Source organism: Rhodococcus sp. 11-3 (assembly GCF_023704055.1).
Lineage (GTDB): Bacteria > Actinomycetota > Actinomycetes > Mycobacteriales > Mycobacteriaceae > Rhodococcus > Rhodococcus aetherivorans.
Window position 1 is genome coordinate 1,872,474 of the sequence record NZ_CP080406.1, and the last position, 449,620, is coordinate 2,322,093.

Below are 449,620 nucleotides of genomic sequence, written 5' to 3' on the forward strand. Positions count from 1 at the left end.
CCGGCTCGGCACGATCGTCGTCGTCGAACTGTTCGGGCTGCTGGTGTCGCCGATCTCCTGGATGCACCACTGGGTGTGGGTGCTGCCGATGCTGCTGTGGCTGGTCTACGGGCCGCTCGCCGGCCGCCTCGGCACCCGTGTGCTCGCCGGGTTCTGGGCGGTGCTGACCGTCGTCGGGGTGCCGTGGCTCCTCGGCCTGGCGCAGGACTCGATGTGGGACATCTCCCGCCCCGCCCTGCTGGCCTGGGCGGGCGCGTGCAACGTGGTGGGGGTGCTGGCGGTGTACGCGTGGATCGTCTACACCGGGCGCCCGGCTGCGGCCCCGCCCGTCAGCCGCGGGCCAGCGCGTCGATCTTCCGGGCCAGCTCCACGTCCGACCCGGTGATCCCGCCGGCGGAATGGGTGGACAGCGAGTAGGTCACCTTCCGCCAGCGGATGTCGATGTCGGGGTGGTGGTTCGCCGCCTCGGCGGCCTCGGCCACCCTGTCCACCAGCGCGACGGCCGCGGGGAACGAGGAGGACTCGACGGTCCGCACGATCGCGTTCCCGTCCCGTCGCCACTCGGGCAGCTGGGCGAGGGCGGCATCGATGTCGGCGTCGGAGAGCAACTCGGCCATGCCCCATTCTGGGACGATGCCGCACATGAGTGCAACGACGGGCCGGGCGGACGAGGTAGTGGCCGGGGCGATCTTCCGCGACGGCCGGCTGTTGCTGGCCCAGCGCATCGGGCCGCCGGAGCTCGCGGGGCTGTGGGAGCTGCCGGGCGGCAAGGCCGAGCCGGGGGAGTCCGCCGAGGCGGCGCTGCGCCGGGAGCTGCGCGAGGAACTGGGCGTGGAGGTCGCCGGTGCGCAGCGGGTCGGGGTCGGGGTGCCGCTGGACGGCGGCCGGGTGCTGCGTGCCTACCGGGTGGAGCTGCTCTCCGGGGAACCGCGGCCGCTCGAACACGCGGCGCTGTGCTGGGTGGACGCCGACGAGCTGGAGCAGATCGACCTGGTGCCGAACGACCGGCTGTGGCTGCCGGAGCTGCGCGCGCACCTCGGGCGCTGACGGGGCGGCCGGTCAGGCGGCGCGGGCCTTCTTCAGGCGCTTCGCGAGTTCCTTCCCGCCGAGGCCCTCGTGCTCGAGCCTCTTCATCCGCATGATCACCACGGGGCAGCGCACACAGCGGGTCTTCTTGCGGCAGCACTTCTTCTTGGGCTCGAGCTGCGCGACCCTGCTCGCCTTCACCTTGCCCATCCGTGTCGCCGGCCTTTCGTCGGTGGGTCCCGGACCACAGCACTGGGCCCCTGGTCACATCAATTGGAAGGTTAGCATGCCCTAACAAAGGCGGAGGCGCCCGGCGAGCCGGTTTCGGCGGCCCGCAGCCGCCGGCGGGTTCGCCGAACAGTGCGCCGGGACGTGGCGAACGTCACGCTCCGGCCCGCGAACTGGTGAATCAGCCGTCGGCGGGCGCGAGGTACCACGTCCGGCCTGTACTGTATTGGAGGCCGCAGTGCCTGTGCGGGCCGTTCGCGGCCGCGAACGGGTGACTCGCATTCGCGACGCGGCCACCGCAAGAACGCCGTACGGGCGAGGTGCCGTCTGGGTCCAGTGCCGTGTGGCCGGACAACAGCCAGGAGAGCCATCGCGTGAGCACCGCCAGTTTCCGCAACGTCGCCATCGTCGCGCACGTCGACCACGGAAAGACCACCCTCGTCGACGCCATGCTGCGCCAGTCGGGCGCCTTCGCCGAGCGCGCGGAACTCGTCGACCGGGTCATGGACTCCGGTGACCTCGAGCGCGAGAAGGGCATCACCATTCTCGCGAAGAACACCGCCGTGCACCGGTACAACGGCGACGGCACCGTCACCGTCATCAACGTGATCGACACCCCCGGTCACGCCGACTTCGGTGGCGAGGTCGAGCGCGGCCTGTCCATGGTCGACGGCGTCGTCCTGCTCGTCGACGCATCCGAGGGCCCGCTGCCGCAGACCCGCTTCGTGCTGCGCAAGGCGCTCTCCGCGTCGCTGCCGGTGCTGCTGGTGGTCAACAAGACCGACCGCCCCGACGCCCGCATCGCCGAGGTCGTCGAGGAGACCCACGACCTGCTGCTCGACCTCGCCTCCGACCTCGACGACGAGGCCTCCGAGGCCGCCGAGCAGCTGCTGGACCTGCCGGTCCTGTACGCCTCCGGGCGCGAGGGCAAGGCGTCGACGGAACAGCCCGAGAACGGACAGGCGCCCTCCGCCGAGAACCTCGACGCGCTGTTCGACGTCCTCATGAAGTACATCCCCGCCCCCAAGGGCGATCCGGCCGCACCGCTGCAGGCCCACGTCACCAACCTCGACGCCTCCGAGTTCCTCGGCCGCCTGGCGCTGCTGCGCATCCACAACGGCGAGCTGCGCAAGGGCCAGACCGTCGCGTGGATGCACGCCGACGGCGTGAAGAACGTGAAGATCACCGAGCTGCTCCAGACCATCGGTGTCGAGCGCCGGCCCGGTGACGTCGCCGTCGCCGGCGACATCGTCGCCGTCGCCGGTATCCCGGACATCATGATCGGCGACACCCTTGCCGACGTGGACAACCCGGTCGCCCTGCCGCGCATCACGGTCGACGAGCCGGCCATCTCGGTGGTCATCGGCACCAACACGTCGCCGCTCGTCGGCCGCGTGCAGGGCCACAAGCTGACCGCGCGCATGGTCAAGTCCCGTCTCGACTCGGAGCTGGTCGGCAACGTGTCGCTGCGCGTGCTCGACATCGGCCGCCCCGACGCCTGGGAGGTGCAGGGCCGCGGCGAGCTGGCGCTGGCCATCCTCGTCGAGCAGATGCGCCGCGAGGGCTTCGAGCTCACCGTCGGCAAGCCGCAGGTGGTCACCCGGCAGGTCGACGGCAAGGTGCACGAGCCCTACGAGGAACTCACCATCGACAGCCCCGAGGAACACCTCGGCGCGATCACCCAGCTGCTCGCGGCCCGCAAGGGCAAGATGGTGCAGATGTCCAACCACGCCGCCGGATGGGTGCGCATGGAGTTCATCGTCCCGTCGCGCGGCCTCATCGGGTTCCGCACCGACTTCCTCACCGAGACCCGTGGCACGGGCATCGCCAACGCCGTTTTCCACGGCTACGCCCCGTGGGCCGGGGAGATCCGCGCGCGGCACACCGGCTCGCTGGTCTCCGACCGCTCGGGCTCGGTCACGCCGTTCGCCATGATCCAGCTCGGCGACCGCGGCACCTTCTTCGTGGAGCCGGGCAGCGACACCTACGAGGGCCATGTCGTGGGCATCAACCCGCGCGCCGAGGATCTCGACATCAACGTCACCCGCGAGAAGAAGCTCACCAACATGCGCTCCTCCACGGCCGACGTGATGGAGACCCTCGCGAAGCCGATCACCCTGAGCCTCGAGGAGGCCATGGAGTTCTGTGCGTCCGACGAGTGCGTCGAGGTCACCCCGGAGATCCTCCGCGTCCGCAAGGTGCACCTGTCGGCCACCGACCGGGCCCGCGCCCGCTCGCGGGAGAAGGCTCGCAACAAGTAGTCGCGGCAGTGGTGGTCCCGGCGCAGCCGGGACCACCGCCGCATCCCGGAGGGAAGGGAGGCCGGATGCGCAGGATCGCCGGGATCACCGCGGTCGCCGCGGTGCTGGGGTTGACGGCGTGCACCGCCGATCCGCCGCCGCCGATCGAGCAGACCGAGCCCACCCGGATCCCCACCCCGGTTCCCCAGCTCAACACCGTCGTGGTGGCCGTCGACGACGTGGGCGCCGGGCTCAACCCGCACCTGCTCGCCGACCAGTCGCCCGTCGGCAACACCGTCGCCGGGATGGTGCTGCCGAGCGCGTTCCGGCCCGTGCCCGACCCCGCGCGGCCCGGCGCCTCCGCCTGGGTGCTCGACGAGTCCGTCCTCGCATCGGCCGAGGTCACCTCGCAGGCCCCGTTCACCATCACCTATCAGGTGCGCGACGAGGCGCAGTGGTCCGACAGCGCGCCCATCGCCGCCGAGGACTTCCGGTACCTGTGGCAGCAGATGATCACCCAGCCCGGTGTGGTCGATCCCGCCGGATACCGCCTCATCGAGGACGTCGGATCCTCCGGCGGCGGCAAGACCGTCACCGTCACGCTGCGCGAGCCCTACCCGGCGTGGCGGGAACTGTTCATCCACCTGCTGCCGGCTCACCTCGTCAAGGACACTCCGGGCGGTTTCACCACGAGCCTCGCCGAATCGATCCCGGTGTCCGGCGGGCAGTTCCATGTCAAGTCCGTCGACCGCGGCCGCGGCGAGATCCTGCTCGAACGCAACGATCGCTTCTGGGGCACGCCGGCCCGGCCCGACCGGATCCTGTTGCGCCGCGGCGGAACCGACGCGCAGCTCGCCGAGTCCATTCGCACCGGCGACGCGCAGGTCGCGCAGATGCACGGTGGGGGATCCGCGCTGCTCGCCCAGCTCGGCGCGATCCCGCAGGTGCGCACCGGCACCCAGCTGCAGCCCCGCGTCCTCGAGCTGACCCTCAACGGCCGCACGACCGAGTTCGCCGATCCGCGCGTGCGCCGGGCCGTCCTCGGGCTTCTCGACCCGGACCTGCTGGCCACCGTCGCGGCCGGCACGGAATCGGCCGTCGTCGCGGCCCGCGCGCAGGTGCTCGCCCCGTCCGATCCCGGCTATTCGCCGACGATGCCGCCGCGGCCCGGCCGCGAGGAGTCCCTCGCGCTCCTCGCCGGGGCCGGGTATGTACCGGCCGGCCCGGCGACGATCGACGCAACCGGCACCCCGGCGCCCGAGACCGCGACCACGGGTCTGCTCGCCCAGGGCGGCGTGCCGCTCACCCTCGTGCTGGGCGTGCCGGAGAACTCGCCGGTGGCCGACGCCGTCGCCCGCACCGCCGCGGACCAGCTGCGTGGGGCCGGCGTCGCCGCCACCGTGACGACGTTGCCGCCGGACGAGCTCTACGGCGACGCCCTCGTCGAGGGGACCGTGCATGCGGTGGTCGGCTGGACGCGCGCCGGAGGCGACCCCGCCACCGCTGCGCTGTCCCGATTCGGTTGCCCCCCAGTGCTTCCCGAGCAGGGCCCCGGCTCCGTCGAGCCGGCTCCCGCACCCACCCCGACGCCGGAGCCCGCCCCCGGCGGTGACGCCGAGTCCGTTCCGGACGGTGACGCCGAGTCCGTTCCGGACGGTGACGCCGAGTCCGTTCCGGACGGTGACGCCGGGCCGGTTCCCGACGGTGACGCCGGGCCGGTTCCCGACGACGAGATCGAGGCCGCCGAGGCGCAACTCGCCGCACCGAGCAACGTGTCCGGGGTGTGCGACCCCACCCTCGACCCGGAACTCGCCGGGGCCCTGCGCGGCGCCGGCGACGTGCCCGCCGTCCTGGCCGGGGCGCAGCCGAAGCTGTGGGACCTCGCCGTCACCCTGCCGATCGTGCAGGACCGCACCGTGATCGCCGCGGGACCCGGCGTCGAGGGCGTGACGCTGGCCGGCTCGATCCCTGCCGGTTCCCTGTCCGACGCGCAGAACTGGTGGAGGACCACACCGTGACCGATCGGAACGCCCCCGCGCCGAAACGCCTGCTGCTGGTGCACGCCCATCCCGACGACGAATCCATCACCACGGGCGGCACCATCGCCCGCTACGCCGCCGAGGGCGCCGAGGTCACCGTCGTGACGTGCACCCTCGGGGAGGAGGGCGAGGTCGTCGGCGACGAATGGGCGCAGCTCACCGCCGACCGGGCCGATCAGCTCGGTGGCTATCGCATCCACGAGCTCGGCCGGGCGCTGGCCGCCCTCGGCGTGCCCGCGCCCCGCTTCCTCGGCGGCGCCGGGCATTGGCGCGACTCCGGGATGGCCGGCACCCCGTCGGCCGCGAACCCGCGGGCCTGGGTGAACGCCGACCGCGACGAGGCGGTGGCCGCACTCGTCGCGGTGATCCGGGAACTGCGCCCGCACGTGGTGGTCACCTACGACCCCGTGGGCGGTTACGGCCACCCCGACCACATCCGGGTGCATTACGTCGTGACCGCAGCGGTCGAGGCTGCGGGGACCGGCGCCTACCCGCACGCCGGCGCACCGTGGGATCCGGCGAAGCTGTACTGGACCGTCACCGAGGCGAGCGCCCTGCATCGCGGCATCGCGGAGATGACCGGCCTGCCCGACGGGTGGCAGCGTCCCGGCCCCGACGACCTGCCGTGCGTGCCCGACGAACAGGTCACCACCGTGGTCGACGTCGCCGGCGTGCTCGACGCCAAGCGGGCGGCCCTGGCGGCGCACGCGACCCAGGTCGTCGTCGCGCCCGGCGGAGCACAGTTCGCCCTGTCCAACCTCGTCGCGCAGCCCGTGCTGGAGCAGGAGCACTACGTGCTCGTCCGGGGCGACCGCGGCGACGTCGACGGCTCCGGCCGGGAGCGTGACCTCTTCGCCGGGCTGAGTTAGTGTGACCACGAGCACCGGACAGGTGATCGTGGTCACACGAGAGGGTCCTGATGTACAACTGGTCCGTCCAGAACCAGATCGTCGCATTCGTCGATTCGCTGCGTCCCTACGCGGACCAGATCAACGCCGCCTACTACCAGGCGCTCTACGGATTCGCGGACCAGGCCAGCCACGTGCTGACGCTCATGGGCTACCCGCCGGTGCCGTGATCGGCCGGGACCCGGTGACCACCCACCCGCGCCGGTGGCGCACTATCGAACGATGACGGTCGATCCCGCCACCACAGCCACCGAAGCTCCCGCCCCGCCGGCGCCGAAGCCGCGGCCGGGCATCGTCGCGCTGCTGACCTTCGACGGCTTCCTCTGCGCGCTGCTGTCCGTGTTCTTCCTCGGCCTGTACATCGGCACGGTGCCGTTCCCGATCACGATCGTGCTGGCCGGCGCGGCGAACATGCTCCTGGTGATGGCGATGCGTGCCGAGACCGGGTCCGCCTCGCGCGCGGCGTGGCCGCTGCTGGCGTGGATCGTCGGCTTCGTGGTGTGCCTGGCCGGCGGTTCCGGCGGCGATCAGCTCCTCGTCGCCGACTGGCGGACCCTGCTGCTGCCGGTCGGTGCGCTCGCCCCCGCAGGGTTGCACCTGTTCGTCGCCCGCATGGCCGCGCTCACGAGCGCAGTCCGGCAGCCCGCGCCGCGTCCGTGAGCACGGCGGTGAGCATGGCCGGGGTGAGCCGGCCGGTGAACGTGTTCTGCTGGCTCACGTGATAGCAACCGAACACGTGTAGCGGCCTGCGGTCCGCAGCGTCGCCGCGCGGCCGCAGTTCCACCGCCGTGCCGTGCCCGAATCCGGGGCGGGGACGCGGCACGGCCCAGCCGGCGTCGTCGAGCACCGGGAGCAGCGCCCGCCATCCGAAGCCGCCGAGCACCACGACCGAGCGCAACGTCGGCGCCAGCAGCTGTAGCTCCGCGTCGAGCCAGGTGCGGCACGTGTCCCGCTCCTGCGGCGTCGGCCGGTTGGCCGGCGGCGCGCAGTGCACCGGCGACGTGACGCGGGTGCCGAACAGTTCGAGGCCGTCGCCGCGGTGCGTCGCGGTGGGCTGCGACGCCAGGCCCGCCGCGTGCAGCGCGGCGTACAGGAAGTCGCCCGAGCGGTCGCCGGTGAACATCCGGCCGGTCCGGTTGCCGCCGTGCGCGGCCGGGGCCAGGCCCACGATCAGCAGGGACGCATCCGCCGGTCCGAACCCGGGCACGGGACGCGCCCAGTACTCCTCGTCGCGGTATGCGGCACGCTTCTCGCGGCCCACCTGCTCCCGCCACGCGACCAGGCGCGGGCAAGCCCGGCACTCGATCAGGCGCGCGTCGAGCGCGGCCAGGTCCGGGGGCCGATCGATCGGGTTCATCGGCGCACCCATCCGTCGCCGGCCCCGGGAGTGACCGCCTCGACCAGCGCCCACGCCTGCTCCGCGGGGAGGTCCACCACCGCGTAGCGGCCCGTACCGGCCGGGGTCGCGGCGACGACCGTCGCCACCCCGGCGCGGCGCTGGAAGAACGTCTGCCGCACCGTCCAGCCGATGATGCCGTCCGCCTCGAGCGAGACGCGGCGCCGATCCAGCGACCCGCCGCGGGTGATCAGCCACGCCGTCGCGTCCTGCGGCCCCGCCCCCAGCACGGCATGCCCCAGGCTGCGGTAGCGATCCCACGCCAGCCCCACCGCCGCCACCGTGACGGCCGCGACCGCCGGACCCCATGCCGCCACCGGGACCGTGCGGCCGGTGACCGCGACCGCCGTCGCACCGGCGGCGACGGCCAGCGCCACGGGACTCAGCGCCCGGGTGAACCGTCGCCGCCGCGCCGCCGGCCCGTGCGGCCGCAGCGGGGCGTCGAGCTGCCGCGTGTCGCGCAGTACCGCTGCCGCGACCCGTCGCGCCTCGGCGGAGGGCGCGGGCGGCAGCAGCAGCGACGACTCGCCGTGCTCGGCGGCGACGCCGGTCATCACCGCGTCCAGGCGGGCCCCGCCGGCCAGGCGCAGCGCAAGCGGCTCGCGAAGGCTCACGCCGCGCAGGCGGCGCCGGTCCAGGGTGGTGTGCCGGTGCCGCAGCAGGCCGTGCCCGACCCGCAGCATCCGCCCGTCGTCGGTGACCGACAGGTCCGCGTACAGCAGCACGTACCGCACGCACGCCGCCAGGCTCGCCACCACGCCCAGGACGAGCAGGCCGAGCACGGCGGCGACGAACGGGCCGGCGGCCTCGATCGACGACAGCCCGCGCTCGACGGTGGCCGACTCGCCGAGCCGCTCGGCGATCCCGTACTGGAAGGCCAGTCCCACCACCGCCGCGACGGTGACCAGCCCCGTGGTCGAGAACGGGGCGTAGCGCACCCAGCCCGGCTGGAACCGGGCGATCGCGGTTTCGGCCGGGGCGGCCGCCCCGGCCGCCTCGTCCGGCGCCCCTGGGTGCGTGCTGAGCAGGACGGCGCGCAGCGCCGGCACGGCACCGACCGCCAGGCCGTTCAGCTCGAACCGGTTGCGGTCGCGTCCGGCGCCGGTCCGCTGGCCGGTCCCGATCCGCACCACCGCCAGCCCGAGCAGCCGGTGCAGCAGGCGCTGTTCGACGTCCACGGACCGGATGCGGCTGCGCGGCACCGACAGCAGCTGGCGCTGCAGCAGGCCCCGGCGCAGCTCCACGTGCACCGGTCCGATCCGGTAGGTCGTGGTGAACCAGCGCAGCATGCCGATCACCACCAGCAGCGCGGCCACCGCCAGGCCCCAGCCGTGATTGCCGCTGCTGCTGCCGAGCAGCACCGACGCCACCAGCACCGGCAGCAGCCGCAGTACCTCCTCGACGGGGTGGATCAGCAGCATCCGCGGATCCAGCCGCAACCACGGCTGCTCGGCCTCGGCGGCGAGGGCGGGGGCGTCCTCCCGCTCCGGCGGCACGGGTACGTCGCTCACGTGGCATCGGCCTGGCTGCTGCCGGCGATCGCGGTGAGCCGGGCGGCGGTGGCGTCGGCGACCCCGACGTCGAGAGCGGTGATCTCCACGGCGCCCGCGGACGAGGCGGTGGTGACGGTGACGGTGGCGAGGCCGAGCCATCGTTCGATCGGGCCGCGCTCCGTGTCGACCGTCTGGATCCGGGAGATCGGCGCGATCCGGCGTTCCTGGGTGAGCCACCCCGAGCGCGTGTACACGGCGGTGTCGGTGATCTCCCAGCGGTGCACCCGGTACCGCCACAGCGGCATCACGGCCACGTGCGCGACGGCGAGAACCGCGGTGGCGACGCCGGCGGCGACGTGCCAACCCGGGTGCCGGCCGGAGTCGACTATCGCCCACACCACCTGCGCGGCCACGACCGGCACCCACAGCAGTGCGGCGCTCACCGCCCACAGCAGCCGCGCCCTCGGGCTGGGGCGCCACGCCGGATCGGCCATCGTCACCGGCGGCGGGGCGGCCCTGCCGGCTGCCGGGGGCGGCGGGGGGTCGTCCCGGTTCACGCGGTTCTCCTCGTCGGTGGTGTCCAGTCGGTTCCAGGCTAAGCTGATCGGGCGAGCAAACCCGGCAATGCCGCGACCGGGTTCGGAGTCGACACGAGGAGGAGGACCGCCGTGACCGAATCATCGGAGACCACCGAATACACGGAACTGCCCGAGGCCGATCGGATCGAGCAGGAGATGCCGGCCGAGGACGAACCGGCCGACGACGAGGTGACCTCGGTGCCGCTCGAGGTGGAGCCCGCGGACGTTCTCGAGCAGAGCCGGGTCGTCCCGGGAGACGAGGACTATCCCCGCGAGTGAGTTCGCCGGGGACGTGCCCCCGAGGTGGCATGGGTACGGCGGGTGGCGCATGATCGGCGAATGACCGATTCGACCCACGACGGTGCCACGCCCGCGATGTTGCCCCTGCCCTCGGTCCGCGCCGGCGCGGCCGGGCCCGCGTCGTCCGCGGCGGATCCTGTGCGGGTTTCGCCGTCGGGCATGCGGCGGGCGTTGCGGCGCGCGCGGGACGGGGCGACGCTCAACGTCGACGAGGCCGCGATCCTGCTCGCCGCCCGGGGATCGGATCTCGAGGACCTGTGTGCCTCGGCCGCCCGGGTGCGCGACGCCGGTCTGCTCGCGGCGGGCCGGCCGGGCACGGTCACCTATTCCCGCAAGGTGTTCGTCCCCATCACCCGGCTGTGCCGGGACCGCTGCCACTACTGCACGTTCGTGACCGTGCCGGGCAAGCTGCGCGCCGCCGGGCAGGGGATGTATCTCGAGCCCGACGAGATCCTGGACATCGCCCGGCGTGGAGCCGAACTGGGTTGCAAGGAAGCGCTTTTCACGCTCGGTGACCGGCCCGAGGAGCGCTGGCCGGAGGCGCGGCAGTGGCTCGACGAGCGGGGCTACGACTCGACCCTCGACTACGTGCGCGCGATGGCGATCCGGGTACTCGAGGAGACCGGGCTGCTGCCGCACCTGAACCCCGGGGTGATGAGCTGGGCCGAGATGTCCCGTCTCAAGCCGGTGGCCCCGTCGATGGGCATGATGCTCGAGACCACGTCGACCCGGTTGTTCACCGAGCAGGGGGAGTGCCACTACGGCAGCCCCGACAAGGACCCGGCGGTGCGGCTGCGGGTGCTCACCGACGCGGGCCGGCTGTCGGTGCCGTTCACGACCGGCATCCTCGTCGGCATCGGCGAGACGCTCACCGAGCGCGCCGAATCCATCGCGGCAATCCGCAAGCAGCACAAGGCGTTCGGACATATCCAGGAAGTGATCGTGCAGAACTTCCGGGCGAAGGACGACACCGCGATGCGCGACGTGGACGACGCCGGACTCGACGAGTTCCGGGCCGCGATCGCCGTGGCCCGGCTCGTGCTCGGCCCGTCCATGCGCATCCAGGCGCCGCCGAACCTCGTCGCCGCCGACGAGTGCCGCGCGCTGCTCGCCGCGGGCGTCGACGACTGGGGCGGGGTCTCACCGCTGACCCCGGACCACGTCAACCCGGAACGGCCGTGGCCGAACCTGGACGCGCTCGCACGGATCAGCGCCGACGCCGGGTTCACCCTCACCGAGCGGATCGCGGCCCAGCCGCAGTACGTGCTGGCCGGGCAGCCGTGGATCGACCCGCGGATCGCCGCCCACGTGCGCGCGCTGGCGGACCCGGCGACCGGTCTGGCCCGGGACGTGACCCCGCAGGGGCAGCCGTGGCAGGAGCCCGACCTCGATTGGGAGTCCAGCGGCCGCGTGGATCTGAACTCCGAGATCGACGTGACCGGGCGCAACACCGAGTACCGCTCCGACCTCGGCAGCGCGTTCGGCGACTGGGACACCGTGCGCGAGCAGGTCCTCGCACTCGGCGCGAATGCCCCGGTGCGGTTGGACGGGGACGTGCTCTCGGCGCTGCGCGCCGCGGAGAAGGACCCCGCCGGTTGTACCGACGCCCAGTACGTCGCCCTCGCGCACGCCGACGGGCCCGGCCTCGAGGCGGTCGTCGCCCTGGCCGACCAGCTGCGCCGGGACACGGTCGGCGACGACGTCACGTACGTGATCAACCGGAACATCAACTTCACCAACATCTGCTACACCGGCTGCCGGTTCTGCGCGTTCGCGCAGCGCAAGGGCGACGCCGACGCGTTCACCCTGTCCACCGCGGAGGTCGCGGACCGGGCGTGGGAGGCGCACGTCGCCGGTGCCACCGAGGTGTGTATGCAGGGCGGCATCGACCCGGAACTGCCCGTCACCGGCTACGCCGACCTGGTCCGCGCGGTCAAGGAGCGGGTGCCGTCGATGCACGTGCACGCCTTCTCCCCGATGGAGATCGCCAACGGCGTCTCCCGCAGCGGCGTGTCCGTCCGCGACTGGCTGACCGAGTTGCGTGAGGCCGGCCTCGACACGATCCCCGGCACCGCCGCGGAGATCCTCGACGACGAGGTCCGCTGGGTGCTCACCAAGGGCAAGCTGCCCACCGCGGAGTGGATCGAGGTGGTCACCACCGCACACGAGGTGGGGCTGCGGTCCAGCTCGACGATGATGTACGGCCACGTCGACCAGCCGCACCACTGGGTGGGGCACCTGAACGTGCTGCGTGGGATCCAGGACCGCACCGGCGGCTTCACGGAGTTCGTGCTGCTGCCGTTCGTGCACCAGTCGTCGCCGCTGTACCTGGCCGGCGCGTCGCGGCCCGGTCCGACGTTGCGCGACAACCGCGCCGCGCACGCGCTGGCGCGGATCATGCTGCACGGCCGGATCGACAACATCCAGACCAGCTGGGTCAAGCTCGGTGTCGCCGGCACGCAGGCGATGCTGCAGGGCGGCGCCAACGACCTCGGCGGCACCCTGATGGAGGAGACGATCTCCCGGATGGCGGGTTCCCAGCACGGCTCGGAGAAGACCGTGGCGGAACTCGTGGCGATCGCCGAGGGCATCGGTCGCCCGGCCCGTCAGCGGAGCACCGCCTACGCGCCGCTCGCTGTCGACGGGGGCGCCCTCAGCGGGGCCGGCCGGTGAGCCCCAGGCTGGGCGACGGGGTCGTCGTGGCGGCCCTGGACGCGACCGCCGCGGGCGTCGGGCCGCTGTTCGACCTGGCGTACCTCGACCCGTTCGGTCTCAAGGCCCGCACGTTCGTGCCCACGGTGCGGGAGCGGACCCCGGTCGAGCAGGTGCTCGACGCGGCCGCGGCCGTGCTCGACGCCGGTCGCGTGCCGGGCACGGCGGCGTGGGCGGCCGCGTCGGAACAGGAGCGGGTGAACTGGTGGGTCGGCGGGCTCGGCTCGGTCTCGACGCTGCCCGTCGCGTTCCCCGGCATGCTCGGGGTGGTGGGCCGGATGCTGCCGCTGCAGGACGCGCTCGGCTTCGTGAACCAGGCGGTCGTGCTGCTCGCCGTCGCCCGGGAACGCGGAATCCACGACCGCGACCGCCAGGTGCGGATGCTCGCGGCCGTGCTGTGCCGCCGCGACCTCCTCGGCACGGGCGAAACCGGGACACCGCTGTCGTGGGTGCGGCGTCCGGTGCGGTCGACGATCGACCTGGTCCGCGCGGTGAACGCGGAACTCGCGCGGCGTCCGCAGCCGTCGGGCGCGTGGCGCGCGCTCGGCGTGCTGCCGCTGGTGGGGGCACTGGCCGGATACGTCGGCGAGCGGTCCGCCCTGTCCCGGGCCGCCGCGGACGGGCAGCAGTGGCTGGGCGCCCAGCCGGGGCCCATCTAGTCAGGGCACCCTAACTCGGAGGGGTGTCCCCGCGGCGGGGGATACTGGACGTCGACGGACGCGGAGCGCGCCCCGATTCGGCGTGACCGTGCAGGTGGGCGGGCGACCAGAGAGGCAGGGAGAACACCAGTGACGTACACGATTGCGGAACCGTGCGTGGACGTGTTGGACAAGGCGTGCATCGAGGAATGCCCGGTCGACTGCATCTACGAGGGCGGTCGCATGCTGTACATCCATCCGGACGAGTGCGTGGACTGCGGTGCCTGCGAGCCGGTGTGCCCCGTCGAGGCGATCTTCTACGAGGACGACGTGCCGGACGAGTGGAGCGCGTACGTCAAGGCCAACGTCGACTTCTTCGACGATCTCGGATCCCCGGGTGGCGCCGCCAAGCTCGGCAAGGTCGACTACGACCCGCCGTTCGTCAAGGCCCTGCCGCCCATGGGCGAGGAATAGTGATCGGCGGTACCGTGACGCGCACTCGTCGTTCGGTGGCCGCGAGCCTGCCGGACTTTCCGTGGGACTCGCTGACCGGCGCGAAGGAGAAGGCGGCCGCGCACCCCGGCGGCATCGTCAATCTCTCGGTCGGCACCCCCGTCGACCCCGTCGCCCCGGTCATCCGTGAGGCGCTGCTCGCCGTCGCGGAGGAATCCGGGTATCCGACCACCCACGGCACGGAAGCGCTGCGCGCCGCCGCGGTCGGGGCGCTGGCCCGACGCTACGGCGTCACCGGCATCGACGCGTCCGCGATCCTGCCGGCCATCGGCACCAAGGAGATGATCGCGTGGCTGCCGAGCCTCCTCGGCCTCGGCGGCAGCGACCTGGTGGTGATCCCCGAGCTGGCGTACCCGACGTACGAGGTGGGAGCGCTGCTCGCCGGCACGCGGATCATTCGTGCCGACGGCCTCAACCGCCTGGGACCCGAGGGCGCGGCGCTGGTGTTCGTGAACTCGCCGTCGAACCCGACGGGCAAGGTGCTCGGCCTCGAACACCTGCGCAAGGTGGTGGACTGGGCGCGCAGCCGGGACGCGATCGTCGTCTCCGACGAGTGCTACCTGGGCCTGACCTGGGAGGGTGAGGCACTGTCCATCCTGCACCCGAGCGTGTGCGACGGCGACCACACGAACCTGCTCGCGGTGCACTCGCTGTCGAAGACGTCGAACCTGGCCAGCTACCGCGCCGGCTTCGTCACCGGCGACGCCGAACTCGTCGCGGACCTGCTCGAGGTGCGTAAGCACGCCGGCATGATGGTGCCGCTGCCGATCCAGTCGGCGATGACCGTCGCGCTGAACGACGACGAACACGAGAACGCGCAGCGCGAGCTGTACCGCAAGCGCCGCGAGGTGCTGCTCGCGGCCGTCCGCGGTGCCGGGTTCACGGTGGATCACTCCGAAGCCGGCCTGTACCTGTGGGCGAGCCGCGGCGAGGAGTGCCGCGCGACGGTGGACTGGTTCGCCGAACGCGGGATCCTCGTGGCCCCGGGCGAGTTCTACGGTCCCGGCGGCGTCCAGCACGTGCGGATCGCGCTGACGGCCTCGGACGAGAGGATCGCGGCCGCCGCGCAGCGGCTGATGTGATGTGCGCGCACCGGCTGATGTGATGCGCGCGCGGCGGCGCGCGGCGGAAGCGACGCTGCCCGAGCAGGATTGCCGTATGCGACGCCGTGTTCGGCGCTACCCTGGGCCCAGGGAGGCCCCATGGACGCCGTCACTGCAGTTCCTGCGCCGGCCAACGAGCCGGTCCACACCTACGCTCCCGGCAGCCCGGAGCGGGAGCGTCTGACCGCCAAGCTGAAGGAGCTGGCGGCCGAACCGGTGGACGTCTCGCACGTCATCGGCGGCGAGCACGTGCACGGTGAGGGCGATCGCTTCGACATCGTGCAGCCCCACAACCATCACGCGGTGCTCGGCACCCTGCGCAACGCCACCCCGGCTGAGGCGACGGCGGCCGTCGAGGCGGCGACGGCCGCGGCCCCCGCGTGGCGGGAGATGTCGTTCGACGCCCGCGCGGCCGTGCTGCTGCGGGCCGCCGACCTGCTGGCCGGGCCGTGGCGGGAGACGATCGCGGCCGCCACCATGCTGGGCCAGTCCAAGTCGGTGCAGCAGGCGGAGATCGACGCGCCGTGCGAACTGGTCGACTTCTGGCGATTCAACGTGCACTTCGCCCGGGTGCTGCTCGCCGACCAGCCGTATTCGTCGCCGGGTGTGTGGAACCGGATGGACTACCGGCCGCTCGAGGGGTTCGTGTACGCGATCACCCCGTTCAACTTCACGGCGATCGCCGGGAACCTGCCCACCGCTCCGGCGCTGCTGGGCAACACCGTGGTGTGGAAGCCCGCACCGACGCAGTCCCTGTCGGCGTACTGGACGATGCGCCTGCTCGAGGCGGCGGGGATGCCGCCGGGCGTGATCAATCTGATCACCGGGGACGGCCGGGTCGCGTCGGAGGTGCTCCTGCGCGATCCGCGGCTGGCCGGTATCCACTTCACCGGGTCGACCCGGACGTTCCAGCACCTGTGGCGGGAGGTCGGGGCCAACATCGACGGCTACCGCACGTATCCGCGGCTGGTGGGGGAGACCGGCGGCAAGGACTTCGTCCTCGCGCACCCGTCGGCCGATCCGGGCGTGCTGTCCACGGCCCTGATCCGGGGGGCCTTCGAATATCAGGGGCAGAAGTGCTCGGCGGCGTCGCGGGCGTTCCTGCCCCGCTCCCTGTGGCGGCGCATGCGCACCGAGTTCCTCGACGAGGTCGAGAGCCTGACCTACGGCGACGTGACCGACCTGTCGAACTTCGGCGGCGCCCTGATCGACCGGACCGCCTACGAGAAGGTCGTCGGCGCCCTCGAGCGGGCCCGCGACCGCGAGTCGATCGAGATCGCCGTCGGCGGCGGGTACGACCAGTGGGTCGGCTGGTTCGTGCGGCCCACCGTCCTGCTCACCGACGATCCGGGTGACGAGTCGATGTGCACGGAGTACTTCGGTCCGGTGCTGAGTGTGCACGTCTACGACGACGCGGAGCCGGACGCGTGGCGGCGGGTGCTCGACCTCGTCGACCGCGGTGCCCCCTACGCGCTCACCGGCTCGGTGATCGCCGAGGACCGCGCGGCCGTCGAGGAGGCCACCGCCGCGCTGCGGTTCGCGGCCGGCAACTTCTACGTCAACGACAAACCCACGGGCGCGGTGGTGGGGCAGCAACCCTTCGGCGGCGGCCGGGCGTCCGGCACCGACGACAAGGCGGGCTCGCCGCTGAACCTGCTGCGCTGGGTGTCGGCGCGGACGATCAAGGAGACGTTCGTGCCACCGACGGACTACCGGTACCCGCACATGAAGGGCGGGTGAGGTCCGTGGTCGCCTCGGAACCGCTGCCGTCGCCGCCCGTGACGTCGCGGGCGCTGCCGCGGCTGGCGTCGAACCCGCTGCGGCCGGTGATCCTCGCGGCCGCGAAGTCGCCCCGCGTCCGGGCGCTGGTCACCACGGCGCCGCCGACACGCCGGCTCGTCGACCGGTTCGTCGCCGGGGACACCCGCCCCGACGCGCTGGCGGCCACGAAGGCCCTGCTCGGCACCGGACGGGCGGTGAGCATCGACCACCTCGGGGAGGACACCACCGATCTCGCGCAGGCCCGGGCGATCGTCGCCGAATACGAGGCGCTGATCGCCGACCTGGCTCCGCTGGTCGAGCGCGATGCCCCGATGCCGGCGGTGGAGGTGTCGGTCAAGCTCACCGCGCTCGGCCTGGCCCTCGGCACCGAGGGCCCCGGCATCGCGCTCGGGCACGCCCGGCAGATCTGCGCGGCCGCCGCCGCGGCGGGGGTGTGGGTCACCGTCGACGCCGAGGACCACACCACCACCGACGCCACCCTGTCGATCGTGCGGCGGCTGCGCGAGGACTTCCCCTGGGTCGGTGCCGTGCTCCAGGCCTACCGGCGCCGCACCGAGGCGGACTGCCGGGACCTGTCCGGTCCGGGCTCGCGGGTGCGGCTGTGCAAGGGCGCCTACCGCGAACCGGCGTCGGTGGCGTACCAGGATTCCGCCGAGGTGGACGCCTCGTACCTGCGGTGCCTGCGGGTGCTCATGGCCGGGCAGGGCTATCCGATGGTGGCCTCGCACGACCCGGCGATCGTGGCGGCCGCGGGACCGCTCGCCGCCGAGTACGCCCGCGGCCCGGACGGATTCGAGCATCAGATGCTGTACGGGATCCGCGACCTCGAACAGCGCCGGCTCGCCGGCGCCGGCCTGCGCATGCGGGTGTACGTCCCCTACGGGGCCCAGTGGTACGGGTACCTGATGCGGCGGCTCGCGGAGCGGCCGTCGAACCTGCGGTTCTTCCTGCGCTCGGTGGTGTCACGGGATTGAACGTCCGGCGCCGGGGGAGCGGACCCGCCGTCGACGGAACCGGACGCCGGGTACGTCCGCAGGTACATTGACGCCCGTGAGCACCTCGGAGGCCGACCCCGGTTCGGTGCTCCTGCTCGCCCTCGTCGCGGCCCTCGCGGTGCTGCTCGCGCAGCGTCGGTGCGCGCCGCCGGGGCGGCTGGTGTGGTGGCCCCCGCCGGGTCAGCTGCTGTGGCCGCCGCCGGTGACCGCGCTCGTGCTGTGGCTCGTCGTCGCGGTCCCGTCGCTGCTGCGCCTGGCCGTGCCGTCGCTGCTCGGGACGTTCGGCCGCGACCCGCTGCGGATCCGCGCCGAGGACGAATGGTGGCGGGTCCTGACCTCGGTGCTCGTGCAGGACGGCGGCGTGTTCGTCACCCTGGTGAATCTGCTCCTCCTCGCCGTCGTCGCGACCGTCGCGGTGCGGGTGTGGGGCCCGGGCCGGGCGGTCGGGTTGTTCGCGGTGAGCCAGCTGCTGTTCGGGCTGTTCACCGCGTTCGTGTCGCCGTCGACCGGTGCCGGCAGCTCGGGCGCGTCGTTCGCGGTCGCGGGGTCGATCGCGGGCCTGTGGCTGGCGGTCGGCGCCCGCGGGGCCGTGCTCGCGGCCGCCGTCGGCATCGGCCTCGCCGGCGCGGTGCTGGTGGTGGCCGGTGACGGGCACGGCGTGGCCGTCCTCGTCGGTGTGCTGCTCGGCGCGGTGCTCGGGACGGTGGCGCCGCCGCGCCGCGCCGCCCTCGCGGCGGCTGTGCGATCCTGACCGACGTGTCTTCGCTGCTTCGTTCCCTCAACCCCCTGGCCGTCGCGCGCGGCGACGACCTGCCCGACGCGGTCCGCATCGACGGGCACACGCTCTCGCGCAGCGACATCCTCGGCGCGGCCGGTGCCCTGGCCCGCCGCATCGGCGGAGCCGAACGTCTCGCGGTGCTCGCCGCGCCGACGGCGACGACGGTGATCGCGGTGGTGGGCTGCCTGCTCGCCGGGGTCACCGTCGTCCCGGTGCCACCGGACTCCGGCCCCGCGGAACGGGAGCACATCCTGCGCGACTCCGGAGCTCAGGCGTGGCTCGGGGACGCGCCGGACGAACCCGGCCTGCCGGTGGTGCCGGTGCGGCTGCACGCCCGCGACTGGCACAGTCACCCGGAACCCGATCCGTCCCGCACGGCGTTCGTGCTCTACACCTCCGGCACCACCGGCGCGCCCAAGGGCGTGCTGCTGAGCCGCCGCGCGATCGCGGCCGGGATCGACGCGCTGGCCGAGGCGTGGGACTGGACCGAACGCGACACGCTGGTGCACGGGCTGCCCTTGTTCCACGTGCACGGCCTGATCCTCGGCGTGCTCGGTCCGCTGCGCGTCGGCAGCCGGCTGATCCACACCGGCAGGCCCACCCCGGAGGCGTACGCGCAGGCGCACGGCACCCTGTACTTCGGGGTGCCGACGGTGTGGTCCCGCGTGGTGGAGGACGAGGAATCCGCGAAAGCCCTGAGCGGTGCGCGGCTGCTCGTGTCCGGCAGCGCGCCGCTGCCCGTCCCGGTGTTCGAGCGCCTGCGCGAGCTGACCGGGCTGACCCCGATCGAGCGGTACGGGATGAGCGAGACGATGCTGACGCTCAGCACCCGGGTCGACGGGGAGCGCCGGCCCGGATGGGTGGGTACTCCGGTGCGCGGGGTCGAAACCCGGCTGCGCGACGAGCACGGCAACGACGTCCCCCGCGACGGGGAGAGCATCGGCGGGCTGCAGGTGCGCGGGCCGATGCTGTTCGACGGCTACCTGAACCGTCCCGACGCGACGGCCGCGGCGTGGACCCCGGACGGGTGGTTCGTCACCGGCGACGTCGCGGCGATCGATCCGGGCGGGTTCCACCGCATCGTCGGTCGCGAGTCGACGGACCTGATCAAGTCCGGCGGCTTCCGGGTCGGGGCCGGCGAGATCGAGACCGTGCTGCTCGGCGATCCGTCCGTGCGGGAGGTCGCGGTGGTGGGCGTCCCCGACGACGACCTGGGCCAGCGCATCGTCGCCTTCGTGGTGCCCGCCCCGGACGGCCCGGCCGTCGACCCGGGCGCGCTGATCGAGCTCGTGGCCCGTCAGCTCTCCGTGCACAAGCGGCCGCGGGAGGTGCGGGTGGTGGACACCCTCCCGCGCAACGCGATGGGCAAGGTCCAGAAGAAGCAGCTGCTGACCTGAGTCTCGGCCCGTCGCCGCCGCCGGGTGTGAGCCAGGTCTCTGCGGGCCCTTGTCCGATTCGCCCGGGCCACGTACCTTCCTACGGCAGAGTAAGTTCGTCTCTTTCCGGAGTCATGGGGGGTTCCGCGGAATGTCGGTGTCCGAATACGGTTCGCGGTCCGGGGTGGCGTTCGTCGTCGACGGAAGGCCCGCCTCGGTCCCGCTGCGGGACCTGCGCGCCGTCGCCCGCAAGCTGGTCGCGCACTTCGCGGACAACGTCGCGCCGTGTTCGCTGCAACCGGGCGAAGCCCTGCGCGGCGACGTCACCGAGATCACCGTCCGGTGCCTGCGCCTGGCGATCCAGGTGCTCGACACGGGGGAGCTGCCGACCGACGCCGACCTGTCGGAGCTGCGCAGCAGCGCCGCCCAGTGGGCGCGCGCCGGGTTCCGTCTGGAATACATGCTGCGCATCTACCACGAGGGCATCCGGCTGGGCTGGGAACTCGTCACCGCCCGGGCCCGCGAGGGCGACGTCGAGTCGGTCGCCGCGGCGTCGCGGCTGTGGATGGCGCTGCTCGAACGCGTCACCGTCGCCGCGACCACCGGGTTCGTCGCCGAACTCGAGGCGATGCGCCGCAACCGCGACGTCGCGGCCCAGGAGCTCGTGACGGCCCTGCTCGGCGGGCAGGACGCCGCCGCCGTCGCGCGCCGGTCCGGGCTCGAGCTGGCCGAGCGGTACACGGTGCTGGGCGTGCGGCTGGGCCGGCACCCGGACGAGCGCAATCCGCACGTGCGGCCGGAGGTCGTCGCGCGGCGTACCCTGCGGCGGCTCGAGACCGAGCTGGACCGGGTGTGCGACGGCCGGCAGCTGACCATGCTCGGACCCGAGGGCGGCACCGTGCTGCTCGGCGACACCCCGGCCGACCACATCCGCACCGCGCTCTACGAGCAGGTCGCGCGTGCCGCGGGGGTGCCGCTGACGGTCTCGCTCGTCGAGTCCGACGTCCCGGGCATCCCCGCCGCGGCGCACCAGGCGCACGAGCTGCTCGAACTGGTCGGCCATCTGCGCCGGCCCGCCGGCGTGTACCGGATGCAGGACCTCGCGTTCGAGTATCAGCTCACCCGGCCCGGGCCGGCCCGCGAGCACCTCGTGCGGGTGCTCGAACCGCTCGCCGACGCGCCCGAGCTGGTCGAGACCCTCGAGACCCACATCGCCCACGAACTGAGCCGCCAGCGCACCGCGCGGAGCCTGCACGTGCACGCCAACACCGTCGACTACCGGCTCAAGCGGGTCGCGCAGCTCACCGGGTTCGATCCCACCGTCCCCTCCGGGCTGCGCCACCTGCACGCCGCGCTCGTCGCGCGGCGCCTCCAGAGCGGAGCGGCAGCCGGCGGCTCACCTTTCGACGGCACGTGAGACCGGACCGTTACGATGTGGCGCAGATCATGACGACGGTGTGTGCGGCGCGGCCCGGCACCGGCAGGGGAGGACCACATGGCAGGAGGCCGCCACAGCGTGCGGACGGCACGTGACGGCCGATCGACCCGGGTTGTCGCAGTCGTCGGAGCGGTGGTGGTGGTAGTGCTCGCGGCGGCCGGAGTCGGCGTCGTCCGCGCCCTGACCGGAGGATGCGACACCGTCGAGCAGTACCGCCTCGCCGTCGCTCCGAGCATCGAACCGGCCGTGAGTTCCGTCCTCTCGGAAAACGCGGACACCCACTGCTACGAGTTCACGGTCGACACCGCCGAACCGGGGGACGTCGCCGGGCTGCTCGGCAAGGGGATCGACGCGCCCGACCTGTGGATTCCCGATGCCCGGTGGTGGGCGAGTCGTGCGGCACCGACCGCCGCCGGGCCGGTACAGATGATCGCCGGGGCGGTCGCGAGCACCCCCGCGGTGCTGGTCGGGCCCCCGGGGGCGGTTCCGGAGGTGTCCAGCTGGCGTGCCGCCCTCGCGATCCCGGATCTGGTGCTGGGCAACCCGCTGCGGACCGGTGTCGCCGCCGCCCCGATCCGGGCGGCCCTGGCCGAGACCCAGGACGACCCCGTCGCCGTCGGCACGGTGCGCACCGCCATGGTGCCCCTGGCCCAGAAGGAGAGCATCCGCACCGAGGAGGCGCCCAGCGGCGCCGACCTGCTGGCGACGATCGGCGCCGACGGCATCGGCGTCGCCACCGAGCAGCAGGTGCTGGCCTTCACGACGGCGAACGAGTCGGCCCTCGAGGCGCGGGTACCGGACAACGGCAGCATCCTGCTGGAGTATCCGGTGGTGGTGACGTCGCCGGTGCCCGACCGGCACCATCGCGCGACGGACGCCGCACGGGTACTGATCGAGGTGCTGGGCACGGAGAAGGCCCTCGACGTGTTCCACGACCACGGGTTCCGCGGGCCCGACGGCGAGCCGTTGCCCGACGGCCGCGGCATCGGGGGCGTGCCGCTGCTGTCGCTGCGGGACGAGGCGATGGCGGAGGAGGCGCTCGGCGCCTGGTCGCTGATGGCGTTGCCGATCCGCACGCTCGTCGCGATCGACGTGTCCGGTTCGATGCGGTTTCCCGCCGGCGACGGCACCCGGATGGACCTGACGGTGCGGGCCGCCCTCGCGGGCAATGCGATGTTCCCCGACAGCGTCTCCGCCGGGCTGTGGGCGTTCTCGCAGGACCTCGGCGGTGACGGCCAGGACTATCTCGAGCTGGTGCCGATCCGGCGGTACGACACCGACGTGGACGGGCGCACCCAGCGTGAGGTGATGGCGGCCCAGGCGGAGAAGGTGCCCGGTCTGGTCGGGGGTGGCACCGGCCTGTACGACACGACTCTCGCGGCGTTCCGCGCCGTGCAGCAGAGTTACGACCCGCGCGCGGTCAACAGCGTCATCGTCCTCACCGACGGAGCGAACGAGGATCCGGACAGCATCACCGAGGCGCAGCTCCTCGAGATCCTCGCGCGGGAGCAGGACCCGGCACGGCCGGTGATCGTCGTGACGATCGGCATCACGGAGGACGCGGATGCGCAGACCCTCGCCGAGATCTCCCGCGTGACCGGCGGCTCGAGCTACGTCGCCCGCGACCCCGCGGACATCGCGAACGTCTTCGTCAACGCCCTCGCCGACCGCGGCGAGCGCTGAGGCCGCCGGCCACCCCCGGACCTACCGCGCCTCCGGCACTACCGCGCCGCGGTGCGGGACCGGCTCCGGCGCTGCCACAGCCGGGACACCGCGGCGATGAACAGGAACAGCACCGCCGTCGAGGCCAGCTGTATCCGCGCGGCGGAGTCGAACAGCATGAGCACGATGAACGCGCCGAGCATGGCCAGGGTCAGCCAGCTCAGGTAGGGGAACGCCCACATCCGGACGGTGAGGCGGCCCTCCTGTTCGAGCGTGGGCCGCAGCCGCAGGTGCGAGACGACGATGAAGATCCAGATCGCCAGCAGGGCGGAGCCGACCGCGTTGAGCAGGATGCCGAGGATGTCCTCCGGCAGCCACCAGTTGAGCAGGACCGAAACGAACCCGAAGAACACGGACAGCAGCACGGCGTTGCGGGGAACACCCGTGCGGGAGAGCTTCGCGAGCACGGTCGGGCCGTCGCCGCCCCGGGCGAGGGAGTACGCCATGCGTGAGGTGCCGTAGACGTTGGCGTTGAACGCCGACAGCAGGGCGATCACCACGACGAGTTCCATGAAGCCCGACACGTACGGCAGGCCGGCGATGTCGAGGACGCTCACGAACGGCGAGGTCTCCCCGCTCGCCGACGTCCACGGCAGCACCAGCACCATGATCGAGATCGAGCCCAGGTAGAACAGGCTGATGCGCCACACGACGGTGCGCACCGCGGTCGCGATGGACCGCTCGGGGTCGCGCGACTCGGCCGCGGCGATGGTGACGATCTCGATGCCGCCGAACGCGAAGGCGACGGCCAGCAGGCCGGCGGCGATACCGGCGAGCCCGTTGGGGGCGAAACCGTCGCCGTCGCCGAGCAGGTGTGTCAGTCCCACCGGCTCGGTGTCCGGCAGCAGACCGAACACCAGCAGCACGCCGATGACGAGGAACGCGATGATGACCGCGACCTTCAGCGCCGCGAACCAGAACTCGAACTCGCCGAAGTTGGCGACCTTCGCCAGGTTCACCACCGCGAAGAACGTGACGAACACCAGGGCCACCACCCATTGCGGCACGCCCGGCAGCCAGCTGCTCACGATCGCCGAGGCGCCGGTGATCTCGACGCCCAGCACCATGATGAGCATGAACCATTCCAAGTCGTCAATACCACTGTGGTAGGGTGGCCGCTGAGCCCCAGGTCAGGGGCCGGATTCACCCCGAGGATACACACATGACAGATCGCCAAGCAGTCATCTATGCCCGCGTCTCCGCCGACACCACCGGCAAAGCCCGGTCGGTCACCGAACAGGAGGCCGAGTGCCGCGAGCTGTGCGAGAGCGAAGGCTGGCCGGTGCGCTCGGTCGTCGTCGACAACAACATCTCGGCCAGCCAGTGGGGCGGCAAGGAGCGGCCCGGCTACAAGCAGCTCCTGACCACCCTGCGGCCGGGCGACATCCTGGTCTGCTGGGAACCCTCCCGTATCACCCGCCAGCCCCGCGAACTCGAGGACGTCATCGACCTGTGCGTCGACCGGGGGGTCATCCTCGGCTACGTCAGCGGCGAGATCTACGACCCGTCCAAGGCCCGAGACCGGCGGGCCATGCGCCAGGACAGTGTCGATTCCGCCTACGAGGCCGACAAGGCGCGGGACCGGATCCTGCGTGCGCACCGGGCCAACCTGAAGGCCCGCAAGGCGCACGGGAAGATCCCGTTCGGTTACCGGGCCGAACGGGACCCCGACACCGGGGAGGTGCTGGCCCGGGTGCCGCACCCCACCGAGGCCCCGGTGGTGCAGGAGGCCTTCCTGCGGGTGCTGGCCGGGGAGCCGCTGTACACCATCGCCCAGGACTTCAACCGGCGCCAGGTGCCGTCCTACGGGGCCAGCGTCAAATGGACCCAGACCAGCCTCGGCTACCTGCTGCGGCGGGCCACCTATGCCGGGCTGCGGACTCACAAGGGCGAGATCGTCGGGCCCGGCACCAACTGGGAGCCCCTCATCGACGAGGCCGACTGGCGCAAGGTGCAGGCCATCCTGTCCAACCCGAGCCGCCGGACCCAGCGCGGCAACGCCCCCAGCCGACTGCTGTCCGGCATCGCCGTGTGCGGTGTGTGTGGGGCCGGGGTCGAACGGATCAAGGGCTACAAGGGCCGCGACATGTACTCCTGCTCGGCGCCCCAGCGGCACGTCCAGCGACCCCAGCAGGCCGTCGACGAGCTGGCCGTCGAGTACATGCTGTCGATCCTGTCCGACCCCAGAATGGTGGCCCGTCTGAGTGCGGCCGAGGACGAAGGCGACCACGAACTGGCGGACGCCCTGGAGACCGCGCGGGCGCTGCGGCAGCGGCTCGAGGAGCACTACGCGGAGGCCGCCGAGGGGATCATCTCGGGCCGCGCGCTGGGGGCGATCGAGTCCCGCCTGCAGCCCCAGATCGATGCGGCCGAGGCGCGGGCCAACAGCTACATGGTGGACCCGGTGCTGGCCCAGGTGGCCGGGCCGGATGCCAGGCAGCGGTGGGAGGCCCTGAGCTTCGCGCAGCAGCGTGAGGTGCTCCGGGCGGCCCTGAGTGTCGTCATCCGGCCCGCAGGCCGGGGACGCCGCAACTACGACGTCGCGGAGACGGTGGACATCTCCTGGCGGGAGTGACAGCCGCAAAACGAAGAACCGCCCGACCAATTCAGGCCGGGCGGTTCTTCTGTGGATGGGGTGGGCGCTCCCCGCAGCGGGAGGAATTGGACTCCTCCTCCTCTCGATGCTGCACCTGCTGCCCCTCCGAGTCGCATGTACACATTTCGGCGAGCAGGTCGCGGATCTGGCGCAGCATCGTCGAGGGTATGACCCACCGATCGTTGCTGCTCATCGATCCAATACACCCCTTCCCCTCTTCCGCCAGGGTCACTGCCCTTGGCCGGAGAGCTTGGAAACCAAATTCATGAGTTCGTCGTCACCCAACTCTACGCCGATGGCCAGGGCGAGCATGTCGCCCGCGATGCCGTGGATGCCGGTGATGTACTCCATATGACCGGGAGGGCACTGCTCGAGCCGGGCCGCTACCAGCAGCTTGGAGGCCTTCATGGACAGATCCTTGATGAGGGAGGCCCGGACCGGCACCCAGGGGTCGTCGGGCGCCGTGTTGCCGAGGACAGGCTGGAAGGTCGCCTGGAACCTCTGGGCGTCCCGCCGGTCTTCGGCGACGTCCGCCGGGACCGGCTCGGCGCCCTCGGTGTTGAGGATGCGGTACGACGTACCGATCTTCCACCGCAGGGCCCGATCGAATCCCTGCAGGGTGCGCGCCTGCGGCTCGTCGGGAATCTTGCAGGCCTCGTAGTCGAGGACGGTCTGGGCCGACGGGCCGCCGAACTCGCGTAGCTCGTCCTGGCGCAGCCCCAGTTCGTTGCGTCGGGATCTAATGGCGTCTGCAAGCACATGCTTGCGATCTGGCGGGTTCATGGACCGATCATCCACCAGCCCCCAGCCTGAGGCAACTCTTGGTTTGATTCCATGGTGTTACCAAAGGCTTGAGTAAAGACCACACTCTGAGACCACGACGAGACCAAAGTCTCAACCAACACTTCACGTGTATTCCAACCCTAGTTCAGGTCTTGGAAGTGGTGTGAGCTGGGTCTAATGTTGGTGCCATGACAAACACCACCGCCCCCCAGGCGGACAGCGAAAACCTTAGGCGCACAAGGGAAATCCCGAAGGCTCCCGACTCCACCATCGACAGAGTTGCCGCCATGATCTCGGGTTTCATGAGGCAAGGAAACCATCATGGACGGCCAGGAGTTCGACGCGGACCGGGACACCAGAGTGGTGTCGGAGCTACAGGGCTCTAGGCATATCGTCGCCCGGCTCGGCAGCGTTACATTACGAGTCGACGAACTTGGAGCCCACATAAACCTACCGGTACGGATCGTTGATACCGAACTGTTGGGCTCAGCACTTGAACTTGGGCCGTACAGCCTGTCAGTCCACGACGCTGTCCTACTCAAGTCTTTACTCGCCGAATACCTGACCAGGGTCGAACCACCCAGGGATAGGGACTTTCGACCCTAGTTGGAGGGAAATTCCAGCCATGCATACTCTCGACACCCTCATCGCCGACTCGTTCGACCAGGCCGCCACCCTCATCAGCCGCGACGGCTGGGCCCAGTCCACCGGATACGGCCCCCACGGCGAACGGTGCGCCTTCCAGGCCCTGGTCGACGCACTTCCCCGGCCGATCGAGCGTCACCAGCTCCACCACGCTCTCTGCCACCTCACGGAGTTCACCGACGGCGCTGTCGTCGCCTGGAACGACCGCGAGGACATGACGGCCGACACGGTCGTCGACACCTTCCGGGCCGCAGCGGCCAAGCTCCGCGCAGCCTGACCACAGTCTTCCGCCCGTAGCTCGCGGATCCCCAAGCAGCTACCCCGTACCAAGCGCACACGAGATCACTGGGTCAGTCATGCCCTGGTGGTCAGCAGGTGACAAGAGCGCACCCCTCATCGCACGGGGGACGGGTGATACCGAATACAGCGGACGGCAGACGATACGGGCGCCCCATCACACTCGACCTCGGGTGGGTGCCCACACGCCAGGATGGCCCACAGGTCGGTGGGAGGGACAGACTCCTGGCAGGTAAAGCAAGCCGGTTGCGTCGAAAAATACTCAAAGGTAGCTCCGCGCAGGGAATTTGACCTGCCCGCCCGTCTGAGCCGGGCCGGAGCACGATGAGCGGACGCCGGGCGAATCGACTCCCCGGCGTCCGCTCTCCACCACCATCCCTGGAGAGACATGACCGACTATGTGCTGACGCACCATGCAACCCGACGGGCCGTCGAGATGAACCTCAGCCCGGAGGAGATAAGGGCCGCGATCGAGTCACCCACCAAGGTGTGGGTGTCCCCGACCTACGGCAGCCAGATGCGCCGGAACGGGCGGATCACCGCCGCCTGTGTCCCGGCCGACGAGGACCCCAACCGTCTCGTCGTCCAGACCATCGTCTGGGCCACCAAGGACGGCTGGCGCCGGTACTACGAGTCCGGCCACATGCCGCCCGACCGCCGCTACCGCGACGACATCAACATCCCCAACTGAGGAGACCGCCATGACCGAAGCCAGCAAGCACTTCCAGACCCGGTACGCACTGGGCATCATCAACGGCCTGCAGCGCAAGCCGCTCTACGAGGGCACCGTCGGAGTCGAGGAGCGGGCCCGCCGCCGCGCAAAGGGCAAGCGCGCCAAGGCAGCCCGGAAGGCACAGCGCCGGTGAGCGGCAGCCCGGACGGCCAGCAGTACTACGGCAGCCCGGAGCTGCAGTCGCCGTTCGAACACTCCCTCGAGAACATCCGGCCCCAGGAGATCACCGACGAGGACCGCCGCAGGGCCGCCCTCACGGTGTGCGCCAACTCGGCCGACCGGGAGGAGGCCGAGGACGTCCTGGCCATGCTGGGGCTGATCTGACCGATGGACGAGAACTGGCGCCTCCGGGCGAAGTGCAGGGGCCAGGATCCCGGTCCCTGGGAGCTGGACAGCTACGGCAGTGTCCGCTCCGAGCGCCTGCAGCGGCGGGCGATCGAACTGTGCTCGGGGTGTCCGGTGACCCTCGAGTGTGCGCTGGCCGCGCGTCAGCACTCCGACACGGACGTGATCCGGTCCGGGGTGCCGATGATCTACAACAAGGGCGGCGCCGCCACCAAGACCAGCCGGGCCAAGCTGGACGCCGTCATCGCGTCCGGCGGCGACCTGAGCGTCATCGGCACGGTGAAGCCGGTCTCGCGTCCGGCACTGACCGACGAACAGAAGCTGACCCGCGCCCGGCGCCGCTACGCAGACCGACGCTGCTCGGCCTGCGGTGCCGGTCTGCGGCCGGACGGATCCGATCCCGAGTCCTGGCCGGGCCGGGAGGAGATCCGTCCGGGCCTGCGCGGCGCCTACTTCTGCAAGTCCTGCTACGAACTCGAAAGGCTTTGACATGCAAGGAATTTTCCAGGGAATGGTGTGGTCCGAGGACGGCCTGCTGGACCTGAAGCCCAGCACCGCGATCCGCGACCTGGACGGCAACTACTGGACCGTCCTGCCCGGCGGCCGGGTCGCCACCCTCGCCGGACACCGCCACGAGGGTGATGCCGTCGTCTACCCCGCCGAGGTGCTGCAGTGACCAGACTCGGCCGCGAGGCCCGGATCGTGGTCGTCGCAGTCGACACCCGCTGCGATCTCTGCCAGTTCACGATCGAGAAGGACGAAGAGGCCCTCAGGATCGTGGGCTTCCACTACTGCCTGACCTGCGCGAGGTACGCCCGATGAGAACGCGCGCCAAGCCTTACCTGCAGATCCGCTGCAAGCACAAGGAACTCGGCGCCAACCGCTGGCAGGTCAAGCTCATGAAGGCCGACGGTGAGGTCTTCTGCCATGTCGCCGCCGCCCACACCTTTGCAGGCGCCCTGCACCGCACCCACCAATTCATGAAACGGAATGGGATCTCATGATCGGATTCATCAAGCTGACCAGCCACAGGGGCAGGCCGCTGTATCTGCGTGTCGACCAGATCAACTCGGTGATCGGTGCCCCGCTCAGGGCGGACGAGACCCAGATCTCCACCCTGAATGGAGTCACCTACCACGTGAAGGAAACTCCCAAGGAGATCGAAGCGATACTGCGTCGGGCGGTCCACTCATGACCCAGGAAGCCTTCTTCGACGTCGACAGGTTCGACCCCGACGCGCTGCTCGAGGATCTGCGGGCCATGATCTGGAACGGGTACATGAGCATCCCGCGCCACAACCAGGTCGAGCTGGGGCCGTCCGAGATCGGCGACGGGTGCGCCCGCAAGCTGGCCTACCTGACCTTCGCGAAGGAACACGGCAAGCCCAACTTCGTGGACCCGCTGCCGTCCCTGACCGGCACCGCGCTGCACACCATCTTCGACGAGTTCGCTGGCCAGATGAACGAGAAGCTGGGCTGGAATCGGTGGGAGCACGAGCGGGAAGTCTTTCCTGCAGAAGGCTTCCACGGTCACTGCGACCTGTACGACCACGAGACCAAGACCGTGGTCGACTGGAAGAACCTGGGCAAGGCGTCCAGCGACAAGATGCTGAAGAACGGCCCGCGCGGCACCTACCGGGGTCAGCTCCACACATACGGACTCGGCTACGAGCGAGCCGGGTTCGAGGTGAAGAACGTCGCGATCTGTGTGATGCCGGTCGGATCCCTGCTCCGGTACTCGCACCTGTGGTCGGAGCCCTACGATCGACAGCTCGCGCTGGACACCATCGACCGCTACCACCAGATCATCGCGCTGTCCGACCAGCTCCAGGTCGTCGAGCACCCGGAACGGTTCGCGCTGATTCCGCACACCCCGTCCGAGGACTCGTGCCAGTACTGCCCGTTCAAGTCTGCCGAGCCCGGCCCCTACAACTGCCCAGGAAAGTGAAATGGACCGACCACCCCTGAATCTGGCCCGCACGGCCTGGCTCAACACCGCCAAGAACGGATGCGCCGAGCTGACCCGTATCGAGGACTTCTGCAAGCAAGTCCGCGCGATCGGGGGCCTGAACAGCACCCGCGTGGGAATCAGCAACAACGGCCTCTCGGTTGAGATCCCGTTCGACCCCTCATGAGACTCCTGGCGGCGAAAGGTCCGCCAGGCCTTAGGATCTGTGACCCCATCAGATCCATCCCCTGTGAAAGTGAGTAAGTGAATGTCTGAGTTCATCGACCCGGATCGTTTCCTCATGGGCGGCGCCAAGTCGGCGTCCTTCCCGACCGTCGGCACCGTGGTGTCGGGCGAGGTCATCAGCGCACCCGAGATCATGCAGCAGCGTGAACCCACGGGCGAGCTGAAGACCTACAAGGACGGGAACCCCATGCTGCAGATGGTGGTCTCGCTGCAGACGGACGAACGGGATCCCGAGGACCCCGAGGACGACGGCGAGCGTCGGCTGTTCATCAAGTCGAACATGAAGTCCGCCGTCTCGGCCGCCATCAAGCGTGCCGGTGCGAAGAAGCTGGAGGTCGGCGGTCGGCTGACCGTCAAGTACTACGCCGACGGCAAGCAGGAGACTCGGGGCTTCAACCCGCCCAAGCTCTACCAGGCCGAGTACGTGGCTCCTGCCGCGAACTTCCTGGCAGAGAAGACGGTCCAGCCGCAGACCGCTGCCGCTCCGGCGGCGTCTGCTGCGGCCCCGGCGGGCGGCATCGATCCGTCAGCCCTCACCCCTGAGGTGCTCGCAGCCATCGCGGCACTGCAGAAGTAGGAACGGATCCCAGCAAAGGGGCGGCGACTTCGGTTGCCGCCCCTTTGCTGTACCGCCATGCAGCACAGGCAGAAAGAGCAAGTATCCGGCCGCCACCGCGCCAGCGGTGAGGGGGCCGACATCGCATGGGAGGGAGTCCTGGCTGGCTGCCTGAAGATAGCCACCGTGGTCTTCTCCGTGACCGCCTCGATCGTCGTACTCATCTTCAGCATGCTGGCTGCGCTGATGCGACTGATCCTCTTCGTTGCCACCACCTATGTCCGCCTCCGTCAAGTTGAGACGACGCGCGACCTGATCATGTACGGACTACCTGATGCCGAACTACCAACGACTTTCCGACACGCTCGACTACATCAAGGCACACCCCGAATCCTGGAACCAGAGAACCTGGCGCTGCGAGACCGGGATGTGCTACGCCGGGACCGCCGCTGACCGCTGCCCCGCCGTGCGCTGGGCGCATCCCGCCCTGGACCAGTCTCACTTCGCCAACAGTCTGGTGATCGACGCCGACGGCGACCTGGAGACCGTGGAGACGTGGGCCACCGGCTACTTCGCGCTCACCACCGGGCAGGCCGACGAGCTGTTCTACTTCAGCAACAGCATTGCGGATCTGGAGCTGATCATCTCCCAGTACGACCCGGCCCTCACCGAGGAGCAGCGGGAGGCACTGCAGGAGCAGGTCCGCAGTACGGCCCCCTACTGGGTGGACATGGATGAGCCGATCGCCTTCGGGTGAGAGCAACTGCGACTTCTATGTCGTCGCGCCCCACATCGAGTGGGACAGCGAGGTCGACGTCACCCGGCTCATCATGCCCTGCCATCTGGACGCCGGTCATCATCCGGCGCCGCACCTGCTCGCCAACCACAGGGGCGAGCCCATCCTGTTCACATCCACCCCCGAGGAAGGGGAATGACGTTGTCCGTCATCGAGAAAATCCATGAGCTGGCCGACCTGGCCACCACCATCCAGTTCCTGCACCGCAACGCCACCTACTGGACCGGGGAGCAGTTCGTGGTGCTGTTCGTGCAGTCCCTGGACGGATACGTCCCGAAGTCCCCCACCGAGGTACTGGGCGTCGAGGATCCGGCCGACATCCGGGTGATCGACGCCCAGGTCGTGATGAGCCGGTACATCTACGTGCATGAGCTGCTGTACCAGGAGCTGGAGGGCCTGGAGGTCTTCGAGCGGCAGAGCCAGCTCATGTGGGAGGTCAACCTGTTCTTCCATGTGTTCGGCGCGTACACCGACACGGTCCGGCACCAGGTCGATCAGATCCCACGCGAGATCTGACATGGGCGCGCTGTTCAGCGTGAACCACGAGTCGGAGTGGATCGGCATGCGCTGCACAGGCTGCCGCAAGATCACCCGGTTCCGATTCCATGAGATCCGGGCAACAGAGACGGCACCGCACTGTCGGCGCTGCGACTACGACGGGTTCCGGCTCCGCTGGGACCATGCACGGAAGATTCTCGGATGACCAACCCGGCCCACATGCCGAAAGTGCCGGAGCTTCATCGCTACTGCAGCGTCTGTGGCGAGAAGCTCCCGGCAGGCAAGGTGTTCCACGTACCGCACTGCGCCGACATGCACCGTGCGGAGATCGCGGCCCGGTACGAGGAGGCCCGCGAGCAGCGTCTGGAGGAGGCCAGGGCGGGATGGACTCGCCGGATCAAACACACCCCGTAGACGAACCCGAGTTCGTCGACGACCAGTACGACGGGAACACGCTCGAGCAGTACGTGATCCCCTTCGAGATGGAGTGAGAGATGTTCGGACTGCCGGTTCCTCAGGAACTGCAGGACATGCTCGGGCGCGGCGTGGTCGCCCTCGAGCGCATGGCCGACGCCCTGGAGCGTTCGGCCGAGGCCGGTGAGCGGCTGGCCACCTCGTTCGACGAGGCGATGTTCGACGACGACGAGGATGACGACGACCCTTCAGATGGGCCGCTGCTCATCCTCGACGAGACGACCGGCCTGGTGCCGGTGCCCCGGAGGGATGCATGACCGCCCGCCGCTACTTCGACGGCGGGGACAGCGACGTCCCCTGCCCGCACTGCCTGCACCCGCTGCGGTGCATCGCCGACGACAAGTCCGGCTACGGCTACTGCGACGAGTGCCACGCCTGGCGGCACCCGGTCCACGACGGCAGGACGGCCCCCGGTGCCCGATAGCCGCAAGATCGTGGGGGCGTTCATCAAGCATGTCGCCGACGTCACCGGGCTCGACGTCAACGACATCATCGACATCCGGCTGTCGTCGGAGAGGTTCGTGGACGTGTCGTTCATCGTGACCGGCGCCGACGGCAAGCCGATCCTCACCGGTCAGCACGGCTACGCGATCGGCATCCGAACCGGCCCGATGGTCTGGGACACAGCAGATCTGGAGTAATCACACACATGGAGCGTGGCTATCGCGGCGGGGCATCGAACGAGATGCTCCGCCGCATTCGTAACGGCTGGCTGCCGCCGGTCCCCCGAACACTGCCCGGCGGGAAGCGGGCCTACGTCCGGCCCCTGTTCTACGAATACGGCTGGACCCGATCACAACTGATCGCCGTGTTCCAGACGACACCGGGCATGATAGCCCGCTACCTCTGCACACCCTGGGCCGGGATGGAGGACACCCCCGAGCCCACCGCCCCCACCGTCGTCGACGAGGGCCCCTGGAAGTCGGCCTACGAGTCGGCGGTGCGCCGGGCCGAGGCCTGGGAGGCGAAGTGGCGGGCCGACCACGAAGTCCTGGACGCCGTCTCCGAATTCGCGGAGCGGCTGTCGCATTCACACCCGGCGCGGGCCGAGAAGGTCCGCCTCATCGGAGACCAACTACTCGATATCGTCAGGAAGGACGGTGACCCGAGATGACGGACACCTTCACCCGAGAGATGTCGCTCGCGCTCGACCAGTGGGCGATGAGCTTCCAGCCCCGCAAGCCGATCACGGTCGACAAGCGCCTGTGGGCGGCTCTGGCCGACGACCGCCGCAAGTACCCGTACCGGGTGGCAGCCCGGCCACTCACCCCCGAGGTGTGCCTCGAGTGCAGGCGCCCGATGCGGTCCAAGCACACCTCCGCCAAGCAGTTCCCGGGCACCGTCATCCACAACGGCCGGGGCCTGTGCTCGAACTGCTACAACAAGTTCCGGGTCGAGCACGACACGCTCCGCATGGAGGAGATCAGCCGCACCGACTGCGCCGACTGCGGCCGGGACATGGTCGTCAACCCGGCCCATCGCAGCAAGGGTGAGGTCATCCACTGTGCGCGGGGGTTGTGCCAGACCTGCTACTCGCGGCAGAAGCGGGCCAGGGCACGCGAGCTGCGGGGCCCGGTCGCACCGAAGCGGCCGCCCGCCTGCAAGGGCTGCAACACCCCGCTCTGCTCCCGCATGGCGCTCACCCCCGGCGCGGTGCCGCACAAGGCGAAGGGTTTCTGCCGACCCTGCTACGGGCGGCTGCTGGAGCCGAAGAAGGCCCCCCGCCGCAAGCCGGAGTCGGAACTCCTGCATCGACCGATGCCGGAACGGTGCGTGCGGTGCTCGGTGCGGATGCGCCCGACCGGGGTGCTCAAGGCGGAGCGCCCGGACACCATCCGTCACCACGGTTGCGGGATCTGTGACTCCTGCTACTCGAAGACCAGGCCCCGCAAGGGCAGCACCTCGGACCGCCTGTCGCCGATCGACCGCCCCACCCGGTGCGTCGAGTGCGACCACAGGATGCGGCCCGCCAAGGCCCGCCTGCAGGACCATCCGGGCACCCTCGAGCATTCCCGTAAGGGCATGTGCGTGCGGTGCGAAGCACGACTCCGAGCCCGAGCCAAGAAGTCCACACAGAAGGAAGCAGCATGAGCGATCAACTCAAGGTCGGCGACACCGTCACCTATGTCGGCGGCACGACACGGTATGTCATCGCGCAGTTCGGGAAGAACGGCGTCATGGCCGACCTCGACTTCGCGGACGGTCACGCGCGCGGCGAGTACGCGGGAACTTCGCTCGTGTCCCACCTGCGCTACGTCGACCCGGCCCACGACCACACCAAGTCCCTGCAGGAGGCCCTCGCGTCCACCCCGGAACCGGAGCCCGAGGCCCCAGCCGAGGGCGAGACGGCCACAGAGTACGACCCGGTGAATCACCCCAAGCACTACACCTCGGATCCGTCCGGCGTGGAGTGCATACAGATCACCCGCCATCGCTCGTTCAACATCGGCAACGCCATCAAGTACCTGTGGCGGGCCGGACTCAAGGGTGACGGAGAAAAGGCCAAGCACATCGAGGATCTCGAGAAGGTGCTCTGGTATGTGCGGGATGAGATCGCCCTCCTGAAGGGGGAATACGCGGAATGACGACCTGGGTCATCCCCTGGACCCGTATCGCCAACAAGATGCGGAAGCTGTCCGGCTATGTGCCGGGCGACTACGAGGACGCCAACAAGTACGACGAGGTGGCCGACCTCGAGGACGCCTCGCTGCTCACCTCGGAGGTCCGGCCGGGCGTGCATGTGGTGGCGATCGACCTGGATCTCCCGGCGGCCCTGGTGCCGTCGACGACGCCCGGTCACTACCACCTGTACATCGACCACGAGCTGAGCTGGGAGCAGTACGAATTGCTCCTGCTGCGCCTGGCCGACGTCGGGATCGTCGAGCGGGGCTACGTCAACGCATCCATCGACCGCAAGTCGACCCATGTCCGCACCCCGTGGACAAAGAAGACCAAGGGCGACAAGGACATCGTGAAGGAGGCTGAGAGTGTCTCAGCGACAGGGTGACGACGTTACCGACCGGCTCGCGTTCTCGAGGCGGGACTACAACCCGGAGGCCAACATACGGGCTGCCATGGCCTATATACGGGAGCGGTACGGCCCGATCGGCACCGAGCCTGGGCACGGCCTGTGGCAGGACATCCCGTCCACCTGGCCCAAGCCCGAACCGAAGCTGCATCAACGCATCTGGCGGCGGCTGGTCGACTTCCTGGACTACGCCTGGATGTACGTCATGGTGGCCGTCACCCCGGACGAGGTGGACCGATGAACCTGTTCGCATGGATCTACCTGGGCATCGCCCTGACCACCTACATCTTCTGGGTGATGGCCATCGTCGACAACCGGGACAAGTTCTGGAAGATCACCCGCGACCGAAACCCGGCCCTGTTCGACGGCACACCGTCCACCACGATGGCCCTCCTGGCCGCCCTGGTCATCGTGACCATCCCGATTCCCGGGGCGCTTCTGTGGCCGATCAGCCTGCCCTACAACGTCATCAGCTACCGCCGCAAGAAGCGGAAGTGAGCGGCATCGAGCCGGTGCCCTGCCTGCCGGACTGGCAGCAGCGCATCATCGACCGGCTGGCAGACCAACTCCGCGAACGACGCGGGATCACCTACTACATCTACCGACACATGAAGGGCCACCATGAAACTCCTGACAAACGACGAGTACCGACGGCTGAAGGCCGCCGCACACGCAGGCGACCTCGCCCACCGGCAGCACGTCGAGCTGAGGAAGGCGCTGGTCACCAGCGAGGAGCAGCGTGAGCTGCAGGCCGACCGGATCAAGAATCAGCGGCGCGAGCTGCGGCGGCTCAACAAGCTGACCGTCCTGGTCAACGACCGGATCTCGCTGCTGCGGCAGGAGGTCCACCACCACAAGGATCGGTCGTCCCGGTACTACGCGCTGTGGCAGCAGGCCGAGACCGAGGCCCTGCGGCGGTCCTGGCTGGTGAGGCTGTTCGGATGAGCAGCGCAGCCCGGCAACGGGAATGGCGGCAGCGCAGGTACTCCGAGCGTGTGCCCGGGGTGAACGGCAAGCCCTTCCACCCCGACGCCCCGCACGGGCGGTTCACCGCCTACGTCAACTTCGGGTGCCGGTGCCAGGACTGTGCCGACGCCAACACCCGGGTGCAGCACCGATACCGGAAGATGAGGAAGGAAGGCATGCTGTGACGATCCACAGCCTGACCGACGAGAACTTCAAGGAGTTCCGCAACCTGTACGTCACCTGTCAGCTCAGCGACGACACCGAGATGTACACCACCGCAGGCAGAATCACCTGCTACCGCAGCTTCTCGGATGTCGCCAAGCACAAGCACGGCATCCTGGTCGACATCCGCGACACCATCTTCTTCCGGTCGATCGCAGAGGACCGGGGGCAGGCCGCCGGACCTCAGACCTGGACGATGCGGTGGATGCCCGAAGGGCGCCAGGTGGAGCTGCTGGGCGGGGTCGGGGACGGGGTCACCCGCACCGTCGGCAACCCGTTCAACGACGAGGTCACCCTCACCGACAAGCAGACCGGCCGCAAGCACCTGTACCGGATCCACGGCTGGAACGACCAGACCCGGCGCTGGGTCCACACCGAGGTCACCCAGTGAGCCCCAGCCTGCTGCTGGCCTGGGCGCTGGTCACCTGCCTCGCGATCGTCCTGTACTCGGTGGCCGTGGGCATCGCGATCGTATCCATCCACGCAGCAATGCATCTCATCAAACGATGGCTGAACAGCCAGAAGGAGAACACCACCCATGGAGATGACTGACACCGGCAGGACCGTGTTCGAGCGGACCTACAGCCGGACCAAGCCGGACGGGACCAAGGAGACCTGGCCCGAGACGGTGCGGCGGGTGGTCGACGGCAACCTGGCCCTGGTCGACGAGAGGCACCACCAGCACGGTGAGCGGGAGGCGCTGATCGAGCTGATGGAGGAGTTCAAGATCCTGCCCGGCGGCCGCCACCTGTGGGCATCGGGGGTCAAGGGGCGCCAGTACCTGTTCAACTGCCACGTGTCCGGCTGGAGCGAAAGGCTCACGGACCACTTCGAATTCACGTTCCTGCGGCTGATGGAGGGTGGCGGGGTGGGTGCCAACTACAGCAACCGCCACCTCGACCAGTATCCGTTGATCCAGCACCACCTGCAGGTCCACATCGTGTGCGACCCGGACCATGCCGACTACCCGGCCATGGAGGCGGCCGGTCTGCTGTCCGACCAGTACGACTCGGACTGGGACGGCTCGTTCGAGATCGAGGACAGCCGGGAGGGCTGGTCCGATGCCATGGTGGACCTCATCGACACCCACTACCGGCCCGACACGGTCCACTTCAAGCGGGTCTACGACGTGTCCCGTGTGCGGCCCTCGGGTGCCCGCCTGAAGACGTTCGGGGGCCGGGCCTCGGGTCCGCTGCCGCTGGCCCGGATGCTGCACGAGATCTCCGGGGTGCTCGGGGATCGGTGCGGTCAGCGACTGGACGCCATGGGCGCGATGGCCCTGGACCATGCGCTGGCGGCCTGCGTGGTGTCGGGCGGGATCCGGCGGTCGGCCCGGATGTCGATGCTGCACTGGAAGGATCCCCAGGTCTTCGAGTTCATCGACTGCAAGGCCGACGGCCATTCGTTCTGGTCGACCAACATCAGCGTGGAGGTCGACACCGAGTTCTGGACCGAGCTGATGAACGACGGGGAGCTGGGCAACAAGGCCCGCAAGGTGCTGGTACGGATCGCGAAGGGCATGGCCGCCAACGGGGAGCCCGGATTCTGGGACTCCGACATGTCCAACGTCGGCGAACCCAACCCGGTCATCTGCACCAACCCCTGCGGGGAGATCGCGCTGATGGCCTGGGAGAACTGCAATCTGGGTCACGTGAACCTGGCCGCGTTCGCCCTGCAGGGCCGCGAGCACAGCGAGCTGCGGATCGGTCAACTGGCCAGGGCCCACCGGCTCATGGCGCGGTTCCTGATCCGGGCCACCTACGGAGACGTCAACGACCACAAGCAGGCCCGCGTGCTGGACATGAACCGGCGCATCGGGCTGGGTCATCTGGGGGTCGCCAGCTACCTGGCCATGATGGGCACCCGCTACTCGGACGCCCCCAAGGTCGGCTGGTTCCGGCACCAGCTCCACTGGCTGGCCGAGGTCGTCGACAGTGAGATCTCCGAGTACTGCCACCAGCTCCGCATCCCGGTGCCGGTCAAGTCGCGGACCGTGGCACCGACCGGCACCATCGCCAAGATGCCCGGCGTGTCGGAGGGGATCCATCCGATCTTCTCGCGGTACTTCATCCGCCGGATCCGGTTCAGCATCCACGACCCGGACCAGCGGACGAGGGTCGCCGAGTACGCGCGGGACGGGTTCCTCACCGAGAACGACAACAACGCCGCCGACACGGTCATCGTGCAGATCCCCACCAAGGATCTGCTGGTGGAGCAGGTCGCGGCGATCCACGGCGAGGAGAAGGCCGAGAAGCTGGTGCAGTCGGCCGACGAGCTGACCCTGGAGGAGATGCTCGAGTTCCAGGCGATGTACCAGGAGGAGTGGGCCGACAACGCGGTGAGCTTCACCGCCAACGTCGACCCCGGCCAGTACGACCCGGTCGACATCGCCGAGACCCTGCAGCAGTTCGGGGGTCGGCTCAAGGGCGCCACCATCTTCCCCGAGAAGGGGTTCGAGCAGGCGCCCTACACACGAATCACCAAGGCCGAGTACGAGGCCGCGACACAGAAGGACGTCGGGGACGGCGTCGACGAGGCATGCTCCAGCGGAGCCTGCCCCATCCGATAGGGAGACAACATGACCGTGATCGACATGGAGCTGCTGGCCCCGAAATACACCATCCCCGAGGGCGAGGTGGGCCTGCTGTGGGCGATGGCCGCAGCAGGGAGCGGCAAGCGGGTGGCCCTCAGACTGGGCAGCCGGGAGGCCGTCAAGGAGGCCGTCCGAGACCTGGGCAGGCTCGACGGCGAGGCCTGGGGCGTCAAGCGCATCTGCCGCGCCGCAGGTTCCGAGCGGGTCGAATTCGACTCGGGCGGAATGCTGTACCTCATCGCACCCACCAAACACGGATGCCGGGGACTGAAGGTCGACTACAGCCTGGCCCCGGAGGAGACCGGACAGCGAGATGACCGAATGGCCTGACGCCTACCTGGAGGCAGGCGCCGCCGCGTCACAGCGGCGGCGCACCCAGGAGTTCGTGCCGTGCCCGTTCTGCGGGTGGGACTGGCACGGCAAGCCGCGCAAGAACAATCAGGGGGTGCTGCTGTGCGGCGGCAGCTTCGTCCCCCCACGAACCGAGAAGGACCAGTGAGCACACCAACCCCAGACATCAACTACCGGTCCATGAAGGTGGACACCGACCGCAGCGGCACCGAGGTGTGGAACGCCTCGGCCCGACTCGCGCGCGGTGGTGGCATCGTCGGCTACGGCCGGGGCGCCAGCAAGGACGAAGCCGAGCAACGGGCCCGCGAGGATCTGAATCGGAAAGTCTTCTACGACAGGGAGATCACCCGATGACCTGCACCGACGCATTCACCTGGACCGAAGTATGGCAGGGACTAGTGATCGGCGGGGTCGTGGGGGCGATCATCGGGATCGCATTCGGGATCACGTGCCTGATCGGCTACCTGATCATGGAGAGGATGTCGTGAGCAAGATCGTCCGCAACCTCGAGGAGCTGGCCGCGCTGCCGCCGGGGTCCATCATCATGGACGACAGCGGGGAGGCCTACAGGGTCAACGGGATCCTCGGCGCATATCGGTGGATGTTCGGCTTCGGCACCGAGAACGACATCGAACTGACTGCAGTCGAATACCCGGCCGTGGTGCTCTACAACCCAGAGGACGAGGAATGAAGATCATCGTTCACCAGAGCGACGGCACCGTCGACGAGCTGTGCAGCATCGGCCGCACTCAGGACCGGGTCGAGCTTCGCCTGAGCACAGACGATGTAAGCCTGCCCGAGAGCAGGCGAATCTACAACGACGACGTCGAGCTGACGATCGTCACACCGAAGGGTCGTCGGCTCCGGCTGTGCGTGCAGCGCGGGAACGACTTCCACATCTACTACCGGCACAGCGCGTCATTGAAGGCGGTGCTCAGTGACTGATCTCGAGCGACTGCTCGAGTTGGTGGAGACCGGGATCGACACAGGTCGGTTCCGGCTCACCACCCACGAGCGGGACATATTCGACGGCATCCGTCGCCGCTACCGGGAGTGGCGGCCGATCCCCGTGCTGCCGATGAGCACCGAGATGATCGAGGACAACCGCAATCCGGCCCTGGAAGAACATATCAACCGGGCATTCTGGGAGGCGATCGGCCTATGAGGTGCAACCGGATGTTCGTGTTCCTCGGCAAGTCTGGTCAGCCGCCGGTCGAGGCCCGGTGCAGGCTGGAGGCGGGCCACGGCAAGGTCCACGAAGCACGTAAACCCAAGGGCGGCATAGTGAAATGGCGCCACGACCCCGAAAGGATCCGGCCATGGCCATGATCGGACTCCCCATCCAGAAGGTCGAGACCCGTGTCGAGTGGGCGATCCGCGTGCCCACCAAGCACTTCGGAATGGACTACCGCATAGCACAATCCGAAGACGCAGCCCGCGCATCACTGGAGCTGTATCGCGACAGCGAGCGCGTCCTCAACGCCAACCCCGAGGCCCGGATCGTCCGGCGCTTCGTCGCCACCACCGAATGGGAGGAAGTCGAATGACGACCATCAAGGAAGTACTCGCCGAACTGTGGCAGGCCATCGTCGACGGGGTCGACATGATCCTGTTCGCGCTGTCCACCAACTACCAGATCGCCCAGCTTCGCACCGCCGAAGGGGTACACGCATGAGCGGCAAGCCATTCACCGCCGAGGACTATCGGGCCGCCGCCAAGGTGATCCGGGCCAACCACCCGCAGAACCATCTCGCCGACGACTTCGACCGCAGGGCCGAAGAACTCGAGAATGCGGCCCGCCCCTACTACTGGAACATCACCAGCAAGGAGATGCTGTACGACCTGGAGGGCAGGTACGGCATGCCGGAACGGCTCAAGCTCCTGGGCACCGAATACGAGAGGGTCAAGTGAAGACAGTCACCATCTGCGGATCCATGCGATTCTTCGAGAAGATGCTGAAGGTCGCAGCAGACGAAACGCTCAACGGCAGCATCGTTCTGATGCCGTTCTGTGTGGTAGCACCGGAAGACCAGAGCCTCGACTTCAAGCGGGCCCTGGACGAGCTGCACAAACGGAAGATCGACATGGCCCAGGAGGTCATCGTCGTCACCGACAGCACCGGCTATGTCGGTGACTCGACGCGCGGCGAGATCGCCTACGCCGAGGACACCTGCAAGCCGGTCAGGGTCGCGAGGGTCGCGTGAGCTTCGTCGCCTACTACCCCTGCTGCGAATGCGGCCGGATGTACGCACCGCACGTCGAGGGCTACACGGTCCTCGGCGTGCGGCCGTCCGACGTCACACTGAACCAGGACGGCACCTTCGAGATGCAGGTGGACATCACCCGCATGGCCTGCACGAGGTGCCGCCCGTGACCGACGAGATGTTCTGGTGCGGGGCCTGCGGGCGCCGGTTCGATCCCACCGAGGAAGGACTGGCGTTCGTGGCCGCCCACCTCGAGACCACCGCAGCCGGTGAGACCACCGTGCTGCATGCAGAGAATGTGAGGTGCCTGCCATGCGTGCGTTCGTCACCCGAATAGTGCAGGCGTTCTTCGACGCGTTCGTACCCGACGACCTCGACGACGACGACGACGACGACGACCGGCCGCTGTGCCGACTGACGCCCGACGAGTGCCTCCTGGTCCGCCGGGGCGGGCGGTGGGTGTGCGTCAGGGACCACGACCATGACCCGGTCGTCGTCGACATGATCCGAAAGGGGAACCTGTGAAAACGATCTTCCGAATGACGGGCCGCAACGCCCAGGGCGAGTACGTGTTCGTCCGACCGAAGGCAGTCGCTGGGGTACTCGGCTCCTACTTCGTGAACGAGACCGTCGAGATCGCCCCGGAAGCCTTCTGGGGCAAGCCGAAGCCTACCGACTGGCAGCAGGTGGCCCGCGCCGCCGGACTGGAGCTGCTGCCGTGGCAGGCCGAGGTTCTCAGGCAGTGGGAGGCGCGCGGGATGGACATGCCCATCGAGCCCGCCGGGCGGGGTGACAGGTCCACCCTGGCCGCCGTGTGGAACGAGGTCCATCGGTGAGCTACGCGGACGCCTTCGAGGGTTACTGGAATGCCGGGTGGCGGTCCATCCTGCCGCTGCCGCCGGGACGCAAGTACCCGCCACCCGACGACCGCACCGGCTACAAGGCGGTGGTGCCGTCCTATGCCGACGTCTATGCCTGGTCCGAATCCCAGCCCGGGGCCAACATCTGCCTGCGGCTGCCGGAGGGTGTGGTCGGGATCGATGTCGACGCCTATGACGGCAAGACCGGGGAGGCCACCCTGGCCCACGCCGAGCAGCTCTGGGGGACACTGCCGCCCACGGTGAGATCCACCGCCAGAGACGACGGGGTGTCCGGCATCCGGCTGTACCGGGTGCCGCCCGGCACCAGCCTGCGGACCCAGATCACCTTCCCCGACCGGGGACTGGGCGGCATCGAGGTCATCCAGTACTTCCACCGGTACGCGGTGTGCTGGCCGTCGATCCATCCCAGCGGCAGCCAGTACGTGTGGCTGAATCACCTCGGGGATGTGGCCCTCGGTCCGCCGGAGACCGACGAGAACGGGGTCTGGTCAGCGGCACCGTTCTACCCGAAGCTGGAGGAGCTGCCGGACCTGCCGTCGGCCTGGGTGGAAGGACTGGGTCAGGCCGCCGCGATCGTGGACGCCACGGCCGACGTCCAGCAGGTGCTGTCCAACCTGCGCGGGGGCAAGCCGTCGCAGGCCGTGAACGAGGCCCTGGCGGCCGCGATCAACGACCTGAGGGGTGCAGGGGCGGGCAGCCGTCATGACACCACCATGGGCCATGTGGGGCACCTGCTGCGGCTCAACGAGCGGGGCGAGCCGGGCATCGAGACGGCACGGGTGACGCTGCGCTACGCGTATGTGTCGGTGGTGGGTGTGGACCGCCCCGATGCGGGCGGCGAGTACGACCGGATGTGGACCAACCGCCGCATCCATGACCTCATCGATGCCACCCCCACGGTCACCGACGAAGACCTGTTCGAGATGGCCGGGATCACACCGGAAGAGGCCAAGAAGGTCATCGACCCGTTCGGTGAGTTCTGGTCCGCACGGGACTCGCTGCGGAAGGTGTTCCAGTTCGCCCAGTCGCAGATGGTGTCCCCGTGGTCGCTGCTGGGGGTGGTGATGTGCCGGGCCCTGGCCACGGTGCCGCCCCATGTGACGCTGCCACCGCTGGTGGGGTCGCCGGGCTCGCTGAACCTGTTCGTGGCGGTGGTCGGCAAGTCCGGTCACGGCAAGGGGGTCTCGATGGCGGCGGCCAGGACCGCGTTCCCCGGACTGGGTGGATTCGAGCCGGACGGGGTGTACGAGATCGAGGTGGGTTCGGGTGAGGGCATCCCGGCCCAGTACGTCAGGAGGGAGACCAAGGGCGAGGAACGGGGCACCCTGACCTGGATCCGCAAGTCGGTGCTGTTCACCGTGCCCGAGGTGGACATGGTGTCGGCCCAGGCCAACCGGTCCGGGTCCACGCTGCTGTCGGTGCTGAAGAAGGCATGGTCGGGTGAGTCCCTGGGCAACGCCTACCGGGACGACCAGAAGTTCCTCCCGATGCCGCCCCACTCCTACCGTCTGGGCATGGTCGTGGGGGTGCAGCCACGCAGAGCAGCAGACCTGTTTGCGGACTCCGACGGGGGCACCCCCCAGCGGTTCGTGTGGCTGCCGGTCATCGACGATGCGGTGCTGCTGGACCCGCCGGATCCCCCCGAGTATCCGCTCACCACGATGCCCGGCAACCGCTGGGCGGGGTCGATGTCGGACCGCACCATGGCACTGCCGGAGGAGGCCAAGCAGGCCATCCGGGTCCACCGCTGGAAGGTGGCCAAGGGTGACCCGTCGGTGGACCCGCTGGACGGTCATGCGTTGTACACGCGGGCCAAGGTGGCGGCCGCACTGGCGGTGCTGGAGTTCCGTGACTTCGTGAACCTGGACGACTGGGAGCTGGCCGGTGTGGTGATGGCCAAGTCCGACGAGACCCGACGGATGGTGCTGCGGGAGCTGTCGGCGGAGCGCCGCGAGAAGGTGCGCGAGATGGGTCGCGCGAAGGCCCTGGAGACGGTGGCCACCGAGGAGGCGCTCGAGGAGACGGCCGACGAACGGGTGACCGCCACCCGCGAGCGCATCGTGGAACTGGTGCGCGAGCGCGGGCCGCTGAGTGCCGGGAGGATCAAGATCGACCTCTCCCGGGCCCAGCGGAAGGTGACCGAGGAGGCCTTCGAGGGGCTGCTCGCGGGTGGTGTTCTCGAGGTGCGCGACGGGCGGTATTGCCTGCCCGAATGAGTATGGCTCGACCCCTGGCCGTATGGCTGTATGGCTGTATGGCTGTATGGCTGGGGTCCGAGCGAGAAAAAACGGTTACGGGACCGTAGGTAAGAAAGCCCTGGTCAGAGGGGTTATATTACTAAAATTTTTCATTCCCGTAGTGCGCGAGGATTTTTCTCTCGCAGGAGCAGCCATACGACCATACAGCCATACCGTAACGCTTCGTCACACATACAAGGAGAGTCATGAAGGAACTGGAACGGCGGATCGTCAAGCGCCTGCTGCGGGACGGACCGCTGCCCACGGTGGGGGACCTCTCGGAGGCGCTCGGGGTCATCCTGGGCGACCTGCAACCGGCGCTCGACCGACTGCTCAAGATCGGCATGATCGAGTACGGGATCGGCACCCCCCGGGGACCGCTGGTCTCGATCGGTGGCGATCTGATCTACCTGAGGGTGGCGCACATCGCGGCCACCCGGACCCTTGAGCATCTCGAGACCGCTGTCCTCATGGAGCACCTGAGGCACGACAACGCCGAGCCCCGTGGGTAGCCGACATCCCGGCATGTACCGCACCGCGCCCTCGGTCACCCACTGCGGGGACTGCGGGGCCCGGGTGCTGGCCTGTTGGCACGAGGGCTGGCATGAGGTGCTGGAGGATGCCGAGCTGAGTCAGGTCGGCGAGATCGCTGCCCTGATGTCCGGGCGCCGGACGTTCGAGCTGTGCGCCAAGCAGCTCTACCGGCGCACCCCGTACCGGATCCGCAACCATCCGGCTCCGGTGATCTCGGTGGTCCTCACCGAGCACGTGTGCGGGACCACGATCGAGCGGGCGCTGCGGCGCCCCGAACCCGAGGCGGCCGTCGACGAGCACGCGCCGCCACCGTTCTGAGGAGTGAAGTGACGACAACCGTGAAGTGGTGCAAGGACTGCATCGCCGAGGGGATCAACAGGATGCGCCCGGCCCCCCACCCGGGACCGAGATGTGTCACGCACCACAGGTCAGTGATCAAGGCCCGCAAGGCCAGAGCCCACGAGACCAGGGTCGGCAACACCTACGGGCTGGAGGTCGGCGAGTACGACACCCTGCACCGCGCTCAGGGTGGGGTGTGCTTCATCTGCCGACGGGCCACCGGAGCCTCGCGCAGGCTCAGCGTGGACCACGACCACCGGCTCGAGCACCTCGGTATGCGGGAGGCGGTGCGTGGGCTTTTGTGCCGCCCATGCAATGACCTTCTCGGGCACTGCCGGGACGACGTGCAGATGCTGGCCCGAGCGATCATGTACCTCAACGACCCACCGGCCAGGAGGGCGCTGAAGTGATGTGCGCGTGCGGGCATGCGCTCGCCGACCATGCCCCGGCCGGTCACTGCCTGGCCAGTCTGATGACCGACCACTGGTACGACGACCCGTGCTGGTGTGTGGGTGAGTCGAGGCCGGAGACCAAGCCCCGCAGTGTGATCCACGAAACATTCCGGGGAGGGTCTTGGGTACGGGTGGAGGCCCCAGGAAAATTCCGGGGGAGGGTGTTGGGTCGATGCCCGTGGTGTGCCGTGAAAGCCGAATCGTTGTGCCGGGTGTGCGTGGCCCGGCTCGACGAATGGCTGGAACGGGCAGGCTGGCTGGAGGGTCAGCTAGAACTCAACGTCACCCGGCAGTCCCAGTCCGGTTCGCGCTACCGCGAGGGCGGACGGTCGACCGAGAAGCCGCTGGTCTTCGACGACAAGGCCAGCGAGGCGGCCTGGGTGCTCGAGCACACGCTGACCGGGCTGGCCCGGCGCTGCGTGGACACCTGGGGCATGTGCCCGTCGGATCCGCGACGGCTGGTGCCGTGGCTGCGGTCGCGGCTGTTCGAGGTGGCCCGGCTGGACGACATCGGCGACGTGATGGGCGAGCTGCAGTCGGCGGTGGACCTGGGTCTGGCCACGATCGAGCGGCCCGAACCGCGCGTGTACATCGGTGACTGCCGGTGCGGTCGGCCGGTGTACGGACAGGGTGGCGACGAGGCTGAGTGCCGGTGCGGCGAAATTTTCAGGGTCGCCGAGTCCAGGGTCGCCAACCGCGAGGCCGGTGCCGATCTGCTGCTCACGGCCAGGGAGGCCGCGCTGTACGCAGGCGAGCTGCACGGTGTGCAGATCACGGCCAAGCGGATCCGGGTCTGGGCCAGTCGCGGAAAAATTCAGGGTCGTGGTCAAGATCGTCAGGGTGAGAACGTCTATCGGCTCGGCGAAATTCTCAGGGTCGCCGCCGAAAAATTTCTAGGGTCGGACGCATCCGGCCCCTGATGATCTTGTTCCAGACCAAGATCAACTCTACGGAGATGATCTTGGTGCCGGACGATGGTGATCTTGGTAGGGATCAAGATCAAGTCGTCCGGCCATTTGGTCACATCCGTAACAACTCTCATGCGTACCGGGAACACATGCATTCCCGGGTGAAACCGTCCCCGGATAGGCTGGGCGCCGAGTCGCCGTATATATCCGGCGTCCTAATCGGACCATTCGTCGAAATGAATTGCTCGGCTTGCTTGGCGGTCGGCCTCGAGCATCGTTCCGAATGTGTCCGTCCGTCGTCCGTCGCGCTCGAGCCGCTACCCCAGCGCCAGCGCGACGGACGACGATGCTTGTGTGAAGCAACGAATTGTGCGGGCCGCTGAGGCCTCGAGACTGCTCACAAGTAGGCGAGTACCGGCGGCCCCACGTTCGGCCGCCAGCGTGGACACTGGGCACCACTACGGCAGTCCGTAGTGCGTAGGCCTGCCGTGGGTCGAGCCTGCCAGCCCGGGCCGGCCAGGTGCTTGCACTAAGCAACGAATTGTACGGGCCGTAGACCCTCCAGTGATGCACGTCACGTAGGCGAGTACCGGCGGCCCCACGTTCGGCCGCCAGCGTCGACGCTGGGCGCCACTACGGCAGTCCCCAGCGTCGACGCTCGGCCTAGGTTCTGGCTGGCAGGCCTGCCGCGCCAGCCTGCAGACAAGCAACGGCCCCGACGGACGTATCCATCGGGGCCGCTGGCTGGCGCTGGCGCCTACTGTCTCAGGATTGCTTTCACGCGCTCGAGCGTGTCCGGTAGGAATGGGAATTCCTCAGTGAGTGTGAGACTGTCCCCCATTCCCGTGGATACGTATTCGAACCGTTCCACCTTGTGGTGCGTGATCTTCACGAGCCCACGGATCGGATCATGAAAATGCGGCATATTCACGGGCACCATTTTCGCGGAATACCAATTGTGCAGCTCCGCATATTCACGAATTGCCTGCCAATCAGGATCGAACGGTTCGGGCGCGGGATTGCGGCGACGGATACCGAACATTGCAGTCACTCATCCTCAATCGCTGGGGAGACGGTAATCGCGTAATTGTTGCGGCTGCGCCGATAGCCGTAGATTACTCTAATTTCGCCATAGATCGATCCGTTCCTGTAATCGTGAATTACAGCCGCTGGAATAGCTCGATACGTGGCGAGCCGTTCCTCGAGCGCGTCGACGGAAATAATCGAATCACTGGAGCAGCAATACCTAGGACTGTAGTCGCCAACACTATGGCGAGTCGAAACGGAAACCATATTCACTGTAGTCATCTTACTCACTCCCAATTGCAATCGTCGCCGGACAGAATATGGTCGCCGTTTTGGTCACCGTAGATAATCAGGTCATTGATATCGACATAAACGATATCGTCGTCGCATTGATTCACAATCGACCGGAACGGTTCTGGCATCACTGCCGAATCGGGATTGTCGGCCGTAGGCGTGGAAAGCATGATTCCGAGAATGGCAAGAAGCGTTGTGGTGATCATTGTCTTGTGTCCTGTCAGTGAGTTGTGTTGTTAGTTCGCACGGCCACGAATAGCGACCCATACAGCCGCCTGCATAGCGCTGGGCGCGATCCCGCGACGGGCCGCCGCTATCCGGTAGCAATGTGCCAGAGCGTCATATGCGCCTACTCGGCCGAGTCGCGATTCTTCTACGTTGCGGCCGACCGCCGCGCGTAGTGCCCAAACGTCAATGGTCACATACGAATCGTCGCCGAGAATGTTTCGGTAGAACGATTTGGTTTTGGGCGCATCGTCGCCGAATGTCGCGAACGGATCCCGCGCGTGCATGGCTCGCTTGGCTCGCGCGATATTGTCGCCCATGCACCGCGCGGCAGTACCGTCCGAATACAGCGAGTAGGCGCCAGCCAGATTCACATCCCACGCCGTTTGTGGCGACAGATGAGAAATGACTGCCACGACGTTTTCAATCGGCGCCGAATGCTGCCACGAAATGATTGCAGCGTGGTCCCGGGCCGTTTCATACCACTCGACACCGGCGGCCCGCTGCTCGTCCGACGCGGCATCGTAGTACGCGAGGATATTGGCGACCACGGCACGCGTGGACAATCCGAACACGCGGCCCAGCGCATCGGCCGGGCGCCGCGACTCACGAGCGCGCGGCCCCACTACTTCCACAGTCGGGCCGTTGTGCATGCCTACGCGGCGCGTAGCGGGCCGCTGGCGCCGCGCCGGTACTCCGGTCGCCTGCAGGCCTGTAGCGATCCCTACGCCTACCCCAGCGCCGATAGTGAGTCGGTAGTCATCGGCCGTGGCATCACTACCCACGTATTCGGCCATGGCATACCGGCCGATGCGCTCAGGATCCCGTGAGCCGATGCCCGCCCACATGATGCGACCGGCGACCGTGAGCTGTTCGGCCGTAACGATGCCTACGCCTACCCCGGCGCCTAGCGGCCGCATCATTCCGGCCGATCGTGCGTACTCGATACGCAAGGCATGCTCCGGTATCTGCATACCGGTACGTTCATACGTTGCCCACACGGGCAGTAGCGTGAATTTCTGTACCGGAAAATTAGACCCGCCACCATTGATCCAAATGAACGCGGAATTCTGGCCACGCGTCTCGACTGTCATTGCTGCCCGTGCGGCCGTGCCGTACATCCGCATATGGCGCTGAAACGCCGCCTCCTCGCCATGGCGACTGAAGTCACGGCCAGACAGGAAATGTCCGTAGTAATCGTGGACTGCCCGGAAAGCATCGTTGTCGTCATTCGTGAGGAATGGATGACCGCCGGTGGTTTCCGTCGACATAACCGACAGTCGGCCGTTACGCACGTCTGCAGCCATTTCGGCGTAGTCCGAATACGGATCGTCGTCCGTCACGCGGACATCGATACCGGCCGACAGTATTCGATCCAATTGGGCCCACGTCTCAGCAATGAACGCGGCATAGCAACGCCGCACGATCGGCCTATCGTCGTACTCCGGGGCCGCCACATATGCGGCCCCGATACGTTCGCCCAGTGTCCGATCGGCCGTTACGGCCGAGTAGTCGGCGGCCCACGGCTTGCCCAGCGATACGCCTACGCCGATACCGGCGCCGATGATCGGCCGGAATGAATCGGCGTCACAGTAGGCGCAACGTCCACGGTTCGATACCACGGATACCGCGCGATAGCAGGACTCGCACACAATCGGAATAGAGCCCTCACAATCGTCGCACTCGATAGCGACCACAAACCCACGGCAGTCGGTATAGGTGGCACGCGTCCCGTTGTGCTGGCACGTGGGAGCGACGTCGTGCGCCTGCAGCAATTCCGCGACCGCCGCACGGTCGGCCGCGCGCTCGGTTTCGGCCGACTCGGCCGACTCGATAGCGGCTGGCCACAACATGATCTTGACGCCGTTCGCGATGCGCCGGAACGTCGCGTCGGCCGGGCGATGCAGACCCTCGAGCGCGTGCATCGATACGTCGATCCATCCCAACGCGCCCGGTGTGCTCGCCCGGCCGTACATGCGCGGCCGATAGGTGACAGTGATCCGGGCGCCTACCGGCTTGCGACCCTGTCGGTAGTCCACGGAAACCGTGGTCGAGTCGGTCGCGTCGATCAACGCGGCCGACAGGGCATCGATGGTGGCGGTAATAGTGGTGGCGACGGTAGTCATTGCTCTCAGACTTTCTAGGCGATGGTGGACGCGTCATCGGCGATGACGATTACGTGCTGCGGGTGAATTTCGGTCCACGTGCGACCGGCGGAAATAGCGTCGATTGCGTAGCGCGTAGCGATACGCGCATCGATTGCGTGGTGAATGGTTTCCCATTCGTGCGACCCACGGCCGTAGTAAGCGAGCGCGTGGACCAATTCGTCGAATTCGGCGGTCTCGATATACCGATCGAGTCCGGTGGCGGTAGTCATGATCTTGCTCCTAATGATCTTGGTTCGAACGTGGGTACTGCCACCACAGAATGCACCCAGACTGGAGTCAGTTACATAGGGAAGTCGAGTTTCAAGATCAACACTCGGCTTGCACCTCGGCATCGATGCAGGTCACGCGTACCTTTATCGGTACAGACAAAATTTTTTCGGCTTCTAGATCAACTAGGGCCTGAACCTAGATCATTTACGCCCGAATCTGGGGCCCAGAACGCATGACAACACGCGTTGTCATCTTCGGGCCCGGACCGAAACCCGCAGGTGGGAGCAATGTCGACACGCGGCCGCAGTACGCGGAATTGGAAACGGCTTTGTCGAATTATGCGGGCCCAACTCGAGCCCGTATGTGGAATATGCGGCGGCCCGATCGATCTTTCATTACCGGCCGGGCACAAAGAATCGTGGACGCTGGACCACATAATCCCGCTGGCGCAAGGTGGCGACCCTGAGAGCCCGTATAACGTGAGACCCGCTCACATGCGCTGTAACAGCGCTCGAGGTGCAGGCAGTAGGGCAGTACGGGCAACACGCGGTTCACGTGCGTGGTGAGCGAACAGGGCACAGTACGGATATGGGTAGTGGTAGTGGTGCGGCATGGTAGGCCTAGGCCTAGGCCTACGTACCCCATATGCATGCACACCACATACCTATATGCATGCACACCACATACCCATGCACATACCCATATGCACCATGCACATACCCATATGCACCATGCACATACCCATATGCACCATGCACACACACCATATGCATATGCATATGCACACACACCATATGCATATGCACTAAGTGACAACACACATTGTCATTGTTTAATCATCAATTCAAAATTCAATTCATTGAATTCGAATCTTCAATTCCAATTGTGAACAAAGCAATCGAACCAATACCAATTGGCATATGCACACACTGACAACACGCATTGTCACCATGCATATGCCATTCCCATTATGGCCATACTCGAGCCTGCCTATCGATATGCATTCACTAACAATGCATTCACACAATGGCAATTCAACAAAGCACAATTGCCTACGAATACCGCTCGACAATGGCACCGCATACCCCCATTACCCATGGTACGGGGGGTGGTACACAACCGTTTTTCGCGGAATAGGGGCCGACCCCGCGCCTTGGCCGCGTCTCTGACCCCGGTAAATTTTGAAAAGGCCCAGGTCAGAGCGTTGCAGATCACGCACAATCGCCGACCATACAAAAACTGCCTGGGATGATGCCCCATTTCTCTCACCCTGGACCGCCAAATTAGCCAGTGAAAAGGAAATTCGGTAAATGCAATCGAGAGTTATCGAATGCAATTCCTGTGGAATCGAATTCCATCAGCCGATCACTCGCGGACGCCCCGCAAAGAATTGCCCCTCATGCAGACGCCCCGCGCGTGGGGGCACGCCGAAACGCTCGCCGAGAAGGAATGTCGTCGACGCCACGGCGCCCCCATCGGCCAATTCGGGAACGCGCAAGTGCGGACATTCCGGTGAATACGTCGACGTATGCCTCCCGTGCATGGCCGCGCGCAGGTCGAAGGACTACTACGAGCGCCACAAAGGGACTCCCAGATTCAAAAAGGGCGCACCCTGCGCGGGAGGATGCGGCAAATATATCGAGATCAGCTCCGGCAGTCGGCCACCGGGTGAGGCGAAATGCAGGGCCTGCCGCAACGCCGAGGCCGAGGAGGGCCGCTACCGGAAGTGCGACAAGTGCCGGAGGAAGTTCCGGCTGAGGAAGCCGGGCAGCGTCAACCGGTTCTGCTCGCGCGAATGCGCCCGCCCGCCCCGCGTTCATCCCACCGACAACGAGCGCATGGCTGCCAAGAATCGCCGTCGTCGAGCCAGGCTGGCCGGTGCCGAGTGCCGCCCCTACACACTCGCCCAGATCGCCGAGCGTGACGTGTATTGCTGTCAGCTCTGCGGAGACCTGGTCGACATGAAGCTGTCCGGCCTCAAGCCGATGGGGCCCACCGTCGATCACATCGTCCCGATCTCGCGCGGCGGCGGTGACACCCCCGAGAACGTCCACCTCGCGCACCGACGGTGCAACGAGGAGAAGGGCGCCTACTACGACCCGCGAGAGAGCAGGCCGCTCGTCATTGCGGTCTGAAACCCCCCCGGTCCGCCCGGACCGAAAACAGGAGGTGATCCGATGGGAAAGCATCGGAAGCCAACATCCAATCCGGCAACTCGACCTCTCGCGGCCCTGACCGCCACGGGCGCCATCGCGCTCATGGGCGCCGGTACAGCCGCCGCCGCCCCCGACTGGGACCGGCTCGCGAGCTGTGAGTCCAGCGGCAACTGGGCCATCAACACCGGCAACGGCTTCTACGGTGGCGTCCAGTTCCAGCAGTCCACCTGGGAAGAGTTCGGCGGTCTGCAGTACGCAGCGCGCGCGGACCTGGCCACCAAGGAGCAGCAGATCCTCGTCGCCGAGGCGGTGCTCAAGGTCCAGGGCAATCAGGCCTGGCCCGACTGCTCCAACCGGGTCGTGCCCGGCTGGTGGGACGGCGGCCCCGAGGTCGTGCCCGCCCCGGCACCCGCACCGGCACCGGTAGAGGAGCCCGCCCCGGCGCCTGCTCCGGCACCGGCTCCCGTGGTCAACTGCGAATGGATGTGGCCGGTCGACGCACCGCTCACCTCCGGCTTCGGTCCGCGCGGTGGCGCGTTCCACAACGGCGCCGACTTCGGTGCGTCCATCGGGCACCCGATCCTGTCGGCGTCCGGCGGCACCGTCATCAACGCCGGACCGGCCCAGGGCTACGGCCAGTGGGTCCAGGTCCGCGCGGACAGCGGTCATGTCATCGACTACGGCCACATCTCCTCGTTCAGCGTGAACGTCGGAGACCGGGTCGAGGTCGGCGACGAGATCGCGCAGGTCGGCAACGAGGGCGTGTCCTCGGGCGCGCATCTGCATCTGCGGATCGTTGCCGCCGACGGCACCCCGCTGGACCCGGTCGCCTTCCTCAACGAGGTCGGCGCCTGCAACACGGGCGAGCATCCGCAGCCCGCACCGCAGGTCGACGACATCGGGGTCACCCCGGTGGCCGTCGAGGTCGAGGTCGCCGCGATCGGCGCCGAGCTGGCGCTCGAGTACGTGGTGCAGGAGGGCGACTGGCTGTCCGCCATCGCCGAGGACTTCGGCACCGCGTGGGAGCGCATCTACGAACTCAACCAGGACACCATCGAGGATCCCAACCTGATCTACCCCGATCAGGTTCTTCGCATGATGCCGTAACCCGGACCCGCCCCGACCCGAGCAGACTTCCATGCTGCTCGGGTCGGGTGCGTCCCAGGAGATGACGTGGCCGACTACACGTTCACCAAGGATCCCGAGGCCGTCCTCGACTACCACTTCGACTGGTCGGCCTGGCTCTCCGACGGAGAGACGATCTCCAGCTCGACCTTCGAGTCGACCGCTGGCATCACCATCGACTCCAACACCACCACCGCCACCGTCGCCACGGTGTGGCTGTCCGGCGGCATCCGTGGACGCCTCTACGAGATCACCAACCACATCGTGACCAATCAGGGCCGAGAAGACGACCGGTCCATCACGATCCGCGTCAAGGACAGGTAATCAGCGTTGACCCGCACGCTTCGCGCGGCCCTCGTGGCCGCGTTTGTCCTCATGCTCTCCATCGCCTACGCCGGACCCGCCACCGCCTGGCCCTGGGATGCCTGGTTCAGCCAGGCCCGCCCGGCCGCCTCCTGGCAGCAGCGGGTGACCGGCGCCGACCTCGACACCTGCCGACGCTGGCAGGTCTGCGGCACCGACCTCGGCATCCCCTACGCCGACGGCGGCACCGTCTCGTACCTGTACGGGGACACCTTCAACACCCCCTGGCCGGAGCAGCCCAACAACTACTGGCGCTCCCCGGTCGCGCTGCGGTCCGACTCGCACCCGCGTGACGGGATCGTCTGGGACTCCGCGCATCGCGGCGGCGGTGAGCTGTTCTACAACGGCCACTGGCGCGGCGGCGAGGTGACCGTCATCCCCAACGACGCGGTGCGCCTGCCGAACGGCCGGACCGTCATGTCGTACTTCTCGGTCCGCAACTGGGATGCCACCCCGCACCGGTCGTGGCTGACCAACTATGCCGGGCTCGCCTACACCGACAACGGCAACGACTGGATCCGTACCGGGGTGCGGTTCAACAACAACGGCGCCGGGAACGACCCGTTCCAGATGTGGTCCATGCAGCTCGCAGGCGACTACGTCTACATCGTGTCGGTGCCCGGCGGCCGCCAGGACGGACCCATGATGCTGCGCCGCGTCCACTGGACGCGGATCCTCGACCCGGCCGCCTACGAGGGCTGGGGCTGGAACGGACGCGACTGGGGCTGGGGACGCACCCCGACCCCGATCCTGCACGGCCGCTTCGGTGAACCGTCGCTGCGGCTGCTGAAGGACGGCACCTGGGCGATGGCCTACCTCAACGGTCAGGGCCAGATCGTCACCCGCACCGCTGCCCGCGTGGACGGCGCCTGGTCGCCGGAGAAGGTGCAGGTGACCGCGCAGCAGGAACCGAACCTGTACGGCGGCTTCATCCATCCGTGGTCCACCAAGGGTGAGGCCTGGTTCATGGTCTCGACCTGGCGCCGGAACAACTCCGGTCAGTCGACCGCCTACCACGTCTCGTCCTACCGAGGGAGTCTCTGACCCCACGCAGCATTGGAGTCTGGAATGGCCTCACCGGTATTCGTCGACGCGACCACCGCCACGTCCGGCAATGCGGCCTTCCCGGTCTCCCTCACCCACACGGACATGCCCTCGCACTCGGTGGGTGACCTGCTGCTGTGGTGTCTGGTCATCTCCGGCAACTTCGTGGGGCTGCCGATCGACATGACCGTCCCCGACGGGTGGACGCTGGCCGACGAGACCGACGCCACGAACTTCACCGAGCGTCGGGTGTACTGGAAGTTCGCCGGGCCCTCCGAGACTGCGCCGGACGTGACCTGCAATGTGGGCGACGGCATCTCGTCCCACATGCTGTCCGTGTCGGGTGTCGACACCGTGAGTCCGGTCAATGCCGCCGCGCACAACACCGACAGCGGCGGCAACATGTACCTGACTCCGTCGGTGACGACCACGGTCGACGAGACCCTCGTGGTCCGGCTCATCTACACCCAGTACACGTCGAGTCCGGGCATCGCCCCGAACTGGCCGCTGTCCACCAGGCGCACCTCCGTGCATGACCTGGAAGTGTTCGGCAGCAACCACAGTGCGCCCGAGTGGGCGGTCGCCTCGACCGCCACCCGAGCCCAGGCTGCCGCCGGATCCACCGGCACCGAGTCGGTCTCGTTCAGTACCGGCGGATCGAACTGGGGCGGCGGCACCACCGTGGCCCTGGCCCCGGCGACCCTGGTCAACAAGTCCGACACCGACACCGGGCAGTCGACCGAGTCCGAGTTCGTCTCCGCGTCGGTGCCGGACACCGACACCGGGCAGGCAACCGAGTCCGAGTTCGTCACGGTCTTCTACCAGGACTCGATTCTCCCGCACCCCAAGCGCACCGCGCGCATTCGCCCCGACTCCCGTACCGCCCGGATCGGCCCGGACCGGCGCGTCTGGACCGTATCTCCGTAGCCCTGAAGGGACATCACCATGACCAACCTGCTCACCACCCGGCGGGAGTCCATCAAGTGGACCCCCGAGATCCGGGTGATCAAGTACAACCCGGACACGGTCCGCGAACTGACCGACTACCTCGGCCACGAGCCCACCGGCCCCGAGCTGCGCGAGCTGGAGCGGGTCGGTGCGATTGTCCCCGACGACATCGCAGAGGCGGTCGGCAACTCGCTGGTCACCGCTGGCCTGGCCCGGCTCACCAACCTGATCACGGGCGGCGGCGGCGGCGCGTTCAACAACGCCAAGGGCATCATCGGCGTCGGCAACTCCAACACCGCCACCACGGTCGGCATGGTCGACCTACAGGGCGCCAGCAAGTACTACGAGGATCTCGAGGCCGGGTCGCCGTCGACCAACAACGGCGCCATCACCGCCTCGGCTCTGTTCGGTTCTGCGGACGGCAACTTCGCGTGGGAGGAGTGGTGCTTCGCCATCGCCAACAACGCCGACGTCACCCCGGCCGCGACCCTGGCCGGTGCCGGTGGCGCCGGTTCGGTGATCCTCAACCGCAAGGTCGCCTCGCTCGGTACGAAGTCCTCCGGCGCCTCCTGGACGCTGCAGGCGACCGTGACCCTGTCCTGACCTGTCGGCTCACAGCGGGGCTCGGAGTCAACCACCCCGAGCCCCGTTGTGAACTCGCAGGATTGGAGATGCCATGGCTCCCACCCTCGTCAATACCAGCGTTGCCAGCGGCTCGTTCACCACCTCGGTGAACTGCAGCTACCCGACGAACACGGCGCAGGGCGACTTCCTGATCCTCCTGGTGAGCAGCTACTCCGCTGCATCAGGCACCCCGTCCGGGTGGACGCTGCTGACCAGCTACACGGTGGCCGGTGACAGCAAGGCCTATGTGTACTACCGGACCGCAGGCACCGAGACCAGCGTGACGTTCCAGACGTCGGCCTCGTCGTTCGGCCTGGAGATGGGCATCCTGGCGTTCACGGGCGTCGATTCGACGAGCCCCCTCGACGTATGGGGCGAGAACACACACAGCTCGACCACCCAGGTCTGCCCGTCCGTCACGACGACGATGTCGGACACCGTGCTGGTCCGCGCTTACCTGTGCGACCCGTTCGCGGGTGGGTTCTCGGTCTCGTTCGCATCGCCCGCGACCGAGCAGTTCGACCGCGCCACCACGGCCTACTCGGCCATCGCCGCCGCAACCGAGGCGGGACCGTCGAGTCCCGGCTCCACCGGCACACTGACGGTCACACCGTCCTCCACCAACGACGCCGACATCATGGCCGTCACGATCGCCGTTGCACCGCCGCAGCAGCTCACCAAGACCGACGGCGACACCGGCTCCGGCGCGGAAACCGAAACGGTCACGGCCGAAGTGCCGTCGTCCGACACGAACACCGCCGTCGACGAGACGGTCTCGTTCATCGTCACCCCGGCCCAGTCCGACACGAACACCGCCGTCGACGAGACGGTCGGCACGTTCATCATCACCCCGGCAGCGGCCGACACCGGCACCGCCGCCGAGACCACCTCGATCACGGCCACCGCGCCACCGGACACCGACACCGGCACCGCAGCCGAGACCGAGATGGTCAGTGTCGCCCAGGTCAGCTCGGACACCAACACCGCCGTCGTCGAGTCGGAGTCGCTGACTGTCGGCGTCGAGGACACCGGCACGGCCTCCGAGACTGCGTTCGTCTCCGTCGCCCTGATGATCGACTCGGACACCGGCACCGCCGCCGAGGCCGTGAACATCGCGGTCTCCGACGGCGACACCAACGCCGGATTCGACGAGGTCGCGTTCCGCGCGTCCGACGGCATCCTCAACGTGCCGCGCCTGATCCGCATCACCGAGGAGCGCCGGACGCTGGCCGTCGAGCGGGTCGACCGCATGGTGGTTGTCACCTACGACAACCGGCTCAAGGTCATCGGCCGCGAGGACCGCACGGTGAAGGTCTTGCCGGTGTCCAACCTCGTCAGCATCGGAGCAGAGAAGTGAGCGACACCGAATACGAGGACGGCCCGCTCCGGCGGGCCATGGAGTCCGGGGACCGCCGCGAGGAGCTGGTCGGCCTGCGGGACTTCATCATCCACCAGCTCGAGGGCACCGCCTGCAGCTCCTGCTCGCTGTCCCGCCTCAAGGCGGGCGAGCAGGCCGCACTCATCCTGCGGCTGCAGCAGATCACGGAAGCCATCGCGGCGATCCCGAAGGAGACAGGGGAGGTGACAGGCGTTGCCAAGTTCCGCAACGAACGGGCCGCTCGGCTGTCAGTTGCCCAGGATCCAGCATCTGCCGCAGGGGCATGACAAGTTCCAGATCGGCAAGGAGGCAGTCGAACTCTCCGCGCATGCCGGTCTGGAGCTGGACCCCTGGCAGTCCTGGTATCTCCGCAAGTCCATGCTCACGACCGACGAGATGGTCTACAACAAGTTCACCGGGCTCCACGAGCCACGGTGGGCCGCGTTCGAGTGTGGGCTGTGTGTCTGCCGCCAGAACGGCAAGGGCTCGATCATCGAGGCCCGCGAGCTGGCCGGGATGTTCCTGACCGGTGAGCGGCTCATCATGCACTCCGCGCACGAGTTCCCCACCGCCCTCGAAGCGTTCGAGCGCGTGCTGTCCTTGGTGCGGGACACCCCCGATCTGTGGGCCGAGGTGCGGCAGGTCAAGCAGGGCCACGGCGAAGAGGGCATCTACCTCAACTCCGGTCAGCGCCTGCGCTTCAAGGCCCGCACCAAGGGCGGCGGCCGAGGCTTCACCGCCGACTGCATCATCCTCGACGAGGCCATGGTGCTCGGCACCGACCAGGTCAAGGCGATGCTGCCGACCGTGTCGGCCCGCCCCAACCCGCAGGTCTGGTACGCCGGATCGGCGGGCGACAAGAACTCCACCCAGTTCGGTCGTGTCCGGCACCGCGCCATCAAGGGCGGCGACCCGCGCCTGCTGTACGGCGAGTGGTCGATCAACCCGCACACCGTCATGTGCGACCCGACCTGCGACGAGCACGACGACCTCGACGACCCGAACGGGTGGGCCAAGGCGAACCCCGCGCTGGGCCGCCGGATCTCGCTCGAGCACATCGCCGCCGAGCGGCGGTCGATGGACGACGCCGCGTTCGGAATGGAACGGCTCGGCGTCGGCGACTGGCCGACCGAGGACGGATCCTGGGGCGTCATCAGTGAGGACTCCTGGCGGGTCCGCGAGTCGGATGTCTCCGAGGTCGTGGGCCGTCCGGTCATCGCGATCCACACCGCGTCCGACCGGTCCTTCTCGGCGATCTTCGTGTGCGGCCTCAACGCCGACGGCGACTACCACATCGAGCTGACCCAGAACGCGGACGGCGAGTACGACTACCGTCCCGGCCTGGGCTGGGCCCTGCACCGCGCGATCATGATCGCCAGGCGGGTCCGCCCGATCGCGATCGTCGTGAACAAGTCGACCCAGGCAGGCGTCCTGTTCGAGGATCTCGAGCGGGAGATCAAGGCCGCCAACATGGATCGCGAGACCCAGGTGATCTCGCCGCTGCAGCGCGAGTACGCGCAGGGCTGCGCCGACTTCTTCACCGGCATCGTCCCGAAGAAGGGCGAGAAGGCGAACGTCGTTCACATGGGTCAGGAGCCGCTGGACAAGGCGGTCGCATCGACCGGCATCAAGGAGTCCACCGACCTGTGGATGTGGGACGACTCCGACACGACGATCGACATCACCCCGCTCCGTGCGGCCACCCTCGCGCTGTGGGGCTTCAAGAAGCTCGGGCACGAGGAGCCGCCACCGCCCCCGTTCGCCTTCTGGGCGTGAGGAGAATCTATGAAGCTCAACCGAAACGCCTTGCTGTGCTTCCTGGCCGGAGTTGGTCTGTTCACTGCGGGACTGTTCATCGTGATCGGCGTGTCGGCCTTGGTCGCCGTCGGGTCGCTGCTGGTGCTCGCTTCCCTCTTCGTCGATGAGGAGAAGTAATGGCCAGCATCTGGAACCGCCTGCGCGGCAAGACAGAACAGACCGAGGAGCGTCTCACCGTCAGCGAGTGGGCGCAGATGTTCAACTTCCAGGGGCAGCAGTACCCGTTCGGGTACGGGGCCCCGATCCACGGCAACAAGGCCGAGTCGATCGACAACGACTACCTCGGCTACGTCAACGGCGCCTACAAGGGCAACGGCATCATCTTCGCCTGCTGCGAGGCCCGGCGGTCGGTGTTCACCGAGGCCCGGTTCATCATGCGCCGCCACAGCGAGGAGAGCCAGCCGGGCGACCTGATCCGGCATCCGTCGCTGCGGCTGCTCGAGAATCCCTGGCCGAACGGCAATACCGGCGACCTGCTGGCGCGCGCCATCCAGGACGTCGACATGGCCGGTAACCACTACATGGTCACCGAGGGTGTCGGCAGGGACAAGCGCCTGCGGCGCCTGCGGCCGGACTGGGTCGACATCATCCTGACCGCGCCCCCCGAGGAGGCCGTCGAGTCCGACGTCGCCGGATACCTCTACCGGCCCGGCGGGACCGACGACCGCGCGAAGTGGATCGTCTACCCGATCGACGGCTCGAACGGGGTCGTCGCCCACTGGGCTCCGATCCCCGACCCGGCCGCTCAGTACCGTGGCATGTCCTGGCTGCAGCCGATTCTCAGTGAGCTGATGGCCGACAAGGCGGCCACCACCCACAAGCTGAAGTTCTTCCAGAACGCAGCCACCCCGAACCTGTCCGTGTCGTTCGATCCGAGCGTCACACCGGACCAGGCGAAGGCGTTCGCGCAGAACATGAACGAGCGCAAGCACGGGCTCGAGCATGCCTACGAGACGCTGTACCTCGGTGGCGGTGCGGACGTGAAGGTGCTGGGCGCCGACCTCAAGCAGCTCGACTTCAAGGTGACCCAGGCGCACGGCGAGACCCGCATCGCGGCCGCCGCCCGAGTGCCTGCCGTCATCGCCGGTATCTCCGAAGGCCTCGGCGGTTCGTCCCTTAATGAGGGTAACTTCCGGGCCGCCAAGGATGCGTTCGGCGATTCCACGATGCGGCCGCTGTGGCGCTCGCTCTGTTCGGCCTACACCCGGCTGATCGAGGATCTGGCGCCGGACGGCATGGAGCTGTGGTACGACGACCGCGACATCGCCTTCCTCCGGCAGGACCGTGAGGAAGTGGCCGAGATCCAGGCCAAGCAGGCACAGGCCATGGGCTACCTCGTGATGCAGGGCTTCACGCCCGAGTCGATCGTCGAGGCCCTCATGAAGGAGAACTGGAACGCTCTCGATCACACCGGCCTCTACTCGGTCCAGCTCATCCCGCCCGGCGCCGACGCGCCTTCTGGGACAGGGCAGGCCAAGCACAACGACCCCGACCAGAAGAAGGGCGACGGTACGGCCAAGCCCGCGAGCGGCAAGGACGACAAGCCTGCCACCACGAAGCAGGAGAAGAAATGACCTACTGCACAAGGAATGCCGAGTTCCGGCAGAGTGACAACCCTGACGAGAACGACGGCTACAACCTGCGCGGCTACGCGGCAGTGTTCAACCAGGACACCGAGATCAACTCCTGGGAGGGCCGGTTCCTCGAGTCCATCGCCCCCGGCGCGTTCAAGAAGACGCTGCGGGAGCGTAAGGGCAAGATCATCATGCAGTACGACCACGGACGCGATGTCCGGGTCGGAACCGTGCCGATCGGCTACTACAAGGAACTCCGCGAAGACGAGCATGGCCTCGACGTCGACGGTCGGCTGCATCAGAACGATGTCGTCGAACCGGTCCGGCAGGCCATCGAGTCGGGCGCCATCGGCGGAATGTCCTTCAAGTTCCGCGTCGTTCGCGACGAATGGCGGGACGCGAAGGGCAAGCTGATCAAGCCCGACAAGCTGCTCGACATCCTCTGGAACGCCAGCTCCGAGGACGGCCTGCCCAAGCGGATCGTCAAGGAGATCGCGCTGTACGAGGCCGGTCCGGTGTCGACCCCCGCCTACGGCGGCACCTCGGTCGGTATCCGATCCGAGGACGAGCCGGAGATCAGCCGAGAACAGCTCGTGGCCCAGTACCGCAAGACCATGCTCGTCGACGAGGAAACCCGCTCTGCGGACGAGCCTCCCGTCGAGCCGACCGAAGCCCCGGCCGATGAGGCCGAGCAGCGTGAAGACGCTGACACCGAGACCGAGCAGCGCGAAGACGACGCTGCTCCCGAGACCCCCGAAGAGCGCGACGACGCCGACCCTGTCACCTCGTCGCCCGTCGAGGAACCCGAGGACGCCGCCCGCACGGGCACCTCCGAGGAGAGCACCCCCACCCCCACGATCACTCGAAAGGTGATTCCCATGACCAAGGCAGAACTCATCGCCCGTGCGGCCGAACTGCGGGCCAAGCTCGCCGACTTCGCCGGTGACGAGGCGCTCGAGGAGGCCCGCCAGGCCGAGTTCGACTCCACCGACGCCGAACTCCGCAAGACCGTCGACGCGATCAAGGAGATCGAGGCCCGTCAGGCCCGTCTCGCCGAGCTGGCTTCCGAGCCCGGCCACGTCGAGCGCACGGCCCCCCGGGCCCCGGCGGTCCACATCCAGAAGGACGTCTTCGACGTCGACGCCATCCGCAAGGACGCGACCTCGGAAGAGGATCTCGCGGTGCGCTTCACCGAGGGTGCCGAGCGTGCCGTCGAGTCCCTGAAGTTCGCGCGTGTCACCGGCCGCGAGAAGGCTCAGGAGCGTATCTCCGAGCTGCTCGAGGAGGACACCGAGGACGCCAAGCTGGCCAAGCGCATCCTCGTCACCGGCTCCCCGCTGTACGAGCGCGCGTTCGGCAAGGCCCTGCGCGCAGGCAACACCTACGGCCTGTCCCAGGAGGAGCTGCGCGCCATGTCGCTCGGCGCCGACTCGGGCGGCGGCTACGCGGTGCCGGTTCAGCTCGACCCGACCGTGATCCTCACCAACGACGGCCATATCGGCGACCTGCGCCGCCTGGCCCGCGTGGAGACGATCGTCGGCAAGGAGAAGCAGTTCATCACCTCCGATGGCATCTCCGTCTCCCGTGACGGCACTCCCGCCGCTGGCGAGATCGGCCGCACCACGGAAGCTGCCGAGGTCTCCGACGGTTCGTTCACCCTGGCCCAGCCGACCATCAGCGTCGAGCGCGTCCAGGGCTTCGTGCCGTTCTCGATCGAGATCGACCAGGACTGGGGCGGCCTCCGCTCCGAGATCACCCGCATGCTGGCCGACGCCAAGTCCCGCGAGGAGAACGAGTCGTTCGTCCTCGGCGACGGCACCGGCACCCAGCCCGGCGGCGTGGTCGGCTCGATGGCGGCTGGCTCCCTCGTGGCGGCCACCGGCACCGAGACCTTCACGGCGGCCGACATCTACAACCTGGAGACCGAGCTGGCCCCGCGCTGGCGCGGCAACGCCAAGTGGCTCGGCAACAAGTCGACCTACAACGTGATCCGCCAGTTCGCGGACGCCGACGGTCACGACTTCTGGGAGCGGATCGGCAACGGTCTGCCCCCGAAGCTGCTCGGCTACGACATCCACGAGAACAGCTTCGTTCCCGTGTCGGATGCCACGGTCACCGCGACCTCGCGGGTGCTGGTGTTCGGTGACTTCTCGAACTTCATCATCGTCGACCGTGTCGGCATGAGCGTCGAGCTGGTCCCGCACATCTTCGGCACCAACGGTCGTCCGACCGGCCAGCGTGGCGTGTACGCCATCTGGCGTAACAACGCGAAGGTGCTCGTCCCGAATGCCTTCCGCATCCTGACGGTCGCCACCACGGCCTGATCCGTCTAGTCCTGTGAGGTCGGGGCAACTGTCAACTCTGAGTTGATGGTTGCCCCGACCTTGCTGGCAGGAAGGAGTAGCCCATGGCTACAGACAAGAGCATCTTCGTCGTCAAGACCCCGTTCTGGTACAAGGGCCAGGTCATTCCGCGCGGCGCCACGGTGCGTGTCGGGCATCCTCTCCTCGAGGCGGGCGCCCATCTGTTCCGCCCGCTCGAGGTCGACTTCGACTGCGGGCGCCACTACGGCAGCAGGAAGGCCGCCGACAAGGCAGCCGACGACAGCGAGGAGTAATCCATGGGCGCCATCGGTGACCCCTACGTCTCGCTGAACGAGATCAAGGCCTACCTCAAGGTCAACGAGACCCAGTTCAGCCTGGACGACAAGCTGACACTGGCCGTGCAGGCGGCCTCACGGAAGATCAACGCCTGCTGCGGCCGCCAGTTCGGCCGGACCAGCACCGCCACCGCGCGGCTGTACGAACCGAGTTCCCTGGTGCGCCTGGAGGTCGACGACTTCCACACCACCGACGAACTCGTCGTCGAGGTCGACTCGGCGGGCGCGGGAACGTTCGACCAGGTCTGGTCGTCGACCGACTACGAACTGTCGCCCCGCAACGGGATCGTTGACGGCGAGCCCGGCTGGCCGTACCACGAGATCCATGCGGTCGGCGGGAAGCGGTTCCCCGACATGCGTTTCCTGACCCGCTGTGCGGTCGTCAGGGTGACAGCGCAGTGGGGATGGGCCGAGGTTCCGGGTCCGATCAAGCAGGCAACCTTGATCCTCGCCAGTCAGCTCCACAAACTTGCGGAGGCCCCGCACGGCGTCATCGGCTTCGGCCAGTTCGGCGAGGTGCGTGTCAAGGACATTCCGCAGGTGTACAGCCTGATTCACGCCTACGCGCGTGACGAGACGTTCGTGTGGTGAGCCGTGGCGTCCCTGCAGAACATCCGCAAGGCCATCGCGCGAGTACTCGAGAACAACATCGACTTCGATGTGTTCTGCTACGAGAACGTGGCCGACATGCACCACTTCCCGGCGATCATCATCGAGCCCGACAAGGCCGACTACGTGTTCAACCGGGGCGCCATGGTGACATGGCGCATCAACCTGTTCGTGGTCGAGAGTCGGGCCGACGTCGAGTCCGCCCAGTCGAGGATCGATGAGCTGATCGACAGTGCGGGCGACAACAGCATCATCGAGATCCTGCTGAACAACGCCGAACTCGGCTTCACCGACGGCACCGACGTGACCCCCATCTACATGAAGGGGTACGGCGGCAACTTCAAGGACAGCGGCGTCCCGCACGTCGGCGCTGTCCTGCAGATCGAAGTCATCACGGACGCGCGCGTTCGCTGACCCAATCCGAAAGGACGGTGGCCGCAATGGCCGCACTCTCCACCCAGGTGATCGAGGACGACGGGTTCTACCCGACGTTCGCGGCTGCCGCCGCGTCCGACACCGCCGAAATCGGCAGCGGACGCAACACCTACGCCCACTACAAGAACGACTCCGGCTCCTCGGTCACCGTCACGGTGCTCGTGCCCGGCACCACGTTCTTCGGCCTCGCCAACCCCGACAACGCGGTCGTCGTCGCGGCCGGTGCGGAGACGCTCATCCCGCTCCGCAAGGCCTACGACGACGGCACCGGCCGCGCCACCATCACCACCTCGTCCCAGACGAGCGTGACCGTGGCGGTCGTGAAGGTCGCCTGATGGGTCGCTACAACGGGATTCAGCTCCCGTCCCCCGTAGCCCCCACCCCCGAGGACGACACGGCTTCGGGCCGGTATGTCGTCACCGGGCGGCAGCCGGTACTCGGCGGCAAGCCCGGCGAAACGATCGAGATCAGCACCACCAAGGCGCATCTCGACCGCCTGCTCAGCGCAGGGCTCATTGCTCCGGCACCGGAGCGCAAGGACTCGACGCCGTCGAGTCGGTTCATCATCTCCTCGGCCGACGCGGCCGAGGCAAGCGAGGAGTAAATCGCAATGGCAAAGCTCGTCCTCAAGGACTGCTTCATCGAGGTGGACGGCGTCGACTTCTCCAGCCACGTCAACGCAGCGTCCCTGTCCATGAAGAAGGCCGCAGTCGAGACCACCAACTTCTCCGGTGGCGGCAAGGAAGTCGTCGCCGGTCTGAAGGACGACACGATCGAGATCACCTTCCAGCAGGACTTCGCACCGGCCAGCGTGGACGCTGTGCTGTACCCGCTGTACGACCTCGAGCAGGAGTTCACCGTCAAGGTTCGCCCGACGGCGGCTGCGGTGTCGGCCAGCAACCCGGAGTACTCGGCGACCTGTGTGCTGCTCGAGTACACCGCGCTGTCCGGCAAGGTCGGCGACCTGTCCGAGATCAAGGTCACCTTCCCGACCCAGCGTTCCGGCATCGCGCGCGCCACGGCCTGATCCGATGGCTAGGGCCGAGATCACCTTCTCGGTCGACGGCGTCGAGGAGATCCGCCGGGTTCGTCTCCAGCTCACGCAGGAGGCGAACCGGTGGATCCCCCGCGCCATCGATCACGAGGTCATGCAAGAGGCCCGCCAGATGCGCGACAAGGCACGCGAGAACATCCTCGCGATGCCCACTCCCGCCAACGCGGGCCATACCGGCATGCGCGCAGAGATCGCGGCCGGTGTGCGAGTTCGACGGATGGGACCGGGTCTCATCCGCATCGGCACCCAGATGTCGGACAACGACGAGGCGATGCTGCCTCGAGGCACCGACACCCGAGCCTCCGGCCACAAGGGCTGGGAGCACCCATTCTTCGGAGACCGCAGCAGGTGGTATCGCCAGTCCGGCTCGTTCTCCTGGTTTCTCGACGCCATGCAGGACGGCCGCGACGACATCGTGCGCCGTCTGAACGAAGTGCTCGAGGATGCCGCCGATCGCATCGACCGTGCCAAGACGGCCGGACTGATCGACGGCTGACACAGACAAAGGGCGGGGCAGAGTCTCGCGGGTCACTCTGCCCCGTCCTCCAAATCATGAGACCCGCAATCCGATCCGCAAACTACCGAGGAGACCCGCAATGTCTTTTCTCAGCAAGTCCGCCATCCTGGCTGTCGATGACCGCCGCTACGAAGAGGTCGACGTCCCCGAATGGGGCGGCAAGGTCCTGGTCCGCTCCCTGAGCGGCAAGGAACGCGACCAGTTCGAGACGTCCACCGTCTCGGTGAACAAGAAGGGTCAGCCGGTCCAGAACCTGGAGAACGTGCGCGCACGGCTCCTGGCCATGTCGATCGTCGACCCCGAAGACCGGTCCAAGCTGCTGTTCTCGCAGAAGGAGGTCGCCATCCTCGGCGACAAGTCCGCGCGAGCCCTGCAGCGGATCTTCAACGCCTGCCAGGAGATCAACGCGATCACCGAGGACGACGTCGAGGAGCTGACCGAGTCTTTCGACGAGGATCCCGCCGAGGCTTCTACTTCCGACTAGCCCTCGCGCTGGGATGCACCGTAGCCGAACTGCTCGAGCGAATCGACTCCCGCGAGCTGACTGAGTGGCAGGCCTACGAACGCGCCTTCGGGCCGATCGGGTCACGCTACGCAGACGAGACCCTGGCATCCATCCACGAGCAACTACAGCTCGAGATGCACGTCATGGGTGGGCTCATGCGCGGCGGCGAGGACAATCCCGTCCCGCCGCCCAAGCCCTTCCCGAGGCCGACCGAGTGGGCGCTCCCTCCTCCTGAGGAGGAGACGCTCAGCCGGGAGGACTTCGACCGACTGTTCGACTGACAACCCCGAGTGCCCCCCGAGCCGCCGCTGGCTCGGGGGGCTTCTCGTGTACCTGAAGGGGTTTCCATGGCAACCATCACCTCGCTCGGATTCAACATCGGATCCAACTGGGACGGTTCCGGCGTCCGGGCGGCCCGCAACGATCTGGCCGCCCTGTCCGGCGAGCTGGAGGCCCTGTCCCGCAAGCGCATCGTCCTCGACGTCGACCTCGACGCGGCCGCCGCCCAGGCAGAGTTGGCCGCGATGACCGAGGACCGCGAGGTTCTGCTCGACGTGCAGGCCGACACCGGTCAGGCCGCCGCCGAGATCGCCGCCGTCGCCCACGACCGCAACGTGCGGGTCAACGTCGACACCGACCAGGCCCTGGTCAACGTCCGCCGACTGGGCGGCGCGTTCAACGGCGCCGGAGAGCACGCCAAGAACTTCGGCCTGCTGAGCCAGAAGGGCCTGACCTTCACGCAGCTCGCCGTGCTCGGCGCCGTGGCCGCATTCAACCTGCTGGGTCCCGCCGTGACCGCCGTGGGCGCGATCATCTCGACGGCCCTCCCGGCCGCCATGATCGGCGCCTCGTTCGTCATCCTGCGTGAGAACGAAGCCATCCGTCAGAGCTGGGGTCACCTCAAGGACGACGCGGGCGTCATCTTCCGTGAGGCCGCCCAGTCCATGGTCGACCCACTGGTCAACGCGGCCGACATCATCCATGACCGGCTGTGGGAGCTGAAGCCGCTCCTGACCGAAACCTTCGAGGCCACCGGCCCGCTCGTCGACGAGCTGGCGCGCGGCATCATGCGGATGGCCGAGGGCGCACTGCCCGGCATGCGTGACGCCCTGCGCGACATGGAGCCGATGATGAAGGGCCTCGAGGACGGCATGGCCCGCTTCGGTGAGCGCATCGGAAACATGTTCCGGGGCATGATGGCCGACGCCGAAGGCTTCGGCGACATGTGGCGCGTGCTCGGCGACCGGATGGGTGAGTTCTTCGAGATCTGGGGTGTCCGGTCCGGTCAGTTCGCCAAGGAAGGCGCCGTCATGTTCGACGGCGTCATGGGCGGCATCAACCGACTCATCGACGGCATCCTGTTCGGTCTGGGCGGCGCCATGCAGCACATGGCCGGTCCGCTGTCCGAATTCTGGTACGTCTTCGGTCACACCTTCGGTGACGCCTTCGCGCAGGTGCTTCCTGCCCTGGGTGAGGTCACGGCCGCGCTGGCGCCGATCCTGACCGACGTCCTCAAGATCGTCATCCCGCCGATCGCCGAACTGGCCACGATCATCCTGCAGAACCTGGCGCCGGTCATCCGTGACCTGCATCCCCTGATTCTGGTTGCGGCGCAGAACTTCGCGGAGCTGGTGCGCGCGATCCAGCCGCATATCCCGCAGATCATGGAGCTGGCCACCAAGCTCGTCGAGCAGCTCACCCCGGCCTTCATCCACCTGCTGGAGGAGGTCACCGACTTCGTCCTGACGGCCGACGGTCAGCTCAACCCGGCCTTCCAGAAGATGATCGACCTGTCCATCGAGATGCTGCCCGCCGTGTCGGATCTGGTCAACGGCATCGCCGACCTGGTCGACGCCTGCGACCCTGCGGCCGGTGTCATCATCGGTGTCACGGTGGCCGTGTGGGGCCTGAACGCCGCGCTGGCGATCAACCCGTTCACGGGCATCGCCATCGCGATCACCGCCGTCACACTGGCCCTGATCAAGCTCGAGCAGGAGACCGGCGTCTTCTCGAGCCACTTCCATGAGATGGGCCGCGAGTGGGCGACGTTCACCACCTGGCTGGGTGATCACTTCGAGGAGATGGGCCGCGAGTGGGGTGTCTTCACCCTCGCCATCGGGGACCACTTCCGCGAGATGGGTCGCGAGCTTACCGTGCTCGAGGCCAATCTCGACAAGTTCTTCAATGGCATCGGGAACGGACTGAAGACCTGGGCTCAGGACATCGGTTCGGAATTCACCACTCTCGAAGCGACTCTCGACAATTTCTTCAACGGGATCGGTCAGGGCTTCAAGAACTTCGGCGCCGACATCAGCTCCGAGTGGGACACGATGTGGACCACCATCGATCAGAAGTGGGACACCTTCACGGCCGACGTCCGCGCCGTGTGGGATCCGTTCTGGCAGGATCTGAAGCTCTCCGTCAGCGGCATGACCACCGCGACCGGAATCGTCTGGGGCTCACTGTGGACCGAGGTCAAGGAGCGGTGGAACACCTACACCGCCGAGATGGGCCAGGAGTGGTCGACGTTCTGGACCACCGTCGTCAAGGATCCCGTCAAGGGCTGGTGGGGTGAGATCAGTTCCGAGTGGAACACGATGTGGACCACCGTCGACACGAAGTGGTCCGAGTACACCGCAGAGCTGGGCCAGGAGTGGTCCACGTTCTGGAACGGCACCATCAAGGATCCCGTCAAGGGCTGGTGGGGCGAGATCAACCGCGAGTGGGACACTATGTGGACCACCATCGACACGAAGTGGGAGTCCTACAAGGCCGAACTCGGTCAGGAGTGGAACACCTTCTGGACCACGGTGATCAAGGAGCCTGCGAAGACTCATTGGAATGAGATTCAGTCCGAGTGGAACACCGCGCTGGGCTGGCTCGGTCAGCACTGGCGGACCCACAAGGAGGAGATCGGCCGGGAGTGGAACACCTTCTGGACCGGCATCAAGCAGTTCGGCATTGACACCTGGAACGACATCAAGGAGGAGTTCGCCACTTGGGGTAACGATCTCAAGGAAGAGATCGACACGATCGTTCGGAAGGTCGGCGAGGCCTGGTCCAAGATCGTTCCCGCGTTCAACGACCCCCTCGGCTTCATCAAGGGCGCCTGGAACGCGGTGGCTCCGATCTTCGGCCTGGAGCCGATCGGCAAGGCCGACGGCGGGGCTGTCGGCGGAGGTGGTACGTCCGCAGGGTCGTTCGCGACCGGCGGCCCGGTGCCCGGCATCGGTGGCCCGACCGAGGACAACATCCCGGCCTGGCTGTCCGTCGGCGAGCATGTCTGGACCGCATCGGAAGTCAAGGCGGCCGGTGGCCATCGCAGCGTCGAGCAGCTCCGGCAGCGCGTCGTCGAGGGTCAGGGCTACGCGGCCGGTGGTCCGGTGGAATGGATGTGGGGCAAGGTGCGCTCGATCGAGCCCTCCATGCAGCTCACCTCCAGCTACCGCGACACCAACGACTACCACGGCCAGGGCAAGGCGATCGACGTCTCCAACGGCTCCGACTCCACCCCTGAGATGCGGAACGTCGCAACGGTTGTCGCCAACAAGTGGGGCCGGGACACCCTGGAGCTGATCCACTCCCCGTTCAACATGAACATCAAGGACGGACGCAACGTCGGCGACGGCATGGGCCTGTACGGCGCGGGGACGATGGCCCAGCACAGGAACCATGTCCACTGGGCCGTGGCCCGCGCGCTGGACGGCGAGGCTGGTCTGCCCATCGGTGACGGTGGCGGCTACTCCGGTCCGTCGGCCGCACAGATCGCAGCGCACCGCGAGGCGGTCGCCGAGATCGAGGCGATCATCAACCGGACCAACGAGAACACCGCAACCCGCATGTTCGCCTACGGCAAGGTCCGTGACGGTGCAGGCAAGGGCTACGGGGACTTCAACAAGGTCAAGCAGATGAAGAGCCCGTTCGGCGTGTACGCGCCTGCGGGCGACGTCCACGGTGGCGGCATCCTGGGCTCCGGCTCGGGCGCCATCAACCAGCTCAACGCTGCTCTCGCTGCGGCGAAGGCAGCGATCGGCGGCGTCATCCCCGAGGGGGAGCGCCGGGCGATCATCGAGCACGCGATGAGGATCACCAACACCCCGCCGCCGGACACCGTCGAGGACTGGCTGCGCGGTATGAACACCCTCATCTCGCGCGAGTCGGGCTGGAACCCCGGCGCGGTCAACACCACGGACTCGAACGCTGCGGCAGGCAACGCCTCTCGCGGTCTGGCTCAGGTCGTGCCGACCACCTTCGCGACGTACAAGGTGCCGGGCTACGACAACATCGACGCCCCCGTCGACAACGTCGCAGCCTCGATCAACTACATCAAGTCGAAGTACGGGTCGATCTTCAACGTCCAGCAGGCCAACGCGAACATGCCCCCCAAGGGCTACGCCGAGGGCACGATGAACGCACCCGCCGGGTGGGCCATCGTCGGCGAACGCGGCCCTGAGGCAGTGCGTTTCCGTGGCGGCGAGAAGGTCCACTCGTTCGACGAGATCATCGAGAAGATCAAGCAGGAAGCCTCCGGCAACGCTCAGCAGATCGCTGATCAAGTCGCGCGGGAGGTTGCTGCGGCGATCGACCGGCTCTCGTCCGAGGCGCACACGCACAACTCCGAGCTGGCCAACAAGCTGGCATCGGAGATGCGCTCCATGGCCGAGCGTCTGGCGGACCTGGTGGGCATCGAGATCCAGGTTCCGGTCAGCATCGGCGACGGGATCAACGACGGCCAGGAGGTCGTCAGTCTCATCCAGCAGCAGGTCGTGCCGAAGCTCGAAATGGCTGTGCGGCAAGGAATCGGTAGGAGGAACGCCTGATGCCACTCTTCAACCACCTTCCGGTGGCCGACTGGCTGAACGAAGGCTGGTCTCTCGTCGGGACCGGCGTCACGGCCCTGTTCGAGGCGCTGAACAACGACGACGACGCGAAGTTCATTCAGTCGCCGTCGTCGAAGGGCAGCGCCACGGTCAGCTTCCCGATCGACACGTCGAGTGTGCCGGAAGGCGCGGTCATCACCTCGGTGACGATCAAGGCCAGGGTCGGCCTCGGGCTGGGGTCCGCCCCGTCCGGGGTCGCCCCCTCGGTGACGTTCGCGGTCAGCGCGGACGACAACACCGCCCGGTATGCGACCCGCACGATCTATCCGACCTCGACACCGACCACGTACACGGTCGGCACGTTCACCCGTGACGCGCTGAACCTGTCGTGGGACGTCCACCGCCTGAACCACCTGCTGTGCCGGGTGTTCTCGTATGTGGGCGTGGCCGACCTGTGCCGGATCTTCAAGTTCTTCTGCGAGATCAACTACCGGATCCGCCCGACGGTGACCATCACGGCGCCGTCGGGCACGGTGACCACACCGTCCCCGGTGATCGCGTGGAACTACGAGCAGTCCGACGGCGACCAGCAGAAGTGGGCCGAGTACCGGATCTTCACGGCCGCGAAGAAGGCCGAGGTCTCGTTCAATCCCGAGTACTCGACGCCGGTCTCGACCGGCATGGTGTTCGGCGATCAGCGTTCGATCACCCTGCCCGACTCGCTCAACCCGGACAGCTACTGGGTGTACGTGCGGGCCGCCTCGAGCTTCCTGGCGGTCTCGCGCTGGGCCGGTAAGCAGTTCACTGTGTCCGGCCCGGCGCCCGGCATCCCCGGCGACATCGACCCCACGACCGGCGGCTCGCTGATCAGTGTGGTCGACGACCCCGAGCAGGGCGCCGCGCAGATCACCATCCGTGACACCTCGAACATGCTCGACCCGCAGTCGGCCGACGCCGAGTCCTCCACCGAGGGCCCGGTGTACACCAACTCCGGCTGCAACGTCGTGCGCTCGACCACGGTGGCCTATCCCGGCGAGACCGCGTCCTGGTCGCTGACCGCGACCGGGGCCGGGAACATGACGATCGACACCGACTACGTCGAGGTCGACTCGTCCGGTGAGGACATCACCGGCCGGATCCAGTTCCGGGCGGCGTCCACGACGCGCTCCTGCCGGGCCCGGATCGACTTCTACGACAGCCAGTTCAACGCGGTCTCGGGCACCCTGACCGGCACCTCGGTGACCGACTCGGCGAGCACCTGGACCGAGGTGCTGGTGACCGGACCGATCCCGGCAGGCACCGTCTACGCGCGGCTGTCGGCCGAGGTGCTGTCGGTGGCGGGCAGCGAGGTCCACTACATCGACCACCTGGGTCTGATGTACGGATCGAGCACCCCCTGGTCGTCGGGCGGCCAGATGTCACGCAACCTGCTCTCGTGCTGGTACTCCACCGCCGAGGGCGCACCGGGATCCGGGGAGGCCTGGACCGCCGGTCCGGGCACCTCGACCACGACGGCCACCGCGACCGGCACCGGGGCCTCCGGCTGGACCTGCCACAAGATGACCTACGTCGGGCTCAGTCCGACCATCGCCTGGCGGGCCGCCGGTACGGCGTTCCAGTCCGGCACGTCCGGCTCCGACTTCACCCTGAACAAGCCTGCGGGCGTGGTCTCGGGTGATCTCATGCTGGCGTTCCTGACCTGCAACGAGTACGACCGCACCCTGACGGTGCCGTCCGGCTGGACCCTGGCCGACACCGTCAAGGTGGACGACGGGTCCACCGAGGACGTCACGATGTTCGTCCTCAAGCGCACAGCGGGCGGCAGCGAACCGGCCACCTGGTCGGCGACCCTGTCCTCGGCCTGCGGGCGCCGGACGGCGGTCGTGGTGGCCTACAGCGGTGCCGCCGACGCGGCCAGCCAGTTCCTCGGGACGGCCCAGGCCTCGGCGGTCAACGGCACCCCCCTGTATGCGACGACCGGAGCGGTGAACAACACCGACCCCGGCGCCTGGCGGGTGAGCGCGTTCGCGGTCTCCGACAACGCCTCCGGTGGCACCCTCACCGCGAACCGGCAGCAGCCGTCGGCGGTGCCCGGCATCCAGTATGTCGGCAAGGCCTCGGCCTGGACCGACTCCGGCAATCCCGCCGACTTCGTCATCAACAAGCCTGCCGGTATCCAGGCAGGCGACCTGATGGTGGCGACCCTGGGTGCGGCAACCGAGGAACCCACGGTCAATCCGCCTGCCGGGTGGACCCTGGTGGAGAACAGCCAGTCCAACAGCGCGGACTTCACGTTCGCGGTGATGTACCGGTATGCCACCGGCTCCGAGCCGAACTCCTGGACCGGGTCACTGACGGCCATCGACGAGAACTTCAACACCCGCGTCACGCAGTGTGTGGCGTACCGGAACGTCGACCAGACCACCCCGTTCATCGCGGAGAACGGCACCCTCGACGTGGACGGGCAGACCCTGTACACGCCGTCGGTGACCAACACCAACTCGATGGCATGGCGCATCTGCGCATTCGGCGCCGATGCCCCGGTCGACGGCAACTACGGGTTCACCTCGAACGAGTCGGTCGAGCGGGCGGACAACAACGCCCGCTACAACGGCGGGTTCTTCGGGTCCAAGGCCACCACGGCCGTCGCGATGTACGACTCGAACGGTCCGGTCTCCACCGGCAGCTACAGCCGGTCCGGCACGTTCGGCACCTCGTACCATGCGATGGCCGCCTGGATCGGCATCCTGAAGCCGCTCTCGGCTCCGCCCTCCGGGGTGGCCGACGAGACCGCGCGTCAGGTCGCTGCGGCGGGCGCCTCCAACCCCTGGCTGACGTCCCGGGTCTTCGACTCGAACGGCGTTGTGCCGGTGGGTCCGCAGTCCATCACCGGCATCTGGGCGCCGGGCTCCGGCTCGGACATGAACTCGATGGTGGGCTGGCAGGGCCTGATCATCCCGGCCTCGCCGACGGTGGGTGGGTACGGCTCGGCCGACATGGCCACCACGGTGGACATCTCGAACATCGACCCGGTGGTGCTCGACCTGTGCGGGCGCAAGGTGTCGGTGACGGCATCGTTCCTGGGCTCGGTCGCGTCCACCCCATACCTGACCCTGCACTGCTACCGCGCGAACCAGCTCCTGCAGTCCCTCGTGGCTGAGGGGGACACGTTCGGCACCAGCGTGTGGGCCAAGTCGGCGGCGACGTTCGACCTGCCCGAGGGCACCACCCGCGTGAAGCTGGGGGTGTCCGCGTCGAACCTGGCGGTCAGCGACATCGTCTACTTCGACCGGTGTTCGATCGCGCTGGGCTCGTCCCAGGGCTACCGGCCGGGCACCTCGCGCTCGACGCACCCGGTGTGGTCGCGGCCCGAGTTCCAGTTCGCCGACGACGCCGGTTCCGGCTACGACGAGTTCGCCACCCTGCCCGGGTCGCTCTCGAACGCGCCGGAGTTCGACATCACGTCGGGTGTGGCGGTCCTGATGGACCACACGGTGATCCCGCTGACCAACCGCAAGTACCGCGCGAAGACCGTGGCCTACGGTCTGGCCGGTGACCTGTTCGTCTCGGCCTACGGGTCCGAGTCGAGCGAGTTCCGGTTCGAGGCGGTCAACTGGTGGATCAAGGACATCTCGAACCCGGACAACAACATCCAGCTCTCGGTGGCCTGGGAGGATCTGTCCATCGCCAAGACCAACACCGCAACGGTCTTCCAGCCCATGGGCGCGAAGTACCCGGTGGTGGTGTCCGAGGGCTACAAGGGCGACATGTTCACACTGTCGCTGCGACCGGTGAACAGCAGCAAGTGGGTTCAGCTCCGAGACCTGCTCGAGTCCGGCCAGACGCTGTTCATCCAGTCCGACATCGACCATGCCTGGTTCGTCCGGCCGGTCGGTGACCTGGCGCAGGTGGTGATGGCCACCAACCAGCGCCGAGCCAATCCCCTTCGGGTGGTGACCATCCAGTTCGTGGAGGTCGAACCCGAGTTCTGATCGAGGAGGTCGACACATGGGTAGGGCCACCGAACGTTTCAATCAGGCGGTGCGACGGTCGCATACCGTCGTGTCCTATGTGGACGTCGTGAGCGCCACACAGGAGACGACGCGACTGATCGCCGTCTCCGGGGACGTGTCGGTGGACCGTACCGCAGCGATCCGGCGTGGATGCCGGGTCGAGTGTGTCGACCCCCTCGGGCAGTTCACCCCGAAGCAGGCGGCGGATCTCCTCACGCCCTACGGCACGGAGATCCGCCCCTACCGGGGCATCCGGTACAAGGACGGCACCGAGGAGATCCACCCGCTGGGGGTGTTCCGGGTGTCGGACGTGCGCGCGCAGGTGACCACCTCCGGGGTGAAGATCAACATCACCGCGTTCGACCGGTCCCGCACGGTCAAGCGGGACGCGTTCACCAACATCTACACGATCGCCAAGGGCGCCAACATCGTCGACGCCATCAAGAAGATCATCCAGCGCACCTTCCCTGACGCCGAGTTCGATGCGGTGTCGTCGGGCATGGTGACCTCGGCGCCGAAGGTGTACGACGTCATGGACGACCCCTGGGAGGCCGCCACCGAGCTGGCCGAGTCCCTCGGGTGCGAGCTGTACTTCGACGTTGAGGGCATCGTGGTGCTGGCACCGCCGGTCGACATCGATGCCCTCCCGGCGCCCGACTTCACCTACGTGGAGGGTGTCGGCTGCACCATGCTGGACCTGACCCGGCAGTGGCAGGACGAGCCCGGCAACAACGGGGTCATCGTGACCGGCGCCTCGCCCGGCGACGACAAGCCGCCCGTGCGCGGTGAGGCCTGGGACATGGAGCCCTCCTCGCCGACGTACCGGTACAGCCCCTACGGGGAGGTGCCGATGCAGGTGTCTGACAACAACGTCAAGACCACCGCCGAGGCGAACGCGATGGCAGCCTCACTGCTGCGTGGCATGCTCGGCGCCCCGGCCCAGCTCGCGATCACCTCCTGGGTGCATCCGGGTCTGGAGGCCGGTGACATCGTCGAGGTCGTGCAGTCCGATCTCGGTGTGAACGGCCTGTACTCGATCGACTCGATGTCGGTTCCGTTGCGGGCCGACGGAACCCAGAACATCGTCGTCCGGCAGAAGCGGGTGATCTCATGACCGATCCGGCCGAGGTGTCGGCGGCGTCCGTCGAACAGGACGCCCAGATCCGCACCATCGCCGCCCAGATCGCGGGCGGCGGCGCCACGGTGCCGCAGTTCCTGAAGGGTGTGGTGACGGCGGTCAATCCGACCGCCAGCCCGCCCAACTTCGCCGCCCAGCTCGGCGGTGACACCACCACCACGGTCAGCGACATCGTCCACCTGGACAGCTATTCGCCGGTCGTCGGGGACACCGTGCTGATCGTGAAGAACGGCTCCGAGATCTTCGGTCTGGGCCAGATCAACGACACCGGCTCGGGAAGCGCCAACGGCTGGACCCAGATGACCCTGGGGTCCGGCTTCTCGCACAACGGGAACGCCAACGGCAACGCCGAGTTCCGGCGGGTCGTCGACAACGGTGACCTGAAGCTGCAGCTCCGTGGCGGGGTGGCCATTTCGGGCACCCAGATCACGGTCTGCGTCCTGCCTGTCGGGTTCCGGCCCACGGTCAAGCGCAGCCTGCTCGTCGCGCGGAACATCGACGGCGGCAGTGTCGTCGCCCAGATCGATGTGTACACCGACGGCACCGTGATGCTGATCGGCGCCACCACGGGTGTGACCGGGGTGTCCTCCTCGGGCGGCGGCGGTTCGACCAGCTCCGTGGACCCGAACGACAACACCACCGGGGTCAGCAACTCCTACGACGGCGGCATCGACGGATCCGGCCGCGCCCGCACGTCCGGCCCGACGATCATCGTCAACAACGGCGACACCACCCACCAGCACCTGTTCTCGCACGACCACGGTGTCACGGGCTCGCATTCGCACACCACCCCCAATCACACCCACACCATGACCGCTGTCGCGCATCCGACCTGGCTGTCGTTCAACGGTGTCGAGTTCTACCTGTAGGAGAGCCCATGGCCCAGTACTTCCTGACCGGCTGGATCGACGCCGGGCCGGGGTTCGATGTGTTCCGGTTCCGGCTGCCCGCCTACGCGGTCGACGCCGAGGTGCGGCTCACCCCGCACGACGCCGGGGACGCCGATGCGATGACCGTCGAGGTCGGCTTCGAGCCCGACGACCATGTGCCGTCGTTCTGGATCCGCACCAGCAACCCGTCCGGCCGCCACATCCACTTCGACTACGAGATCATCCCGACCTTCGAATGGGAACTCTGATGGCGCCCACCCCCTTCACCTACCCGGCGATCGTGCTGCGCTGGGTGGACGGTGACACCTGCGACGTTCTCCTGACCGTCGTACCGCACCCCAATCTGGCCCAGAATGCCCGTTTGCGGCTCCTGGGTGTCGACACCCCGGAGCGTGGCCAGAGCGGCTACAGGGAGGCCACGGCGCGCTGCGTGTCGCTGGCCCCGATCGGCAGCCGGGTGCTCGTTCAGCTCGTCTCGGTCGACTCGTTCGGCCGCTACCTCTCGCACGTGTACGCGGGCGAGGAATCCATCGCGGACGTCCTGCTCGAAGAGGGCTACGCCGTCCCCTACCTGAAGTGAGTGATAACCCGTGACGCTCATCACCGAAAACGGCTGGCCCCAGTGCAACTCCAGTCAGCTCGACCGGTCGCCGGTCCCCGGCACCGGCCTCGTCATCCCCGTCAAGGCCGGTGACCCGGCGACAATCCTGCACGGCTGGGCGGCCTGGTACGACCGCAACGTCGAGGACATCGAGCACAACTACCGCCCCCTCGACGACTGGGGCTGGTCCGCCACCAACGACGTGTGGAACTCGAACCACCTGTCCGGCACTGCCATCGACCTCAACGCCACCAAGTACCCGTGGGGCCTGCGTCGGATGCCTGCCGACAAGATCGCGGCCGTCGAGCACGGGCTGCGCCTGTTCGAGGGCACCGTCTTCTGGGGCGCCTGGTGGCGCAAGCCCGACGAGATGCACTACCAGCTCGGTCTGCCTCAGGGCCACAGGAAGATCGCCGAGTTCGCACAGAAGCTCCGCAACGGGCACCTCGGGATCTACGGTCCGCCTCCGCAGAATCCGCCCCCGGCTCCGGGCCCGAAGCCCCGCGAGCACACCGTGCGCCCCGGAGAGACGTTGTCTCGCATCGCCGGTCTGTACGGGCTGACGTGGCAGCAACTGCATGCCATGAACAAGGACCGGGTGCGAAACCCGGCAGTGATCAGTGTCGGCCAGATCCTCCGGCTGGAGCCGGAGCGGTCGCCTTCGGGTGGCCTGGCCCGCACCCACACGGTCCGACCGGGTGAGACGCTGGCATCGATCGCGTCGACCTACGGCACCACCTGGCAGCGTCTGTACGAGCTGAACCGGGACCGCATCAACAACCCCAACATCATCAGCGTCGGCGCAGTGCTGCGGCTGATGCCGGGCGCCTGAGGAGGGCAACCATGTTCACCAAGCTGAAGCATCTGCGCGAGAGCGAGCCGGTCCGGGTGTGGGTCTACCCGCTCCTGGGCCTGGTCGTCAGCATCGCGCTGGGCAAGGGCTACATCAGCCAGGACGACCTGGGTCTGATCGAGATGCTCGTGATGGCCGTCCTCGGGGTCGGCGGCGTGGAGGCGGTACGCGGGCGCGTGACCCCGGTACGCCCGGCCCGCCATGTGCGTGTCAACGCCGAGCCGTTCGAGGATCTCGAGGACGAGGTCGAGGACCGCGACCCCGGCTACTACGATGTGCCGCCCCAGGACTACATCGACGCCGAGTTCACCTCGGCCGGTAGGCATGCCCAGACCGAGGCCTGGGCGCTTCCGGTCGCTCGCCCGTTCGGGGTCGGCGACAGGGTCGAAGAGTGACCCTGCTCCTGGCTCTCCTGGCTGCGACCGTGGGGGGTGGCGGGGTTGCCGGTCTACTGAACTGGTGGACCGGCCGCCGGACCTCGTCGTCCCAGGTGAGCCTGAATGCAGCCCAGCGCGAGAAGATCGCGACCGAGACGGCCGTGCTGGTGATGAAGGAAGTCGACGCCGAGCGCGAGGAATGCAGGGCGGCTCTGAGGGCCGCCGTGCTGTACATCATGCAGATCCGGCAGGACTTCGTGGACTCGGGGCTGCCCGCAAGGCCGCTGCCGGACAACCTGATCGGAGTGTTGCTGCTGTGAAGATCAAGGTCAACTTCGTGGACCGGGAGCCGGTCCGGGTTCCGGTGTTCAACCGGGATCAGTTCATGGCCGACCTGGACGCATTCCTGATCGAATGCAAGGGAGAGCCCGGACCTGAGGTCGTGCAGTTCCGTGGCGACGAGCCGGTGATCGATCCGGCCGCATTGAATGGAGAGGGCGATGACCGGTGAGAGGGCCTGGGCCTGGCTGGCCGGTGGCGTGATCGCCTACGAGATCATGGCCGACGAGGATCAGCTCCTGTCGAACGCCGTCGACCGCTGGCTGAAGAGCCACCCCCTGGCCACCCATGTGGCGGTCGTGGTGACGGCGGCGCATCTGCTGAACCTGATCCCCGAGCGGCTGGATCCGTTCCATCACATCTCGCTCCTGGGGGCCGTTCTGCGGCTCCGTAGGTAACTCACCCATATCCACCCCGAAAGGGCCTCCTGGTTGCGACCAGGGGGCCCTTTCGCTGTCTCCAGAAGGAACTCGCATGAGCAAGCTGCTCTTCGTCGTCCTGGCCGCCCTGCTGGCGCTGTTCGGGCTGACCCCGCTGGCCGCCGCCCAGGAACCGGCCGGGCCGGTCGTCTCGAACGGCATCAAGATCCAGTTCTCCAGCTCCCCCGACGCGCCCCCGGCGGCGAACGTCAGCACCTGGTGCTCGCTGGGCCCGGTCGGTCATGACAGCGCCGGACGCCGGGTGGCGATCACCGCCGGTCACTGTGTCGGCGCACCGGACTCCTGGTACGGCCGCGAGCTGACCGACGCCGAGGCCGCCCAGGCTCTCGTGTGGGACGTCAACAACACGGCCGCCGGGCCGATCGGTCGGGTCCGATTCATCGCCGCCAAGGGCGGACAGGATCCGGCCAGGGACTACATGGTCATCCAGATCCGCGACGACGCGGTGCTGTCCGAGCTGTCCCCGACCGGCGCCCAGCGGGTCGACTCGAACGAGGCCGACGGCCGCCCGAACGTGGGCCAGGTCGTGAGCAAGTACGGCGCCACCACCGGCTACAGCTACGGCACGGTCGGCTGGTTCAACACCTACAACGGCAACTTCGGCTCCTACGCGTACCACGACGCGGGCGACTCCGGCGCGGCCGTGGTCGTCAAGGACACCGGCCAGTGGGTCGGCATCGTCACCCGGAATTCGTTCTCGTGGCCGCCGCACACCTCGCTGTCGGCGCAGCGGATCCTGGCAGACCTCAACCCCCGCAACATCACCGGTTCCGGCTTCGTGCCCGCGAACACCCAGTGAGATGACTGAGCCCCCACCCTGACATGGGTGGGGGCTCTTTCGTCGTACCAGGGCCGTCTCAGGGCGCCGGTAGCGTTCCTTGTCATGCTTCTCTCAGACCGCCACATCCGTGAGGCCATCGATCGTGGCCGCATCCAGCTCTACCCCTTCGACCCCGACCTGGTGCAGCCGTCGAGCGTCGACGTCCGGCTCGGCAGCGAGTTCCGGGCGCTCAACCGTGGGCACATCGCCATCGACCCGATGGACCTGCCGGACGACCTAACCTACCCGGTGGGACTCGAGGTCGACGAGGGCTTCTGGCTGGCCCCCGGCGACTTCGCCCTGGGGTCCACCCTGGAGGTCGTGAAGCTGCCGGACTACCTGGCGGCCCGGTTCGAGGGCAAGTCCTCACTAGGGCGCCTGGGGCTGATGACCCATGTGACGGCCGGGTTCATCGATCCCGGCTTCGTCGGTCAGGTGACCCTGGAGCTGGCCAATGTCACTCCGATGCCGATCCTGCTGCGGCCCGGCATGAAGATCGGTCAGCTCTGCTTCATCCAGATGTCCGGCCCGGCCGAGCGACCCTACGGGAGCGAGGGGCTGGGCTCGAAGTACCAGTCCCAGATGGGCCCCACGGCCTCCCAGTACGACCGCAACTACCGCTGACACGCAAGACTGAGCCCCCTGCCTCTTCCCCGAGGCAGGGGGCTCTTTCGTCGTTTCAGGGGCGCCCCCTACACGACGTAGGGAGCCTCGGGGCAGTCGTTGTGCCCCTGCGGGCCGCAGGGCTTGTCGCAGTAGGAGCAGTGCCACCCCATGCAATCCCTGGAGAACCCCTCCGGGCCGAAGTAACGCCTGCAGTGCGAGCTGTCGCAGTCCTTCTTGCCCATGTATGCAGAGATCGCTTTCATGACAGGTAGTCCCTGCTCTGCTCGATCGCGTCCAACTGGGACTGCACCTTGTCTCTCTCGGACGACAGGCTCTCGAGCTGCCGGTTGATCACGGCCCGGCGGTGCTTGAGGTTGGCCTCGCTGGTGTTGATCGAGCCCAACCGGCGCCGGGCGCGGGCCTCTGCCAGGTTCAGCTCCACCCGCAGGGCCTCGCGCTGCTGGCGGGTCAGGTGATGCAGGTCGTAGTTGACAACGCTCATTGTCAGTTCCCTTCGACGTCGTGGGGTCGTTCGAACCAGGGGTATCCGCACCGGCCGCACTGTCGCTTCATCGCCCACGAGGTCCGCAGCGTGGTCGCATACGGATGGCCTCGCTGCGGCTTGTCGGTGATCACCCGATTGGGTTTGGTGACCTGCACGCAGTCGGTGGTGATGCGGTCGCACAGGCACTTCGGGCAGACGGCATTGTCATTGAGCAGGGGTAGCTCACGGATCGCGTCCAGCAGCCTCCGGTGATTGTCCTCGATGTACTGAGCCTTGCTCTCGTACTTCCGGTGCTCATGCTCGCGGATGTCGGTCATGATCAGTACCTCAGTTCGAATCGGTCGTCGGACTCGTACCCCGGCTCCAGGATTACCGTACCGGTTGGTCCTTCCTGTGGTAGCACAATGCTCTTGTGGTAGATGGAGTTTGTCTCGAGCTTGTCCATTTCGTCGCCTCTTTGCTCGGAGTCCAGGCACGAGAACGCGTTCCACTCCATCCCGGCATCCTCGATGACCTCACCGTTGTCGCCGCGCACCTTCCACAGGAACTCGTCGAACAGCGAGCTGTAGTCGCCGGGCACCACCTGGCGCGTGCGGACGGTCAGATCGATCTTGAGGTAGCGGGCGTCGGGCGGGCCGTCGTAGACCACGCTCGGGCAGTCGGAGCCGGGCATCGGGGTCATGCCGGTGATGGTGAAGTCGACGGCGACCCCCTCGGTGGTGGTCATGGTCGTCGGCTGCCCGACGGTGATCCGGTGCTCGCTGACGACGGACTTCAGTGGGGCCTCGGCGACCCCCTTCCCGGCCACGCTCTCGGGCGGAGGGAACACGGTCTTGTCCTCGGCGGTGCCCGCGCAGGCGGTGACCAGGGTGGCAGACAGGGCGGTAACGGCAAGGGCGGTGGTGAGTTTCATGGCTAGCCTGCCTTGTAGTCGTGAAGTAGGACGGGGTCTTCGAGGGTGCAGCCGGTGTACTCGCCGACGAGGGTGCAGTCGGCGTCGTTGAGCCAGTACGCGCGCTCCTTCTCGTTCACCCGTCGGCCGAACTCGGTGGTGCCCGAGTACTGCTGGGCCTTCTGCCCGGCGATCTCGCGGGCCTGGGTACGGCTCTCGGCGACGATCACGAAGCCTTGGTACTCATCCCAGTCGCGCCCCTCAGGGGCCTGCAGGAGGTAGATCTTCATGACGGCTCCGTCAGGTTGAACTTGATCTCGGTGAAGTCGTCGGTCACGCTGCTCCCCACGGAGATGCGCTTGCGGGCCCAGGACCCGATCAGGTGGTCGACGTCGTCGTGAGCGAAGTAGTCTCCACCCCCCCGCCCGTTGCCCTCGCAGGTGAGCAGGGGCAGTGGGTGAATCTTGAGCCCGTCCCGCCAGGCCACATCGGGCACCGACCGCTTGTCGACGTACAGCATGTCGTCGTGGTTCAGGATGAACGGGTGCGACTCGGCGGTGACCAGGAACGGCGGCTCGAAGTTCGGCTCCGGTTTGGGATCCCGGTGCCAGGGCTGCTGCTCGCGGTAGGCGGGCACGTTCATGCGGACGTGGGGCGCCTTCTGGGCGTAGCCGTACAGATTCAGGCCCTCGAACTCATCGTGCGCCTCGCGCAGCTCCAGATCGGTGCCGGGGGTCCTGACCAGCTCCGGGGCGACCGGCTCATCGTCGGCGTAGTCACCGGCCCAGACAACCCGGCAGGCGGCGTCCATTGCGAGCAGGATCTCGAAGGCCTCGACGAACGGATTGCCCAGGTAGCTGTGCTCCATGAGCTTGAGGCCTTCGCCGTACTCGTGCGAGTACATGGTGGCGACGACACGACCGCTCGGGTCGAGGATGACGGGGTGGTAATACTGTCCCATGATGGTCTCTCAGTGGTGTGCGGGGTGACGGTCGGGCTGGATCTCGACGACGAGTTCGGGGAGCCGGGCCACCCGCATCCCCCAGGGGGTGATGAGACCGAGCATCACCCGGCCCACCAAGGCGTCGTCGTAACGGTCGATGAACAGGGCGCCGACGAACGGTCCCATGCCGCCGCCGATCACAAGCTGGTCTGTCATGGCCCCTCCTTCAGGTGTTCGGTGATGCCGTCGATCGTCTCGGCCAGGCCGTGGATCATCCGGGCCTTCAGTGGCAGCTTCTCCTGAGGCTGCGGCTCGTGTTCGAGGTGCTCGTCGATGTAGTCGGCGACATGATGGATCTGCTCGCCCATCGCCTCGGCCACCCGCGCGGTGACGCCGCCCTGGTGGCCGTGCTGGTCGATGAACGCCTGCAGGGCCTTCAGGGACTCCTTGAAGCGGGCCGCCCGGACATGGACGTTCGGGGACTCGGGGATCCCGACCATCTTGCCGAAGATCACCTGCAGCTCACGGGTCTGGGCCCGGTTCAGGCGCGGCACGGGTCAGCCCTCCTCGGGCGGGACGCTGCAAAGCCCCGCCTGCACGAGGTAGTAGGCCTGGCGCCCGTAGTGGCCCTGCAGGCGCGGGATCCAGTCGTTGTCGATGAGGTACTGGAACAGGTTCGCGGTCTCCTCGTCGGTCAGCTCGCCGTTCTCGTAGCGGATGATCTCGGCGGCCACGACGGTGGGGTTGGCGGGGTCGGCGGCGAACATCTCAGAGCATCCTCTTCAGCTCGGCCTTGACCCGGCGCGCGGTGTCGCCGCGCCAGCCTCCGGCGTTGGACAGGAAGTACCGGATGACGTACCTGGCGTCGTCCGCGCCGTACCGCTGGTCGATCGACCACAGCTCGGCCATCGCGGCCAGGTAGTGCCCGGCCGGGTGTTGGCTCGAGCGGGCGGCGGGCCAGTCTCGGGCGATCTCGCGGGCGATGGCGCACAGCGGGCGGTGCATGGTGGTGGTCATGTCAGCCTCCGATCTCGGTGATGGAGCGGATGGTGCGGGTGGGCATTTCGGTGGCGGCCCAGGAGGTCTGCAGGGCCTCGGCGACGTCGCGGGCGACGACGGTGATGGAGCTGGTCCGCTGACCGATCTGGTAGACGATCTCGAACCGGCGGAAGGTCTTCTGCTTGGGACGGCCGGTGCGGTCGCGGGTGGGTGCGCTCATGTCAGTCTTCTTCGTCGGCGAAGGGGTCGAAGGCGACCGAGGGGGTGCAGTCGGCTTCGTAGGTGTCGTACTGGAGACCTCGGACGACCTTCGACCAGTCGTCCGAGTCCGCGTGCTCGCAGGCGATGTGCTCGATGGCGGCCTGCGCGTTGGTCCTGACCCTGATCGAGTCCGCGATGCTCGCCCGCTCCGGGGAGCCCCATGCGTAGCTGTGCATCTCCGCGTACAGCTCTTCGGTGGTCTCCAGCATCAGGTGCCGCCACCAGGTGCGGGAGAGCAGCGCGGTCCCGTTCATCGTGGTGCCGGTTCCTCGGCAGCCTTCATGATGTCCATGAGGTGCGTGTGGGCGGTCAGGTGGGCGGTGCAGACGCCGGAGCAGCTCCCGTTGACGAGCTTGACCACGGTGACCGCGTTGACGATCTTGTGGTGCAGCTTCCAGCAGTAGTCGCACTGGCGGGGCGGGGCGGGGTTCCTCATACCGGCGCCACCTCCACGATGACGATCGCCTTGCGGGCGAACGTGTACTCCTGGCGGAGCTTGCGGCGGAGGGCGAGGACGGCGTCCTCGGCGTCGAAGGCCTTCACGTGGTCGATGGCGGCCCCCAGGAACGGGGCGGTCTCGGGGCGCTGGTCGGCCCAGTACCAGGCGACCTCGTAGTCGGCCTTGCGGCGGCGCCGGGGGCGCGGTGCGGGCGCCTCGGCCGTAGTTGTGGTAGTCATGATGGCGGTCCTGTCGATGAGTCGGGACTGGTTAGGAAGCCGAGCCGGGGCGGGTGTTCTCTTGGCGGGGAAGTCCCGCCCCGGTCAGGCGATGGATCAGAAGCAGGCATCCCCGGAGGGGTACGAGAGCATCTTGCGGCCGCCGAGGTGACCGACGATCTCGTCGGAGTTGTCCATCCAGGCGATGTACTGGACGACGATCTCGGTGCGGAGGCGGCCGGTCTCGGGGTCGGTCATGGTGACCCGGGAGCCCTCGCCGAGGTTGGTGGTCTGGTCGACCCACCACAGCTTGCGCTCGCGGACGTAGAGCTGCGCCGTGCGCGCGCTGTCGGCGACGACGGGCTTCATCTTCGGGTAGTTCGGGCGGGTGATCTCCCACCGGTCGTAGGAGAGCTTCTTGACGAAGAAGTCCCCGTCAGGGGTGGAGCCCTCGGTGTGGTCGAGGCTGTAGAGGCCCTCCCACGCGATCTCGGAGGCCAGGACGTCCTCGGTCCACTGCTTGGCGGCGGCCTTGTCCTTCACCCGCGCGGTGCCGTTGCGGTCGAGGGCATGGGTGTCGGCCACGAACCAAAAATTGCCGTTGTCTGTGGCGACGAACCGGTCGGTGGTGACGGCGGCCAGTCGGGTTGCGGTGTCGGACATTTCGGGCTCCTCGAGAACGGTCGGTTTGCTTGGTGAGATCTAGGTTACACCCGAAGCTATGGTGTGTCTAGGGTCACATTCCAGGATCCTGGATCTGACTAGGGTCGTGGTCAGATGTGTCGTGCATGAACTGGTTTACCCCGACCTCGAAGCGGTGAACCATGTAGTAGGCGCAGTTGTTGTAGTCCGCCTTGTCGAACCACCGCTCGGCGCTGTGGTAGATCCACATGGGGTCGGTCTCGTGCCGCCACCGGATCTCGTGGTCCGGGTAGATCCACCCGAGTTCGTCGGGATCCATGGCGGTCTGCGCGTGCCGCCAGGCCGCAGCCTGGGCCGACTCCAGGTCCGAGTAGGCCCCCAGCACGGTGCCCGGCTCGTAGGGGTACTCGCGGGTGAGCACGTAGACGTCGGTCATGACCCCTCCTCGTCGAAGACGACGCGGTCGATGTGCTCCTGGGCCTCGATCAGGCCCGACACGTCGGCCCGGGGGGTGTGGCCCTGCTGGTCGAAGACCAGCCATCGGTCTTCGTCGAGAATCTTGCGGACCTCCCAGCGGTCGTTCGGGGTGATCAGCCGGTTGTGCCGAGAGTCGGTGAACCGCAGGCCGTTCTCGCGGGCGAGCTGGATAATGTCTTCGCGTTCCATGATCGGGATCCTCTCAGCGGTCGGTGACACGGACGTGCTTGCCGGAGTTCGTCTCGTTCTCGACGAACTTGCGGAGCTTGTTGCGGACGGCGATCAGGGATCGGTACTCGAAGGACCGGCCGCCGAGGCTGATCAGCAGGCGGTTCATCACGATCTCCAGCCGCATCAGGACCGCCTCGGGGTCGCCCTCGAACACGGCGTAGGTGGCGCCGCAAGTGACATCCCTGATCTCCCCCGCGACCCCACGGAGGGCGGCGACATTGGAGGGGGTCAGGCCGGTGACCTTGGTGGTGGGCATGGCAGTGCTCCTATCGGGTTGTGGGGATGTAGACGACGGTGAAGCCGTCGAGGTCGGCCAGCTCGGCTGCGGTCCAGCGTTTGGTCGAGGCCGAGGCCCCGTTCCACCTCTGGTCGGTGGACTTCTGCCAGGCGTCGTCGTCGGGGTCGACGATGATGACACCGGACGGCAGGGCGTTCAGCTCGGCGGCGGTGCTGACACGGTCGCCGACCTGGGCGGGCGGGAACGGCGCGGGCAGGGTGAGGATGTCCACGGCCGCCTGCAGTGGGCTGGCGTCGTGCCAGGTGGCCACGGTACGCAGCCCCTCTCCCGGCGCCTGGCGGTCGACATAGCGGATCAGGCCGTCGTCGATGTAGGTGAGATGGACGGTGTCCTCGCCCCGGTAGCAGGAGGTGAGTCCGTGGACGGACTCGACGACGTTCCAGCCGTTGTCGACGGCCACCTGGCGGGCGTGCTCGATGCAGGTCATGATCAGCTCTCCATCTTCTCGGCGAGGGAGGCGGCGGGCATGTAGCGAACATAGCCACCGCCGGTAGTCTGCTCGGCCAGCCCGCGCCGGACGAGGGATCGCATCACGCGGTCGGTGCCGGACACGGTGTCCCAGACCCAGCCGCACCCGGCGTACCACTGGCCGTGGTCGAGAAGGGCCTCCAGGACGCTGCGCTGGCGGTCGCCGAGCCGATCGGGGAGGTTGCCGACGATCCGGTGGGCGCGGAGGCGACGGATGGCGGTGGTGGTCATGATCACTTCTCCATCTTCTCGACGGGACGGGAGTCCGAGAGCGACCAGACGCCGGGCGCGGTCTCGGTGGCGGTCCAGGTCCGCTGCGGGAGCCATCCGGCGTCGATCAGCCTGCGGTACTCGTCGCTGCTGACGTCGATGCCGTCGGTGCGGGGAGCCCACGGGCCGGAGTGCTTGCGGAGCGAGACGTAGGTGATGGTCTTGCGGGCGGTGGCGTCAGTCATTTGAGGGCTCCTTGGCGGTCGGAACTTCAGTGGGGGTAACCGTACTTGGAACAGTAGAGCCAGCCCATCGTGAAGCCGGCCCATTCACCGATGCCGATGCGGGCGTAATGGGAGAAGGATCCGCTGGCCGGGAGGGCCGCTCCCATCTCCCCGAGCATGCGCATCACGAAGACGATCATGATGCCGGCCAGGACGTAGGAGACGATCACCGCGGGTCCGGCGGCGGCGATGCCGACGCCGGACCCGAGGAACAGGCCTGCGCCGATCGCGGAACCGAGTCCCATCATCGTCAGGTGCCGGACCTTGAGCCCGTGCTCGAGGTGGTCGGCTTCGGTGAGTGTGTGCTCGGTTTTCGACACGATCGGTTTCTCTGGGTCAGTCGTTGGCGTGCAGCGCCGCATTCAGTTCGACGCCGGTGCCCTTGGTGGGAACCACCTCGACGGCGCCGGTGACCGAGTTGCGGCGCAGCATCAGGTTGGAGCGGCCGTTGAGGTCCTTGGCCTTGACGACGGTGCCGTCGGGGCCGCTGACCTTGGTGCCGGCGGTGACGTACAGGCCGGCCTCGACGATGCAGTCGTCGCCGAGGGAGATGCCGACACCGGCATTGGCGCCGAGCAGGCAGCGCTTGCCGATGGCGATGACCTCCTTGCCGCCGCCGGACAGGGTGCCCATGATCGACGCGCCACCACCGATGTCGGAGCCGTCGTCGACGACGACGCCCGCGGAGATGCGGCCCTCGACCATCGAGTTGCCGAGCGTGCCCGCGTTGAAGTTCACGAAGCCCTCGTGCATGACGGTGGTGCCGGCGGCCAGGTGCGCGCCGAGGCGGACACGGTCGGCATCGGCGATGCGCACCCCGGACGGCACGACGTAGTCGACCATGCGGGGGAACTTGTCGACGCCGTACACGGTCACGGGGCCACGGATGCGCAGGCGCGAGCGCACCAGTTCGAAGTTGTCGACGGCGCACGGGCCGTAATTGGTCCACACGACGTTGGCGAGCAGGCCGAACACGCCGTCGAGGTTGGCGCCGTGCGGCCGGACGAGGCGGTGCGACAGCAGGTGCAGCCGCAGGTAGGCGTCGTGCGCGTCGGCCGGCGGCTGGGACAGGTCGGCGATCGTCGTGCGGACCGCGACCTGGTTGACCTCGCGCGCCTCGTCGGCGCCGACGAGCAGCGCGAAGTCCGACGGGATGTCCGTGCCCTCGAGCCGGGACGTGCCCGTCTCGCTGTATTCGCCCAGCGTGGGGGCCGGGTACCAGGTGTCGAGAACGGTGCCGTCCGCCGCGATGTTGGCGATGCCTACTGCTGATGCTCCCTGTGCACTCACGGTCGTGAAGCGTACGCGAGGCGTCGTCGTTCGCACCGGCGGCCTGGGAAATCGCTCCACGTATTGTTCTTGCATGTCTGCACCGCGCCTGGACCTGCACGCCGATCCGATCGAGCTGACCGCTGCGCTGGTCGACATCCCCAGTGTCTCGCAGGACGAGGCGGTGATTGCCGACTCCGTCGAACAGGCGCTGCGCGAGCAGACCACCGGTTTCGAGATCGTCCGCAGCGGCAACGCGGTCCTCGCGCGGACCCGGCTCGGCCGGCCGAGCCGGGTGCTGCTGGCCGGGCATCTCGACACCGTGCCCATCGCGGACAACGTGCCGTCGCGGCGCGACGGGGAGTTGCTGTACGGCTGCGGCACGGCCGACATGAAGTCGGGCGACGCGGTGTTCCTGCACCTGGCCGCCACCATCGCGGACCCGGCGCACGATCTGACGCTGGTCTTCTACGACTGCGAGGAGATCGCCGCGGCCTACAACGGTCTCGGCCGCATCGAGCGGGACCTGCGGGACTGGCTGGACGCGGACGTGGCGATCCTCGGCGAGCCGACGGCCGGGCAGATCGAGGCGGGCTGCCAGGGCACCCTGCGGGTGCGGATCTCGGCGACCGGGGTGCGCGCGCATTCGGCGCGGTCCTGGCTGGGTGACAATGCGATCCACCGGCTGGCCCCGGTGCTGGAGCGGCTCGCGGCCTACGAACCGCGATCGGTGGACATCGACGGCTGCGTCTACCGCGAGGGTCTGTCCGCGGTACGGATCGCCGGCGGCGTCGCCGGCAACGTGGTGCCCGACGCCGCGGACCTCGACGTCAACTTCCGGTTCGCGCCCGACCGCACCGTCGAGCAGGCTCTCGCGCACGTGCGGGAGGTGCTCGACGGTCTCGACGTCACCCTCGAGCTCACCGACAGCTCGCCCGGCGCGCTGCCCGGCCTGGCCCACCCCGCCGCCGCGGACCTCGTCGCCGCGGCCGGCGGCCGGTTCCGGGCCAAGTATGGATGGACGGACGTCGCGCGCTTCGCGGCGCTGGGGATCCCGGCGGTCAACTACGGTCCCGGCGATCCGAACCTCGCGCACAAGCGCGACGAGCACGTGCCCGTGAAGCAGATCACGGAGGTCGCCGGCACGCTGCGGAGGTATCTGGCCGCCTGATGCACGATGCGGGGCATCGGCCGGGGCGGCCCGGCGGCATCCCCTAATCTGGGCGCATGGCGCGCGACACCGACCCCGGATCCCGCGACCGTGCGAGTGCCGATGTGGTGCACCGCGGTCCCGTCCAGTTGCGCCGGGACCGGGCGACCGAGACCACGACGATGGACCAGCGACTGCTGGACCGGAGGGGCCCCTCCGACTGGGTGCACACCGATCCGTGGCGGGTGCTGCGCATCCAGAGCGAGTTCGTGGAGGGTTTCGGTGCGCTGGCGGAGGTGCCGCGCGCGGTGGCGGTCTTCGGCTCTGCCCGCACCCCCGTCGACCACCCCGAGTACGTCACCGGCCGTGCCCTCGGGGCCGCGTTGGCCGCGGCGGGCTATGCGGTTGTCACCGGCGGTGGGCCGGGGGCGATGGAGGCGGCCAACCGGGGCGCGAGCGAGTCGGGCGGGTTCTCCGTCGGACTGGGCATCGAGCTGCCGTTCGAGCAGGCGCTCAACGAATGGGTCGACCTCGGACTGAACTTCCGCTACTTCTTCGCCCGCAAGACGATGTTCGTGAAGTACTCCCAGGCCTTCGTCTGCCTGCCCGGCGGTTTCGGCACGCTCGACGAGCTGTTCGAGGCGCTCACGCTGGTCCAGACCCACAAGATCACCCGGTTCCCCATCGTGCTGCTGGGCACCCACTACTGGGCGGGGCTGCTCGAATGGATCCGGCACGCGATGGTCGGCGAGGGCCGGATCTCACCGAGCGACCTCGATCTGCTGTACCTGACCGACAGCGTGGAGGAGGCGGTGCAGATCGTCGTCGACGCCCATCGCGGGCAGGACGAGTCGGCGCTGTACGGAGGGGGCGGGGCGTGGTGAGCGGTTTCCATCCGTTCGAGGGCATCGGCGGCGAGCGCACCGTCGAGGCGCGGGCGGTGTGCGTGTACTGCGCCTCCGGGCCGGTCGACGAGTCCTACCTCGAGCTCGCGGCGGCGGTGGGGACCGCCATCGGACGGCGCGGCTGGCAGCTCGTCTCCGGAGGCGGCAACGTGTCGATGATGGGTGCGCTCGCCCAGGCGACGCGCGCCGCCGGCGGGCACACCGTCGGTGTGATCCCCAAGGCGCTGGTGCACCGCGAGGTCGCCGACGTCGACGCCGACGAGCTGATCGTCACGGACACGATGCGCCAGCGGAAGCAGGCGATGGAGGAGCGCGCCGACGCGTTCGTCACGCTGCCCGGCGGGATCGGCACCCTCGAGGAATTGTTCGAGACGTGGACGGCCGGCTATCTGGGCATGCACGCCAAGCCGGTGGTGCTGCTCGACCCGGTGGGGCACTACCGGGGGCTGCTCGACTGGCTCGAGGCGATGGTGCCGGCCGGCTTCGTCAACCGCCACGCGCTCGACGGCCTGCAGGTCACCGGCGACATCGACGACGCCCTCGACCGCTGCGCCGGGTGAGGGGCTTCCGCTTCGCGCCGAGGTTGCTTACTCTGCAGTAAGTTCCTGTCCGCCAGTAACCGAGGATGCCATGACCGAGTCCGGCTCGACGATCTCCCTGGTGGGTCTCGCCACCCAGCTTCCGCGAATGCTGCCCGACGCACCGAGCCTGCTACGCGGCGCGCGGGGTCTCATCCGGCGGCCGGACGCGCGCGAGACGATCGGGTCGGTGTTCCAGCGCCTCGCGGAGCGGAACCCGGACCGGCCGTTCCTGCGATTCGAGGGCGACGCCCTCAGCTACGGCGACGCCAACGCCCAGGTCAACCGCTACGCCGCCGTGCTCACCGCGCAGGGTGTGCGCACCGGCGACGTCGTCGGCGTGCTGATGAAGAACCGTCCGGAGGCGTTGCTCGTCGCGCTCGCCACGGTCAAGCTCGGTGCCGCGGCCGGCATGCTCAATCACCATCAGCGCGGCGAGGTGCTCGCGCACAGCCTCGGCCTGCTCGACAGCCGGGTGCTCGTGGTCGGGGAGGAATGCGAGGAGGCCCTGGAGTCCCTCGACGGGGCGCCGCCGGCCGGAAAGGTGCTGCGCGTCGGCGAACTCGACGACCTCGCCGTCGCCGCCGACTCCGCGAACCCCGCCGTCACCGACCGCCTGCAGGCGAAGGAGACCGCCTTCTTCATCTTCACCTCGGGCACCACCGGCATGCCCAAGGCCAGCCGGATGACCCATTTCCGGTGGCTGAAGTCCATGTCGGGCCTGGGCAGCCTGGGCGTCCGGCTGCGCCGCGACGACACCCTGTACTGCTGCCTGCCGCTGTATCACAACAACGCCCTCACCGTGTCGCTGTCGTCGGTGCTCGCCGCCGGCGCCACCTTCGCGCTCGGCCGCAAGTTCTCCGCCACCGGATTCTGGGCCGACGCGAAGCGCAACGGCGCGACGGCGTTCGTCTACATCGGGGAGATCTGCCGCTACCTGCTCAACCAGCCACCGTCGCCGGACGACCGCGACAACGGCATCCGGTTGATGGTGGGCAACGGACTGCGGTCCGAGATCTGGACCGAGTTCACCCAGCGGTTCGGCATCGCCCGCGTCGCCGAGTTCTACGGCGCCAGCGAGTGCAACATCGCGTTCGTCAACGCGCTCAACCAGCCGCGCACCGCGGGTGTCTGCCCGCTTCCGTACGCAGTGGTCGACTACGACCACGAGACCGGCAAGGCGCTCCGCGGACCGGACGGCCGGCTGCGCCGGGTCGGCCGCGGCGAGGTGGGCCTGCTGCTGGCGAAGGTCACCGACCGTGCCCCGTTCGACGGCTACACCGATCCCGAGGCGAGCGAGTCCAAACTCGTGCGCGACGGCTTCGAGGACGGCGACACCTGGTTCGACACCGGCGACCTCGTCCGCAGCCAGGGCTTCATGCACGTCGCGTTCGTCGACCGCCTCGGCGACACCTTCCGGTGGAAGGGCGAGAACGTCGCCACCACCGAGGTCGAGGCGGCCGTGTCGGCGAACGAGTCGATCTCGCAGGCAGTGGTCTACGGGGTCGAGATCCCCGGCACCGACGGCCGGGCCGGCATGGCCGCGATCACGCTCCACGACGGTGCCGAGTTCGACGGCACCGCGCTCGCGGCGCAGCTGTACCGGGCGCTGCCGTCGTACGCGGTGCCGCTGTTCGTCCGTGTCGTCGGCGAACTCGAGCACACCTCGACGTTCAAGAGCCGCAAGGTGGACCTGCGCAAGCAGGGCTACGCCGACACCGGCGACGACCCCGTCTACGTGCTCACCGGGCCGGAGGAGGGCTACCGGCCCGCGTACGACGGCTACGTCGAGGCCGTCGCCGGGGGCGAGCTGCCGGCGGGCTGACTCCCGCTGGGCCGGTTCCTGCCCGGGCCCGCCCGCGGGTGCGTGCCAGGATGGAAATCATGACCGCCTCCGTCACCGTCTCGCCGACCCTCTGCGGCCGCCCGGTCGCCACCGACCGGGCCCTGGTGATGGCGATCGTCAATCGCACCCCGGACTCGTTCTACGACCGGGGCGCGACCTTCACCGACGACGCTGCGATGGCGGCCGTGGATCGGGCCGTGGCCGAGGGCGCGGACCTCGTCGACATCGGCGGCGTGAAGGCCGGCCCCGGCGAGGTGGTCGACGCGGCGGAGGAGACCCGGCGGGTGGTGCCGTTCGTCGCGGCGATCCGGGCCCGCCACCCCGGGCTGCTCATCAGCGTCGACACCTGGCGCAGCGACGTCGCGCGGCGCGCGGTGGCGGAGGGGGCGGATCTGATCAACGACACGTGGGCGGGTGCCGATCCGGAACTGGTGACCGTCGCGGCCGAACTCGGCGCGGGCATCGTCTGCTCGCACACCGGAGGTGCGGTCCCGCGCACCCGGCCGCACCGCGTGCGCTACACCGACGTCGTCGCCGAGGTGACGCGCGAGATCGTCGCCGCGGCCGAGCGGGCCGCGAAGGCCGGGGTGCCCGGCGACGCCATCCTCATCGATCCGACCCACGATTTCGGCAAGAACACCTTCCACGGCCTCGAGTTGTTGCGGCACGTGGACGTTCTCGTAAATACCGGGTGGCCCGTGCTCATGGCGCTGAGCAACAAGGACTTCATCGGGGAGACTCTGGGGGTGGAACTCGCCGACCGGTTGGAGGGCACATTGGCAGCGACAGCACTTGCGGCCGCGGCAGGCGCGCGGATGTTTCGGGTGCACGAGGTGGCGGCGACCCGTCGCGTGGTCGACATGGTGGCGGCCGTCGCCGGCACGCGCCCCCCGGCGCGCACCGTCAGGGGGCTGGCATGAGCACCGCGATGACCCGGCCGTGGGCCGAGGCGAACAGCTGGGACGAGCCCGGATGGAGCATCGCCGAACTCGAACGCGCGAAGCGGGGCCGAACCGTGTCGGTGGTGCTGCCCGCGCTCAACGAGGAGACGACCGTCGCGGGGGTGGTGGACACCATCCATCCGCTGCTCGGCGGGCTGGTCGACGAGCTGATCGTGCTGGACTCGGGGTCCACCGACCGCACGGCGGAGCGGGCCCGCAGCGCCGGCGCCCGCGTCCTCTCCCGGGAAGAGGCGGTGCCGGGCCTCGCCCCGGTGCCCGGCAAGGGGGAGGTGCTGTGGCGCTCCGTCGCGGCCACCACGGGTGATCTCATCGCGTTCGTGGATTCGGACCTGCTCGACCCCGATCCGGCGTTCGTCCCCAAGCTGCTCGGACCGCTGCTCACCGGCGACGGAATCCACCTGGTCAAGGGCTATTACCGCCGCCCGCTCCGGGTCAGCGGCGCCGAGGAGGCCAACGGCGGGGGGCGGGTCACGGAACTGGTGGCGCGGCCGCTGCTCGCGGCGCTGCGGCCGGAGCTGACGTGCGTGCTGCAGCCGCTGGGCGGCGAGTACGCCGGTACTCGGGAACTGCTGTCGGCGGTGCCGTTCGCGCCCGGCTACGGCGTCGAGATCGGGCTGCTGCTCGACACCTACGACCGGCTCGGGATCGGCGCGATCGCCCAGGTCAACCTCGGCGTGCGCAAGCACCGGAACCGGCCGCTCGGGGAGCTGGGGGTGATGAGCCGGCAGATCGTCGGCACCATGCTCGCCCGCTGTGGGATCCCCGACTCGGGGGCGGGCCTGACCCAGTTCCTGGTGGACGGCGACGCGTTCGTCCCCGTCACCACGGAGGTCAGCCTCGCGGACCGGCCCCCGGCCGCCACCGTGGCCTGACGCCCCGGGCGCCCTGTCGGTGGCCCGTGCCAAGATCGGTACATGCTGACGGTTCTGCTCTACCTGCTCGTCATGGTGGTCGTCGGCGCGGTGCTGTTCCTCGTGGCGAGCGCGGTGTTCGGCCGCGGGGAGACCCTGGCGCCGATCCCGCCGGGCACCACCGCCACGGCCCTGCCGGTCACCGACGTGACCGGCGCGGACGTCCGGGATCTGCGTTTCCAGCAGGTGCTGCGGGGCTACAAGACCGCCGAGGTGGACTGGGCGCTCGACCGGCTCTCGCACGAGATCGACGACCTGCGGGCCAGGCTCGCCGCGTACGAGGACGCCGAGCGGGGCACGCCCGGTGGCGACGCCGCGGTGGGGCAGGCCGACGCATCCGTTGCGGTAGAGGCCGCAGGGGACCGCTCGGACAGGGGGGAGTAGCGATGGACGAGGACCGGGTGCGCTGTCCGTGGGCGGTGGATCCGCCGGGGTCCACGCTGTACCGGGACTACCACGACGAGGAGTGGGGCCGCGAGCTGCACGGGCGCGACGAGCTGTTCGAGCGCCTTGCCCTCGAGGCGTTCCAGTCGGGGCTGTCGTGGCTGACGATCCTGCGCAAGCGGGAGGCGTTCCGGTCGGCGTTCGCGGGGTTCGACGTCGAGGTGGTCGCCCGCTACACGGACGACGATGTCGCTCGCCTGCTCGGCGACGCCGGCATCGTCCGGAACCGGCGCAAGGTCGAGGCGGTGGTCGCCAACGCCCGGGCGGTGCTCGACCTGGAGGGCACGGACCTCGACGCGCTGCTGTGGTCGTTCGCGCCGGCGCGGCGCGCCCGGCGGTTCCGCTCCGTGGCGGAGGTGCCGGCGGTGACACCGGAGTCGACGGCAATGGCCCGCGAACTGAAGCGGCGCGGCTTCGCGTTCGTCGGTCCTACCACGGCGTATGCGCTCATGCAGGCCACCGGCATGGTCGACGATCACCTCGCCGACTGCTGGGTCGAGACGGACGTTCGACCAGTTTCCGGCCACATTAGGGCATAGTCAGCTACCCGGCGGTCGGCCGGATAGGGAAGAATGATGTGGCGAGCCTCGTCGAATTCCGACGAGGCCCCCACGGTAACCCACGCGCGCAAGAGTCGAGCGCAGATTTGGAGGGAGCAGAGGATGGCGGCCATGAAGCCCCGGACCGGGGACGGTCCCCTCGAAGCAACCAAAGAGGGACGAGGAATCGTCATGAGGGTTCCACTCGAGGGTGGCGGACGTCTGGTCGTCGAACTCACGCCGGAGGAAGCTGCAGCGCTCGGCGAAGAGCTCAAGGGCGTCACCAGCTAGGTGTCGGCACCCGGCGACGATTCGCCGGGTTCTCCGGGCCCCGCGCTCCACGGTGCGCGGGGCCCGTTGCTGTTCGTACTCCGGTGCTCTTCGTTTCTCGGAAGGACTGCCCGTGCTCGACGCGGTGACCGATCTGCTCGCCTGCCCGCAGTGCGAGCGCGGACTCGATCTCGACGACGGCGTGCTGCTGTGCGAGGCCGGGCACAGCTTCGATGTCGCCCGCCAGGGGTATGTCAGCCTCCTCACCGGGGCCGCGACGCGGTTCACCGGCGACACCGCGGAGATGATCGCCGCGCGGGCGGACTTCCTCGAGGCGGGACACTACGATCCGCTGCGCGACGCCGTCGCCCGCGCCTGTGCCGAGCGTCCCGGCGGCGACGGCACCGCCCGCGTCCTCGAGGTGGGCGCCGGCACCGGGCGGTATCTCGCGGCGGTGCTCGACGCGCTGCCGGGCAGCCGCGGCGTCGGGCTCGACGTGTCCAAGCCCGCGGTCCGGCGCATCGCCCGCAGCCATCCCCGCGTCGGGGCCGTGCTCGCCGACGTGTGGCGGCAGTGGCCGATCCGCAGCGGCGTCCTCAGCCACGTGCTGTCCGTCTTTGCGCCGCGCAACGCCGCCGAGACGCACCGGGTCCTCGCGCCGGGCGGCGTGCTCGTCGTCGCGGCCCCCACCCCGTCGCACCTGCGCGAGCTGGTGGCCCTGCCCGGCATGGTCCAGGTGGACGAGCGCAAGACCGAGCGGCTCGGGGCGGCCCTGTCCGGCGCGTTCGAGCGGGTCGACCGCGCCGACGTGCAGTACACCCTGGAGCTCGACCGTCCGGCACTCGGACAGCTGGCCGGCATGGGGCCCTCGGGGCACCACCTGACCGCCGAGCGGCTGGCGGAGCTGGTCTCGGGGCTGCCGGAGCCGTTCCCGGTGACCGCCTCGGTGACCGTCACAGTGTGGGAACGGCGCGCGACGCACTGAGCCGGGACGCTCAGTGCCGCGCGGCGGCGACCTCCTGGTACACCGCGAGGGTCTGCCGCGCGATCTGCGCCCAGGAGAACTCCGCGATGGCCCGCACCCGTCCGGCCCGGCCCATCTCCGCAGCCAGGGCGGCGTCGCCGGCGACCTCGTTGATCGCCGCGGCCAGCGCCTGCTCGTACGCCCGCGGCTCGTAGGAGTTGTAGTGCACGAGCCGGCCGGTGACCCCGTCCTCGACGACCTCGGGGATGCCACCGACGTCCGACGCGACGACAGCGGTCTCGCAGGCCATCGCCTCGAGGTTCACGATACCCAGTGGCTCGTACACCGATGGGCACACGAAAACTGATGCCGCGGAAAGGATCTCACGGACCGAGTCGGTGGGGAGCATTTCGCGGACCCAGAAGACGTTGCCGCGCCGGCGCTCGAGTTCGGCCACCGCCTGCTCGGTCTCGGCGGCGATCTCCGGGGTGTCCGGCGCGCCGGCGCACAGCACCAGCTGAATTCCGGGGTCCACGTCGTGGGCGGCGGCGATGAGGTGCCCGACGCCCTTCTGGCGCGTGATGCGCCCGACGAACGCGACGATCGGCCGATCGGGGTCCACCCCGATCTTCTCCAGGGCGGACGGCTCGCCCGGCTCGGCCGGCCCCGGGTGCCACACCCCGGTGTCGATGCCGTTGCGCACCACGTGCACACGGGCCGGGTCGACGAACGGATATGCGTCCAGCACGTCGAGGCGCATCCCAGCGCTGACCGCGATGACCGCGTCCGCGTGCTCGACCGCGTTGCGTTCGGACCACGAGGAGACGCGGTAGCCGCCGCCCAGCTGCTCGGCCTTCCACGGCCGGCGCGGTTCGAGCGAATGTGCCGTCAGCACGTGCGGCACGTCGTACAGCTCGGCGGCGAGATGCCCCGCGAGGCCGGTGTACCAGGTGTGGGAGTGGACGACGCCGGCACCGCTCGCGGCGTGCGCCATCCGCAGCTCGGCGGACAGCGTCGTCAGCGCCGGGTTGGCGCCCGCCAGTTCGGGGTCGGGTCCGTGGACGAAGGCGCCCTCGCGGGGCGCCCCCATGCAGTGCACGTCGACTTCGCACAGCCGGCGCAACTGCGCAACCAATTCGGTGACGTGCACGCCGGCACCACCGTAGACCTCCGGCGGGTACTCCCGCGTCATCATTGCCACCCGCACCGGATCAAACTATCCGGCGCGTGACGTTCCGGCCACCGATGGGCCTCTTCGCTGGCGGCGGAGGGGGGTGGCGGATAGGTTGACTGTGTGAGGAGCCAGCCCCATGTGCTTGGAATCGTGCTCGCCGGCGGCGAGGGCAAACGCCTGTATCCGCTGACGGCGGACCGCGCGAAACCGGCGGTACCGTTCGGCGGTGCCTACCGACTGATCGACTTCGTGCTGAGCAACCTGGTCAACGCCGGGTTCCTGCGGATCTGCGTGCTGACCCAGTACAAGTCCCATTCGCTGGACCGGCACATCTCCCAGACCTGGCGCCTGTCGGGCTTCACCGGCGAGTACATCACCCCGGTGCCGGCGCAGCAGCGGCTCGGGCCGCGCTGGTACACCGGCAGCGCCGACGCCATCCTCCAGTCGCTCAACCTCGTCTACGACGAGGATCCGGAGTACATCGTGGTGTTCGGCGCCGACCACGTCTACCGGATGGACCCGGAGCAGATGGTGAGCCAGCACATCGAGTCCGGCGCGGGCGTGACCGTCGCCGGCATCCGGGTACCCCGCAGCGAGGCGTTCGCGTTCGGTTGCATCGACACCGACGAGCAGGGCCGCATCACCCAGTTCCTCGAAAAGCCCGCGCACCCGCCCGGCACCCCGGACGATCCCAACGTCACCTTCGCCTCGATGGGCAACTACGTCTTCACCACCAAGGTGCTGGTGGAGGCGCTGCGGGCGGACTCCGAGAACCCGGACTCGGACCACGACATGGGCGGCGACATCATCCCCGCCCTCGTCGCGCAGGGCGCCGCGCACGTCTACGACTTCAACGACAACGTCGTGCCGGGCGCCACCGAACGCGACCGTGGCTACTGGCGCGACGTCGGCACCCTCGACGCGTTCTACGACGCGCACATGGACCTGGTGTCGGTGCACCCGATCTTCAACCTCTACAACCGGCGCTGGCCGATCCGCGGCGCCTCCGAGATGTGGCCCCCGGCGAAATTCGTCCAGGGCGGTCTCGCGCAGGAGTCGATCGTCGGATCGGGCAGCATCCTGTCGGCCGCCACCGTCCGCAACTCGGTGCTCAGCTCCAACGTCATGATCGAGGACGGCGCCACCGTCGAGGGCAGTGTCCTGATGCCGGGCGTGCGCATCGGCAAGGGCGCGGTCGTGCGGCGCGCGATCCTCGACAAGAACGTCGTCGTCGGCGACGGCGAGATCATCGGCGTGGACCTCGAACGCGACCGGCAGCGCTTCGCCGTCAGCAGCGGCGGCGTCGTCGCCATCGGCAAGGGCGTGTGGATCTGATCGGGGCGTGCGCCGGGGCCTAGAGCTTGGCGGCGCAGAGCAGCCCGTCGCCCACCGGCAGCAGCACCGGTGCGAGACGCTCGTCGGTCACCACGGCCCGCGTCGCCTCTCGGACGGCGAGGACGGCGGAGTCACGCTCGCCCGGGTCGGCGACGCGGCCGCAGAGCAGCGCGTTGTGCAGCACGATGACCCCGCCCGGTCGCAACAGCCGCACGCCCTCGCGGACGTAGTGCGGATGATCGGCGGGGGTGGCGTCGACGAAGACCAGGTCGTAGGCAGAGTCGGCCAGCCGTGGCAGCACGTCCAGCGCGCGCCCGTTGATCAGCCGGGTGCGGGAGGCCGTGACGCCGGCCTCCCGGAACGCGGTCTTGGCGGCACGCTGATGCTCGGGCTCGCTGTCGATGGTGGTGAGGACGCCGTCCTCGCGCAGGCCCCGCAGCAGCCAGAGTCCGCTGACGCCGGCGCCGGTGCCGACCTCGACGACGGTCCGTGCGTCGAGCATGCGGGTGAACATCGCCAGGGCCGCGCCCACTGCTGCCGGGATCGGATCTGCGCCGAGATCGAGGGCACGCTCACGCGCCAGGGCGAGGTTCTCGTCCTCGGTGACGTTCTCGACGTGGGCCAGGATCCGTTCGGCATTCGTGTGCACCCCAGTGAGGTTATCGTCGCCGGGGGCCGGTCGCAGGCAGGCGCGCACGGCGGGTGGATTCTCAGGCGATGCTCAGGTTGCTCATATCGGCACCACATCCCCGTGCGTGAGGGTGTAGATACCACATCAGACCGCACCGACAGCGCGATCGGGGTACCGGGAACAAGCCGGCGCCCTCGGGTGTTGGACGAAGACACCGACACCCACGATCAGCGGTCCCGAAGAGGAGGATCCAGCGATCCACATGGCCGATTCCCCCCAGCTCCCCAGCCCCGACGCCGAGCCCACGGCCGACGTCGAGCTCACCGGCACGGCAGTGTTCGACGCCACCGGTGACCGTGCGGTGATGCCGTCGTGGGACGAGCTGGTGCGCGAGCACGGCGACCGGGTGTACCGGCTCGCCTACCGCTTGTCCGGAAACGCGCAGGACGCCGAGGACCTCACCCAGGACACGTTCATCCGGGTCTTCCGCTCGCTGCAGAACTACCAGCCGGGCACCTTCGAGGGCTGGTTGCACCGCATCACCACCAACCTGTTCCTCGACATGGTCCGGCGCCGCAACCGCATCCGCATGGAGGCGCTGCCCGAGGACTACGACCGCGTGCCCTCCGAGGGCCCCGACCCCGAGCAGATCTACCACGATGCCCGGCTCGGCGCCGACCTGCAGTCCGCCCTGGACTCGCTGGCGCCGGACTATCGTGCTGCTGTCGTCCTGTGTGACATCGAAGGCCTGTCCTACGAGGAGATCGGTGCCACACTGGGAGTCAAGCTCGGCACGGTGCGCAGCCGCATCCATCGCGGACGGCAGGCGCTGCGTGAGCACCTGCGCGAGCATGGGAAGGTCGAAGTCGGTCGAGTCGATGCGGGGTAGCCGCCAGGAGGATTTCATGACGAGGGCACACCCGACCCGCCGGTTCGGTTCCACGGAGCACCTGGCGAGTGAGGCTGTGGCAGCGTACGTGGACGGCGAACTGCGGATGAACGCGTATCTCCGGGCGGCCGAGCACCTGGCCGTGTGCCCGGAGTGCGCCACGGAGGTCGAGGCCCAGCAGCAGGCCCGGCGCGCGTTGCGCGACGCCGCCCGGACGGCGCCGCCCCCGATGCCGAGTTCCCTCCTGGGTGCCCTCGCCGACATCCCGCAGCACCACCAGGACCTGTCCGCGCCCGGCTTCGGGGGAGTGCTGGCGGCCGACCAGTCCTGGCCCGCCGGGCGGCGCTGGCCGATCCGTTGGCGCCGTTGACGGTGCTCGCGTCCTTCCGCGCCGTGATCGACCCGCGACGGTCGGTGGCGGTGCCACCGGTGCCATCGGTGATACTGGGCACCGTGACTGACGGACACGGGGGAGACGGGCACGCGTGACAGCGGAATCAGTGGAGTCCGAGCGCCGGGCCGCCTCGACGTCGGACACGGACGGCGCTCCCGCGCCGGGCGTGTCGCACCGCGCCGACGCCCCGCGCCTGCAGCCCCGCCCGGTCTATCGCCCGGACGTCGACGCCGCCGCCAGCAGCGTCTTCGGCCGGCCGGCCGGTACGACGGGCTCGTTCGGCCGGTCCGCCGAGGAACGGGCCGCGGAGCCGCGGGTCGGCCACGGTGCGCCCGCCGATCCGGTGCTGGCCGAGGCATTCGGCCGACCCGTGGGCACCTCCGAGATCCTGCAGCGGCCCCCGGCCGACCCGGACGCCGAGACCGATGCGGACGGCCCCGAGCCCGACCCGTGGCGCGACCCCACGACGAACGTGCGCCTGGGCGCGCCTGCGCAGGCCCGCGATGAGCGCCCGTTGCCGCCCGCCCCCAAGCTCACGCTGCGGGAAGTTCTCTTCGGCGGTCGGATCGAGACCCGCGCCCTCGCGACGCTGGCGGCGGTCGCGCTGACCATCGGCATGATCGGCGGTCTCGTCGTCGCGCTGATCACGTCCGACACCGGCTCCCTCACCAGCCGCAGCGTGACGCTGGCCCAGGTGGAGCAGGACGGCGACCTGCCGACCGGGCAGGTGGCCCGCGTGGCCGACGCGGTGCTGCCCGCCGTCGTCTCCATCCAGGTCACCGTCGGCGACGAGTCCGGCACCGGGTCCGGTGTCGTGATCGACGGTGCCGGATACATCGTCACCAACAACCACGTGATCTCGATGGCCGCGACCGGTCCGGACGCGAAGATCCAGGTCACCTTCAACGACGGCACCAAGGTGCCCGCACAGATCGTCGGGCGCGACATCAAGACCGACCTGGCAGTGCTCTCCGTCGACGTGGACAACCTCACGGTCGCCGAACTGGGCCGTTCCGGGGACGTGCAGGTCGGTGAGGACGTCATCGCCGTGGGTTCGCCGCTCGGGTTGAGCAAGACCGTCACCCGCGGCATCGTCAGCGCCCTCAACCGGCCGATGCGCCTGGGCGGTCAGGGCACCGACACCGACGCCGTGATCGACGCGGTGCAAACCGACGCCTCCATCAACCCCGGCAACTCCGGCGGCCCGCTCGTCGACGCCGAGGGCCGCGTCATCGGCATCAACTCGGCCATCAAGACCGAGACCGGCGGTTCCGTCGGTCTGGGGTTCGCCATTCCCATCGACGACGTCACCGCCGTCACCCAGGAACTGATCCGCACCGGCGCGATGCGTCACCCGGAGATCGGCGTCAACGCCCGCAGCGTCGTCAACGACGTCGCCAGCGGCGCCGAGGTGGCCAACGTGCAGGAGGGCAGCCCCGCGCAGCAGGCCGGGATCGTCGAGGGCGACGTGATCGTCAAGGTCGGGGACCGCGAGGTCACCAGCGCGGACGAGCTGGTCGTCGCGGTCCACGCCCAGAAGATCGGCGAGCCAGTGACGGTGCAGCTGGTCCGCTCGGGCCGTCTCGTGGACGTGCAGGTGACCCCGCAGTCCGACTGACCGTCGGCTCCCTGTTCGCTGGGAATTCGCTGTGACCTGGGTCCTCCGGGCTGCGAACGGCGCGGCACCACGTACCCTGGAGCGGTGTTCGGCAACATCGGTTGGGGCGAATTCATGGTCCTCCTCGTCGCGGCGCTCGTGGTCCTCGGCCCCGAGCGGCTGCCCGGCGCGGTGTCGTGGGTGACCAAGTCGCTGCGGCAGGTCCGCGACTACGCGTCCGGCGCGAAGGAGCAGCTGAAGGAGGAGCTGGGCCCCGAGTTCGACGACCTGCGTCAACCCCTGTCCGAACTCAACGAGCTGCGCGGCATGACGCCCAAGGCGGTCATCACCAAGCACCTGCTGGACGGCGACGACTCGCTGCTCACCGGCAACTTCGACAAGCCCGGCACCAAGCCGGTGAGCAAGCCCGTCCCGCCGCCGCTGGCGGCCGGGGAGAAGCCCCCCATCGACTCCGACGCGACGTAGGCCGCTGCGCGGCCGGTGTGTCCTTCGGGCGGCAGGAGCAACCCGAAGGGCACACCGGCGCCGCAGGCGCCTACAGGTGGCGGGTGGTGTCGATCCCCAGCGACATGCCGGCCAGGCCGCGGCGCCGCACGGCGAGCTTCTCGGCGATCTCGCGCAGCGCCGTACCCGCAGGCGACTCGGGGGCACTGAGAACGATCGGGGTGCCGGCGTCGCCGGCCTCGCGCACCGCCGGATCGAGCGGGATCTGGCCCAGCAGCGGGACGGTCGCGCCGACGGCGCGGGTGAGCCGCTCGGAGACGGCCTGACCGCCGCCCGTGCCGAACACGTCCATCCGGGTACCGTCGGGCAGTTCGAGCCACGACATGTTCTCCACGACGCCGACGATGCGCTGGCGGGTCTGCAGCGCGATGGAGCCGGCCCGTTCGGCGACCTCCGCGGCGGCCTGCTGCGGCGTGGTGACGACGAGGATCTCGGCGCCCGGGATCAGCTGCGCGACGGAGATCGCCACGTCGCCGGTGCCGGGCGGCAGGTCGAGCAGCAGCACGTCCAGATCGCCCCAGAACACGTCGGCGAGGAACTGCTGCAGCGCACGGTGCAGCATCGGTCCGCGCCAGACCACGGGCGTGTTGCCCTGGGTGAACTGGGCGATGGAGATCATCTTCACGTCGTGCGCGACGGGCGGCATGATCATCCGCTCCACCTGGGTGGGCTTGGCGTCGGTGCCGAGCATCCGTGGGATGGAATGGCCGTAGATGTCGGCGTCGAGCACGCCGACGGACAGGCCCCGCGCGGCCATCGCGGCGGCGAGGTTGACCGTGACGGAGGACTTGCCGACCCCGCCCTTGCCGGAGGCCACCGCGTAGACGCGGGTGAGCGAGCCGGGCTGGGCGAACGGGATGACCGGCTCGGTGGAGTCGCCGCGCAGCGACTTGCGCAGCTCGGTGCGCTGCTCGTCGGTCATGACGTCGAGTTCGACGCGCACGGCGGAGACCCCGGCGACGTCGGCGACGGCCTTGGTGACGCGGTCGGTGATCTCGGTGCGCAGCGGACAGCCGGCGGTTGTCAGGTAGATGCCGACGTCGACGCTGCCGTCGCCGCCGATCTCGATGCTCTTGACCATGCCGAGCTCGGTGATGGGCTTGCGGATCTCGGGATCCTGGACCCGCGCCAGGGCGCTGCGAACGTCGGACTCGCTGACTGCCATGGCATCAATCGTAGGTGGCGCCCGATCAGTGGATGCGCGGCAGGTCCGCCGCGCTGGGGGTGACACCGGTCGAATAGGCGGCCGACCAGGCGAGCACGTTGGCAACGTATGCCATGGAGTTGTTGTAGCGATGGATGGCCTTGGTGGCCTGCGCGATGTCGTGCATGTTGTTTCCGCCGTCGCACAGGTACTTGGCGGTGGTGAGGGTGGAGTCGTACAGGTTCTGCGGGTCGGCGTCGCCGTCGCCGTCACCGTCACCGGCGTAGAGCTTCCACGTGGACGGGATGAACTGCATGGGGCCGACCGCCCGGTCGTAGACGGTGTCGCCGTCCAGGGTGCCGCCGTCGGTGTCACGGATGACGGCCTGGCCGCGCAGGCTGCCGTCGAGGGGCAGGCCGATCACGGGTTCGAGGAGGTTGCCCTTGTCGTCGGCCTTGCCGCCCTTGGCGTGGCCGGACTCGACCTGGCCGATGCCGGCGAGCAGCGTCCAGTACATGTTGCAGCCGGGGTTCTCGGCGGCGAGGATCCGCTCGGCGTTCTGGTAGGCGGCGAAGTTGATGCCGGGGATCCCGAGGGGGCCGGGCTGCAGCGGCGCCGGGGCGGCGGGGGCGGGCTCCGGGGCGGGCGCGGGGGCCGCCGCGGGTTCCGCGGTAGGCTCCGGGGCGGTCATGAGGGCGGCTGCGGCGGCGACGTCGCGGGAGACCCCGTCGGCGACGTAGGTGGTCTCGGACGCGGCGGTCACGGGCTCGGCCACCGCTTCGGTGTCCTGGACGCCGAACAGGGTCTTCGGGCTCGCACCGGCGCTGGTGGCGGCGGCGACCACGCCGACCGGAACCAGTCCGGTGAGGGCGATGACCGAATTGCGGCGAAGCTTGGACTCCGAAGGCTTTCTGTGCCGGCCCACTCGATACCTCCTGGGCGCCTACCCCGAGACGCTTTCGTTACATGGCGGTATCGACCATACATGAAGTGATGCGTTTCCGTTACCCTACCGTGATGTAACGCGCTGAGCTGGGCATACGGTGGCAGGGAGGGGTTACGGGGAGATCGAGTCGTGACCGGATCAGGGCACGGGCGGCGCCGGGCACAGCGCCGGGACGAGACACGGCAGCGGCGGCAGCACCGGCGCGGGCGGCGGTGTCCCGACGACCGGCGCGGGGGCGGGGTCCGGCTCGACCGCGGGCGCCGGGACCGGCCCCGGTGGGGGCGCACCGGTGGTCCCGGCGACGGGAGCCGGGACGGTCTCGGCGACGTCGACGGTGTTCGGCGAGGCCGGAACGGCCGGCGGCATCGGGGGTGGCACGACGATCCCCGGCGAGACCGCGGCGCCCTTCTCGTAGGCGGCCGACCAGGCCTGCACGTTGGAGACGAACTCGGGCGACGGGTCGAACCGGGCCGCTGCCCGGGCGCGGGCGTCGGGCTCGGCGAGGCGAGCGTCGTCCGAGCACAGCCAGGTGCCGGCCGCCAGGGTGGCGTCGAAGACGTTCTGCGGGTCGGCGGCGCCATCCGCATTGCCGTCCGCCGAGAACTGCGACCACACCGCCGGGGGCAGCTGCATCGGCCCGAGCCTGCCGGTCCCGGGGGCCACGCGCGCGGTGGTGAGGGTGCCGAGCACGTCGGTGCGTCCCGAATCGGCGTGCTGCGAGGTGATCCGTCCGATCGCCGCGAGCAGATGCCACGGCAGCGCGCACCCGGGCTCGCTGATCGCGAGCTGCATCTCGGCCGCCCGGTACGCGTAGAGCACCAGTTCGGGGATCGCCAGGGGGCCCTCACCGGCCATCACGGGAGACGGCTGTCCGGGAGCGACCGTGACCGCGGGCGGTAGGTCCGCGGCGGGATCGGGAGCCGTGCCCGCGGCTCCGCGCACGGGCCGCGGCGACGCCGGATCCGCCGGCAGCACCCCGATCCCGGTGCTGCCGTCCGCCGCCGTCACGGCGACCGGCTCCGTGTTCTCCGTCGCGGCCACCGTCGCCGGCGACGACGCGACCGCCGCGAACCCCGCGCCGAGCACCACCGGCACCGCGATCAGACCCTGCCAGCGCACGCCATCACCCCACAGACCTACTCGTCGCGGACCGTTACCCCACCGACACCATCGACCGGCTGTGATGAACGTTACAGCGAGTCACGTCTCAGCGGCGGGGAGGGCGCGGTTTACCGGCCGTCGTCGTTGCCGTGTCCTCCTCCCCCGGCTCGATCAGCAGTGCGCGCAGATCGTCGAGTTCGCGGCGCAGATAGTCGCGGGTGGCCACCTCGCCGACGGCCAGCCGCAGCGCCGCCAGCTCACGCGCCAGGAACTCGGTGTCCGCCTTGGTCTGGGCGGCGCGGGCCCGGTCCACCTCGAGGGAGACCCGGTCCCGGTTCTCCTGCCGGTTCTGGGCGAGCAGGATCAGCGGCGCGGCGTACGCGGCCTGCGTGGAGAACGCGAGGTTCAGCAGGATGAACGGGTACGGGTCCCACTGCAGCGCGACGGCGAAGACGTTGAGCAGGATCCACACGATCACCACGACGGTCTGGATGGCCAGATAGCGCCCGGTGCCGAGGAACCGGGCGATCGACTCGCTGACGCGCCCGACGGCCTCGACGTCGAAGTTGACCCGGAAGCGGCCGGTGCGGGGGGTGTCGAGGCGCTGCCGGGCCACGGCGGAACGGTCACTCATCGTCGGCCTCCTCCTCGCGCCAGTCCTCGGGCAGCAGGTGGTCGAGCACGTCGTCGACCGTCACGGCACCGAGCAGGTGCCCCTCGTCGTCCAGCACGGGCCCGCACACCAGGTTGTACGTCGCGAAGTACCGGGTGACCGCGGTGAGCGAGTCGTCCGGGTCCAGTCGCGGCAGGTCGTTGTCGACGATCCCGCCCACCAGGCCGGCCGGCGGCTCCCGGAGCAGCTGCTGCAGGTGCACGCAGCCCAGATACTTGCCCGTCGGGGTCGCGGTGGGCGGCCGCACCACGAACACCATCGACGCGAGCGCCGGCGTGAGGTCCGGGTCGCGGACCCGGGCCAGCGCCTCGGCCACCGTCGTCGCCGGGGTGAGCACCACCGGCTCGGGGGTCATCAGGCCGCCGGCGGTGTCGGGGGAGTGCTCGAGCAACCGCCGCACCGGCTCCGAATCCTCCGGATCCATCAGGCGGAGCAGCGACTCGGCCTCCGAGTCGGGCAGCTCACCGAGCAGATCCGCGGCGTCGTCGGGATCCATCGCCTCGAGCAGGTCCGCGGCGCGTTCCACCTCGAGGTGCATCAGCAGATCGGTCTGGTCGTCGGTGGGCAGCTCCTGCACGACGTCGGCGAGCCGCTCGTCGTCCAGCGCGACCGCCACCTCGTGCCGGCGCTTCTCCGGCAGCTCGCGGAGCGCGTTCGCGACGTCGGCGGCGCGCATGTCCTCGAACTGCAGCAGCAGCTGCGAGACGCCCTGGCCGGGCATCCCGAGGTTGGTGTAGGTCAGACCGTGCACGTGCTGCCAGTCCACGACGTGGATCGCGGACCTCCGGCCCAGCCGGCCGCGGTGCGCGCGCACGGCCACCCGCGAGACCAGCCAGTCCCGGGTGCGGGTCAGTTCGATGCCGAGGTCGACGACGACCACGTCCACGCCCGCGAGCTCGCCCAGCTCGGGATCGTCGACCCGGACCTTCGAATCGAGCACCTGCGCGAGCGCCAGCACCTCGGTCGGCCGCTGCGTGAACCGGCGCAGGCTCACGTTGCCGGTGTTCAGGGTGACGGCGCCCGGCTCGATCGCCGTCACCCGCAGCATCGGCACGAATATTCGCTTGCGCGTTGGCAGTTCGACGACCAGGCCGAGCACCCGGGGCTGCTGCCGGCCGATCCGGATGGTGAGCACGACGTCGCGCACCCGGCCGATCGACTCGCCGTCGGGCCCGAGGACCACCAGACCGGCGAGCCTCGCCGCGAATACCTTGCTCACTGCTGCCATGATGGTCAGGCTAGAACGTGCGGTCGTCGATTTCGGAACACGGAGGTCTGCCCAGCCCATGTCGTTCGACTTCAGGCCCCGAAGGTCCGTGCTCGCCGTTCCCGGCAGCAGCCGCAAGATGATCGACAAGGCCAAGGGCCTCGCCGCCGACGAGGTGTTCCTCGACCTCGAGGACGCCGTCTCCCCGCTGGCGAAGGAGCAGGCCCGCACGACGATCGTCGAGGCCCTCAACGAGGACGGATGGGGCGAGCAGCTGAAGGTGGTGCGGGTCAACGACTGGACGACCGACGCCACCTACCTCGACGTCGCCACCGTGGTGGGCGGCGCCGGCGCGCACCTCGACGCGATCCTGCTGCCGAAGGTCCCCGACGCGAGCCACGTGCAGGCGCTCGATCTGCTGCTGACCCAGGTGGAGAAGGCCCACGGCCTCGAGGTGGGCCGCATCGGCATCGAACCGCAGATCGAGGACGCACTCGGGTTGACCAACATCAACGCCATCGCCACGGCGAGCCCGCGCGTCCGGACCCTGGTGTTCGGCCCGGCCGACTTCATGGCGAGCATCAACATGCGCACCCTCGTCGTCGGTGAGCAGCCCGACGGCTACGACCGCGGCGACGCCTACCACCACATCCTCATGACCATCCTCATGGCGGCCCGGGCCCACGGCCTGCAGGCGATCGACGGGCCGTACCTGCAGATCCGCGACGTCGAGGCGTTCCGGCGCTCGGCGCAGCGGACCGCTGCCCTCGGCTTCGACGGCAAGTGGGTGCTGCACCCCAGCCAGATCGACGCCGCGAACGAGGTCTTCAGCCCGCGGCAGGAGGACTACGACAAGGCCGAGATGATCCTCGACGCCTACGAGTGGCACACCTCCGCGGCCGGCGGCGCGCGCGGCGCCGCGATGCTCGGGGACGAGATGATCGACGAGGCCAGCCGCAAGATGGCGCTGGTGATCTCCGCGAAGGGCCGGGCGGCCGGGATGACCCGCACCACGAAGTTCGAGCCGCCGCAGTAGGCGGCTGCGCCGCCGGTGCGTCCTTCGGGCGGCGGAAACAACCCAAAGGACGCACCGGCGCCGAAGGCGCACACGGGCAGAATGGACAGGTGCGCCGGATCGGGGCGCGCAGTCACGAGAAGGAGCCGAAGATGACCAACCCCCTCGGACAGCCGGGACGCGCCACGCCGGGCCTGCCGACTCCGCCGAGCGGCTGGCCGGTCGGTTCGTACACCACCTACGCCGATGCGCAGCGGGCTGTCGACCACCTCTCGGACCAGTCCTTCCCGGTCGAGGACGTCACCATCGTGGGCGTCGACCTCATGCAGGTCGAGCGGGTCACCGGCCGGTTGACGTGGGCGAAGGTGATCGGGGGCGGCATCGCCTCCGGCGCCTGGCTCGGTCTGTTCTTCGGCCTGCTGCTCGGGATCTTCTCGACCGACTTCCTCGGCCCCCTGCTCGTCGGCATGGTCGGCGGCATCGTCTTCGGCCTGATCTCCACGACGATCCCGTACGCCGCGACGCGCGGCCAGCGTGACTTCTCGTCGACGATGCAGCTGGTGGCCGGCCGTTACGACGTGCTGTGCGCGCCGCGCAACGCCGAACGGGCCCGGGACCTGCTCGCCAAGCTCGCGTTGTAAACCGTTCGATCACAGTTCCGCTCCGGGCGGCAGTTGGGTCGCGCGCCGGCGCCCGGTGCGTTACGTTCGCACCAAGTGTGACGGAAGTCACCGTCGCGCTGGACGACGGGCGGAGGCTGCGGTGCGGAGACGGGCGGTGAGGGTCGGACTGGTGGGTGCCGCGGCGGTGCTCGCGCTGTCGTCGGTCGCGGCGTGCGGCAGCGAGTCCAGCGGGACGGTACTGAGTTTCTACACCGCCGCCGACGGTGCGGAGCAGTACGCCGCCGCGGCGGCGAACTGCACGGCCGCCGCCGGCGGCAGGTACACGATCGAGCAGCGCACCCTGCCGAAGGGCGCCGACGACCAGCGGCTGCAGCTCGCGCGGCGGCTCACCGGCGATGACGACACGCTGGACCTGATGACCCTCGACGTGGTATGGACGGCCGAGTTCGCCGAGGCGGGATGGGCGCTGCCGCTGCCGCCGGACGTCGCGGCCTCGGTGTCCGAGGGCACCCTCGCCGGGCCGCTGGCCTCGGCGACGTGGCAGGACACCCTGTACGCGGCTCCGCTGAACACGAACACCCAGTTGCTCTGGTACCGCAAGGACCTGATGCCCGGCGGCCGCCCGCCGCAGACGTGGGACGAGATGATCGACATCGCGAGCGGGCTCGCGGACGAGGGCCGGCCCAGCTGGATCGGGGTACAGGCCCGCCAGTACGAGGGCCTGATGGTGTGGTTCAACACCCTGCTCGCCAGCGCGGGCGGATCCGTCGTCGCCGAGGACGGCACCACCGTCACCGTGGCCGACGGTGACGCCGCCGTGACGGCCCTCGACATCATGAAGCGCGTGGCGACGGCGCCCGGTGCGGACCCGTCGCTGAACCAGTCCGACGAGGCCGCCGCCCGCCTGGGCATGGAGAGCGGCAAGGCCGCCTTCCAGGTGAACTGGCCGTTCGTCTACCCCGGCATCCTCGAGAACGCCGAGAAAGGCTTCCTGCCCTCCATCGACGACAACGGCAACGTGACCGCCGAGAACACCGGAAACACGGTGCTGACGGTGAACGGCGAGCAGAACTTCCTCCCCGCGCCGTACCCGGCGGTGATCGCCGGCACGCCCGCACGGGTCACCATCGGCGGGTTCAACATCGCTGTCGCCCGCACCAGCCGCAACCCCGACCTGGCGTTCGAGGCGATGCAGTGCCTGCGCAACGAGGAGAACCAGCGCAACAACGCCGTCGACGGCGGCGTTCCGCCCACTCTCGCCTCGCTCTACGACGACCCGGAGTTCCAGCAGGCGTATCCCGTGTGGCGGGAGGTGCGCGAGAGCCTCGAGAACGCGGCGGTGCGCCCGGTTTCGCCCGCCTACCAGAGCATTTCGACGCTCATCACCGCCACGCTCAACCCGGTCGACCGGATCGATCCGCCGCGCACGGTCGACGAACTCGCGGAACAGGTTCGCAAGGCGGTCAATTCGGAAGGGCTGATCCCGTGACCACCACGCCCGCAACCAGACCCGTCCCGCCGGCCGAGGGCGCCCGGACCGCACCGTCCCGGCGCGAGAAAGCCCTTCTCTCCGAAGGGAAGAAGGCCGAACGCCGGCTCGGGCTGTGGCTCGTCGCACCCGCGGCGCTGCTGATGCTCGCCGTCACGGCCTACCCGGTGGGGTACGCGGTCTGGCTGAGCCTGCAACGGTACGACCTGCGGTTCCCCGACGAACGCGAGTTCGTCGGACTGGCCAACTACGTCTCGGTCCTCACCGACGCGTTCTGGTGGCAGGCGTTCGCCGTGACCGCCGGGATCACCGTCGTGTCGGTGGCGATCGAGTTCGTCCTCGGCCTGACACTGGCGCTGATCATGCACCGCACCATCGTCGGCAAGGGCACCGTCCGCACCGTGGTGCTGATCCCGTACGGCATCGTCACCGTCGCCGCGGCCTACAGCTGGTACTACGCGTGGACGCCGGGCACCGGTTACCTCGCGAATCTCCTGCCCGAGGGCAGTGCCCCACTGACGCAGCAGCTTCCGTCGCTGGCGATCATCGTGCTCGCCGAGGTGTGGAAGACCACCCCGTTCATGGCGCTGCTGCTGCTCGCCGGGCTGGCCCTCGTTCCGGACGATCTGCTGCGCGCCGCCCAGGTCGACGGCGCCGGCGCATGGACGCGGCTGACCAGGATCATCGTGCCGCTGATGAAGCCGGCGATCCTGGTGGCCCTGCTGTTCCGCACCCTCGACGCCTTCCGCATCTTCGACAACATCTACGTCCTCACGCGCGGATCCAACGGCACGGGCTCGGTGTCGATCCTCGGATACGACAACCTGTTCAAGGCGTTCAACCTCGGGATCGGGTCGGCGATCAGCGTCCTGATCTTCCTGTGCGTGGCCATCATCGCGTTCGTGTTCATCAAGCTGTTCGGGGCGTCCGCACCGGGCTCCGATCCGGAAGGGAAACGGTGACATGACGACGACCGAGACCCCGCGCCGCAAGCTGAGCTGGTCGGTGGTGAACCTGCTCGTCCTGCTGTACGCGCTGATCCCCGTCGTGTGGATCGCCAGCCTGTCCTTCAAGCCGGCCGGCACCATCAAGGACGGCCGGTTCATTCCCCGGGAGTGGACACTCGACAACTACCGCGGGATCTTCCGCACCGACGCGTTCACCAGCGCACTGATCAATTCCATCGGTATCGGGCTGATCGCGACGGTGGTCGCGGTGGTCATCGGCACCATGGCGGCCTACGCCATCGCGCGGCTCGACTTCCCGGGCAAGAAGATCCTCGTCGGCGTGGCGCTGCTGATCGCGATGTTCCCGCAGATCTCCCTCGTCAGCCCGCTCTTCGACATCATCCGCAAACTCGGGCTGTTCGACACGTGGGCCGGCCTGATCATCCCGTACATCACCTTCTCCCTGCCCCTGGCGATCTACACGCTCTCGGCGTTCTTCAAGGAGATCCCGTGGGAGCTCGAGAAGGCCGCCAAGATGGACGGCGCCACGCCCGGGCAGGCGTTCCGGAAGGTGGTGGCGCCGCTGGCGGCGCCGGGCATCGTCACCGCCGCGATCCTGGTGTTCATCTTCTGCTGGAACGACCTGTTGTTCGCGATCTCGCTGACCTCCACCGAGCGGTCCATCACCGCGCCCGCGGCGATCGCCAACTTCACCGGGGCCTCGCAGTTCGAGGAGCCCACCGGCTCGATCGCGGCGGCCGCGGTGGTCATCACCATCCCGATCATCGTGTTCGTGCTGATCTTCCAACGTCGCATCGTGGCCGGCCTGACGTCCGGCGCAGTGAAGGGATGACCCAGATGGCTGAAATCGTGCTGGACAAGGTGACCAAGCTCTACCCCGACGGGGCGAAGGCGGTCAGCGACGTGGACGTGACGATCGCCGACGGGGAGTTCATCATCCTGGTCGGTCCCTCGGGCTGCGGGAAGTCGACGACGCTGAACATGATCGCCGGGCTCGAGGACATCTCCTCCGGCGAGTTGCGCATCGGCGGCGAGCGGGTCAACGAGAAGGCGCCCAAGGACCGGGACATCGCGATGGTGTTCCAGTCGTACGCGTTGTACCCGCACATGACGGTGCGGGAGAACATCGCCTTCCCGCTCACCCTCGCCAAGATGCCCAAGGACGAGATCGAGCGGAAGGTCACCGAGGCCGCCAAGATCCTCGACCTGACGGACCATCTCGACCGCAAACCGTCGAATCTGTCCGGCGGGCAGCGTCAGCGGGTGGCGATGGGCCGCGCGATCGTGCGCAACCCCAAGGCGTTCCTCATGGACGAGCCGCTGTCCAACCTCGATGCCAAGCTGCGGGTGCAGATGCGCACCGAGATTGCCCGCCTCCAGAAACGGCTGGGCACCACCACGGTGTACGTCACCCACGATCAGACCGAGGCGATGACCCTCGGCGACCGGGTGGTCGTCCTCCGCGGCGGGCTGGTGCAGCAGATCGGCGCGCCCCAGGAGCTCTACGACCGGCCGAGAAACCTGTTCGTGGCCGGATTCATCGGCTCTCCGTCGATGAACTTCCTGGCCGGCCAGCTCGAGTCGAACGGCGTGCGCACCGTGATCGGCGACTTCACCCTGCCGGCCGAGCGGTGGGCGGCCGTGCAGAAGCACAATCCGGGACGTGACGTCGTCGTCGGCGTCCGGCCCGAACACTTCGAGGACGCCGCGCTCCTGGACCCGGCCCAGCGTGAGCAGGGTACGACCTTCACCGTGGACGTCGACGTGCTCGAGTCGATGGGGTCGGACAAGTACGCGTACTTCACCGTCGAGTCCCCGGACCTGCATTCGAGCGACCTCGACGACCTGGCGGCCGACGTCGGCGTCGCCGACCTCGCCGGCGGGTCGATGGTCGCGCGGCTGCCCGCCGAGTCCGGCGTCGCGAAGGGCCGGCCCGTGCAGCTGTGGTTCGATCCGGCGAAGATCGCCCTCTTCGACCAGGCGACGGGGGAGAACATCACCCTCTGACCGAGCGGTGCATAGTAGGCCGGTGGACCTCGACGACATCGCCGACGAGCTGTACGGGCTCGATCCGGGCGAGTTCACCGCGGCCCGCAGCGAGCACGTCGCCCGCGCCCGTGAGGCCGGAGACCGCGAGCTCGCGGCGGCCGTCGGCCGGTTGCGCAAGCCGACCGTGTCGGCCTGGCTGGTGAACATGCTCGTCCGCGAGAAGTCCGAGGAGGTCACGGCCCTGCTCGGGCTCGGCGACGCCCTGCGCTCCGCGCAGCGCCAGCTCTCCGGGTCCGAGCTGCGGCGGCTGTCCACGCAGCGACGGCGGGTGATCGGTGCGCTCGAGAAGACCGCGGCCCGCCTCGCCGCCGAGCATGGCCGGCGGGCGTCGGAGGCGGCCCTGCGCGAGGTCGGCCAGACCCTGCACGCCGCCCTCGCCGACGCCGATCTGGCCGAGCAGGTGCGCGGGGGCCGGCTCGAGGCGCCCCTGGACTACAGCGGCTTCGGCCCGGTGGGGCTGTCGGTCGTCCCGCCCCCGCCGGCACGGACGGACACCGAGGCGGACGAGGCCGAGCGCACCCGGCGCGCCGCCGCCCTGGAGACCGCCGTCGCCGAGGCGGAGGCGGCGCGGAACACCGCCGACGAGGCGCAGTCGGTGGCGGCGCGGGCACGCGCGGCGGTCGAGGAACTCGACGGGCACGTCGCGCGGTTGCGCGAGGAGCTGAGCCGGGTGGAGCAGCGGCGCGAGTTCGCGCGACGCACCGCCCGGTCGGCCGACGAGGACGCCGCGAAGGCCGAGGACGCGGCGCGGCAGGCGGAGGAGGCGGTGCGCGCGCTGCGGGAGCAGGACTGACGTCGCCCGATCAGCCCCGACGCGCCGCGGCGGCCTCGGCCTGATCGTCCGCGACGACGGGCGTGGCGGCGAGACCGGACACCGATCCCCATTCGGCGGCGAGGGCCGTCGCCTCCACCTCGTCCTCCTCGCGGTCGCTGAGCGGACGCGTCGCCGGTTGCCCGCCGACGAGAACGAGCACCGCGGCGGCGGCCGCGGCCGCGGCGCCCAGCGCGAACGCCGCGACGAACGCGCTCTCGCGGACGACGCCGCCGGTGCCGGCGACGGTCAGCGTGGCCAGCAATGTCGTCACCACCGCGCTGCTGAGCGAGCTGCCCGCCGTGCGGGCGATGGAATTGATGCTGTTCGCGACCCCGGTCTGATCGGGGCGCACCTCGGCGACGAGGAGCGCCGGCAGCGCCGCATAGGCGAGACTGACGAAGGTGGTGACGAGGATGCCGGAGACGATCAGCTGCCAGCTCCGGTCGTGCACGACCGCCACCAGGGCGAAGCCGGCGATCCCGAGAACGCACGCTCCGATCAGCACCCAGCGGGCGTCGAACCGGTGGATGAGCCGGCCCGCCAGTGCCGCGGCGACCACACCGACGAGCGCGCCCGGGAGCATGTACACCGCGGTCGCCTCGAGCACGGTGGCGCCGAACCCGTATCCGGCGACGGCGGGCGGGGTCTGCACGAAGTATGCGGTGGCGAGGAAGCTGACGAACATGGCCATGCCGACGAGGAACGCGGCGCCGTGCACCACGAACACCGGCCGGTGGGTGAGCATCCGCGGCGGCACGAGCGGCTCGTCGACGTGCCGTTCGAAGAGGAACCACCCGGTGAGCACGGCCAGGCCGAGGGCGGCGCTCGCGACGGTGGGCGGCGCCGCCCACCCCCACGTTCCGCCCTCGGACAGGGCGAGCAGCACCAGCGCCAGGCCGACGGCGAGCAGGGCCGCGCCGAGCCAGTCGATCCGGCCTCCCTCGGCCCGCCGCCGCTTCGGCACGACGAGGAAGGCGCTCAGCAACGCGACGACGTTGAACGCCGCCACCAGCCAGAACACCCGGCGGTAGTCGCCGCCCGAGACCATCAGGCCGGTGAGCACCATGCCGATCGCACCACCCACGCCGAGCGTGCCCGAGAACAGGCCCATCGCGCCGATCAGCCGCTGCGGCGGCAGTTCGGCGCGCAGCACGGCGATGCCGACGGGGAACAACGCGAACGACACGCCCTGCAGTACCCGGCCGAGAAGCAGAAGCGCGAACGAGTCCGTGGCGGCGCACAGCAGCGAGCCGACGAGCACTACGGCGAGGACGGTGAGCAGAACCGGGCGTTTGCCGCGCAGGTCGGCCAGCCGGCCCAGCAGCGGCGTGGTGACGGCGGCGGCGAGCAGGTTCGCGGTCAGCACCCAGCCGGCGGCGGTCGTGCTCACGCCCAGCTGGTCGCGGATGGTGCCGACGATCGGCACCACGGACGTCTGCATCACGGCGATCGTGGTGATGATGAAGCACAGCACGGGAACCAGCAGCCGCGCACCTCTCGGATCGGACATCGGCTCTCCTCGACGCTGCAACATGAAACTAAATTCAACTAAACATCTACCGGACGCTCGGTCTCGCCGTCCAGGCGCATGCGAAACCCGGGCCGCCGTCGGACCGCCGTGGCAGGGTGTCCCCGTGACGCCGCGCACCCTCACCGCCCGCGCGCTCGGCCGCGCCACCCTCGCCCGGCAGCACCTGCTGCGGCGCGGCAACCTGCCCGCGATCGAGCTGGTCGAGCATCTGCTGGGCTTGCAGGCCCAGGCGCCGAGCCCGCCCTACTTCGCGCTGTGGGCGCGGTTGCGGCGGTTCCGGCCGACGGCCCTGGCCGACCTCCTCGAATCACGCGACGTGGTGCGCATCGTGCTCATGCGCGGCACGGTGTTCGCCGTCTCGGCGGCCGACGCGGTGGCCCTGCGGGACTGGATCCAGCCGCTGCTGGACCGGGACCTGACCACCAATACCCAGTATGCGGCCGGTCTGGCGGGGCTGGATCTGCGCGAGCTCGCCGCCGTGGGCCGCGACCTGCTCCGCGACGGCCCGCGCAGCCTGCAGGAACTGCGCCCGCTGCTCGCCGAGCGGTTCCCCGGCCGCGACCCGGCCGCGCTCGCCTACGGGCTGCGGAATCTGCTTCCGCTGGTGCAGGTGCCGCCGCGGGGGCTGTGGGGGCGCTCCGGGCAGCCGAGACTCACGCCGCTCGACGAGTGGATCGGTCGCGGCCCGGCACGGGCGGACCCGGCCGTCGTCCTCCGGCGATACCTCGCCGCGTTCGGGCCGGCGAGCGTGCGCGACGCGCAGACCTGGTCGGGGCTGACCCGGCTCGGTGAGGTCTTCGAGCGGTTGCGTCCGTCGCTCGAGGTGTTCCGTGACGAGAACGGTGTCGAGGTGTTCGACCTACCCGACGCCCCGCGACCCGAACCGGCGACGCCGGCGCCGGTGCGGATCCTTGCGCCCTACGACAACGTGCTGCTCTCGCACGCCGACCGGACCCGGATCGTCCCCGACGAGCACCGTCGCCGGATCATGACGCAGAACGGCATCGTGCGCTCGACCTTCCTCGTCGACGGGACCGTCGCCGGGGCCGCGAACCTCATCGTCACGAGGAATTCGGCCGTGCTCGAGGTGACCCCCTGGCAGCGACTGACAGCCACCCGGCGCGCGGCGGTCGAGAAGGAAGGTCTGCGGCTGACGAGATTCGCTGCTGCGACCGCCGAAGTGCACGAGGTGCGGTTCGTCGACCAGTAGGCGCGCGGCGGCAGGCGTGGCCCGCCCGCGGACGGGGTATCCGGCGGGCGGACCGAACTACCCGCAGGAGCAGCAGATGAGCAATCAGACCGACACGTCCCTCGACCTCGCGGAGACCGCCCGCAGGCACGCCCGCGAATACACGGCGGGTGAGGACCTCCCGATGCGGGGGTACGCGACGGTCCTTGCCGGGTACAGCACGCTCGTCACCGTCGCCGTGATCGGCGCGCTGGTGACCGGCCGGCGGCTGCCCGACCGGTTGAGCGGCGAGGACCTGATCGTGCTCGCCCTGGGCACGCACAAGCTGTCGCGGACGGTCACGAAGGACGCGGTGACCAGCCCCCTGCGGGCGCCCTTCACCCGGTACACGGGACGGGGCGGCCCCGCCGAGGTGACGGAGGAGGTGCGCGGAACGAACACCCTGCGGCACAGCCTCGGGGAGCTGCTCACCTGCCCGTTCTGCTTCGACGTGTGGGTGGCGACCTTCTTCACGATCGGGATGGTCTTCGCGCCGCGCCCGACGCGGCTCGTCGCCGGGCTGTTCGCGGCCCTGGCCGGCGCGGATTTCCTGCAGTTCGCCTACGCGAAGGCGCAGCAGAGCGTCGGGTGAGCGCCGCGGCCCGTCGCCCCCCTGTGCCGTCTCGGGCAGGACGGGCCGTGCAGGATCCACGCGCCGGTTCGGAATCCGCCCGTGCTGCGGCGTGGGCGGATTCCGAAGTCGCGGGCGGATCCACCGGGCGCATCCGCCCGGCCCGCCTGGGGACGTCAGGCGATGTCGGGCTCCGGCTCGGGCTCCGAGTTCTCGGGGCGCAGCAGGTCGTGCTCCTCGACCGCCTCGAGCGAGAGGGTGCGGTAGCCGTATCCGTCGAACAGCACGGTGATCCGGTCCGTCTCCGCGCTCATCACCTCGCCGGCGCCCCACTGCGCGTGCACGACCCGGGTGTGTAGCGGAATCGATTCGTGACGAACATGATTCGCCGGCTCGGGCCGGCTCTCGGGGATCCCCTCGCGGCAGCAGTCGCAGTGGCCGCACGGTTCGAGCAGCGACTCGCCGAAGTACCCGAGCAGGAACTGCCTTCGGCAGCCGCGGGTTTCGGCGTAGCCGCGCATCATCTCCACGCGGGAGCGGTCCATCCGTTCGCCCACCGCTGCCACCTCCGCCGCGCGCCGGACGGCGATCTCCACCTCGACGGTGCGTGCGGTGAACCCTTTGCGTCCCGAGGAGACCACCCCGGCCCGTTCGAGCAGGTTGACCGCGTTGGTCAGGGTCCGGCCGCGGGTATCCAGTTCGGCGCGTAGGTCTTTCAGTCGCGTCGGGGCCTTCGTCCGCCGCAGCGCGGTGAACGCCCGGCCGAGCAGTTCCTCGTCCGGGCGGTGGGTCGTGAAGAACTTCGCGAGCGAGAGGTCCTCGGGCCGGTAGAACAGCAGCGCCTTCGCCTCGAGCCCGTCGCGCCCGGCCCGGCCGATCTGCTGGTAGTAGCTGTCCACGGAATCCGGCGCGGAGGCGTGCGCGACGAACCGCACGTCGGGCTTGTCGATGCCCATGCCGAACGCGGAGGTCGCCACCACCACCTCGTACTCGCCGTCGAGGAACCCGTGGTGTACCCGCTCGCGCGTGGCCGACGGCAGGCCGGCGTGGTACGCGGCCGCCCGCCGCCCCCGTTCGGCCAGTTCGGCCGCATAGAACTCGGCGTCCTTGCGCGTCGCGGTGTACAGCAGCCCGGGCGTCTCGAGTCCGGCGACCGTCTCGATCACCGCCCGGCGTTTCTCGGCGTCGGTCGTGTACCGCTCGACGGCCAGATCGATGTTGGGCCGATCGAATCCGCTGGCGATCACCACCGGGTCGCGCAGGCGCAGCTCCTCGACGATCTCCTGCCGCACCGGCGGCGATGCGGTGGCCGTGAGCGCCACCACCGGCGGCCGGCCGAGCCGGTCGAGCGCGTCCGCCAGGCGCAGGTAGTCGGGCCGGAAGTCGTGGCCCCACGCGGACACACAGTGCGCCTCGTCGACCACCACGAGAGAGACGTGCGCGTCGGCGAGACGGGCCACCACCTCGTCGTTGGCGAGCTGCTCCGGCGCCAGGAAGACGTACTCCACGGTGCGCTCCCGGATCGTCTCCCACGCGGCCGCGGTCGCCGAGGCCCGCTGCCGGGAATTGATCGCGACCGCGTCCGGCGCCGAGGTGGCGTCGAGACCTGCGATCTGATCGTTCTGTAGCGCGATGAGCGGGGAGATCACCAGGGTCGTGCCCTCGATCAGCAACGCCGGCACCTGGTAGATCGCCGACTTGCCCGATCCGGTGGCCATCACCGCGAGCACGTCCCGGCCCCGCACCAGCGGTTCCATCGCGTCGAGCTGGCCGGGACGCAGTTCCTCCCAGCCGAACACGCGGCGCGCGGCCGCCCGTAGCTCGGCCCGGATGTCACGCGGTCCGGTCGTGTCGGCTGCGTCCTGCACGGTCGCCGTCAAGCGTGTCCTCCTGTCGTGGGCCCGGTCCTCCCGACCAGGGTACGGAGCGCATGGAGTCCCCAACCCCAGCGCGGACCGGCGCCGGCACGCTTCTCGACCGGCCCGAGGCACCCGGGCGTTCGGTGGGCGCCCTCGGTGGCTGACCGGGGATACCTCCGGCGCCCCGGGACCAAACCGGTGGGCGTGCGCTCACCGCGGGGCCCGCCGCCGCAGCCGCTCGATGATCTCCTCGTTCCACACGTGCCGCCGCACCAGCCGGTACCGTTCGCCGGCCAGCCACAGATACGCCTCGGCGTCGGTGCGGGTGCGCAGCATCCCCGCCGCCCGCACCATGTCGACCACCGGTACGAACTCCTCGTCGAACCACCGCTGCGCCACCACGTCGCGGGTGAGGAACTCGCCGCGCTCCTGCATGAGCCTGAAGCCCCACGCCTCGATGCACTCGGCCAGTTCCGCGTAGTCCCACGGGTCCCGGACGGTCACCGCATCACGCCGGCTGCCGGTGAGCGGCACCCGGCTGAGGAACATCCGGTAATGGTCCTTGCGCATCAGGTCCGAGTGCTGGGTCACGCCCTCCGGCGAGATCCGGGTGACGATCTCGGTCACGTAGGCGTCGATGGTCGCGTCACCGCGGGCGTAGGCGATGGAGACGCGGTGGTGCCCGTCCACCACGAAATGCATCGTCCCGATGCGGTACACCGTGATCGGCGGCACCGCCTCGCCCCGGCGGCGGGCCGTGGCCAGCTTCTCCCACCGCTGGCGCAGCCGCGCCGACGTGGGCCGGAACCGCCGGTCGAAGTCCTCGGTGCGGTCCACGCTGCCGACGATCGAGGCCACGTCGATGCTTTGCAGGCCCAGGCGCCGTTCCCCGACCCGGCCGAGGGCCCGCACCACGGCGTCGAACGGCAGCACGGCGTTGACGTCCTCGGGTTCGCGGCGCAGCCACGCGATCAGCCGCGCGTACTCGGCGCGCCGCCGCTGCCGGGAGAAGTCGTCGCCGGCGTCGGCGCCGGGGAAGCCGGTGTCTCGCACCATTACACGACGGTACCGGCGGACGGGGTCCCGGTCGGCCGGATCGGCGCAGGCCGCACCGGCGGCACGGGACCCGCCTCGGGTCTACATTGCAGGGGTGATCGACGCCGTGCTGCCCGCCGTCCGTGCCCATCTCAGCGCCCGCCTCGGGGGCGGCGAGCCGGAGACGGCGTCCGTGACGTTCCTCGGCCTCGAACCCATCGAGGTGCTGCGCTTCCGCGTGGAACAGCCGGACCTGGTGCGGTTCGCGACCCTGGGGTGTTCGCGGCACCCGATGGGCGACCCCACCGCGACGGTCGCCGACCCGACCCGCGGGCCGCGCGCCGAGCTGATCCTCAGCGTGCGCGGCCTCAGCGGCAGTCTCCCGGGACTGGTCCGCACGCTCGCGACGCTCGCGGCCCTGCCCGCGGTGGAGGGCGTCGTCCTCACCGACGACGCCCTGCTCGACCTGGGGGAGCCGCTGTGGCAGGGCGCCACCTTCACCGCGGTGATGCTCGAGCCGAGCGACGTCCCCGACCTGGTGCTGCCCGAGCCCGCCGACCCGGTGCGGTTCTTCGAGGTGATACCGCTGACCGGCACCGAGGCCGCGTGGAAGCGGTTGCGCGGCGGCGATGCGCTGCGCGAGGCGTGGTCGGAGGCCGGCATCGACGTGCGGGACCCGAACCGCGCCCCGGCCCGCATGTGAATCGTGCCGTCAGCGGGGAACGACGACCCCGATCGGGCCACCGGCGAGGCAGACGTCGAGCCCGGCCGACGCGGAGCGGGCCTGCAGCCCGGTGCCCGCGCCCGGGACCCGCGCGTACACCGTGCCCAGTCCCGCGGTGACCGGCACCCGCACCCGCGGCGCGGCGGGGAAGCCCACCTCGATCTCGCCGTCCGCGGAGGCACGGTAGTTCAGCTGCACCGTCCATTCCCCGCCCACCAGCGCGGTGTCGGCGGGGAGCACGGTCGTCGTCGACGCGGTGAGCAGATGCCCGCAGTCGGGCACCGGCCCGGGCAGCACGTGCCGCACCGGGACGAGACCCGCCGGCACCAGCCGTCCGCCGTCGTCGAGCACCTGCAGTTCGGGGGTGACGGCGCCGATCTCGGCGCGTCCCGGCAGCGGCGAGAACACGCGGCTGAGCAGATTGTGGGGGTGGGTGACCGGCAGGAGCACCCACACCGAGACGGGATGATCGAGGATCGGCACGTCCGGCCGCGCGGTGAGCGCGGACTTCGCGGCGGCCAGGTACGCGCCGGTGGGGTTGTCGGCCCAGGTGCGGGCGAACGTCGCCGTCGACCACAGGCTGCTCGCCGCGAAGGTGACCGCGCACCCGGCCGCGACGAGCCGTCGTGCCGGTTGTGCGGGGGGCGCGTCGCCGCGCGACGGAGCGCGCAGGATCAGCGCCGCGGCGATCGCGACGACGACGGCCGTGTCGGTGTGGTAGCGCAGGGTCTGCGCCAGTTCGTACGTCGTGTCCGGACCGAAGCGGGTGCTGATCATCGCGGCCGTCGAGGCCGCCACGTAGACGGCCGTCGCGGCCCACACCCAGCCCGTGCGCCGGTTCCGCCGCAGCGACCACACCAGGACGGCGAGCACCGCCGCCCAGGCCGCCACGACCAGCCCGGCCGGCGGATCCGCCCACGGCGGGCCCGGATTCCAGCGGTCCCATCGCCACGGCCCGCCCAGCAGGGTCGGCAGCACCCCGAACGAGACGCCGTGGTGCGTCAGCCCGCGCACCATGTCGGCCGTGGGCGCCCCGAACCGGGACTCCACCAGGGACAGGTAGGCGGCCGCCCACCCGGCGAGGGAGAGCGCCGAGCCGAGCCACAGCGGCGCCCCGCGCACCGCCGCGGTGCGCACCGGCCGGCGGCGGCCGTCCAGCCGGTACATCAGGGCGACGGTCGCGAAGGCCACCGCCGGCACCAGCACCGACTTCTCGAAGAACAGCAGCGCGACGACGGTGACCGCCGTCCCGCTCAGCGCGTAGCGGATCCGGCCGGTGCGCACCAGCCGGATCGCGTCGCCGGCCACCCACGCCAGGGCCGCCTGCAGTGGCAGCGAATTCAGCCCCGCCGCCCACCACGCGAACGACGGCAGCGTCAGAGGGGTGAACAGGTAGAACAGCAGCGGGCCGAGCAGCGCCGGCCGCGGCCCCAGCAGCAACCACAGCACGCGCAGCACGGCCAGCGACGCCAGCGCCTGGCCGGCCACCAGCGTCGCCGCTGCGGGCCACCACTGCAGCGGCGCGAGGGCCGTGACGACGCCGGCCACCAGGAACCCACCCGGCATGAGATGGCCGTCGTGGTCGTAGCCGAGGAGTTCGAACGACAACAGCGGGTGCATGCCCGAGCGTCCGACCAGAATCAGGTCGTCCCAGTAGAACTCCCCGCGGAAGGCGAGCAGCGAGCGCACCGTCAGCTGCAGGGCGATCAGGACGAGAGCCGCCGCGAGCACCGCCGGGCCGGGTGTGCGCCCGTCGGGGGAGACCGGCGCGAGGCGCTCCCGGGCCGCGGTGATCAGAGCCATTTGTTGCGGCGGAACGTGACGAACAGGCCGACGGTGATCGCGACGATGGCCCCGATGACCACGAAGTATCCGTGCTCCCAGTGCAGTTCGGGCATGTTGTCGAAGTTCATCCCGTAGATCCCGGCGATCATCGTGGGTACGGCCGCGATCGCCACCCATGCCGAGATCCGGCGCATGTCGGTGTTCTGCTGCACCGTCACCTTCGCGATCGCGGCATCGACGAGAGTGCTCAGCGTCTCGTCGTAGTCCGCGATGCGCTCGGCCACCTTGGTGTGATGGTCGGCCACGTCCCGGAAGTAGCGCCGGACCTCCTTGGGCACCGGATTGCCCGCGCCGCGGGTCAGCTGGCGCAGCGGCGTCGCGAGGGGGAGCACCGCCCGCCGCAACTCCACGATCTCCCGCTTGAGCAGATAGATCTGTTCCACCGCGATGCGGGTGTCGGGCGTGAACACCAGTTCCTCGAGGTCATCGATGTCCGGCTGCACGGCGTCGACCACGGCGAGGTACGTGTCCACGACGTGGTCGGCGACGGCGTGCAGCACCGACGACGGCCCCAGCGCCAGCCGCTCCGGGGCCGCCTCGAGCCGATGCCGCACGTCCGCCAGCGCCGAGTGGTCGCCGTGGCGGACGCTCACGACGAAGTCCCGGCCGCAGAAGAGCATGATCTCGCCGGTCTCGACGATCTCCTTGGTCGTGGTCACCGACTCGTGCTCGACGTAGTTCACGGTCCGCAGCACCAGGAACGTCACGTCGTCGTAGCGCTCGAGCTTGGGCCGCTGATGTGCGTGCACGGCGTCCTCGACCGTCAGCTCGTGCAGGCCGAACGTGCGGCCCACGCTCGTCATCTGCTGTTCGTCGGGCTCGTGCAGGCCGAGCCACACGAAGCCCCCGCCGCGGCGGCGCACCTCCGCGAGCGCCGCGCCGTGGGCGTAACGGCCCGGCAGCCGCATGCCGTCGACGTAGACGGCGCAGTCCACGACGGCCCGCTCGGCGGGGATCCGCAGGGCGGGCGCCGCGGCGCCGGTGCGTCGCGACGAGTGCGAGGGCAGGTTCGGCATCGGTTCCCTTCCGCGCGGCACGCTCCGGCCCGCACCGGGCGGGTCCGGGCCGTCACTGCGTCATGCTAACCCGCCCCGGGCCGGCCGCCGGGGCTGCGCGACGGCACCTGACACACTGGTGGGGTGCGTATCGACCTGCATGCCCACTCGCTCGCCTCCGACGGGACCGACACCCCGGCGGGGCTCGTCCGCGCCGCCGCCGAGGCCGGGCTCGACGTCGTCGCCCTGACCGACCACGACACCACCGCCGGCTGGGACGCTGCGGCCGACGCCCTGCCCGGGGGACTGCGGCTGATCCGCGGCATGGAGATGTCGTGCACCGGGCGCGGCGAGGACGGCCGGCCCGTGGCGGTGCACCTGCTCGCGTACCTGTTCGACCCGCGGGACGAGGCGTTCGCGGTCGAGCGGGAGCGCCTGCGGGCGGAGCGGGTGGCCCGCATCCGGGCGATGGCCGAGCGGATGGCCGACGACGGGCTGCCCGTCGACCCCGAACGGATCGTCACCGCCGCCGGCCCGGTGGCCGGCCGACCCCACCTGGCGCGTGCGCTGGTGGAGGCGGGTGTCGTCCCGAGCATCGACGCCGCCTTCGCAGACCTGCTCTCGTCGCGGGGCCGCTACTACGTCACCAAGGCGGACACGCCGCTGTCGGACGCCGTGCGCATGGTCGCCGCGGCCGGCGGCGTCACCGTCGTGGCGCATGCCCGTGCCCGCTCGCGCGGGCGGCTGCTTGCGCTCGACCACATCGAGGAGCTCGCCGAGCTGGGCCTCGGGGGCCTCGAGGCGGACCATCCGGACCACGATCCGGCCGACGCGCGGCTCATGCGGGACATGGCGGCGAAGCTCGACCTGTTCGTGACCGGGTCGTCCGACTACCACGGCGGCAACAAGAAAGTCTCCCTCGGCCGGTACACGACGGACCCCGAGGCGCTCGAGGCCCTGACGGCCCGTGCCACCGGGATCGAGGTGCTTGCGGGATGACCACCTGGGGCCGCCCTGCGCGACGTCACGACCGCGCCGACGGGTACGACGACTACTACGCCGACGACTCCGGCCGCGACCCCTACGGCGCCCCCACGGCGGCGCCGTCCCGCCCGGGTCGCGGGGCGCCGCGGCGGGACGGGCTCGTCGTGCGGGGACTGCGGGCGCTGTCCGGCGTGGTGTGCGGCGCGGTGATCGTCCTGACGGTGGTGGTCTGGGCGGCGCAGTACCTGGGCGACAAGCGGGATTTCCCGGGACCGGGCTCGGCGTCGCTGTCCGCGCACGTCGTCGCGGTGGTCGTCGTGTCGGCCGCGCAGGTGTTCGCGGACCGCCGGCGCGGGCTCGCCGCCGCCGTGGGCGCCGGTGTGGTCTATCTCACGGGCGCGGTGCTGATGTTCACCCAGTGGTGGGGCTGACGTTTCGCGCGCCGTCCGTTACCGGTAGGTAACCGGCCGGCATCTCGGGCTTTTGCCTCGGAACGGCTCCGATCGCGGGGTCGACATTCCGGCTCGGCTGTCCAAACTCACAGGTGAGCGGGGAAAAACGTGAGACATTCGCAAGAAATACCGATTTGATTGTTGGGTTGTGAAGGTGGCAAACTTTTCCTCAATCCGGCGTCGGTGCCACCGCCCCGAAGCCGGACGAAGATGGCAGACCCTGTAGAGGGCTCGTCGCCAGGGCTCACCCGCCTCGGCGCCATCACGCTCCGGAAGTCGTACAGCGTTGTACAGCGGTAACCGTGATCGCGCCCGGAAGCTTCACCGAAATGTCCTTGGCGAAGCGCTGCGCCGGATGTCCGTCGCGCAGCTACTTCGCAGTAACCGGAACCCGAGTGGTTCCGGCTCGAGCAGGAGTGTCATCGTGTCAATCGTGTCTGATGCACCTACCCCCCGGAAGGTCGAATTGACCGACGAGGAAATCTTCAGCAGCCATATCGACGGCAAGCTGTCCGTCGAGCTCACCGCACCCCTGGAGACGCAGCGCGATCTGTCGATCGCCTACACGCCCGGCGTCGCGCAGGTTTCCCGCGCGATCGCGGCCGACGAGACCCTCGCCGACCGCTACACCTGGACCAACCGCCTCGTGGTGGTCGTCTCCGACGGTTCGGCGGTGCTCGGCCTCGGTGACATCGGCCCGCGCGCGTCGCTGCCGGTGATGGAGGGCAAGTCCGCCCTGTTCAAGAAGTTCGCGGGCCTGAACTCGATCCCGCTGGTGCTCGACACCAAGGATCCCGACGAGATCGTCGAGACGCTGATCCGGCTGCGCCCGAGCTTCGGCGCGGTCAACCTCGAGGACATCTCCGCCCCGCGCTGCTTCGAGATCGAACGACGCGTCATCGAGGCGCTGGACTGCCCGGTCATGCACGACGACCAGCACGGCACCGCCATCGTGGCACTCGCCGCGCTCAAGGGCGCCGCCAAGGTGCAGGGCCGCGAGCTGGCCGGCCTGCGCATCGTCATCTCCGGCGCCGGTGCCGCCGGCGTCGCCGTCGCGAACATCCTGCTCGCCGCCGGCGCGGCCGATGTGACCGTGCTGGACTCGAAGGGCATCGTCTCGGCCGAGCGCACCGACCTGAACGAGGTCAAGGTCGACCTGGCCGCGCGGACCAACCCGGCCGGCCGGCACGGCGGGCTGATCGAGGCCCTCGACGGCGCGGACGTGTTCATCGGCGTCTCGGCCGGCACGGTGCCGGAGGAGATCGTCGCTCGGATGGCCGACGGCGCGATCGTGTTCGCGCTGTCGAACCCGGATCCGGAGATCCACCCGGAGGTCGCCGCCAAGCACGCCGCGATCGTCGCGACCGGCCGCAGCGACTTCCCGAACCAGATCAACAACGTGCTGGCCTTCCCCGGTGTGTTCAAGGGCGCGCTCGACGCGGGCGCCCGGCGCATCACCGAGGGCATGAAGCTCGCCGCCGCCGAGGCCATCCTCTCGGTCGTCGGTGACGAGTTGGCCGTGGACAAGATCGTCCCGAGCCCTCTCGATCCGCGGGTGGCGCCCGCCGTCGCCGAGGCCGTCGCGGCCGCGGCGCGGGCCGAGGGCGTCACCGACTGACGCGATCGACCGCACGCCCCGGCCGGAGCCCGCACCCAGGTTCCGGACCGGGGCGTTCGGCTTTCCGGGGATGCGCGAGGATGGGCATCGTGTGGAGCGCGAGGAGCCGGGGACTGCGGGGCGAGGGATTCATTCGGGCGGTGGCCGGGCCGGTGGTCGCCGTCGCGGTGCTGACCGGGTGCGGGCCGTCGGTGGTCGACGAGTCGACGGACGTCGCCACCGTGGTCGTCGGCGCCGGAGACGACGCCGCGAGCGAACTGCTCGCCCGGATCTACGCGGGCGCCCTGGCCGGTAGCGGGACCCGGACCGAACTGCGCACCGGGCTCGGCGGCCGCGCCGACTACCTCGCGGCGCTGGACGCGGCCGAGGTGACCCTCGTGCCGGACTACACCGGACGGCTGTTGCGGTACTTCGCCCCGGCTGCGACGGACACGGACGCCGAGGACGTGTTCGAGGCGCTCGCCCGATCCCTGCCCGACGACATGGCGATCACGGACTATGCTGCCGCACAGGATCGTTCGGTGCTGTTCGTCTCCGACGCCACCGCTGCCCGGCTCGGTACCACCGAGTTGGCCGGGATCGTCGGCCGGTGCGGCGAGCTGACCGTGACGGTCACGGGCGGATTCGAGGAGAACGACGGACTGCGGGACATGGCCGAAAGAGGCTGCGTCCCAGGCCGTGTCGAAACCGACGACGCTCCGGGGCCCGCGGCCGGCGGGGGCGTGGCCGCGCTGACGACCGCCTCGGCCGCCGCGCGCGACGCGACGGGCGTCGCGCTGCAGGATGCGCCGGACCGCGCGCCCGGATCCGGTCCGGAGACCGGAACCGGCACGGAGCCACCGGTGTTCACCGCACAGAACGTCGTCCCGGTGTTCCGCAAGCACGTCCTCGAGGAACGTCAGCTCGAGGCCCTGAGTCTCGTCGCGGGGGAGCTGACCACCGCCGACCTGGCCGAGATGCTCGACCGGATCGGCGGCGGCGAGGACTCAGCCGTCGTCGCGCAGGCGTGGCTCACCGAGCACGTGTGAGCGCAGGAAGGCGCCGAGCTGTGCCACCGCGTCGGCGGCCTCGCCCACCAGCGCGGCCTGCAGATGGGCCACGTGCCACAGTTCGCGCTGCTCGGTGACCGTCACGTCCACCCCCGCCTCACGCAGCTTCCGGGCGAACTCGGTGACCTGCGGGTACAGCATCTCGCCGGTGCCGACGTGGATCAGCGTCGGCGGCAGGCCGGCCAGGTCTCCGCGCAGCGGCGCGTAGCCGGGGTCGGAGGCGTCGCGGTCGCCGAGATACGCCCGCGCCGACGCCGAGATCCAGGCGGCGTTGAGGACCGTGTCCCGGTCGAAGGGGAAGTCCCGCGAGGCGGGATCGACCCAGGGCGCGATCAGCCCCAGGGCGGCGGGCCGCACCCCGTGCCGGTCGATCAGCCGGCGCGCCGCCGCGACCGTCAGGCCGCCCCCGGCCGAGTCGCCGGCGATCGGGGCGGTCTGCGGGGTCACGCCGTGCTCGGTCACCAGCTCGAGGTACGCACCGACCGCGTCGTCCAGTGCGGCGGGGTAGGGGTGCTCCGGGGCCAGCCGGTAGTCGAGCACGTACACCGCCGAACCCGAGGCCGCGGCCAGGTGCGCGGCCAGGGACCGGTGCGTGGCGGGCGAGGCCACCGTGTACCCGCCCCCGTGCAGGTACAGGACCGCGGTGGGACGTTCGGTGGCGCCGACGGTGACGCGTTCGGCGGGCCGGCCCGCGAGCGTGACCTGCTGCACCACCGTGCCCTCGGGCAGGGTCTGGATCGGCGCGACGAGCTCGAGCAGCCGGCGCTGGACGGGGTACGGCAGCCGCGCGTTGAGGGCGAGCCGGTAGGCCGGCCGCACCGCGGCCCGCACGACGGGCAGGGGGAGCTGGGGCATGACCGCGACCCTAGCCCTTCGGCACGAAGCGGCCACTGACGAATGCGACGACACGCTGATAGGACGGGCCCACCATGCGCACCCAGGCGTCGAGGAACTTCGCGTCGGCGCCGATGAGTACCCGGGCCCTGCCCCTGCGCACGCCCTCGACGATGGTGCGGGCCGCGTCCTCCGGGCTGGTGCGGGCCAGCTTGCGGTCGAAGAACTGGGCGAAGGACTCCTGATCGTCGCCGGCCGGGACGGCGGCGTTGCGGGCGATCGCCGTCTTGATGCCGCCGGGGTGCACGCAGGTGACCTTGACGGGGTGCCGGGCGACCAGCATCTCCTGGCGCAGCGCCTCGGTGAAGCCGCGGACGGCGAACTTCGCGGAGTTGTAGGCGCTCTGACCGGGGATGGCCAGCAGCCCGAACAGGCTCGAGACGTTGACGATGTGGCCGTCCCCGGACGCGACGACGTGGGGCAGGAACGCCTTGGTGCCGTTCACCACGCCCCAGAAGTCGACGTCCATGATCCGCTCGATGTCCTTGAACTCCGAGCGTTCGAACTCGCCGTGGTAGGCGATGCCGGCGTTGTTGTAGATCTGGTTGACCTGGCCGAAGTGGACGGCGACGGCGTCGGCGTAGTCGAGCACCGCCTCGCGCTGCGTGACGTCGAGGTGATCGGCCTTGACCTCGGCGCCGAGGTCGCGGGCCCGGCGCACAGTCTCGTCCAGCCCGGCGGTGTCGACGTCGGACAGGGCCAGCCGGGCGCCGCGCCGGGCGAGCTCGAGCGCCAGGGCACGGCCGATGCCCGATCCGGCGCCGGTGATCACGGCGACCTTTCCTGCGAACTCGCTCACTGCGCTGCCACCTTCCGGGTGTCGGTCTCGTCGGAGTCACGGACGGTCGCCGGCGTCTGCGCCGGGACCGGGGGGAGGTCCGCCGCGGCGACGCTGCGGTAGGCGTCCAGGTCGAAATGCTTGGTGATGCGGCGGAATTCGAACGTGAAGCTCGGCCACAGGGTGGTGTTGTTGCCGTGCTTGTCGAGGTACCAGCTGGCGCAGCCGCCGTTGCTCCACACGCTGCGCTTCAGGGCGTCCTGCAGGTTGCGGTTGTATTCGCCCTGCACCTCCGGGCGCACCTCGACGGTGCCGATCCGGTGGCGGTCGATCGTCTCGATCGCGTCCACCAGGTAGTTCAGCTGGGATTCGATCATGTACACCATCGAGGTGTGGCCGAGTCCGGTGTTCGGTCCCACGAGGAAGAACATGTTGGGGAAACCGGCGACGGCGGCGCCCTTGTAGCCCTGCATGCCGGTGGCGTCGAAGACGTCCGCGAGGCTGCGGCCGTCCTTGCCGAAGATGCCGGCGAAGGTGGGCGAGTCGGTGACGTGGAAGCCGGTGGCGACGACGATGGCGTCGACCTGGCGGGTGGTGCCGTCGCGGGTGACGATGCCGTCCGCGGTGACCTCGGCGATGCCGTCGGTGACCAGGTCGACGTTCGGCCGGGCCAGCGCGGGGTAGTAGTTGTTCGAGATGAGCATCCGCTTGCAGCCGATCCGGAAGTTCGGGGTGACCTTGCGGCGCAGCTCGGGGTCGGTGATCTGGCGGCGGATGTGCGCGCGGGCGGCGAGCTCGAGCGGCTTCATGAAGACCGGTGCCTTGGCCAGGCCGACGACCTGCGTCTCGCGGGTGAGGTACTGCAGGGCGCGGGACAGGCGCTGGAACCCGGGTACGCGGCGGAACGCGAGCCGCTCGACGGGGGTGTATTCGCGGTCGGCGCGAGGCAGCACCCAGGGAGCGGTGCGCTGGTAGACGTCGAGGTGGGCGACCTTGCCGGCGATGGCGGGCACGATCTGGATTGCGGAGGCTCCGGTGCCGATCACGGCGACGCGCTTGCCGGTCAGGTCCGCGTCGTGGTTCCACCGGGCGGAGTGGAAGATCTCGCCCCGGAACCCTTCGATGCCCGCGATGTCGGGCAGCGACGGCTCGCACAGCGCCCCGACGGCGGAGACGACGATCCGGGCGTCGAACGCACCCTTGGTGGTCTGCACGTCCCAGCGGTGGGTGGCGGTGTTCCAGCGGACGGTCTGCACGTCGCACCCGAACACGGTGCGGCGGCGTACGTCGTACCTGTCGGCGACCGAGGCGATGTAGGCCTGGATCTCGGGCTGGGGGGAGAAGGACCGCGTCCAGCCGGGGTTGAGGGCGAACGAGTAGGAGTACAGGTTGGACGGGACGTCGCACGCGGCGCCCGGGTACGTGTTGTCGCGCCAGGTGCCGCCGACCTCCGATCCGCGCTCGAGGACCACGAAGTCCTTGCCGGCCCGGGTCAGTCGGACGGCGGCGCCGAGTCCGGCGAACCCGCTGCCGATGATCAGCGTGTCGACCTGACGCGGGTGCGCATCGGTGGCGATGGTGTCTGTAACCGGAAGACTCATGTAAATAAGCGTAGGGCCATATTGAGCGCCGGTCAATAGCCTGTTGACTGCGATTCAACAAGAGTGTTTGCATGGCATCTGTGAAGGGCAACAGCAGCAAGCGCACCAGGCTGAGTCCCGCCGAGCGGCGGGCCCAGCTCGTCGACCTCGGCGTGCAACTGCTCGCCGAACGGCCGCTCGAGCAGATCTCCGTCGAGGACATCGCCGACCAGGCGGGGGTGTCGCGCGGGCTGCTGTTCCACTACTTCGCGTCCAAGCACGACTTCCACGTCGAACTCGTCCGGCACACCAGCCGGGACATGCTCGAGCGCACCGCACCCGACGACAGCCTCGAACCGATGGAGATGCTGCGCGGCACGATCGTCGCGTACGTCGACTACGTCACCGACCACCGCGACACCTACCTGTCGATGCTGCGCGGCACCGCGAGCGGGGACCCGGACATGCGGCAGGTCTTCGAGGACACACGCACCGCCATGGTCGATCGGACCGTCGCGTACCTGCCCCGCATCGGCATCGACGCCGGGCCCGCCGTCGCCCTGGCCGTGCGCGGCTGGATCGCGTTCGTCGAGGACACGACGATCGCCTGGCTCCGGGACCCGCAGCTCACCCGCGAGGAGTTCGTCGACCTCGCCGTCGCCGCCCTGCCCGCGCTGGCCCTCGCCGCAGGCGCACCGAATGTCACAGCGGTTCGATCTGAGTGAACGCGTGTGACATTCGGTCACGTCCCGGGGGCCGGAAACGGCGCGAGCCGGGCCGGCCGCCCCGAAGGGCAGGCACGACCCGGCTCGCGTGAGAACCGCGGGGCTACCGCCGGTGACTACCGGCCGAACGCCTTCTCCAGGATCTCCTGCTGCTCGACCGCGTGAACCTTGCTCGAGCCGGAGGACGGAGCCGACATCGCGCGCCGCGACGCCCGCTTGATGCCCGACAGCTTCTCGGGCAGCATCTCCGGCAGCGCCAGACCCAGGAACGGCCACGCTCCCTGGTTGGCCGGCTCCTCCTGCACCCAGAAGAACTCGTGCGCGTTCGGGTACCGGTCGAGCGCCTCGGCGATGCGGCGACGCGGCACCGGGTACAACTGCTCGATCCGCAGGATCGCGATGTCGTCCCGCTTCTCCTTGTCCTTCTTCGCCTTCAGCTCCCAGTAGAGCTTGCCGGAGGTCAGCAGGACGCGGGTGACCTTGTCGCGGTCGCCACCCTCGTTCTCGTACAGCGGCTCCTCGAACACCGAGCGGAACTTGCCGGTGGTGAAGTCCTCGAGGTCGCTGACCGCGGCCTTGTTGCGCAGCATCGACTTCGGCGTGAACACCACCAGCGGGCGGCGGATGCCGTCGAGGTGATGGCGGCGCAACAGGTGGAAGTAGCTCGCCGGCGTCGACGGCATGGCCACCGTCATCGAACCCTCGGCGCACAGCTGCAGGAACCGCTCGATGCGGCCCGAGGTGTGGTCCGGGCCCTGGCCCTCGTGGCCGTGCGGCAGCAGCAGCACCACGTCGGAGAGCTGACCCCACTTGGCCTCGCCGGAGGAGATGAACTCGTCGATGATGGACTGCGCGCCGTTGACGAAGTCACCGAACTGCGCCTCCCACAGCACCAGCGCCTCCGGGTTGCCCACGGAGTAGCCGTACTCGAAGCCCAGGCCCGCGAACTCGGTCAGCGCCGAGTCGTACACCATGAACTTGCCGCCCTTGCCGCCCTCGGCCGCCACCTGCTGCAGCGGGGTGTACTCGGCACCGGACTTGCGGTCGATGAGCACCGCGTGGCGCTGGGTGAAGGTGCCGCGGCGCGAGTCCTGACCGGCCAGGCGCACCAGGGCACCCTGCTCGACCAGCGAACCGAACGCCAGCAGCTCGGCGTACGCCCAGTCGATGTGACCCTCGCGGGACATCTCCCGGCGCTTCTCGACGACCGGCTTGACGCGCGGATGCACGGAGAAGCCCTCGGGGACGTTCACGAACGCGTCGCCGATCCGCTCGAGCACCGACTTGTCGACCGCGGTGGTCAGCTTCGCCGGCGGCGTCTGGTCGAGCTCGACCGACTCCGACGGTTCCGGCTTGTACTTCTCGAGCTCGCGGACCTCGTTGAAGACCCGTTCGAGCTGGCCCTGGTAGTCGCGCAGCGCGTCCTCGGCCTCTTTGAGCGAGATGTCGCCACGACCGATGAGGGACTCGGTGTAGCTCTTGCGGACGCTGCGCTTGGTGTCGATCACGTCGTACATCGCCGGCTGCGTCATCGACGGGTCGTCGCCCTCGTTGTGGCCGCGACGGCGGTAGCAGATCATGTCGATGACGACGTCCTTGTTGAACTTCTCCCGGAAGTCCACGGCCAGCCGGGCCACCCACACGCACGCCTCCGGGTCGTCCCCGTTGACGTGGAAGATCGGCGCGCCGATCATCTTCGCGACGTCGGTGCAGTACTCCGACGACCGCGAGTGCTCGGGGGCCGTGGTGAAGCCGACCTGGTTGTTGACGACGATGTGCACGGTGCCGCCGGTGCGGTAGCCGCGCAGCAGCGCGAGGTTGAGGGTCTCGGCCACGACGCCCTGGCCGGCGAACGCGGCGTCGCCGTGCAGCAGCAGCGGCATGACGGTGAAGCCGCCCTCGCCCTTGTCGAGGATGTCCTGCTTGGCGCGCACGAGGCCTTCGAGGACCGGGTTGACGGCCTCGAGGTGCGACGGGTTCGCCGTGAGCGACACCTTGATGTCGTTGTCGCCGAACATCTGGATGTAGTTGCCCTCGGCGCCGAGGTGGTACTTGACGTCGCCGGAGCCGTGGGCGGCGGCCGGGTTCAGGTTGCCCTCGAACTCGGTGAAGATCTTCGAGTACGGCTTGCCGACGATGTTGGCCAGCACGTTCAGGCGGCCGCGGTGCGGCATCGCGATGGCGACCTCGTCGAGCTCGTGCTCGGCGGCCTGGTCGATGATCGCGTCCATCATCGGGATGACCGACTCGGCGCCCTCGAGCGAGAACCGCTTCTGGCCGACGTACTTGGTCTGCAGGAAGGTCTCGAACGCCTCGGCGGCGTTGAGGCGGCTGAGGATGTACTTCTGCTGCGCCACGGTCGGCTTGACGTGGTGCGCCTCGACGCGCTCCTGCAGCCACTGCTGCTGCTCGGGATCGAGGATGTGGGTGTACTCCACGCCGACGTGGCGGCAGTAGGCGTCGCGCAGCACCGACAGCACGTCGCGCAGCTTCATGCGCTGCTGACCGTGGAAGCCGCCGACGTTGAACTCGCGGTCGAGGTCCCACAGGGTCAGATCGTGCGTGGTGACGTCGAGGTCCGGGTGCGACCGGAACTTGTCCTTGACGAACTGCAGCGGGTCCGTGTCGGCCATCAGGTGGCCGCGGCTGCGGTAGGCGGCGATCAGCTCGAGGACGCGGGTGCTCTTGTCGACCGCGCCTTCCGGCACGTCCTTGCGCCAGCGGACCGGCTCGTAGGGGATGTGCAGCGTGTGGAAGATCTCGTCGTAGAAATCGTCGCTGATCAGCAGGTTGTGGACGGTCCGCAGGAAGTCGCCGGACTCCGCGCCCTGGATGATGCGGTGATCGTACGTCGAGGTCAGCGTCATCAGCTTGCCGACGCCGAGCTCGGCGATGCGCTCGTCCGAGGCGCCCTGGAACTCGGCGGGGTACTCCATCGCACCGGCACCGATGATGGTGCCCTGACCCGGCATGAGCCGCGGTACCGAGTGCACGGTGCCGATGCCGCCCGGGTTGGTCAGCGAGATGGTGACGCCGGAGAAGTCCTCGGCGGTGAGCTTGCCGTCGCGCGCACGACGGACGATGTCCTCGTACGCGGAGTAGAACTGCGCGAAGTTCATCGACTCGCAGTTCTTGATCGCGGCGACGACGAGCGAACGGTTGCCGTCCTTGCCGGCCAGGTCGATGGCCAGGCCGAGGTTGGTGTGCGCGGGGGTGACCGCGTTCGGCTTGCCGTCGATCTCGGCGAAGTGGCGGTTCATGTTCGGGAACGCCTTCACCGCCTGCACGATGGCGTAGCCGAGCAGGTGAGTGAACGACACCTTGCCGCCGCGGGTACGGGCGAGGTGGTTGTTGATGACGATCCGGTTGTCGACCATCAGCTTCGCAGGGATGGCGCGCACACTGGTGGCGGTCGGGATCGAGAGCGAGGCGTTCATGTTCTTCGCGACGGCAGCGGCAGCGCCACGGAGAACCTTGGACTCTTCCTGGGTGGCCGGCGCGGCGGGCTTCGCGGGGGCCGGCTTGGCGGCGGCGGGCTTCGCGGGGGCCGGCTTGGCGGCGGCGGGCTTGGCCGGTTCCGGAGCGGGAGCCGCCTTGGGTGCCGGTGCGGGCTTCGCCGGGGCAGTAGCGGCCTTCGGCGGAGCCTGGGCCGGGGTGGCCTTCGAGGCGGGGGCGGATTCGGTGGAGGTCGGGGCGGAACTCTGCGCCGGACGCTGGGTCTGCGTGGCGCCGTTCGCGCCACCCGCGACCGCCGCCTCCGGGGAGTAGTCCGTCAGGAATTCGTGCCAGCTGGCGTCCACGGACGACGGATCGTCCTGGAACCGCTGGTACATCTCGTCAACCAACCACTGGTTCTGTCCGAACTGGGAAGTAGAGCTGCTGCTCACGGCAGTTGTTCGCCTCGTTTCTTTCTTCGGTACCCGATCGGAGTGCCTATGTATATGAGGCTAGCCCGCGGCTGTGACGAACAAAAAAGCTCTGCCACGGTCGAGACCTACCTCACAATCTCTGATTCGATGGGATCCCCATCGACGACGGTTCTCGACAGCCGATTATTCCCTGCCCGCATTTGGGCCGCATCACAGAGGGTCGTGTACACGCCTCCGGCGTGCCGCAGTGCGTCGTGCGATCCGGTCTCCACGATGCGCCCGCCGTCGACCACGACGACCAGGTCGGAGCGTGCCGCGGTGGCCAGCCGGTGGGCCACCACCACGGCGGTGCGGCTGCGGGTCACCGACTCGCCCGCCGCGAGCACCGCCCGTTCGGTGCCCGGGTCGAGCGTCGCGGTGGCCTCGTCGAGCAGCAGCAGGTCCGGATCGACGAGTTCGGCCCGGGCCAGCGCCACGAGCTGACGCTGCCCGGCGGACAGGCCCTGCCCGCGCTCGCCGACGGGATGCAGCATGCCGCCGGGCAGACCGGCGATCATGTCGAGGGCCCCCACCGCGCGTGCGGCGGCCTCGATGTCCGCGCGGTCCGCATCGGGCCGCCCGTAGGCGATGTTGCTCGCGACGGTGCCGGTGAACAGGTGCGCCTCCTGCGGGACGACGCCGAGCCGGGCCCGGTACTCGGGCAGGCGATACCCGCGCAGGTCGACGTCGTCGACCCGCACCGAGCCGGACGTCGGATCGTAGAACCGGGCCAGCAGCTTGACGATCGTGGACTTGCCGGCGCCGGTGCGGCCGACGAGCGACACCGTGGAGCCGGCGGGGAAGTGCAGGTCCACGCCGGTGAGCGCGTCGGTGTCGGCCCCCGCGTAGCGGAACCCGACGTCGTCGAGGCGCACGTCGCCGCGCAGGTGTCCCGGGACGGGCACCGTGCCGGTGCCGCCCGTCTCGAGGGAACTCTCGGTGCGCAGCAGGTCGCCGATCCGGCGCAGCCCCACCCGGGCCTGCTGGTAGCCGTCGAACACCTGCGACAACTGCTGGATGGGACCGAACAGCAGGCCGAGGTAGAGCACGAACGCGACGAGCACGCCCGCGGTCGTCGCCCCGGAGGCCACCTCCCGGGCTCCGACGAACACCACCGCGGCCAGCGCGAGGTCGGACAGCAGCGCAATGAACGGGAAGTACAGCGAGATGGCCCGCTGGGAGCGCATCCGGCTGCGCCGGTACGCATCGGCGCGCTCGGCGAACCGGCGGGCCGCGAACTCCTCCCGGCGGTAGGCCTGGGCCGCCCGCAGCCCGGTGACGTTCTCCTGGAAGTCCGCGTTGACCAGGGAGATGCGTTCGCGGGAGACCGAGTAGGCCGTGGACGAGACCCGCCGGAACCACAGCGTCGCCGCGAGCAACGGCGGCACCACCGCCAGCGCCACCAGCCCCAGGGTGAGGTCGGTGGCGAGCAGGGCGACCGAGATCCCGACCAGCGTCAGCACGCTCACCACCGCGGTGGACAACCCGGTCTGGATGAACGAGGAGAGCGCGTCGACGTCCGTGGTCATCCGGGTCATGATGCGGCCGGACAGCTCCCGCTCGTAGTAGTCCAGACCCAGCCGCTGCAGGTGCGCGTAGCTGCGCACCCGCAACCCGAACAGCACCCTTTCGCCGGCGCGGGCGGTGAGCACGGTGAGCACCGCGACCACCAGCCAGGCCAGGAGCGCCAGCGCGGCGCCCACGGCGGTGGCCGCCCACAGCCGCGCGGGTTCGCCCGGCGTGACGCCGCGGTCGACGGCGTAACGCACGATCGACGGGAACGCGATCGACGTCAGCGACTCGACCGCCAGGCACAGCACCACCGCCGCCAGCAGCCACCGCACCGGCCGCAGCGTCCGGGAGAGGCGGAACTCGGGGTCGGGGCGCCGCAGCTGTGCCGTGTCGAGCCCCGGTTGCTCGGTGGCCGGGGGCAACGCCTCGACCGCCCGGCGCAGCGCCGGCGTGGGGGCGATCGACCCGAGGGCGCCGCTCATCGGACCGCCGCCGCGGCCACCCCCGCCCGGCCCCGCCTGCGGCGCGGCCGCCCGGACCGCGGCCGGATCGGAGTCGGGCGCCGCCTCCGGCCACAACGCTTCGACGCCGTACCCGTCGGCGCGGTCCGGCTCCGGCGTCTCGTCCTCGGCGCCACTGAGCAGGGCCCGGAAGAGGGCGTTGCGCGCCTCGAGTTCGTGGACGGTCCCGGAGTCGACGACGCGACCGCCGTCGAGCACCGCGACCCGGTCGGCGAGCGACAGCGTGGACCGCCGGTGCGCGAGGATCAGCGTGGTGCGCTTCGGGCGCGCCCGCAGCGCCGCGAAGATCGCGGCCTCCGTCTCCGCGTCCACCGCGGAGGTCGCGTCGTCGAGGATCAGCACCCGGGGGTCGAGCAGCAGCGCCCGGGCGAGCGCGACGCGCTGCCGTTGCCCACCCGACAGCGTCAGACCGCGCTCCCCGACGACGGTGTCGTACCCGTCGGGGAGCGCCTCGACGAACTCGTCGGCGCACGCCGCCCGCGCGGCGGCGCGGATCTCCTCGGCGCTCGCCTCGGGCCGGCCCAGCGCGATGTTCGCCGCGATCGTGTCCGAGAACAGGAACGGTTCGTCGAACACCAGGCTCACCGCCTCGCGCAGGTGCTCGGCGCGCAGGGCGGCGACGTCGATCCTGTCGCCGTCGGCGGTGGTGACGTACACGGCGCCGGATTCGGGGGCGTAGAACCGGGGCAGCAGCAGCGACATCGCCGTCTTGCCGGAGCCGGCGGAGCCGACCACGGCGACGGTCTCGCCCGGCGCCAGTTCGAGGTCGAGACCGTCGAGCACGGGCCGTCCGCGCTCGAAACCGAACGTCACCGCGTCGAGGACCAGCCCCAGCGGCCCGTCCGGCAGCGGCACCGGATGCGGCGGGTCGGCGACGTCGGGCTCGGTGTCGATCACCTCGTACACCCGCTCGACCGCGGCGCGGGAGAGCTGCGCCATGATCACCACCGAGAACAGCGTGCGCGTCGTCGCGGTCATCGTCGCCAGGTAGGCGGCGAACGCGAGGAACGTGCCGACGGTGACGGTGCCCTGCAGGGCCAGCCAGCCGCCGAGCGCGATCACGGCGACGAGCCCGAGTTGCGGGATGGCACCCATCGGGGCGGCGAACGTGGCGTTGATCCGGGCGGCGCGCATGCGCTCGGCATAGAGGGCGCGGCCGTGCTGTTCGAGCTGGTCCACGGCGCGGGCCTCCTGCCCGAACCCCTTGACCACCCGCACCCCGGTGACGGTCTCCTCCACGTGCTGGGCCAGGTCGGCCGCGCGTTGCTGCGCCGACCACGTCGCCGCGAACAGTTTGGGCCGGACGACGGCGACCACCCCGGCGATCACCGGGACGGTGACGAGGGCGACGAGGGTCAGCAGCGGCGAGAGCACCGCCATGATCACCAGCGCCAGCGCGAACTGCAACAGCGCCCCGGCCGACATGGGGACCATCGCCAGCAGGCCCTGGACGAGTTGCAGGTCGGTGATCGACCGCGACACCACCTGCCCGGTGCGGATCTGGTCCTGGCCGCGCCCGTCGAGCCGCTGCAGCGAGGCGAGCAGCCCGAGCCGCAGGTCGTGCTGCACGTCCAGCGAGAGCCGGCCGGCGAGCATCCGCCGGCCGTACTGACACCCGAACCGCACCAGCGCGCCCACCGCGATCGCCGCCGCCGCCAGCCCGATCAGCTGCAGGTCGTGGCCGTCGGGGTGGGTGGCGCTGTCGAGCGCCAGCTTGGTCAGCAACGGGAACGTGATGTCGATCAGTGCGGCGACGACGGTGACGGTCAGCGCGCCGAGCGCGACGCGGCGATGCTGCCAGGCCTCCGCGCCCAGCCGACGGATCCAACCGGGGGAACGCGCGTCGTGTGCCATCGTCTTCCGACATTAGCGCCGGCCGGGGACACGGGAGGATTCTGCGGCGAGGGGGTGGTTGTTGCGCCCACCACTCGATCGATGCCGCAGCAACCTCCCCTTCGCCGCGAGAACCGCCGTCGGACTCAGACGATGTCGCGGGTCCGGGTGCGCCACCAGCCGAGGCCGCAGATCAGCGCGGTCCAGCCGAGCAGCCCCAGCGGCGCCGCCGGCCACGTCACGGCCGGGTCGACCTCCTCGGGCAGGTCGATGACGGTGAAGACCGTGTACCAGGTGAGCTGCCCGGGCAGCAGCCGGGCGAGTGCGCCCGCCCCGAGGCCGTCGAGGATCAGCGAGACGATCAGCTCCCCGAACGGGATCCAGGCGGTGATCGCCAGGACGCTGCCGGCCGTCGACCCGGTGAGCAGGCCGAGTCCGGCGCCCATGAGGGCCCACAGCATCGCGGCGAACAGGCCGGCGCCGAGGACCGCGGCGACACTGCCCGCACCCGAGCCGTCACCGGCGAGACCACCGCCGAACATCAGGATGGTCAGCATCGACACGGCCTCGACCACCACGCAGTACAGCAGCCCGAACGCGACCGCCGTCGTCAGCTTGGCGGCGATCACCCCGTCGCGGCCGCGCGTGGTCAGGAAACTGGTGACGATGGTGCGGTGCTGGAACTCGCTGCCCGTGTTGACCACCCCGAACAGCGCCGCGAACAGGAACACCAGCGCGAGCGCGACGCTCACCCCGATCGCGGCGGCGGCGGTCTCGGCGAAGCTCTCGCCGACGAGGCTCTCGAGCGTGCCGAGGATCGGCAGGGTCAGCGCACCGGAGAACAGGCCCACCACCACCGGGGTGATGCCGAGGATCCACCAGTAGCGCAGGCCCAGGACCTTGCGGAACTCGGCCGTCAGCAACGCGGTCATCGGGGTCCCTCCCAGCCGGTCGGCGAATGCTGTTGCCCGGGCGGGAACGGGCCGGGCGGCGGGAACTGTCCCGGGTAGGGCGGCTGCTGCGGGGGCGTCGGCCCCTGCATGCCCCACCCCGGCGCGGCCCCCACGTACTGCCCGGCCGTCATCGCCAGGAACACCTGTTCGAGGTCGGCGTGCTCGACGCTCGTCCCGAACACCGTCACGCCGTGTCCGGCGGCGAGCGCCGCGACGCGCTCGGGCTCCACCCCGACGATCGCGAGCCGGCCGTCCGGCTGCACCTGCGCGTCGGTGTGGCCCGCCGCGGCCAGCGCCGTCGCCAGGCGGGCCGGGTCGGAGGCGGCGACGAGGACCCGCGCGCGGTGCGCGTGCCGCAGGTCCGCCGTCGTGCCCTGGTGCACGAGCATGCCGCGGCTGATGATCACCAGACGGTCGGCCGTCTGCTCGACCTCCCGCAGGATGTGGCTCGAGATCAGCACGGTGCCCCCGGAACGCGCGTAGCCGAGCAGGAAGTCGCGCAGCCAGGCCATGCCTTCGGGGTCCAGGCCGTTCGCCGGTTCGTCGAGCACGAGGTAGCGCGGTTCGCCGAGCAGCGCGGTGGCCAGGGCCAGCCGCTGCCGCATGCCGAGGGAGAACTCGCCGATCCGCCGTCGGGCGGCCGCGCCGAGCCCGACCAGGTCGAGAACGTGCCGCACCCGGGCCGCCGGCACGCCGATCGCGGCGGCGTACACGTCGAGATGGGTTCCGGCGGTGTGCTTGGGATGGAAGCTCTGCGCGTCCAGCACCGCACCGACCACCCGCGCCGGCTGCGGCAGCGAGGTGAAGGGCATCCCGTCGACGAGCGCGGCACCGGCCGTCGGGCGCACCAGACCGAGCAGCATCCGCAGGGTCGTCGTCTTCCCGGAGCCGTTCGGTCCGAGGAATCCCGTGATCGATCCCGGCGGGACGGAGAACGACAGGTCCGACACCGCCGGCACGTTGCGAAAGGTCTTGCTCAGCCCCTGCACGGCGATGCCCGGCGGCGGCGCGGCCGCGTTCGCGTACCCGGCGCCGGCGACCGGCCCCGTCGGGAACGGCGCTGTCATCGATACCCTCCCTGGTGTGGGCCCCTGCTCGGACCCCGCGAGCCTACGTGCCCGGCGCGGCGGACCGGGAGAAGGACCGGTCGAGGAAGGGAAGCACCAGTTCGAGGAATTCGCTCGGGGCGTCGAGCTGCGGGCAGTGCCCGGCGTCCGGAATGATCGCGACCCGTCGCCGGGCCCCGGTGTTCACCCGGCCCGCGGCGCGCGCCGGGGTGATCAGATCCCGCTCGCCCCACACCAGCAGCGCCGGCACGGTCAGGGAGTTCACCATCTCGGGAATCGGCAGCCGGCCCAGTTCGGGGATCACGGCCCGGCCGACGGCCAGCATGGTCTCGATGCTGCGCCGCGTCGCGTAGTTCGCCGCGAACGCGGTGCGCGTGTCGACGCCCAGCCGGTCCGGGCGGTGCAGCGCCGCGCGGGTGTACAGGGCGGCGACGGCGAACTGCACGAGCGCCGGCGGCACGGGCCGGGACAGCGCGCGCGACACCATGTCCAACGGCAGCCGCGCTCCGCCCAGCCAGCTGCGCGGTATGCCGGCCATCCCCGGCATGTCGGCGAGTACGACGCCGTCCACCCGGCGCGGATACGTCGACGCGAACGCCAGCGACGTCACCGCTCCCAGCGAATTGCCGATCAGCGCAACCGGATCCCGGCAGTCGGCGATCACGTCGGCGACGGTGTCGACGTAGTGGTCCAGTACCGGCGCCCGCCAGTGCCCGGCGCTCCGGCCGAACCCCGGCAGGTCGACGGTCAGGACCCGGTGGCGTTCGGCCAGGGCCGGGGCCACCTTGCACCAGGTGCCCCCGTGGTCGGAGTATCCGTGCAGGAGGACCACGGTGCGCGGGCCGGATCCGCTCTCGCGCACGAACACCGTGCCCGCGGACATCTCACCAGCCGGTCAGGGGAGAGGACAGCGCCTGCCAGTTCGGATCGCCGTCCGGCCCGGTGGCCGGTCCGGCGAGCGGCGGACGCTTCGCCGGCCACTGCGCCGGCGGCGGGCCGAACGCATCGCGCGCGTTCGCGATGACCCGCTTGCCCAGCGCGCGGTTGCCCACGCCGCCGATCGCGGCACCGATCCCGGCCGGCACCAGCTTGCCGAACACGAGGGCGCTGCGCTTGGCGAGGTACTTGCGGACGAACGTCCGCGCGAGCGACTTGTTCACGGACCTCAGCTGGGCGCCGGGGATCTTGCCGGTGATCGCCGACGTCCACGTCTTCGCGGTCGTGCCCGTGGCCCGCTCGACGATCTCCATGCCTGCCTCACCCAGTGCCACGGCGAGCACGAGGGCGCGGCGCTGCTCGTGCTCGTGCGGTTCGATCCCGTGCACCGACGCCACCGCAAGCGTCAGCAGCGCGGCAGCCTCGAGGAAGAACGCGGTTTCGGCGCCGACCGCGGCGATCGATGCGAGCGTGCCGATGCCGGGAACGGTCGCGGCGGCGCCCGCCGCCGTGCCGCTGCCGGTGACTCCGTTGAGGAAGATCTTCTCCAGCCGCGCAATGATCTGCTCCGGAGTCTCGCCGGGATGGGCGCGCCGCGTCAGTTCGACGTAGCGCGCCACCGCGGGCGCCTGCAGCCTGCTGCCGTTGTCCAGGAGCGTGACGAGATACTTCTCCACGCGTCCCACCCTGTCGGTCATCGTTCCGTCCTCGATCCTCCCGGCCCTCCCGGGCCTGCATGCGCCGCCGTGAGTCCACGGCTGCTCACCCCGTGTACCCCATGCGCGTGTCCTCTATCCCTGTTTACCCTGGGACCGTGACCGGCATCTCGGACGGTGCCCGGCGGCGGCCCGCCCCGTCGCTGCGTCCCTACGTGCGCGGTTACGACGGGTACCGGCTGACGGGATTCGCACCCGGCACCCACCTCGGCCTGCCGTCCCCGGACCTGACCGTCGTGCTCACGATCGGCGCACCGCTCGAACTCGCGCGGGCCGCCGCACCGGGCCAGGGGCCCGGCCGGTTCGGTGCGCTCGCGAGCGGGCTGGCCACCACCGCCGTCACCATCGCCCACGACGGCAACCAGCACGGCATCCAGCTCGCACTCACCCCGGCGGGAGCCCGGGTGCTGCTGGGCGTTCCCGCCGGTGCGCTCGGCGCCTGGGTCGTCGACCTCGAGGAGGTGCTCGGCGCCGCCGCCCGCGAGCTCGGCGAACGGATCGCCGCCACCGGGGCGTGGGAGAGCCGGTTCCGGATCCTCGACGAGGTGCTCGGCCGGCGGCTCGCCGGCGGGCGCGGCGAGATCGATCCCCGCCTGCGGCACGCGTGGCGCAGGCTGCAGGACCCGCGTTCGCCGGGGCCGCGGATCACCGATCTGGCCGACGAGATCGGCTGGAGCCGAAGGCATCTGACGTCGCGATTCACCGCCGAGTTCGGGGTCGGGCCCAAGGAGGCGGCACGGGTGATCCGATTCGACCGGTCCCGTCGGCTGCTGCGCAGCCCCGGGCCGCACGTGCTCGCCGACGTGGCCGCCCGGTGCGGGTTCTACGACCAGGCCCACCTCGCGCGGGAATGGCGCGAGATCGCCGGGGTCCCGCCGTCGCGCTGGCTGCGCGACGAGCAGTTCCCAATCGTCCAAGACGGCGACCCGGCCGTCGACGAACACTGGCAGACATGACCACGACAGCACTCACCACAACCGTGTGGCCCTGCCTCTCCTACACCGATGCCCGGGCGGCGATCCGCTTCCTCGTCGACGCGTTCGGCTTCACCGAGAACGCCGTCTACGGCGACGGCGACCGCGTCGACCACGCCGAGCTGAGATGGCCGCACGGCGGCGGCGTCATGCTCGGCTCGGCCGGTCGGGGCGGCCCGATCGAGACGCCCGCCGGCACCGGCTGCATCTACCTCGTCGCCCCCGATGCCACCGCCGTCGACACGCTGCACGAACGCGCCGTGGCCGCGGGCGCCACGATCGTCGTCGCCCTGCACGACACCGACTACGGCTCACACGACTTCACGTGCCGGGACCCGCAGGGGGTGTACTGGAGCTTCGGAACCTATCCGGGCGCGTGAATCACGCGCCGTGACCGGCCGGCACCGCCTCCTGCGCCCGCGGCGGGGGCGGTGGCGTGCCGTCACCGAACGGCTTGCCGCCCAGCTCTTCCCGGCCGTGCGGCGTCAGCCACCCCCTCAGGTCGGGGCCCTTCGGCACGATCTGCGTCGGATTGATGTCGGCGTGCACGATGTAGTAGTGCTCCTTGATCTGCACGAAGTCGATCGTGTCGCCGAAGCCCGGCGTCTGGAACAGGTCCCGGGCGTACCCCCACAGCGCCGGCATCGACGAGAGCAGACCCCGGTTGCACTTGAAGTGCCCGTGGTAGACGGCGTCGAAGCGGGCCAGCGTGGTGAACAGCCGGACATCCGCCTCGGTGATCGTCTCGCCCACCAGGTACCGGCGCGAACTCAGCCGTTCCTCGAGCCAGTCCAGCCGCGCGAACAGCCGGTCGAAGGCGCGGTCGTACGCGCGCTGCGACCCGGCGAACCCGCACCGGTACACGCCGTTGTTGACGTCCTGGTAGACGAGCTGGGCCACCTCGTCGATCTCGTCGCGCAACGGCTCCGGGTAGAGGTCGGGGGCGCCGTCGCGGTGCAGCGCCGTCCACTCCGTGGAGAAGTCCAGGGTCATCTGCGCGTAATCGTTGGTGACCACCCGGCCGGTGGGCACGTCCACGACGGCCGGGACCGTGATGCCCCGTGGGTACTCGGGGTCCCGGGCGAAGTACGCGTCCTGCAACCGCGGGATCTGCAGCACCGGATCCACCCCGCCCGGGTCGAGATCGAACGTCCAGCTGCGCTCGTCGTGCGTGGGCCCGCACAACCCCAGCGACAGCGCGTCCTCGAGCCCCAGCAGCCGGCGCACGATGAGCGTGCGATTCGCCCACGGGCAGGCGCGGGCGGCGATCAGCCGGTACCGGCCCGCCTCCACCGGATACCCGTCGCGCCCGTCGGCGGTGATGCGCGTGGTGATGTAGTGCGTGTCGCGGCTGTACTCGGCGCCGGGCGTGACATACCCGTCGCTGTCGCCTCCGGAGTGCTCGTTCACAGGGCTCCCTTCGCTCGGTGCGGCCCGTTCAGACGCTAGCCGGTACGGCCACCGAGGTGTGGGTACCCAGTTCGGTGTATCCCAGCACCGCGGCCAGGCCACGGCCCGCGGTGTTGTCGCGCCGGGCCCGCCACTGCGGGATCAGCCCGGCGTCGAGCGCGTCGTGCGTCGCGAGCGTCGCGACCGTCGCCGCCAGACCGATCCGGCGGTGCTCCGGCACGGTCAGTGCCGTCACGTCCGCCAGGATCGACTGCACCTCCCGGTACACCGCCCCCGACAGCGGCCGGTGGTCGTCGTCGAGCAGCACGAACGACGAGGCCTCCCCGTTCACATTCTCGAGTCCCGCCTCGGTCGCGTCGTCGGGTGGGCAGCGCCGCAACAGCTCTGCGAGATCGTCGACCTCGTGGGAGATCAGCGGATCGCGCACCCGCGTCGCGTCGACCCAGTCGGCGCAGTAACTCAGCGCGTGGCTGCGCACCGCGCGGCCGCGGGTCAGGTCGAGCAACGCCGACGCGTCCAGCTCCGCGTCGGGCACCGCCGCGACGGCCTCGACCGCCCAGCCCGGACCCACCACCGCGGTGGCCTCACCGAGGCGCAGCACCCGGACCAGCGCGGACGCGTCGTCCACCCGCGTCACCCGTCCCGGCGCGGCGAGCGCTCCGTCGTCGAGCCCGAGTTCGCGGCACCAGGCCAGCCGCACGATGTCCAGGAGATGTCCGTCCACGGCGCTACCGTAGACGCCTACGAGCGGAGGACGTGCGGGTGGAGACCGAGACAAATCCGTGGCCGGCGCTGTGGGCGCTGTGCCTCGGGTTCTTCATGATCCTGGTGGACAGCACCATCGTGGCGGTCGCCAACCCGGCGATCATGCGGGCGCTGGACACCGACATCAACAACGTCGTGTGGGTCACCAGCGCGTACCTGCTGGCATACGCGGTGCCGCTGCTGGTCACCGGCCGCCTCGGCGACCGGTTCGGCCCGAAGCGCGTCTACCTGGCGGGCCTGGTGCTGTTCACCGCGGCGTCGCTGTGGTGCGGATTGTCCGGCACCGTCGCCGCCCTCGTGGTCGCCCGGGTCTTCCAGGGCCTCGGCGCGGCCCTGATGACCCCGCAGACGATGGCGATCATCACCCGCACCTTCCCGCCCGACCGGCGAGGCACCGCGATGGGCCTGTGGGGCGCGGTGGCGGGGGTCGCGACCCTCGTGGGCCCGCTGGCCGGCGGTGTCCTCGTCGACAACCTCGGCTGGGAATGGATCTTCTTCGTGAACGTGCCGGTCGGGATCGTCGGTTTCGTCCTCGCGGCGCGGCTGGTCCCGGCGCTGCCCACCCATCCGCACCGGTTCGACCTCCTCGGCGTGCTGCTCAGCGGCGCGGGCATGTTCTGTCTCGTGTTCGGTATCCAGGAGGGCAACTCCTACGACTGGTCCACTCCCGTGTGGGTGCTGATCGCCGCCGGGGTGGCGCTGCTGGCGGTGTTCGTGTGGTACCAGTCCCGGGGGCGCGGGGAGCCGCTCGTTCCGCTCGGCCTGTTCCACGACCGCAACTTCTCGCTGGCCAACATCGGCATCGCCACGATGGGCTTCTCGGTCACCGCGATGGTGCTGCCGCTGATGTTCTACGCCCAGGGCGTGCGCGGCTGGACACCCACGGAGTCGGCGTTGCTGATGGCCCCGATGGCGGTCCTCACCGGCGTGCTCGCCCCGATGGTCGGGCGGCTCGTGGACCGGACCCATCCGCGCTACATCGCCGGCACCGGATTCGCGCTGCTCGCCGTGTCGCTGGCGTGGCTGGCCGCGGTGATGACGCCCGACTCGCCGGTGTGGCAGCTGCTGCTGCCGATCGCCCTCATGGGCGCCGCGATGGCCGGCATCTGGTCGCCGCTGGCCGCCACCGCGACGCACGGCCTGCCGCCGCATCAGGCGGGGGCCGGGTCGGGTGTCTACAACACCACCCGGCAGGTCGGTGCCGTCCTGGGCAGCGCCGCCGTGGGTGCGCTCATCACGTCCCGCCTCGCCGTGCACGGGTTGGCCGGCGGCGGTGCCGGCGAGGGCGGGACGACGGCCCTGCCCGAGCCGGTGCGCGCTCCGTTCGCCGCCGCCATGGCCGAGTCGACGCTGCTGCCTGCCGCGGTCCTGCTCGTCGGCTTCGCCGCGGCGCTGTTCTTCGCGCGGCCCGTGCGCACCGAGCCGGCGCCGAGACCACCCCTCGAGCAGCGCCGCACGCTCGCCTAGTGTGGCGCGCATGACGCAGACCACACATCCCACCCGCCTCGAGCGCCACACCACCGCGGCCGGTGCCGAGGTCGCCGTGCTCACCGTCGCGCACGGCACGCTGAACCTGTTCGACCGGGCCCTGTTCGACGCCGTGATCGCCGACATCACCGCGCTCGTGGCCGCGCCGCCGCGCGCGGTACTGATCCGCGCGGAAGGCAAGGTCGTCTCCGGCGGGGTGGACGTCCACCTGTTCGACGGCCTCGACGCCGGGCAGGGCGCGCAGCTGTGGCAGGACCTGTTCGCGCAGATCATCCACCCGCTCGAGGCCCTGCCGTGCCCCGTGGTGTTCGCCGCGCACGGGCTCACCCTCACCGCGGCGTTCGAGATCTCCCTCGCCTGCGACATCGTCCTCGCGGCGCCGGGCGCGAAGTTCGGGTTGGTGGAAACCGTCGTCGGTCTGACCCCGTCGATGGGCGGGCCGCAGCGGCTGGCCGAGCGTGCCGGCTCCGGCCGCGCACGCGAACTGGTGATGACCGGCGACCTCTACGACGCCGAGACGCTGCGGTCGTGGGGCGTGGTCAACGCGGTCCACGAGGATGTGGACTCCGCCGCACGCGCCTTGGCGGACCGGCTCGCCGACGGCCCCACCCGCGCCCACGACGCCACCAAGCAGATCATCGGCGCGTGGCGGTCCGGTGGCGTCGCGCACGCCGACTCGGAGACCCCGGACGTCTCCGGCGCGCTGTTCGGCACCGACGACCTGAAGGGTGCCGTGCGCAGCTTCCTCACCGTCGGCCCGGGGAAGGCGTCGTACACCGGAAGGTGAGCCGATCCCGCCCCCAGTTGTGACCCGCGCCATATAGTGCAGGCACACGACGAGGCGGAGGTGACGATGTCGGTGGCGGTGGTCCGGGTTTCGTGCGCAGCGGGGTGGTTCCGTGACGAGCGTGTCAGTCGCCGACTGGACGGTGTCCTGCGGTACGAGGACCTCGAGCCGTGCCTGGCCGAGCTGCTCGACCGCAGCGCGCTGCGGCACTCAGCCCGCGTCGCCGCCGTCGACCGGGCCGGCAACGCCCTCACCTACGGGCAGATGTGGTCGTCGGCGGCACGGGTGGCGGGTGGACTGCTCGATCAGGGCGTGGGCCCGGCCGACCGGGTGGTCGTCCACTATCCGAACGGGTTCCGCTGGCTGTACGCGTTTCTCGGGGTGGTCCTCGCCGGTGGGGTGCCGGTGCTGCCGGATCCGACGTGCAGCGATCCGGAACTCGAGTGGATCGCCGACGACAGCGGCGCCGTCCTGACCCTCGACGGCGAGCTGCCCGACGGGGTGGCGTTCCTGGACGAGGGCGCCGCGCCGGACGAGCTCGCGGTGCTGTACTACGTGCGCAAACGCGGCGGGGGACTGCACGGGGTGGAGCTGACCAACGAGAACATCCTCTCCACGATCGAGGCCGTGGTGCACGCGATGGACCTGACCGCGGAGGGGGCGCGCACGGTGCTCACCGCACCGCTGTCCACGGCGGCGGGCAGCGCCGTGCAGCTGTTGCCCACCCTGGCGGCCGGCGGCACCGTCGTCGCCGCCGGGGCCCGGGGGGTGCGGGTGCCGTGGCGGCACCTGCGCGCGTCGTTCCCCGCGGCGAGGTGCGTACGCGGCTGGGGGGTGGCCGAAACCGGCGGCATCGGGCTGCTGCTGCCCACCGATCAGCGGGCCGCGCACCCGCGCAGCGTCGGAGTTCCGTTCGGCGGCATGGAGGTCGCGCTCCTCGGCCCGGCCGCCGATCAAGGCGTCGGCGAACTGCTGTGCCGCGGTCCCAGCGTCGCGCGCCGCTACTGGAACGACCCGGAATCGACCGCCGAGACCTTCGACGACGGCTGGTTCCACACCGGCGACCAGGTGCACATCGACGGGGACGGCTTCGTCACGCCCGTCGCCGTCCGGGTGTCGTGACACGGCGGTACGGCCGGTCCGCCGCCGCCGGGTTCGGTTGCGGTATAAGCGAATGGACCGCGGTACGCGCGGTCGGCAACCGAATCCTGTGAAAGGTGTGCGCGCATGTCCGACGAGGTCCTGCTCGAGCGTCGCGGTCGAATCCTGGTGATCACCATCAACCGGCCCGAGGCCCGCAATGCCGTCAACGCGGCCGTCAGCCACGCCCTCGCCGCCGCCGTCGACGAACTCGACGCCGATCCCGACCTGTCCGTGGGCGTGCTCACCGGTGCGGGTGGCAACTTCTGTGCCGGCATGGATCTCAAGGCGTTCGTCGCCGGGGAGAACGTCGCGGTGCCGGGCAAGGGCCTCGGCTTCACCGAGGCGCCGCCGCGCAAACCGATCATCGCCGCCGTCGAGGGCTTCGCGCTGGCCGGCGGCACCGAACTCGTCCTCGCCACGGATCTCGTGGTCGCCGCCGCGGACGCCAGGTTCGGCATCCCGGAGGTCAAGCGCGGACTCGTCGCCGCGGGCGGCGGCCTGCTGCGCCTGCCCACCCGGATCCCGTATCAGAAGGCGATGGAACTGGCCCTCACCGGCGACGCGTTCACCGCCGAGGAGGCCCACGGCTACGGCTTCGTCAACGTTCTCACCGAGCCGGGCGGCGCGCTGGAGGGTGCCCTGGCCCTCGCCGAACGGATCACGGCCAACGGCCCGCTCGCCGTGGCGGCCACCAAGGAGGTCATCGCCAAGGCCGCCGACTGGCCGGCGGACGAGGCCTTCGACAGGCAACGCGAGATCGTCGGCCCGGTGTTCGTGTCCGAGGACGCCCGCGAGGGCGCGACGGCGTTCGCGGAGAAGCGTTCCCCGGTCTGGAAGGGCCGCTGACGACCCGCGTCCCTTCCGCGCGGCCGCGGAAGGGACGCGTCGACGAAGGAGGATCGTGCTCGCCGAACTGCACGTCCACATCGAGGGCACTCTCGAACCGGAGCTGATCTTCGCTCTGGCCGAGCGCAACCGGGTCGCGCTCCCGTACGCCGACCTCGCGGAACTGCGCAGCCGGTACGAGTTCACCGATCTGCAGTCCTTCCTCGACCTGTACTACGCGAACATGCAGGTGCTGCGGACGGCCGAGGACTTCGCCGATCTCGCGCGGGCGTACCTGCGCCGGGCGGCGCAGGCCGGCGTGACGCGGGCCGAGTTCTTCTTCGACCCGCAGGCGCACACGAGCCGCGGCGTGCCGCTGACGGAGGTGGTCGAGGGCCTCGCGGACGCCGTCGCGGCGGGCCGGCGAGAGTTCGGCGTCGATGCGGCGATGATCGCCTCCGTCGTGCGGGACCGGCCCGTGCACGAGGCCGAGGAGGTGTTCGGGGAGCTGCTGCGCCTGTCGGCTCCGATCATCGGGCTGGGTCTGGACTCTGCGGAGGTGGGCTATCCGCCGTCGCTGTTCGAGGACGTGTTCGCCCGCGCCCGCGCCGAGGGCCTGCACACGGTCGCCCATGCGGGAGAGGAGGGCCCGCCCGAATACGTGTGGCAGGCACTGGATCTGCTCGGGGCCGAACGCATCGACCACGGCATCCGATCCCTCGAGGACCCCCTCCTCGTCACGCGCCTCGTGGACGAGCAGATTCCGCTCACGGTCTGTCCGCTGTCCAACGTCCGTTTGCGCGTGGTGGATTCGCTCGAGCGGCATCCGCTGCCGCGCATGCTCGAGGCGGGCCTGCTGGTGACCGTCAACTCCGACGATCCGGCGTACTTCGGCGGGTACGTCGACGACACGTTCGCGGCGCTGCGCGATCGGCTCGGGCTCACGTCCGATCAGCGGGAGACGTTGGCGCGCAATTCGATCGCGGCGTCCTTCGGCTAGCCCGCGGCCTACGGGCCGAGCACGCGGTCCAGGTACGGGTTGGCGAAGGTGCGCTGCGGGTCGACGCGGTCGCGGACGGCGAGGAAGTCGTCGAAGCGCGGATACGTCGTGCGCAGGTCGGCCGCGCTGCGGCCGTGCATCTTGCCCCAGTGCGGCCGTCCGTCCACGGCGCGGGCGATCGCCTCGACCGCATCGAAGTACGCCCGGTGCTCGCGCCGGTGGTACTGGTGCACGGCGAGGTACGCGCTGTCGCGGCCGTGTGCCGTCGACAGCCACACGTCGTCGGCGGCGGCGAAGCGTACCTCGACGGGAAAAGCGACACGGAAGTCGTTGCGGGAGAGCCACGCATCGATCTCGGTGAGCACGTCGGTCACCGCGCCGACGGGTACGGCGTACTCCATCTCCCGGAACCGGACCCGGCGCGGGGAGGCGAAGACGCGATAGCTGCGGTCGACGAACTCCCGCGGCGACAGCGTCCGGGCGGCGAACTCGTTGAGCCGCGGGATGGTCGCGGGGGCGCGGGTCGCGACGCGCTGGACGACCTCGAACATGCCGTTGGCGAGCACCTCGTCGTCGACGAAGCCCCGTACCCGGCCCACCGGGGCGCCGGGCGCGTCGGCGGGCAGCCGGGTGTTGCGCTTGGTGAGCACCCGGTCGGTGTGCGGGAACCAGTAGAACTCGAAGTGGTCGACGGCGAGCCGGTCGCGCTCGAGCACGGCGAGGGTGTCGTGCAGCGTGCCGGGCGCTTCCGCGGCGTGCAGCGCGAAGGCGGGCACGCACTCGAGTGTGATCGTGGCGAGGATGCCGACGGCGCCGAGGCCGAGACGGGCGGCCTCGTAGAGTTCCGGGTGGTCGTCGGGGGAGCAGTGCACGACGGAACCGTCGGCGAGCACCACGGTGGCGGCGCGGGCGACGGTGGCGAGGCCCCCGAATCGTGCGCCGGTGCCGTGGGTGCCGGTGGACATCGCGCCGGCGAGCGACTGCACGTCGATGTCCCCGAGGTTGGGCACGGCCAGACCCTGATCCCACAGGAGCCGGTTGAGATCCCGCAGCCGGGTGCCGGCCCGCACGGTGACGAGCGCACCGGCGGAGGTGGGCCGGACGTCCTCGATGCCGGTGAACCGGTCGAGGGAGACGAGCACGCCGTCGGTGACGGCGACGCCGCTGAACGAGTGTCCCGCCCCGACCGCCTTGACGCGCAGGCCCCGCTCGGATGCGCGTGCGGCGAGGGCGGCGATCTCGTCCAGGGATTCCGGAGTCTCGTACGCGCGCGGCGTCGCGGATTCGGTGCGCGCCCAGTTGCGCCAGGTGGCTGCGGGACGGTCGGTGGCCATGGGGCAATCATCGACTTGGACGACCGTCCAGGTCAATAGGGGCCGACGGATCCGGACCGGGTTCTACGATCGGAGGCATGCTGAACCGGTTGCCGGCGGACCAACGTCGAGCCCAACTCGTCGAATCCGCCCTCGCGCTGGCCGAGGGCGGCGGTCTCGGGGCCGTCACAGTGCGTGCCGTCGCCGAGCACGCCGGCGTATCGCTCGGGGTGGTGCACTACTGCTTCGAGAGCAAGGAAGCCCTCGTCGCCGCGATGGGGGAGACGCTGGTGCTCCAGCTCAGCCAGGCGTTGCGCACCGCCTTCACTCTCCCGCAGAACGGGCCGGACCCGCAGGGCCCGCGCGGGCTGCGGCAGCTGCTCTACGCCGGGATCACTGCGATGTGGCCGACGATCGAGGCGACGGCCGACCGTCAGCTGCTCACCTACGAGATCACCACCTATTCGCTGCGCCACCGCGCCGCCGGCGAGCCGCTCGGCGGCAACATCGCCACCGAGCAGTACCGCATCATGGACGTCGAGGCCCAGGCATTTCTCGAGGAGTGCGCCGCCCGCACCGGCACCGAGTGGGTCGAGCCGGTCTCGACCGTCGCGCGCCTGGCGCTGGCCATGCTCGACGGCCTGGTCCTGCGGTGGCTGGTGGATCGTGACAGCGACGCCATCGTCACCGAACTCGACGACATCGCCGCGATCGTCGCCGGCCGGGCCGTGGAAACGACCTGAACCTGGACACAGGTCCAAGTCGGTGCTTGACTGGCCGCGACGACCCGACCTGCCGTGGATTGGACCCCCGCCGTGACCCACCCCCTCGACCGGCTCCACGACGCGACGGCCGACCTGGACCCGCCGCTCGCGGCCGTCGACCTTCCCACACTCCGACGCAACGCCGCCGACCTCGTCCGTCGCGCCGGGGGCACGCCCGTGCGGGTGGCGAGCAAGTCCGTCCGGTGCCGCACGGTCCTCGAGGAGGTGCTCGGCACCGGCCTCACCGCCGACGGCGGTTTCCGCGGGATCATGGCGTACTCGCTGCGCGAAGCGCTCTGGCTGGTCGAGCGCGGCGCCCGCGACGTGCTCCTGGGATACCCGACCGTCGACCGTGCCGCGCTCGCCGAACTCGCCGGCCGGCCGCACGCCCTCGACGCCGTCACCCTCATGGTCGACTCCGCCGCCCAGCTCGGCATCGTCCGCGACGCCCTCGGCACCGCCCGTGTGCGGCCCCGCGTGTGCCTCGACGTGGATGCGTCGCTGCGGCTCGGGCCGGTGCACCTCGGCGTGCGGCGCTCGCCGCTGCGCACGCCCGACGAGGTGGGGCAGCTCGCCCGCTGCGCCACGACCGCCGGCTTCGCCGTCGTCGGAGTGATGTTCTACGAGGCGCAGATCGCCGGTCTGCCCGACACGTCGCTCGCGGTCCGCCTGATCAAGCGCCGGTCGGCCGCCGAGCTGGCCACCCGTCGCAGCGCCGTCGTCGGGGCCGTCCGCGCCGTCGTCGGCGACCTCGAGATCGTCAACAGCGGCGGCACGGGTTCGCTCGAGATCAGTTCCGCGGACCCGGTCGTCACCGAGGTCACCGCCGGCTCCGGCCTCTACGTGCCCACGTTGTTCGACCGATACCGGGCCTTCACACCGCGGCCCGCGCTGTACTTCGCGCTGCCCACGGTGCGCAGGCCCAGTCCCACCATCGCCACGCTCTTCGGTGGCGGTTACATCGCCTCCGGCCCGACGGGTCCGTCCCGGGTACCGCGGCCGGTGCGGCCCGCCGGACTGCGGCTGCTGCGCGCCGAGGGTGCCGGCGAGGTGCAGACCCCGGTCACCGGCCGCGCCGCCGCAGACCTGCCCGTCGGCGGCCGCGTGTGGCTGCGGCATGCCAAGGCGGGGGAGCTGTGCGAGCGGTTCGCGCACCTGCATCTCGTCGACGCCGGCGGCACCCGCACCACCGTCCCCACCTATCGCGGCGAGGGACACTGCTGGTGAGCTACGCCGGTGCCGCGCTGGTGCACAACGCCTTCCAGTCCTGCTCCGTGCGATCGGCGTAGGCGGCGGACCACCGCGCCACCGCCTCGTCGAACACCGTCCCGCGGCCGAGATACCCGGCGACGAACGCGCCGTCCGGGCTCTGGCTGTGGGCGCGGGCGAGCAGCGCTCCGCACAGCCGGCCGTACTGCTCCGATTGTGCGGGCCTGAGCCGTTCCCACTGTACCGATCCCTTCATGTCCCGGAACTGACGGACATAGAAGTCCCGGCGCACGCCGTCGGCGCCGGGGACGCCGGTGATCCAGCCGAGAAGCGGATCCGAGTGGGCCTGCAGGATCCGCTGTGCCCCCACGACGCGGGCGCCCTGGCCGTGCGCGATGAGGTCGGCCTCGACCCGGTGCGGGGTCTCCCGGATCCCGCCGTGCGTCTCCAACACCGACCGCCCGGCCTCCTTGACCTGGAGAAACAGCGGCTCGTCGGCCGGGCCGAGCAGCAGGACGAGGAAGCACCGGGTGCCCACGCTGCCCACCCCCACGATCCGCATCGCGAAATCCACGACGCGGTACTGGGAAAGCAGCAGCTGGGCATCCGCCCGCACCGTCGCACGGTAGGACGCGACGATCCGCTCGATGGCGTCGAGTGACCCGATGTCGAGGTGGCGGACGATCGGGGGCTGGTCGACGATGCGCGGAACGCCGTCGGCCGTGGTGACCGTCAGTTTCCTCAGGACCTGTTCCGACGTGCGGCTGCGAGCCTTCTGCACGACGGCTCGTATCGCCTCCGGATTCCGCGACGCCTGCTCGATCTCTTCCGCGTCGACCTGGAAGTAGAACCGCTCGGTGGCCGTCAGGCCGGACAGGAACCGGATGGTCTCGCGGTACGAGCACACCGTCGCGAGGGTCGCGTCCCGGCACTGCTGCTCGGTGCAGCCGGTGTGACGGCCGGCCAGCCATACCGAGGCGGCCAGCCGCTTGACGTCCCATTCCCACGGCGCCGGATACGCCTCGTCGAAGTCGTTGAGATCGAACAGGACCTGTCGCTCCGGCGAGGCGTACAGGCCGAAGTTCGCCAGATGGGCGTCGCCCGAGGCCACCACGTGCGGTCCCGTCACGGCCTCGGTGGACAGGTCCGCCGCCATCGCGGCGGCGCTGCCGCGGTAGTAGGCGAACGGGGACTCCGTCATCCGCTCGTACCGGATCGGCACCAGTTCCGGCAGCCGGGTGCGGTTCTGCTGCTCGAAGATCGCCACGGGGTCGCGGTCGGGGCAACGGAATTCGCCGTGCGCACCGCGGGGCACGCGGCTGCGGGCGGCACGCCCCTCGGCTCGACTGCGCTCGGCGGCGGTAGTCGGTGTCATCCCGCGATTGTGCACCGGCGCACAATGACCGCATGCCCTTTTTCGACGGCAGCACCGGCCGTATCCACTACCGACACTGGCCCGTCGACGGCGCGGCGGCCGCCGTCGTCTTCGCCCACGGGATGCGTCAGCACACCGGCCACTACCACCGCTTCGCGGCGGGCCTGGCGACGCACGGCATCGCGTTGTGGGGCATCGATCTCGCCGGGCACGGTCTGTCCGAGGGCAGCCCCGGCGAACCGGGCGTCCTCGACGACCTGGCTGGGGACCTGCTGCGCGTCGCGGAGGTGGCGGACCGTGCCGAGCCGGGGATGCCGCTGGTGGTGATGGGGCATTCGCTCGGCGCGGCGACCGCCCTCACGCTGCTGCGCACCGACGCCGGCCGCTTCCGTGGCGCCGTGCTGTGCGGGACGCCGCGCTCGGCGGCCGTGCCCGCGACGGCCGAGATCCTCGCGGGGGCTCGCATCCCGCTGCTCGCGGTGCACGGCGCCGACGACCGGCTGGCCCCGATCGACCCCGTGCGGGCCTGGGCCCGGACGATCCCGGCCCTGGACCTGCGCGAGTACCCCGACGCGGGCCACGACCTGCTGCACGAACCGGTGCACCGCACGGTGACGCGCGACGTCGCCGAGTTCGTCCGGACCGTGACCGAAGTGCCGGCCCCCCAACAACAGTGAGCGAATGTATCCCTCACTCGATCAGAGGAGATGAAGGATACATTCGCTCACCATGGGCGTGGCCCTACGAGTAGATGGCCTCGATCGCCGTGCCGTGCGCCTCGTGGATGACGTTGCGCTTGAGCTTGAGCGTCGGGGTCAGCTCGCCGGTCTCGATGGTGAAGTCCACTTCGAGGATCCGGTACTTCTTGATCTGCTCGGGGTTGGAGACCTTCCTGTTGCCCTCGGCCACCGCGGCGTCGATCTCCGCGATCAGGTCGGGGTTCTTCAACAGCTCGGACACCGGGACGTCGGCCGGAATGCCGTGGCGCTCCTTCCAGCCGGGCAGGGCCTCGGGGTCGAGGGTGATCAGCGCGCCGATGAACGGCTTCGCGTCGCCGACGACGATGACCTGGCTGATCAGCGGGTGCGCCCGCAGAGCGTCCTCGAGCACGGCCGGGGCGACGTTCTTGCCGCCGGCGGTGACGATGAGCTCCTTCTTGCGGCCGGTGATGTGGACGAATCCGTCCTCGTCGATATTGCCGATGTCACCGGTGTGGAACCAGCCGTCGACGATCGCTTCGGCGGTGGCCTTCTCGTTCTTCCAGTAGCCGCCGAACACCGCGGGGCCCTTGAGCAGCAGCTCGCCGTCCTCGGCGATCCGTGCGGCGTGCCCGTTGACCGGCCGGCCGACGCTGCCCACCCGCTGGTGCTCGGGGGTGTTGATGGTGACGCCACCGGTGGTCTCGGTCAGGCCGTAGCCCTCGAAGATCGGGATGCCGACGCCGCGGAAGAAGTGGCCCAGGCGCGCGCCGAGGGCTGCGCCGCCGGAAACCGCCTGCTCGCACTCGCCACCGAGGGCCGCGCGCAACTTGCTGTACACCAACTTGTCGAACACCGCGTGCTTGATCTTCAGGCCCAGACCGGGCCGGCCCTTGTCCAGCGCCTCGCTGTACGCGATGGCGGTATCGGAGGCCTTCTCGAAGATCCGGCCCTTGCCGCCGTCGTACGCCTTCTGCTTGGCCGAGTTGTAGACCTTCTCGAACACGCGCGGCACCGACAGGATGAAGTTCGGCTTGAACTCGCCGAGCTGGTCGAGCAGCGTGGTCAGATCGGACGTGTGCGCGACGGTGACGCCGTGCTCGAACGCGCCGAACGAGATTTCGCGGGCGAACACGTGCGCGAGCGGCAGGAACAGCAGGGTCCGCTTGCCGCTCACCATGGAGTTCGGCAGGGCGAGCTTGACGGCCGCCGCCTCGGCCCACAGGTTGCTGTGGGTCAGCTGCACACCCTTGGGGCGGCCGGTGGTGCCCGAGGTGTAGATCAGGGTGGCGGGGGACTCGGCACGCACCTGGTGGCGCCGCTCCTCGAGCTGCTCGTCGGTGATCGCGGCGCCGCGCGCGATCAGTTCGTCGACGGCGCCCTTCGCTCCTGCTGCGCCCTCGATCTGCAGGACCTCGCGCAGGGCCGGCGCGGCCTCGGCCACGGCGGCGACCGTCCGCGCGTGGTTGTCGTTCTCCACGACCAGCAGCGAGGTCCCCGAGTCCTCGAGGATCCACTGGGCCTGGTCGGCCGAGGAGGTCTCGTAGATCGCGACGGTGCAGCCCCCGGCGGCCCAGATCGCGTAGTCGATGAGGACCCATTCGTAGCGGGTGCTCGACAGGATCGCGACCCGGTCGCCGAGTTCGATCCCGGAGGCCATCAGGCCCTTGGCCACCCCGCGGACCTGTGCGGCGAACTCGGCGGCGGTGACGCTGACCCACCGGCCGTCGACCCTGCGCTCGAACGGCACCCAGGTCGGCGACTCCTTCTCGTGCCGGAAGACGGCGTCCGCCATCGATGCGTCCTCGGGAATCGAGAACGACTGTGGCACGGCAAACTCTCTCACGGTGACCCCTCCATCAATTTTTCACTGGTGGATGTGCATTGCATCACACGAGGACGGAAAACGCAGCAACGGGGGTGCCCGATTTGTAGCCTTTTCGCTCTGACCTGTGAAGATACCTGTTAATGATGGACACGGACAACCGTTGTGCGCGGGTGCGTGCTCAGGCGGGCTCGAGCAGCCGGGCGGCCTCGTCGTCGGAGAGCTGATGGAAGTCGTCGTATGCGGCGCCGACGCTGCCCAGGTCCGCGGGCGTGAACGGGCACACCACCTCGTCGGCCACCGCGCCCACGCGACGCGCCGCCTCCGGGGACGCCACGGGCACCGCCAGCACCACCCGTTCGGCACCGGACTCCCGAGCGGCCAGGCAGGCGACGGCGGCGGTCGCGCCGGTGGCCATGCCGTCGTCGACGAGGACCACCGTGCGTCCCGACAGCGACGTGCGCTCCTTGCCGCCGCGCAGCAGCCGGGCGCGACGGTCGAGTTCGGTGCGTTCACGGGCCTCGATCCGTGCGATCGAGTCCTCGGCCACCCTGCCGATCCGGATGACGTCCTCGTTGAGCACGCGGAATCCGCCCTCGGCGATGGCGCCCATCGCAAGTTCCGGCTGCCACGGCACCCCGAGCTTGCGGACGACGAGCACGTCGAGCGGGGCGTCGAGGGCGCGAGCCACCTCGCGGGCGACGGGGATGCCGCCGCGTGGGAGGGCGAGGACCACGGGGTTCGCGTCGCGCAGGTGGGCGACCGAGCGGGCCAGCCGCCGCCCGGCCTCCGGACGGCCGGAATAACGCATAGGTCGAGTATGCGCCCGGCGGCGGGCGGCCCGGGTGGGTTTGCGTCCGGATCCGGGCCCGCTCAGGCGACGGTGTGCAGGGCTCAGGCGACGGTGTGCAGGGCTCAGGCGACGGTGTGCAGGGCTCGGGCGGGCCGCAGGGCGTCGAGGAGCGGCTGCCAGGTGGAGGCGTCGCCGCCGCGCCGCTGCCACTCGCCGGCGAGGGTGGTGTCGTCCGTACCGGCGAGGTCGTCGATGGTGTCGACGCCGTGCCGGTACAGGACCTCGGCGGCCAGTTCGACGGTGTCGGCGGCGATGGGGGCCTCGTCGGGGCTGTAGCGGCGACGGTAGTGGCCGACCTTGCCGGCCCACTGGGCGCTGCCGCCGGTCTCCTCGAAGGTGCGCAGGAGCGCGCGGATCCCGTCGCGGCCGGCGTCCGCGCCCTGGGCGGCCCTGTAGGCCCGGTAGCGATCGGTGACGATCCCGGGATCTACGCCTCGGGTGCGGTGCACTGCGTCGAGCAGGCGCAGGGCCAGGTTGTCGGCTGCGTCGGGCATCGGGGCCTCCCGGTGGTGACATGGCGCGGTGGAGCGGTTCCACAGGTGTATCGCTGATGACCGGGCGTGTGTTGCATCACAGAGTTCCTCGGCGTGTCTTCCTCCCCGTCACAGGGGAGGAAGACACGCTCCGGCGCTATCCGAGCTCGCCGTGCAGGTATGCGGCGTAGGCCGGCAGGTCGAGCTGCCCGTGCCCGGACAGTCCGATCACGATCACCTCGGGCCCGGTCACGGTCCGCGCGTACTCGGCGGCCGCCGCGAGGGCGTGGGCCGACTCGGGGGCGGGCACGATGCCCTCGCTGCGGGCGAACTCGACGGCCGCCGCGAAGGCGTCGGTCTGCGCGACGGCCGTGCCCTGCACGTATCCCAGTTCGACGGTGTGGCTGAGCAGCGGCGCCATGCCGTGGTAGCGCAGCCCGCCGGCGTGGATGGGGTCGGGGATGAAGTCCTGACCGAGGGTGTGCATCTTGAGCAGCGGGGTGAGGCCGACGATGTCGCCGTGGTCGTAGCGGTACTCGCCCTGCGTGATGGACGGGCACGCGGCCGGCTCGGCGGCCACCACCCGCGTCGTGGCGCGACCGTGCAGCACCTCGCGCAGGAACGGGAACGACAGGCCGGCCAGGTTGGAGCCGCCACCGGCGCAGCCGAACACGACGTCGGCCTGCTCCTCTCCGGCGGCGCGCAGCTGGGCGACGGCTTCGAGACCGATCACGGTCTGGTGCAGCACGACGTGGTTGAGCACACTGCCGAGCGCGTACCGGGCGGCGGGGTCGCCGGCGGCGACCTCCACGGCCTCGGACACGGCGATCCCCAGCGAGCCGGGGGTGTCCGGCTGTTCGGCGCGCACCTTGCGGCCGGACGCGGTGAGTTCCGACGGGCTCGAGTGCACGGTGCCGCCGTACACCTCGATGAGGTGCCGGCGGTACGGCTTGGACTCGTACGAGGCGCGCACCTGCCACACCTCGAGATCGATGCCGAACTTGGCGCATGCGAACGACAGCGCGCTGCCCCACTGGCCGGCGCCGGTCTCGGTCGTCAGCTTCTTCACGCCGTCGAGGGAGTTGTAATACGCCTGCGCCAGAGCCGAATTCGTCTTGTGGCTGCCCACCGGGCTCACGCCCTCGTACTTGACGTAGATGCGGGCGGGGGTGCCGAGTGCGCGCTCGAAGGACCGGGCCCGCAGCAGCGGCGTGGTGCGGTAGGTCGCGTACGCCTCCCGGACGGGTTCGGGGATCGCGATGTCGGTCTCGGTGGACAGCTCCTGCTCGATCAGGCCGGCGGCGAACAGCGGTTCGAGGTCGGCGGCCGTGACCGGTTCCCTGGTGCCGGGATGCAGGTGCGGCGGCGGGGCGTCGGGCAGATCTCCCGCGATGTTGTACCAGTGGGTGGGAATGCTGACGAGCTCCGACACCGGAAGGTCCTTTCGTCTGTCGAGAGTGGAACCGGTTCAGTGTGCCCCCCGTCGCGCGTGGCCCGTCCGGCGGAGGGCTCGCGGTGTCGACAGAAATATGTAGACCGGTCTATTATTTTGCCGTGACCACCAAGGGAGCACGCACGAAGGCGCGCATGATCGACACCACGCTGGAGCTGATCCAGACCCGCGGCTACCACGGCACCGGCCTCGCCCGCATCACCGACGCCTCCGGTGCGCCCCGGGGCTCGGTGTACTTCCATTTCCCCGGCGGCAAGGACGAGCTCGTCGTGGCGGCGCTGGACCGGGTGGGTGCGGAGTTCACCGGCCTGCTCGAGGCGCTGCTGGCCGAGGGGCGGACCGCCGCCGAGATCGTCGCCGCGGTGTTCGACGACCTCGCCGCCCGGCTCGGGCGATCCGGGTTCGCGGCCGGCTGCGCCGTCGCCTCCGTCGCCGTCGACGCCGCCACCGACAACCCCGTTCTGCAGCAGAGCTGCGCCCGCGTCTACGAGTCGTGGCGGGTGGTCCTCGAGCGGGTGCTCGTCCGCGACGGGACGCCCGATGCCGCCCGGCTCGCCGGGGTGATCGTCAGCCTCGTCGAGGGCGCGACCACCGTCGCCCGTGCCCGGCACGACGTGACCCCTCTGGTGGACGCCCGTGCCGTCGCGCTCGACCTCCTCGGAGCCGCGCGATGAGCGCCGCGGTGGTCTTCGGCGCGACGGGGTTCATCGGCCGCGGCCTGCTGCGGGAACTGCTCACCGACCCGGACGGCGACGATCTCGTCGTCGCGGCGGTGCGGACCGCGGAGTCGGGGGCGCGGCTGCGCGACCGGCTCGTGTCCGGCGGGGTGCCGCTGGACCGGCTCTCGGTCCATGTGTTCGATCCGGGCTCCGCCGAGCTCGTCCTGGATCCCGTGGCGGCGGACGTGCGCGACGTCTACAACCTCGCCGCCGCGTTCGCCTTCGGGATGACGGCCCGGGCGGCGCGTGAGGTGAATGTGGTTCTGGCCGAGAAGATCACCCGATTCGCGGCCGCTGCCGGCGCGCGCCGGCTGGTGCACGTCAGCGGATACCGCGTCGCGGCGTACCCGGCCGTGCCGGCGCCGTGGCCGCCCCGGTACCGGCGCCGGATCTACCGGAGGTTCGGCGCGTACGAGGCGTCGAAGATCGAGGCCGACGCGGTGGTGCGTGCACTCGCCGCGGAGCTCGGGGTCCCCCTCACGGTGGTCAACCCCGGAACGGTGATCGGCGACTCCCGGACCGGGGAGGCCGATCAGTACCTGGGTCTCGCGGAGCTGGTCGTGCAGCTCGCCCGCGGGCAGCTGCGCGCCGTGCCCGGCTCGCGGCGCACCGTGCTGCCCGTCGTCACCATCGACCACCTCGCGCGCTTCCTGGCGCTGATGCCGCGGAACCCGGAGACGGCGGGGCGGGCCTACTGGGTCCTCGACGACGCCACGCCGCCGCTGCCCGAGCTGGTCGCGCTGGTCGCCGACGAACTCGGGGTGGCCGCGCCGCGCCTGCGGATACCCGTCGCGGCGCTGTGGGCTCTGCCGGCCCGCCTGACCGGGGCGGAGAAGGAGACCCTGAGTTTTCTCAGCGCCGACACCTATCCGACTGCGCCCGCCACCGCCCTCGCGCGCCGGCACGGGCTCGAGTACCCGCCGGTGCGGCCGGCGCTGCGGCTGTGGGCCCGCCACGTGGCGGCGACGGCACCGGATGCGGCGTCCGGATAGGGTGGTCGGGGACCCTTGTCCGGCGCTGTGGAAGGGTCATGGCCGTCCATCCGATAAACTGCAGGTCAAATGAGTGATACTGTGCAAGACCCCGAAGCCGACACCGCTACCCCCACGTTCGCCGATCTGGACATCGACGCCCGTGTGCTGCAAGCGCTTTCGGATGTGGGCTACGAGACCCCGTCGCCGATCCAGGCGGCCACCATCCCGCCGCTGCTGGAGGGGCGCGACGTCGTCGGTCTCGCGCAGACCGGCACCGGCAAGACCGCCGCGTTCGCGGTGCCGATCCTGTCGCGGATCGACACCGCGGTGAAGCGGCCCCAGGCACTGGTCCTGGCTCCCACCCGTGAGCTCGCCCTGCAGGTCGCGGAGGCTTTCGGTAAGTACTCGGCGCACATCCCGGGTCTGCACGTGCTGCCCATCTACGGTGGCCAGAGCTACGGCGTGCAGCTGTCCGGGCTGCGCCGTGGCGCGCACGTCATCGTGGGCACCCCCGGACGTGTGATCGATCACCTCGCCAAGGGCACCCTCGACATCTCCGAGCTCGAGTTCCTCGTGCTCGACGAGGCCGACGAGATGCTCACCATGGGCTTCCAGGAGGACGTCGAACGGATCCTCGCCGACACCCCGGAGACCAAGCAGGTCGCGCTGTTCTCGGCGACCATGCCGGGCGCGATCCGCCGGCTGTCCAAGCAGTACCTGCACGACCCGGTCGAGATCACGGTCAAGTCGAAGACGACGACGTCGGCGAACATCACCCAGCGCTGGGTGCTCGTGTCGCACCAGCGCAAGCTCGACGCCCTGACCCGGATCCTCGAGGTCGAGCAGTTCGAGGCGATGATCCTCTTCGTCCGTACGAAGCAGGCCACCGAGGACCTCGCGGAGCGGCTGCGAGCCCGCGGTTTCTCGGCCGCCGCGATCAACGGTGACATCGTGCAGGCCCAGCGCGAACGCACCATCGGCCAGCTCAAGAGCGGTGCGCTGGACATCCTCGTCGCGACGGACGTGGCGGCCCGCGGTCTGGACGTCGACCGCATCAGCCACGTCGTGAACTACGACATCCCGCACGACACCGAGTCCTACGTGCACCGCATCGGCCGCACCGGCCGCGCCGGGCGCAGCGGTGACGCCCTGCTGTTCGTCGCCCCCCGCGAGCGGCATCTGCTCAAGGCGATCGAGCGGGCCACCCGGCAGCCGCTCACCGAGATCCAGCTGCCGTCGGTGGAGGATGTCAACGCCCAGCGCGTCGAGAAGTTCAACGATTCGATCACCGAGGCGCTCACGTCGGATCACCTGTCGCTGTTCCGCACGTTCGTCGAGGACTACGAGCGCGAGCACGACGTGCCCCTCGCCGACATCGCGGCGGCGCTGGCCGTGCTCTCCCGCGACGGGGAGTCGTTCCTCATGGAGGCCGAACCCGAGCCCGTGGCGCCGCCGCGGCGGGAACGCGAGCCGCGGGAGCGGCCGCCGCGCCGGTTCGACGACGACGGTGCGTCACGCGTCGGGCGCGACGGGCAGGAAATGGCGACCTACCGCATCGCCGTGGGTAAGCGGCACCGGGTGGTGCCCGGCGCGATCGTCGGCGCCATCGCCAACGAGGGCGGCCTGCGCCGCAGCGACTTCGGGCACATCAGCATCCGCCCGGACCACAGCCTCGTCGAGCTGCCGAAGGACCTGTCGCCGGAGACGCTCGAGGCGTTGCGCGGCACCCGCATCTCCGGGGTGCTCATCCAGCTGCAGCCCGACAGCGGCGCACCGGCGGGTCGGCCGTCGACCTACCGTCAGCGCGACGACCGCGGCGAACGCCGTCAGGGTGAGCGCAAGGAGTACGGCGGCAAGAAGGACTGGGGCGATCGCGGCGGCCGCAACAAGGACTTCGGTGGGCGCGGCGACCGGTTCGGCGACAAGCCGAACCGCGGATTCCGTGAACGCTCCGGCGAGCGCGGGCAGTCCGGTGGACACGGCTCGGGCGGCCACAGCGGCGGCTACCGCGGGCGCGACTGAGCACAGCGGCGGGGCTCACATCTTCCCGTACCGCGCGAGGACGAAGCAGTACGCGCCGTACGCGGCGATACCGAGGCCGGCCGCGACGAGCAGGATCTGACCGAACGGGGCGGTGCCCAGCGTCTTGAGGGCACCGTCCAGTCCCGTCGCCTTGGACGGATCGGTGGTGAACGTCGCGACGAGGACCAGGACGCCGGCGCCGGCGATCGCCAGGCCCTTCGCGACGTACCCGACGGCGCCGAGCGGCTCGGCGTACCGGGGCAACCGCGCCCGGTGCAGGTCGTCGAGGAACTTCTTCGCCGCGCCCTTGTAGACGTGGTAGGCGCCGATTCCGATGATCACCAGCCCGGCCGCGACGAGCAGGACCTTGCCGCCTCCGGACTGCATCAAGCGAGCACTGAGTCCGGCGTTCTGTTCACCGCTCGACTTGCCGGTGCCCCGCGCGAACTGGAACGCGGCCAGTGCCAGCGCCAGGTACGCCACGGCGACGCCGACGGTCTTGACCCGGTCCAGGGCGGACGGTTTCTCGACGTCCGAACGTTTGCCCACTGCGGCCTCGACCAGACGCCACAGTGCCAGCGCCGTGAGCGTCACGGCCAGGATCCACAGGACGATCCGGCCGCCGGGCTGGGCGGCGAGCTCGCCGAGGGCACCGGACTGATCGGCACTGGCCGGATCGCCGAACGCGACCTGGACGACGATGTAGGCGATCAGCAGGTGCACGACCCCGCTCGCGGCCTGTCCGACCCGCGCCACCTTCTCGAACATCGGGTGCTGGGCAGCGCCCGCAGCTCCCGTGCTGGTCTGTTGTCCGGTCACGCGACGGCCTCCAGGATCTCGCGGCGACGGCGCCGGGGCGCCCCGGCAGTGGTGCCTACGGCGAGCCTATCGCGCCGGCGGGGCGTCGTCCGGGTTCGCCGGCGCCGGCTACCGGACCCTGCCGGCCAGGACGTCGGCGGTGGCGCCGTCGACGGATTCGCGGATGATGTCGGCGTGGCCGGCGTGCCGGGCCCATTCCTCGATCTGATGCAGGACCAGGAACCGCACGGAGAGCGGCACGCCCTGGTCCAGCCATCGGGCGATGTCCGCCGGCAGGTCCACCACCCGGCCCAGGTCCGGGTCCGCCCGCAGCACGTCGGCGAAGCGGGCCGCGACTGTGTCGAGCCGGGCGAGCTGATCCGCGACGGTCTCGTCGTCGCGCACTGCCCACCCGGCTGTCCACGCCGCCACCGGGTCCGGCTCGCGGCTCTGCGTCCCGGCGATGCGGTCGGCGGCGGCGACCTCGCCGTCGATCACATGGTTCAACAGCGACGCCAGGCTCATCGCGGAGGCGCTGGGCACGCTGCGCGCCTGGTCCTCGGTCAGGCCGGACAGTGCGTTGCGGAACGCGGCGCGCTGATTGTCGAGAAGCAGGAGCAGCAGATCGGTCTCGTTCGTCGTCATGCGCCCAGTGTGGGAGCCATTGCGGACACCCGCGGTCCTGAATCGGCGAACTGGGTGCGGTACAACTCGCCGTAACGCCCGCCGGCGGCGAGCAGCTCGGAATGGGTGCCGCGCTCGACGATGCGTCCGGCCTCGACCACGAGAATCAGATCCGCCGCGCGGACCGTGGACAACCTGTGTGCGATCACCACGGAGGTCCGTCCGGCCAGCGCCTCCGTGAGCGCCTCCTGCACGGCAGCCTCCGACGTCGAGTCCAGGTGCGCGGTGGCCTCGTCGAGGATGACCACCCGCGGGTGGGCGAGCAGCAGCCGCGCAATGGTCAGCCGCTGGCGCTCACCGCCGGAGAGCCGGTACCCGCGCTCGCCGACGACGGTGTCCAGGCCGTCGGGCAGGGAGCGGATCAGGTCGGTGAGCCGGGCCCGGCCCAGCACCTCCCACAGCTCGTCCTCGGTTGCCTCCGGGCGGGCCAGGAGCAGATTCGCCCGCACGCTCTCGTGGAACAGGTGCCCGTCCTGGGTGACCATGCCGACGGTCCCGCGGATCGACGCGGTGGTGAGCCGGCGCACGTCGACCCCGCCGAGCAGCACGGATCCGGAGTCGGTGTCGTAGAGCCGCGGCACCAGTTGCGCGATCGTGGACTTGCCGGCGCCGGAGGAGCCCACCAGGGCCACCATCTGCCCGGGCTCGGCCCGGAAGCTCACGCCGTGCAGGACCGGTGCGCCGCCGCGGGTGTCGAGCGTGGCCACCTCCTCCAGCGACGCCAGCGAGACCTTGTCGGCGGCGGGGTATGCGAAATCCACGTGCCGGAACTCGACGGCGACCGGGCCGTCGGGGACGGGGCGGGCGTCGGGGGCCTCCTCGATCAGCGGCCGCAGGTCGAGCACCTCGAAGACCCGCTCGAAGCTCACCATCGCGCTCATCACGTCGACGCGGGCGCTCGCGAGTGCCGTCAGCGGCGAGTACAGGCGCGTCAGCAGCATCGCCATCGCCACGACGGCACCCGGCTCGAGCTGGCCGCGCAGCGCGTAGAAGCCGCCGAGGCCGTAGACGAGGGCCAGCGCGAGGGCGGACACGAGGGTCAGGGCGGTGACGAACACCGACTGCAGCATCGCCGTCTTCACCCCGATGTCGCGCACCCGGCGGGCGCGGACGGCGAACTCCGACGACTCCTGCGACGGCCGGCCGAACAGCTTCACCAGCGTCGCGCCGGGCGCGGAGAATCGCTCCGTCATCTGGGTGCTCATCACCGAATTATGGTTGGCCGCTTCACGATTCAGGCGCGCCAGCCGCACGCCCATGTGCCGGGCGGGCACCACGAAGATCGGCAGCAGCAACAGTGCGAGCAACGTGATCTGCCAGGAGATCCCGATCATCACCACGAGCGTGATCGCGAGGGTGACGAGGTTGCCGACCACGCCGGACAGGGTGTCACTGAACGCCCGTTGGGCGCCGATGACGTCGCTGTTGAGCCGGCTGACGAGGGCGCCGGTGCGGGTGCGGGTGAAGAACGCGATGGGCATGCGCTGCACGTGGTCGAACACGGTGGTGCGCAGGTCGAGGATGAGGTCCTCGCCGATGCTCGCGGACAGCCAGCGGTTCAGGATGCCGAGCCCGGCCTCGACGACGGCGATGGCGGCGATCAGCACCGCCAGCCACGTGATCACCGAGAGGTCGGCGCGGTCGACGATGGCGTCGATCACCCGGCCGGCGAGGACCGGGGTGGCCACGCCGAGTGCGGCGATCACCACGCTCAGCAGCAGGTACATGCCGATGTTGCGGCGGTGGGGGCGGGCGAACTCGGCGATCCGGCGCAGGCTGGCGCGCGAGAACGGGCGCCGGTCGCTCTGCGCGTGCATCGCGTTGTACATCGCGTTCCACGCGGTCACTTCCATGCTCATGCGGGAGCCTCCTGAAGTCGGTCGCCCGACCGTAGAACCTCGAGTGGACTCGAGGTCAAGCGTAGGTGCGCGGACTGCTGCGGGCTCGCGAGGCCGGCACCGAGTATGCCCGTTCGTGTCGACCTCGCCCACCGGTATTCTGCACGTGACCTCCGACAGGGCCCGTCGTCACGGCCGCGCACGTAGGGTCGGAGCATGGCACCGAAGATCGCAACGGCGGACCGCGTGGACCGCGACCGGCTGCTCGAATTCGTCCGCCCGCGCCACCGCGGCACCCTGGTCACCACCCGGTCCGACGGCCGGCTGCAGATGTCCCCGGTCACGTGCGGGCTGGACGACGCCGGCCGCATCGTGATCGCGACCTACCCGGAACGCGCCAAGGTCGTCAACATCCGCCGCCGCCCGGCCGTGTCGATCCTGATCCACTCCGACGACTGGAACGGGCCCTACGTCCAGGTCGACGGCACCGCCGAGGTGATCGACCTGCCGGACTCGGTCGAGCCCCTCGTCGAGTACTTCCGCGCCGTCGCCGGGGAGCACCCCGACTGGGACGAGTACCGGGAGGCGATGCGCACGCAGGGCAAGTCGCTGATCCGCATCACCGTCGAGGACTGGGGGCCGGTCGCGACGGGCGGTTTCCCGCCCGGCCGGGCCTGAGCCGCCCGATCAGCGAGCGACGTCGACGACCAGCCGCGTCGGGTTCGTCAGCGCGTACACGGCGAACGGCGTGTTCGGCTCCGCGACGCCGACGAACGACTGGGTCACGCCCTCGAAGACGCCGGAGCCGTTGACCTCGACGACCGAGCCGCCCGGCTGCGCGAGCACCGGGTTGGGGCCGGAGTACGGTTCGACCCCGCTGTCGAACGGATACGCGGACCCGTCGATGAGCACCTGCAGGATCGCGCCGCCGGCGACGGCCACGTCGTTGCCGCTGCCGTCCTGCACCGCCCGGTCGACGTATCCGACGCGCCACCCCGGGGTGCCGGTGCCGCCCATCTCGTACACGACCCGGTCGAAGTTCTCGTGTCGGCCGGTGCGGATGTCGGTGACGGTCAGCTTCGCGCCGGCCGAGGCGGGCGACGTCTTGTCCGATGCGTCGGTCGGCGCGGGCTCGGGGGTCGGCGACGAGTCGGCGGACCCCGACCCCGACGAGATCGTGGAGGTGGCGGTGCTCGCCGACGCGGACGGTGCCGGGCTGTCGGCGTCCGAGCAGCCCGCAAGTACCAGCGCGGCGGCGGTGACGGCGAAGGCGATCCGGGCGTGCTTCATGAGCAAGATGTTACGGCTGTGACGGCCCGGTCTCCGGGAGGCGTGCCTCACCCGAGCAGTTCGCGCAGGTAGGCGACATCCTCGGCGATCCCCTCCGCCGGGGTCTCGAGGACGATCGGCGCGTCCGCGGCCCGGCACACCGCCACCAGCAGGCCGGGGTCGATCGTGCCGGCGGCGATGTTGGCGTGCCGGTCCCGGCCGGAGCCGAAGCCGTCGCGGGAATTGTTCAGGTGCACCAGATCGATCCGGCCGGTCGCGGCCCGTACCCGCTCGACGACGTCGACGAGGTCCTCGCCGCCCGCCCACGCGTGGCAGGTGTCGAGGCAGAAGCCCACGTCGTAGTCGCCGACGGCATCCCACAACCGCGCGATCGCATCCACGTGCCGGGCCATCGCGAACTCGCCCCCGGCGGTGTTCTCGATCAGGACGGGCACCGCGAACCCGCCCTTGTCCTCCTGTCGCTCGAACAGCTTGCGCCAGTTCTCCACGCCCGCGGCGACCTCCTCGCCGGACCGGACGTGGCCGCCGTGCACCACCAGGCCGAAGGCGCCGATCCGGGCGGCCGCCTCGGCGTGCTCGGCCACGGCCTTGCGCGACGGCATCCGCAGCCGGTTGTTCGTGCTGGCCACGTTGATCACGTAGGGGGAGTGCACCACCACCGCGACGTCGGAATCGCGGATCTGTTCCTCCCGGGGGTGCGGGCCCGGCTTCGTCCACTGCTGGGGATCGCCGAGGAACAGTTGCACCAGGTCTGCGCCGACGCGTTCGCCGCAGCCGATCGGATCGTCGTCCTGCCGGACGTGTGCTCCTATCCGCATGGTCTCGACGGTAGCGCCCGGCGGCGACGCAGGAGAACCTCACCGGGACGTCACCGGGCGCACCCTGAGAACCGTCCGGCGCGGAATCCGGGACGTCCCCGATGGTGCCCTGTCGGAAAAGTCAGGAAGATGGTGGGCATGCCAGCCCACACCGCCACTGCCGCGCGCGCAATCGACCTGAGAAAGATCTACGGAACCGGTGAGACCGCCGTCCACGCCCTCGACGGGGTGAACGCGGAGTTCGCGGCGGGGGAGTTCACCGCCATCATGGGTCCCTCGGGTTCGGGGAAGTCGACGCTGATGCACTGCCTCGCCGGCCTCGACACCGCCACGTCCGGTTCGGTGGTCCTCGGCGACACGGACCTGACCGACCTGTCGGACAAACAGATGACGCAGCTGCGGCGCGACCGCATCGGCTTCGTCTTCCAGGCGTTCAACCTGGTGCCCACGCTCACTGCACTCGAGAACATCACGCTGCCCGTCGACATCGCCGGCCGCAAGGTCGACCGCGAATGGCTGGACACCGTCGTGAACCGCCTGGGACTCGGCGACCGGCTCGACCACCGGCCCGGGGAGTTGTCCGGCGGTCAGCAGCAGCGCGTGGCGTGCGCCCGCGCGCTCGCCGGCCGGCCCGAGATCATCTTCGGCGACGAGCCCACCGGCAACCTCGATTCCCGTTCCTCGGGCGAGGTGATGTCGATCCTGCGGGCCGCGGTCGACGAGTTCGGGCAGACGGTCGTGATCGTCACCCACGATCCGCGTGCGGCCAGCTACGCGGATCGGGTGGTGTTCCTCGCGGACGGGCGCATCGTCGACGAGATGCGCGACCCGACCGCCGACTCGGTCCTCGACCGGATGAAGCAGTTCGACGCCGTCGCCGTTCCCACGGCGAAGTAGGGCGAGCCGATCATGAGTGCGAATCCCATCCGCAGGGTTGCCCTGCGCAATCTCGCCGCCCACAAGGTGCGGCTGCTGCTGACCGTCCTGTCCGTGGTGCTCGGCACCGCGTTCGTCACCGGCTCCTTCGTCTTCACCGACACCCTGCAGCGCACATTCGACAGCATCTTCGCCGACGCCGCCAAGGGCGTCGACGTCCGCGTCAGCAGCGAACAGCAGGGCGCGAGCGGCGTCCCCGACTCCGACGTCGCCGTCGTCGCCGCGGTCCCCGGCGTGCGGACCGTGGTGCCGGCGTTCGGTGGGCCGGTCATCGTCCTCGACTCCGAGGGCGCGGCCATCCAGACCGGCGGCGCCCCCAGCGAGGGCACCGCCTACCTGCCCCCCGACCAGCAGCTCGGCGACCCCAACGAGTTCGTCGCCGGACAACCGCCCGCCGTCGACGGCGAGATCGCGCTCAACTCGAGCGCCGCCGAGCGTGCCGGACTGTCCGTCGGGGACCCGACGAAGATCCTCGCCGCCTCGGCCGGGATCGTCCCGGTCACGGTCAGCGGCATCTACGACGTCGAGACCGACACCGGCGGCTACGTCGGGGCGATGTTCACCGAGAACCAGGCCCGCACCCTGTTCACCGACGGCACGCACGTGCAGTACATCGACGTCGCCGGCGACGGTGTGCCCGCGGACGAGCTGCGGGACCGCATCGCCGCCGCCGTGCCCGGCCAGAAGGTCCAGACGGGCGCCGAGGTCAGCGAGGAGATCAAGACCGAGATCGAGGAGGCGCTGAGCTTCCTGAACTACTTCCTGCTCGCGTTCGGCGCGATCGCGCTGCTGGTGGGCACCTTCATCATCTACAACACCTTCTCGATGATCGTTGCGCAGCGACTGCGGGAGCTCGCGTTGCTGCGGGCGATCGGGGCGAGCCGCAGCCAGGTGGGCCGGTCGGTGAACCTCGAGGCACTGGTCGTCGGGATCGTGGGCAGTGCCCTCGGCATCGCCGGCGGCGTGGCCCTGGCCTACGGGCTGCGCTCCGCGCTCAACGCGTTCGACGTCGGCCTGCCCTCGGGCCCGCTGCAGCTCGCGCCGCGGACCGTGCTCGTGGCCCTGCTCATCGGCGTCGTCGTCACCGTGGTCAGCGCCTACGCGCCGGCCCGCCGCGCGAGCAAGGTCCCGCCGGTCGCGGCCATGCGGGAGGAGTCCACCGCGACCGTCGAGTCGCTGCGGCTGCGGACCGTCATCGGAGCCGTCGCCGCCGTGGCCGGTGCCGTCACCGTCGTCGTCGGCGCCCAGGGCACCGGCGGTGGCGCGGCCTCCACCGTCGGCGTCGGGGCCTTCGCCCTGATCATCGCGGTCCTGCTCGCGGCGCCCGCGCTGTCGCGGCCCTTCGTCGCGGGGCTCGGCGCGGTGTTCGCCCGCCCGTTCGGGGCCGTGGGCCGGCTCGCCCGCACCAACGCGGTGCGCAACCCCCGCCGTACCGCCGCCACCGCCTTCGCGCTCACACTGGGTCTGATGCTGGTGTCGGTGATCGGGGTGTTCGGCGCGTCCGCCAAGGAGAGCGTCAACTCGCTCGTCGACACCGGCGTCAAGTCCGACTTCATGCTCACCGGACCGCAGATGATCGGGGTGCCCGTGGGGGCCGCCGCCGCGGCGGCGCGGGCCGAGGGCGTGGAGGAGACCATCGCGATGCACGGCGTCCCGGCGCGCATCGGCGACGAGGACACGTTCGGCGTCGCGCTGTCCGGCCCCCTCGGCGACGTGCTCGAGGTCGACGTCACCGAGGGCCGGGAGGACGTCGCCGGCACCGACCTGCTGGTGTCGCAGACCACGGCGGGCGAGAAGGGCTGGAAGGTCGGCGACGCGGTCACCCTCACCAGCCGCGACGGCGAGGACGTCGGCACGACGGTGAGCGGCATCTTCGCCGACAACCAGTTGCTCGGCTCGTGGGTCGTCTCCGAGGAGGTCTACCAGCAGTTCACCCCGCCTGCGTCGCGCTCGGACTTCGTGGTGTTCGTGAACACCGCGGCCGGCAGCGATCCGGAGACGATCCGCACGGCGCTCGAGGACGCCACCAAGCAGTTCGTCGTGGTCCAGGTGCTCGATCGGGAGCAGTTCAAGGGCCAGCAGGCCGCCCAGATCGACACGCTGCTCGCCGTGCTCTACGGGCTCCTGGCGCTGGCGGTGGTCATCGCGGTCCTGGGCATCGTCAACACCCTCGCCCTGTCGGTGGTGGAGCGGCGCCGGGAGATCGGCATGCTCCGCGCGGTCGGCATGCAGCGGGTCCAGGTCCGCCGCACGATCTACATCGAGTCGATGCTCATCGCGGTGTTCGGCGCGGTCGTCGGTCTGGTGCTGGGCCTGGCGTTCGGCTGGGGCTTCGTCCGGACGCTGGCCGACCAGGGCCTCGACAAGATCGCCGTCCCGTGGGGGCAGGTGATCGCCATGCTCGTCGGTTCCGGCGTGGTCGGTGTGCTCGCCGCCCTGTGGCCCGGCGTCCGTGCCGCACGCACGCCGCCGCTCGAGGCGATCTCCGACATCTGACGCGACGGGACCCCCGCCCGTCTCCCTCCGCCCCCGGTGCCCCGCGCGCCGGGGGCGGAACTCGTGCTGCCGCAGGCGCGACCCGGCCGCGGTGACCGGGACCCTCGTCTCCGGACGTGAGTTGTCCACAACCGGCCCGTTCTTCCACAGTTTCACGCCGGCGGCAGTGCGCCCCGCCGCGGCAGGCGCGCAGCGGATTACGCTGCTGCGCCGAGGGGGTGGATCGAATGGATCTTCGGCAGTTGCAGCGGTGGGACCCGGATGCGCTGGACGGTCTCGGCGCGGTGCTGGACCGGCATGCGGGGGAACTCGAGCGGATCGGCGCGCAGATCACCGCGTCGGGACGGTTCGACGGACAGTGGTCGGGGCTCGCGCACGCGGCCGCCGAGCAGCGGCTCGATGACGTCACCGGCGGGATCGTGCGACGGTCCGACGCGTATCGGGAGGTGAGCCGCTGCGCGGCGTGGTGCGCGCCGCGGCTGCGGGCACTGCGCGCGGAACTCGACGACGCGACCCGCTGGGCGCGGGACCGGGCGTTGACCGTGCGGGACGACGGAACCGTCGCGGGCGGACCGGGTACCGACCCGGAGCGGCACGAGGCACAGGCCCGCATCCGTGCGGTCCTCGACCGGGCCGAGACGCTGGATCGGCGGGCCGCAGCCGACCTCGGCCGGGTGCCGGACCAAAGCCCTTCGCGTCCGCTCGGTTTCGGGGGCGTGCGCGCTGCGCCCGCGTCCACCCCGGCGGTGCCGGCGCCCGGGACGGCGGCGGCCCAGGTGGCTGCGTGGTGGGCCGGACTCGACCACGGCGAGCGCACGAAGGTCGTCACCCTGGCACCCGAGCTGATCGGCAACCTCGACGGCGTGCCGGCCGCGGTCCGCGACCTGGCCAACCGCGCGCAACTGGCGGGGGAACGGCGCCGGCTCGAGGAGGTCGCCGCCCGATTGCAGGCCCAGCTCGACGCCGATCCGCTCGGCGGACTGGCGAGCAACGCCGACGCCGGACTCGCCCAGACCCGCAACAAGATCGCCGCGCTCGACGCCATCGAGACGACGCTGGCCCGCGAGGACAGGCGGCTGCTGGGCCTCGATCTGTCGGGCCGGGAAGCGATGGCCGCGGTGGCGGTCGGGGACGTCGACACCGCCGACCACGTCACCGTGTTCACCCCCGGCGCCGGCTCCACGGTGCAGGGCAACCTCGCCGGGTACGACACCCGGATGGCGGCGCTGCGGGAGGAGGCCATGCGCCACCTGCAGGAGGCCGGCCGTGCCGCCGAGTCGGTCGCCGCCGTGACGTGGCTGAACTACCAGGTGCCGCAATGGGGCTGGGGCCTCGCCCGCACCGAGCTGAGCCCGGTGTCGGACCTCGCGGCGGTTCGTGCCGCCCCGCGGCTCGCCGGCTTTCTCGACGGTCTGTACGCCGAGCGGGACCCGCACGTCACCGCCGTCGGTCACTCCTACGGTGCGCTCGCCACCGGCCTGGCGCTGCAGCAGGGTGTCGGGGTGGACGCCGCCGTGTTCCTCGGCGCCCCGGGAATCGGCACCGACGACGTCGCCGAACTCGGTGTGCCGCCGGGCGCGACGTACCTCGTGGAGGCCGACCGCGACCCGGTCGGTGACGTCGGCACGTTCGACGGCGATCCGAGTTTCCTCGACGGCGTGACCCACCTGTCGAGCGACGCCGGGGCGGACGCGTCTGGCCGGCCGCGGCTCGGCTCGACCGGGCACAGCGAGTACCTGAGCGACGGAACGATGAGCCTGTACAACGTCGCCGCGGTCGTCGGCGGCCTCCCGGATCGAGTGGTGCGATGAAGGTTCTGCGCGTCGGTGTGCCGGTGCTGGCCCTGTCGCTCGCGGGGTGCGCGGGCGGGCCGGTCCCCGTCGCCGTGCCCGAGCCGGTGGCGGCGGACCGCGCCGGTGCCGTCGAGTACTACACCCGGGTCCAGCGCGACGCGATGGCCGCCCTGTCGGACGCTTTCCCGGAGATGCAGTTCCGGCAATCGGACCCGGCCACGACGGCCTACTGCGAGCTGCCCGACGGATCGGCGGGCACCACGGTGTTCCTCCCGATCCACCTCTCCGATCGGCCGGTGCCGCCGGGGCAGCTGGAGCGGGCGGCGCGGGTGTTCGAGGAATCGTTGGCGGGCACCGGTTTCCGCGGTGCCCGGTCGCTGCCGGTCGAGACCGGGCTCCAGATCCGGATGTTCGCCGCGGACGGCTCCTCCATCTCGTTCGGCAGCTATCTCGCCGTGACGGTGGGGCTGACGGTGGGGTGCTACCCGGACCGGCCGTAGTGAACTCCCCGTGCCCGCCGGTGTGCGACGAGGGCAGAAAGGGTCGGGAGGCGAGGAGCGGGGGAGGTTCCTCATATGCACGTTAATATCCCTATTGCGCGGATAGTGAGGGAAGTTTAAGGTATTCATGTGAGTGAACGTCTCTATTCGGTGGACGAGGTGGCCGAAAGCCTGGGTCTACACGTGCGCACCGTCCGCAACTACGTGCGCTCCGGGCGGCTCCCCGCGGTCCGCATCGGCAAGCAGTACCGCATCGCGCAGCAGGACCTCGAGGCCTTCACCGGCCGCCCGATGCCGCCCTCGTCGCACGAGTCGGCCGCCCGCCGGCGGCACACCGACGTGTCGAGCATCGTGGAGATCGACGCGGTCGGCGCCGAGACGGCCCACCGCCTCACCACTCTCGTGACGAGCGCGGCGGGCAACCGCCGTTCGGGCGACGAGCCGCTGCGGATCGAGACGGTGTACGACGAGAGGAGGGCGAGGATGAAGATCGTCATCCTCGGCGGGCTGGCCGACACCGCCCGGCTGTTCGACTACATCGACGGGGTGCTCGAGTCATGACCACGATCTACACGTCCGAGGCCGGCGCCCGCGAGGTCCGGCGGCGCTATCGTGATGCCCTGCGGGACTGGCCGATTCCGGCCGAGCATGTGCGGGTACCCACCCGCCAGGGGGAGACCTTCGTGCTCGTCTCCGGTCCGGACGACGCGCCGCCCGTGCTGCTGCTGCACGGCTCGGGAGCGAACGCGACGATGTGGCGTGACGACATCGGCTCCTGGGCGCGGCATTTCCGAACCTACGCCGTCGACCTCGTCGGTGAACCGGGGGAGAGCGCGCCGTCCCGGCCGCCCCTGGCCTCCGACGCGTACGCGCTGTGGCTCGATGACGTGCTCGAAGGTCTGGGGGTCACGAGCGCTGCGATCGTCGGCGTGTCCCTCGGCGGCTGGATGGCGGTGGACTACGCCACCCGGCGCCCGGAACGGGTGACGCGGCTGGTCCTGCTGTGCCCCGGTGGCCTGGGCCGGCAGCGGATGGGCTGGCTGGTCAAGGCGATGTTCCTGCGTCTTTTCGGGCGCCGGGGGGCACTCCGTTCGGCGGCCGTCGTCACCGGCCTGGACACTCCCGAGACGCGTCCGGTCCTCGACGAGGTGGTGCTGACGTTCGCCCACTTCAAGCCGCGTACGGAGCGGTTGCCCGTGTTCTCCGACGACGCGCTGCGGCGGCTGACCATGCCCGCGCTCGTGATCGTCGGTGGCCGCGACGTCCTGTTCGACTCCGAGGGCACCGCCGACCGCGTGCACCGGTGCCTCCCGCACGCGACCGTCGAGGTGCTACCCGAGGCCGGGCACGCGATCCTCGGCCGGACGGAATCCGTCCTCGAATTCCTGCGCGACTGACCCGTCGCGCGGCAACCCGCTTCGGTCGAGGCGAATCCGCCAGGAAGAAGCGTCATGTCCCCGAACCTGCCTCACGAGACGGGCCGACCCGCGGACCGCCGCAGGATCGACGGTCGAATCGCGACTACCAGGGAGTTCCGGCTGGGATAGTGGTGGTTGTGAGCGACCATGCCCGGTCCGGACGCGTGGCGGAGTTGACGATTGCGTTGTCGTTGGCGACGGATCTGGGCACGGGGCAACCGATGGAGCACGGGTTGCGTACGTGCTGGCTGTCACTGGCCGCGTCGGAGGCACTCGGGCTGGCCGCGCCGGCGCGGTCCTGCGTGTACTACGTTGCGCTGCTTCGGTTTCTGGGATGCACGTCGGATGCGTCGGAGACCGCGGTACTGGCCGGCGGCGACGACATCGCATTCGACGCGACGATGGCGCCGATGCTGATGGCCGAGCCCGGTGAAGGTGTGCGCTATTTCGTCCGCCATCTGGCGCACGATCTCCCGTCGCACCGCCGCGTGGGGCGGATTGTGCGGGCACTGAGCGACCCGGACATGAATCGGCGCAGCCTGTCGCAACATTGCGAGGCGGGCGCCCGCCTCGCAACCCGCCTCGGGATGGCCGAATCCGTCCGTCGGTCGCTCGCGCATGCGTACGAGCGCTGGGACGGCAAGGGCTATCCGGCCGGCCTGGCGGCCGACGAGGTGCCGGTGGCGGTGCGGATCGTGACGGTCGCCCGAGACGCCGAGCTGTGGGCGCGCCGGGCGGGCTGGGCGGCAGCCACCGACGTGCTGTTGCACCGCAGGGGCCGCGCGTACGACCCGGCCGTGGTCGACGCCGTGGTCGCCGACGGTGAACACTGGCTCGCCGGAATCGGTGACGACCCGTGCGCGGCGGTCCTCGATGCCGAGCCGGCACCGGCCCTGACGATCGAGTCGGGCAACCTCGACGTGGCTCTGACCGCGGTGGCCGATTTCGCCGATCTGAAGTCGCCGTACCTTCGAGGCCACTCCACCGGTGTCTCGCGGCTGGCCGTTGCCGCCGCCGAAGCTGCCGGCCTTGCCACTGCCGACGCGACGACGCTGGGCCGAGCCGGACTGGTCCACGACGTCGGACGTGTCGGTATCCCCAACGGGATCTGGGATCGCCGGGGTCCGCTCAGCGCCGAGCAGTGGGAACGGGTTCGGCTGCACCCCTACCTCGGCGAGCGGGTCCTGCACCGCTGCGCGCTGCTGGCCCCCCTCGCCGACCTGGCGGCACGCCACCACGAGCGAGCCGACGGCTCCGGTTACCACCGCGGGGCCTCGGGAGACCAGCTCGGCCTTGGTGCCCGGCTGCTGGGCGCCGCCGATGCCTACCACGCGATGACCGAGAACCGGCCGCACCGGCCGGCGCTCACCCCGGCCGAGGCGGCGTCGCAGCTGCTCGACGAGGTCGACGCGGGCCGCTTCACCCGGGTCGAGGTCGACGCGGTGCTCGATGCTGCCGGTCAGGTGAGCCGCCCGCCGCGGGTCTCCCGTCCCGCGGGTCTCACCGAGCGCGAGGTCGACGTGCTGGCGCTCATCGCCCGCGGCCGCACCAACAAGGAAGTGGCGAGCGCCCTCGTCATCTCGCCCAAGACGGTGGGACACCACATCGAACACATCTACACCAAGGCCGGGGTCACCACGCGAGCGGGCGCGACGCTGTTCGCGATGGAGCACGGCCTCCTCTCACCCTGACCGGCGTCGGAAATGGGGCGAACGCCCGATGTGCGCCGGCGGCGACCGGTTCACACTCTCCGACAGGGACCGAAGACGAGGGAGGAAGCCGTGCCCACGATCGACATCAACGACGCCAGAATCTATTTCGAGCGCACGGGGTCAGGGCGGGGGATCCTGTTCGTGCACGGTATGTGCGGCGACGCCGAGGTCTGGGCAGACCAGGCACGGCGGTTGTCGGACCGCTACACGTGCGTGCGCTACGACCGCCGGGGCCACAGCCGAAGTTCCCGCGGCGACGCCACGATCAGCGACTCCCTGCACGCGGACGACGCCGCCGCCCTGATCGAAGCCCTGGAACTTGCCCCTTGCCTGCTGGTGGGATCGAGCAGCGGCGCCGCCGTCGCCGTCGAGGTCGCGTTGCGCCACGGTCACCTGCTCCGCGGCGCGGTGTTCAGCGAGCCGCCGCTGTTCAGCCTCGATCCGGTTGCCGGCCGGGTCGTCCTCCGCGACGTGGTGCCCCGCGTCGAGCAGGCCACCGCCGCCGGCGGACCGGCCGCCGGGGTCGACGCGTTCTTCTCCGTCGTCTGCCCGGGGCTGTGGTCGATGATCGACGACGAGCGAAGGAACCGCTATCGAGCCAACGCCGACATCGGCTTCACCGACCTGCGGTCCCCGTCGCTCGAGGTCACGGCCGGGGACCTGGCCGCCGTGACAGTGCCCGCGCTCGTCGTCGCCGGAAGCGAAAGCCACCCGTCGCTGCGGTCGATCGCCCGTCAACTGGCCGCGGCCCTCCCCGACGCTCGCTTCGTCGAGCTGGAGGGCAGCGGCCACGTCACCTACGCCGAGCGGCCCGACGAATTCGCCGACGCCGCGTCGTCGTTCGCCACCGAGCTCGACCGGCGCACGGCAGCCGCACAGGGCGGCAGGTGAGACGGTCATGAGTCACCTGAGGGCTGCCGAGGGCAGAGCAACCCGATTCGACGTTCGATCCACCGATGGGACACCGCTGGCCGTGTGGGTCGACGGCGACGGGCCGCCGCTCGTCATGGTGCACGGGTCCCTCCGCGACCACACCACGTTCGGCCCCTTGGTGGACGAGCTGCACGCCGACGTCACCACGTTCGCGATGGACCGCCGAGGCTTCGGTGCGAGCGGCGACACACCGGGCTACGCCATCGAGCGTGATTTCGAGGACGTGGCCGCGGTCGTGGATGCCGTCGTGGCCCGCACCGGCGGGACTGTCGCGGTATGGGGTCACTCCTACGGGGCCAACTGCGCGATGGGCGGAGCTGCCCTCGCGCGCAACGTCGATCACCTCGTGCTCTACGAGCCGAGCCTGGGGATGGTCTATCCCGCGGGTTTGATCGATGCGATCGAGGAGGCGGTGGCTGCCGGCGACATGGAAACAGCGATCCGTGCAATCCTCGTCGAGATCCTGGAGTTGACCGAAGAGGAATGCGACACAATGCGATCGGGTCCGCAATGGCCGGCCCTCCTCGCCGCTGCGCCCACCGTGTCCAGGGAGTGCAGAGCCGAGGAGAGCTGGGTGTATCGGCCCGGCCGGTTCGACGGGATCGCGGCCCCGACGCTCCTGCCGGCGGGCACCGAAAGCCCTTCTCGGCTGAACGAGGCAACTCACCGCGCAGCGGGTGCAATTCCCGACGCCCGGATCCAGATGCTCGAAGGGCATGCCCACATGGCCCACAAGACCGATCCCGCCATGGTCGCCACCGTCATCGGCCGGTTCATCCGGTCGTAGAGGCGGCCGCCCCCGCCTCAACGCCATCTCCTACCGGCGGTACCCCCGAAGACCGCGGGACATCACATGAACTAAGTGCATGTAATCGTATGCACAATATGAGTTGGATTTATGTGAGTGGAGTCACTTCAATGGGTGCATGACCAGCAGCACTCCCGCGAGTTCCGACATCGACCTCTTCGCCGACGAGGTCCTGACCGACCCCTATCCGACGTACGCCGAACTCCGCGATCTCGGCGCGGTGGTGCATCTGCCCGCCAACGACGTCTATGCCCTCACCCGGTACGACGTCATCCGCGACGCCCTGGCCGACCCCGGCACCTTCTCGTCCCGGACGATCGGCTTCAACCCGATGGTCAACGAGGCGCTCCGAGGCACGTCCCTGGCCTCCGACCCGCCGATCCACACCGAACTGCGCGCGGCGCTCACCGAGAACCTCACCCCGCGGGCGCTGCGGGGACTCAAGGGCCAGATCGAGGCCAAGGCCGATGCGCTGGTCGCGGACCTGGTGGCCGAGGGATCGTTCGAGGCCATCGATGCGCTGGCCCGCGCCTTTCCGCTCGAGGTCGTCGCCGACCTGATCGGCTTCACCGGCGCGGCGCGCGACAACATGCTGCGCTGGGGACAGGCCGCGATCGAGGTCATCGGCCCGATGAACCAGCGGACGGCCGAGAACTTCCCGATCGCGGGTGAACTCTACGAATGGTGCGCCGGGGTCCGGGCCGAGGATCTGGCACCGGGGTCGGTGGGTCGCGGGATCTTCGATGCCGAGGCCCGGGGCGTCATTCCCCCCGACACCGCCGGCCACATCATCCACCAGTACCTCGGTGCGGGGGTGGACACCACGATCACCGCGCTCGGCAACATCGTCGCGCTCTTCTCGGCCTTCCCCGACCAGTTCGACCTGGTCCGCCGGAATCCCGCCCTGGTGCCGGCGGCCTTCAACGAGGCACTTCGATTCTGGGCTCCGATCCATGCCTGGGGCCGCTCGGTCACCGAGGACGTGGAGATCGACGGCACCCTGGTGCCGGCCGGATCCCAGGTGGCGATCCTCTTCGGTGCGGGCAACCGCGACCCGAGGCACTACGAGAACCCGGACGCCTTCCTGGTCGAACGGAACCCGGTCGACCATCTGTCCTTCGGTTACGGTCCGCACGGCTGCGCCGGTCAGGGTCTGGCCCGTCTCGAAGCTCACGCCGTCATCGCGGCACTGGCGAATCACGCGCAGCGGCTCGTGGCCGCCGAGCCGGTTCGCGTGCCCAGCAACATCACCCGTTCCATCGACGAACTCGAGATCCTGAAGGTGGTCCCCGCATGAAGATCGTGCTCGACAGGCCCCGTTGCGAAGGCCACGGACTGTGCGAAGAGGTCGCTCCCGCACTGATGCACCTCGACGACGAGGGCGAACTGATCATCGACGTCGGCGAGCTCCCCGAGGGCAGCACCGAACTCGCCGCCGCAGGTGCCGCCGTCCGGGTCTGCCCCGTGGCCGCCCTCAAACTGGCCTGACACCGACAGCCGCAGGAACGGAACCCACATGAACGGCACCGACATGAACGGCACCGAAGCTCCCCGACGAATCGTGGTCGTCGGCAACGGGATTGCCGGCCAGACGGCCTGTGACAGCCTGCGCGCCGCGGGTTTCGACGGCGACCTGACCATCGTCGGGGACGAACCGCGGGCGGCCTATTCGCGGCCCGCGCTCTCGAAGGCGCTCCTGGTCGACGGTGGTTCCCACGAACTGGCCCCGCCCACGCACGAGGCCACCGAGGTGCTCGGGGTCGCAGCGGTGGGCCTCGACGTCGAGTCCCGCCGCGTGAGTCTCGCCGACGGATCGGAGCTGAGCTTCGACGGACTGGTGATCGCGACGGGTTCCCGGGCCCGGCGCCTCGGTGGTCCCGACAGCCCGGAGCTGACCTTGCGCACCCTCGACGATGCCCTCGCGTTGCGGGAGCGGCTGGCGGCGCGGCCGTCTGTCGTGGTCGTCGGCGCCGGCCCACTGGGCATGGAGATCGCGTCCGCGGCGCTGTCGGCGGGATGCGAGGTCACGCTGGTGGCCGACGGTAGGCCGATGCTCCCGCATCTGGGTCCGTGCCTGTCCGAAGCGTTCACCGCGGCTGCGGTCGCCCAGGGGCTGAAACTGGTCGACGGTACCGCCGCCGGAATCGACGGCGCGCGTGCCGTGGTCCTGAGCGACGGCTCACGGGTCGAGGCCGACCTGATCGTCACCGCGATCGGCGACATTCCCAACACGGAGTGGCTGGCCACCAGCGGACTGATGGTCGACGGCCGCCTCGAGGCGGACTCGCGCGGGCGAGTCGCGCCCGGCATCGTCACGGCCGGTGACGTCGCGGCGATCCCGACGCGTGGGGGTGTGCGCCGGATTCCGCTGTGGAGCAGCGCGATCGAGCAGGCCAAGGTCGCGGCCGTCGCGCTCCTGGCCGGCGACGCCGCGCCCGAACTCGACCTCGATCCGTACTTCTGGACCGAGCAGTTCGGGTTGAACCTCAAGGCGGCCGGCCACCTGCCGGCGGCCGGCGAACCCGAGTTCCTCGTCGGTGACAGCCCGCACGGACCGTCGGTGATGCGCTGGACGCACGACGACGGACGCGGCGTCGCGGTCGCCGTCAATCACCGGATCCCGATCCCGAAGCTGCGCCGCATGGCCTCGGCCGACGCGTGACGCCGCAGTCTCGACTGACGCCGCAGTTTCGACTGACGCCGCAGTTTCGACTGTCGCCGCGGGGTCGGCCGACGGATACGTAGAGTTCGTGTGGATGAACCAACCGCTCGACCACCCGAGCGATCCGGACCTGGGACGGCTCGCCTCGGTCAACCTCAACCTGCTGGTGCCGCTGCTGGCACTGCTCGAGGAGGGGTCCGTCACCCGCGCCGCGGCCCGGGTGGGCATGACCCAGCCCGCGATGAGCCATGCCCTGGGCCGGATGCGCCGGCTGATCGGCGACGACCTGGTGATGCGGCAGGGGAGCGGCCTGGTGCTCACCCCGCGCGCCCTGGAACTGATCGCTCCGCTGCGTGACGTGCTGCGGCAGACCGCGCGGGTGGTGGACTTCCCGGGCTTCGATCCCGCTCGCGACAGCCGCACCATCACGGTGGCGATGACCACCAGCACCGCCTTCGTGGTCGGGCCGAATCTGGCGCGACTGATCGCCGAGCGGGCACCGAATGCGACCCTCCGGATGCGCAACTTCGTCGAGCCGCATCCGAGCGACTTCACCGACGACGGGGTGGACGTCGTACTCGTGTCCGAGGCGTTCTCCTCGCCGTACCCGCGCCACCGGCTCTACGAGAACCGCTGGGTGGTGATCGCCCACCCGGACAGCGATCCCGAGGCGTCTGCGCTGGACCTGCTCACCTCGCTGCCCCACGTCACCTACGACTCCCGGCACCGGGTGGCACCGTACGCCGCGATGGACGCGCACGGCGTCCATTACCGGATCGGGCAATTGATCTCGGACCACCTGCTCATCCCGCATCTGGTGGCAACGGCCGGTGGGGTGGCGGTACACACCTTCCGGGTCGCTGTCGCGATGCGGGAACGGGTGAACCTCCGCATCGAGGAGTTCCCGCTGCCGGTCTCTCCGTTGGGTGTCGACATGGTGTGGAACCCGCGCCTGGCAGATCGGGAGTTCATCGGCTGGTTGCGGGGGATCCTGGTCGACGCGTCCGCCTTCGAGCCGGCGGCACCGACGTCCCGGGCGGCCCGTGACGGGTGATCGTCGGGGACGGACTTCCTCGTGCCGATGCTGAGCCTCAGTCGTCCGATGCGAGCAGGTGGCACCAGGATCCGGTGAGTTCGTCGAGACAGATCTCGCGGGGGGGCCGCCAGCCGACCGAGAAGTAGCGGCGCGAGAGGTACTCGAGCTGGCCGAACGCGAGCACGCAGCGGATCCGGCGACGGTCCGGCGGGAATCGGTTCGCCAGGTTCAGCCCCTCGGTCATCTGGCCGACCGCGTCCTCGAACCACTGCTCGGTCCTGGCCGCGACGTCCGGCTCATGGGCGGCCTGGTAGGACGCGGTGAGGTAGGGCTTGATCTCGTCCCACTGCGAGAACTTGCGGTCCAGCCACTCCTGGATCCGGTCGCGCGAGCCGGAGGCGACCACTGCGGTCAGCGTGGGGTCGTCGGCCGTCGTGAGGATCGCGTCGACCTTCGTCAGCAGTGCGCTCATCACCTCGGCCTTGGACGCGAAGTGCAGGTAGAACGTGGTCCGGGTCGAGCCGGCGGCGGTGGCGATGTCGTCGATCGTGGTCGCGGCGTAGCCCTTGGTTCCGAACAGCTCGAGTGCCTTCGTGAGGAAGAGCTCGTAGGTCATCTGCTTCTGTGCGGCACGGAGCGACATGGGCTCGGATTCTAGCTGCAGTACAGCCACTGACTTGTCAGCACAGTCACATGTCGATATGCATCGTTACTTGACATGATGTAATGCGAACGCCTACTGTGATACACACCACGTCGTGCTGACGCGACGCTGACGAAAGGAAGTGCCGATGACTGGCGCCCACACTGCCGAGAGCAACACCGTCCATACCGTCCTCGGCCCCGTTCCCGCCGACGAGTTGGGGGTTGTCTCGGTTCACGAGGCGCTGTTGTCGGTGGTTCCGGGCGCGGAGCACGCATTCGACATCACCATGGACCGCGCCGAGATCTTCGAGACCCTGGCCGCGAAGCTGACCGATTTCCGTGAACACGGCGGACGGACGATCGTCGACAGCACCGGCATGTTCCACGGTCGCGACGTGAAGCTGTACGAGGCACTCTCCCGCACGACAGGCGTGCACATCGTCGCGTCCACCGGCATGGGCCCGGAGAACCTGCTCGGCGGCTATTTCCTCACGCCGCAGACCGACCCGCCCACCCCGTGGCCCGCGGAGAAGTTCGCCGACCTGTTCACCAGGGAGATCACCGAGGGCATGGTGGTTCCCCGCGTCGAGCGCCGCGGCGCCGCAGGCCTGGTGACCACCGCCGCGGATCCCGACGGTATGACCGCCACCGAGGAGAGCCTGTTCCGCGGCGCGGCCCGCACCGCCCTCGCTACGGGAGTCGCGGCCTCGATCCGCTACGGGAACGACGCCGTCCACGACCTCGGGATCGTCCTGGTCGAGAAGCTGCCGGCGGACCGCGTCGTCGTCGGCGGTCTCGACCGCAAGGACGCGATCGCCGCCGGCGCACCGTTCGAGATCGCTCGCCGCGGAGCCTTCGTCGCCCTCGACCACGTGGGCACGGCCGACGACATCCACGTCACCGACGAGGAGCGCGCCGCCGTGATCCGCGAACTGATCGAGGCCGGGCACGGAAACCGAATCCTGCTCTCGTGCAACGCGACCGGCGTGTCGAAGGGCGAACCCGGCGGAGGCACGGGCCGGCCCGGCCGCGACCTGCCGTTCAGCTACGTGCTCTCGACGTTCGTGCCCCTGCTCGCCGCGCAGGGTCTCGGCGACGAGGACATCCAGCGCATCCTCACCGGCAACCCGCGCGACCTGCTGGCCGTGCGCTGACGCCCCACCCGAAACCGCCGAAGAGATTTTCCCGAAGGGGAGTTGTTGTGTCGAGAGTGAACACCGTTCTGGGTCCGATCGCGACCGAGGAACTGGGCATCGTCGCCATCCACGAACACATCGGATACGGCATGCCCGGCTCCGAACTGGACACCCGATGGTGGAAGACCCCCGAGGAGCGCTACGAGGAGACCGTCCCGAAGCTGCGCAAGTTCCATGAATACGGGGGCGGCACCTTCGTCGACGTCACCGGCATCTGCAACGGCCGTGACATCGACTACTACAAGTCGCTGTCCGCCAAGACCGGCGTGAACATCATCGCCTGCACCGGATTCGTCGGCGGTGACACCGCCCTGCCGTTCTTCGAACGGGCGAGCGTGGACTACCTGACCCGGCAGTTCGTGCACGAGATCACCGTCGGCATCGGCGACACCGGCAGCCGCGCCGGCGTCATCAAGGTCGGGGTGAGCCGTGGTGGCCGGATGACGGAGCTGGACAAGCGCATCTACCGTGCTGCCGCTCGCGCCGCGCTGAGCACCGGCGTGCCGATCCTGACCCACCTGGCGATCGACGCCGAGAACGCCATCACCATCTTCAACGAAGAGGGCCTCCCGCTGGACCGCGTGCTGTTCGGGCACGCCGACGACGGCGTGAACGCCGAGAAGACGCGCGACACCTGGATCGCCGAACAGGGTGGCCGCGTCGGCTTCGACACCTTCGGATACGAGACCGAACTCGAGGACCCGCCGTTCTGGGCCCGGCCGCGCAAGGAACGCCTGGACCACTTCCTCCGGTTCCTCGGGGAGGGCCACCTCGACCAGGCACTCGCCGGCGTCGATGCCAACTGCAGCCCGCTCGGGTGGCCGGGTGTCAAGGGCCACACCGTGAACTACCTCTTCGAGGACCTCATCCCGGATCTGCGCGAGGCCGGTCTGGACGAGGCCACGATCACCAAGCTGTTCGTCGAGAACCCGGCCGACTTCCTCACGATCCAGTCCTGATCGCCCCAGGACAACCCAGCGCATCCACTCCCAGGGCGCTCCCGTACGCCCGACCCAGAGAGAAGAGACCCATGCAGCCTTCAGACCTGAAGAACCTCCGCGTCGCCATCGTCGGCGCGGGATACGCCGGCGCGGCGGCGGCCAAGGCACTGAGCCTGCTCGGCGCCGATGTCGACGTGTACGAGCAGGCCACCGAGGTCCGGGAGGTCGGCGCCGGCATCGGTCTGCGTCCGTCCAGCATGGACCGCTTCCGCGAATGGGGGATCTTCGACGCGATCGCGAACGTGAGCTCGCCGAGTGACTACTTCGAGATCCTCACCGCCACCGGTGATCCGATCATGAAGGACACCTGGCCGGCCTCCGCCGACCAGACGAAGACCTACCTGATCCACCGCGGTGACTTCATCGACGCTCTCCTGGGCGTGCTCCCCGACGGCATGGTGCACCTCGGTCACAAGCTGCAGACCGTCGAGGACCGGGGCGACCGTTCCGTCCTCACCTTCACGAACGGCACGACCGTCGAGGCCGACCTGGTCGTCGGCGCCGACGGCATCAAGTCGGTGGTGCGCCGGGAGCTGTTCAGCGACAAGGACCCACGGTTCTCCGGCGAGCACGCCTACCGCGCAGTGATCTCCGTCGACGACGCCCACGGGATGGTCACCGACGACAATCTCCGGATGTACATCGGCAAGGGAACGAAGGTCTACCTGCTGCCGCTGCGCCACCGGGGCCAGGTGTCCTTCGACATCACTGCCCTGTGCCCGGACAGCACCTGGGCGCCGCAGATCACCAAGGACGATCTCCTGAGGACCGTCGAAGGCTTCGACGAACGCATCGTGAACATCACACGCGACCTCGACATGGACACCGTGAACATCCGCGCGGTCTACGACATCGACCCGGTCGACACGTGGCACTCGGACTCGGTCGTCCTCGTGGGCGACGCGGCCCACTCGATGCTGCACCACCAGGGCCAGGGCGCGAACTCGGCAATCCTGGACGCCGGCGGTCTCGCCGACGCCCTGCGGGAGGCGGACTCCGTCAGGGAGGCGCTCGCGTCGTACCAGGCAACCCGCAAGCCGGTGACGGACGAGCTGCAGCGCATCTCCCGTCAGGGATGGACCGAGGACGAGGTCAACGACGTCTTCCCCGGGCAGAAGCCGTCGTCCCAGGCGTCCGTCTCCCAGCCGCAGGTCTGACGCCATGGCACTGCATCCTCAGATCGCACAGGTCCTGGCGAACCTGCCGGCCCCGCCCGAGGGCCCGCTCGACCCCGCGGCCATGCGTGCAGCGGAGGAGTCGCAGGTTGCTCCCGTCGAGGAGCGCCTGCCCCTCCACGCCGTCGAGGACACGACCGCGCAGACCCCGTCGGGGGACGTGCCGGTCCGGATCTACACCCCGGTCGACGCCGACTCGTACGGACTGCTGGTGTACCTCCACGGCGGCGCGTTCTTCCTCGGAAGCCTCGACACGCACGACCACGTCGCGCGGAACCTGGCCGCGGAGACCGGGCTGAAGGTCGTCTCCGTCGGCTACCGCCGGGCACCCGAGGCGGCGTTCCCGGCCGGCCTCCAGGACTGCCTCGGGGTGGTCCGGTGGGCCGCCGAGAACGGCGAGGCCCTGAAGTGGAACGGTGAGACCCTTGCGCTGGCCGGTGACAGTTCGGGCGGCACCTTCGTCGCCGCCGTCGCCGCGATGGCCCGCGACGAGGGATTCGACCGCATCACGCATCAGGTCCTGTACTACCCGTCGCTGGATCTGGACTTCGACGTCGACCGCTACGCTTCCCTGCGGGAGAACGCCGAAGGGTACGGCGTGGAGACGGCCGGACTGAAGGGCTTCAACTCCTTCTACGTCGACAGCGGTGCCGACCCGGCCGACCCGCTCGTCTCCCCGATCAAGCGTGAGGATCTCACCGGGCTGCCCCCTGCGCTGATCGTCACCGCCGAGTTCGACCCCATGCGCGACGAGGGCGAGCTGTACGGCCGGCGTCTGACCGAGGCCGGAGTGGACGCGACGGTGCGGCGCTACGCGGGCGCCAATCACGGTTTCGTCCAGAACTTCTCGTGGATCCCGGAGTTCCACCGGGCGTTCGAGGAGACGGCGGAGTTCCTTCGGCAGGCCCGACCCGGCCGGGGGGAGTGACGTGGTGCAGGACGTGACGATTCATCCGCTCGTCTCACCCTGGGGTCGATTCGGTCTCTACAGCTTCTTCATCGACGCCCCGGAGCCGGCGATCGTCGACACCGGGATCGCCTCGTCGCCCGCCGAGGGCATGGCTCCTGCGCTCGAGGCTCTCGGGCGCAGGATCGAGGACGTGCGCTGGATCCTGTTGACCCACGGCCACATCGACCACATCGGTGGGGCGCACGCCCTGTGGGAACTCACCGGCAGACGGGCCCGGGTCGTGATCCACGAGGCCGACGCGCACCTGTTGCGCTCGCGGCGGGCCCACGTCGACGAGTACCTGTCGGTGCGTGGGCAGTACCTGCACGATCCCGAGGGCGCTGCGAAGCAGACCGCCACCGCGGAGGCCGTCATCTCCGGGGAGATGGAGCCGACGATGCTGGTGCGGGGCGGCGAAAGGCTGTCCCTCGGCGGCGACGTCACCGTCTCGGTGCATTCCATCCCCGGGCACACCGCAGGATCGGTCGCGTACGTCGTCGAGGGGCAGAACTCCGTGTTCGTCGGCGACGCCGTGCAGGTCCACGGGGCGGCCAACGGCTTCCCCGGCTACGAGGATCCGGACGCGTACCGGTCGAGCCTGCAGTACCTGCGGGACGAGATCCGCCCGAATCACCTGTACCTGGGGCATCCGTACCGTCGGGCGGACGGTGTCGCGTACGGCGTCGAACTCGATCGGGACCAGGCTGCCGAGGCACTCCGGGAGAGTGTGGACATCGAGGGCGGCGTCCGCGGCGCGGCCCATCGGTGCCTGTGCGCCGGTCTGCAGGAGACGGACTCGGCGTACTCGCCGTTCGCGCCGGTGGCGGAGGAACTCGGCTACGAGGGGGATCCGACGCTCGAACCGTCCCCGTTCTTCACGTCGCTGCACGGCTACCGCACACAGTTCACCCAGAAGTCTTGACAGAGGATAGGAGTCGCAGACTCATGGCCGATTTCGAAGAATTCGACGCGGGTGGGCAGACCATCCACATCCACAAGGATCTCCGGGTCCCGATGCGGGACGGGATCGAGCTGGCGGCAGACGCCTACCAGGGTGTCGACGACAAGCCTCGACCGGCGCTGGTCGCGCTGAGCCCCTACGGCAAGGAGCTGCAGGCGCTCGCCCTCACGACGCCGCCGCAGCGTCGCCCCAGCCCGATGTGGGACGGCTGCATCGAAGCCGGGGACATCGCCCGCGTCGTCGCGGAGGGCTACGTTCACGTGATCGGCGACCTGCGCGGCTCCGGCGCCTCCGAGGGCGAACACATCGGCAACTACAACGCCGGCGGCGTGCCGCTGGGGCAGGACGCCTACGACTTCATCGAGTGGGTCGCCGAGCAGCCGTGGTGCGACGGCAACGTCGGCATGATCGGCATCTCCTATTTCGGGTCGATGCAGGTGCTCGCCGCCGCGGAGCGTCCGCCGCATCTGAAGGCGATCTTCGTCAGCGGCGGCCACTACGACTTCTACGAGACCACCTACCACGGCGGCATCATGTGGTTCATGCCGCGGGCCGCCCGCGAGGGCCGCGGCGGCGACTCCGGCTGGGCCTTCACCGACAACGTCAAGTCCCGCATGCTCGAGACGTACTCCCCGGAGGAGATCAGGGAGCGCGTCGCCGAGCGCCTCGAGGATCCGGATGTGGCCGCCTGGCCGAACCTGGTCCACGTGCTGAACTACCCGAAGCACCACGAGGCCTGGTTCGACATCGTGATGAACGAGCTGGACGGCGAGTGGTACGAGGAGCGCAACCCCATCACTCTGGCCCCGAACATCGACATCCCGGTCTATCTGCAGATCGACCAGGGTCGCGGCTGGACGATGGACGGCACGATCGAACTCTTCGACGCGCTGAAGGGTCCGAAGAAGCTGGACATCGGCCCGTACCCGCCCATGCAGTCGCGCCCCTTCATCGAGGAGCACGACAAGATGTTCCGCTGGTACGACTACTGGATCAAGGGCATCGACAACGGGATCATGGACGAGCCCGCGGTGAGCGTCTTCGTCGAGGGCTCGCGTGAGCGGGTGACCGGCAACCAGTGGCCGCCGAAGGACATCGAATACACGTCCCTCTACCTGCGCCCGCGCGGCAAGCTCTCCACCGAGCCGGAGCCGATGGGTGCGCAGTACGCCGCCCCGGACGGCTTCTATCAGGCCCCGCTGACCGTCACCGACAAGGTCGAGATCCTGAGGTGGGAGACCCCGGTGTTCGAGGAGTCGACGGAGATGATCGGCACCGGTGCCGCGCACATCTTCGCGGAAATCGACCAGCCGGACTCGAACTTCATCCTGCGCCTGTGGGACTACGCCCCGGGCGGCAAGCGCCAGCTGATCACCACCGGCTACCTGAAGGCCTCGCACCGCGAGCTGGACGAGCGCACCACCGAGGGCAACCCGTACCACCCGCACACCCGCGCTGTGCCGGTCGAGCCCGGGAAGATCGAGGAGTACGTGCTGCGCCTCTACCCGTTCGCGAACACCTTCCAGCCGGGTCACAAGCTGACCGTGGAGCTGTCCAACGGGGAGCCGCTGGCCGACGAGCACAACGCGCTGCTCCCGCCGGATGCGTTCCACCTGCCGGTGGGCCGCCCGGTCACCCACAAGATCTACCGGGACGCCGCCCACCGGTCCCGGCTCGTGCTGCCGTTCACGACGCGCAGGGCGGGGGAGAAGGAGTAGCGACAGCGGTTTCGGACGCCACGTCCTTCCGCCACGGTGCGTTACGCTCGGGCATCGTCCCGTCGGCGGAAGGGCAGTGATGCGTGCGGTGCTCGGCGTTGCGATCGATGCCGGTGAGGTCTGTGCGGTGCTCGTGGATGCCGACGTTCCGGCGCTCGGACCGTTCGACACGCAGCGGTGGGCCGCCGGCGAACGCGCGGACGCGGAGGCGGTGCGCCGGGCGCTCGCGGTGATGACCGAGCGGGCCGCGCGGGCCGGGGTGCCGTTTGCCCGCGCCGGACTGGTGGCGTCCGAGGCGGTCGTGCCGGACCCCGGGGAGACCGCGGTGCCGGTGCAGGCCGTGGGGGTCGACGAGGCCCGGCTGGCCTTCCTCGCCGCGGCCCCGGAACTCGAGGGTGTACGGGTGGTGGCACTGATCGGCCGCGGCGATGCGGCCACGACCGCGTCGGTCGCCGACATCCGTTCGGGGGCGGTCCTCGCGTCGGTCGCCGTGGCGGAGGACGACTTCGGTGGGATCGCCCCGGCCTTGCCGGAGGCCGCGGACGAGGCCGTGGCGCGGGCCGGGGTGGCGCCGGAGGCGCTGGCCTTCCTGGACCTGCGACCCGGCGACGCCGCGGTCGCCCGGGAGTTGTCCGCGGTGCTCGGCGTGCCGTTCGTGACCCCGCACGGCGTGCCGTGGCACCGGGCCACCGGAGCCGCGCTCGTGGCCGCACACACCGATCGGCCGCCGGTCCCGGCACCTTCCCCGGGCCGCCGGGTGGCGGTGCTGGTGTCGGCCCTCGTCGCGCTGGCCGTGCTGCTCGGCGGCGGGCTGGCCGTCGCCATCGGTGGGGCCGGACCGTCCGAGCCGCCGCGCCCGGCCGACGCCGTCCGGTCCGTGCCCGCACCGCAGACCAGCCTCTCGCCGGAGACCGGGACGCCGTCCGCGGTTCCGTGCCCGGGGCGCGACACTCCGGCCGCGCAGGCGCCCGAGGCCCGTCCCGCGGGCTGGTCGGTGCGGGCGTCCGACCCCGACCTCGGCCCCCACCCCGGCCCGACGCCGCCGACGACGACCGTCACCGCACCCCCGTGCGAATGACGTTCCCCCGGAATATCGTTCGATTCAGGCGCGGCGTGCGAGCCGGGCGCCGGCCGCACGCATGGCGTCGAGATCGGTGGCGACCATGATCTCCGCGAATCGGTCGCGGTAGTCACCGAGGTCGTCGCCGACGGATCCCACCACCGCCACCACCGGCACCGTGTGGACCCGGGCGAGGATCGCCGAGACGATCTTTCCGGCACGGGACTGTCCGTCGAGGCGGCCCTCGCCGACGACGACGAGGTCGGCGTCGGCGAGGGCCGCGTCGAAACCGACGGCGTCGAGCACGAATTCGGCTCCCGAGCGCAGGTCCGCGCCGAACTGCGCCCACATGCCGCCGGCGAAACCGCCGGCCGCGCCGGTGCCGTCGACCTCGCGCGGATCACGCGGAAGCGTCACGGCCGCGTCCTCGAGGCGCCGCGTGAGCCGCTCCACGGCCGTCTCGTCGGCGCCCTTCTGCGGGCCGAACACCACGGCGGCGTCGGCGTAGCGGGTGGTCACGTCCGTCAGCACCGTGACGGTGGCGGTGCCCAGGCCGCCGGCCTCCACGATGGCGGTGATCGCGCCGAGCCCGCCGTCGGTCGTGGCCGACCCGCCGGCCGCGACGACGATGTGCGTGGCGCCGCGCCGCAGTGCCTCGACCATCGCCAGCCCGGTGCCGTAGGTGTCCGCCGTCATCGGATCACGGAAGCCCTTGTGCGGTGTGGTGATTCCGCTGAAGGTGGCGAGTTCGACGACTGCGGTGCCGTCCTCGCCGAGTCCGAACGATCCCGAGCACGGTGCGCGCCAGGGGTTCACGGATTCCATCTCGATCGGCTCGAGGCCGAGCGCGCCGGTGAGCACGTCGAGGGTGCCGTCGCCGCCGTCGGCCACCGGCATCCGGATCGCCTCGAGCCCGGCGGATTCCGCGCCGGCCGCCACCTCCTCGGCGACCTCCGCGGCCCGGTACGTGCCCTTGAAACTGTCCGGAGCGATCAGCACCCTCACCGGTTCACCACCCATTCGAACGCCGCGGCCTCGGATCGGGCCCCCTGCGCAGCGCGGGAGCGGTTCGGCTCGCCCAGGTCGGCGACGACGGACTCCCCGAGCCGGACCAGGTCGGCGAACACCGCCGGGGTCAGCCAGGGGGGCCGGGTGGCGAAGAGCAGGTCCTCGCTCGCGGTGTTGCCGCTCGCGCCGGGGGCGAACGGGCAGCCGCCGAGACCGCCGAGCGAACCGTCCACCACCGCGGCGCCCGCCCCGATCGCCGCGAGGCTGTTGGCGACGCCCAGACCCCAGGTGTCGTGGCCGTGGAAGACGATGCGGCGGGCGGGGGAGTCGTCGCGCACCCGGGACACCAGCGCCGCGACCTGCGCCGGCACGGCCTGGCCGAGGGTGTCCGCCAGGACGATGTCGGCGGCGCCGTCGGCGCGGGGGTCGCACGCGATCTCGAGCACCCGGTCGGGGTCGACAGGCCCGTCGAACGGGCAGGTGAACGCCGTGGCCAGGCAGAGCTGGATGCTGCCGCCGGCAGCGCGGGCGTGCTCCACCGCGGCGGGCATCGCGGCGAGGCTCGCGTCGGTGTCCCGGCCGATGTTGGCACGGTTGTGTGCATCCGACACCGACAGGCAGTACTGGAAGTGCCGGGCGCCGGCGGCGGCCGCCTTCTCCACGTGCCGCGGCGTGGCCACCCAGATGTAGCAGCGGTCGAGTTCCTCGGGCGTGAGCATCCCGATCAGTTCGACGGTGCCGGCCATCGGGGGCACCAGATCGGGCCGGGCCATCGAGCCGATCTCGAGCTGCGGCACGCCGGCGGTCAGCAGGGCACGGACGATCTGTGCCCGGCGCTCGACGGGCAGCACCTTGCCGGTCAGTTGCAGCCCGTCGCGCAGGGTCACGTCGCGCAGTTGCGGTGCCCCGGCCCTCACGACACCACCGCTCACGACACCACCTCCAGGAGCTCGTCGATCTCGGCCTCGGTCCGGCCGAGCAGGCCGCCGAGGATCTCGCGGGTGTGTTCGCCCAGGTCCGGCCCGACGTTGCGGATCGGCAGCGACCGGCCGCCGAGCACGGGCACGATGCCCGGGAACCCGACCTGTTTCGGCTCGTCCTCGCCGACGTCGACGGCGAAGTGCTGGATCATGTTCCGGGCCCGGTACTGCTCGTCGTCGACGATGTCGGCCGCCGTGTAGATCGGCCCGCACGGCACCCCCGCGGCCTCGAGGATCCCGAGCACCTCGTCGCGCGGCCGGCGCCGCGTCCAGTCGGCGATCGCGGCGTCGAGTTCCTCCCGCCGGTCCCACCGCCCGTGGTTGGTGGTCAGGCCGGGATCGTCGGCGAGTTCGGGCCGCTCGATGGTGCGCATGTAGCGCTGGAAGATGGCGTCCGCGTTGCCGGCGATGATCACGGAGGTGCCGTCCGAGCAGGGGTAGGCGTTCGAGGGGGCGATGCCCTCCATGCGGCCGCCGACCCGTTCGCGCCGGACGCCGTAGGCGAGGTAGTCGGGAATCAGCGATTCCATCATCGACAGCATCGACTCGTTCAGGGCGACGTCGACGACCCGGTTCACCATCGGCAGCGACCCGATCAGCTGCCGCTGCAGCAGCGCCGTGACCGAGCCGAAGGCCGCGTACAGCCCGGCGATGGAGTCGCCGATCGACACCCCGACCCGCACCGGCGGCCGGTCCGGGTCCCCGACGAGTTCGCGGAACCCGCCGACGGCCTCGGCGACGGCCGCGAATCCGGGGCGATCCGCGAGGGGCCCCGTCTGGCCGAACGCGGAGATCCGGGTGATCACCAGGTCGGGCTTGATCTCCGACAGCACCTCGGGGCCCATGCCCCATTTCTCCAGGGTGCCCGGCCGGAAGTTCTCGAGCAGCACGTCGCAGTGGCGCACCAGATCGAGGATCACGGCCCGGCCCGCGTCGGTACGCAGGTCCACCACGATGGACTTCTTGTTGCGGTTCACCGTGCGGTACAGCATCGACGTGTCCCCGGCGTACAGGCGCCAGTTGCGCAGTTCGTCGCCGGTGCGGGGACGTTCGACCTTGATGACCTCGGCGCCGAAGTCGGCGAGCAGCCGGCCCGCGGTGGGTGCGGCGATGTAGTTGCCGAGTTCGAGGACGCGGATGCCCTCGAGAGGGCGCAGGATCTCCTCCGAGTTCATGGGCAACAGTGTGCCCTGTGCCGCTGCGCGGCGTGTGCCCTGTGCCGCTGCGCGGCGTGTGCCCTGTGCCGCTGCGCGGCGTGTGCCCTGTGCCGCTGCGCGGCGTGTGCCCTGTGCCGCTGCGCGGCGTGTGCCCTGTGCCGCTGCGCGGCGTGTGCCCTGTGCCGCTGCGCGGCGTGTGCCCTGTGCCGCTGCGCGGCGTGTGCCCTGTGCCGCTGCGCGGCGTGTGCCCTGTGCCGCTGCGCGGCGTGTACCCCGCACCGCCGGCGAGCGGACACGCCGCGCCCCTCCCGCGATCGTGTGACCCAGCGCACTATTCTTCGTAGTCGGGCGGGGGGCCTCGGGAAGGTGCTTGGGTCATGGTGGTCGCGAAAGTCGTTCTGTGGTGTGCGCTGCTGGCGGGTCTGGTCGGCGCCGGGATCGCCGTCAACGCGCTGCACGTGCACGGTGCCGTCGGCTCACTGATCGTGGCGTCGGTCGCGGGCCTGGTGCTGCTGCGGCTTCGGCCCGCGGCCCAGCTCGAGGTCGAGCCGGATCGCGTCACGCCCTGACCGGCCGCACCCCTGGGCTTGCGAGGCCAGGCCGAAGCCACGAACTCCCGTGGACGGGCCAGCTTTGCGACTCTTGAGCTTGCCATTGCAGGCATAGCCCTGGACAACTGCGCGTAGCGACGGCACACTCGACGCAAAGCATGCCGTCGCAAGCACAGGGAGGAGGCGCCGTGGCCACGCCCCGCCGTCGCGCCCGCACGGGACGCGGCGGTCTCGGTGACCACTTCGTCGACCGGCGGCACCGGCTCGGCCTCACCCAGTCCGAGCTGGCCGACCTCGCCGGGGTGTCGCGCTCGAGCGTCCAGTCGCTCGAGTCCGGCCGCGCCACCGTGCAACTCGACCTCGTCGTGGCGATCGCCGACGCGCTGGGCTGCGACCTGACCCTCACCACGCGCGGCGACCGGGCCGGGTGAGCGCGGTGGTCGAACGCCTGGTCGCCGTCGACAGCGCCGACGTGTACAAGGGCGACCGCTTGGCCGGGCACCTCACCCGGGACGGCCACGATGTCGTGTTCCGGTACGCGCAGGACTACCTCGACGATCCGGCCGCTCCCGCCCTCGCGTGGACGGTGCCGAAGACCGGGGAGGAGGTCCGCGCCGGCGGCGGCAGCGTGCCCCCGTTCTTCGCCGGCCTGCTGCCGGAGGGCATCCGGCTCCGCGGCGCCGTCGCCGCCACCAAGACCTCCGAAGACGACCATCTCACCATCCTCATGGCGGTCGGCGCGGACACCATCGGCGATGTGCGGGTGCTCCCCGCCGGCGCTCGGCCCCCGACGTCGACGCTCCTGCTCGACCCGGATGCCGTCCGGCGCGAGGACCTGCACGAGCTGTTCGACCGGATCTCCGGCCACGAGTCCGTCGTCCTCGACCCGACCTCCCTGCCGGGAGTGCAGGCGAAGGTGTCGGCCCAGATGTACTCCGCCCCCGTCGCGACGGTGCAGGGCCCCGCCATCCTCAAACTCGCACCGCCCCGCGGCTACCCCCGCCTGGTCGAGAACGAGCACTTCTTCATGGGTCTCGCGACCGCCTGCGGCCTCGCCGTCGCCGGGCATCAGCTCGTCTACGACCGCAGGGGCAACGCGGGACTGCTCGTCGCCCGCTTCGACCGATGGATCGGTCCCGGCCACACCGTCCACCGCACCGCGCAGGAGGACGCCTGCCAGGTCCTCGGTGTCTACCCGGCGGCCAAGTACCGGCTGAAGACCGAACGCGTCGTCGAGGCGCTGGCCGCCGCGTGCGAGCGCGGCGGCGGATCGGCCCGCGTCGCCACCCTCGAACTGCTGCGGCTCGTGGCCTACTCGTACGCCGTCGGCAACGGCGACCTGCACGGGAAGAACTTCTCCATCCACCTGACCGAGGCCGGGCTGTGGGCCGTCACCCCGGCGTACGACCTCCTGTGCACCCAGCCCTACCTCGGTTGGCGCGACCCGATGGCCCTCGACCTGTACGGCAAGGCCAACAAGCTCACCCGCCGCCACTTCGTCGAGTCCGGTGGCCGGCTCGGCGTGCCCGAACGCGCCGTCGTCCGGATGCTCGACGGGATCCGGCGCGGGATCGCCGGCGGCCTCGACCGCGTCGCCGAGATCGGGTTCGACGACCGGGACACGGCCCGTCTGCGGGACATGCTGGTCCGGCGCGCCGACGAACTCGGCTGATCCGGTCGTCGTACGACGGCCGGACCGCCGGCCGGTAGAGTCCCCGACGGGCGTTCCGCACGAGACCGCGGTCGCCTGTCGCGCATCGAAGAGGAGCACCGGGTCGTGTCGCTGTGGTCGACTGCACTGTCCCCCGGGATGCTCAGCGAGTACGTCTGGCTCGACCTGATGCCGTGGCTCGACCGGTACGGCTCGGCCCGCAACGCGCAACTGGCCGCCCTCGTCCCCGACGAACGCTGGTGGGAACGCCGGTCCCCGGCGGAGACCGCCGCCTCCGCCGACGTCGTGGCGATCTGTGGGGAACTGGCCCGCATCTACGTCACCGAGCACCCCGATCTCGCGTTCTCCACGGGAATCGCCGACACCGTCGACGTCCCCGTCGCGGCGCTCGGGCTCGGCACCCGCGCCGCCGCCACCGTCGCGCGGCTGCCCCGCGCGGCGACCACCGCCGGCCTGCTCGGCTACACGCCCGCCGCCCTGTTCTCCGTGCGCGGTGCGGGCCCGGAGACCGTGCACCAGATCGTGCAGGCCGTCCTCGTCCTCGCGATCCTGCGGGACCCGGCGTCGCTGCGGGTGGCGACCGACGCCCCCACGCTCCCGCCGGCGCTGTCGCTGCTGATCGACGACCTCGTCGCGCTCGCGCGGTGGCGCGGGCTGCGCGCCGACCCCGACCGGCCGTTGGTGCGGGTCGAGCTCGAGGACGGCACCCCCGAGGAGATCCAGCAGGTCGCCGCGCGCATCGCCGCCCTGACCGCGCGTGACCTGCCCGTGCCGGCGCCCCACCGCGCGCTCGACGAACTCGCCGCGTACGTCGCCGGGCTGTCCGCGCCCGAGCGCGACGCGATCCGCCGCCGCGTCCTCGGCGACGAGCCGCCCGACCCGGACGCCCCGTCGACCTTCGCGTTCGGTACCGCCGTCGGCGACCTGCTCGCGGCGCTGCGCGTGGACGTGCGCCCCGTCGCCGCCCTCGACCGGATGCTGGGGTTGCGGCCGGAGCTGGCCCAGCCCGTCCCCGGGCTCGACGTGCCGCTGTGGCGGGCTCTCGCCCGCCTCGACGACCGCTTCGAGGTGGTCGACGGGTGGGTCGCCGTGCCCGGTCTGGCCGAGGCCGAGCGGCGCACCCACGCGCTGCTCGCCGAGTTCGAATCCCCGAACGGGGTCGTCGAACCCGCGGCCGTCGCTGTCGTGTGGGACCTGCCCGCCGCGGAGTTCGCCGCGTGGCTGCGCCGGTGCGGTGTACCGATGTTCGAGGGCCGCGCTCTGACCCGGCGGTCCGCGTTCGCCGATCATGCCGCGGCGGTTCTCGAGGTGATCGGGGATCCGCTGCCGGCCGCGGAGCTCGTCGACCGCATGGGCACCCCCGCGGGTCCCGCCGCCGTGATCGACGCGATCGGCGCAGACGAACGGTTCACGCTCTCCGAGGACGGCAGGTGGTCACTCAGCGAATGGGAGACCGACGAGGCGGGCGCGGTGCGCGGCCGCATCGCCCGGATCGTCGACGCCGACGGCGGATCCGCCGACCTGGACCGCGTCGTCGACCGTCTGGTCGAGCGTTTCGGGGTGTCGCCGACCAGCGCCCGCATCTTCGCCGGCAGCGGTGACTTCGAGATCGTCGACGGCCGGGTGCGCCGGCGCCGCCGCACCCACGTGAGCATCAAGCCGCCGCACCGCACCCGCCGCCTCTACCGCCTCGGCGACGTGTGGCGGCTGCGGGTCACCGCCACGCGTGACCACCTGCGCGGTGCCGACTTCCCGGTGCCGTCCGCGGTCGCGGGGGTCATCGGCTGCGCGCCGGGCCGCGAGGTCTCCCTGTCGTCCCGGCTGGGCACCCAGGTCGTGCGCTGGACCGGCGCGTCCCCCCATCTCGGCAGCGTGCGACGGTTTCTCGAGGACCTCGGGGTGGACGAGGGCAACGAGATGTTCCTCGAGTTCCACCCCGGCGGCCGGTTCGACGTGCTGCCGCTGCGCACCGTCGCCGACAACGCCGAACCGCTGCGCAAGGCGCTCGCCCTCATCGGCCACTCGGCCCCGGAGATCGTGCCGGACGAGGGCGTCGCGCCGGCCTTCGCCGCCGCCGTCGGCCTGGGCGACGAGACCCGGCCGCGCCGGGTGCTCAGCGCCTACCGGGCCCGGCACGAGGCCGAGGTGACCGCATTGCTCGAGCAGGCATGGGTGCGCGTGCCAAGCTGAGCGCATGCCGATCCGCAGACCCGAGCATCCGCTGTTGGCGAACGACGCCGAACGCGTCGTCTGGGACGCGCTCGTCCGGCAGCTCGGCGACGGTGATCTCGTCGCCGCGGGCCTGCGCGTCACCGACCATCTCAAGGACCACGAGATCGACTTCGTCCTAGCCCTCGAGGGCCACGGCATCGCGTGCCTCGAGGTCAAGGGCGGCCAGGTGTGGCACGACGGCTTCCAGTGGGTGCAGGCCCGGCAGGGCAAGGACCGGTCGATCGATCCGGTCCGGCAGGTGATGCAGTCCTGCTACGCGCTGCGCCGCTACGTCGAGGCCGACCCCCGCTGGACGCAGGGCCGGCTGCGCTGGGACCACTTCGTCGTCCTGCCCAACACCGAGGTCCGCGCCGACTTCGCCCTGCCCGAGTGCCCCCGCTGGAAGGTGATCGACCGCAACGACCTCGGCAGCATCGCCGAACGGCTGCGCGCGGTGCTCGACAAGCAGGAACTCGACCGGCCGGCCCTCGTCGCCGACGGCGTCGACCAGTTCGCCGAGGTGCTCGCGGGCCGTGGCCTGCCGCAGCGCGACGTGGTTTCGCGTGCCGTCGCCAACGAGGACGCCGCGGACCGGCTCACCGAGCAGCAGGCCGTCATCCTCGACGCGACCCGCCTGCTGACCCGGGTCGAGGTGCGCGGCGGCGCCGGCACAGGCAAGACGTTCCTCGCCCTCGAGCAGGCCCGGCGCCTCGCCGAGCAGCACCAGCGGGTCGCGCTGATCTGCTATTCGCACGGCCTCGCGTCGTACCTGCAGCGGATCACCGCGACGTGGAACCGGAAGAAGCGGCCCGCATACGTCGGCGAGTTCCACGCCCTCGGCCGGCTGTGGGGGGCCGCCGAGGGTCCCGACGAGGCCCTGCGCACCGCCGACACCGTGCGCTTCTGGGAACACGACCTGCCCGCCCAGATGACCGAGCTGGCCCGGTCGCTGCCGGAGGGACAGCGCTTCGACGCGGTCGTCGTCGACGAGGCGCAGGACTTCGCCGACGCCTGGTGGGATCCGATCATGGCCGCCCTGCGCGACGAGGAGACCAGCGGCATCTACGTGTTCACCGACGAGGCGCAGCGGGTGTTCGACCGGGAGGGCCGGCCCCCGGTGCCGCTGGTTCCGCTGGTGCTCGACCACAACCTGCGCAACACCCGGCAGATCGCGGGGACCTTCGGCCCGCTCGTCGGGCAGCGGATGCGGCTGCTCGGCGGCGACGGCCCCGACGTGCAGTTCGTCGCGTGCCGCGGCGACGAGGCGCTCGCCGTGGCCGACGACCGGATCGACGCCCTGCTCGAGGAGGGCTGGCGGCCCGGCGACGTCGCGCTGCTCGCGACGGGCAGCCGGCACCCGGAGCAGGTGGCGCACCAGTCCGAGGGCAACTCGGCGTACTGGGACAGCTTCTGGGACACCGAACAGGTCTTCTACGGGCATGTCCTCGGCTTCAAGGGACTCGAGCGCCGGGCGGTGGTGCTCGCGGTGAACGAGACGCAGCCCCAGGAGCGCTCGCGCGAGCGCCTGTACGTGGGGTTGTCCCGGGCCCGCGACCAGCTGGTGGTGTGCGGGGACCCGGACTTCGTCCGGCAGGTCGGCGGTCCGGAGCTGGCGGCACGGCTGGGGATCGGCCGATGAGCCTGCTGCGGGACTGGACGGTGTCGGCGACGGCGGGGGAGTTCGTCGGATTCCTCGTTCCCGCCGTCGTCGGGGCCGTGCTGTTCGACAGTGCCGCGGCGTTGCCGGCGCTGATGGTGGCCGGTGTCGTCGAGGGATCGGTGCTGGGCTGGTCGCAGGCGCGGGTGCTGCGGCACCGGCTGCCGGCGATGTCGGTCCGGCGCTGGGTGCTGGGCACGGGTGTCGCCGCCGCGTGCGCCTACCTGCTGGGGATGTCGCCCTCGACCTTCTACGAGACGTGGTCCGCGTGGCCGGTGGCGATCCCGATCGCGCTCGGTGTCCTCTTCGGCGTGGCGTTGCTGGGTTCGATCGGGGTCGCGCAGTGGCTCGAGCTGCGTCGGCACCTCCCGCGCGCCGGGCGCTGGATCGTGTGGACGGCCGGTGCGTGGCTGGCCGGTCTCACGCTGTTCCTCGTGGTGTGCACGCCGCTGTGGCAGCCCGGCCAGCCGCTGTGGCTCACCGTGGCGATCGGGGCGCTCGGCGGCCTGCTGATGGCGTTTGTGACCGCCCTGGTCACCGGCTTCGGCATCCGTCACCTGCTCGGCACGGAGCATCCTGCTGCGCCCGTCGTGCGCGCGTAGCACCATGGAGCCATGGCCGACGACGCGCACATCGAGGAACCGGGTCCCGCCGACGAAGCCGTCGCCCGCGCCCTGCGGGACGCGATCGTCTCGGTCGAGGCCGCCGTCGCGCGGGTGCACGAGTTCTCCGCGGAGATCTTCGAGCTGGTCGGCGCACCCGGAGGCGGGGACGCCGTCGACCACCACAACGCGCTGACCAGGGTGGCTGGGCTCCTGGACGCCACCGGGCAGCTGCGCGCCACCGACTGGGAATCCGTGCGCGGCCTCGGCGACGTACTCGCCGATCGGGCCGGGCGGCTGCGAGCCCACACCGGAGAAGTGCTCGACGGGCTCGCCGCCGACGCTCCGGCGCAGGACCGGGTGGCCTGCCTGCAGCAGGCCGTGGAGACCGACCGGCTCGGCGAGACGTTGCAGCTGCTCGTCCTCGTCGAGGACTCGCTGAACCTGTGGCAGCGGCTGCGGCTCGCGCGGATCCGCACCACCGAACCGGACCGGCTCGAGCACGAATGCGCGGCGATCGGCACGACGCTCGCCGGGCGCGTCGAGCGGGACGTCGGGCTGCTGCTGCGCGCCCGCGCACGGCTGGCGAGCTACGCCGCGCTCAAGCCGTTCGAGCTGGTGCGATGGCTGTCGACCGCCCGGGTGAAGAAGGACATCGCCCGGCTCCGGGCGGACCTGGACGACGTCGCGGCGGCGCTCGGCAGCGCCGCGGAGCGCGCCCTCGAGGCCGAGGATCCGTCGGTGGCCGAGAACCTGGCGGAGCTGGGCAACCCGGTCCGGGCCGTCAGCGGTGCCCTCGGCGACAGCGCCCGCACCCTCGGCGGCCGGGCCGTCGGGGCGGGCAGCACCGGGGTCGGGAAGCTGGGCCGGGGGCTGCACCGGGTCGCGGAGCCCCGCCGGCGGCCGGGCGGCGACGTGCCGCTGACGACCGCCCCCGACGCCTGACCGCCGCGACGGGCGCGGCGCGGACCGCCCATATGATCGATTCATGAGCAGCGACCGGGCGCCGGCCTTCACCATGCGGCAACTGGTCGCCTTCGTCGCCGTCGCCGAGACCGGGACGATCAGCGCGGCGGCCGACCGGCTGCTGGTGTCGCAGTCGGCGGTGTCGCTGGCGGTCACCGAACTCGAGAAGGCGCTGTCGGCGCAGCTGTGCGTGCGCCGCCGTGCCCACGGCGTGCACCTCACGCCGGCGGGGGAGTCGCTGCTGGCCCGGGCGCGGGCCCTGCTGCAGCAGGCGAGCGAGATCGAGGACGAGATGCTCGGGGCGGGCGGCGAACTCGCCGGCCGGCTCGCCGTCGGGTGTTACACGACGGTCGGGCCGACGATCCTGCCGCCGCTGTTGTCCGAGTTCACCGAGCTTCATCCGCGGGTGTCGCTCGAGTTCCGGGAGGCGATGGCCGACGAGCTGGGCGAGCGGCTCGAGGGCGGGGCGCTGGACGCGGTGATCACCTACGACCTGGAGCTGCCACCGGCATGGCGCACCGCCACGCTGATGACGAGGCGGCCGGCGCTGGTCGTGCAGGCGGGGCACCGGCTGGCGGCCACGCCCGGCCCGGTGGAGCTGGCCTCGGTGCGGGACGAACCGATGGTGTTGCTCGACGCGGTGCCGGCGTCGACACACGCGATGCAGGTGTGTGCGCGGGCCGGGTTCACGCCCCGGATCGAGTACCGGTCGGCGAACTACGAGACCGTGCGGGCGTACGTCGGCCGGGGCCTGGGCTGGACGATCATGCTGCACCAGCCGCAGCTCAACCGCACCTACGGCGGACTGAAGATCGTGCTGTTGCCGATCGACGTCCCCGACCTCGATCCGGTGCGGCTGGTCATCGCCTGGCGTCCCGACGTGGTGCTCAGCCGGGTGGTACGCGAGTTCATCTCGTTCGCAACGGCCCGCGTGGGCGCGCTGTGAGCGGCGCCGCCGACCATTCTTGAGTATTTCTCATATCGATCAGCAGATTCCTGTTCTTTTCTGAGGTTGTGACTGCGGACATACTGGGTTCCGACGCGCTGATCGGCAGCGCGCGGTCCGGGTTCCGTTCCCGGCTCCGATGAGAAGCGCTGATTCACAACCACTTCGAGGAGATCGATAATGTCTGCCACGGACGCCCTGCATCCGCCGGTCCTCTTCGCGCCGGAACACGAGGAGTTCGCCCAGTGGGTCCGCGAGTTCGCGGCACCGCACGCCGAGAGCTACCTCGAACGCGCCCACCGCGAGGAGTTCCCGTGGGACCTCGCCGAGAAGATGGCCGCACAGGGCCTCCTCGGCCTCGGCGTCTCCGAGGAGAACGGCGGTCAGGGCCGCATCGGCGAGGTGCTCACCAAGACGCACCTCGGCATCGCCCACGAGGAACTGGCCTACGCGAACTTCTACCTCAGCCAGCTCGCCTACACGAACAACCTCACCGGCCCGCTGCTCGAGCGCTTCCTCGCCCCCGATGTCGCGAAGGACTGGGTGCGCGGCATCGTCGAGGGCCGCCACGTCGTCGCCCTCGGCCTGACCGAGCCGGGCAGCGGCTCGGACGCGATGGCCATGCGCGCCAAGGCCGAGAAGGTCGACGGCGGCTGGAAGCTCAACGGCGAGAAGACGTCCATCACCTTCGCCCCGCACGCCAAGGCGATGATCACCTTCGTCAAGGCCCGCGGCGCCACCCCGGAGGAATCCGGCGTCACCGCCTTCCTCGTGCCCCTCGACTCCGACGGCGTGAGCATGCAGAAGTTCCCGGACGCCGGCTGGAAGCCGCTCGGCCGGGCCGGTGTGTTCCTCGACGACGTCTTCGTCCCGGACGAGTACGTCATCGGTGGCGTCGGCAACGGATTCCGGCTCGTCATGAGCGAATTCGACTACACCCGTTCGGTCATCGGCCTGATGTCGACCGGAGTCGCCCGCAAGGCCCTCGACATCACCATCGACTACGTCAAGTCCCGCAAGGCGTTCGGCAAGCCGGTCGCCTCGTTCCAGGGTGTGTCCTTCCCGATCGCCGAGAACGCCACCAAGCTCGAGGCGGCCCGCTGGCTCACCTACCGCGCCCTCTCTCTCGCCGACGCCGGCAGGCCCTTCACGAAGGAGGCCGCGATGACCAAGCTCTACGCCACCGACGTCTCGCTGCAGACCATCCGCGACTGCATCGTCGCCCACGGCCACAGCGGCTTCGCCGAGGAACTGCCGCTGCAGGCCATGCTGCGCGACGTCTCCGGACTCGAGATCGGCGAGGGCACCCCGCAGATCCAGAAGGTCGTCATCGGCCGCGCGCTGCTCGGACGGGAGGCCACCGCATGAGCACCAGCCGGCGCCGCGCCCTCGACGGGGTGCGGGTCATCGACCTGACCCAGGCCCTCGCCGGGCCGTTCTGCACGTCGCTGCTCGCCGACCAGGGGGCCGACGTGATCAAGGTGGAGCCGCCGCGCGGCGACTTCCTCCGCTACGCCGGCCCGTTCGCCTCCGACGACGAGCCCCGCGACTACGGCGGAGTGTTCCAGTCGGCCAACCGCAACAAGCGGTCGATCGTGCTGGACCTGAAGAAGCCCGACGCCCGCGACGTGCTGCTGCGCCTGATCGACGACGCCGACATCCTCGTCGAGAACTTCAGCGCCGGCGTCATGGACCGCTTCGGCCTCGACTACGACACCCTCGCCGCGCGCAATCCCCGCCTGGTGTACGCCTCGATCCGCGGATTCGGCGACAAGACCGGCGGGCACAGCCCCTACCGGGACTGGCCGGCCTTCGACATCGTCGCGCAGGCCATGGGTGGGCTCATGTCCATCACCGGTACCGACGCCGAGCACCCCGTCCGGGTGGGTTCCGGTGTCGGCGACACGGTTCCGGGCCTGTTCGCCGCCTTCGGGATCCTCGCCGCCCTGCGCGACGCCGAGCGCACCGGGCAGGGCCAGTACGTCGACGTCGCCATGGCCGACGCCGTCCTCGCGATCTCCGAGGTCGTGGTCAACACCTACGGCCACACCGGCCGGGTCCCCGGCCCGCTCGGCAACCAGCTGCAGGGCTTCGCGCCGTTCGACACGGTGCAGGCACAGGACGGCGTCGTCGCGCTGGGTGCCCCGCACAACCCGCAGTGGGCCAAGCTCGCCGCCGTCATGGGGCAGCCGGAACTCGTCGACGACCCGCGGTTCGCCACCGACCACGACCGGTGGCTCAACCGCGACGCCGTCTACGAGGTGGTCAACGCCTGGACCCGCACCCGCACCGTCGCCGAACTCATCGAGCTGCTCGGCGGCAAGGTGCCGCTCGGCCCGATCCTCGACGCCGCGGACATCTTCGCGGACCCCCACTTCCGGGCCCGCGACATGCTGCCGACCGTCACGCACCCGCACAACGGCCGTGCCGTCACCGTCCCCGGCATCCCCGCCAAGCTCTCCCGCACCCCGGGCGCGGTCGAGCGCCGCGCCCCGCTCGTCGGCGAGCACACCGTCGAGATCCTCCGGGAGGCCGGCCTCGACACCGCCGAACTCACGGCCCTGGCCGACGCCGGCGCCACCGTCATCCCTTCTTCCGCTCAGGAGCACGTCGCATGATCATCACCAAGGTCGAACTGATCCCGGTTTCCACACCGCTGGTCAAGCCGTTTCTCATGCCGGGGACCAGGATCACCCACATCCATTCCGTCGTGCTGAAGCTGCACACCGACGAGGGGATCGTCGGCTACGGCGACAGCGGCGACACCTCCACCTGGTACCGGGGCGAGACCCAGGAATCGATGACGGCGATGATCGCGAACCACATCGCCCCGGCGTTCCTGATCGGCCAGGATCCGCTCAACATCGAGAAGATCGTCGGGCAGATGGACACCTTCGTCCGCGACAACAACCAGGCCAAGGCCCTCGTCGACTTCGCGCTGCACGACCTCAAGGGCAAGGCCCTGGGCGTGCCCGTGTACCAGCTGCTCGGCGGGAAGAACGCCGACGCCTCCGTGCAGGGCTGGGTCGCCTCCGCCGGCCCGGTCGACCAGGTGGTCGCCGAGGCCGTGCAGGCCCACGAGAAGGGCTTCTGCCTGATCAAACTCAAGTCCGACGGCAACTCCGACCACGACGTGGACAACGTCCGCGAGGTCCGTGCCGCACTGGGCGACTCCGCCCGGATCGTGGTCGACGCCAACGGCTTCTGGAACTACGACCAGGCGCTGAAGACGATGCGCCGGCTGGACCGGTACGGCATGGAGTGCATCGAGCAGCCCGTCCCGCACTGGGACATCGAGGGCATGGCGCGCCTGCGCAGCCGCATCGACACGCCGATCTTCGCCGACGAGTCGGCGCAGGAGCTGCACAACATCCGGGAGATCATCGAACGTCGCGCCGCCGACGGCCTGTTCATCAAGATGCAGAAGGCCGGTGGCCTGCTCAAGGCGCAGCGCTGGCTCACGATGGCGCGCCTCGCCGACATGGCCGTCATGAGCGGCTGCATGATCGGCTCGGGCCTCGAGGCCAGCCCCTCGGCGCACCTGATGATCGCCAACAACTGGGCGTCGCAGTTCACCCACGAGAACCTCGGCCCGCTGATCATCAACAACCAGTGGGAGAACGCCGAGCAGAAGATCACGCAGGACATCGCCCTGAACGTGCCGATCTTCGCCGACGGCAAGCTCTACCCGAACGAGGGCCCGGGCTTCGGCATCGAACTGAACGAGGAGTTCATCGCCTCGCACATCACCGAGGGCAAGCAGACCGTCACCGTCGGCGAGCTCGTCGGCGTCTAGCGACGCCGAGAACCTGCAGGAGAAGATCACGATGACCGAACACCGGACGGGCCCGCTGGCCGGCCTGAAGGTCGTGGAACTGGCCGGGCTGGGACCGGCGCCGTTCGCTGCGATGTTCCTCGCCGATCAGGGCGCCGACGTCGTACGCGTCGAGCGTGCCGGCGCCGGGTTCACCATGCCGATCGATCCGCGGCTGGACACCCTCCAGCGCGGCAAGCGGATGATCGGTGCCGACCTGAAGGACCCGGACGGGCTCGCGACGGTGCTCGCGCTGGTCGAGAAGGCCGACGTGCTGATCGAGGGTTACCGGCCCGGTGTCACCGAACGCCTGGGCCTGGGTCCCGAGGACTGCTGGGCGCGCAACCCGAAGCTGGTGTACGGCCGGATGACCGGCTGGGGCCAGGACGGGCCGCTCGCGCAGCGCGCCGGGCACGACCCCACCTATCAGGCCCTGGTCGGATCGCTGCACGCGATCGGCCGGGCCGGCGGACCCCCGCAGCTGCCGCTCAGCCTGGTCGGCGACTTCGGCGGCGGTGCAATGTATCTCGTATCCGGCATCCTCGCCGCGCTGTGGGAGGCGCAGCGCTCCGGGCGCGGCCAGGTCGTCGACGCCGCGATCGTCGACGGCGTCGCGCACCTGATGGCCAACCCGTACTCGATGCTCGCCGGGGGCGCGTGGCAGGACGCGCGCGGCACCAACCTCATCGACTCCGGGGCCCCGTTCGTCGACGTGTACGAGACCTCCGACGGCCGGCACGTCGCGGTCGCGGCCCTCGAACCACCCTTCTACGCGCAGCTTCTCGCGGGGCTCGGCCTCGATACGGCCGGCGAGCTACCGGGGCAGTGGGACCGCCGGCGCTGGCCGGAGCTGCGCGAGCGGATCGCCGCCGCGTTCGCCACCCGCCCGCGCGACGAGTGGGCGGCAGTCTTCCGGGACACGGATGCCTGTGTCGCCCCCATCCTTTCGATGACCGAGGCGCCCGCCGACGCGCACCTCACCGCGCGGGGCACCTTCCTGTACCGGGACGGTCACCCCGAACCTGCGCCCGCGCCTCGCTTCTCGCGCACCCCGGCGGGCGTGCCGGCCGCGCCTCCCGTGCCCGGACGGGACGACCCGTCCGAGATCCTGCGCACGTGGGGCATTCTCGACGCCGTCGCGCCGACCCCCTGAACTGCAGGTTCACCGGATCCGCGGGTGGCGACCGGCTTCGGTGCCGCCCGCGGTCCCGCATGTCACCATTGTTGAGCAGACCTGTGGAATATCACCGGCTAATTCTGCTTTTCACGCCATTGTGACGTGACCCATACTTCAGGGGCCAACGGAGGGCTCGCTCCCCGGCACCGAGCGAGCGTCCAGCCGCCTCGTCCGGCCGCCTCGGCGGTCCTCACCCACGGCCGCCTCGGCGGTCCCCTCATTCACGGCCGCGACCGCCGCGTGCCCCGCTTCGCCCGCCGGCCGGTCCGGCACCCGTACACAAGGAGTTCGTGATGGCACTTCTCGACGAATCCATCTGGCAGGGAAAGATCTTCGCCGGAGACTGGATCCCCGGCGGCGCCGGTGAGATCAAGGTCGTCGAACCGGCGACCGGCGCGACGCTCGGCAGCGTCGGCCTCGCCGACGAGGGCGACCTCGAACGCGCCGTCGACCGTGCCGTCGCGGCCCAGCGCGACTGGGCGGCCCGCCCACACACCGAACGCGCCGCCGTGCTGCGCCGCGCCGGCGACCTGTGGCAGCGGCACGCCGACGAGATCGAGCGCTGGATCATGCGCGAGTCCGGCTCCCTGCGCCCCAAGGCCCAGCTCGAGACGCACGTCGCGGCGCAGGAGTGCTTCGAGGGCGCGGCCCTGCCCTCGCACGCGCTCGGCGAGATCCTGCCCAGCGAGGCACCGCGCCTGAGCATGTCGAAGCGCGTGCCCGTCGGTGTCGTCGGTGTCATCGCGCCGTTCAACTTCCCGCTGATCCTCGCCATCCGATCCGTCGCGCCGGCGCTCGCCCTCGGCAACGCCGTGATCCTAAAGCCCGACCCGCGTACCGCCGTCTGCGGCGGCGTGGCCCTCGCCCGCATCTTCGAACAGGCCGGCCTGCCCGCCGGGGTACTGTCCGTGCTGCCCGCCGGCGCCGACGTCGGCGCCGCCCTCGTCGACGATCCGCGGGTACCGGTCATCTCCTTCACCGGCTCCACCCCGGCCGGCCGCGCCGTCGGCGCCGCCGCGTCCCGCAACCTCAAGAAGGTCCACCTCGAACTCGGCGGCAACTCCGCGATCGTCGTCCTCGACGACGCCGACCTGGCCGCCACGGTGGCCGCCGGTGCCGCCGGTTCCTTCCTGCACCAGGGCCAGGTGTGCATGACCACCGGCCGGCACATCGTGCACGAGTCCGTCTACGACGAGTACGTCGCGCAGCTCGCCGCCAAGGCCGAGGCGCTGCCCGTCGGCGACCCCGCCACCGAGCAGGTCGCGCTCGGGCCGATCATCGACCACGGTCAGCTCGAGAAGATCCACGCTCTGGTCACCGCGTCCGTGGACGCCGGCGCCCGCCTCGTCGCGGGCGGCACGTACGAGGGCCTGTTCTACCGGCCCACCGTCCTCGCCGACGTCCCCGCCGGCGCCCCCGCCTACGCCCGGGAGGTGTTCGGGCCCGTCGCTCCCGTCGTGAAGTTCTCGACCCTCGACGAGGCCGTGGCCCTGGCCACCGACACCGAGTACGGGCTGTCACTCGGCATCTTCACCCGCGACGTCGGCAAGGGCCTCGCCCTCGCCGAGCGGATCCCCACCGGCATCGCCCACATCAACGACCAGACCGTCGGCGACGAGGCGAACATCCCGTTCGGTGGTCTCGGCGCCTCGGGCAACGGCGCCCGATTCGGCGGTGCCGCCAACAGCATCGAGGCGTTCACCGAGTCGCGCTGGATCACCGTCAGCCGCGACGTGCCCGTCTACCCCTTCTGAGCGGCCCCGCCGACCGGATCTAGCATCGTCCTCGCAGAGTAAGGACCCACCATGACCCTCGCAGACCCAGAGCCCGCCGCCATCGTCGCGCCGGCGCAGCGGAACAAGGACATCCGTCGCGTCGTGTTCTCGAGCTACCTCGGGAGCACCGTCGAGTTCTACGACTTCATCCTGTACGCGACCGCCTCCTCGCTCGTGTTCGGCCCCGTGTTCTTCGCGAACCTCAGCCCCGGCCTCGCGCTGATCGCCTCCTACGCGACCTTCGCCATCGGCTACATCTCCCGCCCGCTCGGCGGCATCGTCTTCGGTCACTTCGGCGATCGCATCGGCCGCAAGAAGATGCTCATGCTGTCGATGACGATCATGGGAGTGGCGTCCTTCCTGATCGGCCTCGTCCCGGCGATACCCACCTGGGGCGCCGCGATGCTGATCCTGCTGCGTGCGGTGCAGGGCGTCGCGATCGGCGGCGAGTGGGGCGGGGCGGCCCTGATGTCGCTCGAGCACGTCAAGGGCCGCAACCGCGGCTTCGCGGCGGCGTTCACCAACGCCGGTGGCCCCACCGGCGCCGTGCTCGGCACCGTCGCCCTCTCGCTCGCTGCTCTCCTGCCGGAGGACGACTTCCTCTCGTGGGGCTGGCGCGTCCCGTTCCTGTTCTCGGCCGTCCTGCTTGCCGTCGGCCTGTTCGTGCGGGCCCGCATCGCCGAGAGCCCCGTCTTCGAGGAGGCGCTGCGCGCCGCCGAGGCGAAGAAGGACCGGACCAAGGAGACCATCCCGCTGGTGACGATCCTGCGCGCGCCGCGCACCCTGATCCTCGCCGGACTGGTGTGCACCGCGCCGTTCGTGATCCAGGCCCTGTTCTCGACGTTCGTGATCACCTACGCCGCCGGGAACGGCGTGTCCCGGTCGCAGGGCCTCACCGCCTTCGCGATCTGCCAGTTCGTCGCGATCTTCGGCATCCTGGGCGCCGCCCGGCTGTCGGACACCTACGGGCGCAAGCCCGTCATGATGACCGGCTTCGTCGGCATGGTCGTCCTGGCGTGGCCGCTGTTCCAGCTCGCCTCGTCCGGCAACTTCCTGCTGGTCGTGCTGGCCTTCGTGATCGCCTGCTCGGTCCTGCAGTCGCTGACGTTCGGCCCCATGCCGGCGTTCCTCGCCGAGCAGTTCGGCACCCGCGCCCGCTACACCGGCGCCTCCCTCGGCTACCAGATCGGCAGCCTCCTCGGTGCCGGCTTCACCCCGGTCATCGTGGCCTCGCTGTACGCCGGCTCCGGCACCATCGGCAGCGTGATCGTGTACCTGGTCGCCGGCTGCGCCCTGAGTGCCGTGGTCCTCGCCCGGTTCGTCAAGGAGAGCAAGGACGTCGACCTGAGCGCCTGATCCGCGTCACCGGCGGGGCCGGGCACCGCACAGGTGCCCGGCCCCGCCGCGCGTAGTCGATGTCGAGCGGGCCCGTGGGAAGGGGAGGTTGTCGCGACCACCGGGCTGTCGCTGCGCCATCCGTCGAGTAGCACCGGCGACAACCTCCCGCTGGGGGTAGAAAGCTCCCGCTCGATACCGTTGCCCGCATGACCCGTCCCGACTCGGTGCCCAACTTCACCATGCGCCAGCTCGCGGCGTTCGTCGCGGTTGCCGAGACGGGAACGATCGCCGGCGCCGCCGAGCGGCTGCACCTGTCACAGTCCGCGCTGTCCGCGGCGCTCACCGACCTCGAGAAGTCGCTCCAGACGCAGCTGGCCGTGCGACGGCGGGCGCGCGGCGTGCAGCTGACGGCGATGGGGGAGGCGGTACTGGCCCGCGCCCGGGTGCTGCTGCACCAGGCGAGCGAACTGCAGGCCGACGCGGTGGGGGAGGGCGGCGGTGTGGCCGGCCCCGTCGCCATCGGGTGCTACCCCGCCCTCGGGCCGACGGTGCTGCCCGCGCTGCTCGCCGGATTCACCCACCGCTTCCCGCGCGCGCGGGTCGAGTTCCGGGAAGACACCCAGAACCGGCTGCGCACCCAGCTCGACAACGGCGAGCTCGACCTCGCGATCGTCTACGACCTCGAACTGTCCGCGGAGTGGCGCAAGGCGACGCTGATGACGCGCGAGCCGACGGTGCTGCTCGACGCGAACCACCGTCTCGCCGGCGGGGACGGCCCGGTGCGGCTGGCCGATCTGCGCGACGACCCGATGGTGCTGCTCGACGCGCCGCCGAGCAGCAACCACGCGATGGAGGTGTGCCGGGGCGCCGGGTTCGCGCCGCGCGTGGCCTACCGCACCTCCAACTACGAGACGGCGCGGGCCTTCGTCGGTCGCGGCCTGGGGTGGACCCTGCTGCTGCAGCGGCCCCCGCTCGACGTGACGTACGAGAATCTCCCACTCGTCGTCAGGCCGCTCGTCGATCCGGTTCCCGACTCCGTCGACGTGGTCGTCGCGTGGCATCAGGACTCGATGCTCAGCCGGGTGACACGAGCATTCATTCACTTCGCGTCCACGGGAAGGACACCCACCGCGAGACCCTGACCTGCGGTGATCCGGAGTACCACGGAATTTCCGGGGTATCAGCACGAATAGTTGCGCTTTTCAACCGCTTGTGATGGGGGTCATGCTTGCCCGGTCCGCCGTGACGCGGGCCGCATCGTGAAAGGCAAGCAACACATGACGATTACCACGCCGGCACCGTCGCCGGAGGTACTGCAGCGCAAGGCCCGCAAGGCTGCGCTCGGCAGTTTCGTCGGCACCGCGATCGAGTGGTACGACTTCTTCATCTACGGCACCGCCGCCGCCCTCGTGCTCGGGCCGCAGTTCTTCCCCGGCACGTCCGAACTGGCCGGCACCCTCGCCGCCTTCGCGACCCTCGCCGTCGGCTTCGTGGCCCGCCCCATCGGCGGCATCGTCATGGGCCACTTCGGCGACCGCGTCGGCCGCAAATCGATGCTCGTCACCTCGCTGCTGCTGATGGGCTTCGCGACCGTCGCCATCGGTCTGCTGCCCAACTACGCCGCCATCGGCGTCGCCGCGCCGATCCTGCTGGTGGCCCTGCGCTTCGTCCAGGGCCTCGGCGTGGGCGGCGAATGGGGCGGGGCCGTCCTCGTCGCCACCGAGAACGCGCCCGCGGGCAAGCGCGGCCTCTACGGCGCCGCACCCCAGATCGGCGTTCCCGCGGGCGTCCTCCTCGCCAACCTCGTGTTCCTGCCGCTCACGGCTGTCCTCGACGATGCCGCGTTCGCGGACTGGGGCTGGCGCGTGCCGTTCCTGCTCAGCGCCGCCCTCGTCGGCGTCGCCATGTGGATCCGGCTCGGGCTCGAGGAGAGCGCCGACTTCGAGAAGAGCCGGGACGCGGCCGGGGACGTCAAGCTCCCGCTCGCCGAGGTCCTCGTCAAGCACTGGAAGACCGTGCTGCTCGCCGGCGGCACCTTCGTCGCCACCAACGGCATCGCCTACGCCTACATGGTCTACGTCCTCAAGTACGGAGAGAAGGAACTGGGCTTCGACAAGTCCACGATGCTGTTCCTGCTCATCGCCTCGTGCCCGTTCTGGATGGCCGGCATGGCGATCAGCGCCTACAAGTCCGACATCGTCGGCCGGCGCCGCGTCTACATCGTCAGCTCGATCGCCCTCGTGATCGTCGCGGCCCTGTTCTTCCCGCTGATGGACACCGCGATCCTGCCCGTGATGCTCGTCGCGATGATCGCCCTCGGCTTCGTCCTCGGCGCCTGCGCCGGGCCGCAGTCCGCCCTGTTCGCCGAGCTGTTCCCCGCCCACATCCGCTACAGCGGCGCGTCGCTCGGCTACCAGATCGGCGCGATCCTCGGCGGCGGCCTCGCCCCCATCGTGGCGACCTCCCTCTTCGCGGCCTTCGGCACCTCGCTCGCCGTCACCGCGTACTTCGTGCTGATCGCGCTCGTCAGCCTGATCAGCATCCTCCTTTTGCGCCACCCCCACGACCCGTCGGTCGCGGTGGCGCCCTCCCATCGGTCCGAGCAGGAAGTGGCCTGAGGCATGTCGACCTACTACCAGCCCCCCAAGTACCCCGCATCCGACTTCCCGTCGATGCAGCCCGACGCCGAGGCGCTGCCCGTCGTCGTCGTCGGAGCCGGACCCGTCGGCATGGCCGTCGCCCTCGGTCTCGCGCAGCGCGGCATCCCCGTGACGATCCTCGAGGCGGCGGACCAGGTCTCCTTCGGCAGCCGCGCCATCTGCATCTCCCGGCACAGCCTCGAGGCCGCCGCACGCCTCGGCTTCGGTGCCGAGCTCGAGAAGATCGTCCTGCCCTGGGTCGGTGGCCGCAGCTTCTACCGGGACCAGCAGGTGCTGCACTTCCGGATGCCGCAGCGCGAGTTCGATGTGCGGCCGCCGATGATCAACGTCTCGCAGTCCGAGTACGAGCAGATCGTCGTCGACACCATCGAGCAGAACCCGCTCATCACGCTGCACTGGCAGGCGAGCATCGCCGGCATCCTCCGCGGCGACGACGAGGTGACCCTCGAGGTCGACACCGCGTTCGGCAAGCGCCACCTGCGCGCCGCGTGGGTCGTCGCCGCCGACGGCGGCCGCAGCCGCATGCGCGAGCTCGCGGGCCTGCGCCTCGAGGGCACCAACTACGAGGGCCGCTACGTCATCGCCGACATCCACTGGGAGTCGGACCTGCCCGCCGAGCGCATGGTCTGGTTCGATCCGCCGAGCAACCCCGGCTCGACGATCATCATGCACAAGCAGCCGAAGAACATCTGGCGCATCGACTACCAGCTCGACCCGTCCGAGGACGCGGAGATCGAGACCCAGGAAGACGCCATCCGGGCCCGCATCGCCAAGCACCTCGACTGGCTGCAGAACGACCTGCCCTGGACGCTCGAGTGGCACGGGTTCTACAGCGCCCGCGCCCTCGCGCTGCGCGAGTTCACCCACGACCGCATCCTCTTCGCCGGCGACGCCGCGCACCTCGTGCCGATCTTCGGCGTGCGCGGCCTGAACTCCGGCATGGAGGACGCCGAGACGCTGGCCTGGCAGCTCGCCGCCGTCGTCCACGGCAACGCCGACGCCGCGCTGCTGCAGGCGTACTCGATCGAGCGGCACGACGCGTGGGAGCAGAACGTCGCGAACGCCGGCAAGTCCACGCTCATCATGTCCCCGGGAACCCACGGGTACCGCACCACCCGCGACGCGGTGCTGGCGCTCGCCGTGGGCCGCCCCGAGTTCGGTGAACTGATCAACCCGCGCCAGTCCAGCGCCACCCACGCTCGCCTGTCGCCGCTGACCTGGCCGGTCGCGGAGGGCCTGACCGGGGTGCTGCCCGGTGACCCCGTCGAGGACCGCCGCGTGCGGGTCGTCACCGCCGACGGCAGCACCGCGTCGTCGCTCAACGTGGTTCGCGGCACCGGCTTCGCCGTCGTGGGCTTCGGCCTCGACGCCGACGGCAGTGCCGCCCTCGCCGCGGCCACTTCCGACCTCGCCGCCGCTCTTGCGCCGGAGAGCGTGCGCGCTGCTGCCGTCGGCGGCGCCGACAGTTCTGTTGCCGTCGGCGGTACCGCCGCCGACGGGGTCACGGTGCTCGACGCGCCCGACCTGGCCGAGGCGCTCGGCGCGACCGCGGGCGAGGCCTTCGTCATCCGCCCCGACGGCCTGCTGCTGTGCCGGGTGCCGGTCGCCGAACTGTCCGGCGTCGCGGCCGCGCTCCGCGCCGGCACGGCACCCGAGGGCCCGGCCGTCCCCGCACGCCCCGCGCAGGTGCTCACCGACGACGAGCAGCGCCGCGAGAACGTGTGGCTGGGTCTGTCGGATGCGCTCGATCAGGTGGACCCGTCCGACCGGGAAGGCTTCCTGGTCCGCCTCGCCCTGCAGCTCGGCTCGCAGGCCGGCCACCGCGAGTTCGAAGAGGCCATCGCTGCGGCGACCGACACGTCGCCGGTGCGCACCGAGGAACTGGCCCCACAGGCCTGAGTCCGTCCGACGACGGCACCCCCGCCCGGCGATCCCGGACGGGGGTGCCGTCGCGCGTTGCGGGTCAGGCGCCGATGGCGGAGCCGAGCATCGGCCAGGCCCGGTGCAGGTCCTCCTGCCAGTAGCCCCAGGAATGGGTGCCCACGGGCCGGAAGTCGACGGTGGCCGGGATGCCGAGCTCGGCGAGCCGCCGGGCCAGCAGATGCGTGCATTCGTTGGTGGCGGCCTCGATGATGCCCCCGACGACGACCTGCTCGGCAAGGTTCGCCGGGTCGCCGGCGACGTTCGGATGATCGAGCCGGTCGTACGGACCGGGCAACCCGGTGCCGTTGGACAGGTAGATCTGCGTCCCGCGCAGCTTCTCGGCGTTGACGTAGGGGTCGTTGGCCACCCATGCGGGGTCGCCTTCGGGACCCCACATGTTGTCGGCGTCGCCGCCACCGCGCACCTCGACGACGAGTTCGACGTAGGTCCGGCCGGGACGGGTGCTCGTCTGGGCACAGCCACTGAAGGCGCCGACACCGCGGTACAGGCCCGGTGCGGACTCCGCGAGACTCAGCACAGAAGTCCCCGACATCGACAGTCCCGCAATGGCATTAGCCCCGGTGGTGCCGAGAGCCGCGTTGACGATCGGCGGCAGCTCGCGGGTGAGGAAGGTCGTCCATCGGTTCCGGCCGAGGACCGGGTCGTCCTGCTTCCAGTCGGTGTAGTAGCTGAACGCGCCTTCGAGCGGCAGCACCACGTTGACGTCCTTGTCGGCGAAGAAGTCGGCCACGTCGGTGCGGTCGAGCCAGGTGAGGGTGCCGCCGTCGCCGCCGCCGGCGCCGGCGAGCAGGTACAGCACCGGGCGTGGGGTGCTCGTGTCGCGCGGCAGCAGCACCGCCACCGGAATCACGCGGCTCATCGACGCCGAGTACACGTGCAGGGTGCGCTGCCGAGGGCTGTTGTCCTCGCTGCGCTCGAGGTACGAACCGTCGGCGCTCGGGGCCGGCTGTGCCGCCGCGGGTGCGGCCACGGCGAGCGCGGCGGCCGTCAGCGTCGCCGCGACGACTGCCGTCACTCGACGGAACGGTCTCGGACGGCGCATGGGATCACCTTCGGTCGGGACGAGATCCTTCGATGCTACGGCGCACAAGAGCCCGCACGGGGCATGTGCGGGCTCTTGTGCGTCGGACGGTCAGCTGAGCAGATCCAGGATAAGTTCGAGCAGGTCACCGAGCTCGATTGAACCGAGCAAATCTTGGAGGCTTGACATGAAAGCTCCTTCATTCTGTTTGTTCGGGCGGACTTTTCATGTGTAACACGAGTGTGGTTGAGTCGCAGGTAATTCGGGTACCGATTGCCCTTTTTATTTGATATTCGGTATTTCCGCCGGTCAGGGCCGGGGAAATCTGCAGATATATGGGTGAGCATATTGTTCGGACCGCAGCCGGGTCGCGGGGATTCGGAATTATGTGCGATTCGCGCGGTCGGCCCGAAATGTGAATTCCCGGCTACGGCCGATCGATATTCCGGACGATCCGGGCGGCGAAGGCGTCGATGTCGGCCCAGTCCCGGTGATCGCCGTACCGGCCGCCGGTCAGGCGGAACACCACCCGGCCCAGAGGCCCCGGCCACTGCTCCGGCTCGATCGCCCCGGCGAAGGCCCGGTACTCGCGCACGTTCGCCGTCGCCCGCAGCGCCGCCGCCACCTTCGGCTCCTTCAGCTTCGGCCGCACCCACCCGGCCAGCCGCGCGGAGATCATCGCGCTCGTCGCACCGATGGTCTGCACCGAGAACAGCCACGCGGGCTTCCCGGCGAGGAGCGCGCGGTGCAGATCCGCGAAACGAGCGGCGGGAGCGAGCCACTGCCCGTTGTGCACCGAGCTGCCGAGCACGATCGCGGCGTAGTCCGACGGATCGACCGGCTCGGCCAGATCCCGCAGGTCCGCGTCGTGCCCGGCTTCGGTGAGCCGCTGTGCGATCCGTTCGGCCACGCCGCGGGCCGCCCCGTATGCCGTCGTGTACGCCACCAGTACCTTCACGTGAGCTCCCTCCACCGACCTGTCCCGATGACGCGACGATTATCCGGCTGTGCCGGAGGGTGCCCGCCAGTTCCCCGGAAAGTCCGGCGCGTCGGGAGTGTCGAGAAAGCTCGAAGCGTCCCTCACGCTCCGCTCACCCGTTATCACGCCCAGGTGGCCCACCCCGGGATGGACGAGCACCCGGCCCCGCGGCACGGCCGCCGCAGCCTCCCGGAACAGCGCCGCGCCGTAGAAGCCGTCCCGGTCGCCGCCGACCACGAGCACCGGACACGACACCTCGGGGAGCCGGGCGGTCACGTCGAAGCGGTCCTCGGCCTCGGCCACGGCGAGGAAATCGTCGTACCCGTGCCGGGCACCCGACGGCTCGAGCAGCCATCCCAGCGTCCACAGCAGCCTGCGCGACCACCATCGCGCCCCCGTCGTCGCCGCGAGCTCCGCCATCGCCCGTCGCGGATGCCCCTCGCGCACGACGGCCGCGGCCCGTCGCTGCACCTCGCGGCCCGGGCCGAGGCGGTGCGCCGACGCCACGAGCACCAACCTGCGCACCAGCGCCGGGTGGTCGAGAGCCAGCTGGAGCGCGACGCTGCCGCCGGTCGAGACACCGAGGACGTCGACCGGGCCGGGGAAGTGGTCGGGCATCGCCTCCGCGTAGTCGCGGGCGAGATCCGCCATGGTGGTCCCCGGCGGCAGGCCCGGCCGGCGGTTCACCCACCACACGCGTCGCGTCGTCGTCCAGGGCGCGATCTGTCCCAGCTGGGTGCGGCGGTCGAAGCCGCGGGGTGGCCGGTGGTGGTTCGACAGGCCGGGCATGAACAGCAGGGGCGGACCCGTACCGGCGCGCAGGTAGGGCATGCCCGAGTTCCAGGTGCCCTCCTGCGCTGCGATCACGCCGCGTCCAGCGTCCGTGCGATGCCCCTCGCCCAGTCCTCGATCTCCTGCCAGTCCCGGAAATCGCCTTTGGGCAAGAGCTTTCGTCCGGCGGGCAGCTTGCGCATCAACCGCGCTCCGACACCGAGCGTCTTCGGGTCGAGGGCGCCGAAGAACACGTGATGCTCCCGTGGCGCGACCGCGTCGGTCAGCTCCGACAGTTCCTGCGGTGCCGCGCTCTCCCGCACGTTCTGTCCCTGTTCGTCGACCTCGTCGGTGCCGAGCGGTCCGCTGGTGAACAGCCAGACCGGGCGGGCGACGAGTCCGTCGCGGTGCTCGCGCACGAACGCGCTCGCCGGCTTCTCCCAGTGCCCCAGGTAGGCGGAACTGCCGACGACGCACGCGTCGTAGTCGTCCACCGACGCCGGAGCCGGCAGTTCCAGAGTGTCCACCACGTGCCCCTCGGTCCGGATCACCTCGGCGATCCGCTCCGCGATCCCGGCGGTGGCGCCGTGCCGGCTGGCGTATGCAACGAGAACCTTCATGGCGGATACCCCTGTCGTCGAGCTGTGCTCCTGCCGGCCCGTTCCACCATCGGCCCCGCCGGCGTCACCCGTCAAGCGCTGCTCAGCCGAGTGCGTCGAGGGCCTCCTCGATCGGGGTGTCCCCGTTGTTGAACTCGATGGTGCGCCGCACCGTCGCGGGCCGGTGCAGCACCGCCGCCGCGACCGCCGCCACGTCCGCCCGCGAGACCTGCCCCTTGCCGGCGTCCGGGCCGGTCTCGATCCGGCCCGTCGGCGAATCCAGGGTCAGCAGGCTCGGGCCCAGGATCGTCCAGTCCAGATCGGTGCCGCGCAGGTGCGCGTCCGCGGCCGCCTTCGCCTCGGCGTACGGATGGAAGCCGTTGTCCTCGGGCACGCCGTGGTCCGGGCCGGCCCCGAAGTACGACACCATGACGTAGCGGCGAACCCCCGCGCGCTCGGCCGCGGTCATCGAGGCGATCGCCGCGTCGCGGTCCACGGCGTACGTGCGCTGCGGATTGCCGCCGCCCGCGCCGGCCGACCACACCACGGCGTCGTGACCGGACAGCAGCGGCACGAGTTCGTCGACGCCGAGGTGCTCGACGTCGGCCACGACGGGGGTCGCGCCCGCGGCGCGCACGTCGTCGGCGTGGTCGGGGTTGCGGATCACCGCGGTCACCTCGTCGCCGGCGTCGGCGAGCAGCCGCTCGAGGTGCAGTGCCACCTTCCCGTGGCCGCCGATGATCACGATCCGTGCCATGTCGAATCCTTCCGTCGCCGGCCCGCCCGTCGGGCCGCCTCCCACCATCGCACCATGGCGGCGGTGGTCCGTGGGGGAGCACCGGTCGGCGACGTTCGCTCACCGAACGTTCACGCCCCGGGCACCCGAGGTGCAACGTACAGCGGGCATGCTGGGGCGATGAACCCTGTCGTCCTGGAACTCCGCCACGTCGAATGCGAGGGCCCCGCCGCGTATCTGCCGGTGCTCGAGCAGTACGCGCAGGTGCGCACCGTCCGGCTCGGGCGCGACCCGGTGCCCACGGCGCTCGACTACGCCGCCGTCGTCGTCATGGGCGGCCCGATGGGCGTCGCCGACGCCGCGACGCTGCCGTGGCTGGGGGAGGAGATCGCGTACCTGCGGTCCGCCGTCGCCGCCGGCATTCCGGTGTGGGGGGTGTGTCTCGGCGCGCAGCTGCTCGCCGCGGCCCTCGGCGCCGACGTCTACACCGGCCCCGTCCCGGAGGTCGGCGTGGGGGAGGTGGAACTCGCGCACGCCTCGGCCGCCGACCCGGTGTGGGGCGAGCTGCCGTCCACCTTCCCGGTCCTGCAGTGGCACGCCGACACCTTCGACCTGCCGCCGGGCGCCACCCTGCTCGCGTCGTCGCGGGCCTACCCGAACCAGGTGTTCCGGCACGGCAGCAGTTACGGCGTGCAGTTCCATCTCGAGGCCGACGCCGACCAACTCGGTGGCTGGCTCGCGATCGACGAGTACCGGGCGTCGCTCGAGGCGGCCCTCGGGCCCGGGTCCGCCGACGCCGTCGCCGCCGAACTGCGCTCGGTACAGCCCGAGACCGTCGCGCACGCGGCGGCCGTGATGAAGCGGTGGCTCGAGACGTACGTCGTGTGAGCGCTCAGGCCTGCAGACCGGCCCGCTCGAGCGCCGCGCCGACGAGGTGCTCGGCGATCGCCATCGACGACGTCGCGCCGGGGGAGGGGGCGTTGCGCAGGTGGACCACGCGCCCGTGCCCGGTGATGACGAAGTCGTCGACGAGCGAGCCGTCGGCCTCCATGGCCTGCGCGCGGATCCCCCGGGGTCCGGGGAGCACGTCGGCGACGGTCAACCCGGGCACGTACTTCGCGGCCTCGGCGACGAACCGCCGGATGCTCACGGCCGTGCGCAGCTCGCGCGTCGCGGCCGGGACGTTGCGGACGGCGAAGCGGCGGAATCCGGGGAAGACGAGGGCGTCGCGCAGGTCCCGCAGCGACCCCGACCGGCGGCGGTACGCCTCGCGGCCCGGCGCCAGGAACGCGTTGGGCCCGACCATGATCGCGCCGTCGATCCGTTTGGTCAGGTGCACGCCGAGGAACGGGTACCGCGGATCGGGCACCGGATAGATCAGTCCGCGCACCCGCCCGGCCGCCTCGGGCCGCAGCAGGTGGTAGTCGCCGAGGAACGGCACGATCGCGGGTGTCGCGAGGTCCCCGGCGCCGTGGGCGAGCCGATCCGACTGCAGGCCCGCGCACGTGATCACCAGGTCGAAGCCGTCGGTGCCGGTGTCGGTGCCGACGAGCACCTCGTCACCGAGGGAGCGGATCGCCGTGACGGGCGTGGCGAGCCGGACGGTGCCGCCCGCCGCGGTGACGTCGTCGGCGAGGGCGGTGGTCACCGCGACGTAGTCGACGATGGCGGTGTGCGGGGAGTGCAGGGCGGCGATGCCGCGCGCGTGCGGCTCGATGTCGGTGATCTCGTCGGGCCCGATCCGGCGGATTCCCGGCACCCCGTTGGCGACGGCGCGGTCGTGGATGGCGTCGAGACGGTCGAGTTCGCTGTCGTCGAGCGCGACGACGAGCTTGCCGCACTCCTCGTACGGCAGGCCGCGGGCGGCGGTGAACTCGGCGAGCAACTGCACCCCGCGCCGGCACAGGCGCGCCTTGAGGCTGCCGGGCGGGTAGTACAGCCCGGCGTGCACCACCCCGCTGTTGTGGCCGGTCTGGTGCGCGGCGAGCCGGGGTTCCTTCTCGAAGAGGGTGACGTCGGCCCCGTGCATCGCCAGCTTCCGCGCGGTGGCGGCGCCGATGATCCCCCCGCCCACGACGGCGGCCCGCAGCGAACCCATGCGCGCCAGCCTACGAGCCGGCGGCCGAATGTCACACGGGTTCGCTTGGATCGAACGCGTGTGACATTCGGCCACACGCCCGGTGGCTCAGCGGTTGCGGTCGGAGCTGTAGCCCCACAGCCAGTCGGTGTACTTGTAGCTCGACGTGTCGCGGATGCGGAACAGCTCGTTGCGGGCCTCGCGGCCGGCACCGTCGAGGTGCCAGAGGTCGCCCCACATGCGGCCGGTGGTGAGGATGCGGTTGCAGCGCGGTGCGCGCTCGGCGTTGACGTCGCGCAGGATCTTCGGCCAGTTGGCGTTGTCGCCCTGGTAGTCCTCGGCGGCGTAGTCGGCCAGGCACTTGGCGTCCTCGAGCGCCATGACGGCGCCGGAGGCGAGGTACTGCAGCGGCGGGTGCGCGGCGTCGCCGAGCAGGATCATGCGGCCGTCGACCCAGTTGTCGATCGGGTTGCGGTCGAACATCGGCCACCAGCGGTCGGTCCACAGGTACTTCAGCGCGGTCTGGACGCTCTCGTGGCAGTGGTCGTAGGCGTGCGCGAGTTCGTCCGGGCTGCCCCACTTCTCTTCACCGCGCAGGAATGCGGGCGACTGGAAGACGGCAACCTGGTTGAGCATCTCGCCCTGGCGCAGCGGGTACTGGATGAAGTGGCAGCGCGGGCCGATGTAGCCGACGACGTCCTCGATCTCTTCCTCGAGCGGGACCTCGTTCATCGGGAACGTGCCGCGGAAGGCGACGTATCCGGAGCCGACCGGCTTGTCGTCGGACAGCTTCGGGCGCAGCCGCGAGTGCAGGCCGTCCATGCCGAGAGCGATGTCGCCGACGTGCTCCTCACCGTTCTCGAGGATGACGCGGACCTTGTCGCCTTCGGTGACGACGTCGTTCACGGGGGCGTCGGTGCGCAGGTCGGCGCCGGCCCGGCGGGCGGCGTCGACGAGCACCGCGTGCAGATCGGAGCGGTGGACGACGAAGTACACGCCGCCGTAGTGCTGCTGGTAGTCGTGGCCGAGGTCGACCTTGGTGAGGATCTCGGCGGTGACGGCGTCACGGAAGACGAGGTTCTTCGGCAGGACACCCTTGGAGATGACCTCGTCGTAGACGCCGAGCGCCTGGAGGATGCGGGAGCCGTGCGGGCCGATCTGCAGTCCGGCGCCCACTTCGCCGAACTCCGAAGCGCGCTCGAACAGCGTGACCTCGGCTCCCCTGAGGGCGAGGGCGAGGGCGTTGGCGACTCCGCCGATGCCGCCGCCGGCGATGAGAACCCGCGCGTCCTTCAGATCGGACATGACACTCCTTGTGGTCGGTAGATCGATATGACGAATGGATCAGTGGGCCATGATCGGGCCGCGCGGTGCGTCGTCGCTGACGGGGAAGCGCTTCCACACGACGGTCAGCAACAGCGAGGCGATCAGCGCGCTCACGGCGAAGAGGATGAAGTTCGAGTTCGCGCCCAGTCCGGCGGCGAGCAGCCAGCCGCCGATCTGCGGGGCGGCCACGGCCCCGATCCGGCCGACGCCGAGCGCCCAGCCGAGCGCGGTGCCGCGCAGATGGTCGGGGTAGTAGGAGGCCACCGCCGCGATGATGAGGCACTGCGTTCCGTGGGTGCCCACGCCGGCGAGCACGAAGATCGCGTACACCACCGCGGTGGGTGGGGAGAGCAGCAGGGCGAGCAGGGCCACGCCGGCGACGAACGCCGCGACGATGCTGGTGGGCACGGTGCCGAACCGCACGCCGCCCCACGCGGTGATGAACGAGCCGGCCACCGCGCCGAGGTTCAGCGCCAGCGCGAAGGTCAGGGCGCTGCCGAGGTCGGTGCCCGTGTTCTGCATGAGCTTCGGCAGCCACGTGCCCAGGCCGTACCAGGCGAGCAGCGTCACCACGGTGACCAGGGCGAACATGATGCTGATGGTCCGGAACCTCGAGCCGAGCAGTTCGCGGAAGCCGCCGCCGGCCGGGGCGTCCGTCTTGGAATGGGTGTTGGGCAGGTACTTCAGCGCCAACGGCACGAGGACGAACAGGGGCACGAGAGCGAACAGGAACATCGGGCGCCAGCCCCAGTTCGGGATGACCGGGATGCCGAGCAGGGCCGCGATGGATCCGCCGATCGGCACGCCGGACATCATCATCGTCGCGACGGCGGCGCGCCACCGCCGCGGAACGAGTTCGGCGGCCAGGGCGTTCGACGTCGGTACCAGGCCGCCGAGGCCGAGTCCGGCGATCAGCCGCATGGCGCCGAACATGAACGGACCGGTGGCGAAGGCGCAGAGCGTGGTGAACACCGACAGCACCACCACGCAGCCGATGACGGCCTGCTTGCGGCCGATCGCGTCGGACAGGCGCCCGGCGAGCACCGCGCCGATCATCATGCCGAGGAACGCGAGGCTGCCGAGGGTTCCGGCGGTCGCGGAGCTGATGCCCCACTCGTCCTGGAGGCTGGAGATGACGTTGCCGTAGACGATGAGGTCGTAGCCGTCGAAGACGACGAACAGCCAGCAGACGATCACTGCGAGCGCCGTACCGCGATTCAGGACGATCGTGCGTTCGCCGGGGGCGGCGTCGGCGCCGGAAGAACTGTGCATGGCTCTACCGTGATGCGCCCCACGCGCCGGTGCAATAAAGTTCTGGTGTGCAGAAAAAGTCCGCGGCCCCGAAGAAGGCATCGAAGACCATCACCCGGCCGTCGTATGCGCTGGAATCGGTGGACAACGCCCTGCGCCTGCTGCAGATGCTCCGCGACGTCGGTGCGCTGCGGCTCAAGGATGCCGCCGAGGAACTCGGGACGGCCCCGTCGACGGCCCACCGCCTGCTGTCGATGCTGGTGTACCGGGGGTTCGCCGTGCAGGACGAGAAGCGCCGCTACCACCCCGGCCCGGCGATGGGAGTGGGACCCGCGCAGCAGGGCTGGACGCGGGAACTCACCGAACTCTGCCGGCCGCACATGGAGGCGCTGGCGATCCTGACCGGCGAGACGATCAACCTCGTCATCCGGGTGGGGTCGCAGGCCCGGTTCCTCTACTCCGCGGAGTCCGAGTCGATGCTGCGGGTCGGCGACCGCCAAGGTCAGGTGCTGGCCGCCGAGCTCACGGCCGGAGGGCGAATCCTGTTGGCGGAGTTGCCCAGGCAGACGCTCGAGCAGCTCTACCTGAGGCCGCCGGAAGAGCCGCACATCGACCCGCGCCCGATCGCGGGGTACGGGGTGGACCGCCGGCTCGCCCCCGGGGAATTCGAGGTGTTTCTCACCGAGCTCGAGGCGGCCCGCAGGGTGGGGTTCGCCGTCAACGTGGAGCAGACCGAGGAGGGGGTCGCCGCATTCGGTGTCGCCGTCCGCAACGGGCGCGGACGGGCGATCGCGGCGATCACGGCCGCGGTGCCGATCACACGGTACCGCCAGCATCTGAACGGGTCCCTCGTCTCCCGGATGCGCGCGACGGTCCGCGGGATCGAGGTCGACGTCGCGCACATCGAATGACGCGGCCCGGGCCCCGCGGAGGGTGGCGCAGGGATTCCGCATAGAAGAATTGTTTGTGCTGCGGGAGGACCGGCGACCTAGGTTGAGAGCAACGCCGCACGTGTCCCGCTTCACGAGGAGAGGTCATGACCGCTACCGAGAACACCGATCCGGAGCTGCAGCAGCTCTACGCAGACTTCGAGACCGAGCACCTCAATCCGCTGTGGACCCAGCTGGGCGACCTGATGCCGATGGCCCCGACGTCCAAGGCCGTGCCGTTCGTGTGGAAGTGGTCGACCCTGTACCCGCTGGCCCAGCGGGCGGGCGATCTCGTGCCCGTCGGCCGCGGCGGCGAGCGGCGTGCCATCGCGCTGGCCAACCCCGGTCTCGGCGGCGTCCCCTACGTCACCCCCACGCTGTGGGCGGCGATCCAGTACCTCGGCCCCAAGGAGACCGCGCCTGAGCACCGGCACTCGCAGAACGCCTTCCGGTTCGTCGTCGAAGGCGAGGGCGTGTGGACCGTCGTCAACGGCGATCCGGTGGCCATGTGCCGCGGCGACTTCCTGCTCACCCCCGGCTGGAACTTCCACGGCCACCACAACGAGACCGACCATCCGATGGCCTGGATCGACGGCCTCGACATCCCGTTCGTCCACTACACCGACACCGGGTTCTTCGAGTTCGGCTCCGACGGGGTGACCGACGAGTCCACCCCGGACGTCTCCCGCTCCGAGCGGCTGTGGGTGCACCCCGGCCTGCGCCCGCTCGTCGGCCTCGACGCCAAGTCCAGCTCGCCGATCGCGTGCTACCGCTGGAAGTACACCGACGCCGCGCTGAACGAGCAGCTCGCCCTCGAGGACGAGGGCTACGCCGCCACCCCGGAACCCGGCCACGCCGCCATCCGGTACACCAACCCGACCACCGGCGGCGACGTCATGCCCACGATCCGCGCCGAGTTCCACCGGCTGCGCGCCGGCGCGCACACCCGCACCCGGCGCGACGTGGGCTCGACCGTGTTCCAGGTCTTCGAGGGCGAAGGTCGCTTCCACCTCGGCGGCCGGGACCACACGGTCACCAAGGGGGACATGATCGTCGTGCCGTCCTGGGTGGAGTGGTCGCTCGAGACCGACGGCGGCGTCGACCTGTTCGCCTTCTCCGACGCCCCGATCGTCGAACGCCTGCACTTCAACCGCACCTACATCTCCGAAGGAGCCTGACCCGACATGCGACTCGCCACCCTCCGCCTCGACGGCACGACCGCCGCCGTGCGCGTCGATTCCGACACCACCGCCACCGTGATCGACGGCTACGCCGACCTGTCCGCGCTGCTGACCGACCCGGACTGGAAGACCGTCGCCGAGCGGGCCGCCGGACGCACCGTCGACCTGACGAACGCCGACTACGCGCCGGTCGTGCCGAACCCCGGCAAGATCGTCTGCGTCGGGTTGAACTACGGGACCCACATCAAGGAGATGGGCCGCGACCTGCCCGAGTACCCGACCCTGTTCTCGAAGTTCAAGGAGGCCCTCACCGGCCCCTACGACGACGTGATCGTCCCCGAGTACGCCGCCGCGCAGCTCGACTGGGAGGCCGAGCTGGCCGTCGTCATCGGCAAGCAGGCGTACCAGGTCTCCGAGGCCGACGCCGAGCAGTACATCGCCGGCTATTCGGTGATCAACGACTACACGATGCGCGACTACCAGTACCGCACGCTGCAGTGGGATCAGGGCAAGACGTTCGAGAAGACCAGCGGCTTCGGTCCGTTCCTGAGCACCGACTACGCCCTCGGCTCGCGCATCGAGACCCGGCTCGAGGGTGAGGTCATGCAGTCGGCCACCACGGACGACCTGGTGTTCACCCCGGCCAAGCTGGTGGACTACATTTCCCACATCGTCACCCTGCAGCCCGGCGACGTCATCATCACCGGCACCACCGGTGGGGTCGGGCACGCCCGTAAGCCTGCTCGCTACATCGGCAACGGGGAGACGGTCGAGGTCAGCATCGAGGGCCTCGGTTCGGTGCGCAACAAGACCATCGTCAAGTAGGAGCTCACCCGTGGGGTTCAACAATCTCGACCTGTCCGAGCGGCTGCTGATCGCCCGGCGTGGCACCGCGTACTTCTCCCAGCGTCTCGCCGAACTCACCGACGACGAGCTGGACGCACCGACCGCGCTCGAGGGGTGGACGCGTAAGCACCTCGTCGCGCACGTCGGCTACAACGCCGCGGCCCTGTGCCGGCTCATGGACTGGGCCGCCACGGGCGTCGAGACGCCCATGTATGCCTCCACCGAGCAGCGCGGACAGGAGATCGCCGAGGGCGCCACCCTCAATGCGGCGGCGCTGCGGAACCTGTTCACCCACACCGTGGCCCGGCTCGACGAGAAGTGGCGGCACCTGCCGGAGTCGGCGTGGCAGGCGCAGGTCCGCACGGCGCAGGGCCGGCTGGTGCCGGCCGAGGAGACCGCCTGGATGCGCACCCGCGAGGTGTGGATCCACGCGGTGGATCTGGGCAACGGCGCGCGCTTCGGCGACTTCCCGCCCGTCGTCCTCGACTCGCTGCTCGACGACATCGTGGGGATGTGGCGCAAGAAGGATCTCGGCGCCGGCCTCGTGCTCGAGGTCGACGGTCGCGACCCGATCGCCGTGCGACAGGACGCCGACCCGGTCACCAAGGTGAGCGGCCCGCTCGCCGCCGTGGTGCGCTGGGCCGCCGGACGTGGCGCCGTCGGACTCACCGCCGGCGCCGACGTGCAGCCGCCGCGCTGGCTCTGATCACCGCACACGACGACGGGGGCCTGCGACCGGACACGGTCGCAGGCCCCCGTCGCGTCGGTGGATCCTAGCGGGGGTCGACCTCGCAGGCGATGCCGTCGTCGTCGCGGTCCAGCTTCGGCGCGTAGCCGGGCTCGTCCCGGTACAGCGGCGCCACGCCGGCGTTCCACGCCTCGGTGCAGTTCTTGTATCCGACGCTCGGCGCGGGCGCGGGCGCGGGCGCGGGGGCCGGGGCCGCCTGGGGCGCGGGTGCCGGGGCAGGAGCCGGCGGGGCGGGCTGCGGGAACAGGAAATCCGCGGATCCGGTGGGCAGCAGGTCGGCGAGCGAGAATGCGTTCGCGGTGGCCGGAGCGGCGACGACGAGGGCAGCGCACCCGGCCGCGGTGGCGATGAGCCGACGAATCTTCATGTGTGTCTCTTTCTCTCGGGACGGCGCACGGATCGGGGGAATCCGCGCGGCCGCTCGATTATCCCTTTTGTCCATTCGCGGCACCGCATCGATCCCTTCTTCGATCATGAGAACTCGCTGATGTCGGTCTCCCCGAGGTTTCACGCGTGGGAACCACGGCTGGTGGTGCGCAACAGGGCGCACCGACGACAGGAGGACGATCATGGAGTTCGGCAGGAAGTGGATCGCAGTGGGAAATGAGCTTTGCTATCTCCAGACTCACATGATTTCGGCTATCGGCACTGAACCTGCAATGCGCGCGTAGCTACCGGCGCTGAATGCAGATGACCTTCGCATCTTCATCGCAAAGGCCATCTGCACCGAGTCTCGCTCTTATCTTTCGCGTGTCACCTCAGGGAACGCTGATGAAGTTCGAAAATCCGCCATGTCGGGCAGGCAGGTCTGCGAGTGCTTCGTTGATCTTCTCGAGCGGGAAACTGTGGTGTTCGAAGACCGAGAGGTCGAGGACCCCGGCGCCAGCGAGGTCGGCCATGTCCTGGGCTTCGGCGGTGGAGAACCACAAGCTGCCGAGCACGCTGATCTGCCGGCACATCAGCGAGAACATATCCAGCGGTGGGCGTTCCATCATGCCGCCGATATCGACCGCGACGCCACCGCGACGGAGGGTGGTAATGGCGTCGAGGAACGATTCGGCAGGGGCGCCGGGACCGAGGGCGTCGATGACGATGTCGACGCCCTCGCCGTGGTTGTGCTCGTGCACCCAGCTGCGCAGCTCACCCTCCCCGGCGGGGAGGACGTGGATGCGGTCGGGGGCGATCGCGCGGACGTCGTCGAGCAGGCCGGCGTTGCGGCCGGTGCCGAAGATGCGGGTCGCGCCGAGCGCGAGGGCGTTCAGGCAGGTGCCCAGGCCCAGAGTTCCTGAGATGCCGTCGATCAGGACCGTGGTGCCCGGGCCGGCGCCGGCCTTGCGCAGTGCCGAGTAGCCGGTGCCGAGATAGCCGAAGCGGGCGCCTTCCTCGAAGCTGACCGTGTCGGGCAGTTTGACCAGATTGCGTTGGGGTGCGGTCAGATACTCGCTGAGGCCGCCATAGGGGTAGGCGTCGAACATTTTCTGGCCGTCGGCGCCGAAGGAGAAGTAGCCCATGAAGGTATAGCGGTCACAGTTCTGATCGTTGCCCTGCCGGCAGGCGCGGCAGCCGCCGCAGGAGATGCCGGGGTTGACGTAGACCCGGTCACCGACGGCGACGTCGGTGACATGGCTGCCGACGGCGGCGACGACACCGGCAGAGTCGAGACCGAAGGCGGCGGGGAGCTTGGGCAGCGGCAGATAGGGGAACCATTCGCTGTAGGTGGCCAGGACGTTGCTCAGGTTCGGCACGACGTTGCATGCCTTGACCTGTACCAGCACATCGGTCGGCCGTGGCTCGGGAACAGGGAGGTCCTCGATCTGCATCGGCTGATTGATCTCGTGGAGGCGGGCCACACGCATGGTGGACTTCATGTACGAAAACTCCTGATATTTAGTGTGTTTGGTCGCGGTCTATAGGTGGGGATGTACGGCGCGGTCATGTGCCCGCATCGAAGCGAGCTTCGGTGTGATCAGGCGCGGGTGCCGGTGACCGTCGCGGTCAGGGCGGTGCGGACCTCGTCGACGGTGCTGATCTCGGCCAGCAGTCCGAGTGAGTCGATGCTCGCGTGGTGCGCTGCGGGGGTGGCTGCGGAGCATGCATCTTCGACGATCACCACCCGGTAGCCGAGATCGCTGGCCACCCGGGCAGTGCCCTCGACGGAGGCGTTCGTGGCCACTCCGGCGAAGACGAGAGTGGTGATGCCCTTCTCGCGCAGGACGGTGTCGAGGTCGGTACGAGCGAACGCGCCGATGCGCTGATGGGTGAGCACGATGTCATCTCCGTGCGGTGCGAGCGGTTCAACGATCTCGGCGAGTTCGCTGCCCTCTTTGAGGCAGCCGGATTGAGCGACGATGCCCAGCAGGGGTGAATTGACCTCGAGATCGGAGAAGTCGGGCTTCCACGCGACCCGGGTGTAGACGACGGTTGCGGCGGCCGTGCGGGCGGCGGCGATGAGCGCGGCAATCTGGTCGATGACGTGGCGTACGGTGACCTGCTGGTGGAAGAAGTCGGCGAAGGCGCCGGTGGGGCCGACGATGTCGCCTTGGCAGTGCACTGCCACGACGGCGGTGGTGCGCGGGTCGAGTTCCATCAAGAGCTCCTGGCTGGGAAAGGGTGGGGGCGGTCAGGCGTGGGCGAGGATCGAGTGCCCGATGTTGTCGATGTCGCGGGCAGCGGTGAACGGGTTGGACAGGAAGACCTGGAGTATGTCGACGCCGGCCTCGCGCATCAGGGCCGCCTTCTCGCGCAGGTCGGCGGGGGATCCGTACAGGCACCAGTAGTCGACGAGTTCTTTGGTGATGATCGGACGGTGTCGGGGATCGAGTCCGCGCAGGTATTTCGCCCAGACATCGAGGTAGTGCGGCTGGTCCGGGGTCTTCGGGTCAGCGAGGTACTGCTGGGCGGCGGTGAGGGACGCGTCGACAATCGGATCGCCGAGCTCTTCGCGGTGCTGGTCCATCAGCCCGGCGTTGGTGATGCATGAGCTGATCGGGCCGGAACCGAAGCCGTTGGTGACGCCGTCTTCCCAGGTTTCCCCGTTGCCGAGTTGGTAGAACCACGACAGAGAGACGAGCTTGACCGAACCCGGTGCCCGGCCGGCATCGGCGACCGCCTTGTCGAGTTCGCGGCGGATCAGGCCGATCATGTCGGTGTCGGGCCCGAGGCAGTAGACGACGGCGTCTGCGTACTTCGCCGCCTCGGCGAGCCCGCGGGGTCCGCCGGCCGCGACCCAGATGGGTATGTGGTCGGTGACGTTGTAGAAGCCACTGTCCTTGTCGAGGAACTCCACTTCCCGGGACTGCCCGAGCCAATGGTGGGTGACCCGGTGGCCGGCCATCAGCTCTCGTGAGACTTCGATGGCGTGGGTGAGTTCGGAGATCTTCGCGGTGCGGTTGCCCATCGAGCGCAGGGCGTTGTTGGCGGTGCCGATGCCGAGGAAGGTCCGGCCGGGGGCCAGGGCGTTGAGGGTGGCCATCGAATTGGCGGTGACCGGGGCGATCCGGGTCAGCGGATTGGTGACCATGGTGCCCAGGTTGATGGTGCTGGTGTGCTGGGTGGCAAGGGCGAGGAACTGGTAAGGGTCGGAGAACAGCAAGGGGCCTTCGCCGACGCCGAAGTGTGTGATGCCCAGGTCCTCGGCCCGTTTCACCACTGCGACCTGATCGATCTTGGCGCAGGTACCGATACAGAATTCCATGTTCTTCTCCTTGCATGTGGCCCGCGTTGCCGAGGGCACTGCTCGGCCTGTCGCCCGCAGAGGGCGCATGTCCGGGTGCCGGGATATGGCGCGTACGGCGTGCCCTCCGGCGTTAACCCCGAGGTTGGCCACGATGCCCCGTCCATCAGGTCTGGAATGCTAGCGTTCCAGACGAAGGTAACCCACAGTGACTCACACCACAAGTACTAGAATGCAAGCTGTTGCGGTGAGCGCCGCGGCATAAGGGGGAGCCATGTCCGGGACGCCGACGGAAAGCCTGACTCGATGACCACCACCGACACCGGCCCCAAGCCGGGCAGTGAGGCCGCCGCCCTGCTCGCCAATGTCCGCACCTCGGGGGCGCGGCTGTCCTCCGCGTTGTACGACATTCTGAAGAACCGGCTGCTCGAAGGGCGCTATGCGGCAGGCGAGAAGATCGTCGTCGAGTCGATCCGGCAAGAGTTCGGGGTGAGCAAGCAGCCCGTCATGGACGCTCTGCGCCGCCTGTCCAGCGACAAGCTGGTCCACATCGTTCCCCAGGTCGGTTGCGAGGTCGTCTCCTACGCCCCGCGCGAAGTGGAAGACTTCTACACCCTGTTCGGCGGTTTCGAAGGGACCATCGCCGCGGTAGCGGCCTCCCGGCGGACCGAGGCCCAGTTGCTGGAGCTGGACCTGATCTCGGCGCGGGTCGACGCCCTGATCACCTCCCACGACCCGGTGGTCCGCGCCCGCGGGTACCGCGTGCACAACCGGGAGTTCCATGCGGCCATCCACGCGATGGCGCACTCGCGGATCATGGAGGAGACCAGCCAGCGAATGTGGGATCTGTCGGACTTCCTGATCAACACCACCGGCATCACCAACCCGCTCTCGAGCGCACTGCCCGACCGGCAGCATGACCACCACGAAATCACCGAGGCCATCCGCAACCGTGACGCAGCTGCCGCCCGCGAGGCCATGGAACGCCACATCGTCGGCACCATCGCAGTAATCCGCGACGAATCCAACGCCCAGCTGCCGAGCTAGACCCCGATACCCGGGCCATCGACCGGCTCCGCTATCGCGCCACCTACGCCGAGGGGGGACTCTCGGCCGTAGCGCTGCAGACGATCCACCGGCACCCTCCACGCTGACCCCTGTCTCGCCCCAGAGGGCCGGCGCGCCGTCGATCACCTTTACCCTCATCCAGAGACTTGCGTCACCCTCTATGCCCGAGTAGCGTCTGAACTAGACGTCTAGCATTCTAGTTGAGTGCTCCCTCTCGAAGATTCTCCAGAGAACCCCTCTCGAACATCCCCAGAAGAAAGGAGCGGCCATGACGACCGCTTCGCACGCATCGTCCTTCGGGGCACGAGCCCACTTCCGCCCACAGATCGGGGAAGCCCGACCGTGAGCACCACACCTACCTCCCCGACGAAGACCTCACCGCTGCGGGTAGCGATGGCCAGCTTCATCGGTACCACCGTCGAGTACTACGACTTCTTCATCTACGGCACCGCGGCCGCGCTGGTATTCCCTGAGTTGTTCTTCCCGGATGTCTCGTCCGCGATCGGAATCCTGTTGTCGTTCGCGACCTTCGGCGTTGGGTTCCTCGCCCGCCCGCTGGGTGGCATAGTGTTCGGGCACTTCGGTGACCGGGTCGGCCGCAAGCAGATGCTGGTGATCTCCCTGGTCGGAATGGGCTCGGCCACCGTACTGATGGGATTGTTGCCCGGTTACGCCCAAATCGGGATCGCCGCCCCCATCCTGCTGACCCTGCTGCGCCTGGTGCAGGGCTTTGCCGTCGGCGGCGAGTGGGGTGGAGCCACCCTGATGGCCGTCGAGCACGCCCCCACCGCGAAGAAGGGCTTTTTCGGATCCTTCTCCCAGATGGGGGCACCCGCCGGGACCAGCGTCGCAACCCTGGCGTTCTTCGCGGTCTCCCAATTGCCCGACGAGCAGTTCCTGAGTTGGGGCTGGCGACTGCCGTTCCTGTTCAGCGCGGTGCTGATCGTGATCGGGCTGTTCATTCGCCTGTCCCTGGCCGAAAGCCCCGACTTCGCCGAGGTGAAGGCACAGAGCGCCGTGGTGCGAATGCCGATCGCCGAAGCGTTCCGCAAGCACTGGAAGGAAATTCTCCTCATCGCGGGCACCTACCTGTCCCAAGGAGTGTTCGCCTATATCTGCATGGCCTACCTCGTCTCCTACGGCACCACCGTCGCGGGGATCAGCCGCACCTTCGCCCTGGCCGGAGTATTCGTCGCCGGCATCGTCGCCGTCCTCCTCTACCCCGTGTTCGGCGCTCTGTCCGACACTTTCGGCCGCAAGACCATGTACCTGCTCGGCGCCGCCGCGATGGGTGTGGTGATCGCCCCCGCCTTCGCGCTGATCAACACCGGCAACCCGTGGCTGTTCATGGCCGCGCAGGTGCTGGTCTTCGGAATTGCAATGGCCCCCGCCGCCGGCGTGACAGGCTCCCTGTTCACGATGGTCTTCGACGCGGACGTGCGCTACAGCGGTGTCTCTATCGGCTACACCATCTCCCAGGTCGCCGGCTCCGCGTTCGCCCCGACGATCGCGACCGCCTTGTACGCCTCCACCAACACCAGCAACTCGATCGTGACCTACCTGCTGATCGTCTCGGCCATCTCGATCGTCTCGGTGATCCTGCTGCCCGGCGGCTGGGGGCGCAAGGGCGCTGCGAGCCAGCTCACTCGCGACCAGGCCACCTCCACACCGAAAATGCCTGACACCGAAACATTTTCGACTCGGACAGTTCCGGACACCGCAGCATCCCTGCGCGTCCTCGACAAGTGAAGTGATGACAGACATGAGTGACCACGACCGCACCTCCTACGACACCGACGTCGTGATCGTCGGCCTCGGCCCCGCCGGTGGCACAGCGGCGCTTGCCCTGGCCAGCTACGGCATCCGCGTTCACGCCGTCTCGATGTTCCCCTGGGTGGCGAACTCGCCGCGCGCGCACATCACCAACCAGCGCGCCGTCGAAGTGCTGCGTGACCTGGGCGTCGAAGACGAGGCGCGCAACTACGCCACCCCGTGGGACCAGATGGGCGACACGCTGTTCACCACGAGCCTGGCCGGCGAGGAGATCGTCCGGATGCAGACCTGGGGTACGGGCGATATCCGCTACGGGGACTACCTGTCCGGAAGCCCCTGCACGATGCTCGACATTCCGCAGCCCCTGATGGAGCCGGTGCTGATCAAGAACGCCGCCGAACGTGGTGCGGTCATCAGCTTCAACACCGAATACCTCGACCACGCCCAGGACGAGGACGGGGTGACCGTCCGGTTCCGCGACGTCCGCTCGGGCACCGTGTTCACCCAGCGAGCCCGCTTCCTGCTCGGTTTCGACGGCGCACGATCGAAGATCGCCGAACAGATCGGGCTTCCGTTCGAAGGTGAACTCGCCCGCGCCGGTACCGCGTACATCCTGTTCAACGCGGACCTGAGCAAATATGTCGCTCATCGGCCGAGCATCTTGCACTGGATCGTCAACTCGAAGGCCGGTTTCGGTGAGATCGGCATGGGTCTGCTGCGCGCGATCCGACCGTGGGACCAGTGGATCGCCGGCTGGGGCTTCGACATGGCGAACGGCGAGCCGGATGTCTCCGACGACGTTGTCCTCGAACAGATCCGGACCCTCGTCGGCGACCCGCACCTGGACGTCGAGATCGTGTCGAGGTCCTTCTGGTACGTCAACCAGCAGTGGGCTGAGCACTACCAGTCCGGTCGAGTGTTCTGCGGCGGCGACGCGGTGCACCGGCATCCGCCGAGCAGCGGGCTGGGCTCGAACACGTCCATGCAGGACGCGTTCAACCTGGCATGGAAGATCGCGTTCGTCGTGAAGGGGTATGCAGGACCGGGTCTGCTCGAGTCCTACTCTCCTGAGCGTGTTCCGGTCGGCAAACAGATCGTCGCTCGCGCCAACCAGTCCCGCAAGGACTACGCCGGGCTGCGCGAATGGTTCGATCACGAGAGCGACGACCCGGTCGCCGCCGGCCTGGCAAAGTTGAAGGAACCCTCGTCCGAAGGTGTTGCTCTGCGTGAGCGGCTGTACGAGGCGCTGGAGGTGAAGAACGCCGAATTCAACGCCCAGGGCGTCGAACTCAACCAGCGCTACACCTCGTCCGCGGTCGTTCCCGACCCCGAGGCGGGCGAGGAAGTGTGGGTGCGCGATCGTGAGCTGTACCTGCAGGCCACCACCCGGCCGGGCGCGAAGCTGCCGCATGCGTGGCTGGTCGGCGCCGACGGAACCCGCATCTCCACCCTCGACGTCACCGGCAAGGGAATGATGACCCTGCTGACCGGACTCGGCGGCCAGGCATGGAAGCGTGCCGCCGCCAAACTCGACCTGCCGTTCCTGCGGACCGTCGTTGTCGGCGAACCCGGCACCATCGACCCTTACGGATACTGGCGGCGGGTCCGCGACATCGACGAGGCCGGCGCCCTGCTCGTGCGGCCCGACGGCTACGTCGCGTGGCGACACAGTGCTCCGGTCTGGGACGACACCGAAGCGCTCACCAGCCTCGAGAACGCTCTCACCGCGGTCCTCGACCACTCGGCCAGCGACAACGGGAACCCGAGCGGCACAAACGAGCCGCAGTACAGCACCCGGGCCGTGCCGATCGTCGTTCCGCACGTTACCGCCGAGGATGCAGCACCAGCTTCCGCCACCCGCACCACCACAGTCGAGGGAGAGAACCGATGACCCGTCCTTACACCAGCGTCTGGGACGACCTGAACCAGGTCGAGTTCAGCCAGGGATTCATCCAGGCCGGCCCCTACCGGACCCGATACCTGCACGCCGGCGACTCGTCCAAGCCCACGCTGATCCTGCTGCACGGCATCACCGGCCACGCCGAGGCGTACGTGCGCAATCTGCGCTCGCATTCCGAGCACTTCAACGTCTGGGCAATCGACTTCATCGGCCACGGCTACTCGACCAAGCCCGACCACCCGCTCGAGATCAAGCACTACATCGACCACGTGCTGCAGTTCCTGGACGCCATCGGCGTCGAGAAGGCCTCGTTTTCCGGGGAGTCTCTCGGCGGCTGGGTCACCGCCCAGTTCGCGCACGACCATCCCGAGAAGGTCGACCGGATCGTGCTCAACACCATGGGCGGCACCATGGCCAACCCTCAGGTGATGGAACGTCTCTATACCCTGTCGATGGAAGCGGCGAAGGACCCGAGCTGGGAACGCGTCAAAGCACGCCTCGAATGGCTCATGGCCGACCCGACCATGGTCACCGACGACCTGATCCGCACCCGCCAGGCCATCTTCCAGCAGCCGGATTGGCTCAAGGCCTGCGAGATGAACATGGCACTGCAGGACCTCGAAACCCGCAAGCGGAACATGATCACCGACGCCACTCTCAACGGCATCACGGTGCCCGCGATGGTGCTGTGGACCACCAAGGACCCCTCCGGTCCGGTCGACGAAGCCAAGCGCATCGCCTCCCACATCCCGGGCGCCAAGCTGGCCATCATGGAGAACTGTGGCCACTGGCCCCAGTACGAGGACCCCGAGACCTTCAACAAGCTGCATCTGGACTTCCTCCTCGGTCGCAGCTGACACAGACCCCGGCCGGTGCCGCCAACCCCTGCAACCCGGGCGGCACCGGCCGGATCCCACTTACCCGACCTATTGCGCTCTCGTCCGGACCCCCGGAGAGAAAGCGCCGAAGCAGCAGCAAGGAGACCGCCGCGATGCCTGTAGCGCTGTGCGCGATGTCGCACTCCCCCCTGATGGGACGCAACGACCCCGAACAGGAAGTCATCGACGCCGTCGACGCCGCATTCGACCACGCGCGCCGGTTCGTCGCCGACTTCGCCCCCGATCTCATCGTCATCTTCGCCCCCGACCACTACAACGGCGTCTTCTACGACCTGCTGCCGCCGTTCTGTATCGGTGCCGCCGCGCAGTCCGTCGGCGACTACGGCACCGAAGCCGGCCCTCTCGACGTCGACCGTGACGCCGCCTACGCAGTCGCCCGCGAAGTCCTCGACAGCGGCATCGACGTCGCATTCTCCGAACGCATGCACGTCGACCACGGATTCGCCCAAGCACTCCAATTGCTGGTCGGATCGATCACCGCCGTGCCGACCGTGCCGATCTTCATCAATTCGGTCGCCGAACCGCTCGGCCCGGTCAGACGGGTACGGCTGCTCGGCGAGGCGGTCGGGCGGGCCGCTGCCAAGCTGGACAAGCGTGTGCTGTTCGTCGGATCCGGCGGCCTGTCCCACGACCCGCCGGTCCCGCAGTTCGCCACCGCGCCAGAGGAAGTGCGCGAGCGGTTGATCGACGGCCGCAATCCCAGTGCCGCCGAACGTGATGCCCGCGAACAGCGCGTCATCACCGCCGGGCGGGACTTCGCCGCCGGCACCGCCGCCATCCAGCCACTGAACCCCGAATGGGACCGGCACCTGCTCGACGTCCTCGCCTCCGGCGACCTCGAGCAGATCGACGCCTGGACCAACGACTGGTTCGTCGAACAGGCCGGACACTCCTCCCACGAAGTGCGCACCTGGATCGCCGCGTACGCGGCAATGAGCGCCGCCGGGAAGTACCGCGTCACCTCGACCTTCTACCGCGAAATCCACGAGTGGATAGCAGGATTCGGAATTACTACCGCCGTCGCCGTCGACGAATAGACCCCGCCGCTCCCGCCCCGCAGTCCCAACGAAAGGTGGCCCCGGATGACCTCCGTCCGCCCGTGCTCGCCGTCGGTGAACGCGGGCTGGTCGGTGGGCAGGAAGACCTCATCGCCGACATCGCCCTCGACCTCGCAGCTCGTCAGTAGGAATGCACACGGGCCGAGGAGTCGCGCTGGTCACCGGGGCCAGCCGCGGCATCGGGGCGGCCATCGCAGATGCGGTGGCCGCCTCCGGTGCCGCCGTAATCGTCCACTACGGATCCGATCGGACGGCCGCCGCTGCGGTGGTCGACGGCATCACGGCTGCCGGGGGCCTCGCGGCTGCGGTCCAGGCCGACCTGTCCCGACCCGAGGGGCCTGAAGAGCTGATGCGGGAGTTCGACTCCGCGCTCGACGGTCTCGGGCTCGACCGAGGGCTCGACATCCTCGTCAACAACGCCGGAATCAGTCGGCGCGGAGCGCTCGAGCGCGTCACTGTCGAGGATTTCGACCGTCTGGTCGCACTCAATTAGCGCGCCCCGTTCTTCGTGACTCGGCATGCCCTGCCCCGGATGCACGACGGCGGTCGCATCGTCAACATTTCCTCCGGATCCGCCCGCTACGCCAGACCCGACGTCATCAGCTACGCCATGACCAAGGGGGCGATCGAGGTGTTCACCCGCGCCCTCGCCGTAGACGTCGGCGAACGAGGCATCACCGCCAACGCCGTGGCGCCGGCCGCGCTCGATACCGACATGAACGCGCACTGGCTTCGCGGTGACGACCATGCCCGCACCACCGCCGCGTCCACCACTGCACTGCGAAAACTCGCCACCGCGGAGGACATCGCCGCGATCGTGGCCTTCCTCGTCAGCGCCGCCGCCGGTGCGATCACCGGGCAGGTCATCGACGCCACCAACGGCAACCGGCTCTAACCAGAACTTACCCGGTCCCGGGTCTAGTCTCACCGCTTGGAGAGATCGGGCACGAGAGGCTTGCGGTGCATCGTATGCGGCCGCCTCGAATCCAAGCGGACGAAGAATCCAGACTTGCCGGTCACGCCCCGACAGGCATGGAGCCGGCCGGACCGATCATTCCCAGGAGCCGGAGCTGTGAAGCTGGGATGTCTGCCCGCGGTAGTACACCAACGGCCGGTTGTCGCTGAAGTCGACGTCGGTGACGCGGCCGATCATGCCGAGGTGGTCCCCGGCTTCGAAAACATGGTCCTGCTCGCACAGCACCGTGGTGACGGCGTTCTTGATGGTGGGGATTCCGTGGTGATATTCCCACTCACCGAGGTCGAACTTCGCTCCGTCGAGTCGAGCGAAGCCGTGGCAGATCTCGGCTTGATCCTCGGCGAGGACGTTGATGCAGAATGTGCGACAGCGCCGAAGCTGGGCGAACGTCGATGATCCGGAGAAGGCGAAGAACGCCACCAACGGTGGATCGAGCGATACCGAGGTCAGCGAGCCGATGGTCATGCCGACCGGTTCCCCGTCGCACAGGGCGGTGACGACGGCGACCGAGGTGGGCACGCGGCCCATGGCCCGCCGGATCGTCGTCGCATCGACCTCGTGCTCGTCGGCCGGTCGGGTATCGCGTGCGGGGGGTTGCAGCGTTGTGGTCATGGTCGGTTTCCTGGGAGGTCGGGGACCCGGTCGGGAGGACACCGGTGCCTGCTCGGGTCAGAGGAGGAATTTGTCGACGGCTTCGACTGTGTCGTCGAGTTTTTCCACCTGGGGGATGTGGCCGCAGTCGTCGACGATGGTGACGGTGCTGTCGGCGATGAGCTTGTGGAACTGATCGGCGTAGTCCACCGAGATGAGCCTGTCGTTGCGGCCCCACACGATCAGCGTGGGTGCGGTGATGCGGTGCAGGCGGTGCCGCAGGCCGCGGTCGGGGATGGGCCAGGCGAACTTGCCGGTGCAGCCGAACGCCCACACCATCGCCGCGGCCGCGGCCTGCTGCTGGGCGAGGTCGTCGGAGGGTGCGAGCATCGCCTGGGCGGCCGGGCTCGCCGGGTCGTGGAACAGCAGGGCCGGTAGCTGGTCGGGGGGTGTGGCGATCCAGTTGGCGACCGGGGCGGTCTCGGTCCACAGCCCGATCGGGTCGAGCAGGACCAGCTTGTCGGGCAGGGTGGGGAAGGTGGCGGCGAGTTCGGCGGCGAGCATGCCGCCGAAGGACTGCCCGATCACCACGGGATGGTCGAGCCCGAGGGTGCGGACCAGCTCCTCGTAGGCCAGCACCATGTCGCTGAGGGTGTCGATGGTGTGGATGGCGTACGGGTTGCCCTCGCTGGTGCCGGGGAATTCGGGGGCGTAGACGGTGTACCGGGAGGCCAAATGGGACAGGAACGGATCCCACGCCAGACCGGCGGCCGGGTGCAAATACAGCAGCGGTGCGCCGGCGCCGGCGACCTTGACGGTGATGGCGAGCCGGCCGCCCCAGACGTCGACGGTCTGTTCGGTGATGGTGGGTGTGGTGCTCATCGGGCGTTCGCTCCTGCCTTCGTGGTGGCGGTGATGTCGTAGGCGATGGGGGTGCCGCCGAGTCGGCTCGGCCACCAGTGGTGTTCGTGGTCGGTGTCGGTCCACAGCGTGCGCAGCCGCGGCAGGACCTCCTCGGCGAACAGGTGGATGTTCTTCATCACCAGGTGCCGGGGCAGCGAGCCGAAGCCGAGCATGGCGTGCAGATTGCCGATGCCGTATTCGCGGCAGAAGGCGAGCAGCTGTTCGGCGACGGTGTCGGGGCTGCCGACCACCACGACACCGGCCTCGACCAGATCGCGGAAGGTGGCGGTGCGCATGCGGTGGTACAGGCCGAAGTCGCCGGGGTCCTTGATCAGGGCCTTGACGCCGTTGATGTCGATGGCGCCGGGCAGGCCGAGCTTCTCGATCGGGATCGAGCCCAGGCCCTTGCGGAAGGCGTACTCGGCGTGCGGACCGTACTCGGTCTCGGCGCGTTCGTCGGTCTCGGCGACGGCGATGGTCTGCAGGAACCCGATGCGGTAGGGATTGCGGGCGACGCCGGCCTCGTCGGCCTGTTCCCACATGCGGTCGAAGATGCGCTTGCCGGTCAGCTTGGCGCCGAACCAGCTCAGGTAGTTGAACCCGAAGCCGCGGTCGAAGCACATCCGCATGGTGCGTGGGTTGCCGATGCCGGTGATCCACACCGGCACGTTCTCCTGCAGCGGCCGCGGCCACATGTTCACCATCGGATATTGGGTGTAGCGGCCGTTCCAGGCGAACGGTTCCTGCTCGCGCCAGGCCCGCAGGACCAGTTCGAGGTTCTCGTCGAACCGGGGGCGGACCTCGATCGGCGGGATGCCGTTGTTGATGTTGGCGTCGTAGCTCAGACCCACGGTCAGTCCGGCGACCAGGCGGCCGCCGCTCATCACGTCGATCATCGCGTATTCCTCGGCGGCCCGGAGCGGCTCGCGGGCTTTGCCCAAAGAGCGGCCCATCGGGTAGACGGCGACGTCGAGTCCCTCGGTCTCGGTCATGTAGGCCAGCGCGCTCGAGATCAGATCGGGGTTGGGGACCATGTCATAGCTGCTCTGGCCGTGTTCGGTGACCGCGACGCCGTCGTAGCCGCTGCGGGCCCCGAGCATGAGCTCGTCCATGAAGTCCCGGATCGAGGAGTACATCCCGTCCCGGGTGACGAGCGAGTACGGGATGCTGCACACCGACTCGTATTTGGTCTCGAAGTCGTCGGGCAGGTACCGGTACGGCGCCTGCAGGAACAGGTTGACCTTCACGTGTTCTCCTCCACAAGTGCGACGAGGTGAGAAACGCCCAGCCCGCGGTCCCACCGGAACGAGAGGCCCGTCACTGTCCGGGGTCGGTGTGATCCAGCTCTCGAAGATGAGGCTAGGAGGCAGAAACCTAGATGTCTAACACCTGTTTGTTCAGCTATTGAGATATCTTCCATCTGAATGTCAGACTGGGGTATGGAGCTGCGCCATATGAAGTACTTCGTCACCGTTGTCGACGAGGGCAGCTTCACCCGGGCGGCCGAGCGGCTGTCCATCGCCCAGTCCCCGGTCTCCCATCAGATCCGCAAGCTCGAACGCGAACTCGGCGTGCGACTGCTCGCGCGCACCACCCGCTCGATCGCCCTGACCGAGGCCGGCCGGGTGTTCTACGACCGCTGCGTCGCCCTGCTCGCCGCCAGCGAGGACGCCGTGGATTCGGCGCGCAAAGCCGACCGCGGAGAAATGGGAGCATTGTCGTTGGGGTTCACCGGCTCGGCCACCTACGACCTGATGCCCAACCTGGTCCGTGCCTACCGCGAACGCAACCCGCTGGTGGAGCTCACCCTGCGCAGCGAGATGCTCACCCCGGCCCAGGTTCAGGCCCTGCTCGATGGCACCCTGTCCGTCGGATTGCTCCGACCCCCGGTGAACGCGCCCGGCATCGTCGTCGAACTGCTGCGCAACGAACCCCTGCTGGTGGTCATGCCCGTACAGCACCCCATGGCCAGCGCCACCACGATCGACCTCCACGATCTCGCCGACGAGGCATTCATCGGCTACTGCTCCCCGTCGACCATGCACGACACCCTGATCACCGCGTGCAGGCAGGCGGGCTTCGTTCCCACCGTCCGGCAACAGGTGGCCGAGACCTCCACCCTGGTCGCCCTCGTCGCCGCCGGCCTCGGGGTCGCCCTCGCGCCCGAGTCGGTACGGCACCTGCGCATGAACGGTGTCACCTACCGACCGCTGAGATCTCCGACAGTGTCCGTGCCCCTGGCCTTGGCCTACCGCGAGGACACCATCGGCCCACTCATCCGTCGCTACCTCGACACCGCCCGAACCGTCCTGCGCAGCAAGAAACTGCTCGACACCACGTCCGATCTCGACGAGTTGGGCCAGTACATCGACACGATCTGAAGCACATCTGTCTCGTGCTCCTGGCGTTCGAGGCGGCACAATATCGGTTATCGGCTGCATGTATGGCAATCTTTAGGCCAATAACGGGGCTATCAGCGGCCCGGGCACCTGCACCGCCGCCACCGGCGTATGGGACGCACCCGTCGGGGACCGAGGCATCCCGATGAGGAGAGGGTGCCGATGGCCGCGGCGCCGGCCCCGCGGCGGTCGGCGGCGTCTGTCTCGCACTTTCCGCCATGGTGATGCCCGCGCTGGCCCGGTGATCCGCCGAGGACGCGGCCGCGACCATGGTCGCGATCAACGACGGGCCGTGCAGCCGGCCGTGGTCAGGCCGATCTTGTCGGCGGTGCCCAACAGGTCGGCTCACCCTTCTTCATGTCCGACACTCGGTTTCGATCCACTCACCGCGAAGCGGCAGGCTGGGGCCGTGGGTCTCGATGATGCGGCTGCGCGTGTCATCTCTCGAGGGCGATCGCGATGAAGACACAGCTCGGCCCCGCCTGGAATGCAGGCGGGGGCCGAGCCGAATGTCACGGTTGGTTCAGGGGACTCAACGGCCTACCGGGACGGCGGTGCTCTCGTCCTCGTTGGAGACCTTCTCTTCGCCGGGCAGCGGGATGCGGTCCATTTCGAGACCGGCTGTTTCCGGGATGAACCTGACGGCTACCAGGGTGACCAGAGCCAGCACCACGATGTAGGCCGAGAAGATCCACCCGACATCCATGGAGTTGAGCCAGGCGTAGAGATAGGGCGCCGTGCCGCCGGAGAGTGCGGCACCCACGGAGGTCCAGATGCCTACGCTCGTCGCGCGGGCTTCCGTGGGCGACTGCTCGGACATGACTGTGGAGTGGATCGACGACTGGATGCCCCATACGAGCAGGGCAATTCCCTGCGACACGAACAGGGTCCACGGCGCCGACGTCAGGACCCAGTTGATGGGGAACACCACCACAATGACCGCGACAGCCCACAACACCAGTTGCTTGCGGCGCCCGATCCGGTCCGAGAGCCGCCCCCAGAACGGCAGTGCGATGAAGGCAAGAATCTGTGCGCAGAACGTTGCGATGTAAGCCCCGTTGGGATCCATGCCCTTGCCGGAAATGGCGAACGACGAGGAGAAGTTCACCCACGTGTAGTAAAGTACGTTGGTCAGGAGGCTCAGCATCAGAATGCGGACGGCGATGATCACCAGCTGCCGGCGCGTGATCACTCGGACCGACGCGGTGCCGGCGGCCGCCTTGGCTTCCTCGAAGAATCCGGATTCTCGGCCTGACGGCGGAGGAACAGCGCGAAGATGGCCAGCACTGCTCCGATGGCAAAGCCGATGCGCCACCCGAACTCCGACATGTCGTCCTCGGAGATGATCGACGTCAGAAGGATGCTCATCGCGGTTGCCGCCATGACGCCGAGCAGCATGGTCATCATGATGCTGCTACCCCACAGGCCCCGCTTGTTCGCCGGGGCGATCTCGGCCAGGTATGTGTAGGCGTTTCCGCTTTCGCCGCCGTGGGCGATGCCCTGGATGAGCCGAGCCGTCAGAAGGAGAACCGAGGCCCAGATGCCGATGGAGTCGTAGGTCGGGATCACCGCGATCAGGAGACTGCCTGCGCCCATCATGAGCATGCAGATGACCAGGGATGTCTTGCGTCCCAGCCTATCTCCCAGTCGGCCGAAGATCAGCCCGCCGAGGGGGCGGGCGAGGAAGCCGCCGGCGAACACCGCCAGCGTGGAGAGCAGCGCCGACTGGGGATCGTTCTTGTCGAAGAAGTTGGCGGCCAAGTATGTGGTCAGGAGCGCATACATGGTCCAGTCGAACCATTCGAGGAAGTTTCCCGAGACGACGGCGATCATGGACTTCCGCTGATTTCTCGGAAAGTGCCCTGTGCCGTCTGGCATTCCGGCGCCGTCGCCGGCAGTGGCTGTTGTTGACATGGAGAACCTAACGAAGGGAGAAGTTGAGGAAGGGGAACGGCTCCTATGAGGCGCGCCCCCCGGGGCGGGCGTTGTGACCCACCGCGCAGAGCTTCTCATATCCACAGTAGTGCAATCCAATTCTGATTGATCTGAATTCACTATGAGTTTGATAGCGGGGATTAACCAATCCGAAGGTACGTCGACGGGAACGACAAGAACCCCAGCGGAACCGGGGCTTCGGTGAGTCCGGCGGGGCTGATCCGGCCCTTTCGGGGCAACGTCGGGTTACCGGATGAGGAGTACCGGCTCGGGCTCGGGTGTGGGCAGGAGCTCCCGGGCAATGGCCACGACAGCGTGCAGGGCAGGATCCGTGTTCTTCTTGTGCCATGCCAGCACAGCGGCCATTTTCGGTACCGGTGTGGAAAACGCCCGATAGCAAAGTCCGGGCATTTGGATGTGCTGTACGGAGGAGACTGTCACTGTGATCCCGACACCGGCGGCGACGAGACTGAGGATCGTGTAGGAATCGGGCGCCTCCTGGACGATGCGCGGGGAGAAGCCCGCCTGCAGGGCGATCAGCGCCGTGGCGTCCCTGACCGTAGAGCCTTGCGTGCCAGGGAAAGTCACGAACGGCTCACCGGCCAGGTCGGCGACTTCCAGCTCCGGTTTCGCCGCCAGTGGGTGGTCTTCGGGCAGCGCAGCCACCAGCGTCTCGAAGTCGATGATGTGCCAGTCGATCGACGGGTCGCGGACAGGCAGACGAGCCAAGCCCATGTCGAGGCTTCCGGAGAGGATCTGATTCACCACCGCTCCGCCGTACGTCTGCCCTTGGAGAGCAAGGTCGATGCCCGGTTCGCTGCCCTTGACGGCCCTGGTGATCAGAGGCAGGACGCGGCGGCTGCTGGCGCTGGCAAAACCCAAGGAAACTCTGCCGGTGATTCCCGAGCTGCCGAACATCGCCGCGCGTTTTGCCAGGTCCAAGTCGTTCAGAACCTTCTGCGCCGGGCCCTGCAACGCCTGGCCCGCCTTCGTGAGTGAGACGGACCGTGTGTTGCGCTCGAACAGCTGGACGCCGAGCTCCTTCTCCAACTGCTGGATCTGCTGGCTGACGGGAGGCTGCGCCATATGAAGCCGCGCGGCCGCCCGGCCGAAGTGAAGTTCCTCCGCTACCGCAAGGAACGTGCGCAGGTGACGGATCTCCACTACTGCCCCCATTGATCTATCTCGACTATCAGACCGTGCCGCTATTGATATTAGGCGAGCATCAATTTCAGCAGAGCCTCCCGGTGGGAACTCGACGCTCCGGCCGAGAAGGCGGACGACGAAGGCGAATATTCGTCAGAACCCAACGGATCGCATTCTTTCGGCAGTAGCCACGCAAGCGTCGGACAGGGCCGCGCCCCTGGTCGGCGGCACTGGAAGGATGTCGCCATGAGCGATATACACACCGTCGCGTTCGGCGACGTGGAGATCGAGGTGCTCGTCGACGGATCCGGCCCGGCCGTGGTGTTGCTGCCGTCCCTCGGCCGCGACTCCTACGAGTTCGACCCGATCGCAACCGACCTCGCCGCCGAGGGCTTCCGTGCGATCCGGCCCCAGCCGCGTGGCGTGGGCACGAGCCGCGGTCCGCTCGAGGACCTCGACCTGCACGACCTCGCCCGCGACGTCGCCGAGGTGATCGAGCGGCTCGACGCGGGCCCGGCCGTCCTCGCCGGGCACGCCTTCGGCCACTACGTCGCGCGGGTCCTCGCTGCGGATCGGCCCGACCTGGTGCGGGGGGTGGCGATTCTCGCCGCGGGCGCCCGCCGGTTCCCGGAGTCGCTCACCGAACGCGTCGCCAAGTGCTCCGACCTGTCGCTGCCGGGTGCCGAGCGGCTCGAGCATCTGCGGGCGGTGTTCTTCGCCGAGGGGCACGACCCGGCGGTGTGGCTCGACGGCTGGTGGCCCGCCGCGATCGTCGCGCAGCGCCGGGCGATGGCCGCCACGGACAAGGAATCATGGTGGACGGTCGCGCCGTCGCCGCTGCTGGACCTGCAGGCAGGCGACGACGTGTTCCGTCCGGCGCCGACCCGCGGCGAACTCACCGGGCAGTTCGGCGCCGACCGGGTCACGGTCGTGCTGATCCCCGGGGCCGGGCATGCCCTGATCCCCGAGGTTCCGCACGAGGTCGCCCGGGCCCTGATCGACTGGATCCGCGTCCTGCCCTGAGAATCGGTACCGAAAGCCGTTGCCCGCGTGCGCTGGTGCGCACGCGGGCAACGATTCCCCACGCGGGGAACGACGGTTCGATCAGCCGAAGGCGAGTGTCACGTCGTCCGAGGTGGACGCTGCGCGCAGCGGGTCGATGGCCACGGCCCCACCGTCGACCGGGCGGAAGGGTGCCACCACCGCCGGATCGATCCGCAGCACCGTGAAGCCGGCGACGGCGCCGGCGCCGAAGCCCGGAGCGAAGATCCGCACGGGTTCGGTGATCACCCCGTCCCGGACCGCGTCGTGGATGGCGAGCGGGATGCTCGCCGACGAGGCGTTGCCCACCTTCTCGATGTTGAAGTACAGGCGGTCCGACGAAAGGCCGGCGTCCGCCGCGAGCTCGGTGATCATCGTCTTGTTCGCCTGGTGCGGGACGATCAGGTCGATGTTGTCGAGCAGCGTTCCCATGCCGCCCTCCGGGGCGGGCAGGGCCTTCACGTCGTCGAGCATCTGGACCAGATAGCGGCCGGCGAGCGCCTTGACCTCGGGTCCGTAGACGGTGATGTAGTTGTCGAAGTCCGGGTTGGGCCAGATGATCGAGTTGACCTGGCTGTTCGGGCCGCTGGCGTAGGTCTGCATGTACTCGATGTCCGGTGCGGAGCCTTCGGGCGCCACGCCGACCACGAGCGCAGCCGCGCCGTCGCCGAAGATCATCCGAGAGGGGCGCACATTGCCGATCTTGTCGGAGAACTTCTCCACGCACACCACCAGCACCGGCCGCTGCACCTGCTGCAGGATCCGGGTGGCCTCCGCCAGCCCGTACGGCAGGCCGGCGCACGCGGCGACCAGGTCGAACGAGGCGTGGGTCTGGGCGATGCCCAGCTCGCCGGAGATCCACGTGGCCAGCGACGGGATCAGCCGGGCGCTGGTGCAGGTGCACACGATCACGGCCCCGATGTCCTCGGGTCCCACCTGCGCGTGCTCGATCGCCGACTTCGCCGCCGACAGCGCGAGGTCCTCGAAGCTGCCCGAGGTGTAGCGGCGCTGTTCGATGCCGGTCTTGGCGGTGATCTCGTCCGCGGTCATCGGCGACCAGTTGTAGGCCGAGTTGCGGATCAGATCCTCGTTGGTGCACACCTGATCACCGTGCGCGACGGCGAGGGCCTCGATGCGCGGCTGCACCGCGAAGTCGCGGCGTACGTCGATCGTCGGGTACGGCCGCGAGGGCTGCACCGGCTCGACCTTCGCGGGGACGGCGGCGCGGGCGGTCCGACCCGAGGTGACCCGGGAGATGAACCGCTGCACGTGCCGGTCGCGCGGGTAGTAGAGCACGACGTAGTCGTCGTCGCGCAGCTGCCCCACCTCGGTGAGCTCGACCTGGGTTCGCTCCCACGGCTGCTGGTTGTGCAGCACCATCGACCAGCGCCGCAGCGCCTCGAGCTCGGCGACGTCCTCGTGGCAGTCGAGGATCTCGTCGTAGCCGAACCGGGGGAAGTCCGGGTTGTACGCACCGAGGCGCATCGTCCGGTTCGACGGATCGGAGATCAGCTCTGCGACGGTGGGCTTGACCGTCGGCAACCCGGAGGCGATGTGCTTGCGGGCGCCGAAGACGTCGAAGAGGGTCTCGAAGATCCGGTCCTCGGCGGGGTCGTCCCAGCCCGCGGGCAGGGCGCGGTAGGCGTCCGCGACCTGGGCGGTCTTCGTCTCACTGTCCGGCCACGGCGTCAGGACGGGCATGTAGACGTCGTCGCGGTTGCGCGGCACGTCCGACCACCGGGTGGGGCGCTTGTCGAACATCGTGATCGCGAAGCGGTTGGCCCAGAACAGGTTCAGCGCCATGTCGCGCATGAGATCGACCTTGGTGCGGTAGACGCCCTGCGCGTGGCGGGAGAGGATCTCCGAGACCGTGGGGGCTTTGGTCTCGAAATCGCGACGGATGACGGCATCGAGCTGCTCGACGCTCGTCATCGTCGAGAAATCGAGATCGGGAAAGAAGTTGGACGGGAAGACGATCCGCCCGTGTCGGTTGAGCTCGAAAGGCTGCATGTGCCGAAGTACCGTTCAGTGAGAAGTGCGGAGGTGTGTCTGGGTGCAGCGGGTCACATGTCGAGTCCGCCGTTGACGCCCCACACCTGACCGGTGATGTAGGACGAGGCGTCGGCGGCCAGGAAGTGGACGACGCGGGCGATCTCTTCGGGATCGGCCAGGCGGTTCACCGGGATCGTGCTCTTGATGCGATCGAGGACCTTGTCCGGGATGGTCTCGACCATCTCGGTGGCGACGAAGCCGGGGGTGATGGTGTTGACGGTGACGCCGATGCTGTCCGGGGTGAGCTTGCCGGAGCGGGCCAGCGTGAACGCCGCCTCCTTCGCGAGCGTCTTGGTCAGGCCGAACATGCCGGCCTTCGAGGCCGCGTAGTTCGCCTGGCCGATGTTGCCGGTCTCGCCGATGACGGACGAGACGTTGACGATGCGACCGGTGCCGCGCTCGAGCATGTGCTTCAGGGCGGCCTGGGCCAGGAAGAAGGCGCCGGAGAGGTTGACGGAGATGACGTTGTTCCAGTCGTCGTCCTCCATCTTCAGCACGGTGCGGTCGATGGTGATGCCGGCGTTGTTGACGAGGATGTCCAGGCGCCCGTGCCGCTCGATGACCTCGTTGATGGTGCGACGGCAGTCGTCCGCGTTCGCGACGTCGCCCTTGTGCACGCTGTACTCGACGCCGTTCTGGCCGTTCGCCTGGATGTCCGCGAGGAACTGGTCGGCCTGGGCGGTGTTGCGCCCGTACCCGGCGGCCACCGTCGCGCCCTGGGCGGCGAGGCTGCGGCTGATGGCCGCGCCGATGCCGCGCGTTCCACCGGTCACGAATGCGACGCGGCCGCGCAGCTTGGTGCCGGCGACGGTGGTACGGGACGACGGTTCGATGGTGCTGGTCATGTCGGTTCTCCTCGAATGCGGCGAACTCGACGGATGCCGTCGAGTACAGATGTGTCGGGCCGGCGATGCCGGTGCCCCGAGCGGCGGTGCCCGGAGTCCGATCGGCGTGGGTGCTACCGCGAGCAGCTGATGTGAGCGTCCCTGCACGCTTCGCGATATTCGCCCCTGCCAACCGAATTCACGTAGTGCTCCCGCTCGTTCTCCCCTGTCGAGTTCAATGATGCAGCATCGCGCGTCATGTGTCATGTCTTTCGCCGAAAATGATTGGCAGAGCAATGACTTACGCTAATGATACTGAATAGTCTTGAATAACAACGGATTACGGTCATTGTTGGGGTGATGTTCACCTACAGGCCGACTGCATGTCCGTTCCGGGACCTTGGTCACAACACGCAACGCGCAGCGGGCCGATCGGAATGGCGCGCGGTACTACTGCACGGTCAGGAGTGCGGCATACATGCAGCTGGTCTGTTCGCGTATTCGTGATCTGCCTGCGAAATGTACTCCAGTACAACATAATTCACTGCTCGATCCGTGGCTGTTCCGCTCGCATGGGGGGTGCCGGCTCGAAAGCACTGCGTGCCAACAGCGTGCATGTAGCGACCTGCGCGGGGGGTGTGGGGGGCGAAAATCGGTACCCGGCTCCACGCCGCCGCAAACCTGTGAGCTTGCTCACGATCGCATATTTCCCGGGATTGGGACACTCCGGATCGGGGGTTGTGTGCGCGGATCGGTCGCCTCGCCCAGCGACTGCAGGGCGACGTACGGCCGTCCCGGCGGGAGAAAGTACCCGGGACGCCGGCCGAGACGGTGACGGACCCGTGAGGGCACAAGAAAGGGCCCCGCACCGGCGAACCGGTGCGGGGCCCTTCGGGGATCGTGCGGTTACTGCGCGAGCACCTTCGCCATGCCTCGCTCGACGGCGGCGACGATCTCCGGCCGCAGGTCCGCGGCAGGGATGATCGAGTGCACGGAGCCGACCTGCTGGGCGCGCTGGATGTTGTGGATGGCCTCGAACTCCGCAGCCACCTCACCGAGCTTCTCCGACCGCACCGCCGTGCGCTGCGTTGCCAGCTCGACCCGCAGGCGGGCCTTCTCGCCGTCCTCGGCCGCGGCGAGCTGCGCCTCGAGTTCGGTGATCCGCGGATCCGCCGCGGTGCGCGCATTGACGTCGCGGGTGAACACCACCGCCGCGGCGGGTGCGCCGCCGAGCACGGAGGCGAACGAGCCCTCGACCGCGAGCACCTCCATGTTCTCGTTCAACGCGCCGGAGAACACCACGAAGGCGCCACCGTGGTAGCGGGAGACCACGACGAAGACGATCGGGCCGTCGAAATTGACGATCGCCCGGCCGATCTCGGCGCCGTTCTCGAGCTGCAGGTTACGCAGCGACTCGGGGGAGCCGTCGAACCCGGACAGGTTCGCCAGCACCACCACGGGGCGGTTGCCGCTCGCCGCGTTGATCGCCCGCGCGGTCTTCTTCGACGACTTCGGGAACAGCGTGCCCGAGGTCCACTGGTCCGGCCCGTCGGTGGGGAACCAGCCCTTGCGGGCGATGGCGCGGGACTCGATGCCGATCACCGTGACCGCGTTGCCGCCGAGATGGGCGTCGAACACCACCGACGTGTCGGCGTCGGCCATGTCTGCCCACCGCTCGAGCACCGGGTGGTCCTGGTCGACCACCGCGCGCATGACCGTGCGGATGTCGAACGGCTTCTTGCGGTCCGGGTTGGTCTCCGCGGAGAAGATGTCGCCCACCGTGGTGAAGTCGCTCGACGGGTGCACGTGCGGGTACACCCGGACGTCGCGCTCGATCGGGTCGACGGTCTCGGCCTTGCGGGGGAACCGCTCGCCCGGGGCGAGGTAGGCGTGCTCGTAGTGCCCGAAGAGCACCTCGACCGCGGCCGACAGGTTCGGCGCCCAGTACTGCGCCTGACCGTTGGGGCCCATGACGCGGTCGTAGCCGCCGATACCGAAGTTGTCCTCGGCCGACACGCCACCGGAGTAGTCCAGGGACTGCTTGCCGGTCAGCACCATCGCACTGTCCGGGGTCATCACCAGGATGCCCTTGGTGTGCATGAGCATCGTCGCCTCGGCGTTCCAGTACGGCTGGGCGCCGACGTTGATGCCGGTGACCACGACGTTGATCTCGCCGCCGGCCTGCGTGAAGGTGATGATGCGGCGCAGGGCCCGCGAGACCCAGTCCATGTTCTCGGTGCCGGACTCCATCGAGATGGTGGCGCCGGAGGACAGCGCGAACCACTCGACCGGGACGCCGAGCTGCTCGGCCAGGTCGATCGCGGCGACGACGCGGGCGCACTCGGCCTCCGCGACGGTGCCGAGCGCCTTCGTCGGATCGCCGAACAGTGCGACGCGGGTCATGCCCTCCGGGTACCGCGGCGTCGGGGTGGTGACCAGTCCGACCACCAGACCGGCCTTGTTCCGTCCGTACGGACGCTGCACCGGCACCACGGCACCGGTGACACCCCCCGTCGCTGCGCTCGCCCCGGAGTCGTCGAGGTCGTACTCGACGAAGCTGCCCTTGCTGCCGGTGAGCAGCGGGATCAGCTCGTACGGGTACACGGTGCCGCGGGCGCGGGAGCGCTGGACCTTCTGGGTGTACTCGTCGAGCGGCTGCAGCGGCTCCTTCGGCGGATCGGTCACCCGCACGACCACGCCGGCGCCGGAGCGGTACGAGAATCGCAGCGCCACCTCGCGGGGCTCGGCCTCCGCGGTCTCACGCCACCAGCCGATGACGGTGATCTCCTCGAGGCCGGCGCCGACGGTGAGCGGGGCCGCCCCACGGCTGACCCGCTTCAGGTCGTCGATGCTCAGATCCACCTCGGGCCACACGAACAGCACCACGCGGTTCGCGTCGAGGCGGCGCTTGCCGCGGGCGGCCTGCGACCGGCGGATCGCGTCGAGGCAGCTCGACAGGGCCCGCTCGAACGCGGGCAGGCCCACGATCGTGCCGGTCTCGTCGCGCTGCGGGGTCAGGTCCCGCACCTCGGCGAGGGCGATGAGCCGCTCGTCGGACGGATTCTCGTTCGCCGCAATGTGATACAGGTACGAGTCCGGGTTCGCCGGCAGGCGGGTGCCGACGAAGTTCTTCAGCCGCCACAGATCCAGGCGCTGACCGGTGAGCGGGTGCATGTCGCGGATGTTGGTTTCCTCCGCGTACCCGGTCTCGAACGGGCGGAAGGTGAAGACGTGCTCCTCGGCGCGGTCGGTGTGGCACACCGTCACCGTGACCCGGCGGGCGGCGGCGGCGACCTCACGGCCGGCCAGCACCGCGCGCAGCGCCTCGGCCTGCGCGTCGGCGTCGGCGGGGGCGTCGTCCCACGCGAGGTACAGGTCGACCACCAGGTTGTCGGTGCCGGGCAGGGTGCGCGCCGACTCCTCGACGGTGTCCAGGGCCGCCTCGAGCTCGGCGTGCCGGGCCTCGGTGGAGATCAGGTACAGGCGGGTGCCGCGCAGATCGAAGTTGCCGGTGACGAACTGCCGGCCGCCGCGCACCTCGGACTGCACCTGCTCGAGCGTGCGGATCTTGTAGGCGCGGCGGGTGATGACCTCGAGCAGCGGGCCCGGAACGGTTTCCGGTCGGGCGATCTGCTGGGCGAGCAGGTCGATCAGCGGCTCGGGGGTGGCCACCAGGGCCTCGACGCGCTGCGCGTAGTCCGCGGCGCCGGGGTGGTCGGCGAGGTGGGCGAGGCTGCCGCGCACCCCGTCGTACACCTGCTCGCGGACCTTGCGGATCACCGGCTCCTCGAAGAGGCGGTAGCGCAGGTTGCGGGCCGCGTCGCCGATCACCGGGTAGCGCACCTGGGTGGCGACGATGAGCCGGTCGAGGACCTCGTTCAGCTCCTGCGAGATGCCGGCCGGTCCCTCGGTCTCCTCGAGCCACCGCTCGAGCAGTGCCGAGACCACCGGAACCTGCGTCTCGATGCGCTGCTGCGCGAGGAACAGCCGGTAGACGGCCTCCTCGAGCTCGGGGGTGCGATCCAGCTCGGTGACGTCGTAGTGCCGCAGCGCCTGCGACAGTCGCGCACGGAAGCTCTCGGGCAGGCCGCCGACCTCGACGTCGAGGGACTGCAGGTAGCCGTGGAAGTGCTCGCGGGGGCTGTGCACGCGCTCGTCGCTGGACTCCTCGGCCTGCGTCGGGCGGTTGCGCGAGAGCTCGCACACGTCGGCGAACGTGGTGAGCAGCGCCAGCTCGGCGCGCACCAGGTCGCAGTTCCCGGCGGCCTCGCCGCGCAGGCGGTCGTACTCGGCGAGCAGCGTCGCGGTCCGCTTGCCGGAGACGTCGTAACCGGTGACGAGCGCCTCGAGGGCGTCGAGCCGGGCCAGCGCGTCGGCCGCGGCGTCGCCGGTCACGACGGCGGCGGGTGCGGGGAACTGCACGCGCTCGACCGTCTCGGTGACGGTCTCCTCGGCGATCCGATCGACACGCAGCAGCGGTGCACCGGCGTCGACCTGCGAGTTGACCACGGCGAGGACCTCGCGGACGCGGCCGGCGAAGGGCGCGCGCACCGCGGTCTCCATCTTCATGGACTCGAGCACCACGAGCGTCTGGCCGGCCTCGACGTCGTCGCCGGGGGCGACGGGCACCGCGACGACGACGGCGGGCGCGGGGGTGCGCACGACGCCGGCCTCGTCCTGGCTGATCTGGTGGCTGATGCCGTCGACCTCGACGAGGAAGCCGGTGGCGCCGGCGATCGAGACGATGTGGTGGCGGCGGCCGGCGAGGACGAGCCGGGACTCGAACTGCCCGAGCCGGTCGACGTCCACCTCGAGTTCGCCGCTGCCGGCGTCGACGCGGTAGCGGTGCGGCCCGACCTGTCCGACGAGCAGCTCGTAGGCCTGGCCCTGGTAGCTCAGCTCGACCTTGCGGCCCACCGAGTGCCCGGCGCGGGGGCGGCCGCCGCGGGCGGAGGTGAGGAACGCGGCGCGCTCGTGGCTCTCCTCGGCGTCGTAGACGTCGACGGCCGTGGCGATCAGCGCGATGTCGGCCACCCGGGACGGACCGGTGGCGGTGCCGGCTCCGGTGCGGTCGAGCCAGCCGGTGTCGGCCGACGCGGAGATGACCTCCTCGCGGTCGAGCAGGTCGAGCAGGAACGACTTGGTGGTGGTGCCGCCGTCGAGGACGACGGTGGTCTCGCGCAGCGCGGTGCGCAGGCGGGCCAGGGCCTCGTCGCGGTCGCGGCCCCACGCGATGATCTTGGCAACCATCGAGTCGTAGTCCGGCGGGATGACGTCACCCTGGGCGATGCCGGTGTCGACGCGCAGGCCGGACCCGAGCGGGAACTTGAGCAGCTGCACGGAGCCGGGGGCGGGGGCGAAACCGTTGTCGGCGTCCTCGGCGTTGAGCCGGGCCTCGACGGCGTGACCGAACTCGGGCGGGCAGTCGCCGGGCAGCTTCTCCCCGGAGGCCACCAGGATCTGCAGCTTGACCAGGTCGATGCCGGTGGTGGCCTCGGTGATGGGGTGCTCGACCTGCAGGCGGGTGTTGACCTCGAGGAAGGTGAAGATCTTCAGGTCCGGCTGGTACAGGTACTCGACGGTGCCGGCGCCGCAGTACCCGGCGGCGCGCACGAGGTCCGCGGAGACCGCGCGCAGGTGGTCGGCCTGCTCCTTGGTCAGCAGCGGCGAGGCCGACTCCTCGATGACCTTCTGGTTCTTGCGCTGGATGGAGCAGTCGCGCACGCCCGGCGCCCAGACGTTGCCGTGACCGTCGGCGATGACCTGGACCTCGACGTGGCGGGCGTCGGTGACGAGACGCTCGATGAACACCACGGGGTCGCCGAACGAGCGCTCGGCCTCGCCCTGGGTGCGCTCGAGGGCGAGCTCGAGCTCGTCCTCGGAGTACACCTTGCGGATGCCGCGGCCGCCGCCGCCGGAACGGGCCTTGATGATCAGCGGGTAGCCGATGGCCTGGGCGTGCCGGCGCGCGTCGGCGCGGGTCTCGACCGGTCCGCCCGACCACGGGGCGACGGGCACGCCGACCTTCTCGGCGAGCAGCTTGGCCTCGACCTTGTCGCCGAGCAGGCGCATGGCCTCGGCCGACGGGCCGATGAAGGTGATGTTCAGGCGGGCGCAGACCTCGGCGAACGCGGGATCCTCGGCCACGAAGCCCCAGCCGACCCACACGGCGTCGGCCTTCGCTTCGAGGAGGGCGCGCTCGAGTTCGGCGTGATCGAGGTAGGGGGTGGCGGCCGTGGTGGACGGCCGCAGGGTGACGCCCTCGTCGGCCTGGCGGACGAACATGGCCCGCCGCTCGGCCTCGGTGTGCAGGGCGATCGTCTTGATGTCGTAGCCGTGCTCGGAGTTGAGCTCCCGGACTGCTCTGATGAGGCGTACTGCCGCCTCACCTCGGTTGACCACCGCGATCCGTTTGAACATACTCGTTGCCACCGTTCTCCAGGTTTGTGCGCGCTCGTGCGACGCTCGTCGAAGCTTCTCGCCAGTGAGTGAAAAAAGTTAACCGATGTCGAGGCCCGCGTCACGGGTTGATAACGCGAGCAAGAACATGTATCGGTCGGCTCCTCGTGTCGGCGTATGCGTGCGGACGTGTGCACCGACTGGCCCGGCGGATGCCTGGGTGTCGGCGGACAGGCGGTCGGCCTCGTCCCGCGGACCGTCGTCGTCGACGGCCGAGTGCCCCCCGGTGGGGACGATCCTTCCGCTAACAGCATGAAGGAAACATGAGGGTTTGTCACGTTTTGTGGTCGGCAGGGCGGGGTTTGCCGCTCCCTCTCCGCCTCGCGCGCGGGAACTGCTGGCGGACAGTCGATTACGATCGAAATGGGGGATGATTCCGGGGCCCGGCCTCGGCGGGCCCGGGAATACCGCCGGGTAACACCGGGCAGTAACATTCGGGCCGTTGGTCTTTCGCGCGGCACGATGCCGGGTCCGCGAGCGCCGTCGGCTACGTGAATTGTCCAGCATCGGACCGGCATCGACGCCGCGAACGGGTCGAAGCGGACACGGGCCGCCGGCTGCGGGACCCGTCGCGCCGCCGCGACGAGGGTCGCTGCGGTCCGGCCGGTGCTGTGACGATTGTCACGGTAGTCGGAGCGCTCGTGTGTGCGGGCCGAATGTCACATCGATTCGATTGCATCGACCGGATGTGACATTCGGCCGCCGGCAACCCCCGCACAGCCCGGGCGCTCGATGTCTCCGGAAGTTCACGAATCGGCAGTGTGAATCGCCTATCGTGGCCCCAGGCTTCGACAGGGGAGGACGCATGCCCGAGATCGTGCACGCACCGGCCAGGCATCTGGCCGCCGTGGAGTTCAGCACCGACGTGGCGCACATCGGTGAGCACCTCGGCGAGGCGTACGGCGCCGTCGAGCAGTACCTGGCCGGCGCGGGCACGTCGCCGGCCGGCCCGGCCGTCGCGTACTACCGCAACTTCACCAGGGAGGGCTTCGACGGCGCCGCCGGCTTCGAGGTCGCCACCCGGATCGACGGCGACGGCCACGTGGTCCCGATCGACCTGCCCGCCGGCCAGGTCGCGACCGAGACCCACCTCGGTCCCTACGACACGCTCGAGCACACCTACGAGGCCCTCGCCGCCTGGGCCGCCCGCGAGGGGCACGACCTCGACCTGAGCACCGCGTGGGAGGAGTACTGGAGCCCGCCGGGCACCCCCGCCGAGGAAGTGCGAACCGTGATCTTCGTTCCCGTGAACTCCTGAGGCGTATCGCGGAAGCACCCCCACGGCGGCGGGAGGCGGGAGACAATCCGCGAATGTCCCTCGTCGTCGGATTCGCGCCGTGGATTGTGTACTGGATCCTCGTCGGCAACACCGGGTTCGTCACCGCCGTGGCCGCCGCCCTCGCGCTCGCCGCCGCCGGCCCCCTCGTACAGCGGGTGCGCGGAAAGCCGTGGCGCTCCCTCGACGTCGGCACCGTCGTCGTCTTCGCGCTGCTGCTGATCGCCGCGCTCACGCTCGACGACGCCGTCCTCGAACGCTGGCTGCAGCCGGTCGGCAATCTCGGACTGCTGCTCGTCGTCCTCGGCGGCATCCTCGCCGGACGACCGTTCGTGCGCGAATACGCCGTCGAGACAGTCGATCCCGCGACCGCGGCATCCGGCGGCTTCCGGTACATCACCACCGCGATGACGTGGATGTGGGCGGCCGCGTTCGCCGTGATGACCGTGTCCTCGCTGATCCCGCCGATCGTCGACGGTTCCGCCACCGTCCGCGACGAGACCGACGCGCTCTCCGTCGTCGGCTACTGGGTCGTCCCCTTCGTCGTCCTGGGTGCCGCCGGACTGGTTTCGGCCCTGTTTCCCAAGTGGTTCGACACGAAGTCCGCGCTCGCCGCCACCGCCAACCCGAGCCCCGAACCCGCGTCCCCGACGGCACCACCCCCGGACCTCGACTCGCCCCGGGTGCACCTCGTCGTGCCGCGCCAGTCGCGGCACGACGAGCCGTTCCGCCTCACCCTCGCCGGGTCGCGGCCCGACGCGACGATCACCGTCACCGCCGAGGGCGCCGACATGTCCGGCGCCCGCTGGCGGTCGCACCGCAGCTACGACGGCAGCGTCGACGTCGTCGACGAACCGTTGTGGGACATGCGGTTCGACGAGCCCGACCGCGTACCCGACCTGTTCGTCCCCCCGCCCGGCCGGTGGCCGGTCACGCTCACCGTCACCGACGGCCCGCACACCACGCGACGCACGGTGATCCGCACCGACGCCGCGCCCGGCGTGACCGTCGAAAACCTCGACGTCGCCGGACGGCCGGGTCTGCTCGCCCGCCCGGACGGCCCGGCTCCGCTGCGCGGATGGCCGGCGGTGCTGTGCGTCGGCGGATCCGAGGGCGGCGTCGATTCCCAGCGCGCCACCATCGCCGCCCTCGCCTCCCACGGCCACGTCGCCCTCGCCTACTCGTGGCTCGACGAGAACACCGAGGTCGCGTCCGTACCGCTCGAGCGCTTCACCGGCGCGCTGCGCCACCTCGCCGCCCTGCCCGAGATCGACACCGACAACGTTGCCGCCGTGGGCATTTCCCGGGGCGCCGAAGGCCTTCTCGCCGCCGTCGCGGCCGACGGCACGTCGCTGCGGGCGCTGGTGCTCGTCAGCCCCAGCTCCGTCTCGTGGCAGGGACTCGGGCCGGACGGGGAGATCCCGGACACTCCGTCGTGGACCCTGGGCGGCGCGCCACAGCCCTGGGCACCGCTGCCCAGCTCCGCGCTGATGCCGCAGATGATCCGCAACGCCTGGCGCGCCGGCCGCGACGTCGCCCGGCACCGGCCGTCGCTGCTGCGGCTGTCCGACGCCTACCGCGCGGGACTGCGCGACGCGCCCGACCCCGCCCACCTGCGGTCCGAGAAGATCGACGCCCCGATCCTGTGCATCACCGGCACCGACGACCAGCTGTGGCCGGCCACGGACATGGCGGGCGCCCTGCTCGCCCGGCGCGGCGACGGTCGCGACCGGCACCTGTCCGTCGACGGCGCCGGCCACCTGATCCGCCTCGGCATGTTCCCCGGCGACGCCCAGTGGAGCGGTGGCATCGCCTTCGGCGGCACCCCGGCCGGGCAGGGCAGGGCCCAGCGCGCCGCGGTCGACGCCGTCACCGAGTTCCTCGCCTGACCGGCGCTCCCGTCGCGGTCCCGGGTTTTCTGGAACAGTGGAGGGGTCCGGACGCCACGAGGAGGTCCCGATGTCCGACGACCCGCAGTTCCCGGTCGGGTTCGAACCGGCCGCGCAGCGCCGCGAGCGGATGGCCGCGCAGGTGCGCCGCTGGTGCGAGCAGCACCGGCTCGACGGCCGGCACGCCCCGCTGTCGGACGCCGCCGCTCTCTGCCTGGCCGCCGGCCACCTCGACGACGAGACCCGCGACATCCTGGCCCGGCGCCGCCGGATCGGCCGCGGCCTGCCCACGCTCGGCGGGTTCGGCGCGTTGCGCCATCTCACGGACGAGCACGCCCGCCTCACGGTGCGAGCCGCCGACCTGCGCCCCGGCGCCGCCCGGCTGGTGTTCGAGTACCGGGCGGGGGAGCTGGCCAAGCGGCTGCGCAACGCCCACTACACGCTCACCGTGTCCGGCCGGCACTACGCGCAGGGCGTGCGGGCCGTGCGGCGGGAACGGCGCGACGGCGTGCACCTCGACCCGCACCAGCGTGACGCCCTGTTCGCGGCGCTGCAGCGCACGCCCGCGCCGATCCCCGAGAGAACGACCGATCAGGTGCGCGGCGCCGTGCTCGGCGTGGCCGTGGACCGGGTGACGCGCTGGTCCGACGGCACCGCGGCGGCCGCGGTGGGACGTCGCGCCGCCGACGCCCTCGGCCGGCAGGTGCCCGACGGCGACGATCACTTCGTCGACCGGTACGACACCCTGCTGTTCCTCGCCGGCACCCTGTTCGACCGGATCGAAGGCTCCACGGCCTGGCGGTCGGACCACCTCGCGGTGCAGCGGTCCCAGCTCGATCTCGCCGACGAGCTGACGCAGATCGCCGTGGACGCCGTGACGTTGCGGGGCCTGCTCGCCGAACTCGCCGACGCCCGGCGCGCGGCGCCGTCCGCTCGCGCGGCCGTCGACGCGCGTATCGCCGCGCTCGCACCGGTGTGGGATCAGCTTCTCGACCGGGTGGCGGCACTGGCCCGCATCGGCGAACTGCTCACCGTCGCCGAGGTCCAGCTGCGCACGGCCGAGGTCGAGGCCCGCACCGCGAGCCTCGACGAGCGGATCGACTCCCTCATCGGCCGATCGGGAGCGCGGGAGTTGTCCGCCGACAACACCCACTTCGTCGGCGACCAGTTCGGGATCGCGGCAGAGCTGATGGGTTCGCTCCGGTCGGAGCTGAGGGGCGACATCGCGGAGCTCACCGCGCGGGAGTGAGGCCGCCCGCGCGTCGATTGTCAGCTGTCACAGCCCAGCTCCTCGGTGATTCCGACGTCGCCCGACGGCACTGCTTCTCGTGCGGGCGGTGCTGTAGCTTTCACGCGTTCTCGAGCGAAATCGACTGGGGGTGAACGGATGCTGCGCAGTGTGTCGAGATGCACGGCGCCGAGATGCACGGTGCCGAGACCCACGGTGCCGGCGTGCACGGCCCGGAGGTCGGGGATGCTCCTGGCGGCGACGGTGCTCGCCGTCGCCGGCTGCGGCGGGTCCGGCGGCACGGTCCGGGTGCAGGACGCCCCGATCCTCGAGGCGGAGTTCGACACGGTCCTGCTGACCGGCGAACCCCGCACCCTCGCCTCCGTGGCCGAGGACGCCGGTCTGTCGCCGGGGTCGTGGGACCGCATGTACCGCTTCTCGCTGCCCCTGCTGATGAGCTCGATCAACCGGGATCTCGGCCTGACGGGCACCGTGTGGGAGAACCTCCCCGACACCGCGGGGCAGGGCCTGATCGTCTTCATGTCCGACGGCGCCGTCGTCCGTGCCGCCGTCGACCGGGCACCCGTCGTCGAGGTCGACGGGTACGGCACCCCCGAGGCGCTGGTCGAGGCGGCCCCGGACCGGCTCACGATCGTCTCCGGCCACTGACCGACCCGGTGTGACATCCCCCCCGTCCGATTCGAGGTCCAAGGACCCGTTCCGAACGGGCGCGAACGATGGGACGCTGAGACCGGCAGACACCCATCGGCGAAAGGGCCGAAGCAATGAAGGCACTGGTGTTCCACGGTCCGGGCAAGCGCGTCTGGGAGGACGTTCCCGACCCCCGAATCCAGGACCCCACCGACGCGATCGTCCGCGTCGACGCGGTCACCATCTGCGGCACCGACCTGCACATCCTCGGCGGCGACGTCCCCGAGGTGACCGACGGGCGCATCCTCGGGCACGAGGCCGTCGGCACCGTCGTCGAGGTCGGGCCGGGCGTGCAGAACCTCGCGCCCGGCGACCGGGTCCTCGTCTCGTGCATCACCTCGTGCGGGCGCTGCCGCTTCTGCCGCGAGGGCCGCTACGGCCAGTGCCTCGGGGGCGGGGGCTGGATCCTCGGCCACCTCATCGACGGCACCCAGGCCGAACTCGTGCGAGTCCCGTTCGCCGACAACTCGACCCACCGTGTACCCGAGGGCGTGAGCGACGAGCAGATGCTCATGCTCGCCGACATCCTGCCCACCTCCTACGAGGTCGGCGTGCTCAACGGATGCGTGCGGCCCGCCGACGTCGTCGTCATCGTCGGCGCCGGACCGATCGGTCTCGCCGCGATCCTCGCCACCCGGCTGCTGAGCCCGAGCCACGTCGTCGCGGTCGATCTCGCCGACAGTCGACTCGAGGCCGCCAAGGCGTTCGGCGCCGACGTCGTGGTCAACGGCGGGCGCGACGACGTCGCCGCGGTGGTGCGCGACCTCACCGGCGGCCTCGGCGCCGACGTCACCATGGAGGCCGTCGGAGTGCCGGCGACGTTCGAACAGGCCGTCGAGCTGGTCCGGCCGGGCGGCCATGTCGCCAACATCGGCGTCCACGGCGCGCCCGCCACCCTGCACCTGGAGAGCATCTGGATCAAGGACCTCACCATCACCACCGGCCTGGTCGACACCTACTCGACGCCGACCCTGATCGGCCTGGTCCGCAGCGGCAAACTCGACACCTCGCCGATGATCACCCACCGGTTCGCACTCGACGAGTTCGAGGAGGCCTACGACGTCTTCGGCCGCGCGGGTGAGACCGGTGCGCTCAAGGTGCTGCTGACGGGCAGCCGGTAACCTGGCGCGGCTGCGCCCGCTGCTTCACCCGCGCCGCCACAGGCGAGCGAATGTATCGTTCCGTCGGACTACCGAGGTGAGCGATACATTCGCTCGGGTCGCGCTCATTCGTGAGTTGCCGCGATTCCGAGTTCGGCTGCGGCGGAAGTAAAGTCCGGGTCGAAGAGCAGGAAGCTCAGCAGGTCGCCGTGGTCCTCGCGTGTTCCCCCGGCGAGGCGACCCAGGACCGACAGCCACGGATGGCGCAGACCGCCGACGCCCGCGGCCTTCCTGCTGTACACGTCGTACGCGAGCCGGCCGAGGTCGTACGCCTGATCGAGCGACGGGCCCGCGAACCGCACCCGGATCTCCCGATCCGATGTCACGTCCGCGCTGTCCACTCCGGCTGCACGGATGCGCATCAGCCGGTCGTTACGGACCTCGAGTTGGTGGAGGTCTTCGATCATGCGGTCCGAGAGGAGGGCGCGCAGGATCAGCGCGGCGGCACCGAATACGTCGGGCGGTTCGTCGTCGCAGGGCACGAGGTCGGCGGCAGGCCGTTCGATCCAGTGTCGCGGCTGGGTCGCGACGACTCCGAGGGTGTCCGCGCCGAAGGCGAGGGCCGGTTTCAGCGGGGTGTTGAGCTGCAGACCGCCGTCGGCGTACCAGCCTGCCCACGCCGCCGGTTCGGTGACCCGGACGGGCCGGAACAGCACCGGCACCGCCGCCGATGCCAGCACGTGCTCGACGGTCAGTTCCGTTTCGACGTAGGTGATGTTGCGATGTTCGTCGTAGGGAGGTAGCGGCACAGACGAGTGCTTCTCGACGAAGACCACGGTGCCGCGGGTGGCGACCGACGTTGCGGTCACCGCGACCGCCCCGATGGCGCCGCTGCGGATGTTGGCGTGCAGGTCCTCCCAGCAGATGAGAGAGTCCAGCAGGTCGTGCATGCGCTCGGTGTCGAGAAGGCTCGGTAGCGTGACGTCCAGACCGGCGGCCTGACCGAGGTAGCGCAGGCCCGTGCCGACCAGCGTCCCCACGGGGCCGAAGACGTCGTCCAGTCCCACCGTCGACCACAGGCTCACGATCCTGTGGGTTGCGGCCTTGTACCCGTCCCCGGCGAAGGCGGCCAACGCGACGACGTTCAGTGCGCCGGCGCTGGTTCCCACCAGAATCGGGGGGTGCTCCGACCTCGGCAGGTGCGGCAGCAGCGATGCGATAGCTCCGGCCTCGTACGCGCCCCGGGCGCCCGCGCCGGATACCACCAGACCTACGGTTTCGCTCACGGTCGTCCCCCTCACGACGAGCACGTGCGTACATCGGAGAACGATACGCGCCGGTGCGGCGCCGAATGCGTGATCCGCAGGAGGCGGACGAGGGGCGCGACGAGCACATCCTCGCCCCGTCGGCAGCGCTCACGGGCATCCGGCCGGGGGCGCCGGATCCGTCCGCCGATCGGTTGCGTGTCGGTGTCGTGCCTGCGGACGAGTGTGGCCGAGACTGGGCCTGTGTCCGATATCGGCGGTGTGGAAGCGGTGGTGTTCGACCTGGACGGTGTGCTGGTCGACTCCGAACCGCTGTGGGAGCAGGTGCGCCGGCAGGTCGTGGCCGAGCACGGGGGTCGGTGGACTGCCGACGCGCAGAGCCGATTGATGGGCATGAGTACCCCGGAGTGGTCGAGGTATCTCAGCGACGGTCTCGGTGTCGACCTGCCGCCCGACGACGTGGCAGCGCTGGTCATCGATCGCATGGGCGCTCGCTACGCCGACCGGCTGCCGCTGATTCCGGGTGCGGTCGAGGCGGTGCGCGCGATGGCGGCGCGGTGGCCGCTCGGGCTGGCCAGCTCGTCCCCGCAGGCTCTGATCGACGGCGTGCTCGACGCCGCAGCGCTGGGAGACGTGTTCACCGTGGCGCTGTCCACCGAAGGTGTGGCGCGTGGGAAGCCGGCACCCGACATCTACCTGACGGTGGCCGAGCGACTCGGGATGGACCCGGCTCGGTGTGCGGCGGTGGAGGATTCCAGCAACGGGCTGCGGTCGGCGGCGTCGGCCGGCATGCGGGTGATCGCGATTCCCCATCCCCGGTACCCACCCGACCCGGATGCGCTCGCCCTCGCAGGACTCGTGCTGCCCGGCTTGGACAGTCTCACCCCGGCCGCGGTGGCAGCGATGAGGTGAGAGGTGGATGCCGGGGCCCTGCCCCGGTGCAGCCGGTCTCGCCCCTATGCCGGCGGACTCGGCGGACCGCCGACCGGCTGACCCGAAACACGTTTGGGAAGAACGGGAGTGGGAGCCGGGACCGCGCAGGGTGCGAATTGCGCGGCCCGGAACAGGTTGTCGGCGACGCACTCGCCGTCGACACCGGCGGGGACGGAACCGGCGACGAGACCGCGGACCTCCCGGTACAGCGCGGTGGTGTGTTCGACGGCGAGCTGCACCGCGAGCTGGTGATACGTCGTGCCGGGATATCCGGGAACCGGCTCACGACCGCGGAGCGTGCCCGGATCGTCCTTGTTCAGGGTCAGGTGACACTCCTCGAACGGGGCGGGCGGGGCGGGCGGGCCCTCGGCCGGTGGGACGGACGACCCGGCCGGGGGAGCGGGTGGACCGCTCGGGCAGCCGTCGAGGCCGTTCGCCGGGGTCAGCTCGAAGTATCCGGTGTGGAGTCCGGCCGGAAGAGCGGTGGGATCGCACGTCGGGAAGAGCGGGGCGAGCCCCGGTGCCCGATCCGTGCCGACGGCCAGCTCGACCCAGTTCGAATGGGAGTAGAAGTCGGCGAGTGCGTGGGTCAGGCCGCCGAAGGCGCTGCGGGCCGCGAAGCCGTTCGCGGAGGTGCGGAACTCCGGCGGGCCGGTGGGTTGCGCACCGGCGATCACGGCGGGCACGAAGAAGTTCCACGCGTCCCGGGCACGGTCGCAGACGTCCGCCGGTCGCGCGGCGTTGTCGAAGTGCCGGAAGGCGTCGCCCTGGAACAGGTCGCTGCCTTCGTTGCCGGTGCCGGTGAGGAGGCTGCCGGTGATCTCGGCGAGCGCCGGGTCGTCGACGCCCCCGTCGGTGGTGGCCGGGGGCAGCGCTGCACGCAGGATCGCGCCGTGGATGTCGGGCGCGAAGGCCAGCGCGTTCGGCGGCATCGACACGGACAGTAGTGCAGCGGCGGCAACCGTCACGATCGTCGACAGACCGGGGCGGGGAAGCAGTGTCATGGGTACTCCGCAGTCGTTGGGTCGTGGCAGTCGTTGGTGGTGGCAGTCGTGGGTCGTGAGCACCGCGCTGCTTCCGGCGATGCCGCGTTCGTTACCGGTGGTGGCCACCTCCGAATATCCCCCTCGGCGGCGATCGTCGCCGGGGAATTCGGGATCATCGCAGAGCCTGCCCGGCCGGCACCCCGAACGGCCGCACGAGTACGGCACCCCAGTCCCGCCACGGCGGGCACGGTGGGGGCGGCCGCCCGTTCAGGAAGCGGATCGCCGCGTCCTCGAATGCCGCCGATCTGGGCAGGTACGGGTGGGCGACGCGGGCCGGGCACCCGTTTCGCTCGACGTCGAGCTGCCAGTCGTCCGGCATCAGGGGCAGATCGGTGGCCGCGGGGAGGCTCGTTGCTCGTACCGTTGCGGGAAGTGGCTGAGCGAGGATGGATTCCGCGGCTCCCGCCGTGCCGAGCAGTTCCCGCGCGGCGGGGGTGTCCGGGTCGAAGTGGAACCGGACCAGGTCGGTGGCCGGAGCGGCGGCACGCAGCAGGTCGCCGAAGACGCGGCCGGGCGCGTTCACGTGCGGTGGGGGATAGCCGGTCGGGGTGCTCGGGAACGGGCCGACCAGCAGTAGCGCATCGACGTCGACCCGTCCGGTGGCGACGGCCTCCCACACCACCCACACGGCGTGCGAATGCGCGGCCACCACCAGCGGACGAGGCAGCGCGGACGCCTGCTCGACGAACAGATCGACCTGCTCGTGGAACGGACGCTGGGTGTCGCTCGGCCCGTAGGGGGCACCCGTGCGGATCGGGCAGGTCGCGTCTCGCTGCGGCTGCCCGTCGCCCGGTCCGGCATACGAGAAGTAGTACACCTGCTCGCAGCGGTAACCGAGGCGGTGCACGCCCGTCGCGTGGATCGCGCCCCGCCCCGACGCCGAGTTGATCCCCGACAGGATCAACAGCGAACCCGGCTGCGGCGGTCCGGGTTCCGGCTCGTCGTACCCGCGGGTCGCGACGAACACGAGCGACGCGGCGGCGAGCACCGCGACGAGCGCGGTCAGGACCGCCCCCGGCCGGCGCAGCGCCGGGCGGCCCATCGCCCGGATCGCCAGGCCGGTCGCGACGGCCGAGACCGGGACGAGCGGCACCGTCAGGACCGGGACCCGTTCGGCCACGGCACCCAGCGCCAGGATCACCGCGCAGTACGGCAGCATCACCTCGACCCGCAGCCCCCGCCGCCAGGTCAGCGCGACGGCCGCGCGCAACCGGGATCCGCCCTGCCACGGCACCGGGCCGAGCGTGAGCACCAGCACCCCGATCAGGGCGACGGCGGGCCAGAACAGCCGGGAGTACAGGACCGCGTAGGCGGTGGCGTCGGCGAACGCCGCCAGCAGCACCGGCCCGAACGCGACCGTGTAGAACAGGGCCGCGAAGCGCAGCCGGCGGGCGTCGAGGCCGCCCAGGAGCCACGCCATGAGCGCCACCCGGGCTGCGGCCACCCCGGCGAGCAACACCAGGAACGCCGGCCACGACGACGCCCGCGACAGCAGGATCCGCAGGTCGGTGAATTGATCCAGCGGCGGCAGCGCCACCAGGTGGATGAGCCCCGGCCAGGTCGGGACCGCGTTCGTCGCGGCGAGCAGCACGACGAGCGCCGCGGTGGCCGCGAGCGGCCACCAGCGCCTCCACCGTCCCTCTCGCACTCGCGGGCTCCCGTCGCCGACTGCCTCGAATCTAGGGGGTGCGCCGGTGCCCGGCGCCGGATTCGTCCGGGTCCCGGTGTACTTTGCTGAGCGAACGAGTAGCGAGTGTGCTGGGGGTGTGGTGTGGCGCGGGTGATCGCGACGATCAATCTGAAGGGCGGCGTCGGCAAGACCACGACGACGGCCGCCCTCGCGGAGTTCATGGCCGCCGAATTCGGGCAGCGGGTGCTGCTGATCGACCTGGACCCGCAGACCAACCTCACCACGATGATGATCGGGGAGGAGCGCTGGCAGGAGCTCAACCAGCTCGACCGCACCCTCGCCACGCTGTTCCGCGGTGCCGTCGATCCCGACGCCCCCGCCTTCGACATCGAGAAGGCCCTCCAGCGCGACGTCTCACCCGTGCGCGCCGTCGAGAACGTCGACCTGCTCGCCTCGTCGCTGGATCTGATGGACATCCAGGAGGGACTGAGCCACCAGCAGTACGCCGACCCGAAGTCCACCCGGCCCCTCCAGGTGCTGCTGCACGCGATCACCCCGATCGCCGACCGGTACGACTACATCCTCGTCGACTGCCCGCCCAACCTCGGCATGCTCACCCAGAACGGCCTGCGGCTGGCGAACGGCTACCTCATTCCGACCATCCCCGACATCCTCTCGACCTACGGGATCCCGCAGCTGCAGACCCGGGTGCGGGCGTTCGCCGAGCGGACGGGACATCCCATCCGCGAGATCGGCCTCGTCATCACCAAGTACCGGAGTGCGTCGAACCTGCACCGCAGCATCATCGAACAGCTGCAGCGCGACGAACGGATCGCGAACGTCGTACCGGCGTGGATCCCCGAGGCCAACCAGATCGCGCAGTCCGCGGAGTTCGTCCCGTACGGCACCCTCAAGCGCAAGTACGGCAACTCCGGGCAGTTCGACGCCCTGCGCATGCTGACCGAGGACGTCCTGATGAACGCGCAGGTGCTGCTGTGACCGGCACCGTCGACCGCGACGAGGCCCGCCTCCGAGTGCAGATCGGGGAGGCGAGCGCCGCGCTGCTGCGGCTGCAGGGATCGAGCCCCGCCGCCGCGACCGCCCTGGTGCGGCTGGTGCAGGTGATCGCCGACGAGGCCGCCCGCACCCCGCGGTTTGCGCACGCCCTCGCCTCGGCACTCACCGCGCCGGCAGAGGCGCCGTCGCCCGCCCCGGCACCGCGGAAGGCCCCCGCCGCTCGGCGCGGCACACGCGCCCCGGGGCCGTTCGACCCGTTCGCCGCGTTCCGCGACGGCGGCGAGGCCGGCCTGCGCGCGAAGCTGGCGCCGCTGGACGTCGAGCAGCTCAAGGACATCGTCGCCGAGCACGCGATGGACTACGACCGCCTCGCCATGCGCTGGCGCACGCCGAAGAAGTTGCAGGACAGGATCGTCGAGCGGGTCAAGGCGCTCACGACGAAGGGCGACGCCTTCCGCTGACGGCGCAACCGGATCGCGGAGCGGCGCCGGTCAGGGTGTCCGTGTCCGTCGATCCACTTCCTTCTCGACGGCGACGGCGAGGTCGTGGACGACCCTGGAGTGCCATTGCTTGTGAGCCGCGAGGTCCGCGGCGAGGGCATGGCAGTCCGGGCATTCCTGTGCGGCGCTGTTCTGCTGGGTGTGCTCCATGGTGTTGCACCTCCTGGAAGAGATATCCGCCTCCACCGTGGCACGGATGCGGAACGTAGTCCACGATTGCGTGCCCGCCGATCCTGTGCGTGCCGGCGGCTTGCTCCCTCCAGGGCGTGCCTGCCCCCGTTGTGGCGGGACCGGGGGTGCGCGGTGCACAGTACGAGTGCAGGCTCCGGGGCCGGGCAGCGGATACCGTGACGTCCGTGAAGACGGTAGGGGTCGACCTCGCGGCGGAGCCGGCGAAGACGGCGGTCGCCACCGTCGCCTGGGAGCACGGCACCGCGACGGTGCAGGAGCTACGGCTCGGCGCGACCGACCCGGACGTCGTCAACGCGGTGGCCGCCGCGGACCGGACCGGCATCGACGCGCCGTTCGGGTGGCCCGACGCGTTCGTGGACTTCGTCGGCGCGCACCATCGCCTCGAGTACTCGCGCGAGCGCGCCCTGAGCAGCCGAGCCGGACGGCTCCCGCTGGTGCGGCGGTTGACCGACCGCGTGGTGCATGCCGGGACGGGAATCGTCCCGTTGAGCGTGTCCGCGGATCTCATCGCCCATGTGGCGCTGCGGTGTGCGGGTCTGCTCGCGGAACTCGATGCCGTCGGGGTGGATGTCGACCGCGTCGACGGAACGGTGGTCGAGGTGTATCCCGCTGCTGCGCTGCAGGGCTGGGGCCTGCCGTTCAAGGGATACAAGAGCGCGAAGAACCGCGAGGCGCGGGCCGCATCGGTGGCCGCACTGGAACGCGCCCTTCCGGGACTGAGGCTCGGCGGCTTCCGGGACCTCTGTGTGGCCTCCGACGACGCGTTCGATGCGGTGGTCGCCGGCCTCGTCGCCCGAGCGGCAGCGCTCGGAAGAACCGTCCGGCCCGATGCGGCGCAGCGCGCCGTCGCGGTCCGGGAGGGGTGGATCCATCTGCCGCTGTGCGGAATCCGTGAGCTGCTCTGAATTTCCGAGATGATCGGCGACGCTCGCCCTCCGCCGCTACCCTGCACGCAACGAGAGGAGCCGCATGGACCCGGTGATCCGGATATCGGACGAGGTGCGCGACGCCGTCGCAGCCCGCCGGCCGGTGGTGGCCCTGGAATCGACGATCTTCACCCACGGCCTGCCGCGCCCCCGCAACCTCGAGGTGGCGCTCGAGGCGGAGGCGCGGTTGCGGGAGGCGGACGTCGTCCCCGCCACCGTCGGCGTGCTTCGCGGCGTCCCCACCGTGGGGCTGTCCACCGACGAGATCACCGACCTCGCGACGGCGGAGACGGTGACGAAGCTGAGTGTGCGCGACCTGCCGATCGCCGTGGCGCGACGACTGTCCGGCGGCACCACCGTTGCCGCCACGGCGCTGCTCGCACACCGCGGCGGGGTCGAGGTCTTCGCGACGGGCGGGCTGGGCGGCGTGCACCGCGGCGCGCAGAGCACCTTCGACGAGTCCGCCGACCTGGTCGCCCTGTCCACCGTGCCGATCCTCGTCGTCAGCGCCGGCGTCAAGTCGATCCTCGACATCCCGGCCACGCTGGAGCGGCTCGAGACCCTGAGCATTCCGGTCGTCGGCTACCGCACGACCAGCTTCCCCGGCTTCTACATCCGCGACAGCGGCTGCCCGCTCGAACATTCCGTCGGGTCGCCGGCCGAGGTCGCCGCCCTTGTCCGTGCCCGGGACGCACTCGGCCTGAAATCCGGTGTCCTGCTTGCGAATCCGGTATCGGAAGACGCCCAGCTCGACCCCGCGCTGCATGCGCGGGTGCTGCACGAGGCCGAGGAGCGGGCCGCGGCGGCCGGAGTGGTCGGCAAGGACACCACCCCGTTCCTGCTCGACCACTTCCACCGCGCGACCGGCGGCCGCAGCCTCGACGTCAATGTCGAGGTCTATCGGGGCAATGTCGCGCTCGGCGGTGCCGTCGCCACGGCGCTCGCCGCCGAACCGCGATAGCCGCCGGCCGGGGTTCCCGCCCGCCGCCTCGAGGGCGGCCGTGCCCGGTGCGCCACCGCGCGTTGACAGCGACTGTGACCTGGGGCACAATCATGCCCACGTCCGGCGGGTGTCGTAACCCCGCCGTAATCGGCCGTCGTGCCGCGACCCGTCATGGGTCCGTTCTGTAAATCTCTTGTTACACACGGGATTTCTGGTGTCGTTCGACCCTTGCGGGCCGGTGAATACCCCTCCTGGGAGGGATACCGAGCCCCGTGCGGCCCGGCCAGGATTAACCCGACGCGAACGCAATCCGACGCGATCGGAAACCGCCCGAACCTCGGGCGACGACGAACGATCCCGCCACGTGACGCCTCGGCGAAAGGGCAAGAGCCATGACCGTGAGTTCCACCCACTCGTACGACGAGCTGGTGCAGCACGACCGGGTGCACCGCACGCTGTACACCGACCCGTCGATCTTCGACGACGAGATGCGCCGCGTCTTCGGCCGCACCTGGGTGTACCTCGCGCACGAGAGTCAGGTCCCCACTCCCAACAGCTACCGCACCGGCTACCTGGGTCTGCGCCCCATCATCGTCACCCGAGACCGGGCCGGCGAGCTGCACGCCCTGTTCAACCGCTGCACCCACCGGGCCGCCACCGTCTGCCGCGACGAGAGCGGCACCGCCAAGAACTTCCAATGCCCGTATCATGGCTGGACTTTCAAGAACACCGGGCAGCTCGTGGGGGTGCCGTGGCCCGACGCGTACGGACCGGACTTCGAGCGCACCGACCTGAACCTCGGCGTGGTGCCGAGGGTGGAGAGCTACCGCGGCTTCGTCTTCGGCACCCTCAACGCCGATGCGCCGCCGCTCGCCGAGCATCTCGGCCCGGTCCGCGAACCCCTCGACTACTGGATCGACCGCGCCCCGGGTGGTGAGGTGTTCCTCCGCAACTCCGCGCACCGCATGGTCTACCGCGGCAACTGGAAGCTGGCGTACGACAACGCCGGCGACGGATACCATCCGGCGTTCTCGCACCGCTCCCTGCTGCAGATGGCCGAACGGCTCGGCGAGTCCAAGGACATGACGTACTTCGGCCGCACCCCCGACCGCGGCCCCATGTACGTGCAGTACCTCGGCAACGGACACACCTTCATCGACCAGCGCCCCAGCTACGACGGCCCCGGCGCGTTCTGGGCCAACCAGCGCCCGCAACCCGGGAGGGAGGTGTTCGAGGAGCTGATCCGCAGCGAGTACCCCGACGACGCGCTGCGCTACCTCGACCTGACCGTCGGCGCCCAGATCAACCTCAACATCTTCCCGAACCTGCTCATCATCGGGAACCAGGTGCAGGTGATCGAGCCGCTCGCCGTGGACCGTACCCAGCTCACCTGGTACGCCACCACCGTCGGCGGTGTCCCGGACGAGGTCAACGTCCTGCGCATGCGCACCCAGGAGGACTTCCCGGCCTTCGGCGAACCCGACGACCAGGCCAACTTCGAGGAGGCCCAGCGCGGCCTGAGCATCCCGGAGGTCGCATGGGTGCAGATGAACCGCGGATTCGGTGTGGAGGGCCGGCAGAAGGTCGACGCCGACGGCGTCGTGACCGGGCCGGTGACCGACGAGCTGCACATGCGCGGCTACTACCAGGAATGGCTCCGGCTGATGAGCCGGTGAAGGGACACGAGAGATGACCGTGCAGAGCAACGAACGCCACGACACTTCCCGGTACTCGTACTACCTGGACTCCGCCTACTACGACCACCTGGCCGAGCTGATGGGGGCCTGGCAGGAGGACTGGAGCGAACCCGATCCGCGGGTGCGCTCCGAGGTCGAGAACCTGCTCTACCGGGAGGCGCGCCTGATCGACGACGGCCGCTTCAACGACTGGGTGGAGCTGTTCACCGACGAATGCCTCTACTGGGTGCCCACCACCCCCGGCGGCGGCGACCCCCGGCGCGAGGTGTCCCACGCCTTCGACGACCGTCGCCGGCTGATGGACCGGATCTACTGGCTGCGCACCGGACTCGCGTTCTGCCAGATCCCGTCGTCGCGCACCCGGCGGCTCGTCACCAACGTCGAGGTCCTCGACACACCCGACCGCCGGCTCGTGCGATCGAACTTCCTGATCACCGAGTTCCGGGCGGGCACGACCAAGACGTACGCCGGCTGGTGCGGGCACGAACTCGTCCGCCGGGACGAGCAGTGGCGGATCGCGGTCAAGCAGGTCAACCTCGTCGACTGCGAACACGGCCACGAGAACCTGACCCTCGTCCTCTGACGGGCCCGCCATGACCGACAACACCGAACTCGACCGCCTGCGCGCCGAGGTGGACCGGCTCACGCGGCGCGTCGACCGCCTCGACCGCGAGCTCGCCGCCCACCGGCAGGTCGCCGACGCGATCCGGCGCGCGCAGTTCTGGGACTTCACCCCCTACGAACTCGTCCCGGACGGCAGCTGGATCGCCGTCGACCGCGCCGACGCCGTCGCCCTGCTGCGCGCCCTCGCCGCCACCGACCACTGGCGACCGTGGACACACACTCTGGAACCCCGAGGTGCCGTATGAAACCCCTGCTCGTCGTCGCCCACGTCGACGACCCCGACCTGACCGTCCTCGGCGACGTCGTGCGCGATCACGGCGTCCCGATCCGGATCGTCCGCCCCTTCCGCGGCGACGTGCTGCCCGCGCCGGACGAGGCCGCCGCGGTGATCTGCCTGGGCGGTAAGGAGTCCGCCGACGACCCGCACGACTACCTGCTGCGCGAACGGGACTTCCTGCGCACCGCCGCGGCCGGCGACGTGCCCACGCTCGGGATCTGCCTCGGCTCCCAACTGCTCGCCCTCGCGCTCGGCGGCACGGCGGTGCGCGGCAGCGACCGTGCCGAGGTCGGCTTCGTCGACGTCACCGCCTGCGGGGCGGGGCTGGATCACCCCGTCGATTTCACCGGCACCCGGTTCTCCTTCCACTGGGACACCTTCCAGCTGCCGCCCGACGTGACCGTCCTGGCCCGGTCCCGGGACTTCGTGCAGGCCTTCGCGTTCCGCTCCGCCATCGGGGTGCAGTACCACCCCGAGAGCTCCGTCGACGGCATCGCCGGGCTCATGGCCGGCGAGCCGGACAAGGTCCGCGCCGCCGGCGCCGACCCCGACGAAATCCGTTACAAGGCACCGGAGTTCGCCGATCCCTCCCGTGATCACCTCGCCGACCTCGTCGAGCACCTGCTCGCCCCGGCGCTGTGCCCGAGTCCCGGAGCCGGTCATGAACACTGACGCCGACCTGCTCATCCTCGGTGCCGGCCCCACCGGCCTGTACGCCGCCTACTACGCCCGCATCCGCGGCCTGCGCACCGTCGTCGTCGACGCGCTCCCCGAGCTCGGCGGCCAGGTCGCCGCGCTCTACCCGGAGAAGGAGATCTACGACGTCGCCGGCCTGCCCGCGGTGAAGGGCAAGGACCTCGTCCGGCAGCTCGTCGAGCAGGCCGGCGACGACGTCGAGTACCTCCTCGGCCGGCAGGCCGTGGACCTCGATCGCGACGGCGACGTGCTCACCGTCCGCACCGACGACGACGAGCGCATCCGCACCCGCGCCGTCCTCGTCGCCGGTGGCATCGGGTCCTTCCGGCCCCGGCCCCTCGACGCCGCCGACAGGTACGCCGGGCGCGGCGCCGCGTACTTCGTCACCGACCTCGGCGACTACCGCGACCGCGACGTCGTGGTCGTCGGCGGCGGGGACTCGGCCCTCGACTGGGCGCTCGCCCTCCATCCGATCGCCGGGTCCGTCACCCTCGTGCACCGCCGCGACCGCTTCCGCGCGCACGCCGCGTCGGTGGACGAACTACGCCGCCGCGGTGCGACCATCCACACCAACGCCGAGGTCACCGCCGCACACGGCACCGACAGTCTCGAACTCGTCGAGGTCCTGCGCCACGAGCACGGCGACACCGTGCGGCTGCCGGCGCAGAAGCTGATCGCCGCGCTCGGCTTCACCGCCCAGCTCGGGCCGCTGCGCACCTGGGGCCTCGAACTCCACGGTCAGCACATCGTGGTCGGCCGCGACATGGCCACCAACGTCCCCGGCGTCTACGCCGCCGGCGACATCGCCGAGTACCCCGGCAAGGTGCGGCTGATGTCCGTCGGCTTCGGTGAGGCCGCGACCGCCGTCAACCACATCGCGCACCGCATCGACGACGATGCGCCGCTGTTCCCCGGCCACTCCACCGACGCCGGCCCCGTCCCGAGCTGACGCACCCCCAGGAGGAACCGTGCCGTACTTCATCGGAGAACCCTGCACCGACGTCATGGACAAGTCGTGCATGGAGGAATGCCCCGTCGACGCCATCTACGAGGGCGCCCGCAAGCTCTACATCCACCCGTTCGAATGCGTCGACTGCGGTGCCTGCCAATCGGTCTGCCCGATGGAGGCCATCTCGAACGACCGCCGGGTGGACGAGACCACCCGCATCCATCTCGAGGACAACGCCGTCTTCTTCAGTTCGGTGCTGCCCGGGCGCGACGCCCCGCTCGGCTCCCCGGGCGGGGCGGTGCACACCGGCCCGATCGGGGTCGACACCCCACTCGTCGCGGCACGCGACTGACCCCACGAACCCACCCCTCACGGAGGACCGCATGTCCACTTCAGCCAAGTTCGTCGCCCGCCACGCCCTGTACGACGCCGCGCAGCAGGAGGCCGCCGACCGCGCCCGGAACCTTCTCGCGGAGAAGGGCATCGAGATGGTCCGCCTGGCCTGGCCGGATCAGCACGGCCTGATCCGCGGCAAGACGATGACCGTCGACAGCTACCTGGCGGCGCTCGAGTCCGGCACCGAGATCACCATGGCGCCGTTCTTCTTCGACACCGCCAACGCCATCGTCTTCAACCCGTTCAGCCCCGGCGGCGGGTTCGACATGCCCGAGCTGTCCGGCAGCCCGAACCTCACCATGGTTCCGGACCCCACCACCTTCCGGGTGCTGCCGTGGGCGCCGGACACCGGCTGGGTGCTGTGCGACCTGTACTTCCGCGACGGCAGCCCCTTCCCGTTCTCCCCCCGCAGCATCCTGCGCAACACCCTCGCCCAGCTCGAAAGCGCCGGCTACCACCTGATCACCGGCCTCGAGGTCGAGTGGTATCTCACCCGCGTCCTCGACGACAAGCTCGTCACCGGCTCCCTCGGTGCCCCCGGGATGCCCGCCGACCCGCCGGAGGTCGCGGCCGTCGCCCGCGGCTACAACTACCTCCTCGAATCGCATCTCGACGAGATCGACGACGTGCTGCGCCCGGTGCGACAGGCCGTCACCGCGCTCGGGCTGCCGCTGCGCTCGATCGACGACGAGTGGGCGCCGAGCCAGGTCGAGACCACCTTCGACGTGCTCGAGGGCATGGCCGCCGCGGATTCGATGCTGCTGTTCCGCTCCGCCGTCAAGCAGATCTGCCGCCGCGGTGGCTACCTCGCCTCCTTCATGTCCACCCCGGGCATCCCCGGCTTCTACGCCAGCGGCTGGCACCTGCACACCTCCCTGGTCGACACCGTCACCGGCGAGAACGTCATGGTGCCGGGGGAGGGGGAGCTGCTGTCCGACATCGGCCGGCACTACGTCGGCGGCACCCTGGCCCACGCCGCCGCCGCGTCGCCGTTCATGACGCCCACGATCAACGGGTACCGCCGCCGTCGCCCGTACTCCCTGGCCCCGGACCGGCTGACGTGGGGCCTGGACAACCGGGCCGCGATGATGCGCGTCATCAGCGCCCCCGGTGACAAGGCCTCACATGTCGAGAACCGCGTCGGCGAGCCCGCCGCCAACCCGTACCTGTACATCGCGGCGCAGGCCGCCGCGGGGCTCGACGGCATCAAGAACAAGACCGAGCCGGGTGCCCCGTCGGTGGATCCGTACGCCGCCGACGTTCCGCACCTGCCCACGAGCCTGAAGGAAGGGCTCGCGGCCCTGGGGGCGAGCCGGTTCTACCGGGAGGCGTTCGGCGACCGTTTCGTCGACTACCTCGTCACCATGAAGTCCAGCGAGGTCTCGCGCTACGAAGCGCACCTGGCCGAGCAGCCCGACCCGCAGGGCTACGCCGAGACCGTCACCGAGTGGGAACACCGCGAGTACTTCGAACTCTTCTGACCACCGCTCCACCCACCGGCACAAGGGATGACCGCCATGAGAAGAATCTCCGTGATCGGGGCCGGCCAGGCCGGAACCCTCCTGTCGATGGCCCTGCAGGCCAACGGCTTCCAAGTAGACCTCTACACCGACAAGACCGCCGAGGAGATCCTGCACGAGACCTCCCCGACCGGCACCGCGGCCCTGTTCCACCGCTCGGTCGCCACCGAGCTGCGGCTCGGCTGCCCCGGCTACGACGACAAGGGCGTGCCGATGGACGCCCTGCACGTGTGCTTCAGCCCGAAGATCGGGCAGGAGCTGGTGCACTTCGGCTCCGCGCTCGGCGACGCCGCCGGCGGTGCCGTGGACGTGCGCCGCAAGTCGTACGACCGGATGGTGCGCCTGGCCGAACTCGGCGGCAACATCGTCGTGACATCGGTGCAGCCCGACGACCTCGACGACATCGCCGCCGGCAGCGACCTGACCGTCGTCTCCACCGGCAAGTACGGATTGTCGTCGCTGTTCGCCCGCGACGCGCGGCGCAGCGTCTACGACACCCCGCAGCGCAACCTCGCCATGGTGCTCGTGCGCGGCATCCCCACCGACGGCACCGCCTTCCCCAACCGTGTCGAGGGCTCGACGGGCGTGTGCTTCAACCTCTTCGGCGACGCCGGGGAGATCTTCTGGGTGCCGTTCCTGCACAAGTCCGGCGAGAACGTCTGGTGCCTGGTGTTCGAGGCCAAGCCCGGCGGCCCGTTCGACTGCTGGGCCGACGTCACCACCGTCGAGCAGGCCTTCGCGACCGCCTCGCGCCTGGCCCGCGACTACGCCCCGTGGGACTGGCCGTCGATGCGGAACATGGAGCCGATGCTCGACGACCCGCACTCGTGGCTCAAGGGCCGGGTCACCCCGTCCGTGCGCTCCGGGCTGGGCACCACCCCGGGCGGCCGGCCGATGATGAGCCTCGGCGACACGTCCGTCGCCTACGACCCCGTCGCCGGTCAGGGCGCCGGCTCCGGCATCCGGCAGGCCGGGCACTACTTCGACGCCCTCCTCGCCCGCGGCGACGGACCCTTCGACGCCGATTGGATCACCCGCACCTTCGAAGGCGTCTACGAGGAGCACATCGCCGGCACCTACCGGTTCACCAACCTGCTCCTCGAACCGCTCGGCAAGACACCGCAGCGGGTGCTCACCGCGTGCTTCGCCGACCAGCGCCTCGCCACCCGCTTCGCGCAGGTCTTCGACGCACCTCCCACCGCCTTCCCGTGGCTCACCGAGCGCGCGGCCGCCGACCGGTGGATCGGCGAGCACACCGGTCGCCGCCCCGGCGCGGTCGTCGCCGCCGGCACCGCGAAGATCCTCGCCGGGCAGGTCCGGAACACGCTGCGCGGCAGCCACTTCCCGCGGGCGGTGAGCGCGTGATCGCCACCCTCGCCGAGCGCGACCGGCGCTGGCGGCTGCTGCACGAGCGGATGGAGCGCGACGGTTACGACGCGCTGCTGTTCGCCGCCGCCGACTACCGCGGCCACAAGGGCGCCCTGCGCTACCTCGCCGACTACAACCTCTCGCACCGCTACGGCTACGCCGTCCTGCACCCCGGCGCCGCGCCCACCCTCGCGCTGCCGAAGAACCTCGAGGGCGGCCGCCGGCCCCGCACCGGCTGGATCGACGACTACGTCTACGCCGAGAAGCTCTCCGAGGCGCTCGTCAAGACCCTCACCCGGGGTGCGGCACCGGCCCGCGTCGGCATCGTCGGCATGGGGCAGGTCATGAAGGTCGAGGACTACCTGCACCTCACCGACGCGCTGCCCGACACCGTGTTCGAGGACGCGAGTGCGATGTTCGAGCAGGTCCGCGCCGTCAAGACGGCCGCCGAGATCCGTGGCGCCGAGGAGTCCGCGTACATCGCCGACCGCTGCTTCGAACGGCTGCTCGAGATCGCCCGCCCCGGCACGACCGAACGCGCCGTCGCCGCCGAGATGTACCGCGTCGCCTACTCGCTCGGCGCCGAGGACCCGCTGTTCCTCACCATGTACGCCGACGACGAGCCGACCGGCCCGTGCCCGACGTTCGGGGCCCCCGGCGGCCGGGAACTCACCGCCCACGACGTGTTCACCTTCAGCTACGAACTCGTCGGGCCCGCCGGCTACTGGATGGAACTGTCCCGCATGGTCACCTTCGCCCCGCCCACGCCGGAGGTGCAGCGCCTCGCCGACGCGGTGTGCTCCGGCCTGGCCGCCGGAAGCGCCGCCCTGCGCCCCGGCACCACGATGTCCGGCGTGCAGCGCGACGTCATCGCCGCGATCGAGCAGCACGGGGTCAGGTCGTCCTACTGGTCCGGCCACGGCCTCGGCCTCGACGTGCTCGAGGAGCCGTGGGTGGGCCTGGAGATGGTGCAGGACAACGAGAACCACGAGGCCGTCACCGCCACCGCCGAGGGCATGGTGATCGCCCTGCACCCCATGCTGTGGGACGCCGACTCCGGCGCCATGGGCTACATGGCCGACACCTGCGTCGTCGAGGCCGGGCGCACCCGCACCCTGTCCAAGTTTCCGACCGAGCTGTACCGGGTCTGAGAGAGGTAGAGCAATCATGACCACCCTGGAACGCCCCACCGCCGGCACGGCGGGCGGCACCGCCATCGACCCGATCCTCGCGTCGGTGCTGCAGCGGCGCGTCGACGCCATCGCCAAGGAGATGGCGACGATGCTGATGCGCTCGTCCCGCTCGCCGATCTTCAACGAGATCGGCGACCTGGTGACGGTGCTGTTCGACAAGCACGGCCGCACCCTCGCCCAGGCCGAGTTCGCCGCCATCATCGCCTTCGGCGCCCAGCCGCCACTCGAATACATCATCGACTACTTCGGCGACGACATCGCCGAGGGCGACGTCATCCTCCACAACGACGTCTACACCGGCGGCAACCAGAACGCCGACACCGGCGTCTACCTGCCCATCTTCCACGAGGGCGAACTCGTCGGCTGGGCCGCCGCCAAGGGCCACATGGCCGACATCGGCGGCATGACCATCGGCGGCTACAACCCCAGCGCCACCGAGATCTGGCAGGAGGCCCTGCGCATCCCGCCCGTGAAGATCATGGCCGGAGGAGTGCTGCGCAAGGACGTGTGGGACTTCGTCGGCGCCAACATCCGCATCGACTTCGTCATGGAGGACATCAAGTCCATGGTCGGCGCGTGCACCGTGGGCTCGCGCCGCCTCGTCGAACTGCTCGGCCGCTACGGCCGCGGCACCTTCGACGCCCACATGGACTACATCCTCGACAGCTCCGAGAAGCAGGTCCGTGCCGAGATCGGCCGCTGGCCCGACGGGGTGTACCACGGCGAGAGCTGGATGATCTCCGACGGCCTCGACCCCACTCGCCGCTACAAGGTCGCCTGCGGCATCACCGTCTCCGGCGACGAGGTCACCTTCGACTTCTCCCGCACCGACGATCAGGCCCCCGGCATCACCAACATGCCGCCCGCCTCCGCGATGGGCGCCGTGCGCATCGCGTTCCTCATGCTCGTCGCCGCCGGCGGCATCAACATCCCCACCAACGACGGCCTGTTCCGGCCCGTGCACACCGTGTTCCGGCCCGGCTCGCTGCTCAACCCGCACTTCCCGGCCGCGACCATCTTCGGCAACCAGATGTGCGACGAGGTCGTCGACGCCATCATGTCGGCCCTCGCCGACGCCCTGCCGGACCGCGTCACCGCCGGGTGGAACAAGTTCATCTGCACCGCCCTCAACGGCACCGACCCGCGCACCGAACAGCCGTTCGTGACCCTCACCGTGTTCCAGCGCAACGGCCCCGGCGCCATGAAGGGCACCGACGGGTGGGACGCGCTCGGCTTCACCGGCACCGCCGGGCAGATGCGCTCCCCGGACCCGGAGATGTTCGAGCTGTCGAGCCCGCACTTCCTCGAATATCACGAGTACCTACCGGATTCGGCCGGCGCCGGCCAGTGGCGCGGCGGCCTCGGCACCCGCTCGGCGTGGCGCTGCTACGGCGACTCCGAAATCGGCGTCACCATCGGCGAATCCGTCGAATCCGAGGGCGGCGCCCCCGGAGCCGGCCTGTTCGGCGGCGGCCCCTCCGGCATGAACCGCATGACCGTCGAATACCCCGACGGCACCACCCACGAGTGGGGGTCGAAGGAACTCGTCGAGCTCCCGTCCGGCTCGGTGGTCCGCTCCGTCAGCGGCGGCGGCGCCGGCTACGGCGACCCGCTGCTGCGGCCCGCGGACCTCGTCGCCGACGAGGTCCGCAACGAACTGCTCTCCGCGGAACAGGCCCGCATCCGCTACGGCGTCGTCGTCGACGCCGCCACCCGCACCCTCGACGCCGAGGCAACCGCTCAGCTGCGCAACACCCGGAAAGGCGGACAGTGACCATGTCGGCAACACCCAGCATCCGCATCGGAGTCGACGTCGGTGGCACCTTCACCGACTTCCTCGTCGTCCACGAGGACGGCACCCGGCTCGTGCACAAGACCAGCTCCATCCCCTCCGACCCGTCCACCGCGGTCGTCAAGGGCCTGACCGAGATCGCCGAGCGGCGCGGGGAGACCCTCACCGGCCTGCTCGCACAGGTCCACACCATCGTGCACGGCACCACCGTCACCACCAACGCCCTGCTCACCCGCACCGGCGCCAAGACCGGCCTGCTCACCACCGAGGGCTTCCGCGACGTGCTGCAGATGCGCGACGGCACCCGCGAGGACGCCTACGACAACCGGCTCACGCCGCCGGCGCCGCTCGTGCCCCGGGCGCTGCGCCGGCCCGTCGGCGGCCGCCTCGACCACGAGGGCACCGAGGTCACCCCGCTCGCCACCGACGACGTGCGTGCCGCCGCCGAACTGTTCCGGCGCGAGGGCGTCGAGGCCGTGGCGGTGTCGTTCATGCACTCGCACGCCGGCGACGAGCACGAACGACAGGCCGCCGACATCCTCGCCGCCGAGCTGCCCGGCGTGTACCTGACCCGCTCGAGCGAGCTGCTGCCGCAGGTGCGCTACTACGACCGCACCAGCACCGCCGTGCTCAATTCCTATGCGGGACCGATCATCACGCGCTACCTTCGGGTGCTCACCGAGGCGCTCGACGCGGCGGGATTCACCGGCATCCTGCTGCTCATGCAGTCCAACGGCGGCGTCGCCACCCCCGACGAGCTGGCCCGCCGTGCCGCCCTGTCGCTGCTGTCCGGCCCGGCGTCCGGGCCCACCGCCGGCCTGCTCGAGGTCGCCCCGCACGGCTGGGACCGCTGCCTGACCGTCGACATGGGCGGCACCAGCTTCGACGCCGCCGTCGTCAACGACGGCCGGCCGCTCGTGATGACCGACGGGCAGATCGACCGCGGCCGCATCGCCCTGCCCATGGTCGACATCCACACCATCGGCGCCGGCGGCGGCAGCATCGCCTACGTCGACGAGGGCGGCCTGCTGCGCGTCGGCCCCGAGAGCGCCGGCGCCGTCCCCGGACCCGCCTGCTACGGCCGCGGCGGCACCCGCGCCACCGTCACCGACGCCGACGTCGTCCTCGGCTACGTCGACCCCGCGAGCTTCCTCGGCGGCGACATCCCCCTCGACCGGGAGGCCTCGATCGAGGCGATCCGCCGCGACGTCGCCGAACCCCTCGGCATCTCCGTCGAGGAGGCCGCCGCCGGCATCTACGACGTCGTCAACGTCGGCATGGCCGCCGGTGTCCGGGAGATCACCGTCCGCCGCGGTCTCGACGCCCGCGACTTCCCGATCGTCGTCGCCGGGGGAGCCGGGCCCGTCCACGCCGCCGCCATCGCCCGCGAACTCGAGATCCCCGTGCTCGTCACCCCGCGCGAGTCGTCGATCTTCTGCGCCGCCGGCATGCTCGTGTGCGACTTCCAGCACGACTTCGTGCAGAGCCACAAGGCCGAACTCGCCGCCCTCGACACCGGAGAACTCCTCGGGATCTGGCACGACATGGCCATGCGCGGCCGCAAGATCCTCGCCGAGGAAGGCGTCGCCGACACCGAGGTGACCCTGCAACCCTCGCTGGACATGCGCTACCGCGGCCAGTGGTACGAGATCAACGTGCCGCTCGACCCGTCGTCCCTCGACGGCGTCGACCTCGCCGACGTCGCCGAGCGGTTCCACGCCATGCACGACACCCTGTTCGGCTACCGCTCCCCGGACATGCCGATCGACGTGCTCAACATCCGGCTCAGCGTCGTCGGCACCACCCCCAAGCCGCGCCTCGACAGCGCCGTCGTGCCCACCGGCGACGGCACCGGGCGGATCGGCACCCGCCCGATCTGGTCGGTGCTGCACCGGACGATGGTCGAGGCCGCGGTGTACGACGGGCACGGCCTCGGCGTGGGCGCACACTTGGAGGGGCCGGCGATCATCGAACTGGGCACCAGCAGCGTCGTGGTGCCCGACGAGTTCGCCGTCGAGGTCGACGACCGCGGGTCGTTCGTCCTCCGCTACCGGCCGGCGGCGTCCTGAACGCCGGGCGGGTTGCCGATACGAGGGTGGAGGCCGCCGCACGGGCGGCCGAGGAGGTGCAGGGGGCCATGGACATCGAGTTCCCGTTCGACGGTGACGACGACGATCGCACCGTCGCGACCGATCTCGCCGACGTCGCCGAGTCCCTCCTCGCCGTCGACACGGTCGAGGCGATCCAGGACCTGTGCATGGACCTCGTCCCGCGGGTGCTGCCGTCCCGTGCCTTCGGCATCTACCTGTTCGGCGACTCGCCCGGCCGCACACCGCTGGCCGCCGCGGAGGGCGTCAGCGAACGCTTCCTGACGCTGTACGAGGAACTCGGCCGTCACCAGGACCCCGTGCTGCGCACGCTCGAGCAACGCCGCCGCCCCACCCACAGCAGCCGGCTGATGAGCGAGAACACGTGGACCGAGTCCCCGTTCTTCCGCGACGTGGCCCGCCTGCACGACATGCGGATGGTGCTCGAGGCGCCCATCATCGAACGCGGCCACGTCGTCGGCACCCTCAACTTCGCCGACAACGACCGGCTCGCGCTGGCGTCGCCCGCGGAGATCGCCGTCGCCGGCGCCCTGGGCCGGCTCGTGGGTGTCGCGGTCACCGAGGTGGCTCGGCGGGAGGCGGCCCGCGCCGTGCAGGACGACCTGTGGGCCGCGCTCGACCTGTCGAGCGAGGCCACGGTCATCCTCGATCTCGCCACCGGGCAACGCCAGGTCAACGCCGCCGCGCGGGCCCTGCTCGGCCGGGTCGGCATCAGCGAGCCCACGCTCTGGCTGACCGGGCTCATCGAAGCCGGCGGGCCCGGCCGCGACGCCGACGCCGGCATGCGGCAGACGTTCGTCCTGGACGTGCGCCTCGACGGGGTGTCCCGGCACCTGCAGGTGCAGAGCTGCGTCACCGACCGGGGCGGCGCCCGCCGCGTCGTGGCACTGCTCGAGCTGTTGCCCGCCGCACCGGGCGTCGCCGCGCTGCCCGACCACCTCGCCTCGCAGCTCTCCGCCCGCGAACGCGAGATCGCCGCCCTCGCCGTCGCGGGCCTGCAGGACCAGCAGATCGCCGAGAAGCTCTTCCTCAGCCGCTACACCGTCAAGCAGTACCTCAAGACCACCTACCGCAAGCTCGGGATCCGATCCCGGCTCGAGCTCACCCGCGCCGCCCTCACCGGCGAACCCGCCGACGACGGACCGCGCCCCACGACCCCGGAGCAGCCATGACCACCACCGCCCCCACTGCCGTCGTCACCGGCGGCGCCACCATGATCGGCGCGGCCGTCGCCGAAGCCCTCGCCAAGGACGGCTGGTCCGTCGCGATCGTCGACGTCGATCCCGCCGGCGGAGCCGTCGCCGACCGGCTGGGCGAGCAGGCGAGCTTCCACCGCACCGACCTCACCGACGACGAAGCCCTCGCCGGCACCGTCGCCGCGATCGCCGACCGTCACGGCGGCATCGACCACCTCGTCAACCTCGCCTGCGTCTACCGCGACAACGGGCCCGCCTCCACCCGCTCCGACTGGCTCGCCACCCTCGACGTCAACGTCGTCAGCGCCGCCGTCCTCACCGGGCTCGCGCTGCCGTGGCTGCGCCGCTCCGACCGGGCCGCCGTCGTCAACTTCACCTCCACCTCCGCGCGCGTCGCGCAGGCCGGGCGCTGGACGTACCCCGTCAGCAAGGCCGCCATGGTCCAGCTCACCCGCAACATGGCCCTCGACCTCGCCGCCGACGGCATCCGCGTCAACTCCGTCTCGCCCGGCTGGACCTGGTCCAACGCCATCGACCAGCTCTCCGGCGGGGACCGCGTCAAGGCCGACCGGGTGGCCGCGCCGCTGCACCTGCTCGGCCGCACCGGCGACCCGGCGGAGGTGGCTGCCGTGGTGCGGTTCCTGCTCTCGCCCGAGGCGTCGTTCGTCACCGGAGCCGACTACGCCGTCGACGGCGGCTACACCGCCATGGGCCCCGAACGGGCCGATCAGCTCATGGCCGAACTCGCCGGACAGGAGTGACGCCATGACCACCCACGGACTCGATCTCCGCGACCTGCGCAACGCCTTCGGCCAGTTCGCCACCGGCGTCACCGTCATTACCGCGCGCGGTGCCGGCGCCCGGCGGGCCGGCATCACCGCGAACTCGCTGACCTCCCTGTCGCTCGATCCGCCCCTGCTGCTGTTCTGCCTCGCCAACCAGGCGCCCAGCTATGAAACGTTCTGCACCGCCGAGTATTTCGCAGTCCACGTGCTGGGGGTCGAGCAGCAGGGGCTGTCGCAGCGGTTCTCCCGGCCCGCCGAGGACAAGTTCGCCGGGCTGCCGGTCGACGAGGGGCCCGGCGGGGTGCCGCTGCTCGGCGGATGCCTCGCCCGGTTCGTGTGCACCCGCGAAAATGCTTACGTGGAGGGCGATCACACCATCTTCGTCGGCCGGGTGCGGGAGTACGAACGGGGAGAGGACGAGCCGCTGCTGTTCCACGCCGGCAGCTACCGACTCGCGGCACCCCGGGAGGCCGTGCCCGGGTGCGTCGCCCGCTCGCCGGCCGCTCGGTAGGGGCCCAGCCGCGCCGCCTGCCGCACCCGACGGCCGGGCGCGCGTCCATCACTACCCCCACGCCGAACTGTCAATTCGACATGCGAGCATGCCGGTCATGTCCGCCGGTGCCAGGCAGGAACACCGCCACCAGCAACCCCACCAGACCGATGACGGCCAGGACGACCATTGCCAGCGCGTACGCCCGGTCCGGTGAGGTCAAGCCGGCGACGAGCACGGTGCCGGCCACGGCAGTGCCCAGCGACGAGCCGAGGTTCGACACGCACCGCGACAGACCCGAGATCTCCCCTTGCCGGTCCTCGGGGAATGCCGATTGCACGACGTTCACCGACGGAGTCAGCATGGTTCCGAGGCCGACCCCGATGAGCAGCAGTCCCGGCGCGAACGCCCACGCACTGGACGAGGCGCGCACGAGTACGAGGAGAATCACGATTCCTGCCAGAGTGGCGACGAATCCGGCCATGATCAACGTGCGTTGCGAGTATTTGGTTGCCAGCCGCTCGGCTCCCAGGGAGGCGCCCAGGATGCCAGCGGTGGCCGCAGTGAAGATCACGCCGGTCTGGATGGCGTTGTAGCCCCGCACGACCTGGAGGAACGCTGAAACGACGAATGCGGTTCCCATCAGCAGCAACCATTGGACGTTCTGAGTCACCAGGGCGAGGTTGGATGTGCGGTTGCGGAAGAGGGTGAGTGAGAGCAACGGCTCTTTACCGGCTCGCTCACGAGCCCGCACGTACAGCAGGAATGACAGCACCAACAGCACACCGAGAGCGATCAGGATCACCGCCAACCTGGCGTTGTTGTCGGCTTGCAGGATGCCCATCACAAGGCACACGAGGCCGGCGGCCGACAAGACGGTTCCTCCGATGTCGAACGGTCGTGCCGGGTCGGCGGGTACCGGATCGTCTATTCCTCGGCTCAGAAAGATGATGACCCCGACGATCAGCGCCTGGAACACGAAGGCCGCGCGCCAGTCGATACCGGTGGTGATGAGACCACCGATCAACGGACCCGCCGCCGCGCCGATGCCGCCCATCCCGGTGATCACACCGAAGGCGCGTGCCCGAGAGACTGTGTCAGTGAAGAGCATCGTCGTCAGGATGTACACGGGCGGGATCAGCAGTGCGGTGCCGACCCCTTCGAGGATCGAGTTGCCGAGAATCAAGACCCCGAGGGTGGGGGACACTGCGCTGAGCAGAGCCCCGGCTCCGTAGAGGATAAGGCCCAGAACGAAACACCGTTTACGCCCCCATCGGTCCGTCAGCTTGCCGCCCGGAATCATCAACGCGGCCATCACCAACAGGAACAGGGTGATCGCGGTCTGCACGCCCTGCACCGTCGTTCCCAGATCCGTACTGATGTCGTTGATCATCACATTCATGTTCGAGCCGGCAAAGCTACAGATGAACTGAGCCAATGCCAAGGGAATCAGCATTCGTCGCACAGCGGCAGGCGGCCGGGAGGAGCTGAGGCTCTCTGTCATGTCATGCCCCTCGCAGTCGATGGGGAAGCAACAACTCGAGCATTGTTTCGCCGGTGCCTGCCGACACTGCCGCTGATCCTGCGGCTCCCCACGAGCACGCGCGGCGGGCGGATCATCCTCCGGCGGCCTCGGCCTCGGTGGCGGCGATGGCATAAGCGGCGCCGATGAGGGTCAGGTGGCTGAACGCCTGAGGAAAGTTGCCGACCTGGCGATCGCGGCCGACGTCGTACTCCTCGGCGAGCAGACCCAGATCGTTGCTCAATGCGGCGAGCCGCTCGAACAGCGTGCGAGCCTGCCCGACACGGCCGTTCAAGGCCAGCGCACTGACCAACCAGAAGGAGCACGCCAGAAACTGCCCTTCGTCGCCGGGTAGACCGTCGTCTGTCCGGGAGGTCGAATACCGCGAGACGAACCCGTCGCGCCCGAGTTCGCGGGTGACCGCGTCGATTGTGCCGGTCACCCGTTCGTCGGTGCCCGGCAGGAACCCCACGAGCGGAATTGTCAGCACGCTGGCGTCGAGCTCCTCCGATCCGTAGTACTGGGTGAAGGTGTTGCGCCGGGGGTCGAAGCCGCGCTCACACACCTCGTTGTGGATCTGGTCGCGCAGCCGCCTCCACCGTTCGGCCGGTCCGTCGAGGTTGTACCGTTCGACCAGGCGAACCGCGCGATCGAACACCACCCACGCCATGACCTTCGACTGGGTGAAGTGCCGCCGCGGTCCGCGGGTTTCCCAGATCCCGTCGTCGGGCTCGTCCCAGATCGACTCGACGTACTCGATCAGGGTGCGCCAGCGCGGCCACAGATGCGGCTCGACCCGTCCCACGGCCTCGGTACTGAGGAAGGCGACGCCGATCAGTTCACCGTAGACGTCGAGTTGGAACTGTTCCGACGCTGCGTTGCCGACGCGCACCGGAGTGGATCCCTCGTATCCCGGAATCTTGGGTAGTTCGAACTCCGTCAGTCGCCGTTCGCCGCCGATACCGTACATGATCTGGATCTTCGCGGGGTCTCCCGTACCGACCCGCTGGAGGAAATTCCGGAACGAGAACGCTTCTTCGGTGTACCCGCCGGCCAGCAGGGATTCGAGGGCCAGCACCGAGTCACGGATCCAGCAGTAGCGGTAGTCCCAGTTGCGCACCCCACCGATGTCTTCCGGCAGGGAGGTCGTCGGGGCCGCGATCAGCGCGCCGGTCGCCTCGTGGGTCATGGCTTTGAGCACGATGAGGGAGGTCAGCACCTCGTCCCGGTACGGTCCGGCGTAAGCGAGCCGGCCGCTCCACTCGCGCCACCACGCCTGTGTGCGGGCCAGCGCCGAGTCGGCGTCCTCGATCGAGGGAGGGGGACCGAAGGAGTCGTGCCAGCACAGCGTGAACCGCTCGCGTCCGCCCTCGGTGACGACGAAGTCCGCCGTCGCATTACCGTCCCCGAGTTGCAGGGGCACCGGGGTGCTCAGCCGGAACGAGTCCGGACCGGCGATGACGAGTACGCCATCGGCAGCGGGCTCGACCCACGGGGTGATCGTGCCGTAGTCCGGCCGGATCGACAGTTGCATCCGCATCGGAACCCGACCGCGCAAGCCCTCCACGATCCGCATCAGCCGCGGTGGTCCGTCACCGCGACGAGGCATGAAGTCGATGATCCGGACCGCCCCGTCCGTGGTTTCGACGTCGGTTTCGAGTATGAGCGTTCCGGCACGGTATCGGCGCGTGACGTCCGCGATCTCACCGGCCGGACGAAGACTCCAGCGTCCGTGCCGATCGTCGCCGATCAGAGCGGCGAAGCACGACGGAGAATCGAAGCGGGGCAGGCACAGCCAGTCGACGGCGCCGTCACGGCTGACGAGTGCGGCGCTCTGCAGATCTCCGATCAGTCCGTAGTCCTCGATACGCATCGCGTTTTCCCATCCTGTCGGCCGGGTTTCACGTATCGACCGCGTGGCACCCGTTTGTGCGATTCAGCGGTGGTGACGCGCCACGGCACGTCCCCTCAGTCTTCGCGCTCGAACGTTACGAGCAGCCCTTCGACACCACCGGGGCCGAGCCGTCCCTTGATGTCTGCCGAGGTGATCGCCTTCAGTCGCCATCCCTGGCGGGCCTGTTCGTTGAGGAGCCGCTCGAGTTTGTCTCCGGACATCTTGCCGCCGAGCATCTTTTCGCGAACTTCGATCACCCTGTACGTGTACACGCCGTCTCCTCGAGATGGTCGGATGGGTCCGCAGCGCTGTTTCCGGATGCCGCGGCGTGTCGAGCAGCAGACTCCTTCCCGACGAAGCTCAGACCGATCGGAGCGGCCGATGCTTCGGACGTGTTGTTCCATGCGCGCGGCACATCGCAAAGTGGTTCGGGAACTGCGCGTTGGGCTTCGCTCCGAGGAGCGGATCGCCGGAGTAGGCCCTCCATCTACACACCACCTCATTGGACCACACCGATGCAGTTGCCGGTTCGGGAAAGCGGAGGCTGGTCTCATGGCCCAGCCATCCGGAACGCCACGTCCAATCCGGCTCCGCGGGATCGACCGAGCACCAGCTCCATCAAGTGGAAGTCCGCCGGATGCTTACCTGGGGGAGGCGCCACCGGAGCGCCCCTCCTGTCCTACTCGCCGGCTTCGATGATCGTCCGGAGGGTGGTGAGTTGCTCGGGGGTGATCCCCGTCGGTTGCATGACCGCGTTCCACCCGTCGACGTACCCGGAGGTGTATTTGTGGCCGTGGCCGCCCGGGACACCGGTGGAGAACGGCAGGTCCGCGGTGACCTGCCAGAACGTCACGAACGGCATCCAGAACATCTCCTCGAGCACATCCTGTCCGGGTGGCTGACCGATCCAGTCCGGTTCGCCGAGGATCAGATTCGGGCTCCACCAGACGATCGGGTCGGACGGATGCATCAGGTACAGGACCCGACTGCCGTCCCAGGGCGTGTCCGCGGGAGGAATCTCCGTCCGGGGATCGTTGGTGAATCGCACCGTGCGCCCGTTCTGGTAGACCGGCTCGATCTCCGGGCTGCCCGGGGCACGCCGATCGCTGAATTCCCGGAACAGGGTGTTGAAGTTCGGGGGGCCGACGAACAGCGTCCCCGAGGTGCGGTTGCGCAGATCGTATTCGCCGCTGAAGGCGGTCTCGCCGCCGAACGAGCCGAGGCTCTCTCCGGCGACGAACAGCCGGGGGCGGTTGTCCTGTGGCAGTTTCGACCACACGTCGTAGACCGCGTCGAACAGATCGCGACCGGCTTGCCGGGCCTTGGATTGATCGACCAGATAGGAGATCCACGACGGCAGGTACGAGTACTGGAGCGCCACGGTCGCCGCGTCGCCACCGGTGAGATACTCGAACGAATCCACCAGCGCGGGGTCCACCCACCCGCTTCCCGTGGTGGTGATCACCAGCAGGTTCCCCCGCTGGAAACCTCCGGCACGGCTGAGGTCCTCGACCGCCGACGCCGCCCGGGATTCGGAGTCGTCGGCCGACGCCAGTCCGGCATAGGCCCGGATCGGCTCCAGGGCCGGGCGTTGGGCGAACTGTGTGAGCTCCTCCGTGGAGGGGCCGGAGCCGATGAAGCTGCGCCCCTGCCACCCCAACGACTCCCACGGCACCACCGATCCCGGTCCGCCCGAACGCAGGCCGGTCGTGGGCTGCTGTATGCCCTCCGGGGTCATGGTGTCCCGCACCGAGAACGCCGAGTTGGCGACACCGACGAGGCCACCGAGCAGCACACCCGACACGACCGCATAGACGAGCCAGGCGACCGCGAGCCACCCGACCACGGTCGCCGCGCGATGTCCGATCCACCGGTTGAGCAGAGCGGCCAGCCAGCGATACAAGCCCCGGACGCCGCGCCCGACCGCCAGGAGGAGACCGAACATCACTGCAGCCACGACGGGGGAGAGGACCACGAGCGCGACGTTGTACTCGGTGACCCCCATCAACCCGCGGATCTCGTGCTGCCAGTACTGACCGACGGCGAAGGAGCCGACGAACAGCACCGCCGCGGCGACGAGGAAGACCAGCCAGGAGCCGCGCCGCGGACGTCGAGGGCCTCGGTCGGCGAATGCGCGCCACACGAACGCCGCGAACACCCCCAACCCGTAGCCGATCGCGGCAGTGATGCCACAGATCATGCCCTGGAGCAGGCCTCCGCGTGGTAGCAGCGACGGCGTGAACGACAGGCACGCGAAGATCAGTGCGCCCCAGCACCCCGGAAGGGTGACGTACAGCAGCTTCCGGCGGCCCCCGGTCTCGGGCGACCGGCTCTCGTCGTCTCCTTCCGCGGCCTCGACGGTCGCGGCGCGAGCTCCGGAGCCGGGAAGACCTGCACCGGTGTTCGCCGTGTCGGGCGCGCCCGGCGCCGAATCGTCCTGGGCGCCGGTTCCCTGTTGTGTCATCGCTGTCCGCCTATGTGCGACCGGTCCGGGACGAGCGAGAAGCATTCCCGATTTCGCGCCAGGCCGACTTCTCGATCAGCAGGGGAACGAAGGTCCGGATCTCCTCCTCGGCCTGGTCAGTAGTAGTCGGCTCGCGGGTTCCAGGTCGAGATCGCCCAGATCACCACCACGTCGAGCGCGATGATCAGGATCGACCACCACGGGTAGTACGGGAGCCACAGGAAGTTCGCGAGGATCGACAGCGCAGCGATGACAATTGCCGACACTCGTGCCCACGTCGCGCCGCTGATCAGGGCGATGCCCACGACCACCATCACCACACCGAAGACGATATGGACCCACCCCCAGGTGGTCAGGTCGAATTTGAAGGTGTACTCCTGGCCCTGGACGAACACCTCGTCCTCGGCCACCGCCGCAATCCCTTGGAAGAACTGCAGGATGCCGATCGTGGCCATGATGACCGCGGCCCCGATCGACGTCCCCGCGGCGATGCCCTGTTTGACGGACATGCCTTCCTGATCGGCACGCACGTTCTGAGACATGATGCTCCCCTTCCGAGGCGGGATTGGTCTCGCCCAGTGTGCGCTTCGGCTCTGTTTCTCTGCAGTGGCTTCGGGCCTTTTTCCCGTTTCGAAGCGGTCACGAGACCGGCATGCGCCGGGGGCGGGTCGGTGTCCCGATGCCGCATGTGCAAAAACCGATGCGGGTTGCCGCGCGCGGACTATCGTCGAACAGGTGGTGGGTGGTGCGCCCGCCGAACACTGGTTCCGTCGCTGAAACGAGGCTCCTGGTGACCGATTCCGATATCGACGAGATGGGTCCGGTCGACTATCTCGTCATCGAGTTTCCTGCCGATCGCCCTCCCGACGGGTCGGCGCTACCGCTCCTGCGCGACCTCGTCGAGCGCGGCATCATCCGGGTGCTGGACCTGGCGTTCGTCCGCAAGGACCCCGACGGCTCCGTCGCCGGGATCGACATCGCCGAGGTCGGGCTCGAGGGCGAGTTCGACGTGACCCTGTTCGCGGAGGCCGCCTCGGGTCTGCTCGACGACACTGATTTCGCCGAAGCCGGAGCCGCGCTCGAGCCGGGCTGCTCGGCAGCCGTCCTGGTCTACGAGAACACCTGGGCCGCGCCCTTCGCGCGGGCACTGCGTCGCAACGGCGCCCAGCTCGTCGCGTCGGGCCGCATCCCGGTGCAGAGCATCCTGTCGTCTCTGGACGCCCTTGGATCTGAAAGCTGAAGTAGAGCAAAGTAATTCGAATCGACATGCCATTCGAGTACCCGAGGAGTGCACCATGCCCGGACTGCTTCGCGGAGTCGCCCGTACCGCCGTGGTGGCCGGAACCGCCACCGCCGTGTCCAACCGGGTGTCCCGGCGGCAGGGCCGGCGCTGGGCGGCGCAGGAGCAGGCTCCATACGACCGCGATGCGCAGTACCCGCCCGAACCTGCCCCGACGCCGGCCGCCCCGGCGGCGCCGGGAGGGACGGACCGGATCGCCGCATTGAAGGACCTCGCCGAGCTGAAAACACAAGGCGTGCTCACCGAGGCCGAGTTCGAGGCCGAGAAGGCCCGGATCCTGGCGTCCTGATCCCTCCGCTCGATCGGCACGGCGGCCGGCCGTCGCCGGCGGGTCGGCCGGTCAGCGAGGGCGACGCCGCGGCGCGGCAGCGGGCTCAGCCGCGCCGCCTGCCCCACTCGATCGCCGGGCACGCGTCCATCACCATCGCCACGCCCTGCTCGGTGGTGCGCCGGAACGCGTCCTCGTCGATCACGCCGAGCTGGAACCACACGCCCTTCGCGCCGATCGCGACGGCCTGGTCGGCGAACTCGCCCGCCGACTCCGACCGGCGGAACACGTCGACCACCTCGACGGGGAACGGGACGTCGGCGAGGGACGCGTAGCCCTGCTCGCCGAGCACCGTCGGCGCGTTCGGATGAATGGGGACGATCCGCTTGCCGCGCTCCTGCAACAGGCGCGCGATCCGATACGCGGTCCGGCCGGGATTGCCGGACAGCCCGACCACCGCCCAGGTGTCGCAGTCGTCGAGCATCAGGTTCACAGCCTTCGGGTCCTGCCAGGACGTGCTCATGGCAGCAAAATTACCCCTCGTCGGCGCGGGGCGGACATCGTCGCGGCACCCGGTCCGACCCACCGAAGGCCGACTCGTCCGGCCACCGCCGAACCCCTGCCCGTACTCTGGAGTACAGAAACTCGAGTCGTGCCGCGTTGGACCCGTCGCAACACAGCTCACCGATGCGTACGGGGCGCAGCACAGAAATGGACGCAGTCGAGTGCAAGATACGGCCGGTCGAGGCATCCAAGCCTTCATTTCCGAGGTCATCCAGCGCGGGGGCCGCGCCGAGCGGCTCGAGCACCTGCCGCGCAACCCGGTCCAGGTGTGGGGCGTCGACGGGGACAGCTGCATCGTGCGCGTCCGCGCCAAGATCGACGGGGACTGGCAGGCGCGACGGCAGGACGCCCTGCCGGACGCCGACGACACGGGCTCGCAGTTCTGGGTCTTCGTGGACCTGGGGAGCACCCCGGTGACGTACTTCGTGCTTCCGTCCGACGAGGTCGCGGCGGGGATCGCCGCCGAGGTCGACATCTGGATGGCCGATGCGCGCGGCCGGACCCGCACCGGAAGCCACGCCATCCCGCTCAGCAGCGTCGCCCACGGCAAGGACCGCTGGGACCTGCTCGGCCTGACGCCGGCCAAGGACACCACCCGCTACACCGACGACGACGCGGCCGAGGCCGAGCAGGAGCGGCTCGCCCGCAACCGCGCGCGCAAGGCGAGCGCCTCGGGCAAGGCACGCGGGGCGGCCGAACCCGAGGTCGCCGAGGACCCGCGGCTGCCGGTGCTCGCCGACTGGGACGGCTACCGGGTCAAGGGGCGGTTCGACCCCGCCACCGGCGTCCTCGAGATCACGGCCGGTCCGATGGAGGGCCGGCGGTTTCCCGATCCGACCACCGCCGCCGTCGCCGTCGCCAGCTACCTCAGCGGTGACGTCGAATCGTGCGACGGCGGCATGTTCTGGCGCCTCGACCAGCCGGAATCCACGCCGTTGGGGGCGCACCTCGCCTGACGGCACCCGAGGTTTCCGCCCTGTTCGCCGTCGCGTCGACTCCGGGGTGCCCAAGGGCAACCCGAACCCGTTCGACTATGGTCATACTCGACGTGTGCGCCTGAGCACGTCGGCGAACGGAAGTGAGAGATCATGGGCAGCCCTCGTGGGGCCGAGCGAATAGCCGAATACCCGAGGCCCTCGCACACCCTGCTGCACATCACCGACACCCACCTGGTCGGCGGAGACGAACTGCTCTACGGGACGGTCGACGCCGACGCCCGGGTGCGGCAGATTCTCGCCGATATCCGCGCGTCCCAGGTACAGCCGGACGCGCTCGTGTTCACCGGCGACCTCGCCGACCGCGGCCAGCCCGACGCCTACTCGAAGCTGCGCGGCCTCGTCGAGCCCGTCGCGCAGGCACTCGGCGCGCAGATCGTGTGGGCCATGGGCAACCACGACGACCGCGCCACCTTCCGCGAACTGCTGCTGGATCAGGCGCCGTCCACCGGCCCGATCGACCGCGTATACGACGTCAACGGCCTGCGCATCATCACCCTCGACACCTCGGTGCCAGGCTTCCACCACGGCGAGATCTCGCAGGAACAGCTGAACTGGCTGGCGCAGGAACTCGAGACGTCGGCGCGCTTCGGCACCATCCTCGCCATGCACCACCCGCCGGTGCCCAGCGTGTTCGACCAGGCCGTGCTCGTCGAGCTGCGCGACCAGGCCGGCCTCGCCGAGGTGCTGCGCGGCACCGACGTGCGCACCATCCTCGCCGGGCACCTGCACTACACCACGACCGCGACCTTCGCCGACATCCCCGTCTCCGTGGCCTCCTCGACGTGCTACACCCAGGACCTCAACGTTCCGGCCGGGTGCCAGCGCGGCCACGACGGTGCCCAGGGCTTCAACCTCGTGCACGTCTACCCGGACACCATCGTCCACTCCGTGGTGCCGACCGGCAGCTACATCACCACCGGCCGGCCGTCCACCGCGGAGGACGCGGCCCAGCGTCTCGCCGAGGCCGGAATCCGCATCCCCGAGAACCCGGACGTCACCGTCCGCGTCTAGGCGCGCGCCGCACAAACTCGGACGGTCGGTACCGGCGTCGCCACGGCCGGCCTACTCGGCGGGCGCCAGCACGATGTCGAAATCGACGCTCGCCCAGCTGCGCCCCGCGAGGTCGTGTCCGTCCGGCGGAGTCTCCTGGGCCGAGTGCTGGACGAAGTCCTTGACGAGCGAGTCCTCGACACCGAACACGCTGTCGCGGTCGAGGTAGTCGCAGCCGTCGACGAAGATATGGGTGACGAGCGTTCGAAGTCCCGGCGCGGACACCATGAAGTGCAGGTGGGACGCGCGTATCGGTGACCGCCCGGCGGCTTCGAGCAGCCGCCCGACCGGACCGTCGTGCGGAATCGGGTAGGGGGTGGGGGTCAGTCCCCAGAAGCTGTACCGGCCGTCGTCGCCGGTGAACAGGTGAGCGCGAGCCGCGACGCGCTCGTCGCGGTACTGCACGTCGTACAGTCCATCCTCGTCGGCCTCCCACACCTCGAGGCGCGCGCCCGGCACAGGCCGGCCTGTGAGGTCGCGGACGGTGCCCTGCACTCGGCACGGTTGGCCCTTCGCGCCGAACGTCAGGTCGCCGTCGGTCTCGATGCGCGGTGACCCGTCGACGAAGAACGGCCCGAACACGGTCGACGCGGTGGCGTCGCCGATGGCTTCGTTGTTGACGGCGATGGTCTGCATCGAGACACCGAGGACGTCCGAGAGGAGGACGAACTCCTGGCGTTTGTCGTCGGTGATGTGTCCGCACTCGGTGAGAAAACCGACGGCGGTACTCCATTCCTGCTCGGTGAGCCGTACCTCGCGCACGAATGTGTGCAGATGCTGGACGAGCGCCTGCATGAGCTGACGCAGGCGCGGCGAACCGGTGTTGTCGAACGACGCGACGACCCGGTCGACGAGGTCCTGCTCGCGTCGTGCCTGTTCGGGCGATACGGAGGGCACCGCGTCGAGTGGGCGGGCGGTCGGGTGGAACGGCTCGTGAGTGTGATCGGATGGGGTGTTCACGGAGTCCTCCGGGTCTGCCGCCCCGACCACGCCGCGTACAGCAGCTCGGTCAGGTTCCGCGGCGTGACGGGTGTGGGATTGGTATCGGGAACGGCGGCAAGGCAGCGCCGCACCGCGTCGGGAAGATCCGCCTCGCGCATCCCCAGCTCGGCGAGAGACGTCGGAGCGTTCGAGCGCCGCCGTAGTTCGTCGAGCGCTGCGGAGGCCGCGTCGGGATCCGTCGGGGTCGGGGATCCCAGCGCGACGGCGAGGCGCCGGCCGAGCGTGGGGAGCGACGCGGCGTTGAAGGCCAGCACGTAGGGCAGCACGACGGCGTGGGTCTGCGCATGCGGCAGACCGTACGCGCCACCGAGGACGTGGCAGATCTGGTGGTGCATGCCCGCGCCGGCCGACGCGAACCCCACGGCAGCGAGGTACGCGCCGTACAGGCAGCGGTCGCGGCCGTCGATGCCGCCGGGGTCCGCGACAACCTCCGGCAGGCCGGTGGCGAGGGCACGGGTGCCCTCGAGGCAGAGCGCGGCATTGATCGGATCGGCGCGCGGGGCCCACAGCGAGTCGATGCAGTGGGCGAGCGCGTTCAGGCCGCTGGCCACACTGAGATCGACCGGCAGGCCGACGGTCAGCTCGGAGTCGTAGATCACCGAGGCCGGAAGGACCGCGTTGTCGGCGCCGGTGGTCTTCACCCCCTTCTCGGTCAGCCCCCACACGTTGGTCGCTTCCGAACCGGCGTAGGTCGTCGGCACGGCCACGATCGGTAGGCCGGTGGTCATCGCGACGGCCTTGGCCAGGCCGACGGCCGATCCTCCGCCGATACTGACGAGGGCGTCGGCCTCGGCGTCGATTGCGGCCCGCCGTGCTCGTCGCGCAACCTCGACGGGGACGTGCGGATGGACCTCCGACCAGCGGTAAACCACCGGCAGGTCCCCGGCGATGCGGTCGGCGAGGGCATCTTCCGCCGCCGATGCCACGAGCATGACCCGCGCGGCGCCGAGCCGATCGATCTCGGCCGCGAGGTGGCGGCGTGCGCCTCCGGCCCCGAACACCACGCGCTGCGGAAGGGACTCATGGGTGAACGACAGTCCCATCGGTCACGCCTGCCGGTGCAGGATTCGGAGCATGGCGTCGCGCAGTGCGGCCACCGGGTCGTCCGCCACACGGTGTGCTCGCCATCCGATGTGGGTGTCCGGCCGGACCAGGACCGCACCGTCCTCCGCCACCTCCCGCAGCCTGTTCCAGTCGAAGTACAGGTCCTGTACCTGCTCGCCGGCTCCGATCACGATCGGGACCACCTCGACGCCGAGTTCCTCCGAGACCTTCGCCGCCGCGCCGGCCCACGCCCGGCCGGTCTTGCCGGTGAAGAGAGTGAACTGCGTGTACTTCGCCAGATCGTGCGTGGACATCTTGCTCGTCGAACTGCCTACCCAGCAATGCGGCAGGCGCACACCGGGATACGTGTGCGGCTCGTAGTAGAGTTCCGGATCCCGCGCGGGGGCGGGCAGGACGCTCCCGTCCCCGGCCACCGCGGTGGAGCCGGCGTAGTTCTGCCCCAGCTCGACGCCGAGAGCGTTGAATTCGTAGTTCTTGAGCTCCATCGCCGCCGCGAGCGCCTGCCTCTTGGTGGCACCTTCGGGTGTGTCGGCCCGGAGTTCGGCGAGTTCGGCCTGCATGTGTTCGACCGTCGTCACCCGAGTTGTGCCGAGGGCTTCGAAGATTCCCACGAACTCCCGACTGGACTTGTTGGCGCGCCTGACGATCTGCTCGGCAACAGGGACACGTTCGACCGAGTAGGTCTCGAGTAGTCCCGGACCGGCGCGTCCTTCCAGCACGGCGGCAATCTTCCAGGCGAGGTTGTAGGAGTCCTGGATGGAGGTGTTGGAGCCCAGGCCGTTGCTCGGCGGGTGACGGTGGGCCGCGTCGCCGGCGATGAAGACCCGGTGCGACTGCATGTGCGTGGCGTACATCTCGTTGTTGCCCCACAGCGAGTAGCCCGTGATCTCCACGTCGATGTCGTCGCGACCGATCATGGTGCGGACGATCTCCCGGGCGTGATCGTCGTTCATCTCCGGTGGCGGCAGCTCGATGTCGTAGCCCCACACCGCGAGCCACTCGTTCCACGGGCGCACCATGCGGACGAGTCCGGCGCCGATGCCGCCGACATCCGAGCCGGGCTGCACCACCCAGTACAGCACCGAGGGGCGGTGCGCGACGAGGTCGGTGAGGTCGGCACGGAACGTGATGTTCATCGAACCGGCAATGTCCATCCGGCCCTCGAACGGCAGGTCGAGGGAGGCTGCGATCGTGGAGCGGGCGCCGTCCGCCCCGATCAGATACTTGGCCCGGATGTCGAATTCGCGGCCGTCGAGCCGATCGAGAACACGGACGGTGACCCCATCGGCGACCTCGGAATGCGAGAGGTACTCGGTCGAGAACCGCGTCTGCGTACCGCGGACCGTGGCGTTCTTCACGAGGATCGGTTCGAGATGCGTCTGCGGAATGTCGCAGTTGAGGGACGGCGAGGCGAGCACGTAGTCGGCCTCGCGTGCGGGGTGGGTACCCCACGCCAGGATCCGCCCGAGTTCCTCGCCCGCCAGGGCGGTGCAGAACACGGTGTCACCCATGATGGCGTGGGGGGACGCCTCCGCAAGGACCTGCTGCTCGATGCCCACGTCGCGGAAGATCTCCATCGTCCGCTGATTGGTGATGTGAGCGCGTGGCGTATTGGCGGTCCACCGGTACTTGGTGATCATGATGTTGTCGATGCCGAGCGTGGACAGGAACAGTGCGGCGGAGGCGCCGGCGGGGCCGGACCCGACGATGGCGACGTCGGTTTCGACGACCGGGCCACGGGGAGGAGCGGTCTCGGCGAGACCGTCGTGAAAGACAGGCATGGGTTCTCCGAAGGCAGGGGTGACGGGCGGCGGGTATCAGTCGTAGTAGCGGAAGATCACCTCGGCGACGCAGGCGGGCTTGTCGCCGTCCTCGATCTCGATGACGCACCGGTAGACGGCGTCGACGCCGCCGTCGAACGGCACGGTGTCGGCCAGGTGCAGGTCCAGCCGTACCCGCGTGTCGACCGGAACCGCGGCCGGAAAACGAACTCTGTTGAGACCGTAGTTGAGTCCGAGGGAGCAGAAGGACGTATCGATGGTCTGCTGGATGAGCCCGCCGATCAGCGCCAACGTGTGGTAGCCGTGCGCGATGATCGATCCGAACGGGGACGCCGCGGCGCGCTCGGTGTCGAAGTGGATCCAGTTGAAGTCGTGTGTGGCCTCACCGAATCCGCGGATGTGCCGGTGGTCCAGCGTCACCCACGGACTGGAGCCCAGATGTGTGCCGACGTGCTGGGTGAGATCGGCGGTGCTGCCGAAGACGATCATCGTTCCTCCTGGGACGGGACGGGTGCGGGGCTGTCGGATCTCGGGTCGAGCATCCGTTGCACGCCCCGGCGGTCGAGCTTGGAGTTGGCCAGGAACGGGAGCTGGTCGCAGAACCGCACGCTCTTGGGGATCTTGTACGAGCTGAGGCGCTCGCGAAGGAACCTCTTCACTTCTTCCTCGGTCGGGGCGTGCCCGCGGGCCGGGACCGCAAGCATGTGGGCGGCCTCGCCGAGGTCGGGATCCGGCACGGCGGCCACGGCGGCGAGCTGGATGCCGGGGTGGTTTTCGACGGCCTGCTCGATCTCCATCGGTGAGATGTTGTAGCCGCCCGAGCGGATGAGCAGTTTCGAACGACCGGCCAGGACAAGGTTTCCCGAGTCCTCGAAGTATCCGAGATCGCCGGTGCGGAGCCATCCCGTCGGCGTGATCGCTTCGGCGGTCTTGTCGGGCTTTCCCCAATACCCTTGCATCAACGGGTTGCGTCGTACGAGGATCTCGCCGGGTTCGCCGGGGCGGTGCCCCGGGATCGGTTCGATCCGGATTTCGATGTCGTCGAGCGGCTTGCCGACGGTGCGGGTCGCCTCCGCAGGGGTGATGTCCCGATCGGTCATGGTGATGCACCCGATCTCCGTCATGCCGTAGGAGGCGCCGACGACGGGGATCCGGGCGGCGAGCCGTTCCGCCAGGCTCACCGGCAACGGACCGACCCACCACAACCGCTCGAGCGAGCCGAGGTCCGCGGTCTTGAACCGATCGTGTGCCATGAGCCTGTTGAGCATGGTTTGGATGACTCCCTGCCAGAGGGTGACCTTCTCCTGCTCGATCGCGTCGAGTGCGGCGCCGGCCTCGAAGCGCGGCAGCTGGACGAGGGTGCCGCCGGACAGAATGGCGGACACGACTTCGTTGCCCTGACCACCGATGTGGTCGATCGGCATGAGCGACAGGATGCGTGGCGCCTCGACGGGAGTGTGGCGCAGGAGCGCGGAGAAGGTGAGGATGCCGCGATGGGTCACGACGGCGCCCTTCGGGTCCCCCGTCGTCCCGGACGTGTAGACGATCGACAGCGGGGCGTCGGGATCGACGGGCCGCGCGACGGATCGTGCGGGAACCGCCTCGAAGGGCACTGGCCCGCCTGGCTCGTCACCGAGACGAACGACGGCACGAATGTCGTGGCGTTCCGCGGCCCGATCGACGAGGGCACCGAACTGCGTGCCCTCGAATCGTTCCACGGTGACAAGGACGGAGGGCGTGGCGTCCGTGAGGATGTAGTCCAGTTCCTTCTCGTTCACCCGCGTTCCGATCCCGAGGAAGAGGGCGCCCAACCGGGCGCACGCGAGATAGACGGCGACGACTTCGGGGCGCGGGTACGAGAGCATGCCGACCCGGTCGCCGGGGCACACCCCCAGCGCTTCGAGACCGGCGGCGGTGCGTTCGGCCTGTTCCCGCAGTTCGCCGTAGGTGCAGCGGAACGAACCGTGCACGACGGCCTCGCGATCGGGGTGGGCGGCGGCGCGGCGGGCGAACACGTCCCAGAGGCTGGTGTTCGAGGTGCCGGGGCTGGGATGAGGTTGATCGATCATGATGGTCCTCGGCGTGCGGTGATGGTCAGAATCGGGTGGACGGCGAGAAGCGCTCGGCGGAACCGGATGTCACCCGGCTGTCCAGCCACATTCCCGGTCGGGTCCACCAGCGCGCGGCGAACGCCGCACCCCATTGCGCGGCACGGTCGAACACGGTGTTCGCCTCCATCTGGGCGAGCGCGCCACCGGCGGCATCGGCGTTGAAATGCCCTGCACGGCGGCGTGTCTCGCCCGCCGCGCCGACCTGTTCCCGGGCGGCGGCGTCCCCGCCGTCGCGAGCTGCGGCGGCGAACGCCTCGATCGCGGCTTGCGCGTCGCGCACTCCGGAGTTCAATCCGCGTCCGCCGCCGAACGGTGCGAACAGGTGCGCCGCTTCACCCGCGAGGAACACCCGGTTGTGCGGGTCCGTGAATCGAGCGGCGACCGCGCGGTGGAATCGATAGCGCGAGACCCACGCGATGCGATCGCGGTAGCGTTCGCCGAGGATGGCCGCGACCCAGGCGGCGGTGCCGTCGGCCGACTGGAGGGCCTCGACGTCGTCGTCTCGGCGTGCCTGGAGGTCGAGGCGCCACCCGCCCTGGAAGGGCAGGACGAGAACATTGCGTCCTTCGACCGCCGGGTGCCGGTAGTGGAACTCCCGCACGAGGGGCAGCGGGTCGTCGGCAACCTCGTCGACGTCCACGATGACGAAGGACGCGTCGGACCGCGGACCCTCCATGCCGATTCCCAGCGACGTGCGTACCGCGGAGTGCGCACCGTCGGCGGCTACGACGTAGTCTGCGTCGATCGTGCTGCCGTCCACGAGGTGGACGGTGACCCCGTTCTCGGTGGACGATACGCTGCCGACCCGACTGCTCCACCGGATCGGAATCCCGGCCTTCTCGACGTGCTCGAGCATCGCCCGCTCCTGCAGCCGCTGCGAGATGCTGGCGCCGAACGCGCCGTGGGGCGCGCGCGGAAAGGTCCGTTCGTACACGGTGCGGCCGTGGTACGTCGAACGGATACGCGGCCAGGTCACGCCCTCGTGGGCGAGCCGCGCGCCCAGGCCGGGGGAGAATGCGTCGAGCTGGTCCAGCGTCTCGCGGTAGAGGTAGGTCGCGCGGCTTCCGGGTCGGAGCCGGTTGCTGTCCTCAGCCTCGAGGATTGTCGTCCGGAGGCCGTGTGAGTGCGCGGCGAGGGCCGCCACGAGTCCGACGGGGCCGGCGCCGACGACCACAACCTGAATTCGTGGCGCCGAGGTCGGGTCCGGGGGAGAGGGGGATTCGGATGTCATGGCTTCGACTGTGGCCGGACCCGGATCGGTGCTCAATGGATGACTCGTCCAGCGATCGGGCCGGGTGTTGTGGGCATCGACTCGAGGCGGTGGGCACGTGGACGCGACCCCGAGGGGCGCAGGCGGTGCGACGGGCGTGATTCGTTGACAGGGTGCCGGTCGGTGGATAGCCTCATTGGAACGATCGTTCTAGCCAGCTTGGAGGCGTTATGGCAGGAGATCCTCGTCCCGGACTGGAATGCCGCAGTGTTTCGGCGCCGGACGATCGTGCGGCTACCGCATCGTTGCTCGGGCGGGCATTCGAGATCCTGGGTGTATTCACTCAGTCCCGACGGTCCATGACGCTGAGCGAACTCGCGCGCGGAAGCGGGTTGCCCAAGTCCACGACGCACCGTCTCCTCGCGATGCTGCAGGAGGTGGGCGCCGTCGAGCGTATCGACGACCGGTATCAGGTGGGACTGCGGTTGTTCTCGGTGGGACTCTGCTCCGCCGAGCTCGAACTCCGTGACGCTGCGCTGCCGTTCCTCGAACGAATCCACCGGGCCACCAGGCAGACCGTGAACCTTGCAGTCCTGCGCGGAAACGACGTGGTCTATCTGGCGAAGATGACCGGTAGTGCAACGTCGACCCCGGCCTCGGTGGGTGGCAGGCTGCCGGCTCATGCCACGGCGGTCGGCAAGGCTCTGCTCGCACACACACCCCTCGGCCCCGCGCCGTCGCGATCTCGCGTCCTCGTCCCGCGCACACCCAGCACGATCGTGCGTCCGGACGACCTGCACACGTGTCTCGAGCGCGTCCGCATCTCCGGGTACGCGCTCGATCGCGAGGAATCTGCGAAAGGCCTGGCGTGCGTAGGGGTTCCCGTCCTGGTGGGCGACGATGCGGTCGCGGCGATCTCCGTGGCGTTTCCGAGCGGGTACGGCACCGGAGAGCAACTCGTCTCGCCGTTGCGGGAGGCGTCGGCCGCGATCGGCCGGTCGCTCGGGGCGCGTTACGTATCTGTCTAGACGAGTCGAGGGAGGTGGGGACCGGATCCATGGCCGGCGCGGAGGCAATTTCACAGAACAGTCGCGATCACCTGATGAACGTCGCGGAGGAGTTGATGGCGGCTCAGGGCTACCACCGGACCTCCATCGCGGACATCCGGCGTGCATCGGGGCTTCCCGTCGGATCGATCTATCACCACTTCAAGAGCAAGTCCGGCCTGCTCGCCGCGGTGATCGAGCGGGGAAGCCGGAGGTTCTTCGCCAATCTTCCTCGGGCGGTGAATATTTCCGGATCCACCGAGGAGGCGATGCGCGCGTACTGGTCGGCTGCGGCCGCAACCATAGCCGAACACATCTCGTACTTCCAGCTCGAGGCGGACATCGTGTGGCACGGGGCGGCCGACCCGGAACTCGCCGCTGTGGTGGCGAAGGCCACCGGCTATGCCCGCGACCAGCTGGTGGACGTCATCGAGCCGTTCGCGCAAGAGGCCGGTGTGGTGGACCCGCGCGCGCTCGCGGTCGAACTCGCCCTGACCAGCGTGACGTTCGTGCGCGGCGCCGTCATCGAGTCCGGGGGGGACGCGGCGTACCTCGAACGCAAGATCGGCGCCCTCTACCGGTTGTTGCGCGCCGACATCGTCGCCCAGGGCGCCGATCGCGGCGCCGGCCCGTAGGAGCGCGGTCGCGCGGCCCGCGTCAGCGGCCGTCCCGGCGTCCCACGACGGTGCTCAACCGCAGCGCCAGCAGCAGGAAGAAGCGAGCATCCGGGTCGTCGAGATCGACGCGGAGCAGCTTGCCGACGCGTTCGATGCGGTAGCGCAACGTGTTGACGTGAACGTGCAGTGCACGGGCCGTTTCGGCCGCTCGCCGGTCCTTCTCCAGATACGTCTGCAGCGTGTGAAGCAGATCGGAGCCGTCGCGGATGTCGGCGCGCAGCACCGGAGCCAACGATTCCTCCGCCGCGGCCGCCAGCGCGTCGACTCCGCCGACGTGCGCGAAGAGGCGGTACATTCCGAGAGACTCGACGGTGACGACGGCGCGTTCGCGTCGTCCGTGGACACCGACGCGCAGCGCGAAGCGGGCCTCGCGCACGGCCGCGGGATAGTCCTCGGCCCGGCGACAGACCGGACCGATGCCGGCGCCGAGCGCGTGTGGGCGGCACTCCTCGACGATCGCAGCGAGGTGCGTTGCGAGGACGCTCGATTCCGCGTCGCCGCGCACAGGCCACAGCACGAACGCGTCGCCCTCGAACGTGGTCAGCTGCGCGTCGGGGACCCGAGTCCGCACCCGCCGGCCCAGGGTGTCGAGCAGTGCCCGATCCACGTGCCGGTCACCTCCCACGGCGACGACCGCCCGAGGGACGCCGAGATCGAGCCCGACCAGCAGAGCCCGATGCCACAGCCGGCGCAGCTCGTCCTTCGACCCGTCCAGCAGGCTCCGCACCAAGTGATCGGTGAGGCGGATCTCGGTTTCGAGGGCGGCACGGTGCCGCGCGAGGTCCATCCCGACGAGAGCCGCCAGCACGCGCACCGAGTCGTCCCCGGTGGCGGCGGCCCCGCGCAGGGTCAGCATTGCGTTGTCCGTTCCGGGGACGCGGAACTGCCGCACGCACCCCGTCGTGCGGCTTCGGTCGACGGTCGGGTTGCCCGGCCGCGGCGGGCGGCCGTTCGGCCCCTCGAGGTGCACCGATGCGCCCCACGCGTCGCCTGCGAGTTCGAGACAGTGGTCGAGGCCGGCACCGGAGAGCATCGATTCGGCCGTGGCCAGATACAGCTCCCGCTCGGCGCGGGACCGCTCGCGGTCGTCCTCGAGTGTCCGCAGGTCCTGCGCGGCGCGTGCTCGTTCCACGGCCCGCTCGCGCAGCTCCCCGGCCATCGACGCGAGACCGGCCAGCGCGCGCAGCTCCTCCGACTCGACGGGGCGGCGTGCGCGCGACACCACATACAGCACCGAGTCGACGTGTGCGGCTCCGCTCACCGGCACCGCCGCCGCCGAGACCAGTCCCTCTCGTTCCAGCAGCTGCCGCATCCGGGGGATCGCCCGGGGGTCCGCGCTGTAGTCGGGTGTCGACACCGGTCCGCCGCTGCGCAGCACCTCGCCTCCGAGCCCCCGGTCGGGCGGTATGTGGCTCAGGGCATGGACTTCGGGCTGACTCAGACCCGACCCGGCCACCATGTGGAGACCGTCCTCGCGGGCGTCCATCCAGAACGCCGCGTCGGCACGCGCGGTGGCGCGCGCCGAGGTGAGTGCCGCGCGCACCACGTCGTCGGCACTGTCGGCCGCGACGATGTCTCGAAGAGCAGTCAGGATGTCGGTGTACTGAGCGCGCCCGGATCGTTCGACAGGCATGGCGGTGAGCATACGCTCGACCACGGCCGTGCTCCGGCGGATTCGCCGTGCCGATTCGGGTCCGCAGATGAGAGAAACGCTGGGCCGCATCACACTTCACAGGACCGTCTCGGTCGGAGTTCCGGCGCACGGAACAGTCGATGGACGGCGGTGTCCACGCGAACCTACTGTGATCCGTACAACATGCCTGCGGAGTGGGGCACCTCCCAACCGCTCCGTGAAGGAGATGGCACCTTGACCCGAAACAAGCACCACGTCGTCGTCGGCGCCGGCGCCGCCGGCCTGGCCGCGGCGTCGGCGATGAGAGACAACGGATTCGCCGGTCGAATCACCGTCGTCGACGCCGACCCTCACACACCCTACGAACGCCCGCCACTGTCGAAGGAGTACCTCTCCGACCGCAGGCTGCGGGAGATAGTGGCCGAGACGGAGTACCGGCGCCTGGACATCGAGTTGCGCCTCGGTGTCGGGGTGTGCCGGCTTCGACCGTCGGACCGGCGCATCGACACATCCGACGGGGAAGAGCTTGTCGCGGACCGGTTGCTGCTCACCACCGGCGTGGCGGCACGGCGGTTGGACGTCCCCGGGGCCGCCCTCGGAAACATCCTCACGCTGCGAGATGCGGCCGACGCCGCGGCCTTGTCCGCCCGGCTGAGGGCGGGTGGGCCGCTCGTCGTCGTGGGTGGAGGGTTCGTCGGCCTCGAGGTCGCTGCGGCCGCGGTGGACCGCGGAATCGACGTCACCGTCGTCGAACTCGGCGAGCTCCCCCTTCTGGCGGCCGTCGGCCCGGAGATCGCCCGGCGCATCTGCCGGCTGCACACGGAACGGGGGGTGCGCATCCTGACGCGCCGTACGGTCGACGCGTTCGCGGGCTCGCGCGCAGTGGAGTCGGTGCGGCTGTCGACCGGCGAACGTCTCGACGCGGCCACCGTCGTCGTCGGGTGCGGTGTCGTCCCCAACGACGGTCTCGCGAGACAGGCGGGAGTAGCCTGCGCCGACGGCATCACCGTCGACGACCTGGGCCGCAGCAGCGACCCCTGGATCTGGGCGGCCGGAGACATCGCCGCGCACGTCAACCCGCACCTCGGTCACCGGGGTCGGATCGAGCACTGGGACGTGGCCCGCCGGCACGGTGCAGCCGTCGGAGCGTCGATGGCGGGCAACGCGACCGTCAACCGTGAAATCCCCTACTTCTGGTCGCACCAGTACCAGCACACGCTGCAGATGTACGGGCGCGGGCGGCCCGGCGACCGCGTGATTGTCCGTGACTCGTCCACCGAACCCGGATTCGTGGCCTTCTGGGTGCGCGACGGGCGCGTTGCCGCCGCAGCCGCCCTGGACGAGCCGCGCGATGTCCGATCGGCAAAAATCCTGGCGGAAAACAGGATTGCAGTTCCGGACGAGACTCTGCGGTTCGCCGGTACCGACCTGCGCAGGCTGGTCCGCCAACTGAGGAGCCCGGACGCCCGGCGCGACATCGACGTCACCGGGTGATCCCGAAACAGACGCGACCTGAATCTATTCCATAACCGGATTCGCCCGGGCCGGGGCGTTTCAGGTGCCCCGTGGCGTGGCCCCACCCACCGCGGCCCGGGGTGAAATCTGGGCACACCCGGACGTAGAGAGGATGACGATGACGACAACAATGGAGACTTCGGACGTCGAAGCCGGCGGTTTCCGCATCCGGCTCAACAGAGCCGGTCCGCGCACCGGGGAGACGATTCTGTTCCTGCACGGATCGGGGCCCGGTGCCACCGGGTTGTCGAACTATGCCGCGACCGTTTCCGCCTTCGCGGACGACTACGACTGTCTTGTGATCGACCAGGTCGGCTGGGGCGACTCGAGTCACCCGGCCGAGCTCCCCCCGAGCGGACGTGTCCGGCAGCTCGTACTGAGCAACCTGGCGCTGGTCGACGCCCTCGGCCTCGACAGCGTGCACCTCGTGGGGAACTCGCTGGGTGGGGTCGTCGCCCTGAACATGCTGACCGTCGCCCCGGACCGGATCGGGAAGGTCATCGGCATGGGGGCCGGTGGCGGCGGCAACACCGCGCCGACCGGGGAATTGCTCAAGCTCATCGAGTTCTACAACGACCCCACGCTCGAGAGCATGAAGCAGCTGATCTCGTACATGCTCCACGATCCGGACCTGTTCGGCGACGAGATCGACGCGATCGCCCGGGACCGGCTCGAGACGGCGCTGCGTCCGGACGTGCGCCGATCCCATCTCCTCACCTTCGGGCTTCCGCAATCCGGTCCCGGGCTTCCGGGCCTACGTGTCCCGGAGACATCGCTGCGGCGGATCCGCAATGATGTCCTGCTGGTCCACGGCCGCGAGGACTCGGTGGTCCCCGCCGAGAGCAGCGAATGGCTCGCCCGGCGAATCCCCAACGCGCGCCTGCATGTCATGCCGCACTGCGGTCATTGGGCGCAGATCGAACAGGCCGATCGGTTCGTCCAGCTCAGCACGCTGTTCCTGCGCGGCCGGATCTGAGATGTCAACGAAAGGAAATCCCGTGAGCACTGTGAAGGCTCTTGCATACCTGCGTGTGCGCGGCCCCGTCGACGAGTGGAGGGAGTTCGGCACCCGAATCGTCGGAGCCCAACTCGTATCGTCCGACGACCCCACCGAGGCCCGCTTCCGGTTCGACGAGCGTGAGTACCGGCTGACGGTCGAGGACGGTCCCCCCGGGGCGGACGCCCTGCTCGCCCTCGGGTTCGAGACGCGGACCAGCGAGGACCTCGACGCGCTCGCCCGCCGCCTGGTCGCGAACTCGGTCCCGGTCTCGGAGGATGCCGATCTGGCACGTGCACGGCATGTGCAGCGGCTCATCGCCTTCGCTGACCCCGACGGCAACCCGATCGAGGTCGTGTACGGCCATCCGCACGACCACACCCCGTTCGTGTCGCCGCGGGGAATCGACTTCGTCACCGGCGATCTCGGCCTCGGGCATGTGTTCCTCTTCGCATCCGACGCGCAGCGATCCGCCGAGTTCTACCAGTCGATGCTGGGCTTCCGCCCCAGCGACACCATCGCCTTCGGCCCGACCAATGCAGTCTTCTTGCACTGCAATCCGCGTCACCACACGGTGGCGCTCGCCGCCATCCCGGGCTTCGAACCGGGGATCGGCCATGTGATGCTCGAGCTCAGCCGCCTCGACTCCGTCGGCCGGGCACTCGATCTGGCGATGGAGACGCCAGGACAGGTCGTCCGCGCCCTCGGGGAACACACCAACGACGCGATGACCTCGTTCTATCTGTCCACACCGTCCGGGTTCGCGATCGAGTACGGATGGAACGGCAGACTCGTGGACGACGACTCGTGGACCGTCGGCCACTACCGGTCGGCCAGCACGTGGGGCCATCAGGTCCTTGCCGACGTCCCCAGCGCCGTGGCAGTGGGGGCCGACGATGAGTGACATCCATGCGCTGGTCGACCCCGCTCACGGCCTACTCAATCCCACCATCTACACCGACCCGGGCATCTACGAACTGGAGCTCGAGCGGGTGTTCGGCCGGACCTGGCTCTTCCTCGCGCACGACAGTCAGTTGCCGAAGCCCGGGTCGTTCGTCCAGACGTACATGGGTGAGGATCCGGTTCTGGTCGTGCGCCAGCGAGACGGCTCGGTGAAGGCGTTCCTCAATCAGTGCCGGCATCGGGGAATGCGTATCTGCCGATCGGACGAGGGCACGAGTCGCGCGTTCACGTGCACCTACCACGGCTGGTCGTACGACCTCGAGGGCAACCTCATCAACGTGCCGCAGCAGCAACGCGGATACCGTGACCGGATCGACAAATCCTCCTGGGGCGCCACGAAGGTCCCCCGCATCGCGAGCTACCGGGGGTTCCACTTCGGCACCTGGTCGGACGAGGTCCCGGACTTCGTCGAGTATCTGGGCGAGATGGCGTACTACTTCGACGCGACCATCGATCGATGGGACAACGGCATCGAGTTCGTCAAGGGCGCCGCGAAGTGGGTCATCGACTGCAACTGGAAGCTGCCGGCGGAGCAGTTCGCCAGCGACATGTACCACGCCGCGATCTCGCATTCGTCGGCGATGCTGGCCCTGCACGAGGATCCGGCCTTCCACGGTCTGCTCAACCCACCGCCTGACGCACCGGGCCGGCAGTTCGCCGGTGACGGCCACGGATCGGGGAGCTTCTGGCTCCCCGAATTCGGCCCCGACCTGCACGCAGGCCCCGAGTACAGCGCCTGGCAGACAGCCAACCGCGACGAAGTCTTCCGGCGGATCGGCGCCGACCGCGCCGTGAAGGTCTCGGGGCACAATCTGATCTTCCCGAACTTCTCCTGGCTCGGACCTGTAAACACGATGCGCGTGTGGCATCCGCGCGGTCCCGGACAGATCGAGGTGTGGGCATGGACGTTCGTGCCGAAGGATGCCTCGCCGGAGGCCAAGGCGGGAATGCGGCGGGGCACCCAGCGCTCCTTCAGCCCGGCCGGGGTCTTCGAGACCGATGACGGCGAGAACTGGACCGAGGTGCAGCAAGTGCTGCGAGGCTGGAAGTCGCGCAGCACCGAGTTCAACGTCCAGATGGGGATGGGATTCGAGGAACGCGACAGTCACGGTCTTCCCGGCCTGTCCAACGATGTCTACAGCGAAACCGCCGCCCGCGGGTTCTACCAGCGGTGGCTGGATCTCGTCGACGGCCTGCCGTGGGACGAAATCCTCCGCCGAGCCGACGAGGCCAAGCGCTCCGAACACGCAGGAGAGAACCGATGACCACCGACACCCGCAGCGCCGACGGGCTGCCCGCGGCCGTCCAGCGCGCCGACGTGCATCTGCAGCACGCGGTCGAACAGTTCCTGTATGCCGAGGCGGAACACCTCGACAACCACCGCTACCACGAATGGCTCGAGTTCTTCGGGGAGGACGTGCACTACTGGGCGCCCACCCGCATGACCCGCACGTTCCGGGAACGCGACGCCGAGATCTCCGGCCCGGACGAGGGCGCGTTCATCGACGACGACTTCCCCTTCCTGCGGGGCAGGGTCCGACGGCTGACCTCGGGCCTGTCGTGGTCGGAGGAGCCCCCGTCGCGCACCCGGCGGTTGCTGACCAATGTCCGTGTCGCGCACCGCGAGGACGGCGATCTCGACGTGGTGTGCAACTTCTGGGTCTACCGCAGCCGGCTCGAGCGGCACCAGGACTGGTTCGTCGGTGAGCGCTTCGATGTGCTGCGCCACCACACCGGCACCCTGCCCTTCAAGATCCGCGAGCGCCGGATCGTCCTCGAGCAGACCACGATCCTCGCCCCCAGCATCAGCATCTTCCTGTGAGGTATCCGACGATGACGGCTGAATCATCCAGTGAGAACACGCGGTGGGTTCGTGTCTGCGCGGTCGGCGACCTCGACGACGACGACGCGGTGCGGCTCGACTCGCGTCCGCCGGTGTCGGTGTTCAGGTCGAACGGGGAGTACTTCTGCGTCGACGACACGTGTACGCACGAGACGTACTCCCTCGCCGACGGATGGATCGAGAACTGCGTCGTGGAATGCCCGCTCCACATGGCGAAGTTCTGCCTCCGAACCGGCCGGCCCCTGAATCCGCCCGCGACGACCGCGGTCGGCACGCACCCGGTCCGTATCGAGGGCGGCGACATCCACGTCGGACTTCCCGACTCGTACGAACTGAAGGAAGGAGCCCGTAGTGGGACGGCTTGACGGAAAGTCGATTCTCGTGACCGGCGGCGGATCCGGGCTCGGCCACGCCCTGGTGAGACGGTTCGTCGAGAACGGCGGTCGCGTGACCGTGCTCGACAGGTCGGAGCAGAAGCTGACCGCACTGCGCGAGGCGTTCGGGACCAGCGTGCGCACCCTGACGGGCGACGTCACCTCGTTCGCCGACAACAAGCAAGCAGCCGATCTCGCCGTGCGCGAGTTCGGTGCTCTCGACACCTTCGTCGGCAACGCCGGAGTCTGGGACTTCGGTCGTTCGCTGCTCGACGCGTCGCCGGAAGAACTGGGTACCGGGTTCGACGAATTGTTCTCCGTCAACGTGAAGGGCTATCTGCTCGGTGCGAAGGCCGCAGCGCCGCACCTGAAGTCCTCCCGCGGCAGCATGATCTTCACCCTGTCCAACGCGGCCTTTTTCCCGGGCGGGGGTGGGCCGCTGTACGTCTCGTCCAAGCATGCCGGCGTGGGACTCGTGCGCCAGCTGGCGTACGAACTTGCCCCGGAGGTTCGGGTCAATGCGGTTGCTCCCGGCGGCATGGCCACCGACCTGCGCGGGCCCGGCGCGATGGGGCTCGCCGATCACTCGGTGGCCGAGGCCATTCCGATCCGGCAGATGGTGCGCGACAACGGAGCTCTGCAGATCGAGGTGGAACCCGACGATTACGTGGGCGCCTACCTCTATCTCGCGTGCCGTGACGATTCCGCGACCGTGACGGGAACGGTAGTGGACGTCAGCAGCTGGGGAACACCCAAGAGGACCGACGCCGTCTGACGGCGCAGCGACCGGGGCGGGTCTGTCGTTCGCGACAGACCCGCCCCCGCGTGTATGCGGATTCCGGGTCACGCCGGGCTGCCGGCACGTTCCCCCAGCAGGTCGAGGGCGATGTCGACGATCATGTCCTCCTGCCCGCCGACGAGCGCGCGCCGCCCGACCTCGAGCAGGAGGGTGCGCACGTCGATGCCGTAACGCTCCGACGCTGCCTCCGCGTGGCGGAGGAACGAGGAGTACACGCCGGCGTAGCCGAGGGTGAGGGTCTCGCGGTCCACCCGGACCGGCCGATCCTGAAGCGGCCGGACCAGGTCGTCGGCCGCGTCCTGCAGCGCGAACAGGTCGCTGCCGTGGGTCCAGCCCTGCAGGTCGGCGACGGCGACGAACGCCTCGAGCGGGCAGTTGCCGGCCCCGGCGCCGTGGCCGGCCAGGGAGGCGTCGACGCGAGTGACCCCTTCCTCGACGGCGACCACGGAGTTCGCCACCGACAACGACAGATTCTCGTGGGCGTGGATACCGATCTCGGTGCCCGGGTCGAGCACGCTCCGGTAGGCCCGAACCCGTTCGCGTACCCCGTCCATGGTCAGACGACCGCCGGAGTCGGTGACGTAGACGCAGTGCGCGCCGTAGGACTCCATCAACTTCGCCTGTCGCGCCAGCTCGGCGGGCGGTGCCATGTGGCTCATCATGAGGAATCCGGAGACGTCCATGCCCAGCTCGCGGGCCGTCGCGATGTGCTGGGCCGAGACGTCCGCCTCGGTGCAGTGGGTGGCCACGCGCACCGAGCGGACCCCGAGCCGGTAGGCGTGCTCGAGTTCGCGGATCGTGCCGATCCCGGGCAGGAGCAGCGTGGTGAGACGCGCCCGGGACACGTTCGCGGCCGCGGCCTCGATCCACTCCCAGTCGGTGTGGCTGCCCGGTCCGTAGTTGAGGCTGCCCCCGGCCAGTCCGTCGCCGTGGGCGACCTCGATGGCGTCGACACCGGCCGCGTCCAGCGCGGCCACGATACGGCCCACGTCGTCCGGGGTGATGCGGTGCCGAACGGCGTGCATCCCGTCCCGGAGCGTGACGTCCTGGATGAACAGTTCGGTCGTCATCGGGTGGTCTCCAGTTCTGCCGCGCGCGCGGTGTCCGTCTCGGCGGCGGCCTCCGCGAACCGCAGGGCAGCCGAGGTCATGATGTCGAGATTGCCCGCGTACGCGGGCAGGTAGTGGGCGGCACCCTCGACCTCGAGGAATACCGACACCTGGTGGGTGGGTGTGGTCGGGGCGCCGTCGGCGAGCAGGGTATGCACCGGTTGCCCCTGCGGAACCGGGGTGATCTGCACGTGCTGCTTGAGCCGGTAGCCCGGCACATAGGCGGCCACGTCGGCGACCATCCGCTCGATCGACTCCCGGACGGCGTCGTGCACGACTGCGCTCGGCTCGGAGATCAGGCAGAACACGGTGTCCCGCATGATCAGTGGCGGCTCGGCAGGGTTCAGGACGATCACCGCCTTGCCCCGGGCCGCGCCGCCGACGGACTCGATCGCGTGCGCCGTCGTCTCGGTGAACTCGTCGATGTTCGCGCGGGTGCCGGGTCCGGCGGACTTCGACGCGATGGACGCGACGATCTCGGCGTAGGCGACGGGCGTGACGCGCGAGACCGCCGCCACGACGGGGATGGTTGCCTGCCCACCGCAGGTGACCATGTTGACGTTCGGGGCGTGCCGGTGTGCGTCGAGGTTGACGGCCGGAACGACGAAGGGGCCGATCGCTGCGGGCGTGAGGTCGATCAGCCGCTTGCCGTAGGGTTCGAGCGCGCGGGCGTTGGCCCGGTGCGCCCGTGCCGACGTCGCGTCGAACACGAAGCCGATCTCGTCGAAGTTCGGCAGGCCGATCAGGCCCGCCACGCCGTCGGCGGTGGTGGGGACACCCAGCCGGCGGGCGCGGGCCAGGCCGTCCGACTCCGGGTCGATGCCGACCATGGCGCCCATCTCGAGATTGGTCGAGTTCCGGATCACCTTGATCATCAGGTCGGTGCCGATGTTGCCGGAGCCGATGACGGCCACCTGTGTTCTGCGGGTGCTCATGTGTGGTCCTCCTCGGTGAAGGTCGCGGTCACCGAACCGAGTCCGGTGATGTCCGCGGTGACGGTGGAGCCGGGGTGGACGGGCGCCATCGGCCCGAGAGCCCCGGACAGGACGATCTGCCCGGCGCGGAGCGGTTCACCGAACCGGCGGGCGGTGTCGGCGAGCCACGCCAGGGCCCGCAGCGGGTCGCCCAGGCAGGCCGCGCCGTTCCCGGTGGACACCGCCGCGCCGTCGACACGCATCGCCATCTCGGTGTCGACCGGTTCGAACTCGTCGAGCCCGCGGCGCCGGGTGCCGAGGACGAACAGCCCGGACGAGGCATTGTCGGCGACCGTGTCCCCGAAGGTGATGTCCCACAATGCGATCCGGCTGTCGACGATCTCGAGGGCGGCGACGGCGTAGTCGACGCTGTCGCGGATACGCCGGTCGTCGAGCGGGCCGTCGGCGAGGTCCTGCCCGAGCACGAAGGCGATCTCCGCCTCGACCTTCGGTTGCAGCAGGCGGTGGAAGGGCACGGGTTCGTCCTCGGTGTACTGCATGTCGTCGAACAGGACACCGAAGTCGGGCCGGTCCACGCCGAGTTGCCGCTGGACCGCCGGTGACGTGAGCCCGATCTTGCGACCGACCACACGAGCGCCGGCGGCCGTGCGTGCCGCGTTCAGTTTCGTCTGGACCGCGTAGGCGCGCTCGATATCGGAGCTGCCGATGAGGTCACGCACCGGCGGGCACGGTGAGTGGGTGCGCACCGCGTGGTCGATCCGGACGAAGGCCGCGTGTACAGCCGGATCGTCCGTCGCGGCGCCGCCGGAGGGCGGAGCCGGCATGTGGTCGGTTCCTGGGGAGGGGGTCATGGCGGTCCCGGAAGGTCGAAGGGAATTGGTCTGCCCACTGTCGCCGGGCGAGCCGGCATCCGGCCAGGAAAGTGTTCGACTCAGTGGAACGTACAGTGGCGGGTGACCCGAATCGCCAGGTCACCGGACGAAAGGGTGAATGCGGTGCACACTCCCAGCGACGTACAGATCGACCCGAACACCGTGCTCGGCAAGGTCGTCACCGTGCTGTATGCGTTCACCGTCGACGACCACGGGCTCAGCCTCGCGGAACTCGGCCGGCGCACCGGCATCCCCAAGGGCACCCTGCACCGGCTGGTCTCCGACCTCGTCAAGGTGCGCCTTCTCGACCGCACCCAGGCCGGCTACCGGCTGAGCGGGCAACTGTTCGAACTCGGAATGCGGGCGTCCACCGAACGCAGCTTGATCGAGGTCGCAACCCCGTTCATGGAGGACCTGTACGAGCGGACGCACGAGACGGTGCACCTCGGCATCCTCGAGGGCACCGAAGTGGTCTACATCTCCAAGATCGGGGGACACCGGCAGGCCCGCTCCCCGTCCCGTCTCGGTGGCCGAATGCCGCTGCACTGCACGGCCATCGGAAAGGCCCTCCTCGCATACTCCGATCCGGAGATCATCGAGAGGGTGCTCGCCGGGCCACTCGAACGGCGCACACCGAAGACGCTGTCCGGGCCCGGACTGCTGCGCGCACAGCTCGAACGCATCGTCGACGAGGGGGTCGCGTACGAACGCGAGGAATCCGCGATGGGCATCACCTGCGTCGCCGCGCCGGTACTCGACCCCGACGACCGGCCGATCGCGGCCCTCAGTGTCACCGGTCCCGTGGCCCGCTTCCATCCCGAGCGGCACGCCACGTCGGTGCGCGCGGCCGCGGCCGGCGTCGCCGCCACCCTCGCGCGCCGCGCGCGGATGTCGGAGCCGGAATGAGACGGGGCCGCACCGTGCCCGGCGGCCGGCCCGGCAGTTCCGGCAGGGAACCCCGGTCCGTCGCGGAGGCGGACGAATCGGACAGCGCGTGGGGTGTTCGTCGTCTAGGCTGCCGCGCATGACATCGATTCCGGTGAATGTGGACAACTTCGTTCGCGCGGAGACGGATCGGATGTTTCTCGACCTTCAGCGGGACGCCGGGGGCATCAATGTGCTCCGGCACAACCGGGAGCCCGCCTCGGTCGAGCAGCAGACGGTGATCCGGATGAACCGCGACACCCTGTACAGCCTCGCGATCGTCGACACCTCGGAGGGAGCGACGCTCACCATCCCCGACGGCGGTCGGCGGTACATGTCCGTGATGGTGGTCGACCAGGACCACCATGTCGATCGGATCCTCCACGACCCGGGAGAGCACAGGTTCACGGCCGACGAGTTCCCGACACCGTACGTCGCCGTCGCGGTGCGGATTCTCGTCGATCCCTCCGATCCGGACGACGTCCGCACCGTGGTCTCGCTCCAGGACCGGTTCCGTCTCGAAGTCGGCTCGTCGACGCCGTTCGCGGCGCCCGACTACGACCGTGCGAGCCTCGACGCGACGCGGGAGGCGCTGCTGGCGCTGGCACGAGGACTGACCGGCTTCGATCGGATGTTCGGTGCCCGGAACACCGTCGACCCGGTCCGGCACCTGATCGGTACCGCCGCCGGCTGGGGCGGCCTTCCGACCGAGGAGGCCGTGTACATCGGTGTCGATCCGGGACTGCCGGTCGGAGAGTACGAGTTGACCGTCGGCGATGTGCCCGTCGACGGCTTCTGGTCCGTCTCGGTCTACAACGCCGAGGGCTTCTTCGAACCGAACGAGCACCACGCCTACAGCATCAACAACCTCACAGGCGTTCCCAACGCCGACGGCTCGATCACCGTCCGTTTCGGTGGGGGCGACGGTGCGGACCGCGCCAATTACCTTCCCGTCACGGAGGGGTGGAACTATCTCGTTCGCCTGTATCGCCCGCGTGCGGAGGTCCTCGACGGAAGCTGGGTGTTTCCCGCCCTCGCCTCGTCACCGAACGGGCGGTGAGCGTCGACGCCAGCCCGGCGTCGTCCCCGAGTTCGCGTTCACCCGGCCGGGCCGCCCCGCGGATAAGCGGGGCGGCCCGGTGCGTCCGAGGGCGCAGGTCACGCCCGCCTCGGGTAGTCCGTCTCCCACGGCGCCGGGATCGGGTAGTACCGCTCCAGGAACTGCGTGACCTTGGCCGTCCGCAGCTCGAGGTCGACCTCGGGCACGCTGCCGTCGTTGAGGCAGAAGAAGTCCATCTTCCGCGTCGCCAGCAGCGTGTCCAGCTCGCGCAGACCCGAAACCATCGTCGTGTCGACGTACCGCATGCGGGCCGTCGTCTGCTGCACCGCCCGGCCGGTCATCAGCGCGTAGTAGTGGTAGAACGAGTTCGTCACCGAGATGTTCTCCGCGGCCCGGAACGTGCTCGCCGCCGTCGCGGCGAACTCCTCCGCGAACTCCCGCTCCATCTCCACCATGATGCTCTTGCGCAGGGGCACCGGCGTGTGTTCGAGGTGCCGGGTGATTGTCACCCCGAACCGGTCCTCGAGCAGCCGGCGATTCACGCGTGCCGCGTTCTCGAAACCGCTGCGCTTCTTGTGGTTCCGGCCCAACCCGATCCGGGTGTCCGCCTCGATGAACTTCGTGACCCCGCCGGCGGAGAAGAACATCTGCGGATCCACCGCGCGGCCGAAGAACATGTCGTCGTTCGAGTACAGGAAGTGCTCGGACAGACCCGGGATGTGATGCAGCTGGCACTCGACGGCCTGCGAATTGTGGGTGGGCAGCACCGACGGGTCGGCGAAGAACTCCTCGCTGCGCACGAACGTGACCCGGCCGTCGTCGGCCAGCCAGTCCGGTCGCTCCGAGTCGGTCGCGACGAAGATCCGCCGGATCCACGGCGCATACATGTGCACGGAGCGCAGCGCGTACTTCAGCTCGTTGATCTGCCGGAAGCGCGCGGGGGAGTCGTCGCCCTCGCCCACCACGTAGTTCTGCATGCGCTTGGCGCGTTCGGCCTGCCACTCCTTCGACGAGCCGTCCACCCACGAGAACACCAGGTCGATCTCGAACGGGACGTCCGACGGATGGGTCGCGAACATCCCCTCGATCGTCGGCCACGTCTGCCCGTAGCGCTCCACGGTGGTGCGGGTGATCTCCTCCCGCGGCACGCTGCGCCGGGTCAGAGCGTTCTCCTTCGGCAGGAGGATTTCGTCGTCGGTGTGCGACCACAGCTCGATCTGCACCCCGTTCGACGCCCCGTACCGCAGTCCGCTGGTCAGCTCGACTCGCGGCCGGAACAGGCGGAACGCCCGGTCCTTGGAACTAGGGGAAAGCCGGCCGTCGGCGACGAGCACCGGTCGGCGCCGCTTGGCGCCGACCGTCTTGGAGTAGAACGGTTCGTCGGTGCACGCGGCGACCAGCGCGGCGCGCAGTTCCTTGCGGTCGGCCCAGTCCACCGCCAGCACCGGGCGGGCGCCGTCGCCGCGGACCAGCAGATAGTCGATGCCGGCGTCGTCGAGGACCCGGCGCACGAAGTACAGATCCTCGAGCATCGCCTCGTGCGGCGTGGTCGTCGAGATGGGGATCGCATAGCGATCCCGGAACCACACGATGTCCGGGTGGCCGTGCAGCCGGGGCCGCTCGGACGCGAGCGGGGGAGCCTCCCCGACGCTGTGGGGCAGGGAGACGAGATGAACGGTGTGGGGGGCCGGCGTATGCGTCGGAGTGCTCCTTTCCTGTGAAGGGATTTCCCGTGAAAGATCCCGGGAACGAGAAGTTTGATTCTAGTGGCCGATGCGACTGAAGGTGCAACTGAAGACTGCAGGGGAGAACCTGTAGCCGGGGAGGCGGCGCGTTGTCGGCTTTGTGTCGATTCGATGCTGCGGACGTGATCGTTGCGTGACGACCCGCGGACCGAATGTCACAGCGGGTCGATTGGATCGCATGACTGTGACATTCGGTCGCCGTCTGGCCGCCGTCCGGTCGCCGTTCGGCCGAGCGTTGGTCAGGGTTGTGCCTCCGACATCCGTGTAAGCCGTTCGACGACGTACGGCCACGGAATCCGCTTCTGCTCGAGCAGTACCAGCACTGCGGCCGCGTTGTCCGGCCGTAGCAAACGCCCACGCCGGGTGCTGCTGTCGCAGGCGGTGCAGGTCGGCGGTGGACACGACGCTCCCTCCGGGATCGGGTTCGACCATGCTGACATATGGGAGCGACAGCGTCGCGGGCGTGGTCCGCCGAACTCGGGCGGGTTCGAGGTCGGCCTCCGGGGGCGAATCCAGACGAGTACCGAGTCAGCGGGTGTGCGACTCGAAGTCGTCGAGGACGGCGACGATGCGCTCGGCCGTGTCTTCAAGTCCGGTGCACCATTGCGCTTCGGGTACGCGAGTGCCGCCCTTGCCGAAAAGAACCTGAGCGAGAATGAGCACGCCGTAGGACGTCTCGACGCTCATGCCGCAACGTTCGGGGAGGGACAGGTTGGTCTTCAGCAGTGCGCGTCGGCCCGCGATCTCAGATGGAATGACGTCGTCGCCGTTGTCGGCGGTCTTCTGGAGTTCGATTGCCCAGTCGAAGTTGGCCGATCTCACCGTCAGGGCGTAGGCGGCAACGCCGGGAAACTTCAAGACGCCGTCGTAGGAACAGCCGAGCATCGTGTAGTGCGTCGCCGCGAAATCCGTGTTGTCTTCGGAGTTCGGGTCGTAGCCTGCCGCGGCAAGAACGTCGTCGGGGATGTCGAGGCACGGGTCGAAGGCGACGAGAGGTCGGTCGGACTCGTCCACCAGGCGCGGTACTCGTGTCGTTGCTGTTGGGGTACTCGGGGCCTCGTCTGTGGATTCCGAGTTGGGGGACGAGGCAGTGCACGCTGAGAGCGATGCAAGCACAATAAGTGTCCCTGTGATTGCGGCACCGGTACGGCCCGCGGTCACAGCTCGTCCTGGTTCAGGGCGTGCAGACGGGCGGTCCAGTTGTTTTCGGCCGCGAGAAACCCCTCACCGCCTGCGGCGAACGCTTCTCGCATGCCGCTGAGCACCGCCTCGAATTGTTCCAGTCGTTCGTAGAGCGATTCGGGTGTGCCGCGGGCTTTGCGAACGAAGCCGGCGCGGAGGTCTTCGGCCGACTTGAAGCCCCCGAAACTTGGTGCATCGGTCAGGTCGCTTGCATGGCGTGCTGCGTTGCGAAGTGTCGTCAGCATGGTGTCGCAGATGGCGACGATCTCCTCGATCGTCCGCGGTTCTAAACGAAGTCTCTCTGCCATGAATCCCCCCGGTATCAGTTGGCCCGGGAACTGTAACGCATTCGATTGCAGGTCACGCGGGATTCTCTTTCGAGAATGGGGGTTGAGACGCCTGCGCCCCGACCGAACTCGCGTGCGATTCGGTCGGGACGATTCGGTTCTCGTCGGCGGGGTCGGTGTCTCACAGCGCCAGTGTCAGGCCTGCTTCTGCGAGAGTGTGTGCGGTCAGGCCGGAGGCGAGCATCCAGGCGGAGTGCTTGTCGAAGGTCGGCGCTCCCCGGTCGCCTACCACGGCGAGAATCGGTGCGATCAGTCCGCAGATGCCGACGACGACAAGGATCGTCAGTGCCAGGCCGTCGAAGCCAGGGCCGATGCGCGGCGTCGAGCCCAAAGCGGATGCACAGATGTGCGGGGCGCATCAAACCTCCGTGGGTAAACCACGGTGGCGGGTCAGATCGCGAACAGCAGCGCGCCGGTACCGATTGCGACGGCGACGCAGTAACCGAAGAATCCCCCGGCGTCACCTTGGACAGCGAGGCCCAGAATTCGTGCGCGAGACGGTCGGGAAGTTCGACGCGTTCTGGTGGCTGCTCCTCATCGCGGGAGCCCCCCAGTACGGAGTCACCACGGTGTCGAAGCGGCTCCCGCTATCCCTGCTCGCGGTGCTCGACGAGGTTGCCAACGTTCGCAGGCTGTGGGAGTTGCCGAACCGGTACTTGCACTCCGGCAGCCGCGGAACCGTGCTCATCGCCATCTTGCTGTCCTAGGTCTACTCTCGGTAGCCACCAGCCGGCGTATCGGGAGGTGATGCGTCGGCCGAAGCATCTGCTCATGGCAGGTGGCACGCGTTCGTGCACTACATGGTGTAGACGGTGCGGAGCATGACGGCATCACGTTCGCGCGGCGTCCAAGATCTTTTGTGCCCGCTCTGCGACGGGGAGATCCACGAATTCACCTCCGGGTAGCCGGACCGCCGCTCCGCCGGCCTTCTCGAATGCGTCGACCACTTCGCGGGCCCAGTCGATGTCGTCCTGTCCCGAAGTGAAGGTGGCATGGATGGCCGTCAGCTGGGCGGGGTGAATTGCGGACTTGCCGAACAGGCCGAGGCTGCGACTGTGGGCGGCCTGCTGGATGAGTCCGTCATTGTCGTCGAGGTGGGGGTAGACGCTGTCGATCGGTGGGGCGATGCCGGCGGCGCGCGCGGCGACGACGAGGTGGGATCGCACGTACTGCATCGGTATGTCCCCCTCTCCCGTGCCGAGGTCTTTCTGCAGGTCGATACCACCGAGTGCGAGATGCGTCACCGCCGGGTGATCGGCGATATCGAAGGCATTGGCGACCCCTTTCGCGGTTTCGATGGCGCAGATCAGGGGCTTCTCCGGGGCCCGGGCTGCGACCCAGTGAACGTCGTCGAGTGATTCGACCTTGGGGATGCGGATGCCGTGTGCCGAGGCAGCGACGGCATGCAGATCAGCGGCGGCGAGTCCGGTTCCGGGGGCGTTGATTCGCACCCATGCGGTCCTGGTGGTGACGACGGATGCGACGTTTGCCCTGGCGGTTCGCTTCTCGGAGGGCGGCACCGCGTCCTCGAGATCGAGGATGACGGCGTCGGCGCCGGCGTGGAACACCTTTCCGAGCAGATTCAGGTTGTGGCCGGGCGCGAAGAGGTAGCTGCGGTTCATCAAAGGACGCCCTTCTCGGTGAGTTCGGTCATTCGTTCCTGGTCGATGCCGAGGGTGTCCCGGTAGAACTCCTGGTTGTCCTGCCCGAGGCGGCGGCCGGGGAACTTGATCGCGCCCGGAGTCCCGAGCATGCGAAGCATGACGTTCTGCATCTTGATCGGGCCGAGGTCTTCGTCGTCGACGGTCGTGATGCAGTCACGGGCGAGGACCTGCGGATCACTCATGAGTTGCGCGACGTCGTAGATGGGTGCGAGCGCGGCGCCGACCCGTTCGAACTCGGCCGTGACCTCGCGCAGGGGTCTGTCTGCGATCCACTTCGCAACCGCGTCGTCGAGCAGTTCGCCGTTGCGGCTGCGTTCGCCGGCCGAGTCGAACCAGGATTGCTCGACGATGTCAGGTCGGCCGACCAGGCGCATGACCCGCGCGGCGACAGAGGTGGCGCTCGCGGAGACGGCAACCCACCGGCCGTCCTTGGTGAGGTAGGTGTTGCGTGGGGCGTTATTGGGGGAGCGGTTGCCGTTGCGGCCGGCGATGGTGCCGAGTTGGTCGTAGGCGGTGGGCCCGGGGCCGAGAATTCCCAGGAGTGGTTCGAGTAGTGACATGTCGATGACCTGTCCGCGGCCGGCCGAGCCGTTGCGGTGGAGGAGTGCGGTCACCACGCCGAATGCGCCGGCAAGTCCGGCAACGCCGTCGGCGAGTCCGAAGGGCGGCAGCGTCGGTGGACCGTCCTCCGTCCCGGTTTGGTGGGCAAAGCCACTCATCGCCTCGGCCAGGGTGCCGAATGCGCGGCGCTCGGCGTAGGGTCCGGATTGGCCGAACCCGGTGACGCGGAGCAGGACCAGTCCCGGATTGACGGCATGGAGTCGGTCCGGACCCAGCCCCCACTTCTCGAGTACGCCGGGGCGGAAGTTCTCCACCAGCACGTCGGCATCGATCACGAGGTCGCGGAGTATCTGCTGGCCTTCGTCGGTGCTGAGATCGAGAGTGATGCACTTCTTGTTACGGGCGATGACCTTCCACCACAGTCCGTGGCCGTCCTTCCGGGCTCCGTGTGAGCGGGCGGGATCGCCCGAGGGGTGCTCGATCTTGATTACGTCCGCGCCGAAATCACCGAGGAGCATGGCGGTGATCGGTGCGGCGTAGACGGTACTGATGTCGAGGACGCGGAGGCCGTGCAACGGGCCACGTGTCGGAGGAGGGCTGTCGGCTGTGCTCGTGCCAGGGTGGTCGTGGGTCGAGTAACTGTCGCTCGGGTGTGCAGTCATAAGCTGTCCTCGGATGGTGGGGAAGGTCGATACAGGTGCGGCGCTCGACAGCGGCCGGGGTGCACGAGCGCGGACCGACGGGTGATGCCGGCAGGGTCATGGCGCGACCGAAAAGTCCGTGGCGCCGTTGCCGCCACCTCAGATTGACATCCCCCGGGTTCAACTACAATCACGGGCATATCGACAGCAGTTAACTTTGTCTAAAGTCAGGGGTGGCGCGTGCTGGATACTGCCAGGATGTTCACACTGCGCACGGTCGCCGCGCACGGGTCGATCACCGCGGCGGCGTCCGCGCTCGGGTATACCACTTCGGCTGTGTCCCAACAGATCGCGAAGCTGGAGAAGGAGGCGGGGCAGCCGCTTCTGGAACGGCACGCGCGAGGCATCGTGCTGACCGAGGCCGGAAGCTCGGTGGTTCGGCACACCGAACGTATCCTGGTCGAGCTGGAGGCCGCCGAGGCCGAACTCGCGGAGATCAAGGGGCTGCGGGCCGGTGTGCTGGCGATCGGCACCTTTCCCACGGCCGGATCGTCACTGCTGCCGCTGGTGGTCAAGGAGTTCAAGACGCGGCACCCGGGCGTCGATCTGAAGGTGCTCAGCGGCCGGTTCGCGCAACTGGTCGACGCCCTGCGCCGGCGGGAGACCGAATTGTCGTTGCTGTGGGACTACGAATGGAACCGGATCGACGACCCCACGTTGACCTACCACCACCTGATGAACGATCCGACCGTGTTGCTGGTGTCGGAACGGCACCGTCTGGCCGACCGCGACTCGATCCGGATCACCGAACTGCGCGACGAGTCGTGGGTGGTGCGCGCCGACGATCACCCGGTTGCCCAGACACTCGAAAAGCTCTGTCAACAAGGTGGTTTCATGCCTCGGACGAGCGTGTTCGCGCACGACTACGGTGAAGTACAGGCGATGGTGGCCGTCGAGCTCGGTGTGGCCATCGCGCCGCGCCTGGCCGTGCTCAACCTCCGGCCCGACGTCCGGTCGATTCCCCTCGCGACCCGCCCGCCGCAGCGGCGCATCCTGGTCGCGCATCTGACCGAGCGGCGGCTGAGCCCGGCCGCGCAGGAAGGAATCGCGGTGTGCACTGCCGCCGCCCGCCTACTGCAGGAGGGATTCGAGGCCGGATAGGGGCCCAACCCTCCCCGGAAGGATGCCTGTCAGTTCCGGCAGATGCCGAACGCGTCGGCGAGGCGAGTGATCTGCTCGGCCCGCCCGAGGCGGGGTAGGTCGCTGCCGTCGCGGATGATGCGGCCGCGGGCTTCGAAATCGGCCAGGAACTGCCGCGCCCAGGTGACATCCGACGGTGTAGGGCTGATGGCCTCGTTGATCACCTGCAGCTGATCGGTGCCCAGGCACAGTTTCCCGGTAAGGCCGAGGGAGACGGTCACTGCGGACTGTTCGCGCAACACGGTGTGGCCGTTGCCGACGGTCGGGCCGTCGATCGGTCCGGGCAGCCGGCCGACCCGGCTGGCGACCACCAGTCGGGAGCGAGGGTACGCCATGGCGAGGTCGTCGGCGCTCGTGCCGGTGTCCCGGCGATAGTCACCGCTGCCGAAGGCGAGCCGGAACACGCCGCGGGCGCGGGCGATAGCGCCGGCCTGCTCGATGCCGAGGGCGGATTCGACCAGGGCAAGGACTGGGGTGCCTCCGCCGAGTCGGTCGAAGGTTTCGGTGATATGTTCTGCCGCTTCAGTTTTCGCGAGCATTACGCCCGCCAGTCCGGGAAGGCCGGCGAGTCGATCGACGTCGTCGCTCCAGTACTTCGAGGACCGGTCGTTGATCCGGACCCAGGCCGAGGAGTGTTCGAGCCAGACGGCAACGTCCTCGCGTGCTGAGGACTTCCGTTGCGAATCGACTGCGTCCTCGATGTCGAGGACGATCTGATCGGCGCATGAACGTTCGGCCTGGTCGAACAAGTCGATCCGGCCGCCGTTGACCAGCAGCCAGGAGCGGGCGATCCGCGCGTCGATTGTCCGGGGTGCGATCGTGGCGTTCTCGGGCATTCGGACCTTCACCGTGCCAACCCGACCAGTGCGGGCGCCGGGCCGGTGACGAAGAGTTCCGCCACTGCGATGCGTCGGGCCGCCCGGTGCAAGGTGACCGATTCGAGGATACCGTCGGGCGAGGTGGTGAGGTCGACGTCGAGGACCCCGGCGGGCGTCCCTATCCGTAGCGATCCGGGCCACCGGACCCGTGTGTTGTGGGTGACGACGCCACCGGTCACGGTGGACGCCGCGGCGACGGCGACAGCGGACGTCAGTCCGATTGCGGGGTGCGGGGCAAGCATCGACAGCATCCGGACGGAGATGTCGTAGTCGTCTTCGTCGATGTCGACGCCCGCGCTGGTGCGGTAGTCCACCGGCGGGCCGACGACGCCGACCTTGGGGATCGCGTGTGTGATCGGGTCTCCCGGTTTGCTCAGTCCCATCCGCAACGATGATTCCCGTCGCAGCCGGAGAAGCAGCGGCAGGTGTTCGGCGATGGTCCGATTGTCTTCTGCGCCGGTCAGGCCGAGGTCGGCGGCGTCGAACAACGCCGCCGGAGCGCCAGCGGCGACCATCGTGGCGCGGTACGTGTGGTTCTCGATCGAAATCTGTTCGGCGGCTGAGCCGGTGGGCAGCAGTGTGGCTGTATCGGCAGCGAGACCGGCGAAGGTGAGGCCAACCGGGACGCCCAGCGCGCTGGTGCCTGGCACGGCCGCGTCGCCCTCGGTGGGGATCATTCCGCCCGGGGTCGCGATCTCGGCAGTGAGGATTGCGCCCGTGTTCTGGTTGCGCATTCGCACGGTCGTCACCGCGGAGTCGACCGGAACGAAGCCGGATTGCAGCGCATACAGTCCGATCGCGGTGGCGCAGTTCCCGCAGTTGCTGCCCCATTCGACCTGCCGGTCACCGATCGCGACCTGGGCGAACAGGTAGTCGACGTCGATGCCGGACTCGCTGGAGCGGCGCACGATCGCCGCCTTCGACGTGGTCGAGCTGCCGCCCCCGACACCATCGAGCTGGCGCGGGTCGCCGGAGCCGAACGCGGAGGTCAAGATGGCGTCCAGCCCCCCTGCCTGGGGGATGAGGGGATCGACGTCCACGGCGTTGAACAGCCAGCACTTGCTGGTGCCTCCCCGCATCCAGGTTCCACGGAGTGTGAACACGGTCGGCCCACCTTTCGGGTTGGAAGAGTGTGTGAGGCACCGCTGGAGGCTCCGATCGGATAGGGAGCGTAGGTGCCAGCGGTGTCCCACTACCCACCCTGACCGAGATCAGGGTGGAGAACAATGGCGGATTTCTCGATGAGGGTTAACTCGAGCTAAACCCTCAGGGGGTGGCGTCGACGCGTCAGGCCAGGGCCGGGATGGCCACCAGCAGCAGCCAGCACAGCATCGGCGCGATCGCGACCACGATGCCCGCGTTCAGCAGCAGCTGGCGGTAGAACCGGGGGCGTTCGATGTTCTGGGCGTTGGCGAGGACGAGCGCGCCGTTGGTCGAGAACGGGGATACGTCGACCACGGTGGCCGAGATGGCGAGGGCCGCCACGACGCCGACGACCGGGAGTGCTCCGGTCTGCAGCAGCGGAAGCGCGAGCGGGATGACAGCGGTGAGCAGTGCGGTCGACGACGCGAACGCCGAGGTGACGCCGATGACATAGCAGAGGACGACGGCGACCAGCAGGGGGGCCCCGATGGTGATCGCCATTTCGGCGAGATGGTCGAGCGTGCCGATCTCCTCCATGAGGGAGACATAGGTGACCATGCCCGCCACGAGCAGCACCGTGGACCAGCTGATACCGGCGATGGCCTCACTCTGCTTGGACAGGTCGGTGAACGCGAGGATCGCACCGGCGGCGATGGCGACGAAGCTGATCGGCATGTGCAGCACCAGCACCAGCACCAGCACCGCGGCGATCAGGACGAGGGTGAGCTTCTGCACGGCGGTGACCGGCTGTCGTGCGGGTTCGGTGACGATCTCGGTGCGCGGGGTCCGGATGAGTACCTGGGTGCCGGTTCCCCCGGCCGAGCTGCCGGACGGGGCCGCGCCGGGTCCCTCGACGGGAGTGCGGTGAGGACTCCCCCCGCCGTCGGAGTCGAACTCGTCACTCGAGCCGGTAGCGGTGAATTCGAGGTTCCGCATCCGGGCGAGCACGGCGTAGCCGATCACGGTCAGGACCGAGAGCAGCAGGTTGATGCCGTAGCTGGCGAAGAACAGGGTCCACGGGGCGATCGTCAACCCACTCGATTCGACGATGTCACGGACGAGGACGCCCGAGACCGAGATCGGCGAGAATGCTCCGGCGTGTGCGCCGTTGATGGTCATGATGCCCATCACCAGCGGGCTCATCCGGGTGCGAGCGGCGAACGACATCGCCGCCGGCGTGATCAAGGCGACGGCCGCCGGGCTGAACGTGCCCAAGGCCGTGAGTACCGAGGCGCAGAAGAAGAACACCCAGGGAACGATCGTCACTCGTCCGCGGACGCTGCGTATGCAGGTGTTGACGAGGAGGTCGATGGTCCCGTTCTTCTTCGCCATGCCGAAGAAGTAGGTGACGCCGATGATCGTCAGCACGATCGAACTGGGGAACTCGGCGAGGATCTCCTTGTCGTCGTAGCCGAGGAGGAACGCCCCCACGACGAACGCGCCGATGAACCCCAATATGCCGATGTTGATGGGGAAGAAGGTGGCGATCACGAACATCGCCACCAATGCGATCAGTGGCAGTATCTCGATGGAAGTCATGAGCGTTCTTTCGGTTCACCGCGAGGCGGATCGAACGGCGCCCGATCGGCAGTTGCGAACGGGCGGGTCAAGCGAGGCGGAACGTGTCTTGCTGTCGCAGTCCACGTCGCACGAGGCGTTCCCGCAGGGTGCCGGAAGAGTGACTATTTGCATGTCACATCCTTCGCTTGACCATTACCTACATCACATTAGAAGCGGCCCGTGTTCATGACAATGTCGAATCGCTATGGTGGGCTTTAGTTGAACTGAAGGCTCACCCGGAGGGGTGAGGCGTAATCCGTTCGATGTGGTGACCCTGCTCCTGCTTCTCGGCATCACTGAGGCCGGATCCGTGGAGACCGCGCCGGCCGTGACGGCGTGTGAACGACGAAAGCGCTTCCCGTAGTGAGAGAATCGAGATTCTCGATGTCACGACTACCCGTATACGTAGAGGCACTTTCAGTGCAATCATCGGACACCTTCACGGCTGGTCCGCGGTGTTCGACGAACACAATCTCGTGTCCGCGGCCGGGCTGGTCCCGGTCCTCGACCTGGCCGAACAGGTCGAGGACAGCGGCAGGTGAACTTCGTCCAGAACGAGGTCGTCCTGTCGCTGTGTGCCTCGTGCTCGTCGACCACAGTCGGTCCGGCAGCAGCGCGCATCGAGCCGGCTTTCCAGTCCAGCACCTTGCCAGCCTCTACAAGCGGCCGCCGTCGAGCGAGAACTCGAGGGGGTTGTCGACAAGTGGGCGCGTGAGCGGCAGGATGTACCGATCGAGATCACGCAGCGTTTGCTCACCTCGACCGTTCGTATCGGTCAGCACCGCTTCGCCAAGGCAGTGCTCACCGGCCATGGCAACCGGTGCATGTTCTGCGGCATGGGGAGCGTGATCGGGGGACGTCGCCGGCCGCGACTGCTCCCTGCGAGCCACGTCAAGCCGTGGCGAGAGAGCGCCAGCAAGGAACGCCTCGAGCACCTGAACGGACTGACGGCCTGCCCCACGCCCGATGTCGCATTCGACACCGGCCTCCTTACCGTGTCCGAAGACCTCTCCATTACTTACGCAACCGACCTCGAACACGCACTGCCGAGTGACGAACCACTGCGTCGTGCCTTCGGCAAGCCGCCGCCGGCCGACCGGTTGATCCATCCGGCGGGCGCGGATCGGCCCGACACGGCGTGCCTCGGGTGGCGCCGAACCCAGGTTTTCGTGTCGCCACCCACGGCTGCCGAAGGTCTACGACCGACAGGGGAGAGGGCCTGCGCGCTCGATTGATGGTGCGCGATTCGCGCGCAAGCCGTTCGACCGCAACGCTACCCGAACAGTGCGCGCAGCTGTCCGTTGGCGTCGTCGCGGTCGAACCACTCCGGGTCGACGCGCTCACCCGGCCGCAGTCCGAGCCACTGCCGGATCTCGTCGTGTCGATCGTGGGCCGGGTCGTCGGCCGCGGCGAGCATGTCCGTCCAGCCCCACGTCCCGCCGGAGTCCTCGGCCGGCGCCAGGCCCTGCCCGTCGACACAGGCGGCGCGCGGTGCCTCGGCGTCGAAGTCGGCGACGGACTCGACGACGATGTCGTGCGTCCACCCGTCGCCGTAGTCGTACAGGTACGTCAGCGATGCCCCGAGCTGGGGCAGCGCCGTCCCAATGGTCACCATTCCCTCGTCGACGACCTCGTCCTGACCGTTTGCGAGCTCGTCGTCGAGCTGATCGTCGGGCACGTATACGCAACCACCGGTGAACGGCTCGCCCTCGGTGAACTGGTGCAGGTGGTAGTCCTCCCAGGCGAAGCAGCTCTGGATGACGAAGTGCAGATGCAGCAGACTCAGGGAATTGTCGACCACCACCCGTCGCCACACCGCAGGCTCGCTGTCGCGCAACGTGATTCGCAGGGTGCACCGCGCGGGCGGGTGGATGGCCACGGGTGTCGCGTCGCCGAGGAGGATGCGCACGGCGGCCCGCACGGCAGGACGGAGCGGCGTCGGCACGCGGTAGCCGTCCGCGTCGTCGAGGATGCCGTCGGCGACGAGGTCGTCGAGGCGGTCGACGAGCATGCTGCCGAGAAGACTCGGTCCGACCGGCATGCCGGGGAACAGCACGGACAGTGCGTGCAAGCGTTCCTCGGGGCCGGACGGCAGGGGGTGCTCACCGAGACCGGCGGACAGGACGGCAGCGGTCGCCTCGTCGAGGACGGAATGAAATGCTACGAGCCGCCCCTCGCCGCGCCTGCCGAGGGCCACGACGAGGGAATGTGTCACCGCGTCCCGGCACAGGGTGAGGTACTCGCCGGGATTACGGTCCGGATCCCGCCACACCGGCGCTGCAGGACCGGGCTTGACGACGGTCTTTCCGATCGAGATCAGGTCCAGCATGGCTGCAACGACCCAGGTCTGTGCCAGCAAGGAAAGATCCCACATCGACTGGACCTTGCGCGGTGCCAGATCCTCGCGCTTGCCGCCGACAGCGTCGAAGGCCTCCATGACCAGGGCACGCTTCAGCGCTCCGGTCGCGGTCACAGGCCGGCGTTCGCCGATCCAGCCGAGCAGGGCGTCCAGCCGTGCGACTACCGGCACGACCGTCAAGGCGGCGCGTTCGGCCTCGGGGTCGACCGGCGGCTCGTCGACCTCGACCGGTGAGAGGGACGCGAGCTTCGATTCGATGTACGACGTGAGCGTGGACAGGGCGTACCCGAGGTCTTCGTCCTGGCCGGTCCACCGGTTTGTCGCCGAGAGGAACTGCAAGAACACGGCGGCATCCCCGGCGATGTGCGCCCGCGTCTCGTCGTCGTCCTCGACCAGTTCACTCGTCAGCACCCGCTCGAGAAGGTGGTCCACGTCGCGGCTCCGCCACGCCGTGGTCGCAAACCCGGAATCCGCACGCGAGAGCGCGTCGATCGCATGCGCGACGCTGGCAACGTACTCCTCCGCCTGATTTGCGGGGCACCCAGCTTTCTCCATCAGCCATGCGGCGAACTCCGGCGCCAGTGTGCGGTACTGCTCGATCGGTGTGTCCGTCCGGCGCCGGCGCTCGGCCAACGACACGACATTGTCGGCAAGTGGCTCACGAGGCAAGGATCCGCGACTCGACCCGGAGCGCTTACGGGACATGGACGTCCGACCTCGATTCGGTGGTCATGGCACAGTTCTCGCCGATGCTACCGGTTCGCCACGGATGGGTGCTCACGCAGCGACTGGGCGGTCGGGTGCGTCGAAGCGACGGCACGGACAGCGCACGGCGCGGCCGCGGTCGTCGTCGGGTAGCCAGCCGTACTCGTCGCACCGGCCGCACCGGGGCGGCAGGGGAGAACGGGGCAGGGGCAGCGATTGCCACAGCGGAATCCACGCGTGTGCGAAGCGCGTCGGATTGTTGGGTCGATGCGCCGACCGTGCCGCCGCGACCAGGCATGGTATTCCGTGGGAGTCGATCAGCGCGGCGAGCTGGGAGCGCGCGGCGGCGGGCAGATAGTCGAACGTCGCAGTCAGGCCGGCGGCGCGGCACGCGGTCGCGAGCTCGGCGATCGGCTTCTTCTCCGGGATGCTGCTCACCCCTCGTTGCCGCGCGGGTGGTGCCGTCGGCTCGGCGGCCGGTGAGGGGTTTGTTTCAGTCTCTTGGTCTTCAGTTCTTTGTTCAGCGCTGGGTTCTCCGGTGTCCGGCTCGCCGGGGTTCGGATTTCCAGGCCCCGGCTCGGGCCGGACCGGTACTTCGTAGACGGTCTGGACGGTGATCCACTGGCCGTGCTCGTTCTGGCGACGCTCGGTGACGAGGTGACCGTGCGCAGCCAGTTCCCGCATCGCGGACCGGATGGCGTCGCGGCCTTCGGACGGTGATTCCGCGGCGATCGCGTCGGAGCGGATGCGCCAGTCGGCCGGCTTCGACAGCAGCCAGATCAAGACCGCGCGGGCGCGGAAGGAAAGATCCTTGTTGCCGATCGTCTCGTTGCGGACGACGGTGTAGTTGCTCGTCGGGCGCGGCGCGCGGCGCACGCCTCCGACGAGGGTATTCTGACCCATGTTCGACTCCTTGATAGTCGGACATCCGGCCCGTCGGGAGTTGCCGCTCCTGACGGGCCTTCTTCAGTTGTGACCCTCGCGGGCGCGGGGGATGACACATGGTGGCACCGTGCTGCGGGCGCGTCAATCAAATCTGCGTCCTGGCATGGAATACGTTGTGGGCGAGGGGCAGTCGTAGTCCCGGCGTGTCGCGCTCACCGATATCCGGTCGCATCCGCGGGCAGACCGCGATCTTGAACCTCCACCATGTACCGCCAGCAGTCGGGCTGCGACCCGTCGACGTCGGTGAAGCCGTACTCGCGCGCCAGACCGCCCGACGAGAACGACCCGCCGTTGCGGCGATGCACGTCCGGATCCGCTGCGAGTGCCGCGACCGCCCGCCCGACGAACCGCGGCGACTCGGAAATCGCGACGAAGTGCGGCACGGTGGCCTCCCGCCAGTTCTCCTCCGTGACCCCGAAGTGTTCGAGCATCATCTCCGACCGCATCCATCCGGGCGTCAGCGCGACGGCCGTGCACCCGTGCGGCGCCAGCTCCTTCGCCTGGGAGAACGCAAGCCGGAGCATCGCGGACTTGACCAGGTCGTAGAACACCGAAAGCCGAAAGTTCTTCGCGTTGTACTCGGCTGTGCCGTCGGTCATCTCGACGACGAGCCCGCCCGGGTTCCGGATCAGCAGCGGCAGCGCGAAGTGGCTGGTGATCAGGTGCGTGTCGACCGAGAGATGCACCATCCGCAGCCCGCCGGCGAGGTCGTGCTCCCACAGCGGGGTGTCCCACTCGATGAGCTTCTCGCCGCCCCAGATGTCGTTGACGAGGATGTCGAGGCGGCCCTGCTCGTCGTCGATGCGCTGCACGAGCCGTCGCACCTGCTCGGGATCGAGGTGGTCGACGGCGACGGGAATACCGACCCCGTCCGCGGCCGTCACCAGCTCGGCGGTCTCCTCGATGGTCTCCGGCCGGTCGTACTCCGAGCGGCGCTCGCGGGTGGTGCGGCCGGTGCAGTAGACCGTCGCGCCGGCCTCGCCGAGGGCGATTGCGGTCCCGCGGCCGGCGCCGCGGGTGGCGCCGGCGACCAGGGCGATCTTGCCTTCGAGTGGCTGTGCCATAGCTGGAACGGTACTGCCCGGCACGGGTCGGAGGCAGGCGCGTTCGGCGTGGCGCGGTCGGCGGTGTCGTGAGCATCAGTCACTATGTTCGAGTGCCGGTGGGACCGGCCGGAGAACAGTCGGAGGTAAAGCAGGTGCAGGTGATCGACACGTTGTCGCACGCGTCGGGTTCGCGGACGCTGCCGAAGGGTCATCGCTGGGTGGTCGTCGACGTCGAGACCTCCGGCCTGCGCGCCTACGCGCATCGGGTGCTCAGCGTCGCCGCGCTGGTGTTGCGGGAGGACGGCAGCGTCGAGCAGGAGTACTCGACGCTCGTCGACCCGGGTTGCGACCCCGGCCCGGTCCACGTGCACCGGTTGACGCGCGAACGGCTCGCCGGTGCCCCGCGCTTCGAGCAGATCGCCGGCGAACTCGCCGAGGTGCTGGACGGCGGGACCATCGTCGCCCACAACGCGGCCTTCGACTACGGATTCCTCGACGCCGAGTTCCGGCGCGCCGGAACCGAGATCCCGGCCAGACACCGGCTGTGCACTCTCGCCCTGTCGAGGCGGCTCGAACTCGACGTGCCCGATCACAAACTCTCCACCCTGGCCGCCCACTGGCAGGTCCAGCAGTTGCTCGAGCACGACGCCTACGACGACGCCCGCGTCCTCAGCGAGGTCTTCGTACGCAGCGCCCTGCTCGCCGAGAGCCTGCAGCTCCCGCTGCCGGTGGTCGACTGCCTCAGCCGCAGGCCCGCCTACCCGGACTCCGTGCCGCGCGTGCCGTGCGAGTGGAAGAACCCGGGACGCCTGTCGCTGGACGTCGGCCTGGTGCAGGGGATGAAGGTGGTCGTCACGGGGCAGACGGTGACGCCGCGGGTCCCGCTCGCCGGCCGGATGGCCGACGCCGGCCTCGACGTGATGAACTCCGTCAGTCGCCAGACGAGCGTGGTCGTGTGTAACGACCCCGGCGTGCAGACGGGCAAGATCCGCAAGGCGATGGCCGAGGGCATTCCCGTCGTCACCGAGCAGCAACTCGAAGAGATGCTCACCCGGGTGATTCCAGGCGAACCGAAGATGCGTCCGGTGGTCGAGGTGGCCGCGCCCGCTGCTGAGCCCGTGATCGAACCTCCTCCGCAGGCGGCGCCTGCGGAGCCCCTCGCCGATGTACCGAGCCTGCCCGAGCGGATGCTCACGGGACAGAAGCCGAAGCTGTGGCAGGGCCGGCGGGTGCTGCTCCTCGGCGGCACCCACCTCGACGCCGTGCTCATGCGCTCGCGTCTCGTCCAGCTCGGTGCACGCCCGTCGCTCAACCTCACCGCGGCGGTCACGGACGTGCTGATGCTGGAAGGCGGCGACAGCGACCGGCGCATGCCGCGCATCACCGCGCGCGAGCTCCCCGTCCTGACCATGACGGACATCAGCGCCGCGGTGGAGAAGGGCGTCGTGCCGCCGCACATGCGCATCGAGTCCCGCCTCTCCGCGCCGGCGCTCGCCCGAGGCGAGGTCATCGACCTGCCGGCGCGGAAGACGTCGTGGACGGTCAACGTCGCGTGGCGCGCCGAGACGGACGACTTCGACGTCGACGTCGTCGCCTTCCTGCTGGGGGAGGATGAAAAGGTCGACAGCGACGACGACTTCGTCTTCTACAACAACCCATCCGCCGAGGACGGCGCGGTCGAGTTGTCGATCGACGGCAGTAGCGAACAGAGCGTGCGGCTCGATCTCGCCGCGCTGCCCGACGAATGCGCGCGCATCGCGATCGCCGCGGCCATCGACGGCGAGCGCACCTTCGGCGAACTGGGGGCTGTGTCCGTAAGCGTCGACGGTGAGGACGGCACGGCGGCGACGTTCGTACTCGACGCCGGGACTACCGAACGGACCATGGTGCTCACCGAGATCTATCGGCGGGCGGGGAAGTGGCGGCTGCGCGCGGTGGGGCAGGGGTACGACGACGACCTCGGCGGGCTCGTCGCGCTGTACGGCGTGGACGTCGAGGAAGGCAATTGACTGTCGAACGGACGTCGCTCTTCTGTTCGCCCCTACGTGCGATTCGGCTGGCACCCAGCCCCCGTCCGCATCGGCGAAATAGTCCTGCCGACGGTCGGACCAGAATTTTCGATAGCGGACCGGCCGAGTCGTGCAACCGGGCGGTGGTCCGGTTCCGGCCATCCGTCCAGGGAACCGCCGAATTCGGACCTGGGTAGGACTATTTCACGATGTGGTCCGCAAGGTTGAAGTCGTGGTATCTCCCGTACACCGTGCTGCCCTTGAACATCAAGTTGACGATCAGATTTCGAGCTTGCTGAACCACAACCGGATCGGACAGCAGTTTCTCGAGACCAGAAAGCGAATCGAAGGAAACTCGTCTGACGGGTCCGATGGAGGTGTAGCCGTATTCTCGGCGCGAGCTGATTCCACGCCGGAGAACGAGCCCGGCGAACGTCATCCGGGCCTTCCCCACGGGCGGTGCCACGTTGAGGAACCCGCGCACAACATCGGCGTTGGCGCGCCCATTGTCGGAAATGACGAGTGCTTCGATGGGGCCGACCGAAAGTGTCGTCAATCGGCGTGACGATGCCGTCCTGCCGGTCGAAGGCATCGAGCTCAACGCCCAAACTCGACGCTCGGTTCGGCGAGGTGCGGGAAGGCACGACTCCACGAACATAGCCAGTAGCCTGGCGACCTCGGGGAATTCCGGATGACTCGCAAGTTCTCGGTACTTGTGAAGGCTCGATGCCCGCATGGCGGAATCTTCGACGCGATCGAACATGGACTCGTCCACAGGTACAGCGAACCAATCGGTGAGCTCTCGCGGATCGACGAGGGCGCTGAGGGTGGGACTAGGGAACGGGGTCGAGGTCAGAGCGATATTGCGCAGGCTGTGGGTTCGTCCCACGGACTTGATCAAATGCCGTTCGATCGGATCGAGCTGCTTCGCCTTTGGCACAGGGCTGAACGCCACGTCGGTGATATCGAACCATCGGCGACGGTGCGCAGCGAGACGCGCGACGATATCGATCGTTTGACCGACGTATCGATATCCGTCGGCGAATGTGAGGACATATACGCCACGTCGTGGATTGCCCGCCGAGACCTGGGAGTCAAACCGTAACCGAGTGAAGCGCAGACCGCTGTACTTGAACTGCTCATCGTCGACGGTCATGCATCTCCTCACGGCTCCAGGCAGAACAAGTTGTAGCACCCAGGTCTGCGAGTGCGGCAGAGGGTTCGCGACCGCGCGAGTATCTGTAACCCGGTAGGGCCGCAAAAGTTCCAATTCGGAAGGTGTAACAATCGCTCATCGCCAGCGATTGAAGTTTGAAGTTGTTGACGACTACCAGGGGAAGCTCGCTTCGGGCCCGCCCTGCCCGACCCTGAAAGAAGCACGTGTCTTCCTCGACCAACCCGTTCGACTTCAGCGAGTACTCGAGCTCGCGGGACGACGCAGACAATCCGTGGTCGGGTGGATCCCAGTCGCCATGGCCACCCCCCGAGCCGTTCGGAAGCGTGGCCGCCCCGTTCGCGGGGCCCGGCGGGTCGACGCCCGGGTTCGGCGGGGCGCCTGCCGACGCGTTCGCTGTCGAGCAGCGGCCGGTCGTGACGGCCATTTCGCAAGGTAGGCCGCCGCGCGCATGGCTGATCGGCGGCGGCGTGGTAGCGCTGCTGGGGCTCACCGCCGTCGCACTCACCCTGTCGGGTGGCTCCACAGTGTTCGCCTTCATCGGGTGGCTGCTGGCCGGTCCTGCCGCGTTCTACCTGCTTGCCCAGCACACGGTCGCCGACATGCAGCAGCGGGCGCGGCCGGTCTACGCGGGCTCGAAGGCTGTGCAGGGGACGTATTGGACCGTCGTTGTGCTCGGATTCGTGGGCATCGCGGTCGGAGCATGGCAGATCGCGGAATGGGCGGGTCGACTGTGAAGAAGGTGGCTGCGCTCGCGGCAGTGCTGCTCGGCTCTCTGGTGGTGGCGGCACCGGCCGCGTCGGCTGCGCCGCAGCAGTCGGCGGTGGGGGACTTCGGCGGGTGTCTCGCCTCCCAGCGCGAGGGCGATCTGCTGTTGATGATCGACGAATCCGGCAGTCTGCAGGTCTCGGACCCCGAGGCGGCGCGGGTCTCCGCGGCCAACTACCTGCTCGAACAGCTCAGCTCCTTCGGCGGCTCCGCCGGGGTCGCGCTCGACGTTTCGGTCGCCGGCTTCTCCGATGACTTCACCGTGCACGCGCCGTGGACCCGCCTCGACGGTGGGTCCCTGCCTGCCTTGCAGGACGAGGTCGACAGGTTCCGATCCCGGACGAACGGTGTCGACACCGACTACTGGGCCGCTCTCGACGGTGCCCGCGGCGCTCTCGCCGACCGCTCGTCCACAGCCGCGAACAGATGCCAGGCCGTCGCCTGGTTCTCCGACGGCAAGCTCGACTTCACGACGCGGGACGCGGAGAAGCCGTACGCCCCAGGAGTATCGCTCGGCACGGACGCAGGCGTTCAGCAGATCATTGCGGCCGCCCGCGAGTCGATCTGCCGGCCCGCAGGTATCGCGGACCAGTTGCGGTCGTCGGGAATCGTCACCTTCGCGGTGGGGCTCGCGGCCGGTACAGCGCAGGCCGGGGACTTCGATCTGATGCGGTCCATCGCCACCGGAGAACCCGCCGCCGGGCAGGCGTGCGGGAACCGGACCTCGCCCCGACCCGGCGACTTCTACCTCGCCCAGAACATCGACGACCTGCTCTTCGCGTTCGACGCGTTCAGCAGTCCGGGCCAAGCGCCGCTCGAGAACGAGACGGGCGTATGTGTGGGTCAGGTGTGCGAGGAAGCGCAGCACCGCTTCGTCCTCGACAACTCCATCGGTTCGGTGACAGTCCTGGGCTTCGCGGACGCGGACGGGCTCGTACCCACACTGGTGTCGCCCGACGGGGCCGAACTTGCGATGCCGCGCGACAACGCCCCGCGCAGCCTGAACGTCGACGGAGTCGGCGTCGACTACCGCTGGTTGTCGGCGCGGTCGGTGTCGTTCACGATGCGCCAGCCGGCGTCGGCGAACCCGGGGCAATGGCAGGGCATGTGGGCTCTCGTGTTCGTCGACCCCGATGGCTCCGATCCCGCGGCGCGCTCCAAGTCCAACATCCATATCTCGGGCAACCTGTTCCCGGCGTGGCTCGGACAGGATGTGACCGCCATCCACAGCGGCGAGAAGACATCTGCGATACAGCTCGGCATCGTCGACTCCGACCGTCGGGAGATCGACCCCTCCGACCTGCTCGGAAGCGCGTACTTGTCGGTGTCGCTCGTCGACTCGGCTCGGGTTGCGCACGAGCTGGCGTCGAGGATCCCGAAGAACGGGATCGACGAGCCGATCGAGCTGGATCTCACGTCGGTGCCACCGGGTGAGGCGACGCTGCGCCTCGCTCTCGAGGTGACCACCGCCGACGCCCGGACGGCTTCGGGGACGGTCATCGCGCCCGGTACTCAACTGGCGCCCCAATACGTCGACGTGCCGCTGACGGTGGCGCCCCCGGTCGGCTATCCAACGCTGCCGAACCGGATCGACTTCGGCACTGTCGAGGGATCCGGTCGGTTCCCGGTGGAGATCCCGGTCGGCGGGCCCGGCTGCGTGTGGCTCGATTCGGCGGAACCGATCCGCATCGATGCCGTGCCGGACGGCGTCGGTGACGTGGCCTTGGTGAACCCCGCAGCGACTTCGGCGGAGCGGTGCCTGGCCGTCGAGGAGGGCGCACAGGGCGCACTGACGGTCGAACTCGACGTGCCCGAGGCCGGCAACGGCTCCCTCAACGGTTCCGTGCGGATGATGATGGCCCCCGCCGGGGAGCTCGACCGCGCGATGCCGGTCGATGTGCCGTTCACCGCCGAGCTGCAGAAACCGCTCGACAGTGGCCGGTTCCTGCTGGCCTTCCTTCTCACGCTGTTCCTGGGCATCGCGATCCCGCTGGCTCTGCTGTATGTGCTCAAGTGGCGAGCCTCGCGCATTCCTGCCGAAACCCTGAAGGCCCAGCGCTTCTCCGTGACGATCGCCGACGGCGCCGTTCTGCGGGACGGAGTACCCTTCACGCTGCGCGACGGTGACCTCACCGAAATCGTTCGGAACCTGGACAAGCCTGCGCGACTGCTGACGGCAGACGGCGTCAAGCTCGAGGCGAAGACCGGGCTCTCCCCGGTCGGCACGGGGTACGTCCGTGTCAAGGCCGGTGGCCTGCTCGGCTCCTCCGGTGCGAAGCCCGACCATGACCCGCGCACAGGTGAGGCCAGGCTGCCGCTGGCGGTGCACAACAACTGGGTGATCCTCCACGATCCGGCCGGACCCGCCGACCACGCGTCGGTGCTCCTGCTCGTCGGCGCAGGTTCGAACCCGGTCCGGTTGATCGAGGATCTGAACCGGCGCGCACCGGGCGCCTTCGCGAGACTGCGTGAGCGTGTCGGATCCGACGACACGGCGACGCCGGGCACCGGTGCGCCTGACGGGCGACCCGCACCGCAGTCGTCCTTCGATCCGTTCGGCGCACCCACCGCTCCGCCCGCACCGACATTCGGTGCGCCACCGGCGTTCGGCGGCAGTTCTGGATTCGGTGCCGCGCCGCACAGCGGTTCGAGCTCGTCCGCCGCGCCGGCCGCTCAGCCTTTCGACCCGTTCCGTCCGCCCGGCGCTTGACGGTCGGAATCCAGCTTTGCTCTCTCTCGATGTGGAAGGACCGGTATGAGGCGGTTTCTCGTAGTCGGATGCGGTGGTTCGGGTGCCGTCACGCTCGCGTACATGATGGACCAGCTCCGGTCCGATCTCGCCGCGGCGGGAGTGGACCGGATCCCGGGTGGGTGGCAGTTCGTGAGCATCGATGTGCCCACTGCGCCGGAGGCGGGGCCGGACGGGCTCGGCAATGTTCGCGACCAGGGCGGCTACTACTTCGGCAGCGGCCCCCAGGGCGACTCGTACGGGGTGCTCGACAACGCGCTGAGCAACCAGCTCTCCGCCCGCGGCAGCCTCGACGAGACCGCCACCTGGGCCCCGCGGGATCCCTCCGCTGTCACGGTGCCCATCGGGTCCGGCGCCGGCCAGTACCGCGCCCTCGGCCGCATGATCACGCTGAGCAAGGCCGGCGGAATTCGCGAGACCCTGCAGTACGCCTGGGACCAGCTGTTCACCGTGCAGACCGCCACCGAGATGGGCGCGCTGAACGTCCCCGGCGGGGGCAGCTTCGAGCAGGAGGAGTCCCCGATCGTCCTGGTCGTCTCGTCGATGGCCGGTGGCGCCGGCGCATCGATGGCCTTGGATGTGTGCCGCCTGCTGACGCTGATCCCCAAGCTCGATCCGCGGCTGATGGGTGTGTTCATGGTCGCCCCCGACATCTTCGACGGCCTCGGCCGCAGCGCCACCACCGGCGTGCGCGCCAACGCCCTCGCGATGCTCGGCGAGATCGTCGCGAGCCAGCTCGGCTCCGCGCGCGAGCACGATGTCGAGATCCTGCGCGCGCTCGGCCAGCAGAACGGCGCCGGCGAGAAGGTGCCGTTCGCCCGGGTGTTCCCTGTGGGCCGCCGTGTCGGCGTCGAGGGCGCGCCGTTCGGCGACGGTTCACAGAAGGCGATCTACCGCGGCCTCGCTCGTGGCCTGGCGGGCATGATGATGAGCGGCGCTGCGACGCGCCAGTTCGTGCAGTACGACCTCACCAACGGTGCGGGCCTGTCCGGCCAGCGCGACAACATCGGCTGGGGCGGACAGTGGGACAACCTGCCGTGGGGCACATACGGGTTCTCGAGCTTGAGCATGGGCCGCGACCGATACGCCGAATACTCGGCGCAGCGGCTTGCCCGTAGCACCGTGGACCGGCTCCTCGACGGGCACCGCAACCCCGGCAATGCCGCGTCCGACGACGATCAGGTCAACTCCATCCTCGATAGCCAGTGGCAGGCCCTGCTCACCACGATGGGTTTGCCTGTCGTTCAGGCGGATCCGCGGGGCGCGCAGGTCGGCATCAGTGCGTGGCTGACCGGTGTGGTGCTGCCCCAGGGCGACGGCCTGCGGATGGCCCGTCAGGTCACCGAGTCCGAACTGCGTGGCTACCTTCCGTCCGGCAGCGGTCTGAACGCGAGCCAGTGGGTCCCCGAGATCCAGCGGGTGCTCGGTGCCCGTCGTCAGGCGCTCACGGCGTCCGCCGAAGTGCACGCGCTTGTCCATGCGTACCAGTGGCACCGCACTCTCGCCGACAACATCGAGCGCACGGTGGCGAAGGCGATCGCCGACCTCGGCCTGCCGTACGCCACCGCGCTCGTGAACCGGCTGACCAGCCACATCAAAGACCAGGTGCGGGTCGGGGCGGAGGACCTCGCGAAACAGGCGCCGACCGACATCACTGCGCAGTCGGCCGACACCGCTCAGGCGCTGTCCGCACTCAAGGGAACCATCGAGAGCGACGCCGACATCGTCGACCGTGTGCTCGCGAGCTGCAGCCAGAACGTCTACCGCCAGTTGTACGCCTCGCTGTCCGGGAAGGTGGCCGAGGTCGCGGCCGCGCTCGTACCGGAGATTCTGCAGCCCCTGCTCGAGGCGCTGAACGACGCGCAGACGTCGATGCGGCGGGCACGCAGCAAGCCGGCGAGCGACGTCGGCCTGGCGCGCCTGTCCACCGACCAGTACGGTGCGTGGCCCGCGGACAAGGCCGATCGGGTACCCAAGCGGTTCGCGGAAGCGAACAACGAGGTGATGCTCACCCCGTCGGCCGACTTCATGGTGCAGTACCGCAGCGACCTGCCGCTCGCGGTCGCGTCCAGCGGTCTCGGCACGCCGCCGTTCGAGGAGTCGGTCAAACGGGCCGTTGTCGGGGTCGTCACCGGTCTGTGGCAGACGATCGACGGCAGCAAGTCGCCGGGGGAGGAGCATCCCGTCCTCGAGCGCACATCGGCGTGGCGGACCCGCGCATTCCCGTACGATCCGGGAACCCGCGAAGCGCTCATTCCCTCGGCCGCACGGTATGACCTGCACCTTCGACCTGCGGAACTGCTCGCGCGCGCTCGGCAGTTCGTCGGCCGCACCGGGGAGTCCTTCGACCGCTTCTGTCGCGTGTCGCTGCGGGAGTACATCGAGGATCCGACCGTTCCCGAGTACGCGCTCGAGGAGCGGCGTGAGCGACTGCAGGCGAAGTTCGCCGAAGCGCTGTCGCTGGCGCGACCACTCGCCAGCGTCAATCAGCAGGCGCTCGAGGCGCTGCATCCGGGGCAGCAGGTCGAGTACCGGTACAAGTTCACCTCGGTGCCGTTCCTCAACCTGCCCGTCGCGGATTCCCTTGAGCAGGTACTGCAGAAGAACCCGATGATCGACCACGAGACCCGATCGGAGTTCGTGCGCCTGCTGACCGAGGAAGACCGGTTGACGCGCATCGACATCTTCGGCTCCTACCCGAACTACTCGCCGCTCGCTTATGACTCCGTGCTCACCCCCGCGGCCAAGCAGTGGGCGGATTCGACTCCGACGCAGCAGGAGTCGTTCTGGCAGTGGCGTCGCTCCCGGCCGTTGGCCGCCTCGCTGCCGATGCACCACAGCGAGCGGCGAGCGCTGACCGCCGGCTGGTTCCTCGGCCTCGTGGTCGGCCGCCTGCGCCTTCCTGCGGAACCGTACGACGAGCCGGTGCGGGTGTGGGATGCCACCTCCGCGGCGTGGGTCGACTTTCCGCATCCTTTGCTGACCCCGCCGTCACGGTTCCTCGCCCACAACGACTGGCTGCCCGCGGTGCTCGAATCGGTCCTGCTGGCGATGGCGCGGTCGCACGAGTCGCCGGTCATGCAGTCGATGCTTCCCTACCGGACGCTGCGCGCGATCTACGATGCCTCCCCGGAGAAGCCGGCCGGCGGCATTCTCGAGGTGTCCGCCAAGTCGATCCTCACGCAGTGGCTGCGGACCGGCGAGACCGGCACGGGATGGCAGTCCCAGGTCACCGACACCGGCCCGGACGTCTCGATCGACGCTCGCGCCGAGAACGCCGCGACATGGCTCGGCCGGGTGCGGGAGTTCACCGGGCTGCACTACATGGCAGCAGGGGAGGACGCGGCACCCGGTGGGGGAACCTTCTCGGCGATCACCGATCGTGTCACTGCGTCGCATACTCCGATATTCCGGGACATCGCGCCGGACGTGTACTGGGCGACCGGTGAGCTGCTGAATCTGATCGAGGAGTGCAGGCACCGCGCCGAGCAGCCGGACCGGCCGGTGCACGAGCCGGCGGCGTCCACAACGTCGGCATCGCACGCGTTCGTGATTCCCGACGCGGGTCAGTTCTGACATGGCCGATTCGGTGAAGAGCGTTCTCACGGTGTTCCTTGCCTCCACCGGGCCGGCGCTCGGGGTGCGTGACGTCCTCCGCGACCTGTCCACGGCGGGCTTGGTCGCACCGTTCGTGTGGGTCGACGACGCCGGCGTCACGCCGGGTGGTGCCCGCATCCCAGCCGTCGAAACCGCCTGTGGTGCGGACACAACGGTGGTGCTGCAGGATGTGCTCGCGTCGCGTCGCGTCGATGTGGTGCGACTGTGCGTGATCGTGCCGGGAGCACGCGGCACCGATCCCGTTCGGGTCGAGTCGGAAAGGGCGCTCGCCGACCTCCTGTCGTCGAACTCGGGCGGAGCCCGCCTCGTTCGACTGCGGACGGTGCTGCGTCGTCCCGGCGACACCCCTTCCGACTCCGTCGCGGTCGCGCTCGCCGGTTGGCACAACCTGCTTGTCGCACCGGAGGATTCGCGGGGTCCGGGAATGGGCCACGAGTCCCTCACCGAAACCACCGATCCGGTCGATGTCGGCCGCCACGCAGCCCCGGTGATCGCCGGAATCGTGGGTCTGTGGACGGATGCGGAGCATGCCCCGTTCGACGAGCAGCCGGTCCTGCCGGGAAGCACGCTGCGGGTGGTGCGGTCGTTCTACCGCCGACTCGACACCTCGCATGCCGAGCACGAGCTGCGCACGCACCTGCTCGACTTCGGCGGGCAGCTGCCGTTGCCCCGCGACGCCGGCACCGCCGTCGTGTACGCCGACGACGTCCCGGCTGCCACGCGAACGATGGCCCAGGCGCTGTGGGTCAAGCACCGGCACCTGCTCCAGGGCGAGCGCGTAAGCGCACCCCCGGCCGACGCTCCGCGCCTGGTGAAATTCACCGACGCCCTGACGATGTTCTTCTCGTTCCTCGTTGCAGTACTGCGCAACGCCCCGGCGCAGTGGGCCGCCCGGGTCGGTCACCGCGCCTCGGCCGCGGTCGCTTCGGCGGCACAGTCCACGCTGTTCGGGTCGGCGCAGGGCGCCAGGCGTGTGGTGGTCCGCGGTGTCGACGCGGACGGCCGCAGGGTCGGATGGTCCGAGTACGAGGCGGCGTCACGGCAGATCGGCGCAGCTCTCGACGGAGCGACGAACACGCCACAGTCCGCGGCGCCCGACCTCTCCTCGCTGTGGCGGGACTATGCTCGCGCCGCCCTCACGCTCGCCGACGCCGCCGAACGGTCACCGGGTCTGCCGACCATCCAGGTCGGCGCCCACCGAGCCGTGTTGCGTTCGGCGTCGGACATTGTGCCGGGACCGGACGACGAGTTCACCGACATCCCCGGCGTCGTCTCGGCGACGCTGAACGTCCACGCCGCCGAAGCCCCGGACCTCCTCGGCATCAGGGACTTCCAGGCAAGGCTGCGGGAGCTGGAACAGGATCCGACGATCGGGCTCGACGCGCGGAGAACGAGCGCCGCGCTGGCGGGCTGGGTGGGCCGCATCCGCCGAAGCTTCGCGGTCACCTTCGGATCGATCCTCGCCGACGGGTTGTCGGCCGGTATCACCGAGGCAGGCATGTTGCTCGAGCGACTCAACGCCGCCGAAGCGCCCCGCGATCTGGCCGAAGCGAGCGCCGATCAGCAGGCGCGCATGTTCCGCCAGGTGCGCATCGCCACGCTCGGTTTCCTCGCCGCCGCGATCGTCGCGGGCGTGCTGGCCTGGCAGGAGCTGATCTCGTGGTGGACCGGCGGGCCCGTCATCGCAGTGTGCGTGCTCGTCTGGGCGGGCGTCGTTGCCTGGATCTGCCAACGCACGCAGCAGTACCTCGAGCAGCTTCTCGTCGAACGCGAGGCGGCGTCGGCGGCGGCCGCAGCAGACCGGAGGAATCTCAGGTCCGCCCTCCGAGAGATCGAGAACCTCACTGCCGCGTATCGGCAGTTCCTGTCGTGGAATCGCGCACTCGGAGCGTTCCTGGCGAAGCCGCTCGGCGTCACCGACCACACCCATGCAGTCGGCCGCAGCATCGAATGGGGGATGCCCCGACACAGCGCCGTCGGCATCGGTAGCCCCGAACCCGCCCAGGTCGAGCGAGTCGCCGACGCGCTGCGGCAGGACATGTTCGGTGTCGGGTGGCTGACCGAAGCGTGGGACTCTGTCGTGGGTTCCGCAGGTTCCTCACTCGGTGCCGCAGGACTCGACATCGATCGCGACCCCACCCTGCTCGCCGCGAAGGCTGGAGCCGGGTCCGGCTCTCCACTCGACGAGTGGTCCCTCCGATTCCACCGTGGCGAACGTCAGGCGAGCGGTGCGGCACTGATGTGGGAGCGGGCACTCGGCGAGCTGTCCGGGTCGCGTGGCGACTTGGCACGCGAGCTGCTCGCCACCATCGAACATCGCGCCGACGGGGCCGTGCGTCGCTACGGCATCGACGAGTTCCTGGCCGGCGTCGGACAACCCGCGGCCGAGGGGTTCTTCGACCCTGCCGTCTTCACCGATACCGCGGCGATGCGGGGCCTCACCACCGTCGCGGAGACGGTGTCGACCCGTACCCCCGCCGGCTGCGGGCTTGTCGCGGTCACCACCCAGTACACGGAGGGAATCGCCGCGGAGGATCTGCGGACCATGCCGTCGGACGGTCACCCCGCAGCACCGGTCGACATTCCGCAGGTGCCCGACCTCGAGCTGCGACCGGCCGAACCGACGCACGACCGTGCGGACCGTCCGGCCCCTGCGCCGTTCGCTGCGCCCGTCGCCGACGGCATCAACTTCTGAGAGCGAGTGGAACAATGCCCGACGTTGTCTTCGAGGCTCTGCAGCTGTGGCGGCAACAGCAGATCGACGACGGCCGTCTTCGTCCCGGCCTGCTCAAGGACACGCATCTGCAGCAGATCATCCGGTCCGATCGGCGCACTGCCGAGGAGATCGAACCGATGCTGCCACGCCAGGCGAAACCACTGGTCGACGGAATCGTCCACGTGGTGACGTCGGCCCAGCCCGGTGAGTTCGTCACCGAGGCGTCGCCGACGGCGGAGGCGCCGGCGCCCGAACCGCCGGTTCCGCCGGCGCCGGTTCCCGGAAGCGAGCACCTGGTCGACCTGCGCACCGAGGACTTCTGCGAGTTCATGCACGGGGAGTCCGATCAGGAGGTCGGGGCGATCACCATCACGGCCGAACCGGGCGGCGGGCACCTGCTCGAATGGTCCCCGCTGCCGGATCGGTCCGGACAGACGGTGCTGTACCGCGTCGTCGCCGGTGAGACGCACCGTCCCTACAAGCCGGAGGCCGGGCGACTGGTCGGCGTCACCCGCGGAACCCTCCTCGTGGACACCGCAGCTCCGGCCGCCGCGGTGCGGCACCTCCAGGTGTGGGCGCACGCCGGACGCGACCAGCACGACGCGGTGCGGCGCCAGCCCGTGCTCATCGCCGAGGGACATGTCCTCAGTCCGGTCGCCGACTTCGTGGTCGTCGAAGACGACGGCGCCGTGATCGGACAGTGGTCGGTGTGGCCGGGGGTCACCCGCGTGCGGGTACTGCGCATCCCGCTCGACGGCCGAACCCCCGTGACCAACGACCCACGGCACCGCATCCTGGCCGACCAACCCAATCTCGGCGGATTCGTCGACCGCGACCCGCAGCGTGGGCATCGCTACCTCTACCGCGCGATCTGCGAGGTCGACGTCGACGGACACACCAGACTCTCCCCGGCAGCACAGGCGGAAGTCCTCGTGTCCGCGGTGCTCGAGCCCGTCACCGACCTGCACGTCGCCACCCACGGCGACAGCGACGACCTGCACTTCGACCTCGGCTGGACCCCACCGGACATCGGCACCGTGGTGATGTATCGAACGGAGACCGCGCCGCGGCCGGGCATCGACCGGACGCTGCTCGCGGCGGGCGCACTCGACGTCTCCGGTGGGCTGCCGACCTCCGCACGACTGGTCCATCCGGTGACCGTCGGAGGCGACGGCGAACACCGGATGAGCAACGTCTCCTGGCCGCGCGGCTGGGTGCGGGCCTACTTCACGCCCGTCACCGTCCTCGACGGAGACGTGCAGGTGGGGCGCACGGTCATCGCGACCAGGCCGCTGCCCGCGCCGCGAGAGGTGCGGATCGTCGAGCGCTGCACCGAGCAGGTGCTCACCTTCCCGTGGCCGGAGGGCGCAGCATCGGTGTCGGTGTACGTGAGCTCGCCCCAGGTTCCGGCCGAGCATGCGATCGAACAGCGCCCCTTCGCGGAGATCTCCCGAGCGGCGTACGAACGCGACGGCGGCCTGCACCTGTCGAACCCGCTGCCCGAGCAGGGATGCGCCGTCCACGTGGTCGCCGTCGCCTACACGGCCGGCGAGCGTATCGCGGGCATCCCCGCCACCGTCGACTACCCGGGTCTGTTGCGGATTCAGTACACGACCGAGACTCGCCGCACCGCCGGTGGTGTCGCGCTCGCCGTGCGGCTCGCCTCACAGGTCGAACTCCCGACGGCCCCACCGTTCGTCGTGGTGCACAACCAGACCCGGCTGCCGCTCAGTGCTCGGGACGGCCGGCCGCTGGAGGTCCGTGGGGACGGGCGAACCCAGCCCGGCGCCCGGAGCTTCCATCCGCGCGGCCTGCATCGCGAGTGGAGCCAGCCGTGGACCGTCGACGTGACGGACTTGACCGGGTACGTGCGGGTCTTCGCCGACGTGCGGCCCGAGCAGAGCCGTACCATCGCGCTGATCGATCCGCCGATCGAACACATCCGGCTCGATCTCATCGGCGATCACCTCATCGGTGACGACGTGCCGCGCGAAGACGCGCGATGACCGCTCGGAGGGACGAGACCGAATCGCCACGGTTCGGTCAACTCAGCTACACCTCGTTCGACCGTCCCGGCACCGGATCCGGCGGCGGCTGGCAGGTCAAGGAGATGGCCGGCGACCTCGACGCCGACGAACAGGCACTGCTCCGCGCGGGAGTCGTATCCCGATTCGAATCCCCGCAGCCGATGCCCCGATTTCCGACCGTCGAGGACATCGCCCGGCGCCCGCGGCGGCTCATGTACGCCCACATCCGTGACGCGGCCGGATGCTATTGGCACACTGTGCCCGCCGGCTCGGACGCCTCCGGCCGCCCCGGGAATGTCTTCGCCCACGCCGTGCTCGATCGCGGTGCGGAGCCCGGCGACGGGGTGCGTCCGATCGAGCGCTGGCGGTCCACGGACTGGCTGGTCCCGTACGGCGCCGACGAGGTCGCCGAGGCAGCCCTGCCGGCCACGGCACCCGGACCCGGCGGGATCGTCGATCGCGACGCCGCACTCGGATTCCTGCTCGATCCGGGAACCTGGCGGATCGGTGTCTTCAGCGTCCTCCTCGACGCGGTGGCGCGGTCCCTGCGCGGCGGCCCGGCGGTGGTGTTCGGATGCGAGGATCCCGACACCGCCGCACTCTGGATCGGGGCCGTCTCGCACTTCATGTCGCCGGGCACCGCCCGGCGCTTCGGATGGTCCACTTTCGACCGTCTGCACTCCGTCGACGACGCCGTGGCACGCGGCGCGAACCTGGTGACCGTTCCGCTTCCGGACCTGCCCGGAGACAGTCCCGGCTGCACCGTCTTCGGCGAGAACGAGACTCCCGAACTGGGGGAGCTCGACGGCGAGCCGCACTCCGTCGCGAACGGCGATCTCGTTCCGGTGACGCACTGGTCGGTGCTCGCGCAGACGGTTCTGCTCGACGTCGAGACCGCGCATCGAGCGCTCGCGCATCAGGACGCGATCGCGGCCGGTGTAGGTGATCGCGACCTGACCGAGGCGTGGCCGCTGGCGATGGCCGTCGTCACCGACCCCGGCCTGCACGACGCACTGGACGAGGCCGCCTCGGTCGTACTCGCGGAGTCCCCCATGGAGGCCGCCACCGCACCCGATCTCGCGCACGTGATCGTCGGAATTGTGGACGAGCGACTCGGTGCGACCACACAGCAGGCGGAGGAAACACTCGCCCGCTGGCAGGTTGACAATGCCGTCACGCCCGCGGTCCGGCAGCTCGCCGGCACCGTCTTCGCCTTCCGCGCGCTCGGTGACGGCCACTGGGTACGTCGGGCGAGACCCGAGCAATTCGCTGTCTTCGAGTCGTGCACGCGAACCGAGGACCTTCAGGCCGAGGCCGACGCGATACTCGGCGATCTGCGCTTGCGCGCACGAGGCGGCGGGAATCTGCGCGACGTCGCGTTCGACGCCCTCAAGACGATCGACCTGCTCGTGCGTGCCGACCTCCTCCGCGATCGCGGCGTCGACGTGGCCTTCGAGGTGCTCGAGCGGGCGGTGATCCCGACCCTGTGCGATCGGGTCGACGGAGCCGCGTTCGTCGCGGAACTCGGGCCGGTCTCTGCGTCGACGCGCGTGAGATTTCTGCAGCCCGCTCTGACCGCCCATCCCGTGTTCGCCGGGCGCCCGCTCGGCTCCCGGCTTGCACCTCCCGTACTCGAATGGCTCGTCGACGGACTGTTGGACGTACCAGACCTCGACGAGCTCGCCTCCGACCCGCAGCGCATCACCGAGCCCGAATGTGTGCTGATCGCCGACGGCGTCTTCGCCCTCACGGAACAAGAATTCGATCGAGCACGAATACGGAGCGAGCTGGTGCCGGTCGCGTTGTGGAGGGCACTCCACGAAGCGCGGGAGGGCGGCTGGGCGCCGAGCGATGTTCCGGCGCTGGTCGCCGGGCACGGCTGGACGGCGGAGCAATGGTGCCGACTCGTCGGCGCGTTTCCCGAGGCCGTTGCGCCCCGTTTCCTGCAGGACGTGGTCGTCCGCGAACCGTGGGGACCGGAGCTCGAGACGCTCGTCCGCCATCTGGCCGAGCCCGGCGCTCGCGAGGAAGCGTCGAGGTGGGCGGCCGATCCGTACCTGGACGACCTCGCGGTGTCGTGGGCGCTGATCCGGAACGAGGAGCGCTGGGCTGCGATCAGCGGACCGGCACTGCGCCGGGCACTCGACGTGCATGTGTTACCCGTCCTGGAGGACTACGCGGAAGGCTACGAAGCGGACCTTCCCACGGATCTGCTCGCCCGGCTCGCGATCTTCACTGTCGCGCTGCGGGGGCAGACCCCACCCCAATCGGGCCTCCCGGTGCCGGACCTTCCGGCCCGGCACCGGGAGGCGCTCGTCCGAGCGGTGGACGAGGACGCACGGTTCGTCGTCGATGCGCTGGCCTCCCTGGTGGAATCCGGTGCGCTCGACGCCTATTGGCTGATGGCACACGCGGTGTTCACGTCTCCGTCGGCGCCGCGGGTGCGGTCCGTGCTGGATCAGCGCGACGTTCTGGCACGGTTCGAGGTCGGATCGGGTGGTGTGCGGCGTTCCCTTCTGGACGAGGTGGCGTCGACGGTGATGAAACGGCCGGACTACCGCGGCCCGCTGGGGGTGCACGGTCTGATGGACGCGATCCGCGAGGAGCTACATCTGCGGGGACACCGCGACGTCGCCTACGCGTGCGACGTGTACGCCGGGTTCGTCCGGAGGTGGCTCGACGAGCGCCGAGCCGACGCGGATCGATCGTCGCCGGGCCGGGCGACGCCGAGGCGGGTGTGAGGACAGTGCAGATGTGCAGTGCGTGGACACGGGGAGGACAAGACTGATGCCCGGATATGTGCTCGACGGGGCAGGGGTGGTGGACCTGCCGCACCAGCCGCTGGCCGTGACGGTCGATGCGACCACCGTGACGGTTCAGGTGCAGGCGATGACGCCTGACGGCGCCCCGGAGGCGTCCGCGCTCTACCCGAAGCCCGGCTTCCTTGTACTGCCCCGAGTCGCCCAGGAGATCGTCGTGGCCGCGCGCCCCGGGGGCGGCGCAGTGGTGTTTCCCCAGGGAACCGTGCTGCAGGCAACCATCGGGGTGGACAGCAGCCGCAGCGCCGACCCGGATCGGGCCGAGCTGACACCGCTGGACGTGTCGGGTCTTCACCACGTCGAGCTTGCGACGATCGCCCCCGCGGGGGAGCGTCTCGCGGTCACGGCCCGCAAGACGGTGGTCGACGTCCCGCTCAGCGATCTCGGCGCCCGCGCGCGGTCCGCGGCACGCGGCGCCCTCGGCGTGGACCGGCTGCCCGAGGCGCGCCGGCTGCGCGTCGAGGTGGATATCGATACGACGATGTCGATGCTGCCGCTCATCGAGGACGGCAGTGTTCGCGCGGCGGTGGACGTGCTCACCGGCATCACGGCGGTGATCGGAATCCGAGAAGAATTGCAGGTCAATCTGATCGGCCGATCCTCCAGGTCGCTGCCCGTCGTCGAGCTGCGGCACGTCGCCGACCAGGTCCAGGCGCAACTGGACGCCGCGCCACTGGGAGTGGGGTTCCGCTCCGCGGAGATCGACCGGTCGAGTTACAACACCCCCACGCTGGTATTCACCGTGACCGACGCACTACCCGCCGATCACACCGGCACGGGTGTGCCGGGTGTGCGACGGCGGCCCGTGATCCTGTGTGCAGACACCTCGGCTGCGGCGGGCCTCGGCACCGCCGTGCCGCCCACCTGCGAAACGGCAGGCACGGATTCCGACTGGCTCTCCAGCCCGGAGAAATTGTTCGCAACGGTGACGTCGCTCGTGGCAGGACTGTCGGCGACACCGGAATCGGAAGGTGCGCGGCGATGACCAAATGCCCACGTTGTTTCACGGTGCTCCCGTCGGACCGTTACGCCTGGGCCCCGACCGCGCCGGACGAGATCGAGGTCGACGAGGTCGCGACGGTCTTCCACGGCAGCCCCGTGCGGTCTGGCAAGGTCGTCGAGCTCCAGCGGCCCTCGGGGTCCGGGGACGACTGGGCGCCGCCGGTGAGCGACGCCGAGGACAAGGCCAGCGGCCCGGTCGCCGAGGTGTGCCCGACGTGCCACTATCGGCTACCGACCGGGTGGCGCGGCGCCCACACCACCTGCATCGCGATGGCCGGCGCCCGCGCCACCGGCAAGACCGTGTACATCGCCGTTCTCGTCAAGACCCTGCAGTTGCTCGGCGAGCGGCTCAACTGCGTGGTCGAGCCCGCGACCTCCGAGACCGAACAGGCCTACCGCGAGCTCTACGAGAGGCCGCTGTACGAGGAACGCGGCATCCTCGAATCCACCCCCGCAGCCCACACGAGCAACCCGTACCAGCGGGAGCCGCTGATCTTCAGCCTCGGCCTGTGGAACGGCATTCGACAGTACCTGGTGCTGCGGGACGTGGCAGGGGAGGACCTCGAGAACCCGGACAACGCGCACGCCCCGCACCTGCGCTTCTTCGCGCAGGCCGACGGCGTCGTGTTCATGTTCGATCCGCTCAAGGTCGAATCCGTCCGGCAGCAGCTCCACGACCTGGTCCCGGCTCAGGAACGCGTCGGCGGCGACCCCCGCTCGGTGCTGCGGACCGTGTTGTCCATCATCGGCGACAGCACACCGAATCTTGCAATCGTCCTCTCCAAGTTCGACGCCCTGCAGGCCCTCGAGCATGTCGACGGCAGCGACTGGAGCGAGATCATGTCACAGCGCGGCGCCGCGTTCTCCCGTGACCCGAGCCTGCAGTACGCGCCCTACAACGAATCCGATGGCAGACTGGTGCATGAGGAAGTCCGCAGCCTCCTCGACAAACTCGAAGCCCGCTCGATGGTGATGGCCGTCGACCAGCCGCACACCGGTGCCTCACTGCACAGCCGGTTCTTCGCCGTGTCGGCGCTCGGAGAGTCACCGGTCGGGGACCGACTGCACCACAGCGGGATCTCCCCCTTCCGATGCCTCGATCCGGTGCGGTGGGTGCTGGCGCAGCGTGGGGTGTGGACTTGAGACCAGGAATCGGAGAGTCCTGCGCAGGGCCTGTAACGAAGGCAAGTGCGTGACCGATTCCCTTGTGTCCAAAGAACTTTCTATTCCTTGGGGGGAGCGCGGTAGTCACCGCGTCTACCGACCAGCGCTTTGAAGGAGACACTGCATGCTGAGTACCGCTTCGCGTCTGCGTAGGACAGGTCGGGTGGGTGCCGAGAGGCACTTGCGGAACGTCGGGGTGCTCCTGGCGACCGCCAGCGCCGTGACACTGCTGTCCGGATGTGGAGCCGAGGCGGAGTCGGAGCCATCGGCCGCCCCCACTGTCACGTCGACTTCGGCGAAGCCCGCCACGTCCTCCACTACTCGACCGGTCTTGCCGTCGTCGACGACCTCCACGCTTGCGCCTACATCGACCATTCCTCCGGCCCCGATTGCCGCTGCCACCAGCACCGTAGCGGCACAGCCGGTCGTGACGACGGTGCCCATGCCGCCGGTCGTCTGCATGAATCTCCAGGACGCACAGAACCTAATTCAGGAGCTCGGTGTGTTCTATTCGCGCAGCGTCGACGCCACCGGCCGGGGTCGAAATCAGGTGCTCGATTCGAACTGGATCGTGGTCGGGCAGTCCCCGAGCGTGGGAGAGCCGGTCGGTGAAGGGGATGCGGTGCTTTCGGTGGTCAAGATCGGTGAACCCAACCCCTGCTGATTCCGACTCGACCGAAGGATTGATCCTCGGCGAAGGATTCGAATACGCGTCAGCCCGTTCGCAAACCGCCCAGTTCGGATGGTCTTGCTTTGTACCCACTCGGCGGTCATGTCGGGCTTCGGACTTGACGATTCGAACGGGCCCCGGACGTCGGGCCGCGCTCGATGAACCATAGAGCGAGTTCTTCTCGAAACAATCAGGTGGGCTCGGAGATCAGGCTTCTCAACGCTTGACGGGTTGGCTCGTCAGTGGAGTAAAGGACGGTGCCGATCATTCCTCGTGTGAGTAGGACCTTGTATACATTTCGGACCAGACGATCGAATCGAAGATCGCTGATCTTCTTCGTGTTCTTGAAGTCAGGGTCCTTGTTTGCCTCGCGGACCGTCAGGAATCTCCCCTCCCGCCACACCAGGTCAGGACCGAGGATGACGCCATTCCAGTCGTATTCGAACCCCTGCGCGGTGTATACACAACCGACCTGCCCGAAACCCCCGTCCTCGGTGGCCCACAACGCGGCCGGCGGCGCCTCACCGGTGCGGCGTTCGCTCTTGCTGTTCCACGGCCGTGCCCACACGCCGATCTGCACATCCGGGACGAGACGGCCGTCCTTGTCGGGGTTGCTCCACGGCCAGCAGTACCCCGCGGTCATGCGTGCCGAGTATCCGCGGCCGCGCTGCTGCTCGAGCAGGAACTCGAGCTCCTCCGCGGAATCGGCCACGCGCACCGCGAACTGCGGATCCCCCGACCACCGGACCGGGCCACCCTCGACGAGACCGAGCAGACGCTTGACCCACAGCACATACTCCTCGCTGCCTCCACAGCGGAACTGTTCCCCGAGGTGCACGTGATGGGTTTCGAGGCCCAGGGTCGCGGCGTAGCGCTCGATCTGTTCGAGCGAGCCGAGTTCACCGGGCCGCACCACCTGGTGTTCGTCGAGCAGGAACACCGGGACGCGTGCCGCCGAGATGAGTTCGTCGATCTGCGGTCGATCGGTGCGCAGCTCGGCGCGGGTGTACCGATCGACGGAGGTCTCACGGATGCGATGGGCCTCGTCGAGGATCAGCACGTCGAGGCCGTTGCGTTCGGCCGAGATGAACTGGTTGAAGTACTTGAACATCTTCTGCACCCGCGGGGCGCGCGCCCCGGCGACCTTACGCAGGGTCTGGGTGAACGAACGGGACCCGGTGGCATGCAGGACGGTGCGGCCACGGCGGGCCAGCTCACCGAGCAGAGACAGTGCGATCACACTCTTGCCGCTACCGGGTCCCCCGGTGACGATGACAACGCGCTTGCGGTCCGCGGCACGAGAAATTTCGACCTCGTGCAGTACCAGGGCCACGGCCAACTGTTGGTTGCCGAGCAGATGGAACTGCGGCCGGTCGCGCACCTCGGCGGCGGCCACCTTCAGCAGCTGCTGCGACGGAGCCACCGCAGACCGCATGAGTGTGTCACCGGCGGTGTGCTCGGGGGCTGGGGCGAGCCGGGTGCGAAGAAATTCGAGCATGTCGCCGCGGTCGGCGACGGTGAACAACCGGCCGGTGATCCCGCCCGGATAGGCGCGCAGCTCCGCCACCGCGGACGGATCGGTGGCGTTGTGCAGATACGCGAGTCCCGCGAGGGCGTCGGGCTGATCTGCGACAGCGCGCGCGAAATCGCTCAGGTAGTCGCAGTAGCCCTTGACCTGCGCGATCGGGTGCAGTTTCGGGCCGCCCGGCATTCCCGCCACCTCGACGAGTTCGGGATCGTCCTCGAAGCGCCGTGCCGCCGACCATTGTTTCAGTTCAACGACGACGTACGACCTGAGTTGCACCAGGTGAGCCGGTTCTCGGGGTGGTCCCGCGTATCTGTGCAGGTAGAGGCGGTGCGTGTTCGGAAAATGGCACACTAACGGCTCGATAGACTCCGCCCTGTGGCCGCCTACATCCGCAAAGTCCGCACCGCCTCGGGAGCAACCGCGGTGCAGATCGCGGCCAAGCAAGGCCGCCGGGACAAGGTCCTCGAGCACCTCGGGTCCGCCCACACCGACAGTGAACTCGCCGCCCTGCTCGAGATCGCTCGAACAAAGCTGCTCGCCGGCCAGCAAGAGCTCGACCTCGGCCTCGGCGCCACCAGTGCAGCACCGACGATCACCGGGAAACGATCCCGCTGGCTGATCGAGTCCATCGCTGCTGCGTGGCGACACCTCGGCTTCGACGTGGTCGACAACGAAGCGTTCTTCCAGCTGGTCGTGGCCCGGCTCGTCGAGCCGACGTCGGTGGCGGACGCGGGCAGAGTGCTGCGCGAGATCGGGATCGCCCCGGCACACCGCAACACCTTCGTGCGGACCCTGCAGCGATGCACCGCCGACGGCTACCGCGACGACATCGCGCAACGCTGCTTCGCCCATGCCGCCACCGCAGGGGACCTGAACCTGCTGCTCTACGACGTGACCACCTTATACTTCGAAGCCGACAAGGAAGACGACCTGCGCAAGGTCGGGTACTCCAAGGAGCGCCGGGTCGATCCACAGATCGTCGTCGGGCTGCTCGTCGATCGCACCGGATTTCCGTTGGAGATCGGGTGTTTCGAAGGAAACCACGCTTCAGACCCGCACCATCGTGCCCATCGTGCGGCAGTTCCAGGCCCGCCACAGTATCGAGGGTGTGGAGATGGTCATCGCCGCCGACGCCGGGATGCTGTCGGCGACGAACCTGAAGGATCTCGATGCGGCCGGACTGAAGTTCATCGTCGGCTCGAGGGTGACGAAGGCGCCGGCGGATCTGGCCAGCCATTTTCACTGGAACGGGGACGTGTTCACCGACGGACAGATCATCTTTCGCCGTGACCCCACGGCACGCCAAGAGCACGGTCAACGACATCGGTCGCCGCGGCGAGCCGGTGTGGGAGCCGACCGACACGTCGGCGTGGCGGGCGATCTGGGCGTACTCGGCCCCGCGTGCCGTGCGGGACAACCAGACCCTGAACGCGCAGGAAGCCCGGGCCCGGGAGGTCGTCGACGGCACCCGCACCACCCGCACACCGAGGTTCGTCAAGACCACCACGAAGGGCAAATCCCTCGACAGCGACGCTCTGGCCCGGGCGCGGTCACTCATCGGGCTGAAGGACTACGTCACCAACCTGCCTGTCTCGCTGATGAATCCGCGGGAAGTGATGAAGAAGTACCACGATCTGTGGCACGTCGAGCAGTCGTTTCGGATGTCGAAGACGGATCTGCGGGCCCGTCCGATTTTCAGCCACACCCGGGAATCGATCGAGGCGCACCTGACCATCGTGTTCACCGCATTGGCGATCTCACGGTATCTGCAGGATGCGACCGGGATGTCGATCAGGAAGATCGTGCGGACCCTACGACCTCTGCAGGAAGTCACCGTCACGATCGCCGGCCACGAGCACACCGCCTTCGATCCGCTCACCGACGACGCCGTGCACATCCTCGACTCCCTCGGCATCGCGAATCCCCGCCCGGGGTTGGCACACTAATCTGGTGCAACTCGGGCGCCGACCATTGTTTCAGTTCAACGACGACGTACGAGACCGCTCCGGTGACAGGATGCGCACCGGCGAGCACGACGTCGGCACGCTGCGAAGTGAGCGGGAGATGGTACTCGACCAGCATCTCGACATCGCCAAGGCCGGCATCGACCAGATCCTGCGCGAGAACCGGCAGGCTTCGGCTCCACGACTTCTGCTCGGCCTCACTTGGGCGGCGGCCGGTGTGAAACAACATCTGCTCCAACAACTGCTCCGCCACTGAATCGGGTCGATCGAGATCGACGATCCGGCGGGCAGATGTACGAAGCAACGTCACGGTCAGGTCCCCTGGGCAGCACGAATTCAGTCGTGCGGGTGGGGGCATGTCCGTAGCTGCTCATCGCAGCGGAAGTCCGTCGGGCCGCAGTGGAAGGTTAGCGGAGGGGCAGGCTCCGTTGGCACCCGGCAGGGTGCGTGTGTACGACCCGAATTAGCTCATGTTTTCGGGATGAATGGTTGCCTACGCCTGTGACCTGCTGATTCTCGTCGAGATCGGTCTGATTTCACGCACTAACGAAATGAGCCAACGTGGGAAATCGACAGGTTGAACACCGTCACAATTGGGCCCCGATCGATGAGTAGGGCGCCGCCATGCGAGTGAGCGCCGGCTCAATGTTAGGGGCAGTGCTATTCTCGCGCGCTAATATGTAGATGGTCGCCGTTCACGCGGACTCGTCGATCGGACTGGTTCCTATACCCAAGATGTCGGGGCTATCCCTGGCGCACTGCTCGAGCAATTATCTTCCCGATGGCGCATCCTAAGGGAATCGGGACAGCGTTGCCGATTTGCCTCGCGATCGCGGTCTTGGATCCCACCCATTGATGATCCTCGGGAAATCCTTGTATGCGGGCTGCCTCGTAATGTGTAATTGCCCGGTTCTCGGAAGGATGTATATATCGACCCTTTTCCGGCTTGAAGAACTCTGTCCGAATTGTGACCGACGGTCGATCCCAGTGTAAGCGTCCCATTACATCGGCCGACCCAGACTTGTGATTGCGCCAGCAGTTGGAGAGCAAATGATCTGGGATGTCGAATCGATTTCCGCCTGGAGGAATCCAGCCGAACCGCTCCAGCGAAACTCTCTCATATCGTCTGGTGAGATGCAATTCAGACGATTTGAATGCGCCGGGAAGTGTTTTGCCCCCGAACTCGATGTAAGAATCGGGAAGTTCTGTTTCGGTAACCGTTTGTGCGACACCATCGAGAACCTCACGCACAGTAACATGCGTGTCGATGTGCGTGGGCTCGGGCATGCCAGGGGAGGGTAGGTCTCGATGCCACCCGACGACAATGGTTCGTTTGCGTACTTGAGCGGCTCCAAAATGAGCGGAATTCAAGACAAACGCGTTGAAATCGTAGTCCTCAAGCTTTCCCCCAGGTTCAGTACTTCGGCGGAACAATTCAAACTCTGGCGAATGCAGGAATTGGGGGACGTTTTCCATTATGAAGTAGCGCGGTGTCGCGCGGCGGACTGTCTCGGCATACTGCGACCAGAGCGTATTTCGTGCATCCGCCGCGTCCTGCCGTCCCAGTGAGGAGAACCCCTGACACGGTGGACCGCCAGCGACCACATCAACGTCGGGAACATCCTCGTCAACCAGCCAGTCCTCGATCTTGCCGGCATAGACGTGGGTCCGAAATGTAGTGGCGAAAGTCGCTGCCGCCGCGACGTCCATCTCAACTGCCAGGATTGGCTTGAAGCGCTTGTCTGCAGCATGCAGACCTACGGAAAGCCCTCCGGCACCTGCAAAGAGATCGAGGGTGCGGATGACTGAAGCTCGCGGCATGGGCACACCATAGCCTGCGGTTCAGACAGCAATCGAACAGTACCCGATGCGCTTCGGCACGATCCTTCCGGAGACACCTGAGATCCGACAATGACGGTAGGCGGGAGCCCCCGCTAGTCCACCGTGGATCGTCGTCTCCCTCCCCACGTCATCGGAGGCCTCACGCTGATCGCTCGTTGGAGGTGACACTGTTCGGCCTGGAACGGCTGCCAATCGACGACATCTCGCCGCCGTTCGATGGAGGATCGGACAAGGCCGGGATCGAGCCCTATATCCTCTCCTTCGATGCGGCCACGGAGGTCGGTGTCGATCATGAACAGGCGCATGTCCTTAAGGGGGCGAATGACAACCGACGAGATTTCAGACGAGCAGGTGGAGCAGCTGTACGAGGTGTTCCTCAAGTTCACCGAGTCGATGACTCCTCACGATGCCGTGAAGAATCTGCGGTTGTTCGGAGCGGACGAATCGGTGATCAAGCTGGTGCGTGAGAAGCATGACGCCGAGAGCCTTCGGATTCGTGAACTCGATGAGCCGCCGTCAGTGTTCCTCCACGGACGGCCCACCTGGTACACGGGTCCGGACATGGACAAGGACAAGAACTGGCCTGCCCTTCTGGGGTCCATGCGGAAGAAGGACTTCGGGGAGGAGAACATCCGGTCGGTCGACGAGTCCTCGACGAAGATCGTCGCCTTGCTCGACCACCCAAAGCAGGACGAGTTTCGGACTCGTGGGCTCGTTGTCGGCTTCGTCCAGTCCGGCAAGACCACCAACTTCACCGCCGTGATGGCGAAGGCCGCCGACCGCGGCTACAAGCTGTTTATCGTGCTGTCGGGCATCCATAATGCGTTGCGCCGACAGACCCAGATTCGGCTCGTCAAGGACCTGGTCGACTCAAACCCGGGGCAATGGCACCAGGTCACCAGCGAGACCCAGGACTTCGTCCCGCCGCCGAACCCGAAGGCCTTCTTCGCGGCCAAAGGGCAGTGCCTGCTGCTAGTGGTGAAGAAGAACCCCGTCGTTCTCCGCAAGCTCAGCAAGTGGCTCGGCTCGGCAGGTGAGTATCTCGAGAAGTGCCCGACGCTGATCATCGACGACGAGGCCGACCAGTCTACGGTCGCCACCCCGAAGATCAACCCGCTGCTCTTCGACGTGCTGAACAAGTTTCCGCAGGTCGGGTATGTCGGATACACGGCGACGCCGTTCGCGAATCTCCTGATCGACCCGTCGGTCGAGGAGGATTTCTACCCCCGCGATTTCATCGTCAACCTGCCCCAGCCCAACGGGTACCACGGTACCGAGGTGCTCTTCGGGCGTGATCTTCTCGCCGGTGAGGATCCTGAGGACCTCCCCGGTGGCTGGGACATGATCCGGGAGGTCCCTGAGGACGAAGTCGACGATCTCAAACCAAAGAACAAAAAGGAAGCGGCCGATTTCGAACCGGCGATCACCCACTCCCTCCGTGCTGCGGTGGAGTGGTTCTGGCTGGCCACCGCCGCTCGTAGAGTTCGCGGCGGCGGCAACCCGCATTCGACGATGCTCGTGCACACGACCACCGAAACGCGCGTGCACGAGGCGTTCAAGGAGCCTCTGCTGCATCTACGTGCTCGGACACTGGAGCGGTTGGACGCCAGCGACATAGTGTACGTGGAGCGTCTGCGTGCGACGTGGGATCGGGAGACCGCTCGGGTTTCGGCGAGCGACTTCGGGGAAGAAGGGGTGCCGTTCGAGCAGGTGCTCGGCGAGCTCCGAAACGTTGTCCGAGACACCCGCGTGATCATCGACAACTACCGCAGCAAGGACCGCCTGAACTATGAAGCTGGCCCGGTGACGGCAATCGCCGTCGGCGGCAGCACCCTCTCCCGCGGTCTCACCCTCGAGGGCCTGGTCTCGAGCTTGTTCGTCCGCGCAGTGTCTGCCTACGACACATTGCTGCAGATGGGTAGGTGGTTCGGGTATCGGAACCACTACGCGGATCTGCCTCGGATTTGGATGACCGACGAGCTCGCCGGGTGGTTCAGACACCTCGCAACGGTCGAGGCGGACATGCGGCAGGACATCAACCGCTACATGACGTCCAACGAGACCCCTCTGACCTTCGCCGTCCGTCTTCGGTCGCACCCCAAGTTGAGCATCACATCTAAGGCGAAGATGACGAGCGCGGTTCTCGCACACGCCGCGTATGGCGGACAGCTCGTGGAGGCGCGGTTCTTCGACGTCTCCGCCGCAGGGCGTGAGTGGCTGGCCGGTAACGCGGCGGCCGCCCGGGCCCTCGTGGCGGCCGCTGCTAAAGACGGCGTCCGCCATGAGCATGTCCGGAAGCAGACGGCGCTTTTCACCGACGTTCCTTACGACGACGTCATCGACTTCCTTAGAGCCTACGAATTCCACCAGGAGTCGTCGGACGGCGACCGCGACCGCCTCGTCAGCTACATCACCAAGCGGGTCCGGGCAGGAGCCCTGCTGCGCTGGAGCGTCGCTGTGATCGGGAACGGCCGGGACGAGACCGAGCCTCGGGACATGGGTGGGGGAGTGTGCGTGCGGATGGTCAAGCGCGCCCGACTGGGGCAGAAGGACCAGGTCCTCGGTGATGTCGCAGATATCAAGACCTTGAGCAGCCGGCGGGACGAGACCATTGATCTCCTCCTCGACGGACCGGTACCGGCGACGCACAAGGAGATCCTCGAGCTGCGGCAGAAGCAACGTCCCGATCAGGGCCTCTTGCTGATCTATCCGATCGAACCCGAGTCCGACACCGGGGACAAGGTCGGCCGTCGACCCCTTGCCGCGCCGACCGACGACGTCGTGGTGGGGGTCACCATCGTGTTCCCCGAGCCCCGCCCGGGAAGCATGGATTCCGACGTCGAGTATTTCAGCGCCGATTTGTCCAATGTCGCGGTCGAAGTGGAAGACGACTCCGTTCTTGAGCAGGACGACGAATCCTTATGACGGTCAACGGTGGACAGCTCCAGCACCTCTGGACCGCCGTGGCCGCACAGCCGGCGACGAAGGCGTTCCGGACAGCCGAGGTCGGCGTCAACTCCGTCCGCGGTCCATTGCTCGCCGCGGTTGACCGCTCGGGCCGGCGCGCGCTGCTCATTCCGATCCTGGCGAAACAGACCCTGCAAGAGGATCTCGACGGTCAGGCGGTTGTCCTGCGCAGGCGCGCGTTGGAGGACGAGCAGAGTTACCGCACGTACGCGTGCCTGGAGCTGGTCGACGCAGATCAGGCAGATCTGTTCACCGCGTTGTGTGTCGAGATAATCGAGCGGGTCGCCGCGCACCCGGACAAGGCCGTGGCCGGGCTCCGGAAGGCGCTTTCCGACTGGAAAGCTCTCCTCGCCGGTGCACGCGAGACGCTGTCGCCGTCCGTCTTGGCCGGGCTGTTCGGTGAGCTGTACGTGCTACGCGAAATGCTTGGGCAGGATCCGGGCGCTGTCGCGTTCTGGACCGGCCCGGAGCGGATGGCACAGGACTTTCACCTCAGGGTCGACGCCGTCGAGGTCAAGACCACGATGGCCGCGGAGGGGCGTCGGGTGCAGATCAACGGCGCCACGCAACTCGATCTCGCGACGCCAGGACGGCTGATCCTCAGATGGTTCCGACTCGGGACGGGGCAGGGCATCTCGGTGCCCGCACTCGTCGACGAGATCATGGAACTGTCGGACGACCCGCCCGCATTCGGGAAGCTCCTGCAGGAGTATGGCTATCGCGAAGCCGAGAGCGAGATCTACGCGCGGCAGTTGTTCGAGGTCCTCGAGCACCGTGCCTACGAGGTCGGACCGGCCTTCCCCCGGGTCGTCGCGACCAGCTTCGTAGGGCACGCGGTGCCTGCTGGCGTCGAAGATATCGTCTATGTCGTCGATCTGGACTGCGCCTCTGCGGCCGCGGTCCGCCTCGACGACGAGGAGCTTGCGCAGTTCATGAGGCAGTCGTGACGACACCGCAGTGGTGGTCTCAGCCCTTCCCTCCGACCGGCGCGATTGCGTCGGAGGGCATCCGTAATCAGCTCGGCCGCCCCCCTGTGGACCCGTTGACAGTGTTTGTCCGGGAGACCGCGCAAAACTCCTGGGATGCCCGGCTGCCGGGAGTGCCGACGACCTACCGGCTTGAGTTGACGACCGTTTCGCCGACCCACCGGCCCGCGTGGGAGCGGCTGCTGACCCCGTCTCCACAAACCCAGCCTTTCCTTCGGGTCCGTCAGGCCCTGCGGACCCCGAACCTCAGGCTACTGTCGGTAGTGGACCGGGGCACCAAAGGCCTCGGCGGGCCGACGCGCGCGGACGAGCTCGCGCGAGACCGTCGGGACTGGGTCTCATTCGTGCTCAATGTCGGCGAAAAGCGGGACACCGTCCAGGGCGGTGGCACGTACGGCTACGGCAAGGCCGTGCTCTATCGGCTCTCACAGGTCGGGACCATTCTGGTGTACACCCGGACCGAGATTGCCGGCGTCGGGCTGACCTCTCGACTCATCGGCATCGCTCTCGGCGACTCGTACGACAGCCGCGAGCGCGCCGACGCGCAGGCCCGCCCGTACACTGGGCGCCACTGGTGGGGCGACGTCCAGGGCGAGCACGTCGAGCCGCTGGTCGGCAACCAAGCGGACAGCATCGCGCGGATGCTCGGACTGCGTCCGTTCGCCGAGCACGAGTCGGGCACCACCTTGATCGTCCTCGATCCTGATCTTGAGGATTTCGACGACATCGAGTCGGCGGCGCAACACCTTGCCGACACCATCGCCTGGCAGCTGTGGCCGATCATGCTCCCGGAGCGGGGTGACCGGCGCTTGGTCCCGGAGGTCGTCGCGGGCGGTCGGACGTACGCCGTTCCCGATCCGGCGAAGACCTATCCGCTGCGGATGTTCGTCTCCGCCTATCGCCGTCTGGCATCCGATCGGGGGATGGCATTGGAATGCAAGAGCCCTCGCAAGTTGTTGGGCCGTTTCGCAATCGACAAGGCCGTGGTAGTTCCGCTGTCTCCCGATTCGGTGCCGTTGGCCGCCAGCTACGCGGGCGTGGACGGGGATCCGCATCATGTCTGTCTGATGCGCTCGCCCGAGCTGGTAGTTCAGTACTACAAGGGGCCCGAACCCAGTTCGGTGAACAAAGCATACGCGGGCGTCTTTCGAGCCGACGACGACCTCGATGAAACCTATGCAGCTGCCGAACCACCGACCCACGACCAGTGGGTGCATGAGCAACTCACCGGCCACTCCAAGACTTTCGTGAAGGTCACCTTCACCAGGATCAGAGAACAACTGTCAGCGTTTCGAACTTCGGTGACGACCACCACTGCGTCCACGAGTGGAGTCGCATTAGGTGCCGCGAGCAACTTTCTTGGTGGACTCGTCGCGGCAGCGTTCGCGACTGAATCCGACGGGTCGGATGCCGGCGGTGACGGTGACGCTGTCATGGGCAGCGGCCGTGGTGTCGCCGGGGGTGTCTCCGGCGCCGGTCGAGCGGGTCGATCCTCGCCGAATCCGCGGGATCGAGTTCGCGTCGGCGCCGTCGGCGAGCCCCGCGTCGAGGAACGCGACGGTGATGTCGTCGTTGTCCAGCGGTTCGCGGTGACCGGACCGGCCCCTGTTCGCCTCAATGCTCGTCTAGCCGTGGCCACCTGGGAGGGCCGTGAGGGAGAGGCACCGGCCGGCGCAGCCGTACCCACGGTTCGCTGCTGGGTGACGCCCGCGGGTGTGGAGCAGACCGAGGCGTGCATGGTGGATAGCCCGTGCGAGGTCGACCTTGTCGTCGATCCCGTGCCGGACACCGTGACCGACATCGCGGTCGTCGGCTCCACCGTCGGAGAGGATGCCGCATGAGTCGGGCGTTTCCGTTCACTCGTCCACCGGCGGACGTCGTCGTGGCAGGACCGTGGTCCCGCGCAGCAGCCGACGGTACCGAAGAGCTTCCGCGGGAACTGCCCGACTGGGACTACGACACCGTCCTCTCGATCCGCCGGCCGGTGCAGGTCGACGGCCTGCGCGCACGTCGGCTCAGTGGACTCGTCGACGATGCCGACCTTGACCTCACCGTCCGCTGGGCGGCATCGAGCTCCGCGCTGCGAGGGCGGGCGTGGCGTGCCAGGGTGCCGGCGCGCGACGGGATCGAGTTGAACATCGAGTTCGACCTCGACGGTGATGAACTCGGCGGCATCCTCGAGCTCGACACCGTCCTCACGTTGCGCCGGTCCACCGACGGCGCCTCCGCGGCCGCGGCCCGCCGCCCGGGTAGTGTGCTGTGGAACGACAAGTTCTCGACCCGGTTGCAGGGTGACGCAGTCCTGTTCCCGCTCGCGATCGTCGACTTCCACGACCTGCCCTACCCGACCAGAGCCAGCTGGTACCTTGAGGTCGGTGAGGATCTTGAGGCCGCCGCACTCGGGTCCATCCTCCTGCTCACCAACGAGCGGCGGGAGATCGTAGTCAACGCCCTCGCCGGTGCGGGCTCGCCCACCGATGCCGATCGGAGGGTCCTCTCCACCCTACGCACCGATGTCCAACGAACCCTCATCGAGCGAGCGCTGACGCACGAAGATTTCGCCGACGACGTCGACTACCCGACAGGATCGTTGGGTGCCCTACTCGCGGCCGTGCTCCGTATGACCTTCCCGGCGTTCACCTTAGAGGCGCTGCGGCGCGAGCGACTGTCTGAGCCTGCGCTGTTCACGAGCCGCATCCAGGACGCTACGAATCTCTTGGCGGCGCCGTGACCAGTGTGCTCTACCCGCGTCTCCTCGACCGAGCCGCCCGCGAACTGCACCAGCAGTACACGCACGCGACCCTCGAGCAGCTGCACGATCGTGCCGCGTTCGCTCATCGGTCCGCGGTGTTCGCGGCGACGGGTGGACGTCGGGTCACCGAGGACGAACTCCACGATCTCAGAGATCGAATCGTCAAGGCGGCGGAAAACGCTGGCTTCCCGGAGGAGGGTCGGCGTGCGGACCGTGCGAGCTTCGACCTGGAAGTCGCCCAGCTCCTCCACGAGCGATCCGGGTTGGTGGCAGCCGAAGCGTCCGTCCGCTCGATCTGGGCATTCCTCGCCCTCGTGCTTCTCCCGGACGTCTCCTATTGGCGCTACCCCAGCCCTCCGGCAGACCGAGTCATCGGCACGGACATCACGCGCCACGTCTGGGGACGCCTGTGGTGGCGCGCGCACCTCCTCGTCCTGCCTCAACAGGTGGAGCGCTATCGACTCCTCGACGCATTTGGCGAGGCGGCATTCGACCAGATCTTCGCTCGGCGCAAGTCCTTGGGCGGCAGCCGTGCACTTGTGCGGGCGCTCGCCGAGACCTGGCCCAGCATCGAACGCAGTGGTGTGAACGACCGCCAGCTCCTGCGTGACGTGCTCAAGCGACTCCTCCGAACGAGCGGAGTCGTAGAGTTCGAAGCCCTGGATGAAGACGAGCTTCGGCGACAGGTTGCCGAAGCAGCGGCCGAAACGGTGGCCGTCCTCGCCGAGGACACTCCACCGTCGGGGCGGCAGCATGCCCGGTACGGTTAGGTGTTCCTGGCCAGGATGCCTGGCACCAAATGCGTTGGTTCTAAGAGGGAACCGCTGCGCGGATAGGAAAATCTGCATCTTGGTGTTGGGAGGAACTGCTGGAGCGATGTACCCTGTGCCGAAGCCGTACCCGAGGAGTTCCGTGACGAGGCCGTGCGTGTGGTGCGCACTCAAGCGCCGATCCGGCAGCTGAAGCAGATTGTCGCGGGTTTCGTCTCGTTAGTGTGCGAGTTCAGAACCCCGAGTTCCGGTCTAGGCGGCCTGCATGTCGATAAAGTGATGAGGCTCATCGAAAGTGGATCTGGCGCACTTTCCGTGAAGCCTCTGCCACGCTTCACTATTCGAGGTGGACGACGCGCTTCCGCAACAGGTCGAGGTTGGCGCGCCCGTACATCTGTCGCTTGAGCATTTTGATTCTGTTCACGTGCCCTTCGACAGGCCCGGAGTTGTGTTCGAGGGTCAACCCGGCGGTGACGGCATCGAGGTCACGGCGCAGGCCGGCGGCGAAGGACCGCAGGGCCGGTGATCCGGTGGCGTCGACGCTGGTCATCCAGCTGATGAGTTCGAGTCCGCGCCGCTCGACCATGATCTCGGCGAAGCCGCGAACGTGCTCGCGCAGGGCGGTCAGTGCGGGACTGCGTTCGAGGATGTCGGTAAGGCGGCGACTGTCGGCGTCGGTGAGACGGTCGGGTCGAGAGGTCAACCACCCGGTGACCTGCCGGGCGGATGGCGCCGGCGGTGGCGCCGGCCGCGTCCGGTGCGCAACACGCAGTGGTGCCAGGAACCGGCGGACGGTCTTGGCGCTGCCTCGGTAGCCGCGATCGGTGATCTCCGCGGTCAGGCGGGTGGCATCGGTGCACCCCGCGGCGAAGCGGTCACGCAGGTAGGTTTCGTGTTCGCTGAGCAAGGTGGGTCCTGCTATCCGGGTGGTGGTCAGCAGTTCGTCGAGGTCATGGGCGCGGGCGAAGCGGCGGACGGTCTTGCGGTCGAGGCTCAGTTTCCTGCTGATCGCCGAGATCGTCATCCCGTTCGAGACGAGTTGTTGCACGGTGGCGTGCCGTTCCCTGGTGCGGGTGATCAACCGGCCGTCCGGCCACTCGGCATTTGTAGTGCTGGTACCACAGTCGATCTCGTTGGCAGTGGTGTCGGTGGCGACCTCGCCGGGGTCGACGGGTTCGGTCGGTGGGCGAAGATCGCAGCGGTGCCGAACCACGGTGTCCTCGACCGCGCCGACGAGGTTGTGCCACAGGTGCCACCGGTCGGCGACCTGCACCGCATTCGGTGCGCCGACGCGCACGGCTTCGGCGTAGGCCCCCGCCCGGTCGCGACACACCACCTCGGCACCGGGATGCTCCCGCAGCCATGCGGCGACGGTCTCGCTGGTGCGGTCCGGAAGCAGGTCGATCGGCCGGCTCGTGGTCAGATCCACGATCACGGTGCCGTAGACGTGTCCGCGGCGGACGGCGAAGTCATCGATGCCGAGTACGGGCGTGGCGCCGATCGGCCGGTCGGGGATCGCGCGCACCGTTCGCAGCAGGGTGTCGCGGCCGACCGTGATCCCGAGCCTGGCTGCCAGGCGGGCGCCGGCGCGACCGGCCATTGCCAGACCGATCGCCTCGAGCACTGCGTCGAGCACCGTAGTGCGGCGGGCGCACCGTCTCGTCAAACCGGCTATCTGTTCGGCGAATGTAATTGCCTTGCAGTCGGTGTTGAGACAGAAGAATCGGCGCACAGTCAGTACGAGAACGACCGGGCGGGCACCGATTGTCGTGTCGGCCGGTCTGCGTCGGTATCGGGAATGGACCCGGCTCGACGGCGTGTCGCATTTCGGGCACCGTGCTTCGCTGCGGTGAGGGTGGGCGTGGATCCGGATCGTGGATCCGACGAGGCGGACGGCGTCGACAACGACGTCGGTCAGATGCGGCAGCAAGGCCGCCGGGAGCGCAAGGTCACACCATGATGATCTTGGTCTATGCCGAGTCGTCCCTGATCAGGGGCACGTCAGGACCTTCACGGAAAGTGCGCCAGATCCTCGAAAGTGCTCAACTGTGCTCGGTGGAAGTGCCCACCCGTGAGCAGGGTTCACTGTAGCGGTTGCCGGGTGCCGGTGGTGGCCTGTCGGAGCTTTTCGGCTCGGGCGTGGTGGTCGCGCAGGCGGTAGGAGTCGCCGTCGAGATTGAGGACCACGGAGCGGTGCAGGAGCCGGTCGAGCATCGCGGCGGCGACGGTGGTGTCGCCGAGGACCTCGCCCCATTCGCCGACACCGCGGTTGGTGGTGATGACGATCGAGGTTTTCAGATATCGTTGCGCCACAACTTGAAACAACGCGGATGCGGCCTCGCCGGGCAGCGGTAGGTAGCCGAGTTCGTCGATCACCAGCAGCGTGGGTCCGGCGTAGAACCGCATCGTCGTCGCCCATCGGCCCTCGATCGCGGCGCGGTGGCAGCGGGCTGCGAGGTCGGCGGCGGTGGTGAAGTAGGTGCGGTAGCCGGCGTGCGCGGCGGCCCGGGCGAGCCCGACCGACAGGTGTGTCTTGCCGACTCCGGGCGGGCCGATGAGCAGGACGTTCGTCGCGGTTTCGAGGAACCGGCAGGTGCCCAGCTCGGCGATCAGCGCCCGGTCGAGGCCGGGCGCGGCGTCGTAGTCGAAGTCCTCGAGTGAGGCCGGGGTGGGCAGGCACGCGAACCGCAGCCGCCCGGACAGGCGCCTGGCTTCGGTGGCGTCGACCTCGATCGAGAGCAGCTGTTCGAGGGTGGCGGTCATCGACAGGCCCTGTTTCTGCGCCCGGTCGAGGACCGACGGCAGGGCTTCGGCGGCGTCGTGCAGCTTGAGCGTCGCCAGGTGTCCGCGCAGGCGCTGGTAGAGGCTCGTGGCCTGCGGGGTGGTGGCGATGGTGGTGTCGGAGGCGGGCGTGGTGGTCATGCGAGGGTGTTCCTTCCACGGGCAGCGCGCTCGTAGGCGGCCAGGTCGGTGACCGTCGACCGCGCCGTGATCGACGTCGATTCGGAGTCGGTTGTGTTGTTGCGCAATGCTTCTGCCGCAGCGAGGGCGTCGGGTCCGGGTGGGATGCGTTCCTTGCGGCGGTGCGGCCGGCCACCGGTGGCGGCGCCGGCCATCGCGGCCTGTTCGAGGGCGTGGACGTGGCCGTGGTCGCGGACCACGGCGCCGGCCCCGTCCGGAGCCAGGCGGTGCCGGGCGACGGTGATCTGCGAGGCGGTGACGATGTCGATCACCTCGCCGCCGAGGACCCGGGTGACGGCGACCTGCGCCGACGCCAGCTCCGGGGGCACCGAGTAGCGGTTGCCGCGGTAGGGCACCAATGCCTGCCGGGAGACGGTCCGCGGTTCGCGCAGCACCACCGGATACGGGCTCGCCGGCACCGGCGTCAACGGTTCGCGGGCGGCGACGGTCAGCACCGAGGCCTTGCCGTCGGCGGTGGCCCGCAGCCGGGAATCGGCGCGCAGGCTGCAGAACCTGTCCACGCTCGCCTGGGCCTGCTCGACGGTGATCTCGTCCGCCACACTTCGCCACCACCTTTGTGCGGCAGTGTGATGGGCCTTCTCGACCACCCCTTTGCGGTTCCCGGACCGCGGTGGGCAGATCGCGACCGTCACGCCGTAGTGCTTGGCGACGCCGGCGAACGTGGCGGTGACCTTCCCGCTGTCGGGGTGAGCGACCGTGGCCATCCGATCGAACCGCCAGGTGCGGGTCAGGCCGCCGAGCTTGCGACAGACGCGGTCGAGGCCGTCGATCGGATGCGGCTGGGTCATCGCCGGGGCGAGCACCCCGCGCCAGCGTCCCGAATGCGCCAACGAGCCGACCAGCAGATACGCGGTCTTGCCCCAGCCCCACGACGCGGGTGGGTCCGGCAGCTCGACCCAGTCCCACTGGGTTTCCTCCCCCGGCGGGTGCTCGATCACCGCGTTCGGGCGCTCCGTGGCGCCCGCGCAGGATGGGCAGACCGGGCGCAGGTTGCGGGTGCGGATCTGGCGGGTCAGCGTCTGATACGACGCGGTGTAGCCGAGGTCTTCGAGTTCGTCGCACAAGGTCCGCGCCCACAGGTGCGGGTCCTCGCGCAGCCGGGCCGTCACGTAGTCGACGAACGGCTCGAACGGGTCCTCACCGGCCCGTTTGCGCACGCCCGGCGTGGTGACGCCATTGATGTAGTTGCGGATGGTGCGCCGGTTGCGGCCGGTGTGCCGGGCGATCGCCGAGATCGTCCAGCCTCGCTTGTGCAGTGCGTGTATCTCCACATCGTCCTCCCATGTCAACATGAGAAAGCGGGTCTCCTTCGAGGTGCTGGTGCGTGGTCAGAGACCACCAGCATCGAAGGAGACCCGCCCTCATCGGCGGAGCCACACGGGTGAGCACTTACGGTGAGCAGGACTGGGCATTTTCAAGGATCTGGCGCACTTTCCGTGAAGGTCCTGACGTGCCCCTGATCAGGGACGACTCGGCATAGACCAAGATCATCATGGTGTGACCTTGCGCTCCCGGCGGCCTTGCTGCCGCATCTGACCGACGTCGTTGTCGACGCCGTCCGCCTCGTCGGATCCACGATCCGGATCCACGCCCACCCTCACCGCAGCGAAGCACGGTGCCCGAAATGCGACACGCCGTCGAGCCGGGTCCATTCCCGATACCGACGCAGACCGGCCGACACGACAATCGGTGCCCGCCCGGTCGTTCTCGTACTGACTGTGCGCCGATTCTTCTGTCTCAACACCGACTGCAAGGCAATTACATTCGCCGAACAGATAGCCGGTTTGACGAGACGGTGCGCCCGCCGCACTACGGTGCTCGACGCAGTGCTCGAGGCGATCGGTCTGGCAATGGCCGGTCGCGCCGGCGCCCGCCTGGCAGCCAGGCTCGGGATCACGGTCGGCCGCGACACCCTGCTGCGAACGGTGCGCGCGATCCCCGACCGGCCGATCGGCGCCACGCCCGTACTCGGCATCGATGACTTCGCCGTCCGCCGCGGACACGTCTACGGCACCGTGATCGTGGATCTGACCACGAGCCGGCCGATCGACCTGCTTCCGGACCGCACCAGCGAGACCGTCGCCGCATGGCTGCGGGAGCATCCCGGTGCCGAGGTGGTGTGTCGCGACCGGGCGGGGGCCTACGCCGAAGCCGTGCGCGTCGGCGCACCGAATGCGGTGCAGGTCGCCGACCGGTGGCACCTGTGGCACAACCTCGTCGGCGCGGTCGAGGACACCGTGGTTCGGCACCGCTGCGATCTTCGCCCACCGACCGAACCCGTCGACCCCGGCGAGGTCGCCACCGACACCACTGCCAACGAGATCGACTGTGGTACCAGCACTACAAATGCCGAGTGGCCGGACGGCCGGTTGATCACCCGCACCAGGGAACGGCACGCCACCGTGCAACAACTCGTCTCGAACGGGATGACGATCTCGGCGATCAGCAGGAAACTGAGCCTCGACCGCAAGACCGTCCGCCGCTTCGCCCGCGCCCATGACCTCGACGAACTGCTGACCACCACCCGGATAGCAGGACCCACCTTGCTCAGCGAACACGAAACCTACCTGCGTGACCGCTTCGCCGCGGGGTGCACCGATGCCACCCGCCTGACCGCGGAGATCACCGATCGCGGCTACCGAGGCAGCGCCAAGACCGTCCGCCGGTTCCTGGCACCACTGCGTGTTGCGCACCGGACGCGGCCGGCGCCACCGCCGGCGCCATCCGCCCGGCAGGTCACCGGGTGGTTGACCTCTCGACCCGACCGTCTCACCGACGCCGACAGTCGCCGCCTTACCGACATCCTCGAACGCAGTCCCGCACTGACCGCCCTGCGCGAGCACGTTCGCGGCTTCGCCGAGATCATGGTCGAGCGGCGCGGACTCGAACTCATCAGCTGGATGACCAGCGTCGACGCCACCGGATCACCGGCCCTGCGGTCCTTCGCCGCCGGCCTGCGCCGTGACCTCGATGCCGTCACCGCCGGGTTGACCCTCGAACACAACTCCGGGCCTGTCGAAGGGCACGTGAACAGAATCAAAATGCTCAAGCGACAGATGTACGGGCGCGCCAACCTCGACCTGTTGCGGAAGCGCGTCGTCCACCTCGAATAGTGAAGCGTGGCAGAGGCTTCACGGAAAGTGCGCCAGATCCATTTTCAATGAGCGCCATCAAAAGGCCACTCGCCGAGCTTAACCGGAGCTGCTGGTGTGCGAGAACTTTCTCGATCGTGTCGAGACCAGCAGGTCCTAGGCGTGTGTCATCATTCATATTGAGCCAACTTAGGACTCACCGATGTCAGGCCGGATCCAGCGCCTAACGGACGCCCCCGATTTTATGGGACGCATTCGAAAGTCGCGACGACGTACGCATCAGGTGTCCCGCTGCGGCAGCCCAAAGGGACTGTCGTTCAACTGGAGAACCGTCATTCCTACACGTGGTCGGTGTTGTCGACGATAGCCTGCTTCGAGGCTTGCTTGGCTCGGAACCGGACGACCGCCTGCCCGGGCGGGATGACGCTGCTCGGGAGGAACACCCTGAAGCCGAACATGCGGGTGGGATCCGCGCCTTCAGTCGTGTCTTTTACCGCGTAGACGAGGAGGGCGCCCCTTCTGGCCCCTGCGAGATCGCTGAGTCGCGGGTCAGTGTGGGCGTGCCCGGTAGCTATCCTGATCGCTGGCCCCCGGTGCTTGGGGTCCGTAGGCTCGCCCATGAGATTCCCGCGCTCGGTCCGGCGCCTACGCGAAACCACCGCAAACTCTCCTATCGTCCCGAAGTCCTCCTTAGCAATTCCACCCGGCTGTGGAGAGATGACAGCGAAGTCTTCGATCTTGTCCTGGAGTGATTCGAGGAACCGCAGGCGTGGGTCCACGACGCGTTCGCGGTAGTTTTCTAGCCAGATGTGGTTCCGGAGCAGGGCCAGCACGCGCGCGTATGACGCGATGCCGCATCGAGCCTCGAAAGTGTTCGTGAGCGGCTCGGTCTGCAAGAGCTGCCGCGGTGGGCCGAGCTCATTGAGGACCTCCTCCCAGAGAGAGAGGTTCGTCTCCAGCGCAGTCCTATCGATTGGATGGCCGTCGAGTCCGAACTCGGGGTCATGCTGCTGTTCGAGTACGGCGTTGAACATCTTGTTGGTTGCGGTGGGTTTCAGCCAAAAGAGGTGCTGGCTGACCAGGGGTGGGATGTCGATCGGGCGCATCTGCGGTCGGCCGTTGACAAGCTGGGAGTACGACCGCAGCTGCGTCCGAAACTCCTCCTCATCCTGCACGACCGCGTCGAATGCCTCAAGCAGATCGACTCGCTTCGTGCCGAACTTTTCGCTACGACCAATGAATACACGGACCAGATCCCTGTAGCCGTAGCGGAATCCGAACCAGCGTCCGGCTTGGGTAAGCGTGTCGTGCAACCTGGTTACGCGTCGGAAGTAGGTTACGGTGAGGCCCTCGACCGTGAATCCGCGGCTCAGCTTCGTGCCACCGACAAGGACGCGCCACACGCTGCCTTTGTCGAAGTCGAGTTGCTGCTGGTTGGCCTGAAGGTCCGTGTCGCCGTTGACGACGATGACCGGGTTCCCCGCATGTTCCGCGATGCGTGCCACCGCCTGGCCGATGTACGGCTTTAGTGCATCGAACGAGGGCACCGCTGGCACGCCGGCCTCGATCCGGGCGGCGGATACGGGAGCGAGGTCCTTGTCGTAGAGCTTTCGAAGTCTGTTAAGGCCCCTAGGGGTCGTGTATCCGGACTCCCCCCAGAGGGTTTGCACGTCCTGCATCACGTCCTTCTGTACGGCCATATAGACGGATTGGTGGACAAGCATCGTGTGGTGTCGGAAGGATAGTTGGGAATTTTTGTGCGCTCGGAAGAGCTTCACGGCGCCGGTTAGGACGAACATGTCCAATGCATCCTTCAGCTCCTGGAACCGGGCCTCTTGGTCGTCGGCCCGGAGATCGCGGATGAAGGCAGCGCGATTGGACTCGGCGGGATCCAGCTGCGTGGTGGTGGGGTCGAAGTCTTTGTCCACATCGGAGAAGTCGGCCGCTCCCATGTAGCCGAAGGGTCGTTTCAAACCAACGACGAAGTCCTTCGGGAACAGATCTTGGGCATCATCGGGGTCGATGAAGACGTTGGCGAATGGCGTCGCCGTGTAGCCGACGTACTGAGCTCGCGGCATGAGCCCTAGGAGCTCACCGATGCCGCGGTTGATTGCGGTTCTCTTGGCTACCTCTTTGCCTTCCTGTTTCGCCTTCGCGACCTTCTCGGGGTTGACCGTGTTCACCGAGGCCTGGTCTGACTCATCGTCGATGATCAGGACCGGGATGTCCTTGATCGAGTTCCGAACACGCTTCAGGTCTGCGACCAATTTGTCGATGACCCGCGCGTTCTTCTTGATGACGAAGAGTCCGGCTCGTGCTCGGGTGAGGTTCTCCGGTGCGTAGAGCGGAAGATCAGGTTGAATCTTGACGGGCTTAAGTTGGTCTGCTGCTCCGCCCAGTCCTTTGTAGTCGCCGGCTTGCCCGGTGTAGCGGGTGATGGACGGCTGTTGGGCGGTGTCGGGGTCGACGCCGAGGCGCATGAATTTGTACGGCCAGTCCTCATCCAGGCCGTAATCGAATTTGGGATCCGAGCTAACCTCGTCAAGGGTTCCATCGCCGAGGAGGTTCTCGACGCCCACGAGCTCCATGTCCAAACGGCGCTGAGTCTGGTCGCGCAGCAGGTCGATCATGCCCGTTAAGACGATGATGTAGCGATAGCCGGCGTCGATGGCCTTCGCCACGACACCGGTGAAGTTGGCTGTCTTGCCGCTCTGGACATATCCGACTACCAGGCCTTTGCTTTGGAACGCTTCCTTCCGGGTCGGATCCGCGAGACGCTCCAGGATTTGATCACTGGCGTTGTCGAGGTCTTGCACAGCGAGAGCTGGCCACTTCTTGACCTCGAGCAGGTGCCGCTCGTAGGCGTCCCAGTAGAATCGTCCGTGACGACGTTCTGAGATGTACCAGGGATCCCATTCGTCGCTGCTGATGACGATCGTTCCCTCTTCATGGGGCGGGTAGTGCATGGTGAGCCACTCAGACACAGCCTCGGTGACGCCGAGAGACTCGTAGATGCCGCGCCGCCGGTCGATGGTTCCTGGTAGCTGGTCACTCCAGTCAGGATCGATGACAGCGTCCCATCTGGCCAACCTGAGCCCGAAGTTCTGCCTCAAGGGGTCGTTGGGGGAAGCTTGTTGTAGGTGGGCCAGGAGCGAGTCATGCGAGACCTCGCCGCCGCCGTAATCCGAGGCTTCCATCTCGGCACGCTTGAGAAGATCCTTCGGCCGATCCTGCATGGCGCCGAGCGCGGCGAGGTAGGCGTTCACAGGGATAGTCATTCCGATTCCTCTGCGGGTCTCACGAGGCTGTGCAGAACCTCGGGTGTTGACTGTGTCAGCCCTGTGAGGTCCACCAGGTAGCGAAGGTCGACTATCCGGCTGATCTCAGGAATGAACTCGGCCAGGGCCTCTATGTGGATGGCGGGAAAGTTCTCGTCGACGCAGAATGCTGCCGGATGCGTTCTGAGCGTCCACGGCTTCGGATACAGATCAGCGTCTGCCTCCCGGTACCCACCCCTTGCCATCTCGGCCAGGAACGCCGCCGATCGGTGGCCGAGTCGGCTAGCGATTTCGCTGACGAGCTGAGGGAGGCTTCGTCCTTGATCTCCGGCCCCGGTGATCTGAATGGACAGCAAGAAGAGTTGCTTCGATTGCGTCTGCGTCAGTTGTGTCGGGGACGAGATCCAATGTCGCCGTCGCTCGGCGGAAGTCGTCTTCACTTCCAAGTCGAAGTCAGCGAAGGCGAAGTCATGTTCCTCGTCGGAGGGCCCAAGCCATCGGGCCATCGCGGCTTCAGCCCCGGATGTCGTGATGAGATGCTCCAGCACGAGGAGTTCGCCGTAGAGGCCGATCTGGTCCGACTCCGTCATCGCGGTCCGGGTGCTGAGGACGCTGCGGTACAGCCGGAGGACGTCCAGTACCGCCCTGTTGAACGACTGGCCCTCGAGTTGGACACGATCGAGGACCTGGCACAGGAGCGGGTACAGGTCCTCCAGGTGATCGACGGCGGCAACGCTGAACTCATTCCAGTCCTTCCCATTACGGCGCACTCGGGTAGCCGCGACATTCTCGTAGCGCGCACAATTGGGAAGTGGGCCCTCTGCTGGCACCCGGACCGCAAGACGCTTACCGGCCGGGTCGATCACCAGGTACCCGATCGGAGCGCCCTCCACTCTGAGAGTGCCAGGCAGGCCCTCTTCTACGTACCTCTTGACACCCTCGATCCCGAGATGCCGGGAAGCGCCGCCGGCCAACCGGTCAGTCATTGGCTTCAGCCTGAGCCGCGGCGGTAAGAATCGACTGCCAGATCTCGACGTTGTCCTTATCTCTCGGACCGTATGACGAACCCGTGAAGATGTCCTCGACGAGGAGGTAGAGGAGAGCCTTGACGACCGGAACGTCGTTGAGTCCGCCGCGACGCCCAGCCAACAAGGCCTTCCGGTACATGGTGTTGAGCCACAAAGTGTTCTGTGAGCGATCGACCTCGAAGAAGTCGTCACCTGGCAGCCACTTCCACCGGATCTCCATCGGGACACGGCCATCATGTATGGGCAGCTCGCAGGTGATCGCGCGCTTCACGGCGGGAGCCAATCCCGGACCGGGGGGAACGACCTCCTTGCGTCCTCTGTTCCGCTGGTTGCCGACTCGGTAGACGTTCTCGGCGGTCTCCAGGAATTCCGAGAACGTTGTTCCATCAGGTGCCATGGCCCTGCCAACGGCACGGATGAACTCCGGCTTCGGATGGACGGTGCTCTTCTCCATGCTCATCGAGAACAGATCCAGGGCATCGGAGATGTCTACCGCGACTCGGGCCAACTGGAGGCGACGGCTGGGCACGGTCGCTCCCTTCCAGTCACCGCCCTCCAGGAGCCGGTCGTTTCTGTAGAAATAGAAGCCCTGTCGTCGTTCCGGGTTTCCGTCGAGGCGGAAGTCGAGAGCCTCGCTGCGTGCTGGCCAAATGTGAGCATGGATGGGAAGGATCCGCCCCCCGGCCTTGCATTCGAATGTCTTAGGGTACCCGGCCTGGCCGCTTCGGCGATAACCGAACGGATCTACCGGATCGATCGTCTGGGGTGCGCCGGTCTCGCCCGAGTCGGCGTCGAGGACATCCAGGGTGATCGATATTGGGCTCTTCGCCAGTACACGATGTAGCACTAGGCCGAGGTGGGTGCGAAGTTCCTGAAAGGTTCTGGACAGGAAGTCGTCTGTAACGCGACGGTCGTCGGAAGCAGGGAAGGTCCGAATGTGATCCCAGCGCACGATTGTGCCAGCGGATTGCTCGACCGGCGCTGCATCAAGCTCCGATCCGACCTGCTCCGAGTCCAAGACGTCGCACTCGAAATTCTTCGCACCGCTGCGCACCCACCTTCTGCCGACCGGTTTCCCTCCCGCCCGCTTGGACATGACTGTGAGCACGTCGGCTTGGCTGAATGAGGCGGCCTTCAGTCCCATTCCGAAGTGCCCCAGAGCCTGGTCGTCGTATTCACGTCGCTTACCCACCGTCATGGCACGGTCGATGGCCTCATCGTCCATGCCTATGCCGTCATCCGAGACGAGCAGGGAAGACAGGCGTCCCTCGACCTCGACGAAACGTACACAGATGTTGGTAGCCTTCGCGTCGATGGCGTTGTCGACGAGATCAGCGATCGCCGAGGTCAACTTGTGACTGAGTCCGATGGCCTCAAGCACATCGGGATCCGGTGGCAATACACTTTTGCCGACAGCATCGATCGTCGTGCGCCATCCTGAGATCATCCACCCACCCCCTTGTGTCGGCTCCCGCACTGTTGGCGTCTGTAAGGGCACCCTAGATGGCAAGTCAGCGTTCGCGTCAAGGAACTATCGTAAGACTGCGAACCATCGTAAGACTGCGCGCGAAGCAACGGAGTGGCCTCGATCTGGCTGGTGCCCCTCTGACTTCTGGCAAGCCGCCGAGGGAGTGGGGTGTTACAGAGGGTTATGTTCTCGAGCATGGCGTAGAGGACATCGCAACGCTGCCGTATGAGCCAGATTTGGTCGGCGTTGTGCTTCTTGCCGTCGGCGCGCTTGCGGTCGCAGCACATTGCTGGTCGGGTCGTACAACACGGCAACGCAGTCGGGAATTGGGGCCATTATTCCCTGATCGGCAACCTCCTCCAGACCGAGCCGACCCTGCTGGCCGGCCCGCTTGTCGGCGAGGACGGGCGGATGCTCATAACCCCGGCAGTTCGTCGCCCGTCAGCTCCGCAGTGAGCAGCGCGCCGACAACACCCCGGACGGTCTGAACATTGACCTGACGGCCGAGATGATGGTCCGGATCTCGGCGTAGTTTCTGACGGTGCCCGGCGACGTGGTTGACATCGACGACAACGAGCAACCGGTGGCGCTCGCGCGGCAGTTCATCGTGCCGATGGTGGAACGGGTCGACGAGTAGGGCGCGCCGCGGAGGCCTGCGTATACCTAGAATCCGTGCGTGGGCAACAAGTCGGTCACCAGCTACGACGTCGCACGCGCCGCAGGCGTGTCGCAGTCGACGGTGTCCCGTGCCCTCCGGGGCGACCCGCGCGTCATCGAGGAGACCCGCGAGCGCATCCAGGCCCTGGCGAAGGAGATGGGGTACGTCCCGCACATCACGGCGCGGAGTCTGATCACGCGGCGGTCGTCGTCGATCGCGGTGGTCAGTGGTGATCTGCGGAATCCGTCGTATCCGACGTTGGTGAACACGCTGCAGGACCGGTTTGCGCAGCACGACTATCGGGTGCTGCTGATGAGCGACCGGACCGAGGGGTCGCTGGAGAAGGACATCCTGGCGCTGCGGGGCGGGCTGGTGGACGGGGTCGTGTTCATCTCGGCCCGGCTGGACTCACCCATCGTGTCGGAGATGATCGACTGGAAGATCCCGCTGGTGATCCTCAACCGCGACGTCGACGGCAGCCAGGCCGGCCGGGTGGACCGGGTGACGTCGGACAACGTCGGTGGGGGCCGGCTCGTCGCGGACCATCTGATCGAGATGGGGCACCGGCGCATCGGGCTGATCTCCGGCCCCCTGGAGAACGCGAGCGTGAAGCTGCGCGAGGCCGGCTTCCGGGAAGGCCTCGACAGGCACGGCCATCCGTTGGACGAGACGCTCGTTCACCGTGGCGCGGTGGACGCGAAGACCGGCTTCGAGGGCGGCATGGAGCTGCTGAGCCGGCCGGACCGGCCGACAGCCGTGTTCTGCGCGACGGACTACATGGCTTACGGCACCCTCGACGCCACCAAACGCCTGGGCCTGCTCGTGCCCGACGACGTGTCGATCGTCGGCTACAACGACCTCGACGCGTCGGGTTGGTCGATGTTCGACCTGACGACGGTGCGCCAGCCCCTCGAGGACATGGCCTCGGCCGCCGCCGAACTGCTGCTCGCGCGGATCGACGGCGCGGCGGGTGCGCCGGTGCACCGGAACTTCGGGGTGGAATGGGTGCAGCGGGGGAGTGCGGCTCCCATCGGCCAAGTGGGACGTGCGCAGTCCGTCAAAGATCGTTAACCGGGGCAACAAGTCCGTTACCCACGAGCTCCGATCCGGCAATAACCCCTGAATACATTCGAAGTCATAGCGAGCAGGGCAACGTTGCCCCACCGCTTCTTCGAATCCCCGCAGCTTCAGGAGCGACATGGAAATCGGCGTCTTCATCCCCATCGGCAACAACGGCTGGCTCATCTCCAAGAGCGCGCCGCAGTACATGCCGTCGTTCGAGCTCAACAAGACGATCGTGCAGAAGGCCGAGAAGCACGGCCTCGACTTCGCCCTGTCGATGATCAAGCTCAAGGGCTTCGGCGGCGAGACCGAGTTCTGGGATCACAACCTCGAGTCGTTCACTCTCATGGCCGGCCTCGCGGCCGTCACCGAGAAGATCAAGCTGTTCGCCTCCACCCCGATCCTCACCCTCCCGCCGGCCATGGTCGCCCGCATGGCGTCGACCATCGACTCGATCGCCCCCGGCCGCTTCGGCGTCAACATCGTGACCGGTTGGGCGCCCAACGAATACACGCAGATGGGCCTGTGGCCGGGCGAGGAGTACTTCGGCTACCGCTACCAGCAGGCCACCGAATACGTGACCGTCATGCGGCAGTTGTGGGCCGACGGCGTCAGCAACTTCAAGGGCGAGCACTACACGATGGACGAGTGCGTCCTCTCGCCGAGCCCCACCGGCGGCGCCGTGCCGATCGTCGCGGCCGGACAGTCCAAGAGCGGCATGAAGTTCGCCTCCGAGATGGCCGACTTCAACTTCATCATGGGCACCGGCATCAACACGCCCACCGCGATCTCCGACGCCACCGCCACCCTCGTCGAGGCGGCGAACAAGACGGGCCGCGACGTCGGCGCCCTGACGCTGTTCATGATCATCGCCGACGAGACCGACGAAGCGGCCCAGGCGAAGTGGCAGGACTACCACGACAACGCCGACCTCGCCGCCCTCGGCTACATGGCCGACCAGTCCGCTGCCGACGCCACCGCCGACGACGCCTCGACCGCCAAGACCATCTCCCTGCCCGAGGGCGCGGTGAACTTCAACATGGGCACCCTCGTCGGCTCGTACGAGACCGTCGCGAAGCTGCTCGACGAGGTCGCCGAGATCGAGGGCATCAAGGGCATCATGCTCACCTTCGACGACTTCGTCGAGGGCATCGAGAACTTCGGTACCCGCATCCAGCCGCTGATGAAGAGCCGCACCACCGTTCAGGCCGAAGCCGCCTGACCCCGAGCGGCGGGTGGGGGCGCGTGCACCGATCCGCGCCCCCACCCGCCACCCCACACCGGAGGTTCCCTCTTGCATCCGCGCACCCTCGACGTCGCGATCGTCCAGGCCGGCGAACTCACCGAGGACCTCCTCGGCAACCTGGCCCGGCTCGCCGCCCTCGTCCGCACCGCCGCCGCACCCGACGCGACCGGCGCCGTCCCCGACCTGGTGGTGCTGCCCGAACTGATCACCACCCCCTACTTCTGCACCAGCCACGACGTGGACCGCACCCCCTGGGCGCAGACCGTCCCCGGCGAGGCCACCATGCTGTTCGGCGACCTCGCCCGCGAACTCGGCTGCGCCGTCGCCTTCGGCATGTACGAGCGCAGCGAGCACGACGTCACCCACAACTCCGTCGTGCTCGTCGACCCGGCCGGCGAGGTCGTCACCTGGCGCACCCCCGACGGCGGCGCAGTGCCCGCCTATCGCAAGCTCTCGCTGCCCGCAAGCAAGGTCGGCGGCGTCGACATCGACGAGAAGTACCACTTCGCACCCGGCCAGGCCCCGGCGACCGCCGACCTGTTCGGCACCCGCTTCGGCTGCGTCATCTGCTACGACCGCACCTTCCCCGAATACTGGGCCGTCGCCCGCGCGCTCGGCGCCGAGGTGATGCTCGCGATCGTCTCGTCCCTCGGCACCCGCGAAGACCTGTTCCTCGCCGAGCTGCAGACCCGCGCCCTCGAATCGCAGATGTGGATCGTTGCCGCCAACCGGGCCGGGCCGGAAACCCTCAACGGCGTGACCGTCGACTACTTCGGCCTCTCGTGCGTCATCGCCCCGAACGGCGAGATCGTCGCGCAGGCACCCGCGCACCGGGCGGGGGAGACGCTGCGCTTCACCCTCGACCTCGACGCCGTCCCGGCCGTGCGCGCGGCCTTCCCGCTCGCCCGCGACCGTCGCCCCGACGTGCTGCGCCTGCTCGCCGACCTCACCGCCGGCACCCTCCGGCCCGCGCCGCTGCCCCGGCCCAGTGCCCTGCCGCTGGAGGTGAGCGGGTGACCACCACCGACTATCCCGACCTCACCGCCGCCGCGGCCACCACCGTCGACGACCTGCTGCCGCAGGCCCGCGCGGACATGGCACCCCTGCTCGAGACCTCCCGGCTCGCGCCGCTGCCGCCCGCACCCGACGCGCCGGCCGCCGAGCCCGCCCACTCCGTCGCCCTGCTCGCCGCGAGCCCCGTCCCGGCCCCGCCCCTCCCTGCCTCGGCGCATCGCGCGCGCACCGGCGCGGCGCTGCACGACCTCGGCGTGCTCGACCTGCTCGCCGCCTACGCCGCCGGCACCACCACGCCCACCGCGGTGCTCGCCGCGCTGCGCGCCCGCTGGGCCGCCCCGGCGCTCGTGGGCGGGGCGATCCTCGCCGTCGTCGACGGCGCCGACGAGGCCGCCGCCGACGCCACCCGTCGCTGGTGCGACGGTACCGCCCGCCCGCTCGAGGGCGTCTTCTTCGGCGTCAAGGACATCATCGACGTCGCCGGCGCGCCCGTCACCGCGGGCTCGCACACCACCGGCGACCGCGTCGCCGTCACCGACGCCACGGCCGTCGCCCGGCTGCGCGCCGCCGGCGCCATCCCCGTCCTGATCACCGCGACCACCGAATTCGCCTGCGGCGCCCCGCGCAACGCCCGCTACGGCGCCGTCACCAACCCGTGGGACCGCAGCCGCTGGACCGGCGGCTCGTCGACCGGCTCGGCCGGCGCCCTCGCCGCGCGCCTCGTTCCCCTCGCCCTCGGCACCGACACCGGCGGCTCGATCCGTGTGCCCAGCGCCCTGTGCAACCTCACCGGCATCAAGCCCACCTACGGGCTCGTCCCGCGCACGGGCGTCGCGTCGCTGTCGTGGACCCTCGACCACATCGGGCCGATGGCGCGCTCCGCCGCCGACCTGCGCGTCGTCCTCGACGTCCTCGCCGGGCCCGACGACCTCGACCCCGCCGCGGCCCCGGACGCGGTGGCGCGGCAGGTGCAGGCCGGCCTCGCGGACCCCGGCACGTCCGGCGCGCCGTCGCTGGCCGGGGTGCGGCTCGGCGTCCCCACCACGTGGTTCACCGAACTGTGCGACGCGGGCGTGCTGGCCGCGTGGGAGGCGGCGATCGCCGCGCTGCGGGGCCTGGGCGCCGAGGTGGTGCCCGTCGACATCCCCGACGCCCACCGCCTGCACGACGACGTCACCATCGTGCTCACCTGCGAGCTCGCCGCCAACCAGGAGGGCGCGCTGGAGCGGTTCGCGCGGTACGACATCGGCACCCAGGTGCGTATCGCGCGTGGGCTGGTGCCGTCGGCGGTGGACTACCTGCGTTCGCTGCGCCGCCGCGCCGGCGCCCAGCGCGCGACGGTGCAGGCGTTCGACGCCGCCGGGATCGACGCGTTCGTCACCCCGGGCATCGGGGCGACGGCCGCGCGGCTGTCGGACGTCACCGTCGAGATCGACGGCGTGCGCCACCCCATGCAGTCGATAGTCGGCCGCAACACCGGCCTGTTCGACTACCTCGGCCTGCCCGCGGTGATGGCGCCCGCCGGTTTCGTCGACGGCCTGCCCGTCGGCGTGCAGATCGTGGGCCGGCCGTGGGTCGACGACACGTGCCTGCGCCTGACGCAGGCGCTGCAGACCGTCACCGACGTCCACGAGCGTCGCGCCGATGGATAGCGTTGCCGCACAGCATCATCCGCATCCGTGGCGGGTGTTCGCGGCCACCAGTATCGGCGTGGTCGCGGTGTTCCTCAGCATCAGCGGCCTCACCGTCGCGCTGCCCACCGTCACCCGCGAGCTGGGTGCCTCGGCGGCGCAGTCGACGTGGATCCTGTTGGGCTACATGCTCGTCACCACCGCGCTGATCCTCGTCTTCGGCCGGCTCGCCGACATCGTCGGCCGTCGCCCGTTGTATCTGGCGGGGCTGGCGGTGTTCACGGTCGCGACCGGGCTGTGCATGCTCGCGCCGTCCGCCGGGTGGCTGATCGCGGCGCGGGTGCTGCAGGGCGTCGGGGCGGCGGCCGTCGTCACCAACAACACGGCGCTGCTCACCGACACCTTCCCGCCGCACAGCCTGGGCCGTGCCCTCGGCTGGAACGCGACCGTCGCGGCCGTCGCGCAGGTCGTCGGGCCGGTGATCGGCGGTGCAGCAACGGCCGCGTTCGGCTGGCGCGGGCTGTTCGTCGTCGTGCTGCCGGTGGGGGTGCTCGCGATCACGTCGTCGCTGCTGGTGATCCCGCGTGGCACCCGCCGTCGCATCGAGCGTGAGCCGTTCGACCTGGCGGGAGCGGTGCTGTCGACCGCGCTGCTGACCGCCGTCGTGCTGGCGCTGACACCGGGGGTGACGTCGTCGCCGTGGTTGCCGTGGGCGTGCGGCGCCGCGAGCCTGGTGCTCGGCGCGGTATTCGCGGCGGTGCAGATCCGTCGCGCCCACCCGCTGGTGGACCTGACGCTGTTCCGCAACCGCGGCATCGCGCTCGTCCTCGTGGCGGTGCTCGTCAACGCCGTCGCCACCTACGCGGTGACGCTGCTCGTGTCGCTGTACGGGCAGGCGGTGGGCGGGATCTCGGCCGTCGCGGCCGGGTTGCTGGTGATGCCCGTCGCGGTGGGCACCGTCGTCGCGGCCGCCGCCGCGGGCTCGCTGATGCTGCGCTTCACCCCGCGCACGCTGACCGCCACGGGCATGGCGCTCAACGCCGTCGGGCTGCTCGGCGTCACCCTGATGCTCTCGCCGGACGGCGGATCGCTCGGGGCGACGGCGCCGTTCCTGTTCGTCCTCGGCTGCGGCACCGGCCTGTTCATGACCCCGAGCACCAGCGCGCTGATGCTCACCGCGCCTGCGGAACGTCGCGGGATCGCCAACGGGCTGCGCTCGACGCTGCAGAACGTCGGCTACCTGCTCAGCACCGCGCTGGCGCTGGCCGTCGCGACCGTCGGGCTCAGCGCCACCGCGCGGCAGGCCGCGTACGGCGGCACCCTCGGCACGCTCGGCAGCGCCGAGCTGGCGCGGTTCGTCGACAACGTCCGCGCGGTGGGTCTCGCGCTCACCGTCGTCGCCGCCGCGGGCGTCGCCGTGTGCCTGGCCTTCCCGCGACGGAACGCCGCGCCCGCCGCCGTGCGTCCCCTCGAGCCCGTCACGACCCTGAAGGACATCGCATGACCCTCGCCGACCGCACCACCCAGGCGGCCGACTACGCCCGCGCCGGCTTCGGGCAGGAACTTCAGCCCGGCACTCGCCCGGCCCTGATCGTCGTCGACCCGGCCCGCGCCTACATCGACCCGGACTGCCCGCTCTACGCCGGGGTGGAGGAGAACGTCGCGGCGATGCGCACGCTGCTCGCCGACGCCCGCGCCGCCGGCATCCCCGTCGTGATCACCGAGGTGCGGCTGCGCGCCGACGGCGCCGACGCCGGGGTGTTCTTCAAGAAGTCGGGCACGCTCGTCGCGTTCTGCGAGGGCAGCCCGTACGGGGAGCTCATCGACGGCCTCGAGCCGACGTGTGCCGAGCTGCTCGTGACGAAGAAGTACGCGAGCGCGTTCTTCGGGACGTCGCTGAATTCGTACCTGACGTCGCTCGGGGTGGACACTGTCCTCATCGCCGGCCTGTCCACGAGCGGCTGCGTGCGCGCGACGACCCTCGACGCGATGCAGCACGGCTACATTCCCATCGTCGTGGAAGACGCCGTGGGCGACCGGGATCCGGCCATCCACCACTCGAACCTGTTCGACATGCAGCAGAAGATGGCCGAGGTCTGGCCGCTGACCCGCGCCCAGTCCTACCTCGCCCGTGCGTGATTCCGGTAGCTCTGGCTACCAGAAACGCGCACGGGCGGCGAAGCCGCACGGCAGTTAACACGAACGAACCAACGGTGTTGCCGGTCGCAACACGGCACCCGATACATTCGAAGTCATCGACCGCATCGGCCGGCCCCGCAACGACGCGCCCCCGCCTCTCGTCGAATCCCGCCTCTCGTCGAATCCCGCCTCTCGTCGAACCTCCTCTTCCCCCTCCAGGAGAATTCATGCGCACCACCCTTCCCGGCCGGGCCGCGATCGCCGCGCTCACCCTCACGGCCGCCCTCGGTCTCGCCGCATGCAGCAGTTCCGGCTCCGGCGGCGGCGACGTCTCCGACGTCGACGTCGCGGCCGGCATCGAATACGCCCGCGCCCAGCTCGCGAAGTACGCGGCCGACCCGGAGTTCACCCTCGAGGCCGAGCCCTTCCCGATGCGGAACATCGCCGGCAAGACGATCTTCGCGATCCCCACCAACAGCGAGAACCCCTACAACGTCGCCGTCGACGAGGAATCGAAGAAGGTCGCCGAACGCTACGGCGCCACCTGGATCGAATACACCAATCAGGGCCAGCCCGCCCAGTGGGCCACCGGCGTCGAGCAGGCCGTCAACCAGAGGGTCGACTTGATCATCCTCTCCCAGGGCATCGACGCCTCCCTCATCAAGCCGGCCCTCGAAAAGGCCGAGACGGCAAATATTCCCGTGCTGCTCACCCACACCATCCTGCGCGGCGAGTCGCTGCCCGCCGGCCTCGAGGGCCTCGTCGACGCCACCACCGACGCCCCGCTCGCCGAGGCCAACCGCCTCACCGTCGACTGGATGATCGATCAGACCGACGGCGAGGGCAACGCCCTGATCATCACCTCCAACGAGGTCCCGCCCGCCAAGGCCGAGGTCGCGGCGATGGAGGACGAGATCGCGCAGTACTGCCCCCGGTGCGAATACAAGATCGTCAACGTGCCCGTCGCCGAGTGGGCCACCAAGATCCAGTCCGAGGTGCAGTCAGCCCTCTCCGCCGACCCCACCATCAACTTCGTCCTGCCCATCTACGATTCGATGTCGCTCTATGCCCAGTCCGGCATCAAGGCCGCCGGCAAGACCGGCCAGGTCGAGATCTCCTCCGTCAACGGCACCCCCGCCGTGCTGAAGATCCAGCAGGACGACGGCATCGTCACCATGAACGTCGGCGAATCCATCCCGTGGCTCGCCTGGGCCACCATGGACCAGGCCGGCCGCCTGCTCCTGGGCTACGACCCCGTCCCGGACGGTGCCCAGCAGACCCCGCTCAAGCTCATCACCGCCGACAACATCGACGAGACCGGCACCCCGCCGCAGCCCGACAAGGGCTACGGCACCGCCTACGTCACCGGCTACGAGGCCCTGTGGGGGTCCAGTGAGCAGCCCTGACCCCATCGTCAACATCGTCGGCCTGTCCAAGACCTTCGGCAGCCACACCGTCCTGAAGGACGTCGGCCTGACGATCCACGCCGGCGAGGTGCACGGCCTGCTCGGCGAGAACGGCTCCGGCAAGTCCACCCTCATCAAGGTCCTCGCCGGTTTCCACGCCCCCGACCCCGGTGCCGCCCTGCAGGTCCGCGGCCGCGACGTGCCCCTGCCCGTCCCGGCCGGCGGGTTCCGCGAACTCGGCATCAGCTTCGTCCACCAGGACCTCGCGCTCGTGCCCGACCTGTCGGTGGTGGAGAACCTGCGCGTCGGGCCCGTCGTCGCCGGCTCGAGGCCGTGGATCTCGTGGCGGCGCGAGAAGTCGACCGCGCGAGCGCTGTTCGACCGTTTCGGCCTCGACGTCGACCCCGATGCGCCGGTGTCGAGCCTCGGCGAGACCGACCGCGCGCTCGTCGCGATCCTGCGGGCCGTGGAGGAACTCGGCGACCGCCGCACCCTCCTCGTCCTCGACGAGCCGACCGTCTTCCTCCCCCGCGAGGGCACCGACCTGCTGTTCTCCGTCGTCCGCGAGATCGTCGCCGACAGGAAGGCCGCGGTGCTGTTCGTCTCCCACGACCTCGACGAGGTGCTCGACCACACCGACCGCGTCACCGTCCTGCGCGACGGCGTCTCCCAGGGCACCCACCGCACGCGCGACCTCACCGCCGTCTCGCTCATCGATCTCATCGTCGGCCGCAGCCTCGACTCCGCCGACCCCCGCGTCGCCGGTCCCGTCCGCGACTTCGACGACGCGGCGCCGCTCGCCCGGATCGAGGAACTCGAGACCGCGACCGTCGACGGGATCGGCTTCGACGTGCGGCCCGGCGAGATCGTCGGCCTCACCGGCATCGCCGGCTCCGGCTACGACGATGTGCTGCCCGCCCTGTACGGGGCCCGACCGGCCCGCGGGGGAAGGTTGACGATCGGCCCCGACACCGTTGCGCTACAGACGATCACCCCGATCGACGCGCTCGACCGCAACGTGGTGTACGTGCCGCCGGACCGCAAGGTGGAGGGCAGCGCAACGGAGCTGACCGTCGCCGAGAACGTCACCCTGCCGATCCTCGGCGCGGGCCTGGTCAAACCGGGCGCGCTCAGGGCCGTCGCCGCGTCCCTCGCCGAACGCTGCGACGTGCGGCCCCGCGACCCCCAGGCCGTCTACGGTTCCCTCTCCGGCGGCAACCAGCAGAAGGCCCTGCTCGGCAAGTGGCTCCAGACCAACCCGGCGCTGGTGCTGCTCGCCGAACCCACCCAGGGCGTGGACATCGGTGCTCGCGCCCGCATCTTCGAGATGCTCCGTGAGACGGCGCGCGGGGGAGCGGGCATCGTCGTCGCCAGCTCCGACTACGAGCAGCTGTCGGTGCTGTGCGACCGCGTCCTCGTCTTCTCCCGCGGCCACATCGTCGCCGAACTCACCGGCGACCACCTTTCCAAGCACCACATCTCGGACAGCGTCCTCGGACTGACCCGACAGGAAGTGAAAGCCTGATGTCCGTCACCCTCGACAAGACCACCACTGCGAAAACCCCGGCACCCGTGGCGGGCTCCGCCCGGCCGCGCGTCGCGCTCGGCCCGCTGGTCGAAAAGTACGCGCTCGTGCTGGCCCTCGTCGCCGTCGTGCTCGTCTTCAGCGCGCTGCGCCCCGAGATCTACCCGACCGCGAACAACCTGCAGAACATCCTCGGTTCCCAGGCCGTACTGCTCATCCTCGCCCTCGGACTGATCGTGCCGCTCACCGCCGGCGAGTTCGACCTCTCGGCCGTGTCCACCATGTCGCTCGCCGCGATGACCATCGCGGTGCTCAACGTCCAGCAGGGCTGGTCGCTGCTGCCGGCCATCGCCGTCGCCGTGCTCGTCGCGCTGTTCGTCGGCGTCGTGAACGCCGTGCTCGTCGTCCGGCTGCACATCGACTCGTTCATCGCGACGCTCGGCAGCGGCACCGTCGTCCTCGGCGTGGTGCAGTGGATCTCCGACTCCACCTCGGTCACCGGCATCGACGCCGCGCTCGTCGACGCCACCATCGGCACCCGCCTGTTCGGGGTGTCGCTGCAGTTCTACTACGCCCTCGCCCTCGTCCTGCTCACCGCGGTGATCTTCCAGTACACGCCGATCGGGCGCCGGCTGCTGTTCGTCGGGCGCGGCCCGCAGGTCGCGCGGCTCAGCGGCCTGCACGTCGACCGCATCCGCGGCGGCGCGCTCGTCACCTCCGCGCTCGTCGCGGCCCTGGCCGGCATCGTCTACGCCGGCATGCTCGGCGGCGCCGACCCGTCGTCCGGCCAGTCGTTCATGCTGCCGGCGTTCGCCGCCGCATTCCTGGGCGCCACCGCGATCGTGCCCGGCCGCTTCAACGCCTTCGGCACCCTCGTCGCGGTGTACTTCCTCGTCGCCGGGGTCGTCGGGCTGCAGATGCTCGGCGTCGCCAGCTTCGTCCAGCAACTGTTCTACGGCGGCGCACTCGTCGTCGCCGTCGCCCTCTCCGGTGCGGTCCGTCGCCGCACCGCCACCCGATCCGCGCGCTGAGCGCCCGACCGAAGGACACCCGCCATGAAGACCACGGTCGTCGCCGGCAACCCCAAGCCCGGCTCCCGCACCCTCGACGCCGCCACCCTCCTGGCCACCGAACTCACCGGCGCCGCACCCGACCACGTCGTCGACGTGATCACCCTCGGACCCGGCCTGCTCGGCTGGGGCGACGACGCCGTCAAGGCGGCGGTGGACACCGTCGCCGCCTCGGACCTCGTGGTCGTCGCCAGCCCCACGTTCAAGGCCACCTACACCGGCATCCTCAAGCTGTTCCTCGACCAGTTCGCCACCGGCGACGGCCTGCGCGACGTCACCGCCGTGCCGCTCATGCTCGGCGCCGGCCCGGCCCACGCCCTGGCCCCGGACCTGCTGCTCAAGCCGGTCCTCGTCGAACTCGGTGCCACCACCCCGGCGCCGGGTCTGTACCTGCTCGACTCCACCTACACCACCGACACGCGGATCGCGGACTACGCCCAGCGCTGGGCTCCGGTCCTGCGGTCCACTCTCCGGACGGAGGCCCGATGACCACCCTGACCCTCGACGGCGCCGCGCTGCGTCGCGCCTTCGCCCACGTCCCGTCCGGGGTCGTCGCGATCTGCGCCGACACCGGCACCGAACGCCTCGGCATGGCCGCGAGCACGTTCGTGCCGGTGTCGTTGGATCCGCCGCTGGTGGCATTCTGCGTGCAGAACACCTCCACCACCTGGCCGAAGCTCGCGGCACGACCGCGACTGGGCATCAGCGTCCTGAACTCCGACGGTGCCGCCCGGGTGCTCGCGGCCAAGGACGGCGACCGGTTCGCCGGCATCGACACCGAAACCCGGGACGGGGGAGCGCTGTTCGTCGCCGGCTGTAGCGTCCGGCTGGACGTGTCGATCGAACAGCAAGTGCCCGCGGGCGACCACGCCATCGTCGTGCTGCGGGTCCACGAACTGCACTGCGACGACTCCGGCACCGAGCCGATCGTGTTCCACCGCAGCGCCTTCCGCCGGCTGGTGGCGTCGTGAACCGGATCGAGGCGGCGCTGGCCGCACTGCGCGCGGGGCGGCCCGTCCTCGTCGCCGACGACGCCGACCGCGAGAACGAGGGCGACGTGATCCTCGCCGCCCACCACGCGAGTCCGGAGTGGATCGCGTGGACCGTGCGGCACACCTCGGGCCTGCTGTGCGCGCCGATGACCGGCGCCCGCGCCGACGCCCTGGACCTGCCGGCGATGGTGACCGACAACCAGGACCCGAAGCAGACCGCGTACACGGTGACTGTCGACGCCGCGCGCGGGGTGAGCACCGGCATCAGTGCCGCCGACCGCGCCACCACGCTGCGGGTGCTCGCCGACCCCACCGCCACCGCCCGCGACCTGATCCGGCCCGGGCACATCCTGCCGCTGCGCGCCCGGCCCGGCGGGGTGCTCGAACGTCCCGGCCACACCGAGGCCGCCGTCGACCTGTGCGCGCTCGCCGGGCTGCCCCAGGTCGGGGTGATCGCCGAACTCGTCGCCGACGACGGGTCCATGATGCGCATGCCCGGCATCGAGGACCTCGGCGCCCGGCACGACCTGCCCGTCCTCACCGTCGCGGAGCTGATCAACTACCGCGCCGCGCACCCGCTGCCCGCAACCGTGGTGCCGGCCGGGCGGGTGATCCGCGCCGACGAGACCGTGATGCCGACCCGGTTCGGCACCTTCCGTGCCGTCGGCTACCTGGACCGGCACACCGGTGCCGAGCACCTGGCGCTGCTCGCCGGCGACCCGGTCGACGGGGCGCTGGTGCGGGTGCATTCGGAGTGCCTGACCGGGGAGTCGTTCGCCTCCCAGCGCTGCGAATGCGGCCCGCAGCTCGACGCCGCCCTCGAGCGTCTCGCCCACGAGGGCGGGGTGCTGGTGTATCTGCGCGGGCACGAGGGCCGTGGCATCGGACTGCTGAAGAAGCTGGCCGCCTACCGGCTGCAGGACGGCGGCCTGGACACCGTGCAGGCCAATCTGGAACTGGACGAACCCGCCGACGGCCGCGAATACGGCGGTGCCGCCGCGATCCTGCACGACCTCGGTGTGCGGTCGGTGCGGCTGCTCACCAACAACCCGGCCAAGATCTCCGGGCTCGAGGACAACGGCATCGTCGTGTCGGGGCGGGTGCCGCTGCACGTCGGCAGGGCCCCGGCGAACGTGCGTTACCTCGAAGCCAAACGACGGCGGATGGGACATCTGCTGCCGGCGGCGGGAGGCTGAGGCGCAGAACATTATCCGCGCACCTCGCAGTCATCCGCTCGTGCAATTGCAGGAGCGGATGACTGACGGCCGAGCGGCTGTGAGGGCCTTTCAGCGGTTGCGTGACTCGAACTCGTCGAGTGCGGCGACGATGCGCGCGACGGTGTCTTCGATGCCGGTGCACTACTGGGATTCCGGCAGGGGAACGTTCCGGTCGCGAAAGTGGACGCGGCCGAATATCAAGACTCCGTTAGCCGTTCGACGCTCATTCCACATCGGTACGGCAGGGGCGAGTTGGTCTCGGGCAGCGCGCATCGTACCGCCAGTTGGGTGGGCACGATGTCGTCCCCGTTGTCGGTTGCTTAATCGCAGTAGTCGCATCGACCGGTAGCCGGAAGAGCCGTGCGGTGTACCGGGCAGAAATCGGTTTGGGTGTGTCCTGTCGACGCTTCCCGGCGAGCCGCTGCGGACCGCGTGGCCGCCACCTTGGGCGTGAGCGTGGGTTCTCCACCGTCCGCGGGCAGGTTGTCGGCATAGGCGCGGTAGCACTCGAGCCGGGCCCAGGCGGCGTGATGATCGAGGTCATCGGGAATGGGCTTACTGGCGGTCTCGAGGACGTAGCGGTAACCGTCGCCGACGGTGTGGTCCTGCTTGACGCAGAGTGCCGTGAGCGGGGGCTCGCCGCGACGTGCGCATTCGTCGACTACTACTCCGAGGACCTTTCCGATCCAATTGCGCATCTGTATTCGGGTGCGAATGCCGGCTTCTTCTTGGACTTGTTCGGCCAGATCCACGTAGGTGATGAATCCGTTGTATCGCCGCGCAGTGCGCTCGAGAATGCCCTGGGCGGCCACCGCCCACGCCGCCCGAGCGTCGGCGAATGCCACCCGCGAGCCGTCGCTGATTCGCCAAGTTCCGGGTGTGGTCATGCCGGTGCCCCCGTCATTCCCGTCATTCGCTTCCGAATCGGTTCCGGATGCCGCCGTGCTGGTGTCGACCGAGGTCTCGGCGGAATCGAGCTCGTTCTGCTGGGCTCCGTGCGGCCGGTACACGCTCGTCTCGAAACCGATCTTGCCAAGCTGTGACAGGGCGTGATGGGTGTTGTAGCCGGAGCGCGGGCGACCACTCAAAATTCCCCATACCTGCTTGGGTGGGTACCTGACGCCTCCCACATCGACCCAGTGTTCCTGCACGCCTTCCGGTGCCATGCGGCGAATCGCGGCAATCGCAGTGGACAACTCCTCGGGCAGGGGCGCGTCTGTCATTCCGCTATTGGACCAAACGGATAACGGTGGGGACCGCAACCACGGTCCGTCTCGTGTCGTCCTCAACCCGTGTGAAGCTCGTAGTCCTGCACCTGCCGCCACAGCAGGGACCCGACGGGCAACGATCCGTACATGCCCTCAGCCGCCGAGGCTGTTCGCCGAAAAAGCACCGGCATCTTCGTGCCGGCAGCGACATCATCGAGATGGGCACGGTCCAGTGCCCGCCGAATATGCATCCGGACCGGCACGCTAGCGGACTTGTCAAGATTGCAGCGAGTGTCGGCTGCGACGAGATTCGCGACGCCGTCGATCGGGACGAGGGACCACGGCACGACGTGATCGATCTGCACATCGTCGCGCATGCGGGTCGCGCAGTAGAAGCACCTATCACCCTGTAGATCGCGGAGTGGATCGACGAGAGCTCGCAAGGCGACGCGGTCGGCACCGAACAGAAAGCCGTCGAGGTCCTCTGCGTCGAGCTCGGTACGGTTCAAGGCTATTACGTCCTGCGCCCACAGTGAGCGCACGAATGCCCGCAGCAACGTCGAGGTGCGTCGCAGACCCTCGGGGACGCCCGGACGTAGGACGATCATTGCGACCCGGTTGACGTCGGCGACCGTCATCTTCTTGCGGAACGCGGAAGCATCGAACAGGAAGTCGTCGCGTATGCGGGTATGTAGAACCGTCTGCAGGTGTGTGAGCGGGTATTGCGCGACGGTTTTCCGCAGCGAGCGCACCAAGGCCTGATAGGAGGGATGCGAAGCGGCGCGAGCTGCCTCTGCGGTGCGCAATCCCTCACGGATCAAGTCGTTCCGCGCCTCGGCAATTCGATCCGGCATCGAGCGGCCCCTCTTCACCTGAGCGAGTGGACCATGCTGCTGAAACGGCCGCACCTGCTGCCAGTAGTAGGCGACGATCCGGTGGGTGATCTCGTCGATCGGAACCGCGAGGCTGCCGTCGGGCGCGGGCGTGTTCTCGACGCAGATGTCCACCAAGGCCATGACTGTCGCAAGCTTGTAGGTGGATTCCCGTCGACCTGTTTCGAGCAACTGCACGACGCGGCCTGCGACGTCGAGCGGGTCCAGGCTCGCGGGGCTCATGGTCGGCACCCTATACGCCGTCGACCGACGACCGTGTCCTGACAGTCGAGGGACTCGAGGCGGACCCGCACGCACTGACGAGCCTGGCGCGCGTCCGATTCCGGTTGCTCATCCACGTCTTTGCGAAGAACCTCCGACCCGGGAACAGGCGATCAGGCGCCTTCCTTCGATATCGTCGCTGTCGGGACCGGCAGGCGGGAGACGGTGGGGGACAACTCGAGATCCGCGAATCCGTGGTCAACGATGACGGGATCCGCTACGAACTCTGCGAGCAGATCGGCGAGGGTTGTCGACAGACGGGACAGGAGGAGAAGGCTTGCTCATCTGAAAGGTGCTCCTCGAACTGCTCCGACATGACCCTGGGCAAGCCATAACCTCGCAGTTCAGGGCGTCATTCTTTGTCTGCGACATCCTGCACTCACGAACCACCGTGAAAGCGCGAGGTTGGCGAAGCCCGTCCAGGGGGAGACGGCCCACGACCGTCTGCTGTACGTCTGCCGGTGCGTAATGGCCTATTCGTACCGAACGATTACCTCAATGAGTGAATCAGCGTGAATGCGCTTTCGCATCGATGATCTTGAAGTAGGACCGGCGAGGGCATTATGGCCGAGAGCATGACGCCATCAGAGGCGAAAGCCATCGCTGAGCGCTACCTGAGGTCTCTCGGGTTCGTCCCGACTGCCGGCGGTGGATCGAGCCGCATGAATATTCGGGCACCGGGGTTGGTTGCGAAGGTAACTGTTCGTGCCGCCCCCGTCAGCCGATCCGAACTGACGAGCTTCTACATGGATCGCGATATAGGTACGGCCGAGGCGCGAGCGTACTTTGCGATCAACGGCTACGGACCAACGGCTGTCGACTATGCAAGAACGCATCGGATCCAATTGTTCGAGATCGATCGTGCCGGTCGCGTCACTGAGCGCAACAAGGTAGGACTCTGCGCGCCCGATACGGTGGCGCCTCCGTCGTGGCCTTCGCAGAAGAAGGCCGAGTCTCGTCATGAGCGGCCTACCGATCCCCGAGACCAGACGATGAAGGTCTGGGAGAGGCATGAAGCGGAGCAAGCTAGGAGACTGCTACTTGCGGTCGCCAAGTCTGTCGGTGCCGCGACTTTTGCCCGCTTGTCGAAGTTGGCAGAGGCGGTGCCAGAGCGGAGGACGCGGAAGACCCCAGCGAATCAACGTGCAAACAGGGGGCTCGTGGCGGTCGGTGTGGTGATGTTCATTGTTGTCGGAGGAAGCGTGTTGGCCGGCGTGAACAGCTCGAACTCCGACCGCCCGGTAGAACCGCCGCAAGTGTCATCCACGACGACTACTCGTGAACTCTCCTCGGCGGCCACGACACAGCAGACTTCGCCAGAGGCAATTCGCACACCGTCGGAGATCGTGTCATCGAGCTCTGTACCGACGACCACCGTGTTCAGGCCGCCGCCCCCCGAGTACATGCCGTCGGAGACCACGACGTACGTGCCCGCCCCACCGGTGAACACGCCCGAGTACACCCCACCACCGCCGGCGCCTGAATCGTTCGCCTATTACAAGAATTGCGACGCTGCCCGCGATACCGGCGTTGCACCGCTCTTGCGCGGTCAGGCGGGCTATAGACCTGAACTCGATCGGGACGACGACGGCGTAGCTTGTGAATGGAATTGATCGTCCCAGGAACAACGCGAGCGCTGAGTGCGGCCGACCACCAAATTCGGCAGTCACCGCGCGTGCCGCATCCTGAACATCCGCTTCACGATTCTCATGTCACGCTCGGGGGCGTCGACCGCGAACAGGGCCAGGGGCGGCCGGAACCGTTCCACCGTCACCGCGTGAGGCTGGCTCGAGGTCGGCGCGCTCGCGTTCGGCGATCCAGTCGTCGATTCCGCCGAGGAGCGCCCGACGGGTGGGGAACCAGCTCGAGGAGATCACCTGACCGCGGAGAGGGAGATCAGCTGTCCGCAGCAGGGAGATCAGCTGTCCGCCCACAGGGACGCCCTCCTGTCCCTTCGCCCTTGCCTCGAGTCCGCGCTCCCGGGTAGCCGCCGGCATGGACACACCCTTTCCGAGAGGTCCACTATGAACGTGGTATCTCCACCGTGCGAAGGGGGTCGCCGTGCCCACGCCCGCCTCGGCCTGGTCGCCGCCGCTGCCCGAGGCGTCCGGCTTCGACCATCTCGTCGTGGAGACGCCCGGACTGCATACTCACGTCGCCGCCATCGGCGAAGGTGAGCCGGTCGTGCTGTTGCACGGATTTCCCGAGCACTGGTGGCAATGGCACGCCATAGCTCCGGTCATCGCGGCCTGCGGCTACCGGGTCATCTGCCCCGACTTGCGCGGGGCCGGCTGGACCGTGGCGGACGATCCGCGTGTCGAGCGCGAAACCAGGCTCCGCGACCTGCTCGCCCTCTTCGACGTCCTCCACATCGAGCGCACCCACCTCGTCGCCCACGACATGGGCGTCCTGACCGCAGTGCAGCTGACCTACGACCACCCCGAGCGGGTTCGCACGGCAGTGCAACTCGCCGTGCCCCCGGCCTTCCTGACGTTCAGCCCGAAGGTCCTGCCAGGCTTCCGGCACCTGCCCTCGTTGGTCTGGCACCGCCCGGGCGCCTCACTGCGCGGAACCTTCTCCCAGGCGTACGTTGCCCGCCCGATGTCGGAGGAAACCGTCGAAGCGCACCTCGCCCCGATGCACCGCCCCGACATCGACGGCGCGGTGCGTCCGCTCCTGCGTGGCATGGTGCTGCCCGAAGCCGTGCGCATGGCACGGGGGGTCTACCGACGTCGGAGGCTCACGGTGCCGACCCTCGTCGTGTTCGGCCGCCAAAACCGCCCGTGGAACGAACAGCTGGGGCGCATCTGCCGCAATCCGGGGCGGTACGCCGATCGCATCGAGTTCGCCTACGTCGACGACGCAGCGCACTTCATCACCGACGACGCTCCAACCGAGGTCGCCGAGCTCGCGATCGACTGGTTCGAACGAGCAGCATGACGTAGGGCTCACTACTCGGTCTTTCGCTCACCGCTCCGAGCACTCTTGCGTGTCTCACTGGGCGGAGCGCAGCGGCCTCGGGGGCGTGGTTGCTGGGCATCGCCGTTTCGAACCTCCGGGGAGGCAGCGCCGGTCTGGACAGGACACGCCGGGTGGTTGTCGAGTGACTCGAGGCAGACCTCCACGCGCTGACGAGCCTGGTGCGCGCTCGATCCGGTTGCTCATCCACATCTCGGCGAAGCTCCTCGGACGCGGGGACAAGACGATGGGGCGCCTTCCTTCGATATCGTCGCTGTCGGGACCGACGGGCGGGAGGCGGGGTGGGACGACTCGAGGTCGGCGGATCCGTGGTCAACGATGACGGGATTCGCTACGAGCTCTGCGAGCGGATCGGCGAGGGCGGATTTGGTGAGACCTACCTGGCCTACCGCCTCGCGCGGAACTCGGGTCGTCGGGTCCGGAGAGTGTGCGTCAAAGTGTGTCACAACATCGACGATTGGCACGGGGAGGCGTTCTTCGGTCGATTGCTCCACGGCAACGACCGGGCCGTCGCGCTACACGACTCGTTCGTCGTTGCCGCCGGTCGTGGCGGGCGACGGCGCCTGCACCTGCTCGTGTTCGAATACATGCCGGATGGAACCGTCGCCGACCTCGTCGAGGCGAACGGTCGCGGGTGGAGTCCGTCGCGCGTGCGCACGGAGGTCGGTGCCCTACTGAAATTGCTTGCGACGATGCACAACGTCGGCATCACGCACCGCGACATCACACCCCAGAACGTCTTCCTCCGGGGTGGACGGCTCGTCCTCGGCGACTTCGGTATTTCCCGGATGACACTCGATCCCCGCAAGGCGAAGGTGACCGCTTTCACGCCCGACTTCGTTCCGGACGCGGTGTGGGTCCACCACAACTGGGGTCCCGGCGACGACGTGTTCCAACTGGGACTCCTCGCGTGCACCCTGCTGAGTGGCGAGATCTGGACGGCACGTGACGTGAAGCAACTGCGAACTCTGACGGCGCCGGACGATCTGAAGTGCTGGATCTGGCACGCGACGGCCGCCAAGGCGAAGAAGTATGTCGACGCACTCGACGCAGGTGAGGCATTGACGACGCTGGCGAAAGTCAACATGCGGTCGGGACGGGGCCCCGCGTCATTGGAGGGCCATCGGGTGGTCTTCACCGGCAAGCTCCAGCGATGGACCCGGAACGAGGCCGCGGAGCTCGTCCGGCGCGCCGGCGGACACGTGCAGGATGCCGTCGGCGACTCGACCACGCTGCTCGTGCGAGGGGACGTCCGCAATGGGCTGAACGAGTCCGAGGGACGCAAGCTGTACGCGGTGCGGGAACGCCTGCGGCTCGGGCAGAGGATCTCGATCGTCGGTCAGACGGGCCTCGAGCGTCTGCTCGGACAGCGGCACAGGTGACCGGAACGAGCCGCAGGGATCACGCTGGGGGCCACGTGCCGATCGGAAGCGTGTCGGGGAACTCGTACTCGCATCCCAGTTCGTCGAGCGGGGGTGCGTCCGGGCTGTCGCGGAACCACGAAACGCACGCGTCGGCGGCCAAGACTACGTCGCGGGTGAAGAGGTAGCCCTCGGTGCAGTCGTCGAAGTGACCGTCGAAGAACCACCGGTCGAGCTCGAGCCCCTCCACAGCGTGAGTGTCCAGCCGCAGCCGGCCGAGGACGGTCCGGGAGCGGCGGACCATCAGCACACCGTCTGCCAGCACGTGTACCTGCGCGCACACCACCGGGCTTTCGTCGTCGTCCTCGTCGTAGTCGCGCGGAACGACGTAGCCGCTCGGTCCCAGGTCGATGACGAGACCCGTCGGCTTGTCGGTGAACGAGTCGACGAGCCAGTCGATCATTCCGTCCCAGGTGTTGATCTCCGGGACGTCCGTGCTGTCGTTCACCGGCCGCCTCCTCTGTGGTTCCTCCAGTGTGATCGACCGTAGCGCGGGGCACCGACACAAAGGTGGTGCTCTCTGCCTGAATCATGCGGATGCGAATGCCGTTCAGCGCGACGTCGATTCGAAGTCGTCGAGAACCGCGACGATCCGACCGACGGTGTCCTCCAGGCCGACGCACCACTGTGATTCCGGCAGGGGAGCGCTGCTGTCGCGGAAGTGGATTCGGCCGAATATGAGCACCCCATATGACGTTTCGACGCTCATGCCGCATCGGTACGGCAGGGACGTATTGGTCTTCAACAGTGCTCTCCGGCCGGCGAGTTCCGTGAGCACCATGTCATCACCGTTGCCGGTGGCCTTCTGCCGCTCCTCCTCGAAGTCGAAGTTGGCGGACAGTACGGACAGACCATAGTTGGCCAGGATTCCGGGGATGTGCACGATGCCGTCGTAGGAGCAGCCGAGCATCGTGAAATGCGTGGCGGCGAAGTCCGCATTGTCCTCGGTTCTCGGGTCGTAGCCGGCGGCGGTGAGCACGTCGTCGGGAATGTCGAGGCAGGGGTCGAAGGCGACGAGCGGTCGATCGGATTCGTCGACCAGGCGCGGCACGCGTGTCGTGGTGGTCACGGGGGTCGGCGGCTCGCTCGTAGTGATGGCGGAGTGTGAAGGCACCGCGCAGCCGGCGAGCACCCCGACAGCGAGCAGGCCACCGGCGGTGCGGCGGCCGGTCACTGCTCGTCCAAACTTGCGCCGTGCAGACGCTGCACCCAGTCGTACTCGGCGGCAAGGAAACCCTCGCCACCGGCGGCGAACAGGTCCCGCATGTCCTTGAGCACCACATAGAACTGTTCGAGCCGTTCGTAGAGCGATTCGGGTGTGCCCTGGGCCTTGCGCACGAATCCGGCGCGGAGAGCCTCGGCCGACGCGAAGCCACCGAAGCTGGGCGCATCGGACAGATTGCCAGCCTTCTCAGCCGCGTCTTTCAGCGTTCCGAGCATGGTGTCGCAGATCGCGACGATCTCGTCGATCGTCTGCGGATCCAGACGAAGTTCCCCGGCCATGAAATCCCCCCATGATGTCCATCGGCCCGGGTACTGTAGCGCGCCGACGGCATGGGAACGCCACCGCTCGAACGCGAGGCACTGGCGACTGATGGGCGGGACGACCGGGAGTCTGCCGACTCGGTGAGCGTTGCCGCGGAAGTCGTCAGGTTTTCGGCATCGGGTCATCCGACAGTCGTAAGTAGGGGCGGTCCTTCTGTGTAAGGTGCATCGGGCAGGTTGGGGACACAGGGGGCAACTGCATGGGGGAGAGCGTTTTCGTCGTGCCGGAAGAACTCCGGTTGCTTGCAGCAAGGACTGCGGACGCCGTTGCCGCACTGGAGAAATGCACCGACAGGTCGGAAGTCGGGGATCTGCTTTCCGGATCGGGTACCGCGATTGCATGTGAAGAGGTGTGGACAGCCGTGGTCGCATCGATGTCCCGATTGGCCGCTCGTCTGCGCGACGTGGCGATGAGGGCTGATGCTGCTGCGGATTCGTATTCGGAGGTGGATCGTGCGTCGGCCGACGCATTGCGCGACCTGCGGGGCAGAGTGTGAGTCCGGCGACGAGAGAGCAGGCCCAACGCTGGGACACCGCTTCGCTGGTCGTGATCGCAGCTGCATGGGAGGAACTTGGTGACGAAATCGACCGGCGTAAGCGCGACGTGGAGCGCGACTTCGACGACTCGCACCGGTTTTGGCGAGGAGCAGCCGGCGATCACGAACGCACCAGGATGCAGCGATTCGTGGATGCGGCGAATCGCGCGGCAGGAGCTCTCGAACGTTGTGTCGATGTTGCTCACCGCGGAGCCTCGAGCATCGAGGCCGCGCGATCGTACGTAGTGCATGCCATCGCGTTGGCGGAATGTGAGGGGTTTCGGGTTGCGAACGATGGGCGTGTCTCGGCGGTCGATGTGGCCGGAGCCTCGAATGAAGTCGCGAGCCGACACGAGACGGAAATTGTCCGCGCGTTGACCGTACTGGGCGACGAAGACGCGCGGGTGGCAACGGCGATGCGGAGAGCGCTCGAGTCGCTCTCCGCGATGCAATCGGACGAGGTTCGGTTTCCGGCGGACGTGGTGTTCGCCGGACCCGCGCCTGCCCCGGGGGCAGACTCCGGCGACGAGCGGCGTGCGGATGCCGCCGATGCATTCGAACGACTCACAGGTCGGTTCCCGCTCGACCCGGTGGACTGGGCGACGGCGTACATCCTTGTGGCGAACAGCTTCGCCGAGAAGTACGCGGGAGTCGGGCCGGAGGTCGTCGCGGGTCGGATCGAACCCGTGCCGGGTCAGGGCGTAGTGCGGATCGGGCTCTACATCCCGTCCGAAACGGTGGTGAACCTGCCGCAGGATCTGGGTGACCATCGGTCCGAGGATCCCCGATTCGACGTCGAGGACACACGAGTCGCGATCTACGTCGACTACGAGAACGGCATGGTGATCGCCCGTCAGAATCCTTCGGTGTCGGTCGACGGTGACGTGCGGGTCGGTGTGCCGACCGTAGACGTCCAGCAGGCGACCGACGGTGCCGTTCGGATCCAGTACCACGCGAGAAACCCTCTCGCTCCGGATGTGTCGACGCCAACGCATACGGTCAACGGTGACATCGTGGTATCGCCGCGGCCGGAAGGAATTGCTGTCGACGGTGTGATCACGGATTACCCGGCGCTCGAGGTCTATCGGGATACGCCCATGGGCGGTACGGAAACTGTCACGATCGACCCTGCCGACAGTGGCAGCGAATACGGTCCGCTCATCAACCTTCCGTTCCATCATTCGATCGGGGTCGGAACGGAAGCGTTCGAGCGTTTCAGGTCTGCGTACGCTCAGTTGCCGCCTTACGAGGCGGGGACACGTCCCGATGCGGATCCGCACCAGCCCACGCGGCTCGGTGGTACGGAGGATGCGCTTCGTGTGGTGGTCGTCCGATGATTCGGCCGGTCCTCCCGCCTGGGCTTTCACAACGGCTCGATCGGATCGGCTTCTGGGAGGCCGCCACGTGGTCCCTGCCGTTTGCCGCAGCCGGCGGAGCGTCGTTGTTCGTCGGGATTGTCGCCGCGATCGGCACGATCGACCATCGGGCGAACCCGACGGAAGGGTGGATCCTCGCTGTCGTCGCCGCACTCATGGGTGCCGTCGCTGCCGTGCTGGCGCGCTCACGCGCCGAACGTGACCGCGGCATTGCGCTCGGAGTCGGTGGGGCCGCGGTAGTTCTCTGTGTCGTGTGGTTGTTGTCGTGGTGAGCCGTGAGTCGTGGTGGACCAATCGCATCGACTGGTTCGGCCCGGAGAGCTTCGTCGGGGCGCTGTGCGGACTGGGGTGCGGGGTGTCGGTCCCTCTCGGCGTTGCCGGCGGCGACGCAGCGTGGCCGTACCTCGGTCCACTCGTCGGTGGGGGATTGCTGACGGCGTTCCGCGGGCCGGTCCGTCGATTCGGCACGGGGTTGGCCATCTCCAGCGTCGCGGTCCCGTCGCTGCTGGTCGGTGTCCTGTTGTTCGGTGGGGTGGCGGCGGTGTTTCGATGAACGGCGGGCCCGGGCGGAGGGCACGTCTGGGCGGTCCCGTCGCCGTGATCCCCGTATGCTGCGGTAATGCCGGAGATTCGAGTCCTGGACACCGAAGCCGAGCTGCTGACGGCGGCGAAGCTGTTCCGTACCGCGATGATCGGGATGCCGGCGCCGAATCCGCTCGAGCCGGGACAGATCCTCACCCAGCGCGAACAGGGCCGCACCCTCGGGGCGTTCGTCGACGGGCAGATGGTCGGCACGGTGGAGTCGGCGTCGAGTGGCATGGTGCTGCCCGGCGGCCGGCGGGTTCCGCACGCCGCCGTGACGCACGTCGGCGTGCTGCCCACGCACACGCGGCGGGGTGTGCTCTCGGCGTTGATGCGTCGTCAGCTGAGCGATGCCCAGGACCGGGGTGAGGTGGTGACGTCGCTGCGGGCCTCCGAGGCGACGATCTACGGCCGCTTCGGGTACGGCGTCGCCACGACGACGCACACCGTCGAGCTCGACGTGCGGCGGGCGGTGCTGCGTCCGTCGGTGGGCGAGGGCGAACCGGTGCGGCTCGTCGATCCGCACCACGCGTGGGACCTGCTGTCGCGCATTGCCGACGCCAATCCGTCGTCGCGGCCCGGAAGCATCGATCGCATCCCGCCGTGGTGGCGGTCGCAGGAGCACCGGATCGTCGGGGACCGCGAGCCCCGGTACGTCGCGGTGCACGGTGAGCCGGGCGCGGAGACGGGCTTTGCCCGGTACCGGCCGATCGGCACCGACATGTGGTTCGGCAGCCGGGATCGGACGGTCGTCGTCGAGGACTTCTTCGCCCCGACCCGCACCGCCTACCTGGGCCTGCTCCGGTTCCTGCTGAACCTCGATCTCGTCGACACGTTCGTCTTCGCCGCGCTCCCGCAGGACGATCCGCTGCCGTGGCTGCTGACGGACTCGCGCGCGGTGCGCTTGCGCAGTGCCGGCGACGAGACGTGGCTGCGCATCGTCGACGTGCCGGCCGCGCTGCGTGCGCGGACCTACGCCGGCACCGGAGAGGTGCGGCTGGCCGTGATCGACGAGCGTCTCCCGGAGAACACCGGGACCTATCGGATCTCGGCGGCGGGGGCCGAGCGGGTGGACGAGCCGGCGCAGCTCGAGGTGGACGTGTCCGCGCTCGCCGCGACGCTGCTCGGCGGGACCCGGTGGCATCAGCTGGAGGTCGCCGGCCTGGTGCGGGTGCTCGACGACGAGGCGCTCCCGGTGGTCGAGCAGCTGTTCGCGACGGCATCGGCGCCGTTCGCCGGCGTCATGTTCTGATCCCGCCCGGGCGCAGTGTCGTGGTCAGCTCGCACCGCTCTGCGCGCGACGCTTCCGGACACGCTTGACGATGGCGTAGCCGAGGAACAGGACGACGGCGGCGATCACGATGTTCTGGAACACCGACGCGTACGGCTCGACCCGCGCCCAGTTCGCTCCCAGCCCGTAGCCGGCGAGGACGAAGATCGTGTTCCAGACGAGGCTGCCGGCGGTGGTGAACAGCACGAATCGCCACGCGGGCATGCGGGTGACGCCGGCGGGGATGGAGATGAGGCTGCGGAACAGCGGGACCATCCGGCCGAAGAACACGGCCTTGCTGCCGTGCCGCTCGAACCATGCGGTGGTGCGGTCGAGGTCCGCGACGTCGACGAGGGGGAGCCTGTCGACGATCCGGCGGATGCGGTCCGGTCCGACGCCGCGCCCGGCCGCGTAGAGGCCGAGGGCGCCGGCGAGCGAGCCGAGGGTGGTCCAGAACAGCGCCCCGAAGAGGGTGAAGCTGCCCAGGCTCGCGGCGAAGCCGGCCAGCGGCAGGATGACCTCGCTGGGCAGCGGCGGGAAGAAGTTCTCCAGCGCGATCGCGATCCCCGCTCCGACGCCGCCGAGCCGGTCCATGAGGGACAGCGCCCAGCCGGCGAGGCCCTCGGTCGGGACGGCGGCGTCGGCCGGTATGGCGGCGAGGAGTGGTGCAGTCACCTCACCCACGATAACGGCGGATCACGCCGGATCCGGCCGACGTGAGGGCCGCCACGGCCTCGTCCCGGTCAGGATCCGGCGAGCGCGGCCTGCAGCTTCTGCACCACGGCGGGGGCGGGGTTCTGGTTCTGGGCATTGGGGATGTCGCTGTTGACGGCCACGAGGATGATGTCCTGGGTGTTCTTGTCGTAGCCGAAGTAGGTGTTGAAACCGGGCAGCTCGCCGGTGTGGCTGAGCCAGCCGTCGGCGTCGCCGAGCCCGAGCCCGTACGCCGCGGTCGCGGTGTTCGGTGGCAGCCCGTACAGGAACGACGACATGCGCACGTCCTGGGTCTGCTGGTCGTAGAGCCCCTCGCCGGTGCCGATGGCCTTCGCCCAGATCTGCAGGTCGTCGAGGGTGGAGATCATCGCCCCGGCGGCCCATGCCCACGAGGGATCCCAGTTGGTGGGGTCGGTGGTCTGTCCCTCCGGCTGGCCCTGCTCGGTGATGCCTTCGAGGTGGGGGGAGGGGATCTCGGCGGTGTCGGGGAAGGAGGTCTCCCGCATCCCGAGCGGCTCGATGATCTTCCCGGTGATGTAGTCGCCCAGGCTCTGCCCGCTGACCTGCTCGACGACCAGGCCGAGGGCGATGAGGTTCGAGTTCGAGTACTCCCACTTCTCCCCGGGCGGGAAGTTCGGCGGCGCTCCACGCACGATGTCGAGCAGCTGCTCGGGAGTCCAGGGCTTGGTCGGGTCGCCGAAGAGCTGGTTCTGGAAGTTCTCGTCGAAGGTGTAGCTGGGGATGCCGCTGGTCATGTCGGCGAGCTGGCGCAGGGTGGCGGTGTCGCCGTTGGGCAGGCCCGGCACGTACTTGCCGATGGGGTCGTCGAGGGACAGCTTGCCGTCCTGCATCAGCTGGAGCACCGCGGTGACGGTGAACGTCTTGGTGATGCTGCCGATGCGCGTGTGGTCGGAGGCGGTCGGGGGCTCGGTGGAGTCCTGGCCTGCGGTCCCGGAACTGCCGGTCCACTCGTAGTCGGCGGTGATCACCCGCGCGACGACGCCGGGGAACTTGAAGTCGTTGCGCACGTCGTCGAGCGCGGTCTGGAACTTCTCGGCCTGGGCCGCGTCGGGCGCGCGGGTGGTCGTCGTCGCGGAGTCCTCGGTGCCGGTGTCGGAGCCGCAGGCCGCGGCCACCACCACGAATGCGCTCACGGCGAGGATCGAAAGACGGCGCATCGCAGCTCCCAGGGTCGGCAGGATGACAACATCATCGGACCTCAGTGTGAACCCTGCATCGTCGGAACGCGTGCTGTTCGATCATGAAAGCGGCGGCGGGCGCTCAGTTCGGTGCGGAGAAGAGGCCGGAGTAGTCGTACGGTCCGTGACGCCGGGTGTCCGCCTCGAGGTCGGCGGTGGTGTCCGGCTCGGCGGGCTTGCCGGGCTGAAGGAAGATCGGGTACTCGTGGTGCTGCATGGTGTCCTGTTCTGTGGAGTGATCGGGGAGGGAAGGGTCAGTGGTCGCCGGGCGCATCGGTGACTGTTCGCATGATCTCGTAGGCGCGGTCCGGATCGGTGTGGGGATCGACGAGCGTCAGCGCGATCCGCGTGTCGTTCTCGCCGAACAGATACATCAGGTTCGCCGGCTGTCCGGGAATCGGACCGGTGATCTCGATGCCGTCGACGTCGTCGATGCGTCGCTGAGCGGAGCTGACCGCATTCCATTCGAACGCGATCCGGGAGACGGACCCGAGCCGCGGGGCGAGCGCCGAGATCAGGTCGTGCAGCTCCGAGGTGATGTTCGAGGTCCAGGGAAACCATGCGCCGTCGACGGACGACGTGGGCGCCCCGGCAGGTCGCAGCAGCAGCCGCGGGGTGCGTGTGGGCTCGGGGAACGGCTGCGTTCCCGCCCGTGCCGGCGCATCCCGGCGGGTGCCGGGATGTGGAGGCGGTGTGTGCGTCACAGGACGCTCCTTGGTCGGCCGCGAATCAGCCGGAAAGATGTTCCAATCGGGGCCCATCGAGCGGGAGGCTCGACGCGAGATGCCCATCGATACCCGAAGCCTACAGGGTGGGGCCGGGAACGGGCGAATGTGCAGCGGGTCGCACACCCGATCGAACCGCGGGGTGCGGGGACCGGCGGTAATCTCACGGAGTGGACGAGTTGAACGAGAACGGCGAGCCGTTCGAACTCGCGTCGGACGGCCAGGTCGACGTCACCCCGGAGATCGACGAAATCGGCGAGCTGCTGCGCAAGTCGGGCCGCGAGAACCTGGTCGCCGACGTCGACGAACCGTGGCGGCACGGGTATCCGTACGACACGAAGATGACACGGCGGCAGTACGAGGCCCGCAAACGCAGGCTGCAGATCGAACTGCTCAAGCTGCAGGCCTGGGTCAAGGAGTACGACGAGAAGATCGTCATCATCTTCGAGGGCCGCGACGCGGCCGGCAAGGGTGGGGCCATCAAGCGGTTCACCGAGCACCTCAATCCCCGCGGCGCGCGGGTGATGGCGCTCGAGAAGCCCACCGAGCGTGAACGCACGCAGTGGTACTTCCAGCGCTACGTCGAGCACCTGCCGGCCGGCGGGGAGATCGTGCTGATGGACCGGTCCTGGTACAACCGGGCCGGCGTCGAACGGGTGATGGGCTACTGCACCCCGAACGAGTATCGCGAATTCACCCGCTCCGCACCGGAATTCGAGCGGATGCTGGTGCAGTCGGGGATCCATCTGGTCAAGTTCTGGTTCTCGGTGGGCCGCGAGGAGCAGCACGCGCGGTTCGTCGCGCGCAGCACCGATCCGGTCAAGCAGTGGAAACTCTCGCCGACGGACCTCGCGAGCCTCGACAAGTGGGACGCGTACACCGAGGCGAAGGAGGCGATGCTGTTCTACACCGACACCCCGCACGCGCCGTGGACCATCGTCAAGGCGAACGACAAGAAGCGTTCGCGGATCGAGGCCATGAAGTGGGTGCTGCACCGCTTCGACTACACCGGCAAGGATCCGCGCGTGGTTCGCACCCCGGATCCGCTGATCATCGGCTCGCCCGAGACGGTGTACGACGAGGGGGAGCGCCCCTCGGAGTCCTTTCCGACGATGTGATCTGCGCCCGGCGACCGCCCGCGCCGTTTCGGGGTGCGGGAGACCGGGTACTGCGAGAGGGCCGAACCGGCGGACGCCGGCCGACATCGAAAGGACGTCACACCGTGGGAAGTCCGGATGAGCGCGATGAGCGCGAAGAGCCCGTGGAGGCCACCGACCGCCCCGCCCCGGTCACCCGGGAAGACCTGGAGAACCTGGTGGACGACATGGAGAAGCGGGTCGAGTCCGAGCGCGAGGAGGAGGGCGTCGAGGGCAGCGTCTCGGACCGCGAGGAGCAGAAGCCGATCGTGACGGGCGACGAGGCGCCGGACTGACCGGGCCGTGTCGTCACCGACCGGGAGCCGCCGATGCCCGATGCCATGACCCGTGCCTTCGTCCTGCTGCCGGGGGCCGGCTCGGACTCGTGGTACTGGCACCGGGTGGTGCCGCTGCTGCGCGAGTGTGGGCACGAGGTCGTCCCGGTCGACCTGCCGTACACCGATCCCGGCGCCGACCAGTACACCTTCGCCGACGTCGTGGTGGCGGCCGGCCGTGACGTCGCGCGGCCGCCGACCTTGGTCGCGCAGTCGATGTCCGCGTTCACCGCGGCGATCGCCGCCGAGCGGATGCCCGTCGACGGGCTGATCCTGGTGGCCCCGATGATTCCGGCGCCGGGCGAGTCGCCGGGGCAGTGGTGGTCGGCGGTGGGGCAGGCCGAGGCGAAGCGCGCGCAGGACGTCGCCGAGGGGCGCGATCCGGACGCGCCGCTGGATCCGCGCGGGCTGTTCTTCCACGACGTGCCCGCCGACGTGGTCGACGAGGCCTTCGCGCACGAGCAGCCGGGCATGTCGGAGGCGGCGTTCGAGCCGGCGTGGCGGGCGCCGCGGTGGCCGGACGTGCCGGTGCGGGTGATCGCGGGCCGTCACGATCGGTTGTTCCCGTTGCCGCTGATCGAGCGCCTCGCTCGCGAGCGGCTGGGCGTGGAGCCCGAGGTGATCGACAGCGGGCACCTGCCCGCCCTCGCCCGCCCGGCGGAACTGGCGTCGCTGCTGCTGCGGGAGTGAGGATCCGTCGCCGGACGCGTTACCGGCTTCCGCTGCGGGACTTGCCGTTCGACGTGGCCGTCTCCTGGCCGCCGGTGAACTGCGCCGCCACCGCGGCGGGCATCGCCTCGTAGCGCAGGTGCATCCGGGCGAACTCGGCGGTGCCCTGGGTGAGCGATCGCAGATCGACCGGGTAGCGGGCGAGTTCGAGCTCGGGGACCTCCGCGCGTAGCAGGGTCCTGCCCGGCTCGGCGCTCTCGGTGCCGAGGACCCGGCCGCGCCGGGCGGACAGGTCGCCGAGGACGGCGCCGAGGTACTCCTCGGGCAGGATCACCCGCACCGCGGCGACGGGTTCGAGCAGCTTGACCTCGGTGTGGGTGGCGGCGTCGCGCAGCGCCAGCCCGGCCGCGGTCTGGAACGCGGCGTCGGAGGAGTCCACCGAGTGTGCCTTGCCGTCGACGAGGGTGACGCGGACGTCGATGAGCGGGTTTCCGGTGGCCACACCCTTGGCGGCCTGCGCACGCACGCCCTTCTCGACGGACGGGAAGAACTGCCTGGGCACGGCGCCGCCGACGACGCGTTCGGCGAATTCGATGCCGCCGCCGATGGGCAGCGGTTCGACCTCGACGTCGCACACCGCGTACTGGCCGTGGCCGCCGGACTGTTTGACGAGGCGGCCGTGGCCCTTGGCGGGGGCCGCGAACGTCTCGCGCAGCGCCACCCGGTACGGGACGGCGTCGACGTTCACGCCGTGGCGGGTGCGCAGCCGGTCGAGGACGACCTCGGCGTGGGCCTCGCCCGTGCACCACAGCACGAGTTGGTGGGTGTCGGGGTTCTGCTCGAGACGCAGGGCGGGGTCCTCGGCGGTCAGCCGGGAGAGGGCCTGCGAGAGCTTGTCGTCGTCGCTGCGGCTGTGGGCCTCGACGGCCACGGGCAGCAGCGGCTCGGGCAGCGGCCAGCGGTCCAGCAGGGTCGATGCCCCCGCTTCGGAGAGGGTGTCGCCGGGCTGGGCGGTGACGAGCTTGGCGATGCACACCAGATCGCCGGCGACGGCCTCGGGCACCGGTCGCTGTTGCCGGCCGAACGGGCTGGTGAGGGTCGCGACGCGTTCGGTGGTGTCGTCGCCGGCGGACCCGGCCAGCCGGATCGTCGTGTCGGGGCGCAGCGTTCCGGAGAACACCCGCACCAGGCTGATGCGCCCGACGTAGGCGTCCCCGGCGACACGGATCACCTGCGCCGTCAACGGCGCCGCGGGATCGGCGGCGGGGGCGGGCGGACGACGGTGGGTGGGGTCGGGGAAGGCCATCGCGACGAGATCGAGCAGTTCGGCGGCGCCGACCCCGTAGTCGGTGGTGGCGAGCGCGGGATGCAGTGCACAGTCGACGATCTCGTGCCGCAGCCCCTCGTCGAGGGATTCGGTGTCGAGGGCCTCGCCGGCGAGGTAGCGCTCCATGAGCGTGTCGTCCTGGCCGGAGATCGCCTCGACGAGGCTCTCGCGCGCGGCGCCGGTGTCCGGCACGGCGGCGGGATGGCCGTAGCCGCGGCCGGTGAGCAGATCGATCGAGCCGCACGGGCGGCCGCCGTCGAAGACCGGCACGTACACGGGGCGCAGGGTGTCCGGCCCGAGGTCGAAGGCGTCGTGACAGGCGGTGAGCATCTCGTCGAAGTCCGTGCGGGCGACGTCGAGCTTGGAGACGACGATGGCGCGCGGGATCGCGGTCTCGGCGCATTCGCGCCACAGGGTGCGCGTGGCGGCGGAGATGGGATCTGTTGCGGAGACGACGAATACGGCCGCGTCGGCGGCGTGCAGTCCCGCGCGGACCTCGGCGTCGAAGTCCGGATGCCCGGGGGTGTCGATGATGTTGATCTTCACGCCGTTCCACTCGAGCGGCAGCACGGCCAGTTGCACCGAGCGGCGGTGCTGCTGCTCGATCGCCTCGTAGTCGGAGACGGTGGTGCCGTCGGCGGTGCGTCCGGCGCGGCCCACGGCGCCGGCGGCCAGGGCCAGGGATTCGGCGAGGGTGGTCTTGCCGACCCCGCTGCAACCGACGAGGACGACGTTGCGGAGCTGTGCGGGGCGCTCGACGGCGGGCGCCCGTTCGGTGCGTGCGGCAGAGCGGTCGGGCATCGGCGACTCCTCCCGTGGCCTGTGCCAAGTGTAGGAGGCGGTTCCGCCGCCGTGGCGTCTTTCGGGATCGGCGGCGGTCCGAAAAGACGCCACGGGGACGATGCTCGAGCTACTCTCAACCTGAACTTGAGGTTTAGGGAGGCCCTCGTGGTTGATGTTCAGCGCCCGGCACTCGTCCGCCTGTTCACGGCCGGGACGGCACTCGCCGCCGTCTCCGTGCTGGGGGCGGGGGTCGCCGTCGCGGCACCCGGCACCGGGTCGAATTCCGGCTCGTCGGTGCCGGCGGCCTTCCAGGAGGACCCCGGCCCCCTGCCGGAGCTGCGGAACATCGCGACACCGGCCATCGTGGGGGAGACCCCGATCTCCGACCGCGCCGTGCGGCTGACCGTCGCGAGCCCCGCCCTGCGCCGCGACGTGGGCGTCGAGGTCCTGCTGCCCGCCGACAACTCGGCCCCGCGCCCCACCCTGTACCTGCTCGACGGGGTCAGCGCCCGCAACCACACCAGCGGCTGGATGAACATCGGCGGCGCGCCCGCCTTCTTCGCAGACAAGAACGTCAACGTCGTCATGCCCAACGGCGGCCGCGGCAGCCTCTACAGCGACTGGCAGCAGTCCGACCCCAAGCTCGGCCTGAACAAGTGGGAAACCTTCCTCACCGAGGAGCTTCCGCCGCTGCTCGCCGCGCGGCTGAACAGCAACGGGGTCAACGCGATCGCCGGGAACTCGATGGGTGGGCAGGCGGCCATGATGCTCGCCCACCGGCACCCCGAGCTCTACCGGGGCGTCGCCGCCTTCAGCGGCTGCTACTCGACGGGCGACCTGCTCGGCAGCGCCGTCGTGCAGACCAGCACCTCGTCGCAGGGCGGCGACGTCGTGAACATGTGGGGCCCGCCCGGCAGCCGGGAGTGGGCCGAGCACGACACCGTCGCGCACGCCGAGAACCTCGCCGGCAAGGAGCTCTACCTGTCCGCCGCGACGGGCGTGCCCGGTCCCCACGAGACGCCCGAGACCCCGGACCTGGCGCGCACCCTCGTCGCCGGCGGCATCCTCGAGGCCGGCTCGCGGATGTGCACCCAGCGGCTCGAGGAACGCCTCGGCGCCCTGAAGATCCCCGTCACCGTCACCTACGAACCCGTCGGCGTGCACGCCTGGGGCTACTGGCGCGACCAGCTGCCCAAGGCGTGGCCGACGCTCCAGCGCGCCCTGGAGACCCGGCCCTGACGCGCCGCGACGGGGCTGGACCCGCTTCCCGCGGCCCGTCGGGGACGCGTCGTACGCTGCGTGTGAAGCACATCACTCGGCGGAGAAGGAACGATATGAACAACGTGCTCGACCGCACGAAGATCTACATCGGCGGCGAATGGGTGGACTCCGACGGCACCGGCCGGATCGACGTGATCGCCCCGGCCACCGAGGATGTCATCGCCGTCGTCGCCGAAGGCACGGCACAGGACGTGGACCGGGCCGTACGCGCGGCGCGGGCGGCGTTCCCGGCGTGGTCGGCGCTCACCGGCGCCGAACGCGGTGCCCACCTCGGCAAGGTCGCGGCCCTCATGGCCGAGCGCATCGACGATCTCGCCGCGCTGGTCTCCCGCGACATGGGCATGCCGGTGACGCTGGCCAAGCCGGTCCAGATCGGCATGCCGCTGAAGAACATCACCCGCTACGCCGAACTCGCCGCGACCTACGACTTCGACGCCGGCGAGGTGGGCAACGCCCTCATCGTGCGCGAGCCCATCGGTGTCGTCGGCGCCATCACGCCGTGGAACTACCCGCTGCACCAGGTGGTCCTGAAGGTGTTCGCCGCCCTCGCGGGTGGCTGCACCGTCGTGCTCAAGCCGACCGAGGTGGCGCCCCTGATCACCTACGCGCTCGTCGACATCTGCGACGAGGCGGGCCTGCCGCCCGGCGTGTTCAACCTCGTCAGCGGGTACGGGCCGGTGGTGGGGGAGGCCATCGCCGCGCATCCCGGCGTGGACATGGTCTCGTTCACCGGCTCCACCCGCGCCGGCAAGCGCGTCGCCGTCGTCGCCGCGGAGACGGTGAAGAAGGTGGCTCTCGAACTCGGCGGCAAGTCCGCCAACGTCATCCTCGACGACGCCGACCTGACCCGGGCCGTCACCGACGGCGTGGCCCAGTGCTTCCTGAACTCCGGGCAGACCTGTTCGGCACTGACCCGCATGCTCGTCCCCGCCGAGCGCATGAACGAGGTGGCCGCCCTCGCCGAGCAGGTCGCGCGGGCCTACACCGTCGGCGATCCTTCCGCGGCCACCACCCGGCTCGGCCCCCTGGTCAACGCCAACCAGTTCAAGCGCGTGCGGTCCTACATCGACCAGGGCATCGAGGAGGGCGCCGAACTGGTCCTCGACGGCCGCGAAACCGGCCTCGGCACCGGCTATTTCGTCGGGCCGACCGTGTTCGCGAACGTGACCGAGGACATGACGATCGCGCGCGAGGAGATCTTCGGTCCGGTCCTGTCGATCATCGGATACCGCGACGAGGACGACGCCGTGCGCATCGCCAACGACAGCGACTACGGGCTCTCCGGCGGGGTCTGGTCTGCCGATCGCGCCCGGGCCGAGCGGGTCGCACGACAGCTGCGCACCGGGCAGGTCTCCATCAACGGGGGCGCCTTCAACACCGACGCACCGTTCGGCGGTTACAAGCACTCCGGCGTCGGGCGCGAAGCCGGCGTCTTCGGTCTCGAAGAGTTCCTGGAGGTCAAGGCACTCCTGCGGTGACCGTATGGGGTACGTCACGTTCGGGTGCCGCATAACGATAGACGGGAAAACGGCATCGGTTTCCCCGACAGGGAAAGCGCGGAAGGAGCGGACGATGTACATCATGCCGCCGGACCCGAGTGGCGGGTCCGCGGGCAACCTGGACGTTCCCCCGCGTGGCCTGCGTGAGGTCATGGAAGGCCAGCTCCCGGACCTCGCGGCCTGCGCGCGGCTGCTGTCCGTCGGTTCCGAGCGCGCGGCCGCGGTCTTCGACCGGGCGCTGGCGCGTGCGGTCGCGACGTGGCGGGGCCCGATCGGTCCCGAACTCTGCGCGTACGCCGTGTCGTGGTTCGTGTACCTGTTGCACGCCGAGACGCCCGCGCATCGGCGTGCGGAAGGCTGCGGCGACGACGCCGTCCTGTTCTCGACGTTGCCGCCGGTCGAGCAGATCGCCCTCGTGCTCGGTGAGTTCGAGGAGCTGCCGCCGGCGGGCATCGCCGCCGTCGCCGGCCGCGCGTTCGCCGAGTTCGAGCTGGAGACGCCGCAGCCGGCCTGGGTGCGGGACGGCCTCCTGCACGCGAGGCGCTGACCGCCGTACCTGCGTTCGGGCGGCCACGGCTCTTCGGGTGGCAACGACGACGCGGCCCCCGCACCGATCCGGTGCGGGGGCCGCGCGAAGTCGTCGGGTCTAGGAGGACAGGCGGGTGCGTCCGAGGCGGAGCAGCGTCATCGCCAGGGTCTTGCCGTCGGCGCCGAGCTCGGCGAAACGGTCGAGGACCCGCATCTCGTGGTTCTGGGCCTGCCGCGCGGTCCCGGACTCCTTCGCAGCGATGCCCGCCCGGCGCGACAGCTCGCTGCGGCGCTCGATCGCCTCGAGGATCTGCGCATCGAGCGTCCCGATCTCGTCGAACAGTCGACCGAGGTCTTCCTGGGCCGAAACCACCTCGCGGGCGGACTCGAAGCCAGGCGAATCAAGCTGGACAGTCATGCAGATTCCTCCGGTCTCGTCTGGATCGTCGATGATTGTGTCGTTCCCGTCGGCGCCAGTGTTACTCATCCGTAGACAAGATTTTCGTGTCCCGCGTCCGGCGGCCAGCCAACACGAGTTGAACACCTTTTGAACTGGGCTTTATGTCCGTCCCGTGGCATTTGTGGCAATGGTCACACCGTCGGGTATCCGCCTCGTCGGGCCCCTCGGACGTAGGGTCGAAGGTCCCTTCTCCGCCGTGGACGCCCGCCCCGGCGCGTGTCGTGAACCACAATCCGCAGGCCCTGCGGTAGCGTTCCCCACCTACCGGCAACCGGTCGGGGCGGTGGGATCCCCGGCGCTTCCGGAAGGGGAACTCAGTGGGACGGGTGTTTTGTGCACGGCACCGATGAAGACGAGTCCGACGCCGTGCCGCTGATCCGCCCGGAGGAATGGCCGCCCCCGAGGTTCAGCGCCCGAGTCGCCGCCGCGATCGCCCTCGCCGGCGTCGTGATCCTCGTCTCGCTGTGGCGGGCTTGGGATGCCGGGCAGGCGGGAGCCTGGGCGGTGACCCGGTTCTTCCTCATCCTGTCCGGCCTGATGGCCCTCACGGCGCTCTTCGGATACGTGTACTGGCGTCCGCGCCGCGGCGACCCCGAGATCCGGTTCGTGGGGTCGCCGGACCGCGGGGTTACCGAGATCCGCGCTTCCGGCGCCGTCTTCCACCTGATGGGGGCGATGACGACGAGCGCGGCGTTGCTCGCCCTCGGCGCGGCCGTCGAGATAGTCCTGTTCGACGACGGCGTTCCGTGGGTGAGTGTGCTGCTCGCCGCCTTCGGGCTGCCCTGCGCGGCGTTCGTCGCGGAGGTGCTGCGCGGGGGGATCCGCCGAGGGGCGCTGCTGCTGACCCCGGACGGGATCCGGCAACGCGGCTGGACCATCGAGTCGTACCTGCCGTGGGTCTCGGTGGCCGGGGTGCACGCCGTCCATCACGGATTCCCCGAGATCTGGGTGCTGGGCACGCCGGCCGCCGCCTGGGCGCGACGACGGACCAGCCGGCTGTTCCGCCTGGACCGGTTGCCCCGCGAACCGGTGATCGAGGTCGACTCCCGCAAGTTCGACGGCGACCCGGTGCTGCTGTATCGGATGCTCGACTTCTACGCGAGAAATCCGCAGGCCCGGGCGGAGCTCGGGTCGGCCGCGGCGGCCGAGCGCGTGCACCGGGGCGACCTGAGCGACCCGGCCTGACGGCTGCCCGTCTTGCGCCGCAGTGCCACCCGACTGTGTTGCGGCTCACTGCTCCGGTATCGTCGTGGGCAAGAGATGGCACTCGGTGCCGTTCCTGCGAGAGATGGGACGTGAGATGAGCACTCCGGAACGGATCGTCATCGTCGACGGTGCGCGTACCCCGGTCGGCAGCTTCGGCGGCGCGTTCAAGGACGTACCGGCCCACGAACTCGGCGCGGCCGCCGCGAAGGCGGCCCTGCAGCGCGCCGGCGTGGCGGCCGAGGACATCGACGAGGTCGTCATGGGCTGCATCGGGCAGGTCGGCCCGGATGCCTACAACGCGCGTCGGGTCGCGCTGGCGGCGGGTCTGCCGGTCTCGGTGCCGGCGTACACCGTCAACCGGCTGTGCGGCTCGGGCCTGCAGGCGATCTGGTCGGCGGCGATGCAGATGCGCTGGGGCGGGGTGGATCTGGCCCTGGCCGGCGGCGACGAGAACATGTCCCGCATGCCGTTCTACGACTTCGGCGCCCGCTCCGGCTACAAGCTGGGCGACCGCACCCTCGTCGACGGCACCGTCGGGATGCTCACCGACCCGTTCCACGGCATCCACATGGGCGTCACCGCCGAGAACGTCGCCCGCGAGTACGGCATCAGCCGCGAGGCGCAGGACGAGTTCGCCGTCGAGTCGCAGCGCCGCGCGGCCACCGACGCCGCCCGCGCCGCGTTCGCCGAGGAGATCACCCCCGTCGAGATCGGCGGCCGCAAGCCCACCGTCGTCACCACCGACGAGCACCCCAAGCCCGACACCACCGTCGAGACCCTCGCGAAGCTGCGCCCGGCATTTCAGAAGGACGGCACGGTCACCGCCGGCAACGCCTCGGGCATCAACGACGGCGCCGGCGTCGTCGTCCTCGCCCGCGAGTCCGTCGCGCAGGAACGGGACCTGGGTGGGCTCGCGGTGATCGAGTCCGTCGCCACCGCCGCGCTCGAGCCGGAGCTGATGGGCTACGCGCCGGTCCTCGCCCTGCAGAAGCTGTTCGAGCAGACCGGCACCACCCCGGCCGACATCGACACCGTCGAGCTGAACGAGGCGTTCGCCTCGCAGGCCGTCGCCGTGATCCGCGACGCCAAGCTCGACCCGGCTAAGACCAACCCGTACGGCGGGGCGATCGCCCTCGGTCACGCGGTCGGCGCGACCGGCGGCATCCTGACCCTGCGGGTGGCCAAGGACCTCGTGCGCCGCGACCTCGAACTCGGCATCGTCACCATGTGCATCGGCGGCGGCCAGGCCCTGGCCGCCCTGCTGCGCCGGGTGCGCTGAGCCGGGCCGCTCCGCGGCCGGTGCGTCCTTTGGGCTGCTGCAGCAGCCCAAAGGCCGCACCGCTCAGATGGTCCGTTCGTGTCCGGCCCAGTAGGGGGCCCGCAGGGAGCGCTTGAGGATCTTCCCGGTGGGGTTGCGCGGCAGCATGTCGACGATGTCGATGGTCGCGGGGCACTTGAACTTCGCCAGGTGCCGGCGGGTGTAGTCGATGAGTTCCTGCTCGTCGGCCTTCTGGTCCGGGGCGAGCACCACCACCGCCTTGACCGTCTCGCCCCACTTCTCGTCCGGGACGCCGATGACCGCGACTTCGGCGACGGCCGGATGCTCGACGAGGACCCGCTCGACCTCCGGGCAGTACACGTTCTCGCCGCCGGTGATGATCATGTCCTTGAGCCGGTCCTCGATGAACACGAAGCCGCCGTCGTCGACCCGGCCCATGTCGCCGCTGCGCAGCCACCCGTCGGCCGTGATCGTCTCGGTCGTGGCGTCGGGCCGGTTCCAGTACCCGGGGGTGGTCTGCGCCGAGCGCCACCACAGTTCGCCGATCGCGCCCGGGGCCGCGTCCTCGCGCGTGGCCGGATCGACGATGCGCATCTCCACGCCGGGAATGGGGGTGCCGGCCGACGCCATCCGCGCCTCCTGCGCCGGATCGCGGTGCACCTCCGGCAGCAGCGCCGTGATCACCCCGGCGAGCTCGGTCATGCCGTACACCTGGACGAATTCGGTGTCCGGCCACGCGGCGAGCGCGCCGCGCAGCAGCGGCAGCGGCATCGGCGCGGCGCCGTAGGTGATGCGCTTGAGCCGGGAGAACGCCCCGATCGCGTGCGCTCCCGCGCCGAGGACGGCCGCTATTACCGGGGGCACCAGGAAGGCGATGTTCGCGCCGGCCGCGAGACCCGTGAACAGCGACGGCGCGTCCGCCTCCCGGGTGAACACGCACCGGCGGCCGTCGTGGATACCCATGATCGCGTAGCAGGTGCCGCCCACATGGAACAGCGGCATCGCCACGAGCAGGCAGTCACCCTCCGTGAACGGAAGCACCGCGAGCACGTCCTCGGAGTGCGCGAACAGGTTGCGGTGCGTCAGCTGCACACCCTTGGGCCGGCCGGTGGTGCCGGAACTGTAGAGCAGCAGCGCGGTGGTCTCGGGCGCGACGTCGGGCAGGGTCGCCGGCGCGGCCGCCGCGAGCCACGGCTCGAACTCGTCGTTCTCCCCGCCCACGACGACGATCTTCTGCACCGTGGACAGCCGGGGTCGCAGCGACTCGATCTCCTGCGCGAATTCCGCTCCCACGAACAGGATCCGGGCGCGCGAGTCGTTGATCACGTAGTCGAGCTCGTCGCCGGCGAGCCGGAAGTTCGGGATGGCGTTCGCCGCGCCGAGCGCGGAGGCGGCGAAGGTGACTTCGAGGCACGCGAGGTTGTTCTTGTCGACGAATGCGACGGTGTCGCCGGGTCCGACGCCGTCGGCGGCGAGGGCGCCGGCGAGGTGGCGCAGTCGCTCGTGCCACTGCGCCCAGGTGTGGGTGCGGTCGAGGTACTGCACCGCGACCTCGTCCGGTTTGGTCTGCGCCCAGTGCGCGACGCGGTCGAGGATGACGGACGGGGCGGGGACGGACATGCGTGAGCCTCCTGGGGGAACAGGTGCCGCCGTGTGGCGGGTGTCACACAGGTTATTGCCGGCGGGGCGTGGCGTCCCGGAATCGGACGTATCGCCGCCGGGCGGGTCCCGTGGTCCGGCTCCGCGAGGTCAGGGCAGGCAGGCGGCGTAGCCGCCGGCCTCGAAGGTGGCGGTGTCGCAGTACGCGGCCCGCGGGTAGTAGGGACCCATCGTCGCGGCCGGATCGCCGCCCTGTGCGGCCTGCACCGACTGCGGGTAGAACGCGTCGGCCGGCAGCATGTTCCGGTAGAGCAGAGTCTTCTTGGGGACCTCGGTCGAGCCCCACGGCAGCACCGTCACCGTCGGATCGGCCGTGGCGCGGGCGGGCACGTCCTGGGGCGCCGCGACGACGTAGGTGAACCAGCCCTCCGCGTCGGTCGCCGTCTCGAAGTCGGCCGCGCACGCGACGACCGGGTACGGGCTGACCTGGTCGTTCTGGCACATCGACCAGTACCGCACCTGGCGGCCGGGCGTGGTGACGGGTTCGCCGGCGCGGGTGTCGGGGAACGTGGGGGCCTTGCCGCGCACGACGAGGATCCGGCCCGGCTGGTACGTCAGCACGGAGCCGATGTACTTGTTGTCGCCGTTCGGGAACAACCCGGACGTGGTGGCCGGGCTGACGAAGGTCGCCTCGGGGTTGTTGCCGGGGAAGGCGCCGGACGCCGCGCCCTCGACGATGCGGTCGACGGCCGCCTCGGCGGCGCGCTCGACCGGTCCGCTGCCGTAGTCGGCGGGGTCGAAGTCGGAGCTGCACGTGGGCACCGGCACGGCGCGCCCACCCTGGTGCAGCGTCACGTCCGGTAGCGGGACCCCGCCGGTCGGGGAGGCCGGGTCGTCGGGCACATAGACCCGGACGATGAGGAATCCGGCCGGTGCGGTGGGCGACCCGCCGGTGGGCAGCGCGCCGATCTCGTTGCGGGCGTGGTCGGCCGGACCGGTGACGACGGTGGCGCTCCAGCGCCGGGCCGAGGCGGGCAGCCCCTCGGCGGCCGCGTCCGCGAACGGGTTCCCGCTGCCCGGATCGGGCGCGATCTGTGCGTCGCGCAGGGTGTCGACCGTGTCGAAGTTCGTTCCGTAGGTGTTGAGCGAGAAGTACCGGGCCGCCGGATAGGTGCCGTGCAGTTCGATGCTGTCGCCCGGGGCCAGCGCGTACGGCAGCACCCAGTAGGTGGCATCGACGTCGGGGAACGCGATGTCCAGCACGGTCGAGTCGGACCGGAACTGCCACGCGCACGAGCCGATGGGTTCCTGGGCCGCGGAGGTCGCGGGCGTCAGCAGTGCGTGCGCCGCCGCGAGCAGGCCGACGAGCACGGCGGTCCGTCGCCGGCCGCGCACGGCCGTCGCGGGATCGGGCTCGGCCGTCGAACGATCGGGTGCGGCCACGGGAACTCCTTCGCCGGGGGCCTGGTCCTGTCGCATCATCTGTACCGGAATCGGGCAGGCCGGGCCTGCGGTTCGGGGAAATTCGCGATCGACGCCGTGCGTCTCGGCGCGTCTGTGCGGTGCCGCGGGGAGAGGCGATTGGGGTGTCGAGCGGCACAGGGCTTACAGTTGCGTCGTGCAACACAAGCGGGAGGTTGCGGCGCAGTCCGCAGCGGCCGGTGTATCCGAGGTATACGACGAGTTCGTGTACCTGATTCGCCATCTCACAGCGGGGGAGCGCGCCCACGACGACGTGCTCTCGCTGGCGCAGCATTCGATGCTCGGCTTCATCGACCGCAACCCGGGCTGCCGAGCCACCGACATCTCGGATGCGTTCAGCGTGAATCGGTCGACCGTCTCCCGTCAGCTGCGCAGCTGCATCGACGCCGGGCTCGTCCAGGCGCAGGCCGGACCCACCCGGCTCGGCCACCCGCTCCGGCTCACCGACCGGGGCCGCGAGACCCTCGCCCGCACCGTCGCCGGACGTCACGACGAGATCCGCGCGGCGCTGACCGGCTGGGGCCAGGACGACATCGATCGGTTCGTCGACATGCTGCGCCGCTTCCGCCAGGGAGTGGAACACCGGTCCACTGCCCGCCCCGACCACAACGAGGGAGACGCTCGTGCGTGAGTACACCACCCCCGCCCAGTTCACCGTCGGCGACGACGAATCGGTCGTCCGCACGGTCTTCACGCACGCGGAGAAGACTCCGCACCGCGTGATGTACTCCCGCCCGGAGGGAGAGGACTGGGTCGCCGTCACCGCACGGCAATTCGCCGAGCAGGTCTCGGGGGTCGCCAAGGGCCTCGTCGCGGCGGGCGTGCAGCCCGGCGACCGGGTGGCCCTGCTGTCGGCCACCCGCTACGAGTGGGCGCTGTTCGACTACGCCATCTGGGCCGCCGGCGCCGCCACGGTGCCGATCTACGACTCCTCGTCCACCGAGCAGATCCGCTGGATCCTGCAGGACTCCGAGGCGGTCGTCGCCGTCGTCGAGACCGCGCGCCACGAGGCGCTGTTCGTCGACATGCCGGACACCCTGCGCCGCACCCTGCGGATCGAGGGCGGCGCCGTGGAGACGCTGATCGCCGAGGGCGCCGGCGTCGACGACGCCCAGCTGCAGGCCCGCCTCGACGGCATCCGCGCCGACGACCTCGCCTCGCTGGTGTACACCTCGGGCACCACCGGCCGGCCCAAGGGCTGCATGCTGACCCACCGCAACTTCTACAGCGAGGTCCGCGGCATCCTGACCGCCTCGATCGGTGAGGTGGCCAAGCCGGGCAGCCGGGTACTGACCTTCCTGCCGCTCGCGCACGTGCTGGCCCGTGCCGTCTCGCTGGCCGTCTTCGAAGGCGGTGCGGCGCAGGCGCACTGGTCGGACTTCGGCACGATCTCCGCCCAGTTCGAGCGCTACGCCCCGAACACCATCCTCGGCGTGCCGCGCGTCTTCGAGAAGGTGCGCGACGCCGCGGCGCGCAAGGCCGCGGCCGGCGGCAGGTTCAACGCGGCGATCTTCGCGTTCGCCGAGGAGACCGCCATCGCCTACAGCGAGTCGCTCGACCACGGCGGTCCGTCGTTCGTGCTCAAGGCCAAGCGCAACATGGCCGACAAGCTCGTCTACGCCAAGCTGCGGCAGGCGATGGGCGGCGAGTGCTGGTTCGCGATCTCCGGTGGTGGCGCCCTGAGTCCCCGTCTCGGCCACTTCTTCCGCGGCGTCGGCGTCCCGATCTACGAGGGCTACGGCCTGACCGAGAGCACCGCCGCGCACAGCGTGAACGTGCCCGGCGCCCAGAAGATCGGCACCGTCGGCCAGCCCATGGGCGGCAACAGCACCCGCATCGCCGACGACGGTGAGATCGAGCTGCGCGGCGGGGTCGTGTTCCAGGGCTACTGGCGCAACGAGAAGGCCACCGCCGAGGCCTTCCACGACGGCTGGTTCCGCACCGGCGATCTCGGCGAGATCGACGAGGACGGCTACGTGAGCATCACCGGCCGCAAGAAGGACCTCATCATCACCGCCGGCGGCAAGAACGTCTCGCCCGGGCCGCTCGAGGACCGGATGCGCTCGCACACGCTCGTCTCGCAGGCTGTGGTCGTCGGCGACGGGCGCAGCTTCATCACCGCGCTGCTCACCGTCGACCCCGAAGTGCTCGACAACTGGAAGGCCGAGAACGGGAAGGCGCCGACGGCCACCATCGCCGACCTGCGGCACGACCCGGCGCTGCACGACGCGCTGCAGTCCATCGTGGACGACGCCAACTCGATGGTCTCCCACGCCGAGGCCATCAAGAAGTTCGTCATCCTAGACCGGGACCTCACCGAGGAGACCGGTGAGCTGACGCCGACGCTGAAGATCAAGCGCAACGTCGTGACTGAGCGCTTCGCCGCCGACATCGAGAGCATGTACGCGAAGTGACGCGCGGCCGGCCGCCGGGTTCGGAACCCGGCGGCCGGCCGAGACGCTCAGGCCTCGTCGGCTGCGGAGGGATCCGGGGCCGGCGCCACAGCGGCGAGCAGGGCCGCGAACCGCTCGTTGCCGGGCAGATCGTCGAGCAGCACGGTCCGGCCCTTCTCGTCGGCCAGCGGGATCCGCCAGTTGGGGTACTCGTCGGTCGTGCCCGGCTGATTCTGGCTGCGCCGCTCACCGACCGCGTCGGCCAGCGACACCCCGATCAGCGCCGACGGGCTCGCCGCGACGAACCGGTGCAGTGCCTCGACGGTCCGCTGCTCGTCGGCGTCCTCGTCGAGCAGTTCGCGCTCCCGCAGCACCGCCAGCACGGCGTCGCGTTCGGCGGCCGCGTCGGCGGCCTCGGTCTCCAGGTCCCGTTCGAGCAGACCCAGCTCGGACCGCAGCGTGATGTGTTCTCCGGCAAGGAAACCCGCCGTCGGTGGCAGGTCGTGCGTGGTGACCGACGTCAGGCACAGCTCCCGGTAGCTCTCCGGGGGCCGGGGGTCGTCGCCGTCGCGCTCGAACCACAGGATCGACGTCCCGGCGATGCCGCGGCGGGACAGGTACTCCTGCACCCAGCTCTCGAACACGCCGAGGTCCTCGCCGATCAGCACGGCGTCGGCCCGGTGCGCCTCGAGCGCCAGGATCCCGATGAGGGCCTCGTGGTCGTACGTGACGTACGTGCCCTGATCGGGCGTGCAGCCCTCGGGAATCCACCAGGTGCGGAACAGGCCCAGGATGTGGTCCACCCGCAGGCCGCCGGCGTGGCGCAGCGCGGTGCGCACCACGTCGCGGTAGGGCCGGTAGCCGAGCTCCGCGAGCCGGACCGGATGCCAGGGCGGCTGGGTCCAGTCCTGACCCTGCCGGTTGAAGTCGTCCGGCGGCGCACCGACCGTCATGTCGCGGATCAGGGCGTCGCCGAGCGTCCAGGCGTCGGCGCCGTCGGGACGGACACCCACCGCGAGGTCGTGCACGATGCCGACGTCCATGCCGGCGGCACGCGCCGCGGACTGCGCCTCGGCGAGCTGCTCGTCGCACAGCCACTGCAACCAGCAGTGGAACTCGATGCGCTCGGCCAGCTTGGTGCGCTGCCGCGCGACGTACGGCGCGTCGGGGGTCGCCGCCAGGGTCTCCCAGCGGGCGCTGCGATCGCCGAACTTCTCGCTGAGCGCGCACCACAACGCGAAATCGGTCAGCGCGTCCCCGCCCGCGGCGCGGAACGCGTCGAACTCCGCCTGCCGCGCCGGGCTGCGCGGCACCCGGAACACGTGCCCGAGCACGTCCAGCTTGGCCCGGAACGCGGCGTCCCGGTCGATGCGCTTGTCCTTGCGGTTCGACTTGGCGAACTTCGCGGCGTACGCCTCGAGCGTCTTGCGGTGCTTGCGCGGCAGGAACGCCGCCTCGCGGATGTTCTCCACCCGCAGATAGATCGGGTGGACGAACCGCCGCGAGCTCGGCAGGTACGGCGACGGCTCGAGCGGCGGCTCCGGCTCGCCCGCGTGGACGGGATTGACGAGCACGAAGTCACCGCCGTCCACCGAGGCGGCGATCGCGGCGAGGTCCGCCAGGTCCGCGAAGTCGCCGACGCCCCACGACCGCTTCGACCGCACCGAGTACAACTGCGCGGCCAGGCCCCGGCGACGTCGCTCGAGGAGCCGGTCGGCGGTGCCGAGACGCGCGGGTGTCACCACCAGGGTGGTCTCGGCCTCGGTGTCGTCGCTGCGGGCGTGCAGGGTGTGCCACCCGAGCGGCAGGTCCGGGACGGCGAACGTCGCGCGGCCGACGAGCCGGCCGTCGACCTCCCGCGGATCGACCCACACGTCGCGCTGCGCGACGTCGACGACGTCGCCGTCCTCGGTGCACACCTGCACCTGCACCGCAGTGCCGTGCGGCACGTGCACGGGGAAGGTGCGCTCCTCGCCCTGCACGACCACCAGGACGGGTGGCAGCATGCGCCGCCACGGCTCGTTCGGCAGATCCGCGAGGACGGCGTCGATCTCCGCCTCGGTGCCCGCGGACACGCCCAGCGAGGCCAGGACCCGGCGCAACGTGTCGTCGCTCGCGTAGTGGTCCTGCTTGTCCCACCCCACATACGAGGTGGCGATCCCGAATTGCTCGGCCAGTTCCCGCAGCTTCACCGTCGATGTCACGACACCCGATCATGCCAGGTCGCGGACCACTCGGCAGACCCGGCGATGTCAGTTGCGGACTGCGGGGCCGAGGTAGGCGAGCACGGCCAGGACGCGGTGGTGGCCGTCGGGTTCGGGGGGCAGACCGAGCTTGTCGAAGACGGCGCGCACGTGCGCGCCGACGGTGCGTTCCCCGAGGGACAGGGCCGCTCCGATCGCCCGGTCCGAACGGCCTTCGACCAGGAGGGTGAGGACCTCCCGTTCCCGGGGGGACAGTTCGTCGAGGGCCACCCGGTCGCGGTGCGGCCGCGAGACCAACCGGCCGACCACGTCGGGATCGATCGCCGTTCCGCCCGCCGCGACGCGGTGCAGCGAGCCGAGGAACCCGTCGATGTCGGAGAGGCGGTCCTTGAGCAGATATCCCAGACCGGCCGTCCCGCCGGCGAAGACGTTCATGACGTTCTCGGTTTCCACGTACTGGGACAGCAGCAGCACGGCGGTGCCCGGGAAGCACCGGCGAATGGTGAGGGCGGCCTCGATGCCCTCGGTGGTGTGGGTGGGAGGCATCCGGATGTCGACGACGGCGAGGTCCGGGCGCTGCTCGCCGACCAGCCGCAGCAGGGCCTGCGCGTCCGCGGCCTGGCCGACCACCTCGATTCCCTCGTCGTGCAGCAGGCCGGTGATCCCCTCGCGGAGCACCGCGGAGTCGTCGGCGAGCACCACCCGGAGGTTCACGACGGCTCCCCGGATGTCCCGGTGGTGAGGGGAAGGGACAGCGTCAGCGTCGTTCCGCCCCCCACGGGACTGTGCACGATGAGCACCCCACCGAGGGCCGTGGCCCGGTCCGCCAGTCCGCTCAACCCACCGCCGGCGGTCAGCGTCGCACCGCCGCACCCGTCGTCGGTGACGACCATCCGCAGCATCCCGCCGTCCCGGCGAAGGTCGATCTCGATGTGGGTGGCGCCGGAGTGCTTGGTGGCGTTGGCCACCGCCTCGGCGGCGATGAAGTAGGCGGCGAGTTCGACAGAGGCGGGAGCCCGCACGGTGAGGGTGTCGACGATCTCCACCGGCAGCGGCGCGCGCTCGGCCAGGGCGGTCAGCGCGGCGGCGAGCCCGTGTTCCTGCAGCACCGGGGGATAGACACCCCGGGCCAGTTCCCGCAGTTCCACCAGCGCCGAGTCCAGTTCGGCCGTGCCCTCGTCGAGCAGCTCCTGCTTGCGCTCCGGCTGGGATGCCCGCTGCGCACGCCGCAACAGGATCGTCGCGGCAACCAGGCGTTGCTGCGCACCGTCGTGCAGGTTGCGTTCGAGCCGCCGCCGTTGGGCGTCCCCGGCGGCGACGATCCGCTCCCGGGACCGGCGGACCTCGGCGAGCTGAGCCTGCAACTCGGACTGGAGGCGCTGGTTGTCCAGCGCGAGGGTCGCGGCGCTGCGCACCGCCGCGAGCAGTTGCGGCTGATGTCGCAGCGACCGGTCGTACACCAGCGCTCCGACCGGGACGCCGTCGCGTTCGAGGACGGTCGCCGCGCGGGGGTCGTCGTCGTCCGGCAGGCTCTGCGGCTGCCCGTTCGCGTCGAGATAGCTGTTCCACTGTGGTGACCACGACCACAGGATCAGGCCGGGGTCGCGCAGTGCCTTGCGCAGCGCGTGGACGAACTCGTCCCCGAGCGGGGCCGCACCGACCTCGATCATCACGTCGCTGACCGCGCTGCGCGCGACCCGGTAGCGCCACAACCCGACCAGCACCGCCACCGGAAACAGCGCGGTCGCCAGATAGCTCAGGTAGGCCGTCCACACGTTCCCCACGCCGGAAGACCGCGCCGTGACCAGCCCCGTTCCGATCACCGTGGCGAATCCGAGAATGCCGGCGATCCACAGGGGCGCGAACGCGGCCCGGTAGGCCGGGGACCCCGACCGCCAGCGGGCCAGCAGCACGCCGATCACGACCACACTGATGCCGATGGCAATTGCGCCGAAGACGAGCTGCAGCCCCCTGAAGATCGCCGGGTCGTCCCGGACCAGCAGCAGGTTGGGCGCGGTGAAGCGTTCTGTGCCGACCATCACGGAGGGGTTGTAGAACATCAGATCGAGCAGGACCGAGACCAGGAAGTACACATAGCAGCCCCCGACGAACCACCGTTCCCACCGCCGGTTCAATCGCCCCGTCGGAAAACCGAGCAGGATATGGATCAGCACCGGGAGATACATCACCGTCAGCGCCGCGCCCACGGTGAAGACGACCGGGTTGCGTGACGCACCGCCCCCCTTCACCAGCCACAGCACCCCGGCCAGCACCATCAGCCGTCCCGTGTTGTCGTCCGGGCGGCTCCGCCACGCGATGATGCCCGCCGCGACGAAGGCGACGCCGACCGCGGGGAAGGCGACCAGTTCCGCCGGGCCGACGGGCGGACCGCCGGGCCAATCGAGCGACACCACCACCACCGCGACCACCAGCAGGGTGGTCACGGCGACGATGGCCGGCACTGTTCGACGACTCACGACGAGGCCTCCGATCCTCGCTCCCAGCATCTCGCTCCCGGCCCCGCCGGACCACCGTGCTGGCACTGTTCGACCATCTCGGCCGTCACGTGATTCGGCGGCAGCGCCTGCACGGGGCTCCGTACCGTGCCTGCACGGAGCCCCGGCCGGTGTCTGCACGGTGCGCTCCGCGCCGGACCGGCGCCAGGTCGGCGGACAACCGCGCGCCGCAGCGGTTCCGCCGACGATCCCCGAGGGGTTGAATAGAGGAGGTGGGCCGCTTCGGGAGGTGGTGGCGGTGACGGGGAACGGGGCTCCCGGGCCGGGTTCGGTATTTGCCGGGTACACCATCGAGCGGCTGCTCGGCGCGGGCGGCATGGGTTCGATCTACCTGGCGCAGCACCCGCACCTGCCGCGCAAGGTGGCCCTCAAACTTCTCCACCCCGCCCTGACCGCCGACGACAGCGTCAAGGCCCGCTTCGAACTCGAGGCCGACCATGCCGCGCGCCTCGAGCACTCCAACATCGTCCAGGTCTACGACCGCGGCTGCGAGGACGGCCGGCTCTGGATCGCCATGCAGTACGTCCCCGGCACCAACGCCGCCGCGCTGCTCGGCCACGGGCCCGTCCCGCCCGAGCGGGCAGTCCACATCGTCTCCGAGATCGGCAAGGCCCTCGACTACGCCCACCAGGCCGGGGTGCTGCACCGGGACGTGAAGCCGACGAACATCCTGCTCGCCGAACCCGCCGGCCCGGGCGAACCCGAACGGGTCCTGCTCACCGATTTCGGCATCGCCAAGGCCCTCGACGAGGCGGGCGGGCTCACCCGCACGGGGATGTTCGTCGGCAGCCTGCAGAATGCCGCACCCGAGCAGTTCGACACCACCGCCGCGCTCGACCACCGCACCGACATCTACTCGCTCGGCTGCACCCTCTACCACCTGCTCACCGGCCGGCCCCCGTATTCCGGCGACACCCTGGCGAAGCTGTGGCACGGGCATGTCCGCAGCCCGATACCCCGGCCGAGCGAGGCCCGGCCCGACCTGCCGAAGGCGTTCGACGCCGTCGTCGCGGGTGCCCTCGCGAAGGACCGCGACGACCGCTACGACACCTGCAGGGAACTCACCGCCGCCGCCCGGAACGCCCTCACGTCCGAGACCACGACCACCGTCCCCGCGCCGGCAGCCGACGACACCCTGGCCCGGACGGTGGCGGTGGACGCCGCGTCACCGAGCAGGGTCGCCGCGACGCGGCGCGCGACGCGGCGCGGCGACAGCGCGGCACCCCTGCGGGTGGTGCTCGCCGACGACTCCGTGCTGCTGCGCGAGGGTATCGCCCGGCTGCTGTGCGACGAGGGGATCGACGTCGTCGGCGAGGCCGGCGACGCCGCCACCCTGCTCGGTCTCGTCGCCGACGAGCGGCCCGACGTCGCCGTCGTCGACATCCGGATGCCGCCGACCCACACCACCGAGGGAATCGTCGCCGCGGCGGCCATCCGTGCCGACCACCCGGACACCGCGGTGGTACTGCTGTCGCAGTACGTGGAAACCGACCACGTCATGAATCTGCTCGCCGACGGGGCCGCCGGCCTGGGCTACCTGCTCAAGGATCGGGTCGCCGACATCGACGAGTTCGTCGACACCCTGCACCGGGTCGCCGAGGGCGGCTCGGCCATCGACCCCAGCGTGGTGAGCCGGATGGTGGCCCGGCCCCACCGCGACAGCCGTCCCATCGACACGCTGTCCACCCGCGAACGCGAGGTCCTCAGCCTCATGGCCGAGGGCCGCTCGAACCGGGCGATCGGGGCGGCCCTGTTCCTCGGAGAACGCACCGTCGAGGCGCACGTCCGGGCGATCTTCCTCAAGCTCGGTCTGCACCCCGAACCCGAGGACCACCGACGCGTCCTGGCCGTGCTCAAGCATCTCGAGGCGACCACCCCGTGAACCACCCCGGCTGCCGAGGGCCACGCCGGGTGCCCGCGCTGCGGCCGCGCCGTCCCGCGGAAACGGCTCGCCCGCACGAGGCGCTCAGTCGGAGAGTTCGTCGAACAACGTCGGCTCGTCCGGGTTCTCGAACAGCTCGATCTGCTCGGGTGGGGACGGACGCGGCCGCCGCACGCGTGTCGTGGCGGTGCCCGCCGGGGGCACGAGCAGCCGCATCGCTGCGGTGAGCGAGCGGCAGGTCAGCTCCCACTCCTGCGCCTTCGCCTCGGCGCGGGCGATGCCGGCGCCGTCTCCGGCCGCGGCACGCCCCATCGCCTCGGCCTGCCAGCAGACCTGCGCGTCCACGCTCATCCGCAGGAAACGCAGCAGCTGGTCCGGTTCGTCGCCGGCCATGCGGGCCACCGTCCGGGTCTCGACCTCCACCCGGCCGCCGAGATGGAGATCGCGCAGCGCCAGCAGCGTCGGCGGCAGGTCCTCCTCGGAGTCCGTCGTCCACGGCGGCAGCTCGTCCGGGGGCGGCGGCACACCGTCGTGGTCGGTCTCGTGCAGCAGCTCGCCGCCGAGGCGGGTGCCGAATGCCTCGTCCAGCCCCTCGAGGAACTGTGCGACGTGGTCGAGCGTGGTCAGCAGGTGGGCCGGCACGAACGGCGACGCGGGCAGGTGTGCCGCCACCGCGACCCGGTCCTCGACCAGCACGAACTTCAGGTGCGGCCACCGGCGGTTGAGGTCGGCGACGACCTCGGCGGCGCGGGTGCGCCCGGTGATGTTGTGGACGATCGGGGCGAACACGTCGACGGTGCGCTCGTGCGGCCCGACGCCGACGAACACGAGCAACCCCGCGACCCGCAACGCCAGGTCGCCGTCCTCGTCCCACAGCGGGACGTCTCCGATCCGCTCGCGCAGCGTCGACTCGATCAGCTCGCGCACGTGCTCCTCGCCCGCGGTCTCGACGGCGAGCGGAAGCGCGGCCGGCGGCGGCGTCTCCTCGGCGGGCGCGGGCAGGTCGAAGGCCGCCGCCCGGCCGGCGCCGAACGTCTCGGTGCGCAGGAACAGCGGATGCGGCACCCCCCACACCCGGCGCAGCGCCGTCACCGCGACGGCCGCGAGCTGGTCCGCCCACGCCGCGGGCCGGTCCATCCAGTAGGCGGGGGACCCGCCGTCCTCCGGGTCCTCCGGTCCCCGGGACGGTTCGCGCCAGCCGAGCTCGGCGAGCAGCGCCTCGTCGGCCGGGCGGAGGCGACGGTCGCCGCCGAGGTGGGCGTTGGACGGCACCTCGCACCGCACCTGGCCTGCACCCCACGCGTAGAACTGCACGCACGGTCCGGCGGGTCCGGTCTCCTCCTCGACGAGCGGCTCGAGGAGCAGCCCGTCGCCGTCGCACATCGACGCCACGTGATCGGCGAGCCGTGCCCGGAACTCGCTCCAGGACCGGTCGACGTCGCGGTCGAATCGGCTCTCGGTGTCGGTCACGATCCGCCCCCTTTCCCAGTGCTGCCGGACCAATCTGTGCCGGAGACACTAGTCGCGCCGTCCGACAGGTGCCCGGCTCGGCGCGGGTGGTGGTCGCCACGTGGCACCGGCGGGGTGGTCCGGTGGGGGGAATCTCAGCCGACGCTGCGGACGAACGCTCCGATCGAATCGACGGCTCGCCCCGCCTCGGGCACGAGGCCCGCCGCGGCCTGGAAGACGTGCACCTGCCGTTCCCACACCTGCAGCTCGCAGGGCACGCCGGCGCCGGCGAGGCGCCGGGCCATCAGCTCGGCGTCCACGTACGTCATCTCCTCCGAGCCGGTCTGGATGAGGGTGGGCGGCATGGCGGTCAGGTCGGCGTCGACCGGTGACACCGCGCGCGGACCCGGCCGGCCGGAGGCGGCGTCGATGCGGGCGATCACAGCGGCGAGGGCCGGAACGGCGCGGCGCGGGAACAGGGCACACCGGTACGAATTGGGATGTTCGAGCTTGCCGCGGGTGTCGAGGTCGGTCAGGGGCGAGAGCGCCACGTTGCCGGCCGGCCGGCCGAGACCGAGCCGCAGCGCCTCGAGCGTCACCTGGAAGGTGAGGAATCCGCCGGCGGAGTCGCCGGCCACCACGATTCGTTCCGTCGGGTAGCCGTGCGCGATCAGCCACCGCAGCCCCTCGATGCCGTCCTCGACCGCGCTCTCGATCGGGTGTCCCGGCAGCATGCGGTAGGCGACGCTGAGCACGGGTGCCCCGGCCGCCGACGAGATGCGGGAGACCATCTGCCGGTGGGTGGTCAGGCCGCACACCAGGAACGCGCCGCCGTGCAGGTAGAGGATCGCCGTGGCGCCGTCGGCTCCGGGGGCGGCGAGGAACTCGGCGTGGCAGGACGGCAGCCGGACCGGGCGCCGGTGCGTGCCGGGGACCGGCTTGAGGGGGAACGCCAGCCGGTCCACCACGCCCGTCGGCCACGGCAGGTGCGGGGCGCGCGCCCACGCGTCGATGACCGGCTTGACGGTGCTGCGCACCGAGAAGGTCAGCGCCTGCGACGGCAGGCTCACGCCGGCGACCTCGCGGCGGAGCACCGGCCGCGGCACGGGCGGATACGACAACGACGGATGGTTCGACGCGGTACTCGTCACCGGGACCTCCTCGTCCTCACCTGCTCGGACGGAGCCCTCTCGTCGACGGCTCCCGTCTTCTCTCTCGGCCCTTCTCCGAGGCGTTCGCGGCGTTCGTCCGGGTCGGTTGCCCGACAGTACGACGAGGAATCGCCGGGGCGAAGCATCGTGACTCGATGGAGACCGGACAAAGGGAACTCCGCAGGTCGTCGGCGTGCCCGTTATCGATCCGGTACGGCCGTCCGGTCGCCGGACGTACCATCCATCCCAGCGTGCGACGGCGGACGAAAGGGGGCTGTCCCGGTGGGATACATGCCTGTGACCGACTCGATGTTCCTGATCGCCGAGTCGCGGGAGCGCCCGATGCACTTCGGCTCGCTCGAGCTGTTCACGCCGCCGCCCGACGCCGGTCCGGGATACGTCACCGACCTCTACAACCGGCTGGTCGCCGACGCGCAGGTCGACGAGCTGTTCCGCAAGCGCCCGGCCGACCCGGTGTCGAGCCTCGGCTACACCTGGTGGGCCGTGGACGACGAGATCGACCTCGAGTACCACGTCCGGCACTCGGCCCTGCCGGCGCCGGGCCGGATCCGTGAGTTGTTCACCCTCGTCTCGCGCCTGCACAGCGGCCTGCTCGACCGGCACCGGCCGCTGTGGGAGGCCTATCTGATCGAAGGGCTCGCCGACGGCCGGTTCGCCGTCTACACGAAGATGCATCACGCGCTGCTCGACGGGGTCTCGGGGCTGCGGCTGCTGCAGCGGACCTACACCCCCGATCCGAACGTGCGCGAATTCCCCGCGCCCTGGCACCTGCCGGCCCGCCCCAGCTCCGGCACCCGGGAGCAGGACTCGCTGTTCGCTGCGGTGCGCTCACTGGCCGGCGACGTGATCGGCGCGGCGCCCGTCGCGCTGCGGATCGCCCGGACCGTCCTCGGCGGGCGCCGCGTCGCGTTGCCGTACGAGGCACCGCGGTCGATGTTCAACGTTCCGATCGACGGGACGCGGCGCTTCGCGGCGCAGTCCTGGAGCCGCGAACGCATCACGCGGGTGCGGCAGGCGGCCGGGGTGTCGAGCAACGACGTCGTCGTCGCCATGTGCGCAGGTGCCCTCCGCGCCTACCTCCTCGAACAGCAGGACCTGCCCGACCTCCCGCTGATCGCGATGGTCCCGGTGTCGCTGCGAGCCAAGGACGCTCCCGATTCGGCCGCGGGCGGCAACAGCGTAGGGGTCACGCTGTGCAACCTCGGCACCCATCTCGAGGATCCGCTCACCCGGCTCTCGACGGTCAGCGATTCGATGGCGGAGGGCAAGACCCTGTTCGCCGGGATGACGCCGCTGCAGGCGACGGTGTGGTCGGCGCTGAACGTCGCCGGGCTCGCGCTGGCACCGATCTCGGGCGCCGTCTCCCTGGCCCCGCCGCCGTTCAACCTCATCATCTCCAACGTGCCGGGACCGCGGGAGCGGGTGTACCGCAGCGGGTCCCGGCTCGACGGGATCTACCCGGTGTCGGTGGTGCTCAACGGCCAGGCACTCAACATCACGCTGACCACCACCGCCGACACCGTCGACTTCGGCGTCGTCGGATGCCGCCGCACGGTCCCCGGCCTGCAGCGGCTGCTCGGCCACCTCGAGGACGCCCTTGTGGAACTCGAGGTGGCACTTGACATTTCGTGATCGGCGTCAGTCCGGCAGTGCGGAACTGCGTGGTCCGGTGGCGTGCAGGACGTCGACGAGTTCCTTCTCGAGGGTCACGAACTCCGGCGATGTCAACGTGTCCAGACCCCGGGGGCGGGGCAGCGGCACCGTCACCTCGTGACAGATCCGGGCCGGGCGCCGCGTGAGCACCAGCACCCGATCCGACAACAGCAGCGCCTCGCGCACGTCGTGGGTGATCATCAGCACCGTCCACCGGTCCCGCTGCCACACCTGCTGCAGCCACAGCTGCATCTCGGTGCGCGTCAGCGAATCCAGGGCCCCGAACGGTTCGTCCAGCAGCAGCACCTTGCGGCCCTGCAGGACCGTCCGCGCCAGGGCCGCGCGCTGGCGCATCCCGCCCGAGAGCTGCCGGGGGGCGGCATCCTCGAACCCGGCGAGGCCGAAGGCGGGGAACAGCTCCCGGGCCCGGGCACGCGCCTCGCCGCGCGGCACGCCCTGCACCTCGAGGCCGAGTGCGCAGTTGCCGAGCACGGTGCGCCACGGGAACAGCAGGTCCTTCTGCGGCATCAGGGCGGCCCGTCCCGGTGCGGCCGGCCGGTCACCCACCGTGACGGCACCGGTGTCGGGAGAGTCGAGACCGGCGATCAGCCCGAACAGGGTGGACTTGCCGCACCCGCTCGGGCCGATGAGCGAGACGAACTCGCCTTCGGCCACGGCGAACTCGGCGCCGTCGAGGACGGTGCGCGCACCGAACGCCTTGTGCACGCCGGTGACCGTGACGGCGTTCATCGCGGGCTCCTCGTCGTCTGCGCCCACGGCGCCACCACCCGTTCCACGGCGTAGGTGAGCAGGTACAACGCCAGCGAGACCACCGCGGTGACGAGCACCGCCGCGAGCACCAGATCGGTCCGGAACGAGTTCTTCTGGGTGCTCATGTAGATCCCGAGCCCCGACGTGGCGCCGACGTATTCGGCGAAGACCGCACCGACGACGGCGTAGGTGACCCCGATGCGCAGTGCCGTGAAGAACCGGGGCAGCGCCGACGGCAGCCGCACGTACAGGAACTCCTGCCACCGGGAGGCACCCATGCTGCGCAGCAGCGCTCCCGCCTCCCGGTCCGCGGCCGCGAAGCCCTCGATCAGGCCGATCGCCATGGGGAAGAACGTGGCGAGCGCGATCACCAGGATCTTCGGCAGCAGCCCGAATCCGAACCAGATGATCATCAGCGGCGCGATCGCGATGATCGGCAGGGTCTGCGACACCACGAACAGCGGCACCAGGGCGCGGCGCAGCCACGGCGAGAAGTCCACGACGATCGCGAGGAGCCACGCCACGACGAGGGACACCGCGAAACCGACGAGGGTGACCTGCAGCGTCGACCAGGCATGGCCCGCGATGTCGTCGCGGTGCGCCCAGCCCTGCCCGAGGACCCGGGCGGGGGAGGGCAGCACCTGCGGGCGGATGCCGCTGAGCGTCACGTACAGCTGCCAGCCGACGGTCAGCGCGGCGACGACCAGCACGGCCGGTGCGACGCGCCGCACCCAGGGATTCCGGGTCGGGTCAGGGCGTGAGGTAGTCATCGGTGAAGTACGTCGACCAGTCCGGCTCGGTGGTCAACGGCTTGCCGTCGGGGCCGGAGAGCAGGCCCTTCTCGAACAGGAACCGGGAGTACCCGGTCCACCGTTCGAGGGTGAGGGTGCCGACGCGGCCGTTCTCGTCGCGCAGGTAGCCGGCCGACAGCATCCGCTGGCTCTCGTAGACGAGATCCTCGTCGGGGAAGGCGCCGGGCTCGGCCTCGATCAGCGCGCGGGCTCCGCGGTCCGGGTCCTGCGCGGCGATCTCGTAGCCGCGCTGGACGGCCTGCACGAACGCCCGGGCCTGGTCCGGATGTTCGGCCAGCCAGTCCTCGTTGCCGTCGATCACGATCGCGTAGGCGTCGGGGAACCCGTAGTCGGTGTAGCGGAAGTAGCGCATCGGCAGCCCGCGGTGCTCGGCCTCGATGCCTTCCCACGCCAGGTACGAGACGGTGAAGTCGGCGGTGCCGGAGTACACGGCCTCGTAGGCGGAGGTGCCCAGGGTGACGGAGGTGAAGTCGCCCCGCCCGCCGTCGTTCCGGATCACCTGCGCGAGCGTCTCCTCGTCGCCCGGGTCGCCGAAGCCCGCGTAGGTGCGGCCGTCGAGTTCCCGGGGCCGGGTGAGGTCGGCGCGGTCGGCCTTGACGGCGATGCCGGTCGCCCAGTGCTGCAGCGGCGCGAGCACCGAGACGGTGCGCGAGCCGGCCGCCCGGGAGAACGTCGCCTGCGCCTGCGTCGAGATGCCGAACTCGGCGTTGCCGGCGTCGACGAGGGTGTCCGGGGTGGTGTTGTTGTAGGGCAGGAACTCGACGTCGAGACCGGCGTCGGCGAACAGGCCCTCCTGCTGGGCCACGTACAGGCCGGTGTGGTTGGTGTTCGGCGTCCAGTCCAGGGCGAACCGGATCGTGTCGCCGGAGTCGTCGTCGCCGGTGCCGCCGGCGCAGGACGCGGTGAGCAGCAGCGCCGCGGTGAGGGCGGCCAGGACGGTGAGCCGGCGACGCAGCCGGGAGGTGGTCGTCATGAGGCCGGCCAGTCCTGCGTGTTCAGCGCGGTGTCCCAGAACAGCAGCTCGTAGCGGGTGGCGATCGTGAACGCCCCGGCCATGGCGTCGCGCTCGGTGTCGGTGGCGGCCGCCGCCGCGACGTCGACGAGCTCGCGGGCGGTGGCGACCGCGGCGTGGAACTCGGGCGCGTCGTAGGTGGTGACCCACTGGGCGTAGGGGTGGGTGGGGTCCGCGGTGAGCACGTCGGCGGCGCGGACGGCCAGCTCGCGGCCGACCTCGGCGTAGATCCAGAAGCACGGAAGCACCGCGGCGGCGCCGACCGGATACGGATCGGTGGCGACCGTGGCGGTCAGGTAGGAGACGTAGCCGAGGCAGGCGGGGGAGTGCGCGGGGGTGTCCTCGGCGGGCGGCAGGACACCACCGGTGAGCAGACCCCGGTGCAGGGCCGATTCCTCGGTGGCGGCCGTCGCCGCGCTGTTGGCCCAGAACGCGGCGGTGGCCGGGTCCGGGGCCTTCGCCGCGAGGAGGGCGAGCGCCTTGGCGTAGCCGGCGAGGTAGAGGGCGTCCTGCTCGATGTAGAAGCGGAACGCGTCGAGCGGCAGGGTCCCGTCGCCGAGCCGGCGCAGGAACTCGAGGTCGTCGATGGCCTCGCGCAGGACCTTCGTACGGTCCCACAGCAGATCGGTGAAGCGCTCGGTCCCCTCCGGGACCGACGCATGGGCAGGCATGGTCATGCCGTGACATCCCTTCGTCAGCATTACCTGATCAGGTTCGACGGGTGTGATCTCAGCTCCCGCTCGTGTGCGGAGCACCCCGTGTCTACGGAGGCGACGATAGCACCGGGTGTGGCTCGCCCCACGCGGGCCCGGGGTGCCGGGTCGCCGGGGCTGCGCGTGCAGCCTGTCTGTTGTTGGTACCTTGGCCCCAGACCGTTCGTTCGGGAGGGACCGTGGACGCCGAGACTCTCATCGTCGGGTGCAAGTACGGCGACGTACGCGGCTACCGCGACGGTTCCGTCTACGCGTGGAAGGGTGTCCCGTACGCCGCGCCGGCGTCCGGCGACCTTCGGTTCCGCGCCCCCGAACCGCCGGAGCCGTGGACCGACGTGCTCGACGCCCGCCGGTTCGGGCCCATCGCGCCGCAGGGCCGCAACAATCCCATCCCCATCGACCCGGGCCTGTCGATCGGCGAGGACTGCCTCTCGCTGAACATCTGGGCGCCGGAGCCGGACGGGGAGCCGCGGCCGGTGATGGTCTGGATCCACGGCGGCGCCTACGTCCTCGGGTACTCGGGTCAGCGGATCTACGACGGACGGTTGCTCGCCGAACGCGGGGACGTCGTCGTGGTGACGGTCAACTACCGGCTCGGCGCCCTCGGCTTCCTCGACTTCTCGTCGTTCTCGACAGCCGGGACCACCTTCGAATCCAACGTCGGGTTGCGGGACCAGATCGCCGCGCTCGAGTGGGTGCGCGACTGCATCTCCGCGTTCGGGGGCGACCCGGACCGGGTCACCGTGTTCGGCGAGTCGTCGGGCGGCGGGTCGCTGACCACCCTGATGACCGTGCCCCGCGCCGAGGGCCTGTTCCACCGGGCCATCGCGCAGAGCCCGCCGGCGACGTCGGCATACGGGTCCGAGCGGGCGGCCCGGGTCGCCGAGCGGTTCCTCGAGATCCTCGACCTCACGCCGGCCCGGGTGTGGGCGTTGCGGGACATGCCGCACGAGACGCTGACCGATGCGGGCGACGTGCTCGTCGGGGAGATCCCCACGAAGTTCCCCGGCACGCTCGCGATGGCGCCGGTGGTCGACCGCGACCTGGTGCCGAAGTACCCGGTGGCGGCGTTCCAGAAGGGGCTCGCGCACCGGATTCCCCTGATCATCGGGTCCAACAAGGACGAGCCGTCGATCTTCCGCTTCATGAAGTCGCCGCTGATGCCGGTGAGCGACGCCTCCGTGCAGGCGATGCTCGACGCGCTCGCCGCGGATCATCCGGAGCTGCCGCCCGACCGTATCGCGGAGATCATCTCCGCGTATCCGGACGTCTCGAAAACGTCGGGGGCGATGGCGCTTTCGCGGGACGCCGGGTTCCGGATGCCGGTCGTGTGGATCGCCGACGCGCACAGCGCCCACTCGCCGACGTGGGTGTACCGGTTCGACCACGCCACCCCGATGCTCAAGGCGGCGCGGATCGGCGCCGGCCACGCCACCGAACTACCCTACGTCTTCGGCAACTTCGGGACCCTCGATCGCGACCCCACGTTCTGGCTCGGCGGCCGCAAGGCCGCGACGGTGGTCTCGGGCCGGATCCAGCGCCGCTGGCTGGCCTTCGCGCACCACGGTGTGCCCGCCGCCCTGGACGGGTCCCGGCATTGGGCGCCGTACGACACCGGAAAGCGGATGACCCTGCTGATCGACAGCACCGACACCCTAGTCTCGGACCCCGACAGGGTGCTGCGTGAGGCTTGGGGCGACCAGGTGATGGGCTTCAGCTGATCGGGCGGCTCCGTGCGGGCCGAATGTCACATCACTTCGCTCAGATTGGCCTGCTGTGACATTCGGCCGACAGCGAACTGGTATGACCACTTGACCTCTGGCCGGGTTCCGGCCTACGGTCGGTCCGTGATGTTCGAGCCGATCGCCCGCAAGTCCGCCTCCGGCGAGGTGTACGACCAGATCGCCGCCCGGGTGCTCGGGGGCGACCTCGCCGCCGGGGCGGCGCTGCCGAGCGAGCGCAACCTGGCCGAAGCGTTCGGTGTATCGAGACCCGCTGTCCGCGAGGCGATTTCCCGGCTGTCCCACGCGGGTCTGGTGGAGGTGCGCCAGGGGGAGGCGACGTCGGTCCGCGACTTCCGCACCCAGGCCGGTCCGGAGCTGCTCCCGCGGCTGCTCGTGCGCGACGGCCGGCCCGACTGGGACGTCGTCCGCAGCGTCCTCGAGGCCCGACGCCTCCTCGGCCGTCAGGTTGCCCGGCTCGCCGCCGCCCGCGCGACGGACGAGACGGAACCCCGGTTGCGCGACGCCGTGGCGCGGCTCGCGACGGGAGAGGACCCCGTCGCGCTGCAGGTCGCCGCCCTCGAATTCTGGGAACGCGTCGTCGACGCGGCCGACTCCCTCGCGTTCCGGTTGATCTTCAACAGCCTGCGCAACGCCTACGAACCGGCCATGACCGCGATGGCCGGTGTCCTGGTCGCCGAAGTCGGCCGCACCGACCTCTACGAACGGCTCGCCGGCGCGATCATCGCCCACGACGAGGACGGCGCCGAACGCGCCGCCGGGGAACTGCTCGACCTGGGCACGTCGGCCCTGACGACCGCCATCGACCATGCGGAACACGCAGATGCGAGGAGCCGAGCATGAGCACCGATCGGACCGAACGGCGTAGCCGTCGCACCTCGATCGGCCTGCGGGACGCCGCCGCCGAGTTCGCCCGGCACCCGTCGCCGTGGATGATCGGCGCGATGCTCGCCGCCGCGAGCGTCGCGCGGGTTCTCCGCGGCGACTGGCAGATCTCCGACGCCCTGGTCCCACTGGTCGCCCTGCTGGTGTTCCCGCTGGTGGAATGGGTCATCCACGTCGGCATCCTGCACTGGCGGCCGCGCCGGATCGCCGGGCTGACGCTGGATTCGCTGTTGGCCCGCAAGCACCGCGAGCACCACTGCGACCCGCGCGACGTGCCGCTGATCTTCATTCCCTGGCAGACCCTGGTGTGGCTGCTGCCGGTTCTCGTCGCCGGCGCATGGCTGGTCTTCCCCAGGGCCGGCCTGGCACTGACGTTCCTGGTGACCGTGGGCGTCCTGGGCCTGAGCTACGAATGGACGCACTACCTCATCCACACGGACTACCGCCCGGACTCGCGGCCCTACCGCGCGGTGTGGCGCCACCATCGGCACCACCATTTCAAGAACGAGCACTACTGGTTCACCGTCACCACCGCGGGCACCGCCGACCGGATTCTCGGCACCGAACCGGACCCGGCCTCGGTCGAGACGTCGCCGACCGCCCGGAATCTGCACGCGTCCCGCTGACCCGGTGCGTGGACCCGCTCACGTGCGTCGCGCTGTGCCGGGCAGCCGCAGGCGCCCGGCGAACTCGTGGAGCAGATCGATCAGATCCCGATCGTCGGTGCGGATGCGCCCGGTACCGCCGATCGCCGCGAGGCATCCCACGATCGCGGCGCCGTCGTCGCGCACCGGGACGGCGACCGCGGTGCGTCCCTGACGCAATTCGTCCTGCTCGACGGACACGTCGAGGCTCCG

Annotated in this window: 441 protein-coding genes, 8 pseudogenes and 1 riboswitch (2 of these 450 only partly in view); of the genes and pseudogenes, 290 read left to right on the top strand and 159 right to left on the bottom strand. The window is 69.5% G+C overall.

All coding sequences use genetic code 11. The features are described from left to right. A protein-coding gene (locus KZJ41_RS08870; RefSeq protein WP_037200676.1) for a mannosyltransferase crosses the window boundary here: on the top strand, nt 1–385 show its 3' portion. The gene continues 863 nt to the left of window position 1, outside the view; 385 of the gene's 1,248 nt are visible here — the last part of the coding sequence; the start codon falls outside the window, past its left edge; its stop codon occupies nt 383–385. On the opposite strand, the gene KZJ41_RS08875 is transcribed toward KZJ41_RS08870, so the two are convergent. Further along, the gene (locus KZJ41_RS08875) at nt 330–617 is read right to left on the bottom strand and encodes a 4a-hydroxytetrahydrobiopterin dehydratase (RefSeq protein WP_029542335.1); all 288 of its coding nucleotides are present in this window, start codon (nt 615–617) and stop codon (nt 330–332) included. The genes KZJ41_RS08870 and KZJ41_RS08875 overlap by 56 nt on opposite strands. Before the next feature lie 25 nt (nt 618–642). On the opposite strand from KZJ41_RS08875, the gene KZJ41_RS08880 reads away from it, so the two are divergent. Further along, nucleotides 643–1,047 carry a (deoxy)nucleoside triphosphate pyrophosphohydrolase gene (locus KZJ41_RS08880; RefSeq protein WP_029542337.1) on the top strand — a complete coding sequence of 135 codons (405 nt, stop codon included), beginning with the start codon at nt 643–645 and terminating at the stop codon, nt 1,045–1,047. A 12-nt stretch (nt 1,048–1,059) separates the two neighbouring features. On the opposite strand, the gene KZJ41_RS08885 is transcribed toward KZJ41_RS08880, so the two are convergent. After that, on the bottom strand, nt 1,060–1,227 hold the full coding sequence (locus KZJ41_RS08885; protein WP_006933942.1) for a hypothetical protein: 168 nt from the start codon (nt 1,225–1,227) through the stop codon (nt 1,060–1,062). A 401-nt stretch (nt 1,228–1,628) separates the two neighbouring features. On the opposite strand from KZJ41_RS08885, the gene typA reads away from it, so the two are divergent. The 5 genes from typA (at nt 1,629) to KZJ41_RS08910 (ending at nt 7,101) form a co-directional block, all read left to right on the top strand. Continuing rightward, complete coding sequence (typA, locus tag KZJ41_RS08890) at nt 1,629–3,515, top strand: translational GTPase TypA (RefSeq protein ID WP_006933946.1); 1,887 nt, start codon at nt 1,629–1,631, stop codon at nt 3,513–3,515. Nucleotides 3,516–3,580: 65 nt separating this feature from the next. Beyond that, nucleotides 3,581–5,512 (top strand): ABC transporter family substrate-binding protein, encoded by a 1,932-nt coding sequence (locus tag KZJ41_RS08895; RefSeq protein WP_251550453.1) that lies wholly within the window; start codon nt 3,581–3,583, stop codon nt 5,510–5,512. Next, complete coding sequence (gene mshB, locus KZJ41_RS08900) at nt 5,509–6,402, top strand: N-acetyl-1-D-myo-inositol-2-amino-2-deoxy-alpha-D-glucopyranoside deacetylase (RefSeq protein ID WP_084648721.1); 894 nt, start codon at nt 5,509–5,511, stop codon at nt 6,400–6,402. The genes KZJ41_RS08895 and mshB overlap by 4 nt, the downstream gene beginning before the upstream one ends. Before the next feature lie 50 nt (nt 6,403–6,452). Beyond that, nucleotides 6,453–6,611, top strand: coding sequence for a hypothetical protein (locus KZJ41_RS08905; protein WP_006933951.1), 159 nt, complete (start codon nt 6,453–6,455; stop codon nt 6,609–6,611). A gap of 52 nt (nt 6,612–6,663) precedes the next feature. Beyond that, nucleotides 6,664–7,101: a hypothetical protein gene (locus KZJ41_RS08910; RefSeq protein ID WP_251550455.1), complete on the top strand. Its 438-nt coding sequence runs from the start codon at nt 6,664–6,666 to the stop codon at nt 7,099–7,101. Here KZJ41_RS08910 and KZJ41_RS08915 read toward each other — a convergent pair. From KZJ41_RS08915 to KZJ41_RS08925, 3 genes are read right to left on the bottom strand one after another with little or no spacing between them, the layout of a single operon-like run. Then, nucleotides 7,064–7,798 (bottom strand): uracil-DNA glycosylase, encoded by a 735-nt coding sequence (locus KZJ41_RS08915; RefSeq protein WP_006933956.1) that lies wholly within the window; start codon nt 7,796–7,798, stop codon nt 7,064–7,066. The genes KZJ41_RS08910 and KZJ41_RS08915 overlap by 38 nt on opposite strands. Then, entirely contained in the window at nt 7,795–9,348 is a 1,554-nt protein-coding gene (locus KZJ41_RS08920) for a PH domain-containing protein (RefSeq protein WP_168579369.1), read from the bottom strand. The genes KZJ41_RS08915 and KZJ41_RS08920 overlap by 4 nt, the downstream gene beginning before the upstream one ends. Next, complete coding sequence (locus tag KZJ41_RS08925) at nt 9,345–9,824, bottom strand: PH domain-containing protein (RefSeq protein ID WP_044475775.1); 480 nt, start codon at nt 9,822–9,824, stop codon at nt 9,345–9,347. The genes KZJ41_RS08920 and KZJ41_RS08925 overlap by 4 nt, the downstream gene beginning before the upstream one ends. A 174-nt stretch (nt 9,825–9,998) precedes the next feature. Here KZJ41_RS08925 and KZJ41_RS08930 point away from each other — a divergent pair, with 174 nt between their 5' ends. From KZJ41_RS08930 to KZJ41_RS08980, 11 genes are all read left to right on the top strand, one after another. Then, a complete protein-coding gene (locus tag KZJ41_RS08930) occupies nt 9,999–10,187 on the top strand; it encodes a hypothetical protein (protein ID WP_006933961.1) in 189 nt (62 codons plus the stop codon). Nucleotides 10,188–10,247: 60 nt separating this feature from the next. Then, nucleotides 10,248–12,881 (top strand): bifunctional FO biosynthesis protein CofGH, encoded by a 2,634-nt coding sequence (locus KZJ41_RS08935; RefSeq protein ID WP_029542348.1) that lies wholly within the window; start codon nt 10,248–10,250, stop codon nt 12,879–12,881. Further along, nucleotides 12,878–13,579 carry a hypothetical protein gene (locus KZJ41_RS08940; protein WP_044475772.1) on the top strand — a complete coding sequence of 234 codons (702 nt, stop codon included), beginning with the start codon at nt 12,878–12,880 and terminating at the stop codon, nt 13,577–13,579. Before KZJ41_RS08935 ends, KZJ41_RS08940 begins: the two co-directional genes overlap by 4 nt. Nucleotides 13,580–13,708: 129 nt before the next feature. Then, nucleotides 13,709–14,032 (top strand): ferredoxin, encoded by a 324-nt coding sequence (gene fdxA / locus KZJ41_RS08945; protein ID WP_006933964.1) that lies wholly within the window; start codon nt 13,709–13,711, stop codon nt 14,030–14,032. A 35-nt stretch (nt 14,033–14,067) separates the two neighbouring features. Continuing rightward, nucleotides 14,068–15,153 (top strand): succinyldiaminopimelate transaminase, encoded by a 1,086-nt coding sequence (gene dapC / locus KZJ41_RS08950; RefSeq protein WP_043799291.1) that lies wholly within the window; start codon nt 14,068–14,070, stop codon nt 15,151–15,153. 120 nt (nt 15,154–15,273) lie between these two features. Further along, entirely contained in the window at nt 15,274–16,914 is a 1,641-nt protein-coding gene (gene pruA / locus KZJ41_RS08955) for an L-glutamate gamma-semialdehyde dehydrogenase (protein WP_251550457.1), read from the top strand. Then, nucleotides 16,911–17,930 (top strand): proline dehydrogenase family protein, encoded by a 1,020-nt coding sequence (locus KZJ41_RS08960; protein ID WP_251550459.1) that lies wholly within the window; start codon nt 16,911–16,913, stop codon nt 17,928–17,930. Before pruA ends, KZJ41_RS08960 begins: the two co-directional genes overlap by 4 nt. Nucleotides 17,931–18,006: 76 nt before the next feature. Beyond that, entirely contained in the window at nt 18,007–18,702 is a 696-nt protein-coding gene (locus tag KZJ41_RS08965) for a hypothetical protein (protein WP_006933977.1), read from the top strand. Between the two features lie 5 nt (nt 18,703–18,707). After that, nucleotides 18,708–20,126, top strand: a complete 1,419-nt coding sequence (locus KZJ41_RS08970) for an acyl-CoA synthetase (RefSeq protein WP_251550461.1) — start codon at nt 18,708–18,710, stop codon at nt 20,124–20,126. A 130-nt stretch (nt 20,127–20,256) separates the two neighbouring features. Beyond that, entirely contained in the window at nt 20,257–21,522 is a 1,266-nt protein-coding gene (locus KZJ41_RS08975; RefSeq protein WP_251550463.1) for a CdaR family transcriptional regulator, read from the top strand. A 153-nt stretch (nt 21,523–21,675) separates the two neighbouring features. Then, on the top strand, nt 21,676–23,226 hold the full coding sequence (locus KZJ41_RS08980) for a substrate-binding domain-containing protein (protein ID WP_251550954.1): 1,551 nt from the start codon (nt 21,676–21,678) through the stop codon (nt 23,224–23,226). Nucleotides 23,227–23,264: 38 nt separating this feature from the next. Here the strand turns inward: KZJ41_RS08980 and KZJ41_RS08985 are convergent. Next, nucleotides 23,265–24,353 (bottom strand): annotated as a pseudogene (locus tag KZJ41_RS08985) (amino acid permease); the annotation flags it as partial. Nucleotides 24,354–24,427: 74 nt separating this feature from the next. Here KZJ41_RS08985 and KZJ41_RS28490 point away from each other — a divergent pair. Beyond that, nucleotides 24,428–25,840 carry a recombinase family protein gene (locus KZJ41_RS28490; RefSeq protein WP_306430611.1) on the top strand — a complete coding sequence of 471 codons (1,413 nt, stop codon included), beginning with the start codon at nt 24,428–24,430 and terminating at the stop codon, nt 25,838–25,840. A 249-nt stretch (nt 25,841–26,089) separates the two neighbouring features. Here KZJ41_RS28490 and KZJ41_RS08995 read toward each other — a convergent pair whose 3' ends face one another. Continuing rightward, complete coding sequence (locus tag KZJ41_RS08995; protein WP_251550465.1) at nt 26,090–26,644, bottom strand: hypothetical protein; 555 nt, start codon at nt 26,642–26,644, stop codon at nt 26,090–26,092. A gap of 321 nt (nt 26,645–26,965) precedes the next feature. On the opposite strand from KZJ41_RS08995, the gene KZJ41_RS09000 reads away from it, so the two are divergent. From KZJ41_RS09000 to KZJ41_RS09235, 49 genes are all read left to right on the top strand, one after another. After that, the gene (locus KZJ41_RS09000; protein ID WP_251550467.1) at nt 26,966–27,250 is read left to right on the top strand and encodes a hypothetical protein; all 285 of its coding nucleotides are present in this window, start codon (nt 26,966–26,968) and stop codon (nt 27,248–27,250) included. 19 nt (nt 27,251–27,269) lie between these two features. After that, nucleotides 27,270–27,566, top strand: a complete 297-nt coding sequence (locus tag KZJ41_RS09005) for a hypothetical protein (RefSeq protein WP_251550469.1) — start codon at nt 27,270–27,272, stop codon at nt 27,564–27,566. Between the two features lie 408 nt (nt 27,567–27,974). Further along, nucleotides 27,975–28,277 (top strand): hypothetical protein, encoded by a 303-nt coding sequence (locus tag KZJ41_RS09010; protein WP_251550471.1) that lies wholly within the window; start codon nt 27,975–27,977, stop codon nt 28,275–28,277. 10 nt (nt 28,278–28,287) lie between these two features. Continuing rightward, nucleotides 28,288–28,452 carry a hypothetical protein gene (locus tag KZJ41_RS09015; protein WP_251550473.1) on the top strand — a complete coding sequence of 55 codons (165 nt, stop codon included), beginning with the start codon at nt 28,288–28,290 and terminating at the stop codon, nt 28,450–28,452. After that, nucleotides 28,449–28,643: a hypothetical protein gene (locus KZJ41_RS09020; protein ID WP_251550475.1), complete on the top strand. Its 195-nt coding sequence runs from the start codon at nt 28,449–28,451 to the stop codon at nt 28,641–28,643. The genes KZJ41_RS09015 and KZJ41_RS09020 overlap by 4 nt, the downstream gene beginning before the upstream one ends. Before the next feature lie 3 nt (nt 28,644–28,646). Then, nucleotides 28,647–29,153, top strand: coding sequence for a WhiB family transcriptional regulator (locus tag KZJ41_RS09025; protein ID WP_251550477.1), 507 nt, complete (start codon nt 28,647–28,649; stop codon nt 29,151–29,153). 22 nt (nt 29,154–29,175) lie between these two features. Next, complete coding sequence (locus tag KZJ41_RS09030) at nt 29,176–29,340, top strand: hypothetical protein (RefSeq protein WP_251550480.1); 165 nt, start codon at nt 29,176–29,178, stop codon at nt 29,338–29,340. Continuing rightward, nucleotides 29,337–29,486: a hypothetical protein gene (locus KZJ41_RS09035; RefSeq protein ID WP_251550482.1), complete on the top strand. Its 150-nt coding sequence runs from the start codon at nt 29,337–29,339 to the stop codon at nt 29,484–29,486. The genes KZJ41_RS09030 and KZJ41_RS09035 overlap by 4 nt, the downstream gene beginning before the upstream one ends. Next, on the top strand, nt 29,483–29,668 hold the full coding sequence (locus KZJ41_RS09040) for a hypothetical protein (RefSeq protein WP_251550484.1): 186 nt from the start codon (nt 29,483–29,485) through the stop codon (nt 29,666–29,668). Before KZJ41_RS09035 ends, KZJ41_RS09040 begins: the two co-directional genes overlap by 4 nt. Beyond that, entirely contained in the window at nt 29,665–29,859 is a 195-nt protein-coding gene (locus tag KZJ41_RS09045; RefSeq protein ID WP_251550486.1) for a flagellar FlbD family protein, read from the top strand. The genes KZJ41_RS09040 and KZJ41_RS09045 overlap by 4 nt, the downstream gene beginning before the upstream one ends. Then, nucleotides 29,856–30,611 carry a PD-(D/E)XK nuclease family protein gene (locus tag KZJ41_RS09050; RefSeq protein ID WP_251550488.1) on the top strand — a complete coding sequence of 252 codons (756 nt, stop codon included), beginning with the start codon at nt 29,856–29,858 and terminating at the stop codon, nt 30,609–30,611. Before KZJ41_RS09045 ends, KZJ41_RS09050 begins: the two co-directional genes overlap by 4 nt. A 1-nt stretch (nt 30,612) precedes the next feature. Next, nucleotides 30,613–30,798, top strand: a complete 186-nt coding sequence (locus tag KZJ41_RS09055) for a hypothetical protein (RefSeq protein ID WP_251550490.1) — start codon at nt 30,613–30,615, stop codon at nt 30,796–30,798. 81 nt (nt 30,799–30,879) lie between these two features. After that, nucleotides 30,880–31,434: a hypothetical protein gene (locus tag KZJ41_RS09060; RefSeq protein ID WP_251550492.1), complete on the top strand. Its 555-nt coding sequence runs from the start codon at nt 30,880–30,882 to the stop codon at nt 31,432–31,434. Between the two features lie 313 nt (nt 31,435–31,747). Continuing rightward, on the top strand, nt 31,748–32,170 hold the full coding sequence (locus KZJ41_RS09065) for a hypothetical protein (RefSeq protein WP_251550494.1): 423 nt from the start codon (nt 31,748–31,750) through the stop codon (nt 32,168–32,170). Beyond that, the gene (locus tag KZJ41_RS09070) at nt 32,148–32,348 is read left to right on the top strand and encodes a hypothetical protein (RefSeq protein WP_251550496.1); all 201 of its coding nucleotides are present in this window, start codon (nt 32,148–32,150) and stop codon (nt 32,346–32,348) included. Before KZJ41_RS09065 ends, KZJ41_RS09070 begins: the two co-directional genes overlap by 23 nt. Continuing rightward, nucleotides 32,345–32,725, top strand: coding sequence for a hypothetical protein (locus tag KZJ41_RS09075; protein WP_251550498.1), 381 nt, complete (start codon nt 32,345–32,347; stop codon nt 32,723–32,725). The genes KZJ41_RS09070 and KZJ41_RS09075 overlap by 4 nt, the downstream gene beginning before the upstream one ends. Nucleotides 32,726–33,201: 476 nt before the next feature. Beyond that, nucleotides 33,202–33,438, top strand: a complete 237-nt coding sequence (locus KZJ41_RS09080; RefSeq protein WP_251550500.1) for a hypothetical protein — start codon at nt 33,202–33,204, stop codon at nt 33,436–33,438. Continuing rightward, a complete protein-coding gene (locus tag KZJ41_RS09085; protein ID WP_251550502.1) occupies nt 33,435–33,605 on the top strand; it encodes a hypothetical protein in 171 nt (56 codons plus the stop codon). Before KZJ41_RS09080 ends, KZJ41_RS09085 begins: the two co-directional genes overlap by 4 nt. After that, nucleotides 33,595–33,822 carry a hypothetical protein gene (locus tag KZJ41_RS09090; RefSeq protein WP_251550504.1) on the top strand — a complete coding sequence of 76 codons (228 nt, stop codon included), beginning with the start codon at nt 33,595–33,597 and terminating at the stop codon, nt 33,820–33,822. Before KZJ41_RS09085 ends, KZJ41_RS09090 begins: the two co-directional genes overlap by 11 nt. An 8-nt stretch (nt 33,823–33,830) precedes the next feature. Further along, on the top strand, nt 33,831–34,295 hold the full coding sequence (locus KZJ41_RS09095) for a hypothetical protein (RefSeq protein WP_251550506.1): 465 nt from the start codon (nt 33,831–33,833) through the stop codon (nt 34,293–34,295). Further along, nucleotides 34,292–35,272, top strand: a complete 981-nt coding sequence (locus KZJ41_RS09100; protein ID WP_251550508.1) for a hypothetical protein — start codon at nt 34,292–34,294, stop codon at nt 35,270–35,272. The genes KZJ41_RS09095 and KZJ41_RS09100 overlap by 4 nt, the downstream gene beginning before the upstream one ends. Next, on the top strand, nt 35,269–35,766 hold the full coding sequence (locus KZJ41_RS09105; RefSeq protein ID WP_251550510.1) for a DUF3310 domain-containing protein: 498 nt from the start codon (nt 35,269–35,271) through the stop codon (nt 35,764–35,766). The genes KZJ41_RS09100 and KZJ41_RS09105 overlap by 4 nt, the downstream gene beginning before the upstream one ends. After that, nucleotides 35,763–36,188: a hypothetical protein gene (locus tag KZJ41_RS09110; RefSeq protein WP_251550512.1), complete on the top strand. Its 426-nt coding sequence runs from the start codon at nt 35,763–35,765 to the stop codon at nt 36,186–36,188. Before KZJ41_RS09105 ends, KZJ41_RS09110 begins: the two co-directional genes overlap by 4 nt. 67 nt (nt 36,189–36,255) lie before the next feature. Then, complete coding sequence (locus KZJ41_RS09115) at nt 36,256–36,450, top strand: hypothetical protein (protein WP_251550514.1); 195 nt, start codon at nt 36,256–36,258, stop codon at nt 36,448–36,450. After that, complete coding sequence (locus tag KZJ41_RS09120) at nt 36,447–36,707, top strand: hypothetical protein (protein ID WP_251550516.1); 261 nt, start codon at nt 36,447–36,449, stop codon at nt 36,705–36,707. The genes KZJ41_RS09115 and KZJ41_RS09120 overlap by 4 nt, the downstream gene beginning before the upstream one ends. 123 nt (nt 36,708–36,830) lie before the next feature. Further along, nucleotides 36,831–37,154, top strand: coding sequence for a hypothetical protein (locus tag KZJ41_RS09125; protein ID WP_251550519.1), 324 nt, complete (start codon nt 36,831–36,833; stop codon nt 37,152–37,154). Beyond that, nucleotides 37,151–37,360, top strand: a complete 210-nt coding sequence (locus KZJ41_RS09130; protein WP_251550521.1) for a hypothetical protein — start codon at nt 37,151–37,153, stop codon at nt 37,358–37,360. The genes KZJ41_RS09125 and KZJ41_RS09130 overlap by 4 nt, the downstream gene beginning before the upstream one ends. Continuing rightward, nucleotides 37,357–37,788, top strand: a complete 432-nt coding sequence (locus KZJ41_RS09135) for a hypothetical protein (RefSeq protein ID WP_251550523.1) — start codon at nt 37,357–37,359, stop codon at nt 37,786–37,788. The genes KZJ41_RS09130 and KZJ41_RS09135 overlap by 4 nt, the downstream gene beginning before the upstream one ends. Next, the gene (locus KZJ41_RS09140; RefSeq protein ID WP_251550525.1) at nt 37,785–37,949 is read left to right on the top strand and encodes a hypothetical protein; all 165 of its coding nucleotides are present in this window, start codon (nt 37,785–37,787) and stop codon (nt 37,947–37,949) included. The genes KZJ41_RS09135 and KZJ41_RS09140 overlap by 4 nt, the downstream gene beginning before the upstream one ends. Next, entirely contained in the window at nt 37,936–39,966 is a 2,031-nt protein-coding gene (gene nrdJ, locus KZJ41_RS09145) for a ribonucleoside-triphosphate reductase, adenosylcobalamin-dependent (RefSeq protein ID WP_251550527.1), read from the top strand. The genes KZJ41_RS09140 and nrdJ overlap by 14 nt, the downstream gene beginning before the upstream one ends. Before the next feature lie 9 nt (nt 39,967–39,975). Further along, the gene (locus KZJ41_RS09150) at nt 39,976–40,320 is read left to right on the top strand and encodes a hypothetical protein (RefSeq protein WP_251550528.1); all 345 of its coding nucleotides are present in this window, start codon (nt 39,976–39,978) and stop codon (nt 40,318–40,320) included. Further along, nucleotides 40,304–40,489: a hypothetical protein gene (locus KZJ41_RS09155; RefSeq protein WP_251550529.1), complete on the top strand. Its 186-nt coding sequence runs from the start codon at nt 40,304–40,306 to the stop codon at nt 40,487–40,489. The genes KZJ41_RS09150 and KZJ41_RS09155 overlap by 17 nt, the downstream gene beginning before the upstream one ends. Next, a complete protein-coding gene (locus tag KZJ41_RS09160) occupies nt 40,486–40,695 on the top strand; it encodes a putative dsRNA-binding protein (protein ID WP_251550530.1) in 210 nt (69 codons plus the stop codon). The genes KZJ41_RS09155 and KZJ41_RS09160 overlap by 4 nt, the downstream gene beginning before the upstream one ends. Then, entirely contained in the window at nt 40,692–40,829 is a 138-nt protein-coding gene (locus KZJ41_RS09165) for a hypothetical protein (protein ID WP_251550544.1), read from the top strand. The genes KZJ41_RS09160 and KZJ41_RS09165 overlap by 4 nt, the downstream gene beginning before the upstream one ends. Next, nucleotides 40,826–41,032, top strand: a complete 207-nt coding sequence (locus KZJ41_RS09170) for a hypothetical protein (protein WP_251550547.1) — start codon at nt 40,826–40,828, stop codon at nt 41,030–41,032. Before KZJ41_RS09165 ends, KZJ41_RS09170 begins: the two co-directional genes overlap by 4 nt. Then, nucleotides 41,029–41,286 carry a hypothetical protein gene (locus KZJ41_RS09175; RefSeq protein WP_251550549.1) on the top strand — a complete coding sequence of 86 codons (258 nt, stop codon included), beginning with the start codon at nt 41,029–41,031 and terminating at the stop codon, nt 41,284–41,286. The genes KZJ41_RS09170 and KZJ41_RS09175 overlap by 4 nt, the downstream gene beginning before the upstream one ends. After that, a complete protein-coding gene (locus KZJ41_RS09180) occupies nt 41,279–41,506 on the top strand; it encodes a hypothetical protein (RefSeq protein WP_251550552.1) in 228 nt (75 codons plus the stop codon). Before KZJ41_RS09175 ends, KZJ41_RS09180 begins: the two co-directional genes overlap by 8 nt. 154 nt (nt 41,507–41,660) lie before the next feature. Beyond that, the gene (locus tag KZJ41_RS09185) at nt 41,661–41,888 is read left to right on the top strand and encodes a hypothetical protein (RefSeq protein WP_251550554.1); all 228 of its coding nucleotides are present in this window, start codon (nt 41,661–41,663) and stop codon (nt 41,886–41,888) included. Next, entirely contained in the window at nt 41,885–42,016 is a 132-nt protein-coding gene (locus tag KZJ41_RS28435; protein WP_256997139.1) for a hypothetical protein, read from the top strand. Before KZJ41_RS09185 ends, KZJ41_RS28435 begins: the two co-directional genes overlap by 4 nt. After that, nucleotides 42,013–42,252 (top strand): hypothetical protein, encoded by a 240-nt coding sequence (locus KZJ41_RS09190; protein WP_251550556.1) that lies wholly within the window; start codon nt 42,013–42,015, stop codon nt 42,250–42,252. The genes KZJ41_RS28435 and KZJ41_RS09190 overlap by 4 nt, the downstream gene beginning before the upstream one ends. A 23-nt stretch (nt 42,253–42,275) precedes the next feature. Continuing rightward, the gene (locus KZJ41_RS09195; protein WP_251550558.1) at nt 42,276–42,545 is read left to right on the top strand and encodes a hypothetical protein; all 270 of its coding nucleotides are present in this window, start codon (nt 42,276–42,278) and stop codon (nt 42,543–42,545) included. Next, nucleotides 42,542–42,715 (top strand): hypothetical protein, encoded by a 174-nt coding sequence (locus KZJ41_RS09200; protein ID WP_251550560.1) that lies wholly within the window; start codon nt 42,542–42,544, stop codon nt 42,713–42,715. The genes KZJ41_RS09195 and KZJ41_RS09200 overlap by 4 nt, the downstream gene beginning before the upstream one ends. A 142-nt stretch (nt 42,716–42,857) precedes the next feature. Next, complete coding sequence (locus KZJ41_RS09205) at nt 42,858–43,070, top strand: hypothetical protein (RefSeq protein WP_251550563.1); 213 nt, start codon at nt 42,858–42,860, stop codon at nt 43,068–43,070. 14 nt (nt 43,071–43,084) lie between these two features. Continuing rightward, the gene (locus KZJ41_RS09210; RefSeq protein ID WP_251550565.1) at nt 43,085–43,381 is read left to right on the top strand and encodes a hypothetical protein; all 297 of its coding nucleotides are present in this window, start codon (nt 43,085–43,087) and stop codon (nt 43,379–43,381) included. Continuing rightward, the gene (locus KZJ41_RS09215; protein ID WP_251550567.1) at nt 43,378–45,642 is read left to right on the top strand and encodes a bifunctional DNA primase/polymerase; all 2,265 of its coding nucleotides are present in this window, start codon (nt 43,378–43,380) and stop codon (nt 45,640–45,642) included. The genes KZJ41_RS09210 and KZJ41_RS09215 overlap by 4 nt, the downstream gene beginning before the upstream one ends. A gap of 227 nt (nt 45,643–45,869) precedes the next feature. Then, complete coding sequence (locus KZJ41_RS09220) at nt 45,870–46,175, top strand: hypothetical protein (RefSeq protein WP_251550568.1); 306 nt, start codon at nt 45,870–45,872, stop codon at nt 46,173–46,175. Continuing rightward, complete coding sequence (locus KZJ41_RS09225) at nt 46,168–46,515, top strand: hypothetical protein (protein WP_251550571.1); 348 nt, start codon at nt 46,168–46,170, stop codon at nt 46,513–46,515. Before KZJ41_RS09220 ends, KZJ41_RS09225 begins: the two co-directional genes overlap by 8 nt. An 8-nt stretch (nt 46,516–46,523) precedes the next feature. Next, entirely contained in the window at nt 46,524–46,946 is a 423-nt protein-coding gene (locus KZJ41_RS09230; protein ID WP_251550573.1) for an endonuclease VII domain-containing protein, read from the top strand. A gap of 230 nt (nt 46,947–47,176) precedes the next feature. After that, nucleotides 47,177–47,908: a hypothetical protein gene (locus KZJ41_RS09235; RefSeq protein WP_251550575.1), complete on the top strand. Its 732-nt coding sequence runs from the start codon at nt 47,177–47,179 to the stop codon at nt 47,906–47,908. Between the two features lie 745 nt (nt 47,909–48,653). Here KZJ41_RS09235 and KZJ41_RS09240 read toward each other — a convergent pair. The 4 genes from KZJ41_RS09240 to KZJ41_RS09255 all read right to left on the bottom strand — a co-directional run bounded on the left by KZJ41_RS09240 (nt 48,654) and on the right by KZJ41_RS09255 (nt 51,818). Then, a complete protein-coding gene (locus tag KZJ41_RS09240; protein WP_251550577.1) occupies nt 48,654–48,947 on the bottom strand; it encodes a hypothetical protein in 294 nt (97 codons plus the stop codon). A 262-nt stretch (nt 48,948–49,209) separates the two neighbouring features. Next, on the bottom strand, nt 49,210–49,422 hold the full coding sequence (locus KZJ41_RS09245; RefSeq protein WP_251550579.1) for a hypothetical protein: 213 nt from the start codon (nt 49,420–49,422) through the stop codon (nt 49,210–49,212). A 30-nt stretch (nt 49,423–49,452) separates the two neighbouring features. Continuing rightward, on the bottom strand, nt 49,453–51,567 hold the full coding sequence (locus KZJ41_RS09250) for a hypothetical protein (protein WP_251550581.1): 2,115 nt from the start codon (nt 51,565–51,567) through the stop codon (nt 49,453–49,455). Nucleotides 51,568–51,581: 14 nt separating this feature from the next. After that, nucleotides 51,582–51,818 (bottom strand): hypothetical protein, encoded by a 237-nt coding sequence (locus tag KZJ41_RS09255; protein ID WP_251550583.1) that lies wholly within the window; start codon nt 51,816–51,818, stop codon nt 51,582–51,584. Between the two features lie 339 nt (nt 51,819–52,157). Between KZJ41_RS09255 and KZJ41_RS09260 the strand changes: the two genes are divergently transcribed. From KZJ41_RS09260 to dcd, 34 genes are all read left to right on the top strand, one after another. Beyond that, nucleotides 52,158–52,385: an HNH endonuclease gene (locus KZJ41_RS09260; protein WP_251550956.1), complete on the top strand. Its 228-nt coding sequence runs from the start codon at nt 52,158–52,160 to the stop codon at nt 52,383–52,385. Between the two features lie 1,272 nt (nt 52,386–53,657). Further along, nucleotides 53,658–53,954: an HNH endonuclease gene (locus KZJ41_RS09265; RefSeq protein ID WP_251550584.1), complete on the top strand. Its 297-nt coding sequence runs from the start codon at nt 53,658–53,660 to the stop codon at nt 53,952–53,954. A 123-nt stretch (nt 53,955–54,077) separates the two neighbouring features. Continuing rightward, nucleotides 54,078–55,082, top strand: coding sequence for a transglycosylase family protein (locus tag KZJ41_RS28495; RefSeq protein WP_306430612.1), 1,005 nt, complete (start codon nt 54,078–54,080; stop codon nt 55,080–55,082). A 66-nt stretch (nt 55,083–55,148) separates the two neighbouring features. Continuing rightward, the gene (locus KZJ41_RS09280) at nt 55,149–55,424 is read left to right on the top strand and encodes a hypothetical protein (protein ID WP_251550586.1); all 276 of its coding nucleotides are present in this window, start codon (nt 55,149–55,151) and stop codon (nt 55,422–55,424) included. A 6-nt stretch (nt 55,425–55,430) separates the two neighbouring features. Continuing rightward, on the top strand, nt 55,431–56,507 hold the full coding sequence (locus KZJ41_RS09285) for a DUF4185 domain-containing protein (protein ID WP_251550589.1): 1,077 nt from the start codon (nt 55,431–55,433) through the stop codon (nt 56,505–56,507). A 24-nt stretch (nt 56,508–56,531) separates the two neighbouring features. Beyond that, nucleotides 56,532–57,434, top strand: a complete 903-nt coding sequence (locus KZJ41_RS09290) for a hypothetical protein (RefSeq protein WP_251550591.1) — start codon at nt 56,532–56,534, stop codon at nt 57,432–57,434. Between the two features lie 18 nt (nt 57,435–57,452). Beyond that, nucleotides 57,453–58,058 (top strand): hypothetical protein, encoded by a 606-nt coding sequence (locus tag KZJ41_RS09295; protein ID WP_251550593.1) that lies wholly within the window; start codon nt 57,453–57,455, stop codon nt 58,056–58,058. 73 nt (nt 58,059–58,131) lie between these two features. Beyond that, a complete protein-coding gene (locus KZJ41_RS09300) occupies nt 58,132–59,436 on the top strand; it encodes a hypothetical protein (protein WP_251550595.1) in 1,305 nt (434 codons plus the stop codon). Beyond that, complete coding sequence (locus tag KZJ41_RS09305; RefSeq protein ID WP_251550597.1) at nt 59,433–59,744, top strand: hypothetical protein; 312 nt, start codon at nt 59,433–59,435, stop codon at nt 59,742–59,744. The genes KZJ41_RS09300 and KZJ41_RS09305 overlap by 4 nt, the downstream gene beginning before the upstream one ends. Further along, the gene (locus KZJ41_RS09310; protein WP_251550600.1) at nt 59,710–61,233 is read left to right on the top strand and encodes a hypothetical protein; all 1,524 of its coding nucleotides are present in this window, start codon (nt 59,710–59,712) and stop codon (nt 61,231–61,233) included. Before KZJ41_RS09305 ends, KZJ41_RS09310 begins: the two co-directional genes overlap by 35 nt. 9 nt (nt 61,234–61,242) lie before the next feature. Continuing rightward, nucleotides 61,243–61,392: a hypothetical protein gene (locus KZJ41_RS09315; RefSeq protein ID WP_251550602.1), complete on the top strand. Its 150-nt coding sequence runs from the start codon at nt 61,243–61,245 to the stop codon at nt 61,390–61,392. Continuing rightward, entirely contained in the window at nt 61,392–62,849 is a 1,458-nt protein-coding gene (locus KZJ41_RS09320; RefSeq protein ID WP_251550604.1) for a phage portal protein, read from the top strand. The genes KZJ41_RS09315 and KZJ41_RS09320 overlap by 1 nt, the downstream gene beginning before the upstream one ends. After that, the gene (locus tag KZJ41_RS09325) at nt 62,846–65,173 is read left to right on the top strand and encodes a phage major capsid protein (RefSeq protein ID WP_251550606.1); all 2,328 of its coding nucleotides are present in this window, start codon (nt 62,846–62,848) and stop codon (nt 65,171–65,173) included. Before KZJ41_RS09320 ends, KZJ41_RS09325 begins: the two co-directional genes overlap by 4 nt. Nucleotides 65,174–65,256: 83 nt before the next feature. Beyond that, nucleotides 65,257–65,466: a hypothetical protein gene (locus tag KZJ41_RS09330; RefSeq protein ID WP_251550608.1), complete on the top strand. Its 210-nt coding sequence runs from the start codon at nt 65,257–65,259 to the stop codon at nt 65,464–65,466. Nucleotides 65,467–65,469: 3 nt separating this feature from the next. Further along, entirely contained in the window at nt 65,470–66,099 is a 630-nt protein-coding gene (locus KZJ41_RS09335; RefSeq protein ID WP_251550610.1) for a hypothetical protein, read from the top strand. 3 nt (nt 66,100–66,102) lie between these two features. Next, nucleotides 66,103–66,531 carry a hypothetical protein gene (locus tag KZJ41_RS09340; protein WP_251550613.1) on the top strand — a complete coding sequence of 143 codons (429 nt, stop codon included), beginning with the start codon at nt 66,103–66,105 and terminating at the stop codon, nt 66,529–66,531. 26 nt (nt 66,532–66,557) lie between these two features. Then, the gene (locus KZJ41_RS09345) at nt 66,558–66,887 is read left to right on the top strand and encodes a hypothetical protein (protein ID WP_251550615.1); all 330 of its coding nucleotides are present in this window, start codon (nt 66,558–66,560) and stop codon (nt 66,885–66,887) included. Then, nucleotides 66,887–67,156 (top strand): hypothetical protein, encoded by a 270-nt coding sequence (locus KZJ41_RS09350; protein WP_251550617.1) that lies wholly within the window; start codon nt 66,887–66,889, stop codon nt 67,154–67,156. The genes KZJ41_RS09345 and KZJ41_RS09350 overlap by 1 nt, the downstream gene beginning before the upstream one ends. A 6-nt stretch (nt 67,157–67,162) precedes the next feature. Then, nucleotides 67,163–67,579, top strand: a complete 417-nt coding sequence (locus KZJ41_RS09355; RefSeq protein WP_251550619.1) for a hypothetical protein — start codon at nt 67,163–67,165, stop codon at nt 67,577–67,579. Nucleotides 67,580–67,583: 4 nt separating this feature from the next. Beyond that, entirely contained in the window at nt 67,584–68,102 is a 519-nt protein-coding gene (locus KZJ41_RS09360; protein WP_251550621.1) for a hypothetical protein, read from the top strand. Nucleotides 68,103–68,202: 100 nt separating this feature from the next. Next, entirely contained in the window at nt 68,203–68,607 is a 405-nt protein-coding gene (locus tag KZJ41_RS09365; protein ID WP_251550623.1) for a hypothetical protein, read from the top strand. Between the two features lie 368 nt (nt 68,608–68,975). Next, the gene (locus KZJ41_RS09370; protein WP_251550625.1) at nt 68,976–73,448 is read left to right on the top strand and encodes a transglycosylase SLT domain-containing protein; all 4,473 of its coding nucleotides are present in this window, start codon (nt 68,976–68,978) and stop codon (nt 73,446–73,448) included. Continuing rightward, on the top strand, nt 73,448–77,440 hold the full coding sequence (locus KZJ41_RS09375; RefSeq protein ID WP_251550627.1) for a hypothetical protein: 3,993 nt from the start codon (nt 73,448–73,450) through the stop codon (nt 77,438–77,440). Before KZJ41_RS09370 ends, KZJ41_RS09375 begins: the two co-directional genes overlap by 1 nt. Nucleotides 77,441–77,456: 16 nt before the next feature. Further along, entirely contained in the window at nt 77,457–78,575 is a 1,119-nt protein-coding gene (locus KZJ41_RS09380) for a DUF5047 domain-containing protein (protein ID WP_251550629.1), read from the top strand. After that, on the top strand, nt 78,572–79,468 hold the full coding sequence (locus KZJ41_RS09385; protein ID WP_251550631.1) for a hypothetical protein: 897 nt from the start codon (nt 78,572–78,574) through the stop codon (nt 79,466–79,468). Before KZJ41_RS09380 ends, KZJ41_RS09385 begins: the two co-directional genes overlap by 4 nt. A gap of 8 nt (nt 79,469–79,476) precedes the next feature. Continuing rightward, nucleotides 79,477–79,737, top strand: a complete 261-nt coding sequence (locus KZJ41_RS09390) for a hypothetical protein (protein WP_251550633.1) — start codon at nt 79,477–79,479, stop codon at nt 79,735–79,737. Beyond that, nucleotides 79,737–80,069, top strand: a complete 333-nt coding sequence (locus KZJ41_RS09395) for a thermonuclease family protein (RefSeq protein WP_251550635.1) — start codon at nt 79,737–79,739, stop codon at nt 80,067–80,069. The genes KZJ41_RS09390 and KZJ41_RS09395 overlap by 1 nt, the downstream gene beginning before the upstream one ends. 10 nt (nt 80,070–80,079) lie before the next feature. Next, a complete protein-coding gene (locus KZJ41_RS09400) occupies nt 80,080–80,922 on the top strand; it encodes a LysM peptidoglycan-binding domain-containing protein (RefSeq protein ID WP_251550637.1) in 843 nt (280 codons plus the stop codon). An 11-nt stretch (nt 80,923–80,933) separates the two neighbouring features. Then, the gene (locus KZJ41_RS09405) at nt 80,934–81,338 is read left to right on the top strand and encodes a hypothetical protein (RefSeq protein ID WP_251550639.1); all 405 of its coding nucleotides are present in this window, start codon (nt 80,934–80,936) and stop codon (nt 81,336–81,338) included. After that, a complete protein-coding gene (locus KZJ41_RS09410; protein ID WP_251550641.1) occupies nt 81,335–81,640 on the top strand; it encodes a hypothetical protein in 306 nt (101 codons plus the stop codon). The genes KZJ41_RS09405 and KZJ41_RS09410 overlap by 4 nt, the downstream gene beginning before the upstream one ends. Next, on the top strand, nt 81,637–81,831 hold the full coding sequence (locus KZJ41_RS09415) for a hypothetical protein (RefSeq protein ID WP_251550643.1): 195 nt from the start codon (nt 81,637–81,639) through the stop codon (nt 81,829–81,831). The genes KZJ41_RS09410 and KZJ41_RS09415 overlap by 4 nt, the downstream gene beginning before the upstream one ends. Continuing rightward, nucleotides 81,821–82,057: a hypothetical protein gene (locus KZJ41_RS09420; RefSeq protein WP_251550645.1), complete on the top strand. Its 237-nt coding sequence runs from the start codon at nt 81,821–81,823 to the stop codon at nt 82,055–82,057. Before KZJ41_RS09415 ends, KZJ41_RS09420 begins: the two co-directional genes overlap by 11 nt. Before the next feature lie 76 nt (nt 82,058–82,133). After that, nucleotides 82,134–82,898 (top strand): S1 family peptidase, encoded by a 765-nt coding sequence (locus KZJ41_RS09425; protein WP_251550647.1) that lies wholly within the window; start codon nt 82,134–82,136, stop codon nt 82,896–82,898. Between the two features lie 84 nt (nt 82,899–82,982). Continuing rightward, nucleotides 82,983–83,543, top strand: a complete 561-nt coding sequence (gene dcd, locus KZJ41_RS09430) for a dCTP deaminase (RefSeq protein WP_251550649.1) — start codon at nt 82,983–82,985, stop codon at nt 83,541–83,543. 241 nt (nt 83,544–83,784) lie between these two features. Here dcd and KZJ41_RS09435 read toward each other — a convergent pair whose 3' ends face one another. From KZJ41_RS09435 to dapD, 22 genes and pseudogenes are all read right to left on the bottom strand, one after another. Continuing rightward, entirely contained in the window at nt 83,785–84,027 is a 243-nt protein-coding gene (locus KZJ41_RS09435; RefSeq protein ID WP_251550651.1) for a hypothetical protein, read from the bottom strand. A 2-nt stretch (nt 84,028–84,029) separates the two neighbouring features. After that, on the bottom strand, nt 84,030–84,347 hold the full coding sequence (locus KZJ41_RS09440; protein ID WP_251550653.1) for a hypothetical protein: 318 nt from the start codon (nt 84,345–84,347) through the stop codon (nt 84,030–84,032). Between the two features lie 2 nt (nt 84,348–84,349). Continuing rightward, nucleotides 84,350–84,943, bottom strand: a complete 594-nt coding sequence (locus KZJ41_RS09445; protein WP_251550655.1) for a hypothetical protein — start codon at nt 84,941–84,943, stop codon at nt 84,350–84,352. Nucleotides 84,944–84,945: 2 nt separating this feature from the next. Next, nucleotides 84,946–85,212 carry a hypothetical protein gene (locus tag KZJ41_RS09450; protein WP_251550657.1) on the bottom strand — a complete coding sequence of 89 codons (267 nt, stop codon included), beginning with the start codon at nt 85,210–85,212 and terminating at the stop codon, nt 84,946–84,948. Next, a complete protein-coding gene (locus KZJ41_RS09455; RefSeq protein WP_251550659.1) occupies nt 85,209–85,883 on the bottom strand; it encodes a hypothetical protein in 675 nt (224 codons plus the stop codon). Before KZJ41_RS09455 ends, KZJ41_RS09450 begins: the two co-directional genes overlap by 4 nt. A 9-nt stretch (nt 85,884–85,892) precedes the next feature. Further along, the gene (locus KZJ41_RS09460) at nt 85,893–86,081 is read right to left on the bottom strand and encodes a hypothetical protein (protein ID WP_251550661.1); all 189 of its coding nucleotides are present in this window, start codon (nt 86,079–86,081) and stop codon (nt 85,893–85,895) included. Continuing rightward, on the bottom strand, nt 86,078–86,419 hold the full coding sequence (locus KZJ41_RS09465) for a hypothetical protein (protein ID WP_251550663.1): 342 nt from the start codon (nt 86,417–86,419) through the stop codon (nt 86,078–86,080). Before KZJ41_RS09465 ends, KZJ41_RS09460 begins: the two co-directional genes overlap by 4 nt. Nucleotides 86,420–86,422: 3 nt before the next feature. Further along, nucleotides 86,423–86,632, bottom strand: a complete 210-nt coding sequence (locus tag KZJ41_RS09470) for a hypothetical protein (protein ID WP_251550665.1) — start codon at nt 86,630–86,632, stop codon at nt 86,423–86,425. A gap of 1 nt (nt 86,633) precedes the next feature. Next, complete coding sequence (locus KZJ41_RS09475; RefSeq protein ID WP_251550667.1) at nt 86,634–86,882, bottom strand: hypothetical protein; 249 nt, start codon at nt 86,880–86,882, stop codon at nt 86,634–86,636. Nucleotide 86,883: 1 nt separating this feature from the next. Then, nucleotides 86,884–87,084 (bottom strand): hypothetical protein, encoded by a 201-nt coding sequence (locus KZJ41_RS09480; protein ID WP_251550669.1) that lies wholly within the window; start codon nt 87,082–87,084, stop codon nt 86,884–86,886. Nucleotide 87,085: 1 nt separating this feature from the next. Then, nucleotides 87,086–87,379, bottom strand: a complete 294-nt coding sequence (locus KZJ41_RS09485; protein WP_251550671.1) for a hypothetical protein — start codon at nt 87,377–87,379, stop codon at nt 87,086–87,088. Next, the gene (locus tag KZJ41_RS09490) at nt 87,376–87,561 is read right to left on the bottom strand and encodes a hypothetical protein (RefSeq protein ID WP_251550673.1); all 186 of its coding nucleotides are present in this window, start codon (nt 87,559–87,561) and stop codon (nt 87,376–87,378) included. The genes KZJ41_RS09485 and KZJ41_RS09490 overlap by 4 nt, the downstream gene beginning before the upstream one ends. Continuing rightward, entirely contained in the window at nt 87,558–87,803 is a 246-nt protein-coding gene (locus KZJ41_RS09495; protein WP_251550675.1) for a hypothetical protein, read from the bottom strand. The genes KZJ41_RS09490 and KZJ41_RS09495 overlap by 4 nt, the downstream gene beginning before the upstream one ends. Nucleotides 87,804–87,899: 96 nt before the next feature. Next, on the bottom strand, nt 87,900–88,445 hold the full coding sequence (locus KZJ41_RS09500) for a hypothetical protein (protein WP_251550677.1): 546 nt from the start codon (nt 88,443–88,445) through the stop codon (nt 87,900–87,902). A gap of 73 nt (nt 88,446–88,518) precedes the next feature. After that, nucleotides 88,519–88,860 carry a hypothetical protein gene (locus KZJ41_RS09505; RefSeq protein WP_251550679.1) on the bottom strand — a complete coding sequence of 114 codons (342 nt, stop codon included), beginning with the start codon at nt 88,858–88,860 and terminating at the stop codon, nt 88,519–88,521. After that, nucleotides 88,857–89,090, bottom strand: a complete 234-nt coding sequence (locus KZJ41_RS09510; protein ID WP_251550681.1) for a hypothetical protein — start codon at nt 89,088–89,090, stop codon at nt 88,857–88,859. Before KZJ41_RS09510 ends, KZJ41_RS09505 begins: the two co-directional genes overlap by 4 nt. 13 nt (nt 89,091–89,103) lie before the next feature. Then, nucleotides 89,104–89,388, bottom strand: a complete 285-nt coding sequence (locus KZJ41_RS09515; RefSeq protein ID WP_251550683.1) for a hypothetical protein — start codon at nt 89,386–89,388, stop codon at nt 89,104–89,106. Between the two features lie 10 nt (nt 89,389–89,398). Beyond that, the gene (locus tag KZJ41_RS09520; RefSeq protein WP_251550685.1) at nt 89,399–89,857 is read right to left on the bottom strand and encodes a hypothetical protein; all 459 of its coding nucleotides are present in this window, start codon (nt 89,855–89,857) and stop codon (nt 89,399–89,401) included. A 2-nt stretch (nt 89,858–89,859) separates the two neighbouring features. Further along, on the bottom strand, nt 89,860–90,129 hold the full coding sequence (locus KZJ41_RS09525; protein ID WP_251550687.1) for a hypothetical protein: 270 nt from the start codon (nt 90,127–90,129) through the stop codon (nt 89,860–89,862). A 2-nt stretch (nt 90,130–90,131) separates the two neighbouring features. Then, complete coding sequence (locus tag KZJ41_RS09530; protein ID WP_251550689.1) at nt 90,132–90,353, bottom strand: hypothetical protein; 222 nt, start codon at nt 90,351–90,353, stop codon at nt 90,132–90,134. Between the two features lie 53 nt (nt 90,354–90,406). Beyond that, nucleotides 90,407–90,640, bottom strand: a pseudogene (locus KZJ41_RS09535) (amino acid permease); the annotation flags it as partial. A gap of 88 nt (nt 90,641–90,728) precedes the next feature. Beyond that, complete coding sequence (dapD, locus tag KZJ41_RS09540) at nt 90,729–91,682, bottom strand: 2,3,4,5-tetrahydropyridine-2,6-dicarboxylate N-succinyltransferase (protein WP_029542360.1); 954 nt, start codon at nt 91,680–91,682, stop codon at nt 90,729–90,731. Nucleotides 91,683–91,755: 73 nt separating this feature from the next. On the opposite strand from dapD, the gene dapE reads away from it, so the two are divergent. The 10 genes from dapE to KZJ41_RS09590 all read left to right on the top strand — a co-directional run bounded on the left by dapE (nt 91,756) and on the right by KZJ41_RS09590 (nt 100,251). Then, entirely contained in the window at nt 91,756–92,832 is a 1,077-nt protein-coding gene (gene dapE, locus KZJ41_RS09545; protein ID WP_029542362.1) for a succinyl-diaminopimelate desuccinylase, read from the top strand. A gap of 56 nt (nt 92,833–92,888) precedes the next feature. Further along, nucleotides 92,889–93,695, top strand: coding sequence for a TIGR00730 family Rossman fold protein (locus KZJ41_RS09550; RefSeq protein ID WP_006933996.1), 807 nt, complete (start codon nt 92,889–92,891; stop codon nt 93,693–93,695). Continuing rightward, on the top strand, nt 93,689–94,276 hold the full coding sequence (locus KZJ41_RS09555; protein ID WP_051446043.1) for a TIGR00730 family Rossman fold protein: 588 nt from the start codon (nt 93,689–93,691) through the stop codon (nt 94,274–94,276). Before KZJ41_RS09550 ends, KZJ41_RS09555 begins: the two co-directional genes overlap by 7 nt. Before the next feature lie 70 nt (nt 94,277–94,346). Beyond that, complete coding sequence (locus KZJ41_RS09560) at nt 94,347–96,119, top strand: long-chain-acyl-CoA synthetase (RefSeq protein ID WP_006938811.1); 1,773 nt, start codon at nt 94,347–94,349, stop codon at nt 96,117–96,119. A 59-nt stretch (nt 96,120–96,178) separates the two neighbouring features. Further along, a complete protein-coding gene (gene folP, locus KZJ41_RS09565) occupies nt 96,179–97,060 on the top strand; it encodes a dihydropteroate synthase (RefSeq protein WP_043799255.1) in 882 nt (293 codons plus the stop codon). Further along, on the top strand, nt 97,057–97,974 hold the full coding sequence (locus KZJ41_RS09570; RefSeq protein WP_029542464.1) for a glucosyl-3-phosphoglycerate synthase: 918 nt from the start codon (nt 97,057–97,059) through the stop codon (nt 97,972–97,974). The genes folP and KZJ41_RS09570 overlap by 4 nt, the downstream gene beginning before the upstream one ends. A gap of 42 nt (nt 97,975–98,016) precedes the next feature. Beyond that, entirely contained in the window at nt 98,017–98,397 is a 381-nt protein-coding gene (locus KZJ41_RS09575; RefSeq protein ID WP_043799256.1) for a DivIVA domain-containing protein, read from the top strand. 2 nt (nt 98,398–98,399) lie between these two features. Beyond that, nucleotides 98,400–98,996, top strand: a complete 597-nt coding sequence (locus KZJ41_RS09580; protein ID WP_006938803.1) for a DNA-3-methyladenine glycosylase I — start codon at nt 98,400–98,402, stop codon at nt 98,994–98,996. Nucleotides 98,997–99,119: 123 nt separating this feature from the next. Continuing rightward, complete coding sequence (locus KZJ41_RS09585; RefSeq protein WP_003936084.1) at nt 99,120–99,287, top strand: DUF3117 domain-containing protein; 168 nt, start codon at nt 99,120–99,122, stop codon at nt 99,285–99,287. A 112-nt stretch (nt 99,288–99,399) separates the two neighbouring features. Beyond that, a complete protein-coding gene (locus KZJ41_RS09590) occupies nt 99,400–100,251 on the top strand; it encodes a putative RNA methyltransferase (protein ID WP_006938800.1) in 852 nt (283 codons plus the stop codon). Between the two features lie 10 nt (nt 100,252–100,261). Here the strand turns inward: KZJ41_RS09590 and glgA are convergent, their stop codons facing one another. Next, the gene (gene glgA, locus KZJ41_RS09595) at nt 100,262–101,437 is read right to left on the bottom strand and encodes a glycogen synthase (protein ID WP_029542466.1); all 1,176 of its coding nucleotides are present in this window, start codon (nt 101,435–101,437) and stop codon (nt 100,262–100,264) included. A gap of 87 nt (nt 101,438–101,524) precedes the next feature. On the opposite strand from glgA, the gene glgC reads away from it, so the two are divergent. Then, a complete protein-coding gene (glgC, locus tag KZJ41_RS09600; RefSeq protein ID WP_037200697.1) occupies nt 101,525–102,739 on the top strand; it encodes a glucose-1-phosphate adenylyltransferase in 1,215 nt (404 codons plus the stop codon). Between the two features lie 19 nt (nt 102,740–102,758). On the opposite strand, the gene KZJ41_RS09605 is transcribed toward glgC, so the two are convergent. Further along, nucleotides 102,759–103,388 carry an O-methyltransferase gene (locus tag KZJ41_RS09605; protein WP_006938797.1) on the bottom strand — a complete coding sequence of 210 codons (630 nt, stop codon included), beginning with the start codon at nt 103,386–103,388 and terminating at the stop codon, nt 102,759–102,761. Nucleotides 103,389–103,632: 244 nt separating this feature from the next. Here KZJ41_RS09605 and sigE point away from each other — a divergent pair, with 244 nt between their 5' ends. From sigE to tatB, 4 genes are all read left to right on the top strand, one after another. Then, nucleotides 103,633–104,259 (top strand): RNA polymerase sigma factor SigE, encoded by a 627-nt coding sequence (gene sigE, locus KZJ41_RS09610; protein ID WP_006938796.1) that lies wholly within the window; start codon nt 103,633–103,635, stop codon nt 104,257–104,259. Between the two features lie 16 nt (nt 104,260–104,275). Further along, nucleotides 104,276–104,629: a zf-HC2 domain-containing protein gene (locus tag KZJ41_RS09615; protein WP_029542469.1), complete on the top strand. Its 354-nt coding sequence runs from the start codon at nt 104,276–104,278 to the stop codon at nt 104,627–104,629. A 130-nt stretch (nt 104,630–104,759) separates the two neighbouring features. Further along, a complete protein-coding gene (locus KZJ41_RS09620; RefSeq protein WP_050034865.1) occupies nt 104,760–106,271 on the top strand; it encodes a S1C family serine protease in 1,512 nt (503 codons plus the stop codon). A gap of 84 nt (nt 106,272–106,355) precedes the next feature. Beyond that, nucleotides 106,356–106,736: a Sec-independent protein translocase protein TatB gene (gene tatB, locus KZJ41_RS09625; protein ID WP_006938788.1), complete on the top strand. Its 381-nt coding sequence runs from the start codon at nt 106,356–106,358 to the stop codon at nt 106,734–106,736. A gap of 70 nt (nt 106,737–106,806) precedes the next feature. Here tatB and KZJ41_RS09630 read toward each other — a convergent pair whose 3' ends face one another. The 5 genes from KZJ41_RS09630 to KZJ41_RS09650 form a co-directional block, all read right to left on the bottom strand. Next, complete coding sequence (locus tag KZJ41_RS09630; protein WP_006938786.1) at nt 106,807–107,940, bottom strand: Mrp/NBP35 family ATP-binding protein; 1,134 nt, start codon at nt 107,938–107,940, stop codon at nt 106,807–106,809. Between the two features lie 25 nt (nt 107,941–107,965). Further along, a complete protein-coding gene (locus tag KZJ41_RS09635; protein ID WP_006938784.1) occupies nt 107,966–108,844 on the bottom strand; it encodes a lytic murein transglycosylase in 879 nt (292 codons plus the stop codon). A 159-nt stretch (nt 108,845–109,003) separates the two neighbouring features. After that, entirely contained in the window at nt 109,004–109,984 is a 981-nt protein-coding gene (locus tag KZJ41_RS09640) for a hypothetical protein (RefSeq protein ID WP_251550691.1), read from the bottom strand. A gap of 88 nt (nt 109,985–110,072) precedes the next feature. Continuing rightward, the gene (locus KZJ41_RS09645; RefSeq protein ID WP_029542474.1) at nt 110,073–110,600 is read right to left on the bottom strand and encodes a DUF1003 domain-containing protein; all 528 of its coding nucleotides are present in this window, start codon (nt 110,598–110,600) and stop codon (nt 110,073–110,075) included. Next, on the bottom strand, nt 110,593–111,867 hold the full coding sequence (locus KZJ41_RS09650; RefSeq protein ID WP_029542476.1) for a magnesium transporter MgtE N-terminal domain-containing protein: 1,275 nt from the start codon (nt 111,865–111,867) through the stop codon (nt 110,593–110,595). Before KZJ41_RS09650 ends, KZJ41_RS09645 begins: the two co-directional genes overlap by 8 nt. A 58-nt stretch (nt 111,868–111,925) precedes the next feature. Here KZJ41_RS09650 and KZJ41_RS09655 point away from each other — a divergent pair, with 58 nt between their 5' ends. From KZJ41_RS09655 to KZJ41_RS09685, 7 genes are all read left to right on the top strand, one after another. Then, on the top strand, nt 111,926–112,882 hold the full coding sequence (locus KZJ41_RS09655; protein WP_029542478.1) for a CoA ester lyase: 957 nt from the start codon (nt 111,926–111,928) through the stop codon (nt 112,880–112,882). A 131-nt stretch (nt 112,883–113,013) separates the two neighbouring features. Beyond that, nucleotides 113,014–113,502 (top strand): general stress protein, encoded by a 489-nt coding sequence (locus KZJ41_RS09660; RefSeq protein WP_102799366.1) that lies wholly within the window; start codon nt 113,014–113,016, stop codon nt 113,500–113,502. A 136-nt stretch (nt 113,503–113,638) separates the two neighbouring features. Continuing rightward, nucleotides 113,639–114,973 carry an ABC transporter substrate-binding protein gene (locus tag KZJ41_RS09665; protein WP_029542479.1) on the top strand — a complete coding sequence of 445 codons (1,335 nt, stop codon included), beginning with the start codon at nt 113,639–113,641 and terminating at the stop codon, nt 114,971–114,973. After that, on the top strand, nt 114,970–115,935 hold the full coding sequence (locus tag KZJ41_RS09670) for a carbohydrate ABC transporter permease (protein ID WP_006938769.1): 966 nt from the start codon (nt 114,970–114,972) through the stop codon (nt 115,933–115,935). Before KZJ41_RS09665 ends, KZJ41_RS09670 begins: the two co-directional genes overlap by 4 nt. Nucleotide 115,936: 1 nt before the next feature. Further along, nucleotides 115,937–116,773, top strand: coding sequence for a carbohydrate ABC transporter permease (locus KZJ41_RS09675; RefSeq protein WP_006938767.1), 837 nt, complete (start codon nt 115,937–115,939; stop codon nt 116,771–116,773). Between the two features lie 5 nt (nt 116,774–116,778). Beyond that, on the top strand, nt 116,779–117,948 hold the full coding sequence (locus tag KZJ41_RS09680) for an ABC transporter ATP-binding protein (RefSeq protein WP_029542482.1): 1,170 nt from the start codon (nt 116,779–116,781) through the stop codon (nt 117,946–117,948). Nucleotides 117,949–117,970: 22 nt separating this feature from the next. Next, nucleotides 117,971–118,783 carry a hypothetical protein gene (locus tag KZJ41_RS09685; protein ID WP_006938762.1) on the top strand — a complete coding sequence of 271 codons (813 nt, stop codon included), beginning with the start codon at nt 117,971–117,973 and terminating at the stop codon, nt 118,781–118,783. 10 nt (nt 118,784–118,793) lie between these two features. Here KZJ41_RS09685 and KZJ41_RS09690 read toward each other — a convergent pair whose 3' ends face one another. Beyond that, nucleotides 118,794–120,314: an MFS transporter gene (locus tag KZJ41_RS09690; protein WP_102799362.1), complete on the bottom strand. Its 1,521-nt coding sequence runs from the start codon at nt 120,312–120,314 to the stop codon at nt 118,794–118,796. A gap of 124 nt (nt 120,315–120,438) precedes the next feature. On the opposite strand from KZJ41_RS09690, the gene KZJ41_RS09695 reads away from it, so the two are divergent. Further along, complete coding sequence (locus KZJ41_RS09695; RefSeq protein WP_251550693.1) at nt 120,439–121,545, top strand: winged helix DNA-binding domain-containing protein; 1,107 nt, start codon at nt 120,439–120,441, stop codon at nt 121,543–121,545. A 76-nt stretch (nt 121,546–121,621) separates the two neighbouring features. Beyond that, nucleotides 121,622–122,155, top strand: a complete 534-nt coding sequence (locus KZJ41_RS09700; RefSeq protein WP_006938758.1) for a DUF1360 domain-containing protein — start codon at nt 121,622–121,624, stop codon at nt 122,153–122,155. Between the two features lie 155 nt (nt 122,156–122,310). Here KZJ41_RS09700 and KZJ41_RS09705 read toward each other — a convergent pair whose 3' ends face one another. Further along, nucleotides 122,311–124,014: a RecQ family ATP-dependent DNA helicase gene (locus KZJ41_RS09705; RefSeq protein WP_251550695.1), complete on the bottom strand. Its 1,704-nt coding sequence runs from the start codon at nt 124,012–124,014 to the stop codon at nt 122,311–122,313. 189 nt (nt 124,015–124,203) lie between these two features. Then, nucleotides 124,204–125,049, bottom strand: coding sequence for a ParB N-terminal domain-containing protein (locus KZJ41_RS09710; protein ID WP_006938754.1), 846 nt, complete (start codon nt 125,047–125,049; stop codon nt 124,204–124,206). 94 nt (nt 125,050–125,143) lie between these two features. Here KZJ41_RS09710 and KZJ41_RS09715 point away from each other — a divergent pair, with 94 nt between their 5' ends. After that, on the top strand, nt 125,144–125,731 hold the full coding sequence (locus tag KZJ41_RS09715; protein ID WP_100057756.1) for a suppressor of fused domain protein: 588 nt from the start codon (nt 125,144–125,146) through the stop codon (nt 125,729–125,731). Between the two features lie 9 nt (nt 125,732–125,740). Here the strand turns inward: KZJ41_RS09715 and KZJ41_RS09720 are convergent, their stop codons facing one another. Continuing rightward, nucleotides 125,741–127,555, bottom strand: a complete 1,815-nt coding sequence (locus KZJ41_RS09720) for a hypothetical protein (protein ID WP_251550697.1) — start codon at nt 127,553–127,555, stop codon at nt 125,741–125,743. Then, on the bottom strand, nt 127,546–128,613 hold the full coding sequence (gene corA / locus KZJ41_RS09725; protein WP_006938751.1) for a magnesium/cobalt transporter CorA: 1,068 nt from the start codon (nt 128,611–128,613) through the stop codon (nt 127,546–127,548). Before corA ends, KZJ41_RS09720 begins: the two co-directional genes overlap by 10 nt. Nucleotides 128,614–128,736: 123 nt before the next feature. Between corA and KZJ41_RS09730 the strand changes: the two genes are divergently transcribed. The 4 genes from KZJ41_RS09730 (at nt 128,737) to KZJ41_RS09745 (ending at nt 132,674) form a co-directional block, all read left to right on the top strand. Then, nucleotides 128,737–129,591 (top strand): PHP domain-containing protein, encoded by an 855-nt coding sequence (locus KZJ41_RS09730; RefSeq protein ID WP_006938750.1) that lies wholly within the window; start codon nt 128,737–128,739, stop codon nt 129,589–129,591. After that, a complete protein-coding gene (locus KZJ41_RS09735; RefSeq protein ID WP_185713673.1) occupies nt 129,588–130,007 on the top strand; it encodes a hypothetical protein in 420 nt (139 codons plus the stop codon). The genes KZJ41_RS09730 and KZJ41_RS09735 overlap by 4 nt, the downstream gene beginning before the upstream one ends. A 445-nt stretch (nt 130,008–130,452) precedes the next feature. Continuing rightward, complete coding sequence (locus KZJ41_RS09740) at nt 130,453–131,646, top strand: NADP-dependent malic enzyme (protein WP_029542499.1); 1,194 nt, start codon at nt 130,453–130,455, stop codon at nt 131,644–131,646. 80 nt (nt 131,647–131,726) lie between these two features. Further along, complete coding sequence (locus KZJ41_RS09745; RefSeq protein ID WP_065922822.1) at nt 131,727–132,674, top strand: glycine betaine ABC transporter substrate-binding protein; 948 nt, start codon at nt 131,727–131,729, stop codon at nt 132,672–132,674. Here KZJ41_RS09745 and KZJ41_RS09750 read toward each other — a convergent pair. From KZJ41_RS09750 to KZJ41_RS09760, 3 genes are read right to left on the bottom strand one after another with little or no spacing between them, the layout of a single operon-like run. Then, the gene (locus KZJ41_RS09750) at nt 132,633–133,550 is read right to left on the bottom strand and encodes an alpha/beta hydrolase (RefSeq protein ID WP_006938745.1); all 918 of its coding nucleotides are present in this window, start codon (nt 133,548–133,550) and stop codon (nt 132,633–132,635) included. The genes KZJ41_RS09745 and KZJ41_RS09750 overlap by 42 nt on opposite strands. 10 nt (nt 133,551–133,560) lie before the next feature. Further along, on the bottom strand, nt 133,561–134,388 hold the full coding sequence (locus KZJ41_RS09755; protein ID WP_102799891.1) for an SDR family oxidoreductase: 828 nt from the start codon (nt 134,386–134,388) through the stop codon (nt 133,561–133,563). Then, entirely contained in the window at nt 134,385–135,968 is a 1,584-nt protein-coding gene (locus KZJ41_RS09760; protein WP_029542501.1) for an NAD(P)/FAD-dependent oxidoreductase, read from the bottom strand. The genes KZJ41_RS09755 and KZJ41_RS09760 overlap by 4 nt, the downstream gene beginning before the upstream one ends. 71 nt (nt 135,969–136,039) lie before the next feature. Between KZJ41_RS09760 and KZJ41_RS09765 the strand changes: the two genes are divergently transcribed. After that, nucleotides 136,040–136,672 (top strand): TetR/AcrR family transcriptional regulator, encoded by a 633-nt coding sequence (locus KZJ41_RS09765; protein WP_037200704.1) that lies wholly within the window; start codon nt 136,040–136,042, stop codon nt 136,670–136,672. Nucleotides 136,673–136,788: 116 nt separating this feature from the next. Here KZJ41_RS09765 and KZJ41_RS09770 read toward each other — a convergent pair whose 3' ends face one another. The 6 genes from KZJ41_RS09770 to KZJ41_RS09795 all read right to left on the bottom strand — a co-directional run bounded on the left by KZJ41_RS09770 (nt 136,789) and on the right by KZJ41_RS09795 (nt 148,100). Continuing rightward, nucleotides 136,789–140,559: a multifunctional oxoglutarate decarboxylase/oxoglutarate dehydrogenase thiamine pyrophosphate-binding subunit/dihydrolipoyllysine-residue succinyltransferase subunit gene (locus KZJ41_RS09770; protein ID WP_084648654.1), complete on the bottom strand. Its 3,771-nt coding sequence runs from the start codon at nt 140,557–140,559 to the stop codon at nt 136,789–136,791. Nucleotides 140,560–140,666: 107 nt separating this feature from the next. Then, entirely contained in the window at nt 140,667–144,467 is a 3,801-nt protein-coding gene (locus KZJ41_RS09775; protein ID WP_251550699.1) for an ABC transporter ATP-binding protein, read from the bottom strand. 125 nt (nt 144,468–144,592) lie between these two features. Next, nucleotides 144,593–145,378, bottom strand: a complete 786-nt coding sequence (locus KZJ41_RS09780) for an ABC transporter permease (protein WP_006938729.1) — start codon at nt 145,376–145,378, stop codon at nt 144,593–144,595. Continuing rightward, nucleotides 145,375–146,466, bottom strand: coding sequence for an ABC transporter ATP-binding protein (locus KZJ41_RS09785; RefSeq protein ID WP_050034873.1), 1,092 nt, complete (start codon nt 146,464–146,466; stop codon nt 145,375–145,377). Before KZJ41_RS09785 ends, KZJ41_RS09780 begins: the two co-directional genes overlap by 4 nt. Nucleotides 146,467–146,509: 43 nt before the next feature. Continuing rightward, on the bottom strand, nt 146,510–147,349 hold the full coding sequence (locus KZJ41_RS09790) for an alpha/beta fold hydrolase (protein WP_029542505.1): 840 nt from the start codon (nt 147,347–147,349) through the stop codon (nt 146,510–146,512). Between the two features lies 1 nt (nt 147,350). After that, nucleotides 147,351–148,100, bottom strand: coding sequence for a hypothetical protein (locus tag KZJ41_RS09795; protein WP_029542508.1), 750 nt, complete (start codon nt 148,098–148,100; stop codon nt 147,351–147,353). A gap of 116 nt (nt 148,101–148,216) precedes the next feature. Here KZJ41_RS09795 and KZJ41_RS09800 point away from each other — a divergent pair, with 116 nt between their 5' ends. Then, a complete protein-coding gene (locus KZJ41_RS09800; RefSeq protein WP_065922818.1) occupies nt 148,217–149,074 on the top strand; it encodes an AraC family transcriptional regulator in 858 nt (285 codons plus the stop codon). After that, entirely contained in the window at nt 149,071–149,472 is a 402-nt protein-coding gene (locus KZJ41_RS09805) for a VOC family protein (RefSeq protein ID WP_050034875.1), read from the top strand. The genes KZJ41_RS09800 and KZJ41_RS09805 overlap by 4 nt, the downstream gene beginning before the upstream one ends. Before the next feature lies 1 nt (nt 149,473). Here the strand turns inward: KZJ41_RS09805 and KZJ41_RS09810 are convergent, their stop codons facing one another. Together KZJ41_RS09810 and KZJ41_RS09815 are read right to left on the bottom strand one after the other, a co-directional pair. After that, a complete protein-coding gene (locus tag KZJ41_RS09810) occupies nt 149,474–150,502 on the bottom strand; it encodes a glutathione S-transferase family protein (RefSeq protein ID WP_006938718.1) in 1,029 nt (342 codons plus the stop codon). Between the two features lie 28 nt (nt 150,503–150,530). Beyond that, entirely contained in the window at nt 150,531–151,226 is a 696-nt protein-coding gene (locus KZJ41_RS09815) for a GNAT family N-acetyltransferase (RefSeq protein WP_006938717.1), read from the bottom strand. A 38-nt stretch (nt 151,227–151,264) separates the two neighbouring features. On the opposite strand from KZJ41_RS09815, the gene KZJ41_RS09820 reads away from it, so the two are divergent. The 5 genes from KZJ41_RS09820 (at nt 151,265) to KZJ41_RS09840 (ending at nt 156,510) form a co-directional block, all read left to right on the top strand. After that, nucleotides 151,265–152,734 carry a DHA2 family efflux MFS transporter permease subunit gene (locus KZJ41_RS09820; RefSeq protein ID WP_065923512.1) on the top strand — a complete coding sequence of 490 codons (1,470 nt, stop codon included), beginning with the start codon at nt 151,265–151,267 and terminating at the stop codon, nt 152,732–152,734. Nucleotides 152,735–152,744: 10 nt separating this feature from the next. Continuing rightward, complete coding sequence (locus KZJ41_RS09825; protein WP_006938708.1) at nt 152,745–153,542, top strand: enoyl-CoA hydratase/isomerase family protein; 798 nt, start codon at nt 152,745–152,747, stop codon at nt 153,540–153,542. Between the two features lie 66 nt (nt 153,543–153,608). After that, nucleotides 153,609–154,664 carry a class I adenylate-forming enzyme family protein gene (locus KZJ41_RS09830; RefSeq protein ID WP_029542511.1) on the top strand — a complete coding sequence of 352 codons (1,056 nt, stop codon included), beginning with the start codon at nt 153,609–153,611 and terminating at the stop codon, nt 154,662–154,664. Between the two features lie 105 nt (nt 154,665–154,769). Beyond that, nucleotides 154,770–155,531 (top strand): crotonase/enoyl-CoA hydratase family protein, encoded by a 762-nt coding sequence (locus tag KZJ41_RS09835; RefSeq protein ID WP_006938704.1) that lies wholly within the window; start codon nt 154,770–154,772, stop codon nt 155,529–155,531. A gap of 55 nt (nt 155,532–155,586) precedes the next feature. Then, nucleotides 155,587–156,510, top strand: coding sequence for an adenosine deaminase (locus tag KZJ41_RS09840; RefSeq protein ID WP_029542515.1), 924 nt, complete (start codon nt 155,587–155,589; stop codon nt 156,508–156,510). 8 nt (nt 156,511–156,518) lie between these two features. Here KZJ41_RS09840 and KZJ41_RS09845 read toward each other — a convergent pair whose 3' ends face one another. Continuing rightward, nucleotides 156,519–157,844 carry a D-arabinono-1,4-lactone oxidase gene (locus KZJ41_RS09845; protein ID WP_065922817.1) on the bottom strand — a complete coding sequence of 442 codons (1,326 nt, stop codon included), beginning with the start codon at nt 157,842–157,844 and terminating at the stop codon, nt 156,519–156,521. Between the two features lie 77 nt (nt 157,845–157,921). Here KZJ41_RS09845 and KZJ41_RS09850 point away from each other — a divergent pair, with 77 nt between their 5' ends. Both KZJ41_RS09850 and KZJ41_RS09855 read left to right on the top strand, forming a co-directional pair. Continuing rightward, nucleotides 157,922–158,566 (top strand): TetR/AcrR family transcriptional regulator, encoded by a 645-nt coding sequence (locus tag KZJ41_RS09850; protein ID WP_029542519.1) that lies wholly within the window; start codon nt 157,922–157,924, stop codon nt 158,564–158,566. 72 nt (nt 158,567–158,638) lie between these two features. Continuing rightward, nucleotides 158,639–159,814, top strand: a complete 1,176-nt coding sequence (locus KZJ41_RS09855; protein ID WP_065922816.1) for an amino acid deaminase/aldolase — start codon at nt 158,639–158,641, stop codon at nt 159,812–159,814. A gap of 1 nt (nt 159,815) precedes the next feature. On the opposite strand, the gene KZJ41_RS09860 is transcribed toward KZJ41_RS09855, so the two are convergent. After that, nucleotides 159,816–161,171, bottom strand: a complete 1,356-nt coding sequence (locus KZJ41_RS09860) for a DUF2252 domain-containing protein (protein WP_185713668.1) — start codon at nt 161,169–161,171, stop codon at nt 159,816–159,818. 32 nt (nt 161,172–161,203) lie between these two features. On the opposite strand from KZJ41_RS09860, the gene KZJ41_RS09865 reads away from it, so the two are divergent. Beyond that, a complete protein-coding gene (locus KZJ41_RS09865; RefSeq protein ID WP_065922815.1) occupies nt 161,204–161,848 on the top strand; it encodes an alpha/beta hydrolase in 645 nt (214 codons plus the stop codon). 64 nt (nt 161,849–161,912) lie between these two features. On the opposite strand, the gene KZJ41_RS09870 is transcribed toward KZJ41_RS09865, so the two are convergent. The 4 genes from KZJ41_RS09870 to KZJ41_RS09885 all read right to left on the bottom strand — a co-directional run bounded on the left by KZJ41_RS09870 (nt 161,913) and on the right by KZJ41_RS09885 (nt 166,452). Further along, nucleotides 161,913–163,715, bottom strand: coding sequence for a long-chain fatty acid--CoA ligase (locus tag KZJ41_RS09870; protein ID WP_251550701.1), 1,803 nt, complete (start codon nt 163,713–163,715; stop codon nt 161,913–161,915). Between the two features lie 160 nt (nt 163,716–163,875). Further along, nucleotides 163,876–164,505 (bottom strand): phosphoribosyltransferase, encoded by a 630-nt coding sequence (locus KZJ41_RS09875; protein WP_006938688.1) that lies wholly within the window; start codon nt 164,503–164,505, stop codon nt 163,876–163,878. A 104-nt stretch (nt 164,506–164,609) separates the two neighbouring features. Further along, nucleotides 164,610–165,041 (bottom strand): hypothetical protein, encoded by a 432-nt coding sequence (locus tag KZJ41_RS09880; protein ID WP_006938685.1) that lies wholly within the window; start codon nt 165,039–165,041, stop codon nt 164,610–164,612. Nucleotides 165,042–165,177: 136 nt separating this feature from the next. Then, a complete protein-coding gene (locus tag KZJ41_RS09885; RefSeq protein WP_251550703.1) occupies nt 165,178–166,452 on the bottom strand; it encodes a TrpB-like pyridoxal phosphate-dependent enzyme in 1,275 nt (424 codons plus the stop codon). Nucleotides 166,453–166,574: 122 nt separating this feature from the next. On the opposite strand from KZJ41_RS09885, the gene KZJ41_RS09890 reads away from it, so the two are divergent. The 3 genes from KZJ41_RS09890 to KZJ41_RS09900 all read left to right on the top strand — a co-directional run bounded on the left by KZJ41_RS09890 (nt 166,575) and on the right by KZJ41_RS09900 (nt 170,188). Then, the gene (locus tag KZJ41_RS09890) at nt 166,575–167,147 is read left to right on the top strand and encodes a TetR/AcrR family transcriptional regulator (protein WP_251550705.1); all 573 of its coding nucleotides are present in this window, start codon (nt 166,575–166,577) and stop codon (nt 167,145–167,147) included. Further along, complete coding sequence (locus tag KZJ41_RS09895) at nt 167,144–168,184, top strand: SDR family oxidoreductase (RefSeq protein WP_251550707.1); 1,041 nt, start codon at nt 167,144–167,146, stop codon at nt 168,182–168,184. Before KZJ41_RS09890 ends, KZJ41_RS09895 begins: the two co-directional genes overlap by 4 nt. A 69-nt stretch (nt 168,185–168,253) precedes the next feature. Further along, the gene (locus tag KZJ41_RS09900) at nt 168,254–170,188 is read left to right on the top strand and encodes a DEAD/DEAH box helicase (RefSeq protein WP_081636982.1); all 1,935 of its coding nucleotides are present in this window, start codon (nt 168,254–168,256) and stop codon (nt 170,186–170,188) included. 15 nt (nt 170,189–170,203) lie between these two features. On the opposite strand, the gene KZJ41_RS09905 is transcribed toward KZJ41_RS09900, so the two are convergent. The 3 genes from KZJ41_RS09905 to KZJ41_RS09915 all read right to left on the bottom strand — a co-directional run bounded on the left by KZJ41_RS09905 (nt 170,204) and on the right by KZJ41_RS09915 (nt 173,529). Next, nucleotides 170,204–171,007 carry a DUF1206 domain-containing protein gene (locus KZJ41_RS09905; protein WP_029542535.1) on the bottom strand — a complete coding sequence of 268 codons (804 nt, stop codon included), beginning with the start codon at nt 171,005–171,007 and terminating at the stop codon, nt 170,204–170,206. 108 nt (nt 171,008–171,115) lie between these two features. Then, nucleotides 171,116–171,631, bottom strand: coding sequence for a DUF664 domain-containing protein (locus tag KZJ41_RS09910; protein WP_006938667.1), 516 nt, complete (start codon nt 171,629–171,631; stop codon nt 171,116–171,118). Continuing rightward, nucleotides 171,628–173,529, bottom strand: coding sequence for an ABC transporter ATP-binding protein (locus KZJ41_RS09915; RefSeq protein WP_251550709.1), 1,902 nt, complete (start codon nt 173,527–173,529; stop codon nt 171,628–171,630). Before KZJ41_RS09915 ends, KZJ41_RS09910 begins: the two co-directional genes overlap by 4 nt. 195 nt (nt 173,530–173,724) lie before the next feature. On the opposite strand from KZJ41_RS09915, the gene KZJ41_RS09920 reads away from it, so the two are divergent. Then, on the top strand, nt 173,725–174,186 hold the full coding sequence (locus KZJ41_RS09920; RefSeq protein WP_006938665.1) for a PPOX class F420-dependent oxidoreductase: 462 nt from the start codon (nt 173,725–173,727) through the stop codon (nt 174,184–174,186). A 9-nt stretch (nt 174,187–174,195) separates the two neighbouring features. Here KZJ41_RS09920 and KZJ41_RS09925 read toward each other — a convergent pair whose 3' ends face one another. After that, a complete protein-coding gene (locus tag KZJ41_RS09925; protein ID WP_006938664.1) occupies nt 174,196–174,798 on the bottom strand; it encodes a hypothetical protein in 603 nt (200 codons plus the stop codon). A 47-nt stretch (nt 174,799–174,845) separates the two neighbouring features. After that, the gene (locus KZJ41_RS09930) at nt 174,846–175,616 is read right to left on the bottom strand and encodes a deoxyribonuclease IV (protein ID WP_006938663.1); all 771 of its coding nucleotides are present in this window, start codon (nt 175,614–175,616) and stop codon (nt 174,846–174,848) included. Between the two features lie 138 nt (nt 175,617–175,754). On the opposite strand from KZJ41_RS09930, the gene KZJ41_RS09935 reads away from it, so the two are divergent. The 13 genes from KZJ41_RS09935 (at nt 175,755) to KZJ41_RS10000 (ending at nt 189,928) form a co-directional block, all read left to right on the top strand. Then, nucleotides 175,755–176,513 (top strand): ABC transporter ATP-binding protein, encoded by a 759-nt coding sequence (locus tag KZJ41_RS09935; protein WP_029542537.1) that lies wholly within the window; start codon nt 175,755–175,757, stop codon nt 176,511–176,513. Nucleotides 176,514–176,525: 12 nt separating this feature from the next. Further along, nucleotides 176,526–179,048 (top strand): ABC transporter permease, encoded by a 2,523-nt coding sequence (locus KZJ41_RS09940; RefSeq protein ID WP_006938647.1) that lies wholly within the window; start codon nt 176,526–176,528, stop codon nt 179,046–179,048. Between the two features lie 227 nt (nt 179,049–179,275). Next, nucleotides 179,276–180,859 carry an alpha/beta hydrolase gene (locus tag KZJ41_RS09945; RefSeq protein ID WP_065922807.1) on the top strand — a complete coding sequence of 528 codons (1,584 nt, stop codon included), beginning with the start codon at nt 179,276–179,278 and terminating at the stop codon, nt 180,857–180,859. Continuing rightward, the gene (locus KZJ41_RS09950) at nt 180,856–181,341 is read left to right on the top strand and encodes an LppA family lipoprotein (RefSeq protein WP_185713665.1); all 486 of its coding nucleotides are present in this window, start codon (nt 180,856–180,858) and stop codon (nt 181,339–181,341) included. Before KZJ41_RS09945 ends, KZJ41_RS09950 begins: the two co-directional genes overlap by 4 nt. Before the next feature lie 129 nt (nt 181,342–181,470). Further along, on the top strand, nt 181,471–181,902 hold the full coding sequence (locus KZJ41_RS09955) for a helix-turn-helix domain-containing protein (RefSeq protein WP_050034889.1): 432 nt from the start codon (nt 181,471–181,473) through the stop codon (nt 181,900–181,902). After that, nucleotides 181,899–182,738: an alpha/beta fold hydrolase gene (locus tag KZJ41_RS09960; protein WP_006938638.1), complete on the top strand. Its 840-nt coding sequence runs from the start codon at nt 181,899–181,901 to the stop codon at nt 182,736–182,738. The genes KZJ41_RS09955 and KZJ41_RS09960 overlap by 4 nt, the downstream gene beginning before the upstream one ends. 158 nt (nt 182,739–182,896) lie before the next feature. After that, the gene (locus KZJ41_RS28500) at nt 182,897–184,450 is read left to right on the top strand and encodes an HD domain-containing phosphohydrolase (protein WP_185713664.1); all 1,554 of its coding nucleotides are present in this window, start codon (nt 182,897–182,899) and stop codon (nt 184,448–184,450) included. Nucleotides 184,451–184,540: 90 nt separating this feature from the next. Further along, nucleotides 184,541–185,362 carry an alpha/beta fold hydrolase gene (locus KZJ41_RS09975; protein WP_072634771.1) on the top strand — a complete coding sequence of 274 codons (822 nt, stop codon included), beginning with the start codon at nt 184,541–184,543 and terminating at the stop codon, nt 185,360–185,362. A gap of 7 nt (nt 185,363–185,369) precedes the next feature. Then, nucleotides 185,370–186,191, top strand: coding sequence for an alpha/beta fold hydrolase (locus KZJ41_RS09980; protein WP_256997140.1), 822 nt, complete (start codon nt 185,370–185,372; stop codon nt 186,189–186,191). Between the two features lie 139 nt (nt 186,192–186,330). Continuing rightward, nucleotides 186,331–187,509 (top strand): cytochrome P450, encoded by a 1,179-nt coding sequence (locus KZJ41_RS09985; RefSeq protein WP_161995654.1) that lies wholly within the window; start codon nt 186,331–186,333, stop codon nt 187,507–187,509. After that, entirely contained in the window at nt 187,506–187,700 is a 195-nt protein-coding gene (locus tag KZJ41_RS09990; protein WP_050034893.1) for a ferredoxin, read from the top strand. Before KZJ41_RS09985 ends, KZJ41_RS09990 begins: the two co-directional genes overlap by 4 nt. A gap of 28 nt (nt 187,701–187,728) precedes the next feature. Then, complete coding sequence (locus KZJ41_RS09995; RefSeq protein WP_221776564.1) at nt 187,729–188,874, top strand: NAD(P)/FAD-dependent oxidoreductase; 1,146 nt, start codon at nt 187,729–187,731, stop codon at nt 188,872–188,874. A 94-nt stretch (nt 188,875–188,968) separates the two neighbouring features. After that, on the top strand, nt 188,969–189,928 hold the full coding sequence (locus tag KZJ41_RS10000) for a LysR family transcriptional regulator (protein WP_251550711.1): 960 nt from the start codon (nt 188,969–188,971) through the stop codon (nt 189,926–189,928). Nucleotides 189,929–189,965: 37 nt separating this feature from the next. Here the strand turns inward: KZJ41_RS10000 and KZJ41_RS10005 are convergent, their stop codons facing one another. After that, nucleotides 189,966–190,553: a TetR/AcrR family transcriptional regulator gene (locus tag KZJ41_RS10005; RefSeq protein ID WP_050034894.1), complete on the bottom strand. Its 588-nt coding sequence runs from the start codon at nt 190,551–190,553 to the stop codon at nt 189,966–189,968. A 148-nt stretch (nt 190,554–190,701) separates the two neighbouring features. On the opposite strand from KZJ41_RS10005, the gene KZJ41_RS10010 reads away from it, so the two are divergent. The 7 genes from KZJ41_RS10010 (at nt 190,702) to KZJ41_RS10040 (ending at nt 198,633) form a co-directional block, all read left to right on the top strand. Beyond that, the gene (locus KZJ41_RS10010; RefSeq protein WP_251550712.1) at nt 190,702–191,709 is read left to right on the top strand and encodes a phosphotriesterase; all 1,008 of its coding nucleotides are present in this window, start codon (nt 190,702–190,704) and stop codon (nt 191,707–191,709) included. Nucleotides 191,710–191,756: 47 nt separating this feature from the next. Continuing rightward, nucleotides 191,757–192,710, top strand: coding sequence for a phosphotriesterase (locus tag KZJ41_RS10015; protein WP_185713661.1), 954 nt, complete (start codon nt 191,757–191,759; stop codon nt 192,708–192,710). Nucleotides 192,711–192,781: 71 nt separating this feature from the next. Beyond that, nucleotides 192,782–193,909 carry an FAD-dependent monooxygenase gene (locus KZJ41_RS10020; RefSeq protein ID WP_006938622.1) on the top strand — a complete coding sequence of 376 codons (1,128 nt, stop codon included), beginning with the start codon at nt 192,782–192,784 and terminating at the stop codon, nt 193,907–193,909. A 4-nt stretch (nt 193,910–193,913) separates the two neighbouring features. After that, entirely contained in the window at nt 193,914–194,855 is a 942-nt protein-coding gene (locus tag KZJ41_RS10025) for an alpha/beta hydrolase (protein WP_185713660.1), read from the top strand. 1 nt (nt 194,856) lies between these two features. Beyond that, entirely contained in the window at nt 194,857–195,798 is a 942-nt protein-coding gene (locus tag KZJ41_RS10030) for an MBL fold metallo-hydrolase (RefSeq protein ID WP_102799613.1), read from the top strand. A gap of 23 nt (nt 195,799–195,821) precedes the next feature. Beyond that, nucleotides 195,822–197,555, top strand: coding sequence for a CocE/NonD family hydrolase (locus KZJ41_RS10035; RefSeq protein ID WP_065922802.1), 1,734 nt, complete (start codon nt 195,822–195,824; stop codon nt 197,553–197,555). A gap of 79 nt (nt 197,556–197,634) precedes the next feature. Continuing rightward, entirely contained in the window at nt 197,635–198,633 is a 999-nt protein-coding gene (locus tag KZJ41_RS10040; protein ID WP_251550713.1) for a hypothetical protein, read from the top strand. Between the two features lie 24 nt (nt 198,634–198,657). Here the strand turns inward: KZJ41_RS10040 and KZJ41_RS10045 are convergent, their stop codons facing one another. The 3 genes from KZJ41_RS10045 to KZJ41_RS10055 are packed head-to-tail and all read right to left on the bottom strand — an operon-like array spanning nt 198,658 to nt 201,778. Further along, complete coding sequence (locus tag KZJ41_RS10045; RefSeq protein ID WP_231771811.1) at nt 198,658–199,635, bottom strand: glycerate kinase; 978 nt, start codon at nt 199,633–199,635, stop codon at nt 198,658–198,660. Then, nucleotides 199,617–200,555 carry a hydroxymethylglutaryl-CoA lyase gene (locus KZJ41_RS10050; protein WP_251550714.1) on the bottom strand — a complete coding sequence of 313 codons (939 nt, stop codon included), beginning with the start codon at nt 200,553–200,555 and terminating at the stop codon, nt 199,617–199,619. The genes KZJ41_RS10045 and KZJ41_RS10050 overlap by 19 nt, the downstream gene beginning before the upstream one ends. Then, a complete protein-coding gene (locus KZJ41_RS10055; RefSeq protein ID WP_251550715.1) occupies nt 200,552–201,778 on the bottom strand; it encodes a CaiB/BaiF CoA-transferase family protein in 1,227 nt (408 codons plus the stop codon). The genes KZJ41_RS10050 and KZJ41_RS10055 overlap by 4 nt, the downstream gene beginning before the upstream one ends. Before the next feature lie 359 nt (nt 201,779–202,137). On the opposite strand from KZJ41_RS10055, the gene KZJ41_RS10060 reads away from it, so the two are divergent. The 17 genes from KZJ41_RS10060 (at nt 202,138) to KZJ41_RS10140 (ending at nt 223,028) form a co-directional block, all read left to right on the top strand. Next, the gene (locus KZJ41_RS10060) at nt 202,138–202,329 is read left to right on the top strand and encodes a hypothetical protein (RefSeq protein WP_006941589.1); all 192 of its coding nucleotides are present in this window, start codon (nt 202,138–202,140) and stop codon (nt 202,327–202,329) included. A 170-nt stretch (nt 202,330–202,499) separates the two neighbouring features. After that, a complete protein-coding gene (locus tag KZJ41_RS10065) occupies nt 202,500–202,742 on the top strand; it encodes a helix-turn-helix transcriptional regulator (RefSeq protein WP_006941585.1) in 243 nt (80 codons plus the stop codon). Between the two features lie 5 nt (nt 202,743–202,747). Beyond that, nucleotides 202,748–203,983 (top strand): type II toxin-antitoxin system HipA family toxin, encoded by a 1,236-nt coding sequence (locus KZJ41_RS10070; RefSeq protein WP_029542565.1) that lies wholly within the window; start codon nt 202,748–202,750, stop codon nt 203,981–203,983. Nucleotides 203,984–204,088: 105 nt separating this feature from the next. Next, nucleotides 204,089–206,173: a hypothetical protein gene (locus tag KZJ41_RS10075; RefSeq protein ID WP_050034901.1), complete on the top strand. Its 2,085-nt coding sequence runs from the start codon at nt 204,089–204,091 to the stop codon at nt 206,171–206,173. A gap of 4 nt (nt 206,174–206,177) precedes the next feature. Further along, nucleotides 206,178–207,833, top strand: a complete 1,656-nt coding sequence (locus KZJ41_RS10080) for a nuclease-related domain-containing DEAD/DEAH box helicase (protein ID WP_251550716.1) — start codon at nt 206,178–206,180, stop codon at nt 207,831–207,833. Further along, nucleotides 207,830–208,453 carry a hypothetical protein gene (locus KZJ41_RS10085; protein ID WP_050034902.1) on the top strand — a complete coding sequence of 208 codons (624 nt, stop codon included), beginning with the start codon at nt 207,830–207,832 and terminating at the stop codon, nt 208,451–208,453. The genes KZJ41_RS10080 and KZJ41_RS10085 overlap by 4 nt, the downstream gene beginning before the upstream one ends. A 12-nt stretch (nt 208,454–208,465) precedes the next feature. After that, a complete protein-coding gene (locus tag KZJ41_RS10090; protein ID WP_029542573.1) occupies nt 208,466–209,398 on the top strand; it encodes a hypothetical protein in 933 nt (310 codons plus the stop codon). A 43-nt stretch (nt 209,399–209,441) separates the two neighbouring features. Beyond that, the gene (locus KZJ41_RS10095) at nt 209,442–210,365 is read left to right on the top strand and encodes a LysR substrate-binding domain-containing protein (protein ID WP_006939143.1); all 924 of its coding nucleotides are present in this window, start codon (nt 209,442–209,444) and stop codon (nt 210,363–210,365) included. A 180-nt stretch (nt 210,366–210,545) separates the two neighbouring features. Continuing rightward, nucleotides 210,546–211,733 (top strand): acyl-CoA dehydrogenase family protein, encoded by a 1,188-nt coding sequence (locus KZJ41_RS10100; protein WP_050034903.1) that lies wholly within the window; start codon nt 210,546–210,548, stop codon nt 211,731–211,733. Then, a complete protein-coding gene (locus tag KZJ41_RS10105; protein ID WP_065922800.1) occupies nt 211,730–212,983 on the top strand; it encodes a CaiB/BaiF CoA-transferase family protein in 1,254 nt (417 codons plus the stop codon). The genes KZJ41_RS10100 and KZJ41_RS10105 overlap by 4 nt, the downstream gene beginning before the upstream one ends. Next, complete coding sequence (locus KZJ41_RS10110; RefSeq protein WP_006939130.1) at nt 212,980–214,161, top strand: mandelate racemase/muconate lactonizing enzyme family protein; 1,182 nt, start codon at nt 212,980–212,982, stop codon at nt 214,159–214,161. The genes KZJ41_RS10105 and KZJ41_RS10110 overlap by 4 nt, the downstream gene beginning before the upstream one ends. 31 nt (nt 214,162–214,192) lie before the next feature. Next, on the top strand, nt 214,193–215,332 hold the full coding sequence (locus tag KZJ41_RS10115) for a CaiB/BaiF CoA-transferase family protein (RefSeq protein WP_043799283.1): 1,140 nt from the start codon (nt 214,193–214,195) through the stop codon (nt 215,330–215,332). Between the two features lie 317 nt (nt 215,333–215,649). Further along, the gene (locus tag KZJ41_RS10120) at nt 215,650–217,110 is read left to right on the top strand and encodes a benzaldehyde dehydrogenase (RefSeq protein ID WP_065922799.1); all 1,461 of its coding nucleotides are present in this window, start codon (nt 215,650–215,652) and stop codon (nt 217,108–217,110) included. A 51-nt stretch (nt 217,111–217,161) separates the two neighbouring features. Next, entirely contained in the window at nt 217,162–218,487 is a 1,326-nt protein-coding gene (locus KZJ41_RS10125) for an MFS transporter (protein ID WP_006939125.1), read from the top strand. A 188-nt stretch (nt 218,488–218,675) separates the two neighbouring features. Further along, on the top strand, nt 218,676–219,611 hold the full coding sequence (locus tag KZJ41_RS10130; RefSeq protein WP_006939123.1) for a LysR family transcriptional regulator: 936 nt from the start codon (nt 218,676–218,678) through the stop codon (nt 219,609–219,611). Between the two features lie 135 nt (nt 219,612–219,746). Further along, complete coding sequence (locus KZJ41_RS10135; RefSeq protein ID WP_006939122.1) at nt 219,747–221,087, top strand: MFS transporter; 1,341 nt, start codon at nt 219,747–219,749, stop codon at nt 221,085–221,087. Between the two features lie 3 nt (nt 221,088–221,090). Continuing rightward, nucleotides 221,091–223,028: an FAD-dependent monooxygenase gene (locus tag KZJ41_RS10140; RefSeq protein ID WP_251550717.1), complete on the top strand. Its 1,938-nt coding sequence runs from the start codon at nt 221,091–221,093 to the stop codon at nt 223,026–223,028. A gap of 64 nt (nt 223,029–223,092) precedes the next feature. Here the strand turns inward: KZJ41_RS10140 and KZJ41_RS10145 are convergent, their stop codons facing one another. The 5 genes from KZJ41_RS10145 to KZJ41_RS10165 all read right to left on the bottom strand — a co-directional run bounded on the left by KZJ41_RS10145 (nt 223,093) and on the right by KZJ41_RS10165 (nt 227,200). After that, nucleotides 223,093–224,115, bottom strand: a complete 1,023-nt coding sequence (locus tag KZJ41_RS10145) for an alpha/beta hydrolase family protein (protein WP_251550718.1) — start codon at nt 224,113–224,115, stop codon at nt 223,093–223,095. Nucleotides 224,116–224,521: 406 nt separating this feature from the next. Next, the gene (locus KZJ41_RS10150) at nt 224,522–225,052 is read right to left on the bottom strand and encodes a flavodoxin domain-containing protein (RefSeq protein ID WP_006939119.1); all 531 of its coding nucleotides are present in this window, start codon (nt 225,050–225,052) and stop codon (nt 224,522–224,524) included. Nucleotides 225,053–225,091: 39 nt separating this feature from the next. Next, nucleotides 225,092–225,940, bottom strand: coding sequence for an alpha/beta fold hydrolase (locus KZJ41_RS10155; protein ID WP_246872528.1), 849 nt, complete (start codon nt 225,938–225,940; stop codon nt 225,092–225,094). Continuing rightward, nucleotides 225,937–226,464, bottom strand: coding sequence for a flavodoxin domain-containing protein (locus KZJ41_RS10160; protein ID WP_050034910.1), 528 nt, complete (start codon nt 226,462–226,464; stop codon nt 225,937–225,939). Before KZJ41_RS10160 ends, KZJ41_RS10155 begins: the two co-directional genes overlap by 4 nt. A gap of 82 nt (nt 226,465–226,546) precedes the next feature. Next, on the bottom strand, nt 226,547–227,200 hold the full coding sequence (locus tag KZJ41_RS10165; protein WP_168579404.1) for an SDR family oxidoreductase: 654 nt from the start codon (nt 227,198–227,200) through the stop codon (nt 226,547–226,549). 159 nt (nt 227,201–227,359) lie between these two features. Here KZJ41_RS10165 and KZJ41_RS10170 point away from each other — a divergent pair, with 159 nt between their 5' ends. Next, nucleotides 227,360–228,067 (top strand): type 1 glutamine amidotransferase, encoded by a 708-nt coding sequence (locus tag KZJ41_RS10170; protein ID WP_006939113.1) that lies wholly within the window; start codon nt 227,360–227,362, stop codon nt 228,065–228,067. 4 nt (nt 228,068–228,071) lie between these two features. Here KZJ41_RS10170 and lhgO read toward each other — a convergent pair whose 3' ends face one another. The 3 genes from lhgO to KZJ41_RS10185 form a co-directional block, all read right to left on the bottom strand. After that, on the bottom strand, nt 228,072–229,277 hold the full coding sequence (lhgO, locus tag KZJ41_RS10175) for an L-2-hydroxyglutarate oxidase (protein ID WP_006939111.1): 1,206 nt from the start codon (nt 229,275–229,277) through the stop codon (nt 228,072–228,074). 87 nt (nt 229,278–229,364) lie between these two features. After that, nucleotides 229,365–230,561 carry an FAD-dependent monooxygenase gene (locus tag KZJ41_RS10180; protein WP_029542596.1) on the bottom strand — a complete coding sequence of 399 codons (1,197 nt, stop codon included), beginning with the start codon at nt 230,559–230,561 and terminating at the stop codon, nt 229,365–229,367. A gap of 39 nt (nt 230,562–230,600) precedes the next feature. Next, nucleotides 230,601–231,854 carry an aromatic acid/H+ symport family MFS transporter gene (locus tag KZJ41_RS10185; protein ID WP_006939104.1) on the bottom strand — a complete coding sequence of 418 codons (1,254 nt, stop codon included), beginning with the start codon at nt 231,852–231,854 and terminating at the stop codon, nt 230,601–230,603. A gap of 47 nt (nt 231,855–231,901) precedes the next feature. Between KZJ41_RS10185 and KZJ41_RS10190 the strand changes: the two genes are divergently transcribed. The 4 genes from KZJ41_RS10190 to KZJ41_RS10205 all read left to right on the top strand — a co-directional run bounded on the left by KZJ41_RS10190 (nt 231,902) and on the right by KZJ41_RS10205 (nt 235,495). Continuing rightward, nucleotides 231,902–232,744, top strand: coding sequence for an IclR family transcriptional regulator (locus tag KZJ41_RS10190; RefSeq protein WP_102799207.1), 843 nt, complete (start codon nt 231,902–231,904; stop codon nt 232,742–232,744). 125 nt (nt 232,745–232,869) lie between these two features. Then, nucleotides 232,870–233,940 (top strand): cupin domain-containing protein, encoded by a 1,071-nt coding sequence (locus KZJ41_RS10195; protein ID WP_006939100.1) that lies wholly within the window; start codon nt 232,870–232,872, stop codon nt 233,938–233,940. Between the two features lie 6 nt (nt 233,941–233,946). Beyond that, nucleotides 233,947–234,768, top strand: a complete 822-nt coding sequence (locus tag KZJ41_RS10200) for a fumarylacetoacetate hydrolase family protein (RefSeq protein ID WP_006939099.1) — start codon at nt 233,947–233,949, stop codon at nt 234,766–234,768. 10 nt (nt 234,769–234,778) lie between these two features. After that, nucleotides 234,779–235,495, top strand: a complete 717-nt coding sequence (locus KZJ41_RS10205; RefSeq protein ID WP_102799208.1) for a maleylpyruvate isomerase family mycothiol-dependent enzyme — start codon at nt 234,779–234,781, stop codon at nt 235,493–235,495. A 67-nt stretch (nt 235,496–235,562) separates the two neighbouring features. On the opposite strand, the gene KZJ41_RS10210 is transcribed toward KZJ41_RS10205, so the two are convergent. The 4 genes from KZJ41_RS10210 to KZJ41_RS10225 all read right to left on the bottom strand — a co-directional run bounded on the left by KZJ41_RS10210 (nt 235,563) and on the right by KZJ41_RS10225 (nt 239,231). Then, nucleotides 235,563–235,904 (bottom strand): excalibur calcium-binding domain-containing protein, encoded by a 342-nt coding sequence (locus KZJ41_RS10210; protein ID WP_168579407.1) that lies wholly within the window; start codon nt 235,902–235,904, stop codon nt 235,563–235,565. A gap of 391 nt (nt 235,905–236,295) precedes the next feature. Beyond that, on the bottom strand, nt 236,296–237,405 hold the full coding sequence (locus tag KZJ41_RS10215; protein WP_102799169.1) for an alcohol dehydrogenase catalytic domain-containing protein: 1,110 nt from the start codon (nt 237,403–237,405) through the stop codon (nt 236,296–236,298). Between the two features lie 98 nt (nt 237,406–237,503). Next, nucleotides 237,504–238,124: a cysteine hydrolase family protein gene (locus KZJ41_RS10220; protein ID WP_006938964.1), complete on the bottom strand. Its 621-nt coding sequence runs from the start codon at nt 238,122–238,124 to the stop codon at nt 237,504–237,506. Nucleotides 238,125–238,157: 33 nt separating this feature from the next. Beyond that, entirely contained in the window at nt 238,158–239,231 is a 1,074-nt protein-coding gene (locus KZJ41_RS10225) for an LLM class flavin-dependent oxidoreductase (RefSeq protein WP_029542606.1), read from the bottom strand. Nucleotides 239,232–239,516: 285 nt separating this feature from the next. Here KZJ41_RS10225 and KZJ41_RS10230 point away from each other — a divergent pair, with 285 nt between their 5' ends. The 7 genes and pseudogenes from KZJ41_RS10230 (at nt 239,517) to KZJ41_RS10260 (ending at nt 246,803) form a co-directional block, all read left to right on the top strand. Next, entirely contained in the window at nt 239,517–240,257 is a 741-nt protein-coding gene (locus tag KZJ41_RS10230) for a GntR family transcriptional regulator (RefSeq protein ID WP_006938967.1), read from the top strand. 414 nt (nt 240,258–240,671) lie between these two features. Then, a complete protein-coding gene (locus KZJ41_RS10235; RefSeq protein WP_102799168.1) occupies nt 240,672–242,027 on the top strand; it encodes an MFS transporter in 1,356 nt (451 codons plus the stop codon). Between the two features lie 4 nt (nt 242,028–242,031). Continuing rightward, complete coding sequence (locus KZJ41_RS10240) at nt 242,032–243,942, top strand: FAD-dependent monooxygenase (protein ID WP_006938969.1); 1,911 nt, start codon at nt 242,032–242,034, stop codon at nt 243,940–243,942. Further along, complete coding sequence (locus KZJ41_RS10245; protein WP_006938972.1) at nt 243,939–244,808, top strand: alpha/beta fold hydrolase; 870 nt, start codon at nt 243,939–243,941, stop codon at nt 244,806–244,808. Before KZJ41_RS10240 ends, KZJ41_RS10245 begins: the two co-directional genes overlap by 4 nt. A 134-nt stretch (nt 244,809–244,942) precedes the next feature. Then, the gene (locus KZJ41_RS10250; protein WP_102799167.1) at nt 244,943–245,887 is read left to right on the top strand and encodes a 3-carboxyethylcatechol 2,3-dioxygenase; all 945 of its coding nucleotides are present in this window, start codon (nt 244,943–244,945) and stop codon (nt 245,885–245,887) included. A gap of 47 nt (nt 245,888–245,934) precedes the next feature. Beyond that, a pseudogene (locus KZJ41_RS10255) lies at nt 245,935–246,036 on the top strand (hypothetical protein); the annotation flags it as partial. A 2-nt stretch (nt 246,037–246,038) separates the two neighbouring features. After that, nucleotides 246,039–246,803, top strand: a pseudogene (locus KZJ41_RS10260) (SDR family oxidoreductase). Between the two features lie 156 nt (nt 246,804–246,959). Here KZJ41_RS10260 and KZJ41_RS10265 read toward each other — a convergent pair. The 3 genes from KZJ41_RS10265 to KZJ41_RS10275 are packed head-to-tail and all read right to left on the bottom strand — an operon-like array spanning nt 246,960 to nt 249,625. Continuing rightward, on the bottom strand, nt 246,960–247,496 hold the full coding sequence (locus tag KZJ41_RS10265) for a flavin reductase family protein (RefSeq protein ID WP_006938981.1): 537 nt from the start codon (nt 247,494–247,496) through the stop codon (nt 246,960–246,962). A gap of 57 nt (nt 247,497–247,553) precedes the next feature. Beyond that, nucleotides 247,554–248,357, bottom strand: a complete 804-nt coding sequence (locus KZJ41_RS10270) for an alpha/beta fold hydrolase (RefSeq protein ID WP_043797917.1) — start codon at nt 248,355–248,357, stop codon at nt 247,554–247,556. Continuing rightward, complete coding sequence (locus KZJ41_RS10275; RefSeq protein WP_043797920.1) at nt 248,354–249,625, bottom strand: LLM class flavin-dependent oxidoreductase; 1,272 nt, start codon at nt 249,623–249,625, stop codon at nt 248,354–248,356. The genes KZJ41_RS10270 and KZJ41_RS10275 overlap by 4 nt, the downstream gene beginning before the upstream one ends. Nucleotides 249,626–249,802: 177 nt before the next feature. Between KZJ41_RS10275 and KZJ41_RS10280 the strand changes: the two genes are divergently transcribed. Further along, a complete protein-coding gene (locus tag KZJ41_RS10280) occupies nt 249,803–250,759 on the top strand; it encodes a LysR family transcriptional regulator (RefSeq protein ID WP_080688475.1) in 957 nt (318 codons plus the stop codon). 666 nt (nt 250,760–251,425) lie between these two features. Here the strand turns inward: KZJ41_RS10280 and KZJ41_RS28595 are convergent. Both KZJ41_RS28595 and KZJ41_RS10295 read right to left on the bottom strand, forming a co-directional pair. Continuing rightward, nucleotides 251,426–252,790, bottom strand: a pseudogene (locus tag KZJ41_RS28595) (MFS transporter); the annotation flags it as partial. 168 nt (nt 252,791–252,958) lie between these two features. Then, entirely contained in the window at nt 252,959–253,876 is a 918-nt protein-coding gene (locus tag KZJ41_RS10295; protein ID WP_029542615.1) for a LysR family transcriptional regulator, read from the bottom strand. 228 nt (nt 253,877–254,104) lie between these two features. Here KZJ41_RS10295 and KZJ41_RS10300 point away from each other — a divergent pair, with 228 nt between their 5' ends. Continuing rightward, entirely contained in the window at nt 254,105–254,881 is a 777-nt protein-coding gene (locus tag KZJ41_RS10300) for an alpha/beta fold hydrolase (RefSeq protein ID WP_006938998.1), read from the top strand. A gap of 81 nt (nt 254,882–254,962) precedes the next feature. On the opposite strand, the gene KZJ41_RS10305 is transcribed toward KZJ41_RS10300, so the two are convergent. The 3 genes from KZJ41_RS10305 to KZJ41_RS10315 form a co-directional block, all read right to left on the bottom strand. After that, nucleotides 254,963–256,909, bottom strand: coding sequence for a 3-oxoacyl-ACP synthase III family protein (locus KZJ41_RS10305; protein ID WP_006946876.1), 1,947 nt, complete (start codon nt 256,907–256,909; stop codon nt 254,963–254,965). Between the two features lie 53 nt (nt 256,910–256,962). Beyond that, nucleotides 256,963–257,796, bottom strand: a complete 834-nt coding sequence (locus tag KZJ41_RS10310) for a 3-oxoacyl-ACP reductase family protein (protein ID WP_006946880.1) — start codon at nt 257,794–257,796, stop codon at nt 256,963–256,965. Between the two features lie 885 nt (nt 257,797–258,681). Further along, complete coding sequence (locus KZJ41_RS10315; protein ID WP_029542619.1) at nt 258,682–264,195, bottom strand: carboxyl transferase domain-containing protein; 5,514 nt, start codon at nt 264,193–264,195, stop codon at nt 258,682–258,684. An 844-nt stretch (nt 264,196–265,039) separates the two neighbouring features. On the opposite strand from KZJ41_RS10315, the gene KZJ41_RS10320 reads away from it, so the two are divergent. From KZJ41_RS10320 to KZJ41_RS10340, 5 genes are all read left to right on the top strand, one after another. Beyond that, nucleotides 265,040–265,492 (top strand): GyrI-like domain-containing protein, encoded by a 453-nt coding sequence (locus KZJ41_RS10320; RefSeq protein WP_006946883.1) that lies wholly within the window; start codon nt 265,040–265,042, stop codon nt 265,490–265,492. Between the two features lie 53 nt (nt 265,493–265,545). After that, on the top strand, nt 265,546–267,399 hold the full coding sequence (locus KZJ41_RS10325) for an acyl-CoA thioester hydrolase/BAAT C-terminal domain-containing protein (protein ID WP_251550721.1): 1,854 nt from the start codon (nt 265,546–265,548) through the stop codon (nt 267,397–267,399). A gap of 70 nt (nt 267,400–267,469) precedes the next feature. After that, nucleotides 267,470–268,648, top strand: a complete 1,179-nt coding sequence (locus KZJ41_RS10330) for a hypothetical protein (protein WP_251550723.1) — start codon at nt 267,470–267,472, stop codon at nt 268,646–268,648. A 225-nt stretch (nt 268,649–268,873) separates the two neighbouring features. After that, a complete protein-coding gene (locus KZJ41_RS10335; protein ID WP_251550725.1) occupies nt 268,874–269,296 on the top strand; it encodes a hypothetical protein in 423 nt (140 codons plus the stop codon). A gap of 116 nt (nt 269,297–269,412) precedes the next feature. Next, nucleotides 269,413–270,459: a zinc-dependent alcohol dehydrogenase family protein gene (locus tag KZJ41_RS10340; RefSeq protein ID WP_029542625.1), complete on the top strand. Its 1,047-nt coding sequence runs from the start codon at nt 269,413–269,415 to the stop codon at nt 270,457–270,459. A 104-nt stretch (nt 270,460–270,563) separates the two neighbouring features. Here KZJ41_RS10340 and KZJ41_RS10345 read toward each other — a convergent pair whose 3' ends face one another. Further along, nucleotides 270,564–271,703 (bottom strand): patatin-like phospholipase family protein, encoded by a 1,140-nt coding sequence (locus KZJ41_RS10345; protein WP_081637013.1) that lies wholly within the window; start codon nt 271,701–271,703, stop codon nt 270,564–270,566. A 243-nt stretch (nt 271,704–271,946) separates the two neighbouring features. Between KZJ41_RS10345 and KZJ41_RS10350 the strand changes: the two genes are divergently transcribed. Beyond that, nucleotides 271,947–272,615 (top strand): HAD family phosphatase, encoded by a 669-nt coding sequence (locus KZJ41_RS10350; RefSeq protein ID WP_006941379.1) that lies wholly within the window; start codon nt 271,947–271,949, stop codon nt 272,613–272,615. Nucleotides 272,616–272,659: 44 nt separating this feature from the next. Here the strand turns inward: KZJ41_RS10350 and KZJ41_RS10355 are convergent, their stop codons facing one another. Next, nucleotides 272,660–273,640, bottom strand: a complete 981-nt coding sequence (locus tag KZJ41_RS10355; RefSeq protein WP_029542632.1) for a hypothetical protein — start codon at nt 273,638–273,640, stop codon at nt 272,660–272,662. A 154-nt stretch (nt 273,641–273,794) separates the two neighbouring features. Continuing rightward, a complete protein-coding gene (locus KZJ41_RS10360) occupies nt 273,795–275,330 on the bottom strand; it encodes a hypothetical protein (protein WP_102799741.1) in 1,536 nt (511 codons plus the stop codon). Between the two features lie 123 nt (nt 275,331–275,453). Between KZJ41_RS10360 and KZJ41_RS10365 the strand changes: the two genes are divergently transcribed. Beyond that, nucleotides 275,454–276,311 carry a ParA family protein gene (locus KZJ41_RS10365; RefSeq protein ID WP_006944784.1) on the top strand — a complete coding sequence of 286 codons (858 nt, stop codon included), beginning with the start codon at nt 275,454–275,456 and terminating at the stop codon, nt 276,309–276,311. Then, nucleotides 276,308–276,790 (top strand): hypothetical protein, encoded by a 483-nt coding sequence (locus KZJ41_RS10370; RefSeq protein ID WP_006944785.1) that lies wholly within the window; start codon nt 276,308–276,310, stop codon nt 276,788–276,790. The genes KZJ41_RS10365 and KZJ41_RS10370 overlap by 4 nt, the downstream gene beginning before the upstream one ends. A gap of 30 nt (nt 276,791–276,820) precedes the next feature. Here KZJ41_RS10370 and KZJ41_RS10375 read toward each other — a convergent pair whose 3' ends face one another. Continuing rightward, a complete protein-coding gene (locus KZJ41_RS10375; RefSeq protein WP_006944786.1) occupies nt 276,821–276,979 on the bottom strand; it encodes a hypothetical protein in 159 nt (52 codons plus the stop codon). A 206-nt stretch (nt 276,980–277,185) separates the two neighbouring features. Here KZJ41_RS10375 and KZJ41_RS10380 point away from each other — a divergent pair, with 206 nt between their 5' ends. From KZJ41_RS10380 to KZJ41_RS10455, 16 genes are all read left to right on the top strand, one after another. After that, nucleotides 277,186–277,926, top strand: a complete 741-nt coding sequence (locus KZJ41_RS10380; RefSeq protein ID WP_006944788.1) for a DUF429 domain-containing protein — start codon at nt 277,186–277,188, stop codon at nt 277,924–277,926. A 64-nt stretch (nt 277,927–277,990) separates the two neighbouring features. Further along, a complete protein-coding gene (locus KZJ41_RS10385; RefSeq protein ID WP_102799570.1) occupies nt 277,991–278,908 on the top strand; it encodes a pseudouridine-5'-phosphate glycosidase in 918 nt (305 codons plus the stop codon). A 374-nt stretch (nt 278,909–279,282) separates the two neighbouring features. Then, complete coding sequence (locus KZJ41_RS10390) at nt 279,283–280,566, top strand: aromatic ring-hydroxylating dioxygenase subunit alpha (protein WP_006944801.1); 1,284 nt, start codon at nt 279,283–279,285, stop codon at nt 280,564–280,566. 13 nt (nt 280,567–280,579) lie between these two features. Further along, nucleotides 280,580–281,170 carry an aromatic-ring-hydroxylating dioxygenase subunit beta gene (locus tag KZJ41_RS10395; protein ID WP_006944802.1) on the top strand — a complete coding sequence of 197 codons (591 nt, stop codon included), beginning with the start codon at nt 280,580–280,582 and terminating at the stop codon, nt 281,168–281,170. Between the two features lie 10 nt (nt 281,171–281,180). Then, on the top strand, nt 281,181–281,456 hold the full coding sequence (locus KZJ41_RS10400; RefSeq protein ID WP_029542639.1) for a hypothetical protein: 276 nt from the start codon (nt 281,181–281,183) through the stop codon (nt 281,454–281,456). Next, nucleotides 281,453–282,160 (top strand): type 1 glutamine amidotransferase, encoded by a 708-nt coding sequence (locus KZJ41_RS10405; RefSeq protein WP_029542640.1) that lies wholly within the window; start codon nt 281,453–281,455, stop codon nt 282,158–282,160. Before KZJ41_RS10400 ends, KZJ41_RS10405 begins: the two co-directional genes overlap by 4 nt. Continuing rightward, entirely contained in the window at nt 282,150–283,133 is a 984-nt protein-coding gene (locus KZJ41_RS10410; protein ID WP_029542643.1) for an NAD(P)/FAD-dependent oxidoreductase, read from the top strand. Before KZJ41_RS10405 ends, KZJ41_RS10410 begins: the two co-directional genes overlap by 11 nt. Nucleotides 283,134–283,152: 19 nt before the next feature. Next, a complete protein-coding gene (gene fdxA / locus KZJ41_RS10415) occupies nt 283,153–283,485 on the top strand; it encodes a ferredoxin (protein WP_029542645.1) in 333 nt (110 codons plus the stop codon). Between the two features lie 31 nt (nt 283,486–283,516). Beyond that, on the top strand, nt 283,517–285,010 hold the full coding sequence (locus KZJ41_RS10420; RefSeq protein WP_043800073.1) for a glutamine synthetase family protein: 1,494 nt from the start codon (nt 283,517–283,519) through the stop codon (nt 285,008–285,010). A 36-nt stretch (nt 285,011–285,046) separates the two neighbouring features. After that, nucleotides 285,047–286,414 (top strand): styrene monooxygenase/indole monooxygenase family protein, encoded by a 1,368-nt coding sequence (locus KZJ41_RS10425; protein WP_146034277.1) that lies wholly within the window; start codon nt 285,047–285,049, stop codon nt 286,412–286,414. Further along, nucleotides 286,411–287,568 carry a Xaa-Pro peptidase family protein gene (locus KZJ41_RS10430; protein ID WP_102799571.1) on the top strand — a complete coding sequence of 386 codons (1,158 nt, stop codon included), beginning with the start codon at nt 286,411–286,413 and terminating at the stop codon, nt 287,566–287,568. The genes KZJ41_RS10425 and KZJ41_RS10430 overlap by 4 nt, the downstream gene beginning before the upstream one ends. Nucleotides 287,569–287,584: 16 nt before the next feature. Then, nucleotides 287,585–289,384, top strand: a complete 1,800-nt coding sequence (locus KZJ41_RS10435; protein WP_251550727.1) for a hydantoinase B/oxoprolinase family protein — start codon at nt 287,585–287,587, stop codon at nt 289,382–289,384. Between the two features lie 2 nt (nt 289,385–289,386). Continuing rightward, a complete protein-coding gene (locus KZJ41_RS10440; protein ID WP_037200721.1) occupies nt 289,387–291,471 on the top strand; it encodes a hydantoinase/oxoprolinase family protein in 2,085 nt (694 codons plus the stop codon). 68 nt (nt 291,472–291,539) lie between these two features. Then, nucleotides 291,540–292,682, top strand: coding sequence for a LuxR C-terminal-related transcriptional regulator (locus KZJ41_RS10445; protein ID WP_139310991.1), 1,143 nt, complete (start codon nt 291,540–291,542; stop codon nt 292,680–292,682). Then, nucleotides 292,679–293,467 (top strand): SDR family oxidoreductase, encoded by a 789-nt coding sequence (locus tag KZJ41_RS10450; protein WP_006933109.1) that lies wholly within the window; start codon nt 292,679–292,681, stop codon nt 293,465–293,467. The genes KZJ41_RS10445 and KZJ41_RS10450 overlap by 4 nt, the downstream gene beginning before the upstream one ends. Nucleotides 293,468–293,471: 4 nt before the next feature. Further along, entirely contained in the window at nt 293,472–294,002 is a 531-nt protein-coding gene (locus tag KZJ41_RS10455; protein WP_102799576.1) for a flavin reductase family protein, read from the top strand. 70 nt (nt 294,003–294,072) lie between these two features. Here the strand turns inward: KZJ41_RS10455 and KZJ41_RS10460 are convergent, their stop codons facing one another. The 5 genes from KZJ41_RS10460 to KZJ41_RS10480 form a co-directional block, all read right to left on the bottom strand. Beyond that, nucleotides 294,073–295,485, bottom strand: a complete 1,413-nt coding sequence (locus KZJ41_RS10460) for an MFS transporter (protein WP_029542658.1) — start codon at nt 295,483–295,485, stop codon at nt 294,073–294,075. Between the two features lie 112 nt (nt 295,486–295,597). After that, the gene (locus KZJ41_RS10465; protein WP_251550729.1) at nt 295,598–297,376 is read right to left on the bottom strand and encodes a glycoside hydrolase family 15 protein; all 1,779 of its coding nucleotides are present in this window, start codon (nt 297,374–297,376) and stop codon (nt 295,598–295,600) included. A gap of 95 nt (nt 297,377–297,471) precedes the next feature. Continuing rightward, nucleotides 297,472–297,669: a DUF4177 domain-containing protein gene (locus tag KZJ41_RS10470; protein WP_029542662.1), complete on the bottom strand. Its 198-nt coding sequence runs from the start codon at nt 297,667–297,669 to the stop codon at nt 297,472–297,474. A 407-nt stretch (nt 297,670–298,076) separates the two neighbouring features. Continuing rightward, nucleotides 298,077–299,861, bottom strand: coding sequence for an alpha/beta-hydrolase family protein (locus KZJ41_RS10475; RefSeq protein ID WP_231385878.1), 1,785 nt, complete (start codon nt 299,859–299,861; stop codon nt 298,077–298,079). Between the two features lie 116 nt (nt 299,862–299,977). Further along, on the bottom strand, nt 299,978–300,403 hold the full coding sequence (locus tag KZJ41_RS10480) for a hypothetical protein (RefSeq protein WP_006933103.1): 426 nt from the start codon (nt 300,401–300,403) through the stop codon (nt 299,978–299,980). 248 nt (nt 300,404–300,651) lie between these two features. On the opposite strand from KZJ41_RS10480, the gene KZJ41_RS10485 reads away from it, so the two are divergent. Further along, entirely contained in the window at nt 300,652–301,101 is a 450-nt protein-coding gene (locus KZJ41_RS10485; RefSeq protein ID WP_029542667.1) for a DUF6325 family protein, read from the top strand. A 55-nt stretch (nt 301,102–301,156) separates the two neighbouring features. Next, nucleotides 301,157–301,450 (top strand): SHOCT domain-containing protein, encoded by a 294-nt coding sequence (locus KZJ41_RS10490; RefSeq protein ID WP_029542669.1) that lies wholly within the window; start codon nt 301,157–301,159, stop codon nt 301,448–301,450. 85 nt (nt 301,451–301,535) lie between these two features. On the opposite strand, the gene KZJ41_RS10495 is transcribed toward KZJ41_RS10490, so the two are convergent. Continuing rightward, nucleotides 301,536–301,952: a CoA-binding protein gene (locus KZJ41_RS10495; RefSeq protein WP_029542672.1), complete on the bottom strand. Its 417-nt coding sequence runs from the start codon at nt 301,950–301,952 to the stop codon at nt 301,536–301,538. A gap of 202 nt (nt 301,953–302,154) precedes the next feature. Between KZJ41_RS10495 and KZJ41_RS10500 the strand changes: the two genes are divergently transcribed. Then, a complete protein-coding gene (locus tag KZJ41_RS10500) occupies nt 302,155–302,949 on the top strand; it encodes a hypothetical protein (protein WP_029542674.1) in 795 nt (264 codons plus the stop codon). Nucleotides 302,950–303,081: 132 nt separating this feature from the next. Next, nucleotides 303,082–304,002, top strand: coding sequence for a phosphodiesterase (locus KZJ41_RS10505; protein WP_006933091.1), 921 nt, complete (start codon nt 303,082–303,084; stop codon nt 304,000–304,002). Nucleotides 304,003–304,053: 51 nt separating this feature from the next. Here the strand turns inward: KZJ41_RS10505 and KZJ41_RS10510 are convergent, their stop codons facing one another. The 6 genes from KZJ41_RS10510 to KZJ41_RS10535 are packed head-to-tail and all read right to left on the bottom strand — an operon-like array spanning nt 304,054 to nt 311,231. Beyond that, nucleotides 304,054–305,001, bottom strand: a complete 948-nt coding sequence (locus KZJ41_RS10510; RefSeq protein WP_180986988.1) for a dioxygenase — start codon at nt 304,999–305,001, stop codon at nt 304,054–304,056. Then, nucleotides 304,998–306,086, bottom strand: coding sequence for a maleylacetate reductase (locus KZJ41_RS10515; protein WP_050034933.1), 1,089 nt, complete (start codon nt 306,084–306,086; stop codon nt 304,998–305,000). The genes KZJ41_RS10510 and KZJ41_RS10515 overlap by 4 nt, the downstream gene beginning before the upstream one ends. Nucleotides 306,087–306,089: 3 nt before the next feature. Continuing rightward, the gene (locus tag KZJ41_RS10520) at nt 306,090–307,889 is read right to left on the bottom strand and encodes an FAD-dependent monooxygenase (RefSeq protein WP_050034934.1); all 1,800 of its coding nucleotides are present in this window, start codon (nt 307,887–307,889) and stop codon (nt 306,090–306,092) included. A gap of 36 nt (nt 307,890–307,925) precedes the next feature. After that, nucleotides 307,926–308,378 (bottom strand): MaoC family dehydratase, encoded by a 453-nt coding sequence (locus KZJ41_RS10525; RefSeq protein WP_050034935.1) that lies wholly within the window; start codon nt 308,376–308,378, stop codon nt 307,926–307,928. Beyond that, the gene (locus KZJ41_RS10530) at nt 308,375–309,958 is read right to left on the bottom strand and encodes a class I adenylate-forming enzyme family protein (RefSeq protein ID WP_050034936.1); all 1,584 of its coding nucleotides are present in this window, start codon (nt 309,956–309,958) and stop codon (nt 308,375–308,377) included. The genes KZJ41_RS10525 and KZJ41_RS10530 overlap by 4 nt, the downstream gene beginning before the upstream one ends. Before the next feature lie 25 nt (nt 309,959–309,983). After that, complete coding sequence (locus tag KZJ41_RS10535; protein ID WP_232334091.1) at nt 309,984–311,231, bottom strand: NAD(P)/FAD-dependent oxidoreductase; 1,248 nt, start codon at nt 311,229–311,231, stop codon at nt 309,984–309,986. Nucleotides 311,232–311,440: 209 nt separating this feature from the next. Between KZJ41_RS10535 and KZJ41_RS10540 the strand changes: the two genes are divergently transcribed. Together KZJ41_RS10540 and KZJ41_RS10545 are read left to right on the top strand one after the other, a co-directional pair. After that, nucleotides 311,441–312,238, top strand: coding sequence for an IclR family transcriptional regulator (locus KZJ41_RS10540; RefSeq protein ID WP_256997141.1), 798 nt, complete (start codon nt 311,441–311,443; stop codon nt 312,236–312,238). 74 nt (nt 312,239–312,312) lie between these two features. Next, nucleotides 312,313–312,891 (top strand): TetR/AcrR family transcriptional regulator, encoded by a 579-nt coding sequence (locus KZJ41_RS10545; RefSeq protein ID WP_235431185.1) that lies wholly within the window; start codon nt 312,313–312,315, stop codon nt 312,889–312,891. 22 nt (nt 312,892–312,913) lie between these two features. On the opposite strand, the gene KZJ41_RS10550 is transcribed toward KZJ41_RS10545, so the two are convergent. Beyond that, nucleotides 312,914–314,566, bottom strand: a complete 1,653-nt coding sequence (locus KZJ41_RS10550; RefSeq protein ID WP_050036325.1) for a helix-turn-helix domain-containing protein — start codon at nt 314,564–314,566, stop codon at nt 312,914–312,916. Nucleotides 314,567–314,800: 234 nt separating this feature from the next. Between KZJ41_RS10550 and KZJ41_RS10555 the strand changes: the two genes are divergently transcribed. The 7 genes from KZJ41_RS10555 to hcaB all read left to right on the top strand — a co-directional run bounded on the left by KZJ41_RS10555 (nt 314,801) and on the right by hcaB (nt 321,033). Beyond that, the gene (locus KZJ41_RS10555) at nt 314,801–316,060 is read left to right on the top strand and encodes an NAD(P)/FAD-dependent oxidoreductase (RefSeq protein ID WP_050034939.1); all 1,260 of its coding nucleotides are present in this window, start codon (nt 314,801–314,803) and stop codon (nt 316,058–316,060) included. A gap of 139 nt (nt 316,061–316,199) precedes the next feature. Then, nucleotides 316,200–317,057: an alpha/beta fold hydrolase gene (locus KZJ41_RS10560; RefSeq protein ID WP_044475720.1), complete on the top strand. Its 858-nt coding sequence runs from the start codon at nt 316,200–316,202 to the stop codon at nt 317,055–317,057. 22 nt (nt 317,058–317,079) lie between these two features. Continuing rightward, a complete protein-coding gene (locus KZJ41_RS10565) occupies nt 317,080–317,982 on the top strand; it encodes a VOC family protein (RefSeq protein ID WP_232334090.1) in 903 nt (300 codons plus the stop codon). Continuing rightward, nucleotides 317,975–319,306, top strand: a complete 1,332-nt coding sequence (locus tag KZJ41_RS10570) for an aromatic ring-hydroxylating dioxygenase subunit alpha (RefSeq protein ID WP_050034940.1) — start codon at nt 317,975–317,977, stop codon at nt 319,304–319,306. The genes KZJ41_RS10565 and KZJ41_RS10570 overlap by 8 nt, the downstream gene beginning before the upstream one ends. Further along, a complete protein-coding gene (locus KZJ41_RS10575; RefSeq protein WP_006933066.1) occupies nt 319,303–319,863 on the top strand; it encodes an aromatic-ring-hydroxylating dioxygenase subunit beta in 561 nt (186 codons plus the stop codon). The genes KZJ41_RS10570 and KZJ41_RS10575 overlap by 4 nt, the downstream gene beginning before the upstream one ends. An 11-nt stretch (nt 319,864–319,874) precedes the next feature. Beyond that, nucleotides 319,875–320,249, top strand: a complete 375-nt coding sequence (locus tag KZJ41_RS10580) for a bifunctional 3-phenylpropionate/cinnamic acid dioxygenase ferredoxin subunit (RefSeq protein ID WP_006933065.1) — start codon at nt 319,875–319,877, stop codon at nt 320,247–320,249. After that, nucleotides 320,236–321,033 (top strand): 3-(cis-5,6-dihydroxycyclohexa-1,3-dien-1-yl)propanoate dehydrogenase, encoded by a 798-nt coding sequence (hcaB, locus tag KZJ41_RS10585; RefSeq protein WP_050034941.1) that lies wholly within the window; start codon nt 320,236–320,238, stop codon nt 321,031–321,033. The genes KZJ41_RS10580 and hcaB overlap by 14 nt, the downstream gene beginning before the upstream one ends. 68 nt (nt 321,034–321,101) lie before the next feature. On the opposite strand, the gene dmpG is transcribed toward hcaB, so the two are convergent. Genes dmpG through KZJ41_RS10600 form a run of 3 tightly spaced genes read right to left on the bottom strand, consistent with a single transcriptional unit; the run spans nt 321,102 to nt 323,925 of the window. After that, nucleotides 321,102–322,127 (bottom strand): 4-hydroxy-2-oxovalerate aldolase, encoded by a 1,026-nt coding sequence (gene dmpG, locus KZJ41_RS10590; RefSeq protein WP_050034942.1) that lies wholly within the window; start codon nt 322,125–322,127, stop codon nt 321,102–321,104. Further along, nucleotides 322,124–323,101: an acetaldehyde dehydrogenase (acetylating) gene (locus tag KZJ41_RS10595; protein WP_102799655.1), complete on the bottom strand. Its 978-nt coding sequence runs from the start codon at nt 323,099–323,101 to the stop codon at nt 322,124–322,126. Before KZJ41_RS10595 ends, dmpG begins: the two co-directional genes overlap by 4 nt. Further along, nucleotides 323,098–323,925, bottom strand: a complete 828-nt coding sequence (locus KZJ41_RS10600; RefSeq protein ID WP_029542682.1) for a 2-keto-4-pentenoate hydratase — start codon at nt 323,923–323,925, stop codon at nt 323,098–323,100. The genes KZJ41_RS10595 and KZJ41_RS10600 overlap by 4 nt, the downstream gene beginning before the upstream one ends. Nucleotides 323,926–324,087: 162 nt before the next feature. On the opposite strand from KZJ41_RS10600, the gene KZJ41_RS10605 reads away from it, so the two are divergent. Both KZJ41_RS10605 and KZJ41_RS10610 read left to right on the top strand, forming a co-directional pair. After that, nucleotides 324,088–324,879 carry an IclR family transcriptional regulator gene (locus tag KZJ41_RS10605; RefSeq protein WP_170914062.1) on the top strand — a complete coding sequence of 264 codons (792 nt, stop codon included), beginning with the start codon at nt 324,088–324,090 and terminating at the stop codon, nt 324,877–324,879. 118 nt (nt 324,880–324,997) lie between these two features. Then, on the top strand, nt 324,998–325,957 hold the full coding sequence (locus KZJ41_RS10610) for a DUF1214 domain-containing protein (RefSeq protein WP_102799656.1): 960 nt from the start codon (nt 324,998–325,000) through the stop codon (nt 325,955–325,957). A gap of 98 nt (nt 325,958–326,055) precedes the next feature. Here the strand turns inward: KZJ41_RS10610 and KZJ41_RS10615 are convergent, their stop codons facing one another. The 4 genes from KZJ41_RS10615 to KZJ41_RS10630 form a co-directional block, all read right to left on the bottom strand. Continuing rightward, nucleotides 326,056–327,546 (bottom strand): stealth family protein, encoded by a 1,491-nt coding sequence (locus KZJ41_RS10615; protein WP_102799657.1) that lies wholly within the window; start codon nt 327,544–327,546, stop codon nt 326,056–326,058. A gap of 684 nt (nt 327,547–328,230) precedes the next feature. Then, nucleotides 328,231–328,863 (bottom strand): DUF3558 domain-containing protein, encoded by a 633-nt coding sequence (locus KZJ41_RS10620; protein WP_102799658.1) that lies wholly within the window; start codon nt 328,861–328,863, stop codon nt 328,231–328,233. Beyond that, on the bottom strand, nt 328,860–329,192 hold the full coding sequence (locus KZJ41_RS10625; protein ID WP_043800101.1) for a hypothetical protein: 333 nt from the start codon (nt 329,190–329,192) through the stop codon (nt 328,860–328,862). The genes KZJ41_RS10620 and KZJ41_RS10625 overlap by 4 nt, the downstream gene beginning before the upstream one ends. A gap of 160 nt (nt 329,193–329,352) precedes the next feature. Further along, nucleotides 329,353–329,562, bottom strand: a complete 210-nt coding sequence (locus KZJ41_RS10630) for a hypothetical protein (protein WP_102799659.1) — start codon at nt 329,560–329,562, stop codon at nt 329,353–329,355. 157 nt (nt 329,563–329,719) lie between these two features. On the opposite strand from KZJ41_RS10630, the gene KZJ41_RS10635 reads away from it, so the two are divergent. Then, nucleotides 329,720–329,938 (top strand): hypothetical protein, encoded by a 219-nt coding sequence (locus KZJ41_RS10635; protein ID WP_102799660.1) that lies wholly within the window; start codon nt 329,720–329,722, stop codon nt 329,936–329,938. A gap of 123 nt (nt 329,939–330,061) precedes the next feature. Here KZJ41_RS10635 and KZJ41_RS10640 read toward each other — a convergent pair whose 3' ends face one another. Both KZJ41_RS10640 and KZJ41_RS10645 read right to left on the bottom strand, forming a co-directional pair. Continuing rightward, nucleotides 330,062–330,853: a CoA ester lyase gene (locus KZJ41_RS10640; RefSeq protein ID WP_102799661.1), complete on the bottom strand. Its 792-nt coding sequence runs from the start codon at nt 330,851–330,853 to the stop codon at nt 330,062–330,064. Beyond that, entirely contained in the window at nt 330,853–332,118 is a 1,266-nt protein-coding gene (locus KZJ41_RS10645) for a CaiB/BaiF CoA-transferase family protein (protein ID WP_043800103.1), read from the bottom strand. Before KZJ41_RS10645 ends, KZJ41_RS10640 begins: the two co-directional genes overlap by 1 nt. 219 nt (nt 332,119–332,337) lie before the next feature. Here KZJ41_RS10645 and KZJ41_RS10650 point away from each other — a divergent pair, with 219 nt between their 5' ends. Further along, complete coding sequence (locus KZJ41_RS10650; protein ID WP_029542709.1) at nt 332,338–333,258, top strand: LysR family transcriptional regulator; 921 nt, start codon at nt 332,338–332,340, stop codon at nt 333,256–333,258. A 29-nt stretch (nt 333,259–333,287) separates the two neighbouring features. Here KZJ41_RS10650 and KZJ41_RS10655 read toward each other — a convergent pair whose 3' ends face one another. The 7 genes from KZJ41_RS10655 to KZJ41_RS10685 all read right to left on the bottom strand — a co-directional run bounded on the left by KZJ41_RS10655 (nt 333,288) and on the right by KZJ41_RS10685 (nt 341,951). Next, nucleotides 333,288–334,133: a CoA ester lyase gene (locus KZJ41_RS10655; protein WP_102799662.1), complete on the bottom strand. Its 846-nt coding sequence runs from the start codon at nt 334,131–334,133 to the stop codon at nt 333,288–333,290. An 8-nt stretch (nt 334,134–334,141) separates the two neighbouring features. Beyond that, nucleotides 334,142–335,254, bottom strand: a complete 1,113-nt coding sequence (locus KZJ41_RS10660) for a PrpF domain-containing protein (RefSeq protein ID WP_082120220.1) — start codon at nt 335,252–335,254, stop codon at nt 334,142–334,144. 208 nt (nt 335,255–335,462) lie between these two features. After that, entirely contained in the window at nt 335,463–336,857 is a 1,395-nt protein-coding gene (locus KZJ41_RS10665) for an SLC13 family permease (RefSeq protein ID WP_043800107.1), read from the bottom strand. A gap of 677 nt (nt 336,858–337,534) precedes the next feature. After that, a complete protein-coding gene (locus KZJ41_RS10670; protein ID WP_180986989.1) occupies nt 337,535–337,987 on the bottom strand; it encodes a hypothetical protein in 453 nt (150 codons plus the stop codon). A 164-nt stretch (nt 337,988–338,151) separates the two neighbouring features. After that, entirely contained in the window at nt 338,152–339,669 is a 1,518-nt protein-coding gene (locus KZJ41_RS10675) for a plasmid pRiA4b ORF-3 family protein (RefSeq protein WP_251550734.1), read from the bottom strand. Between the two features lie 345 nt (nt 339,670–340,014). After that, nucleotides 340,015–340,818: a replication protein gene (locus KZJ41_RS10680; protein WP_102799671.1), complete on the bottom strand. Its 804-nt coding sequence runs from the start codon at nt 340,816–340,818 to the stop codon at nt 340,015–340,017. Nucleotides 340,819–341,039: 221 nt separating this feature from the next. Then, on the bottom strand, nt 341,040–341,951 hold the full coding sequence (locus tag KZJ41_RS10685) for an SDR family oxidoreductase (protein ID WP_102799663.1): 912 nt from the start codon (nt 341,949–341,951) through the stop codon (nt 341,040–341,042). Nucleotides 341,952–342,085: 134 nt separating this feature from the next. Here KZJ41_RS10685 and KZJ41_RS10690 point away from each other — a divergent pair, with 134 nt between their 5' ends. Continuing rightward, on the top strand, nt 342,086–343,942 hold the full coding sequence (locus tag KZJ41_RS10690; protein ID WP_102799672.1) for a TerD family protein: 1,857 nt from the start codon (nt 342,086–342,088) through the stop codon (nt 343,940–343,942). A 199-nt stretch (nt 343,943–344,141) separates the two neighbouring features. Here KZJ41_RS10690 and KZJ41_RS10695 read toward each other — a convergent pair whose 3' ends face one another. Next, entirely contained in the window at nt 344,142–345,098 is a 957-nt protein-coding gene (locus tag KZJ41_RS10695) for a GIY-YIG nuclease family protein (protein ID WP_146034290.1), read from the bottom strand. Nucleotides 345,099–345,532: 434 nt separating this feature from the next. On the opposite strand from KZJ41_RS10695, the gene KZJ41_RS10700 reads away from it, so the two are divergent. Genes KZJ41_RS10700 through KZJ41_RS10735 form a run of 8 tightly spaced genes read left to right on the top strand, consistent with a single transcriptional unit; the run spans nt 345,533 to nt 361,958 of the window. After that, on the top strand, nt 345,533–345,853 hold the full coding sequence (locus KZJ41_RS10700; protein ID WP_251550736.1) for a hypothetical protein: 321 nt from the start codon (nt 345,533–345,535) through the stop codon (nt 345,851–345,853). Then, entirely contained in the window at nt 345,820–348,594 is a 2,775-nt protein-coding gene (locus KZJ41_RS10705) for a vWA domain-containing protein (protein ID WP_251550738.1), read from the top strand. The genes KZJ41_RS10700 and KZJ41_RS10705 overlap by 34 nt, the downstream gene beginning before the upstream one ends. Nucleotides 348,595–348,639: 45 nt before the next feature. After that, on the top strand, nt 348,640–352,209 hold the full coding sequence (locus KZJ41_RS10710) for a tubulin-like doman-containing protein (protein WP_102799666.1): 3,570 nt from the start codon (nt 348,640–348,642) through the stop codon (nt 352,207–352,209). Between the two features lies 1 nt (nt 352,210). Further along, nucleotides 352,211–354,946, top strand: a complete 2,736-nt coding sequence (locus KZJ41_RS10715) for a hypothetical protein (protein ID WP_102799667.1) — start codon at nt 352,211–352,213, stop codon at nt 354,944–354,946. A gap of 14 nt (nt 354,947–354,960) precedes the next feature. Then, entirely contained in the window at nt 354,961–356,973 is a 2,013-nt protein-coding gene (locus KZJ41_RS10720) for a hypothetical protein (RefSeq protein WP_102799090.1), read from the top strand. Next, nucleotides 356,970–359,735 carry a hypothetical protein gene (locus KZJ41_RS10725; protein ID WP_102799091.1) on the top strand — a complete coding sequence of 922 codons (2,766 nt, stop codon included), beginning with the start codon at nt 356,970–356,972 and terminating at the stop codon, nt 359,733–359,735. The genes KZJ41_RS10720 and KZJ41_RS10725 overlap by 4 nt, the downstream gene beginning before the upstream one ends. A gap of 46 nt (nt 359,736–359,781) precedes the next feature. After that, nucleotides 359,782–360,798: a hypothetical protein gene (locus KZJ41_RS10730; protein WP_102799092.1), complete on the top strand. Its 1,017-nt coding sequence runs from the start codon at nt 359,782–359,784 to the stop codon at nt 360,796–360,798. Further along, nucleotides 360,795–361,958 carry a hypothetical protein gene (locus tag KZJ41_RS10735; RefSeq protein WP_102799093.1) on the top strand — a complete coding sequence of 388 codons (1,164 nt, stop codon included), beginning with the start codon at nt 360,795–360,797 and terminating at the stop codon, nt 361,956–361,958. Before KZJ41_RS10730 ends, KZJ41_RS10735 begins: the two co-directional genes overlap by 4 nt. 114 nt (nt 361,959–362,072) lie before the next feature. Here the strand turns inward: KZJ41_RS10735 and KZJ41_RS10740 are convergent, their stop codons facing one another. Then, a complete protein-coding gene (locus tag KZJ41_RS10740) occupies nt 362,073–362,441 on the bottom strand; it encodes a hypothetical protein (RefSeq protein WP_219727499.1) in 369 nt (122 codons plus the stop codon). On the opposite strand from KZJ41_RS10740, the gene KZJ41_RS10745 reads away from it, so the two are divergent. Continuing rightward, entirely contained in the window at nt 362,440–362,643 is a 204-nt protein-coding gene (locus KZJ41_RS10745) for a PASTA domain-containing protein (protein ID WP_251550743.1), read from the top strand. The two genes, KZJ41_RS10740 and KZJ41_RS10745, sit on opposite strands and share 2 nt — an antisense overlap. Nucleotides 362,644–362,839: 196 nt before the next feature. On the opposite strand, the gene KZJ41_RS10750 is transcribed toward KZJ41_RS10745, so the two are convergent. Next, nucleotides 362,840–364,453 (bottom strand): DUF2075 domain-containing protein, encoded by a 1,614-nt coding sequence (locus KZJ41_RS10750; protein ID WP_251550745.1) that lies wholly within the window; start codon nt 364,451–364,453, stop codon nt 362,840–362,842. A 99-nt stretch (nt 364,454–364,552) separates the two neighbouring features. Between KZJ41_RS10750 and KZJ41_RS10755 the strand changes: the two are divergent. Beyond that, nucleotides 364,553–366,123: pseudogene (locus tag KZJ41_RS10755) on the top strand (IS1634 family transposase). Here the strand turns inward: KZJ41_RS10755 and KZJ41_RS10760 are convergent. Together KZJ41_RS10760 and KZJ41_RS10765 are read right to left on the bottom strand one after the other, a co-directional pair. Continuing rightward, nucleotides 366,116–366,451, bottom strand: a pseudogene (locus KZJ41_RS10760) (ATP-binding protein); the annotation flags it as partial. The pseudogenes KZJ41_RS10755 and KZJ41_RS10760 overlap by 8 nt on opposite strands. Nucleotides 366,452–366,885: 434 nt before the next feature. After that, the gene (locus KZJ41_RS10765) at nt 366,886–367,962 is read right to left on the bottom strand and encodes a DNA cytosine methyltransferase (protein ID WP_102800524.1); all 1,077 of its coding nucleotides are present in this window, start codon (nt 367,960–367,962) and stop codon (nt 366,886–366,888) included. 342 nt (nt 367,963–368,304) lie between these two features. On the opposite strand from KZJ41_RS10765, the gene KZJ41_RS10770 reads away from it, so the two are divergent. The 5 genes from KZJ41_RS10770 to KZJ41_RS10790 are packed head-to-tail and all read left to right on the top strand — an operon-like array spanning nt 368,305 to nt 375,458. Further along, nucleotides 368,305–370,908, top strand: a complete 2,604-nt coding sequence (locus tag KZJ41_RS10770; protein ID WP_102800523.1) for a Z1 domain-containing protein — start codon at nt 368,305–368,307, stop codon at nt 370,906–370,908. Continuing rightward, nucleotides 370,905–371,897 (top strand): PD-(D/E)XK motif protein, encoded by a 993-nt coding sequence (locus tag KZJ41_RS10775; protein WP_251550747.1) that lies wholly within the window; start codon nt 370,905–370,907, stop codon nt 371,895–371,897. The genes KZJ41_RS10770 and KZJ41_RS10775 overlap by 4 nt, the downstream gene beginning before the upstream one ends. Beyond that, nucleotides 371,894–373,777 carry a hypothetical protein gene (locus KZJ41_RS10780; RefSeq protein ID WP_146034372.1) on the top strand — a complete coding sequence of 628 codons (1,884 nt, stop codon included), beginning with the start codon at nt 371,894–371,896 and terminating at the stop codon, nt 373,775–373,777. The genes KZJ41_RS10775 and KZJ41_RS10780 overlap by 4 nt, the downstream gene beginning before the upstream one ends. Then, nucleotides 373,774–374,667, top strand: a complete 894-nt coding sequence (locus tag KZJ41_RS10785) for a hypothetical protein (protein ID WP_102800520.1) — start codon at nt 373,774–373,776, stop codon at nt 374,665–374,667. Before KZJ41_RS10780 ends, KZJ41_RS10785 begins: the two co-directional genes overlap by 4 nt. Beyond that, nucleotides 374,664–375,458 (top strand): DUF6339 family protein, encoded by a 795-nt coding sequence (locus KZJ41_RS10790; protein WP_102800519.1) that lies wholly within the window; start codon nt 374,664–374,666, stop codon nt 375,456–375,458. Before KZJ41_RS10785 ends, KZJ41_RS10790 begins: the two co-directional genes overlap by 4 nt. Before the next feature lie 337 nt (nt 375,459–375,795). On the opposite strand, the gene KZJ41_RS10795 is transcribed toward KZJ41_RS10790, so the two are convergent. The 3 genes from KZJ41_RS10795 to KZJ41_RS10805 form a co-directional block, all read right to left on the bottom strand. Next, nucleotides 375,796–377,388, bottom strand: coding sequence for an ISL3 family transposase (locus tag KZJ41_RS10795; protein ID WP_251550749.1), 1,593 nt, complete (start codon nt 377,386–377,388; stop codon nt 375,796–375,798). Between the two features lie 152 nt (nt 377,389–377,540). After that, nucleotides 377,541–378,380 carry an IS21-like element helper ATPase IstB gene (gene istB, locus KZJ41_RS10800; protein WP_102799626.1) on the bottom strand — a complete coding sequence of 280 codons (840 nt, stop codon included), beginning with the start codon at nt 378,378–378,380 and terminating at the stop codon, nt 377,541–377,543. Beyond that, nucleotides 378,377–379,732, bottom strand: coding sequence for a helix-turn-helix domain-containing protein (locus tag KZJ41_RS10805; protein ID WP_251550751.1), 1,356 nt, complete (start codon nt 379,730–379,732; stop codon nt 378,377–378,379). The genes istB and KZJ41_RS10805 overlap by 4 nt, the downstream gene beginning before the upstream one ends. Before the next feature lie 228 nt (nt 379,733–379,960). Between KZJ41_RS10805 and KZJ41_RS10810 the strand changes: the two genes are divergently transcribed. Beyond that, nucleotides 379,961–381,553, top strand: a complete 1,593-nt coding sequence (locus KZJ41_RS10810) for an ISL3 family transposase (RefSeq protein ID WP_251550749.1) — start codon at nt 379,961–379,963, stop codon at nt 381,551–381,553. Between the two features lie 317 nt (nt 381,554–381,870). Here the strand turns inward: KZJ41_RS10810 and KZJ41_RS10815 are convergent, their stop codons facing one another. The 4 genes and pseudogenes from KZJ41_RS10815 to KZJ41_RS10830 all read right to left on the bottom strand — a co-directional run. After that, nucleotides 381,871–384,810, bottom strand: a complete 2,940-nt coding sequence (locus tag KZJ41_RS10815; RefSeq protein WP_102799698.1) for a Z1 domain-containing protein — start codon at nt 384,808–384,810, stop codon at nt 381,871–381,873. Then, on the bottom strand, nt 384,807–385,796 hold the full coding sequence (locus tag KZJ41_RS10820; protein WP_102799697.1) for a PD-(D/E)XK motif protein: 990 nt from the start codon (nt 385,794–385,796) through the stop codon (nt 384,807–384,809). Before KZJ41_RS10820 ends, KZJ41_RS10815 begins: the two co-directional genes overlap by 4 nt. Then, a complete protein-coding gene (locus KZJ41_RS10825) occupies nt 385,789–387,285 on the bottom strand; it encodes an ATP-binding protein (RefSeq protein WP_102799696.1) in 1,497 nt (498 codons plus the stop codon). Before KZJ41_RS10825 ends, KZJ41_RS10820 begins: the two co-directional genes overlap by 8 nt. Nucleotides 387,286–387,464: 179 nt before the next feature. After that, nucleotides 387,465–387,618 (bottom strand): annotated as a pseudogene (locus KZJ41_RS10830) (IS110 family transposase); the annotation flags it as partial. A 364-nt stretch (nt 387,619–387,982) separates the two neighbouring features. Here KZJ41_RS10830 and KZJ41_RS10835 point away from each other — a divergent pair. From KZJ41_RS10835 to ribB, 12 genes are all read left to right on the top strand, one after another. Continuing rightward, nucleotides 387,983–389,035, top strand: a complete 1,053-nt coding sequence (locus tag KZJ41_RS10835; RefSeq protein ID WP_102799694.1) for a LacI family DNA-binding transcriptional regulator — start codon at nt 387,983–387,985, stop codon at nt 389,033–389,035. 127 nt (nt 389,036–389,162) lie between these two features. Then, complete coding sequence (rutA, locus tag KZJ41_RS10840; RefSeq protein WP_251550753.1) at nt 389,163–390,248, top strand: pyrimidine utilization protein A; 1,086 nt, start codon at nt 389,163–389,165, stop codon at nt 390,246–390,248. A 72-nt stretch (nt 390,249–390,320) separates the two neighbouring features. Beyond that, nucleotides 390,321–391,289, top strand: a complete 969-nt coding sequence (locus KZJ41_RS10845; RefSeq protein ID WP_102799699.1) for a carbon-nitrogen hydrolase family protein — start codon at nt 390,321–390,323, stop codon at nt 391,287–391,289. Further along, on the top strand, nt 391,286–392,938 hold the full coding sequence (locus tag KZJ41_RS10850) for an amidase (protein WP_251550755.1): 1,653 nt from the start codon (nt 391,286–391,288) through the stop codon (nt 392,936–392,938). Before KZJ41_RS10845 ends, KZJ41_RS10850 begins: the two co-directional genes overlap by 4 nt. After that, nucleotides 392,931–394,421: an MFS transporter gene (locus tag KZJ41_RS10855; RefSeq protein WP_102799867.1), complete on the top strand. Its 1,491-nt coding sequence runs from the start codon at nt 392,931–392,933 to the stop codon at nt 394,419–394,421. Before KZJ41_RS10850 ends, KZJ41_RS10855 begins: the two co-directional genes overlap by 8 nt. Then, nucleotides 394,418–395,056, top strand: coding sequence for an isochorismatase family protein (locus KZJ41_RS10860; RefSeq protein ID WP_064066746.1), 639 nt, complete (start codon nt 394,418–394,420; stop codon nt 395,054–395,056). The genes KZJ41_RS10855 and KZJ41_RS10860 overlap by 4 nt, the downstream gene beginning before the upstream one ends. Before the next feature lie 227 nt (nt 395,057–395,283). After that, on the top strand, nt 395,284–396,462 hold the full coding sequence (locus tag KZJ41_RS10865) for a sugar ABC transporter substrate-binding protein (protein ID WP_102799866.1): 1,179 nt from the start codon (nt 395,284–395,286) through the stop codon (nt 396,460–396,462). Next, nucleotides 396,449–397,987, top strand: a complete 1,539-nt coding sequence (locus tag KZJ41_RS10870) for a sugar ABC transporter ATP-binding protein (protein ID WP_251550757.1) — start codon at nt 396,449–396,451, stop codon at nt 397,985–397,987. The genes KZJ41_RS10865 and KZJ41_RS10870 overlap by 14 nt, the downstream gene beginning before the upstream one ends. Next, nucleotides 397,987–399,018: an ABC transporter permease gene (locus KZJ41_RS10875; RefSeq protein WP_251550759.1), complete on the top strand. Its 1,032-nt coding sequence runs from the start codon at nt 397,987–397,989 to the stop codon at nt 399,016–399,018. Before KZJ41_RS10870 ends, KZJ41_RS10875 begins: the two co-directional genes overlap by 1 nt. Before the next feature lie 24 nt (nt 399,019–399,042). Further along, the gene (locus tag KZJ41_RS10880; RefSeq protein WP_048772970.1) at nt 399,043–399,546 is read left to right on the top strand and encodes an NADPH-dependent FMN reductase; all 504 of its coding nucleotides are present in this window, start codon (nt 399,043–399,045) and stop codon (nt 399,544–399,546) included. Then, entirely contained in the window at nt 399,543–400,028 is a 486-nt protein-coding gene (locus tag KZJ41_RS10885; RefSeq protein WP_102799863.1) for a flavin reductase family protein, read from the top strand. Before KZJ41_RS10880 ends, KZJ41_RS10885 begins: the two co-directional genes overlap by 4 nt. Continuing rightward, the gene (gene ribB, locus KZJ41_RS10890; protein ID WP_251550761.1) at nt 400,025–401,245 is read left to right on the top strand and encodes a 3,4-dihydroxy-2-butanone-4-phosphate synthase; all 1,221 of its coding nucleotides are present in this window, start codon (nt 400,025–400,027) and stop codon (nt 401,243–401,245) included. The genes KZJ41_RS10885 and ribB overlap by 4 nt, the downstream gene beginning before the upstream one ends. Nucleotides 401,246–401,586: 341 nt before the next feature. On the opposite strand, the gene KZJ41_RS10895 is transcribed toward ribB, so the two are convergent. Beyond that, complete coding sequence (locus tag KZJ41_RS10895) at nt 401,587–402,489, bottom strand: hypothetical protein (RefSeq protein WP_146034302.1); 903 nt, start codon at nt 402,487–402,489, stop codon at nt 401,587–401,589. Between the two features lie 62 nt (nt 402,490–402,551). Beyond that, nucleotides 402,552–403,589, bottom strand: coding sequence for an HNH endonuclease (locus tag KZJ41_RS10900; protein WP_102799874.1), 1,038 nt, complete (start codon nt 403,587–403,589; stop codon nt 402,552–402,554). Nucleotides 403,590–404,203: 614 nt separating this feature from the next. Here KZJ41_RS10900 and KZJ41_RS10905 point away from each other — a divergent pair. From KZJ41_RS10905 to KZJ41_RS10915, 3 genes are all read left to right on the top strand, one after another. Continuing rightward, a complete protein-coding gene (locus KZJ41_RS10905; protein ID WP_251550763.1) occupies nt 404,204–405,241 on the top strand; it encodes an excalibur calcium-binding domain-containing protein in 1,038 nt (345 codons plus the stop codon). A 448-nt stretch (nt 405,242–405,689) separates the two neighbouring features. Then, on the top strand, nt 405,690–406,568 hold the full coding sequence (locus KZJ41_RS10910; protein WP_102799861.1) for an alpha/beta fold hydrolase: 879 nt from the start codon (nt 405,690–405,692) through the stop codon (nt 406,566–406,568). 320 nt (nt 406,569–406,888) lie between these two features. Beyond that, the gene (locus KZJ41_RS10915) at nt 406,889–407,989 is read left to right on the top strand and encodes a protein kinase (RefSeq protein ID WP_102799860.1); all 1,101 of its coding nucleotides are present in this window, start codon (nt 406,889–406,891) and stop codon (nt 407,987–407,989) included. Between the two features lie 19 nt (nt 407,990–408,008). Here KZJ41_RS10915 and KZJ41_RS10920 read toward each other — a convergent pair whose 3' ends face one another. The 3 genes from KZJ41_RS10920 to KZJ41_RS10930 all read right to left on the bottom strand — a co-directional run bounded on the left by KZJ41_RS10920 (nt 408,009) and on the right by KZJ41_RS10930 (nt 409,531). Then, nucleotides 408,009–408,476 (bottom strand): hypothetical protein, encoded by a 468-nt coding sequence (locus KZJ41_RS10920; protein WP_040275812.1) that lies wholly within the window; start codon nt 408,474–408,476, stop codon nt 408,009–408,011. A gap of 102 nt (nt 408,477–408,578) precedes the next feature. After that, on the bottom strand, nt 408,579–409,202 hold the full coding sequence (locus tag KZJ41_RS10925) for a DUF3558 domain-containing protein (protein WP_102799859.1): 624 nt from the start codon (nt 409,200–409,202) through the stop codon (nt 408,579–408,581). Beyond that, nucleotides 409,199–409,531, bottom strand: coding sequence for a hypothetical protein (locus KZJ41_RS10930; RefSeq protein ID WP_102799858.1), 333 nt, complete (start codon nt 409,529–409,531; stop codon nt 409,199–409,201). Before KZJ41_RS10930 ends, KZJ41_RS10925 begins: the two co-directional genes overlap by 4 nt. A gap of 242 nt (nt 409,532–409,773) precedes the next feature. Here KZJ41_RS10930 and KZJ41_RS28600 point away from each other — a divergent pair, with 242 nt between their 5' ends. The 5 genes from KZJ41_RS28600 (at nt 409,774) to KZJ41_RS10950 (ending at nt 413,319) form a co-directional block, all read left to right on the top strand. Beyond that, on the top strand, nt 409,774–410,070 hold the full coding sequence (locus KZJ41_RS28600) for a type VII secretion target (protein WP_102799857.1): 297 nt from the start codon (nt 409,774–409,776) through the stop codon (nt 410,068–410,070). Continuing rightward, nucleotides 410,067–411,446, top strand: a complete 1,380-nt coding sequence (locus KZJ41_RS10935; protein WP_251550765.1) for a WXG100 family type VII secretion target — start codon at nt 410,067–410,069, stop codon at nt 411,444–411,446. The genes KZJ41_RS28600 and KZJ41_RS10935 overlap by 4 nt, the downstream gene beginning before the upstream one ends. Before the next feature lie 104 nt (nt 411,447–411,550). Beyond that, the gene (locus KZJ41_RS10940; protein WP_251550767.1) at nt 411,551–411,757 is read left to right on the top strand and encodes a hypothetical protein; all 207 of its coding nucleotides are present in this window, start codon (nt 411,551–411,553) and stop codon (nt 411,755–411,757) included. Beyond that, nucleotides 411,751–412,038, top strand: a complete 288-nt coding sequence (locus KZJ41_RS10945; protein ID WP_251550770.1) for a hypothetical protein — start codon at nt 411,751–411,753, stop codon at nt 412,036–412,038. Before KZJ41_RS10940 ends, KZJ41_RS10945 begins: the two co-directional genes overlap by 7 nt. Before the next feature lie 66 nt (nt 412,039–412,104). After that, complete coding sequence (locus KZJ41_RS10950; RefSeq protein WP_006939485.1) at nt 412,105–413,319, top strand: GNAT family N-acetyltransferase; 1,215 nt, start codon at nt 412,105–412,107, stop codon at nt 413,317–413,319. A 24-nt stretch (nt 413,320–413,343) separates the two neighbouring features. Here KZJ41_RS10950 and KZJ41_RS10955 read toward each other — a convergent pair whose 3' ends face one another. From KZJ41_RS10955 to KZJ41_RS10965, 4 genes are all read right to left on the bottom strand, one after another. Further along, complete coding sequence (locus KZJ41_RS10955) at nt 413,344–414,024, bottom strand: DedA family protein (RefSeq protein ID WP_044476109.1); 681 nt, start codon at nt 414,022–414,024, stop codon at nt 413,344–413,346. Between the two features lie 56 nt (nt 414,025–414,080). Then, complete coding sequence (locus tag KZJ41_RS10960; protein WP_065922738.1) at nt 414,081–415,229, bottom strand: serine hydrolase; 1,149 nt, start codon at nt 415,227–415,229, stop codon at nt 414,081–414,083. Between the two features lie 103 nt (nt 415,230–415,332). After that, on the bottom strand, nt 415,333–415,467 hold the full coding sequence (locus tag KZJ41_RS28445) for a hypothetical protein (RefSeq protein WP_006939481.1): 135 nt from the start codon (nt 415,465–415,467) through the stop codon (nt 415,333–415,335). Between the two features lie 37 nt (nt 415,468–415,504). After that, nucleotides 415,505–415,954, bottom strand: coding sequence for a DUF5994 family protein (locus KZJ41_RS10965; protein ID WP_102799854.1), 450 nt, complete (start codon nt 415,952–415,954; stop codon nt 415,505–415,507). A 191-nt stretch (nt 415,955–416,145) separates the two neighbouring features. Between KZJ41_RS10965 and ppk2 the strand changes: the two genes are divergently transcribed. The 3 genes from ppk2 to KZJ41_RS10980 all read left to right on the top strand — a co-directional run bounded on the left by ppk2 (nt 416,146) and on the right by KZJ41_RS10980 (nt 418,136). Next, complete coding sequence (ppk2, locus tag KZJ41_RS10970; RefSeq protein WP_006939479.1) at nt 416,146–417,093, top strand: polyphosphate kinase 2; 948 nt, start codon at nt 416,146–416,148, stop codon at nt 417,091–417,093. Nucleotides 417,094–417,197: 104 nt separating this feature from the next. Further along, complete coding sequence (locus KZJ41_RS10975; RefSeq protein WP_044476108.1) at nt 417,198–417,407, top strand: hypothetical protein; 210 nt, start codon at nt 417,198–417,200, stop codon at nt 417,405–417,407. 33 nt (nt 417,408–417,440) lie between these two features. Beyond that, entirely contained in the window at nt 417,441–418,136 is a 696-nt protein-coding gene (locus KZJ41_RS10980) for an alpha/beta fold hydrolase (protein WP_102799853.1), read from the top strand. 19 nt (nt 418,137–418,155) lie between these two features. Here KZJ41_RS10980 and KZJ41_RS10985 read toward each other — a convergent pair whose 3' ends face one another. Continuing rightward, complete coding sequence (locus KZJ41_RS10985; protein ID WP_050034996.1) at nt 418,156–420,243, bottom strand: elongation factor G-like protein EF-G2; 2,088 nt, start codon at nt 420,241–420,243, stop codon at nt 418,156–418,158. Nucleotides 420,244–420,390: 147 nt separating this feature from the next. Between KZJ41_RS10985 and KZJ41_RS10990 the strand changes: the two genes are divergently transcribed. From KZJ41_RS10990 to KZJ41_RS11000, 3 genes are all read left to right on the top strand, one after another. Continuing rightward, complete coding sequence (locus KZJ41_RS10990; RefSeq protein WP_072634927.1) at nt 420,391–421,464, top strand: alpha/beta hydrolase family protein; 1,074 nt, start codon at nt 420,391–420,393, stop codon at nt 421,462–421,464. 95 nt (nt 421,465–421,559) lie between these two features. Further along, nucleotides 421,560–422,984, top strand: a complete 1,425-nt coding sequence (locus KZJ41_RS10995; protein WP_065922734.1) for an aldehyde dehydrogenase family protein — start codon at nt 421,560–421,562, stop codon at nt 422,982–422,984. A gap of 94 nt (nt 422,985–423,078) precedes the next feature. Continuing rightward, nucleotides 423,079–423,552 (top strand): hypothetical protein, encoded by a 474-nt coding sequence (locus KZJ41_RS11000; protein WP_072634929.1) that lies wholly within the window; start codon nt 423,079–423,081, stop codon nt 423,550–423,552. Between the two features lie 99 nt (nt 423,553–423,651). Here the strand turns inward: KZJ41_RS11000 and KZJ41_RS11005 are convergent, their stop codons facing one another. Continuing rightward, a complete protein-coding gene (locus KZJ41_RS11005; RefSeq protein ID WP_006939464.1) occupies nt 423,652–423,951 on the bottom strand; it encodes a chorismate mutase in 300 nt (99 codons plus the stop codon). Nucleotides 423,952–424,326: 375 nt separating this feature from the next. On the opposite strand from KZJ41_RS11005, the gene KZJ41_RS11010 reads away from it, so the two are divergent. Beyond that, nucleotides 424,327–425,178 carry a hypothetical protein gene (locus tag KZJ41_RS11010; RefSeq protein WP_251550772.1) on the top strand — a complete coding sequence of 284 codons (852 nt, stop codon included), beginning with the start codon at nt 424,327–424,329 and terminating at the stop codon, nt 425,176–425,178. 115 nt (nt 425,179–425,293) lie between these two features. Continuing rightward, nucleotides 425,294–426,478: a thiolase family protein gene (locus KZJ41_RS11015; protein ID WP_102799870.1), complete on the top strand. Its 1,185-nt coding sequence runs from the start codon at nt 425,294–425,296 to the stop codon at nt 426,476–426,478. A 63-nt stretch (nt 426,479–426,541) separates the two neighbouring features. Here KZJ41_RS11015 and KZJ41_RS11020 read toward each other — a convergent pair whose 3' ends face one another. Together KZJ41_RS11020 and KZJ41_RS11025 are read right to left on the bottom strand one after the other, a co-directional pair. Then, nucleotides 426,542–428,098 (bottom strand): long-chain-fatty-acid--CoA ligase, encoded by a 1,557-nt coding sequence (locus KZJ41_RS11020; RefSeq protein ID WP_102799852.1) that lies wholly within the window; start codon nt 428,096–428,098, stop codon nt 426,542–426,544. Between the two features lie 129 nt (nt 428,099–428,227). Continuing rightward, nucleotides 428,228–429,472, bottom strand: a complete 1,245-nt coding sequence (locus KZJ41_RS11025) for a hypothetical protein (protein ID WP_373566479.1) — start codon at nt 429,470–429,472, stop codon at nt 428,228–428,230. A 223-nt stretch (nt 429,473–429,695) separates the two neighbouring features. Between KZJ41_RS11025 and KZJ41_RS11030 the strand changes: the two genes are divergently transcribed. Both KZJ41_RS11030 and KZJ41_RS11035 read left to right on the top strand, forming a co-directional pair. Next, nucleotides 429,696–430,190, top strand: a complete 495-nt coding sequence (locus KZJ41_RS11030) for a MarR family winged helix-turn-helix transcriptional regulator (protein WP_006939453.1) — start codon at nt 429,696–429,698, stop codon at nt 430,188–430,190. Beyond that, the gene (locus tag KZJ41_RS11035; protein ID WP_006939451.1) at nt 430,183–431,973 is read left to right on the top strand and encodes a long-chain fatty acid--CoA ligase; all 1,791 of its coding nucleotides are present in this window, start codon (nt 430,183–430,185) and stop codon (nt 431,971–431,973) included. Before KZJ41_RS11030 ends, KZJ41_RS11035 begins: the two co-directional genes overlap by 8 nt. A 47-nt stretch (nt 431,974–432,020) precedes the next feature. Here KZJ41_RS11035 and malQ read toward each other — a convergent pair whose 3' ends face one another. Genes malQ through KZJ41_RS11050 form a run of 3 tightly spaced genes read right to left on the bottom strand, consistent with a single transcriptional unit; the run spans nt 432,021 to nt 436,633 of the window. Beyond that, nucleotides 432,021–434,156 carry a 4-alpha-glucanotransferase gene (malQ, locus tag KZJ41_RS11040; RefSeq protein WP_251550775.1) on the bottom strand — a complete coding sequence of 712 codons (2,136 nt, stop codon included), beginning with the start codon at nt 434,154–434,156 and terminating at the stop codon, nt 432,021–432,023. 48 nt (nt 434,157–434,204) lie between these two features. Beyond that, the gene (locus KZJ41_RS11045) at nt 434,205–434,870 is read right to left on the bottom strand and encodes a response regulator transcription factor (RefSeq protein WP_102799850.1); all 666 of its coding nucleotides are present in this window, start codon (nt 434,868–434,870) and stop codon (nt 434,205–434,207) included. Beyond that, on the bottom strand, nt 434,867–436,633 hold the full coding sequence (locus KZJ41_RS11050) for an ATP-binding protein (protein WP_251550777.1): 1,767 nt from the start codon (nt 436,631–436,633) through the stop codon (nt 434,867–434,869). Before KZJ41_RS11050 ends, KZJ41_RS11045 begins: the two co-directional genes overlap by 4 nt. 268 nt (nt 436,634–436,901) lie before the next feature. Between KZJ41_RS11050 and KZJ41_RS11055 the strand changes: the two genes are divergently transcribed. Continuing rightward, on the top strand, nt 436,902–438,554 hold the full coding sequence (locus tag KZJ41_RS11055; RefSeq protein ID WP_251550779.1) for a protein kinase: 1,653 nt from the start codon (nt 436,902–436,904) through the stop codon (nt 438,552–438,554). An 84-nt stretch (nt 438,555–438,638) separates the two neighbouring features. Here the strand turns inward: KZJ41_RS11055 and KZJ41_RS11060 are convergent, their stop codons facing one another. After that, nucleotides 438,639–440,024, bottom strand: coding sequence for a hypothetical protein (locus tag KZJ41_RS11060; RefSeq protein WP_102799847.1), 1,386 nt, complete (start codon nt 440,022–440,024; stop codon nt 438,639–438,641). Nucleotides 440,025–440,158: 134 nt separating this feature from the next. Then, the gene (locus KZJ41_RS11065; RefSeq protein WP_102799846.1) at nt 440,159–441,154 is read right to left on the bottom strand and encodes an alpha/beta hydrolase; all 996 of its coding nucleotides are present in this window, start codon (nt 441,152–441,154) and stop codon (nt 440,159–440,161) included. Nucleotides 441,155–441,445: 291 nt separating this feature from the next. Here KZJ41_RS11065 and KZJ41_RS11070 point away from each other — a divergent pair, with 291 nt between their 5' ends. After that, nucleotides 441,446–442,807, top strand: a complete 1,362-nt coding sequence (locus KZJ41_RS11070; protein ID WP_037201594.1) for a wax ester/triacylglycerol synthase family O-acyltransferase — start codon at nt 441,446–441,448, stop codon at nt 442,805–442,807. A 6-nt stretch (nt 442,808–442,813) separates the two neighbouring features. Here KZJ41_RS11070 and KZJ41_RS11075 read toward each other — a convergent pair whose 3' ends face one another. From KZJ41_RS11075 to KZJ41_RS11090, 4 genes are all read right to left on the bottom strand, one after another. Next, complete coding sequence (locus KZJ41_RS11075) at nt 442,814–443,578, bottom strand: ABC transporter ATP-binding protein (protein ID WP_006939435.1); 765 nt, start codon at nt 443,576–443,578, stop codon at nt 442,814–442,816. Then, a complete protein-coding gene (locus KZJ41_RS11080) occupies nt 443,575–444,369 on the bottom strand; it encodes an ABC transporter permease (RefSeq protein WP_029542848.1) in 795 nt (264 codons plus the stop codon). The genes KZJ41_RS11075 and KZJ41_RS11080 overlap by 4 nt, the downstream gene beginning before the upstream one ends. Further along, complete coding sequence (locus tag KZJ41_RS11085) at nt 444,350–445,384, bottom strand: ABC transporter substrate-binding protein (RefSeq protein WP_102799845.1); 1,035 nt, start codon at nt 445,382–445,384, stop codon at nt 444,350–444,352. Before KZJ41_RS11085 ends, KZJ41_RS11080 begins: the two co-directional genes overlap by 20 nt. Further along, a complete protein-coding gene (locus tag KZJ41_RS11090; RefSeq protein ID WP_006939427.1) occupies nt 445,381–446,100 on the bottom strand; it encodes a TenA family protein in 720 nt (239 codons plus the stop codon). The genes KZJ41_RS11085 and KZJ41_RS11090 overlap by 4 nt, the downstream gene beginning before the upstream one ends. Next, nucleotides 446,093–446,192: riboswitch (TPP riboswitch) on the bottom strand. (Overlaps the previous gene by 8 nt.) A 123-nt stretch (nt 446,193–446,315) precedes the next feature. On the opposite strand from KZJ41_RS11090, the gene KZJ41_RS11095 reads away from it, so the two are divergent. The 3 genes from KZJ41_RS11095 (at nt 446,316) to KZJ41_RS11105 (ending at nt 449,389) form a co-directional block, all read left to right on the top strand. Beyond that, nucleotides 446,316–447,857, top strand: coding sequence for a carboxylesterase/lipase family protein (locus tag KZJ41_RS11095; protein WP_043797240.1), 1,542 nt, complete (start codon nt 446,316–446,318; stop codon nt 447,855–447,857). Nucleotides 447,858–447,986: 129 nt separating this feature from the next. Continuing rightward, nucleotides 447,987–448,721, top strand: coding sequence for a FadR/GntR family transcriptional regulator (locus KZJ41_RS11100; RefSeq protein ID WP_102799869.1), 735 nt, complete (start codon nt 447,987–447,989; stop codon nt 448,719–448,721). After that, nucleotides 448,718–449,389 carry a sterol desaturase family protein gene (locus tag KZJ41_RS11105; protein WP_102799844.1) on the top strand — a complete coding sequence of 224 codons (672 nt, stop codon included), beginning with the start codon at nt 448,718–448,720 and terminating at the stop codon, nt 449,387–449,389. The genes KZJ41_RS11100 and KZJ41_RS11105 overlap by 4 nt, the downstream gene beginning before the upstream one ends. A gap of 18 nt (nt 449,390–449,407) precedes the next feature. Here the strand turns inward: KZJ41_RS11105 and KZJ41_RS11110 are convergent, their stop codons facing one another. Then, on the bottom strand, nt 449,408–449,620 hold the end of the coding sequence (locus KZJ41_RS11110) for an IclR family transcriptional regulator (RefSeq protein WP_246872541.1). It continues 531 nt past the right edge of the window; 213 of the gene's 744 nt are visible here — the last part of the coding sequence; its start codon lies beyond the right edge, outside the window; the stop codon is at nt 449,408–449,410.

Excerpts from the sequence above, each read along its gene's own strand:
- KZJ41_RS10270 (WP_043797917.1), bottom strand. The coding sequence starts at position 248,357 with ATGAGCACCACACCCACCATCACCGAACAGACCGTCGACGTCTGGGGC.
- KZJ41_RS09365 (WP_251550623.1), top strand. The coding sequence starts at position 68,203 with ATGTCTTTTCTCAGCAAGTCCGCCATCCTGGCTGTCGATGACCGCCGC.
- KZJ41_RS10385 (WP_102799570.1), top strand. The coding sequence starts at position 277,991 with ATGGACCCGGTGATCCGGATATCGGACGAGGTGCGCGACGCCGTCGCA.
- KZJ41_RS09255 (WP_251550583.1), bottom strand. The coding sequence starts at position 51,818 with ATGACTACCGCCACCGGACTCGATCGGTATATCGAGACCGCCGAATTC.
- KZJ41_RS09165 (WP_251550544.1), top strand. The coding sequence starts at position 40,692 with ATGACCTGCACCGACGCATTCACCTGGACCGAAGTATGGCAGGGACTA.
- KZJ41_RS09690 (WP_102799362.1), bottom strand. The coding sequence starts at position 120,314 with ATGTCCGATCCGAGAGGTGCGCGGCTGCTGGTTCCCGTGCTGTGCTTC.
- KZJ41_RS10505 (WP_006933091.1), top strand. The coding sequence starts at position 303,082 with ATGGGCAGCCCTCGTGGGGCCGAGCGAATAGCCGAATACCCGAGGCCC.
- KZJ41_RS10340 (WP_029542625.1), top strand. The coding sequence starts at position 269,413 with ATGAAGGCACTGGTGTTCCACGGTCCGGGCAAGCGCGTCTGGGAGGAC.
- KZJ41_RS10715 (WP_102799667.1), top strand. The coding sequence starts at position 352,211 with ATGGCCGATTCGGTGAAGAGCGTTCTCACGGTGTTCCTTGCCTCCACC.
- KZJ41_RS09245 (WP_251550579.1), bottom strand. The coding sequence starts at position 49,422 with ATGATCACCACAACGCTTCTTGCCATTCTCGGAATCATGCTTTCCACG.
- KZJ41_RS09185 (WP_251550554.1), top strand. The coding sequence starts at position 41,661 with ATGGCCATGATCGGACTCCCCATCCAGAAGGTCGAGACCCGTGTCGAG.
- KZJ41_RS09825 (WP_006938708.1), top strand. The coding sequence starts at position 152,745 with ATGACGCAGACCACACATCCCACCCGCCTCGAGCGCCACACCACCGCG.
- KZJ41_RS09515 (WP_251550683.1), bottom strand. The coding sequence starts at position 89,388 with ATGCCCACCACCAAGGTCACCGGCCTGACCCCCTCCAATGTCGCCGCC.
- KZJ41_RS09920 (WP_006938665.1), top strand. The coding sequence starts at position 173,725 with ATGGCACCGAAGATCGCAACGGCGGACCGCGTGGACCGCGACCGGCTG.
- KZJ41_RS10480 (WP_006933103.1), bottom strand. The coding sequence starts at position 300,403 with ATGTCTCAGAACGTGCGTGCCGATCAGGAAGGCATGTCCGTCAAACAG.
- KZJ41_RS09355 (WP_251550619.1), top strand. The coding sequence starts at position 67,163 with ATGGCAAAGCTCGTCCTCAAGGACTGCTTCATCGAGGTGGACGGCGTC.
- KZJ41_RS09210 (WP_251550565.1), top strand. The coding sequence starts at position 43,085 with ATGACGGGCCGCAACGCCCAGGGCGAGTACGTGTTCGTCCGACCGAAG.
- KZJ41_RS08995 (WP_251550465.1), bottom strand. The coding sequence starts at position 26,644 with ATGAACCCGCCAGATCGCAAGCATGTGCTTGCAGACGCCATTAGATCC.
- KZJ41_RS10110 (WP_006939130.1), top strand. The coding sequence starts at position 212,980 with ATGATCATCACCAAGGTCGAACTGATCCCGGTTTCCACACCGCTGGTC.
- KZJ41_RS08905 (WP_006933951.1), top strand. The coding sequence starts at position 6,453 with ATGTACAACTGGTCCGTCCAGAACCAGATCGTCGCATTCGTCGATTCG.
- KZJ41_RS09105 (WP_251550510.1), top strand. The coding sequence starts at position 35,269 with ATGAGCGATCAACTCAAGGTCGGCGACACCGTCACCTATGTCGGCGGC.
- KZJ41_RS09295 (WP_251550593.1), top strand. The coding sequence starts at position 57,453 with ATGACCAACCTGCTCACCACCCGGCGGGAGTCCATCAAGTGGACCCCC.
- KZJ41_RS10820 (WP_102799697.1), bottom strand. The coding sequence starts at position 385,796 with ATGACTGACCGGTTGGCCGGCGGCGCTTCCCGGCATCTCGGGATCGAG.
- KZJ41_RS10535 (WP_232334091.1), bottom strand. The coding sequence starts at position 311,231 with ATGACATCCGAATCCCCCTCTCCCCCGGACCCGACCTCGGCGCCACGA.
- KZJ41_RS09915 (WP_251550709.1), bottom strand. The coding sequence starts at position 173,529 with ATGAGCATGGAAGTGACCGCGTGGAACGCGATGTACAACGCGATGCAC.
- KZJ41_RS09700 (WP_006938758.1), top strand. The coding sequence starts at position 121,622 with ATGAGCAATCAGACCGACACGTCCCTCGACCTCGCGGAGACCGCCCGC.
- KZJ41_RS10610 (WP_102799656.1), top strand. The coding sequence starts at position 324,998 with ATGACATCGATTCCGGTGAATGTGGACAACTTCGTTCGCGCGGAGACG.
- KZJ41_RS10805 (WP_251550751.1), bottom strand. The coding sequence starts at position 379,732 with ATGTTGACATGGGAGGACGATGTGGAGATACACGCACTGCACAAGCGA.
- KZJ41_RS10265 (WP_006938981.1), bottom strand. The coding sequence starts at position 247,496 with ATGACCACAACGCTGCAACCCCCCGCACGCGATACCCGACCGGCCGAC.
- KZJ41_RS10355 (WP_029542632.1), bottom strand. The coding sequence starts at position 273,640 with ATGACACTGCTTCCCCGCCCCGGTCTGTCGACGATCGTGACGGTTGCC.
- KZJ41_RS09505 (WP_251550679.1), bottom strand. The coding sequence starts at position 88,860 with ATGACCGACGTCTACGTGCTCACCCGCGAGTACCCCTACGAGCCGGGC.
- KZJ41_RS10815 (WP_102799698.1), bottom strand. The coding sequence starts at position 384,810 with ATGACTATCCCTGTGAACGCCTACCTCGCCGCGCTCGGCGCCATGCAG.
- KZJ41_RS10450 (WP_006933109.1), top strand. The coding sequence starts at position 292,679 with ATGACCACCACCGCCCCCACTGCCGTCGTCACCGGCGGCGCCACCATG.
- KZJ41_RS09530 (WP_251550689.1), bottom strand. The coding sequence starts at position 90,353 with ATGACTGACGCCACCGCCCGCAAGACCATCACCTACGTCTCGCTCCGC.
- KZJ41_RS09805 (WP_050034875.1), top strand. The coding sequence starts at position 149,071 with ATGACCACGACAGCACTCACCACAACCGTGTGGCCCTGCCTCTCCTAC.
- KZJ41_RS10375 (WP_006944786.1), bottom strand. The coding sequence starts at position 276,979 with ATGGAGCACACCCAGCAGAACAGCGCCGCACAGGAATGCCCGGACTGC.
- KZJ41_RS10125 (WP_006939125.1), top strand. The coding sequence starts at position 217,162 with ATGACCCTCGCAGACCCAGAGCCCGCCGCCATCGTCGCGCCGGCGCAG.
- KZJ41_RS09420 (WP_251550645.1), top strand. The coding sequence starts at position 81,821 with ATGACCGGTGAGAGGGCCTGGGCCTGGCTGGCCGGTGGCGTGATCGCC.
- KZJ41_RS10000 (WP_251550711.1), top strand. The coding sequence starts at position 188,969 with ATGAACCAACCGCTCGACCACCCGAGCGATCCGGACCTGGGACGGCTC.
- KZJ41_RS09650 (WP_029542476.1), bottom strand. The coding sequence starts at position 111,867 with ATGGCAGCAGTGAGCAAGGTATTCGCGGCGAGGCTCGCCGGTCTGGTG.
- KZJ41_RS09845 (WP_065922817.1), bottom strand. The coding sequence starts at position 157,844 with ATGGCCACCGACCGTCCCGCAGCCACCTGGCGCAACTGGGCGCGCACC.
- KZJ41_RS09445 (WP_251550655.1), bottom strand. The coding sequence starts at position 84,943 with ATGAAACTCACCACCGCCCTTGCCGTTACCGCCCTGTCTGCCACCCTG.
- KZJ41_RS10060 (WP_006941589.1), top strand. The coding sequence starts at position 202,138 with ATGGTGGTCGCGAAAGTCGTTCTGTGGTGTGCGCTGCTGGCGGGTCTG.
- KZJ41_RS09560 (WP_006938811.1), top strand. The coding sequence starts at position 94,347 with ATGACCGAGTCCGGCTCGACGATCTCCCTGGTGGGTCTCGCCACCCAG.
- KZJ41_RS10100 (WP_050034903.1), top strand. The coding sequence starts at position 210,546 with ATGTCTGCCACGGACGCCCTGCATCCGCCGGTCCTCTTCGCGCCGGAA.
- KZJ41_RS09290 (WP_251550591.1), top strand. The coding sequence starts at position 56,532 with ATGGCCTCACCGGTATTCGTCGACGCGACCACCGCCACGTCCGGCAAT.
- KZJ41_RS10730 (WP_102799092.1), top strand. The coding sequence starts at position 359,782 with ATGCCCGGATATGTGCTCGACGGGGCAGGGGTGGTGGACCTGCCGCAC.
- KZJ41_RS10785 (WP_102800520.1), top strand. The coding sequence starts at position 373,774 with ATGAGTCGGGCGTTTCCGTTCACTCGTCCACCGGCGGACGTCGTCGTG.
- KZJ41_RS10120 (WP_065922799.1), top strand. The coding sequence starts at position 215,650 with ATGGCACTTCTCGACGAATCCATCTGGCAGGGAAAGATCTTCGCCGGA.
- KZJ41_RS09520 (WP_251550685.1), bottom strand. The coding sequence starts at position 89,857 with ATGACCTGCATCGAGCACGCCCGCCAGGTGGCCGTCGACAACGGCTGG.
- KZJ41_RS09375 (WP_251550627.1), top strand. The coding sequence starts at position 73,448 with ATGCCACTCTTCAACCACCTTCCGGTGGCCGACTGGCTGAACGAAGGC.
- KZJ41_RS10220 (WP_006938964.1), bottom strand. The coding sequence starts at position 238,124 with ATGGAACTCGACCCGCGCACCACCGCCGTCGTGGCAGTGCACTGCCAA.
- KZJ41_RS09000 (WP_251550467.1), top strand. The coding sequence starts at position 26,966 with ATGGACGGCCAGGAGTTCGACGCGGACCGGGACACCAGAGTGGTGTCG.
- KZJ41_RS10045 (WP_231771811.1), bottom strand. The coding sequence starts at position 199,635 with ATGGGTGGTGAACCGGTGAGGGTGCTGATCGCTCCGGACAGTTTCAAG.
- KZJ41_RS09130 (WP_251550521.1), top strand. The coding sequence starts at position 37,151 with ATGAGCAGCGCAGCCCGGCAACGGGAATGGCGGCAGCGCAGGTACTCC.
- KZJ41_RS10525 (WP_050034935.1), bottom strand. The coding sequence starts at position 308,378 with ATGATCGTCTTCGGCAGCACCGCCGATCTCACCCAGCACGTCGGCACA.
- KZJ41_RS09580 (WP_006938803.1), top strand. The coding sequence starts at position 98,400 with ATGGACGAGGACCGGGTGCGCTGTCCGTGGGCGGTGGATCCGCCGGGG.
- KZJ41_RS09155 (WP_251550529.1), top strand. The coding sequence starts at position 40,304 with ATGACCGAATGGCCTGACGCCTACCTGGAGGCAGGCGCCGCCGCGTCA.
- KZJ41_RS09980 (WP_256997140.1), top strand. The coding sequence starts at position 185,370 with ATGAGTCACCTGAGGGCTGCCGAGGGCAGAGCAACCCGATTCGACGTT.
- KZJ41_RS10960 (WP_065922738.1), bottom strand. The coding sequence starts at position 415,229 with ATGCGCCGTCTTTCGATCCTCGCCGTGAGCGCATTCGTGGTGGTGGCC.
- KZJ41_RS28490 (WP_306430611.1), top strand. The coding sequence starts at position 24,428 with ATGACAGATCGCCAAGCAGTCATCTATGCCCGCGTCTCCGCCGACACC.
- KZJ41_RS09070 (WP_251550496.1), top strand. The coding sequence starts at position 32,148 with ATGAGCCGATCGCCTTCGGGTGAGAGCAACTGCGACTTCTATGTCGTC.
- KZJ41_RS09880 (WP_006938685.1), bottom strand. The coding sequence starts at position 165,041 with ATGCCCGACGCAGCCGACAACCTGGCCCTGCGCCTGCTCGACGCAGTG.
- istB (WP_102799626.1), bottom strand. The coding sequence starts at position 378,380 with ATGACCACCACGCCCGCCTCCGACACCACCATCGCCACCACCCCGCAG.
- KZJ41_RS10825 (WP_102799696.1), bottom strand. The coding sequence starts at position 387,285 with ATGATCTCAGGATGGCGCACGACGATCGATGCTGTCGGCAAAAGTGTA.
- KZJ41_RS09990 (WP_050034893.1), top strand. The coding sequence starts at position 187,506 with ATGAAGATCGTGCTCGACAGGCCCCGTTGCGAAGGCCACGGACTGTGC.
- rutA (WP_251550753.1), top strand. The coding sequence starts at position 389,163 with ATGGAAATCGGCGTCTTCATCCCCATCGGCAACAACGGCTGGCTCATC.
- KZJ41_RS10025 (WP_185713660.1), top strand. The coding sequence starts at position 193,914 with ATGGCACTGCATCCTCAGATCGCACAGGTCCTGGCGAACCTGCCGGCC.
- KZJ41_RS09300 (WP_251550595.1), top strand. The coding sequence starts at position 58,132 with ATGGCTCCCACCCTCGTCAATACCAGCGTTGCCAGCGGCTCGTTCACC.
- KZJ41_RS09380 (WP_251550629.1), top strand. The coding sequence starts at position 77,457 with ATGGGTAGGGCCACCGAACGTTTCAATCAGGCGGTGCGACGGTCGCAT.
- KZJ41_RS11000 (WP_072634929.1), top strand. The coding sequence starts at position 423,079 with ATGTACATCATGCCGCCGGACCCGAGTGGCGGGTCCGCGGGCAACCTG.
- KZJ41_RS09710 (WP_006938754.1), bottom strand. The coding sequence starts at position 125,049 with ATGGTGCGAGACACCGGCTTCCCCGGCGCCGACGCCGGCGACGACTTC.
- KZJ41_RS09045 (WP_251550486.1), top strand. The coding sequence starts at position 29,665 with ATGATCGGATTCATCAAGCTGACCAGCCACAGGGGCAGGCCGCTGTAT.
- KZJ41_RS10435 (WP_251550727.1), top strand. The coding sequence starts at position 287,585 with ATGACCACCCTGGAACGCCCCACCGCCGGCACGGCGGGCGGCACCGCC.
- KZJ41_RS09735 (WP_185713673.1), top strand. The coding sequence starts at position 129,588 with ATGACCACCTGGGGCCGCCCTGCGCGACGTCACGACCGCGCCGACGGG.
- KZJ41_RS09900 (WP_081636982.1), top strand. The coding sequence starts at position 168,254 with ATGAGTGATACTGTGCAAGACCCCGAAGCCGACACCGCTACCCCCACG.
- KZJ41_RS09775 (WP_251550699.1), bottom strand. The coding sequence starts at position 144,467 with ATGGCACACGACGCGCGTTCCCCCGGTTGGATCCGTCGGCTGGGCGCG.
- KZJ41_RS10645 (WP_043800103.1), bottom strand. The coding sequence starts at position 332,118 with ATGACTGCACACCCGAGCGACAGTTACTCGACCCACGACCACCCTGGC.
- KZJ41_RS10195 (WP_006939100.1), top strand. The coding sequence starts at position 232,870 with ATGACCGCTACCGAGAACACCGATCCGGAGCTGCAGCAGCTCTACGCA.
- KZJ41_RS09985 (WP_161995654.1), top strand. The coding sequence starts at position 186,331 with ATGACCAGCAGCACTCCCGCGAGTTCCGACATCGACCTCTTCGCCGAC.
- KZJ41_RS09780 (WP_006938729.1), bottom strand. The coding sequence starts at position 145,378 with ATGACCGCGTTGCTGACGGCCGAGTTCCGCAAGGTCCTGGGCCTGCGC.
- KZJ41_RS10455 (WP_102799576.1), top strand. The coding sequence starts at position 293,472 with ATGACCACCCACGGACTCGATCTCCGCGACCTGCGCAACGCCTTCGGC.
- nrdJ (WP_251550527.1), top strand. The coding sequence starts at position 37,936 with ATGGAGATGACTGACACCGGCAGGACCGTGTTCGAGCGGACCTACAGC.
- KZJ41_RS10425 (WP_146034277.1), top strand. The coding sequence starts at position 285,047 with ATGAGAAGAATCTCCGTGATCGGGGCCGGCCAGGCCGGAACCCTCCTG.
- KZJ41_RS10490 (WP_029542669.1), top strand. The coding sequence starts at position 301,157 with ATGCCCGGACTGCTTCGCGGAGTCGCCCGTACCGCCGTGGTGGCCGGA.
- KZJ41_RS10745 (WP_251550743.1), top strand. The coding sequence starts at position 362,440 with ATGAATCTCCAGGACGCACAGAACCTAATTCAGGAGCTCGGTGTGTTC.
- KZJ41_RS10660 (WP_082120220.1), bottom strand. The coding sequence starts at position 335,254 with ATGCGGGGAGGCACCAGCAAGTGCTGGCTGTTCAACGCCGTGGACGTC.
- KZJ41_RS28600 (WP_102799857.1), top strand. The coding sequence starts at position 409,774 with ATGGGGGAGAGCGTTTTCGTCGTGCCGGAAGAACTCCGGTTGCTTGCA.
- KZJ41_RS09015 (WP_251550473.1), top strand. The coding sequence starts at position 28,288 with ATGACCGAAGCCAGCAAGCACTTCCAGACCCGGTACGCACTGGGCATC.
- KZJ41_RS09760 (WP_029542501.1), bottom strand. The coding sequence starts at position 135,968 with ATGAGTCTTCCGGTTACAGACACCATCGCCACCGATGCGCACCCGCGT.
- KZJ41_RS09065 (WP_251550494.1), top strand. The coding sequence starts at position 31,748 with ATGCCGAACTACCAACGACTTTCCGACACGCTCGACTACATCAAGGCA.
- KZJ41_RS09720 (WP_251550697.1), bottom strand. The coding sequence starts at position 127,555 with ATGGCTCTGATCACCGCGGCCCGGGAGCGCCTCGCGCCGGTCTCCCCC.
- KZJ41_RS09005 (WP_251550469.1), top strand. The coding sequence starts at position 27,270 with ATGCATACTCTCGACACCCTCATCGCCGACTCGTTCGACCAGGCCGCC.
- KZJ41_RS10250 (WP_102799167.1), top strand. The coding sequence starts at position 244,943 with ATGCCTGTAGCGCTGTGCGCGATGTCGCACTCCCCCCTGATGGGACGC.
- KZJ41_RS09500 (WP_251550677.1), bottom strand. The coding sequence starts at position 88,445 with ATGTCCGACACCGCAACCCGACTGGCCGCCGTCACCACCGACCGGTTC.
- pruA (WP_251550457.1), top strand. The coding sequence starts at position 15,274 with ATGGACGCCGTCACTGCAGTTCCTGCGCCGGCCAACGAGCCGGTCCAC.
- KZJ41_RS10300 (WP_006938998.1), top strand. The coding sequence starts at position 254,105 with ATGAGCGATATACACACCGTCGCGTTCGGCGACGTGGAGATCGAGGTG.
- KZJ41_RS09440 (WP_251550653.1), bottom strand. The coding sequence starts at position 84,347 with ATGACCGACATCCGCGAGCATGAGCACCGGAAGTACGAGAGCAAGGCT.
- KZJ41_RS10090 (WP_029542573.1), top strand. The coding sequence starts at position 208,466 with ATGGCCGACGACGCGCACATCGAGGAACCGGGTCCCGCCGACGAAGCC.
- KZJ41_RS10640 (WP_102799661.1), bottom strand. The coding sequence starts at position 330,853 with ATGAACCGCAGCTACCTCTTCGCGCCCGGCCACAACCTGAATCTGCTC.
- dmpG (WP_050034942.1), bottom strand. The coding sequence starts at position 322,127 with ATGACGACCGAACTGTTCATCCAGGACGTCACGCTCCGGGACGGGATG.
- KZJ41_RS09085 (WP_251550502.1), top strand. The coding sequence starts at position 33,435 with ATGACCGCCCGCCGCTACTTCGACGGCGGGGACAGCGACGTCCCCTGC.
- KZJ41_RS10740 (WP_219727499.1), bottom strand. The coding sequence starts at position 362,441 with ATGCAGACGACCGGCGGCATGGGCACCGTCGTCACGACCGGCTGTGCC.
- KZJ41_RS08895 (WP_251550453.1), top strand. The coding sequence starts at position 3,581 with ATGCGCAGGATCGCCGGGATCACCGCGGTCGCCGCGGTGCTGGGGTTG.
- KZJ41_RS28495 (WP_306430612.1), top strand. The coding sequence starts at position 54,078 with ATGGGCGCCGGTACAGCCGCCGCCGCCCCCGACTGGGACCGGCTCGCG.
- KZJ41_RS11015 (WP_102799870.1), top strand. The coding sequence starts at position 425,294 with ATGAGCACTCCGGAACGGATCGTCATCGTCGACGGTGCGCGTACCCCG.
- KZJ41_RS10440 (WP_037200721.1), top strand. The coding sequence starts at position 289,387 with ATGTCGGCAACACCCAGCATCCGCATCGGAGTCGACGTCGGTGGCACC.
- KZJ41_RS09350 (WP_251550617.1), top strand. The coding sequence starts at position 66,887 with ATGGGTCGCTACAACGGGATTCAGCTCCCGTCCCCCGTAGCCCCCACC.
- KZJ41_RS10395 (WP_006944802.1), top strand. The coding sequence starts at position 280,580 with ATGACCGTGCAGAGCAACGAACGCCACGACACTTCCCGGTACTCGTAC.
- KZJ41_RS09250 (WP_251550581.1), bottom strand. The coding sequence starts at position 51,567 with ATGACTACCGTCGCCACCACTATTACCGCCACCATCGATGCCCTGTCG.
- KZJ41_RS10540 (WP_256997141.1), top strand. The coding sequence starts at position 311,441 with ATGGCAGGAGATCCTCGTCCCGGACTGGAATGCCGCAGTGTTTCGGCG.
- KZJ41_RS09630 (WP_006938786.1), bottom strand. The coding sequence starts at position 107,940 with ATGGCAGTCAGCGAGTCCGACGTTCGCAGCGCCCTGGCGCGGGTCCAG.
- KZJ41_RS10695 (WP_146034290.1), bottom strand. The coding sequence starts at position 345,098 with ATGACCGTCGACGATGAGCAGTTCAAGTACAGCGGTCTGCGCTTCACT.
- KZJ41_RS10335 (WP_251550725.1), top strand. The coding sequence starts at position 268,874 with ATGCTCCTGGCGGCGACGGTGCTCGCCGTCGCCGGCTGCGGCGGGTCC.
- KZJ41_RS09850 (WP_029542519.1), top strand. The coding sequence starts at position 157,922 with ATGCTGAACCGGTTGCCGGCGGACCAACGTCGAGCCCAACTCGTCGAA.
- KZJ41_RS10995 (WP_065922734.1), top strand. The coding sequence starts at position 421,560 with ATGAACAACGTGCTCGACCGCACGAAGATCTACATCGGCGGCGAATGG.
- lhgO (WP_006939111.1), bottom strand. The coding sequence starts at position 229,277 with ATGGGTTCGCTGCGGGCCGCCGTCGTGGGCGGGGGGATCATCGGCGCC.
- KZJ41_RS10515 (WP_050034933.1), bottom strand. The coding sequence starts at position 306,086 with ATGGGACTGTCGTTCACCCATGAGTCCCTTCCGCAGCGCGTGGTGTTC.
- KZJ41_RS09925 (WP_006938664.1), bottom strand. The coding sequence starts at position 174,798 with ATGAAGCACGCCCGGATCGCCTTCGCCGTCACCGCCGCCGCGCTGGTA.
- KZJ41_RS09660 (WP_102799366.1), top strand. The coding sequence starts at position 113,014 with ATGACCAACCCCCTCGGACAGCCGGGACGCGCCACGCCGGGCCTGCCG.
- KZJ41_RS09575 (WP_043799256.1), top strand. The coding sequence starts at position 98,017 with ATGCTGACGGTTCTGCTCTACCTGCTCGTCATGGTGGTCGTCGGCGCG.
- KZJ41_RS09080 (WP_251550500.1), top strand. The coding sequence starts at position 33,202 with ATGTTCGGACTGCCGGTTCCTCAGGAACTGCAGGACATGCTCGGGCGC.
- KZJ41_RS10200 (WP_006939099.1), top strand. The coding sequence starts at position 233,947 with ATGCGACTCGCCACCCTCCGCCTCGACGGCACGACCGCCGCCGTGCGC.
- KZJ41_RS10105 (WP_065922800.1), top strand. The coding sequence starts at position 211,730 with ATGAGCACCAGCCGGCGCCGCGCCCTCGACGGGGTGCGGGTCATCGAC.
- KZJ41_RS08975 (WP_251550463.1), top strand. The coding sequence starts at position 20,257 with ATGTCGGTGTCCGAATACGGTTCGCGGTCCGGGGTGGCGTTCGTCGTC.
- KZJ41_RS09485 (WP_251550671.1), bottom strand. The coding sequence starts at position 87,379 with ATGAACGGGACCGCGCTGCTCTCCCGCACCTGGTGGCGGCACCTGATG.
- KZJ41_RS10420 (WP_043800073.1), top strand. The coding sequence starts at position 283,517 with ATGTCCACTTCAGCCAAGTTCGTCGCCCGCCACGCCCTGTACGACGCC.
- KZJ41_RS11085 (WP_102799845.1), bottom strand. The coding sequence starts at position 445,384 with ATGACGACCACCTCCCGGCTGCGTCGCCGGCTCACCGTCCTGGCCGCC.
- KZJ41_RS10095 (WP_006939143.1), top strand. The coding sequence starts at position 209,442 with ATGAGCAGCGACCGGGCGCCGGCCTTCACCATGCGGCAACTGGTCGCC.
- KZJ41_RS09040 (WP_251550484.1), top strand. The coding sequence starts at position 29,483 with ATGAGAACGCGCGCCAAGCCTTACCTGCAGATCCGCTGCAAGCACAAG.
- KZJ41_RS09260 (WP_251550956.1), top strand. The coding sequence starts at position 52,158 with ATGCGGGCCCAACTCGAGCCCGTATGTGGAATATGCGGCGGCCCGATC.
- KZJ41_RS09435 (WP_251550651.1), bottom strand. The coding sequence starts at position 84,027 with ATGAGCGTTGTCAACTACGACCTGCATCACCTGACCCGCCAGCAGCGC.
- KZJ41_RS09335 (WP_251550610.1), top strand. The coding sequence starts at position 65,470 with ATGGGCGCCATCGGTGACCCCTACGTCTCGCTGAACGAGATCAAGGCC.
- KZJ41_RS09100 (WP_251550508.1), top strand. The coding sequence starts at position 34,292 with ATGACGGACACCTTCACCCGAGAGATGTCGCTCGCGCTCGACCAGTGG.
- KZJ41_RS10855 (WP_102799867.1), top strand. The coding sequence starts at position 392,931 with ATGGATAGCGTTGCCGCACAGCATCATCCGCATCCGTGGCGGGTGTTC.
- KZJ41_RS10035 (WP_065922802.1), top strand. The coding sequence starts at position 195,822 with ATGGCCGATTTCGAAGAATTCGACGCGGGTGGGCAGACCATCCACATC.
- KZJ41_RS10310 (WP_006946880.1), bottom strand. The coding sequence starts at position 257,796 with ATGACCAGCACCATCGAACCGTCGTCCCGTACCACCGTCGCCGGCACC.
- KZJ41_RS09480 (WP_251550669.1), bottom strand. The coding sequence starts at position 87,084 with ATGAGCGCACCCACCCGCGACCGCACCGGCCGTCCCAAGCAGAAGACC.
- KZJ41_RS10530 (WP_050034936.1), bottom strand. The coding sequence starts at position 309,958 with ATGATCGATCAACCTCATCCCAGCCCCGGCACCTCGAACACCAGCCTC.
- KZJ41_RS11080 (WP_029542848.1), bottom strand. The coding sequence starts at position 444,369 with ATGACTACCTCACGCCCTGACCCGACCCGGAATCCCTGGGTGCGGCGC.
- KZJ41_RS10705 (WP_251550738.1), top strand. The coding sequence starts at position 345,820 with ATGGCAGATCGCGGAATGGGCGGGTCGACTGTGAAGAAGGTGGCTGCG.
- KZJ41_RS09910 (WP_006938667.1), bottom strand. The coding sequence starts at position 171,631 with ATGACGACGAACGAGACCGATCTGCTGCTCCTGCTTCTCGACAATCAG.
- KZJ41_RS10400 (WP_029542639.1), top strand. The coding sequence starts at position 281,181 with ATGACCGACAACACCGAACTCGACCGCCTGCGCGCCGAGGTGGACCGG.
- sigE (WP_006938796.1), top strand. The coding sequence starts at position 103,633 with ATGGCCGATTCCCCCCAGCTCCCCAGCCCCGACGCCGAGCCCACGGCC.
- KZJ41_RS09995 (WP_221776564.1), top strand. The coding sequence starts at position 187,729 with ATGAACGGCACCGACATGAACGGCACCGAAGCTCCCCGACGAATCGTG.
- KZJ41_RS09930 (WP_006938663.1), bottom strand. The coding sequence starts at position 175,616 with ATGCGGATAGGAGCACACGTCCGGCAGGACGACGATCCGATCGGCTGC.
- KZJ41_RS10460 (WP_029542658.1), bottom strand. The coding sequence starts at position 295,485 with ATGACAGAGAGCCTCAGCTCCTCCCGGCCGCCTGCCGCTGTGCGACGA.
- KZJ41_RS10735 (WP_102799093.1), top strand. The coding sequence starts at position 360,795 with ATGACCAAATGCCCACGTTGTTTCACGGTGCTCCCGTCGGACCGTTAC.
- KZJ41_RS11090 (WP_006939427.1), bottom strand. The coding sequence starts at position 446,100 with ATGACCATGCCTGCCCATGCGTCGGTCCCGGAGGGGACCGAGCGCTTC.
- KZJ41_RS09325 (WP_251550606.1), top strand. The coding sequence starts at position 62,846 with ATGACCTACTGCACAAGGAATGCCGAGTTCCGGCAGAGTGACAACCCT.
- KZJ41_RS09265 (WP_251550584.1), top strand. The coding sequence starts at position 53,658 with ATGGCTGCCAAGAATCGCCGTCGTCGAGCCAGGCTGGCCGGTGCCGAG.
- KZJ41_RS10595 (WP_102799655.1), bottom strand. The coding sequence starts at position 323,101 with ATGAGCACCCGCAGAACACAGGTGGCCGTCATCGGCTCCGGCAACATC.
- KZJ41_RS10930 (WP_102799858.1), bottom strand. The coding sequence starts at position 409,531 with ATGGCCGGGGAACTTCGTCTGGATCCGCAGACGATCGACGAGATCGTC.
- KZJ41_RS08910 (WP_251550455.1), top strand. The coding sequence starts at position 6,664 with ATGACGGTCGATCCCGCCACCACAGCCACCGAAGCTCCCGCCCCGCCG.
- KZJ41_RS10140 (WP_251550717.1), top strand. The coding sequence starts at position 221,091 with ATGTCGACCTACTACCAGCCCCCCAAGTACCCCGCATCCGACTTCCCG.
- KZJ41_RS10985 (WP_050034996.1), bottom strand. The coding sequence starts at position 420,243 with ATGCCCGACCGCTCTGCCGCACGCACCGAACGGGCGCCCGCCGTCGAG.
- KZJ41_RS09315 (WP_251550602.1), top strand. The coding sequence starts at position 61,243 with ATGAAGCTCAACCGAAACGCCTTGCTGTGCTTCCTGGCCGGAGTTGGT.
- KZJ41_RS10005 (WP_050034894.1), bottom strand. The coding sequence starts at position 190,553 with ATGTCGCTCCGTGCCGCACAGAAGCAGATGACCTACGAGCTCTTCCTC.
- KZJ41_RS09895 (WP_251550707.1), top strand. The coding sequence starts at position 167,144 with ATGAGCGCCGCGGTGGTCTTCGGCGCGACGGGGTTCATCGGCCGCGGC.
- KZJ41_RS10765 (WP_102800524.1), bottom strand. The coding sequence starts at position 367,962 with ATGCCGCGAGCTTCAGTCATCCGCACCCTCGATCTCTTTGCAGGTGCC.
- folP (WP_043799255.1), top strand. The coding sequence starts at position 96,179 with ATGACCGCCTCCGTCACCGTCTCGCCGACCCTCTGCGGCCGCCCGGTC.
- KZJ41_RS10580 (WP_006933065.1), top strand. The coding sequence starts at position 319,875 with ATGACGGCTGAATCATCCAGTGAGAACACGCGGTGGGTTCGTGTCTGC.
- KZJ41_RS09675 (WP_006938767.1), top strand. The coding sequence starts at position 115,937 with ATGACGACGACCGAGACCCCGCGCCGCAAGCTGAGCTGGTCGGTGGTG.
- KZJ41_RS10670 (WP_180986989.1), bottom strand. The coding sequence starts at position 337,987 with ATGGATCAACCGGTCGGCCGGCGGCGGCTTGCCGAAGGCACGACGCAG.
- KZJ41_RS11075 (WP_006939435.1), bottom strand. The coding sequence starts at position 443,578 with ATGAACGCCGTCACGGTCACCGGCGTGCACAAGGCGTTCGGTGCGCGC.
- KZJ41_RS10710 (WP_102799666.1), top strand. The coding sequence starts at position 348,640 with ATGAGGCGGTTTCTCGTAGTCGGATGCGGTGGTTCGGGTGCCGTCACG.
- KZJ41_RS09795 (WP_029542508.1), bottom strand. The coding sequence starts at position 148,100 with ATGACCGACAGGGTGGGACGCGTGGAGAAGTATCTCGTCACGCTCCTG.
- dapE (WP_029542362.1), top strand. The coding sequence starts at position 91,756 with ATGTCTGCACCGCGCCTGGACCTGCACGCCGATCCGATCGAGCTGACC.
- KZJ41_RS10885 (WP_102799863.1), top strand. The coding sequence starts at position 399,543 with ATGACCACCCTGACCCTCGACGGCGCCGCGCTGCGTCGCGCCTTCGCC.
- KZJ41_RS10325 (WP_251550721.1), top strand. The coding sequence starts at position 265,546 with ATGTCCCTCGTCGTCGGATTCGCGCCGTGGATTGTGTACTGGATCCTC.
- KZJ41_RS10080 (WP_251550716.1), top strand. The coding sequence starts at position 206,178 with ATGCCGATCCGCAGACCCGAGCATCCGCTGTTGGCGAACGACGCCGAA.
- KZJ41_RS10405 (WP_029542640.1), top strand. The coding sequence starts at position 281,453 with ATGAAACCCCTGCTCGTCGTCGCCCACGTCGACGACCCCGACCTGACC.
- KZJ41_RS10950 (WP_006939485.1), top strand. The coding sequence starts at position 412,105 with ATGCCGGAGATTCGAGTCCTGGACACCGAAGCCGAGCTGCTGACGGCG.
- KZJ41_RS09680 (WP_029542482.1), top strand. The coding sequence starts at position 116,779 with ATGGCTGAAATCGTGCTGGACAAGGTGACCAAGCTCTACCCCGACGGG.
- KZJ41_RS09615 (WP_029542469.1), top strand. The coding sequence starts at position 104,276 with ATGACGAGGGCACACCCGACCCGCCGGTTCGGTTCCACGGAGCACCTG.
- KZJ41_RS11005 (WP_006939464.1), bottom strand. The coding sequence starts at position 423,951 with ATGACTGTCCAGCTTGATTCGCCTGGCTTCGAGTCCGCCCGCGAGGTG.
- KZJ41_RS09330 (WP_251550608.1), top strand. The coding sequence starts at position 65,257 with ATGGCTACAGACAAGAGCATCTTCGTCGTCAAGACCCCGTTCTGGTAC.
- KZJ41_RS10210 (WP_168579407.1), bottom strand. The coding sequence starts at position 235,904 with ATGAAGATTCGTCGGCTCATCGCCACCGCGGCCGGGTGCGCTGCCCTC.
- KZJ41_RS10160 (WP_050034910.1), bottom strand. The coding sequence starts at position 226,464 with ATGAAGGTTCTCGTTGCATACGCCAGCCGGCACGGCGCCACCGCCGGG.
- KZJ41_RS09525 (WP_251550687.1), bottom strand. The coding sequence starts at position 90,129 with ATGACCACCACCGCCATCCGTCGCCTCCGCGCCCACCGGATCGTCGGC.
- KZJ41_RS10655 (WP_102799662.1), bottom strand. The coding sequence starts at position 334,133 with ATGCCCGAGAACGCCACGATCGCACCCCGGACAATCGACGCGCGGATC.
- KZJ41_RS10410 (WP_029542643.1), top strand. The coding sequence starts at position 282,150 with ATGAACACTGACGCCGACCTGCTCATCCTCGGTGCCGGCCCCACCGGC.
- KZJ41_RS10215 (WP_102799169.1), bottom strand. The coding sequence starts at position 237,405 with ATGAAGTCCACCATGCGTGTGGCCCGCCTCCACGAGATCAATCAGCCG.
- KZJ41_RS09195 (WP_251550558.1), top strand. The coding sequence starts at position 42,276 with ATGCGATTCTTCGAGAAGATGCTGAAGGTCGCAGCAGACGAAACGCTC.
- KZJ41_RS09645 (WP_029542474.1), bottom strand. The coding sequence starts at position 110,600 with ATGAGTGACCGTTCCGCCGTGGCCCGGCAGCGCCTCGACACCCCCCGC.
- KZJ41_RS09115 (WP_251550514.1), top strand. The coding sequence starts at position 36,256 with ATGGCCTATATACGGGAGCGGTACGGCCCGATCGGCACCGAGCCTGGG.
- KZJ41_RS09860 (WP_185713668.1), bottom strand. The coding sequence starts at position 161,171 with ATGACACCGACTACCGCCGCCGAGCGCAGTCGAGCCGAGGGGCGTGCC.
- KZJ41_RS08915 (WP_006933956.1), bottom strand. The coding sequence starts at position 7,798 with ATGAACCCGATCGATCGGCCCCCGGACCTGGCCGCGCTCGACGCGCGC.
- KZJ41_RS09395 (WP_251550635.1), top strand. The coding sequence starts at position 79,737 with ATGGCGCCCACCCCCTTCACCTACCCGGCGATCGTGCTGCGCTGGGTG.
- KZJ41_RS10900 (WP_102799874.1), bottom strand. The coding sequence starts at position 403,589 with ATGAGCCCCGCGAGCCTGGACCCGCTCGACGTCGCAGGCCGCGTCGTG.
- KZJ41_RS10180 (WP_029542596.1), bottom strand. The coding sequence starts at position 230,561 with ATGTCCGATCTGAAGGACGCGCGGGTTCTCATCGCCGGCGGCGGCATC.
- KZJ41_RS08925 (WP_044475775.1), bottom strand. The coding sequence starts at position 9,824 with ATGGCCGATCCGGCGTGGCGCCCCAGCCCGAGGGCGCGGCTGCTGTGG.
- KZJ41_RS09390 (WP_251550633.1), top strand. The coding sequence starts at position 79,477 with ATGGCCCAGTACTTCCTGACCGGCTGGATCGACGCCGGGCCGGGGTTC.
- corA (WP_006938751.1), bottom strand. The coding sequence starts at position 128,613 with ATGCCGAACCTGCCCTCGCACTCGTCGCGACGCACCGGCGCCGCGGCG.
- KZJ41_RS10560 (WP_044475720.1), top strand. The coding sequence starts at position 316,200 with ATGACGACAACAATGGAGACTTCGGACGTCGAAGCCGGCGGTTTCCGC.
- KZJ41_RS28445 (WP_006939481.1), bottom strand. The coding sequence starts at position 415,467 with ATGCAGCACCACGAGTACCCGATCTTCCTTCAGCCCGGCAAGCCCGCC.
- KZJ41_RS09460 (WP_251550661.1), bottom strand. The coding sequence starts at position 86,081 with ATGACAGACCAGCTTGTGATCGGCGGCGGCATGGGACCGTTCGTCGGC.
- KZJ41_RS09385 (WP_251550631.1), top strand. The coding sequence starts at position 78,572 with ATGACCGATCCGGCCGAGGTGTCGGCGGCGTCCGTCGAACAGGACGCC.
- KZJ41_RS09450 (WP_251550657.1), bottom strand. The coding sequence starts at position 85,212 with ATGAAGATCTACCTCCTGCAGGCCCCTGAGGGGCGCGACTGGGATGAG.
- KZJ41_RS10320 (WP_006946883.1), top strand. The coding sequence starts at position 265,040 with ATGCCCGAGATCGTGCACGCACCGGCCAGGCATCTGGCCGCCGTGGAG.
- KZJ41_RS09175 (WP_251550549.1), top strand. The coding sequence starts at position 41,029 with ATGAAGATCATCGTTCACCAGAGCGACGGCACCGTCGACGAGCTGTGC.
- KZJ41_RS11020 (WP_102799852.1), bottom strand. The coding sequence starts at position 428,098 with ATGTCCGTCCCCGCCCCGTCCGTCATCCTCGACCGCGTCGCGCACTGG.
- KZJ41_RS09960 (WP_006938638.1), top strand. The coding sequence starts at position 181,899 with ATGACCACGATCTACACGTCCGAGGCCGGCGCCCGCGAGGTCCGGCGG.
- KZJ41_RS09095 (WP_251550506.1), top strand. The coding sequence starts at position 33,831 with ATGGAGCGTGGCTATCGCGGCGGGGCATCGAACGAGATGCTCCGCCGC.
- KZJ41_RS09370 (WP_251550625.1), top strand. The coding sequence starts at position 68,976 with ATGGCAACCATCACCTCGCTCGGATTCAACATCGGATCCAACTGGGAC.
- KZJ41_RS10475 (WP_231385878.1), bottom strand. The coding sequence starts at position 299,861 with ATGACACAACAGGGAACCGGCGCCCAGGACGATTCGGCGCCGGGCGCG.
- KZJ41_RS09765 (WP_037200704.1), top strand. The coding sequence starts at position 136,040 with ATGGCATCTGTGAAGGGCAACAGCAGCAAGCGCACCAGGCTGAGTCCC.
- KZJ41_RS09455 (WP_251550659.1), bottom strand. The coding sequence starts at position 85,883 with ATGGGACAGTATTACCACCCCGTCATCCTCGACCCGAGCGGTCGTGTC.
- KZJ41_RS10980 (WP_102799853.1), top strand. The coding sequence starts at position 417,441 with ATGCCCGATGCCATGACCCGTGCCTTCGTCCTGCTGCCGGGGGCCGGC.
- KZJ41_RS10665 (WP_043800107.1), bottom strand. The coding sequence starts at position 336,857 with ATGACTTCCATCGAGATACTGCCACTGATCGCATTGGTGGCGATGTTC.
- KZJ41_RS10775 (WP_251550747.1), top strand. The coding sequence starts at position 370,905 with ATGACGGTCAACGGTGGACAGCTCCAGCACCTCTGGACCGCCGTGGCC.
- KZJ41_RS10725 (WP_102799091.1), top strand. The coding sequence starts at position 356,970 with ATGACCGCTCGGAGGGACGAGACCGAATCGCCACGGTTCGGTCAACTC.
- KZJ41_RS10115 (WP_043799283.1), top strand. The coding sequence starts at position 214,193 with ATGACCGAACACCGGACGGGCCCGCTGGCCGGCCTGAAGGTCGTGGAA.
- KZJ41_RS09110 (WP_251550512.1), top strand. The coding sequence starts at position 35,763 with ATGACGACCTGGGTCATCCCCTGGACCCGTATCGCCAACAAGATGCGG.
- KZJ41_RS09205 (WP_251550563.1), top strand. The coding sequence starts at position 42,858 with ATGCGTGCGTTCGTCACCCGAATAGTGCAGGCGTTCTTCGACGCGTTC.
- KZJ41_RS09190 (WP_251550556.1), top strand. The coding sequence starts at position 42,013 with ATGAGCGGCAAGCCATTCACCGCCGAGGACTATCGGGCCGCCGCCAAG.
- KZJ41_RS10905 (WP_251550763.1), top strand. The coding sequence starts at position 404,204 with ATGACGCCATCAGAGGCGAAAGCCATCGCTGAGCGCTACCTGAGGTCT.
- KZJ41_RS10895 (WP_146034302.1), bottom strand. The coding sequence starts at position 402,489 with ATGACAGACGCGCCCCTGCCCGAGGAGTTGTCCACTGCGATTGCCGCG.
- KZJ41_RS10225 (WP_029542606.1), bottom strand. The coding sequence starts at position 239,231 with ATGGAATTCTGTATCGGTACCTGCGCCAAGATCGATCAGGTCGCAGTG.
- KZJ41_RS09585 (WP_003936084.1), top strand. The coding sequence starts at position 99,120 with ATGGCGGCCATGAAGCCCCGGACCGGGGACGGTCCCCTCGAAGCAACC.
- KZJ41_RS10235 (WP_102799168.1), top strand. The coding sequence starts at position 240,672 with ATGGCCAGCTTCATCGGTACCACCGTCGAGTACTACGACTTCTTCATC.
- KZJ41_RS10860 (WP_064066746.1), top strand. The coding sequence starts at position 394,418 with ATGACCCTCGCCGACCGCACCACCCAGGCGGCCGACTACGCCCGCGCC.
- KZJ41_RS09950 (WP_185713665.1), top strand. The coding sequence starts at position 180,856 with ATGAAGGTTCTGCGCGTCGGTGTGCCGGTGCTGGCCCTGTCGCTCGCG.
- KZJ41_RS10040 (WP_251550713.1), top strand. The coding sequence starts at position 197,635 with ATGCGTGCGGTGCTCGGCGTTGCGATCGATGCCGGTGAGGTCTGTGCG.
- KZJ41_RS09935 (WP_029542537.1), top strand. The coding sequence starts at position 175,755 with ATGCCAGCCCACACCGCCACTGCCGCGCGCGCAATCGACCTGAGAAAG.
- dcd (WP_251550649.1), top strand. The coding sequence starts at position 82,983 with ATGCTTCTCTCAGACCGCCACATCCGTGAGGCCATCGATCGTGGCCGC.
- KZJ41_RS08935 (WP_029542348.1), top strand. The coding sequence starts at position 10,248 with ATGACCGATTCGACCCACGACGGTGCCACGCCCGCGATGTTGCCCCTG.
- KZJ41_RS09940 (WP_006938647.1), top strand. The coding sequence starts at position 176,526 with ATGAGTGCGAATCCCATCCGCAGGGTTGCCCTGCGCAATCTCGCCGCC.
- KZJ41_RS10550 (WP_050036325.1), bottom strand. The coding sequence starts at position 314,566 with ATGCCTGTCGAACGATCCGGGCGCGCTCAGTACACCGACATCCTGACT.
- KZJ41_RS10230 (WP_006938967.1), top strand. The coding sequence starts at position 239,517 with ATGACCACCACCGACACCGGCCCCAAGCCGGGCAGTGAGGCCGCCGCC.
- KZJ41_RS10685 (WP_102799663.1), bottom strand. The coding sequence starts at position 341,951 with ATGGCACAGCCACTCGAAGGCAAGATCGCCCTGGTCGCCGGCGCCACC.
- KZJ41_RS10020 (WP_006938622.1), top strand. The coding sequence starts at position 192,782 with ATGCAGCCTTCAGACCTGAAGAACCTCCGCGTCGCCATCGTCGGCGCG.
- KZJ41_RS10625 (WP_043800101.1), bottom strand. The coding sequence starts at position 329,192 with ATGGCAGAGAGACTTCGTTTAGAACCGCGGACGATCGAGGAGATCGTC.
- KZJ41_RS09475 (WP_251550667.1), bottom strand. The coding sequence starts at position 86,882 with ATGACCACCACCATGCACCGCCCGCTGTGCGCCATCGCCCGCGAGATC.
- KZJ41_RS09745 (WP_065922822.1), top strand. The coding sequence starts at position 131,727 with ATGGGCATCGTGTGGAGCGCGAGGAGCCGGGGACTGCGGGGCGAGGGA.
- KZJ41_RS09120 (WP_251550516.1), top strand. The coding sequence starts at position 36,447 with ATGAACCTGTTCGCATGGATCTACCTGGGCATCGCCCTGACCACCTAC.
- KZJ41_RS10130 (WP_006939123.1), top strand. The coding sequence starts at position 218,676 with ATGACCCGTCCCGACTCGGTGCCCAACTTCACCATGCGCCAGCTCGCG.
- KZJ41_RS09025 (WP_251550477.1), top strand. The coding sequence starts at position 28,647 with ATGGACGAGAACTGGCGCCTCCGGGCGAAGTGCAGGGGCCAGGATCCC.
- KZJ41_RS11100 (WP_102799869.1), top strand. The coding sequence starts at position 447,987 with ATGTTCGAGCCGATCGCCCGCAAGTCCGCCTCCGGCGAGGTGTACGAC.
- KZJ41_RS09865 (WP_065922815.1), top strand. The coding sequence starts at position 161,204 with ATGCCCTTTTTCGACGGCAGCACCGGCCGTATCCACTACCGACACTGG.
- KZJ41_RS11105 (WP_102799844.1), top strand. The coding sequence starts at position 448,718 with ATGAGCACCGATCGGACCGAACGGCGTAGCCGTCGCACCTCGATCGGC.
- KZJ41_RS10770 (WP_102800523.1), top strand. The coding sequence starts at position 368,305 with ATGACAACCGACGAGATTTCAGACGAGCAGGTGGAGCAGCTGTACGAG.
- KZJ41_RS09010 (WP_251550471.1), top strand. The coding sequence starts at position 27,975 with ATGACCGACTATGTGCTGACGCACCATGCAACCCGACGGGCCGTCGAG.
- KZJ41_RS09785 (WP_050034873.1), bottom strand. The coding sequence starts at position 146,466 with ATGACAGCGCCGTTCCCGACGGGGCCGGTCGCCGGCGCCGGGTACGCG.
- KZJ41_RS09945 (WP_065922807.1), top strand. The coding sequence starts at position 179,276 with ATGGATCTTCGGCAGTTGCAGCGGTGGGACCCGGATGCGCTGGACGGT.
- KZJ41_RS09220 (WP_251550568.1), top strand. The coding sequence starts at position 45,870 with ATGAAGGAACTGGAACGGCGGATCGTCAAGCGCCTGCTGCGGGACGGA.
- KZJ41_RS09490 (WP_251550673.1), bottom strand. The coding sequence starts at position 87,561 with ATGAGGAACCCCGCCCCGCCCCGCCAGTGCGACTACTGCTGGAAGCTG.
- KZJ41_RS08875 (WP_029542335.1), bottom strand. The coding sequence starts at position 617 with ATGGCCGAGTTGCTCTCCGACGCCGACATCGATGCCGCCCTCGCCCAG.
- KZJ41_RS10135 (WP_006939122.1), top strand. The coding sequence starts at position 219,747 with ATGACGATTACCACGCCGGCACCGTCGCCGGAGGTACTGCAGCGCAAG.
- KZJ41_RS10575 (WP_006933066.1), top strand. The coding sequence starts at position 319,303 with ATGACCACCGACACCCGCAGCGCCGACGGGCTGCCCGCGGCCGTCCAG.
- KZJ41_RS10010 (WP_251550712.1), top strand. The coding sequence starts at position 190,702 with ATGACTGGCGCCCACACTGCCGAGAGCAACACCGTCCATACCGTCCTC.
- KZJ41_RS10600 (WP_029542682.1), bottom strand. The coding sequence starts at position 323,925 with ATGCCGGCTCCGCCCTCCGGCGGCGCCGCGACGGACGATCCGGCTGTA.
- KZJ41_RS09125 (WP_251550519.1), top strand. The coding sequence starts at position 36,831 with ATGAAACTCCTGACAAACGACGAGTACCGACGGCTGAAGGCCGCCGCA.
- KZJ41_RS09050 (WP_251550488.1), top strand. The coding sequence starts at position 29,856 with ATGACCCAGGAAGCCTTCTTCGACGTCGACAGGTTCGACCCCGACGCG.
- KZJ41_RS09655 (WP_029542478.1), top strand. The coding sequence starts at position 111,926 with ATGTCGTTCGACTTCAGGCCCCGAAGGTCCGTGCTCGCCGTTCCCGGC.
- KZJ41_RS10315 (WP_029542619.1), bottom strand. The coding sequence starts at position 264,195 with ATGTTCAAACGGATCGCGGTGGTCAACCGAGGTGAGGCGGCAGTACGC.
- KZJ41_RS09470 (WP_251550665.1), bottom strand. The coding sequence starts at position 86,632 with ATGTTCGCCGCCGACCCCGCCAACCCCACCGTCGTGGCCGCCGAGATC.
- KZJ41_RS10445 (WP_139310991.1), top strand. The coding sequence starts at position 291,540 with ATGGACATCGAGTTCCCGTTCGACGGTGACGACGACGATCGCACCGTC.
- KZJ41_RS10390 (WP_006944801.1), top strand. The coding sequence starts at position 279,283 with ATGACCGTGAGTTCCACCCACTCGTACGACGAGCTGGTGCAGCACGAC.
- KZJ41_RS10170 (WP_006939113.1), top strand. The coding sequence starts at position 227,360 with ATGAACCCTGTCGTCCTGGAACTCCGCCACGTCGAATGCGAGGGCCCC.
- KZJ41_RS09405 (WP_251550639.1), top strand. The coding sequence starts at position 80,934 with ATGTTCACCAAGCTGAAGCATCTGCGCGAGAGCGAGCCGGTCCGGGTG.
- KZJ41_RS10545 (WP_235431185.1), top strand. The coding sequence starts at position 312,313 with ATGAACGTCGCGGAGGAGTTGATGGCGGCTCAGGGCTACCACCGGACC.
- KZJ41_RS09830 (WP_029542511.1), top strand. The coding sequence starts at position 153,609 with ATGTCGGTGGCGGTGGTCCGGGTTTCGTGCGCAGCGGGGTGGTTCCGT.
- KZJ41_RS09875 (WP_006938688.1), bottom strand. The coding sequence starts at position 164,505 with ATGCGTTATTCCGGCCGTCCGGAGGCCGGGCGGCGGCTGGCCCGCTCG.
- KZJ41_RS08880 (WP_029542337.1), top strand. The coding sequence starts at position 643 with ATGAGTGCAACGACGGGCCGGGCGGACGAGGTAGTGGCCGGGGCGATC.
- KZJ41_RS10465 (WP_251550729.1), bottom strand. The coding sequence starts at position 297,376 with ATGCGTATCGAGGACTACGGACTGATCGGAGATCTGCAGAGCGCCGCA.
- KZJ41_RS10145 (WP_251550718.1), bottom strand. The coding sequence starts at position 224,115 with ATGCGCCGTCCGAGACCGTTCCGTCGAGTGACGGCAGTCGTCGCGGCG.
- KZJ41_RS09030 (WP_251550480.1), top strand. The coding sequence starts at position 29,176 with ATGGTGTGGTCCGAGGACGGCCTGCTGGACCTGAAGCCCAGCACCGCG.
- KZJ41_RS10240 (WP_006938969.1), top strand. The coding sequence starts at position 242,032 with ATGACAGACATGAGTGACCACGACCGCACCTCCTACGACACCGACGTC.
- KZJ41_RS09150 (WP_251550528.1), top strand. The coding sequence starts at position 39,976 with ATGACCGTGATCGACATGGAGCTGCTGGCCCCGAAATACACCATCCCC.
- KZJ41_RS09345 (WP_251550615.1), top strand. The coding sequence starts at position 66,558 with ATGGCCGCACTCTCCACCCAGGTGATCGAGGACGACGGGTTCTACCCG.
- KZJ41_RS10865 (WP_102799866.1), top strand. The coding sequence starts at position 395,284 with ATGCGCACCACCCTTCCCGGCCGGGCCGCGATCGCCGCGCTCACCCTC.
- KZJ41_RS10880 (WP_048772970.1), top strand. The coding sequence starts at position 399,043 with ATGAAGACCACGGTCGTCGCCGGCAACCCCAAGCCCGGCTCCCGCACC.
- KZJ41_RS09060 (WP_251550492.1), top strand. The coding sequence starts at position 30,880 with ATGTCTGAGTTCATCGACCCGGATCGTTTCCTCATGGGCGGCGCCAAG.
- KZJ41_RS09790 (WP_029542505.1), bottom strand. The coding sequence starts at position 147,349 with ATGTCCGCGGGCACGGTGTTCGTGCGCGAGAGCGGATCCGGCCCGCGC.
- KZJ41_RS09510 (WP_251550681.1), bottom strand. The coding sequence starts at position 89,090 with ATGGAACGCGAAGACATTATCCAGCTCGCCCGCGAGAACGGCCTGCGG.
- KZJ41_RS10875 (WP_251550759.1), top strand. The coding sequence starts at position 397,987 with ATGTCCGTCACCCTCGACAAGACCACCACTGCGAAAACCCCGGCACCC.
- KZJ41_RS10520 (WP_050034934.1), bottom strand. The coding sequence starts at position 307,889 with ATGCCTGTCTTTCACGACGGTCTCGCCGAGACCGCTCCTCCCCGTGGC.
- KZJ41_RS11070 (WP_037201594.1), top strand. The coding sequence starts at position 441,446 with ATGCCTGTGACCGACTCGATGTTCCTGATCGCCGAGTCGCGGGAGCGC.
- KZJ41_RS09550 (WP_006933996.1), top strand. The coding sequence starts at position 92,889 with ATGGCGCGCGACACCGACCCCGGATCCCGCGACCGTGCGAGTGCCGAT.
- KZJ41_RS09750 (WP_006938745.1), bottom strand. The coding sequence starts at position 133,550 with ATGCCCCAGCTCCCCCTGCCCGTCGTGCGGGCCGCGGTGCGGCCGGCC.
- KZJ41_RS10165 (WP_168579404.1), bottom strand. The coding sequence starts at position 227,200 with ATGGCACGGATCGTGATCATCGGCGGCCACGGGAAGGTGGCACTGCAC.
- KZJ41_RS09075 (WP_251550498.1), top strand. The coding sequence starts at position 32,345 with ATGACGTTGTCCGTCATCGAGAAAATCCATGAGCTGGCCGACCTGGCC.
- KZJ41_RS09055 (WP_251550490.1), top strand. The coding sequence starts at position 30,613 with ATGGACCGACCACCCCTGAATCTGGCCCGCACGGCCTGGCTCAACACC.
- KZJ41_RS28435 (WP_256997139.1), top strand. The coding sequence starts at position 41,885 with ATGACGACCATCAAGGAAGTACTCGCCGAACTGTGGCAGGCCATCGTC.
- KZJ41_RS10330 (WP_251550723.1), top strand. The coding sequence starts at position 267,470 with ATGTCCGACGACCCGCAGTTCCCGGTCGGGTTCGAACCGGCCGCGCAG.
- KZJ41_RS09360 (WP_251550621.1), top strand. The coding sequence starts at position 67,584 with ATGGCTAGGGCCGAGATCACCTTCTCGGTCGACGGCGTCGAGGAGATC.
- KZJ41_RS10280 (WP_080688475.1), top strand. The coding sequence starts at position 249,803 with ATGTCAGACTGGGGTATGGAGCTGCGCCATATGAAGTACTTCGTCACC.
- KZJ41_RS09495 (WP_251550675.1), bottom strand. The coding sequence starts at position 87,803 with ATGACTACCACAACTACGGCCGAGGCGCCCGCACCGCGCCCCCGGCGC.
- KZJ41_RS09835 (WP_006938704.1), top strand. The coding sequence starts at position 154,770 with ATGTCCGACGAGGTCCTGCTCGAGCGTCGCGGTCGAATCCTGGTGATC.
- KZJ41_RS10085 (WP_050034902.1), top strand. The coding sequence starts at position 207,830 with ATGAGCCTGCTGCGGGACTGGACGGTGTCGGCGACGGCGGGGGAGTTC.
- KZJ41_RS10305 (WP_006946876.1), bottom strand. The coding sequence starts at position 256,909 with ATGCAGCCTTTCGAGCTCAACCGACACGGGCGGATCGTCTTCCCGTCC.
- KZJ41_RS09320 (WP_251550604.1), top strand. The coding sequence starts at position 61,392 with ATGGCCAGCATCTGGAACCGCCTGCGCGGCAAGACAGAACAGACCGAG.
- KZJ41_RS10720 (WP_102799090.1), top strand. The coding sequence starts at position 354,961 with ATGCCCGACGTTGTCTTCGAGGCTCTGCAGCTGTGGCGGCAACAGCAG.
- KZJ41_RS10495 (WP_029542672.1), bottom strand. The coding sequence starts at position 301,952 with ATGAGCACGTCCTGGCAGGACCCGAAGGCTGTGAACCTGATGCTCGAC.
- KZJ41_RS10245 (WP_006938972.1), top strand. The coding sequence starts at position 243,939 with ATGACCCGTCCTTACACCAGCGTCTGGGACGACCTGAACCAGGTCGAG.
- KZJ41_RS09570 (WP_029542464.1), top strand. The coding sequence starts at position 97,057 with ATGAGCACCGCGATGACCCGGCCGTGGGCCGAGGCGAACAGCTGGGAC.
- KZJ41_RS10570 (WP_050034940.1), top strand. The coding sequence starts at position 317,975 with ATGAGTGACATCCATGCGCTGGTCGACCCCGCTCACGGCCTACTCAAT.
- KZJ41_RS09425 (WP_251550647.1), top strand. The coding sequence starts at position 82,134 with ATGAGCAAGCTGCTCTTCGTCGTCCTGGCCGCCCTGCTGGCGCTGTTC.
- KZJ41_RS10185 (WP_006939104.1), bottom strand. The coding sequence starts at position 231,854 with ATGCACAGTTCTTCCGGCGCCGACGCCGCCCCCGGCGAACGCACGATC.
- KZJ41_RS10055 (WP_251550715.1), bottom strand. The coding sequence starts at position 201,778 with ATGAACTCGGAGGAGATCCTGCGCCCTCTCGAGGGCATCCGCGTCCTC.